We start from the raw sequence: 423359 nt of genomic DNA, 5'->3' as shown, positions 1-423359 counted from the left end.
GCACCGTCAGTTGAAACGGTGAGTTTTACGGTAACATCTACATCTGATGTATTTCCTAAACTTACGGTAAAATCAGCTAACGAACCTTCACTAACCTCCACATTACTAATAATACTAACTCCAGGTCGATCGTCATCCGGATCATCTATAGGGCCGGAACCATCATCAACAATCGTTATTACCTGCTCACTATCACCAATCGAAGCACTTACAGGATTACTAAGTTGTATGGAGAAGTTTTCAGAAATTTCATATATATCATCATCATTAAGATTAACAACAAAGGTTTTACTGCTCTCACCAACAGAAAAGCTTACCGTTGCAGATTCTGATTTATAATCATTAATCTGTTGCCCTGAATCAGCGATCGCTGATCCATTAACCGTTTTATAATCTACAGAAGAAGCAACAGTAATATCACCAGTTCGTGTCAATGTTATTGTTACTGTCCCTTGCGACTCATCAACAACCAAATCACTCCCTAAAGTAATAATAGGTAGTGGTTGCGGTGTTGGCGTAGGTGTTGGTTCTGGCTCAGGTGTTGGTTCTGGTTCAGGTGTTGGTTCTGGTTCAGGTGTTGGTTCTGGTTCAGGTGTTGGTTCTGGTTCAGGTGTTGGTTCTGGCTCAGGTGTTGGTTCTGGCTCAGGTGTTGGTTCTGGCTCAGGTGTTGGTTCTGGCTCAGGTGTTGGTTCTGGCTCAGGTGTTGGTTCTGGCTCAGGTGTTGGTTCTGGCTCAGGTGTTGGTTCTGGCTCAGGTGTTGGTTCTGGCTCAGGTGTTGGTTCTGGTTCAGGTGTTGGTTCTGGCTCAGCAATTGCAGGTTGATTAGCGCCATTTTCTATTGCTGTTCCATCTTCTACAGACCTTGCTTGTGTATCATAACCATATGCAGGTAAATAAAACTCTCCCGTCCTTTCGATGGATGCACCATCCGCGATACCACCATCATCAGCTACTTGATCACCAGCGGCTGGAGCTTCCTGAACTAACGTCGGGTCAATCCCTGCCAAAATAGCTTGTTGTAAGGCTTCAACATCTGAAGATGAGTCAGCGATAAGTTCTTCTGTTTCACCTACAGAATAAATCTCATCCGTTATCTCTATAAAAGAATCACTCTCAATCGCTATTTGAGAACCATCAACAAATTCAACTACAGCAGCACCCACTTGAGCGGACACTATCGTTTCACCGTAAAATATTGGATCACCAACATTAATAAGACGTTCTTGACCGTCTATTGACTGTACTCGAACCTGGCCGTTAACTTGAATTGCAAAGCCAATGGCGTTACCTAATGTCGAAAATGTAGTTTGGTTATCACTCATGATAGTACCGATTCCTTTATAGAATTTTAATTACCAAATAATTTAGTTCATTTAGTCATCAAAAACTACTGTACTAAGGTACTAGAGTTTATTTCTTAGCAAAAAAAGGAGGCCTCCACTGCCCCCTCTATTCTGCAATACATCAACCACTATCATTTAAGTGATGTCATAACATCCATACAACGATCTAAATTAATACCCATTGACTCAACATATGTTACCAATCGATCAAACATAACATCATCCTTACTCTCTTTCAAAACCCAAAGAACAGACGACCTCGTTCCTGTTCTGCAAAAGGCCAATGTTTTTTTAGATTTACTCGTGAGCTCTTTTTGTAAATCGATCTGACGACTTCCCATATTCGATAACACGATAGGATTTTCTTCGTACAACACTCCAGCAACTTTTAGAGCCGCTCCTAGATCCTCCCCTTTAGGTTGATCGTCAGACTCACCTTCAGGGCGGTTGTTAATCACTAGATCAAACCCCATTGATTCAATTTCATTTAAATCCTTCAACTCAATCTGAGATACAACATAATAATTATCTGATAACTTTATTGGATTAAACATATAAGCTCCTTTATAGATAAACTAAAACCAAAATCAATTACGGTATAAAACTTTAATCAAATGAAAACCAAATTGAGTTTTTATTGGGCCCTGAACGGTGAGTAACGGCCCTTTAAAAACGGCTTGATCAAATGCCTTCACCATATCTCCCTGCCTGAATTCGCCCAAATCCCCCCCTTTTTAGATGAAGGGCAAGTAGAATGCTTCTTTGCCAATTGATAAAAATCCCCACCTGAGTCTAATTTCTTTTTGATTTGATTAGCCTCATCTTTTGTTTTCACTAATATGTGACAGGCGCTAGCCATACCCATTCTGATACCCCTGATAAGTATTTTACAAATTAAAACAATAAACCATACTAACTCACTTTATGATAATCTCAATGAATACAATAGAACACCAATAAGAGAATAGTAATGTCTAATCAAATGTTTACCCAAGATTTATCAGTACTTCTTATTGAACCATCAGATGTTCAAAGAAAGTTAATTTCCAGATCATTATCAGAAGCAGGGATTAACAATATCGAAAATGCAGAAAATATCAGTAAAGCAATGCACTCCCTAACAAGCTTCACACCGGACTTAGTTATTTCTTCAATGTATCTCTCAGATGGCACTGCAGATGATTTACTACAATTAATTAGAAACAACCCAGATACAGAAAACCAAGCCTTCATGCTCATTTCTAGTGAACGCAATAAATCTTATCTTGAAAGCCTTCGTCAATCTGGAGTTTTAGCCATTTTACCAAAACCCTTTAATAGCCAAGACCTTACAAGAGCAATAAAAGCAACGACATCTTACATTAACAGCTCCGATATTGACCTTGAGTTTTTCGATCCAAAAGATTTGAAAGTGTTAGTGGTAGATGACAGCCGCCTATCGAGAAAGCACATATTAAGAACAATGCAAAGCATGGGTATTGAAAACTTTAATGAGGCCGAAAATGGCAAAGAAGCCATTCTACTACTTGAGGACAATAAATTTGACTTGGTTGTAACAGATTACAACATGCCTGAAATGGACGGTCGTGAATTAACAGAGCTTATTAGGATGTCTCCTGAGTTAGCTCATATACCAATATTGATGGTAAGCTCTGAATCAAATGAATCTCATCTATCAAACATTGCCCAGGCAGGTGTTGATGCCATTTGCGACAAACCTTTTGATCCGACAACCGTTAGGGAATTACTTAGCAGCATTTTAAATTAAAAAAAGCGCCGAAGCGCTTTTTTTAATTTAAAAGATCACTCCTTCAAATCATAGAGCCCTGATAAAAAAGCAACAAAACCTTCATTTGCTTTGGGGAAGCTATAGTTTATCAATTTTTTAATTGAAACCCACTGCACCTTTTGCCCTTCAGCACCATGAGGCTCTCCACTAAACTGATCGACAACAAAAAAATGCAGACACACCTTCTTATCACCATAATCATGATCCACTGAAAAAACAGATTGCAAAGATATAACATCAATTCCAACCTCTTCTTTAAGCTCTCTAATTAAAGCCGCATCAGGAAGTTCATACATTTCACACTTACCGCCAGGAAACTCCCAAAGCCCACCTTGGTGCTTTTCACTAGACCTCAATGCTATAAAAATCGAACCATCTCTAATAATCGCACCAGCGGCCACATGAATCATCATTAGGTCCGATACTCAGCATTGATTGTTACATAATCATGGGACAAGTCCGTAGTCCATACGGTATCAAAGGCATCACCAAGACCCAGGTCAATTCTAATATTAATATTTTCTGGAGACATAGCTAACTGCCCTAACTCTTCAGTATAGGAATCAGAACGAGAACCCTCTTTCACGATTTCAACATCATTAATATAAATAGCCACCCTAGACACATCTAATGTTTGCAAACCCACTCTACCAACCACCGCAAGGATTCGCCCCCAATTTGGATCAGAAGCAAAAAGTGCCGTTTTAACCAATGGTGAATGCGCTATTTCAAAAGCCACTTTCGTTGCATCTTCTTTAGCTTCCGCACCCGCCACTTCAATAGAAACAAACTTCGTCGCTCCTTCTCCATCTTTTACGATAGCATGGGCTAATTCTTGCATTATCGAAGTGAGCTGATCCACAAAGTATTTTGCAAACTCGGAATCAAGATCTGTTAGCTTTTTGTTTCCAGCCTTACCTGTAGCAATCAATATGCAGGAGTCATTTGTAGACGTGTCACTATCAATAGTAATACGGTTAAAACTTTTATCGGTAACCTGTTTAAGAAGAGCATGGAGCAGTGTTTCATCGATTGCAATGTCAGTCGCGACAAAACCTAGCATAGTTGCCATATTAGGGCGAATCATACCCGCCCCTTTCGAGATGCCTGCTAAATTAAAAGCTTGCCCCTCAAACTCACAAACGCGAAAAGCCCCTTTAGGCCGAGTATCCGTCGTCATAATCCCTTCACCTGCATCCAGCCAGGTTCCAGTATCAAGACTATCAAAAGCATCAGGTAAAGCAGACAATAACTTATCTACAGGCAGCGGCTCACCAATAACACCTGTAGAAAAAGGCAAAACCTGAGAAGCACTAACACCCGCAATATTTGCTACAGCATCACAGCATTTTTGTGCGTTTTGCATCCCCTTAGCACCTGTTCCCGCATTTGCATTCCCTGTATTTATCAACAAATAACGTGCCGAAGCTCGTGATAAATGCTCACGACACAAAGTGACAGGTGCCGCACAAAATGCATTCATAGTAAAAACACCCGCAACCGAGGCGCCTTCACAAACTTCAAAAAGAACAACATCTTTACGGTTAACTTTCTTTATACCCGCTTTGGTAAAACCAATACGAATACCATTAATCAAAGGGATTTCAGGGAATTTAGATTCACCAACAGCCATCAAACAAACTCCAACCTAAACTAGGCTACCATGACAATGTTTATATTTCTTACCAGAACCGCATGGACAAACTTCATTACGTCCAACCCGAGGAACAGATGACTCATTCGCACCTTCACCAGACAGACCTTCAGCAGTAGCAACTTGCTCACCCATCAGTACTTTTTCTTCAAGCTCCCTACGAGCACGTTCTGCTTGCTGGGACTCTTCAGCAGATTGAACTTTTACTTGAGTAACGATTTGAACCACATCAAATTTGATTTGTTCAAGTAAATTTTGAAACAACTCAAATGATTCACGCTTATACTCTTGTTTTGGGTTCTTCTGAGCATATCCTCTCAAATGAATCCCTTGCCTTAACATATCCATTGTCTGCAAATGCTCTTTCCATAGAGAATCTAAAACCTGTAAAAGCACCTGTTTTTCAAATGCTCGGATGGATTCAGAACCAGCGATGGACTCTTTTTCAGCGTAGCTATCAACAAAACCAGCTAAGATCTTTTCTCTTAACGGCTCTTCATAAAGCTTCTTATCCTCAGCAACCCATTGTTGAATAGGAAGGTCCAAAGAAAAATCTTCACGAAGTTTATCTTCTAAGCCAGCAAGATCCCACTGATCAAACACACTTTGAGGAGGAATAAATTCGTCCACAATACTAGAAACGACTTCTTCACGCATCCCTACAATGACCATAGATAGATCATCAGCTGTCATCATTTCAAAGCGTTGATTATAAATAACTTGACGCTGATCGTTGGCAACATCATCGTATTCAAGCAACTGTTTACGCATATCAAAGTTACGACCTTCAACTTTGCGTTGAGCCTTTTCTATCGCATTTGAAACCATCTTATGTTCGATAGCTTCACCCTTTTCCATACCTAAAGCCTGCATCATTTTTTTAATGCGATCAGACATGAATATACGCATCAGACTATCTTCTAAAGACAAATAGAAACGAGAGGAACCTACATCGCCTTGACGTCCAGCACGACCTCGCAATTGGTTGTCAATTCGGCGAGATTCATGACGCTCTGTACCTATGATATGCAAGCCACCAGATGCAAGCACCGCATCATGCCTAATTTTCCATTCAGCTTTAAGCGCTTCAATTTGTTCTTTCGTTGCCGACTCACCTAACTGAGCAATTTCAACCTGTAAATTACCACCAAGAACAATATCAGTACCACGGCCAGCCATGTTCGTTGCGATTGTCACAGCACCGGGACGACCCGCTTCAGCAATAATTTCAGCTTCGCGATCATGTTGCTTAGCATTCAAAACATTATGCTTAATATTCAGTTTTTCTAAATGTGCAGAAAGAAGTTCTGATGATTCAATCGATGCCGTACCCACCAATATAGGACGACCCAACTCAACATTCTCAAGTGTATCCTTTACAATTGCCCCATACTTCTCTTCAGTCGTCATAAAAATCAAATCATTATAATCTTTACGTTGAACGGCATTATTTGTTGGAATAACAACCACAGTCAAATCATATATTTGCTGAAACTCAAACGCTTCCGTATCTGCCGTCCCAGTCATACCTGATAATTTTTCATATAGACGGAAATAATTTTGAAATGTAGTTGATGCGAGCGTTTGGCTTTCAGCTTGAATTGTTACACCTTCCTTCGCTTCTACGGCTTGATGTATACCTTCAGACCAACGACGACCTGGCATTGTTCGCCCAGTATGCTCATCAACAATCACTATCTGGTCACCCTGAACCACATAGTCAACATTTTTTTGGAAAATAACGTAAGCCTTCAAACAAGCATGGACATGATGTAATAACGTGAGATTAGCGGCAGCATACAAGCTATCGCCTTCCGACAACATTTCTTGCTCAACCAACCACTCTTCCACAAAAGTGTGGCCACTTTCTGTTAACTCAATATTTCGCTGAGACTCATCATAGGTATAATGCCCCTCTTCAGCGTCCTCTCCCTCTTCTTGTTTAGTCAGCAAGGGAGCCAATAAATTAATTTTTCTATATTGCTCAGAGCTATCTTCTACAGCCCCAGAAATAATGAGAGGCGTTCTTGCTTCATCAATTAAAATCGAGTCAACCTCATCTACTACAGCAAAAAATGGGTCTCTCTGAGCACGATCTTCAAGCTTGAAAACCATGTTGTCACGCAAGTAATCAAAGCCGAACTCATTGTTTGTACCGTAAGTAATATCACTCAGGTAGGCCGATCTCTTTTCGTCCCTTGACTGTCCAGAATAAACAACACCAACAGACATATCTAAAAACTCATATAAAGGGCGCATCCAATTCGCATCCCTTTTTGCTAGGTAGTCATTCACAGTGACGACATGAACACCCTTTTGAGCAACGGCATTTAGATAGACAGCAAGAGTAGCTACTAACGTTTTACCCTCACCCGTTCTCATTTCTGCAATTTTGCCTTCGTGGAGAACCATACCACCGATTAACTGAACATCGAAATGGCGCATGCCCATGACACGCTTACTGGCTTCCCTAACGACTGCAAACGCTTCTGGCATCATAGAGTCTAATGTATCACCAGAAGAAAACCGCTCCCTGAACTCCAGTGTCTTTTTAGCAAGAGAATCATCAGACAAGTCCGCTAAAGTGGACTCCAACTGATTAATTTGATTAACAGTTTTTTTAAATCGTTTTACTTCTCGGTCATTCTTAGTACCGATGATTTTTTTTATGACATTTCCTAACATCTTAAATTCAACGCCGCCAATTAATAATTACTAGAGTCTATCAGATCAATATAGACAAAACATGAAATATTCAAGAAAACAGATACAAAAAAGGCCAAGCAAAATGCTTAGCCTTTAAAAAATACGTGAAACCACTAGATTTAGGCTGTTACAGGCTCAGAATAAGAAATAGGTAACAACTGACTTTCGTTTTCAAACACGACATATTCCCAAGCATCTTCCTGAGAAAGGAGCTCTCTAAGAAGAATATTATTTAATGCATGCCCCGACTTATTGGCTTTATATTCACCAATCAAACTATGTCCTAACAAGTACAAATCACCTATCGCATCTAATACTTTATGCCTTACCAACTCGTCATTATAACGTAGTCCTTCATCATTTAAGACTCGATATTCATCAAGAACAACGGCATTTTCCATATTAGCGCCACGCGCAAGGTTATTGTTTTTAAAATACTCAAGATCCTTCATAAAGCCAAATGTTCTAGCCCTACTAATCTCTTTAACAAAAGCTGTTGTAGAAAAATCAACAACAGTAGACTGAACATCCTTACCAATTGCAGGATGATCAAAATCTATAGAGAATGACAATCTAAACCCAGAATAAGGCTCTAAAGAGGCAAATTTATCACCATCCCTTACAACAACTTCTTTTTTAATTCTAATGAATTTTTTGTAAGCATCCTGCTCTTCAAGACCGGCAGACTGCAGCAAGAAAACAAATGGACTAGCACTACCATCCATAAGAGGTAACTCACTCGCACTCACTTCAACATAGGCATTATCAACACCTAAACCAGCCATTGCAGATAATAAATGCTCAACAGTACTAATTGTTACGCCATTACTACAAAGAGCAGTAGCTAAATTGGTCGAACCTACGGCTTCAGCATTAGCATGCACCTCCATAGCCGGCTCCAAATCTGTTCTGACAAAAATAATGCCAGCATTTACTGGAGCAGGTTTAAGAGTTAGGTACACTTTTTCACCAGAATGTAAACCAACTCCTGTAGCGCGAATAATATTTTTAAGGGTTCGCTGACGTATCATTGCTTTCCTACAATTAATAAGTTCTAAAATATAACCACCATAATAACAATTTAACTAATTTTACACAAACTGCATTATGTATTTTGCACATTACTTACTTTATCTAATCTGCTTGACGACGTAGAAAAGCAGGAATGTCAAGATAAGACAACTTTTCATCTGCTGTAGACTTAACCGCTCCATCTACATCCGCCTTATCAGCATCTAAGGTACTAGACTGAGAAACTGACTCAGTAACAATTTTAGGTGTAACAACAGCCTTCACATCACTAACAGGAGCAACAGAAACACTAGATACAGAAGGCGATACAACAGAATCACCAACTACTTTATTTGATGTAACCGCGCCATTCGAAGCAACCGCGTTCGACACCGAACTTTCAGCTCGCTCCAACCCAGTAGCCACAACAGTAACTCGCATTTCATCACCAACACTTGGATCAATAGCACAACCAATAACAACAGTCGCGTCTTCAGATGCATACTCTTCAATAATACCACCGACCTCGGTAAATTCAGAAAGGCCAACTTCTTCATTTGCAGTGATATTCACCAATACACCTCTAGCTCCCTTGAGATTAATATCTTCAAGCAATGGATTATGTATAGCAGACTCTGCAGCGACACGCGCCCTATCTTCACCAGTAGAAGTACCCGTCCCCATCATAGCCATACCCATTTCAGACATAACAGTACGAACATCAGCAAAATCCACGTTAATTAAACCGGGGCGCATAATCAAATCCGTAATGCCTTGAACCGCGTTAAACAAGACATTATTCGCCTCACCAAACGCTTTTAGCAACGTGATATTTTTACCTAAAACAGGCAACAGACGCTCATTAGGAACAATGATTAGAGAATCAACGTTTTCCCTTAATTCCCGCACACCTTCATCGGCTACCTTCGCTCTACGACGACCTTCAAATGGGAATGGACGAGTCACAACAGCAACAGTGAGAATACCCATTTCCCTTGCCACTCTTGCAATAACAGGGGCCGCACCAGTACCCGTTCCACCTCCCATGCCTGCCGTTATAAAAACCATATCGGCACCGGAAATCAGCTGGGCAATTTTTTCTTCATCTTCAAGAGCAGAATCACGACCAACACTTGGATTTGCACCCGCCCCCAATCCTTTAGTGATGGTAGAACCCAGCTGCAACGAAACACTCGCCTCAAGACCAGATAGGGCTTTTGAGTCAGTGTTTGCGCAAATAAACTCCACACCTTCTAAACGGTTTTCCAACATATGGCGCACAGCATTACCACCGCCACCACCAACACCAATAACCTTAATTACAGCATTATCAGAGACATTATCATCAGCTAAATCAAAAACACTCATGGACTTATCGCTCCTCAATTTATTCGTTTGCTACTCTTCCCGACTACAAATTACTTTGAAACCATTGCTTCATATTTCGCCAAATATCAAAAACATTTACAGATGGTTTTGCATTAACATTCACCAGATCGGGAGTTTCACTAATTGTTTTTTGGACCCCAGAAGGAACAATTCCTTTTGAGTCATAATATTTTCCACCAAGCGCTAACAAACCAACACCTGTTGAATAAATAGGACTATTGACTGTATCTGAAACACCACTATCTTCATCTAGATACGAAAGACGAACTGGCATATCAAACACTTTTTCAGCTAAGTCAATAGCCCCTTCAATTTGAGAGGTTCCTCCAGTTAATACAATCCCTGCAGGTATGCGCTCGGCATATCCGCTTCGTCTTAACTCATCAAGAACCAAACTATAAATTTCCTCGTACCTAGCCTCAACAACCTCAGCCAATGCATGTCGTGAGATTGTCCTAGATTGTCTATCACCTACACTTGGAACATCTATTAATTGATCAGCACTGGCCATTGAGGACATAGCGCAAGCATATTTGATTTTAATTTTTTCAGCATGTTGAGTTGGTGTTCTTAATGCCATAGAAATATCATTAGTCACTTGATCACCGGCGACAGGAACAACCGAAGTATGATGAATAGAACCATCAATCCAAATGGCTAAATCTGCCGTACCTGCCCCTATATCAACCAGGCACACTCCGAGATCTTTCTCATCATCACTCAATGACGAGTGACTTGAAGCTAACTGAGATAAAATCACCCCATCAACACCAAGTCCACATTTCTTAATACATTTCTCAACATTCATAACGGCATTAGCTGCGCCAGATATCATGTGTACATTTGCTTCGAGTCGAACACCTGACATGCCTAAAGGGTCTTTAATCCCCTCCTGTGCATCAATGCTAAATTCTTGAGGTAAAATATGAAGCACTCGCTGATCAGAAGGCATTGGTACGGCTTGCGCGGCATCAATAACACGCTCGATATCTGCATCTTGAACTTCACCATCTTTGATGGCCACAATCCCATGAGAATTTAGGGACCGAATATGACTGCCTGTCACACTGACAAAAACAGAATGTATATTACATCCCGCCATAAGTTCAGCCTCTTCTACCGCTCTCTGAATGGATTGAACTGTCGACTCAATATTGACAACCACCCCACGCTTCATGCCTTTGGCTGAATGCGAGCCGATACCAATAATTTCAACACGCCCATCGTCGTTGACTTCACCAACCAAACAAACTACTTTTGACGTGCCTACATCCAAACCGACTATCATTTAGAAATCCCAAACAAACTGTACAATAAACAACCAAATAAAAGCAAAATTCAGACCAACTACAAAACTTCTTTCTTCCACTCCACAGAAACACCGTGCGGATAACGGGCATCAACACCTACAATTTGATCTATTCTACCTGATAAATCACTTTTATACACGGCAATAAACCTCTGAAGTCGCTCTAAAACGTCTTCCCGCCCTAACCTCACTAGCAATCCATTTGACAAGGTTATAGACCAGGCCCCTCGCGCCTCAAGCTCTAACTTTGTTGCACGTAGATCAGTAGAGGACAAAACCTGACTCACCAATTCAAACTGCTCCAATACGGCTTTCTGAGCACCCGCAGGACCATATAAATGCGGCAAAGGAATATTAGGAACCACAGGAGGAGTAATAACGTTCCCATTAGAGGCAATTAAATGCCTTTCACCCCAAAACGCCAAAGGCGTATGCTCAATAACATTCATCTGAATAGCATTAGGCCATATTTTTCTAACTGAAGCCGACTTTATCCATTCAGGCGTAACGGCTAACAACAACAACTCCTGCAAATCAAAAGAGGTTAGACTATGCCCTAATAACTGATCATAATTTCCCAATAATTCGCTCTTGGTTGTATAATGAAGATCTCCCTCAATAGAAATGCGCTCGATAGCAAACCAGTCTTGCTTTTCTACATACCCTTGAAAGACAGAGAGGCAAATTAACAAGCAAGCTCCGAACAACGCCAACATTCTCATAGCGAGTTATCGCGTTCCCAAGCATCAAGAGCAATCTTTTCAACTAGATCGCCATATTCAATACCTAGATGAGCGGCTGCCATAGGAACAAGACTATGAGATGTCATTCCAGGAGACGTGTTTACCTCTAAAACCCAAAAATCTTGATTTTTGTCCTGCATCACATCAACACGCCCCCAACCAGTACAACCGAGAGAACGATAGGCAGTTAAAGCCAAGGATTTAACACGCTCCTCATGCTGCTCACTTAAACCGCATGGCAGCAAATATTGTGTATCATCCGCAATATATTTAGCATTATAATCATACAACCTATGATTCTCAGCTGGCTTCAAACCAATAACAGGGTAGGCTTCATCTGCTATAATCGTCACAGTAAACTCTGGCCCATCGACAAATTGTTCAACTAAAATTTCTGAATCATAATGTAAAGCCTCATTTAGAGCCGACTCTAATTCTGTTCGATCTAATGCCTTATTAATACCAATAGTAGAGCCTTCCCTAGAAGGCTTAACAATAACCGGATAAGAGAGTAGCTGCTCAATTTCTTCTGCGGCAGGAATAGCATCATAAGAAAGGTAATTTGGTGTCGGCACACCTATTCCCTTCCAATACTTTTTACTAAGAACTTTATCCATTGCGAAGCCACAAGCTAAAGGGCGACTTCCAGTATAAGGTTTCTCTAACATTTCCAGTAAGGCCTGAATTCGACCATCCTCACCTTCTCCACCATGTAAAGCAATATACGCTAGGTCAAATTCAACTTCTTGCAATTGAGTTATAGGGTTTAGTAGCCCATCAGAACCATATAAATCAATTTCAGCAATATCATAACCTTTCTTTAACAGAGCTCTAGCAACAAGTCGCCCACTCTGAAGAGACACATCTCTCTCAGAAGAACGACCTCCATAAATAACGGCAATTTTGGATTCTTTTAAGGAGGGCAAATACATATTAAATCCCTTCGACAGACAGTTTTTTAGAAATAGTACCTATATCACCTGCACCCTGAGTAATCATCAAATCATCATCTCTTAACACATTCGCTAAAATAGAACCAAGATCACTAGACTTACCCACGTAAATAGGATCTACACTCCCCCTTTGGCGAATGCTTCCACATAATGAGCGACTATCAGCACCATTAATGGCGACTTCACCAGCGGAATACACTTCCAACAAGAGCAGAACATCTACCTGAGAAAGAACTTGTACAAAATCTTCGTACAAATCTCGGGTCCTAGAATATCTGTGGGGTTGATATACCATAACCAAACGTTTTTCAGGCCACCCCTCACGAATCGCCTTTATTGTCGCTTCAACTTCACGAGGATGATGACCATAGTCATCAATAAACATCACTTTGCCACCCTCTTTAAGCGTTAAAGATGATTGCTCTTGAAAACGCCGACCAACACCTTCAAAGCCCATTAAACCAGCTTGTATAGCAGCACCATCAACCTCAAGATCCGTTGCCACGGCAATCGTTGACAAAGCGTTTAATACATTATGCTTACCAGGCATTGGTAAACGTATTTTTAAAGGCGCTGAGTCTGGACGATGGGCAATAAACTCACAAAAACGACCCGACTGAACAATATCCGTTGCATAAACATCAGCCTCTTGCTCTATTCCGTAAGTCATAATAGGACGACTAATTTGAGGTAGAATATCACGAATATTTTCGTCATCTACACAAAGAACCGCGAGACCATAAAAAGGTAGATTATGAATAAACTCTACGAAAGTTTTTTTCACATTCTCAAAATTACCCTGATAGGTATCCATGTGATCTTCATCAATATTGGTCACAATAACGGTTTGGGGCTGTAAATGTAAAAAAGAGGCATCACTCTCGTCTGCTTCAGCGACTAAATAGGAACTACTCCCTAATTGAGCATTCGTACCTGCACTCGTTAAACGTCCACCAATCACAAAGGTAGGCGCCTCCCCTGTAGCGGCCAAAACAGATGCCATTAAACTTGTCGTTGTGGTTTTTCCATGAGTACCCGCAACGGCTATACCATGACGATAACGCATTAACTCAGCTAACATTTCCGCACGACGCACAATTGGAATTCTATTTTTCTTGGCCCATTGAATCTCTGGGTTATCTTGATTAATAGCCGTTGAAACGACGATTACATGCACATCATGAACATTTTTTTCATAGTGCCCTATTACAACAGATACACCTAAACTCTCAAGTCTTTTGGTTACAGAAGATACATTAAGGTCAGAACCAGAAACTTGATAGCCTTGATTGTGTAACACTTCTGCAATACCACACATACCAACACCTCCAACCCCAATAAAATGGATTTTCTGAATTCGTCTCATTGCAGGTATATTGTATTGCGTTGTTAAATCAATCATTCTTAATTTGTCCTAAACACTGTAAAACAACGTCTGTTGTTGCATTCGGAAAGCTCATCTTCTTTGCATTCTCTCCCATTTGATGCAACCTTGCTCGGTCATTTACAAATTCTTTTAAAAGGGTGGTTATTTTTTCTACTGTTAGCTCTTTTTGCTGAATAACAATCGCCGCATCACATTGCTTTAAACTATTCGCATTCGCCGTTTGGTGATCATCAATTGCATATGGATAGGGCACCAATATAGAAGGCAACCCCATTAGAGCCAATTCACTTATTGTCATAGCACCCGCTCTACAAATCACTAAATCTGCCCAAGCATAGGCCAATTCCATATTTTCAATATAAGGTTCAACTCTAGACTCAAGATTCAAGGATTGATAGACCTTCTCAACTTCATCAAAATTACGCCCTCCTGTTTGATGCCAAACAGTCAATTGAGAAGCATCACACCAATTTGATAAAACCTGAGGAATAACATCATTAATAGCTCTCGCACCTAAACTTCCACCAACAACTAATACCTGTAAAGGTCGAGCATTATTAACACTCCGCTCTTTTTTACCACTTTCAATTAGAGCGGAGCGAATTGGATTGCCAAGGATAATGCCTCTATTTAAGGCACCATTAAAAGCACAAAGAGACACACTACTAATTTTTGACAATAAACGATTCGTTGTGCCTGCAATTGCATTCTGCTCATGAATAACGAGAGGCACACCCAAAATCCTTGCCGCTACACCTCCGGGACCAGAAACAAACCCTCCCATCCCCAGAACAACATCAGGTTTTTCGCGTAATATTATTGATATAGCTTGGCCAATCGAACGAAAAATTCTAAAAGGAGCCAGCAACAAGCCAATAACGCCTTTCCCTCTAACTCCCTTTATGGACAACAAGCACAATGGAATCTCAGTATTAAGACCAATAAGGCGCTCTTCCATCCCCCTTTCGAACCCAGCCATACGGTCTTTATTTTTTGTCGATTAAATTCGTCACTACAAGCCATTGCAGGGTATATATGCCCTCCAGTACCGCCCGCCATAATTAAAACTTTATGCGTCTTTGACAATATTTAACTCCTCACTCTCTGCCGCCACTACTTTAGCAGTACTGGAAACCAAACGTTTATTTTCGATATCCACACGAGCGATTACAAATAAACTCGCCAGAGTAATAATCAAACTACTCCCCCCAAAGCTAATTAAAGGTAACGTAAGGCCTTTAGTAGGGAGCAACCCCGTATTTACACCGATATTAATGACTACCTGAGCAACAATAAGTATCGCAAAACCATAACAAAGATACCCAGCAAAAGGACGATATAAAGTTAGCGCATTTTTGCCAATTTTAAACGCCCGACTCACCATGAGCCCAAACAGCACAATCAGCAACAAGCCACCTAGCATCCCCGTTTCTTCTACCCAAATAGAAAATACAAAGTCAGTGTGGGCTTCTGGCAAATACGAGAGTTTCTGGACACTATTACCAAGGCCCAAGCCAAACCATTCACCGCGACCGTAAGCAATGAGCGCTTGACTCAATTGATAACCATCGTTGAATGGATCTGCCCAGGGATCAATAAAATTCAATAACCGCTTCATTCTATAGCTCTCTGAGATAGCAACTAATCCCAGAGCAACCAGCGCGCCTAATAAGAGCAATAAAAATTGATACACTTTTGCTCCGCCAATAAATAGCATTGCCATTACAGTACCAAGCAATACTACAGAAGCGCCGAAATCCGGCTCAAGTAACAATAAAAAAAGAAAAATGACACTTAAAAATAATGGCAACAGAAAGCCGCTCAACTTTTCTCTTACTTGATCTGAGCGGCGCACTAAATAGCCCGACATGTAAATAACCATACATACTTTAGCGACTTCTGACGCCTGGAGATTAAACACCCCCAAATTGATCCAACGCTGGCTACCATTAACACTTTTACCAATAACTGGCATCAACACCAATATAAGCAATGCAATGGAACTAAACATTACAAAAATACCGCAGCGATGCAGTAATTCTGTTGGTATATTTATAACAACAGAACCAACCACCAACGCCAAAAGAAGATAAATAATTTGTCGAGTCACAAAAAAATATGGGTGCCCATGAATGCTATCCGAAATGGCCACCGAAGCACTCGCCACCATTACTAATCCTAATGCAACTATTGCAAGCGAGGACAACAGAAAGCTCGCATCAATATGTGTGATCTCTTTAAAAGAAACCCTATCAAAAAGATCACGCGTTTTCATAATGAACGTACCAGACGAATAAAGTGTTCCCCTCTTTCCTTGTAGTTACTATACATATCAAGACTGGCACAAGCAGGAGAGAACAGCACGATATCCCCTACTTGCGCATAAGACGAAACCGCCATTATGATAGAGTCAAGATTTTCATGTCTATGACATGTCACTTCTGCCCCTAATATAAACTCTAAGGTGCCTGCATCAGCACCAAATAAATATACATTTTTAACATACTGACTAACAGGCTTCACTAAAGGAGAGAAATCAGCCCCTTTACCATCTCCTCCGAGAATAAGGTGGATATTTGGCTTAGCACTACCAAAACCATCTAAAGCTGCTATAGTTGCTCCGACATTCGTTCCTTTGGAGTCGTTAATATAAACCGCACCCTTAACTTGTTTTACTGTCTGACAACGGTGCGGCAGCCCCTCAAATTCAGACAAATAAGAAGTAATAACATCTTTTTTGAAAGGCACATCCAACATTTTTAAAATAGCCAGTGCAGCCAAGATGTTGGCGTAATTATGCTTACCCTTCAGCTTAATTGAGGATGTATTAATCAATCTTTCAACACCATAACACAGCCACTGCTCCTTACCATCAGGCAACAATCCAAACTCTCTCAAGTCTGGAGCGCCAATTGTAAATGCATTAACAGGTGTATTATCTGGTAACAAAGGAACAGTCAGGATATCTTGTTTATTACACACTGCGGCTCTACAGCGTCTATATATCCGCTGCTTTACTTTCTGATAATCATAAAGGGAGTCATAACGATCCATATGATCTTCACTTACATTAAGAACCGTTGCTACAGCTGCACTTAAAGAGTGAGTCGTCTCTAGCTGGAAACTAGATAGCTCAAGGACATAGTAATCAACTGACGTCGATAATAGATCTAATGCTGTAGCTCCCAAATTACCACCAGCAACGGCATTATATCCCGACACATTTAGCATATCCGCAACTAACGTAGTGACTGTACTTTTTGCATTAGACCCCGTAATAGCAACAATAGGTGCATTCGCATAATCGCAAAAAAGATCAATATCCCCTCTCATTAAAACGCCTTTATCTGAGAGCTGCTTTAATACAGGATGACTAAGCGGTATACCTGGACTGACATATAACTCAGTGACGGGCAAAGTCAGTAAAATATCAAGATTGCCTAAAAAAATCCTATCATGAGGACAAAACGACTTAGCTTCTTCTAACCCAGGAGGCTCATTTCTCGAATCAACAATATAAAAATCTATATTTTCCTGAGAAAGAAAACGTGCACATGAAATACCTGAAACACCTAAACCAACAACAGCTCGGACTCGGTCAGAAGAAATAAGAGACATAAAAAATCCTAACGCACTTTTAGCGTGGCAATACCAACTAACACAAGACAAACCGTTATTATCCAAAATCGAACAATAACTTTAGGCTCAGCCCAACCTTTTAATTCAAAATGGTGGTGTATAGGAGCCATTCTAAAAATTCGACGTTTAGTTAACTTATATGACGCCACTTGCAGAATGACAGAAATCGTCTCCATAACAAAGACCCCTCCCATAACGAACAACACGATTTCTTGCCTAACAATAACGGCAATAACACCTAGTGCAGCACCAAGCGCCAGCGCACCCACATCTCCCATAAATATTTGCGCTGGGTAGGTATTAAACCAAAGAAAACCTAAGCCAGCACCAACTAGAGCAGAACAGAATATAATAATCTCACCCGTTCCATAGACATAAGGAATCAGTAAATAATCTGCAAATTTCACATTACCTGTTAAATATGCAAATAGGCCTAATGCTCCACCGACAAGCACTGTAGGTAAAATCGCTAACCCATCTAGGCCATCGGTCAGGTTTACCGCATTACTGGTTCCGACAATAACAAAATAAGTCAGCACCACATAAAATATTCCCATAGGAATAACAACATCTTTAAATAAGGGCACAATTAGTGACGTTTCAGCAGGCGTCGTTGCCGAATAATACAGATAGAAAGCAACGCATAACCCAACCACACTTTGCCAAAAATACTTCCAACGACTTGGAAGTCCTCTAGGGTTTTTTTCTACTACTTTTCGATAATCGTCTACCCAGCCAATAGCGCCAAAGGCAAGCGTAACCAATAAAACAACCCATACATAGCGATTACTCAAGTCCCCCCACAACAAGGTACTCACAGCAATAGAAAAAATAATCAAAGCCCCACCCATTGTAGGCGTACCCGCCTTGCTTAAATGACTTTGAGGACCATCATTTCGAATAGCCTGCTCCATTTGTAATGTTTGTAGCAAAGCAATTACTTTTCCACCAATTAACAACGAAATAGCCAGTGCAGTTAAGACACTTAAGATCGCTCTTAAAGATAAATAGTTAAAGACCGTAAAAAACGCATCGTATTGACTTAAATAGTCAGCCAGCAAAAGTAGCATAAGGTAAAAAATTCCTAATAGTCGAGATCTTCAATTACTTTTTCCATTTGGGCAGAACGAGAGCCCTTTATCAAAACAGCAGAAGAATCATTTAATTCTTTCAATTTTTGTGAGATTTCCGAGTGAGTGTCAAAAACATAGGCCTTCCCACCAAGGGAAGAAAATACGGAGGATGCGATTCCAGCGACAGGCCCCAAAGCTATCAAACAAGAAACGCCCGACTGAAAAGCATAGCGACCAATCTCTTGATGAACACTTGCCTCAAGAGCACCTAACTCCCCCAGAGCCCCTAGGACCAATACTGTATTCTCGACTTTTTGACACTGAAGCACATCAATCGCGGCGTTGACAGATTTTGGACTGGCATTATAACAATCGTTTAACAAAAGTGGTCGATTTTCAGAATAAATTTTCTGTAAACGTCCTGGAATAACAAGCGAATCTGCCAAAGCTAATACGGCAGATTTAAAAGTCCAACCAATACATAACAATACCTGTACAACAGCCATTCCATTTGCAATTTGATGGCGCCCTGGACTACCTACCCTTCCAAGAACAGATTCACCTTTATAATGAAAACGAGCAACGGAATGATCATCACATAACAAAATATCATCCACCCATAACTGAGCATCATTATCAAAGCCAAAAGACCTGATAACCCTACCCTTTGCAAGGCCTGCCCAATAAACATAGAAAGGATCATCTTTATTCAAAACTACACTGCCACTTCTAGAAGTCGAGGACAATAAGGCCCCTTTTTCTTTAGCAATCGCATCCAAAGTACCAAACCCAGAATAATGACAACCACTAGCATTGGTTAACACGGCAATATCAGGGGTAATTACTCGACCCATTTTTTCAATCTCACCGGGATAACTTGTCCCAGTTTCGATAATAGCTACCTGATGGTCCTCCGATAAATCAAGCAAGGTCTTTGGGACTCCAACTTGGTTATTTTCATTATTCTTCGTTTTGAGCACTCCATTATGCTCAGATACGATGTGTGATAACCATTCTTTAACCGTTGTTTTACCATTACTACCAGTAACTGCAACCACCTTCCCTTTAAAGGAGTGCCTTATGTAACGTGCAATCTCTCCATAGGCCGTCAAAGTATCATTAACAACAATGGCTGGGGACACACCCACATCCTGACTAACCAAAGCCGCTAAAAAGCCATTTTCAAATGCCTGACTGACATAGTCATGACCATCAAAACGATCTCCCTTTAAAGCAACAAAAAGAGAGGAGATTTTCGACTCTTTCGAGTTGGTTTCAACACTTGAAATCAATACATCATCACCTATCAGTTCACCTTGGCAGATCTCGGCTATCTTGCTCAAAAAAAGATCAATTAGCATATTGTACTAACGCTTTTTGCGCCTCCAAAACATCATCAAAGAAATGCTTAGTACCCATAACATCCTGATAGGTCTCGTGACCTTTACCTGCAATCAGAACCACATCCTCAGGACGAGCATAATTAATCGCCGCTTCAATGGCTTGATGCCGGTCTACAGATTGAAAAAGACGTCCTTCATATAACTCTGTAGAGACACCCTCCATAGCATCCGATAAAATATCTAAGGGATTTTCAGTCCTCGGGTTATCTGACGTCAACCAAACAAAATCCGCAGCACCGAGTGCGGCAATAGTCATTAAAGGGCGCTTGCCTTTATCTCTATCACCACCGCAACCAAATACACATATTACCCTCCCTCCTACATGCACCTTTAGTGCAGCCAAAGCATAAGACAAGGCATCCGGTGTATGAGCATAATCAACCACCACTAACGGTGTGTTTTTTACATTAAGTTTTTGCATTCTTCCTGGTGCACCACAAAGCAATTCGAGCGAGTCCAGCAATCGAGCTTTATCTGCGACAAAATCCCACAATGCCGATACAGCCGCTAATGCATTAGACACATTAAACTCTCCTAATAATGGCAACAACACTTCTCGAGAACCTTTTGGGAAATGTAAACGAAAAGCAACACCATCAGCACGATAAGATAGATCACTTGCAAAAAAGTCCGCCGCACTGTCTTTAATGCTATATGAGAAAATGGGTGCAGTTACACCTTCTGACATAAAACGAAAATAGTCATCATCATAATTAAGCACAACACGCTCAAGCTCTGGATAATAAAACAGCTTCCTTTTTGCTTTTGCGTAACATGCCATTGATCCATGATAGTCCAAATGGTCTCTTGATAAATTAGAAAAAACTGCACACTTAAAAGGAACGCCATCTATACGCCTTTGATCCAATGCATGCGAAGAAGCTTCAAAAGCAACACACTGAAGACCAATAGATGAAAAGTCGCCTAGCATGGTATGTAATGACAGTTGATCTGGAGTCGTTTGAGCTGCTTCAACTAATTTGTTCAGAGGCCCCGTCCCAAACGTTCCAATTAGACCGCTACTGAAATCTAACTTTTCCATTAATTGAGCGATATAGTAACTAATAGAAGACTTACCGTTAGTCCCAGTCACCGCAATTAAATACTCCGGATATTGACAAAACTTATACTTCAGACATTTTGATAAACTCCGAATGACATCCTTTGATGGAATCAAAACAATAGAGTCATTAGATAAAGAATCTTTGAGATACGACAAAAGATCTTGAGGGACAACAGCAACCCTACAACCTTTCGCGGCAACAGCTGGCAAATAATCCCAACCCTGACTAGCAATGCCCGGCAACGCGAAAAATAAACTCGAGCTGGTTACCTTACGACTGTCTGTTTGTACATCAGAAATCATTATGTCCTGAAGATTCTGCGGAACAGACAATAAGCTTGATTCAAAAAGCTCAGACAAAGTAAACATTTATCCTCCCAGCACAACTCTCTGAGACGTTTTTTTATCTAGCCTCACTTCTCTCAACCCGTCAGGTAAGTCAGGCGAAATATTCAATATTGTCATAGCACCTTCCATTACACGAGAAAACACAGGTGCTGAAACCTCACCACCGTAATACTCTCGCCCCTTGGCATCGTTAACCATCACTACCATCGCAAGACGAGGGTTTGTAGCAGGAGCAACACCAGCGAATAATGATATGTACTTGTCATACTCATAACCATTAGATCCAACTTTGTGAACGGTCCCTGTTTTTCCTGCAACACGATATCCAGGAATTTTTGCCGCTTTACCAGAGCCTCTTTCAACGACAGCTTCCATCATTTTGATAACATCTTTCGCCACTTGCCTTGGAATAACCTGCTCCCCCTGTGGTCGACCATCTTGTTTAAAGATACTTACCGGCACTTTATAGCCACCATTAGCTAAGACCATATAGGCTTGCGCTAACTGTAAGGTGGAAAGGGACAAACCATAACCATAGGCGAGAGTAGCGGTTTCTGCCGGTCTCCAACGAGTATGAACAGGCAAGACACCAGTTACTTCCCCTGGAAAACCAATGCCGACTAAAGAGCCTATACCTAGCTTATAATACATATTCCAAACGGCATCTTGCGGTAGTGATAAAGCAATTCTTGAGGTAGCCACATTACTCGATTTGACCAATAAGGTTTCTAAATCAATTTTTCCGTAATTCCCAAGATCTCGAATTGTTTGTCTACCAAATCGAATGTACCCTGGAGAAGTATCTATTTTTGATTCAGTTGTATACTGTCCTGAAGAAAGCGCCGCTGATAAGGTCAAAGGCTTAACCGTTGATCCGGGCTCAAATAGATCGATAACCGCTCTATTTCTAAGTTGATCATATTCCAAAGTGGATCGATCATTAGGATTAAATGAAGGCTGATTAACCATAGCCAAAATTTCCCCAGTCTGAACATCAAGGATAACAGCTGAAGCCGATGTTGCTCTATGCTCAGTAACCGCTGCCTTTAACTCCCTATACGCCAAATATTGCAATCTTAAGTCTATACTTAATTCAATATTTTCACCGGATTGCTCAGGCACATCTTCTCCAATTGTGCGGATAACATTACCGCGAAGATCCTTCACAAAACTTCTTTCTCCTGCAGTTCCTTGCAATGCTTGATCATAGGCTAACTCAATCCCTTCTTGGCCCGAATCATCCACATTAGTAAAACCAACTACGTGAGAAGCTACTTCTCCCGCTGGGTAAAAGCGTTTATATTCTTTTCTACGCGTTACACCCACAACCGCCGCATTCATAATAGCATCGGCCTCATGTGGAGGCAGCTGGCGCCTAAGATACATAAATGACTTGCTGCGATTAGTTTCGAAACGCTCTTGTAGCCATGAAGAACCAACCCCCATAACATCCGCCAAACGTTTAATTTCAGTCTCGGCCGTTTTTCCCTCTCCAAACTCTTGAGTCCAAAGCTTTTTAGGATTAGCGATCACAGTCCAAGTCGGAGTACTAACAGCAAGAGGCTCACCTCGGCGATCTAAAATCATCCCCCGAGTAGCAGGGATTGTTTCTGTCCTTTCAGCTCGAATGTCACCTTGGTTTTGCAAAAAGTCTTTATCAACTACCGTCAAGAAGAACAAACGACCACCCACTAAAAGAAACAGCGTGATGGCAATGCCATAAACGATATAAAAGCGCCAATTTTCTGGTATGTATGAACTGTTTTCTGTTTTCATGGTTTTACTATTACCATTTCATTTTGATTAGGGGCACGCATATTCAAATCTTTTACAGCCGCTTGTTCTAAGCGACTCGGTTGAGTTAAGGCGCTTTGCTCTAATAACAACTGCCCCCAAACCACTTCGTAATTGGTTTCCACTTTTTTCATTTTTTGCAAATAGGAAAAGTCTTTTCTGAAGTCATAAACCTGGGACACAAGCCCAATAGAGACCAAAGAAAGGCATATCGCTGCAACAAACACAGTAAATAGCATTGACCTAGTCACCCGTGCGCTCCAGCACTCTCATCACAGCACTTCTCGAACGAACATTTCCAGCCACTTCTTCTTTAGATGGTTTATTCGCTCGCCCAATAGATTTAAACTTCACATTTAAATGTGCATTTTGTATTGGTAAATACCTAGGAATTTCAGGACCTTTGGATTTCAGCTTCATAAACCGTTTAACGATACGGTCCTCTAAGGAATGAAAACTAATAACAACTAAGCGTCCCCCTACTTTTAACGAATTGGCAGCAACCTCAAGCCCGGTTTCTAAATCACCTAATTCATTGTTTATAAAAATCCGGATCCCTTGAAAGGCTCTTGTCGCAGGGTTCTTGCCTTTTTCCCAAGCAGGGTTAGCTTCTGCAATAATCTTAGCAAACTGAAGTGTTGTTGTTATGGGTGTATGAGATCGATACTCACAGATTGCTTTTGCAATTCTTCGAGAAAAACGCTCTTCTCCATATTGATACATAACATCAGCTAGGTCTTTTTCATCCACTCTAGCAACCCATTCTGCTGCACTGATACCTTCATCGGGATTCATTCGCATATCTAATGGGCCATCATTCATAAAGCTGAACCCACGCTGAGCATCATCAAGCTGAGGTGAAGAAACGCCCAAATCCATAAGCACACCATCAACTCTTCCAGCTGAATCTAGCAACCTCTCGATAGGATTGAACATGTTAGCAAAACTTTCTTGTACGATCTGAAAACGACTATCCTCTTTATGAAGGGCTTCCCCATACTCAATGGCCACAGGGTCCTTATCGAAGCCCAGCAGCTTACCGGACTCAAGCCGTGATAAGATCAGCCTAGAATGACCGCCACGACCAAAAGTGCCATCAACATATACACCATTTTTATCAGTAACCAAATAATCTACTGACTCATTTAACATCACACTAATATGCTGCGGTACGGAATCTGTCATAACGAAATATCCATTAAACTTTCAAGTTGTTGTTCATCAATTGAACTCAAATCTAAATATGCTTCTCTTTGAGCCTCCCAATTAGATTGGCTCCAAATTTCTATCTTTTTACCTTGCCCTAATAGAGCGACTTTTTTTTCAAGTTGAGAAAAGTCTCTCAATGGCGCAGGCAACAATATTCTACCTGCCGAATCTATTTCTAAATCTGTCGCGTGCCCAACCAAAAGACGCTGTAACTTCCTAGCTTGTGGTTGAAAAGATGGTAATTTATCTAACTTTTCCTGTATCACTTCCCATTCTGATAATGGGTACATCAATAAGCATCGAGACATGGGATCAATAGTAACAACGACTTTAGCATCATCGTATTGAACCAACTCTTCACGTAATCGTGCAGGCAAGGACATTCGCCCTTTTGCATCCACACTCACATGATGAAGACCTCTAAACATATCCATATTCCACTTATCGACACTTTCACCCACAATTTAACACTTTTCACAAAAAAGAATGAATAAATTACACAATTTTTATCATTTTTTTGTAAAAAAGAGTGAAAACACGAATTTCAGGCGCAGAAAAGCAAAAATCATATAACAGATATAATCAATAATGAGGGATTTATAAAAAGAGAAGTAGTAGAGAGGAAAAGCGCAAGTTGGCCGATAAGCCGGGTTCTGTCGTGGACAGTCATTCATCTCGAACATACATCACTGCATGCCTCTAGCGACCTACCCGAACTCAGCGCGGGTCACGCCAAAGAGTTCCTATTTGGTCTTGCTTCAAGTGGGGTTTACCTTGCCACGAACTGTTACCAGTCGCGCGGTGCGCTCTTACCGCACCATTTCAACCTTACCGGCAGTAAACTGCTTAGGCGGTATATTTTCTGCTGCACTTTCCGTAGGCTCTCGCCCCCCAGGAGTTACCTGGCACTTTACCCTGTGAAGCCCGGACTTTCCTCCATCTCTAACAATAAGAAACAGCGACTGCCTAGCCAACTTGCGGCGGGCATAGTACTTAAATCTCTACAAAATAACAAGACAATTCAATAACATCTAACTCATAGGCAAAGAAAAACGCACCTCCAAACCACCTTCAGGCCGATTACTCGCATCAATTGAGCCATTATGAGCACGAATAATTCGCTGGGCAATCGTTAAACCTACTCCGAACCCCCCACTATTAGACTCTCTCGCGGAAGAAGAACGGTAAAAGGCATGAAATATTTTTTCTAACTTATCATCATCAACACCAGGGCCTTCGTCGCGAATAATAATTTTTGCATAACCAGACACCTCTTTAGTTTCAATCTCCACTCTACCGCCATCTGAAGCATAGAAGCATGCATTTCTTAATACATTTTCGATTGCGTGACGCAACTGCAAAGGATCACCTAAAAGCACCTTAGGAAAAGAACCCACTTTAACAACGTGAATATTTTTTAATTGCGATTCAAAATTTACATCATCAACTATATCGCTCACCCACCTCTGCAGATCAATTTTTTCTTTTTTAAGCGAAGCCGCTTCGAGCCGACTCAAAGTCAACACTTGCCCAATCAGCTCATCAAGCTCATGTAACTCAGTGCGTATGCGATCTAAGTAATTTTGCTGTAGCGGCAAACCCTGCTTATCTTCAGCAATCGTTAACGCAACTTCAATTCTTGATAAAGGCGTTCTTAATTCATGAGAGACATCCCTCATCAACCTTTCCTTAGATGACAAAAGAACCTCGATACGCTCAGCCATCTCATTAAACTCTTGAGCAAGCTTGCCAATTGCATCTGATCTCTGGGCCAGCTTCACATCCACCCGAGCTTCCATATCACCTCGCCCGAATGAACGAGTGGCTTTCTGCAGCTTCAACAGAGGCCCTAACAACCAATAAGCCACCACTGCACTTGATACCAACAAACCTAGGAAGGAGAAAGGCAAAATTAATTCAGGGTTTGAAGACTTAAGGTGAGGACTTGGTCGATAGATAAGCAAATATTGAACATTACTTGTCCCTATCACTTGAATAAACTGACTGTCTAAAAAATCGGCTAAGGGTCGCCCCAAGCGACCTTCACTTTTACCCGGCAGATTACGTGGCAAAGGCCTCAACAAAGAAACGCCATTTTCTTGATACAAAAACAACTTCCCAGACAACTGTTTCTCAAACTTACTCGCTAACTCCTTAATTGACACACCGCCAAGCTTTTCATACACGGTGACAAGCTGAACACCAACATCACCAAGAACATCTGCAGAAACTTGCTGAGGTCTTTGTATTAGCTTTACCACACCAAAGCCAATACTTACAACCACTATATTGGATAGTAAAATAACTAAAAATACTCTAAAAAAAGTATTCTTCATAGCAAGGAAGTACCTTTTCCATGCTCAACAAAAATATACCCCACCCCTCTAACCGTTTTGATCCTAGGTTCACCATCTGGTAGCAAACCTATTTTTTTACGCAAGTTACTAATATGCATATCAAGGCTACGATCATATAAAGTCAACTTCCGACCTAACGCCTTTTCTGATAACTCTTGTTTCGTTAGCACCTGACCAGGCAGAGACAACATACACTCAAGCAAGGTATACTCAGAAGTAGTTAATTCAATCAACTCTCCCTCAAGAAAAACACTTCGGTCTTTTCGCCTCAACAAGAGGCCATCTAACTCCATATCCCCAGTAGAGTCTTCAGCCTTTTCATTAGATGAACGTCGTAAAATCGCCTTAATTCTAGCCAACAACTCTCTAGGGTTAAACGGTTTAGACAGATAATCATCAGCCCCCATTTCCAAACCTAAAATGCGATCTATATCATCCCCTTTAGCGGTCAACATTATGACAGGGATCTTACTCTTAACACGAATTTGCTTTAGTGTTTCAAACCCATCCAACTCAGGCATCATAACATCTAAAATCACTACATCTGGAGAGGACTGATTTAACAGCTCAATTGCTTCACGCCCATTCCACGCATGAATAACATCATAACCCTCTCCGTTAAAATATTCTTTTATCAATTCAGATAAACGAGCATCATCGTCTGCAAGTAGCAACTTAACCATAAAAACCTCTCAAAGGAAGACAGTGCAACTTTTTAATCATTACATTCTATATCACTGAATATAAGACATCCGTTTGATTTTCAAACTTTTTACACTAACAAGCGGACTTAAGCTAACTCAAATCCAGGACAAAAAAAAAGCCGAAAAATCGGCTTTTTTTCCAACATTTAAATTAATGTTTAAATGGGTCTTTTAAAACAATGGTTTCAACTCGATCAGGACCCGTTGAAATAATATCCACAGGAACACCAACTTGCTCCTCTAAAAAGCGAATATAATCTTGCGCATTTTTAGGTAAAGAGGCAAAATCAGGCGCACCAACCGTTGATTCAGACCAACCAGGTAATTCAACATAAACTGGGCGTGCCGCCTCATACCCTTCACTATCAACCAAAGAACCTGCCACTGCATTCCCTTGATCATCAGCATAAGAAACACAAACCTTAATAGTCTTAAAGCCATCCAGTACGTCTAACTTAGTTAAACACATACCCGATACTGAGTTAATTTGCACAGCATGACGTAAAGCCACCGCATCAAACCAACCACAACGACGAGCACGACCAGTAGTCGCTCCAAACTCATGCCCGCGAGCAGCCAACATCTCACCATCGCCATCAAACAATTCTGTAGGGAAAGGTCCGGACCCCACACGCGTCGTATAGGCTTTGGTAATACCCAAAACATAATCGAAATATAACGGACCAAAACCCGTACCTGTTGGAGCGCCACCAGCCGTTGTATTTGAAGACGTCACATAGGGATAAGTGCCATGATCAACATCCAACAAAGACCCCTGAGCACCCTCGAACATAATATTTGCACCAGAGCGACGCAAATCATGCAACAAAGAAATGGTATCTGTTACCATTGGTCGCAAAAATTCAGCCATTTTCAAACCTTCTTCATACACATCATCATAAGATATCTCATCCACATGATAATAATTTTTAAGCATGAAGTTATAGTAAGACAATACTTCTTTTAGCTTTTCTGCAAAACGTACAGGATCTAATAAATCAGCCACCCGTATTGCTCGACGAGCAACTTTATCTTCGTAAGCAGGACCTATGCCTCGTCCCGTTGTGCCAATTTTCTTCGCACCTTTTGCTATTTCGCGCGCCTGATCCATCGCGATATGATAAGGCAGTATCAAAGGACAAGCTGGGCTTATTTTTAAGCGCTCAACAGCAGGAATACCTTGCTCCAATAGTTCATTTACTTCCTTTAATAAGGCCGCAGGAGAAAGTACTACACCATTACCGATAATACATTGAACTTTATCACGTAAAATCCCTGAAGGAATCAAATGCAAGACGGTTTTTTTACCATCAATAACAAGGGTATGCCCTGCATTATGACCACCTTGGAAACGTACAACAGCGGCCACTTCCTCAGTAAGTAAATCAACAACCTTACCTTTACCTTCATCACCCCATTGGGTGCCTAGAATAACTACGTTTTTGCCCATAATTTCAGGTCTCATTTAATTTTTAACAAAATTTTACAGATTAGCAGCAACTGTCTGCCAATCTCCTTTAACACAAACCAATTCAAAATCGACTTCAACCGTAGGAACTTCTCCCTCCAACGCTTGCACAACCTTAAAACCTTCTGACCTCAATTTAGAAACCACATCCCACAAAGAGATATCATTTCCAGCAGGAGCCAATACCACTTTATTTTTTGAAATTGCAAAATCAGACAACATCACCAACGTTTTGAGGTCAGTACTAAAGCCTGTCGCTGGACGAGAACGCCCAAACACTTCACCAATATTATTGTAACGACCACCTCTAGCTATTGCATTACCTTGACCAGGCAGGTAGGCCGCAAAAACCAATCCCGTGTGGTAATTATAAGAAACTAAATCACTTAAATCGAAATGGAACCGGACACTAGGGAAACGCAATGAGATGGTTTTTTTAACTAGTTGCAATTCATTGATAGCCGCATCAATTTTTTTGCTGATACCGCTAAGTGCAAAACGCGCTTTCTCAAGAACAGATTCATCTCCACACAAACGGGGCAATAGATTCAACCAACCGGATTGCTCTTCAGATAAACCCAAAGACGCAACGAATCGATTCAATTCAGGAAGGTCTTTTGTTTTATAAAATTCAGATATTGTTTCTCGTTGTAAATCTGTTAGATCACAAACAGACATAAGATCCCTTACAATATCCACATGACCTAAATCCAAAACAGGCGAACCAATCCCTGCAACGGACAAAGTCTCTATCATTAAAGATAATATCTCAATATCACTTTCAACCCCGCCATGCCCATATAATTCTGCACCCAGCTGAATAGGGCTACGAGTACCATCCAATCCCGATGGCACAGTCCTTAAGACGCTACCGCAATAGCACAATCGTTGTATTGATTCTCCCTTCAAACAATGAGCATCAATCCTTGCTACTTGAGAAGTGAAATCAGCACGAATACCCATCATACGACCCGACAACTGATCTATAACTTTAAATGTCTCGTTTTCTAAATCTGAGCCAGCACCCGTTAAAAGGGAGTCTAAATACTCCAACAAAGGTGGAATGACTAACTGATAACCCCACGAATGATGAAGGTCAAGCAAGGTTCTTCGCAAATTCTCAATTCTCTCTGCCTGAACAGGCAAAGACTCATCAACACCGTCAGGTAATAGCCAGCGATCAGCTAATGTCATTAGTTTTTCCTCTTAGCTTCGTACTATATAAAGCAACAATAACCCTAAGAACATACTTACTGCACCTATGATGCGCACATTAGCATCCGAAGTAGACACTACCTTAAGCATTAACTTTCGCCATGCATCAGGCGCAAGAAAAGGCAAAAAACCTTCAACTATCAACAGAAGGCTTACTCCCACAAGCAATGACAAAAGCAGTTCGTGCATACATTCTCGTTTTTTAAACATGAAAAAACCGGGAAATTACCCGGTTTTTTCTATCATACCATGTTTCCTATTTGAACAAATAGACCTCAATGGCATTCCACCTAAATATACAGAACTACTGCTCTATTTTATTTAAGTATTTAAAGAATTCACTATCTGGTTTAATTACAAAGACATCACCCTGAGAACCAAAGCTTGCTCTATATGCTTGCAAACTACGATAAAACTCATAGAAGTCTGGGTCTTGCGTATATACCTTAGAGTAAATATCCGCTGCCGTTGCATCCCCGTCACCACGAATCATCTCTGAATCACGATAAGCTTCAGACTCAAGCACAACTTGCTGCCTATCCGCATCCGCTCGAATACCTTCCGCAAGCTCTAAACCTTTCGATCTATGCTCTCTTGCTTCACGCTCACGTTCAGTTCTCATACGCTGATAAACAGACTCACTCACATCTGGCGGCAAATCTATTCTCTTCACTCGGATATCAACAATTGTAATACCCAACTCAGATTTAGCTACATCATCTAGACCTACTCGCAATTCATCCATCAGCTGATCACGTTCACCAGAGACGACTTCATGCATAGTACGCTCACCGAATTGATTCCTTAGACCCGTATCAACACGAGAAGACAAAACTCTATTAGCAATAACCTCGTCTCCAGAAGTTGCTGTATAGAATTTTGACACAGACTCAATACGCCATTTTACGTAAGAGTCTACAATAACGGCCTTTTTCTCAAGAGTTAAGTAACGTTGAGGACGCGAATCCATTGTTAAAATACGTGAATCGAATTTTTTAACTTCATTCATAACTGGTATTTTAAAATGCAAACCAGGTTGAACATCATCTTCAACGATTTCACCAAATTTCAAAACAACCGCACGCTCAGTTTCTTTGACAACATATAGTGTTTGAGAAGCCACTAAAACCAAAACCAAAACAATAAACAGTAAAGACACTGATAAATTTTTCATTAGTTTCGGCCCTCTCTACGTGTCACACCTTGTCGCTTACGAATTTCCTCGATTACCTGATCTGTAATATTGCCAATATTAGACGACAAAACAGAACTCGAAGCAGACGAAGCTGGCGTCGCAGCTTTATTACTACCCATTATTTTATCTAACGGTAAATACATCATATTATTCCCGCCATCAACATCAACAACCACTTTACTCGATTTAGAGTAAACTTCCTCGATTGTCTCTATATATAGACGTCGTTTTGTAACCTCAGGCGCCTTTATATACTCTTGATACATGCGATCAAAACGATCAGCCTGACCAGATGCCCTTGCAACAATCTCAGAACGATAAGCTTCAGCTTCTTCTCGTATGCGCTGAGCACGACCACGAGCCTCAGGAATAATACCGTTAGCATATGACTCTGCCTCATTACGTACACGCTGCTCATCTTCCTTCGCTTTAATCACGTCATCAAACGCCTCTTGAACCTGAGTAGGCGCTTGAGTATTTTCAACGTTAACTTTAGAGATCAACAAACCAGTGCCATAAACATTAATATAGTTCTGCAACCTGATTTTAACGTCATCGGCCAGCAACTCTCGGCCTTCCGTTAAAATTTGGTCCATTTGAGAACTACCAACAACATGCCTAAGAGCACTTTCTACAGCCTGAGCCAAACTCTCTTCTGGATTACGCACATTCAGCAGGTAATTTTTGGGTTCTTGAACAGAGTACTGAACAGACACCCCTACTTCAACAATGGCCTCATCAACCGTCAACATTAACGCCTTATGATCATGGGAACGAACTTTAGTTACATTCACTTTACTCACAGTGTCAATCATTGGTGGATTCCAATGCAGACCAGGCATAACAGTTTCATAGTACTTACCAAGCCTTAGAACAACACCTCGCTCCTGCTGATCCACCTGATAAACACCAGACGCCCCCCAAAGACCTAAAATGCCAATTAGAGCGATCGCGACAACACTGCCCCCAAATTTATTGGAGAGATTATTGCCACCACCAGAGCCGCCATTTCCACGCCCCCCTTTTTGACACCCAGCATTTCCATCAACTTACCAAAAGCCTCATCTAAATCAGGAGGCCCTTGTTCATTACGCTTTTGTTTTCCCCACGGGTCATTCCCAGAAGGGTCATTACTCTTATCGGTATCAGACTTACCACTTGTATTTCGATCTTTATCAGAGTTCCAAGGGTCTTTGTCATTATTACCCGGTTCATTCCAGGCCATAAAGCCTCTCCATTATCATTCAAAAAAATTCCACACAAAACTAAGCGGCGTGCAACTGCTCTTCACTTAAACCTGTTTTCGCTAAAATTTGTAAAAAATCTTTTTTCGGCAATCTAACATTTAGAATAGAACGACCATCCTCATCGTATTCTTCAGAAACGACAGCCCCCTGTTCAAACATCATCGCTCTAAAACGGCCAGCATCATTAGGCAGCAACAAACTATCTTGGATGACATCTTCACCAAGAAGTTCAGAAATTGCCATCTTTAGTAAATCGACACCTTCTCCAGTTTTAGCAGACAACCAAACTCGGTAAGGTTTACCACCTTCATCTCGATCAATTCTTGCTTCCACATTAGACAACGCATCAATCTTATTAAACACCACTAATGTTGGAATTTCATAAGCATCAATTTCACGCAATACGTCATTAACATGCTGAATATTTTCATCTCGAGACAAATCACTTGCATCAACAATATGTAACAACAAGTTCGCTTCAGATGATTCTTTCAAAGTAGCCTGAAATGCCTTAACTAGACGATGAGGTAATTGTCGAATAAATCCAACTGTGTCAGCAAGCACAATAGAACCAATCTCTGGCATATCTAAACGCCTTAAAGTCGGATCCAAAGTAGCAAAAAGTTGATCAGCCGCAAAGACATCAGATCCCGTAGCACGATTAAATAACGTCGATTTACCCGCATTCGTATACCCAACCAAAGACACCGTTGGTGTTGATGAGCGAGTACGAGATCGACGACTTTGATCTCGCTGTACATTAACCTTATCCAAACGCTTTTGGATACCCTTAATTCTTTCACGAATCAATCGACGGTCAGTCTCAAGCTGTGTTTCACCGGGTCCGCGGTTGCCCACACTCCCCTGACGCTCCAAGTGTGTCCAACCTCGAATCAGACGAGTGGATAAATGCTGCAATTGAGCCAGCTCCACCTGAAGTTTACCTTCATGCGTACGGGCACGCTGGGCAAAAATATCAAGAATAAGCCCAGTTCTATCAAGAACTCGACATTTAAGAAAACTTTCAAGATTACGTTCTTGAGACGGAGTTAACGAGTGATCAAAAATCACAACTTGCGCATCTTCACGAACAACAATGTCCATGATTTCATCTAGCTTACCAGTACCAACAAAATACCTAGGATCTGGTTTTTGACGCGAACCCGTTACAACAGCAACAGGGTCAGCACCAGCTGAGATCGCAAGTTCAACACACTCTTCTGGGCCATATGAGTTTAACGGATCATTAAAATCCACATGAACCAAAACAGCTAGATCACCACTTTCTGGGCGTTCGAAAAACAAATTAATCTTCCTATACTAGCCCTATACTAAGCAGGCTATTCAATTGCATCTTCTGGAGAGTCAGGAGATGGGATACGAATTGTACGAGATGGAACAACTGTAGAAATAGCATGCTTATATACCATTTGACTGACAGTATTTTTCAACAAGATAACAAACTGATCAAACGATTCAATTTGCCCTTGCAATTTAATTCCATTCACTAAAAAAATAGAAACAGGTACTCTTTCTTTACGTAGAACGTTAAGATAAGGGTCTTGTAATGATTGCCCTTTTGACATTGTAATCTCCTTAAATAAACTAAAATATAGGCAAAAAAAATTATTTACCCATTAAAACAATATTATAGATAGTACACGATTTCTTTTTCTATTTCCCTATATAATCCTGCTTTCGATGTATTTCAAGGCCTTACCTGCAAGATCTTTTGATAAACTATCAAACACCTCTAAGTTTTCCCAGCCTCTTAACCAAGTAATTTGACGTTTTGCCAACTGCCTCGTTGCAATGACCCCTTTATCTATAGCATCAACTAGAGAATCTTGCCCATCTAAATGCTGCCATAATTGACGATAACCAACACAACGAATAGATGGCAGGTCTACATGAAGATCTCCTCTATCATGAAGTGTGGTCACTTCTTCTAAAAAACCTTGCCGCATCATGACATCAAACCGTTCTTTAATACGTTCATGCAAAACAGATCTCTCGGAAGGCATAACCGCGATATCCAACATATGAAAAGGTAACGATTGAGCCGACTGCTGAGACCAAAACTCAGTCATCGTCTTACCACTCACCAAGTACACCTCAAGCGCCCTTTGAAGCCTCTGTGGGTCATTAGGGTGAATTCTTGAAGCCGACACTGGGTCAACCTTAGCCAATTCAGCATGCACAGCTTTCCAACCATTCTCTTCTGCGTTTTTTTCTATTTTAAATCTAATTTCTTGACTTGCTTGAGGCATGACCGCTAAGCCTTTTTTTAAGGCATTAAAATACATCATAGTTCCACCCACAAGCAGCGGAGTTTTCCCCTGCGCAAAAATAGATTCGATTTCCTGCTGCACATCTATTAAAAAATCAGCCGCCGAATAAGATTCAAGCGGATCAATTATATCAATTAAACGATGCGGAGCCATTTTCAACATTTCCGCATCTGGCTTCGCAGTACCAATATCCATCCCCCGGTATACCAAGGCGGAATCGACACTAATAATGGAATAATTATGATTTTGCACCAACTCAACAGCCAGCCCCGTTTTTCCAGAAGCCGTTGGCCCCATCAAGCATACAACACTTGGTTTCTTCACTAACGACCTCGCAAAAACAATTTATCCAAATCAGACATACTTAATTGCGTCCAAGTCGGTCGACCATGATTGCATTGGCCACTTCGCTCCGTAATCTCCATGTCTCGTAACAAGCTGTTCATCTCTGTAATCGTCAACTTCCTATTTGCCCTAATAGAGCCATGACAAGCCATAGACGCCATTAATTCATTCGCTCTAGCCTCTAACAAATCTGAACCGCCATTTTCATTCAAGTCACTAATCACATCACGAACCAAACTCTCCACATTTGACTCAATCAATACCACTGGCACCTCTCGAACCATAACACTTTCTAACCCTGTCCTCTCAACCACAAAGCCAAAACGCCGAAACGTACCACCCTCTCCCTCAACAATGTCCGCCTCACTCTGAGAAACAGAAATATTAATAGGTACTAATAATGGCTGAGAAACGATTGTCTTTTGATAAAATGCATTTTTCATGCGTTCGTAAAGGATTCTTTCATGGGCGGCATGCATATCTACAACAATCAAACCTGATGCACTTTCTGATAAAATATAGACACCATGCAATTGAGCAACAGCAAAACCCAAAGGAGGAACAGTCGATGAGGTAGATTCCTGAACCTGCCATTTTGTCGCATCAGCCTGACTCACCTCACCCGTGTCAGGATTAACGTATTCACGCCCTCCCCCATCACCGACAATACTTGCAAAGCGACTAAAATCAGCCACTGCTGAAAGTTGCTCTTGAATGCCTTCTGGGCGAACAGCTCCCTTCGAATACCCTCCCACCCCATTTGCAAACGAGCCACTAGAGACAACAGGACGAAGAGATAAATTAGATTGCTCTTTAATTTCATCCTTTAAGGAAGACACACCGATATCGCCGCCCGTAAGGTCAGCAGTATCTTGTGATTGCGGGCGAACATCCGCCAGAACCCTGTGGATTTTACTAAACAAAAAGTCATGCACCAAACGACCATCTCTAAAACGCACCTCATGCTTGGTTGGGTGCACATTCACATCCACCGTTGCAGGATCGAGCTCTAAATAAAGCACAAAAGTAGGATGTCGACCATTATATAGCACATCACGATATGCCTGACGTACAGCATGAGCCACCAGTTTATCCTTTACCACTCGCCCATTCACAAAGAAATATTGAAGATCTGCCTGAGATCGAGAAAAGGTGGGTAAACCAATCCAACCCCACAATCTCAACCCAGCCGCCTCTACATCTAGCGTCAACGCATTTTCAATGAATTTCTTACCAAGCAAAGAAGCCAAACGATGCTCGGCACTCATTTGATTAGCAACGGCCCTTAGGTCGTATATTTGCTTACCATTGTGACTCAACCGAAACCCAACATCATAACGACTCAAAGCCAGCCGTTTAACCACTTCCTCTAAATGCGAAAACTCTGTTTTTTCCGTCCTTAAAAACTTACGTCTGGCAGGCGTATTGAAAAATAAATCCCTAACCTCAATCGTCGTACCTGGAAGGTGGGAGGCAGGCTTTACCGCCGTAGCCATATCCTTTCCTTCCGCCTCAACACGCCACGCCTCATCACTCTTATTAAATTTCGACGTCAGCAGTAATCTTGATACAGAGCTAATACTGGCTAATGCTTCCCCTCGAAAACCCAATGTTCTTACAGACTCTAAATCATCAAGGGTAAGTATTTTACTTGTAGCGTGTCGACATAATGCCAGCGCCAAATCTCCTTTTGCGATACCATAGCCGTTGTCACGTATTTTTATTTGTCGTACGCCGCCCTGCTCGACCTCAATATCAAGCTGAGTAGAACCTGCATCCAAACTATTCTCTAAAAGCTCTTTCACTACGGAAGCTGGACGCTCTACAACTTCACCTGCCGCTATTTGGTTGGCAAGCCTTGGACTAAGAAGATGTATTCTTTGCATATATAAACCTATGACAATATTGGTACGTAAAGTTTAACTAGATGGAATACGAAGCTTCTGACCAATCCAAATAACATCATCCTTAAGGCTATTTACGCTTCTTAATCGACTCACAGATACACTATTCTTTTTAGCGATTTCAGATAACGTGTCTCCTTTTGAAACAACATACACCTTAGATCTTGATCGGTTTTGCTTCCATGCCAGCAAAGTACCGTCAGGCGGGTTTTTTAAAAACGAGCTTTCAACACCTTTAGCAATAGCGGCTGCAAGTTTTTTCCGGTATGCATAACTGCCTAAATTTTTCGCTTCTGTTGCATTAGAAACAAATCCAGTCTCGATTAAAATAGAGGGAATATCCGGGGATTTGAGAACAACGAAACCAGCTTGCTGGACGGTATTTTTATGCAATTTAACAACATTATCCATTTTACTTAAAACACTGGTACCTATATCTAAGCTAAACTGGATAGTGGAATTCATAGACATATCAAGGAGAACCTCAGCCAGCAATTGATCTTTATCATCCAGTGAGATCCCCCCAACTAACTCTGCAGATTTTTCTTGCTCTGCTAACCAGCGTCCCATCTCACTCGTTTTACCACTTAAGGAAAGCGCCCAGACAGAGGCTCCTCTAGCACTAGATTTAGTAAAAGCGTCTGCATGTATGGAAATTAGTAAATCTGCATTTGAAGAGCGCGCCACTTGAGACCGCTGTCGCAATGGGAGATACACATCAGAAGAACGAGTCAACACCGGCTTAAAACCCTCAATACTTGCGAGATCTTTAGCCAATTCTTTAGCAATTGACAACACTATATCTTTTTCACGAACTTTATACTTCCCTATAGCACCAGGATCTTTACCTCCATGTCCTGCATCAATAACAACAACAACATCCCTTTTAGAATTTGAAATTGCCGCTAAATTTTTAGGAACTGATACTTCTTTAGCTTTATCGGCCCCATATTCTAGTTCAACTAAAATACGGGGACCAAATTTACCTGATGCAGATAGAGTGGAGCTTTTTGACTTCACCTTTTTCGCCAAATCCAAAACAAAACGAACACCACTATCACGCTGCGCAAAACGAACACGCTGAAGAACACCGGAAGGCAATTTCTTTAAAGCTTCTTGGGATGCAGAAGAGAAAGTAGATCCAGTAACATCTAAGACAACCCGATCAGGGTTAGATAAAGAGAATAAACGGTGTTCCGTTGATTTATCGAGCTCGAAGACTAGGCGAGTTTCCCCCTCCTGTTGAGCGATGCGAATGTCAACCACCTCAACTGCAAACGCTTTCTCTCCAAACAGAAAACCCACAATAAAAACAAAAAAGAAATAAGGCGTAACAAAACTAAAATTTACATTCATATCATACAGCTAGAGTTAATAATGCTTCCACTATAACGATGACTACTATATAGCTCAACCAAAACAGATACAGCCAACATCATTCAGACAACATAATATTCTGCAACTCATTTACTACGCCCTCCCCTGCAGGAGAAATCGACTCTAGAGAAACTCGCCGTCCATCTCCTTCTAACGCAAGACGCACAATCAAATCGGCCATTGGCAATACACCACCGCCTTTTTCCGGCCACTCAATTAGACTCAACGAACCATCTTCAAAGTAATCCCTTATTCCCATGTACTCTAATTCTTCAGGGTTATGCAATCTATATAAATCAAAATGATAAATCTGCAGTTCTTCCATGCTATATGGCTCAACCAAGGTATAAGTAGGGCTTTTTACAGGACCTGTATAGCCGCCCCCTCTTAAAATACCGCGAACAAGCGTTGTTTTCCCCATTCCCAAATCACCATCGAAATGCACAGACTTAAGCGATGAAAACGCTTTATACAAAAGCCCACCAAGACGCTCCATCGCCTCTTCGCCACAAACAACTTGCTCTATTACCATTTAAATAGCACCCACTCTCGACCCATTACACTTTAAAAGATCCTAAATAATACACACAGCACTTGATGTATGAATATCTTATTTACAAAGAATTTTCACGCCTCTCAATGTGCCTTGCAAGAACTAGAACTTAAAGAAAGTTTCTCGATAATACCTTAGCTCTTCTATCGATTCTTTAATGTCATCCATCGCCAAATGCGCCCCTTTCTTTTTGAATGCATCTAACAATTCAGGCTGCCACCGACGCGCTAATTCTTTAATCGTACTCACGTCAAGATAACGGTAATGGAAATACGCCTCTAGCTCGGGCATATATTTCCATAAAAAACGTCTATCTTGGCCAACACTGTTCCCACAAATCGGGGATACCCCTTCAGGAACATAATTAGACAAAAAATCAATCGTTTGCCGTTGCGCCTCCTCCATACTAATCACACTAGATAGCACTCGCTCAGTCAGGCCTGAGTCGCCATGATGTTGAGTACACCACTCGTCCATCGCATCCATCGTAGCTTTAGACTGATAAATAGCCAAACTAGGACCTTCTGCCAACACATTTAAATCTTTATCCGTTACAATCGTTGCTATCTCAATAATTGTATTCGCTTCTGGATCGAGACCTGTCATCTCTAAGTCAATCCAAATAAGGTTATCTTTGTTTAAACTCATTCTTGTCTAATCCTTTATTATAGTTGCTAAGCATTATACTCTATGCCACAAAATAATGGACCAGTGAAATCAATGTCAAAAAGAAAACTTACAAAACATCAAGCATGGCGTATTGAAAAAATACACAAAGAGCGCTCTGAACGCGTCACCAAAAGAGCAGACAAAGCCGAGGAAGTCTTGCAATCATCTGATCTTGGACCAGAAGTGGAAGGGCTAATTCTTTCTCATTTCGGCACCCAAGTAGAAGTAGAAGGCATCACACCACCTTATGAAGGCGCGCTAACAAAATGTAACCTTCGAGCAAACCTAGGGCAACTTGTCACTGGTGATAGAGTTGTGTGGCGCCCTCAAAAAACGGAAGGCGGCGTTGTTGTCGCAACCTTTGATAGAAGTAACTCCCTATCAAGGCCAGACATTCATGGAAGGCTCAAGCCAGTCGCAGCAAATATCGACCACATTATTATTGTTGTCGCAGCTGAACCTTTGGCTCATGCAAATTTAATCGATCGTTACTTAGTCGCGGCTGAGACGGTCGGTATTCCACCGGTTATCCTGCTAAACAAAACTGATTTAATTAATGAAAAAAACGAATCAAGCCTCAACGACCTTCTATCGACTTATGAAGAACTGGGGTACCAAATAATCAAAACATCAACACAAAATCAAAACGGGATGGACAATCTCTACTCATTCTTAAAACAAAAAACGAGTGTGTTTGTCGGCCAATCCGGTGTTGGCAAAAGCTCTTTGATAAATGAACTACTACCAGGCGTCAACATTACGGTAGGAGAACTCTCCACCAAAAGAAGAAAAGGCACTCACACAACCACGACAGCGAGATTATTTCACATACCGAAAGGTGGTGACTTAATTGACTCTCCTGGAATTCGAGAGTTCGGGCTTTGGCACATTACCGAAGAACAACTCCTAAATGGCTTTATTGAATTTAGAGAGCACCTAGGTTACTGCCGCTTCAGAGACTGTTCCCACGAAAAAGAGCCTGGTTGCGCTATTTTAGACGCTCTAGCGCACAAAAAAATAAGCAAAAAACGCTTCTCTAGCTATCTTAGAATTAAACAATCCATACTTGAAAATATTTAATCAACATCGGCTAAATATGAGCATCAGAAAACAGACTCAGGATCCAACTTAATCTGCTGCTCAAACGACTCAAAACCAAAACGCTTACGATTTCTTTCAATTAATTCCTGATAAGAATCATCATTCAAAATAGTAATGGTAATCCTCCTATTTTGAGGGCTTTCTAAATTGAATTGATCGTATGGAATACTGTCAGCTAACCCCACCACCTGAGCAATTCTCAGCCCCTCAACACCACTTTCTTCCATAATTCTTCTCGCAGAATTCGCCCTTCTAGAAGATAAATCCCAATTATTTAATTCACCACCACCAAACGGAGAAGAGTCAGTGTGCCCTGAAATAACAATAGGGTTGTCAATTTCCTTAATGACCGCTCCCATACTTAACATTAAGTTCTCAATATCTGGCAACATCCGATCACTGCCCTTTTCAAACATAGGGTTTTCAGGATCATCCAGAAACGTAACTCGAACTCCCTCAGGTGTAATTTCAAGCTTTACATTTTTTTCAGAGTCTTCTATTTGCTTTAATTTTGTTAACGAATCATCCGCAATGTCGTTTAACTTCTCAAGTTTCTCACCATTATCACCTGAGCCAATTTCAACATCTCGAGTTGGTTCCTTAGTGCTTCCGGGGTCAGTAAGATCCGCCTGCAATTTACGTTCTATACTTTTTGCAGGGCTGCCACCCAAATCAATTGGATTTGCGCTAAATCCCGCCGTAGCTGGCCCCAAAGGATCATTGAAATACCCTTCAATTACAGCCAACTCTTCTGGAGAAGATACATTAATGATCCACAAAACTAGGAAAAATGCCATCATGGCTAAAGCAAAGTCGGCTAACGCAATTTTCCACGCACCACCATGAGCACCATGCTTTTTGACTTTCTTAACACGCCTTATAACCAAGTTTTCTGAATCATTCATGATTAGTTACCAACATCCCCTATAAAGAAACCTAACGATATTGCTTAAGGTAATCTGACAGCTCATTAAAATTCGGCCTTAAATCTGGTGGCAACAGTTTACGTCCAGACTCCACCGAAACTGACGGAGCATAGCCTGCAACCGATGCAACGAGTGACGCTTTAAGACACAGATAAGCCTTTACTTCATGCTGCCCCAAACTCTCTAAATGAGAAGAAACTGGCCCGACAAAACCGTAGGCAAAAAACACTCCCAAGAATGTCCCTACCAATGCAGCCGCGACATGTGCGCCAATTTCTTCCATAGGCCCACCAATAGAACCCATGGTAATGACAATCCCTAGAACAGCCGCTACAATCCCAAAACCCGGCAACGCTTCCGCTACCTTATTAACCGCATGTGATGGAGCAACCAGTTCCTCTTCTATTTGCTCTATTTCCGCATCCATGATGGCATCTATTTCATGGCTTGGCAGACCTGTGAGCGTAAAAATTCGATAGTTATCCGTTAAAAAATGCACCACCTCATGATCTCTTAATACATCAGGAAAATCGACAAACAACTCACTGTTAAATGGATCCTCAATATCATCTTCAATAGAGAGGAAACCATTCTGTCTACTTTTTGAAACAAGCTGTAAGTTAACGACAAAAGCTGCAAATAAAAAATTTTATTATGACGACTACCTAATATAATTTGCGGCAACATTTTAAACACTCTTTTTTGTAAAGATATTGGATTTGCCGTCATAAAGGCACCCAGTGCAGCACCACATATAATCAGAACCTCGAAAGGTTGCCATAACGCAAGCAAGTTGCCATGCGATGCCAAATATCCAGCAATAACACTTCCAATAACAACCAGCATTCCCAAAACTGCAAACATATATTTTAATCCCTAAGCTTTCCAGTGTATGCTCTATCAAGATTATACAGTATGATAAATGACATCGTGATTATAGTTCATGATGTCCAATGTAAACTAACTTTGAGCCGTTAATGTAACTAGCTATGAACGACAAGTCACCCTTTGGCCTAGAAGAATGGCTAACTTTTTTACAACATAAAAAATTACCAGTGAGTTCTGGCAATTTTTCACGCCTTAAAAAACAACTAAAGTCGCCCGATGAAACGCTAGACAAGCTACAGAACAACATTTCTTCAGAACCATTTTTAGCATTCACCATCCTATCTGAAGCAAATAAAGTCGTCTCCAATAAACGCGCCGACATAAAAACACCCAACCACGCGGCCTCCATGGTTGGTATGAACGGCCTATCAAAGGTTCTTAACAAACTAGAGCCTTGCGAGTTTTCTAAAAAGAACGCTGCCCATCAGAACTTTCTAAGGCAAGTTCAAATTAGCTATGAAGCCGCCTCTATTGCCAAAAGATGGGCTATCGAAAAACGAAGCAACACATCTGAAGATATTTTTTGGATTACTTTTTTCAGAGATGCCGCTAGATGGATGATGTGGTTTTATGCAGAATCACAAATGAACCTAATGATATCTCTCATTAAAGAGGGGAAGTCACCAAAAATAGCGGAAGAGTCTGCCATCGGATGTCGCCTCGATGAATTGGCTGTAAAAATATTCCAAGCATGGCAAATTCCAAGTATCATTATCCATTCGTTTCTAACCGATCACATACCCAACCCTAAAGAACTCCAAAAACTGGCCGACTTAGCAAAGGATCCAGACTCAATACCTGGATTTACTGAGGACAAAAGACTTACCATTCTAGCAAATAGCCCTCTACTGCTGGCTTTTTGCGCAACAAAAATAGCACATGGAGCCAATAACACCAACTGGGCCTCTAAAAATTTATCTCTATACTATCAAGTCATTGCTTGTGTACTTCATTGCAAACAAGGGAAAGTAATTCAAGCAACACATTACGCCACAGTAGAAGCGGCTCAACTTTACTCCCATTCAGACAAAATACCCATTGCCTGCCAATTACTTTCTCCGAATTTGTACACAACAAAACAAATAAGAAAAAATTCACCCTCAATTGACAAGCTCCAGCAAGCATCTAATGTTATTAGTCAATTATACAAAAACTTTAAGGGCGATAAGAAACTACTCATTAAGGAGACGCTTAAAACAATTAAAATCGTTATCCCTAACGCTCAACATGCTTTAGTGCTTGTTGCAAAGCACCCTTCAAAAAAAATATCTCCCGTACTGCAATTTGGCTACGACCTTGAGACACTGAAGCAAATTAACTGGAATACGCCATCAGTTGTTTTTTCCCATTTAATACAAAAACAAAGTGTCTCAAATCTACCCAGCCATAAACTCAAAAACACAATAAACAAGTTTCCTTTACCAGCACAACAAATACTAGATGAAAGAGGACACCTTCTTATTGGCTCCTGCCCTCAGAAATTGGGCAGTGCCTTCATCATATGGCTCGACACAAGAGAAAAATTCGAGGACGCTGACTTTACAACATTTAAATCTATTATCCTCACTTTAAGCAAGGCCCTTGCCAAAACTTAATGCAAACACTAACAAACAGGACTCTACCGTGAACAAAGATCAATTTTTTGCATTTGCACAACACATTACACCACAAAAACTGCTCTCTCGATGTATTGGACGTATTGCTGAATGCGAAACTGATTTTATAAAAGATACATTTATTAAGAATTTCGTCAGTAAATACAAAGTTGATATGTCTGAAGCGGTTGAAAGCAACCCTTTCGCCTACAGAAGCTTCAATGATTTTTTTACTAGATCCATAAAACCTGAACTAAGGCCTATCACCGAAATAAACAATGGCATAGCTTGTCCTGCTGACGGGGCAATCAGTCAAATCGGCAATATTGAATACGGCACAATAATGCAAGCCAAAGGCCACTCCTACAGCCTTACGACTCTTTTAGGTGGTGACGCCGAATTATCAAATCAATTTTTGGGTGGCAAATTCGCAACTGTATATTTGTCACCAAAAGATTACCACAGAGTACATATGCCATTAGACGGCAAACTAATCAAAATGATCCACATCCCAGGTAAACTATTTTCAGTTAATAAAGTAACTGCAGAACAAATTCCTTCTGTATTTGCAAAAAACGAAAGAACCGTTTGTTTATTTGAAACCGAAGTGGGGCCAATGGCCGTCATTTTAGTAGGCGCAATGATAGTTGCGAGTATCGAAACAGTTTGGGCCGGTCAAGTCACCCCATTCAGCAAACAAATCGTCACCTGGGATTACAAACAATTGAGCGAGGTTAATCTGAAAAAAGGAGAAGAAATGGGGCGCTTCAAACTCGGGTCGACCGCCATCGTTTTATTTGGTAAAGACGCTATAAAATGGGAAGAAAACCTGAACGCAGAAACACCAACTACAATGGGAATGCTGCTAGGTAAAATAAACACCCAACCTCAATAAACTCCATTTTGGAATCAAAAAAGCCGTATTGGCGATGAACATCAATACGGCTTTTTATTACCTGAGGATCAACAACCTTTAAGGCATTTCATCTTCAAACTCTTCTTTTGGTGTAGGAATAAGATCTTCTTTAGTCAGGTTTTGAGCAATCAAAAGATTAGCAGCAACAAACACCGACGAATATGTCCCAATAACCACCCCAACCAATAAAGCAAAAGCAAAACTGTGAATCGCCTCTCCTCCAAAGAAGAACAACACCAACAAAGTAAACATCGTTGTTAAAGACGTAATCAAGGTGCGACCGAGCGTTTGATTAATCGATTCATTAATCAAGTCAACGGTTTCAATATCCCGCATAATGCGAAAGTTTTCTCGAATACGGTCACATACAACAATGGTATCATTTAGAGAGTAGCCCACTACCGCAAGCAATGCAGCCAATACAGTTAAGTCAAATTCCATACCTAATACGGAAAAAACACCTAACGTAATCACCACATCATGAGCCAACGCAGCAACAGAAGCGACAGAGAACTTATACTGAAAGCGGACAGCAACATAAAGCATTACAATGGCAAGCGCCAATAACATGCCAAGGCCACCCTGCTCCCTCAATTCTTCGCCCACTTGCGCACCAACGAATTCAGAACGCATTAACTCAACACCAGCACTCTCTTGCTGCAGAGCCAATAGCACTTCATCACCCAAAGTTGGCGTGAAAACGTCCGCTAATCTCACCACAACATCGGTCGATGAACCAAAGTTTTGCACAACTACATCGCCATAGCCATTGTCAGCTAATGATTGACGCACCTGATCTAGGTCTGGAGCCACTTCGTAAGCCACCTCAACCAAGGTGCCACCAGTAAAGTCCAAGCCAAACTCTAAGCCTTTCGTCGACAAAGAAACAATCGAAATAACGATAAGCAAAAGAGAAAGGGCTGCAACTACTTTTCTCATTGCCATAAATGGAATATTAGATACTTTCATCTCATCCCCTTAAATGTACAGACGCTTATCTTTGCGCCCACCGTACACTAAATTAATTTGCGCACGAGTAACCACAATAGCGGTAAACATTGACGTCAAAATACCCAACGACAGCGTTACCGCAAACCCTTTAACAGGACCCGTTCCCACAGCAAACAATATAACCGCCACTAATAGTGTTGTGATGTTGGCGTCAAAAATGGTTGTAAAGGCACGGTTAAAGCCCGAATGTATCGCCTGCTGATTCGGCGTTCCAGCGGCCATCTCCTCTTTAATACGAGAGAAAATCAATACATTCGCATCCACCGCCATCCCCATAGTCAACACAATACCTGCAATACCTGGCAAAGTAAGAGTTGCCGACAACAAAGACATACATGCCATCAAAAGGACAATGTTCATCGCCAGAGATATATTGGCAAAAATACCAAACACCTTGTAGTAGACCAACATAAACAACATTACGACCAACAGACCAATTTGAGCCGATACCATACCAAGACGAATATTTTCAGCCCCTAAGCTCGGACCAATCGTTCTTTCTTCGACAAAATATATCGGCGCTGCGAGCGCACCTGCACGCAAAAGCAGCGCTAAGTCAGAGGACTCTCTAGGACCATTTAAGCCAGTAATACGAAACGCATTTCCTAAAGTAGACTGGATAGTGGCCAAAGAAATAATACCCTTCTCACTAAAAGATTGACGCTCTTCAACTAACTTACCATCGACCTCAACAAAACGACTACGCGACTTATGCTCAATAAAGACAACCGCCATACTACGGCCAACCGCAGTACGAGTTACTTTACTCATTTGCTTGCCGCCTTTAGAGTCAAGATTGATATTTACTTGAGGCTGTCCATTTTCATCAAAAGAGGAACTGGCATCTGACACACTTTCCCCAGTAATAATAATATCTCTTTCTAAGCGAGCCGTTCTACCCGTTTCATTTCTAAAGGACATTTCTTCAATATTAGAAGTCGTCTCTTCAAGACCCGCCTCTAGACGAAACTCCAAGTTTGCTGTCGCACCAATGATACGCTTAGCTGCCGCCGTATCTTGCACACCAGGCAATTCAACAACAATACGATTACTGCCTTGACGCTGCACTAAAGGCTCAGCAACACCTAACTCATTAACACGATTACGCAGTGTTGTTAAGTTTTGCTGTAAGGCATAAGCTTCAATTTCTTGCTTAGATATTTCAGAGAATCGAGCCTCTAAATAAAACTCACCATCAAGCTCTTGAGTAGAATACAAATACTCTTCGAACTCATCTTCTAGCATGCTCAGAGCCAAATCCAAATCGTCTTGCTTCAAGAAGCGAATTGACAAAACTCCACCATCAACCTCAACACTGCGGTAACGAATTCGCTGTTGACGCAAGGAGGTTTTCATTTCGCTTGCCGCTACAATAAACCGCTGCTGCAATGCGGCTGGCGTATCAACCTCAAGCAAGAAATGCACACCACCACGCAAATCCAAACCCAACTTCGCTGGTCCAGCACCAAAAGCAGAAAGCCATTCAGGAGTAGTTGGTACCAAATTTAAAGCACTTACGTAAGCATCGCCCAAAACAGAAGAAACAATAGGGTTCGCTGCAAGCTGATCTTCACCATTATTAAAACGAAACGTTGCTCCAGCGGATGTCAATTCAGCCTCTTTTAATGGAACACCTGACGCTTCCAACGCTTTAGTAACTTTATTAATTACACGCTCATCGACGACAGACGTCGCCTTCTGACTTGAAATCTGTAACGCTGGATCATCTGGGTATAAGTTTGGCATGGCATAGAACACACCAAGCGCCAATACAAAAACAATCAGCAAATACTTCCACAAGGGGTATTTGTTAAGCATAAAAATTCCTTTACACCTAAAGAAAGAATAAGAAACATAAAAAAAGCGCCTTCAAATGAAGACGCTTAAAAGGTTAGATAGATTTCAGCGTCCCTTTAGGTAACACTGCAGCAACGGCGGCTTTTTGAAATTTAAGCTCCACACCTTCAGATACTTCAAGAGCAACGTAGTTATCATCAACGCGAGTTACTTTTCCAAGTACACCGCCATTTGTTACTACTTCCGTACCTTTTGCCAATGAAGCTAATAGGCCTTTATGCTCTTTCGCACGTTTTGCTTGCGGACGCCACATTAGGAAATAAAAAATAATAACAAAACCGACTAACAAAACGATATTAAAAATACCAGCATCTGCAGGTGCGCCACCTTCAGCATAAGCTGGTGAGATCAATGCGATCATCTCTATATTCTCCAATTATTTAAACATTATTTACGGTCGCGTAATTGCGACCCTTCACATTACGGAAGTCGTTATTCCGCTAAAGTAGGAGTTATCAATCCTCTTTTAGCATAAAACTCATTAACAAACGCATCAAATCTACCCTCATCAAGTGCCTTTCGCAATCCTGACATAAGGTTTTGATAATAACGTAGGTTATGGATGGTATTCAGTTGAGCACCAACCATCTCCTGACACTTATCTAAATGATGTAGATATGACCTAGAAAAATTTTTACAAGTATAACAGTCACATTCATTATCCAAAGGCGCAGTATCATGACGATGTTTAGCGTTTCGGATCTTCACAACCCCCTCAGAAGTAAATAAGTGGCCATTACGGGCATTACGAGTAGGCATGACACAATCAAACATATCAACCCCCTCCTAACCCCTTCAACTAAATCCTCAGGTTTACCTACCCCCATTAAATACCTTGGCTTATCCTCCGGCATCTTTGGGGTGATATAGTCAAGGACCTTCATCATTTCATCTTTTGGCTCACCCACAGACAAACCACCGATTGCATAACCGTCAAAACCAATACCAACCAAACCTTCGAGAGACTCTTCTCTTAATGTCTCAAACATACTCCCTTGAATAATCCCAAAAAGAGCCGAAGGACTGTCTCCATGCTCTTTTTTAGACCTTTCAGCCCAACGAAGACTCATTCGCATCGATTCAGCGGCTCTTTGCTCTGTCGCCGGGTAAGGCGTGCACTCATCAAAAATCATAACAATATCGGAGCCTAAATCTTTTTGAACCTGCATGGAAATTTCAGGACTTAAAAAAACTTTTGATCCATTAATCGGGGATTGAAAGCTCACACCCTCTTCCGTGATTTTTCGCATGTCCCCAAGAGAGAATACTTGAAACCCACCAGAATCTGTTAAAATAGGTTTTTTCCACTGAGTAAAGTCATGCAAATCGCCATGAGCTTTAATCACTTCAGTACCAGGCCTCAACCATAAATGAAATGTATTGCCAAGAATAATATCAGCCCCAATTTCTTCAATATCCTTAGTCAACATTCCCTTTACTGTGCCGTAGGTTCCTACTGGCATAAACGCAGGTGTTTCAACACTACCTCGCGGAAAACGCAAAGTTGCACGACGCGCTTTACCAGATGTTGCTGACACGTCAAAATCCATAAAACATTCAGGGCGCTTTTCGCTCATTAAACTCATTCCTCACTCTCCGGTCCAGTTGCATTTGGATTCCGGTCAATAAACATGGCGTCGCCATAACTAAAAAATCGATATTGCTCTTCAATTGCTACGCGATAAGCATTCATCACGTTATCATAACCTGCAAAAGCACTGATCAACATGATTAGAGTCGATTCTGGTAGATGAAAATTCGTCACCATGGCATCGACGGTCTTAAACTCATAACCAGGGTAAATAAAAATGCTAGTATCTCCTGTCATTGCCTGCAAACTACCAGATTGACTCGCCGACTCCAAACTACGAACACTGGTTGTTCCAACAGCAATCACGCGACTACCATTAGCCTTAGTTTTTTCTACCAGATCAACAACGTCTTGCTCCACTTCAATATACTCAGCGTGCATTTGGTGATCTTCCACCACCTCAACTTTAACAGGCTGGAACGTTCCTGCGCCCACATGCAGAGTGACAAAAGCAATATTCACACCTTTATCTTTTAACTTTTGCAGTATGCTGTCATCAAAATGAAGACCCGCTGTTGGCGCGGCTACGGCCCCTGGTTTCTTATTGTAAACCGTTTGATAACGTTCTTTATCGCATTCCTCATCTGGCCTTTCAATATAGGGAGGCAGTGGTATATGACCAACTCGTTCTAACACATCAAGAACAGGCTCATCAAATTTAAGATGAAATAAAGATCCCTTACGTGCCAACATTTTAACAGCAACAGATTCATTTCTATCTGTTCCAAGTAAAATATCACTACCTGCTTTAGGCGATTTACTAGAACGCACATGAGCTAATATTTCGTAGGGGGACAACAAACGCTCAACCAAAATCTCTAACTTGCCTCCAGACGCCTTCTGCCCAAAAACACGAGCCGCAATTACTCTCGTATTATTAAACACCATTAAATCGCCGGGATTAACAATATCCAGAATTTGCTCAAACGATCGATGACTCAACTCCCCTGTCATACCATCTAACTGAAGCAGACGACTGGAAGTACGAACTTCCGTTGGGTAGCGTGCAATTAAAGAATCAGGTAAATCGAACCGATAGTCGGAAACTCGCATGATCTAAAAGTACTCATTAAAAAAAGACCCAGCATTCTATCGAAAAATCAGACAAAAAGGTATGAATTGGAGCCTTTCTTAAAAAAATCATAAGACCTAGCAAAAACATTTGACAAAACGCTAGAATTAATCATAATACTGGCACGTTTTCAAGCCAGTGTGGTGGAATTGGTAGACACGACGGATTCAAAATCCGTTGCCTAATAAGCGTGGCGGTTCGAGTCCGCCCACTGGTACCAATTAAAAAACCTGATCGTGAGATCAGGTTTTTTTTTATCTTAATTATGATCAAGCACATTCGAGAACCATATGAATCGTCGCAAAAAAATCAAACAAATTTTGACTAAAAAATCCAAAAAAGCAAACGAAAAAAACCTCCCTAAAAATAAAGAAAAATACATCGCCAAGGCAGATCGTATTAACTTAGACCAAGATTTAACACAAGAAAATGCGGCCGAGGAAGTCGTCACCCAAAAGTAAGAGCGACAATTCTCTAGCCTAATTTTGAAATAACAACATCAAACTTAGGCATCTTCTGTTTTCTTTGAGTCCTTTACGGCACCATTAATTTGCGTCATCTCGTCTTCCGTCAAATCTCGCCACTGCCCAGGCCTCAAAGCCTCCAGACGCACATTCATAATACGCGTCCTCTTAAGCCGAACAACATCATAGCCTAAATATTCACACATACGACGAATCTGACGATTCAAGCCTTGAGTTAAAACAATCTTAAACATATTTCTACTCTGAGGCGTTACTACGCAAGGTTTAGTCACAGTATCTAGAATAGGCACACCCTGGGACATCCTTTTAATAAAACGATCTCCAAAAGGCTTATCAACCGTTACCAGATACTCCTTCTCGTGATTATTACCCGCTCTCAGAATCTTATTAACAATATCTCCATCACTGGTTAAAAAAATCAAACCTTCTGACGGTTTATCTAAACGTCCAATTGGAAATATCCTTTCTTTATGACCAATAGCATCAACAATATTGCCTTTAACATGCCTCTCTGTCGTACAAGTAATACCGACAGGCTTATTATAAGCTATGTAAGTTCGGTCCGATTTATTATTTGAGGTTGGATTAATCCTCTCACCATCAACACTTACAACATCTCCATGGAGAACCTTTGTGCCAAGCTCAGGTATACATCCATTAATTTCCACACGCTTTTGCTCAATCAACTTATCAGCCTCACGACGAGAGCAAAAACCAGACGCACTTATAAACTTATTTAAACGAGTTGCTGTGGTATCAGTCACATTTTCACCTTGCACATTTTTCTACTTTATTCATTTACGTCAGCAGGACGATGCTTCAACTGCAAACCTTGCAAAAACTGCCTTAGCACTTGGTTTTTACATTCCCTGTAATGCTTATGTGTCGACCTTCTGAAAAAAGCGCTCAACTCATGACGACTAATCTTAAAATTAGCCAATTCAATCAGTTCTAAAATATCTTCAGCTTTCAAATTTAAAGCGATTTTTAACTTGGCAAAAACCTGATTATTCGTCAAGCGAGTTTCAGCAACCACCTCAGCCCCATCCTTCGAACCTCTTTTATCCACAATCAAGCCATTTAGAAAGCTTGCCAATACCACATCTTCACAAGTCTTAAAGCTTTCGTGCTCATCCTGCTTCAACCAGTCACTAACCTCTGAACGAGATACCTTCAAACCACCCAGACCAAATAATTTAATCATTTTGTCATCACTGAAATCAAAAATAAAACGCACTTTGCGCAGCACATCATTGTTTGTCATTATATTTTCTCTATCGGAAAAACTACTATTTTATTCATCCACGACATTAAGAGGACGATCGAATTATCAATATTAAAACTATCTTTTACGTGCATGCTTAGACGACTGTATTGCCTTTTCCCTTGCTCGCTTTTTAGCATTACCACTGCGGTGTTTTTTAGATGTAACCTCTTCCGCATTCAGGTCAGGCTCAAACCCTGGGTACCACTGCTGGACCAGAGTCTCCCCCATCACCTCTTCCACATCCTTCAGTAAATACTGCTCTTTTACAGAAACCAAACTAATTGCCAACCCTTTATTACCCGCTCTTCCTGTACGACCAATACGATGAATATAATCTTCGGCATTATAAGGCAACTCAAAATTAATCACCTGCTCAAGGCTTGGTATGTCCAACCCCCGAGCCGCAACGTCTGTCGCGACAAGAGCCCTTAACCGCCCAGACTTAAAATCACTCAACACTCTATCACGAGCCCCTTGAGACTTATCTCCATGAATTGACTGAGCCTCCAGCCCATCTTTAACCATTTCCTTAGCCAAATCATCCGCACCTTGCTTTGTACGTGTAAAAATCAGGACTTGCTGCCAATTCTTTGAACCTATCATATAAGAAATAAGCTCCCTCTTACGCGCACTATCAATGGCATATACTACCTGCTCAACTTTGACCGCCGCTTGGTTTCTTTCTCCGACCTCAATATACACGGGCGATGACATAAGAGATTTGCTTAGCCCATAAACCTCATCATTAAACGTCGCAGAAAAAAGAAGCGTCTGTCTCTGCTGTGGCAACATTTTTAATATTCGATTTACCTCGGTCATAAACCCCATATCTAACATTCGATCCGCTTCATCAAAAACCAAAATTCCCAAAGAACTAAGATCTATTAATTTTTTAAAAGCCAACTCTAGCAAACGACCAGGAGTAGCGACCAATATACTCGCCCCCAACTTCAACTCATTGGTTTGAGTATTAATACTGGCGCCTCCATAAGCCACAACCGATCTCACGGAGGTCTTTGAGCTATAACTTACACAACTTTTATACACTTGCTGAGCCAGCTCACGCGTGGGTGCCAAAATTAACACCTTAATTTTAGGTACGCCAAAATTCCTTACCTCAGAACCCGAAGGATCAATAGTTTCCTGTAACAACCGATGTAAAATAGGTAATACAAATGCGGCCGTTTTGCCTGTTCCCGTTTGCGCACCCGCAACAACATCCTTTCCATTCATAATGGAAGGTATGGCCTGCATTTGTACAGGTGTCGCCAGCGTGTAACCTAAATCTGCCACCGTTTTTTGCAATAACTCATGCAGACCAAGAGATTTAAAACTCATAAATATAATTCACTAAATAATAATTCAAACAAAACAGATCACTTATGACTGCATTTCCAAGGCTATTTGATATAAGGCGTTCTTCTTTTCACCGGTAATTTTTGCCGCCAACTGAGCGGCCTGCTTAACAGGAAGATCCTCCAATAAAACAGCAAGAATTCGGCGGTTTTCAATGTCTTTAGATTCAACATCGGTTTCTTCTCGATAATCAAGCATTACCACAAACTCGCCTTTTAACTGATTTGCATCTACTGAGAATTGCTGCAAAATCTCTTCGGCAGTACCAGATAAAAAAGTTTCGAACGTTTTGGTTATCTCTCTTGCCAATACAAGCTTCGCTTTAGAGCCGAAAACAGTCTCAACATCCTTCATAGAGTCGATAATACGATGCGTAGACTCGTAAAACACGACCGTTCCAGACTGCTGCTTCCAAGAAGACATTACATCTTTTCTAGATTTTGTTTTAGCAGGCAAAAAACCAGCAAAAAAGAACTGATCTGTAGGTAATCCAGATGCGCACAAAGCCGCAATAAGAGCGGATGGACCTGGTACTGGAATAATCAAAAAGCCCTTATTACGCAAATAACTCACCACATGATAACCCGGATCCGAAATGAGTGGCGTACCAGCATCAGAAACCAAAGCAACCGACATACCTTGAGACAACAATTCTCCTATATACGCGGCTTTATCTCTTTCATTATGGTCATGCAAAGAAAATAAACGAGTCTCTATTCCAAAATGATTCAATAACCGTTTAGTATGACGCGTATCTTCGGCAGCAATATACTCAACCGCCTTTAATGTGCTAATTGCACGACTACTAAAATCTTCTAAATTACCAATTGGAGTCGCAACAATATATAGAGCGCCTCTCGCTTCATCTGTACTATGTGATACCATATTGTCTCTTTGTCATTTTACTACAGGATATGAGTTTTAAACCATGCGCATCATAACACTATCTTTATTCGCTGTATTGTTAAGCGCCTGTAACTCTGTTGAAGTACAGCAAAAAACAAACACGAACAACGAAGCGCTATCTAGCATAGAAAGCGCCTCTTTTGAAACATGGATGACGCTCGCTCGCTCTGCTGAGAATGAAGAAATTGCTGCGAGTTATTTTTTAAGCGCAGCAGAAGCAAAAAACCAAGAAAAGGATTATGCTAAAGCTCTTGAAATACTCACAGAAAATGTCATTAATCTAAACACTCAATCCACTTTTAAAGGACTATTATTAGCGGCAAACATTAGCAACCTACAAAACACACCACTTAAAGCGCTAAGCTATTTATCTAAAGCAAAAAGAAACCCTTTATCCAACCATCCAAATAATGCAAATAAAATAAGTATATTAAGAAGCGAATCATTAGAACAGCTAGAAAATTGGCCAGCGGCCGTCAAAGAAAGATTAAAACTTAGCTTGTCATTACCTCTAGAAGAAATTGACTACAACCAACAACAACTTTGGTCTGACATTCAAAATCTTACTGATTCAGAAACACTTTATTTGCAAAATGGTAACGACTCTATTTTAAATGGCTGGCTTTCTATTAGCTCAATATTAAGGCAGAACGCACTAACAACATCAGAACAACTTAATGCATTCACTCAATGGCAGCTACGCAATCAATTTCACCCTGCAGCGACAGCACCACCAAAAGACTTCCTGATTCTTTCTGATATTGACGAACTAACACCAAAAAACATCACCTTATTACTCCCTCTTACGGGTAAACTTCGTGATGCCTCACAAGCAATCTTGGATGGATTCTTATACTCTCATTTCGCACAACCACCGCCTAGAGCGGAAGTACACCTAATCGACACAGACACAACAAACTCAATGGAAGAGGCATTAGTTCAAGCGGCATTCTACACTCCTGACATTATCATAGGCCCACTACAAAAGAGCCACCTTGCAGAGCTCAACCATTTAGATTTAAACACTCCACTTATTGCTCTTAACAGATTAGATAATCAACCAGTATCTCCAAATCTGTTCCATTTTTCCCTTAATGCCAGAGATGAAATTATCGAACTAATACGCCATGCCCAGAGCGAAGGAGCAAAAACAACGGCCGTTATTAGCACGCAGGATACATGGGCCCTTAGACAAGCCGACGAATTTAGATACATAGCAGAAAACAATGATGTCGAGCTACTGACACAACTGGATTATGAGAACACCCCCAAAAGTAGACAGGACACTATTAAGAAATTACTTCTTGTCGACGAAAGTCAAAGGAGAAAAAAATGGCTAGAATCAAAGCTATCAACCGATATCACGTCGGCCGAGCGCTCTAGACAGGATTTGGATTATATATTCTTTGCCGGTCGCTTTGCGGATGCCAAGCAAATAAGGCCTCTTTTAGACTTCTATTTCGCATCAAACATACCTTTACTAGCAACCAGCACTATCAATAACAAACAATTAGATGGACTAACAAAAGAAGAAGACATAGAGAGGATTATTTTCAACGAGCTCCCTTCTATTGTTAGAGCTAAAAATGATGATCTTTTATTCAACCGGAACGATTCTAATTTTATAAAACGCCTAAAGTCTCTCGGCCAAGACGCTCATTTATTAGCCAATAGGTTCCCTATATTTCAACAAGTCAGTAATGCAAAAATGTCAGGTAGCACAGGCATTCTGTCACTTGATAAAAATCAAATTTTCAACAAGCGGACTGAATTAGTTACTTACAAACAAGGAAGACTTATCAATGCAAAGGAAACAAGCCCAAACGAATGATCTACCATTAAAAAAAACCATCGGAAATCAAGCCGAAAAATTAGCAAAACTATTTTTAGAAAACGAAAACTTAACTTTTATTGAAAATAATTTTTTATGTCAGTTTGGAGAGATAGATTTAATTTTTACAGACTCAAATAGCATTATCTTTGTAGAAGTAAGATACCGCTCCTCAAAATCTAGAGGCTCTGCTGCTGAAAGTATTACCCTTTCAAAACAGAGAAAAGTATCAAAATCAGCCCAATACTGGCTAAAAAAACAACAACTAGAGCTATCGCCAATCCGATTTGATGCAATTTTATTCGACGGAGAAGTTAGCATTAATAATTTAAACTGGATAAAGGCAATATTTTAACCACTATGGATTTTCAAGAAACGATCTATACTCAATTTGCCCAAAGCTTCGAAGCACAACAACAAGCTTTTGAAAACCTACCTCCTCACATTGAGCATGCAGCACATGTCATTTTTAGCACCATCGCTGCCGGCAACAAAATTATGTGCTGTGGCAATAGTACGGGTTCCTATTTATCTCAATACTTCAATACACTCTTAATAGATAGGATGGACAGAGAAAGACCTGGATTGCCCTCAATCAACTTAGCCTCCGAAGGCACTGCAATTCTTGCGATCAGCCATAACGATAGCTATCACGATGTTTTTTCAAAACAAATTACAGCTTTAGGCAATGCCGGGGACGTTTTATTCGTCGTGGCCAACAGGGGCAACACATCCCCAATAATACAAGCAATCCAAGCCGCCCATGAACGAAAGCTCCATGTTGTCGCCTTAACAAGTCCAGAAGCAAAAAACATATCATCTTTAACATCTCAGGATGACACCGAGATAAGAATAAACCTATTAGGTGCAGCAAGAGTACACGAATGCCAGACCTTAGTAATTCACACTCTCGTTGAGTTAATTGAACGACAGTTATTCGGCTATGAAGAGTAAAATCACAGCCGAATAATCAAGCACTCATTTAACAACTTGCAACTTAAACCCTTTTTCCCTTTTAGGCTCAGTTGGAGGCGTTGGGTCTGAATCATTCGGAAACTCTTCTTCCGGAAAAAACAGTCCATCGCCATTTTCCTTTGCATATACAGCCTGTGCTGCAGCAATAGGCACATACACATTCATTGATTTACCAGAGAATCGAGCCTCAAAAGAAACACCATGCTGATCCATCAATAGATTTCTCACAGCCCCCATACTTATATTAAGAACAATCTGCCCATCCTGAACGAATTCAACAGGAACAACAGCTGACTCGTTATTTGCATCAACAAGCAAGTAGGGAGTCAAATCATTATCTACAACCCACTCATAAGCCGCTTTCAATAAATAAGATCTTTTCGGTTTCATGTACACTTCCAATTAAAAATCGCATTAAAAAAGGAGCTCAAAAGCTCCTCTTAGATATCCATCTTAAACCTAATCACTTAGATCAATCAAGACGCATTTCCTGCTCAGCTTCAGACAGACTTTCTATGAAAGACTCTCTAGAAAACAAAAGATCCATATATTTATGTAGATGCCTTGCTTGATCTTTAGGAATCTCAACACCCAAAATTGGAAGGCGCCATAAAATAGGAGCCATACAACAATCCACGATAGTAAACTCATCACTCATGAAATACGGTTTTTCTTCAAAAATCGGAGCAACATTCATTAAACCTTCACGTAGCTCTTTCTGCGCTTTAGCAACGGCTTCTGCATCCTTACTTATCAGAATTAAGTCAACCAACTTTGCCCAATCACGCTGAATACGATACATAAACAAACGACTTTCAGCACGTGCCACAGGATATACAGGCAAAAGCGGAGGATGAGGAAAGCGCTCATCCAAATATTCCATCATTACATTTGGCTCATACAAAACCAAATCACGATCAATAAGAGCAGGAAGCTCATTATATGGATTTATATCTGCCAATTCATCTGGCTTATTAAATGGGTCAACATCAATAATATCAACCGTGACTGCTTTTTCAGCCAATACTATTCTAACTCGATGACTATAATGATCTTCCCCATCAGAGAAAAAAGTCATTGAGGAGCGTTTAGCGATAACACCCATGTAAAACCCCTATTATAGAAACAACGAAAACCCCATCCGGGGCCACAAAACAAAAAGCAGCAATTAATCACATCGTAATCAATTGCTGCTGCATTTTTAATGTATTTCTTTCCAATATTCTTTATTAAGAAGGAAAGCAAAAATACCAAACAAAATAATAAATAAGAGAACTTTTAGACCCAAAGATTCACTTTGTAGACGGCTTGGTTCACCCATGTAAACCAAAAAGTTAGTCAAGTCATATACCACTTGCTCAAACTCATCATCACTAAGCTGCCCTTTTGATTTTTGAGCAATTACATCACACTTCTCTTCGGTTAATACATCACCAGTCAAAGTATCAAATAAAGGCTTACCATGCTCATCATGTGCAGGAGCTTGAGCACATGTCATATGACGAACACCCTGTAAAGATTCAAGAACATTCGGCATACCCACATTAGGGAAAACCGTATTATTCACACCCCAAGGACGAGTTTCATCCTCATAAAAGGCTTGTAAATAGCTATAAACCCAATCTTTACCACGAACACGTGCAACCAAAGTCAAATCAGGCGGTGGAGCACCAAACCAACCTTTAGCGTCAGCAGAATCCATTGAGTTAGACATCAAGTCACCGATTTTCTTACCCGCAGGCAACAAGTGCTCCTCAAACAACTCCGCAGGAATACCCAAGTCAGTTGATGCACGCTCAAAACGAGCATACCCCGCATCATGACAGCCCATACAATAGTTAGTAAAGGTCTGAAGACCTCGCTGGAGCGAGGACTTATCATGTAGATCAGCGCTCATATGCTGAAGCTCAACACCAGCGCCACCAGAAGCAAAACCCAAAACAGGTAATACAGCCAGTGCAACTGTTACAAAAAACTTTTTCATTATTACACCCTCTCTGGCACTGGTTTTGTACTTTCCCAACGAGTATACCAAGGCATTAAAATAAAGTAAGCGAAGTATACTACGGAAGCAATTTGAGCAATTGTCGTACGCAATTCAGTCGAAGGTAAAACACCCAACACACCAAGCACTACAAAACTAATACAAAATATAAACAAGAAGATTTTACTAATCCACCCCTTATAAAGCATTGATTTTACAGGACTACGATCCAACCAAGGCAATACGAATAGAATCGCGATAGCACCACCCATTGCCACTACACCCCAGAACTTCGCATCTAGGCCGAACAATGGGAACGTTACTGCTCGCAAAATGGCATAGAAAGGAGTGAAGTACCACACTGGAGCAATATGCTCTGGTGTTTTCAACGGGTTTGCCGCTTCAAAGTTAGGCTTCTCAAGGAAATACCCACCCATTTCAGGGAAGAAGAAGATAACCGAGCAGAATACAAATAAGAATACAGCAATACCCACCAAATCATGAACAGAGTAGAAAGGATGGAATGGAATACCATCTAAAGGAATACCGTTCTCATCTTTATGCTTCTTAATATCCACACCTTTAGGATTATTTGAGCCAACATGATGCAAAGCAAGTAAATGCAGAACCACTAATGCGACCAAAACCAAAGGTAGAGCAATAACATGCAAGGAGAAGAAACGGTTCAAAGTAATACCAGAGATAAGGTAATCACCACGAACCCATTGAGCTAAATCAGGCCCAATAACAGGAATAGCACCAAATAACGAGATGATAACCTGCGCACCCCAGTAAGACATCTGCCCCCATGGAAGCAAATACCCCATAAACGCTTCTGCCATAAGCAACAAATAAATAGCCATACCAAATAACCACACTAATTCACGTGGTTTTTGATAGGAACCGTAAAGCAATCCTCGAAACATATGCAAATAGACCACAACAAAAAAAGCTGAAGCGCCTGTTGAATGCATATAACGAATAAGCCAACCGTACTCGACATCACGCATGATATATTCAACCGAAGCAAAAGCCGCTTCAGCAGAAGGCGTAAAACTCATTGTTAACCATACACCTGTAAGAATCTGGTTAACTAAAACAACCATGGATAACACGCCGAATATATAAAAAACATTAAAGTTTTTTGGCGCGTAATACTTACTCATATGCTTTTCATAAGCCTGAGTAACAGGAAGGCGATCATCAATCCATCCCATTAGATTTTTTAAAGCAGCCATTATGCATTACCTCCATCAACACCAATCTCAATCACAGTATCGGTTAGGTACTGATGAGGTGGAACAGACAAGTTAATTGGCGCAGGAACACCATTATATACACGACCAGCCAAGTCAAACTTAGACCCATGACATGGACAAAAATAACCACCAACCCATTCTGGGCCCAAATCCTCAGGAGCAATCTCTGGTCGGTATGTTGGAGAACAACCAAGATGCGTACAGATTCCTAGAAGAATGGAGATTTCTGGTTTGATAGAACGATAGCTATTTTGAGCATAAGAAGGTTGTTGCTCTTTTATCGACTCAGGATCACTTAATTTTGAAGATATTTTTTCTAAGTTAGACAAGGTTTCAGGTGTTCTATTTACCACCCATACTGGCTGACCTCGCCACTCAACGATCATCTGTTGACCAACTTCTAACTTACTTATGTCGACTTTGACCGGAGCACCAGCTGCCTTAGCTTTTGCACTCGGGTTCCAAGAAGCAACAAAGGGGGTCGCTACACCAACTGCACCAACTGCACCAATAGCACTAGTTGCTCCAATCAGAAATCGACGTCGACCTTTATTTACGCCGCTTTGACTCATTATGGTTCTCTCCCACCAAATTACAAATATCAGCCACTAAGCTGACAATCTTAAAATTATTGCCTTGCGAATAGTAAAAAAAACAAGCGTCTCTGGCAAGGAAACATTCCTTTAACAGATAAATATACTGATATAACGCATAAAAAAAACGCCTGGATAACCAGGCGTTTTAAACAAAATTCCAATATTAACGCTTGGAGAATTGTGGACGACGACGCGCTTTGCGTAGACCAACTTTCTTACGTTCCACTTCGCGAGAGTCACGAGTTACGAAACCAGCTGTACGTAGAGCACGACGAAGAGATTCATCGTATTGCATCAATGCACGAGTAATACCGTGACGAATTGCACCCGCCTGACCAGAGATACCACCACCTTTAACAGTGATATAAACATCAAACTTCTCTGTAGCATCAACCAACTCAAGAGGCTGACGAACTACCATGCGAGCTGTTTCACGACCAAAGTATTGTTCAATTGTGCGATTATTGATAACTAGATTACCAGCACCGGCTTTTAAAAACACACGTGCAGTAGAGGTTTTACGACGACCTGTACCGTAGTATTGATTAGCAGACATAATGATCTTCCGTATTAAAGTTTAAGTTCTAGAGGCTGTTGTGCTGCATGTGGATGCTGAGTTCCAGCATACACTTTCATTTTCTTGTGCATTGCACGACCTAAAGGACCTTTAGGCAACATACCTTTAACGGCAAGTTCAAGAACACGCTCAGGAGCATGATCAATCAACTTTTCAAAACTCATGGAACGAAGGCCGCCTGGATAACCAGTGTGGCGATAGTATTGTTTGTCTTGTGCTTTGTTACCAGAAACGTGTACTTTTTCAGCATTAATAACAACGATGTAATCACCAGTATCAACGTGAGGAGTATATTCTGCTTTATGCTTACCGCGTAAACGGCGAGCGATTTCTGTAGCTAAGCGACCAAGTGTTTTGCCTTCAGCGTCAACGATATACCAATCGCGTGTCACTTCAGCAGGTTTTGCAGTAAAAGTTTTCATCAAAAACCCTTTCAATTTGCACACATTATAGCGTGCTCAATACCTATTATTATTGGTTGCTAAACAAACAGCTCCTAAAAGCTCTTATTTAACAACTTGCATATACCTTAAAAAAGGCGAGCAAATTATACATTAATTAGCCAGCACAATAAAAGCAGTTTTTAAAACTAAATAGTCAGCACCCTGTTCATGGCCTATGTTCAAGGGACAAGTACTCTTCGGATTGCATTTCTAATAATCTACTGACTGTCCTATCATACTCAAAAGCCAATTGGGTTCCCGTATAAATTTCATGGATAGGCACCTCAGCCGAGATTATCAGCTTAACATGCCGATCGTAGAACTCATCAACCAAACTAATAAATCGTCTGGCTATATCGTCTTTAGAGGCATCCATTTGAGGCAAGTCGCTTAACACTATCGTCGTATACAACTTAGCTATTTCGATATAGTCCACCTGACTACGAGGCCCATCACACAATGAAGAAACACTAAACCATGCCACATCCTCACAACTTTCTATTAAAGATATTTTTCGCCCCTCTATCTCAATAGCCCCACCCTGCTTGACTTGATTCAAATCAGGCACTAAGCGAGCAAAACTCTCCGAAAGACTCTTATTTGCACCATCACCAAGAGGCGTATAGTAAAGCTTAGCTTGCTTTAATGCCCTCAAACGGTAGTCTACACCACCATCAATGTTCATTACCTTGGTATGTATTTTCACCAACTCAATGGCAGGCAGGAATCGAGCTCTTTGCAGACCGTTTTTATACAAACCGTCGGGCTCTATATTTGATGTAGCCACTAAGGAAGTACCATTTTCAAACAACACTTTTAGCAAACCAGCCAAAATCATGGCGTCAGTAATGTCTTTTACAAAAAACTCATCAAAACAGATGATTTTTGCTTTTGATGCAATTCGCTTTCCAACAATTTCTAATGGATTTTTGACATCATGCAGTTGTTGTAACTCTTTATGAACCATCTGCATAAATCGATGGAAATGCAACCTTGTCTTTCTTTCAAAAGGTAGACAGTCATAAAAGGTATCCATCAAGTAGGTTTTCCCTCTCCCTACTCCGCCCCAAAAATACAAACCTTTTTCCACGTCGACCGCTTCATGTTTTTTAAAAAGCCCAAAGATCCCTTTCTTTTTAGTCACTTTTACTTCAGTCAATCGCAAAAATAAATCTTGCAACGCCATCACGGCCTCTTCTTGTGCAGGATCGTAATTAAAATCTGGACGCTCTAGGTCCTTCTTATATCGCTCGAGTGGTGTCATTTTTACCTATCACACAGTTAATTAATTTAACAATTCTATCAAAATCATATCAAAACCACATCATTAGGAGTGTCCTAACTTAAGGTCTTTCCGTTATAATAGCGCCATTCATTTTCAGGAGTTAGTCATGAACCTAGAAGTATTTGACATTATCATTTTTATTACCGGCGCGGCATTAGGACTTATTATTGGTCTTATCCTTAAGAAAGGAAACCTTAACGCAACCAAAAAAACAACCAATGGCACTCACATTCCATCAGAAGCAGTCCAATTTGAAGTTGAACGAAAACAAACTGAAATTGATGATTTTTTCACAGAAGCCAACGAAAAACTTATCGTAGCTGAAAAGGCTGTTTTAGAGCTAAAACGCCAATTATCTACCGGTACAAACGCCCTTGCGACAAGCAAAGTTGCTTCAGAATCATTAAACTCACCAGAAACAGGCAGTACCGAAACTGAAGAAAAGACACCTGAAGAGCCACCAAAAGATTATTCAATTGACGCCTCAGGTACGCTCAGCGAAGATTTTGGCCTACAATCTAAGACAAAATGATCCCTGCTTATCGTGAATTGATATTGGTAACTGCTACGCTGGGTTATCAATATCAATAAACTCTACACTCAAACCAAATTCCGCCTTTAAATAATCAGCCAACTGAATAACCCCAAATCTTTCTGTTGCATGATGACCTGCCGCACAGAAATGAATACCCATTTCCCTCGCAACATGAATGGTTCTTTCTGATACTTCTCCTGTAATAAACACATCAGCCCCCATCAATGCAGCCTGCTCTATGTAGTCTTGCGCTCCGCCCGTACACAAAGCAACTTTACTTATTTTTCTATCATTCACTTTTTCAAATAACACATCCCGACCAACCGCCACAGACACTAGACACCTAAATGATTCCACGGACATCACACTCTTTAAATCGCCAATCAGCCCAATTGCATTCTTTAACTCAACACCCGACTGCAATCCTATACGGTTACACAATCCTAACGCGTTTGCTAATCCCGCATTATTACCTAACTCTGGATGTGCATCCAAAGGCAAGTGATAGCCAAACAAATTAATATCATGCTTAATAAGAGATGAAATTCTACGGTATTTCATCCCGGTGATAGGGTACGCCTCACCTTTCCAGAAATATCCATGATGCACAATGATTGCATCTGCATTTACCTTGATTGCTTCATCGATTAGTGCCTGAGATGCCGTCACACCAGTTACGACTTTTTTAATCTCATCAACTCCCTGTATCTGCAAACCATTAGGGGCATAGTCTTTAAACTGGCTCACATTTAATATAGCATCTAGCTCACTAGCTAGTTTATCTCTATTCATTTTTCCACCAAGATTCAATTTATGACAATAAAGTTATTTGGAACTGCATTTATTCTGCTTCTTATCGGCTCAAGCATCGGCTGGGGACTTAAAGCTCTACAAGTAAAGACTAATCCTTCAAACCATTCATTCACAGCCCCCATTAGCAAAACAACACCTTACGTTGTTAGTATCTATACCTATAAAAAAAATCAACATACCAAACCACTAAAAAATGAACACCAAGCAGAAAGCCTAGATAGCCTTGGCTCAGGAGTGATCATTAAGAACGGCTACATTCTTACCAATAAACACTTAATATCCAACACAGATAAAGTAATAGTGGTTCTGAATAACCAACAACGAATTACATCAAAGTTAGTCGGAAGTGACAGCGCAACCGATCTTGCCGTCTTACAAATCCCTCACGAGGATTCACCCAAGCACCCTATAGAAACCTCAAACAACATCCAGGTCGGTGACATTGTACTGGCTATAGGAAGCCCCTACGGACTCAAAAAATCAGTAACGATGGGAATCATAAGCGCCCTTTCAAGAAGCAACATTGGCCTCAATCACTACGAAAATTTTATTCAAACAGATGCAGCCATTAACCCAGGGAACTCTGGAGGCGCCTTAATCAATAATAACGGAGAGTTAATTGGTATTAATTCGGCCATTTTCTCAAATACCGGCGGCTCACAAGGAATAGGATTTGCTATCCCAATTGCAGATGCCCTCTATGTAATGCACGAAATAATTAAATACGGAAAGATAGAACGGGGTTATTTAGGCATTAAAACAGAAGCAATCACACCTGAAATAGCTCAATCATTAGCTCTTCCCATCAACAAAGGCCTATTAATTTCCAAAGTCGACAATATGAGCCCAGCTCAAGAGGCGGGCATACAAATTGGCGACATCATTGTAAAAATAAACGATATGGAAATCCTCACGCCTAAGGACGCACAATCCCTAATTACAAAACTTCCTATCATGTCAAAAATCAGCGTTATTGGAATAAGAGGAAATCAGTCCTATCAAGCCAATATCACCATTGAACGCTTCCAAGAAATGGGGCACTCAAGCCAATATTATTGAAGCGCTTCTTTTAATGTGTCTAAACTTGCCTCTAAATTACTGCCTGCGATATCATTAGCAAAAAGAGCAATGTATGGCCCAATCAAACCAGCGCTTAATTCACCATTAACACTCCAAACCACTCTCACACCTTGACCCTCGCGATACCACCCCAAGCGGTTAGTCACAGGCAAGATTCCTTTTTTGGGAATAACAGAAAAAATGATTTCCTCATCACCAAAAGACAACACATCCAATCGCCCATCTTCAGCATCAAGGTTTTTAATTCTGAGAGACTGTTTTTCGTCCAACAAGAATGCAGGTTCAGTCACAAACACCCCTTCATTGGGCAGGTGCATCCAGCGACTCCAAACCGACAAATCATTCAAATAAAGCGACATTCGTGAAGGAGACGTATTTATAAAAATAGACCTTTCTATATAATACTGACTTGGTAACAACATTCCAATTGCTACCAAAGCCAAAATCACAACAGCCAATACACGCGTAACCCAACGCAATTGATACAAAGCACTAGTCGGCTTTACTTCCATAACTATTTAGACTCTAAAATACGATATTCCGCAGACAAAGCATGCGCTTCTAACGACTCACCCCTTGCTAAAGGAGAAGCTATTTTCGCAAGCTCGCTCGCCCCTTCAGGAGAACAATAAATTAATGAGCTCCGTTTTTGGAAATCATATACACCAAGAGGCGAAGAGAATCTTGCAGTTCCGGACGTTGGTAACACATGATTTGGCCCAGCACAATAATCACCTAAAGCTTCTGGCGTATGACGCCCCATAAAGATAGCACCGGCATGTCGAACTTTACCAACCCACTCCTCAGGATTATCGATAGACAACTCTAAATGCTCTGCCGCTACATGATTAGCCACATCAATCGCTTGCTCCATACTTTCAACATGTATAAATGCACCTCGAGACTCCAACGACGTCAAAATAATGGCTTTCCTAGACTGAGTCTCGATCAGTCTTTCCATCGACTGCTGCACCTTTTCAAGAAACAATGCATCAGGAGATATTAATATAGATTGAGCATCCTCATCGTGTTCCGCTTGCGAAAACAAATCCATTGCAATCCAATCCGGATCAGTCTTGCCATCACAAACGACTAAAATTTCGGACGGACCAGCAATCATATCGATCCCAACCACGCCAAAAACCATTTTTTTCGCTGTAGCAACATAAATATTACCAGGGCCAACAATCTTATCGACTTTTGGAATCGTCTCTGTCCCATAGGCCAATGCAGCAATCGCTTGCGCACCACCGACGGTAAAAACTTTATCAACACCCGCAATATCTGCTGCAGCCAAAACTATATCATTTACAAAGCCATCGGGTGTCGGAACCACCATAATGATTTCTTTTACACCTGCTACCTTCGCAGGCATAACATTCATTAAAACAGACGAAGGATAGGCCGCCTTCCCACCAGGAACATAAACACCAACACGATCTAAAGGCGTAATTTTTTGCCCAAGAATAGTACCGTCCGCCTCTTGATATTGCCAAGATTCCTGCACTTGTTTTTCATGGTAATCATTAACTCTTTTAGCCGCGGCCTCTAAACTAAGAACAATACCAGAATCGACCCTGGCTCTTGCTGCCTGCAATTGTTCCTTGCTAATTTCGAGCTCACTAGGACTTGCTACCTGCCGACGATCAAAACGATTAGTAAATTCAACAAGCGCAGAATCGCCCTCTCGACGAACTGAGTCAACAATGTTCAATACGCTAGCCTGCACATCCAAATCTGATACAGAATCCCAAGCAAGTATTGAATCAAGCTTTGAATAGAAACCTTCATCCTTGGACGAAAAGTTAGTAATATTAATTTTCAAAACGCCTCCTAAGCCTTATTGGCAGCATCTCTAAGCATTTCCAAAATTGGCTCAATTTGCTGATATTTTGTCTTATAGGCCGCTTTATTAACAACCAAACGCGTACTTATATCAGCGATATGATCCCTCGCCTCCAAACCATTAGCCTTGAGTGTATTGCCAGTATCTACAATATCCACAATTAGATCAGCCAACCCCATAATTGGAGCCAACTCCATTGCACCGTAAAGCTTAATGACGTCGGCCTGGATACCTTGTTCAGCAAAGTATGCTTTGGCCGTTTTAACAAACTTAGAGGCAACTTTCAAACGCCGACTAGGTAACTCAACCCCAACAACACCAGCGGTCATCAGTCTGCATTTTGCTATTTTCAAATCAACCAATTCATATAAATTTTTAGTTGATGACTCCATTAGCACATCTTTACCCGCCACACCAAAGTCAGCTACACCGTGTTCAACATAGGTGGGGACATCCGTTGCTCTTAAAATCACCAACTTAATGTTGTCATGATTCGTATCAAAAATCAGTTTCCGGCTTTTCTTAATATCTTCTATAGGTATGATGTTCGCCTTCTCAAAAAGCGGCAAGGTTTCTTCAAGAATTCGCCCTTTAGAGAGCGCAATTGTCAATGTATTTTTCATTTTAATTTAACACCCGAGAAATTTTTGCACCCAGAGACCCTAACTTTTCTTCTATGCATTCGTAGCCACGATCAATGTGATAAATACGATCAATTTTTGTTTCACCTTGAGCAACCAAAGCCGCCAATACAAGGCTGGCTGAAGCCCTAAGATCAGTGGCCATAACAGGCGCACCCGTTAAACTCTCACACCCTCTTACAATGGCCGTATTACCAGTTACTTCAACTTCAGCACCCATACGCATCAATTCATTTACATGCATAAAACGGTTTTCAAATATATTCTCCGTAATACTACCCACGCCCTTAGCAACTGAATTCAATGCCATAAACTGTGCCTGCATGTCTGTCGGAAATGCAGGGTACGGAGCGGTACTTATATTTACTGCCGTTGCTCTTTCCCCTTTCATATCCAGCTCAATCCAATCATCACCCGTTGTAATAATCGCACCCGCCTCTTCCAGCTTTGCAATAACCGCTTCAAGCGAACTCACATCAGTATCAATCACCCTTACCTTGCCACCAGTAATAGCACCGGCAATTAAAAAGGTTCCCGTCTCAATGCGGTCTGGCATCACTGAATAAGTTGTTCCATGCAGCCTATCAACACCGTCAATAATGATTGTGTCTGTACCATGCCCTGAAATTATTGCCCCCATAGAGATCAAGCATTCAGCCAAATCCACTACTTCAGGCTCTCTCGCTGAGTTTTCGAGCACAGTCCTTCCTTCTGCTAGGCAAGCAGCCATCAAAAGGTTTTCTGTTCCTGTTACCGTTACTTTATCAAAGAATATGCGCGCACCTTGTAAACGCCCGTCAACACTTGCAATAATATTTCCATTTTCCACTTCGATTGTGGCACCCATTGCCTCTAAACCACGTAAATGAAGGTCTACCGGACGACTACCAATAGCACAACCACCTGGTAATGAAACAACAGCCTTCCCAAAATGGCTAATCAGCGGGCCAAGGACCAAAATAGAAGCCCTCATAGTTTTCACTAATTCATAAGGGGCTTCATAATTATCAAGAGTTGAAACGTTTAATTCGACCCCCATTTTTTCATCAACAACAACACCACACCCCATAGAGCCTAATAATTCAAGCATGGTGGTAATATCATGTAGATGAGGTAAATTTTTAATCGTTATTAAATCTTTTGTTAGCAAGGTTGCAGCCAAGATAGGTAAGGCGGCATTTTTCGCACCCGAAGCCCTGACAACACCATTTAAAACTCGACCACCACTAATAAGTAGCTTATCCATAATTTTTCTCTTTTTATTAGTATGATTAGTTCTTGGCGTTATTTTGTTCAGGCGTCAACGTTTTCATCGTCACTGCATGAATAGCCCCAGAGGAAATAGCTTCTTGTAAATGAGAGTAAACCAATTGCTGTCTTTTTACGGTCGACAAACCTTCAAAAGCCGTACTTACTACTGACACTTGAAAATTACAGCCTTCACCTTCTGCTGTAACCGTAGAATGAGGTATAGAGGATTCGAGTAACTTTTGTACTTCGTTTGAATTCACAGAGACTCCTAAATTCATGCTTATAAAATAATGCATGAATTCTACATCAGGACAGGAGACTTCTTAACACCATTATTGCATTCTTAAGTAAATTTACTGAAATTTTCTTAGAAAAAACACTTTATATCCAAAAAACAATGCCAGCAGAATTAAACTGACTCAACTGAAAAGAGAATCTCCCCTAAATTTGAAAGTTGTATCAATCCTCTTAGCTGATCACTAAATCCTGTAAAAGAAGTTTTTTTCCAGATTTTATAGATAGTCGAATGCATGCAATCAATACCGCAACCAAACCACTGCCACTACCACTTACCTTTTCTAAATTAATCACACTCTCTTCTGAACTGGCCACAATAAATTCAAAAAGCCTCTTTTGTAGAGACGCTAACTGGTTAGAGTCATATTTTCCCTCTAAATACACAGTACGCCCTTCAACCCTACAACTAATCAAAGCCCTATACCTTTTTACTAGCGAGGGATTGTTGCCAAGCATCTATCCCTTTATCAATGTCGTTTTTATTATTTTGAACCATAATGCCGAATTGCTTTCTGAAAGTCAGCCCAAAATTAATATCATTAATAACGACATTACTGAGAAACCATGACCTTGATTCAGCCCCTGACTCCATATAAAAGTCAATTGCGATAATGGCGCCCGCTTCAGTAGCAAATTCGACATTCACTTTAACTTCTCGACCAGATTGAGGACCTAGCGGCAACACTTTAATTTTGCTACTATCAAACTCTAATAGAGAACCTCCATAGGCTCCTAATAGCGTTTCTTTAGTCACTAAAGCAAAACGCTGACGCTGTTCAGGCGTTGCTCTACGATAATACTTGCCCATCACTTTTTTAGAGAAATCGTCAAAATCAATTACAGGTGTCAGGATATTATCAACTCGCTTTATCAATTCTTCACGATGCCCAGAAAGATACGCTTTATCCTTAACAATTTCGGTATTAAAACGATCTACCACATCAATCACTGCTTGCCTGGCCTGTTCATTAGCATAAGCTTGTGTACACAGTGAAAAAGCAGCCAAAAAGAATGCGCATTTCTGTATTAATTTAAACATCACTCACTTTTCCCCAGAAGTAGAATTAAATAAGAACTGGCTTATAAGGTTCTCTAATACAAGCGCAGATTGGGTATCAAAAATTTCGTCTCCTGACGTTAAAAATGTATCTTCAGCCCCTATTGAAATACCAATGTACTTCTCTCCAAGCAAACCACTGGTTAAAATAGCTGCAGCACTATCAACGGGTAAATTATCAACATCCTTATCAATATTCATCGTCACTAAAGCCATGTATAGCTCTTTATCTAAAGCAATACTCTCAACACTTCCTATAGTGACTCCCGCAACAGATACCTTTGCTCTTTGTGATAGCCCCCCAATATCATCAAATCTAGCTACAATTTGATAGGAATCTTTTTTATCTGAAAACGCCAATCCACTGACTTGAATCGCTAGATAAGCTAAAGCAATAAAACCCAAAACAACAAAAGCGCCAACCAGCAACTCTACTTGCTTATTTCTCATATTAAAAATCCCCAAACATTGCAGCCGTTAGTATAAAATCTAACGCCAAAATAGATAACGAACCCAAAACAACTGTGGTGGTTGTCGCCTTACCAATTCCTTCAGATGTCGGGACACACTCATAGCCTTGGTATACCGCAATCCAAGTGACAGCAATCGCAAAGCAGAATGACTTAATAACACCATTTAAGACATCTTTCCCAAACAAGACCGATTGCTGCATCAAACTCCAGAAACTTCCATCATGAATCCCTAGCCAATCTACAGCAACGAACTCTCCGCCCATAACGCCTACCATAGAAAAAATAAGACTTAATATCGGCAAACAAATAAGCCCTGCAATAAAGCGTGGAGCAATAACTCGCCTATATGGATCCACACCCATCATCTCCAAACTAGACAACTGCTCAGTCGCTTTCATCAAACCGATTTCAGCCGTCAAGGCCGAACAAGCTCGCCCAGCAAACAAAAGGGCTGTTACAACTGGACCAAGCTCTCTTAATAAGGTTAACGCAACTAATTGCCCGACAGACTGTTCAGAACCAAATTTAACTAAAATCGAATACCCTTGTAGAGACAGCACCATACCAATGAATAAACCTGAAACTATAACAATCACAAGCGATAGCACACCTACAGAATATATCTGCTTATTTAATAAGGACAAAGCCCCATAAAAAGATTTAGGTTTATGACAAACAGATTGCATGAGAAGCAACCCTGCTCTACCTATGGATTCGAGCCAGTCAAAAACACGCCCCCCTAGCTTTACAATCGTTTTCATTAGTACTCCAAATCCAGATCCGTTTTATAAGCATTTGCTGGATAATGAAATGGGACTGGACCATCAGGTAAACCGCCCAAAAACTGAACAACCCTTTCATCTTCAGAATTACGAATTTCTTCTGGGGTTCCCTGAGCAACAACACTGGCATTTGAAAGAATAAAAACATAGTCTGCTATTGAAAGAGATTCTTTAACGTCATGAGATACCAAAATGGAAGTAAGGCCGACCGAGTCATTCAAACGCTTAATTAATTCAACCACCACACCCATTGATATAGGGTCTTGACCAGCAAAAGGTTCATCATATAAAACCAACTCAGGATCCAGAGCAATCGCTCTCGCCAAAGCAACCCGCCTTGCCATACCACCAGAAAGCTCTGAAGGCATCAATTGAGCCGCACCGCGAAGCCCCACACTTTCTAATTTCATCAATACGATATCGCGAATAGTTTCTTCACTAAACTCCGTATGCTCCCTTATAGGAAAGGCCACATTTTCAAACACACTTATATCTGAAAATAGGGCGCCACTTTGAAATAACATACCTATTTTTTTACGCAATGAATAAAGCGAGGTTCGAGAAATCAAAGGAATGTCTTTTCCATCAACTAACACACTCCCCGTTGAAGGAAGTAGTTGGCCACCAATCAAACGCAATAGTGTCGTCTTACCGGTGCCACTAGGTCCCATAATGGCCGTGATTTTTCCTTTAGGTATTTGGATTGAAACATCATTATAAATGACCCTATTCCCTCTAGAAAAGCTCATCTCTTGGATATCTACATAGTATTCTGACAAAGACCTTTCCTTCTCTCAAACTCAGTATTGAGATACTACCATCCACATAAGTTAAAGAGAATGCAAATAGAAAGGATTTATCTCGATATAAACCAAGGTCAAGTCTTGAATTTAACTCATAAACTTCATTAAATAACACACCTTACGAAAAACTGAGAGTTAAACACTAAATGCTACTTTTTATTGCTGCACTAATATCTGGCTTAATCATACTTGTTATTAGCTCTGATAAGTTTATTGAACACTCTGCACTGGTTGCTGAGAAGCTCAATATCAGCCCAATCATCATCGGCCTCACCTTAGTTGCATTAGGAACATCTGCACCAGAAATGGTTGTTTCAGCCATTGCCTCATTAGATGATGCACCAGAAATTGCTATTGGAAACGTATTAGGATCAAACATTGCCAATGTGGCCCTTGTCTTTGGTTCAACTTTATTTTTCAGTGCGATTAGCATAAAAAAAGGGCTTGCCACTAAAGAAGTGCCTCTATTAATGTTTATCACCGTTTTTGTTGGTGCCTTGCTTTACGACCTCCATTTGAGCTTTTTTGACGGTGTACTATTGATAATTGCTTTCATCGTAGTATTGACCTTACTTCTGAGAGGCAGTAAAAACCTTGAAGGAGAACTGACTGAAGAGTTACCTGACGCAGAGTCGACTACCCTTGGTCGTTCATTAATCATTGCAATAATTGGGCTTCTCGCCTTAATAGGAAGTTCCAAGCTGCTTGTTTGGGGCGCGATTGGGATAGCACAAATATTTGGTGTCAGTGAGCTGATCATTGGTTTAACCATTGTTGCGATCGGAACGAGCTTACCGGAATTAGCCGCATCAATAACAAGCGTCAAAAAAGGTCTCCATGACATCGCCATTGGTAACATCCTAGGGTCAAACCTATTTAATTTAGCAACCGTCTTGCCATTACCTGCTTTATTGGCCCCAGGTGCAATATCTAGCAGTGTGTTACATCGAGATTATTTATGGGTATTAGGAACAACCACGATGTTTTGCCTACTAATCATAATATTTAATACTAAAAAACGTTCAGCCATTCCTAAATGGGTCGGCCTGCCTCTCATTTCAGGGTATTTCGTATATTTATTTACCCTTTACCAATCTAGCATAAGCTAATTGAACAATAAGGCGAACTAATGAAAAAATGGCAACTCCTCCCATTATTTTTTGGTGGACTATTGTTATTCTTCTTAGCATTTTATATGGGACTGACACCGAAACAATCTCTTATAGAAGCCGAAGCTCTTGACAGTGCTCCTGATTATTTTTTGACCGATGTGGATATCAAAATATTTAATCAAGATGGCACTGCCATAGAAACATTAAGTGCTAAAGAATTAAAACATTACAACGAATCAAATGAGTCTTACCTTACACAACCAAACATGTCAAAATCACAACAAGGAAACAACTGGATTGCAAAAAGTAATTTCGGTCTTATCAATGACTCAAGTAAAGACATCTATTTAAATGGAGATAGTGAGATTATTCACACCAATTATTCTGGCGGCACCATTCATTTAAATGCGGATATAATACTATACAAAGAAACCACACAAGAAATATTTGCCACAGGCAATTCCTATCTATTAACAGAAGCTGGGGAAACCCAAGCTAATGACATTGGCGTAAATATTAATGACGAAACAATTTCATTAAGCGGAGAAGTAAATGGTCAATATAAAACAGCTAAGTAAAAGACTGATAGCCCTCACCATATTAACTTCAAGCTCGCTAACTTTTGCATTGGATAACGATCTCCAAAGCCCCCTTAATATTGCTGCAGATTCAGCACATTTTGATCAAAAAACCGGAACAGCCATATATGAAGGCAATGTCACCGTTAAACAAGGATCCATTTTCATTGAGGCAGACTATCTAAAAGTAACCAGCTCAACCGAAACCAACCAATTTCGTCAGCTTAATGCTAAAGGATCTCCTGCAAAATTCAGCCAAAAAATTGATCTTGAAGGCAATGAAATCATTAGCCATGGAGATAAAATACTCTATCAAACTGTGGACGCAACACTTGAATTAAGTGGCCAAAGCTATGTAAAACTAAAAGGCGATGAGATAAGAGCCGATTTCATTCAATATATGATTGACAAAGGCACCTTTACCGCACGTAAAGACAATACAGGGCGGGTGAACATGACCTTATTACCACAAACACAAGAAGTTCCGTAATGGCCTTACTAGAAGCAAAGAACCTCGCCAAAAGTTATAAAAAAAGACCCGTTGTTATTGACGTATCCATCTCAGTTGAATCAGGTCAAGCGGTTGGCCTGCTGGGACCTAATGGCGCAGGGAAAACCACCTGCTTCTATATGATTGTTGGCATGGTCAAAAACGATCAAGGCGATATTTTTATTGATGGAGAGCCAGTAACTCACTTAGCTATGCACTCTCGTGCCCAAAAAGGCATTGGTTACTTACCTCAAGAGGCTTCAATTTTCCGAAAGATGTCTGTCGAAAACAACATACTTGCCATTTTAGAAACAAGAAAAGACCTAACAAGCAATCAACGCAACGAAGAGCTAGAAAAGTTACTTACTGAATTTCATATTACCCATATTAGAAAAAATTTAGGTATGGCTTTATCTGGGGGAGAGCGCCGCAGAGCAGAAATAGCAAGAGCTTTAGCAACCAATCCCAAATTTATATTACTGGACGAACCCTTCGCTGGGGTTGACCCTATTTCAGTTGGGGATATAAAACAAATCATCAGGCAGTTACAAGAAAGCGGCATTGGCGTTTTAATTACAGATCACAATGTAAGAGAAACACTTGATATATGTGACAAAGCCTACATAGTAGGCGACGGTCATATCATTGCCTCAGGAGATGCCGAGACCATAATTAACAACGAACAAGTCAAAAAGGTTTATTTAGGCGAGAACTTCCGCCTTTAATCTTTTAATTTCCCAATAAAAGGGAGTAATATGCATAACTCGTTCCAATATAATCAAACAAAAAGCGTTTCTCTATGAAGCAGTCTCTACAGTTGAAAATGGGTCAGCAACTGACCATGACGCCACAGTTGCAGCAAGCGATTCGCTTACTACAACTGTCCACGATAGATTTACAACAAGAAATCCATGAATTTCTTGAGTCAAACCCATTGTTAGAAATCGACGACGAACAGAGCACATCAGATCAAAGCTCTAATGAATCAGAAAACCACAATAGTGAATCGATTCAGAAAAAAGCTGAAGAACCCGAAAGTCAGCAAAATGAAGAAGCAACTATAGATTCAGAATGGACAGACAGCATTCCTGAAGAACTCTCTATTGATAGCTCCTGGGAAGACACTTTTCAAAGCTCTGCAGCCGTTTCTGAATCTCAAAGCTTTGAAGGCGATTTTGACTTTGAAAGCCGTAACACTGCTTCGGAAAGCATTCAAGATCATTTGATTTGGCAGCTTAATCTGACCACCATGTCAGACAGAGATATTGAAATTGCCTATTCATTTATAGAAAGTGTTCAGCCTGACGGGTATTTAGGCGTGTCTTTCAATGACATATGGTTATCTCTCCAAGAGACCATTGAAGATCTAGAAGAGGATGAAGTACTTGCAGTTCAACATAGATTGCAACGTTTTGATCCTGTTGGGGTGTGCTCCGTAGATTTAAGAGAATGCCTTTTAGTTCAACTCGAAGCTTACTCTAATCACCCCCTATATAAAAACACCCGTACAGTTGTAGATCAGTATTTAAACTTATTAGGGAACCGAGATTTTACTCAACTTTGCCGTCGAGCAAAACTAAAAGAAGAAACACTAAAAGAAGTCATTCAGTTAATCCAGCAACTAAACCCACGACCTGGAAGCCTGATTGATACTGATGACACAGATTATGTAATTCCAGATGTCTCTGTGAAAAAGAAAAATGGAGACTGGCAAGTAGAACTAAACAATGACGCGTTGCCACCAGTCAAAATAAATAAAACCTATTCCACAATGGCAAATACATTAAAAAATACGGAAGACGCTAACTACATCAAAAACTCACTTCAGGAAGCGAAATGGTTTATAAAGAGCCTACAAAGTCGTAACGAAACCCTTCTTAAAGTAGCAAGCTGTATCGTTGAAAAACAAATAGATTTTTTTGAACTTGGTGAAGAAGCCATGAAACCTATGGTACTTCATGATGTAGCTGAAGAAGTTGGCATGCATGAGTCCACAATTTCTCGTGTAACTACACAAAAATACATGCATACTCCGAAAGGAATATTTGAATTAAAATACTTCTTTTCTAGTCATGTTGCCACAGCCTCTGGAGGAGAATGCTCATCAACAGCCATTAGAGCAATGATTAAAAAACTGGTTGCCGAAGAGCCAGCTAAAAAACCACTTAGTGACAATAAATTAGCCACGATTTTAGAAGAGCAAGGAATTAATGTAGCTAGAAGAACTGTTGCAAAATACAGAGAAGCAATGAACATTCCTCCTTCAAATGAAAGAAAACGATTAGTTTAATATTGGATTAAAGACTCATGTCACTTATCACTATGTTAAAGCCAGAACTTGTCTTGGCAAAACAGAACATTGTAAGCAAAAAAAGAGTACTTGAAAATATCGCAAGCGCTGTCTCAAATAGGTTACACTGTGATGAAAGCGCAATTTATAGCGGCCTCCTTGCTAGAGAAAAGCTTGGTAGCACCGGTATAGGCGAAGGCATTGCAATACCTCATTGTCGATTAGAATCAGCTAACAACGCGGCTATTTTAGTTATGTCGCTAGAAAGTCCTATTGATTTTGATTCAATAGATCGCAAACCAATCGATTTGATTTTTGCGTTAATTGTGCCTCCAAGCGAGTGCGATGCTCATCTTGAAACCCTTGCACAAATAGCACAGCTAGCACAATCACCTAATGGATTAAATGCTTTAAGAGAAGCACAAACCAATGATTCACTATTTGCAGCGTTTGAAAAACTGCTACAAGGATAACTATGCAAGAACAATCTATCACCATAATTAATAAGCTAGGACTGCATGCCAGAGCAGCAGGTAAGCTAGTAGAAACCACATCAAAATTTAGTTGCGATATAACTATTGAGAAAGATGGCCGCAATGTAGATGGCAAAAGCATTATGGCCATGATGATGTTGGCCGCAGGAAAAGGCACTGAAATCACAGTCAAAGCAAACGGTGAAGACGAAGGTTCAGCCTTAAGCGCTATCATTGAGCTTATCAACAATCGTTTTGGTGAAGATGAATAGGTCTTCCTCTTAAGAAAATACATTATGTCAGAGCAAGCGACGTTACAGCATTTAAAAACCGTCACAGCCTCTCTTGAGGCTGGCACGACCTCTCAAATTCGCTACTTACTTAATGGCGCCTTACCTGCTCAAGATGTCGCTCGCTTACTTGAATCCTCCCCACCCCGAGAAAGACAACTTCTCTGGGATCTAATTGACAATACGAACGAAGGTGAGATCCTTCAATACCTAACTGAAGACATTAGTATTCCATTTTTGAAAAAAATGGATACTAAGCAACTCTTAGCCGTGTCAGAGCAATTCGAAACCGATGACCTCGCCGACATGTTACAGCATCTACCTGAAACCATTGTGAAGGAAGTGCTGGCCTCTATGTCAGCACAAAACAGATTAAGAGTAGAAGCCCTATTAAGCTACCCAGAAGACTCGGCTGGTGGCTTAATGAATACAGATACCATCACAATACGCCCCAACATCACTGTAGATATTGTGTTTCGTTTTTTAAGGCGACATAACAAACTTCCCGACATGACAGATAACCTATTAGTTGTCAGTCGCTCAGATCGTTTTTTAGGTACCCTGCCACTAACAAAGCTATTGGTCGCTGATACCAGTTCCACCATACGCGAAATCATGGATACAGAGACCACAGTAATTACAGCCAACACCTCTGCTAGTGAAGTCGCACAACTTTTCGAAAAACTCGATCTTGTATCCGCCCCAGTTATTGATGAAAAAAGCGGCAAACTACTCGGTCGAATTACAATCGATGATGTCGTCGACGTCATTCGAGATGAAGCTGAACACTCTATGCTTAGTATGGCCGGACTAGAGGATGACGAGGATACATTCTCCCCCGTCATGAAAACAACTCGCAGAAGAGCTGTATGGCTAGGCATCAATCTAATCACAGCCTTCATTGCCTCTTACGTCATTGGACTTTTCCAAGGAACGCTCGACCAAGTGGTTGCTTTAGCCATACTAATGCCGATTGTCGCCAGCATGGGAGGCATCGCAGGCTCTCAAGTTCTTACTTTAGTAATTCGAGGGATTGCATTAGGCCAAATAGGTTCAACAAATACGCGATGGCTACTCAACAGAGAGATCATAGTTGGCATTTTAAATGGTATACTGTGGGCAACTGTTGTCGCCATCCTCACTGCATTCTGGTTTGACAACCTTGAGATTGCCTATATCATAGCGGGTGCAATCATGATCAATCTATTGTTTGCTGCTATGACAGGTACACTTTTGCCTATAGCACTAAATCGCCTCGGCATTGACCCAGCCCTTGCGGGAAGCGTAATCCTTACCACGGTAACAGATGTGGTAGGCTTTCTTTCCTTTCTTGGATTAGCAACTATATTTCTTATTTAGGCCAACATGACAGAATTCGAACATTTAGAAGACGACGAGAACTACAAAAGTAAGACTCAAATAAAGCGGGAAATGGAAGATTTGCAAGTACTTGGCAAAAAACTACTCTCGCTAAGTAAACAACAGCAGCAGAAAGTTGAGATGTCGGAAACACTCCGTGCAGCCTTAACGGAAGCGACACGCCTCAATCAAAGAGAAGCGATGCGCCGTCATATGCAATATATTGGGCGCCTTATGAGAAATGAAGACGCTGAAGCCATCGAGGCAAGAGTTGCCTTATTTGATAGCAGTTCAGCCGCTCACAACAAGCTTTTTCATTCACTAGAAGCAGAAAGAGACGCCTTGATCGGTGAAAACAGCAGCATTGAGGTTCAAAACTATTTAGATGAGAATCCAAACATCGATATCCAACACTTCAGACAGCTTGTTAGACAATCAATAAAAGAACTTGCAGAAGGCAAAAAAACAACAGCTCGCAAGAAATTATTTAAATACATTCGCGAAGTAAAGGAAGAGAAGCTAGGCATTAACGTTTAACTTAGAAAGTTTTCTGTAACCTTAGCGTCAACGTCGATAGCTTCACATAAACCGTCTATGCTCTAGAACAGGCATAGACGATTTGCATTCCTGTATATGAGCAGGATTGATAGAAATGTATAGATTTTCAGGATCATCCCCTAACTGCCCCAAATCATCACCCCATGGCGAATAACACACACTGTGACCAAAGGTTCGTCTAGTTTTTGTGTGGTAGCCACATTGATTAACTCCCATCACAAATGCTTGATTTTCAATTGCCCTCGACCTTAGTAACGTATTCCAATGTGCTTGACCAGTGACATACGTAAAGGCGGCTGGCACGAGCAATAACTCAGCTCCTTTGTCAACTAGCGCCCGATAAAGCTCAGGAAAACGCAAATCATAACAAATAGACAAACCTACTTTTAAGCCATCCACATCTAAGACGACAGCATTTAACTCCCCCGGTTCAATAAAGTTCGATTCTTTGTAATGCCCAACAGCGTCAGTAACATTCACATCAAACAAATGTATTTTATCATAACGAACACAGTTATCCCTTGAAGGAGAGAAAACCAAACACGATTGGCGTACTTTACCATTTGGAACAGGATTACCATCAGGTCTATTTATTGATGGATGAGAGCCCACGACAATCCAAACACCCAAACCGCTAGCCAGACTCTTGAGAGTATCCATTATTATTGATTGAGAAACTTCGTCCTCCACTAGCGCTCTCAAGGCTTTCCCGTCAAAAAGAAATGCATTTTCAGGCAGAATAACCAGCCTTGCTCCCTGCTGAGCAGCCCTCTTAATTCGTAGCTCTACATACCTTAAGTTCTGCAACCACTCAGAGCCACTCGTCATTTGAATCGCACACAGTTTCATTTCAAATCATCTCTTGATAGGTTGATACTTTATAGACTTTATTTCTGGGTTATCAAATGACCCCTTCACCTCATACTGAACACTGGTAACCTTCGCTAGCTGATCACCTATTAACTTGTCTGTAATAAATAGTAGACCTGCCACTTGTGGCGCCCCTATTAGCAAACCAGCTATTGGCAAAGTATTCCCTAGAGGAAAGCTCGCTGTTAACTTTTCATCCAATATCTCAGTAACAAGATCCGCCTTACCAGAAAGAATAAACTCAGCTGTAGGGGAAATAATCTCAATAGGGGACGCCGTCTCTACAATACCATTCTGCAAAGAAAGTACCCCCTTAAAACTATCATAAGTCAAACCAGGCTCATAAACATCAGAAAAATCTAAAGATAAACGCCGAGCCAAGGCATTAATATTAAAGATACCTAGTGCTTTTAAAAATTGAGGCAATTGATCGATTTGAGTAAATTGACCATTTTTCGATTCAAACGTTATTCGACCTGACACAGACTCTTTATCAAAATACAAAGGGTGGCCTAGCCAACTAAGGTTAATATCAACATCATAATTTTTGGAGGTTAAAAATGGCGTTGGTGCAAATTTCTTAGTCAACTCATCGGCATTTTCACCAACAATGGAAATAACTAACTCAACATTAGACCTTTCATCTTGATCTTGCCAAAACAAGCTTCCAACAAACTGCCCTTTCGTTAACTTTGTTGTGATCGGCTCAATCCTTAACCGATCACCTTCATTAGCAACAGAAAACATCCAGTCACCATAACTCGATCCGTTATAAATCAATTCATCAATTTGTATATCAATATTAGGAACTTGAGACGCTTTAATGGGAGACTTTTTATCGGTATCAGTGACCTCGGATTTAGGTGAAGACCAATTAATATAGCCAGCATGAAGCAAATACTTACCGTTGTTTCTACTCAATCTAACATTTAATTCATCCGCACCAATTTGAAATGCTTCCGGTGAGACAAACCGATCGTAGGAAACCTTAACATTATGAAATTCATTTGACTCATTCACTGAAACAGAGTCGACAATCAACTGAGCCTTATTAAGCCAACTTGGAATAATTACCTTATCATCAGATACGTTTGAAGAAGCCGTATCTGCATATCGGCCATAGAACGCCAACCAATCAGCAAGATCAAGAAACTCAAGCTGCCCCATAACATTAAACCCAGCTTCAATTTTATTTGCTAGAGGCCTTTCAATACCCAGTAAAAGCTCGCCACCGACCAACTCATTTTCCGCCAACCTAAAGCGAGTTCTAATAAGGTCATCATACTGCATCGATACGGTAAAATTTTCCCCAGATCCATATAAATTAAGAAAAAAACTTTTTGTTTCGTCGCTTACTTTCTTAAACGGCTCAGGAAGATGAATATCACTGCCAACAAGAGAACTTTTAACGTTTAAAAAAATATCTCCCTCTCGAGGGTTATTGATAGAAACATCCGCCTCATATTGGATCGCCCCCTCTGTAGCCTCAAGTAGCAATTCTGGCATCGATCTCCACGCTAAAACCTTATTAAGGTCTGTATCACCGGCTAACGCCACCCCAATAGAAAGCTGCCCTTTTTTACCAAACTTTGATGTTAAAGTCGCTTCTGTATGACCACCGAGCGTGGCGAAATTTATGATCGACTTAGTTAAACCATTATCAGAATGAAAATTTACATTACCCGAAATTTCCTCTAGATCTAAATCTAAACTCGAAATATTAAGCTTAGTATCAGAAAACTGTAATTTAAGGTCTACCTTAGGATCAACGACACCTTCTACCAAAGGAGTAACCACCGAAAAACGCCCTAAAACATTGCCTGAAGCAGTCCAATCTTCAAACGGCGTCAACACCGTTTGAGACAAATTTGTCTCCCTTAACACAGAGAGTAAGTTAGCTACATCATAAGAGATAGGACCAGAAATTAACAAACTCTCAGCCTTTTTTTCAAAAGGCAACGACACTTTAACGTCTCTCACATTCAATCTAGATAACTGAGCACTATCAACATCAATAGCAATACCTTCTTTATCTAATTGAAATTTACCCTTTACATTTTTAGCTTGAGGCCAGTCAGGGGCAAAACGAACATTTACTTGATCCAACTCCATATCGAGTCGTACATGTGGCACAGAATCTTCTGCAAGCTCACTTTGCACAATGAGCTCCAAAGCATCGACCTGCCCTCCCTGAAGCGCCGAAGCAACCCACTCCTTAGTAGAATCGTTCAGAACGCTTTTTGGAATATAGTCCAAACGATCATCAACAGGAATATTCTTACCTTTAATATCCAATAGAATCCAATCAGGACTTTCTTTTCTAATTTCTAATCGAAACTTCCCATCGATATCAGCACCATTTCTCTCTATATGAAGATCCGTACCGTTTATTAAGAAAATATCACTTAACGCCCTCCATTCAACCAATCCAGAAAGAGAAGAAACAGCCCAGCTATTATCATATAAAGTTGGAAAACCTAAATCAGCCGACTTTGCGTCAAATTCTATATACCCATCCGTGTCTGTTAAGTTGAGTATCCCATTTAGTTTATTGATCGCCGGAATACCATTAAAGCCTGCAGCAGATACATTTTTGACATTACTCACGAATTCGAAACTCTGACTGTCATCTAGAGGTATGTGTAACGATCCATTTAATGCTTTACCAGTGAAAGCCATTTCATCCAACAACTGCCGAGCAAACCAATCAGGATTTATATAGGTCGAGGCCCACCGACTCACAAGAGATAAATCCAATTGATTAAAGAGAACATCAAGCGTTCTATTATTCTTTAAATTTAAATCTATCGCGATGTCGGTTGACTTATAATCTGAAAAACCTTCTTCGGTTATTCGCAGGTCAGATACCTCTATACGCGCACTGTCTTGCTTCACATTATAAAAAGCTTTAAATTTTGCTGAACCGGATATATTTTTTTGATCTGCAGACACCACATTCATATCACTCAATAACCCAGTTACCTGCAAGGATTGGTTACTTTGATATCGAGCCCATAACTCAAACTGACTGGCGACAGAGTCAATATTCAATCGATCTAGATCCGTAACTCTATCTCTATTCAATCGAATATTCGGTGAAGTTAAATGAGCATTAACTAAATAATCATCATTTGACTCCAACTGAATTTCTAGCTCCAACGCTAAAGGCTCAATTAAATCGGCATGATTCAAGTCCATCTGAATCCCTACACCGTTCTTTATTCTTTGCATATAGAACGTATTTGTAGAAAAAACGCTGTCTCCATAAGAATTACTGGTTAAATGTATTTCACCATCAAGTAACGTAATTTGTCTTTGGGTTAACAAATAGTCCATTAATCGAGTAGAACCGATATCACTTTTCACACTATTATTATGGGCGACACCGGCAAGAAACCATTTACCAGATGACTCAACCAAATCAATCTTTGGCTTAATAAAACGGATATAAGTAAAGTGAGGTGTAAAATTTAATACAGATTTGATTAAATCGATTCGAACTGAAAGTGCATCTAGCCGTATCGCAGAGGCGGCACTTTCAGTATCCAGTGAAATGCCGCGTACAGTAAAGGTCGGATCAATACCTTCAAGAGAGGCGGTAATTTGCTCTATGCTAACCGGGTAGCCAATTATTTGAGTCAGGTTACTTTCAATCTGATTCTTATATTCATTCGCAAAAGGAAGCGCATGCTTAAAAACAATCAAACAAACAATTAAAACAGTAAAAGCAATCGCCGTTAACCACCAAACAGCGCTAGTAACTAACCCAATTAGCTTCCCTTTTCCATTTGCCATTATCTTAGGACTACATCATATTGGTCTTGCGTATAAACAGGGTCAACCTGAAAATGTATCGCTTTACCTATAAATGCCTCTAACTCCGCCACCGCCGCACTTTCTTCGTCTAGAAAGCGCTCCACAACCAAAGAGGACGCTAGCACAGTGTAGGTTTGAGAATTATAAGCACGATCCGCTCGAAGAATTTCACGAAACACCTCATAACAAACAGTTTCAGGCGTCTTAACAAGGCCACTTCCATTACACGACTTACAAGGCTCACATAAGGTTTGTCCTAAGCTCTCTCTTGTGCGTTTGCGAGTCATCTCTACTAAGCCGAGCTCAGAAACGCCGGTGATTTTTGTTTTAGCATGGTCCGTATCCAATACTTTCTCAAGCATCCTTAATACTTGGCGTTTGTGTTCTTCATCTTCCATGTCGATAAAGTCAATAATAATAATGCCACCAAGGTTGCGTAATTTTAGTTGGCGCCCTATCGAAGTCGCCGCCTCTAAATTCGTTTTATAAATCGTTTCCTCTAGGTTCCTACTACCAACAAAAGCCCCTGTATTAACATCAATCGTCGTCATTGATTCAGTTTGTTCTACAAGTAAGTACCCGCCTGATTTCAACTGAACCTTTCTATCCAATGACTTTTGAATTTCATCTTCGACACTATACATATCAAAAATTGGTCTCTCACCAGGGTAATACTCAATTCTATTACCTAAATCTGGAATAAAGTCCTCAGCAAAGGTTTTCAGCTTGATGTAGTTTTCTTTTGAATCTATCCGAATTCTTTCTGTTTTTAAGCTAACAAGGTCTCTCATGGTTCTAAGGTGTAACGGTAGGTCTTCATAAATCACGGCAGGCGCTTTTACTTGCGTGATTCGCTTTTTAACCGACTGCCATAAACGAGTTAGAAACTTAATATCCGAAAGAATTTCCTCTTCACCGGCCCCCTCAGCAGCCGTTCTTAATATATAACCGCTGGTCTCATCAACATCCGTAAGCGCAGTAGACACTAACTGTTTTAGCCTTTCACGTTCGGCTTCATCCTCAATTCTTTGGCTGACACCGACATGATCTTGATCTGGCATATAAACCAAATAGCGAGAAGGGATAGAAAGATGAGTCGTTAATCGAGCCCCTTTTGAACTAATAGGATCTTTTGTTACTTGTACTACCAGAGACTGCCCCTCTCTCAAGTAATCACCAATTTGATCACTAGGGTTAACCGCATCACGATGAGCGACTTCTGAGACATGGATGAATGCTGCACGTTCAAGTCCGATATCGACAAAGGCCGCTTGCATTCCTGGCAGCACTCTTACCACTTTCCCTTGATAAATATTACCGACTATCCCTTTTCGACTTGAACGCTCAATATAAACTTCCTGCAGTCCACCATTTTCAATCAACGCGACACGAATTTCCATGGGAGTAACATTAATTAATACGTCTTCACTCATGCGACATCTCCTGTAAAGGGTGAATTCCTAATTGCTCAAACAGTTTCGCTGTTTCATATAAGGGTAGTCCCACTACCGCAGAATAAGAGCCTTTTATGGACGAGACAAATATGGAACCTAGACCTTGAATCGCATATGAGCCCGCTTTATCTTGCGGCTCGCCAGTCTTCCAATATTGCTCTATTTCTAAATCGGAAATCACTCTAAACTCAACTTCCGTTATAACATTAACAGAATTAGACTGTTCAAAACGACCATCATATAAACAAACCGCCGTCATCACTTGATGAGAACGTCCAGATAAAGATCTCAACATCAATTTTGCACTAGCTAACGAATCCGGTTTACCCAATACCTTACCATCCACTACAACACTGGTGTCCGAGCCAACAACGATTGGCAGGACATCCATGCTATGGGTGGCACTTTTCCACTTAGCAAAAGCCGCCATTGCCTTTTCATTTGCCATACGTTCAACATAATTTACCGCTGACTCAGAATCACCCACAGATTCATCAATATTGGCGGGCAAGACAGTAAACTTAGCAATAAGTTGCTTAAGCAACTCCTGCCTTCTCGGTGATGCTGAACCTAAAATAACCATAAACAAAACCTTAACGGATAGAGTACATACGACGAACACTTCGCAAAACGATAAAAGACCAAGGCCACAATAAGCCAGTAATAAGCGCAGGCATAAAAATCATTAATGTTGGTTCTGCGTTACCTGCATAGAAATCAATCCAAAAATCAATTAACTGATTTAGACTAATCAGCAGTGCCACAAAGATACCCTGCTGCCAACGGTGGTACATACGCAAGCGCTTATAAAAAACAGCGCAAGAATAAGCAATAATGACATAGGTAAGTGAATGCTGCCCTATTATTCCACCCTGTAATAGATCAACCATGAGACCTAACACCCAAGCAACACCAACGCCTACGCGGAAAGGCAAAGCAATAACCCAATATAAAATCACCAAGAGAGCCCACTCTGGCCGATACCACAGCAATGTTTCAGGAAAGGTTAAGGCTTCAAGCATTAAACCGACAATTAATGTCAATATAAAAACAAAGCTTGATTTCATTCTATGACTCGCTCTGACTTGTCAATCAACATAATATGACGGCTACGGGCTAATTGAGCCAAGGGAACCACATCCACATCAGCATAGGGTTTTCCTGGAACATGCCTAACTGCCCTAACAACACCAACAGGATAATCGCTTGGAAAACGCGTATCTAATCCAGATGTGGTTAAAATGTCACCTTTCTTTACATCAGCAGAATGAGGAACACTTAGTAACTCCATACGCCTTAAGTCACCGACTCCCCTTAAAATACTCCGAAACCCAGTTCTCGAAAGTTGAACTGGAACTTGGTGACTGGCATCGGCTATCAGAAGCACACGGCTATTATAAGCACTTGTTTCAACAACTTGACCTAACACGCCTGTCGCATCAAGCACAGCCTGCCCCACATAAGCACCAGTTGAAAAACCCTTATCGATAAGAATTTTGTGGCTGTAAGCATTTTGATCAAAGCCAATAACTTCTGCCATAATAATTTTTTCTTCTACTTTCTGCGACGCATCCAATAATTCTCTTAAGCGAACATTTTCCGCTCTTAAAGAATCCAGTTTTTGCAATCGACTTCTTAGAACAAGCAGCTCTTGATTAATAGATTGATTCTCTGAAACCAAGTCTTCTCGACTCGCTAAATGTTCAAAGGACCAAGAGATAACCTTTTGAGGCATTGTGACAACTATTTGGATAGGCGTGACTAACCAACTAAGATAAGGTCTGAAAGGAAAAAATACAGAGTGACGAGCGTCACCCCATATCATCATAATAGATAGAAACACTAAAAAGGCAAAACGTAACGCCGATACCTTACCTTCAAAAAACAATGAGCTATTAATAACAAAACTCCTAAGCTCTACTCGTTATCAGCCGTAAATAATTCTGAAGCATGTTTATCCATCATTTCTAACGCCATACCACCACCACGAGCAACACAAGTTAATGGGTCGTCTGCAATAATTACAGGTAAGCCAGTTTCTTCGCTAATCAAACGATCAATTTCTCGGAGTAAAGCACCACCACCCGTAATAACCAAACCAGATTCAGCGATATCACCAGCTAATTCAGGAGGAGATTGCTCCAGCACACCTTTTATAGCCTGAACGATTTGAGCTAATGGTTCCTGTAACGCTTCCAATATTTCCGTACTTCTTAGTGTAAAAGCACGAGGAATCCCTTCTGCTAAATTACGGCCACGAACATCAATTTGCAGTTCATCACCAGTATGATAGGCCATACCAATTTCTGTTTTAATTCTTTCTGCTGTGGCATCACCAATTAAGCTTCCATATTGACGACGTACATAGGTTGTAATCGCTTCATCAAAGCGATCACCGCCCACTCGAATGGATTCCGAGGCAACAATACCGTTTAATGAAATAATCGCGATTTCAGTCGTGCCACCACCAATATCAATAACCATAGAACCTGATGCCTCCGCGACAGGCAAACCAGCACCAATAGCGGCAGCCATAGGTTCTTCTATGATATAAACTTCCCTTGCTCCAGCACCTAGAGCAGATTCTTTAATAGCCCTTCTTTCTACTTGAGTTGACTTACAAGGCACACACACTAGAACTCTAGGACTTGGCTTTAAAATACTATTTTCATGAACTTTCGAGATAAAATATTGCAACATTTTCTCTGTTACATGAAAGTCGGCAATAACGCCATCCTTCAGTGGGCGAATAGCGGTGATGTTACCCGGTGTTCTACCCAACATCCGCTTCGCATCCGTACCAACAGAGGCCACCGTTTTTTGATTTCCGTTATGACGAATAGCAACAACAGATGGTTCATCAAGAACGATCCCGCGATCACGAACATAAATAAGGGTATTAGCCGTCCCTAAATCGATCGATAAATCACTTGAAAACATTCCCCTAATTTTCTTAAACATGAATTTCTACACCCTGATAGATACATTACGATACAGCATGAAAATGTAACAACCATCAGGCTTTTGAGCAAGCCGAAAGGCATTAAATTTGCAAATTGACCCCATCTATTTTCTTGTTTCTTAAAATTATTTTGTTTTTCTTCATTGTAAGGGAGTTTTTAGCCCTAGACGCTTTCTACTCATCTTCTATATAGATACAATAGAAGTTATTTAATTTTCATTCATATTAAATTTATTTAGGTGAAATATGTCACTCAACAAACAAGACGTGCAAAAAATCGCTCACTTAGCTCGACTATCGCTATCTGACAATGAATCAGAACAATACCAAGAATCCATTTCAAGCGTATTAACCTTGGTTGAGCAAATGCAGTCTGTAAACACGGATGGTGTTGAACCTTTATGCAACCCTTTAGAAATGACTCAGAGACTTAGAGAAGATGCGGTAACAGAGTCTAATCAACGGGATTCGTACTTAGCCATTGCCCCTCAATCAGAGAACGGCCTTTATTTAGTTCCGCAAGTTATTGATTAATAGGATTTACTGAAATGCACAGCCAAAACATTACGTTACTTGCACAGAAACTTCGTGCGAAAGAGTTTTCAAGCGTTGAGTTAACCCAACACTTTCTTGATCGCATCAAACAGTTCGACACATCAATTAACAGCTTTATTACCATTACGGAAGAAAAAGCGCTAACGGCCGCAAAAATTGCAGATACTCGCATTAGCAACGGTGAAAAAAATCCTTTAATTGGTATCCCCATTGCTCACAAAGACCTGTTTTGCACGCAGAATACATTAACAACATGCGCCTCAAAAATGCTGAACAATTTTGTACCGCCTTACGAATCAACCGTTACCCAAAGAATGCTAGATTCTGGCAGCATCATGTTAGGTAAAACGAACATGGACGAGTTTGCTATGGGGTCTTCTAACGAAAACAGTTTTTTCGGTAGTGTCAAGAACCCATGGAACCTAGAAGCTGTCCCTGGTGGTTCATCAGGTGGCTCGGCGGCGGCCGTTGCAGCAGGGTTAATTGTTGCCGCAACTGGGACTGATACAGGTGGCTCCATTCGTCAACCCGCTTCGTTTTGCGGTATCACGGGTCTAAAACCCACTTACGGACGAGTATCCCGCTTTGGTATGATCGCCTTTGCTTCCAGTCTAGATCAAGCTGGCCCTATGGCTCGCTCTGCCGAAGACTGTGCTCATATATTAAACAGCATTGCAGGCTTTGATGAAAAAGACTCAACATCCTCTGAGGCTGAAAAAGAAGACTATACGGCTCATCTTAACCAGCCATTAACAGGTTTGAAAATCGGTTTACCTAAAGAATACTTTGGCGATGCTCTAGACCAAGAAGTAGCTAAAGTCACCTTAGATGCTGTAAAAGAGTTTGAGAAATTGGGAGCAACCATCGTTGACATCTCTCTTCCTAACTTAAATCTAAGCATTCCTTCATACTATGTCATTGCGCCATCGGAAGCGTCTTCAAACCTTTCACGCTTCGATGGCGTACGCTTTGGTCACCGCTGTGATGACCCTAAAGACCTGTTAGACATGTACATGAGGTCACGCTCTGAAGGCTTTGGAGCGGAAGTACAAAAACGCATAATGGTCGGCACGTATGCGCTTTCAGAAGGCTATTACGACGCCTATTATTTGAAAGCTCAAAAAATTCGTCGATTAATAAAGCAAGACTTTGTTGACGCATTGTCTCAAGTTGATGTAATCATGGGACCAGTTGCCCCTACCACAGCATTTAAGTTGAATAGTAAAACTCAAGACCCTGTAGCTATGTATTTAGAAGACATTTACACTCTTTCCGTAAATCTTGCAGGCATTCCTGCTATGTCGATACCAGCTGGCTTTATCGATAAGATGCCGGTAGGACTTCAGATAATGGGAAATTATTTTGCAGAAGCAAAACTATTAAATGTCGCTCATCAATTCCAGCAAAACACTGACTGGCATACGCAAACACCTACATTAGCGGAAGGAGTATAAGAATGAATTGGGAAATTGTAATTGGCCTTGAGATTCACGCCCAACTTTCCACAAAATCTAAGCTTTTCTCTGGTGCGGCCGTTGGTTTTGGCGCTGAACCAAACACCCAAACAGCATTAGTTGACCTTGGTATGCCAGGCTCTTTACCTGTTTTAAACAAAGAAGCATTACGAATGGCCGTTATGTTTGGTCACGCAGTGAATGCTGAAATAGGTATGAAGTCGGTATTTGCTCGTAAAAACTACTTCTACCCAGATTTACCAAAAGGTTATCAAACTAGCCAAATGGATGATCCTATTGTTGGTGTTGGACATTTAGATATCACGCTTGAAGACGGCACAGTTAAACGTGTTGGTATTACAAGAGCACACCTTGAGGAAGATGCAGGTAAATCATTACATGAAGATTTCCATGGAATGACAGGAATCGATTTAAACCGTTCTAGCACACCCTTACTTGAAATTGTTTCCGAGCCGGATATTCGCTCCGCCAAAGAAGCCGTTGCTTATGTGAAAATGATTCATTCCATTGTCACATACCTTGGCATTTGCGATGGTAATATGGCCGAAGGCTCAATGCGCTGCGATGTCAACATTTCTTTACGACCTAAAGGCCAACAAGAATATGGTACTCGAACAGAAATTAAGAATGTCAACTCTTTCCGCTTTATCGAAAAAGCCATTCATACTGAAGTAGAAAGGCAGGCCGATATCCTTGAAGATGGTGGCAGAATCATTCAAGAAACACGCCTATATGACCCGGAAAAAGATGAAACCCGCAGCATGCGCTCTAAAGAAGACGCAAACGACTACCGCTACTTCCCTTGTCCCGACTTACTGCCAGTCATTCTTACCCAAGAATACGTAGATGCTATTCGAGCTACTTTGCCGGAATTGCCTGCACAAAAAGCACAGCGATTCATGAGTGAATACAAGTTAAGCGAATATGACGCTAACGTACTGTCTTCTTCTAGAGACATGGCCAATTATTTTGAAGTCGTTACTCAAGCTGCCAAAAATCCAAAACTGTCTGCAAACTGGGTAATGGGTGAACTAAGCAAACTGCTTAATCAAAACCAGATAGATATTATTGATGCACCGGTTTCCGCAGAAAATTTAGGGTTGCTGTTACAACGTATCGAAGACAATACAATAAATGGAAAAACAGCAAAAGATGTCTTCCAAGCCATATGGGATGGAGAAGGCACTGCTGACGAAATCATTGAAAACAAAGGCTTAAAACAGGTTACCGACACTAAAGCCATTGAAGAAATGATTCAAACTATTTTGGATGCCAATCAAGCTCAAGTCGATCAATATCGTGCTGCAGAACCGGACAAACAAAAGAAAATGACCGGGTTCTTCGTTGGGCAAGTAATGAAAGCCTCTCAAGGCAAAGCGAATCCAAGCCTTGTTAACCCTATTCTAATAAAGTTACTAAAAGGCTAAAAAAAAGGCCCTTCACAATAAGTGAGGGGCCTCTTATTTTCAATGTTCACTATTTATTCATACACAAATCTATCTCGACCTGTATTTTTAGCTATATACAGCCTTTCATCCGCTACTTCAATAGCCTGACTTAATGTTGACTGCATTTCACAACACAACCCGCCACTGCAAGTAATACAGATCTCACTCTCCGTAAATGTCATTTCTTTAATATCACTTAAAAAACGCTCTAATCGTTCAACAATTAAACTCATGGATTCAACAGAAATTAATATACAAAATTCCTCACCACCAAATCGACTAATCATTTCCTCAGGAAAACTTTTCTTTAAATGCATTGAAAAATCAGTCAGTAGCGCATCACCAATTAAGTGACCATGGGTATCATTCACACGCTTAAAAAAATCAATATCGAGCATTACAACCGCTAGAGTTCGATCTGATGAAATTGACTTTTGATAAAGAGATTCACCTTCAGTAAATAAGAAGCGTCTATTGTACAATTTCGTTAGAGGATCAATATTCGCAAGATCTCTAATGGTTTGAAGCATTTCCTGTGCTTCAATATTGTGATTGACTCGACAATGAAATTCTTCGTGATAAAAAGGCTTTTTCAAAAAGTCATTGGCACCAGACTTAATAAATTTTGCTGAAAGCGAAGAATCCCCCTCAGCAGATAAACCAATAATAACTAAGTCCTTGAATCGCTCATTATGTCTTAGCATTCGAACCAAATCATACCCATTTATCAAAGGCATATTGTAGTCAGTAATCAGCATACGGATAGCACTATCTTGCTCCAGAATCGCTAATGCCTCTTGACCATCTTCAGCTTCAACTACCTGAAACTGATACTGCTGTAGTAGAATCTTAATAAATAAACGACTTGTTGAGGAATCTTCCGCGACGAGCACTTTAATACGTTTATTTTTTTCTAATCGATCAAGAACCTTCATAACGTGATTAAAAGAATAGCGACTGTCTTTCGTAATGTAATCAACAACACCTTTATTCAGTAGTCTTAAACGTAAATCATCATCAAAATTACCCGTTAAAACAATACAGGGGATCTGCCGATCTAGCACTAAATCAACGATCTCACCATTTTCAGCATCAGGTAAATTTAAATCAACTACAGCCGCAAAGAAATCATCGGAATGCTCTTTTAGACATTCCAGAGCTTCGGCATAACATTTTGCCAACACAGGAATAAACAAATCATTTTGTGATACCAGATATCGAAGAACCTTCAATACTACAGGACTATCTTCAACCAATAATATTTTATTTTTCACGGATCACATCTCTTTGCTTACGTTCATCTAACTACATGATTCTGGTTTCAATACATTTACAGTAAAGAACAGAGTTTTACATAACTTTAATGTTACCATCCTTAGTATAACAATGATTTAAACATTCGCAGTATCTATTAACAAGGACTCATTGTATGGAATGCCGTTCAAATTGTGGCGCTTGCTGCATATCCCCTTCAATCACCAGCTTTATTCCCGGCATGCCCAATGGCAAACCTGCAGGTGTAAAATGCATTCATTTATTAGAAAACATGAACTGTGCACTTTTTAATTCAGAGTCTCGCCCAAAAGTATGCTTTGACTTTAATGCGCACCTAGAAACTTGCGGTAGCAATAAAGAAGAGGCTATTTTACTATTAACCACCATGGAAAAATTCACTCAGTGTTAAAGCCAATCATAAAGGAAGACTTAATGAGGTCGATTACCACAAAAACAGCATGCATTTGCCTTACATCTTTGATTCTTGCGGCATGTTCATCTCCAAAAACTAACAACACCTTTATTCTAACGCCACCAAGCCATAAACAAATTGAAACCAACGTTCAAGCACAAGTGTCCTTAATGTTAACCGCATTTACGCCTGTCGCTGGACAAGCGATCCCAAACAATGCCGTCCTATCCGCTTACGAGCAAAGGGAGTATTCCCCCTTCTGGATCCAGAAAGATAAAATTGATCCAGCCATACACAAATTATTAACCATCCTTGAAGAGTCTTATACACACGGTTTAAACCCCGTACATTATTATACCCAAGAGATTAAAGAATATTTGGCGTTAGCCACACCAAGTCAAAAGCAACTTGCAGAATTAGACGTTATTACTACAATTGCATTTTCCAGCTATGCACACGATTTAAGTATTGGGCGTTATGAACCACAGCTAATTGACCCAAACTGGCAATTAGATGCACCTACAAACGATTGGTCGGAGATCCTTTTCTTAGAAAACACTTCCGATATGATCAACTTTTTACCTCTGCTAGCCCCGAGACATCCAAACTATCAAGTATTGCAAAAGTGGTTAATTTATTACCAGAACCTTAATAATAAAGAACCAGACATTCGCATCAAGGCAGGAGTACCATTAACGTCAGGAGATCAAGGCGAGCGTGTTGCCCAACTAAGAGCAAGATTAATTCAGCTAGGTGACATTCGCTTTTCAACACGAAAAACCAATGAAGATGTCTTTGATGAAAAACTAAAACTTGCCTTGATTCAGTTTCAAAAGCGTCACGACTTAACTGCTGATGGACAAGCGGGTGCTCAAACGATTGAAATGCTCAATATCCCAGTAAAAGTTCGAGCGCAACAAATCGCTTACAATTTAGAGCGCTGGAGATGGCTACCTTCGATACTAGAGTCTGAGCGAATATGGGTGGATTTAACCGATTACAAAGTTCACACCTATCTTAATGATCGACACTCAACAATGAAAGCAGTCATAGGTAAAAATGAGCGTAAAACGCCTGTATTTAAAGGCAACATGACCTATATGGTGACGAATCCAACATGGAGAGTACCCCATAGAATCGCCCAAGAAACCTTGCTACCTAAAATACACCAAGACCCTAACTACTTAACCAAACATGGCTATCAAGTATTTTCGAGCTGGACTGTTGGGGCGAAACAATTGGACCCTTCATCCATTGACTGGTCTAAAGTCGACCACAGTAACTTAAGATATCGGTTTGAGCAGACTCCAGATGATGGTAATGCACTTGGTGCTTATAAGTTCATGTTTCCAAACAAAAACGACATTTATTTACACGATACTCCTGCCAAACATCTTTTTAAAGAAGACATTAGAGCATTTAGTTCTGGGTGCATTAGGCTAGAGCGACCTGAGGAATTTGCACAACTGTTAGTATCCTCAAATACAAAACGAGCGAATGAGCTATCAAAGGCAAAACAGTCCAAAGCAACAAATGTCATTTCCTTACCGAAAGAACTCCCTGTTTATTTGGTTTACTTTACCGTTGTTCCTAATGAAAACGGAATGCCAGAGTTCCGCCAAGATATCTACCAAAGAGATGCGTTAATGGAGGAAGCGATGGGGTATTACCCCTTCAACCCTAAAGACAGCCTCTAAACTATAAAAGCCCGCTTTACACAACATAAAGCGGGCTTTTTATGATCAGGATATTTGGATTAACGCGTAATAATACAGACCGTTATTTCTTCGCGATCATGATACAAATGCTTTGCTTGTAAGCTATACGATATGCCTGCCTGCTTCAATTCTGAATGCATGAACTCAAGACACTGATCCACTTCTTGATAGCGCTTTTTCATTGGTAATTTAAGGTTAAAAATCGTTTTTTTGGTCCACCCTTTAACCAACCACTTTGACATCAATGAAGCCACTTGCATCGGTGTTTCAATCATATCACATACTAACCAATCAACTGGACGTTTAGGTTGATACCTAAAGCCGTCTGACTTCTCATGCTCAACTAAATTCGTTGCCATCAACGCCTTTTGCATTGGTCCATTATCAATTGCAATAACATGAATCCCTCGTTGAGCAAATTGCCAAGTCCACCCTCCAGGAGCCGCACCCAAATCGACAGCCACTAAACCTTCAGACAAATGCTTATCCCACTGATGCGCTGGGATAAATTGATGAAAAGCCTCTTCCAACTTTAACGTTGAGCGACTAGGGGCCGCAGAAGGAAACCGTAATCGACGAATACCCATTAAATGGTCGCTTCTACAAGACGCATAGGACACACCTAAGTAAGCGGACTCGCCATCCAGTAAAAACAAATGATGGCGAACCCCGATAGCTTTAGTACGGATTAAACCAGATTTTTTCCAACCCGCTCTTAAGGGTTTTTCAAACTTCTTAATCAAACTAGATAAAGATTTCGCTTCATTCGTATCCGCTGTTTCTATCCATAAATCTTCAGCAAGGGGCAATGAACGAGCGGCTTCAAGCAAAGACTCCACTCGAGTCCCTTGAGACATTTCCAAAACATCATTAACCGCAATAATTTGGCGAGCAAAAATTAAATTATTAAAATCTAAACCTTCAATTAAACGCTCGCCAGCATCATCTTGATCCATTACATATAAAACAAACCCTGAGTTTTCAGTTACTTTTGCATAACCATAAAACCCTTCTTGATTGGCCAAATCTGAAATTTCTGCAGCGCAATCCTTTTCAAAACCCTGTCGACAATAAAGTAATACGTTCTTCATAAAAATACCTCTGGCGCCCATTTTACATGTTAACAGCCACTCAGAGAGAATAATCTTATTGTTTATTCGATCAAATTTAACTTTTTATCATAAAACTGCTGAATTAGAAGGGTTGACTCACTATTAAAGCTGTCACTTGCTTCTGGCAGAAGAAAATAGGCTTCCATTTCACCTTTCCATAAAAAAGATAAATAACAAGCGTGCAGATAACCTCTGTCTGACTCGGAACCTCCGTAACGAGTATCACCTAAAATTGGCGCACCGATACTTTTCATTGCCACTCTCAATTGATGCGTTTTTCCTGTTTTTGGCTCAAGAAAATACAAACGTTTTCCTGGAGATATTGAAATAGAATAAAACCGCGTTTCAGCCACATTCACATCCGTTTGCGTCAGTTTCCATTGCCCTCTTCTACTAGGAGACATACCACCTTTAATAAGACCTTGCTTTTTCTTGGGCTTTTTATCAGAAATAGCAACATACAGCTTACTCACCCTTCTTTCCTCGAATAAGCGTCCAAACGCTTGGGCGGCAGATTTATTTAAAGCCACCACACACAACCCAGAAGTCATCTTATCTAATCGATGCACAGGAAAGAGCTCTTTATACGATGTGATAGTATAAAGGGACTCAATAAAGCCAATAGATTCAGATTCTGCATGAAAGCTCATTCCATGGGGTTTATGCACAACTAAAAAATCCGCATGTTTATGCAAAATGCGAATCTTTATTATTTCTTTCATAAGGAACTCAAAATTTGATTAGAAGTAAAATGACTTTTGGTGTTAATAGATAGAGTAGGTTTTCACTCTATTACGACCTTCATCTTTTGCAAGATAAAGCGCCTGATCCGCTTCGGACAGAACCTCTTCATACCTCATGGTATTAAAGTTAATAGACGAAATACCAATACTAACCGTGACGGGCACCACAATGCCTTGTTTCGTTTCAATTTGCAGATCTTCAATATTTGCTCTCATTGCTTCCATACTTTGCTCGGCACTTAATACATCCGTGTCTGGCATGACAATCACAAATTCTTCTCCACCATAGCGCCCCAATTTAAAACTAGCATCCATTTTCGTTGCCATCTGTTGTGCTACTTCACGCAATACTAAGTCTCCCGCGTCATGACCATAGGTATCATTAATCTTCTTAAAATGGTCTAAGTCGATGATGGCAAAAGAACATTTTTTTCCATTAAAAGAAGAACCGGCAAAAACATCTACGGCGTCTGCAAGTACTTTTCTTCGATTTGAAATCCCTGTTAATTCATCCACTTCAGCTAAGTGCTTTAAATGCTGGTTAGCTTTAATAAGCCGACTAATCAATAGATTCATAATTAAAGAAGCAAAAATCATACTGATACAAAAAGTATAAGCACTGAGCCATACTTGCTGTTGAGGCGTAACCAATATGGATGTCTCTGGCGCAATAAATTCACACAGAAAAAAGCCAATAGAACCAAGCAAAACAAGGTAAATTCTTTTTAAATAATGTTTTCTTTGAAACACGGTAAAAGAATAAATTGGATATAGGGAAGTAGCCCAATGCAAATCGCTATTAGCACCAATAAAGAAAAATGAACTTATTAAGAGGTAACCAATTAAAAAAAACGGCAAAAAAACAGCCGATTTACTATGAAACCCTTTTAGGTTGAGTCTAAATCCCATAATACCAATAAAAACGGATATCATCTGAAACCAAACAATCGGCCATTGTGATACAAACACAAAAAAAACACACAAAAAAGCAATGCCAGATAAACTTAGGATATAAGATAGATTAATGATTTGTAGATAATACAAGCTATCATCGGATCTATCCGTAATCCCTGAATACAAAATATCGTCTATTTTCTTTGAAAAGTACTTCAAGTGAGCGGCCTATTCAACTTATATCATGAAAAATTAAATGTTTAATAATTGATACTTAGCTAACACTATTATAGACCAACTCTTCACAAGTAGCATTGCTCTAGAGAAACTAGATGCTCACTTAATCATTTTTCTTGCAGCCTAAAGAATGCAATTTTATGAACCTCCCCTACAGCATGCAAAAACTCTGTCTCGGTATCATTTTCAATACGTTTAGCAAAACCGTCTAAAATCGCATACTTGCTCGCACCTTTGACGGCCATAATAAATGGAAAGCCATTTTTTTCCTTGTAGGCTGAGTTCAATTTATGAAAAAGCGCTAATTCATTTTCAGTACAGGTATCCAATCCTGCGCCTGCTTGTTCATTCGTAGAATCCGCCGTTAATGCACCAGCTAATGCGGCTTTACCCGCTAAATCAGGATGAGCATTTAATAGGGCAAGTTTACTTTCTTTACTTGAGTCATCGACAATTTTTTGCATCGTACGAGACAAATATTCAACGTCATCAAAAACAGATCTATCTTCAACTGTACTAATAGCGCGCCAAGTGGCTTCCGCGACCCAGGTCGAGTGCTCATAAATACCTTGAAATACATCCATAAATATTTCGTAGGACAGTTCGCTAGGCTTATTAAGTAGTATCATAAATCATACCCCTTCTTTGTGTTCAGAATCCGATGAGCGACTTTCATATGGAAAATGTTCTCTCCAATGGTGAGCAATATCAATTCGTCTACAGCACCATACATCGTCATGGGACTGAATATATTCAAGGAAACGCTTTAAGCCAGCAACTCTAGCCGGGCGCCCAATCAAACGGCAATGAAGCCCAATTGACAGCATTTTGGGAGCATACGCGCCTTCTTGATACAAGGTATCAAAGGCATCTTTTAAATACTGAAAAAAGTGCTCCCCTGTATTAAACCCTTGCATAGCAGCAAACCGCATATCGTTCGTATCTAAAGTGTATGGGATGATCAATTGAGGTCCATTTGGATCGTCTCGCCAAAAGGGAAGGTCATCACTATAGTCATCAGCGTTATATAAAAACCCACCTTCTTCCGCGACTAGTCGATGAGAGTTGGGCCCCGTCCTACCTGTATACCAACCCAAAGGTCGCTGGCCAGTGACCTTTTTAATAATGTCAATTGCTTTATAGAGATGGTCTCTCTCTGTATCCTCATCAACATACTGATAGTCAATCCATCGGTACCCATGGCTGCATATCTCATGACCCGCCTCAACAAACGCGGCGGCTACCTCGGGGTGTTTCTCTAATGCCATAGCAACGGCAAAGACAGTCAAAGGAATATCATAGTCTTTAAACAGTTTAAGTACTCGCCAAACTCCCGCACGGCTTCCATATTCATATATGGATTCCATGCTCATATGGCGAACCCCCTTGCGAGCATCCGCGCCAACCATTTCTGATAAAAACGCCTCTGAGGCCGCATCACCTTCTAAAATATTATTTTCCCCACCCTCTTCATAATTCAACACAAATTGAACGGCTAAACGAGCATTATTAGGCCATTTTGGATTGGGTGTCTGTTTTCCATAACCAATAAGATTTCTTTCGTAAGTTTTCATAAATGTACTTCACCTTACCTATATGACATTTTTTAACTATTTTTTATGGCATTTAATATTGACCAAGAAGACAATTATTAGAAAGTTACGTATTATCTAACCTTATAAATGCACACAGTAAAAATAAAACTATTGGCACATATATTGAATAACTGAAACCAAAGTTTCAATTGTTTTTTGCATTACCTGTATTAATGATCAATTTGTATCTATATTGATCTGTCAGCGCACCAAAAAGGTCATGTTATTTTTTTACGCACTATAAATAATCATTTTCATTTATAGGTTGCGATACGCTTTTTTGAATTTAACAAAAACTTAGTCATTCTTTAATGACTTATTGTATAGAGAACACATTGTGACAATATCTTCAGATCACACTGACTATCGAATTGAATTACGTAATATAACCAAGCAGTATCCGGGTTGTCTTGCAAATGACGCCATTAATTTGTCTTTACAACCCGGTGAAATTCACGCCTTATTAGGAGAAAATGGAGCGGGTAAAAGCACATTAGTAAAAACGATTTATGGCGTTGTTTCACCAGATAAAGGCGAATTACTTTGGGATGGAGATATAGTACAAATAAAATCCCCCAGTGACGCCCGTGATTTAGGCATCGGAATGGTGTTCCAACACTTTTCTCTTTTTGAAACACTAACGGTTACAGAAAACATTGAGCTGTGCCTAAGTAAAAAGCAATTGTCCTCAATTGATAATTTGGCTGACAAAATTACTGAGCTTTCCAAAATTTATGGATTAGACGTTGACCCTAGCCGTTATATCCATTCCTTATCAATAGGAGAAAGGCAACGAGTTGAAATACTTCGTTGCTTAGTACAATCGGTAAAATTACTGATCTTAGACGAACCCACATCAGTACTCACTCCTCAAGAGGTGTCAAGCTTATTTGTTGTGCTAAAGAAACTTTCAAACGAAGGCTGTAGCATTCTATTTATTAGTCATAAGTTGCATGAAGTAACTGAAATATGCCAAAAAGCCACTATCCTTCGTGGCGGTAAAGTCATCAGTACCTGCTCTCCTCAAGATGAGTCCCCTTCAAGTATCGCTAAAATGATGGTTGGGGATTTGGCAGACCAAGATGCGGGCTACTCCAAAAAAGAAGGCCAACAGATTATTCTGGAAGCTAAAGATTTTACCTTACCCACTAAACAACCTTTTGGCACCTCGCTTAAACAGGTAAATTTTTCCCTTAAAGCCGGTGAAATTCTTGGTATTGCTGGCGTTGCGGGCAATGGACAAGATGAGCTAATGGCAGCAATAAGTGGTGAAGACGGTCGCTCTGTTGACAATATGCTTTTCCTAAATCAACAAGATATTGGGGCATTTGATGCAGGAGAAAGACGCAAATTGGGTATGGCCAATGTGCCAGAAGAACGCCTTGGTCGTGGCGCGGTTCCTGAAATGACCCTTAGTGAAAACACCCTCCTCACCCAAAGCAAAGACTTCGTTAGTAATGGCATGGTGAATTGGAAAAAAGTTCAGACTTATGCTCAAAGTCTCATTAAGGATTACAAAGTCAAATGTCACGGAGAATTCTCTGAAGCAAAAAGTTTAAGTGGGGGTAATTTACAAAAATTCATTATGGGTCGAGAAATCGGACAGAACCCCATCGTGCTCATTTGTGCACACCCTACCTGGGGCGTTGATGTCGGGGCCGCATTATCGATACATCAATCTCTACTTGAACTAAGAGACAAGGGCGCTGCCATATTACTGGTTTCAGAAGATATAGATGAACTGTTTCTACTGGCCGATCGAATCGGATCAATATGTGATGGCTATCTATCTCCTATCGTCAAAACCGATGAAACTGATATTGAACAAATAGGTTTATGGATGGCCGGTAGCTTTATTTCTGACTCACAGGAGACAGTACTATGATCCGCGTGCAAGCAAGAATCGAGCAAAGCACATTAATGAAGATCGCATCACCCCTTTTAGCCATTTTTTTAACGCTTATTTTTGGCTCAGTACTATTTTCAGCCATCGGTAAAGATCCGCTCCAAGCCATGCAGGTACTACTTATTGCCCCCTTATCTGATATGTACAATATCGGAGAAATGTTTGTGAAAATGGGACCTTTACTCTTATGTGCAGTAGGTTTGTCATTATGCTACCGAGCAAATCTATGGAACATTGGAGCAGAAGGTCAATTACTAATGGGAGCATTGGGAGGAAGTACTGCCGCCCTTGCTTTTATCGATTCTTCTTCTGTATTAGCCTTACCCATCACATTGATTTGCGGCGTTGTCTCAGGCATGTTGTGGGCGGCTATTCCAACCTACTTAAAACTGAAATTTAATTCAAACTTAATACTTACGACGATTATGTTTAATTATATTGCCCTTTATCTATTACTTTGGGCAGTACATGGGCCATTAAGAGACCCTGAAGGCTACGGTTTTCCTGAGTCCGCTCTATTTTCAGATATAACAACCTTGCCAATTCTATTCGATGAAGGAAGGATTCATCTTGGTGTCATCTTCGCTATCTTCGCGGCCATCGGTGCATGGGTTTTGTTGAATAAAAGTCATATTGGTTTTCAAATTCGAGTGTTTGGTGAGGATGAACCTGCTGCTCGGTACGCTGGTTTTAATGGTAAGAAAATCAGTTGGATTGTGATGCTCTTTGCTGGCGCATTAGCCGGCCTCGCTGGCGTTGCCGAAGTGACTGGACCAATAGGGCAGCTCATTCCCAGTGTTTCTCCTGGTTACGGGTACTCTGCCATCATAGTCGCCTACCTTGGTCGATTACATCCTTTAGGGGCATTGCTATCAGCCACATTTATGGCGGTTCTCTATATGGGTGGCGATTTAGCACAAATTGAAATTGGCGTACCTACGGCTGTAGTAGGTATGTTCCAAGGCGTCTTGCTATTTTTCCTACTTGCTTGCGACTTTTTTATTCGTTATCGAGTTTCATTCATTACTAACAACAACCCTATTCAGGAGTAACTCGTGGACGCTGAATTATTGTCTCAAGTTCTTTTTGCCGCCATCAAAACCGGTACACCATTACTGCTGATTGCTTTAGGAGAGGTAATTTGTGAAAAATCGGGCGTATTAAATCTAGGTCAAGAAGGAATGATGCTCATGGGGGCCGTCGTTGGTTTTCTGGCGGCGTACTCCTCTGGCTCTGTCGGTTTAGGGGTGATTGGCGCTATTATCATCGGTATGTTTATGAGTCTGATTTTTGCCTTTTTAGTACTGCATCTTGGTGCTAATCAGGTAGCGACAGGCTTAGCACTGACCATCTTTGGTACTGGCTTAAGTGCTTTCGTTGGCTCAGGTGTTGTCGGCCAGACAGTCCAAGGCTTCCAACCTCTTATTATTCCAGTATTATCCGATATCCCTTTTATCGGTCACATTCTTTTTACTCACGATTTATTGGTTTATCTCTCTTTTGTCTTAGCGGCCCTAGTCTCTTATGTGGCCACTAAAACTCGCATAGGTTTGATCATTAAAGCCGTTGGTGAGAATCCTCATGCCGCCAATGCTATCGGTATCAAGGTACTGCGTGTTCGCTATTGTGCCGTCATGTTTGGGGGCGCAATGGCAGGACTGTCAGGCGCTTACATGTCGTTAGTCTATACTCCAATGTGGATTGAAAACATGACCTCTGGGCGAGGCTGGATTGCCTTAGCATTGGTGGTATTTGCCTCATGGCGCGTAGGTCGTATTATGCTTGGCGCTTACCTCTTTGGGTTGGCAAGCATTATGCATTTAGTCCTTCAAGGCATGGGATGGAATATCTCTCCAAACTTACTCGCCATGTTGCCTTATGTTGCGACAGTCGTGGTCATGGTGATTATTAGTGCCGATCACTTTAAAGAAAAATTACTCGCACCGAGATCTCTTGGTAAACCATTCGATCCAAGACAAATGGCGTAAATAATAAAGTTATGTAAACGTAGCAAATCGGTATGGTTAAACATCCGCTGCACTACTTGTCATAAACATAAAATTAAGTGTAATCATGTAGAGCGCTATTAAGCGTATAGGAGTTAAATCAATGAAGTTAAAAAGCTTATTATTAGGCCTAGGTCTTGTCGCTGGTATATCAGCAGCCCAAGCAGAAGACCCATTTAAAGTTGGTTTCGTTTATGTTGGCCCTGTTGGCGATCATGGTTGGAGCTATGAGCATAATCGTGGACGTGAAGAACTCGAAAAACACTTTGAAGGCAAAGTAACAACCTCTTATGTTGAAAACGTTGCGGAAGGTGCTGATGCGGAACGTGTTATTACACAATTAGCAAAATCAGGTAACGATTTAATCTTCACAACCTCTTTTGGTTACATGAACCCTACATTGAAAGTAGCAAAACGTTTCCCTAAAACAACGTTTGAACACGCTACAGGCTATAAGCGCTCTAAAAACCTAGGCACTTATGCTTTACGAACCTATGAAGGTCGTTATGTTTCAGGCATCGCCGCAGGGATGATGACGAAAACAAACAAGGTTGGCTACATTGGATCATTCCCAATTCCTGAAGTATTCCGTGATATCAACTCGGCTTATATGGCTGCAAAAACCGTTAATCCAAACGTTGAATTTAAAATCGTTTGGGTAAACTCTTGGTATGATCCAGGTAAAGAGACCGATGCGGCCAATGCGTTAATGGACCAAGGTGTTGATGTTTTACTGCAACACACTGATAGCCCTGCACCTCTAATTGCCGCAGAAAAACGTGGCATGAGAGCCGTTGGCCAAGCATCCGATATGAGCCATTTTGCACCAGAAGCTCACATCTTCTCAGTCCGTGATGATTGGGCTCCTTACTACATCAAAACAACCGAAGCGGTGATCAATGGTACATACGAACCCGCTGATTTCTGGGGTGGATTTAAAGACGATATGTTAAGTATTGCGTCCATCAACGAAAACTTACCTGCAGACGTTAAAGCAAAAATCAAAGTGACTTACGATGATATTCGCTCAGGTAAAATCAGCCCTTTCACAGGACCGATTACAAATAATGAAGGCAAAGTCGTGGTTGAAGCAGGTCATACGCTCACAGACACAGAACTAGCACAAGTTAACTGGTATGTTGAAGGCATCACTGACGCGATTCCTCACTAAGCCAACCAACCACAGAGCAGTTGCTGGCCTCAGTAGCTGCTCTTTATTACCCACTTTTTTATTCAGATTCCCTCATTTCATAAAAAAACGATTGAATATTTATCAAGAAAAAACTAAAACTAATGTTTCTAGCAAGAAAAAAATGAAAGGAAAGTATCATGGGCTATTTAACGACTCACGTTTTAGACACAATGAGTGGAACACCTGCCTCAGGCATTGCCATCACTCTTTTTAAAATAGAAGATGAGCGCAAAATCAAGATTGCCGCTTCGATGACAAATAGCGATGGGCGTTGCGATAATCCCATTCTTCCTCAAGCCATATTTAGCATTGGTAAATACGAACTTGAATTCGAGATTAAGGATTACTTTAATGCCAAAGGCGTAAAGCAAGAAGAGCCCTATTTTCTTGAGAATATCATCATACGCTTTGGGATAAATGATCCAAATTCACATTACCATGTTCCATTACTGGTATCTCCCTATGGCTATAGCACCTATCGTGGTAGCTAAACAAGATCTTCTAGGTCACTTATCTACACAATATAAAAATAATCGCTTACTTTTAGGACACTTATGAAGCTACATTGGATTCAACACGCCGCACAACTCGAAAAAGCAGGCATAAACTTTGTGATGGTATCTGTTGTGTCTATTAAAGGATCAACTCCTAGAGAAGTCGGTGCTCGCATGTTGATTACCCAAGAAGCCATCTTTAACACTATTGGTGGCGGCCACCTTGAATGGAAAGCCATGGCCTACGCCCGCGAATGCTTAACAAACAAGCAGTCTGTTAATGAAATTAAAGAATATCCTTTAGGGGCGACTCTTGGGCAATGCTGTGGAGGCAAAGTGGCATTATTATTTGAAAGCGTTTTTCAGGCTGATTTTACCGTCGCCATCTTCGGAGCAGGACATGTAGGAAAAGCCATTGTCCATTGCTTAGAACAAATACCATGTAAAGTCTATTGGATCGATAGCCGAGCAGAAGAATTTCCAAATCAAAACCAGCTCGCTGACAATATAATCAAAATACCGTCAGATTACCCAATTGATGAGATTAAAGATCTCCCTAGCCAAAGTTATTACCTAGTATTAACCCATAATCATCAACTTGATCTAGACTTATCGGAAGCCATACTAAAACGCGGAGATTTTGCTTACTTGGGGGTAATAGGATCAAAAACCAAAAGCGCTCGTTTTAAACATAAGCTAAAAGATAAAGGATTTACTCATGATGTGATTGAGCGTATGGAATGCCCTATGGGTGAGCCAGACATTATTAGTAAGCAACCAGGAGAAATTGCTATCTCGACTCTGTCTCAGATATTAAAACGGAGACAGCAACCTATAAAGCAACATACAAAGTTTAAAGAGGTACAAGATGCGAACTCAAACTGAATTGCTTACATTAGCTGAGCGCATGCCAAAAGCAGAATTGCATTTGCATTTAGAAGGTACACTTGAGCCTGAACAAATGTTTCAAATAGCAAAGCGCAACAATATCCTCCTGAAATACCACTCCATAGAAGAGCTACAAGCGGCCTATCAATTTAGCAATCTGCAAGACTTTCTAGACCTTTATTACCAAGGTATGTCAGTACTGCTAAAAGAAGAGGATTTTTACGACCTCACCATGGCTTATCTAGAAAAGGTTCATGCTCAGAATGTCGTCCATGTTGAACTATTTTTTGACCCTCAAGGACACTTAGCGCGAGGTATTGCTTTTGATATTCAAATTAACGGTATCACTAAAGCACTGACTGAAGCAGAACAAAAATGGGGCATGACGTATCAGCTCATCATGTCTTTTCTACGTCACTTAAGTGAAGAAAGTGCATTTGAAACACTTGACTTAGCCAAGCCATTTTTAGATAAGATCACTGGGGTAGGTTTAGACAGCTCAGAGCTAAATCATCCACCTGAAAAATTCAGTCGCGTTTTTCAAAGCTGTAAAGATCTAGGATTAAAAATCACGGTTCATGCAGGTGAAGAAGGACCTCCAGATTACGTTTGGCAAGCGTTAGACATCCTTAATGTTGATCGTATCGACCATGGTAATAGAGCCTTAGAAGATACCCAGCTTACTTCTGAAATTTTAAGGCGTCGACTAACCTTAACCGTTTGCCCACTGTCTAATTTAAAGCTTTGTGTCGTCGACTCTATGGCAAGCCATCCAATTCAAAAAATGCTACAGCTAAATCTAAATGCCACCGTCAATTCTGATGATCCGGCCTATTTTGGTGGTTATATGAATGAAAACTACCGAGCATTGATACAAGAATCGAATTTAACTGAAGATGAGCTATATCGATTAGCAAAAAATTCTTTTGCGGGTGCTTGGCTATCAACAGCTCAAAAGAATCATTATTTAGCATTAGTTGATGACGCCTTCAAAGCAAAAGAGCCTACCTAAACAGAGCATTAATTTTCATATACATTAGGCTGCCAAATTTCCATAAAACTGTTTGGATTGGCTAACTGATTAAAACCAAATTGTTCATATAATCCATGGGCGTCACTGGTTGCCAGAACCATACGCCTTAATCCCTGTAACTCTTTATGTGCCAAAATCGCTTTCATTAACCGCTTGCTTAAACCCAATCCCTGGTAGTCAGGTAAGATGAAAACATCCGCTAAATAGGCAAATGTAGCCCGATCTGTAATCATTCGAGCAAAGCCAACTTGTTGATGCTCCGCATTCATAACGCCGAAACATAAAGAATTATTTAACCCTTTCTCCAAAACAGAGAAAGGGATATTTTTTGCCCAATAAGTGCGGCTTAAAGTCTCATGAATAAGTGCTAAATCCATTTGTTCTACAGTATCGATCATATAAAAATTCATTCATAACTCCTTAAGGCCCCAAATAAGCTAGAAGCTTACCCCGCTACCTCTGGTTTGACAAATGAGGGAAGCTATCAATGAAACGAGAAAACTTATGCTCTCCACAGGTATAAGGGGAATATTTCGACGGATGATCATCACTTTGACAGGTGGGTACAACATCCACCACCGCATCAAAGTCTAAATCCATAAAAAACGGCATGGAATAACGATCTTTGTCTCCAGCATTGATCACTCGATGCATCGTGGATATATATTTATCGTTAGTAAAGGTTTGAACTAGATCGCCAATATTCACAATAAAAGTACCATCAATTGGCGGTGCACTTATCCACTCACCGGCCCTATTGCGTACTTGCAATCCACCAATTGAGTCCTGAGATAATATAGTTAAAAACCCATAATCTGTATGTTCACCAACACCGATCTCTTTCTCTGAGATCATTCCTGTTTGCGGAGGGTAATGCAAGAATCGCTGAATAGTAATAGGATCTTTCTGTAATGCTTCAAAATAGTCTGCAGGCAAATCAAGGCTCAATGCAATCGCTTTCACTAGGTTACGACCAAGTACCATCATATGATCATAATACGCTTCATAGACTTCTTTAAACTCAGGCAACATTTTGGGGTAAGGGTTCGTTCCAAAAAAAGGTTGTTTCCCATTAGAGTCTTTTGCTAAATCTAAGCATTCTTTCAAATCATTGGTTACTGTAGGGTTAACATTCTCTGCGTATGTTTTGATATAACCTCTTAGTGTTTTACCTGAAAGAGCAATATCTAATTCTGATTTTTGCTCTAGTGATAAAGCAAAGAACATCTGACTGAGTTGATACATTCTGTCGATAAGGGATTGAGGCACACCATGATTTTTAATATACATAAAACCCACGTTTTCACACACGTCACCTATATTTTTCGCCACAGCATATTCATTACTGCCATCTAATAGAGAGCTTAAATCTATTACAGGAATTTCCTCAAATAATGGTGTAATGCTGTGCAGGTTATTCTCAATTACGGTAGTCATACTTTTTCCCCTAACCTCTTAATGAAGTTAATTATTAGAAAGCAATTAACCGACCGGATATATCAAAAACACGAACAACATAGGGGTAAAAAACGAACTATGCCGTATTAGAACGAATTTTTTGAGGTGACGAATTGTACCTCTCTTTAAAGCACTGACTAAAATAACTTTGAGAAGAGAACCCTGTTAATTGTGAGATGCCCGTAATACTAATATTCGTATTTTCTAACAAATGTAGAGATTCTTTTAGCCTGATGTCTAGATAATATTTTTTGGGCGTAGTCGATAAATTTCGCTGAAATATTTTTTCTAAATTTCTAGGAGTAGTACCAATCTGATGAGAAATTTCTTCAATTGATATGGTTAAACTCAAGTTCTCATCCATAATCTCAACCGCCGCGGCCAACAAGGGAGATTTTTCTTTTAGCAACAAATAGCGCTGTGATTTCTGAATTTCATCGAATGAGCGAACTCGGTCTTGTAAAAATATTTCTGAAACATCTTGGGCAAAGGCCTTACCGTAATCTTGTGTAATAATATACAGCATCATATCCAGTGCACTGGTGCCACCAGCACAAGATAGTATTTTCCCATCCACTGAGAAGATGGTATTTTGTATATCTATATCAGGATACATTTCTTTGAAAGAAATAGCTTGCTCATTATAAACGGTACATTTCTTACCCTTCAACAACCCACATTTTGCCAATATAAAGCTACCGCTGGACAAACATGCCATCCGCGATTGCTGCCTATACAGAGACTTTATTTGTTTACATGTTTCCACCTGAGAAAAGTTTTCCGCCCCTAAATAAGCACAAATAAATAACGTATCTGTTTGTTTACAGCTCGTTATATCTCCCTCAATTTGAATGGGAATACCATTTGAACTAGTCACAGCCGTTTGTTTAACTAACGATTTTTCTCCATATAAATGAACGTGATAAGCATCGTATGACAGTAAACTGTTTGCTACACTAAGTACTTCAATTGACAAAGAGAAAGAGGTCAGTGCGAATCCAGGTACTAATAAAAACGACATAATGCGAGTATCATCCACAAAATTACCTCTTAAAACATGACGTTAATAAATAACTTATTCATATTTAAAAGATTTAAACTTCTATTTCAAGAAATAGCGATGATGATGTCGCATTCAAGATGGTAAGCGCCTAATGAAGCCTTTTTTAAAGGAATTATGTCGTATTTTAATACCATCAAAAACAAGCCAATAACAATAGTAAAACGCTATCGCGTCAAAAAACGTTACTGGTAACCACTCTATACAATCCGTAATAAAGTAAGGACCATATGCTCCCACGTATAAGCGCCACTATTGTATTTATTCTGTTGATTGCGGTATCAATAACCTACGCTTATCGTCTATCGATAACTCAATGGTATTTAGCGCCAAAGCTTGCTGAACTCAATATCAAACTAGATTGTTTTGATTGGTCTATAACAGAGCGTTTTTCCCTACGAGCAAATAAGATTTGTCTTCAATATCAGGGTCAAACACTAGAACTAAGTGAAATTGACCTTAGTGCCACCGAATTAGTAATAGACAACGCCACTTTAAAGCACTCTTCCATATCAATGGGGCCATTAACTCAAACACCTAGCCCTTCATCTCAAACAAGCACTGACGCACAAAACCCAGTCGATCTTTTAACATTCACTCTCCCAGAATCCCGGCCTTTATTAACAATAAAATCACTACAGATTCAGAGTGATCTATTTCTAAGTACGGTGCATTTAAGCCTTAAAGAAAACGAACTCAATCAATTTTTGATCGCTGGAGATATCAACGCCAACATCCGGCTTTCAAACAATCAAGTATCTGGGAACGCACAGTTATCTAGTGACAGAGTAATAAAAGAATTGTTAAAAGCCCCCTTGGCAAAAGCCCCTGCGTTACTGAATGCGATTCAGCAGAAGAAGGCAAAGTTGAATAGTCGACATACTTTTCTTTTAAATAGCCAATGGCTACAACTGAGTAGTCAAATAGACAGTCAGTTGCCCTATTCGGTTAATCAATGCCAGGTGAATTTTTCGATTCATGGGGCACTAGAATCCAATTTCGATTTATCTAGCCAAGCAATAACAATAGATGCAAGTGATCTCATCACTCAAGCTAAGATACAGCCATCTTGCCTTGCTCAACAAGCTCAATCCGATGCTCAAAAATTTTTAATGAATCAAATGGCATTTGATTGGCAATTAACGGTTTCTGACCCCATCCAGTTATTAAATAATCAGCTGTCCATCCCGTATATGTCTCTGCACAGCATTGATAAGGTTGGAAATAATGCCTATCAGTTAAAAGCGCATACTATTTCAATGTTGTTAGACAACCCCAATACCGCCACAGGCAAATTCACACTCCAAGCAACAACCAAAAAGGTGGATAGCATTCGGATTAGCGCTGACCTTAGTGATGCCACTCTTACAGGAGAGTATCAAATAGCATTAGATGAGTTACCCAGTTTCATCGGCTTAAAAACAGCCGAAACGTTTATAAATGGTGCCTTTTCGTTTACGGATATACTAGACAGAGCGAGTGCGTTTAATGGCGAGTTCAATAGTCAAGTCAAGATTGCATCTGGAAAAATAGGTACCTACCAGTTTCAACATTACAATGGAAAACTGGTTACCAAAATAGATAGTAAGCTGAGAGCAAAGGCGACCTTAAACAGTCAAATAGTCGGTAGCCGCATTCAACTCAACCAGACAGACACCATTAAATTGAGTGGTTTTACTAATACAGTTCAGGCGCAGTTTGACCTAGATGCAGCAGAAGCTGATGTGCAGTTTACTGCCGTTAGCATGTTAAAATCCTTGCAACACCCCCAAATCACACTGTCGAATTTAAAGATGGACTCAGTTGGGCATTATCAAACAAACCTCGTTGCTTCCCACCGCATTGCTACGGAAGGAATCACAGCAATAGCAACACATACCTTATCAAACCAAGGACACCCTTTTACACTGAGTATTCCAAAGCAAACAGCCGATCGATTAAATCCTTTAATTGGAAAATTTGATCCTGAAGTACAGCTCACTAACGGATACTTCTCAGCTATAGTAAAAGGAGATATAGAAGCACAGAGTGCGCATTTCTCTCTCGCCTTAGAGCAAATCTCCGGTCTCTACAAGGATTACCTTATTAACAAATTAAATAGTCGACCGTCGGCCAGCTATCAAGATAAAGTAATCACATTGGACAACTCTCATTTCACCCTTGAAGAGCTACGTGCCGGCGTGATTCTACAACATATTGAAGGTGGGTTTACTTTACAAAACAATCAAATCGCAATACGCGATCTTAAAGGAACCCTATTTGGTGGTGCTTTTTTGATGGATGAATATCAAATTGGCGCCTTAACACAAACCGCGAACCTGAGTTTTAAAGACATTGATGCCAGCCAATTAATGGCTCTTTATAATGATCCTACTATCCAATTGACTGGGCGCTATGCTGGTAATCTGCCAATTTCCTTTGATGGGAATCAGATTGAAATAAAGCAAGGAGAACTAAACAATCAAGATCAAGGTGCTCTCATCATTGAAAACAACGCCGCCTTTAACGCCATAAAATCTCAACAAAAAGAGCTCAATAGCGTACTCAGTTTATTGGAAAATTTAGATATTCAAAAACTGGACAGTCAAGTCAAGCTTGGACCAAGCGGAGAATTAACGCTTAATGTAAACTTAAAAGGTTACAATAAAAAACAAGCTCAAGAAGTCAACTTTAACTACAATCATGAAGAAAATGTGTTTACATTACTTAGAGCATTGCGCTTAAGTGATGAGATCACACAAAAAGTTGAGCAAAAATATCGACATGAATAGCACTGCTTAAAACAGGCTACAAAAAGGACAACACAATGATAAAAGCATTCGGCCTAAAAGCATTGGCCTCAATGGTTGCGATTTTTATATTAAGCGCCTGTACTCACACGGTGGAAGTGGCCACAAAAGAACCGATTACGATAAATTTAAATGTAAAAGTCGACCATGAAATTCGGGTCAAAGTAGACAAAGAATTAGATTCATTATTCAGTGATGACAGTGACTTATTCTAAGGAGATCAAGATGAAAAAAATGAAACTTATTACCTTACTAACCGCTATGTGCGTCTCTTTTTCCGCTTGGGCTCTGTCACTAGACGAAGCAAAGAACCAAGGCTTAGTTGGTGAACGAAACTCAGGCTATCTTGGCCTTGTAGTAGACAATGCCGAAGCTAAAAAAGTAGTGAATGAGATCAATGCTAAGCGAAAAGCACAATACCTAAAATTAGCCGAGAAGAACGGTTTAACGCTACCTCAAGTAGAAGCACTCGCCGCAACGAAAGCGTTTCAAAAAACACAGAATGGCCATTACATTGAATCAAACGGACAATGGATCAAAAAATAGCAGTCAACAGCCATAAAATACAAGAGTCATAAAAAAGCTTATTATAGGAATGTCCTGTAATAAGCTTTTGTCTATTCTGTATCACATAAACTGATCGCTTATGCTTGTGGAACCGCCGCGTAAGCAACAACTTCACATAGCATTTCTTCTCTTGCAAGACCAGCCACAATCATAGCCGCACGATTAGGAAAGGGGGCGGAAAAATACTCAGCATACACTTTATTAAAAACAGGTAACTGAGATCGCTCCGTCACATAAATTAATACCTGCGTCACATGATCCATGGTGAGTTCAGCCGACTCAATCGTATGTTTAAGATTATCCATGGTCTGACGTGCCTGCGCCTCAATCCCTCCTTCAACCACATTACCTTGCGGGTCGATTGGAATCTGCGCCGTCGACAACTGGCCATTAGCGATAATCGCCCATTCTAATGGCGCTTTTGATGCGAATAAATTCGTTTTAACTGGGGCTTTAATGGATGTATTCATCGATTTTTTGTCTCTTAATTACAGAAAATGATCTTACTGGCTATCAGTATTAGAAAAGGCATCTCACCTTTTCTAATACTTCAAGAAATAATTAGATGATTTATAGACCTTGCTCATCGGCCATTTTTTTAGCGATCTGAGGAGCCGTCCAAAGTGACGGTAAAAGCACTAAGGAAACGGGCACGGCGGTGATCACAATGAAAGATTGCAACGCCGAAATACCACCTGCACCAATTGAAATAAGTAATGCGGCGACTAAGCCCATAATAACGCCCCAAAAAACACGAATAGCGCTCTGAGGTTGATCAGTACCCGTCATGACCATGGATATGGCATACGTCATAGAGTCACCCGTTGTTGCCACAAATATCGTCGTCAAAATAAGAAAGAGCACTGACACTAATGACCCCATTGGTAATTGCTCAGTAATCGCCAATAATGCCGCAGGCAGATTAAATCCAGTGAAGGGTTCTGAAATCACACCTGGATTATCCAGCTCAAACGACAGACCACTACCACCTACTATGGTGAACCAGAAAGTAGTGATGATTGGAGCCACTACTGAAATCAATACCACCATTTGACGAATGGTGCGTCCACGCGAAATACGAGCAACAAACATCGCCATCAATGGACCATAACCAAGGAACCAGCCCCAAAAGAACACAGTCCACCAATCTAACCAACCAGGGCTTGCTCGAAAGGTAGCCATCGGAATAAACTGATCAAGATAAATACCAAACGCTTGTAGATAACTATCAATAATGAATGCCGTTGGGCCAAACAATAAAATAAACGCCATGAGTACTACAGCAAGGATGACATTGGCGCGACTTAATATCTGAATACCTTTTGTTACCCCACTTACGGCAGACAAAGTATAGATACCAATCAAGGTTAATAAGATGACTAACTGAGTCGTGTATGTATCTGGAATGCCAAAGAGTTTCTCCAACCCAAAGCTCACTTGCAATCCTAGAAATCCAATCGGTCCAACCGTTCCTGCAACAACCGCCAAGACACAGCTGGCATCCACGATCGCGCCAAAAGGTCCTGTCATTACCTTATCCCCAAAAACAGGATAAAGCAGCGTTCTTGGCTTAAGTGGCAAACCTTTTTCATAATGCAAATACATGAATACCACACCGGTTAAGCTCCCTAAGATAGCCCAGGCTAAAAAGCCCCAATGCATAAAGCTTTGAGCTAAGGCATTATAAGCCGCTTGAGCACCTTCGGCTTTGCCAAACAAAGGGGGTGCAGAAGTAAAATGCGCCATAGGTTCTGCGGCGGCCCAAAAGACACCACCACCAGCCAATAAGGTACACATGATTATTGACATCCACTTAAACGTGGAAATTTCTGGGGCTTTAATACCGCCTAATACAACGTTACCGGTACGTCCCATCGCCATAAACAGACCGATTACAAAAGTGAGTAATAACAGTACTTGCCAATAGGCACCAAATAATTTTGTCGATACAGCAAAAGTGGAATTCACCCATGCGGATACCATATTAATGTCATACAGTGCCGCAATTACAAAAAGAGCTAAGCCACCGCCACTGATAATAAATACAGGCAAATCCACTCCTGCGAGCAACCCTGTATTACTGCTATCTGCTTGATTTGGCCGTAAGCCGTCTTGAGATACTCTACTCATGGTAAGTCTCCTGGGGATAGTTATTTTTTATAGTTATTGAATTTATCCGGTGTTAACGAACACATAAACGCGCTCGTTAACTTGGTTACCTATTAAGAAGCCTGTGGCGCTAATCCTTCATCAAAGAATCTTAACCAGTTTTGCCCCATAATTTTTGCGACCTCAGTGTGGTTAAACCCCCTATCAATAAGGCCTGTTGTCAGATTAGGGAAATCTCGGCTATCCTTAAACCAAGTAAGTGGCTCAGGCCAATCCGAATTGGATTTCGATCCCTCACCATAATCCTTTAACTTCGACCAACGACCATTTCGCATCCATTCCAGAATAGACAAGGGTTGTTGTTGGCATAAGTCAGTGCCTATACCAATATTATCAATTCCCATTAAATCGGCCGTATTAGCAATCATGTCGCAAAATTCACTAAGGCTACAATTTGAACCATTATTCAAGTGAAATGGGTATAAGCTGAAACCTAACAAACCGCCGGATTCTGCCAGTGTTTTCAATACTAAGTCCGATTTATTGCGCTTTGCTTCATGGAAACTAAGCGGGTTTGCATGGGAAATCACAATGGGACGTTCTGATATTTCAATGGCATCAAGCGTGCTACGTTCGCCGCTATGACTCATATCCACTATCATCCCCACTCGATTCATTTCTTTAATGGCCTGTCTGCCAAAGCGAGTAACACCACTATCAACCGCTTCATAACAACCACAGGCTAATAAACTTTGATTGTTATAGGTCAACTGCATGATCATTAAATTCAACTCACGCATTATCGCAATCATGCTGATGTCATCTTCGATTGGAGAACAGTTTTGAGCACCAAACATAATGCCGACTCGGCCAGTGGCTTTCGCAATGCGAATATCATCAGCACAACGAACCGGCATAATGAGATCCGCATTTTGTTCAAAATGCGTATTCCATTCACCAATACGCAACAAGGTTTCACGAATTTGTTCATGATAAACAATGGTCGCATGCACCATAGTGACACCACCTTCTTTTAGTTGTAAGAAGATGTTTCTGTCCCAATTCGAGTATTGCAAACCATCTATGACGATAAGATCCTGATGCATGATTCAGCCCTTTTTAAGCGCGCATATACGTGGTTTTAACCACTGTGTAAAACTCTTTCGCGTATGTACCCTGTTCACGAGGACCAAAACTGGAATCTTTACGCCCACCAAATGGCACATGATAATCCGTACCTGCTGTTGGTAAATTAATCATGGCGCAACCCGTCTTAGCGTTACGTTTAAAGTCATTCGCGTATTTAAGAGAGGTCGTGCAGATACCGCCTGTTAAGCCAAAGTTTGTATCATTTAGTGTCGTCAATGCTTCTGTGTAGTCTTTCACTTTGATAATACAAGCAATAGGGGCAAAGGCTTCTTCACGATTGATTGCCATTTGATTTGTTGTATTCACGAATAAGGCCGGTTGCATATAATAACCATCTGCTTCTTCCGTTAGCACATCACCACCGTAAGCCAATTCAGCCCCTTCTTCCTTAGCAAGCGCAAGGTAAGCCAGGTTTTGTTGCATTTGTCTCGCATCGGCAACCGCGCCAATATGGACTCCTGCTTTTAGAGGGTGGCCAACAACCAGCTTCTGCATGCGCTCGATCATTTTACTAACAAACAGGTCATGGATACCTTCGGTCACAATAAGACGAGAAGACGCTGTGCATTTTTGCCCCGTGCCACCGTAAGCACCACCGACAGCACATTCAACCGCATTGTCTAAATCCGCATCATCTAAAACGATAAGCGCGTTTTTACTGCCCATTTCTAACTGGCACTTTATTAAGTTCGCCGCCGTTGCAACGGCCACCTTACGACCCGTTTCGAGAGATCCAGTAAAAGTTAACGCATTGATATCAGGAGAGTGAATTAAGGTGTCACCTACTTCTGAACCCGGTCCCATAACTAAGTTAACGGTACCTGCAGGAAGGTTCTGACGAGAAATAATTTCCGTTAATGCCCAAGCACTGGCTGGCACTTGATTCGCTGGCTTCCATACAACCGCATTACCATAAGCCAATGCGGGTGCAATTTTCCAAGCACCGGTTGCGGTTGGGAAATTCCATGGCGTGATAATACCCACTACACCCACAGGTTCACGGCGCGTTTCAATCTCTACACCAGGTCTCACTGAATCCGCTGTCTCACCCATTTGACGCAGCACTTCGGCCGCATAGTAATGAAAGAACTGACCAGAACGATAAGTTTCACCCGCCCCTTCCGCTAACGTTTTACCTTCTTCACGAGCAAGTAATTCACCTAATTCATCTTTACGGGCAATCAACTCATCACCAATGGCCATTAAGACAGTGTATCTCTGTTCTAAACCACTTTTTTCCCATTCCAGCTGGCCTTGCTTCGCGGCGGCAATAGCCGCAAGAGTTTGAGATTTGTCGGCTTGAGCATAGGTGCCGATAATATCTTTAGTGTCGGCTGGACTAATGTTATCTATATTCTTACTGTTACCATCAACCCACTCACCGGCGATGTAATTACGAAAAACTGAATCGGACATGTTTTGTTACTCCTATATGGTATTGGCATCATACTAATACTCATGATTTAATAATAAAAATTAATAAATAATATTAACTGATAAGGTTTTTTTATTATGATGCCAGAATTGAAAATTACTCAACTGCGCCATTTTGTCTGGGTAGCCGAGCTGAAAGGCTTTCACGTGGCGGCTGAACGGGCTCACAGAACACAACCCGCCATTTCACTATCAATAAAAGACCTAGAGAATAAATTAGGCGAAGATGTTTTTGAAAAGCGCAATACAAAATCAGCAAAAGCAGAACTGACCCCCTTTGGAGAATTATTCTTACCTAAAGCCAAGGAATTAATCGCCCATCATGATCGTATTACTCAAGACATGATGCTGATGGCCGACCATAAAACAGGACACATACGCTTAGCTTCCGTCCCCTCTATTGCGAGCCAAGTATTACCCGAATTGTTACTGGAATTTGTCGCCGACGCCCCAGACTTAAACGTCAGTTTTTTTGATGATAACTCCGACGCGGTACTCAACATGATAGAAAATCAACAGGTAGACTTTGGCATCGCCAGCCTCTTTCATAAAGATGAGCATCCAGATAAATTGTTTCATCCCATATGGGAGGATCAAATTGGTGTCGTCTGTCCAAACGATCATCCACTGGCAAAACAAAAAGGCATTCACTGGAAAACATTATTGGAGCATCGCTTTATTAGTAATGGTACTTCCCGACTATTAGAAGACAGTGAAGCCAGTCCTTTGCTAGGTCGGTCCCAGTTTTACATTTCCAATATGATCTCTTTAATTGCCATGTTAGAAGCCGGTGTTGGAATCACCACCTTGCCTCGATATGCCTTTCCAAAGGAAAGCAAAAGCTTATGTTTTATCCCTCTCGACACTCCCCATGTGGTTCGACGAATTGGCCTAGTGCAACTCAATAATAAATCGCTGTCACCTGCCGCCAATGCCCTTGCCGACTTTATCCTAGCGAAAGCAAAGCGATAAACAATAAAGATAAATTGATATGAATCAAAGAGTAAAAGTCTCCAATAAGTATCTTAAAAAAGTAAAACTCTAGTAAAAATAATAGTTTTATCTGTTTTGATAAGAATTACTTATTTAATGATAGAGCTTTTTGATTTGATGGTAACGGAACGATAGTCAATCATGGGGCACAACAAAAAATATAAATGCCTATTAACTCAGGCCTGTACTGTCCATTAATTCATAAGAGAGTGTGCTTCATGACGACATCCGCCGCGATTAAATCTTCATTAAGAGGAAGTAATGCGTTACCACTTCGGCCTATTGATCAGGTTATGGATTTAGAGCGTTTAGGCGCCATGCATCAAAGCCGTCTAAGCTTTATGCGCATATTAGTACGCCATGTCATGCGTGAACGTTGGCAAATTGTCATGAGCACAATGTCACTGGATAATGAGGGTTACGGCACCGTTATCTATGAGATTCAAACACCTCATGATCTTTTTAGCTTTGTTATTTTTTCAGACTATTTGTCTCCAGATGAGAGAAACGATCGTGTTATTGCCTCTAAATGGGACCTCACCATGGCATTAGTCGGCGGTAAAGTAAGTCAGGCTTATTTAGAAATGTTACGTAAAAATGTGCCTAAACAAGAGGCCGGACGCGTTGATTCTCGAGTATTTGTTCTATCAAGGGCCAATAGAAGCGCTCGAAACTTTGACTACGTTGTTGATCAATTGGCGGCAGGCGGACAACCAGATATAGATAAAATTGCCAAAGTAGGTTACCTCTACCGTACTACTGCTGTTTATGGAAGTGGTAAGTTAGGCATGGCTGATTGGGAGAAAGTATCTACCCGCTGGCCCGACTTTGCTCGCCCTTTCTCGGCAGAAATGTTTGCTTGCTTTATGCTGAGGAACTTTAGCCTATTCCAAGCGGAACACATTGCGAAAATGCGTTCACCAGCCACATTTAATCCCATGCAAGCGGACATTAAGCGCTACTTTGGCATAGGTAATTCGACAGGGCTAGGTATGGCACCCTATCTAATGAACCATCCAATGTTAATCAATCAATGGGTTGAAATGCGTGAATTGGCCCTAGCAAGAGTAAGACAACTTGGCCTGTATAATGAGGATGCTAAAGAGAAATTAAATCGTTTAATTTATCGTGTACAGCACCACATGAGTGAAACTCACACGGAAGACGAATGGCAAAGCCAAAATAACGTCATCGTATTGAAAGACCTTGCCCTATTAAGTCAACGCCTAGAGTCGAAGTTGGACAACTGGAACAGCTTGATCTTATGGAGTGAAGAGACATGCTCCTTGCAAGGACAAGAACTGCTCGTGTCCTTGCTACTTGAATTGCATCCTGAATTAGTCGATAGCCTAGAAAGCCACCATGGATCAGATGAGTTTTTAGACCTAGATCCGGTTATGCCTGTACAAACTTTAAAGCAGGTCATCGAGAACCGTTATGCTTGGGCATTAAAAATCGACTTTTCAGAGAGTGGCTCCAGAGATATTTTTTGGTATCGGTCGGAGGAAAAAATGGAACCTCGCTTAGGTCAAGCGGCTACAGAAAAAGGTAAAGACAAGCAAATGGCTCTTGGCGTTGGCTATGCGGTTCGTAAATGTTACGACCAACTGTGTGACTACATAAAAATATTTCCTAATCATTCTACTGCACGTTTTATGGTCACCAAGCCGAAATTAAGAGGCATTGTAAGACGAATTCAAAGTATGAACCGTTGTGTTTATGGGGATATTCAAGCGAACCTACTCGATAAAAACGTCTTGCCTATGCATCTACTAAGAGCAAAACTGGCCTTTTTTGGTGTCAGTAAATTCGATCCTCGCTCAAAATTATGGGTTCGTAATACTATGTTCCAAGGTGCACCTTTATTAGAAGACATTGGAGGCAGTTTTAATGATGATTGGTTTATGCCATTGGCACCGAAAAAAGGAGGTAATGTCTAATGCATGTCTCTATGAATGAGTTAAAAGCCGCACTACGTCGTTGTTTTGAAGCCGCCAATTATTATGTTGGCAACTATGAAGATGCCGCTAACATGATCTTATGGCTAGAAAAGCATGGTCTAAATGGATTAAAAGAGTTGGAAAACACACTGCCTTATATCAAGGACGATAAAAATAAAGCCATGAGTACCGTTGTTTATGAAGACAGCACCTCAGCCATCATTGATAGTCATGGTCGAAGTGCTTTAAACTGCATCGCTTCCGCCGTCGACCTAGCTCACGCAAAAGCGCTTGAGTGCGGCATTGCCACCATCAGCGTACATAACTGCCATAATCGTAAATTTATCTTAAAAGCATTAACCGATTGCGGCCGTCGAGGCATCAGTGTAGTAGCCTACTGGAGAAATGGCAGTAACATTGTGACTGAGTATACGGCCGCAATCAAAGCTGGAGCCCGCTATCCGTCATTTAGCCAGGCCATAACTCACCTTGAGAGCAACGATCAAGACAAGCAAGCATTAACCATTATATGCAGTTCTCGAGTCGATCTAGATTCATCACTGCAAAACTCAGGTGATCACCAAACTCGGTTCCATATGAGCGCTGAAGAAATTGCTCGTATAAAAGAGAAAACGATAGATAATGGTATTGAAATCGACACCGGACTGTGGGAAGAAATCAACCAAATAGGCGCCGCTGTTTTGGTCGAAAACTCTGAAGAATCAAGACAAGGTGCAGGAGCGAACTAATATTTTAACCACCACAAGTAGTGCAAAAGGTCGCTGAATGCTGTCTTTTGCACAATTATCCTATTCGGCCATTGATGTGTTATCTTTGGCCATTGTGATTGCTGGTATATTGGTTCAAGCCAGAGTCGGTATTGGTTTTGCACTGTTAAGTGCCCCTGCCTTATTTATCATAAATGAAAATTACATGCCTGGTCCCATTTTGATACTGGGGTTTCTTTTATCTTTATTAATGTATCTCAATGAACAGCGACCTCTTGAAATCAAAACCGTATTACCCGCTATTCTCGCCCGTATACCAGGATCATGGTGTGGTGTTCTCACATTAGCCTATTTACCCCAATGGCTTTTAGGCGTCATTATTGGGATCAGTCTGTTGGCCGCTTCTCTCGTCTCATCGGTACATGCCTCAATTAAATTAACTCGATCAAACCTAGCCATAGCGGGATTCTTGTCTGGCTTTTCTGGCACCATCACCTCGATCGGCGGCCCTATTATGGCACTACTTTACCAAGCACAAACACCTGCCGTCACTCGAAATGCATTACTCTGCTTCTTTCTGGTTGGTACGCCCATTTCTATTTTGCTATTAATGCTAGCTGATGGAATGAACCAAGAAGCCTATGTACTTTGTATGAAAATGCTGCCAGGGGTCATTATCGGTTTTATTTTATCGAAATTTAAACCGCTTGCTTTTATTGCCCCCAGTAAAAAAATTATTATTGCTTTATCTCTCTTTTCCGCTTTTGTGATTCTGTCAAAGAGTTTATCCATGATTCTTTAGTTGCATGTTATAAACGGCTCCCAAGCGACTCGACCATCGATCCAGGTTTTTTGCACCCGGTAATCTTCACTTAAAGCGACCATACTGGCACGATAATCTGTTTTGATATGTCCGAACTGATCGTCTATAGATAAAAACTCAGCTGGCCTAAGCGAGGCCATCTGCAATGCTTCCGCTGGTGTACGACCTGTTAGAAAAATAGTATTACGAACCGCTGTTGCCATATCTAAATCTGATCCAGCTAATGTGCCATCTACTGTCGTGACCTTCCCTTCACTTCGCATCACTTTTTTGCCTAGAAAAGCCATTTCAGTCTCATTCGAACCGACACTTTGAATGGCATCTGTCACCAGCATCATATGCTCACAACCTTTTGCCGCGATCGCAATTCTCATTGATACAGGGTGCACATGATGCCCATCGGCAATCAGGCCACACCAAGTCGCTTTATTGGTTTCTAATGCCGCACCAACGACCCCGGGCTCACGACTAGTAAGCGGCGTCATGGCATTAAATAAATGCGTAAAACCCCGAGCACCGCTGTCGACAGCCGCGATAGCTTGCTCATAAGTCGCTGCAGAATGCCCTATACATACAATGGCTTTTTGGGAGACCAACCATTCAATAAAGCCTTCACGAACTTGTTCTGGGGCCAAGGTTACCATGAGTTTTCCAAATTTACTGACATCAAGCAATGTGGCTAAAATACCCTCATTAGGTTGTCTCAGCTGAAACTCGTTATGCACGCCTTTACGAACAGGGTTCAGGTAAGGTCCTTCATAATGCAAGCCTAATATCCCACCCATGTTTTGCGCAAGAGCCTCACAAACGGCATCGTGAGCTTGCGACATAATACTGTAATCATCAGAAATCAATGTTGGCATCATAGCCACAGTACCAAACTGAGCATGAATCTGAACGATCTTTTCTAACGCCAAGAGCGTCGGGGTATGATTAAAGAGAGTGCCACCCCCATTCACATGGACATCAATAAACCCTGGAGCAAGAATATCAACCACATCCTTTGTCATGGCATTGGATAGTTCAGCCTCCGCAACTGAAGTGATTCGATTATCACTAAAGGTAACCGCTTGATTCGCTAACCATTGCTCACCATCAAAAAGTCGCTTCGCAAAGACAGTCGTCATATTGCTTTTCTCCCTATCTGTTGTTGTGCCATTAAAATGGCTCCTGACATTGCATCCCCTTTCGGTTCACAGAGATAAGCAAGATAACGCTCTGATAAATAAGGCCGAATAACATCCGACACCCCTCCAACGAGTACTATTTGTGAAGCGCCTTTTGCGATTAAACAGTCTAGATATCGACTGACCCAAGCCACTTGTTCTTGTACAATTCTCAAAGCAATAGGATCTTTTTGCTGAGCAAACTCGAATACTTGAATGGCAAAAGCACCATATTCTTTCGGTAACGGGTGTCGATTTTGAAACAAGACATATTCTTCTGGGGACAAAGAAAATTCAGCATTAATACTATCTGTCATAGGAGAGGAAGCCGACGTCCCATCCAATGCGGCCAATGAATACTCTAAAGCCGATAAGCCAATACGAGCGCCACTGCCTTGATCCGATAAGGGAAAGCCCCAGCCTCCCACTATCTGAAAGACTTCATTCTGATAAAACACACCACAACTACCGGTTCCTAGAATCAGTAAGGCGCCTTCTTCACCATTAAAAGCCCCCAAACAAGCAGAATGGGCATCAGTGAGCAAATACCGCCGACCAAATGGAGAGGATTGAGAGATAACCAGTTCTTGTTCCAATGGTTGATTGGCACCGGCAAGACCTAAACCAAGAGTAATCTTCGAGTATTTTTCTGTAGGAATGTTACCTTGATGACAAGCTTCAAGACACGCATTGATTATATTTTGCCATGCGGCTTCAATACCAATTCGTGGATTACCTGAACCTGCAACAGCTTCACCTAAAACGGTCCCCTCCCCATCAACAAGACGAGCACGGCAAAAAGTTCCACCACCATCAACGCCAATATAAAGTGCTGTCATTCACAGTTTCCTTCATGTAATTGCTGACGCTTTAGCTCACACCACAAATAATACTCTTTGAGGGCTAATGAACTTGCCGCCTCTTCATCTAAGACAATGATCGCCTTTTCATGTTGTTGTAAAACGGAGGCCGGACACATAGAGGATAATGGCCCTTCTATCATCTCTTTTACGGCAGATGCTTTTGCTTTGCCTGTCGCCATAAGTAAGATGACTTTACTTTCTAATATCGTCCCAATACCCATGGTAATCGCTAGGTGAGGTTGAAATTCCCCCTCTTTAAAAAAGCGTTTATTGGCCGCAATAGTGGATTTTGACAAGGTTTTGATGCGCGTTCTAGATGAAAAACTAGACGTGGGTTCATTAAAACCAATATGACCATTTTCACCAATTCCAAGAATTTGCAGATCAATACCACCCGAACTGGAGATGCTGAGATCATAGGAAGACGCATCTTGATGCAAAATATCAGGCTCCAAACTCGCCGCTAAAGGAAGGTGAGTATTCGCCTCATCGATGTCAACTAAATGAAACAGATGCTTGTTCATAAAAAAACGGTAGCTTTGCTTATGACTCTCAGTAATGCCTATGTATTCATCTAGATTAAAGGTTGTCGTATGCTTAAAAGAAAGCCATCCAGCTTTATGACGGCTAACGAGTTCATTATAAAGCGCTATAGGAGTTGAACCTGTTGATAACCCAAGTACAGGGTGACTATTTCTTTTCATCACATCCTCCACCCTATTTGCAGCATACAAGGCCACATCTTTTGGTGTTGGAAGAATAATTACTTGCATAAAAATTTACCTTTAAAAACAATCACACTTAAAATAACGACCCCAAAACAACAATACCAATATAGTACCTTTAATCCACTTAGGTCAAAATATTTTCTATTTATTTGCACTTTTTATTTGCCAGAGATCCACATTGGTGCTAATTTCTACAAATCAACAATACCTAAAAGATACCAATTTTCGGTATTTAACAATAAAAATAGATGATAAATCACAAAATACACAAACGGAGAACCACCATGTCTAATGCACATTCCAACCTATCCGTATCCAGATATGCTATCGCTACAGCTGTTCTTTTAAGCAGTGCTAGTATGATCAATGCGGCAGGGACATTAAATATCGAAAGCTGGCGTAGCGATGATGCAAATATATGGTCGGACGTTATTATTCCAGCCTTCAATAAAAGTCACCCAGATACAACAGTATACTTTACACCGACACCCCCGACTCAATACAACTCAGCATTACAAGCCAAATTACAAGCTGGAACGGCGGGGGATCTGATTACTTGCCGCCCCTTTGACACCTCCTTAACCCTTTTCACCAGTGGTTATTTAGACTCGTTAAATGACTTAAAAGGTTTAACTGAGTTCTCTGATGTGGCTAAAAGTGCGTGGGTAACGGATGACGGTAAAGACCAATTTTGTCTGCCGATGGCCTCTGTAATTCATGGGTTTATTTATAACAAAGAAATTTTTAAAGAATTGAACCTTTCTGTTCCTGCAACACGTGATGAATTTTTTAGCGTATTAAAAACCATTAAATCCGAAAGTCGTTATTCGCCGCTCGCAATGGGGACAGCCGATCAATGGGAAAGTGCCACCATGGGCTTTCAAAACATTGGCCCAAATTATTGGAAAGGCGAAGCAGGTCGTAAAGCACTTTTAGAAGGCAAAGCCAAATTAACTGACGAAGCCTATGTCAATACTTGGAAAGAGTTAGCCGAATGGAAACCCTATCTTGGCCGTGGTTTTGAAGCACAGAAATATTCAGATTCACAAAACCTATTTACGCTGGGGCGTGCCGCCATCTACCCAGCAGGTTCATGGGACATCCAAACCTTTAACAATCAGGCGGATTTTGAATTTGGCGCCTTCCCACCACCAGTGACAAAAAGTGGTGACACTTGCTATATCAGCGACCATACGGATATTGGTATCGGCATCAATGCCAATTCTCCCAACAAAGCCGCGGCGGCAGAATTGCTAAATTGGATGGCCAGTCAAGAATTTGCGGAACTGTTTGCGAATGCGGTTCCTGGTTTCTTCCCATTATCGAATCATAAAATAGCCATCAAAGATCCGGTTGCTCAAGAATTCATTAGCTGGAGAGACAGCTGTGAATCGACCATCCGTAACTCTTATCAAATATTGTCTCGCGGCACACCAAACCTGGAAAACCAACTTTGGAATGTCAGCGCACAAGTGATCAACGGCACCATGACACCAGAAGCCGCTGCGCAAGAAACACAGAATGGTTTAGAGCAGTGGTACGCTCCTCAACAATAATTTCCGCAAACCATGGGAGGGCACGGCCTGCCCTCCCTATTTAAATGGTTCCAGATAGCATTATTAGAGACAGCGTTATGACTCAACCTAATCATCCAGATGAAAAAAAGCCCTTTCCCTGGCATCTTGTCATTTTTCTTGCACCAGCATTGCTGATATACGTCACCTTCAGTGTGTATCCCTTGCTCGATACCCTATTCTTAAGCCTATTCAATACGCAAGACGGTAACAGCACCTTTGTGGGATTGCAGAACTTTATCACCTTAATAACTGATGATAATTGGTCCCATGCTTTTTGGAATGCGTTACTGAACAACTTTATGTTTTTTGCTATTCATATGGTATTGCAAAACCCCATAGGGCTCTTACTTGCCGTTCTATTAAGCTCACCAAAACTGCGTTTGTCCGGCACCTATAGAACCCTTATTTTCATGCCAACCATGCTGTCCGTGGTGATCATCGGCTTTGTTTGGCAGTTATTGCTGAGCCCTATTTGGGGGATTTCAGAGGAGTTTCTTTATAATATTGGACTGGGTCACTATTTTGATGCTTGGCTAGGAAAGGAAGGCAGCGCACTCATTACTTTAAGCTTTATTTCTGTTTGGCAGTTTGTGGGCATTCCCATGATGCTGATTTACGCCACGTTACTCAACATCCCTGATGACATTGTTGATGCCGGTACGGTTGATGGGGCCAATCCATTACAGACGTTTTGGTACATTAAGCTTCCATTAATCTTACCCACTATCGCCATGGTTTCAATTTTAACCTTTGTCGCGAATTTCAATGCTTTTGAGCTAATTTATGCCGTTAAAGGCGCACTGGCTGGACCCAACTTCTCTACCGATCTCATGGGCACCTTCTTTTATCGCACCTTCTTTGGTTTTCAATTACAACAAGGCAGTGCCAGCATGGGAGCCGCCGTGGCCACTCTTATGTTCTTAATCATTTTAGTGGGCGTCATGCTGTTTCTGTTTTTCGTTCAACGTCGTATTCAACGATTCCAGTTTTAGGAGGCAAGTATGAAAATAGTAACCGGCTTTTTGCCTTCATCCCCACTCAATGTGTCAAAGAGCGTCACCGTACACGCCATTTTAATGGCCTATACCGTGATCGCTTTGTTCCCTATTATTGTGGTGATCATCAATGCCTTTAAGACCCGTAAGGCCATTTTTAACGACCCATTAGGCTTACCCGACAGCGACTCTTTCACCTTAGCTGGCTTTCAGGAAGTTTTATTACGATCTGATTTTGGCCTGTATTCCTGGAACAGTTTAGTCGTTACCTTACTGGCCGTTGGATTGGTGCTATTACTCGGCGCTATGGCGGCTTGGGCACTGACGGAATACAAGTTTCGCGGTAACTTCTTGATCGCCTTCTTGTTTGCCATGGGCATTATGATCCCCATTCGACTAGGTACGGTGAGTATACTCAGTTTGATGGTCGAACTGGATTTAGCCAATACGCTGACGGCCTTAGTTCTGGTGTACATTGCCCAAGGACTCCCCCTCGCAGTGTATATATTGTCGGAATTTGTTCGCACCATTCCAAAAGAATTAACGGAAGCCGCTCGCTGTGATGCAGTCAGTGAATATAAAATTTTCTTCTGCATTATTTTGCCACTGCTTAAACCTGCAATGGCAACAGTGGCTGTCTTTACCATGATTCCTATTTGGAACGACCTCTGGTTTCCGCTCATTCTAGCCCCAGGGGAAGAAACTCGTACTATCACTCTCGGCGTACAACAATTTGTTGGTCAGTACGTCACCAATTGGAACTCAGTCCTGTCAGCACTTACGTTAGCGATTGTGCCAGTACTGATTCTATACACTATTTTTTCAAGACAACTGATTCGCGGCTTAACAAGCGGAGCGGTCAAATAATCTCATAACCATGACCGCCGGAGACGCATTTTATGGCAAGTGTAAAACTCAATAATATTAAAAAACGTTTTGGTGACGTCGATGTACTGCACGGCATCGATCTCGACATTAAAGACGGCGAATTTGTCGTGCTCATTGGTGAATCAGGCTGTGGTAAGTCCACATTACTGCGTTTACTGTCTGGTTTGGAAGAGATCACAGCAGGCGATTTATACATAGACGATGAACGCGTTAACGGTCGCTCTCCGGCAAAGCGCGGCATTGCAATGGTATTCCAATCTTATGCTTTGTATCCTCACATGAATGTATTCAAAAACATGGCATTCGGGTTAAAAATTGCAGGTAAAGACAAAACCTTCGTTAATAATAAGGTCGTTGAAGCAGCTAAAAAACTAAAGATTGACCACCTGCTTGAACGTCTACCTAGAGAATTATCTGGTGGGCAACGTCAGCGGGTAGCGATTGGACGCGCTATTGTCAGAGACCCTAAAGTCTTCTTATTCGATGAACCCCTTTCAAACCTTGATGCGTCACTACGAGTACAAACTCGGGTTGAACTTGGTAAGCTACACCAAGAACTCAAAGCGACAGTCATTTACGTGACCCATGATCAAGTAGAAGCCATGACATTAGGAGACAAGATCGTGGTCATGAACCAAGGTCGTGTAGAACAAGTCGGCTCGCCATTGCACTTATACCACCACCCACAAACTCAGTTTGTCGCTGGCTTTATTGGGTCGCCTAAAATGAACTTCTTGAACGCAAAAATTTCATCAGTAGGCAAAGAAAATACACAAATCATGCTAGAATCTGGCCGCGTAATTTCAGCGTCTATCGACAGTTCTAATTCAAAAGCCGGTGATCGAGTTCAGATAGGGCTTCGCCCTGAACACATGTCCTTGCCGTGTAAAGAGAACAAGATCGAAGGAAAAGTCACACTCGTTGAACACCTTGGCGAACTGTCTTATTTGTACGTGGACATTCCCAAAGAAGGTGAACTGGTACTAAAAATCGATGGTGATAACCAATATAAAGCCGGTGATCAGGTAGTTTTTGGTATACAACCCAATAACCTGTATCTGTTTGATAGTAAAGGGAATGCCTTAACCAGACTGACGACTAGTCTAGAGGCAGAATAATCAGCATTTTATGAACGACAGCTTGAAATATGGGGCCTCCCCTTTGGAAAATAAGATGAGTCAAAATCGGGTCAACACACTTTTTGGCGAAGCCGATAATTTGCGAGAAAAAGGCATTCCGCTGTACGTACAGGTGAAAAAAGCCATTCAAAATGCGATCGCAGAAGGACGAGTTTTAGGTGGAGACACTCTCCCCCTGAACGAGATCTTGCTAAATATTTAGACGTTTCTCGTGTCACAATTCGACGTGCCATTGATGAACTAATTAAAGACGAGACCTTAACCCAAAGGCAAGGGGCAGGCACCTTTGTGAGCGAGCGAGTTGAGCAGCCTCTAAACCATTTGCGCAGCTTCACTGAGGTGATGGAAGCCCGCGGCAAAACCATTACCTCTAAATGGTTAGATCGCTCTTTAGGCATGCCCCATGAAGATGAATGTAAAGCGCTCAAACTGGCACCTGACCAAGAAGTCGTACGTTTCTATCGCCTACGGTATGCCGATGGAAAACCCATGGCCTTAGAGCTAGCCACCATCCCAAGTTGCTATATTCTCAATCCCTTTGCAATGGAAGGTTCTCTTTATGATCTGTTGGAGCAACAAGGCTGCCGTCCTGTTCGAGCATTGCAACGATTACGCGCCATCAGCATCGACGAACAAAGAGCGAACTTACTTGACATTCCGCAACTCAGCGCCGCCTTGTACATAGAGAGAACGGGGATTAATCATGACGGCACCCATGTGGAATTTACCCGCTCCTGGTTTCCCGGAGACTCCTATGATTTTGTCGCCGAGATTCGTGACACTATTTAAGGAAGCAAAGGGGTCTGACCCCTTTAATTATTACTTTGAGGATTCATAAGCATTATCATACCTAGCCAAGAGAACCATAATATTTGTCCTAAGCCAAATATTTCTGTCAGTATTTCGGCAGGATAAACAGTGAGAATACCAACAAAACCAATGAATAGTCCTAAACAGTTTAACAATTTAGGTAGCTCAATAATTTTTAAGCCTGCAACACTCAATAAAAGAACCCATAGACCTCCTACAATTTCGTTACCTCCCCCTAAACCTTCCACTATTGTGTTAATAACTACCCAAAGAATCATTGCTTGATCTGCATTTTTGGTAGATAAATCGATTACAACGCCTAATCCCATGGTTGCAATCATTCCACTTGCTATGACAAGGCCAACCCAAATAATACCGAAGACCGAAGCCGTTTGTGATAAAACTGGAGCCTTGGTTTTCATCCGTTGATGAGTAGCTAAAACTAATACGGCCAAGAAAAGGCCAAAGGCGACATACATAGTTAAATTAACTATCGATAGAATTGTTTGATTCTGAGTCAGAAAAATAATTTTTTGTGCATCATCAGCACTTACAGGGTAGTCCCAAAACGCCCCAAAAAACACAAAAGCAGATATGTAAATAGCGGCCTCAAAAAGCGCTGCAACGCCACCTATTTTTTGTAAGTTATTCATTACCCAACCTTTAATCAGAAAAAGTTTAAGTTAACACAAAAAAATACTTCAACATGTAACAAAAACTAACACCCAGCAATCCTAAGGTCGATTTAATGTGATTGTTTAGTGCATTCATAAACATCAGAGCGATGATCTGATTTTATGTTCGGTATAACCAGCTCATTTTCTCTAGTTTTATAAATTATTCAATATAAGACTTGTCTGATTCAATACAAAATACTAGACACCCACACAGTTAATCTTACATTTTCAATAAGTTAAGTTTTTCTTTCAGAAAATAATTCCATGATAAAAGTATGAAACCAGCGCATTTTCCGCGCTGCAACGACAGTGGAATACAAAATACCAGACACCCACACAGTTAATCTTACATTTTCAATAAGTTAAGTTTTTCTTTCAGAAAATAATTCCATGATAAAAGTATGAAACCAGCGCCTTTTCCGCGTTGCAACGACAGTGACTCAAACAGAAAAGACGAAGGTTTTTTTGTGTTCCAAGAACGTATTTCGGTGTTAGATGGTTTTGTCGGCCTGAAGGCAGGTATCTACAGAATCACCTCATAGCTCTGGTGATTTGTTCTCTATCTTGGTTGGGCGTATGATTCGTATCCGCTTTTAGATATGCTTAAAAATAAAGTAATGGATCTATGATTACCGACCTGATTTAGATAATTGGTCGTAAACAGCCTCAAAGTTCTCATCATCATATTTTAAGCCGTGCTTCTCAAAGAGATAACCAATCCCTAAAACTTCCACAAGATTGTACATCAATGGCAACTTACGACCATTTTTGTCGCCGTTTGGAAAAGCGGCAAAGCTTGCTCCTGTCCCCAAGATGACAACATGAGGCGAGTTTTTCTTATTTTCTGATACATCGAGTGCTGGTAATGCCATTTTTTACTCCAGACCTCACAATAAATATAACGCTCGGGGAACGCGCCAGCTTGGAACCAATTTTTATGGCCTATTCCTAGTCATTTCAAGAGCTTTTTCTCTGCTTATCAATCCCTTACCGGAACACAAACGACACCTTTCCCGTCCATCACATTCAGGACATTTCAAGTTTTGGTAATCAGAAATATCTATTTCAAGTGGATCTACAACGGTTCCTTTTCCATTACACAACGGACAAAAGTAGTTAACGAACAAACCTTCTCCCTCGCAAACAGGGCATGGGCATATTTTAGGCGTGCTAAGTTTTGCATTTTCCAATATCGTATAATGACTATACAGAGCTTGATACATGCCCTTTTGCCAATGATTCGAGAACTGAGCTGTTTCTATTGCTGGTTGCAGAAGCACACTTTTAATAACGCTGATGTCGAGATCAGCCTGCTCCATAGATCTAATCTGACCAAGCACAATACCCAGTTGCTCAGCGGCTTTCGTTGCATAACGCTTAGCCAAATCAAACCCTTCAAAATGAGCCCTAGCTCTCTGTTTATCGACCTCGGGCCATCCCTCAGGAGGTGAGACGTAATATTTAAATTCTCCCGGCTCACCATCATCAGCTACAACATAATTAGCAACGATCCATTGGTCGATAAAAAATCTTTGATTATCCGAATAAGGTTGAATTATTTGTTTTTCAGCACTAGTGGCAAAGTTTTTCCCTTTTCCATCCATATTGCAATCTCGGCAGGAAGGTACCAGATTGCTGGGCAAAACAGAGAATTGTGGGTAATGAACCTTGGGTAAAAAGTGATCTAAGTTGCGTGGAGTACCTATTCCCCCACAAAACGGACACTTATCTTGTGCAGAATTTAAAATTGAATCATATACTTTTCTAGCCGGCTTTTCAGAAGCCCTAAAATATTGCTCATAAAGTTTTAACAACTCACTTTTTTTAAGAGCATTAATTACTATAGGATCGCCACCGACACTAACCGATTGTATAGCATACAGTTCAGCTGTGTCTGCTGCGCATCTGTATTGCATGCCTACATTAGAAAAATCACCTTTACTCGCGATCAACTTTTTACGTAAAGAGTCATTCCCTGTGACACCAAGAATACACTCATCGATAGTTTGTTCAAAAGTATATAGAGGCTCATCAAGAAGCATCATTAATAAGACTCCCTGTCACGCTTAGCGATAAGAACCTTTAAAATCGCTCTTCCCTCAAAACCAATTTGCTCATCGTACTCTATTAAAATCTCTTCGTAGGCTTTTCCCAATAGAACTGAATTTGCAAGAATGTCGTGAAAACCTGAGCGCTCGACTTCTAAATTGAAAACCTCACTAGTTAATACTCCAACATTCTCAGCGAATGTCTCAATGTTTGGCCTTCTCGCAGTTACATTTGAGCCTTTTCGGTATATCTTCCAAACACATGATTTTGGTATTTCTTGTAAGACTACAGGTGAGTGGGTTGCAATAATGGAAAGTCCGTTTCTATCATGAAGTAAATCAGAAAGAGCGCGTATGAATGCAGATAATAAAGGCGGATGCAAATGGCTCTCAGGTTCGTCAAGTAGTACTAGAGTCTTTTCTTCAACAGTGGCGACTAAACGAGTAATTGTCAGGAGTACGATTGCATGACCAGAGCTCATTCTAGATAGTGTGGGAGCTACAGCATCTCGAAATCTTTCTACAAAAGAGGTTGAGTCAGATTGCTCATCTTCATTATATCTATGACGCATTTCCAGATAAATGGAATTTAGTTCTTCCAGCCTCATAAAAAAAAGTTTTCATCAGACCCTAACTTTTCTATTGCATCTAGCCAGCGCTTGGTTTTATTTGAATCTTGAAAGCAGTTAATCAATGCTTTTATGCAATCATACTGAAGGTCACTAATTGTTCGATGGAGGTCAGAGTTGTTTGAGTCTTTCAAGCCAATATAGAAATAGCACGTACCTTTCGAAGGATCAGGTTGCTCATTAGGTGGCGAGAATGGGTCAAAAGCACTGAATGAAACTGAAACAAGACTACTGAAATAGTCATTAGCAATCTCGGTTTTTTGCCAACTATCTGTATCTATAAATTTTGCAATCGACCCCTTTCTATCTGTGATGGAAGATATCATGCCATTTAGTATGGTGGTTTTTCCTACACCATTCCGACCAATAATTGTATGAATATTTGACCTTAGATTAGAGTTCGAACCAACTTTGACCTCAAAATCAAGGTCAATACTTCCGAATTTTGGCGCTTCAAGCCTTACGAATTTAAATTTAAAACCGGTTAACTCTGCCAAGCCTTCTACCAACCTTGCATATTGTCCTTTTACAACAGAGAGACTAACGTTTCTTAGTAAAGAAGTGCCAAAAACGTCCTCATCTTTGATAGACTCAATAATCGAAGGATTTACTACAATATCTCTCAGCGACGACAATAGTGGCTTCCGAATATTACCTGGCAACGCTGCAATTTTTTTATAGAAATCAGCGCCTTGACCTAGAGAAAAGAACTCTTCCCCTAAATTCGTAAAGCTAGCCTCCAGCTTTGTATAGGTACTTATTTCAGTCGTCTGACTTTTAAAACCAATTTTAATTTCACCAATATCATGTAGCATGCCTCCATCATCATGAAGCGACAGATAAAACATAGTTACAAATGAATAATCATTCCAGTGGTTAACCTTAAGATAAGCAGTATTCTTTCCGTTTTCAGGCACCCAAGTGCTTTTGGATAAAACACGAAACTCCATATTTATTACCCCTACCAAACTTGAACATGAATATCCATAGAGCGCCTAAACAGCGGAAAACCAGTCCGGCAACAGGCGCTTGTTATAAGCACACTACGCCAACACTCGGCGCAGACTTGCTGAAATATTATATATTTGAACTATGCCACCGCTAGTTTTGAATAGTTTTAAATGGCTACTTGACTCTAAAACGTTCAATATGTGGTTGATAATCAAGATAGGTTTAGCAACTTTTTCTTGAATGCTAGTATTTGAATTTATGTTTTCATTGACGATAAGGCTAACGATCTTTTCCAATATTTCTGAATAATCAGGGACATATGATCTAGCGTAGTTATCTAGACCATATGTAGTTACACTGAAATGGCATGAATAATTTTCTCCACCTCCTGCAAGATTTTGAGACACATCAAGGTATCCATTCTGCTCCAACACCTCAATGCAGTCTTTGATTTCAGCTCGGCTGAACCCCAGCTTTTCTCCATCGCCAAATAATGACTCTGGGTTGATCATAACGTCATCATTTTCAATAGCGTATTCACAAGATTCTTTTAAAACCAAATTATCTACCTTGGTTAAGCATCCAATCTCATGATATACAGATGTCGTATGTGCAGGAGCTTTGCCCAGTGCAGGTTTATCTGTAGCGCCAAAAATTGAAGACAAAACTCGCTTGAAGTTTTGATCGTAATCTTTTAAGTCAGGAATTGACTCCCAAAGAGTCGATACTAGCGATTGAGGAACCTCACAATTATCTAAGACTATGGGAATTATCTTTGTACCTTTAGATAGCTTGGCAACGATGCTTGCATTTAACTCTTCACGAACCCACGGCTTTTTTATGCTGTAATTTGAAAGCACTATAATCACGGCTTTAGCTTCTTTTAAGCCTTCTTCAAAGATCTTATCAACTAAGCTATCACCCGGTAGCATTTCCCATTTGTCTAACCAAGCATCTACACCATTTTCACGCAACTTTGTTGCGAAATTTGTTACGAATCTTTCCTTATCCTCACTCGCGTGACTTACAAAAACCTTGGGATGCATAAATACTCCATTTTGTACTGATAACTACTAAGCGGTTATACAGTGGCGAAGCCATGGCTATAACCGTCTGTTGAACGGCCGCTTTATTTATAGGGAATTTGCTTTTTCAAGATTGGCGACGTCCCTGTTTAAATCGCGGTGTTTTTTGTACTCTTCGAAGGTACTCCTAACGAAGGTTACCGTTAAAAATCCTTCGTGTTTTTAGATTTTTTCATATTACTTTCTAATACTTTTACTCGAATTCTAAGTATTAGGCAAGTAAGAGCCTTCAGATATCACTACCTGATATTTTTACCCTTGTCATGACTTGATCCCATTCTTTCCTAACGCCGATTCGCAATATACTACCCATGGACGGCTCATTAAATGACCCAGTGTGCCATCCAATGTTGTTTTTTCAATCGCCACTAACGCTCCTTGTTCGTAGGCTTCGTGCCTCTAAAACGGTTTGTTGGCCTAAAGACTAGTAAAGGGGTCTGACCCCTTTAATTAATAACGTTATGGGTGGCCTGTATTATCTTTTATTCAGGCCTTCTAGCTCTTCATTAAACAATCTAGCCCTATACTCAGATAAACGGCCCCCCCTCCAGCATCGTACATTCATTCAAAACAGAGTCGGGATAAAGTTATGAGTGGCCTTTATTATCTCCTTTATATAATGAAATCCAGTCTATATGTTTACCAAGCCCCAGAAGCGTAGAGTCATCAATATAGCGACCCTTTAATTCTTTTCTACAGCTCTCAACATAAGCCAAGACAACACCATAAATTTCTTCACGAGTCGACTTACGAGAAAAACTTTTTTCAGCGCATAATTTGTGTGTTTGGTAAACAAATTGCTTTTTACGGCTTTTAACAAAACGTTTCTTGTTATCCTGCCAATAAGAGCCAAGAACCTGATTGCCCATAAAGTGTAATTCAATATAACCTATCACTTCATTGTAATCCCAAGCACCACCATAAGAAGTGTCTAAATGCATTTTATATGTCGAATACCAAATAGGATCTTTTTTTGCATACTCTCTTTTAAATTCACCATCATGACCTCCAAAAATTGCTTTTTCCGAAAATTGGTCACGTTTAGCATAGTATTCTTCTCTAGTTAATCTATAAACGGGAAGAGTTGCTATAGGTATTATTTTCAATAGAAAGCCTCACATTGTAATTTAAGGGTTGGTGTATAACGCTCAGCTTAGCCTCAATATTACTAACATACTCGTCTATCTGCTCTTCTCTATCAATTTCTCCAAGGTCTACCATATGCACTGCAATTATAGAGGGAATACGACATAAAGTTGAACAATAGGTACCAATGCAATCCACGATACTCTTCAAAAGGCCTATTTCAATACCTGAAAGTTCTCAGGAAACCTTACTTTCTGGATCAATCCCTTGTCCCACAACATAAACTAACTGTTGAAATGCACTAACATACCGAGCCATTGCAAGAAATACACACTCGGGGCTACCGATATTTGGCTTGAAATCCAGTCATATTTCAAAATGATCGTTCACTTACTCTCTCCTAGATGGACAAATCTTGCAAAGTCTTATATCTACTAAGCTGTTATACAGTGGCGCAGACATAGTTATAACAGTCTGTTGAACAGCCGCTTTATTTATAGGGAATTTTCTTTTTCAAGATTGGCGACGTCCCTGTTTAAATCGCGGAAGCAAAGGGATCTGCCCCTTTATTTTTTTAGTCTAGACGGTGATCAAAGAAACATCAATAAAGTGATGTCTCGTATCGCTCTATAATCGACAAGAAAACAAGATCAGTTAATAAAAAAGTAAAAGATCCCCTTAAAGAGAGTGATACGATTGCGCTCGGCCTTGACTAGCCAGGAGTGTCTATATATATCTGCATTAGTTTTTATTAAAACAATTTTCTATTGAGTTCGTTGTGAATCAAAAGGTGCCTTCAAAGCTTCTTCAATGGCAATTTCCGGTTTGAGAAAGAAGAACTCTCTGCGTGAGTTAACCAGATTAACCTGTTTTTCAGAAAATGTTTTGTGAAGATATTTCTCAAGTGCAGGTGCATCCTCGCAAAAAAAGTAAGCGTGAACATCAAAAGTATCAGGAACAGATGCATCCCCTAACTCGTGGACGCGTTCGTTCGGATCAAGTCGTCTAGTCATACCGATCTTAATTACGCCTTCACCAAAAGACATTGGATTGCTAATAACATAAACGAAACCAGCACGAGTGATTTGCGCCATCGAGGTCGCACGCACCTCCTTTTGTTTAAGTATGTCGAGCTCTTCCTGATGTTCAGCTAATAAAGCCCGTTGCTCTTCGTTCAGATAATCTAGCTTGGTAAGTTCCTGCTCTACCAGCTTCTGCATGCGTTCACGATCAGCAATCGCCTTCTCTGATGAGGCCTTTAATCGAGATTCTTCTCGTTCAGTCTCTCGTTGAATGCGCTGCTCCTCCCTTTCTTCTTCTCGAATATCGTTTTTGAGCTGGGAAACTTCATAAGACAGATTCAGTTCATCTAGTCGTGCTTTTAAGTATTTCTCGCTGAGCTCAATCTTCATCATACGCCCTCGTTGATTGATCTCTTCAAATGCCAAGTTAACTCGTTCATTGAGTCGATTGATATTGTTCCAGTCAGCCAGAGTCATTGCTGAAGATACCTCATTATCAAAACAGCGAAGCCGAAGTTTAATTTCACGATTGACCATTGTTTTCGCGGCCGCTTTACGATCATTTACGGTAAAATCCCCTAATCCACAGATTGCTGCCGTTTTGTTTTTGATCATGCTTTTTGAAGTGCATATAGCCTGCTCTAGCTTTTCCTCCAGTATCGGTAAATCTTGAGGCTTGTGCCTACGCTCGTAAACAACATTATCGACAGTGCCTACGCTGATGTTACTCGCTTTAATTTTAGACTGATATTGCTCAATAGATAATTTTGTAGACTGATAGTTTTTTTGAAGCGCTAAATATTCATTTTCTAACGACACACACGCATTTACCTGATTGTTGATTTTGTCGATTGCAGCGTCAGCTAGTTCCTCTTCAGACTTGCACTTGTGAAGTTCATAGTCGACAAGAGCTTCTTCAGTCTCGATCTTCTCAATTTCGGAACCTAGAACAATCTCTTCCGTTTTGACCTTGTCGATTTCAGAGTCGACAACAACCTCCTCAGTATTAATTTCGTCACTTTCAGCGTCTAGAGCAGCGTAAGCTTGTTCTATGTCTATATACTTTTTTTTAATGCTGGCAAGATAACGATTGCCCGCGATAGCAATAACAGCACCGATCACAACCAATGCAATATCTAAATTTGTCATAAAACCGCTTCCTAGATGTACTCTGGTAGTGTGTCATAAACAGGCTCTTCAGCTTTTTCTGAAGCTCTCACTTGTTTTAACGCTTTACGCATAAGCTCTGATTCTCGATACTCTTTAGCCTCAATATCAAAGAACCAATCTGCAACAATACCCATTTCATCAAAAGCATCCTGAACCTCTTCGGGAGATACTTGAAAAAACTCTTTTCGATGATTTTCAGTATTTACTCGATGTTCATTAAAACGCAGGTGAAGTGCTTTTTCGATTGCTGGCGCATCCTTAACAAATGCCAATGTGTGAACATCGAACTTATAAGGTACTGAGGCGTCTCCAAGCTCTCTCACACGATCCATTGGTTCAAGACGCCGCGTCATTCCAATTTTGACAACCCCTTCACCAAATGAGCCAATATTAGATATGCAGTAGATGTAACCATTCCTGGTGAGTTGCGCTTGCGAAGTCGCTCGTCTGAACTTCTCTTCGAGCGCAGCTTTCTGTAACTCAATTTTTGCAATCTGACGCTCAAGCTTCTTACGCTCTGCTCCAATTAGCTCCTCTGCCTTTTTATGAGCCTTTAGTAGTTCAATCTCGGTAGCAGATATGTCACCTTCAAGGCTTTCAAGGTCGCTTTGACCAGATTGAAATTTATTGTTTCGAAGTAAAGCCCGCTCCTGTTTGCGCTGCTCTTTTTTCGTTTGTTGATCATTCAAATACTCAGCCCAAACCAAAAGTTCTTTTTCCTTCATCCAAAAATAATCCCTGGATACGGCAACATTAGCAGTCTCACCGAGCTTGGTCAGTTGGTTATGAAGCTTTTCAAGTTTATTTTTGGCAGTTTCTATAGTTGAATGGCGCATTTTTCTGACTATCGTTTCAAATTCAGCATTAAAAGCCTTGAGCTGAAGCGACTTATAGTCAGCTACCATGGCATTTCCATCACTTACACTACCAAAGAATGTCCACTGAGAAGACGCGTAGGTCGCGTCCCCATTTTTAATGGTTATGTATTGAGCATCTCGACATGCATCTATTTTAAGTTTGAAAGTTTCTGGGTGATTGTAGCTAAATACTGGAGGAGACAGTCCTAATTCTATTTGGTCAACCTGATCTTTCAGAGTTGACTCTAAGTCTTCTGCTTTTTTTATAACAAGCCTTCCCTCATCAATCTTTGCTTTCAGAGTAGTCTTCCTTGCTTGAACTTCATCTTGCGTCGAATTTAATTCATTAACCTTTTCTTTCTTCTCCTTAACTGTGGCCTTTATCAATTGAAGTTTTCCTTGACCTAATTCGAGCTTATCAGCTCTGTCTTTAATAGGCTTACTTCTGGCTTGAATTTCATCTTTTTTTGATTTGAGTTCATTGACCTTTTCTTTCAAAGCTGTCCTTTTAGCTTGAATTTCGCCTTGCTTTAATCTGAGCTCGTCAAGTAATACTTCAAATGGGCGTTCTGAATAATCCAGGTTATTGAATTTAATATGAGATTTTCTTTTTAAGGCAACAATCACCCAATACAAACTTAATAAAGTAAAAAAACAAAAAGCAACTATTGATACAGTATGAAATTCAATCATGGCAAATAATATTTCCCTATATTTATTAGGAATATTAGACTATTTGATCTGCATTCTGTATTCAATAGCAACATGGTTTCCATTACTAGACTGATTCGATTAGCATCAAAATACCAGCCACCCATAAAGTTCATCCAATATTTTCAATAAGTTAAGTTTTCTCTAACAAAACAATCACATAACAAAAGTAGGAAACCAGCGCCTTTTCCGCGTTGCAACGGCAGTGACGCATGCAGAAAAGACGAAGTGTTTTTGTGTTCCAAGAACGTATTTCGGTGTTAGATGGTTTTGTCGGCCTGAAGGCCGGACCTACAAAATCAATTCACAGCTCTGATGATTTGTTCTCTATCTTGGTTGGGCGTTTGATTCGTGTGGGTTGCTAGCGGTTTTTGTTCCACAATTTAAACAAGTCTGTAACGGTACGCCATTGATTTTCATGCCCTCTAAATTAGAAGCAAAGGAGTCTGACCCCTTTAATTACGCCATAGTTTCTTGTTATATTTTTAGTTTTTCTCTGAGACCTGCTGGTGCCAAATATATAATTGCTTTGTTCTTTTTACTCTTTGATGCTACTAATAGATCGGCTTCAACTAGACCATTTAAGTATGATCTTGCTGTATTTTCATTAATATCAAGTTCCATAGCAACCTGCTTGGAAATAAACATTTTTCCGGGTTGTTTTACGGCTTCTTTTAATAGTTCTAATTGCCCTCTTTTCAGATTTTTTGAAATTGGGCTTTTATCTATCCATTCCATAAATTGATAGAATTCACTTTTCTTTGATTCAATGTGATCATTGAGCGAGTTAACCGCTTTTGACACAATATCAACTTGATGATAGATGAAATAGGTCAAGTCAAACTCATCTGTTTCCGTGTATATAAAAGCGGTATCATAGTCACTTCTTTTTTCTTGAATCAATTTACTAATAGATACGTACTCAAATAACCAATACCCTGAACTTAGCATATACCAATAAAAAAGAGCTCTTGCTGTTCTCCCGTTTCCATCTCCGAAAGGATGTATAAAGCCGATCATAAAATGTAATATAATAGCCTTAACTAATGGATGAATGAATGTATCTGTATTTTGTCCATCATGATTTGAGTTTGCAAAATCACATAATGAATTCAACCTTTCTTTTAGAGACGTGAAGCAAGGGGGATTATGTGATAATTCATTATACAAGTTAGATACAGCAATGTTATTGTTTTCCCGTAAAGCTCCAGGAACGGCATCATTATCAATTGCCTCAAATGTTGCTATTTCATGAAGTTCCAAGATCAATTCAATGCTTAGCGACTCATCTTTTCTTTCTAATGCTTTTTTCATTAAAAGGTAATTATTGAAAATCATTTGTTCTGATTTATCTATAGGTTTCCTTTTTGTTTCTAGCATTTCTTTAGCTACTTTACGTGTTGTGGATGCACCTTCAAGTTGAGATGAAGTAATGGCTTCTTCCATCATCAAGTTTTTCACTAAGTATCTGTCTTTTTCTTTAGTTGAAATAAAAGAGCCATCGCCGATAGCATGGCCACCACCACATAATTTATCTATATGATGTAATTGAGCGTGTAAAGAGTCAGGAATACAATAACTAAAAAATGAATCTTTTTCTGCTTCCAAAGGTATAGTTTTAGAAATTGCTTTTCTTGAAAGTTTGGTGGCAATCCAAGCACCCTGTTCAGAAACCCCTTTTGGTAACCTCCAGATAAACTTATCCCAGTGAAGGTATTTACCCTCTGAGTCAGTAGGAGTGAATTTACCTAATAAGGAAACAAACTCTTCATGAGAAGTATTTTTCAATAATTCTTCAAGAGACTTAGGCGTTCTAATTCTTGCCATGCCAAAACCGTAAACTTAATTTTAATAAATTAAGTTTACACGTTATTTTAGATGCTTCAACGTAAAAATATAAATTTAAGTTTAGAGTGGGCTGTGGCTAAAATATAACGCCGCTGTATAGGGCATTTTTTGTGTGGTGGAGTTTTGGGGTAAAGTGGCGCAGCCATGGCTATAACCGTCTGCTGAACGGCCGCTTCATTTATAGGGGATTTGCTTTTGCAAGATTGGCAACGTCCCTGTTTAAATCGAGGTGTTTTTTATACTCCTCGAAGGTACTATTAACGAAGGTTACCGTTAAAAATCTTTCGTGTTTTTAGATTTTTCCATTTTGTTTTCTAATACTTTTACTCGAATTCTAAGTATTAGGCAAGTAAGAGCCTTCAGACTTTACTACCTGATAGTTTTTACCCTTGTAATGACTCAGTATGCCATCCAACGTTGCCTTTTCAATCGTCGATAACGATCCTTGCTCATACGATTGGCGTAATTCGCTTACCATCGTGCCTCTAAAACGGCTTGTTGGCCTAAAGACCAACCCACGTTTTGTGCGCTCTAAGAGAATTTGGATGACTCAAAAGCGCTTTATCGGCCTGAAGGCAGGACCTACAAAATCATCTCATAGCTCTGGTGATTTTTCTCTATCTTGGTTGGGCGTTTAATTCGTGTGGTTTGCTAGCGGTTTTTGTTCCACGACTTAAACAAGTCTGTAACGAGTACGCCATTGATTTTCATGCCCTCTAAATTGGCATCATCAATCTCAGCATTGGATAAGTTCAAATAACGAAAAGATGAATTTGATAAATTTATATTATGGTATTTTGCGCCACTCAAATTGACATTTTCATAAACGCTTTCTGCTAAATTGACATCGTCAAATACACATTTTTTTAAATTGGATTCATTGAATTTAGCATTTTCAAGTACCGCCCAGAACGTGGCATTACTCATGTCTACACCATTGAAATGTGCTCCGCTCATGTCCGCTTTCTCAAACTCCTGACCTTTGTGCTCTTTATTAGGGAATGGATCGTTTTTCTGCGACATATTATCTTACTCCTAAGCTTTAGTATTTTTTTAAACAGCTAATCTACTCTGAGTTAACCCAGCACGCTTAGTTATCCGCGTAACCACGGCCAATGGCGCTAAAAGGTAATTTTAAACCCAGCTCAGGGACTTGTAAACCAACCCATTCTGGAAAAGTATTGCTATTTGGGCCTGGAAAAACAGTGTATTCATTCACCCAAGGATATCGATTGACCGCTTCCGTGATTTGAGGGATTAAGCGCTCCGCTTTCTCCCCTGTCAGAGACAGTATTTTTTCTGGCTTAGATCCAAACCAATATCGATCAGGGGTGGTTGTTTTATATTGATGCAGTGCGGGTAACCCTCTTTTGACTCGCCACCCCACAACTTCATAAACGGTGTATTCAGCCGCATTGGCCTCTTTTGTTGCGACCCAGGTATGTACGGCAAACCAGCCTCTCCAACTAAACGCATCGGCCGCATAGACTTCAATGACGGCTGACTTTTCTTTTTCAGGCGCTGGAGCAATCCCTGCCGGTTCACGACTTGCAGTCTGCCAATTATTATTGGAGCAAGCACTGAGCACTACAGTAATAAGAAATAATCCTATAACTTTCATTAATTAGACACCCTTTTATCTATCGAAATGCCAATTTATCATAAACTTGGATGCGAAAATAAAGTGTGTATGGATCATCCGTAATTTTTACGTATTACTTAAATTAATCATAGATACCCAATATTGGAAATCAAAAATACACTCTTCGTATTTTGATACTATACATAATGCAAAACGAAGATAAACTCAGCGTTCACCAAGAAGCGGGCTCTTTTTGTTATCTTATTCAACAAAAAGAGCCTTTTTTAGGCGAACAAATTTACTTACGTTTTAGTAGGATAGATTTAGTTAGAGATAAAATACGGGGATTTTTCTAAGCCAGTAACTGGCAACATCGCTTATTTGGCCTTGATCACAACTGGGCGTCCATGATTACGATGATGAAGAAAAGATAAGCGGAGGAGGAATCAGATATCAGCGAACCTTTTCTGTAACCAATCAAGAAAAACACGGACCCTTGCAGAGATGTGTCGATTCTGAGGATAGAGGACAGAAACGGGCATTGTCGGTACAAGAAATTCTTCTAGAATGGATATTAAGTGACCGTCATTTAAGGCTTTTTCAACCCGATAACGTGGAACTTGAACTAATCCTAAACCCGATAAAGCCGCGTCCGTATATAGATCCGCTCCAGTAACAGAGACAGTGGAAGCTAACGTTATTGTCTTTAATTCTCCGGCAATTATGAAGTCAAGAGCCGTATCTAAACCAGTAGACGTCGATAAGTAGGCAACTACCTTATGGTGTTTTAAACATTCCAATGTTGTTGGAACACCATAGTTTTCTAGATAATCTGGACTAGCAACCGTGACCTGCTCCAGATGGGTCAATGGCTTTGCTATTAAATTAGAATCCTGTAAATGACCTGCCCTTAGTACACAGTCAACCCCCTCTTTCACCAAGTCAATCAAACGGTCGTCTTCGGCGATGTGTAAAGTAATATCAGGGTAATGAGAGACAAAGTTTTGAATAGCCGGCATAACAAAAAACTTCGCCAAAGTTCCTTGTAAGTTGACCCTCAACATCCCCTTGGGAGATGAATCTTGAAATGCACTGTCGGCTTCCTCTAAGTCTTCTAAGATCTGTAAACAACGAATATAGTAACGCTTACCTTCTGGGGTCATTTTTACTTGACGCGTTGTTCGTTCCAGTAAACGAACACCCAGTCTCTGCTCTAAGCGCTTTATCAAATTAGATACGGTTGCTCTAGGTATCTGTAAATCTTCCGCGGCTTGTGAAAAACGACCACATTGGGCTATACGGACAAAAACCTGCATTTCTTGAAAACGATCCATAACCGCAATCTCAGCACCTAATTGTTAATGTAATTGGAATTGTTATGTCAAATATACTGAGATTATCTTTTTAATGAAACAAAGTATTCTTTTCCATGCGTTTTATTCAGAAGCTTTTTATTAGAGGAATCAATTATGTCTACACAATCACCAACAAGAGTTGCCTTAATTACTGGTGGATCAAGTGGTATTGGTGCCAGTATTACACGATATTTAGCAGAAGACGGGGTTACCGTAGCCATTAATTACAGATCGAATTCTCATAAAGCCGATTTATTGGTGAGTCAGTTGATAAGCGAAGGGAAAAACGCTTTTGCCGTCAGAGCAGACGTCTCTCAGGTAAATGAGGTCAAAGCCATGTTTGATCAAATAGAAAGCCGATTTGGTCGCATTGATATTCTGGTAAACAGTGCTGGCATCTTAGAGACTCAGGCTTTAGTCGATACGTCTGACGAATTGTTTATAAAACACTTTGCTACCAATACACAAGGTGTCTTCAATACACTTAGAGAAGCAGGAACTCGACTTAATAAAAATGGTCGCATTATTAATTTATCAAGTACCAGCCTAGCACTCAATCTACCAGGCTATGCTATTTACAACGGTACAAAAGCCGCTGTAGAAGCTTTCACTAAAGGGTTTTCCAAAGAATTAAAAGGCACTGGCATCACGGTGAATGCGGTGGCTCCGGGGCCAGTTGCCACAGAACTATTCTTAGAGGGAAAAAGTGAAGCGCTCATTCAACAATTTGCCAATATGCCACCTTTAGAACGCCTGGGACAACCAAATGATATTGCTCAGATTGTTGCTTTCTTAGCTAGCCCAGCCGGCGAGTGGATCAATGGACAAATAATACGTACTAATGGCGGTATTGTGTAATAGCACTGCCATTTATACGCGTTGTTTGACAGTTAAGTTAGACAATTGCTTCTAATAAGCAGGACTCAAGCCAGAATTAAGTGTCATGTTTGTAGTAAAGAGCGTGTTTTTGTAAATGCGTTCTTCTTTAGAAGGCTCACAAGCAATGAGTCATCCTGGAGTTATGCAAAACCCCATGGCTGATTTTATACTATTGCATTTAAAACGAGCAAACACACACTAGAAGTCATATATTTTACGGGCATTAGTTCTTAATATGGCATCCTGTTCAAATTGAGAAAGCGATGACATACTGCCTAGCAAATGATTGAATACATGATCGTACCGACAGAACATTCGATCTGTTGGAAAATTAGATGAGAACATTAATCTCTGCGGGCCAAATGCATTTAGCAATACATCAAAAATATGATTCGATTCTTCCTTTCCCCAATGAGGGATCATGGTTCCTAAACCACCAATTTTACAGGTAACATTTTCCATTTTCGATAAGTTAGCCATACTCCTTTCCCATGCGTTCATAGCCGCATCTTCGTAAGTAGGCATACCTGAATGCTCGAGTACAATTTGAATGTTTGGATACTTCTTTGCTAACAGGATAACGTCTGCGATTTGGTGTGAAAAACACATTAAATCGAAGCGCAGCCCATATTTTTCTAGAAGAGCATAATTAGCCAGCCAGTTTGAGTTATGGAGATACTCTTGATTCGCCCAGCAATACTCAGGGTTGCCGTCGATATAATTCAACATGTGTCGAATACCGCGAACATGAGGGTAATCAGCATGCTGTTCAAGCTGTTTTTCAACCGTTTTCTCACTTAGATTAGCGAAGCCAACGATAGCCATATCAGGCATATCCGTTTTATGTTGAACAAGCTCTTCCAGCCATTGCGTTTCACGTATTGTAGAATTGAGATCAATACTGGCTTGAATATGCACGACGGCTTCAATATCAACCATGCAAGCATCGGCTTGTAAATGCTCAATAAGATATGTTTGCGCTATAGATTCAAGCGCCGGCGATTCCTTCGCGGTTAATTGCTCATTGGACAACCATGGGTAATGATTTTGTTCCAGATCCCACAGGTGGATATGGGCATCGGTGATTTTTATACTCATTCAAAATACCTTACTAGACATGCATTACATTAAACATGAAAGGCCATGCTTAAATAATCACCCTTCCAGGTTATCATTTTATGGTGAGATAGAATTCTCGTGATTTTTTAAAGAAGGATTTTAATGCTTTCTTTACTTCATTTTCGTCATTTAATTTAAAAGCCTGAAAAACCTTATTCCGTGTTTGTAAACTTAATACCATTGCATCAGGCACTCTTAATAGTTTTTCAGAGCTTTCTTTCCTTAAGTCTCCTAATGAAAGTGACAGCGCTTTATATAATGGGTTAAGTGTCATCGAAGCCAAGTACAAATCAAAGTCTTCAAGAGCTTTTATATAATCGGTGTAACTCTTACGGCTAGCATCATTCAGCAAATTGAATTTTTTTTCTAAAACATCAAGATGAGAAACATTACAATTTTTAAAGGCTTTCAAGGCAATTTCCGTTTCAATTAGCTCCCGAACCTCAAATACATCTTCAAAGCTAGCAACCGTATCCTTGAACATAGATATGGCTAGGTTACTTGAACTTTCTTGTTTTCGATCAGCTACATAACTTCCATCACCCGCTTTAATATCAATTAAACCAAGTAAAGCCAATGCTCGAAGCGCCTCCCGAACGCGCCCTCTTGTCACGCCCATTTGAGTCGTTAATGCACGTTCTGTTGGTAATTTATCACCTGGTTTTAGTTCACCAGAATAAATAAGATCAGAAATTTGCTGTATAATTTTTTCAGAGAGCGTTTCTTTTTCTACTTGCTTAATAACTGGCATTTTTCCACCAAATGTCACAACTGAATGTATAAAAACTAATTTGATGAAGGTTATCATTAAAGAATGACAACCTTCATCAATATAATTATTTTTTAATACTATTTAATATTACGGCTAACAAAATAACTAAACCTTTCACAACTTGTTGCATGTAAGGGGATACATCCAAAAGTACCATACCATTACTTAATACCCCAACGAAGATCACCCCTAAAAAAGTACGAGTCAATCTGCCCTGGCCACCAAACATGCTAGTTCCACCAATAATGACGGCTGCAATAACATCTAACTCCCACCCTAAGCCTAGCTCAGGTGAACCAGCCATTAAACGAGAAGAGACAACGATTCCAGCAAAGCCACTTAATGCCGCTATTATAGAGAAAGTAATCACTTTTACTCGCTCAACATTAATACCAGACAAACGCGCGGCCTCTGCGTTTCCCCCAATCGCATATATAGCTCGTCCAAAAGCAGTGCGATGCATAACCAGTATACCGATAGCAAAAATAACTAACATATAAAGGATAGGTAACGGAATTCCAAACAATGATCCACTGCCAATGACTTTAAATGCCTGAGGCATACCACTTACTGTAAACCCCCCTGTCATTGTGTAAGTAATACCTCGAATCAAAGTCATCGTTGCCAATGTAACAAGGAATGCATGTAAATTAAAAAAGGCGGTCACCCAACCATTTAATGTTCCCCAAAGACCACTTAAAAAAACGGCAATAATAACAGAAGGAAATATTGGAATTCCCATTTTCATTAGTAAGGCATTTACAACGGCACCAAAAGCAACAATAGAACCTATACTCAAATCTATCTGAGCAAGTACAATAATCATTGTCATGCCAACTGCGATCATTCCGTGAAAAGAAACCTGCCTTAATACATTTAAGATATTAGGAACGGTTAAAAACTTATCTGACATTATTGTTAAGATGACAACTAATACCACCATAATCATCATCAAAATGTTATCGGCTAGAAAACGAATGATTTTTTGATTATCAGCTACCGAATTAGATAATTTACTCATTTAAATACACCTATGGAACAGTTTGTTTATTGGGTTGCATATTCAAGGATATCTTCTTGAGAGACATCGACATTTTCAATATTCGCAGTTAACTTCCCCGCGGACATAACCAAAATTCGAGAGCATAAATCCAGTATCTCTGGAATTTCTGAGGATATAACAATAACGGCCAACCCCTTTTCAGCAGATTCTTTTATCAAGGTATAAATTTGTGATTTGGCACCAACATCAATACCTCGTGTAGGCTCATCTAAAATCAAGATATTTGGATTTGTCGCCATCCATTTCGCAACAACAATTTTTTGTTGATTACCACCACTGAGCCGACGAACAACTTGATTTGAACCAGAGCACTTAATATCGTAGTTTTGAATGCTACTCGTAGAGTGGTGATCAATTTTTGATTTCGATAGAAATAACTTTCGCTTTAAACGCTCTAGTACAGTCACGGCTAAGTTATCAGAAATACTTGCATCCATAATCAGACCTTCTTCTCGTCGATCTTCGGTTACGAATGCTATTCCGTATTTTTTAGCTATCATAGGACTTGAAATAGTGACCACGTTTTCTTGGATTTTCACCTCTCCAGTGGATTCCTTATCAAGCCCAAACAGTGCTCTTGCCACTTCTGTACGACCTGCCCCAGCCAACCCAGTCAAACCTAAGACCTCTCCGCTTTTCACTTCAAATGAAACGTCTTGAAACTTCCCCGGAGAGCTTAGTTTACTCACCTGAATCGCTATGCTGCCTTGCTTTACACGAATAGGGTCGCTTTTTGAAACACTTTTTCCTACCATATGCTTAATAATGGTTGATTTAGAGGCCTCTTCGATAGGAAGACTGATCACATTTTTACCATCCCTATAGATGGTCACCTCATCGACAATTTGCGGAAATTCTTCTAGTCGATGGGAGACATAAACAACAGCGACGCCGTCATTCTTCAACTTGCGAATTACTTTAAATAAAACCTGCACCTCTTTATCAGACAATGCCGCTGTTGGCTCATCCAAAATCAACACTTTTGCATTGTGTGATAAGGATTTAGCAATTTCCACGACTTGGCGTTGAGATACAGACAGGTCTTGAACCACAGCATCAGGACTTATATCTGATTCAAGAAAAAGAAGAATCTCTTCAACTTTCGCTTTACATTTTTTCCAATTAACGGTGCCTATAGAGGTTTTTTCCAAACGCCCCAAATACACATTTTCAGTTACCGTCAAGGTGTTAACAAGGCTAAACTCCTGATATACAGCACAAATCCCTTTGCTATTTGCAAACATTGGAGTCGACATATTCACTTCAATGTCTTCTAAGAAAATTTCTCCCGAATCCTTAGTATACGCGCCAGTAATAATTTTAATTAATGTGCTCTTCCCTGCTCCATTTGCGCCAATTAGAGCATGGACAGATCCCTTTGCAACATTTAATGAAACGTTTTTTAAGACAGCAACACCTGCAAAAGACTTGCAGATATTTCGTGCACTTAGAGCTAACTCAATGTCTTGCATCTCTATCACCCATAAAATTTAAAGAAAGTCACAGCTTCTAATTAAAGAAGCTGTGATCGAAGACTTTATTTCAAGTAATCTCGACTTTCGTTATATTCTTTTAAGGATTGTTTATCGTTTGAATGGTACGTTTTCAATGGCACGAGAACTTCGGAATCCGTCTGTCCAGCCTTAGCGACATCGACCGCTCGATAAATAGATTGGCGTCCGATTTCATAAGGCTGCTGAGTAGTAACGGCTAATAGAAAAGAGTTATCATTTTCCATGTAACGAGCAACATCTAAACTCATATCCGTTCCCATTAGCATAGGTTTATTATCTTGTTTTGAATCTATAGCGGCATAAGCCCCTAACATAGACGTTAAATTCCACGCCCAGACTAAATTCACATCAGGGTTCGCTTCTAAAATATTCTCAGTTACCGTAAGACCTAACTCAACATATTCAGCGTCTTGATTCGCTACAATTTTCACGCCAGGCAAGGCTTTGACTTGATCTAGAAAACCATTCACTCTTTCCAGACCAACAGAGTATTTATGCGTGCCAATAACGGCTAAGTTTGCTTTTCCGTCCATTTCATTTTTAATGTACTCAACGGCTACTTCACCGGTTTTCTTCCCTAGATCATAATTATTAACGCCCACAAAATACTTAGATTTTGGTGAGTTAACCTTTGAGTTCCATGTTATAACTGGAATACCTGCATCCACAGCCCTTTCAAAAGCCGCAATAGAAGATTCATCATTTAATGGAGATAATGTGATCGCATCAACTTGCCTAGCAATGAAATTATCAATCAAAGACGCTTCTTTACTTAAGTCGCCGTTTGAATCAACAATTCTCACTTTAACATCCAACTCTTCTCCCGCGGCTTCCATTCCATGTATAACTTCAGACATCCATTCACCACGAGTATCAAGAAGAATAGCGCCTACCTCAAGCTTAGCTGCATGAGACAACATCGTTGTCGATGCAAGCGCTGCGGCTAATATTAGTTTAGTAAATTTATATTTTTGCATTTGATTGATTCCTACTTTGTGCAGCACCCATCCGAACAAAACAAATAAAAAACGCTTACTTGTTAAGATATAAAATGGATTCCATTATTTTTATTTTGACCGACACCAGAAAACTGGTAGCACCACAATACCAAGAATCTTTTTTTGATTGCAACCAATTTTTAAAAAAATCATAACCGAAAATAATAAACTCTCAATAAAAAATAAAAAATGTCATTAAAAATCAAATACTTAATGATTAAAGTTAAATTTTAATTACAATAAATGAAAAAATTATAGATTTTTTTATAGAGAAAAATATAAGTTATTGGTATCTTGGTAGTACCAATTTTGATCGGAGTAAATAAACAATGTCTCTAACAAAGTTTTTTGAAGACTATCATTTGAACTATGAGCGCACATCGACAGGCAGAACCATTACCGATGCTGACATCGTTTTACATGCAGGACAAACAGGGGATTTTTACCCTCATCACATGGACGAGGACTGGTGTAAAACACAGCCTTTCGGGTCTCGCATTGCTCATGGAACCTTAACCTTCTCTGTAGGCATAGGGTTAGGAGCAGGTGAACTCAACCCTGAAGCCATGACATATGGATATGAGAGACTGCGCTTCCCAAACCCTGTCTTTATTAATGACACACTCAAAACAACGATCACCATCGTAAATAAATACGACCATGAAAAATCACCTAACACAAAAGGCATCGTGGTAGAACGCGTCATAACACGAAAAGGCAATGGTGATGTCGTCTTAGTGTGCGACCACTTATTACTTGTAAACAAAAACAATCCCCAGGACACATTATGAGCAAACCTCTTGAAGGCATTACTGTTTTAGACTTTAGCCAATTCATGGCTGGCCCTCTTGCCGCATTGCGATTGGCCGATTTAGGCGCTCACGTAATAAAAATTGAACGCCCTGATGGCGGAGATCCAGCACGCAAGCTGGCCATTTCAAACATGTTTCATAATGGCAGCTCGGTAACATTTAACTCTATAAACAGAGGAAAGGACAGCGTAGCTCTAAATTTAAAGAATCCTGATGATTTACAATCGGCGAAGGAACTGATTAAAAATGCGGATGTGTTGATTGAAAATTTTCGACCAGGAATCATGGATCGATTAGGTTTAGATTATCAATCAACACTATCAATTAACCCTGGTATTGTGTATGGGAGCGTTTCTGGATACGGAAACATTGCATCATTAAAAAACAAACCTGGGCAAGATTTACTAGTGCAAGCCATGTCAGGTGTCATGCACCTCTCAGGAAACCGTAACGATCCTCCTATGCCATTCGGGTTGGCTATTGCGGATATGTATACAGCCAATCATTTGGTTCAAGGCATATTAGCGGCATTAATTCAGCGAGGCAGAACAATGAAAGGAAGTAAAGTAGAGGTCAGCTTATTAGAGTCGACTCTAGATTTACAATTTGAAGTGCTAACCGCTTTCTTTAATGATGGACAACAACTTCCTATACGATCCATGGCATACAACGCCCATGCATACTTAGGAGCGCCTTATGGTATTTATGAAACAGAGAATGGTCACTTAGCACTTGCGATGGGGTCCATTATCAAGCTAGGAGAACTCATTGGGTTAAACGCCCTACAAGAGTTCATCTGTGAAGAATCTTGGTTTAATGAACGCGATAAGATCAAAGAATTGATAGGTGCTCATTTAAAGAAACAAAAGACACAATTTTGGTTAGAAAAATTAGAACCAGCTGATTTTTGGTGTGCAGAAGTATTGGATTGGGGAGAGCTAAATAAAAGAGGCGTGTTTGAAGAGCTTGGTATTACTCAGATTGTAGGTGATGACAAGCATGGTTTTTTAACCACGACACGCTGCCCAATTCGTTTTGACGGACAAATATTAACCAATAATAAACCGGCACCAAATCTAGGTGAAACTCAAAAGTAGAGGCAGAAGGTTATGGAAACAACACCATCAGAAAATAAACCTCTATCCGGCATATTAGTTGTAGACCTTAGCCAATTTTTAGCGGGTCCATTAGCAACAAAAATTTTAGCGGATCTCGGGGCCACCGTTATAAAAGTAGAGAGAGCTGGAGTTGGAGACTTAACCCGTCGCCTTTATAGAATAACCAATAACAATACGAATATTTTGTTTGAAGCGATTAATCGAAATAAATATGGAATTGAAATTGATTTAAAATCTGAGGAAGGCAAAACCACACTCAAAAAACTCATAAAAAAGTGTGATGTTCTTATTCAAAATTTCCGCCCAAAAGTACTGGAAAAATTAGGTTTCGGAATCTCTACATTAAAAAAGCTTAACCCCAGCTTAATTTATGGATCAATCAGTGGTTACGGGCCTTTAAAACGCTATGACACTAAGCCAGGACAGGATTTGTTAGTCCAAGCACTATCTGGGTCATGCTTTCATGGCTTACGCAATCAGCGAGGCAAACCCGTTCCAGTAGGGTTAGCTATTGCAGATATGTCCGCAGGAAACTGTCTTGCTCAAGGGGTTTTGGCCGCCTTAATACAAAGGCAAAAAGATTCATCGTTTAGATTGGTTGAAACTAGCTTAATGGAATCTCTTTTAGATGTTTACAACCTTGAAGTGACCGCGGTGCTAAACAATATGATTCCAGAAGAAAATAGAATCTTTAAAGAATATCAGCTTTTTCATAATAACCAGCATTGGGTGGCGGTGTTCAGTGACAATACCATCCATGATCAGTGGTTTGGTGGTCATCCTAAACAGGCTCCGGAAGATATGATGAATAAGGACTTTGAAAGATATTTAAAGGCGAGCCGTACGATTCATTCTGTAACTATCTCTCCAGTTCAAAGCTGGCTCGAGCTAATAGAGCGAGATATTTTTGATGACCTTGACATGCTACACGACGTTCCAAGCAGTTTAGGAGAACATATTACCACTACTCAGCTTCCTATCCGCTTTAATGGACAAAGATTAACATCAAACAAAGGCGCGCCTTCTTTAGGAGAGCATGACGCCAACTATTTTCTCTAAGGAAAAATATATGATTGATATAGATTATCACCCAAAAACACCTAGAGATAAATCTTTAGGAATAGGCATTATTGGCGCTGGCGAAATTGTTTCAGAAGCGCACCTACCTGCATACGAAATGGCTGGTTACAATGTGGTTGGTATCTACAACCGCTCAAAAGAACGCTCACAACAAGTGGCTCAAAGGTTCAATATTCCAACGGTTTACGATTCAATAGATGATTTATTAGCCGATCCCAAGGTAGATGTTGTCGATATAGCATTACCTGTTGAAATGCAATCCGATATAGTTCAAAAAATTGCTATTGCAGGAAAGCACTTTCTCTGCCAAAAACCATTAGGCACGGACCTTAATGACGCAAAAAAAATCGCTGATCTAGCAACATCATACAACATTAAGGGTGCCGTAAACCATCAGATGAGATGGGCTCCTAGTATTCAATATGTTAAACAATTGGTAAAAAGAAACCTTCTAGGCGACTTATTAGACACAAACATTTCCGTTAATGTTTTTACAAACTGGGAAAATTGGCCTTGGATCACTGAAATCCCTCGTCTAGAAGTAATGTATCACAGCATTCATTACCTTGACGCTCTTAGATACATTTGCGGAATGCCAAAGCATGTTTATGCAGAAAGCGCAAAATGGCCTGGTCAAGTTGCAGCAGGAGAAAGCCGGACCATGATTCATTTACGATGGAATGAAGACCATTGGGGTGGTGTTCGAGACAACCACAATAATATTTCACCAGACATGGAAGACTGGTGGGCTACATTTCGATTTGAGGGCTCGAAAGGAACAGCAAAAGGAACAAATGGCGCGCTCTACAATTATCCAAATGGAACCAACGATACCCTTTCTTTCTTTAGTGAAGATATTGATAAAAGCACATGGATTACTCCGTCTCTTCAAGGAACATGGTTTCCGGATGCATTTATAGGAAGTATGGGCGAACTCTTATCTGCGATTGAAGAAGACAGAGAACCGGAAAATAGCGTCCAAGATGGCGTTGAAACCATCCGCCTAGTTGAAGCCGTTTATACTTCTATGCATGAGCAAAGAAAAATACAATTAGTGGGGGATCAGTCATGTCCGAACGAATAAAACTAAAAGGCATCACATGGAACCATCCTCGCGGTCTTGACTGTCTTATAGCGGCATCAAATGAGTACGCTAAGCAAACCGACGTCGATATTGAATGGAAGGTTCGTACGTTACAAGAGTTTGCCGATGCATCTATTTCCGAATTAGCAAAAAAATACGATTTTATTATTTTAGACCACCCCCATGTCGGCCAAGTTGCGCTAAATGGGTGCCTACTCCCCTTACCAGACAATGCAGACTTAGCAAACAACTCGATCGGAGGATCTCACGAGAGTTATATATATAATGGGATATCGTGGGCATATGCGGTTGATGCCGCTTGCCAAGTTGCAGTGTATCGACCGGATCTTAAGCTTCCTATACCCAAACAATGGAAAGATTTTTTTGCATCTGATGCTCGTTCTTATAAGTCCATTACTCCACTAAAACCAGTGGATGCCTTTGATGCACTATTGACCTTATTGGCAAGTTTGAATGAAACCTTTCCTGCGGCTCAAGGTGTCTTCTTTGATCCGCAGAAAACAGCATCATGCTTAAGCCTACTTCGTCGATTATATCAGCTCTCCCCTCCGGAAGCGGTAGACTGGAACCCAATAGATGTATTGGATTTATTGTCAACAACCAATGATTTTGCCTACTCTCCCTGTCTATTTGGGTATGTAAACTACATCAGACCGGGGTTCCGCGATAACACTCTCTCCTATTTGGATCTGCCTACTTTTGATAACAGCAATATTCGCCGGTCCATCTTAGGTGGTGCAGGCGTTGCCGTCTCAGCCCAAACCTCGCATCCTGATGACGCGATAAAATTTGCCACATGGATTTCATCAGAGCCAATCCAATCATCCATTTATTTACAAAATGAAGGTCAGCCAGCGCACTTGGGGTCATGGAATAAATTAAAAACCGACAAGTTATATCATCATTTTTTCAACGGGGTATATAACACCATGAGTAACGCTTGGACTCGCCCTCGTGACGAATGGTTTCTCGGCTTTGTGGATGACGTTTGCCTTATTTTCCCGGATTTTTTTAGGAACAACATTGAATGTGACACCTTTGTTGCTCATTTAAACTCTTTATATTTAAAACATTACAAGTGAGAAGAAAATGCCCAATGTACTCATTACTGGCGGAAATAAAGGCCTAGGTTTTATACAAACAAAAAAATTTCTCGACATGGGGTTTACCGTCTTTGTGGTAGCAAGAACCTTAGGAGATCTAGCCCAGTTGAGTCAAAAAATGGACTCTGGTGATCTGGTTTTTATTGAACATGACTTATCTGGCTGGCAAGACACATCTTATCTCGATAAAGTTTTTGAAAAGACCCAAGATATATCTGCCTTAATCAACAATGCTGGTGTTCACTTAAAGAAACCAGCGTGGGAAATAGAGGACATTGAATTAGATAACATCCTAAATATTAATGTTAAATCCGTAATCAAAGCATGCGGTAGATATGTTGAACTTCAAAAAGACCGTGGCGGATCTATTATTAATATATCGTCAATGGCGGGACTGATCGCGTTACCAAACTCGGCCGCTTACGTCACATCAAAAACGGCTGTTATCGGACTGACAAGAAGTATTGCTGTTGATGCGGCATTATTCGGCATCCGCTGCAATGCCGTTTGCCCAGGATTTATAGCCACAGATATGACCGATGCGATCCTAAAAAAAGATCCAGAAAGACGTGAAAAAATTCTTGGACGCATTCCAACCAGAAAATTTGGAACCGCTCAAAATGTCGCAGATGCCTGTTATTTCTTAGCATCTCCAGAGTCCACTTACATTAACGGAGTAGCTCTTCCTGTTGATGCTGGCTATTCAATCGGTTTTTAAGGATTTATTCAATGACTGCTATCACCTCTAAACTCACTCAAGCTAAAACACTCTCCGTTTCTAAAGCCGAGATTCCTTCAGACATTCCGGAAGGGTATGTACTCATAAAAATTGATGTTGCCGGTATATGCGGAACCGATATGCATTATTTCAATCATTTTGAAAATGCCGGTTTTAAATTAAATCGAGCCTTAACTCTTGGTCACGAAGCTTGTGGACAAATTCAAGACCCTAACGGTTCTTCATTTAAAATGGGACAACTCGTTGCACTAAACCCCATAATCGCATGTGGAGGATGCAGCTATTGCCTAGCAGGAAAAGAGAATTTTTGCTTACAGAAAAAATTCCCAGGATCTGCACTCACACTTCCTCATATAGACGGCTTCTTTCAATCCCATATTGTGTTTCCAGCAAAATGCTGCATCCCGGTAAAAGAAACAACAAAAGCAAAGCATTTGGCTTTTGCCGAACCATTAGGCTGCTCTCTCCACTCGGTCAACCAAGCCAACATAAACGCATCAGACAACGTTCTAGTGACAGGTTGCGGCCCTATGGGGTTACTTGCCATTGTGGCTGCGCTTTCTAAAGGAGCCACTGTCACCTGCCTAGATTTAAAACCCGAGTCGGTCGCATTAGGGGTTAAGTTAGGCGCCAAAAATGGGCTCATCATTGATCAATTTGAATCGTCAGATTACCTAGATAAGTTTGATGCAATCATTGAAGCGAGCGGCTCGATACATGCCTTTAATTTTGCATTAGAGTCAGTAAAAAAAGGGGGGCAATTTCAATTCTATCTAATATGCAGACATCCAATACACCAGCTAACTTAAATAAAATCATGCTTAAAGAAATCCAGGTAATTGGTTCATTTCAATTTAATACTGAATTTACTCAAGCAATCTCAGTCATTGAAAGCAACCTATTTGATTTTGACCTGCTGATCGCTAAACAATATAGCTTAAATAATATTGATGATGCTTTTACACTAGCAACAAGTGGAAAAGCAATCGGAAAGGTTCAAGTAATAATACCTTAAGATTAAAAGGAGGGTTTATGAAAAGATATGGTCAAACCATTCGCATAAAGAAAGAGTATCTTGAACTGTATGTCAAAGAACACGCTGCCGTATGGCCTGGTGTATTAGCACAAATTAAAAAGTCTAATATCCAGAATTACTCAATTTTTTTACATGAAGACATTCTCTTCTCCTATTTTGAGTACACTGGAGACAATTTCACCACAGATATGAAAGCGATGGCACAAGACCCTGAAACCATCAAATGGTGGGAGTATATGAAACCTATGCAGGAGCAATGGCCAGAAACGCCTCAAGAAGAATGGTGGTTAAATATGAAAGAGGTTTTTCATATAGACTAACCAAGTGTCTGCAGATTATTTTAAATTATTTACCTTAATCAGCAAATCTAAAACCGCTACGATCATAAGTGGCGGTTTTGATTTAGCAAGTTATATTGTAGGTCTGAAGTCACTACTGACACATTTTAGTAATCTATTGTTTCAAACATAAGCCAATTTCTAGCATAGTTCATCAAAGGTATTCATAGCTTTCCTTAAACAGTTCAATTTTTCCAATCAAATATTAGGAAAGTCTTGTGACCATCTTATAGTAAGGAATATCGGATTTATAAAAGCGGTCACCTTCGGGGGTTAATCCAAACTTTTGATAAAAGGCTTTCGCACTTTCACGGGCGTCACACCAAAAATGAGTGGCTCCAGATTGCCGTAAAAGCGGCATTATCGATTCCAGCATAAAACGCCCTGCCCCTTGTCCTTGATAGGCTGGCAATGTGGCAAACTTACGCAGGCGGACAGTCGTACCCTCTTGATAAAATGAACCGACACAAATGAGCGACTCTTGCTTCATTACACCGTAATGGCGTGCGCTTGCATCCCCCTTAACTTCAGAGAAAGACATCGGCTTTTGAGGCCAGAGAACTCGCTGTCGAATGGGTAAAACATCCTCAACGGTTAGTTCAACAAGTGTAAACATAATATTCCTAACTAGAGAGATCAGAATTCGTCATCGTTATAATCAAAAAAACCGCCACTATCACTAGAGGCGGTTTTTATCAGTCAATTCATAGAAGCTGTTTTACTGACTTAGCTGAACAATCAACTTATTCATACGACTAACAAAGGTCGCTGGATCTTCAAGTTGACCACCTTCAGACAAGGTCGCTTGTTCAAACAGTAACCAAGCCATATCTGTGAAACGCTCTTCATCAGATTCAACATCCATTTTAACAACAATTGGATGCTCTGGGTTGATCTCTAAGCTAGGCTTAGACTCTGGCAATTGCTGACCCGCTTGCTCAAGCAAACGACGCATTTGCAGACCCATATCGTATTCACCTACAACCAGACACGCTGGAGAAGAGGTTAAGCGATCAGTGGTTTTCACTGCGGTTACTTTCTCTTTTAATACTTCTGTCATGCGATCTAACAGAGGTTTCATTTTCTCAGCTTGTTCTTCTTTTGCCTTTTTCGCTTCTTCAGAACTGTCTTCTTCTAAATCAAGTTTGCCTTTAGTGACATCTTGGAAAGATTTGCCATCAAACTCTTGCAGTGAAGACATCATCCATTCATCAATGCGATCACTTAGCAATAAAACTTCAAAACCTTTCTTACGCAAGATCTCTAAATGAGGGCTGTTTTTCGCTGTATTATGATTTTCAGCATAGATGTAGTAAATCTTATCTTGCCCTTCAGGCATACGTTCAATGTAGTTAGCCAAAGAATGTGTTTGCTCTGGTGCATCGTCTTTCGTTGTACTAAAGCGCAATAGACCAGCAATCTTATCTTTGTTACCCATATCATCTGCTGGGCCTTCTTTGATAACATTACCAAATTCATCCCAAAATGCTTGATACTGCTCAGGCTCATTTTTAGACATTTTAGTTAACATGTCTAAAACACGCTTAGTCAAGGCAGAGCGCATAGAATCAACCGCACTGTCGTTCTGCAGAATTTCACGTGATACGTTCAAAGATAAATCATTTGAATCCACAACACCTTTAACGAAACGCATGTAAGGCGGCAAGAACGCTTCCGCTTCATCCATGATAAAGACACGCTGTACGTACAATTTCAAACCACGCTGCATATCACGATTCCAAAGATCGTAAGGTGCTTTTGAAGGAATGTACAACAGGCTAGTGTATTCTAATTTACCTTCAACCTTGTTATGAGACCATTTCAACGGATCTTGGAAGTCATGGGAAACGTGCTTGTAGAACTCTTTGTATTCTTCTTCAGTCACGTCATTACGACCACGCGTCCAAAGTGCTTTCGCTGAGTTCACCGCTTCGAATTCTGGCGCTTTGTTTTCGTCAACAGGCTTTGGATTGCCTTCTTCATCCATTTCAGGATAAACCACTTTTTCCATTTCAACAGGAATGGAAATATGGTCAGAATACTTAGTGATTAACGTACGTAGACGGTGATTTTCTGCGAATTCAAGTTCTTCCGCTTTCAAATGCAACGTAATGCGAGTACCACGAGTTTCTTTTTCGATGTTTTCAATTGTGAATTCACCAGAACCATCAGAAACCCAGCGAACCGCTTCATTTGTCGCTGCACCAGCATAACGGGTTTCTACTGCGACAGAATCCGCAACGATGAAAGCAGAATAAAAACCTACACCAAATTGACCGATCAATTGGCTGTCTTTTTTCTCATCACCACTTAATTTTTCAAGGAAAGACGCGGTACCAGACTTAGCAATAGTACCTAGGTTGGCAATTGCATCTTCGCGTGTCATACCGATACCATTATCATCAATGACAATGGTCTTAGCTTCTTTATCAAATTCAACACGAATGCGTAAGTTTGGATCTTGAGCAAGCAAATCGGCATTAGATACGGCTTCAAAACGTAATTTATCAACCGCGTCTGATGAGTTGGAAATTAGCTCACGTAGGAAAATTTCTTTATTAGAATACAAAGAATGGATCATCAAATGAAGAAGTTGTTTCACTTCTGTTTGAAAGCCTAACGTTTCTTTTTGTGTATCAGTTGCCATGTTACAAAGTGCTCCTCTAAAATGGCAGATCACTCAAAAAAGTGACCCTTGTAAGTTCTAACGAGTACTCACTAGGTAATGCCATTAAAAGGAATTTCAAGAGAAAGAAACCTAAAAAACACAACAAATACTGAAATTAATACGAAAGAATCACTCTTGATTTTTCGTTTTCGGTATTTTTACCGGCTTCCTTATTTTTTTCTAATGAGAGTTAATCCATCACCAATAGACAATAACGAGACATCTACCTCTTGGTCTTGATGAATTAAGGTATTCAACTGTCGAACAATATGAGTGTCCTTATCATTAAAAGACTCATCCGCCACATTGCCCCACCAGAGGGTGTTGTCTATCGCAATACATCCTCCACTTTTTAGCAACCGTTTACACTGTTGGTAATATTCAATCAAGTTGGCTTTATCTGCATCGATAAAAATAAAATCAAATGTCCCTTTCTCAAATTCAATCAAAGGTACTAAAGACTCGAGTGCTTTCCCACAGATCGTCTGCACTTGATTGTTTAAGCCCGCTTCCTCTATGTATCGATTGGCGATGTCTAGCCACATCTGTTTTTTTCTAACGCAATCAGCTTAGCGTCTGTCGTCATCGCTTGTGCAATAGATAAGGTGCTATAGCCTGTAAAAACCCCAATTTCTAATAATTTCTTCGGAGCTAATAACTTGACCATCAAAGACAAGAATTGCCCCACTTCAGGGGATAGCTGCATTCTGGCCATATGATACTGGGCCGTCTCTTTACGTAATTGCGTCAGTAGATCCGATTCCCTAACAGAATGATCTACTAAATATTGATATAAAGCATCATTCATTTGGACTGTACGATTTTTAGGGGGCAAATCCTCTGGCACCTGAGCAGGAAAATTAGGAAGCATGTTCTTTGATAACCAATCCACGATTTAAAGTTTTAAAAGTCTTCGAGCGAAATTCTCGGCGGTATAATACTAAAACCACACACAAACTGCTCGCCATACAAAAATAAGGTCCAATAAACCAGCCACAAAATGCCATAGCAAAATAGTATGCACGTAACCCGTAATTAAATTGATTGGCCGCTAAAGAGCAGACTTTGGCCATGTGCAAAGCGTAGTACTCCCTTTCTTCATCTGTGGTGCCCACTTCCGATGCCAAAGGTGCGCTACCCACTAAAACGGAGCAAAAGTTGTACTGCCTAACAGACCAAGTAAAGGTAAAAAATGCGTAGGCAAAAATAACCACTAACATAATAATTTTTAATTCCCATTCATGGGAACTGTTCGGAGCCAGTATATAAAATTCAGAAATAACGTCTATGGCCTTTTCGGAATAATTAAACGCCGTAAACAAACCCGCAATTATGATCAACGAGCTTGATGCAAAAAATAAACTACTGCGCTCTAAATTCGCCATAACGGATGTATCTGCAATCCGATTATCTCGTTTTAACAATCGGCTCATCCATGCAATACGATATTGATGCAGCACACTAACCAAGCAAGCTTTTCGACGTGAGTTATATTGAGCGTACCAAGCATATCCCCACCAACATGTGAGAAAGAAAATCAATGTGTATACATTAACCGTATTTAGCATAAATAAATTCGACAACATGATCATATACTAAAGTCCAACATCCCGAGCAGATTAATGATGGATTATTTAAACATGTTCCCCTTTCTATGTCTTATTTTCATTGTTGATTTATATGAATGACATAGACAAATCTATCTAATCTATGAAAAAAACATTTGCTATTAGCTAAAAAACAAGTATTATTTCGCCACCTAATTTTGCGGATGTGGTGGAATTGGTAGACACGCTGGATTTAGGTTCCAGTGCTTCACGGCGTGAGAGTTCGAGTCTCTCCATCCGCACCATACACTAGGTTCTCGATAACCTAAAAAAACCCAGACATACTTTATTATGATAAGGTTGTTTGGTTTTTTATATCTAGAGCTCCCAATAGCCTAACTACAGGGCATACAAGCACAGAAAAAACGGCTATCCACATTACATTAACAGGTTAAAATACCCCTTTATTTTTGCCCCATACTAAGAAAACAACTTGTATTCGAGTGCTATTCATTCAAAATAGTCTTCCTTCTTATTATCTGAGACAATTTGTTAATGATTAAAGAACAAAAGCATTTTAGTATTCTTCTCGCCATTCTATTACTGTCCGGTTTTTTCGTAACAAGCTGGCTTAGCTATCAGGCGGCACACAGCTCTATTGAAGCTCAAATATCAAAAGATTCCCTTCCCTTAACAAGCAATAATATTTACTCCGAGATCCAACACGATTTATTTAAGCCTATTTTTATTTCATCCCTAATGGCTCAAGACACCTTTGTCCGTGACTGGAAACTGAATGGTGAAAATGACCCCCAGCAAGTCATCAAATATTTGAAAGAGATCCAAACTAAATACAACACAGTCACCAGTTATTTTGTCAGTAATGCCAGCCATAATTACTATCACCCCAACGGCAAGCTAAAAGTGGTTACCCGTGATGACCCTTTAGACCGCTGGTACTTTAGTTTCAGAAACACCCCATCCCAACAAACGTATGAAATAAACATAGATCACGATACCGCTAAGCCATCAAAAATGACGGTTTTTGTTAATTATAAAGTGATGGACTATGAAGGCAATTTCATTGGAGTGACCGGTGTCGGGCTAGCGTTGGATATGGTAAAAAACCTAATAACGAGTTATCAAAAACGCTATCAACGCACGGTTTATTTTACGGATATTTCAGGAAACATAACGCTTCACGGTGAAAGCTTTAATAATGATAAGAACCTTAATGAACACATTAATAACCCTGTAATTGTAGAGAAGATTTTATCCACTAAATCCAGTTCAGGTCACTATTTGGACCAGAATAAGAAAGTCTTTTTAAACAGCCGCTTTATTGATGAATTCAATTGGTACCTCATTGTAGAGCAAGATGCTTTGTCAACAGAGAACGATCTAACCAACACATTTAAAGTAAATCTCCTATTAAGCGTATTAGTAACAGTAGCCGTATTATTAATTGCTCATATCACCTTTAATCGCCATCAGAAAAACTTGCTGTATATGGCAAGTACAGACAAACTTTCCGGCCTACTTAATCGACAAGCCTTTGAACCTATTATCAAAAACTATATGGAACAAAGCGACAAACAAAACACCAAGCTATCCTTGATGCTACTAGATATCGATCACTTCAAAAAAGTCAATGACACCTATGGTCACTTAACAGGTGATAAAATCATTCAGCATGTTTCTGAAATATGCACCTCTCATTTAAAAAAGGGCGACACCATTTGTCGTTGGGGAGGTGAAGAGTTTATTATAGCCCTCTCAAACACGTCTATAAATGACGCGGTAGACACTGCATTAAATATACAAAGAAGCTTAAGCAGGAGCTCCATCGAACCAAAAATCACCATGAGTTTTGGTATCACAACGTATCGCCCTAAGGAGCAGCTAGATGACTTTTTACTTAGAACCGATGATGCGTTATATCAAGCAAAAGACAATGGTAGAAATGGCATTCAAACCACTCTCTAATTATTTTTAATTCAGATTCTCTCACTTTACCCATTTACTATGGGGGTAGATCAAATCCAACATATTTATTAGGTTTGCTTAATGCGATTATTAAGATCCTCAACACACAAAGGTATTACCGATTTATCTGGGTCTATGTTTACCCGCAAAGCCGCAAGAGGCATTATCCTTGATGGCGAGAACATTTTACTGTTATACACGCAAAGGTATCACGACTATACCTTACCTGGCGGAGGTATCGATGAGGGTGAAAACCATATCGATGGCTTAGTCAGAGAACTAGAAGAAGAAACAGGTGCGCACAATGTCAGTAACATTCGTGAGTTTGGCTTGTACGAGGAGTATCGACCTTGGCACAAAGAGGATTTCGATATTGTCCATATGATGTCCTACTGCTATGTTTGTGATATAGACAACGACCTAAAAGCCACTAAATTAGAACAATATGAAATACAAAACGGCATGACACCTGTATGGAAAAATATTCATCAAGCCATTGCCCATAACGAAGAAACGCTCTCAAAAAGCCCTAAAAAAGGCCTTTCAATAGAAAGAGAAACGTTTTTACTCAAACGGATTGTTGAAGAACTTTTATAGAGGCGCTTTTGTTGAAAATAATTAAATTAAATGACATTACTGACCCACAGAAGTAGGCCAGTAAGTCTTAGAATCAGGACTCTAATTTCCAGGAAACTGACTGTCCTGCAAAGAAAGGCACGATTAGATCTCCATCGGGCAAGATAATACTCTCTGGTACGACCCAAGATTCTTTTACTAAGGTCACAGTTTCGGTATTACGAGGCAGCCCATAGAAATCCGCACCATGAGTACTCGCAAAACCTTCTAGTTTGTCTAAGGCACCCAATTCATCAAACACTTGCGTGTAGAGCTCTAGAGCAGACCATGCACTGTAACAACCAGCACAACCACAGTCAGACTCTTTTCTATGCTTTGCATGCGGAGCAGAATCGGTACCTAAAAAGAATTTATTAGAACCCGATGCAACAACAGCACGAAGCGCTTCTTGATGAGACTGACGCTTTAAAATAGGCAAGCAATAATTATGAGGACGAATACCACCATCTAACATATCGTTTCGATTAAGCAATAAATGCTGAGGTGTAATTGTTGCCGCCACACCATCTCTTGAGGACAAAACAAACTCAGCGGCATCCGCTGTCGTAATATGTTCAAATACGACTTTCAGTTGAGGCACTCTTTCAACAATTTTAACCATATGTTGATCAATAAATTCTTTTTCACGATCAAATATATCAATGTGCTTTTGAGTAACCTCTCCATGAATTAGCAGCAACATACCCTGTTCAGCCAAGGCCTCAAAGACAGGATACAAGGCGTCTAATGAATTTACTCCAGAGTCAGAGTTTGTAGTGGCGCCAGCAGGGTACATTTTTGCCGCTACCGCTCCTGCGGCTTTCGCTTCTTGAATATCTTTAACTGTTGTTTTATCCGTAAGATAAATCGTCATTAATGGAGTGAATGTAGAACCTTGAGGTATAGCCGATAAGATTCTTTGACGATATTGAGCAACCAACTCACCGGTTGTCACTGGAGGCACCAAATTTGGCATAACGACAGCACGTGCAAAGCAACGAGCCGTAGCCGGTACCGTTTCTTGCAACATACCGCCATCTCTAAAATGTAAATGCCAATCATCTGGTTTTAATATCGTAATTTGTGTCATTCTCTGCCTATTGAGTTGTGTTTGTTAAATGCGGGTAATGGTCATTATCAATTAAACCATTGGTATAAAGTTGAACATATGCATTGATACGCTTCCTTAAAACCTCTTCACTTTGTTTCTTCTTAGAAGCGGATTTTTCCATAAAAGTACTTGGAAGTGTTCCTTCTTGATATATTGGCAATCCATCAAATGTAAGCTTAATATATTGACTATTTAACATTAACCAATAGGCACCTTCCTCCCGAATTATCGCCTCATCATAGGAAGTTGCTCTTAGCAAAGATCGGCCAAAAGGCATTAATTTGTCTCGCTCAGGCAAATCAAGATAATCAATAACCGTGGCAGGTATATCAATTTGTTGCGCGATTTCATTTACCACTTGAGGCTTAACATGACCCTGAGGATGATATAAAACGATAGGGATTTGATGCCTGCCAGTAGGTGTCGCAAAACGTGTGTCAAAATTATCTGAAGTGTGGTCTGCCGTAATAATAAACAAAGTATTATCAAACCAAGCTTTTGTTTTTGCTGTTTCAAAGAATTTTTTTAATGCAATGTCCGTATACTGAACCACCTTATGCATTGGTATTTCACCATCCTTAATAATAGATTCATATTGCTTAGGCAATGTATAAGGAGTATGAGAGCTAATAGTAAACACTCCAGCAAGGAAAGGTGTTTTTATTTCATCTAACTTGTCAGCAGTAAACTGTAAAAACGGCTCATCAAAAATCCCCCACTGACCATCAAAATCACTTGTATTAGGGTATTCATCAACACCGTAATACTGATCAAAACCTAAACGATACGTTGTGTCATCGAAATACATACTTCCGTTATTCGCCCCATGGAAAAATGCCGTTTTATAGCCATGATTTTTTAATATTTCACCCAGCCCGTAAATCTTATTTGATTGGTATGGAGATCGCATAAAGGCTTCAGGCATTAATGATGGTATTCCTGCAAATATTGAAGGGATCGCTTCAATAGAACGCCTCCCATTAGCAACACCGTATGGGAAAAAACGCCCTTGCTCAGACAACGATTCTAAAAATGGGGCATAGCTCTTTGAGCCATATGGAGGTCCAAAATACTCAAGTCCAAAACTCTCAAGTAAAATAACGACTACGTTCTGTGGTGTCTGGTTCGCCACTGTCTCTTTTTTGCCCTCTGATTTCTTTACCACATTATAGGCATCGAGGTTCGACCTATAGAAGGTCATCGGTTGCATATTACTGGTTGTTTCTCTCATCAGAGTAAAGGACGTATTCAACACAAGCGCACCCAACTCAGCTTTCGGCCAGCTATAAGCATTTAAACTTCGAATAGGCTTTGCCTGCAGCCCTCCTCGAGCCAAAAACACAGACCCCATCACCACGATAAGGCATACAAGGAGACAAGAACCTAAGTTTCCATCGATATCTAACATTCTATTTTTCATAGAAACTAGGATCGCTATGAAGGCCGATACAATAGTAACAATAACGAAAGCTAGCCACCAATATTCAATTAATAGCTGTGGTCCTTGCAGAGAAACATCCCTCATCATAGAGATTACTTCTAGACCACTTCGCCGACCTGTAAAGGGAAAGTAAACCGAGTCAATCAAATCGACAATCAATGCGAAAGAGTTCACTATCGCAAAATAGCAAAGCGTGAAATTTAGGGTAAATCGATTCCAATTCTTAAACCAAACAAAAACAAACAACAGTAATGCAAGGGGGGCATTCAGTAATGCGATTGAAGACGCATCGAATCGAACTCCATGAAGAAAGGCATAGATGATTGTTTCCCATTTTTGATTTAAAAAATGCCCATGATTAAGACCCCAAAACAATATTCGAGTTAAAAAATGAAATAACAGCAGCACAAAACTTCCCTTTAATAAAAAAAGAAAGGGAGATAAATTTATTTTATTTATAATTTGATTATCGGTCGTCATGTGTATATCACATCCTTGAAATCATTATTTTTTCTATTTTCCCACAGCTGACAATATTCTGACAGTTTTAAGATCAAAAAAAGACCGCTTAAAGCGGCCTTTTTTGTGTTTTACCTAGATCTAACTATCGCGACGCGGTGGACGAGGGCGTCTTTCACCACCCGCATCACCATTACTACTACGGCGACGACGTTCACCACCAGCCGTATTGCCTCGACCTGCATCACGACGGCCACCGCCATCACGACGACCACCACCCTCACGAGGGCGACGTGGAGCTGAAGGTGCTCGATTATTTAATGCATCAGCATCTTCAAGAACCGCAATATCTGTTTTCTGACCACAAATACGTGTAGAAGCCAGTTTTGGCATTGATTCTTTCGCTACATCAGTTGGTAAATCAACTGTCGCAAAGTCTTCATAAATTTCAATATGTCCAATGTAACGGCTTTCAATGTCCGCTTCATTCGCAATTGCGCCAACGATATTGCCTGGCTTAACACCATCACGATAACCGACTTGAACAACATAACGAGTCATTGCTATGCTTGGATCATCTTTTAATGGCATCGGCTCTTTCGTTACCGGGTTTTGCTTACGAGGTGGACGCTCAGAGCGGTCTCCACGTTCTGGACGGTCACGACGCTCATTACGATCGTTACTACGTTCGCGACGTTCTTGGCGAACTTCCATTTCATTAAGCAAAATCGGTGATTTAACTTGCGCTAAATACGCTAAAGCAGCTGCTGTTTTAATTGGATCTTGATCATTTTCTTTCTGATAACCTTCAACAAGCTCCAAAAAGAAATCCAAGTTAACATTATCAATCGTATCGGTAATGCCTTGCTTAAAACGCTCAACACGCTGCTGATTAATATCAGATGCTGTTGGTAACTGCATTTTCTCAATTGGTTGGCGAGTTGCACGCTCAATGGCTTGCAACATACGACGCTCACGTGGCGCAACAAACAAGATAGCCGTACCTGAACGACCAGCACGACCAGTACGGCCAATACGGTGAACATAAGATTCTGTATCATATGGAATATCGTAGTTTACAACGTGACTTACACGCTCTACATCCAATCCACGAGCTACAACATCTGTTGCAACAAGAATATCAATTTGACCATTCTTAATACGATCAACGGTACGCTCACGTAGGTTTTGACTGATATCACCGTTTAAGGCTTCACAAGCATGACCACGAGCCGTCAATTTTTCAGCGAGCTCAACCGTAGCCGCTTTAGTACGAACAAAAATGATCATACCATCGTGCTCACTCATCTCAAGAATACGAGTCAAGGCGTCAAGTTTATGTAACCCGCTAACCTGCCAGTATTTTTGAGAAATCGTCATCGCAGTCGATGTTTTAGTAACTATTTTCACTTCTTTTGGATTATTCAAGTGACGATTTGCTACTTGACGAATCACATTTGGCATTGTTGCCGAAAATAAAGCGATTTGGCGCTGTGCAGGAATTTGCTCAAGAATCCACTCGACATCGTCGATGAATCCCATACGTAGCATTTCATCCGCTTCATCCAAAACTAAGGCTTTAATGCCATCTAATTTTAGAGTCTTACGACGAATATGGTCCATTACTCGACCTGGAGTACCTACAACAACTTGAACACCACGGCGTAATTGACGTAGCTGAGTGTCATAAGACATGCCGCCATAAATTGGCAACACATGAAAATCAGGTAAATGACGAGCATAACTTTGAAATGCTTCAGAAACTTGAATTGCTAACTCACGAGTTGGTGCAAGTACCAACAGCTGAGTTGTTTTATCTGCTACGTCTATGCGCGATAACAGCGGTAGCGCAAACGCCGCTGTCTTACCAGTACCCGTCTGCGCTTGCCCTAGAAGGTCGTGACCTTCTAATAAAAATGGAATACTTTGCGCTTGGATAGCCGATGGCTGCTCGTAACCGAGATCAGCAACCGCTTTAAGAATAGGGGCAGCAAGGCCCAACGAAACAAATGTAGGCTGAATATCAGCGTCAGACATGTAAATGAATACCTTTTAATTGGTGGGGCAAGGCCCATTCAATTTGAATAGCCTTACAAATACTCGAGGAAAAAACTCGGTGACGAATACTACAATAATTACAATTAATACGCCAGCGAAATCCCCTCCAAATCCAAATTAATTAAAGCTCATCAGCGTAATTTGTCAAGCTACTATAAAAAGTAATCGTACATAACCATAGAAATGACTAACCTGATGCACCATAAAGAACTGAAAATCGCCCTACTCTATCCCTATATACGTATCAATGATCATCCCGTATGTATCTCTCTTAGTTTATCCTTTTTTTCACAACACTTTCTCAATCTTTTTAACCCAGCTCAACTCCCCCACTAACACAATGTTGTTAGTGGGGATTCCCTATACTTCCGCCAGGTCTCACTATACGTCCGTAAAATGGTGCAAATTTAGACAGTCCATGAGCTAGCCAAAGCCATCATAATTCACTCTTACGCTAATCTCTATGGCCATCCAAAATTACCGCCACCCAATGCGTTTTAGGGTTTGCTTCCATGGCAATTTTTACAATAATCGTTAACGGAATAGACAATAACATTCCAACGGGTCCGAATACCCATCCCCATAACAATAATGAAAGAAATACAACCAAAGTCGAAAGCCCTAATCCCTTCCCCATATATCTTGGCTCAATAATATTACCAACAACTAAATTAATGACGATGAAACCAAGCCCGGTCAACCCTGCAGCAAAACCGCCCAACTGAACAAAAGCCAACATTACCGCAGGAATAGCAGCAATAATTGAGCCTATATTGGGAACAAAGTTAAGCAAAAAGGCAGAGACCCCCCATAGAATAGGAAAATCAACCCCCAAAATAAATAACCACAGACTGACAACACAACCAGTTAAAATACTGACACTGGTTTTTATTGCCAAATAACGGTTAACCGCATTGGCAAAATCTTTAAAATTTTTCAATGAAGAGCGCGCATCACCTAAAGCATGAGAAAGTTTCGCAGGAAAGTCCGCCGCTTCAAATAACATAAAGACAACCGTCATAATAACCAAAAAGGTATTCGTTAATACATTTCCTAAACCACTGAGGGTATTTGCCACCATTTGCATCAAAACAGAAGGATCAAAGTAGCCCCTAACTTGCTGCTCTGATACATGTAACCCCAAACTATTACCCAATGTAATAATCCAATCTAACTCTTTTATCATTCTTAATTTGTAGTTAGGCAACTCCTTATTAAACCCATCCAAAGAGGCTCCGACAAATACCCCTAAAGAGCTGACACTCAGTATAATCAAGGTCACAATTAACAAAATAGCAAGCCAAGTAGGCACGCTTTTTTTACGCAAGCCAGACAGCATTGGAGCACAAATAATGGCAATAAAAGCTGACAACATTAAAGGCACCACCACTTCGGAAGCCGCCTTTAGGCCCGCAATAATAATAACCAACGCCGCTAGGCTAACTAGCCAAGAAACGCCTCGACTTAATTCGCTCATTCGTTCACCTTTGTACTATTCGTACTAATAGTCTTCATTTAGGGGATAAATACTTTGGCCATAGTCTGCCAAATCCTGTAACAATATCTGTTTCACATTCGGTAAATCTTCAGACAGAGCAATCCTATTAAGAGTATTAAAATACTCATCCATAGAAATACTTCCACCTCCATCCGCCTCCATTAGGCGTATTCGACGATACTCCTCCCACTCAATCCTTTGAACATCAGACAGCTGATCTGGGTAATTACGTCCAATATAACGCATTAGCATTTCAGGCAAACGGCGATCATCAAAAGATAAAGACAATTCCCCTAAATGCTCACTTGGTGTTTCTCGAATGGTCTTCATGCGCTTTTTATCATCGCTAGAAAAAAAGCCTCCCGAATACAACATATGATCTGGATCTTTATGTATAGGCAAGTTTTCTTGTAAAAACACTTGGGAAATTTTTTCTGACAGCCCAGGAGCGGATTTAATAATCGATAAATTACGACGGCACACATCCCCGTCTAATTTTAGTCGCTCAACAACAGTACTGTCTTTTAAAAATGCGCTGGGAGCCACCGCCGGACATCGATTGTAATGCAATACTTTTAAAGAAATGCGCTTTTCATCCCCTAATTCTTCAACTTTACTAAAAACGCGATGGCGAATTTCTTCAATAGATAGATCAATCAGTTGCTGAGCATCATCCATTAAATTAAATAAAATAACACCGTTTTTATTCTTTGGATGCGGAGCAATTGGCGCCACAAATGCGGCATACTTATTATCTCGACCAAACATTCCAGACACATGTAAAAAAGGGGTTATTTTTAGGGGATTAATGAAATTCTGTAACTCGGATTTTTGACGCATTTTAAAGTAATAGTCAAATAATTTAGGCTGAGTTTTCTGTATAAGCTTAGCCATCGCTATGGTGCCATAAACATCCGATAAGGCATCATGAGCTTGTTCATGACTTATGCCATTTGCTTTCGTCAACGCTTCCAACTTTAAAGACACATTTCCTTCATCATCTGTTGGCCATTTAATACCATCAGGCCGTATAGCATAAGCCATACGAACCAAATCAATAACATCCCAACGAGAGCAATTGTTTTGCCACTCTCGAGCATAAGGGTCTATGAAGTTTCGATAAAACCCAAAGCGCACAACCTCATCATCAAATCTTAAGGTGTTATAACCTAAAGAACAGGTTCCTGGCACTGACATTTCTCTTTCGACCGCTTGCATAAATTCAGCTTCGCAAACCCCATCCCTATTTGCATCTTGTGGAGTAATACCTGTTAGTAAGCACGCTTCAGGGTTCGGCAAAACATCTTCAGATAGACGACAATAAAACATTATAGGATCACCAATAGGGTTAAAATCCAAGTCTGTACGTATTCCTGCAAACTGCATCGGCCTATCTTTAGCAGGGTCAACGCCTGTAGTTTCAAAATCGAACCAAAAAAACGAGGTAGGAGCTGAAGAAGTCACGAATTATTCCTGTTAGACATTTAAATAAAAGGTATTATACGCACCTTGGGAATTTTTTGGCGACAAGAGGAATAGATAATATGCCAACTCCGAATAATTGTCCTTGCGGAACAACACTTCCTTATGAAATGTGTTGCGCAATGTACCATAACAACCCTGGCACAGCACCGACAGCGGAAGCATTAATGCGATCACGCTATTCGGCATTTGCCATGAAAAACTTTGAATACATTCAACAGACCCAAAAACTTGATACGTCACCTGATCAGTCTGTCGAAGATATTTCACAGAGCAATGACAATACTCAATGGATTAAGTTGGAAATCTTAGAAACACAAGATGGCGGAGAAAAAGATAAAACTGGCATAGTTTCATTTTGTGCCCATTTCAAAGAAGGAAAACACATTGGAAGATTATCCGAACGTTCGATCTTTAAAAAAAGTAAGCAAGTTTGGCATTACATTTCAGGGGAGCACGAAGTACAAGGCAATACCCCTTTAATTAAGTCGTCAGAAATGAATATTGGCCGTAATGATCCTTGCCATTGTGGCTCGAACAAAAAATTCAAGAAGTGCTGCGGCTAAGTCGCCCTCCCCTAAATAAACCATACTGGAACTAAGTTATGAACTGGGTTGAAATTCTTGGCTATGTGGCCTCTTTTTTAGTGGCCATCTCCCTTATGATGAGCTCAATTGTACGACTCCGCTGGCTTAATCTTGCGGGGGGCATCACTTTCTCCGTCTATGGTTTTATTATTGGCGCCTACCCAGTCGCCGCCGTGAATGCCTTTATTGCCTGTATCAATGTCTATTTTTTAATCAAAATATACCGTTCACAAGTCATTTTTAATGTTATTAAAAGTGGCTCAGAATCCGGTCAGTCTGGCTACATTGCCTATTTTCTTGACTTTTTCGCGGAGGATATCAAGCAATTTTATCCAGATTTTAGTCGTCGTCTAACACGAGAGAATCGCGAATACTTTCTATTAACCGAGCAAGAAAAAGTGGTGGGCATTGTCTCTGGCATTCGCCATTCAGACGAACACTTCGAGATTGACTTAGACATAGTTACACCAGCCTATCGCGATTATAAGCTTGGACATTACCTATTTGGGGCGAATAATATTTTTGCTAACAAATTTGGCTTTCGAAAAATAACAGCCAATGTCCAAACCAAAGAATACCAGGCTTATTTAGAAAAGGTCGGCTTTACACAACAAGCCACCCATATATGGGAGTATCAGACACCGTCAAATTTTTAATTTAACGCCCCAAAAAAACCTCTAAAGCCGCTTAATCATTACCATCACTTCAGAGGTTTTTATACTTTTCAGGCCTAAATCTATTATTGATGAGACTGAAACCATCTTGCTAGTACATCTCTCTCTTCGTCTAGCATCTTCGTTAAATTCCCAAGAGGCATGGTCTTTTGCAGAACCGCTTGTTGATAAATCTTTAACATTTGAGATTGGATCTGTTCTTTTGTATCAAACATCACTCCCGCTGGAGGTGCAGAGAACATAGTAGAACTCGGTTGAGCACTATGACAAGAAGCACATCTCTCAACCAATATCACATGAGCTCGGCGATCTAAATCACTTCTCAATACCGTAGAGCCTTGCACTACTTCTGAATTAACCTTACTACTCTCTCTTTGTAGACTGTCTTGCTGAATAACAGGCAAGACACTGGGTTGATAGGCTTTAGGCTGAGTCACCCAAGCCAAACTTAATAAACATAAGCATGCAAAAGGCAAAATCCACACGTTTTTTTCAGGTTTATGACGAATATTAAAGTAATGACGAATACCCGCACTCACAACAATAAGTGCAATCAAAATTAGCCAATTCAAATCACTACCATAAGTAGACGGATAGTGATTGCTAATCATAATAAACAATATAGGAAGAGTGAGATAATTGTTATGGCGTGACCTAAGCAACGCTTTAGCGCCATATTTAGGGTCGACAGTTTCCCCTTTCTCTACGGCCGCTAATAACGCCTTTTGTGATGGCATAATCACATGAGCGACATTGGCTACCATCATGGTTCCAATCATTGCTCCCATATTAATAAAAGCTCCACGACCACTGAACACATGCGTTAGACCATACGCCACTAGCATAAATGCACCCAGCCCAATTAAAGACAAAAGCATTGGCTTATTTTCAAGCATATTACTGAGGGTATGATAGGCTACCCATGAAGCCACAATACAAGCTACGCTTATCATCACAGCCACTGTCGGTGTGATATCCATAACGGACGGATCAATGAGATACAAACTGGCATTAAAGTAATACTGCACGATTAACAAGCCCATCCCAGAAAGCCAGGTTGTATAAGCTTCCCATTTAAACCAGTGCAGTGTTTTAGGCATCTTTTCAGGTGCGGTTTTGTATTTCTCTAATCGATAAATCCCCCCGCCATGTATCGCCCATAAATACCCAGAGATCCCGTTTTTCTGAGGTCCTGTGCGCACTAAATTATTCTCTAGCCAATTAAAATAAAAAGACGCACCAATCCATGCAATACCCGCGGTGATATGAAACCAACGCACAAATAAATTGAGCCATTCATGTAAATGACTTTCTAACATAACCCCTCACTTAGTCAGAGAAACAAGCAAAATCTGCTCGCTCTATCCAACGTATTAACGATTTATCAAACTCATATTCATCACAGTTATTACCGGTACCAATACGATCAATGACTAAAAAATCCGAGATGTCATCCAATGCAATTAAAGGATGGTGCCATGTACCTTGGGCATAGTTAACACCTTGAGTCGACGAAGCCCAAAATACTTTTATATTTTCTATGTCTGGCTGATGGCTATCTAAAGCTGGCGCTACTACAACTAAATAAGGTCTTTGATTTAATGGGAAGAAAGCTTGAGACCCCAAGGGATGTCGTTCTAGCATAGAAAGGCTCAGCGGAAAAACTCTAGCCTCTCCACGAAAGATACTAATCCCTGAGCGAACACTAGACGCATCCGTGGCACTCACTTGAACCTTAGCTAAATCATGAAATCGAGTGGTAGTACCGCCATTAATCAAGTATTGCGTTTGGGCGCTTTGGGTATCAATCACATCCCCAAACGCTTGGAAAGCCTCTGATGTAAGTCGATTCACTATCATTTATTCACTACCTTCTTATTAATACACACTTTTATAAAGATAAGCATTGCTTGCTTATAAAAACAATGTTGCTCAGCAAAATACTGTTTTCATCGAATAAAGCGTTACTTAATCAAAAGAAGGCTTGCCAAAAAGGCGTACTCGGCTAATCCCACCATCAGGGAAAATATTTAGTCGGATATGAGTCACTCTACCAACCTTCAATACAGCCTCTTGAAAGAGATGCTCGTTATCGGCTTTTAATGGCTGTTTAGGCAATAACTCTTGCCAATAAAGGCTTTGTGCCGCCAAACTGGAATCGGGTAAATCATCAATATTAGCAAATTGAATAGCACAGGAATCAGGGAAATTGCCTTTGAAAAAGCTGGTTTCAATTTGTATCGAACTAATTTCACCAGGATGACCTAAAGCCATAATAACCCAATCATTACCAGGCTCTCGACGACGCCGAGTTTCCCAACCATCTCCCATATTAAGACTTTTTCCGGGCAAATTTAAATTGTGCATGGAGCCGAAATGCTCATCATTGGTCGCAATGGCCCTCCCCCCGTGAACCAATGCCAAAAGATCGATTTCCTTCGATGTATCCACCGCTTGCCAATCAATATCTGGCTGACCATAGACACGTAAACGAGCTACACCACCATCGGGGAAAATATTTAATTTTACGTGTGTAAATACTTGATCACTTTCTACGTGAACAATGTGCTGCTGATTTCCTTGAAGCGCCACGGTATCTGTGATTTCGATCCAATTTGTGTCTGCATCTGGATCCGTCAGAGAATAGCAGGCTTGCACAAGCGCGGCCGGTGGGTAATTCCCCGTGAAATGACGCGTATCAATATCTAAAGCATTAATCTGCCCAGAAACGCCCAGCTTTACGATACAAAAGTCATAACCTTCTGATCGCTTTCTGCGAGACTCCCACCCATCCATCCATTTACCATTATCATCGTATTTGCCTTCGATAAAAACAGCATCCTGATCTTGTAACATACGTTCTTTTGGAGCAAAAAAATCGTCACTTGCATAGATTGCTTTTGCACCGAGCCGCTCAGACGCTAAATTAACACCGTACCAAGTTGAAGATTTATTAGACATGCACACTCCTTGAGTAATCAAAATACATAAGAATTAAAAACAATAATTTCACAACAAAATAAAAGAAACAATTGTTTCAACCCAAAAACCTGTTATTTTCGCAATCTTTTTCAGACATTTAGCAAACAACAAGGGTTACCTCTTCCATGAACTGCATTTTTCCGTCATTATTCTCTAAACTTTATCCATGAAATCAATGACAACACGATGCAAGATCAATCAATAGAATTACGAATTAAAGAGATTTACGAGCAACTGTCACCGACACAGCAAAAGCTAGCCTCTTGCATTCTCAACCATCAAGGAGATATTGCCACCTACTCTGCGACAGAATTGTCAAAGCTTGCCGGTGTTTCTAAATCCGCCGTTACGCGATTGCTGCAGCGACTTGGGTATCGAGATTTTGGGGAAGTAAAAAAGCAAGTTAGGGCCGCTCGACGATGGGGGGCACCAATCGCACAAAAAATCCCTGAAGGAGAGCCCCTTTCAAATATCTTTCAAGATTATGTAAAATGTGATCAAGCCAATATTCAAAAAACCTTAGAAGCGATTGATCCTAAAAACTATCAGACAGCAGTTCAATGGATAAGCCAAGCTCAAAAAGTGTACATTATTGGTTATCGTAATAACCATGCATTAGGCCTACACCTGCGTCAACAGCTCACCCAGTGCCGTGCTAACGTATCTTTACTGCCTGTACCAGGTCAAACTTTAGGTGAAGAAGTAGCATCTTTCACAAAAGAAGATGTTGTCATTATTATGGGGATTCGACGTCGCCCTGCTTGGTTAAAGAATTTAATGAGTACCCTTAAGCTGAATGGTATTCAATTGATTTACATTACTGATCATGCCGATGTTAATCCCCACGAGGTCAGTGACTTACATTTTTCATGTGTCGTTAGAGGTGTATCGGCCTTCGACTCTTATGCCAGCGTTATGAACCTTATCAGTATGATTGCCAATAGCGTCTATCAAGAATCTTATAACGAAGCTCATGTACGCATACAAAAAATTGAATCTACCTACCAAATCCTCAACGAACTCGACATGGCCGCTTTAAACAACGGCGCGTCTTTGGATGATATGGACGAATAACAGGACAGACTATCATCCCTTTATGCTGTTTATATTTTATAATTAACCAGAGCTCACGCTTACCAATATCAGGAAATACAATGCATTCAATTACTCTTGGTCCTCTCACTTCGGCAAACGGTGAAATTCAAATTCCTGGATCGAAAAGTTTATCCAATAGAATTTTATTACTTGCGGCTTTAGCAAAAGGCACGACTCGTATCACTAACTTATTAGAAAGTGATGATATTAGACATATGCTGAATGCACTGACATCACTTGGTATCAAGTACACCTTAGAAGACGCAAACACCTGTATTGTTGAAGGCAATGGCGGCCCCTTTAACGCATCCAGTGGAGATCTATTTTTAGGTAATGCAGGTACCGCTATGCGACCTTTAACCGCCGCTCTTTGCCTAGGTAAAGGCGAGTTTTTATTGCATGGTGAACCAAGGATGCATGAACGCCCTATTGGTGATTTAGTTGAATCACTAAAAGTGTTAGGGGTGGATATTAACTACCAAGAAAATGATGGCTACCCACCATTACTGATTAAAGCCAATGGTCTATCGGGTGGTGAAGTATCGATAAAAGGCAATATATCCAGCCAATTTTTAACAGCCATTTTAATGTCAGCACCTTTAGCACAATCCGATCTGACTATAAAAGTAGAAGGCGAATTGGTTTCAAAGCCCTACATTGATATTACACTACACGCCATGAAACAGTTTGGTATCACGGTTGAAAATAATCATTACCAATCTTTCTTTGTTAAAGGCCAGCAGACCTACCAAAGCCCTGGCGAAATTATGGTAGAGGGCGATGCGTCTTCTGCGTCTTATTTCCTTGCGGCGGCGGCCATTGCTGGGGGCAAAATAAAAGTTCATGGTGTTGGCTCAGACAGCGTTCAAGGGGATGTGAAATTTGCTGAAGTATTATCCGCAATGGGAGCAAAAATTACTTATGGACCCACTTGGATAGAAGCTGAAAAGGATCAATTAAACGGCGTTGATCTAGATATGAATCACATTCCAGATGCGGCCATGACCATTGCAACAACGGCTTTATTTGCTAACGGACCAACTCGTATTCGTAATATCTACAACTGGCGAGTGAAAGAAACAGATCGCTTAATGGCCATGGCCACGGAGCTAAAGAAGTTAGGTGCTACGGTTGAAGAAGGTGAAGATTATATTTATGTTGAACCGCTTGACAATGTAAAGCATGTAGCTATTGACACTTACGATGATCATAGAATCGCCATGTGCTTTTCTTTAGTCGCTTTTGCTCATTCACAAGTGACAATCAATGACCCTGGTTGCACTTCCAAAACGTTCCCAACTTATTTTGATTTGTTTGCAAAAATTACGGAATAACAAAAAAAGCCCTAACTTATTTAAGTTAGGGCTAACGGTTTGTAAAGGGGCTAGTTTAAACAAACTGATTTTTGCACTGCAACATATGAAGAATAAATGGGGTTAGCCATGATTCTCTTGATCGTGTTTCATGCCTTTACCATGGTGCTTACCTTTCATGCCACGGTGCTTTTCCATCTTTTCCAATTTCTCAGCTTGTTCTGGTGTCAACAAAGCAACGAGCTCTGCTTTATGAGATTCTCTCAAATCTTTCATTTCCGCTGACCGCTTTTCTAGCAATACTGTCACTTTTGCTTTTGTCGCATCATCTAATTCTAAATGCTCGGCTAAACGATCTGCCATTCTTGCAGGATCGCGCATTTCCATTTTATGGTGCTTACCTTTACCTTCCTTATGATCATCCGCTAACGCATTTGTAGCTAAAGATGCCCCCATTAACGCAGTAAAACCAACAGCACTAATTAAACCCATTTTTTTCATATTCATAATGTTTTCCTCTAACTCATTTGTTCGTTTGTTTTGATGAGTCCATTATGAACCACCTTATTGTCAATGTGTGTCAAACACGGGTAACCGGTGGGTAAAGGTTGTCAGCAATTTGTCAAAGCCTAATCTTAATTATCGTTAATTAATTGCGTTCGTTCTTAATTAAGCATTTACGTCAAGTTTCGTAACCAACAATTGCTCTACTCTCACACCTTCTAAATCAATCACTTCAAATTTATAGCCAGAAAAAATCACATGATCTGTCCGCTTTGGTAAACGCTTCAGCATATAAATCATAAAACCGGCAATGGTTTCATATTGAGAGCGGGCAGGAAAATCATCGACATCCAAACAACGGTCCACATCATTAATTGAAGTTAAACCATCAATTAACCAAGAATATTCATCACGACGCACAATTTGCTCTTCCGCTTCATGAGTAATCAATTCTCCCATAAAACTGCTCAATAAATCTTTTACCGTAACAATACCAACAATCAACGCATATTCATTTACCACAACCGCAAAAGGTTGAGACGCGACTTTAAAAGCATTTAAGGACTCCGATAAAGTCAGGGTTTCAGGAAGGTAAAAAATATCTTTATCAATCATATCTGGGGTAATGTTTGCCGGTTCGCCTTTTAAAACCAAGCGCAAAATTTCTTTCGACTCTATAATCCCCTGCAGTTTATCAAGACTGCCATCACAAACTAAAAAATCATTATGAGGGTGTTCAATAATTTTTTGACTGATTTCTTCACTGCTTTCATCCGCATCAAAATAGACAATCTGATCCCGCGGTGTCATCACACTGGATAAACTCCTAGAATCCAGCTCAAAGACATTACCAATAAGTTGATACTCTTGCTGAGGTAAACTGCCATATTCCGCCCCAGCATCCATCATAGCGACTATATCCTCTGTGGTTACGATATCTTCTCTTTCCGTTGGAAACTTAAATACTCGTAACACTATGTTTGTTAATCCGTTAAAAAACATCACAAAAGGAGTTAAAGCAAAGGTAACCCAACGCATTGGTGTCACCACTCTTATGGCAACCGCTTCCGGCATAATCATCGCTAAGCGTTTCGGCAATAAATCAGCAAACAAAATGAATAAGGAGGTTAATGTCAGGAAGGAGACAAAGAAGCTTATCTGATCCAGTAAGTGTCCAGTATAAAAGTACCCGACTAAATCTCGGATATAAGGCGTCAATGCCTGCTCACCAATAATACCACCCAAAATGGCGATGGCATTAAGAGCGATTTGAATCATGGCAAAGAATGCCCCTGGACGTTCTTGCAAATCTAATACCGCCTGAGCATTGTTCGCACCTTCATCCGCCATTACTCGCAATTTTATTTTACGAGAAGCGGCCATCGCTATCTCAGACATAGCAAAGATGGCACTGATCGCAATTAATGCACCAATCCCAAGTAAATCAAACATGTCACACTCCAATCACAGGTCCTAGTAAGACCAAACTAGCCCGTCATTCAAATGAATAACCGACTAACGATAACGAATACCGCGATTGGAAGAGTAGTGAGTCTTATACCACGCTCAAAAACAGGCCGTTTGCGGTATTTTCTAGGCTAGAAAACCCGCGGATTATAATGAGGGTTTCCTCTGAAAAACAATCATTATTTTCACTTTATTATTAAGTAACCACGGCCTTGAAATTATCTTAAAATTCCTGATTGTAGGCTTTGTCCCAATCTTTCCATATCACGTCTAAGCCATGAGACTTGATTAACCTTGTAATCTCGTCAATCGGCCGATCATCTGAAATTTCAAATTGTTCTAACGCCTCTTTTGAACTCTCAGAATAGCCACCTGGCTGAGTCTTAGATTCCGCACTCATACTGGTAAACCCGATAGGCAAAATATGATCACGAAAATCAGCCGATTCCCTGGTAGATAGAGTCAACTCGAGGTCTTCATCAAACAAACGCCAAGCACACACCAATTGAATTAATTGCTTATCCGTAATTTCAGATTTCACTTGGATCCCTCCTTCACAAGGCCGAATCCGAGGAAAAGAAATACTAAAACGAGAACGCCAATAACGTTTTTGCAAATGCCTTAGATGATAAGCCAGAAAAACACTGTCTGTTCGCCAATCATCTAACCCCAACAGCACCCCTAACCCAATTTTATGCATCTGCGATTGACCCAGTCGGTCTGCCGCATCCAAACGAAAATTGAAATCCGCTTTTTTACCTCTAGTATGATGTTTAGCGTAGGTTATTTTATTGTATGTTTCTTGGTATACCAGCACGGCATCTAAACCAAACGACCTTAATTCAACATAGTCATTAACCTCTAAAGGCTGAACCTCCATGGATAAATGGCTAAAATGAGGGGTAATTAAAGGCAGCATTCGTTTAAAATACGGTACTGAAACTTTAGAGGTTTCCCCAGTTACCAATAAAAGATTATCAAACCCTTTTTCCTTCAACGCCCTTACTTCGTCTGAAACGTTGTCCTCATTTAAAGTGAGCCTTTTTATTGGGTTACTCATAGAAAAGCCACAGTAACTACATTCGTTAGCACAAGTATTCGACAAATACAGGGGCGCAAACACCCCCATACCATGCCCAAAACGTTGTCTGGTTAACTGCTGACTTTTGGCTACGATTGCGGGTAAGAACGCCTCAGCGGCAGGCGAAACCAGAGCCATAAAATCTTCAAACTGCAGACGAGATTTTGCTAAAGCTCGACGCACATCCAACTCTGTCTTGGAGGAAACTTGTTGGCTTGTGTGTTGCCAATCTAATGCAGTTAAACCTTCGCTAAATTGATCCTTAATAACAGCCGATTGCTCAATAAAATATAATGGCTTGGAATCGGTCCTTTGCGCTTTTGTTTGCATTAAGATAATCCAACTAAAAAATCCGTCATAGGGCTTGAAGCCATGGCTTGACCTTCAACCTCACCAAGTCCTGAATGATAAGCCACTCGTCCTGCTTCCACCGCGAGTCGAAAAGCATATCCCATTGCCGCAGGTTTACGAGCCACCGCCATCGCCGTATTAACCAGCACACCATCCGCCCCTAACTGCATTGCCAGTGCAGCATCGGCAGGTGAACCAATACCCGCATCAACAATGACAGGCACCCGGCTTTGCTCGATTATAATGTCTAAAAAAGTACGACTTGCTAAGCCCTTATTGGAGCCAATAGGGGCACCTAAAGGCATCACACATTGACAACCCACCTCTTCCAAACGCTTACATAAAACCGGGTCTGCATGCACATAAGGCATTACTATAAACCCCTGTTTTACCAGTATTTCAGCCGCCTCCAAGGTTTCAATTGGATCTGGCATCAGATACCTAGGATCAGGATGAATTTCCAACTTCACCCAATTAGTCGCTAATGCTTCACGAGCGAGATTAGCCGCAAAGACGGCTTCTTTTGCCGACCTAGCACCAGACGTATTTGGCAATAATTTCATTCCATGTTGCTGCAACGGTGACAAAATATTATCACTATGATTCTCCAAATCCACCCTTCTCAGTGACAACGTGACCAATTCACTGCCACTGGCTTTTATAGAATCCATCATAGAATCTGAGGTTGCGTATTTCCCCGTTCCTGTAAAAAGACGAGAGCTAAATGTATGATCTCCAATAATAAGTGGATCATTTTCCAAAAAATTCATCTGAGCTAACCTCCAGCAATGGATTCAAAAATCAACACATTATCGCCCTGTCGTAGTAGGGTTTTGCTCCATTGGCTTTTTGGCACCACCTCTTGGTTAACGGCTAACGCCACACCGTCCTTATTGGTTTTTAGATGATCCAACAAATCCCCGATAGACTCACCAGAAAACTGAAAAGGCGAATCATTTAATTGAATGTCTTTCATGATTTTATCCTTTTGATCGAAACTGATTACTTGCATTAGAAGCGTTAATTTTTCTCATAAAATCGGTAACGATTTGTTCAGGGTTGGCTGATCGAGTAATGGCCGTTACCATGGCAATACCATCTACTCCCGTATCTAGAACGGCATCAAATACCTCTGAGTTTATGCCACCAATAGCAACCGTCGGATACACCCCAGACAACAAGTTCGCGTATTTTTGCAATCGAGTCGTCCCCTGTGGTTGAGATGGCATGTCCTTCGTTTGTGTAGGGAAAATATGGCCTAAAGCAATGTAACTAGGATGGACCTTACCCGCTCTCGCAATCTCAAAATAACCATGAGTACTGACCCCCAACCGCAAGCCCGCATTGGCAACTTTGTCTAGATCAGCCGTAAGCAAATCTTCTTGTCCTAAATGCACCCCATAAGCACCAAACTCAATGGCCTTTTGCCAGTAATCATTGATAAAAACCTGAGCTTGATAGTGTTCACCTAGCGCAATCGCCTTTCGAATATCTTGCTCTAAGGTTGCTGAATTAGGATCCTTCACTCTTAATTGAACAGTTGTAACACCCGCTTTCAATAACCGCTCTATCCATTCAGGAGTGTCCACCACAGGGTAAAGCCCTAGAGATCTAGGCTCCATTTCAGGGAAAAATACTTCGTTAGAGGCACCTTGATTATTGTTTATCTGAAGAATGTCAGGCAGGTATTGTATTTTGCTTGGCCAGCCGCAAGTCGCAAGAGGTCCAGTATTTTTTCCTACTTGATAACTTAATGATAATGCATGATTAATGTAGCTTTTGGTTAAGGTCAGACTGTCCATTTCATCGTAACCTAGCGCCAGAAAACTGCTTAATGCCGTGGCAAAACTACAGCCTGTTCCACGGCTATGGCCATTTTCCTGTCTTTTTGAAGAGAATCCAAAGGGAGACACCAACCCATCCACTTTCACCATCTCAGAAAACAACCAGTCGACACAATGACGGGATGAAGAACCAGTTTGGTTATTCGATTGTTCCTTCGCTTCATTATGAGCATGCCCGCCCTTAATGACCCATTGGCTTTGCCTTAACTCTGGGTATTGAGCCAGTAAATGATCAAACTTTGATACTAGGTCTAACCTGTTAATTGGTTGATCTATTGTAGAGACTGATTGCACGATTTGCTCAAACTCATGAGTATTTGGTGTCACCCAATCAACCAATGGTAGTAGCATTTTTAGCCACGACATCGGTTCCGTTGAATCCGCAGGATCCCCCGATGTGAAGGAGTGCAAACGGTGTCCTGTTGAGGAAACACCGACAGGATCAAACACAATTCGGCATGCTGGATAATCGGTTTTTATTGTGCGCAGCCAAAACGCCGTTGCTGACGCCAATTCAGCATTTGGCAGCAACCCAATTTTCACTACTCCAGGCGTCATATCCGCTAGAATACTCTCCCATTGACGATCAAATTGTTCTTTTTCAACTGGGTACACGGCCAATACTGATTGAGAGTTTTGCGCGGTTAACGCACTCACAACCGTCGTTACATGAACGCCTAAATCTTGGCCTACACGAATGTCAGCTTGTAAGCCAGCGTGTGCGCTGGGGTCTGAACCACCAACACACACGATAACAGGAGGAAATGATGTTGTTGACAACATTAGCCTTCCTCACTGCTTAATAACGCCTCTTTCCCCTGACGTTTTAACAAAGAGCCTTTTTCCTCCAATACATCCGTTGTTAAATAAACATCACTTCCTAACTCTTTAAATTGCTCCGACATGTGTTTCATACCCGTCTGCGCATCCACATGAGTGACATCCGTCGCTTCAATTAATTGCAACTTAGCCGCTTCCAAACCGTCAGCATAATCTCTTACTTCTTGAGTAATCTTCATAGAGCAGAATTTAGGGCCACACATAGAACAAAAATGTGCCACTTTACCAGACGCTTGAGGAATGGTTTCATCGTGGTACGCTCTGGCACGAACCGGATCAAGCGATAAGTTAAACTGGTCCTCCCAACGGAATTCAAAGCGGGCTTTAGAAAGTGCATTATCCCTTACTTGCGCACCTGGGTGACCTTTGGCCAAATCCGCCGCATGAGCGGCAATTTTATACGTAATTAAACCTTCTTTAACGTCTTCTTTATTCGGTAAACCTAGGTGCTCTTTTGGCGTGACATAGCACAACATGGCGCAACCATACCAACCGATTTGAGCCGCACCAATGCCAGAAGTAATATGATCATAAGCAGGTGCAATGTCTTGTGTTAATGGCCCTAAAGTGTAGAAAGGTGCTTCATGACAGGATTTCAATTGTTCCGTCATATTCTCTTCGATCAACTGCATTGGTACATGTCCAGGGCCTTCAATCATCACTTGAACGTCGTATTCCCAAGCCACTTTGGTTAGTTCACCTAGTGTTCTCAGCTCTGACATTTGCGCTTCATCATTTGCATCCATAATAGAACCTGGACGTAAACCATCACCAAGAGATAAGGCCACATCGTATTGAGCGCAAATTTCACAAATTTCACGAAAGCGAGTGTAAGTGAAATTTTCTTCGTGATGGGAAAGGCACCATTTCGCCATAATAGAACCACCCCGTGACACAATGCCTGTTAAACGCTTAGCTGTCATCGGAACGAATCGAAGTAGAACACCGGCATGAATGGTAAAGTAATCCACCCCCTGCTCTGCTTGCTCTAACAAGGTGTCGCGAAAAACTTCCCAATTCAGATCTTCGGCGACGCCATCGACTTTTTCCAAGGCTTGATATATTGGAACGGTTCCAATAGGTACTGGAGAGTTTCGCAATATCCATTCACGAGTTTCATGAATATTTTTGCCGGTTGATAAATCCATTACCGTATCTGCGCCCCAGCGGGTAGACCAAACCAGTTTTTCAACTTCTTCTTCAATGGATGAAGTTACCGCGGAGTTACCTATGTTGGCATTCACCTTCACTAGGAAGTTGCGCCCAATTATCATAGGTTCAGATTCAGGGTGATTGATGTTATTGGGGATAATTGCTCGACCTCGAGCCACTTCGTCTCTGACAAACTCAGGTGTGATGTATTTTTGAATATCCGCACCAAAACTTTTACCCGCATGCTGTCGACGCAGTAACTCGCTTTTTATTGCCGCTAGGTTTTGATTTTCTCTAATGGCAATGAACTCCATTTCTGGGGTGATAATACCCTTGCGTGCATAGTGCATTTGAGTGACATTTTTACCCACTTTTGCTCTAGATCGAGTGGGTAAATCTTTAAAACGCAATTCATCTAAAGCCGCATTCGCCAATCGTTCTTTGGAAAATTCAGAAGACAATTGCGCTAAATTTTCTGTGTCATCTCTTTCCTTGATCCAGTTTTCTCTCAGCCTTGGTAGACCTTTATGCACATCAATATTGGCATCTGGGTCCGCATAGGCGCCAGAACAGTCATAAATATAAATGGGTTCATTCGGTTCGAAAGTGAGCTGCTTTGGATCAGATCCAATCGGCGTATCGGATAAATTGATTTTTCTCATTGGTACGCGAATGGAAGGATTAGAGCCTTCAACATAGATGCGTTCAGATGATGGAAAAGGCGTCGCTTGCAAAGACTCTATAAACTGCTTCGCCGCTTGACGAGAGGCTTCGCGACTTTTTTTATTTGGTTTTTTAACTAATTCGTTTGCCGTGTTTATTAATTCGTTATTTGATGACATAAGCCGTTCTCAATAATGTTAATTGGAGAATTGCTTGTCTGGTGTGTGGCCTTAACGCTTCTCTAAAAAAGAGAATGACGCTTCAAACCTTCTATTGAACATCACAAGGTAACAAAGAATGCAACTTGGATTAACCCAATAGAAGTACATTCGATGCAGAAAAGAAAAGATAACGATTTTCTTGTTTCCTACGCAGGTTTTTAGCCCTGATCAGGTTCTGCGGATCCCGCTTAAAAGCGATCTCAGCCAAATGGCACTCCGACAAGTGCAAGAACAATACCCAGTAATAAAACACTTGTAAAGAGCTAAATAGGGCCTATTTATTCAAAATCATATGTCGGTGTAAAAGGTAAAATGGCCTTCTTGGATTCAAAAGAGAAACACTAATGTATTAAAAACTAACTATTTTTCCCCTTGAGATATGATCCAATCTTGCAATTGTACAACCGGGGAATTTTTAGAATGATTTTTATCAATCGCCACCGCATACCAAGTACAGAGAATCACACGATCATCTAATTTTACCAAGGTACCGGCCTGCAGCTCTCGATGACATATATGCTCATCCGCCAAAATAATCCCCTCTCCATCAACCGCGGCATCAATGGCTAAAGCTAAATCTGAATACACCTTTCCATGTTGCCAATGGGCATCTTTTGGTGCAAATTTCTCATACCATTTACGCCATATTTCTCTGCCATTATCATGAATTAAAGGAAAATCTTGAAAGTTAGCGACACTACTATTTGCCTGTTTTATTTTTTCAAACAACTCAGGAGAACAAGCCGGAAAACCGTTAATAGGTAAGAATTTTTTATAATAACTCTGTCCTAGGTGAGACATTCTCTCCTCAAAATGCACCACCATATTTATCTGTTGCTCTCCTAACGTAGGTGGAGTCCATGCAGGCTTTAAATTAACTTGTATATTGGGTTGATCAGCACAAAACGCCGTCACTCTTTTTCTTAACCAACGGGAAGAAATGGCAGGTTCAACGCTGATATTAACGGTTTTCTGTAAAGCACTTCCTAGAACCCCATCACAAGCATCCCTTAAGGTTTGGAACGCATTCGCAACTTGCGGCAGCAGCATTTGACCTTCTGCAGTAAGCTCAATCCGATTGCCGTAGCGCGTAAATAGTTGAGTTTGCAGGCTGCCCTCAAGCTTTTTTACATGTTGGCTCACAACACTATGACTTACATTCAGTTCAATAGCGGCCTTTGCGAAACTACCATGCCGAGCCGCGGACTCAAATGCTCTCAATGCATTCAAACTTCTTAAAATATCTGCCATTCACCCTTTCCTAATTATTTAGCCATGCTTTAGCGTATAAAAAAGCTTCGCTGAACGCAATTTAAATCTAATTTTCGAGTTTTCTTTTGGAGGCTAATATAGCGATTCAAATATTTTTGATTAAAAAAATGCTTACACAACATGATTGAGGCAGAAGCAATGGAAAACAATAAAAAAAATCTTATCGAAGGCAAAGCAGCATTATTGGTCATCGATATACAAGCCAGTACCTTTATCGATGATAGTGAAGTTCGTTCTATCGCTAACATGGTCGGTTTTAAAGAACGTATGCTGAATTCCAGAATCGCCATAGATAAGGCAAGAGAATCGAATATCCCGATTATTTATATTCAAGAAATCCACCGTTCAAATTTAATTGACTTTGGGCGAGAACTGGATGGAGACGAGGAAATTCATTGCTTAGACAATCACCCAGGAACGGATTTAGCAAAAGACGAGATGGGGTATCAAGACGGTGATTACATCATTCAAAAACGTCGCTATTCTTGTTTTTTTGGCACCGATTTAGAAATTTTATTAAAAGGTCTGAAAGTCGACACCTTGCTTTTAGTTGGCGCCTTAACGGATGTTTGTGTGCATTATACTTTTGTTGATGCACACCAGTCTGACTACTACTGTCGTGTTATTGAAGAGTGTGTCGCGGGTTCATCTGTTGCCGCTCATCAAGCCTCTCTTAATGCGATGGAATATCTTCAAACAGGCGCAATTCGTCCTCTTAACGATGTGTTAAATGCCATGGAAGACGCTCAATCCTAACCTCATATAAAAGCACCTTTATACACGAATAGACTCTGCTTCTTGAGTTATCAAGGTGCGTTTTAAACAAGATAACAACGAAACATCTCATGCTATAAAATAAAAATAGGTTAGAAAGATGAACACAAACTTACCAGTAAATGCTCGTAAGCCCCATTTTTGGGAAGCTTTAATCTCGCTATTTGCGCTTATTTCAGGCGTAACATTCTCCATTGTAAAATACGGCCTCGACCCTCAAGTCCCAATGATTTTAGGCGTAATCGTTGCTTGCTTAATAGCATTACGATGCGGATTCAAATGGAAAACCATTCAAAATGGTATGGTAAAAGGTATATCATCGGCTATTCCCGCTGTCATTATTTTGATCGTTGTTGGCATTATGGTAGGAGTATGGATTTTAGCCGGAGTAGTGCCAGCAATCATTTACTATGGCTTGGAAATTATTTCCCCTACTTTTTTCCTACCTGCTACTTTAATTATCTGCGCACTCACCTCTGTCGCTACGGGAACCAGCTGGGGTACTACTGCAACGGTTGGTGTGGCTTTAATTGGCATCGGCGGAGGGTTAGGGTTTCCTCTACCATTGGTGGCTGGCGCTGTGTTATCAGGGGCCTATTTTGGTGATAAATTATCCCCTCTCTCGGATACCACCAATATTGCGTCGGCAATGGTAGGTATTGATGTGTTTAAACATGTCAAACACATGTCCTACACCACCAGCGTTACTTTTGGGCTTACCCTCCTTATCGAAATAGTCATTGGCTTCACTTATGACACAGGCCCAGGAAACCTAGAGAGAATTGAGCATATCCAATCCGTTTTAGCCGCAAATTTTTCCCTTAATCCCATTATTTTTTCGCCTATCTTACTGATCGTCATCATTTCATATTTTAAAGTTCCAGCGATCCCTGGTATTACGATAGGAGCTCTAGCCGGTGTGGTATGCGCTGTTCTAGTACAGGGAGCAGACTATCAAACCTTAATTCAGGTTTCATCCAGTGGCTTTGAATCTATTACCGGTGACCCAGATGTGGATGCATTGTTAACTCGTGGAGGTTTGGATTCAATGATGTTTGCGATCTCTTTGATTTTTACAGGCATGATGTTTGGTGGTGTTATGGAGCGTACTAGCCAACTATTGGTGGTCGCAGAAAAAATACTCAATTATGCCCGTTCTACTGGCTCATTAGTGGCCACAACAGCCATCACTTGTGTCGCTGCAAACATAATATTATGTGATCAATATATGGCGATTATTATGGGGGCACGTTCATTTTCAACTGCTTATAAGGAGAAAGGGTTAGCGCCTGAAAACCTATCGAGAGCAGTTGAAGATTCAGCCACCGTCACCGCGAATCTAGTACCTTGGAATGCTGGTGGAGCTTATCAAGCAGCGACATTAGGTGTTCCAACCTTTCTCTATTTACCGTTTAATTTTTACTGCTGGTTATCGCCCTTAGTCACTATTTTATTCGCTTATATGGGGTGGACCATGACCAAATTACCCCATGATCATGACGCCGAATCACAGAGGAGCAAAGAGCACAACTAACCCTAGAGAATAACCCTTTGGCGGAGCTAGATGATCTTCTAACTCCGCATTTTTTCATCACTAAATTGCGATCCCCATAGGCTTAATAAATGAATCAAACTCGTATCTTGCAATCCGCTATTTTAGCTATTTTGGCTTCCGCACTTCTAAGCTTTACGGACAATTTTGTTGGCATGGTGTCGAAAGAAGCTGGGTTGTGGCAATTTCAATTATTTCGCACTCTATTTTCTTTGCCTATTATTGTTGCTGGTATTTATTTTTTAAAGATACCTTACCGTGTCAAAAACCTTCGCGTCATTATCATCAGAAGTGTCATTATTTCGATTGGTTTATTAATTTACTTTACATCACTAGGTTTTTTGTCCGTAGCACAAGCTGGAGCGGGATTATTTAGCTCGCCGATTTGGGTGCTATTATTTTCAATAATTTTTTTCAAAAATAAGATAAACTTGATGCAAATTACGGCAATTACCGCTGGCTTTATCGGTGTCCTTATGCTGCTTCAACTCGATACTCAATCCTTGTCTATAGTTTCGTTTTTCCCTCTTATTGCGGGTGCCTTTTATGGTTTTGGGATGCTTATTACTCGACATTGGAGCGCAGATGAATCTGCTGCCACCTTAACGCTTGGGGTGTTTATTTCTATGGGGATTATTGGCGCCATCATGTTGGTGATTTTAACGACATGGCCAGTAGAATCAGATGAATTTATTCTACAAGGCTGGAAAAGTCCCACGCCAGCATTTATCTCACTAACCTTTGGTCAAGCATTAGCCGGCGTTATTTCTGTGGCTCTAATCACTCAAGCATACAAGATTGGTGAACCCTCTTTTACAGCCGTTTTCGAGTATTCTTTTTTAGTCTTTGCTGCGTTTTGGAGCTTATTGCTGTGGGGACAAACGACAAACTCTTTCGCGATAATCGGTATTCTAGTCATTTTCGCATCGGCTATTTCATTATCTTTCTTAAATAATAAAAGCGCTGTCAAGTCAACGTCAGCCTAATAATCTACAAGGATGGAGGTTATTAGTATCAAGTGACACGCCCTAACTAGAAAAGCATAAATAGAGGAATTACTCAGAATAAAAAGGACTATTTCTTTCTCTCTCTTGAACTTTAATCAAAATTTGTCTTTGTTCCTCTGGGGTGCTTCTGCCCCAGATGGTAATTTCAGCTCCACTACGATAGCAGCCGATGCAGATATCCTTGTCATCTAAACTGCATAAATTGATACATGGAGATTTTATTGATTTATTGCCACTCATTTATTTTTCAATACCTTATGACCTATTATTTATTGCAAAAAAAGAGGGAACGCTCCCTCTTTTTTTGCACTAGAGCCTACTCTACCCTATTCTATTTCTTTTTTATTTTTTCGAGAAATAGAATGTAATGTCTTTGATAATTTATCCGACTTTTTATCCAAAGCCCGTTTCATTACATCTGAATCAAAATCACCGTCATCTGATTGAATTTCGCTAATCAGAGAACGGTCTAATTCCCCCAGCTTTATAGCATGTTGAATCGCACAACCAGGCTCAACCGTATGTTTACAGTCGGCAAATCGACATTCTTTTGAAAGACGTTTTAAGTCTAATAAAGCATCATGTAACTTATCTTCTCTTGTTTGAGAGTGACATAATTCTTCTATCGCCGCGGATTCAAAAATAAGCCCAGCATTACTTAATAAATAAAATTGATTTGAAGGAAGCGACTCTTTTTTACCAAAACGACTGCTATCAGGTGTTTGTGTCACTGATAGCAGCGTTTTCACTATTCGGCTTTTGCCTGAATTTTCTTTGCCAATCAAGGCCACCATCTGACCTTTACCACACCAATCAAGCAAACTGTGAATATACTCTTCATCTCGTGCATTGATCGCTTCAATGACAAGATCATGGCGAATCGCTTGCACCTGGTCTTGATAGAAATAATAATCTTCACATTGATCTTTATGCGTTAAAATCACGACCACTTCAATATGGGAGTTTTTTGCTAACGCCACACTGTCTTTAATATAAGATAAATCAAACCCTGAGTTCATTGACGAAACGACAAATAAGGTATCTAAATTAGCAACAAGGGTATGCTGAGAAGTGGTTGAATGGAGCTCTGTAGAACGATCTAGTACTCGATGGAAAAGATGGTCGTCCGTAAGCAGTAACCAATCTCCTGCTACTAATTGATTCATTTCATTTTCAAGCGATAATGAAATTTCACCCTTTTCACACAAACATTCAACTGTATTAGGGTAAACATTCGTCACTCTTGCCGGAAAACAAATTTCCATCTCTTCAAGGGACATTTGTTGGTTAAAGAAGGTACTCCAACCCAATTGGTTTGCTGTGAATTTATTCAAATCTAACATGCTCAATCCAGAAGACTATTCGTCATTCATATAAGGAAAAATTATTTATTCCGATATAAACTACACAGAAGTTTATCAAGAATAAAACCTGAAAATAATTAAACAATAAAAAATTAGTACTAACCATAGATACTAACTTAGGCTGATTTTCAACTGACCTGCGCAATAGAGCAAGCGGTTTTTTGAAATACTCTCATCTTCAGCGAATTGCTATGTTTAACTCAAGTCCATTTAACAGGTTACCCTCTCATAATCCTCTTTCATTCCTATGACAACACATGACAGTCGACACAATAAATCACATTTGCTTAAACAAATAAGTATTATTACGACTAACAGGTAACAATCTATTCATCTCTTTTAAACTTAATGAATAACGACCTTGTTCATCTTTCATCACTTGACTGATTTTTGCTACCTGAACAATAACAGCGCGATGGATGCGCCAAAATCGATCTGGATGCAGTTCTGTGACGAGCTGTTTTATGGATTTTTTTATTAAATACTCTCCTTCTTTAGTAACGACAGTCGTATATTTATCTTCAGAAATAAAACAAAACACATCATCCACATTAATAACTAAAATTCTGTCGCCTATAGAGACATTAATCCAAGATAAATATGAAACAGAGGTCGTATCAGCAGGTAACCAGCGATTAATTTGCTCGGCATCTAGTTCGTATTTGATCAGTGTTTTGTCCTGCTTAATTAGTCTTTCAATACAAGCACTTAAACGAGACTCTTCTACAGGTTTTAATAAGTAATCAACAGCTTCTTGCTCAAATGCCTCGATAGCATGCTCATCATACGCTGTCACAAACACCAGATTACCTTTATATCCCTGGCGACGCATCGCTTTTGCCGCCTCTAAACCACTCATACCAGGCATTTTTATATCCATAAATACCGTATGGATATCTATTTCCTCCATTAACTTTAGTGCATCTATTCCCGAGTTTGCCGTGACAATATGATCCACATCTTCCCATAATTCATTTAGCATTTTTTGCATGTGAAAACGCAATAAAGGCTCATCATCAACAACTAAAATATTCATATCAATTCACTTAACTTTGATTGTAATGGCCACTTTAAATACACATTACAAATAGATTCTTTTTTATCTTGGTCCAATTTTTTCTCTAATACTAAGCTTGCTGCATCACCATAAAGCAAAGCCATTCTTTGTTGTATATTATTCATGGCTATCCCATTGCCTTTAGTATGATTATCTTTAGGTTCTGCTGAGTAAGACGATAAATCATGGTGACTAATGACGCCACCTACATTCTGAATGTGTACGATAAGATGAGTATGATCACTTGAAACAGTAATATTAAGTGTTCCACCCTCTATACTGGGCTCTAATCCATGAACAATCGCATTTTCTACCAAAGGTTGAATAATAAATGGGGCACATTCAGCCTTATCTAGCCCGCTATCTAATGCCAATGTATAATGCAATCTATCTCCCATTCTAACTTTTTGTATAGCAAGATATGCTCTAACGGTATCCAACTCATCTTTTAAGAAAATAAGTTGTTTCTGAACTTTTGTCATGGAAGCTCTTAAAAGATCTGTTAAATTTTCCGTCATTTTCTTTGCAGAATCTGGGTCCAGATCGATCAACACGCGTATATTAGCCAACGTATTAAATAAAAAATGTGGCTCCATTTGCGACTGTAACATTTTATAATTTGACTCAGCGAGTTGCTTATCTTGCATCAATGTTTTCAGTTTTTGCGCCTGCAATTCTTTGTCTTTACTGTTCAAACGGTGAGTACTATAAAAAATATAAGTAATTAAAAAGCTAAAGAAAATTCTCAGTACGATATCGGAAAAAGGAACGTCTAGAACAGAAGACAGCCCACCATAAACTCGGAAAATAAGATGCGTTACGCCTATGGTAGCGCCAACAATATAGCCGATTAACAAAATAATTGTTGTGTGTAATAGACCACTCAGAAAAAAGAGTCCTAACCGGATACTAATTAAACAGGCCGCACCAAACACTAACGATATTTGCAGTGTTAGCCAAAATTCTCCTCCATCACTCCACCAAATAACAATGGCAATGACATAACAAATAACAATGGTTTGGAGGACGTCTTTCGCTAAACAAAATTTATCAAAAGCGTTGTTTTTTCCATTCATCATGTCAATTAACCTCTGGCTATAAAGACTCTAGGCACGGTAATAAGAGCACAAATTTGATTGACACTCGTCTTCCATTCTAAAAAACTGTTCAAGAATAAAACCTTGAACAGTTTAAAGGGAAATAACCGTGATGTTTAATACTCAAGTGCGGTTAACTAAAATTCATAAACCGCACCAACAACAGCCGTCCAAACATTGTCTTTTTTTACAATTGGACTATCAGCAATACCTGAGCCTAGATATTCAACACTGACACTGGAGAACGAACTCCAATTACCTGAAAAATTATATACATGAGCAATTGCTAGCTCCGCGCTTACCGTTTCTTTTCCTTTATAGGACGCTAGGTTCGCAGTAGATTCATTGGACCTAACGCCGTAGTAATAATCAACGAGATCTTCAGATTGCAAACTCACTCCTATACTAGGAATAAGCATACCACCTAGAGCCGAGATATTTCTTGAGTATCCAGCGGTTAATTGATAACCATCGTGGGTATTAGAGACATCCCCAGTAGCGGCCAACAAAAAGTTATCCGCTCCAGATGATTTCATCCAATTTATGGTAAGCTCTGTCGCTGAATCTCTTTTATCAAAATGATTAAGCGTTTTATTATCCTTACGGTCAAAAACTGACTCTCTCTGGCTCAGTGCGGCACTTACGGCATTGGCTTCATCAATCTCATATGTCACCGCTAACCCATTCTCATCTAAGCTAAACATGCCGTATTCAAGAGAAACATAAGGCGCCAATTGAATGTCATTATCTTCTCCAATAATATAATCTTGTGAACTTATCAGTACGCCACCAACCGTTGAAGAAAACTCAGCGGCAGTGGCAGAAGAGAACATACTGGAAACAAACATTAAGCCTGTAGATAGTCCCAAAGTAACAACTTTATTTTTAGTTAACTGCATAAATTAGCCCTCTCAATATTAAGTTTTTGTTAACTGCATAAGATAGAAAGAATTCTACAGACAAAAATAAGAAGGAAACGGTAAATGGATAAGATGCAATATGATGAGATGGTCGGTCAATAGACTATCTAATAGGATTTAATAGGTATTTTTACATAATTACATTATAACATTTCAAGATGAACGGTAATAAGACCATCTAAAAAAGAAATAGGCAGTAAAGCCTACCTATGTCTTCTCACATTATTACGACTCTAGCAAAAGAACAACTCTACCAAAAAGCCTTTGTTTTAGGATAGATAATACACTTAATTAATACATAACGTATTTATTACCGCTTACCACAAAAAATAACGGATTAATGTTCAAAATTCAACAAACGCGATTTATTGAGTTCTCTCATTCTCCCTAGAACATCAACGCCAATTTGGTGGTATACATCCAACAAATCTATTAACACCCAGTTTTCTCGAATATAGCCATTTTCAACCCTCCAAAAATCTAAACTCCGCATCGTAATTTCTTGATTCGCAGGCGCTATACCTAACCAGCCACCTTGGCTAATCGTCATGCTCATTCCCGGCCAAGCCGTAAAGCCTACATAATTAGCATCAGCAAAAAGATAACCTTTATTGGTGTCCCCTACACGATTAGGAAGCGCATTTAAAAAGGGAATCTGATGCCAATTTCGAAAGCCTTTAATACCTCTAGCGGTTCCAATGCCTGCTGGTCCATACCAGCTACAATGAGGATGCCAGTATGTTTCTAGTGCCATAGCATCCACTCCACCTTGAGCAAAATTTCCTAATGACGTACACATATCGGCTACCACGTTCAAACTTGCTTGTGAAGTAATGCCATTGTCATGTGATCTTACAATACCATCTTGAGTTGCCGGGCCTGGTACATGCCATTCTCTCCCCAAACTAACAGACAATGGCCATGCTCCAGCCTGCATCATCACTTCAGGAATATCCCAAACCACTTGCATTTCAACGACAACACCGCCCTTCATTCGGAAAAATTCATGAAACCTCATGCTAACTTGGTGACCAGTAGGCTGTATATCTAACCAAGGTTTTTCAAAAGACCCTGTATAATAACCACAACATCCTACCCACTCACTCTCATGATTTGAATCGCCAGCCATAACAATCGTATCTCGGCGTTCTAAACCAACAAAAGCATCCGATAAAGGTTTATAGACACGGGAAAATAACTCATTCTTCGATCGGATAGTTTCAAATGGAAAAGGAAATTGCAGTAATACGTCTTCAGCAAAAGTTTCATCAATAGCAAGTATCAATGATGCTTCAGTGAAGTCATATAAAGACATTCTAAAATTATGGATTAATGCTTTGTTTTGATCATGACGGGACATTTTTTAACAAACCTCTACAAATAAGACCGTTGCTCTTGTTCACAATAATGAAAAATTGGCCTCAATATTGCCTAAAATAAAAAGGGGTTCAATAACAGCAATAAATAAAAAAATATTGCAAGGAATAAATAATTATGTTTATTTATTGCATACGTATTCAAAAAAATCAATAAGACGGGAACATGTATGGCCAAGATACAGTTAAAAAACATTTGTAAACGTTGGGGCTCCACGACGGGGGTCAGAGATTTCAATTTAGACATTGAAGACAAAGAGTTTATCGTATTCTTAGGTCCATCTGGTTGCGGGAAAACAACAACAATGCGCATGATTGCTGGACTTGAAGACCCAACAGAAGGTGAGATTTACATTGGTGATAACTGTGTTAATGGCCTAGACCCTAAAGACAGGGACATCTCTATGGTATTCCAAAGCTATGGACTTTATCCCAACCTGACCGTTTATGAAAATATTCGATTTCCGTTAAAAATACGTAAAGTAGATCCAACAACCCACGACGCACGAGTTCATAAAGCGTCCGATATGGTTGAGTTAGGAAAGCTACTGGATCGTTATCCAAGAGAACTGTCTGGAGGTCAGCGTCAGCGAGTTGCACTGGCTAGAGCCATTGTCCGCGAGCCTAATGTCTTCTTAATGGACGAACCTCTGTCAAATCTAGATGCTAAACTACGTGTATCCACACGCGCTCAAATTAAGCATTTACAACACTCTCTGCAAACAACCACTATTTATGTAACACATGATCAAATAGAAGCAATGACATTGGCCGATAGAGTCGTTGTTATGAGTATGGGTGAGCTGCAGCAACTAGGAACACCGACAGAAATTTACGATAAACCGGCAAATACCTTTGTTGCCAGTTTCATCGGTTCCCCTGCCATGAATTTATTAGATGGAAAAATCCAAGATGGGAAGTTCACTGCAGATAATACCAGTATCAAAGACCTACCTAATGCGCTCCCAAATACTGTAACCATAGGCTTTAGAGCGGAAGATATTAGCGTCACAACTGAGACGAATGGCGATATTACCGCACCAGTTTACAGTGTCGAATTGCTAGGTGACTCAACTCTTATTTCCATCAAAATTGGGGATGCCCTCTTAATTGCTAAAGCAGATAAAACCTTTAGAGCCAATATAGGACAACAGGTCAGCTTCATTATTCCAGCCGCAGCGAGACACTGGTTTAATCAAGAAAGCGGCGCTCGTATCGACATTTAATATTTAGAAAACAGTAACATTCAAAAAAACCAATAAAAACGACATAAAAAATCACATAGGAAGCCTTATCATGAAAAAACTAACGTTATCTAGCCTAATTGCATTCAGTACCTTAAGCCCTCTAACTTACGCAGATTGTGCAATTGAAAACACTCAAGAAGTAAAAACTATTTCAGCCAGTTTTGCGGCATGGAAAGCGGTTACCCAAGCTATGGCCGAATGTGGTAACGTCAGCTCGACTCTCGATTCAGAATTTAAAACCAAAGTTGGAGCCGCTTTAGCCGCAAAACCATCGTTATATCATGTCAGTGGGGTCGCTAATGGTACCTTTGTACCTTTGCTGAACAGCGGTCTGCTTAGACCTTTAGATGATCTCGTTGTTAAGTATGGGGAAAACCTAAACGCAAATCAGTTCATTCAAATCGATGGTAAAACCATGGCTATCGCCATGATGATCAATACTCAACATTTTATGTATCGCAAAGACATTCTAGATGCGGTAGGTGTAGAGACACCAACAACTTGGGATGAAGTACTTGTTGCCGCAGAAAAAATCCAACAAGCTGATTTAATTCAATACCCCCTAGGCGGTACATATCAAACTGGCTGGAATCTCGCCATGGAATTCATCAATATGTATCTAGGCTATGGAACAGATTTATTTGATGGTGATCAACCCGCTGTCAACAATGAGTCTGGTGTAAAAACCTTAGAAATGATGAAGAAATTAACCGCTTATATGGATCCTGAATATCTTATTGCGGACTCCACCTTTGTTCAGAAACAGCTACAACAAGGCAACGTAGCCATGGCAAATCTTTGGGCTACTCGTGCAACAGCATTGGATAACAAAGAAGAATCGCAAGTTGTCGGTAAGGTTTACATGTCCGCAGCACCTAAATCGATCCCGAATGGACACCCTGCAAGTACAATGTGGTGGGATGGTATAACGATCGCCAAAAATATTACGGATGAAGAAGCGGAAAATGCATTTAAAGTCGCTATGGAGGGACTAGATGAAGAAATGGTGAAAGAAAATGCCGATGCCGCTATCTGGTTAATCAAAGGATATCAACCAACTCGCTTGAGTGATGGCGCTATTCAAAACGCAATCAATAAAACACCTAGTTACCCTCTTACCGCCAACATTGGCTTAATTCACTCCGCATTAGGTAAAAATATTTCCGATTATTTGACTGGACAAAAAACCGCCAAAGAAACGTTACAAGCAACAGAAGAGGATTATATCTCTGCCGCAAAAGAGTCTGGTTTATTGTAAATAACCTATCTTTCGAGTTGGGCTAATCTATGGATTAGCCCTCTTTTATGTTTACTTAATACGGTAACTAGAATGAAAAACAAAACTTTCTTTACCTTCGTAGCGCCCTCTCTAGTGATGATGCTTGTATTTATTGCGATTCCTTTGGTTTCGGTGTTCATACAAAGCTTCTATGTCACTCAGGGGATGTATGAGACAGTGACGGTAGAAACGTGCACGCCAAGCTTCCCGACGTCTATTTGTGAATCTATAGAAAAAACCATCCCTGTTTTAGATGAAAATAACACCCCTGTCACGCAAACTGTTTTTGTGGGACTAGACACCTATAAAGCATTACTTGAACCAGAAAAAGTCTCTCAATTAATTAGTAACGGCCAGTTCTTTGATGTTTTCAGCTCTATAGACTTCTATAAAGCGTTACGCTTCACCTTAATGTTTACCTTAATAACCCTCCCTTTAGTCATTGGGGTAGGTCTTCTTATTGCTCTTGCCGTCAATACTGCATCAAAAAAGGTTAAGGGTCCGATTATTTTCGTTTCATTATTGCCTTTTATCATTACCCCCGTGATTGGAGCCCTGTCCATAAAATGGCTATTCATTGGTGAAGGGTTACTCACCAGAGCATTAGAAAGCATAACAGGCCAAGAAATTTCCATGTTTGCTCAAGGTTGGACCATAGAGCTTTTGATGATGTTTTATCGTGTTTGGCACGTTGCCCCTTTTGCTTTTGTTATTTTTTATGCTGGCTTGCAATCTGTTAACCAAGATACGTTAGAGTCGGCCATTATCGATGGCGCATCCCGTTTTGAGCGTATTCGTTACGTTGTTATTCCTCATCTAATGCCATTAATTTATTTTATTGCACTCATACACCTAATGGACACTTATCGTGTGTTTGAAGAAATTATTGGTTTCTCCAGTGAAGCTCATGTTATTTCATTGCAGTGGTTAACATTTGATTTCTTAGAACCTGATGATACTGGCAATCGCTCGATTTCAAGAGCATCTGCGTCGTCTATGTTAACAATGGTTGGGATTATTATTTTACTCGTCCCAGTATTAAGCCGCACGCTTCGTGATCAGAAAAAGGATAATAAAATGCAAGACGATACTCCTAAAGCATTTAGACAAACGCCTTTACTAAAAATAAGCAGCTATGGATTTCTCACTTTTTGGGCACTCATTGCCGCATTTCCACTGGTGTGGATTTTTATAATGAGTTTTAAATTACCCATTGATGCGTTCGCACAAAGCCCTTTAGATGTCATCATTGGCTCAAATACGGCTCTCAAAGCAAATGCACTTAGTGGGATAGATATTATTTTAGGTGGTGTTTTTGCTTATTATGCTTATCAAATACCAGCAAAATTTTATCGGACAACATTAGAATATTTTATACCTAATCAAAATAAGAATATGGGAGCCTTTGCTCTTGGTCTATCTTATTTCTTTATTTTGATTGGCTGTGCATTTTATATTCTTCCCGCTTTTAGTAACCTTATCAATGCTGTTTTCAGTGCTGTCCCTTTGCTTTCGATATTAGCGGAACCCTTTATTGGTTACACCCTTGAACATTACTATTCAGTTTGGGTTGAAAATGAGTTTTATGTCCAATTTAAAAACTCCTTAATCGTTACTGTTGGCGTGGTTACCATTTCCTTAACCGTTGGAACATTAGCCGCTTATGCACTTTCAAGAACCGCTTCCAACATTGCAATTTGGTTACTGATAACGGCGCTGGTTTTTCGAGCCTTACCTCATTCGGTTCTGGTTACGGGTTATTTACCTTTTTTCATTGAATCTAAGGAGATTTTAGAACCTCTCTGGAATATGCCTATTATTGGCTGGTTTCTTGGACTTTTTGCTGAAGTACCACCAACCCTATATGGCCAACCACTGGCTGTTATTGCCGTACTTGTTGCCATCAACCAACCGTTTACAATCTGGATGTTACGTTCTTTCTTTATGAATGTTCCAAAAGAGCTGGATGAAGCCGCACGAGTCGACGGTTGCACTCACTTCCAAGCGTTTAGAAAAGTGATTCTTCCTGTTATGTGGCCTGGATTAATTACAACTGGGCTCTTCTCTTTCTTACTTGCCTATAATGATTATCTGGTCACCTCATTATTGCTAGATAACCAAAATCAAACCATGGTTCCGGCAATAACCGCTTATTTTAACAGGGAAACAACGGCCACAGATCAAGTAGAAGCCATTGCCGCTGCAACCTCGATCACAGCACCGTTATTTATTCTCGTTATGCTATTCCAAAAACAGATCGTCTCTGGTCTAACTGCAGGCGCTGTCAAAGGCTAATGTGTCTATTTTTTTATAATGAATAATTGGAGTTCTCAAATGAACAAACCTCAAGTACAACAAGCTCCCTTTACATTAAATAATGATGTAACAAAAACAGAGTCTACTAGAGCCGTCATTGATGCCATGGTAAATGGTTTAAATGATCATGATATTTCTGGCATGGGTCGCTTCTTTGATGAAAACTTTCGTTGGATAGGTAATACCGGATGCGGTTTTAAAAACGGTCTTCAAGAATTTCAAGAAAACTGGCAACGCCCTTTTCAAGCCGCTTTTAGCGAAAAAGTATGTACCGATGAAGTAAGAATTGCAGAAGGTGAGTGGATGGCCGCGTTTGGCCGTCAAAACGCTAAACATACTGGGGAGTTTATGGGAATTGCTGCAACCGGTCTGGAGGTTGAAATTCGGTATATGGATTTTTGGAAAGTGGTCGATGGTAAAATCGTAGATAACTGGGTGATGGTCGACTTTCCTTACGTTTTAAAACAATTAGGTAAGGATATCTTCAATGGTGAGGGATGGGAAAAACGAGATTCTCAAGCAGTGCAACACCCCGTTACTCCATTGAAGTAATCTTTTATTCAATACTAAATACAGATACAGATACCACTCTCTATCTGTATTTTTATAAACAGTTTTTGTTTTCGCTATTTTTACTGCCTACCATTGTGAGCGCTTTATAATGAAAAATTTTGACTCTAAGTTTCTTGACTTACCCGATTATATTATCAAAATTACTAAAGAAATTTGGGAAGATCGGGGCTTAAGTACACTGCACCAATATTATGGCAAAGACATTATCGTTCGTGTCCCTGCGACCCTAATTAAGGGAAATGCTGATGTCATTGCTTCAACCATGGCAACACTAAGTGAGTTCCCAGATAGAACCCTGCTGGGTGAGGATGTAATTTGGTCTGGTGACGATACTTCTGGTTACCTGTCTTCGCATCGAATTTTTTCTCAGGCAACCCATCTGAAAGATGGCGTTTTTGGCAAAGCAACAGGCAAAAAGCTCGGATTTAGGATTATTGCAGATTGCTATTGTATCAATAACCAAATTACAGATGAATGGATGATCCGAGATCAAGGCGCCGTCGTGTCGCAACTTGGACTAGACCCTAAAACTTATGCATACAATCAAATTCAAGCTGAAGGTGGTATCGACAAAGCAACTAAACCCTTTAATGCTTCTATGGATATAGTGGGCCCCTATACAGGTAAAGGTAATGAGCACCCTATCGGACAAGCTTATGCCGATACTTTACAACGCCTAATGAAAGCTGATTTTAATGCTATCTTTTCTCTTTTCGATAGAGCCGTGCAAACAGAGTATCCTAACGGAGTATCGGATCATGGCCATCAAAGTGTCGATTCATTTTGGTTAGGCTTACGATCTGCCTTTCCGAATGCTGAATTCACTATCCATCACGTTATTGGACGTGACGATAAAGGCATGGCAGATCGTGCGGCTATACGCTGGTCTCTTGAGGGTAAACATGAGGGCTGGGGGCGTTATGGTCAACCAACCAACGCAGAGGTTTATATCATGGGAATCAGTCACGTTGAGTTTGGTCCTCGTGGAATCATTCGAGAATACGTTACGATTGATGACACCGCCATTTGGAAGCAAATTTTATTACATACAGGGTAACCCTACTTCAATTTAGTTGGCCTAGAATGAGATCACCTACTATTTATAGAGATAAACTATGAGTACCTTTCAAAAAAGCAAGCAACTAGTAAGAGACTATTTTGATGCTCTTGAGAAATCAACATTAGAGACATTAGACTCAGTTATGTCTCAGTATATCGCATCTAATTACCTTTGGCGTGGAGTCTACCCCTGGAGAGAAATGTCTAATTTAAAGGACGTGGTAGAGACCTTTTGGAAACCATTGCGTACTTCTATTAAACACATACAACGACGTCAAGATATTTTCATTGCAGGCAAAAATGAATTCGGCGATGAGCAATGGGTTATGAGTATGGGTAACTTCATGGGCTTATTCGATGAAGACTTTTTAGGAATCAAAGCAACGCGGAAAATTGTAAATATACGCTATGCAGAATTCAACTGTATTGTTGATAACAAAATCACTAAAACAGGTCTATTCATTGATATCATTGGCTTGATGGATCAAGCTGGAGCATACCCATTACCTCCATCAACTGGAGTATATTATAATTATCCCGGCCCAAGAAATCACAACGGTTTATTATTTGAAGATGCTGACGAAAGCGAAGGTCAAAAAACCCTAGATCTAGTGAATGAAATGATCACAGACTTAGATGAGCTGAATAAAAGTGGCTCAATGACTTGCACACCTGAACTATTAGAAAAGACATGGGCAAAAGATATGCTGTGGTATGGTCCTGCAGGCATAGGGGCGACCTATACGATTCCTCGATATCAAGAACAGCATCAACTGCCTTTTCGCTCAAGTTTAGGGGATAAACGTTTTTGCGGTCATGTCTGTCGCTTTTCTGAAGGCAATTTTGCCTGCTTCTTTGGCTGGCCTAATTTATCTAATACACCATTAGGAGGGTGGTTAGGGCTACCCGGTGGGAATGTTAATGCAGAAATGCAAGTGGTTGATATTTATCATCGCGAAGGAGACAAACTGAGTGAAAACTGGATATTTATTGACCTTCCCTATTGGCTTAAACAACAGGGACTTGATGTTTTATCTCGTACCGAAAGTATTCTAAACGCCAAAAGACCTTAAACAGCATCTATTCGCGGTATTGACTAAAAAAGCTTACAATGCATTATGTTAAAGGTTGTAAGCTTTTACCTAATCACTCCATCAAACAACGGTACATTACTCGAATATGAACAAAAAACCCAGCTCAGTTGATGTTGCCAAAGCCGCTGGCGTTAGCCAATCCATGGTAAGCAGAGCCTTCACTCCAGGATCGTCAATCAATCCAGAAAAAAGAGAACTTATTTTTTCCAAGGCGAAAGAGCTTGGGTATAGACCCAATATTATGGCTCGTTCCATGATCACTAAAAAAAGCAAAATTATTGGTTTTGTCTTTGGCTATTTAGAAAATCAATATTATCCACTTGCCCTCGAAAAACTTTCCCGCGAATTTCAATCAAAGGGCTACCATAGCCTCATGTTTTTTTCTGACCATCAAAGTTCCGCAGATGAAATCGTACAAGAGTTTTTACAATATCAAATTGATGCAGTCATTTTGGCTTCCGTTTCTTTATCACCTGATTGGATAGAAGCATGCCACTCCCTTTCCGTACCAGTAGTATTGTTTAACCGTGCAATCGAAGCTGATGATGTTACTTCAGTGACTTCAGCAAACTATGAAGGCGGTAAAAAAGTAGCGAATTACCTCGTTAAAACCGGACATAAAAGAATTAGTTACATTTCCGGTTTTGTAGAATCCTCAACCAATAAAGACCGAGAACGAGGGCTGATTGATGGTTTAAAAGAGCATCAAATGACTCTATTTTCGATTGAAAGTGGTAATTACAACCAAAAACAAGCAAGAGAAGCGACTTTGTCGATGTTTACGGCGGATAAAGTAATCACTCCTGACGCTCTTTTTGTTGCCAGTGATCATATGGCTTTTGCCGTAATTGATACACTAAAATACGAGTTAGGATTAAAAGTCCCAGACGATGTTTCTGTCATTGGTTATGATGATGTGCCTTTAGGTTCGGCTCCGTCATATAACCTAACAACGATGAGTCAACCTATAGATGACATGGTTGCTTTAACCGTTAAAGCCGTCTTAAACCGTATAGAACAACCTAACCACCCTCCGGAAAGAATCGAAATTCCGAGTCATTTAGTCCAACGAAAAACGGTCAAAGATCGTAACCATCCCTAGATAATCACACAAGATTTTTCTCTTATTAGAAAATTGAAAAATCGCTTGCATACGTATTCAAAAACATTCAATATACAAACACAGCCTGATAATTAACAATAAAAAGGACGGTAATAAAAATGCAATTTAGAACCTTTTCACTCGTTGCGGCTCTCAGCCTTTCATCAGCCATGATCCATGCTGAGACAACCATTCGAATCGCTCATGCGACACCTGAAACCTCCCCTATTCATAAGTCTCTTGAATATTTCGAAGAAAACTTGGAGAAACGTTCCAATGGTGATTTCGATGTACAAATTTTTTCCGGTGGCCAAATTGGCAGTGTCAACGAAGTTACGGAATTAGTTCAAATAGGCTCTATTCAAATGACTATGGGGGCCTCTGTTTTACTCTCTTCCGTCGTCCCTGAATTTAATGTCTTAGACACCTTTTTCCTTTTCAATGATAAAGAGCAAGCTCGTCGTGTTCTGGATGGAAAAGGCGGAGATATGATTAAAGATGCTATGGAAGATAAAGGGTTTAAAGGAATTGGCTTTTTTGAAAGGGGATTTAGAAATTTTTCCAACAACCGTGCTCCCTTAGACTCTGTTGAGAGTTTCCAAGGTCTACGAATGAGAGCCGCATCTAATCCGACACAAATCGCCGCATGGAAATCAATTGGCGCCGCGCCTATGCCATTAAATTGGGGAGAAATTTATTCCTCATTACAACAGGGCCTAATTGATGGACAAGAAAGCGCATTATCCTCTATTTACATCGAACGCTTTTTTGAAGTTCAAAAATACGTTTCTTTAACTGGTCATACTTACACAACCGAAGTGTGGTTCGCTAATAAAGAGTTCTGGGATAATTTATCACCTAATCAGCAAGCATTATTAAGCGAAGTAGCAAAAGAAACCGTAGAGTTACAGCGTGAATTAACAGTAAAAGAAAACAACGACACATTAGATACCTTAAGAAAGCAAGGCTTGCTGATAAATGAGGTTCCTGTCGATGTCAAGAAAGCGTTAGGAAACACAATTAACACAACCATCAAAGATGACATTATCAAGCGTGTTGGTCAGTCCTTCTACGATGATTTCATGGATCAATTATAACCCACCCTCGCTATTTGTATTTATTCTACGTTTTTGGCAATGGACTCTTGTCCATTGCCATTATGAAGAGGTCTTTTATGAATTTACTACGTAAATTAGATGAGAACTTTGAACCCGCTTTAATCATTGCTTCCGTGTCTTTAATTGTAGTTTTAATTTTCACTAATGTCATTTTACGATTGTTTGATACTACTTTACCTTGGGCAGGAGAGCTTTCCCGCTATTTATTTGTTTGGATGGTTTATCTTGGTATTAGTTATGGAATCAAGAAAAAACGTCATTTAAAGGTATCTGTTTTATTTGATATCTTGCCTAGAAAGGCCAGCTTAGTTGCTCAAATTTTTTCTGACTTGCTCTTCTTAGCTTATTCATTTGTGGTCCTGTATTACGGCTATGTCATCACAGCTAAAGCGATCAGTAGAAATCAAATAGCACCTGCCATGGAAGTCTCAGTGGGGCTTCTGTATGCCGCATTAGTCATTGGCAGTCTACTCAGTATTATTCGTTTATTGATGAGTATCAATGAGCATTGTGGAAACTGGAACACCTCGGAAGAGGCTCAATAATATGACTATATTAATTTTATTTGGCAGCTTTATTCTGTTGATGTTATTGGGTTTACCGATAGGCATTGCACTTGGCTCAGCGAGTATTTTAACCATTTTATCACTGCCCTTCTTGTCCTTAGAGTTTTTTACTTTAGGACTGATTAGCGGTCTCAACTCCTTTACTCTATTAGCGGTTATTTTATTTACCCTCGCAGGAAATTTAATGAGCCAAGGCGGTATTTCAGATCGACTATTAAAAGTAGCTTACGCTTTTTTTGGCAACACAAAAGGCGGACTAGGAACCGTTACTATTATTGCATGCCTGTTCTTTGCGGCTATTTCCGGTACAGGCTCAGCAACTGTGGCCGCCATAGGTTTAGCTATGATTCCAGCAATGGTAAAAAACGGCTATGACAAACCGTATGCAGGGGCAATGGTTGCTACCGCTGGAGGCTTAGGTGTAATGATACCGCCAAGCGTCGTGATGATTGTTTATGCCGTAACAGCCGGAGTTTCCGTAACATCTATGTTTATAGCTGGAATCGTCCCAGGGTTAGTGGTTGCGGCTATTCTCATTATTTATAACTTATTTCAATCAAAGCAATTTGATTCAAAGAAACAACATTTTGACACCTCTTGGGGAGCAAAATTAACAGCTATCAATGATGCTAAATTATCCTTATTAATGCCTATTTTAGTGTTAGGTGGCATTTACAGTGGTGTGGTTACACCAACAGAATCTGCCGCTGTCGCTGCGGTATTTGGCTTTGTTCTGAGCGTCTTTGTTTATAAAGAATTATCTATCAAACGTGTACCGAAAATCATCCTTGAGTCCGCATTACTTGTCTCTTCAGTACTTATAATTGTTGGGGCTTCTGTTGCTTTTGGGCGCATTATGGCGCTCGAAAATGTGCCAACTATCATTGCAAACTTTGTTATAAATTTAACAGAAAATAAAATTCTTATTTTACTAAGCATTAACTTACTGTTACTGATCGTTGGTACTTTTTTAGAAACCTTAGCCGCTATTGTTATCTTAACACCTATCTTATTGCCTGTTGTTGTGCAGCTTAATGTCGATCCAGTTCACTTTGGCATCGTCATGATAGTTAACCTAGCAATTGGTTTTGTTACCCCACCTCTCGGTGCCAATTTATTTATGGCGGCTCAAGTCGGTAATATCAAATATGAACACCTATCAAGGGCGGTTATTCCTTGGATCATAGCCATGCTATTCGCTCTTATGCTGATAACGTTCATCCCAACTATTTCTTTGCTGTTTCTCAGTTAAACAGTGCCACTTAATTTACATTAACAACAAAAGAGGTCCATCATGGCTATCTATTTAAAAACTGGAAAAGAAGAAAGTGTCGTTGCTGAAATGAACGCCCAAGTAAGGGCTATTGTTGAAGCGGCAATCATTGATGTTGAAACTCGTGGCGATGCAGCGGTTCGTGAAATGTCAAATAAGTTCGATAAATGGGATCGTGACAGTTACCAGCTAACACCTGCAGAAATTCAAGCTTGCTTGGATAGCCTAAGCGACCAAGAACTAAAAGACATTGAATTTGCTCAAACACAAGTACGTCGTTTTGCAGAGCATCAAAAAGCGGCTTTACGCGACATTGAAGTAGAGACCTTACCTGGTGTCATCTTAGGACATAAAAACATTCCTGTTAATTCTGTTGGTTGCTATGTTCCTGGTGGCAAATACCCAATGGTAGCTTCTGCACATATGTCCGTCTTAACAGCCAATGTTGCTGGTGTTAAACGCATCGTATCTTGTGCACCACCTTACAAAGGAAAACCTTCAGCCGCTATTGTGGCCGCCCAACATCTAGCTGGAGCGAATGAAATTTATGCGTTAGGTGGTATTCAAGCTGTTGCCGCTATGGCAATTGGTACGCAAACCATCAAACCAGTCGACATGCTAGTAGGTCCAGGCAACGCCTTTGTTGCTGAAGCAAAACGTCAATTATTCGGTCGCGTTGGTATCGATTTATTTGCCGGCCCAACTGAAACGCTCATCATTGCTGACGAGACCGTAGATGGTGAGCTCTGCGCTGTCGACCTGCTTGGTCAAGCAGAACACGGCATCAATTCCCCTGCCATTCTATTAACAAATTCTGAGCAACTAGCAAAAGACACTATGGCAGAAGTTGAACGTCAATTAACCATTCTTCCTACTGCTGATGCAGCTCGTCAAAGCTGGGAAGAGTATGGACAAGTTATCGTTGCGGAAAGTTATGATGAAATGCTGGCTATTGCAGATGACCTTGCGTCTGAACATGTGCAAATCATGACCGACCGAGACGATTGGTTCAAAGATAACTTAACGAATTATGGCGCACTGTTTTTAGGCCCACGCACTAACGTTTCTTTTGGAGATAAATGCATAGGTACTAACCATACTCTTCCAACCAAAAAAGCAGCACGTTTCACAGGGGGATTATGGGTAGGTAAATTCATTAAAACATGTACTTATCAAAAAGTTCTTACTGACGAAGCATCGGCTCATGTAGGCGAACACTGCTCTCGACTATGTGCTTTAGAAGGTTTTTCGGGGCATGGTGAACAAGCTAATATTCGTGTTCGTCGTTACGGTAACCGAACTGTAGCACCCTATAGTGCAGTACAACCTGAGTAATCATTATGATTTTACCTAAAACACCGTCTTTTAACCTCCAGGGTAAGCGAGCCTTGGTTACCGGTGCAGGTAGAGGAATTGGCCTAGCATCCGCTGTCGCATTAGCGGAAGCTGGTGCCCATGTCACCTTGACTGCACGCAGTAAACACGAAATAGAAAATGCAGCCTTAGCCATGAGAGAACAAGGTTGGCTTGCAGACACACACTCTCTGGATGTGACCGATTTAGAGAAAGTGACTAAATTTATCGATGCGACAGACCCGTTCGACATTTTAATATCCAGTGCTGGAGGTGCTCGCCATAGTCCTGCTTTAGAGGTCACCGAAAGCGACTTTGATTTTACTTTCTCACTAAATACCAAATCCGCTTTTTTTGTTACGCAATGCGTCGCAAAAAAACTGATCCAGCATAAACTACCAGGCAGTTTGATCACTATTTCCAGTCAAATGGGGCATGTTGGTGGACCTAACAGGGCTACTTACTGTGCCAGTAAACATGCTGTAGAAGGATTTACAAAGGCCATGGCCAAGGAACTCGGAGCACATAACATCCGAATTAACACGCTTTGCCCAACCTTTATTAAAACGCCTTTAACCGAACCATTTCTTCAAGATTCAGATTTTAAAGCTTACGTAGAAGACATGATTGCATTAAAACGTGTTGGGGAAGTTGAGGACATTATGGGGCCTGCTGTATTTCTTGCATCCGATGCCAGCGCACTGATTACGGGTAGCGCGCTAATGGTTGATGGTGGTTGGACAGCCTATTAAATTACATTCAAGGGTGAATACATTGAATACTCAAACATTACAACAAAGAATAGTACGCTATGGAGAGCTGATTCCGTGTCGAACCGCATTTATCGACACTCACACCCCAGGCTCAGATCAAAAAGAAAACTTTACTATCATTGGTGCAGGGGTATCTGAAAGTCCAGATCAACATGTCCATATCCATGAGACACCTGGTTTTAACATTGGTGCTGCAGGACAGCCACCTAAATGCACCAACTCATTACACACTCACCGCACAGCTGAAGTGTTCTTTGTCCATAAAGGTACCTGGCGTTTTTTCTGGGGTATCGACGGGACCGATGGTGAATTTATTGCGAAAGAAGGCGATCTATTCAATATCCCTACAGGCATTTTTAGAGGGTTTGAAAATGTGGGAGAAGAGTACGGTATGATTATGGCCGTTCTTGGTGGTGATAATGCTGGTGGTGGCGTAATTTGGGCGCCCCACGTTATAAAAACAGCAGAGCAACACGGTTTAATTTTAGCTGAGACGGGCCGTCTTTATGACTCTAAAAAAGGGGAGAAGTTACCTAATGGTATCAAACCAATGCCATTATTAACGCTTGAAGAGTTAGCTCAGTTTCCTGTTTTAAGCGAAAAAGAAGTTATTCCTCACTATGTTGCTCGTTATCTTGATATCAAAGCAACCGGAAATAAAGAAATCGTTCAAGTGTTAGGCGCGCAAGGAATGTTAAAGGATAGGCCTGGGTTTGAAATTGATTTTTTACAAGCAGGCCAAGCAGGTTTAGGAGACTCCTATACAAGTCATCAACATGAAATTTTTATGGTCCATGAAGGCCATTGGAAAATCACAGTGGATAATGAAACAGCCATTCTTGCGCCAGGAGATACCTGTGCTGTACCGCCCAATACAACCAGAAGCATAAAACCTAATGTAAGTGGTGTTACAGGGTTATTTCTGGTTCGCAGTACCGATGATGATGCAGGTTATACCCAAAGTGTCTAATTCTAAATTACCTCTGGTACTGATACCTGGTATGATGTGTGATCAACGCTTGTTCACACATCAACTATCTGCCTTTCAGAATCATCGGGATATTATTATTGCTAGAACGGATGATGGCTCGAGCATGGAATCAATAGCGGAGGCCATTTTTGCTCAAATCCCATGGTCGCGTTTTGCTCTTGCGGGGCTATCCATGGGAGGCATCATTGCCATGGAAATGGCTCGTCAGCATCCTGAGCTTATCGCCGGTTTAGCTCTGATGGACACCAACCCTTGGGCTGAATCTGCAGAAATACAGGCAAATAGAACACCACAAATTGAAATGGCGTTTGAAGGACGGCACTTAGAGGTCATCCAACATCAAATGGCACCAAAATACGGTGGCTCAGACACAGAACAAGAAGCTCAAGTATCACTTGTTTTAGCCATGGCTCGAGATCTAGGACAAGACGTTTTTATTCAACAATCCTTGGCGCTACGTAATCGACAAGACCAATCTGAATCACTAAAAAACTTTACAGGCAAAAGCATCACTTTATGTGGTGAATTTGACCAGCTCTGTCCATTAGATCGGCATCAGGCTATTGCGGCTATGATGCCAAATTGTCAATTACACGTGATCCCTAATGCGGGTCATTTAATTACTTTGCAAGCACCACAAGCAACCAACACCCATCTTGAAAATTGGCTGGAGACTCTTATATGATTTTTGACAAGGCTTACTTCGATGCTCTACGAGCCGTTGATACTCCTTCTATTGCAAATGCCATCGAAGTGGTATTAGGCAAAAGACAAGGCGACGGTTTTACCCGTAAAACAGTTTTAGCCGCGAACCCCTCACTTGCGCCGATTTGCGGCTATGCACGCACTGCGAAAATTAAAGCCGCGGTACCTACTACTGAAAAAACAGAAGTAATTGCGACTCGCCGTATGGCCTATTATGAATATATGGCTAATTCATCAGAGCACAGCATCGCTGTGATAGAAGACTTAGACTACCCTGATTGCGTTGGAGCTTACTGGGGAGAAGTGAATACCGCTGTCCATAAAGGCTTTGGCCTACAAGGAACACTCACCAATGGCGTTATGCGAGATCTAGATGCTATGGCAGAGGGTTATCAAGTTATTGCGGGGGCTATCGGTCCTTCCCACGCGTTTGTGCGAATTAAAGAAATTGATACACCTGTCTCTCTATTTGGATTAACCATCCATCCAGGAGACATGATACATGCCGATAAACACGGTGCCGTTGTTATTCCAAAAGCGGCTCAAGCAGGTCTAGTTGAAGCCATCAAAAAAATGATTGATCGTGAAAAAATTGTACTCGATGCTGCGAAACAACCTGATTTTAGCTTTGAATCATTTAAACAAGCTTGGTCTGAGTTTGAAGCACAAAGAGAGAAATAGCCATTCAATGCTTTCTTATTGCTTTCTCTAATTACGCTACCTTCTTACCTCTGTTAGAGAAAGCATTACTTCTTAATAAACTCCTTAAATTGATGCCATCGGCTGACTAACATGGCTAAAAAGATAAGGCTACACCCTATTATTTGATTGGCCTTCATGACCTCACTAAACCAAAATGTCGCCAATATAGCGGTCCATACCGGTTCCAAATTTAGCAGAATTGCCGCATGACTCACAGGCGTTAAGCTAAGTCCATAAGTTTGGAGAAAAAACCGTAAGCTGGTGGCAATTACAATACTTAATAACAACCATTTAATCGCTTCATTTGATATAGACTCTGGCATAGTCTCAAATATGAAAGACACTAAAAGTAACACGACTCCAGTGACAATAAGCTGAATGGATGTCAGTACCAATACATGAATATTCAATGAAAATCGAGACAATAGATTCATTTGAAGCGCAACACAAAAAGCACTACCAAGAAAGAATAGATGCGATAACTCAAAGTCTAAGCCATTAGCTAATGATAAAAAACCAAGCCCAATAATAGCAACCAAAGACGCATACCAAACACTATTTGAAGGTGAAGCACCAAATAGAAACTTAGCCATAATCGGGGTTAATATTGCTCCGAGACTCATGATAAAAGCTCCTACCCCCAGATTATTACTGTGATCAAGCCCTGAGACCCAAAGCCCCATAGCCACACTCCCAACCCCCCTACCATCATAGCTTTTTTTATATTGGCGAAATTTAGCCCTCGAAAAAACCGTTTTCCCAACATAACTAAAATAATACCAGCAAGTAAAAAGCGTATTCCCATAAAAAGTAAAGGCGGCATTTCTACTATCGACTCTTTTGCAAATATCCAACCAAACGCAGCTAGAATCGTCACTAGAACCAGTACCAGCTCACCTCGTGATTGCGAATGAATACTCAAATAAGACCCCTAATAGCAATTAGTATATGCATATAAAATAGAATGGTTTATGTGAAAAGTAGAGTTAATCAGTCAGGCATTCAACCATTAAGTCGTGCTTATGTTTAAGCTTGGAGGTAGAAAAATAAGACGTTGAAGCTATCTTGGATGGATGCACCATACTGGAATTCAAAGCAAAAGCTAATGCTTTTGCTCTCCTTGCTATCGCTTCACCAGAATCAATGAGTTGTATTGTTTTACCTAGAGCTTGTTGGATTTCAGCCTTTAAAATAGGGAAATGAGTACAGCCTAATACTAAGCAATCAATATCTGGATGGATATTAAGCTTTTGTAGTGCCTGCTTAACCTTTACTGGAGAAACAGAGCCTTGCCAAAATTTTTCTTCAGCTAGATGAACAAGTTCTGTTGATCCATACAAATACACGGGCTTATTTAAGGCGTATTGAGCTATTAAGCCCTGAATATACGAACTACCAACAGTGGCAGGCGTGGCGAGTAAACCCACACTTTTTTGACTGAGTAAGCAGGCAGGCTTAACTGCAGGCACAACACCAATAATAGGAATATTGATGTGCTGTCGAAGTAAATCCAGACCTTGTGTACTGGCCGTATTACACGCTAATACGATTAAATCAATGGATTTTAACTTCTGAATAGCTGCGTTTACTAATACAATAAGCCGTTCATGCAATAAAGGCAGAGATAAATTCCCATACGGCATATAGAGATTATCCATGAAATACGAAAAATGGGCGTATGGTAAATACTGCTTTAAATGCTCTAACACACTCGTCCCACCAATGCCGGAATCAAATACCGCGATTTGCATAATAATTCATCGTCCTAGAATAGTATTCACTCTGTTTTATGATAGTTCGTAAAAGCGCATGCTATCCCCTAAGATATCATGCGCTCTACATTCACAGTGCGATCGTTTCACTATTCGCCAATGTGCCAGCCATTGGTCATTGGATAACGACGATCTCTCCCAAACCCTCGTGCTGTTATTCTAACGCCCGTTGGTGCCTGACGTCGTTTGTATTCATTAATATCCACCAGCCTTAGTACCCTATAAACTGTCTCACGGTCGAACTGCTGACTTTCAATGATGGCTTCTGCACTCAGATCCTGTTCAATATACATTTGTAATATCTGATCTAAAATATCATAGCTTGGTAAAGAATCCTCGTCCTTTTGATCTGGCGCTAATTCTGCAGAGGGTGGCCGCGTAATCACTCGCTCTGGAATGACATAACCTAAAGTATTACGGTAGCGACATAATTTAAAAACTAATGTTTTAAATACATCTTTTAAAACCGAATAGCCACCAACCATATCCCCATACAAGGTGGCATAACCCACTGCCATCTCACTTTTATTGCCCGTAGTGATAACCATGTAGCCCTTTTTATTAGAAATAGCCATTAAGGTTACGCCACGAGTCCGAGCTTGTAAGTTTTCTTCTGTTGTATCTTTTGGATAACCTTCAAATTCCGGTGCGAGAATATCAGTAAACGCTTTCACCATAGACTCAATAGGTAATACGCTGTATTCAACACCAAGTAAATTCGCTTCCTCTTCTGCATCTTCAAGACTCATAGAAGATGTATAGGTATAAGGCATCATTACCGCTTGTACTCGATCGGCACCAATGGCATCCACAGCAACCGCTAACGTAAGTGCAGAATCAATACCGCCACTTAACCCAAGAACAATGCCTTTAAAGCGGTTTTTCTCAATGTAGTCCCTAAGCCCTAAAACCATTGCCTGATACACACTGGCTTCAGTTGAAAGTACTGGTGCAACCTCTCCCTCACAAACCTGCAAGCGTCCAAGTGGTGAATCTAAATCATCATGAATAATAAAATCGGCCATAAATAAGCCGCTTTCATACCAAGGCGCTTGTATCATTTTCTGGCCGCGACCATTGACCACAAAAGATCCGCCTTCATAAACCAATTCGTCCTGAGCACCCATATAGTTCACATAGACAATAGGCAATTGAGTTTCAACCGCTCTTTTATGCAATAACTGTTCACGCTCACCCATTTTTTCAATGTGGAATGGAGAAGCATTCAAGTTTAATACCAGTTCAGCCCCCGCATCTTTTGCCAACTGAATAGGTTCGGGGTGCCAAATGTCTTCACAAATACTCAACCCTACTTTAACGCCATCCATATCAATAACTAATGGATCAGAGCCTTCTACAAAGTAACGTTTATCATCAAACACTTGATAATTCGGAAGCTTTTGCTTGGCGTACTCACCCAATAAGCAGCCGTTATAAATCACGCCTGCGGAATTGAATAATTCACCATTGACTCTACGCGGATAACCGATGACAACATAAATGTCATGAACTGTTGATAGAATTACCTCTAGCGCTTGTTCAATACGTGGCTCTAAACTCGGCCGTAATAACAGATCCTCTGGTGGATAACCGGTTAATGTTAATTCAGGAAATACAATAACTCGAGCTTGGTGCTCTTTCTTTGCAAGCTCCGCTGCGTCTATTATTTTTTGAGTATTACCTTTAATATCGCCAACCAGCATATCAAGCTGGGCCATTGCTACTCTGAATGTCATACGGTTACTATCTCGTTAACTCTGCTAAAATATAATGCTATTGTCGTGGAATTACCCAACTAAGGTAAAGTATATGATTGTCCGTTTTATTGTTTTTATTATTATTTTCTTATTTCTTTGGTGGTTATATCGCAATATCAAAGTTTTTATTGAGCAAAAGTCAAACTCAAAACCAGATACGTCACCGAAAATGCAACAAGAGGATGACATGGTTCAATGCGCCTACTGCAAAATTTATACACCTAAAAACCACGCAATAAAAGGCACCAAAAACCATTTCTTTTGTAGTATAGAACATAAAAACCAACACTTTAAATAAGATAAACAAGCCAATTCATCATCTCAAGATCATTTAAAACCATCCCTTTTACCTCTAGACCAAATGAAATCATTTTAATCTGCTCTAGAGGTAAAGAAAACTTACTCACTGTATATGAATATGGCTCATTAAGTTATATTGATTTGCTCTTTCTTTTAGCCACCAACAATGGATGTTTTTTAGGTTTTGCCCATCAATAAGGTTTTTCGGCAATAAGGAAGAATGCTTGTAAGCACAAGCACGATACCAGACTACTTCATCCGGCGTAGTTGATAAGAAATCAACAGTCTCAAGATTCCAAAATAACTTAACGTCACGATTTATCTGAAACTCATATGGCCAATTTGTATTTTCGTCAATAGGACAAAATCCATTGCAAGAGCTTAAAACAGCCTTGCTCGTATCTATCTGAGACAAAAGCGCTACGCTAAATTGAGTCCAAACGGCATTTTCACCAACCATTGGTGCTTGTAACGCCTGCCATTTTTTTGAATCGGATACTTTTTCATAAAAGATCATCGTCATGCCCGCTATTGAAAAAGACAGCAGCAAAATTGGCAAACTGACAAAACCTCTTTGGCGGACTTCCGACATACTAAACTGATTTAGAGTAATTATCATAACAAGTCTGCAACCTCCTTGTTAAAAAACACTCAAAGGCACAATAAAGTCTGCCACGAATTCACAGCGTCCATTATATATCCATGTATCTCCACGGAAATTTTTATACTTTATTAAGGGCTCATTAGTCTTAGTTTTACAGTTTTCATAAACTACAAGCGATTCAACCCAAATGGCCTTAAGGCTGCTTGCTGTGTATTTTCCATACTCAGTTGACAGCTCATCGAGTCGACCGTCAAAATCAAGGTCCAATAAAGGATAAATCGCTATCTGTTTAATACCACTCCAAAGCTCTAAAGCGTTTCCAGAAGATAACGGCGCTCTCCAAAAAGACATATGTTCTCCCTTTCCTTGTGCTAAATACCAAACAAACTCTTGCTTGCTTAATAAAAGACCACTCGATGACATTGATGTTTGAGCTGCATCAACGGTTTCATTTAATTGAATACTGACCATTGCACCAGATACAGAATCAACCCAACCTGTTCTTGGTGCAAGACAATGAGAAAATACAATCTCCTGTTTTGCCTTCCATTTACAATCAGATGAGAAAGTAAACGTATTCTTATCGATCGTATGAAAATCCAGACATTCACCTAGCAGGCTTGCTTTCATCCAATCACTTTTACCTTGTATGGCTTTATTCCGAACTCGAGAAGGCAAGTTCGCGGCATCCGAATGCCCAATTTCTATAGTAATATCAGAAAGAGAGTTACAACCGAACCAAGCTAGCTTCTCCCATTGAGCCTTTAGATTATCTTTAAATCCTTCAATCCAAGATTGAGCTTGAAACCTTTGTTGTACAATCTCATTATGCTGTTTGGCCTGATGTAAAATAGGCACCATAAAAGTGAGTAGAAGCATAATAATCAGGGTACTAATCATGACTTCCAATAACACCCAGCCAGTTTGAGATGAATTCCTTTTAGACAGTATTCTCATGCTACTCCTTTAGCGTGACTGCATTACACTTACTAAACTTAAATAGGGATAGAGATAACGCTATAAAAAACGACTTTTAAACCATGCTTCTAAATTCGAGCCATAACAATGCTTGCAGGTAGGCTTTTTAACCACCCCCTGTGAAGGGTGGCTTTTAAGAATGCGAGTATTGGACTCCGAATCAAGCTCTAATAGCCAATTAGGGTCATATAACATGAATCTCATCATGTCTAATTCAGCCGCCATTTGCCTCCTTTCATTAACTTGTTGCTCACTTTTAATCGCTTCCCATTGTGATTTAATTTGTGTTTGGGAAATCATTAAAACAACGCCTAAAAAGAGACAACTACCCATTACTTCAAGCAATACCCAGCCTCGGCTACCGACATAAAATATACAAGTTTTTTTCAACATAATACCGCTTCCCCTGCTTTTTGCTCATCCTCAAAAACCGGAGAGGAATAAAAGCGTCCACTTTGATTCAAACGGATATAGCAATAACGTCCTGACTGGCAAATATAAAAAGTTCCATTTTGATAACTTGACAAACCATTGGGTAAAAATGTGATGTCAGTTTTATGAACCGGAAAACCTTTCCAGACGATAGACACATCCATATCAAACAAATGAGAATCTAGTAAAGTATTACTGACATAAATAGCAACACCTTCTGACCAATCACCATCACACCCATGGCCGCCACATAACTGCACTTCTTTTTGAGTGTTTACCGCAAGCTGTCTTGCACGAATAAGCCACAAACTTAGGCTTTGCTGAGTTTGATACAAGACATTTTGATTATTTTGAGCAGGAAACATATTTCGGTAGGTCGAGACAAAACGACTTATCGTTAAAACCACCGCAATGACGATCAATATTTCAATTAAAGAAAAACCAAGTGTTTTATTCATAAAGAAACATCCTTGTCTCTCACATAAAAATCATTCAATTATCAACAAAAATAGCTCAAAGTCCTATTAACTATTTTTATTGCCTATCACTATGATATTAACTATTTATCTTGTTCTCAGGAGTACCATTATCTGTCACGTTTTCCGAAGCCGTGCTTGAATCGTTTATATCACTATTTTTAGATAACGCATTTGAGAACAGTCTATTTGTAAAGTCAAAAAATTCGGCCATATACTCCTTCTTATCTTCTAACTCAGAACGCATCTCAAAAATTCTAGCTAATGTTTTACTGGCTACTTCTCTCATATTTTCAAATTGAGCCGTTATTTTTTCAGAAATCTCACTCAACTGTTGATTATATTCTGCCAACGGTTTAACGACGGATTGACCCAAGCTATCCAATGCATTTCCTTGCGTTCGACCATATGCAGCGGCCGCCGAAGATTGACGCATTGATTCGGAGTAATTTAATTCCATAGCAAAACCTGAAAGTTCATTGGAGTTATAACCTAACTTCAACCCTTGTTCAAAGGCTGACGCCATATCGCCACTAAAAAAAGTATCAGCGACATCAGCAAGGTCGGTTACTAAAGATTGAATGGCTTCTCTTTCTGCGTCATCAAGCTCACCACTCAAAGAATATTCAAAGGCAAATTCACTTTGACTACTTGTGTAACGTGATACGTTACTTGCACTTCCGGACTCATTCTGGGCCGTCGCAGCTGACACCTGACTTTGATAGGCTTGTAAAGCGGATAACGACAAACTTACTTTGTCTCCATCACGTGTTTCAATCTGAATTTCTGTTGAACTTGTCTGCCGATACTGAGTTTCTGAAGCGATTACGGCTCCACTAGAGGTAGAGTCGATCTCTTGTAAAGGCTCAGGTTCAAAAAAACGATTTGAAAGAGTCTCAAATCCTTTAGTAATCTGAGCTTGAGTCGATTCAATATTGTTATGCACGTCATCGGTTAACCAGTTTAGACCAGACAACTTCTCTGTTGCATCTTCAATGCCTTGGGTAACCGCTGACTGAGCGGATTCAAATACTGTTTTTAATCTCTCTTCACTTGCGCCACCCTCACGTAATTTATCCATGTAGTTACCAACAAAACCAATAATACGTCGACTCACTGCTTCCGGTGAAAAATCATTTTTTGACGCTTGATTCTTACTGGCTTCACTGGTTTTTTCGGTTGTTGCAATACTCTCAGAAGTAGACGAGCGTGAAACATAAGAAAATAGACGTTCTTGAACAACGCCCATAACACGAGCCCCTTGATTTGCTGGATCGTATTTATCAGAAGAGCGAAACGCTTGATTAACAGGTGACTGAATTTCCCTTTCTTTTCTTTGAAAGTCACTTTGTAGATACGATTTCGTTAAATCACTAGCTGTTTTAAAAAAGTCAGACATACCTGCCGCCTTGCTGAGAGCCCTATAAAATTCAGTACTGCATGATCAGTTATCGACCAAAAAAGAACAAACTTTAATCAAGTTTAAACTTTTTTTACACTTTTATACTAAGGAAAAATAAAAGCGATAAAAAACAATCCTCTTGCACTGAGTTTTATTATCCCTCAATCCCCTTCGTTTCGGTCCAGAGCAAACCATTCATTTATGATGTAACCTATTTGCCTAGGTTTTTGAAAGGGCAGTGAGTGATCTGCACCCGCAATCGTAAAGTGCTGCCAACCATCCAATTGCTCTTGCAACACATCATAATGTGCACGTAAAGAGTCATGACTTATGCCACCGGAGAAAATCAAGACCTTTTGGGTGTGTTTTAATAATTCTCCTCTTAAATGAGGCTGAGTTACAAAATCATCCACTAAATCTGTCACACAATCTAATGCATATGCAAAACCAAAGGGCCTATGGGCAAGTCGCGTTTGAGTTGTTTTTTCCGCAATAGGATGCTTTCTTCTGTTAGGTGAGACACCATCCATAAAATTTGCAATACCTAATTCAACATCACCTGTTTCACGAATCGTGCTGGAGGCGGCACGGTATTTATTGCGTACTTGTTGCAGCTCTAACAAATCTTCACGCTCTAATGTTGCGGGCTCTAAAAGTGCTATTTTCTCGATTTTTGGCTGACCTTTTTGTACTCTAATCTGATTTAACAGCAGAATCACCAAACCACCTAAAGAGTAGCCAACCATATCAAAATCAAGCCAATTCAAGTCATCAAGTAAATGATCCACATCTTCGGCTAAAGACCTAGCCGTAAACGCTTCTTCTTCACCCGAATGCGATCGACTTTCTCCCATTCCCTTTAAATCAGGAACAAGAATGGTTTGCCAATTTGTTAAATATGGAATCATGCCTTCCCAAGTTAACTCTCCTCCTACACCAGCACCATGTAATAACAGCAAACAAGATCCTTGTTTTGCCTGAGGGTTATGATATAGACGATACGCTAAATGCGTCACTGTTGATTTGATAAAAAAAACTTCTGACACTTGTAATATACCTGTGAGAATTCCAATTATCTCGATACAATACCGAGCTTTACATTTCTTAGGTTTATTATGACAGACATTAGACTGATAAATCTTCCTTACCAAGAAGAATTACTTGAGCTTTTCGAGTGTTTTAACGATCTTCCATTACCTATATTACTAGACAGTAATCATAAGGATTTCGCTGATACTCGTTTTGATATTTTGGTTGCGGACCCGCTCGCCACTTTAAATGCAGATGCATCCTCCCATTCAATAACATGGAAACATGCACCTTTTTATCAAGTTGAAAAAAGCGATTCTCCGTTTGACACGTTAGACACCTTACTCAATTTAGTTTGCGAGGAGTCTTGGGCAAAAAAAGCCGCGACGAAATTGCCTTTTACCGGTGGTGTGATGGGGTATTTTTCTTATGAGAGCGGACGTTATTTAGAAACGCTGCCGAGCAGCGCAATTCAAGATGTTTCCATACCTCAAATATTAGCAGGGTTATATGGGTGGGCCATTATCAGCTTGCATGAAACCAAGGAAACTGTGCTAATGCTAACACCTTGGTGTAATGCTGAAACAGAGTCATTCATACTCGATCGAATAGCAAATAGAAAACACGTTTCTAAAATGCCATTTTCATTAAACTCACGCTTTTCTTCAAACATGTCTGCTGATACTTACACCGAAAAATTCAATCATGTACAGCACTATATTCGGGCAGGCGACTGTTATCAAGTTAACCTCGCGCAACGCTTTAGTGCAAAATGTCATGGAGACAATTTTGAGGCCTATAGAGCTCTTAGAAAAAGTTGCCCTACCCCCTTTTCGGCTTACATAAATATTAGCCTCAATCAGGCCATCTTAAGTCACTCTCCTGAGCGTTTCTTTTTATGTAATAATGGAAAAGTGGAGTCTAAGCCAATAAAAGGAACTAGACCAAGAGGAAGCTCTCAGGACGAAGACCATAAACTGGCACAAGAACTGCTTGACTCAGAGAAAGATCGCGCTGAAAATTTAATGATAGTGGATCTGCTAAGGAATGATATGGGTCGTAGTTGTGTTACAGGCAGCATTAAAGTACCAACGCTTTTTGCCCTTGAAAGCTATGCCAACGTTCATCATCTAGTCTCTACTATTACAGGGCGCATTTCCTCAGCCCAGGAGCATTTTACCGTTTTCAAAAATGGCTTTCCTGGAGGCTCTATTACAGGAGCACCGAAAATTCGCTCTATGGAAATTATAGATGAGCTTGAACCTCATTCAAGATCGGCCTATTGTGGTTCTATTGCGTATTTCAGTAGTAATGGTCAAATGGATTCAAGCATCACCATTCGCACTCTAGTCGTTGATCAAAATAATATTCACTGCTGGGCTGGCGGTGGTTTAGTATTAGATTCGATAAGCCATGAAGAATATCAAGAAACCTTCACAAAAGTAGGCAAATTAACCCATACTTTGGAAGAAAACTTTCATAGAAGTAAATGAAATATGAGTGATGTTAAGCAGTTTTTAAATTCTCCACCATTATCTCCAGATATTGGGCAGATTCGATCTGCTTTAGATCTATATGAATCTAGCCAAATCATGCTTAATCCAGGCGTTAAACTCAATGCAGAAACCAATTTACTCGACTTTAAAACCGCTGCGGTCCTTATTCCTATTTGGAAAGATCACGAGGGCAATCTGCATATATTGCTTACTCAACGAGCCAAGCACTTACGAAATCATCCAGGACAAATTGCTTTTCCTGGTGGCCAATATGATGACGTTGATACGGACCTTATTCAAACAGCACTAAGAGAAACCCACGAGGAAGTTGGATTACCTCCAAATTGTTTCCAATTAATTGGTGAGCTGGGTGATTATCTCACCATTTCTGGCTTTTGTGTAAAACCAATCATAGCGGAAGTGACCACCTTACAAGATATGACGTTGGCTCTTGATGAAGTAGAGTCAGCTCACTGGGTTCCCTTAGATTACCTATTAACTCCTACCAATTACAAATTTACTCGTAGAAACCTGTCCGATATTCATACTGGTTACTTCGAAATTCAATACCAAGATATTACTATTTGGGGTGTTACTGCAGGCATTCTCTATGAGCTATATCAAGCTTTAGACTCCCATATAGCCGCTTCAATCAAAAAGAAATAATGAAATGCATGAGTGTAACTTTATACTTCCATTATAAGGTTAGTGCGCTTTCTTATTTCCTCTCTTTTCAACATCTTGATAGAGTCACATGATTAACGATTAAACTGGAATTTCTTATTTATGGCTCAATTTGATGTAAACGACTTCATTCAGTCCCATGACGTAACAGCGGCAAAGAAAATCATTCGCAGTGCTTTAGATTCTTTTGATAATATCGCTATTTCTTTTAGTGGTGCAGAAGATGTTGTGCTAATTGATTTAGCGGTGAAAGCAAAAAAAATATACACGTGTTTTCTCTTGATACTGGTCGCTTACACCCAGAAACTTACCAATTTATTGACACGGTACGAAAGCATTACAATATACCGATTTCTATATTATCTCCTGAGAAGAATACTCTTGAAGCTTTTACACAAGAAAAAGGCTTGTTTAGTTTTTATGAAGACGGCCATAAAGAATGCTGTGCCATTCGTAAAGTCGCGCCACTTAGACACAAGCTGCATACTCTAGACGCTTGGATTACAGGACAGAGAAAAGATCAAAGCCACGGTACTCGTAACCAGCTGGAAATTGCTGAGTTAGATACTAGCTTTAGCTTAGATGAAAAACCACTTTATAAATTTAATCCTCTTGCTAATTGGAGCTCTGAAGATGTCTGGAACTATATCAAAATGTTTGATGTACCATATAACCCTCTTCATCAAAAAGGCTTTATAAGCATCGGCTGCGAACCTTGTACCCGTGCCGTTTTGCCTAATCAACATGAACGCGAAGGTAGATGGTGGTGGGAAGAAACAGAAAATAAAGAATGTGGTTTACATATAGGTAATCTAATACCGACCAAAAGCCAATAAGTCAGATCATCTGTGAGCAAGAGAAGATATGGGAGAATAGATACTAGGCAGCATCTACTCTCCCATCATTTGATGGCAACTCATCCCAGCTTTTTCTAAACAACCGATACTCTTTCATAACTTTCTGAATGTATCCATAAAGTTGTTCACCCTCTGGTGTCATCTCAATAGATTTACCTTGCCTTACCACAAGCAACCTCTCTAACTCCCTCTCTAATTTTTGAATGTGTTGTGTCACAGCAGGTTGAGTAAGATTTAGTTCCTTAGCGGCAAGTGTAAAACTCTTACATTCGACCAATGTGTTAAATGTATTCAAATGTTGATTATTAAGCATAAGATTTCCTTATAAGAGAGCGCTATTATCCCTAATCTAAAACGATCAAACATTGACCTATATCCATTTTTCATGAAAGATGATAATTATATTGATATATATTCAGCATCGATCGGAGTATTACGATGACAAGCTCATTTCACTTACCATGGCAGGAGCGTCAATCTGGCGTATCTCAATCAAGAGATAACGATCATAGAACACCTTATCAAAGAGATAGAGCTAGAATCATTCATAGCGCAGCCTTTCGTCGCCTACAATCAAAAACCCAGATTCTTGCCATCAGACAAAATGACTATAGCCGAACAAGACTAACGCACTCTTTAGAGGTGTCTCAAATTGGTAGCGGCATTATCCATCAACTCAAATTCGCTTTTTCAGATAATAGCGAACTACAACAATGGCTAGCCGATGAAGCCCTGATGGAGACCATCTGCTTGAGCCATGATATTGGACACCCCCTTTTGGTCATGGAGGAGAAATTGCACTTAACTTTATGATGACTGACCACGGGGGATTTGAAGGTAATGGCCAGTCTCTTAGAATCCTAGGTAAGAGAGGCTCCTATTCACCTACCTATGGTATGGACATTACCAGGCGATCTTTATTAGGTATTCTAAAATACCCTGTCCTACACGATAACCTTGTGGGAAATTACCCTGAGAAGCCTACTAATTACCGACAAATTAAAGCATCCCAGTGGTATCCTCCTAAGTGTGTCTATCAAGAAGAAAGTCAATTACTCGAGTGGGTGCTGGCACCCTTTTCTGATGCAGATAAAAATAAATTGCAACACATTGTTCAAATAGAAGGCAAACGACACGCTAATGCTACTCACTCTAGTTTTGATACCAGCATAATGGATTTAGCTGATGATATTGCCTATGGAGTTCATGATTTAGAGGATGCCATTGTCTTAGGTATGGTTACTAAAGCAATGTGGGAAGAACACCTTCATCCGATACTTAGCCAACTAGAATGTGACTTTTTAGATTCTCAATTAATCACATTAAAAAATAACTTGTTTAGTAAACAGAGCCATTTGCGTAAAGATGCAATAGGACAGCTTGTCAGCTGGTTTATCACTTCTTGCAGAGTGGAAGAAGATCACCACTTTCAACACCCTCTCTTACGCTTTCAGGTTTCGCTACCAAAAGCACAACAAATTGCCTTAAATGCCTTTAAAGATTTCGAGATGAAGCACATCATTTTAAAACCTGAAGTACAAATGCTCGTGTATAAGGGGCAACAAATGATCATGGAAATTTTTGAGGCATTAAGCTCTGATCCAATGCGGTTATTGCCTAGAGAAATCGCAACAGAATGGCATACGATGGAATCTCAGGGGCAAATCAGCCACAGAATTATTTGTGATTACATGGCATCAATGACGGATGATTATGCTAGCAGGCTATACAATAAATTATTTGTGCCGAGCTTAGGATCCGTTTTCGAACCTATGTAAATGAATAAACTCTAGTGGAAATCACCTAACATTCACCCTATAAAATAACCCTTTATTTAAGCCTAAAGCGCTTTACTCAGATACGTTTACCTAAAATAAGCAGATCGTATTGTTTCGAGTCAATCGAGGCGATTTTAGGTAAACGCCCCCATTGTTGATAACCATTTTTGGAAAATAGATTAATGCTTTCAGTGTTATGCCCATAAATACAAGCCACTATGTGGGACACTGAAATACAATCTAAAAAAGCACTTACAAAAGTCAGTGCTTTTGTCGCAAGGCCCTTTCGCTGGTGAGGTTTAGACACGTAAACACTTACCTCTACCGCCCGATCAAAAGCAGGAAGACCATAAAAGTCTTCTACAGCAAACCACGCAACAACTTCCTTTGATAACTCTGCCACCCACATCGGTCGCTTATCGCGAGAAGATTCGAGCCAGTCAATAACAGTAATAAGTGTCACTTCAGAAGTATGTCCGCAGGATTTTCTAGTATGAACAGCATCATTATAAATTTCTAAAATTTCAGGCGCATCGTCTAATTCTGCCACACGGAAAAAAGGCGCGTTAGCAGCACCCTTTTTAGAAAATGTAGTCACCTTTCTGTCACTTGAAGTAACCATTCTAGCCTTGTTCTAATAATCGCCTTAAATCACTCATTGCCGAGTGGGCTCTTGATATATAAGATGCCATCACTAAAGAGTGATTCGCTAATACACCAAAACCACTACCATTTAAGATAATGGGTGACCAAACTGTGCTTTGAGTCGATTCCAACTCACGAATGATCTGTCGTAAACTAACTAAGGCATTCTTATCTTGTAGCGTAAAAACAAAATCTATTTCAATGGCTTTAAGGATATGAATTAAGGCCCAGCTGGCACCACGAGCTTCATAAAAGACATCATCTATTTTAGACCAAGATGTTTTTACTTTTTGCTGATCACCTGAAAGAGTGGACTGTTGAGCATTTGCTTCCCCAGCCAAATCAGTATTTTCTCTCACATTAACAACGCTTGCCGATAAACGTTGAGACAAGCTACCTAGCCGAGTTTCGACATCGGCAAGCCAATTGCGTAAGTTATCCGCACGAGCATAGAACTGTACGTTTTGATCTTCCTTCTTAGCTAAACGATCAAGATACTCAAGTAATTCTTTATTACCACGGCGATATTCGCCTTCACTTGAAGGTAAAGCCCAACTATTTGCATCAAAATTAAACTGCGGTTCAGCGACTTTTAAGTTCTCATCTTCCGTTGACTGAGATTGAGAACGACTAAAATCTTTACGCAACGCTCTTGCCAAATCACGCACTTGAACTAAAACACCAAATTCCCAATTCGGCATATTATCCATAAAAACACCTGGAGGCATGATATCATTACTGATAAAGCCACCAGGCTTATCGAGTAAGGTTTCAACCATGGTGTTAAGAGTACTCGTGGTTGTGTACCCCACAACCAATTTTTTACTATTATTCAGATAACCTCTCGTCTCTGCTCGTTCTTTTGCCACAGACACGACATCAAATGCTTCTGGCTCAGAGCTCCAGTAGATCCCCAAAACAGACAAAAAACAAATAAGAACCACAAGAAGTGCAGCCACCCCTTTTCCTATCCCTGACAAATTGTCTCGATCACTCCAAAATGCTAACTTGCTCAATATACTCGACATATTGTCTATCCTATTGTTGCTTAACTTCAATCATATAACTTGAACGATGAAAAATCATTCCTCTCACTCGAAAGTCAGGAATGCGACTATTGATTATTTGATACAACAACCTTGCTTCTTTATCATTTATCCAATTAATTTCTATCACGGCTTGCTGCACCGCAACTCTATCAATTATTGGCTGTAGCTGCTCAATAATTTCTTCTTCAGATAAAGAAAAAAGTGTTTTTGGCAAAAAGAACGCATTTGGGCTATGTGTTTTTTTCGATATCGTAGCTTTAGAGCCAGAATTAAAGTGACTCGCTCTCATTAGCTTCTTTCTGAAATCTGAAATACGTTTCTGTGTCTCTTCAATCAAAGGGTCATTTGGATTTACTAGATTCGCCAACTCGATGTTTTTTTGAGCCGAATAAAATTGCTGCTTTTGCGCATCTCTCCAAGCAAAATCCGTATAATAAGTCACTATCTGAGCAAGACCATAAATGGCTTGCGCATTACTAGGCTCACGTCCTAAAGCCGCCTGATAATACATATTGGCATTATCCTCTACTGGTGTAAGTAACTTTAGCTGAGAAAGTGCCTTTTCACCTCTTTTGAGTAAATCGGTTAAAATTGGGTCCGCTTTACGCTTTCTTGACTCCTCAATAGACTTATTAGTCGATATAATGTGCTGATCAACCTGAATTGAGTCACTTGATTGGTTCGAAGTATTATAAATAACATCAGCCTTTGTTGTGCCCATCACACTACAACCACTTATAAAAAGTGCGCAAGTTAGCACGGTAAGATATAAACTCTTCAAAATTATCTCTTTTTATTTGAAACTTTAATGTACTGTCCTAGTCTATGACAAGCGTGATTAAAGTTAAGTTAAACATATTTATAATAAGTTGGAATTCATGCGTTTTATTATTGCCGCGTTTTTATTATGTATTACAACCCTTGTACATGCTATCGACCTAAAGCTACCCTTTAGTTCAAATCAAAATACTTTTCTTAATGTTAATCAAGCTTTTCAATTAAGTGTATCAGCACCTGAAAATGGTAAGATTAAAGCAACATGGATTGTCGCAGATGGTTACTATTTATACCAACACCAATTTAAGCTAAAAGGAAAAGATTCAGACAAACTAACCTTTTCCCCTTTTCCGATAGGGGAAGACAAATACGATGTGTATTTTGGTGACGTCGTAGTATATCGTGACCGGCTCATTGCCGAAATAAATTACGACAAGAATTTGCCTGAAGGCACTCTAATACATGCAACGCTTGGTTATCAAGGTTGTGCAGATAAAGGGCTTTGTTACCCGCCACAACTTGAACCGTTTGAATTCGTTGTACCTTTATCTACAAAGAGTGAACACAGCCTTTCGGCTTTAGATGCCTCCCAGATAAAAGCACAAAAACAAAACTCGTTTCCACAAGATACTACAATTAAATTTGCGCCTTCTGAAACATCAATCGTCATAAATGTATTGGAAAACCATTCTTGGATTACCGCTGCAGTGACTTTATTTGGTTTAGGGTTACTGTTGTCTTTAACGCCTTGTGTACTCCCAATGATACCGATTGTATCCGCTATTGTTGTTGGTCATAAGAAAACACCCTTGATCGCATTCTACTATAGTACTCTTTACGTTATCTCAATGGCCTTAACCTATGCCTTAATTGGAGGCCTCGTAGGCTTCTTTGGCCTACAGCTCAATATTCAAGCCTATTTGCAAAACCCTGTTATTTTATTATCAAGCGCAGCTCTCTTTATTCTTCTTGCTTTTGCTATGTTCGGTGTTTACGAACTTAGATTACCCACTTTTATACAAGCTAAACTACAGCCCTCAAACCCTGACACTCAATCCAATAAAAGCCTTGGCGTTGCATTAAGTGCGGTCTTCGCGACATTAGTCGTTTCCCCATGTGTATCCGCACCTCTTGCTGGTGTTTTGCTATTTATTAGTACCCAAGGAGAAACCGCTTACGGTGCATTAATGTTATTTATTATGGCTCTAGGAATGGGAGTTCCTTTATTACTGGTTGGAATGTTTGGTCCATCCATACTACCTCGATCAGGCGAATGGCTGGATGATATAAAGGTGCTGATGGGATTTGGTCTGATTGCTGTATCAATTTGGTTAGTAACACGTTGGATTTCTTTAGATTATCACCTTTATTTATGGGGGCTGCTATCCCTCTCCATCGCCTCCTATTTCTTAAACGCCATTGCTCAAGGAAAAAAACATCCGCTGCGATTTTTACTAACTACCCTTTCCTTATTAATTGGTATTCTATATTTCCTTGGTGGAGCCAATAATAAAAGCGACCTAGTACACCCCCTAAAAGGCATAACCTCAGCGACAAAAGCCAACGTATCCACAATTCAAAAAGAGCTCCCGTTTGCGACTATCACCTCTCTTGATGAACTAACCCTTTTTATTCAATCAAACAAGAGTAACAACATTATTATGCTGGATTTTTATGCCGACTGGTGCATTAGCTGCAAAGTAATCGAGCATGAAATTTTTTACAATGAAGCAGTCCACCCGATGCTGCGACAGTTAAATTTAGTAAGGGTTGATGTTACAAAAAATGATGCTGGTAATCAAAATATCATGCAACGTTTTAACGTTTTTGGGCCTCCGGCTTTAATTTTCTTAACTTCTGAAGGTAAAGAATTAACACAATTTTCATTAATAGGTGAACCTTCTTTAAAAGAAGTAATTGAGAGACTTTCATTCATCACAAAAGAATTCAGTCAATAACAACCAAATACAACGGTTTACTAATGTTTATTTTTAATCAGCAGCAAACAATAAACAGTCTTTTTTCCAACAAAACTAGACAAGTTCTCGCTTTTTATCGATAATTTCAGGTCAAATCACTAAATCTTGGAAATGGAATGGCAAACTTTTTAGTTCTCAATGGGCCAAACTTAAACCTTCTTGGAACTCGCGAGCCGGAAATCTACGGTTACACTACTTTAGATGATATAGAAAAGACGCTTAGAGCAACAACATCAAAAAGAGGGCATTCTCTTGAATTCCTGCAATCTAATGCAGAACACATACTCATAGATACCATACATGGAGCTCGTAATTCTGTAGATTTCATTATCATTAATCCAGCCGCTTTTACCCATACAAGTGTGGCCATACGAGATGCCTTGCTTGGTGTTGATATTCCATTTGCTGAAGTTCACCTTTCAAATGTACACTCACGAGAAACATTTAGGCACCACTCTTATTTTTCCGATGTCGCAAAAGCAGTCATTTGTGGTATGGGCGTCCTTGGCTATGAATATGCCTTGGATTTCGCTATTCAAGAATATGAAAAATCAAACACAAATTAATTAGAATAAAACCCTGTATCGGCAGATAACAGGATACATTGACAATGACAAAAGAGAGTTATTATGGATATTCGTAAGATTAAAAAGTTAATTGAACTAATTGAAGAATCTGATATTTATGAGATTGAGATTAAAGAAGGTGAAGAGTGCGTTCGCATTAACCGCGGTGGCGCACCGGTTCAATATGCACCAGCACCCGTTGCGGCGCCTGCTCCGGCGGCCGCTCCTGTCACAATAGCAACCTCCTCCGTAGAAGCAAGTGCGCCAGCCGAGATTGCGGGTCATGTCGTACCATCACCTATGGTTGGTACCTATTATCGCTCTTCAGCACCAGGCGCAAAACCTTTTATTGAAGTTGGTCAGAAAGTTAAAGTTGGCGATACTATTTGTATCGTTGAAGCGATGAAAATGATGAATCAAATTGAAGCGGATAAAGCCGGTACAATTGGTGCTATCTTAGTTGAAGATGGTCAGCCAGTTGAGTTTGATCAACCACTTATTACTATTGTTTAATCCATCAAATAGGTTCTATCATGCTTGATAAAGTTTTGATTGCAAACCGAGGCGAGATTGCATTACGTATTTTACGTGCATGCAAAGAACTCGGTATAAAAACAGTAGCGGTTCACTCTAAGATTGACCGTGATTTACTGCATGTACGCTTAGCAGATGAGTCCATTTGTATTGGACCAAACCCTTCAGCTCAGAGTTACTTAAACATTCCAGCAATCATTAGTGCGGCCGAAGTGACTGACAGCTCTGCTATTCACCCTGGTTACGGGTTTCTTGCTGAAAATGCAGACTTTGCAGAACAAGTAGAAAATTCTGGTTTCGCATTTATCGGACCAAAAGCGGAAACAATTCGCCTTATGGGAGATAAAGTCTCTGCGATTAAAGCCATGAAAAAAGCTGGAGTGCCAACGGTCCCCGGCTCAAATGGCCCAGTTCCAGCAGACTCGAATGAATGCATAAAAATTGCTAAAGAGATTGGCTACCCAATCATCATTAAAGCGGCTGCAGGTGGTGGTGGTCGAGGTATGCGAGTCGTCCACAGTGAAGCTAGCTTATTAAAATCCATTAGCATCACACAGTCTGAAGCAGGCTCATATTTTGGCGACAGTACGGTTTATATGGAAAAATTCCTTACAAACCCTAGACACGTAGAAGTACAAGTTCTCGCTGATGGACAAGGGAATGCCATTCATCTGTACGATCGAGACTGCTCACTACAACGTCGTCATCAAAAGGTTCTTGAAGAAGCACCCGCTCCACACTTAGACCCGGAAGCTCGCGCAGCCTGCCTTAAAGCCTGTGTAGATGCCTGTATTCAGATAAACTATCGCGGCGCTGGTACATTTGAGTTTTTATATGAAGACGGTGCGTTCTATTTCATTGAAATGAATACCCGTGTACAAGTAGAACACCCTGTAACGGAAATGGTAACAGGCGTAGATATCGTTAAAGAACAACTTCGAATTGCTAGTGGCCTACCACTCTCCATTAAGCAAGAAGACGTTGTTTTAAATGGACATGCTGTAGAATCGCGAATTAATGCAGAAGATCCCAAAACATTTATGCCATGCCCAGGATTGGTAAATTATTTCCATGCACCTGGCGGTATGGGTGTACGAGTTGATTCTCACTTATATAGTGGCTATAACGTTCCTCCCACATATGATTCAATGATTGCAAAAATTATTTGTCATGCACCAACAAGAACAATGGCACTAAAACGATTATCTGTTGCTTTAGACGAAACTTTTATTGATGGAATAAAAACCAATATACCTCTACAGCAAGATTTAGTAGAAGACGCTAATTTCATTGCTGGTGGTGTTAATATTCACTATCTAGAAAAGAAACTTGGATTGTAAGTAAACTCACAGGCTACTCTATTACTTATGGAGTAGCCTTTTATAATTAATTGGATTTTTTATGCCTTGGCTTCAAATACGCACTCACGCTACTCCTGAATATGTCCCTCAATTGGAGGATACGCTACTAGAATGCGGTGCAATGGTCGTTACCTTTGAAGATGTTAATGATGATCCTGTTTATGAACCAGAGTTGAACACAACACCACTATGGAATCATACAAAAATAACAGGGCTATTCGAAGCCGATGCGGATGTGGATTCAATAAAGCCCATCCTAGAAGAAACAGCGAAACGACTTGGCCTTCATTTAGATTTTAAAATTGAGATTTTAGAAGACAAAGATTGGGAACGAGAATGGATGGATAGCTACCACCCTATTCAGTTTGGTGAACGTCTATGGGTATGCCCTAGCTGGAGAGAAGTCCCCGACCCGAAAGCGGTTACCCTAATGCTAGACCCGGGACTTGCGTTTGGCACTGGGACACACCCGACAACAGCACTATGCTTGCAGTGGTTAGATTCTATTGACTGTAATAATAAAACCATTATCGATTACGGCTGCGGCTCCGGTATATTAGGAATCGCCGGCTTGCTACTTGGAGCAAGCAATATGATAGGTATTGATATTGACCCTCAGGCGGTAGAAGCAACTCAAGCTAACGCGGACAGAAACAACATTGATAGTTCTAGACTTGAAGTAAAGCTACCTCCATATGAAAGTGACCTTCAAGCTGAAATCGTGGTTGCCAATATATTAGCAGGACCTCTTGCACAACTAGCTCCAACCATTTCTGAACTTGTTGCACCCGACGGACAACTTGCTTTGTCGGGGATTTTATCCTCTCAATCTAACGAAGTAATCGATGCATATACTCCATGGTTTACAATTGACTCCATTACAGAGCATGAAGAATGGGTTAGGATAGTAGCAACAAAAAATTAATCCGCTCACGACTTTTTTATTTTTCAGACTGGAATCAAGCGCTCAAGTATGTCAGATAGCCTAATTACTCGTTGCCCAAAATGCTCCACCGCGTTTCGCGTGGGAGCTGATATTCTTAGTATGGCAAAAGGAAAGGTGCGTTGCGGCCAATGCTTTCATATCTTCGAAGCTAAGCCCTTAGAAGACAATAAAACGCATCTAAAAGAAGAAAAAACAGCAGAATTCAATCAAGTATCGCAAGCAGAAGTAGAACAAAAAAACCACCCTACGAAGCCTATTTTTTCGGCGGCTGATGACGACTTACCGGTGAGCCCTGAATGGCTTCACACCCTTTTTGATGATGACGACCTATCCCCAATCGATAAAAACAATCATGAAGCGAACTTAAACGTTAAATCTAAAATCGCTATACGAAAAAGTAATCTCGATGAAGGCATAGAGTCCCAGGAAATCGAACTTAGCGCTAAAAATGAGCTCGCACCTTGGGAAAGAGAGTTTGCAGAACTGGAGTCAGAGCACACTACAGATGAATGGCAAGCCCATTCTTTAAAACACGAAAAAAACGATTTGAGTTCAAAGCATCAAAATATATCTCATTCAGCGCCTGCTCAAGTGTATAATGAAAGCATTACTCGACAATCAAATGTCAGTTCACAATCCACTAAAGATGTCTCTGATTTTAAATCCTATACAGAAGAAGCTCCCGAACCGGATTACATGAAAGCGCTACACAGTTTAGCGCAATCAAGTAACAATAAAACGTCCCTCCATGAAAAACAAAATAAGCATTCAACCAATCAGGCAAAAGAAAGTTTAGCGCCTCTTATAAACCAAGAAGAGGTCATAGCAAACCGCCCTCATACTTTTGCTTGGTTTGTAGGAGTCCTGCTTCTATTAGGAGTTCTGCTCTTCCAAGTAGCTTCTCATTTTTTTGAACATGGCAGTAGATCATCTCAGTTTCGACCATTTTACAAAATATTTTGCACCTATACTGGGTGTACACTACCAAACTTTGAAGATATTTCTGCCATTAGTATTCAACACGTTCGCATTCAAAGCCACCCAACTCAAGAAAACGCCTTGTTAGTAAATGCCATTATGACTAACACCAGTAACTATTCACAGACAATGCCAAAAATCTCATTGGAGTTTTTTGATTTAAATGGAGCCCCCGTAGCCGCCAGACTTTTTTCTCCTAATGATTTTTTACATAAAGACTTTTTAGACATTACTTATATGCCTCCAAATACGCCAATCCATATTGTCATTCCAGTATATGACCCAGGGGCACAGGCCGTTACTCACAAGCTAGAAGTCTACTCATCAGACACACAATCATACTAAATTCGACAATTTAACTAAGAAATATGAAAAAGAACAAAAAATAGTCAATTTTTATGCTTGTCAAGACTTCAAAAACGCTCACGGCATAGGTATTATTCACGCCCGCTCGACACGGTTACAGATCTTTAACATACCGAACCCAATAAACAGGAACAACATGGCATACGCTATCGGTCCCTACTCTCTGGACAACCCATTAATTCTTGCCCCTATGGCTGGTGTGACGGATCTCCCCTTTCGTCAATTATGCCACTCTTTAGGAGCGGGTCTTGCTGTGTCAGAAATGGTGACCTCAGATGTGCGCTTATGGAATTCTAATAAAAGTAAACACCGCCTTGTACATGATCTAGAGATATCTCCAAGATCAATACAAATTGCCGGTGGCGATCCAGAAATGATGAGCGAAGCGGCAAAACTTAATGTCTCATTAGGCGCCCAAATTATTGATATTAATATGGGCTGTCCTGCTAAAAAAGTATGCAATAAAGCCGCTGGATCGGCGCTTTTAAAAGATGAAAAGCTTGTTCGCCGTATATTGGAGTCGGTAGTAAACAGTGTTTCAGTTCCCGTGACCTTGAAAATTCGTACTGGATGGAGCCCTGAATCTAAAAATGGTCTAACTATTGCTAAAATGGCGGAAGATATAGGCATCCAAGCCCTAGCTGTACACGGTAGAACGAAAGAATGTCGATTTAAAGGAGAGGTTGAATACGACACAATTGCACGCATAAAGCAAAGCCTTAATATTCCTGTTTTTGCAAACGGAGATATTACCAATGCACATAAAGCGAAGTTTGTGAAAGATTATACTCAAGTAGACGGCATCATGATTGGTCGCGCTGCTCAAGGTAAACCTTGGATTTTTAGAGAGATAAACCATTTTTTACAAACGAATAAAGAACTGTCACCACCGTCGATTCAGGAAATAGCTCAATTGGTTATAGCACATGTTCGAAAACTGCATGATTTCTACGGAGATTATTCTGGTATTCGTATTGCGCGTAAACATGTGGGCTGGTATTTGCAAACACTTGCTGATGATTCCAGTTTTCGCAGTACGTTTAATCGTATTGAGAATACAGAAGAACAGTTAGAAAAATTACATCAATTTTTTACTCAACAGTATCAATAAGTTGGATAAAACTTGCTCTAAAGCGCCTTTCATAGATAAAAAAGTTTTGCTTTTTAAATCATTAAAAGACGCTAAATTTTGGTTAGCTTTAAACTAGAAGGTTATTCTGTGTTAGAACAAACTCACAATCACACGTTTCAAGCCGCTTCATCTGAAGAGTCACAAACCCTACGTGACAATGTAGATAAAGCGTTAAAAAATTATTTTTCCCACCTTGATGGGCAGCCTATTACAGACCTTTACCAATTGGTTTTAGCAGAGGTTGAGGCACCTCTTTTAGAATCGGTAATGAGTTACACAAAAGACAACCAAACCAAAGCGTCAACTATTCTCGGTCTTAACCGTGGAACGTTGCGCAAAAAACTGAAACAATACGGCATGCTATAGAGTTTAAAAAAGGGCGATTTACGCCCTTTTTTTGTTTTACCCCTCACCGTTTAATCAAATAATTGACAACTACGAGACTACGATGGCTACTCAAGATCAAATTACACCAATCAAAAGAGCATTAATTAGCGTATCTGACAAAACAGGTATTGTTGACTTTGCAAAAGAGCTGACCGCACTTAATGTAGAAATTCTTTCTACTGGTGGCACTTATCGTTTATTGCAAGAATCTGGCGTCGCAGCAACAGAAGTTTCTGACTACACAGGATTTCCTGAAATGATGGATGGGCGAGTAAAAACATTACACCCGAAAATCCATGGCGGTATTCTTGGACGTCGCGACATCGATCAAAACATCATGAAAGAACATCAGATCGATGAAATCGACATGGTTGTTGTCAATCTCTACCCATTTGAAGCGACGATTGAGCGCCCTGATTGTGACCTACCAATGGCGATTGAAAACATCGATATCGGTGGCCCTACCATGGTACGTTCTGCCGCTAAGAATCACAAAGATGTGGCGATTGTCGTTAATCCGAACAATTACCAAGACATCATTAACGCACTTCAGAAAGATAATGGGCTCACCTATGAAACACGCTTTGATTTAGCGGTTCAAGCATTTGAGCACACTTCCTATTATGATGGCGCAATTGCAAACTTCTTAGGTAAAAAAGTCGCTGGCGGTTCAGAAAGCTTCGCCCGCACCTTTAATCTTCAATTCAATAAATCGGAAGAAATGCGTTACGGAGAAAACCCTCATCAGAAAGCGGCTTTCTATGTTGAGACTAATCCAAAAGAAGCGTCTATCAGTACTGCAACCCAACTTCAGGGTAAAGCACTGTCTTATAACAACATAGCCGATACTGATGCGGCTTTAGAATGTGTCAAAAGTTTTGATAAGCCAGCCTGTGTTATCGTGAAACACGCTAACCCATGTGGCGTAGCAACAGCGGCTACACAACTTGAAGCGTATAACCTAGCCTTCCAAACAGACCCAACTTCCGCATTCGGTGGCATCATTGCCTTCAATCAGGAGTTAGATGCAGAAACCGCAGCGGCTATTGTAGAACGTCAATTCGTTGAAGTAATTATTGCGCCAAGCGTTTCACAGGCCGCAATAGATGTTGTAGCTAAAAAACAGAATGTCCGCCTTTTAAGCTGCGGTCAATGGTCACAAACAAGACCTGCCGCTTTAGATTATAAACGAGTGAATGGCGGTTTATTAGTACAAGACCGTGATGATCATGTCATGACTCTTGAGGACCTAACCGTAGTTTCAAAACGCCAGCCAACAGCGGATGAACTAAAAGATTTACTTTTTGCCTGGAAAGTCGCTAAATTTGTAAAATCAAACGCCATAGTATACGCAAAAGCAGAGCAAACAATTGGGGTTGGAGCTGGTCAAATGAGCCGCGTATACAGTGCTAAAATTGCAGGAATAAAAGCCGCTGATGAAAACTTAGAAGTGATTGGCTCCGTAATGGCTTCAGATGCTTTTTTCCCATTTAGGGATGGTATTGATGCGGCTGCCAAAGCCGGTATTAGTGCAGTTATACAACCTGGTGGCTCAATGAGAGACGAAGAAGTGATTGCCGCTGCTGACGAAGCAGGTATGGCAATGGTATTCACTGGTATTCGCCACTTCCGCCACTAATTAGCACCAATAGGAGATCAGAATGAAAATTTTAATTATTGGCAATGGCGGTCGTGAACACGCATTAGCATGGAAAGTTGCGGAAAACACAGCAGTTACTCATGTTTTTGTTGCACCTGGTAACGCAGGTACGGCATTAGAAAATAAAGTAGAAAACATTAATATTGACGTTACAGACATTGATGGTTTAGTCAATTTTGCTAAAAAATCCTCCATTGACCTGACTATTGTTGGGCCAGAAGCACCATTAGTTATTGGTGTTGTAGATGCGTTTGAAGCGGCTGATCTAGCCATTTTTGGGCCATCAAAAAATGCCGCACAACTAGAGGGTTCCAAAGCCTTTACTAAAGACTTCTTAGCACGCCATAAGATCCCTACAGCCGCTTATGGAAACTTTACTGAGATAGCTCCAGCAGTGGCTTACATAAAAGAGCAAGGCGCACCTATTGTTGTCAAAGCAGATGGCCTTGCAGCGGGTAAAGGAGTGATTCTTGCTCAAACTGAAGCCGAAGCAATTGCAGCCGTTGAAGATATGCTTGCAGGCAATGCTTTCGGTGAGGCCGGTAGCCGCGTTGTGATCGAGGAATTCTTAGTTGGTGAAGAAGCTAGTTTCATCTGTATGGTTGACGGTGAAACGGTTCTTCCATTAGCAACAAGCCAAGACCATAAAGCACGAGATAATGGCGATTTAGGACCAAATACTGGAGGCATGGGGGCTTATTCACCTGCACCAGTAGTAACTCCCGAAATTCATGACAGAATCATGCGCGAAGTAATTATGCCAACAGTGACTGGTATGAATGCTGAAGGTAACCGCTATCGTGGCTTTTTATATGCAGGTGTGATGGTAGCAAGTGATGGCACACCAAAAGTTCTGGAATATAACTGCCGCTTTGGTGATCCTGAAACACAACCTATATTAATGCGCTTACGCTCTGATCTCGTTTCTCTTTGCCAAGCCGCCATTATTGGAACATTAGATCAGCAAACTTGCGACTGGGACCCAAGAGCAAGTTTAGGGGTTGTCCTTGCGGCCGGAGGCTACCCAAATAGCTATCCAAAAGGCGATGTTATCTCTGGCTTTGACTCAACGCTTGAGTCTCATCAAAAAGTCTTCCATGCAGGAACCGCATTAAAGAATGGTAATGTCGTTACTAATGGAGGTCGTGTACTTTGTGCTGTATCTCTTGGCAATACAGTTTCTGAAGCTCAATCAGGTGCCTATGAAGTTGTTAAGAAAATACATTGGGACAAAGTTTACTATCGCACTGATATAGGCCATAGAGCCGTGACACGCGAAAAATAGACATACTTTACAAACAAAAAAGCCACTTCACTGAAGTGGCTTTTTTTATACTAATATTAACTCATTAGTTTACGACTATATCTACGCGACGATTTTGAGCTCTGCCTTTTGGCGTTTTGTTGTCCGCTATCGGGGCACTTTCACCATTAGATAGCACATCCGTTCTGGACGGTGATATTCCATTATCAACGACGTAGCTGTCTACACCTGAAGCTCTTTTCAAACCTAAAGCTAAATTATATTCAATACTCCCAGTAGAGTCAGTATTGCCTTCTAATTTCAAACTGGACTCACTAGATTTTAATGTTTTAATCACTTCATCCAAAACATGCTTTGACTCTTTACTTAAGCTCGCTTGGTCAAAACCAAAAAACACTCTTCCTACAATAGCATCAGCTGATGTTTTCTCAGTTGTAATATTACCATGCTTAATCAAGTATTCCGCGCACTCACTTGTAAGACCAGTGTACTCAAGTGTTTTAATAAATACGTTATCAATAGGTTGCTCTATAGAATCACCTACAACATACGACAAAGGATGCTGCCTATTATAAATGGGTATCGCATTGCCGACTGAGACAGTGAAGCTTGAGCTGCCATGATCTTTTGAGCAATATATTTGTAACGCTTCTGTATATCCCCCTGCAAAAGCAGATGAACTTAGAAGAGAAAGTAGAGTCAAAGACATGAATTTATTTTTCATTATTAATTAAACCTTATAATCTTTACTGTAGTTATGACCTACTTCTTCCATAATTAACTCTAAAATGGTATTGAAGATATCATCGTAATCAACCGCTGAATAGACATTATCTGAGCCTGCACATGTCTGTATACCAGGATTGCTACTTATGTTGTACCCAAACCCTATTACCACTATAGCAGATTCCACGTTCTTCCCAGAAATTACCTTACTATTCAAATCCTTCCGAATATTATCGCACAAGCCACCGTTGTATAAATTATTGGCAACATTTTGATAGTTATCCGCACCGTCAGAAAGAATAAAAATTAGTTTCTTTCTATTCACTCCTTCTGAAATGATTCTAGCTGCAGAGATCAACCCCTCATAAGACGACGTACCATAGTTAGGTTGAAAGTTTTTAATATCTGACTTAAATGAAGTAATATCAGACGTTAAAGGTACATTTTTAAATCTTGCCCCTGGGGCACGATAGTTATACATTATTTTTGGTGTTACCGCTGTCGAGACATAATTTATTGTACTTGTTAAGTCTATCAGGTTGTTAAGTCGGGTTGCGCCTAATATATAATTTAGAAGCGAATTCCCTGTATAAGTTAGATTACTATAGTAATTTACGCCATCACTGGTATAACTATTATAACCAATAAACGCAACCTGACTTCTTGATTCACTACCAGACACAGCATCTAATTTGTTAAACTGGTCAAGCTCATCCGAGATATTATTAATAACATTTAAAACTCCTTTGTATTTCCTCTGTCCATTCCAATAAGAGTACATTGACCCAGAAAAGTCACCAACGAATGCAACGTCAACAGTGTCTCCTCGAAACTTTCGTGCAACAGAATTGGCCGACATAGCCTGATTTTCATCAAACCCTTGATGATAATCACTGCCGGGGAAAAAGCTTTGGTATTTGGTATTAATTGCTACCTTATATTCTACAAATTGATTCCCATCTTTGTCGTAAACACCTGGCTTACCACAATTATTGCCATAAATTTGCTTGCAAGTCTTCTCAACAATACTAATGTCGCTAAGAGTAAGCGTCGCATCATCGCTATAAGCATTAACAAAGTCCAAGGCAAATTTTTTATTACTTGCTGCATTACCGTTATTGGCAGCTATCGCTAATGAGGCTGCTTCAGCGGCATCACCTAAACGAGCATGCTCCTGCATGTAGCGACTGCCCTCGACACCGAGTATAAATATCCCAAACATAAAAGGAAACATTATCACAAAAATTATAGCTGCAAGCCCCTTTTGAGAGCTTTTTTGTTTGATATACATAGTATTCCTCACTGTTAACTTATCGTTCTACAGTAATAGATGTTGATCGAACTAATTCATGAGTCTCGCCTATTAGATCCCCATACAAATTATCCGATTGATAGCACAAAGTAACTTGATACAAAGTAACCTTTCTTCCTAACAAACTAACTGGAGCCAAACCTATTCTTTGATCTATCGATTCAGCAGGATCACAATTATAACCACCCAACTTGAAGCTTTCTATATTTGCTCTAACAGGTTCAGGGGATAAATTCGCTTTGAATTTTTGTTGTTCAATAACCAAACCCAACCTGCCCTCTTCAAAATTTCCCATTGTTTCTTTAAGAGATCGAGTAGCCACTTTCAATAAATCATTTGCTTCAGCAAGACTCATTTGATCACTTTTATTGTACAGCTGAGTCCTTTCTCTAACAATGTTTACTAAGGAATAAGACAAGCGATCTAGCTTTCCCTTAATCGATTGTTTAATAACCACATCTTCAGTAAACACCAGTAGAGCCGCAAAAAAGACTCCTACGAGTGCAAATTCAATAGCAAACAACCCTCTCTGAGAAGACTTGCTGCTTTCATTATTGAGTAAACTCATTACGCTCATACTCCTGTAGGTTAATCACTTGCCTAGACAGCTTTACAGTGCCGTCATCATAAAATAAGCTAAAAACAGGAGTATAATCATAGTCAATTTTGTATACTGCGAGAGTTGAAAGTGTGGCATTATCATGCCCAAAATTCTTATCATCTGCGATTGATCCAATATCATCATAATACTTAACGCTTATCGTAAACTTATTCGTGTCTATAAAGTTAGACCATAAATCGTTATTTGTTTTTATTCGCTTAACAAACTCTGCCTTATAATCTTCAGCAGATGTTGTTCTTACCTCTCTAGACGCTTCCGAAACAGAATAGTCCAGTACGGATGAGAAAAAACCCATTACAGCCATTTCTCCCCAGAGAAGAAATAGAGATACAAAAGCAAAAAAACCTAAAGCAAACTCAATTGCTACAACACCTTTTTTATCTTTACGACTTACAAGTAATTTCTTCATACAGAATTCCATTTAACTAATAATGTATTCTTATTCACTGTCAATATCGGAGGTTGTGATGTACTGCTTTTCATTTGAAAGGTAACTCGTGCAAAATCAGGGTATAGACTAAGCTTGGATTGCTCAACCAACTTACTATCAAACACAAAAATACTCTTTTCCGGAGCATTGAAGCGCCCCTTTAGATCTACAATCCATTGGTTGCCAGCCAATAAATCAAAACTATTATAGTCCATAATTGGTTGATCGAATGAAATGGTGAAATTATGGGAATTATCTTTGAGCTGATAATTGATACCTAAGATTTTAATACTGCCATTTACAGATGAAATACGATCAACGTTGTGAACCAGAAACGACTCTAATGGATCGGACTGTTTCATATATACACTCCAGCCCGGCTCTTCCGTATTTTTATTTATTATTCGAGTATTCATTTTACTTGGAAGTATGAGTGTTTCCTCTAATGATGGAAAGGAAACACTTGGAGCATTGTCGTATACAAAGCTATCACTATCGCTTTCTACACCCTTTGTACTCGTATTCCCTATAATTAATTTTTCTTTCAAAAAATTAGCGTCTATGTTAAGTCGCTTTGATTCATTTATTTCTGCACGCTTGTTACTTTCAATTTCCAAATCATGCATCAATTTAAAACGCTCAATAACCTCCTCATCTGAAAAGTTTTTCCCAAGCATAGCGCGAAACTCTTTAAATTTACTTAATTTAGCATAGATAAGAATTAGATTGGCTTTTACCATGTTATCCGATTGACCAGAGTGCAAAATAGGCAACAAAATATTTAACGCAGATTCAAAGTCCCCCTCTAATATATCAAGCATAGCTAAGTTATTTCTTACCGCAATATCATTAAAGGAGTTTTCTCGGGCGATTGTAAAAGATTTTCTGGCATCATAAATCTCGCCCTTCTCTGTAAATAATATACCCTGAAAATTATAGGCGGCGGCGTATTGCTCATCAAAAGAGAACGCTTTATCCAGTGCTTGTTGCGATAGTTCAAATTCTAACTCTTTATATTGAGCTTTTGCTTGCAGTAAATATCGCTCTTTGGTTTGGATGCTATTTTCTGGAAGTAATCTTAATTGAAATAAAGAGGCCTCTGAGTCGCCCGCTTCGTAATAAACCGACGCTAGTTTAAATCGTAAAGCATCACGATCCTCTGGAATTAATGTTGTTAATGACAATTGAGATGTATAGAGGTCAATTAACCCACTGTAATTTTTAGCCTGAATCATTAAAGATTCGCTTTTCTCTTTTTGAAGCATTTCCTGGTCTGAGTTAATAATTTGAGGGGCACAACCTGAAATAATCAAAAATATAATAAAGGTCAATATAGTTTTATTATACATTCCCCATCATCCTCATAACACCAGGAGCGGTAATAAGTATCACTATAGGGAACATAATAAACAATATAAGAGGAATGGACATTTTTGCAGATAACTTCCCGACTTTCTCTTCTAACTCTAATATTTGAACCTCTCGAATATCTTTTGCTAACGTATCCAAAGCATGTTGAATAGACGTGCCGTACTTTATACTTTGAGTCAAACTGAAAACAAAATTACGCATTTCATTTGTAGGCACTCTCACCATTAAATCGCTTAATGCTTTATTTATACCGCTAATTTGAGATCTATCACTCACTTTTTTCAACATAAAGGCCATATCTTTATCAAAATCAATCATCTCTTTTGTTAAATAGAATATTGACGCTTCAATAGTTAGCCCTGTTTGCACACACACACTTAACAGGTCAATTAAATACGGTAGTTGTCGACTTATTTTTGCGGATAAAGCTTTTTTTCTGAACTCTAGATAAGCATCTGGTACGATTATAAAAAATATGAGAATAAACATAGAATACATAATTTTATTTAAAAAGAGCAATTCACTGCCAAAATACCAAAGCAACAGAAGCAACAACAATGCAGATATATATTTAAACGGAAAGTAATAAGGTGCAAATTTCGCTTCGTAAAAGCCGGCAGCAATGAACTTATCTCTTACATCCTCATTACTCATACTAATAAGTGAAAGTAAGAAAAGTCGAATTTTAGTTAAAATATTTTGACTCTTATTATCTCCATCTAAAGCACGAGATAGTGACTTTGTTCGCTGACGCGTTATCGTCAAACTCTGCAAAATAAACATGAAACCTAAGGAGAGAAGAGCAATTAATAAAATAGGATAAAAGTCGCTCATGCTTTTACCCCTTTCATAATCAGGTAAATAATCAGCATACCTATCGCTTCACTTATCAACATGTAATATAGAATTTGTTTACCCGTCTCGTCTTCCATCACAAAAAAATAATTCTCAGGCATTAAAAAGCGCATCACCCCAAATAAAAAAATAAAAGGTATTGCAAAAACAATCTTCGCGGAAGCTCTAGCTTCTGACGTTAAAGCGTATTTCTTCTTATCTATAGCTCTTGCTTCGAACATAATTCGATTCAAATTAGTAATAATTCCTCTTAGTTGACCACCTCGAGCAATATTCGCCCTCATCGTGATGACAAAAAAACGAAATGCAGGATAAGGGAAGCGCGTACATGCCTTCCTAAACACCTCATCTGGAGAATCTCCTATTTTCAAATGCTCTCCCATTCTTTTAAATTCTTTCCCCACTGAACTTTCTATATTTTCTCCCACATAGATAATAGAATGCATTAGACTTTCACCAGCAGAGATGGCACTTGCCAACATATTCAGAGCCTCTGGAAAAGATTCATCAAATCGTTTTTTTGCTTGCCAATTTAAATACTGAGCACCAAAAATAAAGCCGAAAAATAAGGATACAGGCAAGGCTAGCTTTAAACTAAAACCAAAAAAGGTTGAGTTCAAATAATATCCAGCCAGCATACAGCACATAAAATACACTATTAATTTGAATGTAGGAAAAGCGCCCAATTCCTTTGATAAATTCGAGTAAGCCCTTGACGCTCTTCGATACCAGGGAATATAGCTTAATCGCTCTAGATCAATCGCGCTATTTTCCTCAAGGGAAGTTTCATAAAAAAAATCTTTTTGTTCATCTAAAAAGTTTAATCTAGCACGCATCTCTTTTACTCCGAGATACATAAAATATAGACCAAAACTACATACTATTATAAAAATATAAATCATCTTATTTCCTTAAACTAAATAGTTTGTTTAACTCTTCAGCCAACCCATAAGACCGCGCTTTTTCCATTAGTATGGAGCGTTGCATGAGACCAGACGTAACAAATTTCCCTTGAATTTTACCTGAATCTCTTGACTGTTCACCACTTTCAAATTTAAAGATATCTTCCATCACAACATTACTGCCTTCAAGCCCTATAACCTCACTAATATGGGTTACTTTACGACTACCATCATGTAAACGACTTATTTGTACAATAATATCTACGGCACTTACTACCGTTCTACGTATTGCTTCTAGTGGTAGCGAGGCTGTGGCCATCATCACCATACTCTCTACACGTGACATCGCATCTCTTGGGGTATTTGCGTGTAAAGTGGTCATAGAGCCATCATGTCCAGTGTTCATAGCTTGTAACATTTCAAATGCTTCAGGGCCTCGACACTCACCAATTATAATGCGATCAGGCCTCATACGAAGAGAGTTAATGACCAACTCTCTCTGCCCTATAGCACCTGTTCCTTCAATACCAGCAGTCCGAGTCTCCAAACGTACCACATGAGGTTGCAACAACCTAAGTTCGGCGGCATCCTCAATAGTCACTATCCTCTGATTTTCTGCAATATATTGAGACAAGGCATTCATCATGGTTGTTTTACCTGACCCAGTCCCTCCAGATATAACAATATTAACTCGACATCTCGCTGCAATCATTAACACCCGTGCCATTTCAGGAGACATAGCGCCGAATTCGACCAGTTTTTCTAAGTCGATACTGTGTTTTTTAAATTTACGAATTGAAATTGAAGCGCCGTCTATGGCAATTGGAGGTAAAACGATATTGACCCGACTACCATCAGCAAGACGAGCATCACACAAGGGTACAGACTCATCAACTCGCCTCCCTACTCTAGATGCTATTCTTTTACATACTTCTATAAGTTGTTGATTATCAACAAACTCAACATCACTTTTTTCAACTAAACCATTCCGTTCGATATAAACATTATCTGGACCATTAACCATAATATCAGCAATAGTGTCATCCTCCATTAGCACTTGTAATGGACCCAGACCAATAAGTTCGTTACGAAGAGATTTTACATAATCTTGCCTAACTGTAGTGGGAATCAACAACTTATCTTTTTGAATAAGTAAGTCAACAGCACTAAGTAACTGACGTGACAAATCTTCTTTTGTCAGTTTAGAGATTGCTTCCGCATCTAAAGCCTCAAAAATTTCATTACGTAACTTTCTATAAACAGCCTTAGTACCAAGCATTTATAATCCTATTATAATCACTTAAATTTTATTTATTACTTTTTGAAAATAGTCGAGGCAAAAATGATTTCTTCCGCTGAAATGACTTATTCTCACCTACTATTTGAGATGACAGTTTGATAATGTTTTGACTAAACCTTGTTCCACCATCGATTATCCTTTTTCCTTTAGAAATATCTTGTGCAATATTCTCTTCATATGGCAACTCATAATCAACTTTATGGGACAAATATTTCGATATTTCATCAATAGACACTGTCTCCATTTTTTTATGCCTATGATGGTTCACTACAACGATAATTCGTAAAGACTTATTACTCTCGCTGTTATTTTGTATATTTCTAATGCGCTTAATTAGTTTAACCGACTCCCTTAACGAAGAAACACTTGCTTCTAAAACCAAAATAACAATATTAAAATTATCTAAAAGCCACTCTGGTGAGCGATCAAAAGACACAGAAGCAGACAGATCCTCAACAATAAGATTAGCTTCAGAGCTTGTTAAAGAAATCACCATATCAGTAACCTCTCGTACTTCATCTGAATGTAACTCATCTTTGGCAAGCGCTAAATATCTTAATTTTGGGTTTAAAGGTACCATTAAGGACCTAACAGAGGTTTCATCAAGATCCGTTGTTAACCTTCCTTTTGCGACTGATTTCTTATCTAGCTTTACACTGCCTATTTGAATGTCAAGATCACCGCAATCATAGTTATGATTTACTAATAAACTATCCGCACTCTTTTTGGTGGATAACGCTGACGCTAGCTCTGCAGAAATCAAGCTAGTACCTATACCACCTTTTGTGCCAAACACAGCAATTCGTTTTGCGCGGCGATAAATATTACCTAAATTAGCTTCTTGATGTTTTTTATTTATAACGGCAATAAACTCTGACAGCTCTTGCTTATTTATAGGCCAAAACACATAGTAGAAGCCAAGGCCTTTTAACATCCTTACAGTAGAAATAGAATCAGCTAATCCAATAATAATAACTGACACAGAAGATGGAATAAGATGACTTAAGCGCTCAGCATCTTCTGCTAAGGTACTGCTATCCGTTAACTCAAATATTGCGATTTCACATTCATCATCAGTTACTTTACCTGCGACTTCATCAAAATCAAATTTAACCGCTTTTGGTACCATTTTATCATCAAAACGATATGTCTCTTCGACAAGAGAACGACATTCTATTGTCTGATAAAAAAAGGCCGTACTTACCCCATTAACAGACGAATCTTCCTTATCATGAGTTTCACGGGTATTTTTAAGAATATCAACTAAATCAAACATAAGTCACTCCTGTAGAGGTATAGATCGACTATTCTGAGGTAGCATCTTTTCTGGACTAACAATACTAGCCCAACGCAAAGAGTCTACAGTACAACCAAAATCATCCTCACCATAAGCAGACGTTTTTCTGTCCCTACAAACAGGCACTTGAGCCTCATACTTGTTCATTATTAATGAAAAGTCCACCGTCTCAGATATGCTAGATTTGATAACTGTGATTTTTTTAGGAGAAACCCCTAAAGACAACAAAAGTTCACGAGCATTATCCAGAAGAAGCTCGCCTTCCTTAGAGTATGATTTTAACTCAATATCCCTTTTTACTAATTCTGTAATGTTTTTATAGATATACTCTTTAGAATCACGTTGTAACGTTTCAAAATTAGAAGCATCTTTTAAAGTTAAATCATACTGATATTTTACTGGAATCAGATTAATCACACTCCCTTGAGAGTTTATATGCGCATTAGAACAACCAACTACCATTGAAATCAATAAAATATATAATAGATTCTTCATTCTTTAAAACCACCTGTTGATAATACTTCATCTCGCCATTTAATTGCAGCAGGAGACAATTTAGTGTTTTTTTCAGGCTTCAAGCCAACGAAGAAACGGGATAAACTAGATGTTCTTTCGATGCTAGGGTACTGAATACTTGAAGACTCTATAGGCTCAACTAAATTAACGGTCGCAACAATTATCAACTCAGTTTTTACCCTTTTAGTTGTTGCATATCGAAATAAAGATCCTAATATTGGAATATCACCTAAACCTGGTATTTTAGAAAGGGACTCTTGATCATCACTGCTTAGCAAACCACCAAGAACAAAACTTTGACCATCACCTAACTCAACTGTCGTACGCGCTTTCCTCACTTTAAACCCAGGGATACCCAACAACTCATTTGCATACTGCTCATCTATGGAACTTACTTGGGGCTGAATTGAAAGCTTTATCTTATCATCCGTTAGCACTTTTGCAGCGAGATCCAAACCAACCCCAATTTCTTTATATTCAATTTTATAGCCATCATCAACACGGAATACGATTGGAATTTCACCACCAACTAAAAAGCTTGCACTCTCGCCTGAAATAACGGACAAGTTAGGCTCTGCTAATACTTGCCCAACTGTATCATCACTTACCGCTGATATAAAAGCGGCAATATTATCTGCATCAAAACCAATCACAAAATCAGAAAATTGGCCGTTACCGGCAAAACCATCACCTAGAACACTCCCCCAGTTAATACCAATTTCATCAACAAAAGAACTAGACACTTCTGCTACCGTTAGTTTTACATTCACTTGTTTGGTATTTGCCACCTGTATTTGATTTACTAACCCTGTATAGGTACGCCGTGTTAAAAAATCAATTTCTAGCTCTTGATCATCAGACAAATGCCAATTCACCTTGTAATCTGAGAACTCTTTCCCTAGTAGCTCTCCGACCAATCTATACGCATCTTCTTTTTCTTTTTCTGAAGGAACGACCCCAGAAATAACAAACTGTTCGCCAAAGTTTGTTAATGTTAAATCAGAATTTGGAAATCGAAACTTAAGTTGATCGTCTATAAATGTATAGCTTTTATTTACAATCAGCTTTCTCTCTTGGAGAGTTTTTCCTTTTTCTCCAAATACAACTAAGTGAGCCTGTCCAATCACTTTACCATAAACTACCAACTTTCTTTTGTTGATTACTTGATAGTCAGCTACTTCTGAATCGGAAATAAATACTGTAGAAATATCTTCATTAAAAGAAAGTGTTTTTGCCTCACCCTCTCCAATATTTACACTACTTGAGGCAGCAAACATATATGAACACAACAAAAAAAGCCCAAAAAGACTTTCGCTACAGCTTTAAACACTCTAAATTGCATATTAAATCCCTTATTGAGGCGTTTTATTACCACGATATTCAAGCACTGATTGATAGTCAGATAATACATCTTGAGTCTTAGCTCTAGTCGTGTTTGAAAGCTCAACACTAGGAGACGAACGAAACACTTCAACCAAACCTATCTTTGTTGCGATTATCATTTTAGCAATCTCTTCTCGACTTAACTCTATGGTTAATGATAGCTCTTGCCTTGTTTCTGGTAAGGTATCAATATTCAACACTTTAGCCTGGGTAATTAGTGGAGAAACAGCCAAGGTGCGAAATGAATCAATTCGCCCATCTCTCCCCGAGTTACCAATATTTTCTTCATCAGATGTAAGTACAACTATGTCGATTAAATCGCCTACATTAATGCCTGAACCATAAAAATTATCTTTAGCAATCTCAAGTGCATACGGAGACATCCCTTCAGCCAGCTGAGAATCAATATAATTAATATCTCCTGGAGAAAGTAAAAAATGATAAGCAAGATATTCATCTTTATGCATGTCTTTTGCTAATAACATTCCAGGACCAAATTCTATTGTCAAATCCTCAGCGATGCCATTTTCAAGAGCATCACTTTCACTAACGTAGCTGTATCTAAAATACTCTGGCTTCACTGGAGTGCCTTTTATCAGATCTTGATTTGATAAAATCACCCTTATTTTCTTTTCTTCCTCTAGCGCTACAGTATTACTTACAGCAACTGGCGCTTTTTGCATTTGCAAATACAACCCAAATGCGCCTAAAAAAACGCAGATAAAACCAATTAGAAAAATACCACGCTGACCCATTTACAACCCCTAAACTCATCACTACAAACCACTTAACCACATACCGAACAAGCATGCCAACGTTATTGGCACACCATATGGCAAACCGCGTTTTTTCACATCAGTTATTTTATTCATTAGCCACCCGTACATAAGATAGCTCAAGGCAAGAATTCCTCCTAAAATAAACATGAGGTAGAGAGTAAGCCACCAATACTCAGGAGAAATGCCAAGCGAATAAGCCGCTAGCAATTTCACATCACCTGCACCCACAATGGAGAATGAGAACAATACGATACCTACTAAAAGAATGCAGATCATCCTTAATATAGGAACAGAAAAATCCCCATACAAACTTCCAAAAAGCAATGAAAACAATAAAATACAGGCGCAATATAGATTAGAAATTTTTCTATGTCTGACATCGGTATACATACCGATAACAGACACAGAAAAAATCACATACAACAAAGTAAAGTGTTTAACCTGCAGATGAGATGCTGCTTGTAATTTTAGTGAAAGCACCTTCTAAAGCACCCTGAAAATCACCACCAGAACCACTAAATACAGCAGCAACAACAGCCGCTACAGCAACACCTACAATTGCATACTCAATCGCTGTCACACCAGCTGTATCTGCCGCAAACTTTTGCATCAATTTAGTTAGAATCATATATCAAGTCCTTATTTAGTTAATAAAATCCATTCAACTTTCTGCACTTCATATTGATGAATGAAAATTGAATATAATGAATCCTACTCTGCAATTGTATGCTTTTCAATCTTAATCATATTTCAAAAAGTAAAAACTTGTGAAAAAACAGACAAAAAACTTACTTTGTCAGCTTTTGTTTCTAGCTTTGTTTTTAATGTTTGTATCAACATAGTTGCGGTATAAACTTCCTAATTCTATCAACATAAAACCAAGAATAACGCCAGCAATGGACTCGATATCAAGTAAAAAACCAACCGAGGCAACTAAACCATAGAAATACAGCAATTTTGACCTAGTTAGCGGTTTGTGTCGGCGAAGAAAAAAGGTCATTATAAGAAGAGCGATACTCAACTCGACATAGTGTTCAACAAAAAATGTATATAACATTCATCTTCCTAGTTAATGGTTTTGTAACTTTTGGTAAACAGGCTACTTACAAATGAAACCTATCATTGTAATTATTATATTGTTGTTTTCAATAAATTTGCATTCACATCAAGAGCCTGCGATCCTAGATGATCAATTAACTTCAACTAACCTTGGTATATTTTCCAGTGTTTTTATCGACACTAACAACTCGTACACTTTAGAAGGGCTTCTCAATAAAGAGTATTTCACCCCTTTTAAAACCGACTTTTTACAACTCAATAAGGTCATAGGCACTGTTTGGATAAAAACAGAAATTTCCATTCAAAAATCCACAAACAACACATCCTATATCTACATCAAAGCACCACTCATTGATGATATTGAAGTCTACTTCCCCCAATTTAACCAACATACACCCAAGTATTCCGCTAACAAAAATAATGGGGCTTCTTTGTATAGCCCCCAACATACAGACCATATAACCCCTATACCTGACTCCTCTCACAATAGTATCACTGTATATATAAAAATACGCTCCTCATCCCCTATCAACATCCAGCTAATGGCACTTGATAACACTCAATTATTAAAGCTCACTTTTAATAATCTCCTTTTTTCCGGCTTTTTCATCAGCGTAATGTTGATTTTTATAATAGGCAGTATCTTTTTCTTTCTTCACACCAAACACTCTATGTATCTAGCCTATAGTAGCGTACTACTTAGCATGCTTTCTCTACACTTATGCTTCCATGGGTTTATGCACTATATACTGACGAATGGAATGGAGTTTGAGATAATAACATTTAATTTTTCTATTTTATCCTATTTGACTGCTTCTATCCTCTTTTCAAGGTATTACTTGGACACTCAGATTAATTTCCCAAAGATTGACCGAATACTACTTTCTTTGGGAGGAGTGAATATCTTTTTAGTTAGTTTATTTTTAATCAATACAGAGCTTTTTAATAAACAATTCTTATTATTAAATCTTTTAATAACCAGCTCAGTTTTAGTTGCCATTGCCTTTTTCATATACAGTAAAAAGGCGACTTACTCCGGCTATTACATACTCGCTAAAAGCATTGTTTTTCTTGGCATTTATGCATGGGTAATGAGCGTTTATGGTATCTATCCTAGCGCTGCCTTCTACAAATGGGGCTTAACTACCGTATTACTGATAGAAGCCAGTATTTATTTCAGCGGGATAATCACACATCTCTCCCCCTTCAGAGCCACATCATTGAATCAAAAAGCGGTCTCAGTTCAAGATTCCGCCCCCACCAATATTATTTCTGATACTGGAAAAAGACTAAAACGACAAATCAACATACTTGATAATTATATCGCTTATTGGAGAGCAACGCCTTTAAAAGATAATGAGAAACTACTCTCATCTGACGCCGCCATTGCATCGAATAACCTAAAGCTTTTATCAAATAATTTAACCCTATTAAACTCTTTTAATAACAAAAGCTCTGCTCCTATATTACTAGATAAAGTAATTCAAGATACAATTGATGATTTCAACAACATTGATCAAGACAATGCCGACATTACTTTTGAGAATATCAATACCACCAATATTGAGCTATTAAGTGACTCCCATTTATACAAACAACTACTAATAAACTTAGCTCAAGAATACAAACACCTTAATGAAAACTCCCTTACAATTAGGGTACAGCATAAAATTCACTCAAAGCTCGGAATTAACACCATCGAAATTGTCTGCTCCCCTATTTATAATCGAATAAACAATAGTTTCAACTCTAGCAGCTTAGGCTTACACGCAATAAAACACATCGCGCAACGGCTTGAAGGCAACCTAGATCTAAGCAACACAAACAACTTGACTATAAAACTTCCTGCTAATACCAGAACCCGAGATCCTTTACACGGCTCCCCTCAAGCTGAACCTGCGCAGATATTCGTGATTGGTGAAGAGTCTATCTTAGTTGAAAGAGTTCTACGATCATTACAATCATGGCCAAATGACGTAATACAAATAATCAATATTAACGACCTAATAACCAACACAATTATTGATACAAATAACAATACTGTTAACCTTGTCTTGATGTTTGAACATGAGGGTTACATACCCAACCTTGCACTAAAACAGGTTAGAGGCAAACTTCATGCTGGAGATCAATGTATTTTAGTGACTGATAACGCTAAAATGTCTAGAAATTACGCATTAACACTTGGCTTTGACGATTTATTCTCTGACTTAAGCATAGAACTAAACCTAAAAGAAAACCTAGATCGCTTCACATCAAAAGGCTTAAGAATTAAGAAAGCGTCATTACAAACTCAAACAGAACCTAAAAATTAAAATACAAAGGACCTTTTATGGATTGCCTTTTCTGCAAAATCATTAGCAAAGAAATCCCTGCCACTATTTTATTTGAAGATCATGATGTCATTGCATTTGAAGATATAATGCCGCAAGCTCCGACTCATTTTCTAGTCATCCCTAAAAAGCACATAGCAACACTTAATGATATAGAAGATAACGACTCAAACATAATTGGTAAATTACCACTTGTTGCGAGTAAAATTGCCGCGTCTAAAGGCGTCGATCAATCCGGATACAGAGTAACCATGAATTGCAACCAAGACGGAGGTCAAACCGTTTATCATATACATATGCATGTTCTTGCTGGTAGAAAAATGGCTTGGCCACCAGGCTAAAAGGAGTATTTTGCTCATGATTTCATTTATCGACAATTCAATAATGCAAATTGATCGCGCCCTGAGGACCGTTTCACCGAAAGCATCTACGGCTTCACGTCCATCTCCAGCCGATAAACACAAAGAAGCAGCACTAACACCAGAAGACCATAAGCATGTGACAGGGTTAATGAGAATCAATCATACAGGTGAAGTTTGCGCTCAAGCACTTTATGCCGGTCAAGCGTTAACAGCGAAACTTGATCGTATTCGGCTGGAAATGGAACAAGCCGCAGAAGAAGAAGTTGATCATTTAGTGTGGTGTGAACAGCGATTACTAGAACTCAATTGCCAACCCAGCCTGCTCAACCCTCTATTTTATAGTGCATCTTTTCTTATCGGTGCCGGCGCTGGGCTCATCAGCGATAGACTCAGTTTAGGATTTGTGGCCGCCACAGAAGACCAAGTTTGCATACATTTAGACAAACATTTAGACGCTCTACCTGAAGCAGACCTTCGCAGTCAAGCCATCCTCAAACAAATGAGAATAGATGAAGCTCAACATAAGGAAATGGCATTAAAATCAGGCGGGTATACATTTCCACCAGCAGTCATGAACCTTATGACACAAATATCTAAAATCATGACCATGACGACATATAGGGTATAATTATGAATCGAGATATTAGCTCAATTAGAAGAGACTATCAGTTTGAAGATTTATTAGAGGAAAGCACCCCAAGAGATCCAATGGAGGTATTTGATGCTTGGTTGAATAAAGCCATAGAGGATTGCCCTGAAGATCCTACTGCGATGATATTGAGCACGGTAGATCAAGAACATCAACCGCACGCACGAGTGGTGCTATTGAAACAGAGAAACGAGCAAGGTTTTTCATTCTTTACAAACTACTCTAGCGACAAGGGCGAACAACTCACCCATAACAACAGTGCCTGTTTAACTTTTTTCTGGCCCTCTCTAAGCAGGCAAATACGCATTGAAGGAAAAGTCACAAAAGTAACCCGCGACATATCAAAAAACTACTTTGCTAGCCGCCCTAAAGGCAGTCAATTAGCTGCAGCCGCCTCACATCAAAGCCAACCTCTAAATAGTAGAGAAGAGCTTCATGAGGCCTTCGAAGCACTGGAAAAGCAGTATTTTGATTCTGACATTCCTTGTCCTGAAAATTGGGGCGGATACATTCTTGAAGCGAAATACATAGAGTTTTGGCAAGGTCGACCAAGCCGCCTTCATGATAGATTGTCCTACAAACATGAGAACAACATCTGGAAACGAACACGCTTAGCCCCGTAAAACAAAACCACTTTTGCAAAGGTAGATACACTACCTTTGCAAATAATTCTCTTTTGAAAGCATCCGCTTCATGCAAAAGGCCCCATTAAATCTCACCATGTTAAAAAAACGTAATCCCACTTTAGACCTCTACCGAGGGCTCGCGGTTCTCCTTATGATGATTTTCCATTTTTGCTGGGATCTTAGGGAGTTCAACCATATTAGCTATCATTTAACCGATCCGTTTTGGGTTTATTTCAGATCAATTATTCTATTTCTTTTTTTAACTGCGATAGGTTGGTCAGCCTATATAAGCAAAAGCCAGAACTGCAATCAAAGTCAAAGCAATATCCTTAAACGCTTTCTGATGCGCCAAGGAAAGCTTTTATTAGCCGCTGTCAGTATATCGCTAATAACGTACATTACATTCCCTTCCCAATGGATTTACTTTGGTATATTACATTTCATTTTCATCCTCAGTTTTATTCACTACCCTTTTGCCTCACTCCCAATAATAAGTGCCAGCATCGGCTTATTTCTCTTTCTAATTTACCAACTAACCGATTGGCTACTGTTTCCAAACATACACTACCTAATTACCAATGATTTCGGAGCGCCTAAGTACACACTTGATATTATCTATCCATTTCCATGGGTAACCTGTATTTTTATTGGCCCTCTTATTGGAAAAGCACTAAGCAACGTTCACCTACAAACCTCTTTATTGACCAACCTCCTATCGTGGCTTGGACAGCACGCTCTCAACATTTACCTGATACACCAGCTCATACTTTATACTGCGGTAAAACTCACAACAGATCTTCTAAGCCATCTAAATTGAACACTTATTACACACAAAATTAAAAAGCCTTCCGTAAAAAAAATCTTTAAAAATATAGTTTAATTCTATTGCCAATTCCTTAGTTTCGACAAGATGAGCCTGCTGACGTAAGTGATCACTTATTAAGTTAAACATCTTACTAATATCTCTTTTTCAAGTCTTGATTTTACAGCTAATGACCTCTATCTTCTACCGCCATAATCTGTAGAAATTACTATATGTAGTACCTAGTTTAAGAAATAGACACTATATGGGGTATTTTTCAACTCTCTTCTTCAGTACAGCACAGTTGGATAAAACGGCATGACCACTCTCACAGTCTCGAAAAGAAATGGCAAGACAGAAACGATCAACTTAGAAAAAATCCATAAAGTTATTACCTGGGCAGCAGAAGGGTTAGATAACGTTTCAGTCTCTCAAGTTGAATTAAAAGCACAAATACAATTCTTTGACGGCATAAAAACCACAAACATCCATGAAACATTAATCAAATCTGCCGCAGACTTAATTTCAGAAGACACGCCTGATTATCAGTATCTATCTGCCCGCCTCGCCATTTTCCATCTACGGAAAAAAGCGTTTGGTCAGTTTGAACCTCCACACCTACTGGCTCACGTACAAAATTTAGTTGAACAAAACCGATACGATAAACACTTACTAGAAGACTATTCTGCAGAAGACTTTGAAATAATGAATGGCTTTATAGACCATTCACGAGACATGAATTTTTCCTATGCCGCCGTAAAACAACTTGAAGGAAAATATCTAGTTCAAAACCGAGTTACCGGTGAGATATATGAAAGCCCTCAGTTTATTTATATCCTTGTTGCCGCCTGTCTATTTGCGGGTTATGACAAAACAACTCGACTAGATTATATCCATCGTTTTTATGATGCTGTGTCTCAATTTAAATTATCCCTCCCTACCCCTATTATGTCTGGAATTAGAACGCCAACCAGACAATTTAGTAGCTGCGTGCTTATTGAGTGCGGGGATTCCTTAGATTCTATTAACGCAACCTCAAGCGCCATTGTGAAGTACGTAAGTCAAAGGGCAGGCATTGGTGTCAATGCTGGTGCTATTCGCGCATTAGGCAGCCCTATTCGAGGCGGCGAAGCTTTCCATACTGGCTGTATCCCATTTTACAAGCATTTTCAAACAGCTGTTAAAAGCTGTTCTCAAGGGGGGTTCGAGGGGGAGCCGCTACTGTTTATTACCCTATCTGGCATTTAGAAGTTGAAAGTTTGCTCGTACTAAAGAATAACCGTGGAGTTGAAGAGAATCGTGTGCGCCACCTTGATTACGGTGTACAGTTCAACCGACTTATGTACCAACGCCTGATTTCTGGTGGGGACATTTCATTATTTAGCCCATCTGATGTACCAGGGCTATACGACGCATTTTTTGCAGACCAAGAGAAGTTTGAAAAGCTCTATGTTCAGTATGAAAATGACGACAACATTCGCAAGACTCGCATAAAAGCATCGGATCTATTTACTCTATTCGCTTCAGAAAGAGCAAGTACAGGCCGAATTTATTTACAAAATGTTGATCATTGCAACACTCATAGTCCATTTGACCCAATGGTTGCCCCGATAAAACAAAGTAACCTCTGCTTAGAAATTGCATTACCTACAAAGCCGCTCAATAAAATCGATGATCCAGAAGGTGAAATTGCACTTTGCACCTTATCAGCATTCAATTTAGGTGCACTTGAAAGCCTCGACGAGCTAGAAGAGCTGTCTGAACTCATCGTCAGAGCGCTAGATAGCTTACTTGATTATCAAAACTATCCTATTTTAGCGGCACAAAATGCAACAGAATTACGCCGTACCCTAGGCGTAGGTGTTATTAACTATGCTTATTATCTGGCTAAAAATGGCGTTCGATATTCAGATGGCAGCGCTAACGAATTAACCCATAATACATTTGAAGCGATTCAATATTACTTATTGAAAGCATCAAATAAACTGTCTAAAGAATTCGGCCCATGCTTAGCCTTTAATGAAACCACCTACTCAAAAGGTATCCTACCTATTGATACCTATAAAAAGGAACTAGATGCGGTTTGCAACACCAATCTTGTTTACGATTGGGAAACGCTAAGATCTGATATTGTTACTCATGGTTTAAGAAACTCAACATTAACCGCATTAATGCCTTCAGAAACCTCATCACAAATCAGTAATGCAACCAATGGTATTGAACCACCTAGAGGCTTTGTATCTGTCAAAGCAAGTAAAGACGGTATACTAAAACAAGTAGTGCCTGAATTTGAGAAACTCAAAAATAATTATGAATTATTATGGAGCATCCCATCAAACGAAGGCTACTTACAACTCGTTGGTATCATGCAGAAATTTGTCGATCAGGCCATTTCAGCAAACACAAATTATGATCCTCAGCGCTTCGAATCGAATAAGGTCCCGATGAAAGTTCTATTAAAAGATCTTTTAATGGCTTATAAATTAGGTGTGAAAACCTTGTACTATCATAATACACGCGATGGTGCAGAAGATAAGCAAGAAGATATGGACGACTGCGCTGGCGGTGCATGTAAGATATAATTAGCCTTTAGCAATACTGTGCGGAAATAGACCTCATCTAGTTCCGCATTTTACGTTGTAATCGACCTAATACCTTATATTTAATACAAGCTTAAAGGATACAAATCTACTCATGAGCTACTCTACTTTCAACAGAAAGCGTTTTGATAGCATGAAAGAACCCATGTTTTTCGGGGAAAATGTTAATGTTGCTCGTTATGATCAACAAAAACACCCAATATTCGAAAAGCTCATTGAAAAGCAATTGTCTTTCTTTTGGAGACCTGAAGAAGTTGATCTCTCATCAGACCGCAAAGACTTTCAAAGATTAGAAGAACACGAGCAGCACATTTTTTTAAGTAATTTAAAATATCAAACCCTATTAGACAGTGTTCAAGGCCGCTCCCCAAATGTGGCTTTATTGCCAATAGTGTCTCTACCTGAATTAGAAACCTGGATAGAAACTTGGGCTTTCAGTGAAACCATTCATAGTCGCTCCTATACTCATATTATTCGTAATATAGTAAACGATCCAACCGTTGTTTTTGATGATATTACGGTTAATGAAGAAATTACTCGACGTGCAGACAGTGTATCAAAATACTATGACCGCTTAATTGAGATGGTGAACCTATATAACACTCTAGGAGTAGGTACCCACACTATTTCGGGACGTGGCGATATCGTTATCAGCATGAAAGAGCTAAAAAAAGCACTGTATTTAACCATAGCGTCAGTTAATGTACTTGAAGCCATTCGCTTTTATGTCAGTTTTGCTTGCAGCTTTGCTTTTGCAGAGCGGACACTAATGGAAGGCAATGCGAAAATCATTAAATTAATTGCCCGTGATGAAGCTCTGCATTTAACTGGCACTCAACATATGTTGAACATAATGGCGAATGGACGCGATGATCCAGAGATGGCAATTATTGCGAATGAGTGCAAAGACGATGTGATCCATATCTTTAAAGAAGCAGCTGAGCAAGAAAAGGACTGGTCTCGCTATTTATTTAAAGATGGCTCAATGATCGGGCTCAATGCACAAATTTTAAGTCAGTATGTGGATTACATTACCAATATGCGCATGCAAGCGATTGGCTTAGAACCTTGCTTTGAAACAAAAAGTAATCCGATTCCCTGGATTAACTCTTGGTTAGTCAGCGACAATGTTCAGGTAGCTCCCCAAGAAGCAGAAATAAGTTCTTATTTAGTCGGGCAGATTAACAATGATCTAGGCGAGTCAGATTTCGATGACTTTGACCTCTAACTCACAGAGCAATGACGACCAAGAAACCATTCTTCATAGAGTATTATGGGGGGAAAAACAACTTTTGGTCAGTGAACATGAACCGCTACTGCCTCAGCTTGAAAGAGCTGGGGTCTTTGTGGAATATCAATGTAGAGAAGGCTATTGCAGTTCCTGCTCTTTAAAGCTCATAAGAGGTCATGTCATCTATCCAACTGAGCCCTTAGCATGGGTTCAAAGTGGTTATTTACTTGCTTGTTGCGCCATTGTCAAAAGTGATATTGAAATTGCTTTTTTCAACAATTGATAGCTCAAGGACTTATTTCAAGGTTCTATAACCTGCATATAATCGAGTGCAAGTAGTAATCCAACATATTGTTCCAAAGAGCCAAGCGGCAATGGCAAAATGGTTAGGAAACAAGCAGATAAAAATATAGAACCCTATTGTTTCCGCGCCCTCAGCAAGCCCTCCGATATAAAACAGTGATTTGCTACCGTAATCTAATGATCTAATTTCCCTCTTCTCAGCCATAATAGCAAAAGCCAAAAAGCTACTACCAGTTCCCATAAAAGAAAACACTAGAAATGCGGCCGCTACCGCATTATTTACAGGATCAGCCAATGCAAAACCAAAAATGACAGCCGAATAAAAAATAAAATCCAATGTAATGTCAAGATACCCCCCAAATCTGTGGGCTGCTTTAATCTCGCTATTGCACCATCTAAACCATCCATAAAACGATTCAGCAAAATAAATAATAAAGCCAAGGCATAAAATCCATAACTCAATGCAGGTAGCGCTAGCATACCAATTACAAATCCAAACATGGTCGTTTGATTCGCTGTAATACCCACTTGTACAGCAAGTGTGGCAACCTTTGTTAATGGATTTCGTAAATGCCTAATAAAATATTTGTCTAACATGTAAAACAGTCTTTATAGAAAAGGATGAAACTTGATACACTGTGAATTTATTATCCACAGATACACAATTATGATTCATGCAAAACAATACGGTCAAACGGGCAACCATCTAATTATTCTTCATGGGCTCTTTGGTAATAGCGATAACTGGCATTCAATCGCGCAAAAGCTAGGAGAGCACTTTCAAGTACACTGTTTAGACCTTCCCAATCATGGAGAGTCCTCTGCACTTAAAGAAGCCAGCTATTTTAATATGGCAAAAGCCATCATTAGCTGGATGGATCAAAATGCTATTACCCAATCCTATCTGCTTGGACACTCAATGGGCGGAAAAGTTGCAATGCAAATTGCATCTAATTCACCTGAACGCATTATCGGCTTAATCGTGGCGGATATTTCACCAGTTAATTATAAGCCAAGCCACTTAGAGATATTTACCGGGCTTAAATCTATAAATCTAAAGACAATCACCAGTCGCTCAGATGCGGATACACAGCTAGCTAAATACGTTACAGATATAAATATTAGACGCTTCTTAATGAAAAATCTTACCAAAAAAGCAGGACAATTTATTTGGAGAGTAGAACTAGACCCTCTTTATGACAACTATCAAACCATTCTAGAAAAACCAGCTTTAGTCCATCCCTATACAAAGCCAACCTTATTTATTAAGGGCGAGCTATCTGATTATATAGAAGCTGAACATAGAGACGCCATTCTACAGTACTTTCCAGATGCAAACGTAAAAGTTATTCAAGGTACAGGTCATTGGTTACATGCTGAAAAACCAATCCCATTTACCTCATTAATCAAGCGCTTTTGCGCAACCGTATTCGGGGCATAAACCAAAATTGTTCTCTAAATACTTTTCTGATGGCAAAACCAAACCAAAGGAACGTACGAGATAAGGATTAAAGACAATTTTTAAGTTAGGCGGGTATAAAGGAGAAATAATCTTATATGGATTACCCTGAAGTTGTATCAAGATACCTGCAAGCGACTTTATTTGCTCTTCTGCATCTGAGTAGATGGCAAACAAGGCCCCTGCTTTCACAAAGTTATTTGATGGCCCTACCATTATTTTTCGCTGACGAAAAAACAATCGCAGCACATCTTGGATAATTTGAGGCTGATACAATTCTGAATCAATAATAGAAAAAATCACATCTGCATTCATAACCGTATGATTCATTATCTTAATAATAGAATTGCGATCGCTTGGGGTTGGGCTAAACACAAAATTTAAATCATGAAATCTTGCCTGTTCTTGATAATACGCCTCATCTAAATTAAGGCGATTACTATAAACAAGCCCCAAACGACTTATATTTGGCAGAATGTATTTCAACACCTCCAACCTCAAAGACAAATCAGCACCTGAAAACACGGCGGTTGATTTAGAGTTGCAAGCCTTAGAGGTTGATAAGTATTCTTCTTTCCCAATAAGAATCGCAATCAGTATCTTGTCCGGATGTGCATCACACACAACTCTAAATGCACTCAAACCAACCGCGACAACAATCATAGGTAAACTGTTTCTATCACGTTGACGATATTCAATCGTACTGATGGATTCCATACCCGTTAAATCAGAATACACACCAATTTTATTAATAATGACATTCCCTGCATTAAAATTTTCTTCATGGACAAGCACAACACTTGCATTAGCAACTGCAGCAAAAAAGCTAAACACCAATGCCAGAAGAAATTGTTTCACCATTCATCCATAAAGTGACGATTAAAACTTAAAGCTTGCAAACCCATAATAAAATTGATCATTTAGGTATAGGTTGTTTTTGACTAAAAAAGGATTGTCATCCAAACGTTTTTCAACCCCAACACCAAAACTGATCGACTTATAATAGCTTAGAGGAAAATCTCCAGATATCCATAGATTTATATTCTTATAATCATAGCTCCCTAATTCTTTAGCATACAAATACCGGCCATTTAGCCTCATACGAGATGATATCGGAGCACTAACAAGCAAAGATAAGCTTAACGGAGACGTTGTATCAATCAGCTTTTGTTCATCAGTTTGTGTATCTTGATAAGCATAAGTTAAACGCGCTAAGATATCATCTTGAGATCGCCAATCCGCTTCAAACTCCACCCCCTCAATAACAAGATCAACAATATCACCCTCTTCAATCACCGAGTCTCCTATGCCTCCAAACCCTTTATTACTGATCACCAGATCTTTCATTCGGTCTTGGAAGACTCGCAAATCATAGGTTATTCCATATTGTGGTATTGAATGAAAATAGCCTACTTCATAACTGGTTATTGTTTCTTCACTCTCTCCATCTTGAGCATACGTAACACCAGATTGCTCACCTGAGATTAAATGAATATTCCAACGGGCATATTGATCAAAAATATCTGGCGTTCTAATCGCTCGTGATGCATTCACACGAACAGATTGATTTGCATTAAGAAGTTTCGTTATGCCAAACTTAGGAGAAAAATACATATCATCAATTTTACTGGATTCAAGCATCCCTCCCGTATTTATTATCCAGCTGTCACTTAATGTATATTCTAAATTTGAAGAAATTCGACCCAGTTCATCACTTTGCTTGCCCTGAAAATACGATTGAGAATCCACCTTGTCATAACGATAATTAAAGGCCGTAACTATCTTTATATTATCATAAAGCTCTAAACGACTTTGCAACTCAATATCCTGACGAGTTTCAACGAGATCATTATAGTAAGCCGAGCTCACTACTGCTTCAGAGGATCTTGTATTAAAAATAATTTCATAAGGGTTTACTTGATACGTATCTCCCCTGATATCAATTTTCGTTATCGTATTTGGAATAGAAACAAAGCGCTTCTCCATAGAATCCGATTTTTCATAGTAATAATGCATGCTAATTTCATGCTTAAGCGATAATTGCTTTGTCCAATCGACTTTAAAGTACCCCCTCTCCACATCTTCTGAAGGTGGCTTACTTTCAAAAGCTGACTCCTCAAGTTCTTTTTTTGTGGTGCTGTGAGCCTCTCCAAAATCTATCTCAAATTGTTGGTTATGTTGCTCATGCAAAATATAAACATTCGCAATTTGCGTATCATACCCATCATGCCTGTCTGTATTTGAAGCATCTACATCAAAACCGTCAACGTTTTTCGAGGCTATCGATGCCCTGTAGCTCCACGGACCACTTAGATCACTATATTGAGCATAAAGGCTATTATCGCCTCTCTTATCTATATAGGCGCTGACTGTTCCACCTAACGTATCTTGAGGCGCTCTGGTAATAATATTAATAACAGCAAAAAAAGAGTTCGCGCCATAACTTGCCGCATTTGGCCCTCTATTCACCTCAACCCGTTCAACATCTTCAATACTAAGTGGCAAGCTGGCCCACTCTACCCGCGCCAGTCCAGAACTATACACAGAGCGCCCATTGACCAACACTTGAATGCGACGGTATTTGTCCAATTGAGTACCATGATAAGCCACAACCACTTCACCAGAGTCACGATATGGAGCGACAAAGAAACCAGGAACAAACTGCATCAGCTCCTCCACACTTCTGGCTCCAGAACGTTGAATAAAACTACGATCTAAAACCGAGACAGAAGAGGAAATTTCTTTTCTCGATTGATAAATTTTTGAAGGAGTGACAACTTGATTTAGTTCTTCACCAAAAACGCCAATCGCTACTTGATTATCTTGTGCATGCAAATCTGAATAGCCAAGACCTAAAACACAGACTAAAACAAGAGTATTATTTTTTTTCATAGTTTTTTTATACTTCTATAATCGTCAGCTAAATACGTACCTAACATGCGAATGTCTTCCGAAAAAAAACGCAACTCTTCCAATGCAAGCTGCATTTCGGGTGTTTGAAAGTGAGATTCCACATCGATATAAAATTGTGTGGCGGTAAAATGACCATTTACCATATAACTTTCTAACTTCAGCAGGTTGATTCCATTCGTTGCAAAACCTCCCATTGCTTTATATAAAGCAGCTGGCACATTACGAACTCGAAACATAAATGAGGTTATATAGGTTTTTGTTGGGTCAAAAATAGGTAATTTATGCTGCTTTGCGAAAACCAGGAAACGCGTAGTATTGCCCTTTGTATCATTAAATTCTGACTGCAATATCTTTAAATTATATAATTCAGCGGCCAACTCAGAAGAAATAACCCCCAAATTTGCATCTTGAGACTCAGATAAAAACTTAGCCGCTCCGGCCGTATCGTACATAGCCACATTTTTAGCACCTAGCGACTTAATATTATTATCACATTGCGCTAATGCTTGAGGATGACTACCTATCTTTTTAATATCACTCAACTCGCTTCCATGACACCCTATAAGACAATGATTTACGGGTTCAAAGTGCTCTTTTATCACATATAATTGAGTTTTTTTTAACTCTCGGTAAATTTCTTCTACTCGGCCTGCAGTGGAGTTTTCCACTGGAATCATAGCTAGCGTGGCCTCACCTTTTTCAACCATTTGCATGGCATCAACAAAGGTAGCACAATGCACTGAGGTTAAATTTGGGAATGTATGTTTGCAAGCAAGATGGGAATACGCACCAGGCTCTCCCTGGTATGCAACAATACTCGCAGAATTAAGAGAAGAATAAATCGTCGGCATAGTTCATCCTTAAATACAAATCTGCACACCATAACAAAATACCAAAATCAGCACCAGCATAGGGTGAATAAATACGCATAAAGGTTGGCTAAAATAGACTACAATATAGAAAAATAAGGTAACTCGTTTATGTTTAAAAAAGCCACACTCATCTTAGTAAAAGGATATCAATATACAATAAGCCCCTTACTTGGAAATAACTGCCGTTTTTACCCAAGTTGCTCCGAGTATATGATTGATGCAATTGAGATTCATGGATCTGTAAAGGGAATAGGACTGGGATTAAAGCGCTTATCTAAATGCCATCCATTTCATGAGGGAGGATTAGACCCTGTCCCTAAAAAAAACACGTCAAGTGAGCTGTAATTTCAGTTCACTGGCAATGAGAACAGCTTGCGTACGATTATTTATTTCTAACTTCCTAAAGATAGCAGTGATATGCGCTTTGATTGTCGCTTCAGAGATATCTAATTCATAAGCAATTTGCTTATTTAATAATCCTTCATGTAAATAGCACAAAACTCGATACTGCTGAGGCGTCAATTCAGAGACTTTCTGCATAAGAGTCAGGTCAGATTGCGGTAATTCATTAATCTGCTCCATCAGCGGCTCTGGCAACCACACGTCTCCCTGAAGAATACTATTCACAGCATCTGCAATCACATTAGGTTGGCTGGTTTTAGGGATAAACCCTAGAGCACCGGCATCCAAAGCTTTGGCAATAATCCCTATGTCGTCCGTACCAGATATAATAACCACAGGAATATCAGGAAAAGCCTTGCGAATACGAATCAACCCATAAAGGTCATTACTCCCTGGCATATGCAAATCCAGTAGCAATAAATCCAAATCCGAATAAGAGCCTAATAATTGAATTGTTTCTTCTATATCCTGGCTCTCAAAAAGCGTTATTCCTGGAAACTCAATTTGCAGGGCGCTTTTTAAAGCGCCCCTAAACAAAGGGTGATCATCAGCAATCAATAATGAGATCACACAAATACCTCGACATGAATAGACATCATACGTTTAAACGGTTTTCAATAAGTTCATCCACTACAGCTGGATCGGCCAGTGTGCTGGTATCACCTAACTGGTCATGCTCGTTAGCCGCTATTTTTCGCAGGATACGTCGCATAATTTTACCTGAACGGGTCTTCGGCAGCCCTTTAATCGTCCATTGAATTAAATCAGGAGAAGCGATTGCACCAACTTCATCACGAACAAATTGCCTTACTTCTTTAGTCAGCTCATCCGTTACAGTAACACCATCAATTGGAGTAACATAAACGTAAATGCCTTGACCTTTTATATCATGAGGATAGCCAACAATAGCCGCTTCAGCGACAGAAGGATGAGCAACAAGCGCACTTTCGATTTCAGCTGTTCCTAGTCGATGCCCTGAAACATTAAGCACATCATCAACTCGACCAGTAATCCAATAATAGCCATCTGCATCGCGGCGAGCACCGTCTCCGGTAAAATACATACCATCAAAAGTACTAAAGTATGTTTGTTCAAAACGCGCATGATCACCATACACTGAACGAGCTTGTCCTGGCCAAGAGTCTAACAATACTAAACTGCCTTCAGCCTCACCAACACCGTCAATAATATTACCCTCAGTATCGACCAACGCAGGCTGAACACCAAATAATGGACCTGTACATGATCCAGGTTTCATATCTAAGCCGCCGACTCTAGGACTCATCATAATACCGCCAGTTTCAGTCTGCCACCACGTATCAACGATTGGACAGCGCTCTTCACCAACCGTTGAATAATACCACCACCAAGCTTCAGGATTGATCGGCTCACCAACACTTCCAAGCACTCTTAGAGATTGGCGATTAGAACTGGAAACAGGCTCATCGCCTTTTGCCATCAATGCTCTGATTGCAGTAGGAGCTGTATATAATATAGACACTTTATATTTGTCGACGATGCGACCAACACGCCCACAATCAGGATACGTAGGCACACCTTCAAACAGAATACTCGTTACACCATTAGCTAATGGTCCATACACCATATAAGAATGGCCGGTAATCCAGCCAACATCTGCCGCACACCAGTACACATCGTCATTTTTTAAATCAAATACCACTTCATGCGTCAATGAGGCGTATACCATATAACCACCAACAGTGTGCACGACTCCTTTTGGAGTCCCCGTTGAACCTGAAGTATACAGAATAAAAAGAGGGTCCTCAGCGTTCATCGGCTCAGGTGTACATTCTTTACTCTGGGAGGAAACTAAATCAACCCAATTTACATCAACGGATTCATTCCAACCAACATCACGGCCTGTACAAGGAAACACGATCACTTTTTCAACAGAAGGACAAGCGCCCTCTTCAAGCGCATGATCAACGGTCTTTTTCAAAGGAATAACACGACCAGCTCGTTTCCCTTCATCGGCCGTTAAAACAACTTTAACAGTACAATCATTTAGACGACCTGCAATGGCATGAGCAGAAAAGCCACCAAAAATCACGGAGTGAATAGCACCAATACGGGCACAAGCGAGCATCGCATGAACAGCTTGAGGTATCATAGGCATGTAAATAGCAACTCGATCGCCCTTACCTACACCAAGAGACTTTAGACCGTTTGCTAACCTTGCCACATCATCATGTAGCTCCTGATACGTAACAGCATAGCCTTCACCCTCTTCGTCACCTTCCCAATAATAGGCCACTTTCTCAGCCTTCTCTGAAAGGTGTCGGTCGGTGCAATTATAAGACGCATTTAATACTCCATCTTCAAACCAACGTATGTCGACATTGTTTTTATCAAAACGCGTATTTTTGACCGATGTATAAGGTGAAATCCAATCAAGTCTTTTTCCTACCTGTCCCCAAAAAGCGTTTGGGTTTTCCAGAGATTCCTTATAAAGAGCTTGAAATTTTGATTGTTCAATATTGGCCTGACTTTGCACATCGTGCGGTAAAGAAATCGAGGATAGCTCCATTCATAAGCTCCTATTTATTAAATTTATTATTAAGGCGTTTCTCTACTATATATACCTCAGAAAAAGGAGATATTACACTTTAGTCTTAACCCTTATGATGAAAACTCAGCTTCAAAACGGCCAGCTTTAACAAAAAACGGTAATTTTATGGTTTTTTTCTGTAAAGGGTCGCCCCACAACTTAAGCATTTCATTCCATGCATCTTCTATAAATTGATCACCATCCGATTCTATCAAGAGGGTAGTTGCTGACCAAGAACGGATATATTCAAAAACCCGGTACATGCTCCAATTTTGAGTCAACTCAAATTTAGGTACGTCCATCATAGTTAATGGGAAGCGAATGTCCTTATATTCTCGCCATAAACTTTTACTCTCACTTTTCCAATAAGGTTGAAGCTTTTTTAATATATACCGATCCATCACATCATCTTCATGTTCACCAAGGCGAATCCAATTGTAGCCCCAACACGCAAACAACCCTCCTGGCTTCATCACTCTTTCCAGTTCTACCCAAAAGGAATCTAAATCAAACCAATGCAATGCGTGTGCGACACACACGACATCGAAACTGTTGTCTTTAAAGGGCGTAATTTCAGAAGGGCAGACATGGTAATTAATCTTTCTATTTGGCGTCGCTTCAGCCACCTGAGATTCACTAATATCCGATGCTTCTACGCATTCAAAGTAAGCAGCAAGATCCACTGATGCTTGTCCCGTGCCGCAGGCAGAATCCCAGACTAAAGAATGCCCAGGGGCCTGCTTCGACAGCCAAAAATACAACTCGGCAGGATAAGTTGGTCGAGCTTTAGAATACATATCTGAAGCCGTATTAAAATATGATCTCATTCACCTACCCCTCCTCTCAAAAAATGTTTAACCGCAGCACATTACCAGTTGTTCGATAACTATGACAACGCATAGACGATTCTATAAGCTAAAAATACTTCGCAAACTCTTTAACATCGTAAAAATCATACAACATTATATTGCTGTAGTATTCTCTGTGCTTCTTTTATGCCTTTTACTTGATGGGCGACAATGCCTATTTTCTTTGCAGCCTCAACATTGACTAAATTATCATCAACAAAGAGTATATCCCTAGGCTCTACACCTAATGCTGATACGACTTTTAAATAAATTTCTTCATCGGGTTTTACACACCCCATCTGATGAGAGGCAAAATAACTTTGAAAAGCACCGCCTAACTTCATATCAGACATCAATATTGGCCAATGGGCCTCATTCGTATTCGATAAAATGGCTTTATGGTATTTAGGTTTCACACGACTAACCAATGACAAAGCACCGTCAAAGAGCCCTTTTGGCCAGCGAGAAAAGCGTCTCTTGAAATCCTCTCTGCTTCCTAATGAGGGCACTTCAGCTATCATTCCTGTAGCAAATATATCAAAAGAAATCTCCCCAGAATCAAAACGCTTTACTAAAGGAGATTGTAACCACTTAAGCCATATTTCAGCCTCGTCACCAGATGCATTCAGCATAGAATTCAGTTCACTTCTATCACCAAGGTCGACCAATACATTACCTAAATCAAACAAGATGACTTTTATTGCTTCTGAATGGTTCATGTCTATTTCCTAACTGGCAATATTTTGCTTATGAAAAAGTATTTTTTTGATAAAAGACATGTATAAGCAATGAATTCCGTCCTATCTGATAAGCCATTTTTTGCCTACTGATCAATTCGATCTATAAGCAAATTATGACCTAGAATAAGATAACAGTCTCTCACAAAAAAACAAGTCATTGTAAATCAACAACTTAAAAAAATAGGCACAATAATTGTACTGTATTTAAGTGACATTACCTAACTAGGAGAAAAATAAAATGAAATTGGGCTTAGTCGCAAAAACACTTATCACGACAACAACTGCTGCAGCAATCACGCTATCAACAGCACAGTTACAAGCAGCTGACCAACGTAATTACATTATGGCAACGGCTTCAACAGGCGGAACTTACTATCCCGTTGGCGTTGCCATTGCCACTTTAAGTAAGGTTAAACTTGAGCCTAAGCATGGCATATCTATTTCAGCCATCAGCTCAGCAGGTTCTGGCGAAAACATTAAATTGTTACGTGAAAATCAAGCACAATTCGCTATATTACAAGGTTTATATGGTGCTTGGGCTTGGAATGGTGAAGGTCCTCTTGAGTCTTCAGGTAAACAAGAAAACCTTCGCTCTGTAAGCATGCTATGGCAGAACGTTGAACACTTTGTACTTAAAAGTGACTTAGTTAAAACAGGTACCGTTGATGATTTAAAAGCATTACAAAACGGTAACAACAAGTTCTCAATTGGTAAAAAGAATTCTGGCACTGAAGGCTCTGGCCGTCAATTATTGACAGGCCTTGGCATTAATGCCGATGACTTTAGCCTAGCGTACATGGGGTATGGTGCCAGTGCTGATGCCATGCAGAATGGTAATATTGACGGCATGAATACACCCGCTGGCGTTCCTGTAAGTGCAATCACTCGTGCTTACGCATCAATGGGTGATGAAGTAAGGGTATTAGACTTTACTGACGAGCAAATGAAAGCGGCAAACGGTGATTACACCTTGTGGACTCGTTATGTTATTCCTGCGAACACCTATCCAGGACAAACTAAACCTATCAATACGGTTGCTCAGCCTAACTTCTTAGCGGCAAGAGCGGATCTGTCTGATGAAGATATATACCTACTTACTAAATCAATTTATGAAAACTTAGGCTATTTGAGTGCTATTCATAAAGCGACAAGTGTAATGGCAATTGAAAAAGCCATTGATGGACTTCCAATGCCTTTGCACCCTGGTGCAGCACGCTATTACCGCGAGCAAGGTATTCAAATCCCTGATCACCTAATCGCTAAGTAAATCACTCTCGCGTTACTTGCGCCTAGTAATATTAACCACGAGGTATTCAATTTAATTGAATACACCGATTTATTCTTGCTAGGCGCTCTATTTGATTCTCTTTTGTTTATATAGGTAGTTGCTCTATGAACTCGTCAACTAGCCAAACAGATACGTCCCAACCAGATTTAAAAGATTTCGAGACGGCACACCGTTCTCAAGTTGGTGTCACTCGTTTTGTTTTTGCGTTTTCCATTTTTCTTGCTATCGCGCATATTTATATTAATACCATTGGCACTTTGCCAGAATTGTGGGTGTCTGCATTCCACTTTTCAGGCTTTGGTATTTTATGCGCGTTATTGATTCCTGCTCACCCTTCATTATTAAAAAGCAAAACCGCTTTAATCATTGATACTCTAATGATTATTGCTTTAGCGGGCGTGACCCTCTACATCGTTTTCTTTGAAGATGCTCTATATGCACGAGGTGTCACTTTTGATACAGGAGATTGGATTGCCTCAACTGTCGCCATTCTGCTGGCATTAGAGTTAATCCGCCGAACCAGTGGCTGGTTTATACCCACTTTAATCATCGTTGCGTTGACCTATGTCGTTTTATGGGGGCAATGGATTGGTGGAACCTTCTCCTTTCCCGGACTTAGCGTTGAAACGCTACTTTACCGAAGCTATTTCAGCACAGATGGTATGTTTGGCTCCATTTCAAGAATATCTTGGAGCTTTGTTTTCATGTTTATCCTGTTTGGCGCTTTTCTTGTTAAGTCCGGTGCCGGCGACTTTATTATTGATTTATCTCGATCGTTAGCAAGCAAAATGATTGGTGGACCGGGATTTGTTGCAGTACTTGGTTCAGGTTTAATGGGATCAGTCTCTGGCTCTTCTGTTGCTAATACGGTTTCTACTGGAGTTATCACTATTCCGCTTATGAGAAAAGCGGGCTTCCCCGCCCGATTTTCAGCGGGCATTGAAGCCGCCGCATCCACTGGTGGGCAACTCATGCCTCCAGTAATGGGGGCTGGCGCATTCATTATGGCATCCTATACCCAAGTATCTTATGTCACTATTATCAGTGTGGCCGCAATTCCTGCTCTTTTGTATTTCTTAAGCGTGGGCTTCTTTGTACGAGTAGAAGCGAAACGAAGCAAGGTTATTGCTGTTGAAGACGATGGTCCAACAGTGAAGGAGGTCTTTAAGTCAGGTTGGCACCATATTGTTCCTCTTGCTGTTCTGGTGACATTACTCGTTCAAGGATTTACTCCAACGTATGCAGCCGGTATCAGTATTCTAGCCGTGATTTTTTCTTCTTGGCTTTCCAGACATCATCGTATGAATGCCATGGATATTCTTGATGCTATGGTTCAGGGCGCTAAAAACATGTCAACTACGGCGGTTTTGTTGGTTGGTATTGGTCTAGTTGTCAATGTCATTAGTACGACAGGAGTGGGTAATACCTTCTCTCTCATGATTACGGGCTGGGCTGATGGCAGCTTGATCTTTACCTTAATACTGATTGCTCTCGCTTCATTGATTTTAGGAATGGGCTTACCTGTTACCGCGTCTTATATTGTACTCGGCACCTTGTCAGCACCCGCTTTATACAACTTAATCGCGGAAAGCCAGTTGATTGAAATTATGGCAAGCGGAGCATTACCAGAAGCGGCCAAAGCCGTCTTTATGCTTGTTGACCCCGAGTCCCTCTCCAAATTAGCGGTAGGAATGTCAGCGGATGAAGCGGCCCTACTGCTTTCACAGGTCCCATCTGATTTTAAGGGCATGTTATTGGATCAATCTCTTGGCGCTGAAACCATTGCCATGATTCTAGTAACAGCTCATATGATTATCTTCTGGTTATCTCAGGACAGTAATGTCACTCCGCCCGTTTGCTTAACGGCTTTTGCTGCCGCTGCTATTGCAAAAACACCACCAATGAGAACAGGCTTAACCGCATGGAAACTTGCTAAAGGTCTATATATCATTCCTTTATTGATGGCTTATACTCCTCTAGTCGGTGGCAGTTTTGAAGAGATGGTAAGACTGACTATTTTTGGAATCATCGGGCTTTATGCTTTTGTTGCCGTGATGGAAGGGTACCTTGAAGATGAGTTAAATCTTCTATCCAGAGGGTTATTGCTAATTGCCACAATCGCCTTATTATGGCCTGGAATTCACTTTGTTTGGCAACTTATTGGAGCCGCTTTATTCTTTGCTATTTTCCTAAAAGGCTTTAAGAGCTATCCTCAAACGTCCGCATGAACATCCGTATAGTACAAGGTAACTAAACAAAAAAGCGCTAAAGAGTGAAATACGTTTTCCTCTTTAGCGCTTTTTTATAGATCCACCCTCAGTAGTAATAAGGTACTGCACCCAGCAATATTGGCACCTCTTAACGATACCTTCTAATACATAACGACTAGGTTATGTCTTCTGCTAAAAAGCCGCCGGTTTGGTGGTTCCACAATTTTGAATACACTCCACCCAGTTTAACCAGTTCATCATGGGTACCTTGCTCCAGCATTTCTCCTTGATCTAACACAATTAACCTATCCATAGCAGCAATCGTTGATAAGCGATGGGCAATTGCTATTACCGTTTTATTCTCCATCAGTTGATATAGGCTTGCTTGAATCGCGGCTTCCACTTCAGAGTCTAATGCGGAAGTGGCTTCATCCAGAATTAACAGAGGCGCATTTTTAAGCAGCACCCGTGCAATCGCTACTCTCTGGCGTTGCCCCCCAGACAGTTTAACTCCGCGCTCTCCTACCATGGCATCATAACCTTTATTACCAAACGGGTCGGTTAATTCTAAAATAAACTCATGGGCTTCCGCTTGCTTTGCCGCATGAATCATCTCTTCTTCTGTTGCATCAGGCTTACCATATAGAAGGTTCTCCCTGACCGTTCTGTGTAATAATGATGTATCTTGAGTCACCATGCCGATTTGAGCTCTTAAACTGTCTTGAGTAACATCATTAACATTCTGCCCATCAATTAAAATTTGACCCGATTCAACTTCATGAAAGCGCATAAGAAGATTGACTAAAGTAGATTTTCCGGCACCAGAACGACCGACCAGACCGACTTTCTCTCCAGGTTTTATGTTTAAATTAAAACGCTCAATGACCCCAGAGCCTTTACCGTAATGAAAGCCAATATCTCGATATTCAATTCGACCATCATCAACAACCAAATCCGGTGCTTCTACTTTATCTTGAATAGTAAGTGGCTTGGAAAGTGTTTTCATACCATCCGCCACCATTCCAATATTTTCGAACAGGGCACTAATTTCCCACATAATCCATTGGGACATACCGTTTAACCTTAATGCCAAGCTGACTGCGATAGCAATAGAGCCCACACTAATAGCACTACCTAGCCACAACGAAATAGCTAATGCCGCCATTACAAATGCCAAGAGATAATTGCAAATTTGTACACTTACATTTATTCCTGTTACTAAACGCATTTGAGCATAGACCGTTTGCAGGAAGCCATCCATGCTATCTTTAGCGTAATCCGCTTCTCGCGAGGTATGCGCAAACAATTTCACTGTGGCAATATTAGTGTAACTATCAACAATTCGTCCCGCCATGGTTGATCGTGCATCAGCTTGCGCAGTTGATATTTTTTTGAGTTTCGGCACAAAATACATTTGAATTCCAATGTATGCCATCAACCACACCAGCATAGGTAACATCATTCTAAAGTCTGATTGAGCAATCAGAACTAACATAGAAATGAAATACACTAAAATATATACCAATACATCTAATAGTTTCATCACAGTTTCACGGACAGCCAATGATGTTTGCATCACTTTAGTCGACACACGACCTGCAAAATCGTCTTGGAAAAAGGTAATGCTTTGCTTCAGCAAATAACGATGTGCTAGCCAGCGAATACCCATTGGATAATTTCCAAGCAAAGTCTGGTGTACTAACGCAGAATGAAAAAACGTCAACACAGGCATAGCAACCAAGACCATGGCTCCCATTAGAAAAAGACGAGTCCCCTCCTCTTCCAAAAAAGTCTCTGGGTCCTTTGAAATTAACCAATCCACCAGCTGCCCCATGAATCCAAATAAGGTCACTTCCAATATAGCGATCAATGCCGTCAATATTGACATGATTACCAAAGGTAAACCGACTCCTTTAGAGAAGTGCAAACAAAACGCGAATAAACTACTCGGTGCCGCAATGGGGTCTTTATCTGGATAAGCGGGAATGAGTCGCTCAAAAAAGTTAAACATGAATCTACCTTGTTTCAAATGGACCTAAATAGAAGAGTCTGCGTTATCGGCAAGTCTCTTAATAGATAAACTATAAAATGGATATTAATGGATGAAATTCTAACATGAAAAATTAAGCTAAAAGATGTAAATAATTCTTAGTTACTAACTTTTAAGCTCACATCCCCATACTGAATCAGAAAACACTTCTCTCCTTAAAGGGTCATCTGCTGTCTAGGCGCTAGTTTAGTCCATTTCGGTAAATAAAATCACATACTTCATATTTTCTCTTTGATTTCAGCAACATTTGCACATTTCCCTTACACTCAGTAAAGAGAGTTTCTATATAATACACACCACTTAAAAAATCGAGCCGATTATGAAACTGACTCTTCCTACAATTTTGATTTTAGGCATGCTCAGTGGTTTAACACCATTAGCAATAGATACCTACCTTCCATCTATTCCTACTATAGCTAAAAGCTTAGATTCCGATATCAACCTAATTCAGTTAACACTGAGTATTTACTTGATTATTTTTGCGGCATTCCAAATCATATTCGGACCAATCTCTGATGCCTACGGGCGAAAAAAAGTCATCACCTTTGGCTTAATACTCTTTTTTCTTGGTAGCATTCTCTGTGCTGTTTCTAGAGATTATGAATGGTTGTTAGCAGGTAGAGCCCTGCAGGCTTTCGGAGGAGCCGCCGTCGCTGTGTGTGTTTCAGCCTTGGTAAGGGATGCTTTTTCAGCTGAAGATTTCGTAAAAGCCATGTCCTATATCATGCTAGTAATGGCAATTGCACCACTCATCGCCCCAATATTAGGGGGTATCATTTTAATTGCCTTTGATTGGCATTACATCTTTATTTTTTTAGCTCTTATGGCCTGTATCACCTTCATTTTGTTTCATAAAAATATACCGGAAACACTCTCTCAGGAAAAAAGAAAACCTCTTTCTTTTAGAAAAGCATTAACAACATATTGGGAGCTATTAAATAACCCCGGTGTTTTTAGCCACATAGTCTCTGGCTCACTCCATTTTAGTGGCATGATGTGTTTTATCACCGCATCTTCATTTGTTTATATCGAGTTGTACGGCGTTGACGAAGCTAACTATGGTTTCTTATTTGCACTCAATATCATTGGGATGATGTTTTTTACAACCATAAATAGTCAATTAGTTGGGCGAATTGGCATTCGAAAAATGGCATCTTCAGGCATGATCGTACTGCTAATAGCCTCTATCATATTAGCAGTACTCGCTTTCTCAGCGACTCCATCTCTTGTGGTTATCATTGTTGCCTGCATCTTTTATATTGGAACCATAGGGGTTTTGGGAAGCACTTTAGTCGCTGGGGCCCTTAGTCATGCAGAAAATAACAACGGCAGTGTCACAGCGCTAGCAGGGACAACTCGCTTTGCCGCGGGAGCATTGAGTGGCACTTTAGTTAGCGTTTTACATAACGGTACTGTAACGCCAATGCTCGTTATCATGGCGACCGTAGGCATACTGTCCTTTATTTCTTTTTGGTTTATCGCTAGAAATATACCCATGCCGATCACTTCTGGCGACGGCTAGCCCAACACACGCTCAATTTTATTCATCATTTTCATTTATTAAGGTCGAACTATGTTAACAACTGATTCTTTAATTGAATTACTAAAATCCAATCCAGAGCAAGTATCGTTCAATCAATCAATATCAACAATCGATAAAGAGTACGATTTTGTAGAAACTAAATTTGTAAACGGCTCCCAGATAAATGAAGCCGGTAAAAATAACGGATCATGTAAAATACTTGCCTTCGCAATGTTAAATCAATTAAGTCAGCAAGAAACGCTACACTTGTTCGGAGACTACTATCGTAAGGATGTATTAGAGCATCCACTTGAGCAAGATCATCAAAACATACGTCAATTTATTGAAGGTGGTTGGGATGCAGTTCAATTTGAAGCGATTGCATTAACACCAAAACCCTAATATGAATTAGATGTTAGCTTGGCACTCGGGAAAAGGCGAAAGTATTCTTGACGCCTTTCCTCTGTGCGACCTAATGCAGCTTCAATTTCTTCTTTAGAAAACTCATGCCAGTGTAATATTTCATTTAGATTACGAAAGCACCCCATACAAACGTCTTTTTCATCTAAACAGCAACGCCTAACACAAGACGTCTTTTGTATTGCCAAAACAACTCTCCCCATCGTTTTCGAATAATTAACATTAAACGTTCCACCTAGCGATAAGAATAGATCAAAATTGGCCATTAGCTACAAATAAACTCACTATATTAGACTTCTATTTAGCTATATTTGTACGTATTAAAACGGAAAGAACTCTTGTAGACTGAATATCTAGATCTAGACATTTTCAAATAAAAACATATGGGGGTTTTATGGAGTTAGTTGTATTTGATTTGGATGGGACACTTCTCAATCGACAACAATCTTTATCTCCTTTTACTTGCGAAACGCTTAATAAGCTACAAGCAGCGGGTATCGCTTACACTATTGCAACGGGTCGGACTCGCTTAGCCGCGATGCCTTGCATTCAAAATCATGATTTCTCATCCGTTCAAATTTTTAAAAACGGCATAGAAGAATGGAACCCTAAAACACTTTCCTATCGCCATAGAAATCTATTGTCACGTTTAGATATTGAAGAAACATTAGCCTTTTTCGAAGCAGAAGGAGTCACACCGTTTATTTTTTGCGTAGAAGAAGATGGCAATCAAACAGTTTATCACCCTCCTCTTCAAAGTGATCTTTGTAATAATATTTTCGGGGAGCTTGGCCGATATGAAGACTTAATTCTGCACCCTTTGTATAAACTTCATATAGGTACCTCTATCACAAATATCAGCGCTATGGCATCACCTCAGGCCGCGGACAGAATTGTCAAATCAACACATAAGTCAGTACACCTATCAGCCTATTCTGGAGGTGGAATCTATCAAGAAGATGCATTTTGGATTGATATTCATCATAAGGATGCTTGTAAGGGAACCGCAATTCATTCTCTCAAAGAAGAGCTTGGAGCCTCAAAAATCATTTGCTTTGGCGATGGGGATAACGATTTAAGTATGTTTAAAATGGCTGATGAAGCCTATGCCATGAGTAATGCTAGTGATCTGGTAAAAGCCGCCGCAAATAAAGTTATTGGTCATCATGATGAAGATGGAGTGGCAATTTTCCTTAGAGAACGATTTAACTTGTCCTAAGTCGTAAATATTAAGGATAATTTGCAAACATATGAGGTTTCCATTGAAATTCACAGAAGGCCCCTTATATTAAAGTTAGAAGCTTTGTGTCATCTTTACAAAAATGCAACATTGTTTGCTTTACTAAATACTTTAAGTAGGGCATTTTTACATGAACACTCACTCTTTGGAGTAATATTATGATTGAATTTATTTTGTTTGCATTTGTTTGCGTATCTATCACCTGGATAGTTAAAGAACTCAGTGTGTCTTTACACCAGGAAAAGACGGAACTAAAGCCCATTAAAATTAAGGAAGAAGAAAAAACAAAAAGTATAAAAAGAAAAACAAATAAACTTTAAGCATAATTCATTTTTTATATAAGAGGCATTAATTGATCGTCATATCAATCAATGCCCAAAAGATTTATGCCTTTGGTAGCTACCCTTCTTTTCTGCGAGCAGTCGCAGTTTGACCTATTCCATAATCTCTTAATTTATTCGCGACGGCACTGTGACTTAAGCCAATTTTCTTAGCAAGCTGCCTACTACTTGGAAAGCTAGGATACAAATCTTTGAGTAACTTCGCCTCCCAATGTTTCATCGTTTTATCTAAAGAATCATCTATTAATTCGATCGTCTGATGTCTCTCTTCTTGAGCACCATAATTAAGATCGTCTACCTGAATAACATCAGAATGATTAAGCGCCACCGCTTGCAAACAAACATTTCTAAATTCATTCAAGTTACCAGGCCAAGAATACAACTTCATTTTAATGCCAGCACCTTTACTTAACTTTGGCTTTTTCAACTTTAGTCTAGTAGCGACGTCCTGCAAATACAGCTCAGCTAATCCAAGAATATCTTCTCGCCTCTCGGATAAAGCTGGGACTTTTAAAGTAAGTGCAGAAATTAGGTAGAACAGCTCTTCGTTCAAACCACAATCGTTACGTAACTCACTTAAGGGATAGTGAGAAACCGTAATAATCCTCATACCTATATGAGAATTAGATTGTTGTTTCAAATATCTGACTAACTCTTTTTGAGCCACTTCCGGGATGGATTCAGGAGATTGGATAACACACCATCCTGAACCTGTAGAAAACATCTCTATTTTTTCTTTACTGATATCCTCTCCAGACACATACATAATTTTACTATTTTCAGTATGTTGAGCAGCCAACCATTGCTGATACATGGCTTTAATCAAATCTTCTTTGCCAACACCTGTCGCCCCATGAATCAACACAGGCATCTCCAATTTAAGTATGGTTGCGGCCTGTTTCAAACAACATTTCATTGAGTCACTTTCAGCAATGTTATTTGTTAGATAATCTGACAGATTCAATTCAATGTTCGGAGATCGACGTAAGCTTGCAGTTTGTTCATCCAGGCGAGCGGCGGACTTCACATTGATGACTACGCCCGCTGGAATAGCTTGACCCTCTTCATCAGGAACAAAGATAGGTAATATTTCCATTAATATCTTTTGACCGTTTACCCGCACTTGTTTGCTTTGAAGTTGCGTTTTCTGGCTCATCTCCAAAAAATTAAAGCGAACGCCTTTTATAAACTTATTTAAAGGTTGATTAATAATCTGATCGTAACTAATAGATAAACTGCTGACCGCAGACTCTGTCGCCATGGTTACCACCCCATGAAGGTCTACCGCAATCACTCCATCAGGTAAGGCTTCTAATAAAGTCAGTAAGGCGTTTTTTTCCTGTTCAAAGGGGGTAAACATGACTGTTTTAACCCCCTCAACTCCATCAATGCGCCTAATGGCAGCAAGTAAGGTTTGCAACTGATCGAAAGGTATATCAGGAAAAGCGTAATGCATACGCCTTTGATCTGTATCGACTTCAATCCTTTTTATATTGATTTTGTAGGGGATAAATAGATCCAATACTTCTCGGGCCATCCCTATTCGACTTTCACATTCTATTTCTAAACGCATTACACCGCTCTTTCTTATTATTAATGTATAAACCCAGGTGTTTTATTTCGCTATATGATAATTCTCAATAGACATCAAACGCAAAGATTCTTGTCTATGTTTTTTTTAAACATCACATTATCGTATGACAATATCACTTAAAAATGCATTTAAAAGCAAATTAAGTAGCTACATTGTCAACAAAAAACTTACTGGAGTATCATAAAATATGAGCGTTTATTTTTCCTCTCTAACCAGTAACAAGGAACGATAAGGTGCAAAGGTATCATATAACGGCAAAATAGCCGCTCCCAACATACCGGCCGTAACACCCGTTTCAGCAACGGCTAGAGGAGGAATAATCATACCTAAAGGACATAACCGAGTTAACTGCGCAGATAAAACCGAGACCAGTTTATCTTGTAAAAACTGTGGGAGACGTCCACCAAATACTATGCTTTCAGGATCGAACAGAGCGATTACAGAAACAATCCCCGGTACAATTTCCACGCACACTATATCAATCCACTCAGCAGCTAATAACTGAATATCAGTGGCCTCCCATTCTTCTTCGCTTTGAGGGAGCAACTTTCCTTTGGAGGTTAAGAATTGAATAAGAGATGACAGAGAAAGGACTTCCAAAATTTGTGCTCCTAGAACACCGGTCGCTGTAGGAATTAAACCAAAGCTCCCAGCTTTTCCATTCGCGCCAGAATAACATTCTCCATCGGCAACTGCGCCACCACCACAAGCTGCACCCATAAAAATATAAAAGAAATTGCTTCTTTTCTCCTTGGTCGAGAATAAAAGTTCGTTCAACGCGGCTACATTCGCATCATTCTCCGTCACACAAGACAATCCCGTTTGATTTTCTAACCAAACCGAAAATTCATCCGTTTCCCAATATTTCAATGATTGTTGCAATGCTATCGTGTCATCTTTCTGATCTATTTCTAAAACCAAAGAATCAAGCCATAGTGACATTGAGTCAGGTTTAGCCAGACCCACCCCCTGAACTCTAGGCCACTTAGCTCCTAGAATCTGCTTCACTTCATTGATTAGGTTTAATGCTATATTTTGTGCCGTCTCTTGGGTTGGAAATTGAACGGAGTGCTCTTTTAAAAGAATGCATTTACCACTAAAGTCCAACAGAGCGGCACTGATATGATCGCGATCAACATTAATACCTAACCCATAAGCCCCTTCAGCACAAATGGTGAGCATAATAGAAGGTTGACCCCGATTACCTTTGACTTTCCCTGTGACTTGCAACATACCCTTATCCAACAAAGAGGATGTAATTACAGAAATTGTTTGTGCACTTAGGCCCGTTTCAGCGGCAATTTGCACGCGAGAAATACCAGGATATTTTCTTACGATATTTAAAATAACACGTTCATTATAAAGACGACCTTGTTCTGAGGTGCTGCCCAAGCCAACGGTTTTTCTACACTTTGGCGCACCGTTCAATTTTGCCATAACCATTTTTAATACCATCAGAAATTTACTAATAAGAATAGCAAGCTAAGCTACCGATTTGTAATTAATAAATCTAGTTGATTTAATTAAACAAACTTTCTATTATTCATTAAATTTTTCAAAAACTGTTCAATTTGGAGCCTTAACATGGAAAAGCCGACTGATTTTTCTTCTATCGATTTTCTCAATCAACATATTCAGAAGACGATGGCGTTTTATCATCCAAAATGCATCGATAAGCAAGGCGGCTTTTATCAATTTTTCAAAGATGATGGTCAAATTTATGAAACAGAAACCCGTCATCTAGTCAGTAGTACTCGCTTCATTTTTAATTATGCAATGGCTTATCAGGCCTATAAAAAACCTGAATACCTAGACGCTGTAAAGCATGGGCTACGCTATTTACGAGAAAGACATTTAACAGAAAATGGTGGTTATGTTTGGTTACTTAAAGGCAATCAAGACCTAGATGTCACCAACCATTGCTATGGCCTAGCCTTTGTTTTACTTGCTTATTCCGTGGCTTATCAAGCGGGGGCTCTAGAAGCAAAGCCCTGGATTGAAGAGACGTTCGAATTAATGGAAAAGCGCTTTTGGTCAGCAAAAGATGGTCTCTACAAAGATGAAATTTCTGGCGATTGGAGTACTGTAGCAACATACCGAGGACAAAATGCCAATATGCATTCTTGTGAAGCCATGATAATGGCATTTGATGCCACTGGAGATCAAAAATTCCTCACTAGAGCACAACTACTTGCAACCAACATTTGCCAACGTCAAGCTGACCTCTCTAATGGTCAAGTCTGGGAACATTATAATGAAGAGTGGCAAATTGACTGGAATTACAACAAAGACGATCCAAAGAATCTGTTTCGACCTTGGGGTTTCCAACCGGGCCACCAAACTGAATGGTGCAAATTACTGATAATGCTCAATAACAGGCAAACCACAGATTGGATGGTCGAGAAAGCTAAGCAACTATTTGATTTAGCCTGGAAGTATGCATGGGACCATACTCACGGCGGATTATGCTACGGTTATGATACTGAAGGGAAGGTTTGTGACGGAGAAAAGTATTATTGGGTACAAGCTGAGTCCTTTGCTGCCGCGGCGTGGTTAGCTCAAGCAACCAATGACTCGTCCTATTGGGATAAATACAATGCCCTATGGGACTATAGCTGGAATAATATGATTGATCATGAATACGGGGCTTGGTTCCGCATTCTCACCCAAGACAATCAATCCATTGACGACTGTAAAAGCCCAGCGGGGAAAACAGACTACCATACAATGGGCGCTTGCCACGAAGTCATTAAATTACTGAGTACCAAAAACTAGAATAAAATAAGCGCCTAAATCCCCTTTGAAGCGTTATTGCAGATTGATACATCGCAATAATTCTTCAAAGATTCTCTCTGCTCATTTCTCATATACGCTGAAATACAGTATTATGCCACCCATAACAAATGGGGAAAAAAACAATGCAACTTGATAAGGTTGATCTTAATTTATTACGTTACTTAGATTCTTTGTTACGTGAACAAAATGTCACTCACGCCGCAAACCAACTTGGTATCACCCAACCCGCGATGAGTAATGGTTTAAGACGATTAAGAGATTTGTTCCATGATCCATTATTAGTGAGAACAAGTGATGGCATGATGCCAACCGCTTTAGCCACTCAATTACAACCACGAGTTCAAAGCATCCTACAATCTGTTGATGAAGTATTGCATCTCGGTCAAAATTTCGATGCAGCATCCAGCACTAGAGTCTTCCGTATTATGGCCAGTGATTATGCTGAGGCCACACTGATTCCTCCTCTAATGGAACGCATTCAGGCTGGGGCACCAAATGCAATTTTAGATGTAATGAATCCTAGTGACGTGAATTTTCACGATGTCGAAAAAGGTAAAGTTGATTTAGTAATTAACCGCTTTGATGCATTGCCTCAATCCTTTCACCAAAAATCAGTCTGGATAGATCGATTTTCCTGCTTGGTTCCGAAAGACAGTGCTTACGCAGAAAACTTTACTCTTGAAGCCTACCTTGAGGCTCAGCATGTCTGGGTAAGCAAAACAGGATTTGGGGTTGGAGTAGGCATTCAACCTGAAGAAGTTCAAAAACTTGGCTGGGTAGACAGTACTCTTGCAAATTTAGGGTATAAGCGCAACATTCGGCTCTTTACTAGAAACTACAATGTGGCTATGCGAACCTCTCAGCAGCTTGGACTTATTGTAACCCTGCCTTCACTCGCAACACGCTTAATGGAAAACACAGATGATGTGGTTCTATTAGAGCCACCGTTTGAAATCCCTCCAGTAGAGCTAAAAATGCTTTGGAGCCCATTATTACAACATGATCCTGGTCATATGTGGTTAAGATCAACCATCTCTCAATGTGCTAATGTTATCGCAGAAACAAATAAGTTCTAGAAGAAAGCATTCGATTTAAGATCGTCTTCACTCTAACAAACTATGAGTATGTCGCTTATTGTTTGTTAGAGTAAGCTCGTTATTCTCTATTGTCGATATAGGCCAAATTTAATTATTCATGTAAGAGGCTATAAAATAGAGGACATTTCTTCAGCACCCGCAACACTCACATTCAAATCGTCGATAATGCCATTTTCAATGCTGTAGATCCAACCATGGACTTGAACATTTTGTCCTTTACTCCAAGCATTTTGTAAAATACTGGTTTGGCAAACATTAGCCACTTGTTCAATTACATTCAGCTCACACAGGGTATCACAACGTTCCTTATGATCCGTAATTGAATCCATTTTATCCTTATGAAAGCGATAAACATCCTTTACATGTCCGAGCCAGTTATCAATTAAACCATGTTTATCCGATTCTAAAGCCGCTTTAATCCCCCCACAACCATAATGACCTACCACCATAATATGTTTTACTTTTAGTACATCTACGGCAAACTGAATGACAGATAGGCAATTCAAATCAGAATGAACTACTAGGTTCGCGATATTACGATGCACAAAAATTTCACCAGGAAGAAGATTCACTATTTCATTTGCAGGAACTCGGCTATCAGCGCAGCCTATCCATAAGTATTCCGGTTGTTGTTGCTTCGATAAGGTAGAAAAAAACTCAGGATTGGCTTCATTTACTTTCGCCGCCCATTTTCTATTGTTGTTAAACAACTCAACTAACTTAGTCATTAATCATTCTCTGTAATAACGGTATTTTTAACATACCAACGCAATTTCACATCGGCGGTTAACTCTAGACTTTCAACACGTTTCAAGGCTTCTTTACCTTCAAAAGGTGCTTTATGTATGTGAGGTGTCATAGACAATAGAGATTGAATCTCTTGCTGTGACTTTAATGTAAAAGCAAACTGTAAATTTTGCTCATCAAGCAAAGAAAAACCGTCAACTCCTACGGCTAAGCCATCCTCATATAAACGGATTTCAGGATATAAAATTTTTCGTAGCTCAATCAGATGATCCGCTGCCGCATCAACCATGAGTAAGATCCCCTGACTTTTCAACACCCGACTGAATTCTGAAAACATAGGAAAACCGAACAAACAGGTCACTACATCAAAACTCTTACTTAGACTCGGAATGGCCGCATTACTACCTACAACCCAGCGAATAGATGAAGACCCTTTACTCGCAGCCATGATTGCCCATTTGGAAATATCCAGACCAATAAAGTCAACAACATGATCATTCGCAGTACATGCATCATCAAGCCGTTTTAAATAGTATCCATCACCACAACCAGCATCCAACACACTAATTGATTGCTTGGATGAAAATAGGTTTAACACATATGAAGCGATACTGTCGGCGATCGGTTGGTAATGACCCAACGCTAAAAAAGCTATTCGAGACGACACCATTTCTTTACTGTCGCCAGGGTCTTTTGAACGCTTATTTTGAACAGGTAATAAATTGACATAGCCAGACTTTGCTAAATCAAAACTGTGTCCTACAGGGCACACTAAACTTCTCTTTTCTTGAGCCAAAGGCTGCTTATCTAAAGGGCATAACAGAGTATTTAAAACAGACACATTTCTTCCAAAATATTTTTTATATAGTCTAGGGACAAGTCAGATAATTAACAAGGAAATTTGATATTGGTTTACTCCTCACTAAAGACAATTCTCTATGTGTCGCTTACCACCCATTAGGAACAACGAAGACACGTAGGGGGGATTCAGGCATTATCATGCGATTCTCACTAACATCGCGTGATTCTAACGTTTTTTGCTCTACTCTTTCCCAGGCAAAAAACATTTTAGGACGAACATCCATCTTAAAAGATTCTTCTAAACTTAAACGCACTTCGTCAAATGCTAAGATGTCACTAGGTTGGATTAATTTATAAGAAACCCATTTCGCTTTATCTAGTTCACAAAAAACATAACTGTCAAAATAGGTAGCCTTAAATTGCGCCATATTGAGCCAGTAGACCTTACTTCTAGCGTCCATGTCTTCATAATACTGACTGTTTTCGGTACCTTGATCCATAGAAAAAGAGCGCCATTGATCAAAAAGGTAGCCGAAAATGAGCAGCACAGGTTTAACTTTCTGCTTAATATCTAATTGATGAAGTAATGCTTGGCCTGATGGCGTGTCCAATATCGCTAATTGCTTTGTACGAGCCTTATGCGTTTTTTTGCTCAAACTGTCTGTTTTATTTGGTCCTATCCATTCTTTTTTTTGACCCTGCTCAACTTCCAGGAAATATTTCAAAGCAATTTCAAATTGCAAAACATAGCCTTCTGGCGTTCTCACCAACATATCAATTTCTCCGAGTGTCGTACCGTTTGGATTCATGATTTGCTGATGTTCAAAAATAACTTCTAAACTAGAAAATTGGCGAATGGCAAAAGAAAATAACACCTCAAAGTATGCCCCTAGAAAATGTGATTTACACTCCCCCAACGACGCTAACAATGGTGCTGGAAAGCGATCTAATTGATTTAATTGAGATGCAACATCAGTTACCCAATAACGCTGTAGATCGAGGTCAGCCACAATCATAGGGGCCGAAAAAATCCAAGCTAAATCATTAACCTCTTGATGTTTATAGGACACGATTGCAATACTCATACGTTATCAGTAGATGAAAGCAGTTCATCAATGTCTTTAATAGATTGAATGATCGAATTAACTTGCCGATGCTTCCATGTCTCACCCGTGAAATACTCTTCCGCCATTGGTGATATATTACACTGTGTTGGTAATGGTACGGACTGTTCAATCATCATTTTAAAGTTGGGTAATAAAATAAATTTTAACCATTGTAAAAAACTGAGCGTATCAATACAAAATGGTTCTTGGCTTAATAAATCCTCTTTTGTTGGCACTTCCATTTCCCACAAATCCATTTTTCTCAGAACCGTTTCAAGTTCAAGTAATAAGTCGGCAAGTTTATGGTACGTTTCCAACCTGATTTCTCCTTTAAAAAACGGTAAGATTAGCCCAATTTCTTGCACTGGAACAGAGAACACAATGAGATCCATAGAATCTTTATCTGATTTATTTGAATTAGCACAATGTAAAGCAACCTATTTTGATTTAGGTAGGCATATCCGAAAATTAACACCTCAAGAGGTGATGCAGTTTGACAGGAAGCAGTCTGCCTACCCTTTTCCCTTTAGACAGCAAGCAACCTTTGCCATTGTTTTAGAGCCCATCAATAGTAAAGCCCAAGCAGATATGAGCATTTGGTTTATTCGCTTGCCAATAGACGAAAAAGGCAGCATTAACCTAGGAACTCGCGATCATCTAATCAAATCGATTGTCGATAAGATTCTAAATAAAGGCAATAGTACGGATTTATCGGAAGCATTAACGGACAATCCATATGCCTTCCAACCGGATACGGAACGTATGGCAAGCTTCCACGCAATGTTAGCAAAACAGATGAAACAAAGCCCTTCCCACTACTTCAATCAATTAATAGACTATCTCTCTGGAAGCATAACTAGAGAAGATAATCACTGGGAAGAGATTGGACTACAAGGCATCGCTGACCTTGCGGTTAGATCAGCAGAAAACAGCTATCGCCCTTTAATAAAAAAAGCCTTACAACACGCACCAATTACATTAGCAACAGCACTTGCTAAAGCATTAGAGCATCAAGAGCTGGATGAAGATTACCTACAGTTCATTATTGCCGAGTTCCGTCAATCCATTGATATTGATTTCAAAGCCTCATTAATTAGGGCCGCCTCTCGCTCAAATGGCCACCAGCGATTAAGTCAGATTTTACAACTGTCACTTGTCAGTGCGGAAAAAAACGCGACCGACGACCAATTGCACCTTATTGTCGCTTTAGTTGCAAAATGCCCCCATTGGCTAGCAAATGATACTGAACTACTTCACCTTGTCATGGAGAACCTAGCACAACGAGATGATGCTTTTCATGCCTTTAGTAAAATTTCGACGGAATTAACCCATACCCAAAATGTGAAAAAACCTTTATGGGTTTTATTCAAAAGCAATGACATTAGCCCACGCTTAGCTCAAGCTGTCGCCCATTTGTTTAGCAAGACGCCTAGTCAAACACTGCAATAATAAATTTTAAATATCGATAAGTTTACCGTAAATAAACGCCCTACCAAAAAAAGACCTTCGTAAGAGAAGGTCTTTTTTTTAATGGTGCACTTGAGGACTTTTTAATGGTGAACGCATTTGCTTACGATATTCTAGAAAGGCTTCGCTAAGCTCATAATCTCCATCTACCTTATGCTCTAACGCTCCACGATTTACCAAAGCATCTAATGTTTTCGATAGGACTTTTTGCTTACGATCCCCTTTCATAAAATAAAAGTGATCATCAATTTGAACCACTTTAAAGCCAGATTCTAGAAAACCTATACAAAGGTTTTGAGTGGGTGTTAACTTAAGTTTCATAATTCAACCTCCCGGCCAACATTTATAAAATAACTTTCATTAACTATAGACAATATTTTCAATAAACAAAGTCGTCTTACTCTTCTCTGGCTTTAAAGTCTCAATTATTTATGGTGGTATTGCCCCAAAAATGATTAGGCATCAAAAATAACGGTTTTGTTCCCATGAACTAATACTCGGCCTTCAAGATGCAAGCGCAACCCTCGTGAAAGGACGAGTTTCTCAATATCTTTACCTAAACGCACCATATCTTCAGCGGCATGGCTGTGGCGTACCCTAATCACATCCTGCTCAATAATTGGACCCGCATCCAACTCAGCCGTCACATAATGACAAGTCGCGCCTATAAGCTTCACACCTCTAACCGCTGCTTGGTGATAAGGCTTAGCACCTACGAAAGAAGGTAGGAAGCTATGATGTATATTGATGACTTTATGTTTATATTTTTCACATAAATATTCAGGGAATATCTGCATGTATCTAGCCAAGACAATGGTGTCGGCTCCAGACTCATCAATGTATCGCTCCATTTCTTTAAATGCCGGCATTTTATCTTCCCTTGGCACCACAACACAGTGATAAGGGATTTTATACCATTCTACCATTGAACGAAGATCTTCATGATTAGCAATAACGCCTACAATTTCGCAATCCAATTCACCAGTATGCCAACGATGCATTATGTCATTAAGACAATGAGATTCCTTCGTTGCTAACAGTATAACTTTTGGCTTTTCTGTACTATCAGAAACGCACCAATCCATTTGATACTCTTCGGCTATCGAGCCAAATTGAGCTCTAAATTCATCCACATCGATATTTAATGTCGACGCATCTATTTCATGACGCATAAAAAAACGTTTTTGGTCAAGATCTGTGTGATGACTCGCTTCTAGTATAGAACCATTTCTTTCATTTAAAAATTGGCTTACTGCAGCGACAATCCCAACTTGATCAGGACAACTAATAATAAGACGAATCGTTTTTTTCATACTTTTACTTATAAACCTTTAAAACAAATTAACTAAACTGCTGTTTTCAACTCAAAATAGTGTTTATCTGGAATCGTTTAAAAATCTGATGAGAAGAGATCCATATTAGAGATTCGAGATTGCTTTTCCTCACCATGTCGAATAATCCAACATTGATGAATCTTAGTATTACGCTCAAAATCTAAATCAATAGACTCTTTCGTTATATTTTCAACTTCATAACGATTTTCTATTTCTTCTGACAATTGGAAGCGACGATAATTATTCGAAAATATCAACTCGCCTCCTTCAGCCAAACGATCCATTGCAAGATTTACCAAGTCAACATGATCTCTTTGAATGTCTAATACTTCAGCCATTTTTTTAGAGTTTGAAAATGTTGGTGGGTCCATAAAAATAAGATCAAATTTTTCTTCATTGGTTCGTAGCCATTCAAAGCAATCCGCTCTCACCACTTTATGATCTCTTTCTGAGAATTCATTCAATTCAATATTTCTACGGGACCATTCAGTATACGTATTTGACATGTCGACACTTAACGTAGATCGCGCACCACCTTGACCAGCATGAACAGAAGCCGTCGCGGTATAACAGAATAAATTAAGGAAACGTTTTCCATTGGCTTTTTGCTGAATGAGTTTTCGTACTGGGCGATGATCTAAAAACAAACCTGTATCTAAATAATCCTTTAAATTAACAATAAAGTCACAGTCATATTCGGATACCGTCATTTCATGCTTAGACGTATCCAGTTTTTCATACTGCCCTTTACCTGACTGACGTTGGCGATATTTCAACACCACCTGAGACTCAGGAATACCCAATGCTGAAGGTACAGCGGCAATCACATCATACAAGCGTTGCTGAGCTTTGGCTGGGTCAATGCTTTTTGGTGCTTGATATTCTTGTACATGAGCCCAATCGCCATAGATATCAATAGCTACTGCGTATTCAGGCATATCAGCATCATAAACTCGATAACAAGAAATTTTTGCTTTTTTTGCCCATTTTTGCATTTTTTTAGCATTTTTCGCCAAACGATTAGCAAACATTTGGGAGCCTGAACTTAATATCGCTGACGAGACCACATCGTGCTTAATAAACTTATCTTCTACTGGAAAACGATAAGCGCGACACTCAATACCACCGTTGATAACACGGGTATTTTTATCAGGGCGAATCGGGATCTGTTTTGCTAAATTTTCCATGCTCGTTAACATGAAAAATCGCCATCCATTACAATTGTTCACTACCCACTCACCTAATTGGCGATAAAGAGACATCAACGCCATCTCTTCACCAAGACGTTCACCATAAGGGGGATTCGTAATAACTAGCCCAGGAATATCACTTAAATTAAAATTATGATCCTGAAACGGAGACATATTTACATCAATATACCCTGTCAAACCCGCTCGTTTGATATTTTCTCTCGAGGCGGCTATAGCTCGTTGTTCAATGTCTGTACCGGTAAAGGTGATACCGACTTCATCAAATGATTTCTTGCTATTTTTTGCTTCATCATTTAGACGCTGCCACATTCTATGGTCATGCTGCTGCCATCCTTTAAATCCCCAATAACTCCGACGTAAACCGGGAGCCATATTAAGTGAGATCATCGCGGCTTCCACTAAAAAAGTACCTGAACCACACATGGGATCAACAAGCTGTTTAAATGTGTCTTCTGTTCCCCACCCTGCACGTAACAACAAACCTGCGGCAAGATTCTCTTTTAAAGGAGCAAAAGAACCGCTCTGACGATACCCTCGGCGATGTAAGCTATCACCAGATAAATCTAAACTTACGGTCATAACGTCTCGCTTAAGACGTACTGCAATTCTCACATCAGGTTGGGTTTTCTCTACACTAGGTCTATCACCTGTACGTTCAACGAAATAGTCAACTATGGCATCCTTTGCCCTAACAGCACCAAACTGAGTATTCCGGATACTCTCATTCGTACCATGAAAATCAATTGCAATAGTGGCGGATTCATTTAAATGCAAACGCCAATCTATTGATTTAACACCATCATAAAGCTCATCAGCTGATGTCATTGTAAATTGAGCCAATGGCAACATAACTCGGTTACCAACACGAGACCAAAGACACACTTTATAAGCGCCCTCAAGGTCCGTATTTAACTTTACTTGAGCTTCACCCAGTCGCGTATCTACTAGTCCAAGGGCATGTAGTTCTTGTTCTAGAACATTTTCCATACCTAATGGGCAAGTAATCTCCAATTGATAAGGCTGAGAGTTTGTTTCTGTGCTGGTAACTGTATTCATTTTTAATTACTTTTTTGTACAAATTAAAGTTTTTTTAGATCAAAGTATTTTTAGACAAAGACTGAAACCTAAACTATTTGTTAATCGTTCATATAACGATAATACATTGAAAGAGGATTTCTTTTATGAAGAAACAAAAACGTGACATCCACCAAAGAGCTTACACTAGAGGATACCGAGCAGGAATGGCTGGGCGCTCTAAAGGTCTATCTGATCAATTCTCAGAACAGGCTCGTCTTGACTGGCTAGCAGGCTGGAGAGAAGGTCGAGAAGATATGTGGAACGGTTTTTCCTCAGTAGAAGGCACTCACAAAGCAGCAAGCTTTGCCAGTTAACCCTTTTAAAATATTTGTATTATACTCATCTTAACCATGTAAAGTACGATCTTAATACGACACCGACAGCAGTTTACTTGGTTAAGATGACCATAAATTATTACTTATTCGAATTCTCTCTAATATAGCCAGATGTGTTTTCAATAGCTTCACGAATTAGGTCTGGGCCACGATATACAAATCCGGAATAAATTTGGACTAACTTCGCCCCTGCTTCCAACTTTTCAACGGCATCTTTGCCATTCATAATGCCACCAACTCCAATGATAGGAAGACTGTCTAGCAAGTGGTCATGTAATACCCTCACAACTTCTGTCGACGCATCACGTACAGGCGCACCGCTTAACCCACCCGCTTCATCTGCTCGCTTATGCCCTTTTACAGATTCTCTTGATAGAGTTGTATTAGTGGCAATAATGCCATCTACACCTTGAGCATGTAGAGTATCGGCAACAAGGCGGATTTCGTCAGCAGACATATCCGGTGCAATTTTCACAGCTAAAGGCACCTTTTTACCATGTTCATCAAAGTATCTGTTTCTAGCTTCAACTAGTGGAGAGATGAGTTCAGCTAAACTTTCACCGAATTGTAAACTACGTAACCCAGGGGTATTAGGAGAACTGATATTAGCGGTAATGTAATCCGCATAAGGTATCACAGCATGTAAACAAGACAAATAATCGTTTACGGCATCCTCTACTGACGTAGTCAAATTTTTACCAATATTGACACCCAAAATACCATTATAATTATGTTGTTTTATTTGCCCAACCATGTGCTCAACACCTTTATTGTTGAAGCCCATTCGGTTAATGATCGCTTGGTGTTCAGGTAGTCGAAATAATCTTGGTTTAGGGTTTCCTGACTGGCCTTTGGGAGTCACTGTTCCGACTTCCACAAAGCCAAACCCTAACGCCCCCATTGCTTCAAATGCATCGGCATTTTTATCCAGGCCCGCGGCTAAACCAACCGCATTCGGAAAAGTTAATCCCATCGCATCAACCGAAACAGACGGTATAGTATCAACAAAAAGTTTGTTTATGCCTAACCGTTGCCCTGCAGCAAGTAATTCCAAAGAGAGTTCATGAGACACCTCAGCATCTAATTTAAACAGTAGTGAGCGAGCTAGGTTGTACATTTATCTATCCTCTTTTTGGTAATTACAATCAAAAAAACAGTAACTTATTAACAATTTTATATGGTATTGGATTAGCAAATACCCTGTAATATTAACGAACTTTATTAACGCCCACTAGCTTACGATTCTCATCAAACTCAACTTCAAAGGTGCCGTAAATGCCTTGATGAGTTAGAAATGATTTGAATACAGCTAATGGTAACTGAACATTGCGTCCATCCCTGCTCTTAGCAATCAAGTTTTTTGCCGTACCCTTGTACATGTCTTTAAATTTAAATGCTGAAACGCTTATATCAAGTACTATTTTTGCCATCTAAAAACCCTTTCTTACGCTTCTCTTACACTTACTGTATTGTTTTATCTATTTTTAATCTATTAAGATGACTTATTATATTGTGTCTCCCGTTTTAATAACAGAAATATGAGGAATATTGCGTTAATGGATGCTTTAATTCGCACTTTACAGGACGAACTCAACAAAACCATTGTTGGCCAAAGTAACTTAATCAAAAACCTATTAATTTCGTTAATTGCAGATGGACACGTTTTACTTGAAGGCCCTCCGGGAATTGCTAAAACGACTGCAGCAAAAGCGCTGGCTAATAGTATCGATAGCCAATTCCAACGCATTCAATTTACGCCTGACTTACTACCAGGAGACGTAACTGGCTCAGATATATACCAACAAGAAAAAGGTCAATTTGAATTCATCCCTGGCCCGATCATGAATAATATCGTACTAGCAGATGAAATAAATAGGGCTCCAGCCAAAGTTCAATCTGCGCTATTAGAAGCCATGGGAGAAAGGCAAGTCACTGTTGGTAACAAAAGCTACAAACTACCTGAGCTTTTTTTGTTATCGCCACTCAAAACCCAATTGAGCAAGAAGGCACCTATCCTCTTCCTGAAGCACAATTAGATCGCTTCATTATGAAGATCAAAGTTGACTATCCTAACGCTGAAGAAGAGCTAGAAATTCTACGTCGAGTTAGGTCTGTAGAAAGTGCCGAGAAAGCCATAACTCAGCCCGTTTGCAGTACGGACAATATTTTATTACTTCGTAAACAGGCACTTAGTTTATATATGGCTGAATCAGTAGAGCAATATATAGTTCAGTTGATTATGTCAACTCGTCATTCTGAACATTACTTGCATTCAACTAAGCAAAATGAACACCTCAATTTAATCGAGTTTGGCGCTAGTCCTCGAGGAACGCTTGCGCTAGACCGATGTGCCAGAGCTCACGCCTTGCTTCACGGAAAAGACTACGTCACTCCTGATGATGTTAAGGCCGTTGCTCATAGTGTGCTTAGACATCGGGTTTTGCCTTCATTTGAAGCAGAAGCTCAGGGACTAACAACGGATGATATCCTTAACCAACTCCTTGACAGAGTTCCTGTAATATAGGCGGATAGTCATGGATAAGCTTATATCACCGCCCTCTCCGATTCTTAGCAATAAGGATTTAATTGCCTTAGCCCCTTATGCAAAACATTTAGGGAAAGCGGCAAAAAAAGTAAAACGTACGCGAGCAAATGGTCAATACCAAAGACCTATAAAAGGTCATGGAATGGAGATGTTAGAACTTAGACAATACCAAATACATGATGAGTTTCGACACATTGATTGGCGAGTAACCGCTAGAACCGGCACACCTCACACTCGAATTTATGCTCAGGAAAATGAACATAAACGAATGCTAATGCTTGATATTAGTGGCTCAGGATATTTTGGGACGAGACATACATTTATATCTACCCGTATGGTACAGGTCGCGTGTTTAATTGCTTGGAGAACACAAATACAGAATGATAGTTTGGGGTATTGCCTAGGCTTTGGTGATCTCATCCACCAACGAGCTCACATTCATAATAAAAAATCATTCTCTTCTCTAGTCTCTCAATTAGCTGAAGCAACGCAAGTCAAACACAGAGAAAAAAACTCAATAGTAAAGCCTTGGGAAGCCCTTCATCATGATAAATCGATAAAACAACAAACTATTATTATTTTAAGTGACCGCTTAAATGTGTCCGATAAAGATCTAAAACACCTCGCTCAATTAGCAAAACATAATTATGTTTACTGGATAAAAATTGCCGACACCAATGCCAAAAAACTCCCAATCGGTCAGTACTTAATGGAGGATTTTAATGGTTTACAATGGCTATCCATTACAAAGCCAACACAACACCGTATTACTGAAGAACTCGAAAAGCAAGTTAACTTACTCAAACAACAATTACACAATATTGGAATACAACTCCACCAATATGATTTGCCTGAATCCCCTATTACCATTGCACGCCATTTGTTAGCCATAGGAGCTATTCACTAATGGATGAAGCTCTCCAAAACAGCCTCGATTTACCTAACAAAGCTTTTATCTTACCAGAAGCTATCCCCATGTGGCCTCCAGTATGGTGGAGTTGGCTGGTGTTGCTAGCTCTGATTATCCTAGTTACCATAGTCACCTTGAAAACCGTTAAAAAATATCAACATAATGCGTATCGAAGAGAAGCACTGACTTTATTAGGTGACCGTCACAATCTAAATGCACTCAGTGATAAAGAACTACTTACACACTGCCATACAATTATTAAAAGATGTCTAGTCAGCCATGGAAAAGGCTCCCAAGCAGCCATGCTGAATCATGATTTGATACCATTGCTAGATAAAGACATGAGAAAATCGCATTCCTTCAAAAGTCTTGGGGCATGGTTTATTGACGGTCAATATCAAGAACATTTAACACTCAGTGATGCTGAACGACACAACTTATTAAACACTACGAAAAAATGGGTAAAAAAACATAATGCTTGAATTTGTTTGGCCTTGGTTTTTCCTTTTATTACCGCTACCTCTCTTAATGCGTTTTATCACCCCCACCACGCCAAAGAGTGAAATTATCTGGTGGCCTACAGCGAGTCTAATAAGCAAACAATCAACCAGCCAGTCATCTGGAAGAGTGATAAAAAACCCAACTCTAATATTGTTTTTATGTGCCTGGTTAGTGCTTGTGACCGCCATCGCTAGACCCGTTTGGGTCGGCGATCCTATTGAAATAACACCTTCCGGTAGAGATTTATTCATCGCTGTAGATTTATCAGGCAGCATGCAAGTCACCGACATGCAAGTAAATAAAGAAACGGTTGATAGATTAAGTGCAGCAAAACACGTATTAAACGATTTTATTAGCACTCGAAAAGGCGATCGCATTGGTATTATCGTATTTGGAACAAAGGCCTACCTACAAGCGCCCTTAAGTTATGACCTAGAAGCCTTAAATAAATTAATCAATGAGAATCAAATTGGTTTTGCTGGTGAACAAACCGCTATTGGAGACGCTATAGGCTTAGGTATCAAACAGCTGGAAAATAAAGACAGTGATAAAAAAGTCTTGATCCTTATGACAGATGGGGCTAACACAGCAGGTCGAGTTCAACCCGCTCAAGCCGCAAGTTTCGCCGCTTCCCAGAACGTAAAAATACACACTATAGGCATAGGCGCAGATGAAATGGTTGTCCAAGGGTTCTTTGGACCTAAAGTAATTAACCCTTCATCTGATTTAGACGAACCTTTATTACAAGACATTGCCAGCTCTACGGGAGGACACTATTTTAGAGCAAGAAGCACAAGTGAATTAAGCCATATTTATCACCTGATTGACCAACTTGAACCAACACCTAGCGAAGACCTCTGGCAAAGACCTAAAACCACGTTATTGCACTGGCTTGGACTACTAGGACTGATATTAATTGGATTTGGCTTCATTCTGCAAAAAACATTTTTATCAAAGGGGAGTAAATAATGGAACTGCTTCCAGGGCTATATTTTACTAGACCAACTTGGTTATTATTAATCCCCTTTACACTACTGTGCGTGATACTTTTCACTAAGCATGGCTCTCGGGGAACACAACTGAAAAAGTTTATAGACCCAAAATTATTACCATTTTTAACCAAGCCAAGCATAGGAAAAAACACATCTAAATGGTTAGGCCTATTAAGCCTTTGTCTCGCTATTATTGGGCTGTCTGGTATTAGCTGGGAAAAGCAACCTCAACCCACTTATACCTCTAACGCAAAAACCATTTTGTTAATAGATCAATCGATTTCTCTCTATGCTACAGATATAAAACCAAATCGATTAACCCGACTAAAACAAAAATTACAGGACATCATAAATACCATTACTGAAGGTGAAATTGCCATGGTGGCTTTTGCGGGCGATGCTTACACAATTAGTCCATTTAGTGCTGATAAATCAACGCTTACACACTTTCTCTTAGCACTTGATCCTTTAATTATGCCTCTTTATGGCAGCAACCTGCTCGCTGGAGTTCAGACGTCACTCTCCTTGTTAGAAAATAACCCGTCTCCTGCACATCTAATTATTGTTACAGATAGCATCAATAGCAATGAAATAATAGAAATACCAAAATTAACAAAACTCAACTCTTTGCAAGTGAGTATCATTGGGGTTGGAAGCCAACAAGGAGGAGAAATTGTACTTCCTGATGGATCCCATCTAAGAAAAAACAACAAAACCGTTAAACCACCTCTACCTGTATCTTCATTAATTGATCTTGCCAGTACATTAAATGGTCAATACTTCGATAGTCAACTGACGGATAAAGACATACAAAGTATCGTCAACAACCAACAGTCCACCCAAAAAACACTCCGAGAATCAAATGCTCTTAGTAATATTTGGGTTGAAAAAGGACATTGGCTATTGATGCCTTTTTTAATATGGCTTTTAATCCAATTTCGTCCTGGAGCCTATTTACTTCTCATTATCAACTTAAGCAGTTACCCCCTAACAGTATTGCATCACCGCTAGAATGGTTCATGACACAAGATCAACTAGCGCAAAGCAAAGTAGATAATGGTCAGTGGGATGAAGCATCTTCACTTTTCGAGAATAAAAAATGGCAAGCCGCCTCAAATTACGCTGTAGAAAGATATTCAGAAGCGGCAGACGTGCTAAAATCTCAAGCATCGTCTGCTTCAGACTTTTATAATTTAGGTAATAGTCTCGCATTATCAGGTAACCTCGAAGATGCAATTCAAGCATTCAAAAAATCGCTTGAATTAGACCCAAATTCAAAGGCAGCGCAAGAAAACTTAGCGTATTTACAGCAAAAGCAAAAAGAACAGAAGCAAGATCAAGATCAAGATCAAGATCAACAACAAAATCAAAAACCGAATAATGATCCGCAACAATCTAAAGAGAAAAACAATACCGAAAACCAACAAAAGAAATCTCAGAATAAAGATGGCACCAGTGATGAAGAAAAAGAAGACAACAAAACCAGCGATGAACAGAACAACACACCTGATGACGAGAAAAATGCTATAAACAATACCGAATCTGAAAAAAACGATATTACAGATGAAGAAAAAATCGCTTTAGATCAATGGTTAAGACAAATACAAGACGACCCTGGTGGTTTATTAAAACGGAAACTCTGGTATTTACATCAAGAAAAACGAGCAGAAAATCGATTCAAACAAGAGGATGGACTGCCAATATGGTAGTAATTGAAAGAACACATATTTTAACTTCATTACAATTTTTACTTTCTTTGGTAAAGATATATGTCATTGGCCTTTTTTTCTTGATCAGCACCGGCGCATTGTCGGCTACGGTTATCGCATCTCTAAATAAAAATATCGTCGTTGAAAATGAAGTAGTTCAGCTCAGTATACGCACTGATTTTCCTGACACAGGATCAGGTCCTGACCTTTCCTCATTAAAAAGAGACTTCGATATATTAGGGCAGAGCCAAAACAGTCAATTTAGATTCAACCTAGGAACCACTCAAGCATTGAATTTTTGGGTAATAAACTTAATGCCTAAATCTGTTGGCAAAATTGAAATCCCTAAAATTAAAGTAGGTGAATATCAGTCGGAATCATTGATTTTAGAGGTAAAAAACGCCCCCCAACTATTGGATGAAAATGGCAACCCTCCTGTTATGCTAAAGATGCATTCTTCTGAGCCACAGCCCTACCTGCAACAACAAGTTATTTTAACCATGGCGCTGTACACGTCTGTCGCATTACAAAACGCTAATATATCTACACCAAACCATGCAAATTTGGTGATAGAGCGCCTAGTGGATGATCAATCACACAGCGAAATGATCAATGGCACCACATATCAAGTCAGAACCAGGCAATATCTCGCTTTCCCCCAGGTCAGTGGTCAACTTGACCTGCCGCCACAAACCATATCCGCTATGATAAATACAAATGCCGGTCGAAGAATTATTAAAGTACAGAGCCTACCGATATCTTTAAACATTCTACCAATCCCTGCAAGCTACTCAAACGATTACTGGTTACCAGCTGACAATGTTCAGATTTCAAGTAGCCTTACTCCCACTACCAATGCCCATATTGGTGATACGTTAACTTGGAAAATTGAAATTAGAGCGAAAGGGGCACTACCCGAACAAATACCACCGATTGCTTTTTCTAGCACAGCAGATTACAAACTCTATCCGCAACCCGCTAAATTTAGCAGTCAAAAAACCAGTAATGGAATTATAGGCAATCAGTCCCTTGTTATTGAAGTCGTTCCTACTCGAGAAGGTGTAATTACATTACCTTCAATAGAAATTCCTTTCTGGAACGTAGAAGACAGAATATTAGAAGTAGCATCGACAGAAAGCATTGATTTATCAATCTTACCATTGGTCAATCAATCAAATAATCAAACAGCCATACAAAAATCTCACAATGAAAACAACGCAATACAACAAGAAAATAGCCAACCAATCTCACTAGCAAAACCAAAGGTTCAACCAAAAGCAAACACGCAAAATATTGGAGTTGAATTGGAAGTAACAGAACCTAGCAATTCCTCGATCCTAAAAATATTAGCGATCGCTTCTTTATTTGCAGTTACATTAGTAAGCGTCATAACTATCTGGATAAAAAAACGTAAGAAAACGCTTTTAGATGATGAGAAAATTCCAACTATCAAAGATTTTGCACCTGTAACAGCCCTTGATGAAGCATCAGCTTATGCGCAACTAATACACTGCTGTCGTGCAAATCGATTATCTCAACTAAGAGGAAACCTTTTAGAGTGGGCCAGACTTCGTTGGGGAGACGAAAATATTTTGGGGTTGGAAGACATCAAGCGTCTAAGTAATTCACAAGAAATAACACAACTTATTATGGAATCAGAACTCAGTATGTATTCAGATAAAGCAACTAGCCAATGGAACGGACAAGCTTTAGCAGATGCACTAGAAGAGCATATCAGTGGTGTACCTAAAAGCAGCTCTTCTGATAAGCTAAAAACGCTATATCCAAATTTTTAAAAATAGTTGCTCTAGTATTAATAATTTCAATCTGATTATAGGACCCTCACTATGTCACTGTCACCACTCCATCAAACAGGCATTACTGCGGAACAATCAAGTGAAGCCTTATTCATTACATTCAATGTAAAACCGGGTCAACACAAACAAATTCGCCTAGCATTGAAAAGATCACCTGAGGTCATATCCAACACACAAAGTGTATTTAAAAGCGCCAACCTTCATGCCGTTATTGGCATCGGCAATGAATATTGGAGCCAGCTTTCACTGGAAACACCAAAACAACTCACAGGCTTTCAACATACAGATTTAAAACAGGCTCCAGATACCCCTGTAGATTTAATATTACATATTCGATCTGATCGCAGAGATATTACTTCTATACTAGCTCAAAAGCTCTATCAACTATTTTCAGATTCGGTTTCTTTAGTAGAAGAAGTTTCCTGCTTTAAATATTTAGACAGTCGCGATTTAACGGGATTTGTTGATGGTACTGAAAACCCTGAAGGGGAACATAGAAAAGAAGTGGCATTGGTTGGAAATGAAGATCCTTCTTTTTGTGGAGGCTCTTACCTACACCTTCAAAAATTCATACACAGCCTACATAGTTGGGAACAACTTCCTGTAGACCAACAAGAAAGTATTTTTGGAAGAAGTAAGACGGATAACATTGAATTCTCATCAGATAAAAAATCACCTCATGCTCACACAAAACGAACATCTCTTAAGAACGCTCAAGGTGAGTCATTAGAAATTCTGCGCCAAAGCATGCCTTTTGCAACATTAACCGAATCAGGCCTCATGTTTGCGAGTTATTGCCGTACTCCCGACAACTTCAATAAAATGCTAAACAGCATGCTGAAAGGGGACACAGAAGGTCATACAGATCATCTGATGAAGTATACTCAAGCCGTTACAGGACAGGCCTTCTTTGTCCCTAGCCTTCTTTGGTTCACACAGCTATAGAGGCCATATTTGGAAATAAAAAAACCACTAAATACCTTTTATTTAGTGGTTTTTTTTGGCACTGCTATAAAATATCTAGCGTTCTATTGTTGCAGCGTTAGATAATAAACTCTGCTGAGCTTGGGTTGAAAGCGTTGAATTCGTTTGATTTAAATAGCGCTCATAAAGCGAAACTTGCTCATCATCCCCTTCAACATCTTGCGACTCAACCGCCGTTAAACGCATCAATACCAAATTACCATTTGACAGTGGCTTAACCTCTGTTACAGGAGCATCCACAGGATGAGGCAGGGTAAACGCCAGTTCTGAAATAGCACTTTCACCACGAGCGGCTGCCGTTACCGTTTTCCAATCTTGATTATCTAGATCGGAAAACGCTAAATCTGCTTTCGCTTTCAATGAAGCCACCGCTTTTTCTTCAATTAATACCGATGCCACTTGTTCACGTGCATCGTCTAAAGACTGAAGAGACTCAGGGTTATGATCTTTTACCCTAACAACGATAACTTCATTATCATTAATCTCTATTAGATTACTGTTTTGACCATCTTCAAGTACTTGAGCACTGTAGGCCGCTGCCACAATTTGAGGGTTGACGGTTAACTCATCATTTCCCCCACTTCGCCCAAACAATGCCGTCGTTTCTATTTCAACACCATACTCTTTAGCCAATGGCTCTAAACGATCGCTTGCATAAGCTAGATCGGCAATATTTTCATGCTCATCCAACAAGGCATCTTCAATCTTTCTAGACACTATTTGCTCTTCAAGCTGTAATTTCATTTCATCAAAGCTAGCTACATCGACTGTTGCAATATCATTTAGTTGCACTAAATGCAGGCCAAAATCTGTTTGAACCGACTTAACCTCTCCTAACGCCATATTAAATACAGCATCGTCAAAATCGTCACCCATGATACCTTTTTCAATATAACCCAAATTACCACCGGAACTCTTTGAACCAAGGTCATCGGAATACGTTTCAGCAAGTGACGCAAAAGACTTCCCAGAAGCAATTTGCTGCTGAATTTCTGTAACTAAAGCATTAGCCTGATCTTCTGTACGGTCATCACCCAGTTCCAATAAAATATGAGATACCTGACGCTCTTCAGATCGTTCTAGAGCCACTTCAGAATCATAGGCCGCTTTCAGCTCGGCATCGGTAACATCAATTCTGTCACGTAAGTCAGTTGATTTAATAAGAACATAATCTAAAGAAACTTGCTCTTCTTGTTTAAACTCTTCTGGATGTGCCGAAAAATACGTTTCGATTTCAGCATCGGTAACATCCATTTGCTCGGTTTCAGAAGCAAGATCAAATTCAACATAATCAAAAGTACGCGTTTGATTTTGCAATGTCTTAATCATGTCAACCTGATGAGGAACAACAAACTCAGATGCGACGATAGCTGAGCGAGCCTGCTGCAATAATACATCTGTTTTAATACGCTCTTTAAAGGACAGTGGTGTATAACCAAGTGAACGAACAAAATTTACATATTTATTCTGATCAAATCGCCCGTCTGTTTGAAACTCCCCAGCCTGTAATAAATACTGATCTACTTGAGCATCAGAAACACCCAAATTAAGTGATTCAGCATTATTAGTTAAAACAGCTCTTTGGATCAACTCATCCAACGCTCGTCTTTGTAGTAATGTATCTTCAAGCAAAGCAGGGTTAATATTATTTCCCATCATGGAAATCAATTGACGTCTTTGCGTTTCCGCGGCTTGAAGTAAATCAGTGCGAGTGATTTCTGTACCATTAACTTCAGCGACTGTATCTGAGGAATTAAAACCTGTTACTAAAGCATCCACACCAAACAGCGCGAAAGTCACAACAATAAAACCAACGATAATTTTAACAACAATACCGTGCGACTTATCTCTTATATTTTGGAGCATATAGCCTCCATGATGTTTTCCTTCAAGTATGTCTATACAAAAAAAGGTGCACTCCATCTGGAACACACCTCTTTGTCTAATGGCGGAACAGACGGGACTCGAACCCGCGACCCCCTGCGTGACAGGCAGGTATTCTAACCAACTGAACTACTGCTCCGAACTCATCTAAATAACAACAAATTAATTATGCTATTTAGCTATTAATTAACAGCGTCTTTAAGACCTTTACCGGCTTTAAAACCAGGAACTTTAGCTGCTTTAATTTGAATTTCCTCACCAGTCTGAGGGTTACGACCAGTTCTCGCCGCACGCTCTTTAACGGCAAATGTACCAAAACCTACCAATGTAACCTGATCACCTTTTGCTAACGATTCAGTAATTGCTTGTAGAGTTGCATCTAGTGCATTACCAGCAGCCGCTTTAGAAAGATCAGCAGATGCAGCAATTGCATCAATCAATTCAGATTTATTCACGTTGTACCCCTTCAGTATTTTCGTGGTTCCTTAAAAATATTTTTTAGGACTTCTTTTCATTAGAAATAATAAGGATGAGCAGTTATACAAGCCTATCCTACCCTCTGTCAACTCCGAGGTTTCACCTAATGATGACTCACAGCTTCTTGTTCATCAACAATTTTTTCTTTAGAAGCGGTAGTTTTTACCTTTTTTGGTGAAGGAATGTACTCTAAAGCGATATCCAGCACTTCATCAATCCATTTAACTGGATGAATAGAAAGATCAGCTTTAATATTATCTGGAATTTCTTTTAAATCACGCTCATTTTCATGAGGAATAATAACCGTTTTAATACCGCCTCTGTGAGCAGCCAATAGCTTCTCTTTAAGTCCACCTATAGCCAAGACTTCCCCACGCAACGTAATCTCCCCTGTCATTGCAACAGACGCTTTTACAGGCACCTTAGCAAGTACAGACACCATTGCGGTACACATCGCGATACCTGCACTTGGACCATCTTTAGGAGTAGCCCCTTCAGGAACATGGACATGAAGATCAATTTTCTCATGAAAATCTTCATCAATTCCAAGAGCAACGGCACGACTTCGCACAACTGTCAATGCGGCTTGAATCGATTCTTGCATTACATCGCCTAACGAGCCTGTTTTTACATGACGCCCTTTACCAGTAAGAGCCGCCGCTTCAATCGTTAATAATTCACCACCAACGGATGTCCACGCTAATCCTGTCACTTGGCCAATTTGATTTTTTTCTTCTGCTTTACCGTACGAGAAACGCTTTACACCAGAAAACTCTTCTAAATTGTTCTCAGAGACAATAACAGCCGTCTTATTTTTAGATAAAGACTGCTGCTTAACAACTCTACGACATACTTTACTTAATTCACGTTCAAGCCCTCGGACGCCTGCCTCACGAGTGTAATACCGTATTAACCCCATTAAAGCATCATCAGTAACATCAACTTCTGTCTCTTTCAAACCAGAAAGTTTAACTTGCTTCGGTAGTAAATAACGACGTGCAATATTCAACTTCTCATCTTCAGTATAACCAGGTATGCGAATCACCTCCATACGATCAAGCAAAGGTCCTGGGATATTCATACTATTGGAAGTACAAATAAACATAACATCAGACAAATCGTAATCTACTTCAAGATAGTGATCATTAAACGTGTGGTTTTGCTCTGGATCCAACACTTCTAATAATGCGGATGCTGGGTCTCCACGCTGATCCATCCCCATTTTATCAATCTCATCAAGTAAGAAAAGAGGGTTTTTAACTTTCACTTTTGATAGTTTTTGAAGCAGTTTTCCTGGCATAGAACCTATATAAGTACGACGATGACCACGAATTTCAGCCTCATCACGAACACCACCAAGTGACATACGTACGTATTTCCGGTTAACCGCTTTGGCAATCGACTGCCCTAAAGAGGTTTTACCCACACCTGGAGGCCCAACAAGACATAGAACGGGGCCCTTTACTTTCTTAACGCGCTGTTGAACGGCCAAGAATTCAAGAATACGTTCTTTTACATCGTTCAACCCATAATGGTCTTGATTAAGCACTTTTTCAGCATAAGCTAGGTCATTACGAACTTTACTACGCTGCTTCCATGGTAATGACAACAACCAATCAATGTAACCTCTAACAACGGTCGCTTCAGCCGACATTGGAGACATCATTCGTAATTTTTTAAGCTCGCCTTCCGCTTTTTCTATTGCCTCAGAAGACATGCCACTTTCAGTGATTTTTTCTTGCAGGATATCAAGCTCATTACCGCTTTCATCCATATCACCTAGCTCTTTTTGAATCGCTTTCATTTGCTCATTCAAATAATATTCGCGCTGGCTTTTTTCCATTTGTTTTTTAACACGACTACGAATGCTTTTTTCTAGGTGGGCAATATCTAACTCCCCTTCCATCAACGCAATCAAATATTCGCCACGCTCTACTAACGAATGCATTTCAAGAATACTTTGCTTATCTTCCAATTTCAGCGTCATATGACCCGCGATGGTATCAATCAAAACACCTAATTCTTCAATAACTTTAACCGATGTCACTACTTCAGCAGGAATTTTTTTGCTTCCTGCCACATATTCATCCAGTTGTTTTAATAAAGCAGAGCGAATTGCTAAGTATGAACTTTCATCTGAATCCGTTGACACAATTTCTGTTACTTTTGCCTCAACATAGTTTTCAAGGTCAGCCAATTCATCAACACGAGCACGAGCAGCACCCTCTACAAGCACTTTTACTGTACCATCAGGAAGACGTAGCAGTTGCATAACTTTCGCAGTAGTACCAATTGGATATAAGTCCTCAACCATTGGGTTGTCTTTCGAAGCATCTTGTTGAGCAACTAGGAATACATATTTATTATCATCCATCGCTGCCTCGAGTGCGGCAATGGATTTTGCCCGCCCAACAAAAAGAGGCAAAACCATATTTGGGTATACCACCACATCTCTTAATGGCAGCATAGGAAGCGTTATCTGTTCAGACATAAATTTTTCCAATAAGGCGCATTACACGCGCAAAAAATAAAAGAGGTTTGATATAAGAAAACATAAGGGCTATCTATGGAAAAACAAGCGTAACTTATGGAGTATTATCATTATGTTTCATTGATCCTATTATAGATAAAATGAAAAACATACAATTTCCCCAATAAAAAAGGCCAACCCGATATGATTTTTATCAAGCTGACCTTATTTAGGAACCAAAAAAATTATTGATTCGCTACATCATCTTCTTTTTCAAGCACCATCAAAGGTAAACCCTCACCTCGAATAGCCTGACCATCCATAACAATTTTTGTTACATCTGTTCTGGAAGGAAGATCATACATTGAATCCAATAATGCAGATTCTAATATACTTCTCAAACCTCGAGCACCCGTTTTACGCTCCAACGCAAGCCTAGCTGCTTCTTTAAGAGACTCTTCAGTAAATTCTAACTCTACACCCTCAAGCCCAAATAAATGCTGGTACTGCTTAGTCAGCGCATTTTTAGGTTCACTCAAAATAGTAATCAATGCTTCTTCGTCAAGTTCAGATAGCGTTGCAACCACTGGTAAACGACCAACGAACTCAGGAATCAAACCAAATTTAACCAAATCCTCAGTTTCAACTTGATGAACAGATTGAGAGAAAGTCTTGTCTTCTTCTTTACTTTTGACAACTGCAGAGAACCCTATACTGCCTTTCTCTGTACGATCACTAATAACTCGATCCAAGCCAGCAAAAGCACCACCACAGATAAACAAGATATTTGATGTATCAACCTGTAGAAACTCTTGCTGAGGATGCTTACGCCCCCCTTGAGGAGGAACGGAAGCAACAGTACCTTCAATCAATTTTAGCAACGCTTGCTGAACACCTTCACCAGATACATCACGTGTTATCGAAGGATTATCAGACTTGCGAGAAATTTTATCTATTTCATCAATGTAGACAATTCCGCGTTGAGCCTTCTCTACATCGTAATCGCATTTCTGAAGGAGCTTTTGAATAATATTTTCAACATCCTCACCAACATAACCTGCCTCGGTTAATGTTGTTGCATCAGCAATGGTGAATGGTACATCCAATACACGCGCTAACGTTTGAGCTAATAATGTTTTACCACTACCAGTAGGGCCAATAAGTAAAATGTTACTTTTCCCTAACTCAACACTGCTATCTTTAACTTGATGACGAAGACGCTTGTAGTGATTATAAACAGCAACCGCCAATACTCTCTTCGCTTTTTCTTGACCTATCACATATTCATCAAGCGCAGATTTGAGCTTCATAGGTGTAGGTAATTCATCTTGAGACTCTTGATCTTCATTATTAATTTGAGAGAGCTCTTGTGTGATGATATTGCTACACAGGTCCACACATTCATTACAAATATATACAGAAGGACCTGCAATCAATTTCTTCACTTCATCTTGGCTTTTTCCACAAAAAGAACAATACAAAAGTCTATCTGAATGTTCTCCCTTACCAAATTTATCATCCGACATTAAATACTCACCTGTCTTATACTGATCGTTTCATTAATATATCGTCAATTAAGCCATACTCTTTAGCCGTTTCCGGATCCATAAAGTTATCACGATCCGTATCTTTTGCTACATCTTCTATTGGCTTACCGGTATGAAACGAAATAATTTCATTTAATTTTGTTTTAATTTTAATAATTTCACGTGTATGTATTTCAATATCAGAAGCTTGTCCTTGATATCCGCCCAACGGCTGGTGAATCATCACACGAGAATTAGGCAAACAATAACGTTTTCCAGCCGCGCCCGCTGTAAGGAGCAATGCCCCCATACTTGCGGCTTGACCAATACACATAGTACTTACATCCGGTTTAATAAATTGCATGGTGTCATAAATAGACATGCCCGCTGTTACCGAACCACCCGGAGAGTTTATATATAAGTGAATATCTTTATCTGGATTCTCAGACTCTAAAAATAATAATTGAGCCACGACTAAATTAGCCATATGATCTTCTACTTGGCCTACTAAAAAAATCACTCTTTCTTTAAGCAAACGCGAATAAATATCAAAAGAACGTTCGCCACGAGCCGTTTGCTCTATAACCATTGGTACAAGACCAGCACTTGTAATAGCAACTGGTCCAGATGTTGGATTTGTTAAATTCATACTAATTCCTTAAAACAAAAAAGCCGACACAGTATTCACTATGTCGGCCTTAGATAGAAATATAAGAGTAAACTTATGCTTCTGCGCTTTCTTCTACTTCTTCAGCAGCTTCGGCTTTCGGCTTAATAGCATCTTCATATCCCAAAGTTACCTCAGTAACTTGAGCAGATTCAAGCAGTTTATCAACAACTTGCTCTTCAAGTACAGCCGATTGAATCTGAGTCAAACGTTCTTTATCTTTCAGATAGAAGTCAATCACCTGCTGTGGTTCTTGATACGCTTGAGCCATCTCTTCCAAGAAAGACTGCACACGGTCATTTTCAACCGTTAATTCATTTTGCTTGATAACTTCTGAAATTAATAGACCCAACTTAGCACGCTTTGTGGCTTCATCTTGAAACAATTCAGCAGGAAGTTGAGACGCATCAAAACCTTGACCACCAAACTGTTGTGCCGCTTGCTGACGTAAACCATCAACTTCTTGCGAAACTAGCACAGAAGGAACGTCAACTGGGTTATTTTCTAGAAGACCATCAAACAAAGCATTTTTCAACTTAGCTTTAACCGCTTGATTTAGCTCACGTTCCATATTTTTGCGAACTTCAGCTCGAAGCGCTTCAACCGTTGCTTCTTCTAGACCAAATTTTTCAACAAAAGCATCATTCAATTCAGGGATAGATTGCTCAGCAACCTCTGAAGCAGTGATTACAAATTTTGCTTCTTTACCTTTCAATGCTTCTGCTTGATAATCTTCAGGGAAAGTAACCATCACATCACGTGACTCACCTACCTTCATACCAATGATGCCAGCTTCAAAACCAGGAATCATTGTGTTAGAGCCTAAAACCAATTTATGATCTTTAGCTTCACCACCTTCAAATGCTTCACCATCGATATAACCAACAAAATCAATTGTCGCCTGATCACCGTCAGCCGCTTCACGTTCGACAGCAACCCAATCAGCATTTTGTTTACGTAGCGTTTCAAGCATTGTATCAACATCAGCATCCGTCACTTCTGAGATAACACGCTCAACAGAAATGTTTGTTGCATCAACCAATTCAACAACTGGATATACTTCTACTTTCGCTACGAATTCTAAATCCGCACCTTCAGCCATTGATTTAGGCTCGATCGTAGGCATACCCGCTGGTTGCAATTCTTCTTTTTGAACCGCTTCAACATAAGCATCACGCATAATTTGTTCAATCGCGTCTAAACGAATACCCTGGCCATAACGTTTCTTAACAACATTAACTGGCACTTTACCTTTACGAAAACCATCGATACGAACAGTTTTTGCTGTTTTAGCGACTTCAGAACTTACTTTCTCATCAATACGAGCTGCTGGAACTGTGATGGTAAGTACGCGCTCGATAGCAGATGTTGTCTCTACAGAAACTTGCATAAAACTTCCTCTCGGGAATTTGCCTTAATAATGTTGATTTAAAAACATGAAGTAGTAGTGTGCATTCACTCTTATGTAATCAACAAGACTTTGAATTAATTTAAGTAATGTGAGAATGGTGCGCCTGAAGGGATTCGAACCCCTGACCGTCCGCTTAGAAGGCGGATGCTCTATCCGACTGAGCTACAGGCGCTTAACTCATTACTGTTATGTGGTGCGCTATTATATGGAAGGAATTCCATTCGTCAACTAAATGATGTAAAAAAGCCCAGAAAATCTGGGCTAAAATGACTTTTCATCACAAAGGAACCAAAAAAGGGATCGATAAATAACCAATCACCATAAAATGGCTAAAAAATCACAAAAGGAACAAATGAATAATAACAAAATGTAACCATCCCTTCAAGCATTAAGCACTAGAATCATGCATAACAAATAAAAACGCACTGAAGTAAAGCGCACAAACTAAGTTAGAAACTTACAACTTACAACTTAGAAAAGATCAGGTATTATTAACGATAGAAAAAACACACTATCACTGGGGCTATTTTGACGTTTAAATCAGCACTACATTTTACTAAAAACTATATATTTATTGTCTACAAATGTTATAGGGAAAGTAACTCAGGACTTAGGGCGGCACAACTCACTTTGGCAAGCCTTCTTGCCGCCGTTCCAATCATAACGATTATTCTTGGAATTCTTGGGTTCACACCAGCCTTACAAGAAATGCAGTCCACATTATTACAACTCTTAGAGACACATCTCGCTCCAGGGACCAGTGATGTCATACTTCCATACCTAATTACCTTTTCTGATCAAGCAAGGAGTCTCCCTCTAGCCGGTTTAGTCATGTTGATTTTAACGGCCTTACTTTTGCTAAATAGCTTTGAGGTCGCCGTTCAAGAGATATGGAAAATTTCATCACTTAGAAATATAAGAGAACGACTGTTAACGTATTGGGCTATTTTAACGCTTGGCCCCATCCTACTAGCAGCCTCTTTAAGCGTTTACGGCACATTACTTTCTTTTAAATGGCAAGGGGTAGCTATTGGGGAGTTTACTACGTATCTGGTCGAATTTAGCAGCGTAATTCTCTATTTTATAATGATTTTTGCACTTAACTACCTCTCACCCAATGCGACGGTAAAAGCCAAAAAAGCCGCCATTGCCGCCATATTTGCAACAGTAGCTTTATCACTTCTAAACACCCTATTCACTTCATTTGCCCAACTATTCGCTAATTATCAAGTAGTTTATGGTGCATTTGCGGCATTACCAACATTAATTGTATGGCTGCAACTGAGCTGGCATATCATTCTTATCTCTACCTGCTTATGTGCAAGTCTTCACCAACACGACTTCAACTCAAATAAAGAAACAACCTGTTAACTCTTGCTTAAAAATTGGACCTACAAATATGAACGACAAAATAAATGAACTGAATACACTATTGAAAGAAGCTGACTGCCTAATCAACACAGAGCAACTTCATTCAGTGTTAGACATTATGGCTAAGCAAATAACCAATGATTTAAGCGACAAAATACCTCTTGTTATTTGCGTTATGAATGGAGGACTCATTCCTTCTGCCGCCTTACTAGAACGTCTACATTTCCCCTTAGAACTTGATTACATTCATGCAACACGCTACGGCATGAAAACAGAAGGCAACACTCTAAAATGGCTGCACTACCCTCAGTCAGAACTAAATGGTCGTGAAATACTCGTTATTGATGATATTTTTGATCAGGGCCACACTTTAGAAGCGATTAAAGAATGGTTCCATGACCAAGGTGCTAAAGAGGTATATACAGCCACGATTGTGAATAAAGTACATAATAGAAAGGTAGAGAATATGCGACCTGACTACATAGGAATAGACGTTGAAGACCGGTTTTTATTCGGCTATGGCATGGATTACCAAGGTTTTTTCCGAAATCTACCGGGAATTTACGCAGTCAAAGGCAGCTAATAGATAAAAGCATAAATAAAAAAGGCCTATTTAGGATGAGCTAACAAAGCTAAAAATCCAAATAGGCCTTTTCTTATAGAAGAGTTTTAAAAAACTCGATTACAACCATTTAATGCCGCTACTCGATAAGCTTCCGCCATAGTCGGGTAGTTAAACGTTGTATTTAGGAAGTATTTCACCGTATTCAACTCACCAGGCTGCTTCATAATCGCTTGGCCGATGTGAACAATCTCTGACGCTTGGTCACCAAAACAATGGATGCCCAGCAACTCTAATGTCTCACGATGAAACAAAAGCTTCAGCATACCAACTGGCTCACCCGTTATTTGAGCTCGAGCCGTATGCTTAAAGAAAGCCCTACCCACCTCATAAGGTACTTTTTCAGCCGTCAATTCAGCTTCAGTTTTACCAACAGAACTGATTTCTGGAATTGTATAAATACCAGTCGGCACCTCATGAATAAAATGCCCTCCATCCAGTCCATACATATTTGCTGCAACGGCACGACCCTGATCATAGGCCGCACTCGCAAGGCTTGGCCATCCAATGACATCACCGGCCGCATAAACATTTTCAACCGCAGTCTGATACGTCTCTTGTACGGCTAATTGTCCACGACTGTTTGCCTCTAAACCAATTGACTCCAGATTCAAGCTGTCTGTATTACCAGATCGTCCATTACAGAACAAAAACGCATCTGCCCTGATTTTTTTACCCGAGTTCATATGAACAACAACACCACGCTCCGTTGTTTCAACCTTTTCATAAGATTCATTATGACGAATCAATACACCACTATCACGCAGGTGATAACTCAATGCATCCGTAATTTCATCATCCAAAAAGCTTAATAGTTTCTTTCCAGGATTTATAAGCTCAACTCTTACCCCTAATCCACAGAAAATAGAAGCATACTCACAACCAATTACACCAGCGCCATAAATAATCAGAGAACGTGGAGTATGACTTAAACTCAAAATCGTATCTGAGCAATATACTCTTGGATGAGTGAAATCAATATCAGCAGGACGATAAGGTCTTGAGCCAGTAGCAATCACAAATTTATCTGCAACTAATAATTCAGGCCCTTTTTCATAGGTATTTACCTCAACGGTATTGCTGTCTTTAAACTTCCCTTTACCGAAGTAAATATCAATTCGGTTGCGAGCATAGTATTCCGTTCTACCCATAACCTGCTTATCAATTACTTTATTTGCATGCGTAAGCACTTTCGGAAAAGAAAACCAACGAGGCTCGCCGATGTCGCGAAACATAGGGTTAGTATTAAAAGCAATAATTTCTTTAACGGCATGCCTTAACGCTTTTGAAGGGATTGTACCCAAATGTGTACAACTACCACCAACACGCTCACTGGCCTCAATAACGGCTACTTTTTTACCCGCCTTTGCCGCATTCATTGCAGCACCTTCACCTGCAGGTCCTGTACCTAATACTACGACATCATAATGTCTCGTCGTCATAATCGCCCCTCGATGTATATTGTCATTATTTGTTATTTCGATGCGTCGTAAAACTGATCTTCCGCTTTAACACTTGCTGCTGTGGTTGCATTTTCTTCGTCACATTTACCTTTATCACCACCACAAATATCACAAGCAACTTCCATTCCTAAAGCACTCATACCACCGCATGACCCAGATATGGGCTTCCTTCCCATCAATACCCCTACAGCCATTGCTGCCACTAGAAGTAACATTAGCCCGAACGCCAAAACAATTGTTAACATCACAAACTCCTATTAATTAAAATACGTATTCTATTTGATTGATGTTTTTAGATATGGTTCAAAAGCGGTAGAGACTCGCTCTTCATAGCCAAAATCTTTCTTAATCATCAAGTAAGCCGCTATACCATGCTTCTCGGCAAATTCTAACCCTTTATCCGGCCCAAGAACGGTTATCGCAGTAGCCAATCCATCCGCCATAACGGCCGTCTTATCTATAATAGTAACAGATACTAGCTTATGAGTGATTGGTCGCCCGGTCTTTGGATTAATAATATGAGAATATCGAACGCCATTTTTTTCGAAATAATTTCTATAGTCACCAGAAGTTGCAATAGCAAGGTCATCAACATCAATAATCAATTGAGCAACATTATGACCACCTGCAGGACTCTCAATGGCTATTTTCCAAGACCCTCCATCTTCTTTTTTTCCTTTAGAGCGAATTTCACCACCTACCTCGATCAAATAGCTTTCAATGCCATTTTCATCCAATTTATTGGCAATGGCATCAACACCATAACCCTTTGCAATAGAAGATAAATCCACATAGATGTCTTTTTCTTTTGAAAGGACATTGCCAGATAACAACAAATTTTGATAACCCACTTTTTGCTTGGCGTCATTAATTTTCTCATCCGTTGGCGGCTCATCTCTACTCTTATCAGGCCCAAATCCCCATAAGTTTGCCAATGGTCCAACTGTCACATCATAGTAACCATCAGACATAGTACTAATAAGCAATGCTTTATCTACCACATATGCAAATTCACTAGAGACCTCTTGCTTTGAGCCACTCGGCATTTTATTAAATAAGGATAAATCAGATGATGGATCATAAGTCGACATCAACTGATTAATACGAAGCAACACACTGTCCACATCATCTTTTAACGACTGAACATTGCCTCCACTCTCAACAGTATAAAACTTAACTGTGTATGTTGTACCCATAGTTGGTCCAGAAAAACTAACCAACTCAGGTGAAAATGTCATCCCTTTGATAAGCAATAAAAGGACAATAACTGGAGCTAAAATCAATACTATTTTTTTACGCATACACTTTCTTACTATAAAAATAAAACCCCACATAAGTGGGGTTTTATTTAGACAAATAATCTAGCCACCAAAATCATCAAGTAGAATATTTTCATCTTCTACACCAAGATCTTGAAGCATTTTTACAACCGCCTGGTTCATCATTGGAGGTCCACACATGTAGAACTCACAATCCTCTGGAGCAGGATGGTCTTTCAGATAATTCTCATACAACACATTATGAATGAAGCCTGTATAACCCTCCCAGTTATCTTCAGGTTGCGGATCAGAAAGTGCAAGATGCCACTTAAAGTTTTCATTCTCTGCTTGAAGAGTGTCGTACTCATCATCATAGAAAGATTCACGCAAACTACGAGCTCCATACCAAAAACTCATCTTACGCGTTGATTTCAAACGCTTAAGCTGATCAAAGATATGCGATCTCATAGGTGCCATACCAGCACCACCACCAATAAATACCATTTCAGCATCCGTATCTTTAGCGAAAAATTCGCCAAATGGTCCGTATACCTTAATTTTATCACCAGGTTTCAAGCTAAAAACATAAGAAGACATTTGACCTGGAGGAACATCATCTTTGCCAGGAGGTGGTGAAGCAATACGAATATTAAACTTCACAAGACCACGTTCTTCTGGATAGTTAGCCATTGAGTAAGCACGAATAATCGGCTCAGAAACAACAGACGTAAATTTCCAAAGATTGAATTTATCCCAATCCCCACGATATTCTTCTTCAATATCAAAATCTTTGTAATGGACAGTATGAGCTGGTGCCTCGAGCTGAACATAACCACCAGCACGGAAATTGACATTTTCACCTTCTGGTAACTTAAGCGTCAATTCCTTAATAAAGGTAGCTAGGTTTGGATTAGACTCAACAGTACAATCCCACGCTTTTACCCCAAATACTTCTTCAGGCACTTCGACATGCATATCTTGCTTAACAGCAACCTGACAAGATAAACGATAGCCTTCTTTTTCCTCACGACGATTAAAGTGAGATTGCTCCGTTGACAGCATAGAGCCGCCCCCACTACTAACAACACACTTACACTGTGCGCACGTACCGCCACCACCACAAGCAGAAGACAAGAAAACGCCATTTTCTGCTAGTGTTTGTAAAAGCTTGCCGCCAGCCGCCACTTTTATTTCTTTTTCGCCATTGAGATGTATCGTGACATCACCTGTACTTACTAGCTTTGCCCTAGCAGCCAATATAATGGCAACCAAAGCAAGCACTATAACGGTGAACATCACCACACCTAGAATAATTTCTAAGTTAAGCATGTTTAATAAATCCTATTCATGGTTCTTCTTGAGATGTAACTTACAGCTGAACACCAGAGAAAGACATAAATCCTAAGCTCATTAGACCTACCGTGATAAAGGTAATACCTAAACCGCGAAGACCAGCTGGCACATCAGAATATTTAAGTTTTTCACGGATACCCGCAAGCGCAGCAATTGCAAGCGCCCAACCGATACCAGCACCAACCCCATAAACAACACTCTCACTGAAGTTATAATCACGCTCTACCATGAAAAGAGACGCACCCATAATGGCACAGTTCACGGTAATCAGAGGGAGGAAAACCCCCAGTGCGTTATACAAAGCCGGCATGTATTTATCCAGCGTCATCTCAAGAATCTGAACAATTGCGGCAATAACCCCTATATAACTCAGCAAGCCAAGGAAGCTTAGATCAATACCAGGCATCCCCGCCCATTCAAGAGCACCATCTGCTAATAAGTTCTTATAAATCAAGTTATTTAAAGGTACCGTAATTGCCAGTACGACAACAACAGCAATACCAAGGCCAATAGCTGTTTCTACTTTCTTAGACAAAGCTAAGAAAGTACACATACCTAAGAAGAACGCCAACGCCATGTTTTCAACAAACACAGCCTTGATGAACAAACTAATTAAATGTTCCATTAATGAGCCTCCTGTACACGAGAATTGGCAGCGATTTTAAAATCAGGCGCTTCCACTTGATCTGTTTTCCAAGATCTTAGAGCCCAAATCACAAGACCAATTACAAAGAAAGCACTTGGAGGAAGCAGCATTAAACCATTAGGCTGATACCAACCACCGTTTTGAACGGTTTGGAAAATTTCAACACCAAACAATTTACCTGCACCCAAAAGTTCACGGAAGAAACCAACAACTAATAACATGGCACTGTAGCCTAAACCATTACCAATACCGTCAATGAAGCTCATCCCAGGAGGATTTTTCATTGCATAGGCTTCAGCACGCCCCATTACAATACAGTTGGTTATAATCAGACCAACGAACACGGACAATTGCTTACTAATTTCAAATGCATAAGCCTTTAAAATTTGATCGACCACAATTACCAACGATGCAATAACGATCATTTGTACAATGATACGAATACTGCTTGGGATATGATTACGAATAATCGCAATAAAAAAGTTTGAAAAAGCAGTAACTAAAGTTAAAGCAATCGCCATAACCAAACTTACACTTAAACTACTTGTTACGGCCAACGCAGAACAAATACCCAAAATTTGCAGAGCAATTGGGTTGTTATTCATTATAGGTGCAAAAAGCACCTTTCTTACTTCAGACATAATTACTCCCCCTCGCCTTTAAGATTAGACAAGAAAGGACCAAAACCTTGCTCACCTAACCAATAATGAACAAGATTGGTTACACCTCGACTGGTTAATGTTGCACCAGATAAACCATCCACTTTATAAGCGGCTTGTGGATCGGTCGAGTCAACAGAGCCTTTCACCAAACCTAGTACAGCTTCGCCAGATTCGTTGTAAACCATTTTACCTTTCCACAACGCTTTCCAGTTTGGGTTATCCACTTCACCACCTAACCCTGGAGTTTCGGCTTGATCATAAAAGCCAAAACCAATCACAGTGTTAAAGTCACTTTCTAATGCCATAAACCCATACATTGTTGACCACAATCCATAACCTTTAACAGGCAAGATAATACGCTCAATATCATCACCAGACTTAACCAAATACACAGAACTGTATTCAGCACGGCGTTTAATACTTGCAATATCATCTTCCGCTTCTAATGCAATAGATAAAGCAGGATCTTTTGACGCAATATTTTGATCGTATGTAGCCGGGTTAATACCAGCAGAAGTAAGCTCGGCCTCAGTAGCGAACTTACCTGTAGATATGTTTACCAAGCGTGTCTCAATAGACTCAAATATTTCGTCCACTGACTTGTCAGGATCTAGCATATCCGCCGCAGCTAAGATATTTTGCTTCCGATCTAGGTCTTTGTTGGCTTTTTGAATAGGCTTCAAACCAACAGCGGCTGCCGCAACAAATACGGAACAAACCAGACACAAAGATAGAGCAACGACAACCGTCTTTTTAATACTATCGTTACTAGACATTGCGAGCTTTCCTCCGTTTGATATTTGCTTGCACAACAAAGTGGTCAATGAAAGGCGAGAACAAGTTAGCAAACAATATCGCCAACATCATACCTTCAGGATAAGCTGGGTTTACTACTCGAATTAAAACAACCATAATCCCAATTAGCGCACCGTAGAACCACTTACCAGTATTTGTCATAGACGCTGACACTGGATCAGTCGCCATATACATCATACCAAAAGCAAAGCCACCCAAAACAAGGTGCCAGTACCAAGGTGTTGCGAACATTGGGTTTGTATCTGAACCAATTAGGTTAAATAAAACCGAAACGCCCAACATACCTAGGAACACGCCAGCAACAATTCGCCAAGCCGCTATCCTCATCACTAGAAGAGCACCACCACCAATCAAAATAGCAAAGGTAGATGTCTCACCCATTGAACCTTGAACAAAACCAAAGAAAGCATCAGACCAAGCTACAGACAAACCAGCAACACCATCTGCGGCTAACTGACTCAATGCTGTCGCACCGGAAAATCCATCTACGGCTGTCCAAACGGCATCACCTGACATAGAAGCAGGATAAGCGAAGAACAAGAAAGCACGACCAGCAAGCGCTGGATTCAAGAAGTTTTTACCTGTACCACCAAACACCTCTTTCGCAAGCACAACACCAAAGGTAATACCCAGAGCAACTTGCCATAAAGGAATGGTAGCAGGCAGTGACAAAGCAAATAAAATGGAGGTAACAAAGAAACCTTCATTTACTTCATGCTTACGAACCGCCGCAAAAAGCACTTCCCAGAAGCCACCAACAATAAAGGTCACAAGATAAACAGGTAAAAAGTGCAACGCACCATATATCATGTTATCCCACAAACTGGCTGCGCTATATCCGCTCAACGCACCAATTATTGAATGCCTCCAAGTATCTGGGCTTGCTACTCCCATTGCTTCCATTGCGGTATTCGCTTGAAAGCCAATGTTATACATGCCGAAAAACATAGCAGGAAAAGTACACATCCACACCAAAATCATGATGCGCTTCATATCTACCGCGTCACGAACGTGAGAACTTGCTTTTGTAACAGAACTTGGACGATAAAAGATGGTATCTACTGCTTCATATAAAGCATACCAATTTTCGTATTTACCGCCTGTATGGAAATGAGGTTCCATATCGTCGAGAACTTTTCTAAGCCCCATATCTTACCCCTCTCTTTCAATCAGAGTTAAACAATCCCGAAGGATCGGGCCATATTCAAATTTACCAGAACAACTGTATGTACAAAGTGCCAAATCTTCTTCATCTAGCTCTAAGACTCCTAACAATTGAGCTTGTTCAGTATCATTTACTACAAGTGAACGTAACAATTGAGTAGGTAAAATATCCATTGGGACTAAGCGCTCAAAGTGACCTAATGGCAACATTGTACGATCAGAACCATTTGTCGTTGTGCTCATAGCAAAATCCGTCTTTCCAAGCAGTTTTGACATAAAAACATTTAATACTGAATGTTTTTCATGACCTGCTCGTAAATAATGCATCATCTGACGTTCACGACCTTCAAGTAATACTGTCACTTGTTGATGGTAACGACCAAGAAATGCATATGGACCCGCCGCATTGCGACCAGACAAAACAGAACCCGAAATAATACGATTCTCACCTGACTTCAATTGACCCGCCGTCAATTCATCAAGGTGAGCACCGACCTGAGTTCGCAATAAACGAGGCGTTGTAACTTGCGGACCCGCTAATGAAATAACACGCTCTGAGTTCAACTCACCCGTAGTGAACAGTTGACCTATAGCGACTACATCTTGATAGTTAATAGACCAGACCGTTTTTTTATCACTAACAGAGTCTAGGAAGTGTATATGAGTCCCCGCTAATCCAGCAGGATGAGGGCCATCAAATTCTTGAACACTGACTTCAGACGTAGTAGGAATTTTAGTTCCTGGCGCTTTACATACAAAAACAGAACCTTTTGTAAGCTTGGCAATAACCGCCAAACCATCAGCAAAATGCTCTGTATTATCGGACAAGACAATTTCTGCTGAAGCCGCTAATGGATTAGTATCCATAGCTGTTACAAAAATTGAACTTGGCTCACTGTCAAGTGCAGGGACCTTGGAAAACGGACGCGTTCGAAATGACACCCATAACCCAGAGTCATTCAAATTATCAACAACCTGTTGACGCTCTAATGTTTTTAACTCAGAACCAGAGCAAGAGAAAAACGTCTCCGCATCTTGTCCTTGAACATCTATTACAACAGATTGAAGTACTCGTTTTTCACCACGATTAATAGCAGCCACAACACCAGCAGAAGGCGCAGTATACTTTACGCCTTCCGTTTTTTTATCTGTAAAGAGTAATTGACCTTTTTTAACCTTATCTCCAACCTGAACCATCATAGTAGGTTTCATACCATGATAATCGGGTCCGATCACAGCCACTGAGCGTGCGACTGGAGCATCTTCAATCACTTGATTAGGTGCTCCACTGATCGGTAGGTCAAGGCCTTTAGTAATTTTAAACATATGTTCTGCCCAACGAATATTGAACACAAAAGTACTTTATGTTGTATTTGTAGTATTTTAAAAAAAGACCTAACAATAAAAATCACATTTCTTGTAATTTTCAAACATAAAGCGACTTCACCAAAAAACCTTAGCATTATAAAGATCATTGACTGGATTGACTACCGCTTAAGGTGGATTTTACGAGACAGGATTGACTATTTCATAACAAATGATCTTTCCTTGTGAGCGGATAAGTAAGAAAACTACATTTTGGAAGCAAAACAAAAAGTTATAATACACTTTTGATATAAGACAGATTCAACACTGGATATTTACTTCTATCTAATGCAATTTACCAAAAACCTTTCAATTATCGCATTCTAGCGATTGATAAGCGTTTTAATAATCGACACAATAACCACATACAAAAATTTGTCACTTTGATTAAACGGTCATTAACAGATCGTCATGATCTTAAAGCGAACCAATCTGGCACTTTTTATAGGTACAATGCTCATCGCCTATATGGAATGATATCTAATTAAGTTAGGAAAACCTTACTACCAATGCCTTTACTTTCAACAGTTACGATCAATAAAAAGCCCGGCTTTCGCAATATCATATCGGGTATTTCCGGAAGCACACTAACATTGCAACTGCTCGAAATCGCTAAAGAGCAGAACAGCCCTATTGTTTTGCTTGCCAACTCGGTTGCGGAACTGAACGAAGTAGAGGACGAGCTTTCCTTTCTTAATAGCAGCAACTTACCTGTGTTACGTTTTTCAGATTGGGAGACGCTTGCTTATGATGCATTCTCTCCTCACCAAGACATCATTTCACAGCGACTTGAAACCCTTGCACAACTAAAAGACCAAAAAAGTGCCATCATTTTAACCACCATTTCTGCCTCAGCCGTTCGCCTGTGCCCGCGCTCCCACATCGACTCTCAAAGATTTAAATTAAGTGAAGGACAAACCGTTTCACTTGAATCACTTTGCAGTCAACTTATTAGTGGCGGATATAACAACGTACAAAGCGTCCGTGAACACGGTGAATTTTCTATTCGTGGTGCACTTATGGATGTATTCCCTATGGGTGCAGATCAACCCATACGAATAGATTGGTTTGATAATGAGATTGACACTTTACGCTGGTTTGATCCAGAGACTCAATTAAGCTCAGGCAAATTAAGCTCGATACAACTACTACCTGCACGAGAATTCCCTATAACAAAGGAAGGAATCCAGTTATTTCGTCAAAAATGGCGAGAACGCTTTGAAAACGCTCCACTCAGCTCTCCTTTTTATCAAGATATAAGCAATGGCATTATTCCAACAGGCATAGAATACTACCTACCTCTTTTTTTAACGAAACACAAAGCTTCTTTGACTACTTACCTGAAAATACATTACTCGCCCAAACAGGAACCTTGACTGATGGCTACCATGCGGTAAAAGCAGAATATATAAGCCGTCACGAGTCTCTTGGGTACGATATTGAACGCCCTATTCTTGACCCAAATGAAATCAACTTAAGAGAAGAGGAGTACTTTTCAGCCCTAAATCAATTTGCTCATATTGTTTTATCGTCAGAGGGTGAAAATGCGCTTTTTAGTGCTCAACCCTCACTACTTATTGATTCTAAAAACGACAGACCACTGCAAAAACTACAAGATTTCATCAAATCCTGTAAACACAGGGTTTTAATTGTTGCTGAATCTGCCGGCCGAAGAGAAGCGCTGATTGACCTTTTTAAAAAATATAAGATTCATCCCGTCAGCACGGACTCATGGAACGATTTTCTCAATAGTGACACTTTATTAGGCATCACAGCTGGTCGTATTAATCGTGGTTTTCAAATAAGTAATTCTCTTACGCTCATTGCCGAAAATGAAATCATGGGGGAACGGGTTTCCCAATACAGGCGACGTAAGCAAAGCGATATTAATGAAGATGCTATTATTCGTAACCTTACCGAACTCAGAATAGACGCGCCTGTTGTTCATATCGATCACGGCGTCGGTCGATATTTAGGTCTTACCAATTTAGAAATCGACGGTCAAGAGACAGAATTACTCACTCTCGGCTACGCAAACAGCGCGAAGCTGTATGTCCCGGTCTCATCTCTGCAACTTATATCCCGCTATACCGGTGGAGATGAAGACACAGCACCGCTGCATAAATTAGGCACGGAAAAATGGAGCATTGCGAAACAAAAAGCAGCAGAAAAAGCTCGAGATACGGCGGCAGAGCTATTAGAAATCTATGCTAAGAGAGAAGCTCGTGTGGGGCACGCTTTTTCAAAGCCAGACGATCAATACGAGTTATTTTCAGCCGGTTTTCCATTCGAAGAAACACCCGACCAACAGCTTGCCATTGACGCCGTTATAAATGACATGAAAAACCAAAAGCCGATGGATAGACTTGTTTGTGGTGATGTTGGTTTTGGCAAAACAGAAGTGGCAATGAGAGCGGCATTTCTCGCGGTACAAGGTGGAAAGCAAGTGGCGGTATTAGTGCCCACTACATTACTAGCACAACAACATTATGAAAACTTTCGGGATCGCTTTGCCGACTGGCCAATAGAAATTGCTCTCCTCTCCCGTTTTCGTAGTGGCAAACAAACCACAGAGGCATTGGCACAGCTTGCTGAAGGTAAAGCGGACATCGTTGTTGGCACACATAAACTGTTACAGAGCGATATAAAATACGCAGACCTTGGGTTGGTTATTATTGATGAGGAACACCGTTTTGGTGTCAAACAAAAAGATCAATTTAAAGCACTAAGAGCCGAAGTCGATATACTCACGTTGACCGCTACCCCAATACCTAGAACATTAAATATGTCTCTTTCCGGCATACGAGATCTCTCCATAATCGCTACACCGCCAGCGAAACGTTTGTCCGTAAAGACTTTTGTAAAAGATAGGGACAGCAACAATATTAAAGAAGCTATCTTGCGTGAATTGCATCGCGGCGGTCAAGTTTACTTCTTACACAACGACGTACAAACCATACAAAAGGCAGCAGAAGAGCTGATAGAACTTATTCCAGAAGCAAGAGTAATTGTCGGTCACGGGCAAATGCGTGAACGTGAGCTAGAACAAGTCATGTCTGACTTTTATCATAAAAGAGCTAATATTCTGGTCTGCACCACAATCATTGAGACAGGCATTGATATTCCAAACGCAAACACCATTATCATCGAAAGAGCGGATAAGTTTGGTTTAGCTCAACTGCATCAACTTAGAGGTCGAGTGGGCCGCTCCCATCATCAAGCTTATGCCTACCTACTCACGCCCACAGATAGAAAAATCACACCAGATGCCGAAAAACGCTTAGAAGCCATCCAATTAGCAGATACCCTAGGTGCTGGCTTCACTTTAGCCACTCACGATTTAGAAATACGCGGAACCGGTGAGTTGTTAGGCGATGGGCAAAGCGGGCACATTGAACATGTTGGCTTTTCTTTATTTATGGAAATGTTAGACCGGGCCGTTAACTCACTAAAAAAAGGCGAAGCGCCTGATGTTGATATCAGCTCTCCGCAACAAATAGATATCAACTTACGAATACCTGCGCTAATCCCAAGTGATTACCTTGACGATGTTCACAGCCGTTTAATCTTGTATAAACGCATAGCTAATGCAAAAACAGAAGGCGAACTAAAAAACCTTCAAGTAGAAATGATTGATCGTTTCGGCCTACTACCCGAAGCCACCAAAAACCTATTTAGACAAACCAGTCTGAAACTAAAAGCGGAGCAACTTGGCATCACTAAAATTGAAGCGAATAGCAATGAGGGTAAAATTCATTTTGGTCCTTCTACACCAGTGAATCCCATGACTCTGATAAAGCTTATTCAAGCAAAACCGGATTCCTATAAACTCGCTGGATCAGATACACTAAAATACATTGCCGATATGCCATCCGCTGATAGCCGCTTTCAGCATACTTTAAAAACCTTGGAGTTATTACATTGAACACTCAATTAATGTTTTTCTGTGGTATCAGCTTAATCAGCTCGCTACTCTTTGCTGAAGACAGCAACGCGAATACAGATCAACCTAATGCCAAAGCCTACAAAGCCTATTTAATGACCTTTGCTTGGCCAGAAAAAAACACGGTTGAGCACATAGAATACGAAGAATTACTAAGCTTAAAAGCAACTCCAAAGTTCGAAAATCAAGAAGAAGGCAATAAAGCGAATAATCGATCGAATAGCGCCGATATAGCGCCGATTAACAATCCTTTTGGCTCTTATCAGAATAAAATCAAAAGCGGTGTAAAGGTGTTAACTAACAATACCTGGACATTAATCTTTAATGGACGAGGTCATTCCCTAACCCATCAATTTAATAGTAACCCATTGGCCTCTGGATATGCTGAACTACAAGGATCAATAAAGATAAAACTTGGTCGCTATTTAGAATCAGATATCCAGTTAAACCATTATAAATTTAATTTTATAACCGCAGAAAAAGATACGATCAAATCAACAGAAAACGATACTAGCTCGATACCAACTAGCCTACTTACCATTCACCAACGCAACAAAACGGCCAGTAAAAAGCTAAATTATATCGACCATCCCACTATTGGGGCTTTACTGTACTTTGAACCTATGGACATAGAAGAGGCCATTCAACAGCAAGCACTCGAAAACTTAATGTCGAATATTCAAAAAATCAGCAATACGAATACGTTAAATTAAACCAAGATAAACAATAATTAGAAACAACAAACGAAAAACCACTATTTGTTGTTTCTAATGCGATCCTATCTTGACTTATTTAACGAATATCAGCGTGCTCAAATAACATTTAGAAACCTCGATACTGTGACACAGTCGACAACCATTTAGTTAATTTAGTTTCTACCGCAGATAAAACCGATAAACCTAAACGTTCTGCTATTTTTTTGGGTTCTTTATAAACGATAGAAAACACATCTGCATCTTGATACTGACTGACTAGATAACCATCACTTGTTGATATTTCATCTATAAGTCTGTTATCCAAAGCCTTAATTCCATACCAAACATCTCCGGTAGCAATTTTTTCAATATCCACGACATTTCTCTGAGAAGATACAAACTCTTTAAATAAAACATGCGTTTCTTCAAGATCCTGTCGAAATTTCTCACGCCCTTCATCTGTATTTTGGCCTAACATAGTAAGCGTTCTTTTATATTTACCGGCGGTATGTAATTCTACATCAACCAAATTCTTATCTAAAAGTCGGTGTATATTAGGCACCTGAGCCACCACACCAATTGACCCTAAAACAGCAAACGGCGCTGCGACTATTTTATCCGCAACACAAGCCATCATATAACCACCACTTGCGGCCACTTTATCGACACAAACAGTTAAAGGAATGTTAGCCTCTTTAATTCTCATCAATTGGGACGACGCTAAACCGTAGGCATGCACCATACCACCGCCACTTTCTAAACGAATCACCACTTCGTCTTTTGCCGTCGCCACACTTAAAACCGCCGTAATTTCTTCTCGCATACTATCTACCGCAGACGCTTTTATATCCCCATCAAAATCCAGAACAAACACTCTTGATCTCTCTATAGCGTCACCCGATTTATTCGTTTTATCTCGCTCTTTAATAGCTTTCTTTTTCATTTTTTCATTTTTTTCAGCGCCTTTTTATCTAATAGCTCCGCATTAAGTGTGTCTTTCATTTTTTCATATTGATCATTGATCTTACGAATTGAAATCCCACCCTCTTTTGGTTTGCTTTTACCGCTCGCAATACCAGCTATAAATAACCCTAAAATAATGGCGACTGTTACTAATTTTAATAAAAAACCTGCATATTCTGTAAAAAATTCCAATTTCTTTCCCTTCTAATAGATTGAGACAATGAATTAATGAGGCAAATATATAGAAAAACAATGCCACATACTAATATAAACCTATGGTGTAACACGCTTTATTACCTTATGATTCTCAGCATTTTAATTTTCAGTAGAGATTTTCAATTTGAATACGGGAGTATAAAATGCAAGACACGCTCGCAAAAGCGTTTAGCAAGAACTTTTTAGGGTCGTCTCCATTATGGTATAAACAAGTAATCATTGCCTTTCTGGTACTAAACCCTTTACTGCTCGTGGTACTAGGGCCCTTCCTAACAGGCTGGTTACTAATCATTGAGTTTATTTTCACTTTAGCCATGGCACTTAAATGCTACCCACTTCAACCAGGAGGGTTGCTTGCCATTGAAGCGGTTATTCTAGGCCTAACCAATACTAACGGCGTCTATAACGAGGTTGTCCATAATATTGAAGTCATTTTACTGCTCATGTTTATGGTCGCAGGCATTTACTTCATGAAAGACATGCTGCTTTTCATCTTTAATAAGCTACTGGTTAAAGTCAGATCAAAAACAGCCATTTCTTTGATATTCAGCCTTTCCGCTGCTTTCTTGTCCGCCTTTTTAGACGCGCTAACCGTAACGGCAGTACTCATTAGTGTCGGTGTTGGTTTTTACTCCGTTTATCACAAAGTTGCCTCCGATCAATCTTCAAATAAAAGTCATGACCCAGGCAGTGATGCAAAAATTCTCCCCGTCAATGCTGGAGATTTAAACGAGTTCAGATCGTTCTTACGCAGTCTATTGATGCATGGTGCTGTCGGTACTGCTTTAGGTGGTGTAGCAACACTAGTAGGCGAACCCCAAAATCTGCTTATAGCAAAAGTGGCTGGATGGGATTTTATTGAGTTTTTCTTAAAAGTCGCTCCCGTTTCAATGCCTGTTTTAGCTTGTGGCCTACTCACTGTTGTTGCGCTAGAAAAAACCAAATGGTTTGACTATGGCGCCCACCTGCCAGAGAACGTTCGGCAAATATTAAAAAACTTTGAGAGAGAAGAAAGTAAACGCAGTACGAGTACCCACAAAGCCCAACTCATTATTCAAGGTATTGTGGCCGTTATTCTGGTTTTCTCTCTCGCTTTCCATATTGCTGAAGTCGGTCTAGTCGGCTTGATGATTATCGTTCTATTAACTGCATTTAATGGTATTACTGAAGAGCACCGCATTGGCCATGCATTCGAAGAAGCACTTCCTTTTACGGCCTTACTGGTTGTCTTTTTTACCGTCGTCTCTGTAATACATGAGCAACACCTATTTCAACCATTTATCGACGTTGTTCTACATATGCCTGCTGACATTCAGCCGATTATGTTTTTTGTCGCGAATGGTGTTCTGTCTGCTATCAGTGACAACGTCTTTGTTGCGACTGTTTATATAGGTGAAGTAAAGGCCGCTTTAGATGCTGGCACTATCAGTCGTGAACAATTTAACTTATTAGCCGTAGCGATTAATACCGGAACCAACCTGCCTAGTGTAGCAACTCCAAATGGCCAAGCCGCATTTCTATTCCTATTAACATCCGCTATTGCACCATTATTGCGTTTGTCTTATGGAAAAATGGTATGGATGGCATTGCCTTATACAATTGTGCTCAGCACAGTCGGTGGGTTGTGTGTAGTATTTTTACTATAGAGCCCTAAAGAAACAAAAAAGCCTCTAAATAGAACTTGAATGGAAACCAATTCAACATCTTACTTAGAGGCTTTATTTATTCGCTAATCACTTTTTTGTCTAAAAAATTTTACTTTTTATAACAAATTCATTCTCGCCAAAGCACTCGACCTGCGTTTTTTTCAATTAAATTTAAACGCTCATCATGTAACTCAAGTTCATCGTCATTCGCTCTAATCACTTTCAACATCGATCTATCAGGTGCTAAGCGACGAATAGTCCAAGACGATGAATCACCACTCTCTTTTTCGCTAATATCATCATTTGATAACCCTAAAGAGGTTTGGCCGCCGGTCATTAATAAATAGACGTCTGCCAGTATCTCTGAGTCTAACAAGGCCCCATGAAGTTCTCGATGGGAGTTGTCGATACCATAACGACGACAAAGAGCATCCAAGTTATTCTTTTGTCCAGGGTGCTTTTTTCGAGCGAATTTAAGCGTATCAAAAACAGTACAGACATCATTGGTTTTTGGCATATTACCAAGCATGGAAAACTCATGATCCATAAAACCAACATCAAAGGGCGCATTATGAATAATTAACTCTGCGCCTTTAATAAAATCCAAAAAGTCCTGGGCAACATCCCTAAATAAAGGTTTGTCCGCTAAAAACTCATTACTGATACCATGAACGTTAAAAGCCTCAACCTCAACTTCACGCTCAGGATTAATGTAAACATGGAAATGCCTATTAGTAAGTTTGCGGCCGATCATTTCGACACAACCAATCTCAATAATACGGTGACCTTGCTTAGGATCAATACCGGTTGTTTCAGTATCCAAAACAACAAATCTATCCGCCATGCTCTACAAACCTCTTTGAAACAAAAATAATGCTGATTAGGAGAAAATAAACAATGCCATTACTGGCAAATTATTCGTCGTAATTAGCATCCACTAATTTACCCATTACTACATTTGATACAACAGCTTCGGCATTTAACCATGCTTCCATAGCAATCAAGTCTTCCTCTGTTGCCGAACCATAGCGAAGCTCAGAACAAATAAAGCCAGTTAATGAGGTTAAATCACCGCCACTACCCATACACAGTTTTCTTTCTTCAAGCACATCTAAAAAACGCTCAAAAAAAGCATCAAAGTCCGTTTCAGAATTGATATCTAAATCGCACGAATATTCAAATCCTTTTATCGCAAATTCACCTAAATATAGTTTTTTGCGTAATCTTCTATTTCTTTTCTCTTGCATGTTATTTCCTTTGGCGCCACACGCCTAAATTTTAAAGGGTATTAGGCCAGTAATTGAAACACAGTCTAAGTCAATACAATACCTTTAAGTAAAAAAGAACCCATCAATTCCCCACTAAAATTATGGAGTAGACATGATTTTATCAACCCCCTCGTTCGCTAATTGATCAGCAATTTCATTCCCTTCAATACCAGCATGGCCTTTAACCCATTTCCAAGACACATTATGACGTTGACATTGTTCATCCAATTTTTGCCACAAGTCTTGATTTTTAACAGGTTGTTTTGATGCCGTTTTCCAGCCTCTTTTTTCCAACCAGCCAACCACTCAGTGATGCCTTTTTGGACATAAGAAGAATCCGTATAAAGCGTTACATCACACCTTTCTTTTAATGCCGCCAGACCTTCAATTGCACCACTTAACTCCATGCGATTATTAGTCGTTTCCAACTCTCCTCCACAAAGCTTTTTTTCGTGTTCTCCAAAGGTTAACCAAGCCCCCCAACCACCAGGTCCTGGGTTCCCCTTACACGCACCATCCGTATATATCACAACTGTTTTCAATCTTGCATCTCTTTAACAATAGGTTTAGTTATAGAAGGAACTCTTACTTTTGCTCTCTTCCAACGGGGCTTAATAGCGATATGACGACGAACCTGTTTCGTCGCTGAAATAATATAGACACCACCTAAAGGAAGATGAGTCAATTCTAATGCTCGACCAATATGTCTAACGCTTTGATACCAAGACGCTTTCCTAACTGGAGGCCTAAAGCAAATGTATTCCACTGAATCCAATGTTAATCCCGCCACTTTAAGCCAATCCTCCAGTCTCTTAGGAGATATAAATCGACTACACCAAGGTGCATGCAATCGATTAGACGCCATTTTTCTACCTCCCCACAAACTCCATGGATTAAAGCCAATAATAACCACCCTACCACTGGGTAATAAGGTTCGAGCCGCTTCTCGAACATCGTCATGAGGCGCCTCTGACAAATCCAATGAATGATGCATTATGTGTACATCCACACCATCAGAGTCGAGCGGCAATTCATTTGACAAACCAATAATCGTATTTTTTGATGCACCCAGTTCCATAATAGGAGCCAACATTATTTGGTTTCTAATATGGGACTTTGAAAGAGGCAAATCGATTAATGGGCTTTGTATAACTGCAAAATAACCAACACTTCCCTCCGTTTGCTGTTCAATGATGGACAACTCTCGTTCTAGTACACTTCGCCCTAAATCTGACTTGTACCACTCTTGGAATAATTGTCTTACTTGCTTATTCGCCATACAATTAACTCAACTCTGTTTACACTAACGAACAAAATGCCGGTATCAACTCCGACAACGTCATTTACCGGCACCACTTTTATTACTACAGTGAGTTTTTATGACTATTCTACCTTTACCAGCGTTCAATGATAATTATATCTGGGCTATTTTACAGAAAAGCAAGGATTTAGTTTGGGTTGTCGACCCAGGTGACGCTGAGGTAGTGGTGCATTTTTTACAGCAACAACAGAAAAGTTTGGCTGGCATTTTAATTACGCATCACCATTTCGATCATACTGGTGGAGTCAAACAGCTAAAAGCTCAATTTAATTGCCCTGTTTATGGCCCTCACCATTTATCCCCCCTTGTCACTCATCCTGTAGCAGAAGGTGATTCAGTCACCATCTTTGAACGATCATTTACTGTCTTCGAAACCCCAGCCCACACACTCGATCATTTATGTTATTTTTCAATGTCAGATGAGGAACCCATTTTATTTTCTGGTGATACATTATTTAGAGGCGGATGCGGACGATTAATGGAAGGGAATGCACAACAAATGCTGGCCGCTATGAATCGCTTTAAACTTTTGCCAGACCAGACGCTTGTATATTGCACCCATGAATACACATTAAGTAATTATCAATTTGCTCTGAGCGTTGATCCTGACAATCTACAATTAATAAAAGCGAGCGAGCAATGCCAGGTTACTCGTCAACAGGGCAATCCGACTCTCCCAAGCTCAATTGCTTTAGAAAAAGCCTGTAATCCTTTTATGCGAAGCAATCAAAAAAAACTAGTCACATTAGCCGCAAGGCAAATTCAAGAACCAATGGCAATCGAAGAAGATAAACAATTTTCTCAAGTAAGAAGAGCAAAAGATGCTTATTAGTTGACCTATCTTTTAACCTCTATAGAATGTCTGTAATTTTTTTATCATGATAAAGGTTCCAATGCTTAATAATGCTCTTGTGTTACTTATTACAAGCTTTCTTTTAACGGGCTGTCAGACACTTGCTCAAAGTCAAAAAAACGTTGACAATACCGGTCTTGAAATCCAGCAAGAAGCTAATGAATTAGATGATATTGACATCAGTCAAGCGGAATCTGAAGACGATAAGCTTATTGATTTAGTTGTCGCTCAAAAGATAGAAAGTGCCCCTGATACTCACCCTGAATCAGTGATAGACAACGATCTCTGGAATCGAATTAGATCAGGCTATGCTCTTAATCTAGATTACGATAAACCTCGATTATTAAGTCAAATCAAATGGTATAGCTCCCATAAATCCTATCTTGATCGAGTATCTAAAAGAGGTCAAAGATACTTATTTCACATTGTTGACCGCTTAGAACAAGCAGAGTTACCTTTAGAGATCGCCTTCCTACCGATAGTAGAAAGTGGCTTTGACCCTTTCGGTTATAGTCATGGACGAGCATCGGGGCCTTGGCAATTTATTCCATCAACTGGACTTGCTTACGGTTTAACACAAGATTGGTGGTATGATGGACGTCGTGACATTATAGGTTCAACTGATGCGGCTATTGCCTATTTGACTCGATTAAACCGAATGTTCGATGGCAACTGGTTACATGCTTTAGCGGCCTATAATTCCGGTGAAGGTACAGTGTTAAGAGCCATTAAAAAGAACAAAAAAGCAGGTAAACCAACGGATTTTTGGTCTTTAGATCTTCCTAAAGAAACCCGAGCCTATGTACCAAAACTGTTAGCCTTAGCGAAAATATTTAAAAACCCTAAGCAATATCAATACCAACCATATTTTATTGAGAACAAGCCTTATTTTGAAGTGGTTAATATTGGCAGCCAAATTGACCTTGCAGAAGCCGCTAACATGGCAGATACAAGCATAGATGAAATTTATTTGCTAAATCCGGGATTCAATCAATGGGCCACGTCTCCTGATGGCCCTCATAGGCTTTTAATACCGGTTGAAAAAGCACAGAAATTCAGAGCTAAGTTAGTATCCATACCAGAAAACCAAAGAGTCACCTGGGTAAGGTATACTGTAGATGCGGGTGATAACCTGTTGCTAATAGCAAAAAAACACAATACTACTGTCGAAGTATTACAAGACGTTAATAAAATGTCTTCTACCCTGATTCGTGTCGGTCAACAATTAATGATTCCTGTTGCAGGAAGTAAAATTGAACGCTACACACTTAGCTCACATCAAAGATTAATTCGCAAACAATCCTCTTCTTCCAGTCAAAAGAGACTAAAAACAAACTATACAGTGAAATCTGGTGATACTTTATGGGGGATCGCTAAAAAATATAAGACAGATTCTAAATCTTTAGCGAGTTGGAATAACATGGGATTAAATGATTCTTTACGTCCAGGTAAGAAACTTACTATTTGGCATAAAGCAACGAATAAAAGTAACAGCGCTCGCGCAAGCATTGTTAAAAGGATAGTTTACTCACTTCGTGCTGGCGATTCATTAGGGAAAGTAGCACAAAAATTCAATGTAAGTGTTGCCAATATTAAAAAGTGGAACCCTAAGGTTGGTAGTAAGAAATATGTACAGCCTGGGGATCAAGTGACATTATTGGTGAATGTAGTAAGCGGTTAAAGCTCACTTTTCCTCAACCTATAAAAAAGGGGCAAAACTATATTTGGCCCCTTTTTTTATTACTTCAATACTGAGTTACTCATAACGACATAAATAAGCCGTTGTTTCTGAAACAAGAACATCAAAGCTTAAATTTGCCTCAACAATAAATGTGTCACCTTTAGCAAAAGTCTGCCACTCACTTTTATTTGGTAAACGAACGTTAAGTGAACCCGATATCACCGTCATATACTCCCTCATTGAAGTACCAAAGGTGTACTCGCCAACCGCCATTACACCAACGGTCGATGAACCGTCAACATTTTCCAACGCAATCGACTTTACTTGATCATTAAAATAACTGTTTACCGTAAGTGCAGACATATCAACCTCTTTACTCAATTTGAAATTGAGTAATATACGATTTTTAAAAGCAAGCAGCTAATACTTTATTCAACAATCAGTCTAAATGAGGCTGTATCTCTAACATCATCCAGTTTTTAAACGCCTTCATCGCTGGCGTCATAGATCGTCGTTTCTGATAGACCAAATAGAAGGATCGATTGGTTATAAGATGTTGTTCAAATAAAACCACCAACTTCCCCGCTTCTACATCCGGTTTAACCAAATCCGGATCCGCTAAAGCAATACCCAGCCCTTGCACAGCGGCACCTGCTGTCAAAGAACCTGTAGAGAACATTAGCCCACGTCTAAATAGCGTTGGATCTAAACCATTCTGCTCTAACCAGCCATGCCATTCATATTTACGTTTAGTCACATGCAACAATGGGTAAAAGCGCATGTCTTCTGGATTATTAATGGGTAAATCATCTTTAATAATCTTCGGGTTACACACAGGGGCGAGCACAACCGCTTTGAGAAAGTGCTGTTCAACATCTCCCCACTCACCCCACTCACCATTACCAAAATAAACGGCCATATCAATATCAGCGACATCAAAATCAACTAATCCAACTGAAGCACTGATTTCCAACTCTATTTCTGGATATTTGGCATAAAAATCTCCCAGCCGAGGCATCAACCAGCGATTTAAAAAGATTGGTGAAACCGCTAGATGCAAAGAGCCTTGTTTTTGTTTACTCAGTACATCGTTAGTGGCCGACTCTATTAACTCAAACACTCTTTGGATAGGTTGAATGTACTCTTCCCCAGCTTCCGTCAAAACCACTTTGCGCTTTGTGCGACGAAAGAGTTCTATCCCTAAAAATGATTCGAGCGTTTTTATTTGATGGCTGATCGCCGAAGGCGTAACAAACAGCTCCTGTGCTGCTTTATTAAAACTTCCATGCCTTGCGGCAGACTCAAATGATTTAAGTGCATTTAGTGGCGGTAGTCGATTAATGACCTTATCTCCATATAGATAAGAAAAACCTATAATTAGCTTAGAATCAAAGCTTCTGTCAAGACAGCATTACAATTACCCTAAAAGAGGTAGCTTAATACCATCTTGGGTAAAGCTCTTGACTCACTGTAACCAGTTAGTCTTCACTATCATCAATAGGTAAAGTACGTTTGTTTTTTGGTAGGCGAAATGGCTCAAAACCTTCTTGCTGAGACACATCAAAGCGCTTCTTAACTCCCGTGTTTCTTTTCGCCTTAGGTTGCTGTAAATGGTTTTTTTCTTCCTTTTTAACCTTAGTTACTCGTGCGACTTTTTTCGGAGCTAAACCTTTAAATGAAGCCTCTAAGCCTTCAATTATGGCAAAAGAAAACTGACGCTTTAAAAAGACTTCTAATTCTTTAAAGTTATACCAATCTTTTGGGCCAATTAAAGAAATAGCATCGCCTTTAAAACCTGCACGACCCGTACGGCCCGTCCGATGCACATATTCCTCAACTTGTTTCGGAATATCAAAGTTAATTACATGGGATACATTCGCAATGTCTAATCCACGAGAACCAACATCAGTACTCACTAACACTTTAAAATGCCCACGGGAGAAACTGTCCATCGTTTTATTACGTGCGGCTTGAGACAAATCACCGTTTAATGCTTGTGTTGTATGGCCAAGAGCTTGTATTTTTTCTGATAACCGAACTGTATCTGCTTTTGTTGCGGTAAACACAATAGCCTGCTTAATGGTCTCATGGGTCAACAAATGCGTTAATAACGCTTCTTTATGGTCTAAATGATCCGCCAAATAAAACGTTTGCGTGATGTCTTTATGCTCATCAATACCACTACCAATGGCAACTCGAGAGGCTTCACGTAATAGTAGTTGAGCAATCTCATTGACCTCCGTATTATCTAACGTCGCCGAAAAGAATAAGGTCTGACGCAATCGGTGATTCGCAGCATCATCAATATATTTGAGTTGTTCTGCAAAACCCAAATCAAGCATGCGATCCGCTTCATCCAGAATCAGCAGCTCTAGCCCATCTAAAAAGAGATTACGTTGCTTTAAATGGTCAACCAAACGACCGGGTGTAGCAACAATAAAGTGGGGGTCTTTTTGCAACGCCTTAATTTGATCGTTAAAGTTTTCTCCCCCAAAATTAAATTTGATGTAAAGCGTGTCGCGGCAAGCAACAGACGTAATTGAGCAAATACCTGTTTTGCTAATTCACGTGTGGGTACTAGAATCACAACTCTTGGGTCACGCTTTGATAATGGCTTAACTTTAAAGACTCGATGTAACGCAGGTAACAAATACGCCAAAGTTTTGCCTGATCCTGTTTTGGATGACGCTAATAAATCGCGCCCAGCCATTGCTTCAGGAATAGCACGAGCCTGTATCTCGGTTGCTTCATCAAAGCCTAAATGACGTAATGATTGGAGAATACGATTGTCGAAACCAAAATCAGTAAATTGCAAAAAAATAACCTCATAAATAAAAAATACAGCAACTTGCTGTCAATAGATGGAGAATTATACCTTATGAGCTAACAATGGTAATACTCTATTACACATTAAGACCGCCCCAGTAACGATTTTTATCTCCAAGCTAGATATCAAAAATGCCTAATGAAAATTCTTTCCCTGCACTTTCAATACAGACATGCTGTTTTCCCTCGATTTCTTTTTCATACCCATTATTAACCAGATCATAATACACACTTCGATGCAGCATGGCCTTCATTCCGTACCTCATACTAATGTAAGGTCGATCGCCTTCTGGTCCTGTTTCAACCCACAAATCGCAATCCTTTCCGAGTACTAAAACATCATCTACATTAGTTGTAAAAGTCACTAAGCCAGCATTAGAATCACGCTCTATTTTCGATTGTGTTACCAAAAAAGGGGCATCTTCTACCTGAATATGCACTTTCTCATGGGGGGTAACAAGATAATGCTCTCCATCCTCTAACCATAAAATACGACTAAACATTTTTCTCATCGAAGCCCGCTTCATAGGAGCCCCTTCATGAATCCATTCGCCGTTCGACCGAATAACTAAATCCATATCCCCGCATAATTCGGGTTTCCACAAATGCACAGGCGGCATTTTCTCACTCGCTTTGATAGCAGAAAGATCTACATTTTTCATAAGATGTCCTCCATGGATTAACAAACCTCACTTTAGCATTAATAATTTTCAACACCAATATGAAGATCTTGAATTCAATTCACTGTTAAAATGGACTTATCCAATGGGCAACCAATTACCCAGCGATGGATCAGTAGCTGTTTTAAATATGAGTGTGACATTATGAAATCTGAGTTAGCAAATAAATTCCAAGACCCGTCTAGAGGGGTCTATTTTATCGGAACAACACCACCTAAGTCTTCTCTTGAAGAACCAATGCTAATGGAAGTTTCTACAAAATTAATGAATCGCTTAAATCATATTGAATTTGATGGCTTAATTGTTTACGACATTCAGGATGAGAGTAGCCGTACTAATAAGCCTAGACCCTTCCCATTTATGGAAACGCATGACCCAAGAGCTTGGTCAAATAGATTAAGCCAACTTGCGAGGAAACCAGTCATTACCTACAAAAGTGTTTCTGCACGATCTGAACACGAGTTTATAAAATGGCTTGACGAATCATGGAATACCTTTGGAATACGTGACCTTGTTTTGGTCGGCTCCCCTTCTTCAGAAGGCAATATTCAATTGCCATTATCCAAAGCTTATAATTGCTTAAAGAGCCAGACTCAAGAATTTAATTTAGGCGGTGTAACCATTGCTGAACGCCACGCAAAAAAAGGCGATGAACATGAACGACTATTAAAAAAATCGGCTGATGGTTGCGAATTTTTTATCTCCCAAGCTGTTTACAACCCTCAAGCCACTATCGATTTAATAAGTCGTTATGCTCGAGAGTGCCGTGAACAAAATAGTAAGCCTAAGCGTATCATATTGACCTTTACACCTTGTGGCAGTGAGAAAACGCTAGACTTTATGGAGTGGCTGGGCATTTCCGTTCCAGACGCGACAAGACATCGTATTTTGGATGCAAAAGATCCATTAGCTGAGTCAATTAAAATTTGCCGTAACGCATTAGAGCAAATTATTGAGGCAACACTTGATCTGGATGTACCTCTTGGACTTAATATTGAAAGTTTAACCAATAGAAAGGGCGAAATTGACGCTTCAATTCGTTTATTTAAATTATTGAAAGCCACTTTAGATTTAAAACTAGCAGAGCACTCGTTGGAAGTTTAGAGCACAAATGACAATCATCTTCGAGTTGAATAAGTCGATAATCTGCCTATTCAACTCGAAGATAAATATGACGATCATTGGCATAAAAATAACGGCTACCCGCATCACAACTTAACGCTTTCTTGAACTTCCTCAAGAACAATGAAAATCGATTATAAATACATAGTAATCGACGTTTTTTTATTATCTAATCCGCATCCTGTATTTTCTGCAACAATGACTGGATAGTATCAATGACGATTAGAACAATTGCCGCCTTTTTAATATTAGGCATAATATGGGGAAGTAACTTTATCTTCATGAAATGGGCTGCAGATTGGATCACTCCTTTGCAGGTCGTTTTACTACGGGTTATTTTCGGTTTCTTACCCATCGCCCTATATGCGGTATTTACTCAATCCCTTTCTTTTTCTCACGCCAAACATGTCGGCCATTTTTTTGTTATGTCGATCCTAGCAACTAGCCTGTATTATTTTGGTTTCGCAAAAGGTTCCGCCTTACTGCTATCGAGTGTGGCGGGTGTACTAAGTGGCGCAATACCTATCATTTCCTTCCTAACCGCTATGATATTTTTAAGGGAAGAAAAGGCGACGGGGACTCAATGGCTAGGCATTCTAATCGGTTTAGCTGGTGTTGTATTGATAGCATCACCAAGTTCAGATGCCGTTGACCAGAACACCCTGTTAGGCACTGGTTATATGCTACTAGGCGTTGTCAGCGTTGGAGCATCATTTGTTTACGCTAAACGCTTTTTAGGGCCATTAAACATTCCAGGCTCTGCCGCGGTGACTTATCAATTGGCTTTATCAACAATAGGCCTACTGTTAATTACTGATTTAACGGGAATAGAAGATATCGCAAAAGATACTCGTGCATTAACAGGCATGATAATTGGGCTGGGGCTATTAGGAACGGGGGTGGCATTCTTACTTTATTATTACTTAATAAAACAAGTTGGGGCCCTTAAAGCATCCTCTGCTACTTATATTCCACCTGTAGTCGCTTTATTTATCGGCGTTTTCTGGGTCAATGAATCTCTTGAGCTTATGGATTATTTTGCCGCAATTCTGGTATTTATTGGTATGGTATTAGTTAATAAACGTAAAAATATTAAAGCCGTCTTAAAGTAACACCATGATTATGGTACCCATAAGAAGATCGGTTACATATAGCCTTCTTATGGGTTACTTCAAGACGCTTCCCACAACCTTTAGCACATCCTCTAATAGTATATTGTTCATTGCCGCATCATCATGCACTCTCACAGCCCAAGGTAATTCCGATACGGGTTTTGCGTATTCTTTTTCAGCTAATACCTCATATACAGAAACAACCTTATCTAAATCTTGATAAGGCCCTGTTCTTTGTGGGTTTGAATGGGCATATAAGCCTATTACTGGGGTGCCGACGAGAGTACCCATGTGCGCAGGTCCCGTATCAGGTGATACAATTACCTCCGCGGCCCCAATCACACTTAGCATTTGCGATAGACTGGTTTGACCCACTAGATTAATCAATTCTGATGATGGCGTCACACCCTTAAGTATCTCATTAGCGAAAAACACTTCCGATGGCGCGGGACTCCCTGTCAACACAACCGCAATATTTTGATCTAAACAGTATTGGATAAGTCCTTGATATCCTTGAGTAGTCCAATTACGTTCTGCTTTTGATGCACTCGGGTTAATCGCCACAAAACGTTCAGGCAATGGTTCTGCCAGCCTTTCCAATTGAATATCGCAGCGTGAAGGCAGCTTAGTCACACCAATAGCTTGTGCTAATGAAAATAAGGCGTCTAATACATGTGGCCCTTGTGGTTCTGGGGCCAGCTTATTAACAAACCAATGTTGCTTTTCTCTTGAGTGGCTTAAAGCAAATCCAATGCGTTGTTTCGCACTAATCATCCGGCTTAAACAGCTGGCTCTTAAAGACCACTGCATATGTAATAAAACATCAAAATGAAGATGGGAAAGCGCTTTTCTTAGTTCATACATTCCCTTTATTCCCGTTTTTTTATCATACACGTGCACATCTACATCAGATAAATGCCGCACTAAATGTGATTCTAAAGGGCCAGTTATCCAAGTGATTTTTGCATTTGGATAACACTGCTTGATTGCGCATACAACAAACATGGCATGACACACATCACCCAAAGCGGATAATCGAAGAATAGCAATGTGATTAATCTTATCTAAATTCATTTTGCCTCAAGTACTGCGTTCAAACGATGTCTATTATAGAATACCTTGCGACATAAAAGTGAGCTTATGCAGAACAAAACCCATCAAGCCTTATTTACACACAACGAAAAACTGATCTAAAGATGCTTCAAAGACAATTAGTTACTAATAATATTGAGTTACTACTGAGTGATACAATACTTCCTATCACTGAAGATTGGTTTTCTGCTGACTATTGGCAATCGCGTAATGAACTTGTCGGTACCGCTACTGGTCGCGGTACCGTTTGGTTTATAGAAAATAACTATGGTGCTTTTGTATTAAGAAAATACCGCCGAGGAGGTCTCATTGCAAAACTCTTAAAGTTTCGGTTTTTCTTCAAAAACATGGAAAAAACACGAGTCTTTCAAGAGCTAACGTTACTTGAATATATGGTTGAGAAAGGACTGCCCGTTCCAAGAGCCATTGCCGGCAAAGTTAACCAATATAATGGTTTTTATGAAGCCTTTATATTAATAGAAACGCTAAAAGAGGCAAAAGAACTGTTCCATCTATTGAGAGCAAATAAAGCAGTCCATTGGTACAGCATTGGACAAACTATTAAGCGCTTCCATGAAGAAGGCATCTACCATTCCGATTTAAACTGTCACAATATCATGATTGATCAAACTCAAAAAATTTGGCTAATCGATTTTGATAAGTGTGACCAGCGCCCACAAAATGATGAATGGCAAAACAGTAATTTACAACGCCTACTTCGCTCCTTAGAAAAAGAAAACGATTTACATAATGATATTCATTTTAACGAACATCATTGGGCTCAACTATTAGAAGGCTACCATGGCAAAACCGAAAAAAATTAGCACCTTAAATCAAAGTATTTGGCCTTATTTATCTCCTCGCCATTGGCCAACTTGGTTTGGGGTTGGAATAGCATGGCTACTGGCTCACTTACCATGGAAATTACAACGTTTTTTAGGCAAACAAGTTGGCCGCCTCATACATAAGGTAAGTGCCCGTAGACGCAATATTTGTTTAACCAATCTTCAACTGTGTTACCCAACTATGACTCAGAATGAAAGGGAACAACTCACCAAAAAACATTTTGAAAGCATGGGAATGGGTTTTTTTGAAATGCTGATAAGCTGGTTCTTTCCAGTCGAACATACCGCCCCAAGAGTCACTTTTTCTGGTGAAGCACTTTTAAAAGAAACCTTCGAGCAAGGTAAAGGCTGCGTCATTATTGGCGGTCATTTTTCATCTATTGACCTGTGTGGAGGTCAAATGACTCGCTTTGTAAAGGTCCATCCTATTTATAAACTGCAGAGTAATCCTGTACTTAATTGGATTATGGAGCGCCAAAGAGAAAGGACATTTGAAAAGACCATAGAAAGAAGCAATATGCGGGAAGTGGTCAAAACGCTAAAAGACAATTGCGCTGTCTGGTATGCTGTTGATCAAGACTACGGAAGAAAAGCCTCCGTATTTGCGCCTTTTTTTGGCGTAAACTGCGCCACCATTGCGCACATAGGCAAGGTTTCTCGCATTACTGATGCACCAGTTTTACTGTATGACTACTATCGAACCGAAACCGGCTACCACATTTCTTTGCAGGCTACGCCTGATGGGTTTCCTTATCTTGATGATGTGGAGAATGCGGTTGCAATGAACAAAATGATGGAAAAGTTAATTAACTCTAAAAAAGAGCAATACTTTTGGACTCATAGACGCTTCAAAACACAAATTAACGAAGGCGATAAAGACCCGTATTAACGATATTCACCTATGACTCATCAAAAGATTGTACTCGACCCACTTCACCCGAATCCAATCTTACTTTTATTCCATGGGGATGGTTCGGTGACTTGGTTAGCAATCTTTCTACTTTACCTTGAGTTAATTCACCAGAGCCCTGATCTTGCTTTTGAATGATATTTACTTTGGCGCCAATCTTAATTTGCGATCTTGTTGGTACAGACATAATATTTCCTAAACATACGATGAAATTATAAAAAAAACGCCTCAATTTAGAGGCGCATTCTCTTTTTATATAATGAAGAATTAACGTGTTTCTACTTCTTCAAAATCATCGTCTTCATAATCTTCGGATAATTCATAAGCATCATCACCCAAATCTTCATTTACCAATAACAATGCGTCTTCGTATGCGCCACCAAATTCAATACGAGTAATATCATACAAATCGTATTCATAGGTGTCATCGAACCAACGAGCATCCGAACCAATTTCTTCTAGCTCAAAGGTAACCGCATCTACTTTTAAAACTCGACCAATTTCACAGCTATCGCTTTCGGACTCTTCTCGGTGTAAAGTCACTAGGCCATATTCTTCACTGATATCCAGTAACAACTGCCCAAGATCACCCAGTTCAATATTAAGAAACTCTACTTCTTCTCCACGAAGCTCCAACACACGCTTTTGAAAGTCATTAAAAGGTGCTGGATGAACGAAATCACTAATGTCTTCCAAGAACAAAACTTGATAGCCATTTAAGCGAATACTTTCATCTAATAATTGTAGAATCACCATTTCTTCATTAGCGGCTACTACAAAACCATCGCTCCAACCATCTGGACCATCTAAGTCTTCACGAAATATACGTACTAAATTATTTCGAGTACGGGCTTTTTCCAATTCGATGAGCATGTTGGCTCCCTAAAGCAAAAGTAAGTAATTACAAGGTGCTAGTGTAAACCCAGCCAGCTTGACTAACAATCTTATTGAACAACATCGTACCAATTTTCTATGATTCCATTCAAATCTTCTAAACCACACTCCGCTTGAATGCCTTCTTCAGAGGTTTGATAAAAGTCACTTTGGTTATCAAACATGGAAACAATTTCATCACGCGCATCTGACATATCAACTTTACGGCTAACACTTACGCCGCTTTGCTGTATAACAATATCAAAGTTACCTTGAGTAAACTGACTGACTTCTTCTTTATCATCCGCAAAACGAATGCATTGTAACACTTTTTGAATTTCTTCTCGGCTCGTCAAATGTTCACTGATCCAGTCAGCAATAACGGAAAACTCATAACCCATTTGAACGCGATAACCATGATCTTCTTCACTGTATGCTATTTCATAGTCCATGGTACTTACTCACTTATCATCTTGTACATTGTACGTGGAATCATCCTGATGTTTATTTGATCCCTCTGTTAATTCCATTTTAGCTCTATATTCTCTATTTTTCTGCTGCTGTCTTTGAGGTATCGCCGCTTCCAATCGAGCTAATCGAGCGGCTTCTTTAGCCGCTTTCTTTTCTTCGACTATTTGCTCTTCAGCAATAATCATTGCAGGGGTTTCCATAACAAAGGGACAAACGATTCCCGCACGAGCATCGGTTAAGAATACTTCCGCTGCTTTATGCATATCCACCTTACCACCGGCCCTAAGACCTCCGCGTTTTTGCCCAATAATTTTCAGCACGTCATCGGGCGTGGCTGGCATTTCTTTTAACTTATATCGAGTCATCAAGGCGTCAGGATAATGCGCCATAAAAAAAGCCAAACCATCCAACGCCACTAATTCGTAATCCATGGCCGTATTTCTTACCGCTCCAGTCACTGCTAAACGATAGCTAGCTCGGGGATTTTCAATTTTCGGCCACAAAATACCAGGCGTATCCAGAATTTGAAACTCAGGTGTAACTTTCAACTTTTGTTGACCTTTTGTGACAGCAGGTTCATCCCCTACTTTGGCCACACGTTTACCAATCAGAGCATTCATTAAACTGGATTTACCCACATTAGGAATACCCGCAATCATAGCTCGAATAGGTTTTTCAGCCGTACCTCGATGTGGAACTAAGCGCTTTACCCATTGGTTTAAATTATGTAAATCGGTTTTATCCATAGTAGAAAAAGGCTGCGCGGTAATGTCGTCATTATCGCGCCAATGACTCAACCACAAAGCCACCCGTTCAGCATCCGCTAAGTCTTTTTTGTTTAATAAACGTAAAACTGGAACATCGCCACGCAGAGTTGATAACATAGGGTTTTGACTCGAATCAGGAATGCGTGCATCCAGCACCTCAATAACAAGATCCACTTGTGGCATAACATCTTCGATCTCACGCCTAGCCTTGTTCATGTGCCCGGGAAACCACTGAACGCTCACTCTCTCACCTCTTTATATTTCATACTGATAATGCCGCGCATAATAACATAAACACACCACTTTCTTTCTATGAAATAGACGATTCATAAAATATGATACTGAAACAAAGGCGCTAAGACTTGCAATGCCAGTCTGCCGTCGATTCTAAAACGATCATAATGAATAGACGTAAGCACCTATCGCGATCCGTGCTTAAAACAAGATGAGAAAAAAGCAACATGTGTCGAGTAAAGGGCTCGGAAAAGTTAAAAAGCCTTATAAATCCTCCGCTTGCAAACGACGCCATAGAATAGGGGTAGCGGCCAAAATAGGATTGCCATTTAGCAACCCATCATTTTCCAGAAAATCGGAAACCGTTCCGCCCGCTTCTTCTATCAATAGAATGCCGGCTAATGCATCCCAACTATTTAAATGCGCTTCGTAATACCCATGTACTAATCCCGACGCAACATGCGCTAACATAAGCGCCCCAGCACCAAAGCGTCTGTATTCAATATTATTTCTATCTAACATCACCATTAAATCAAGATAGTTTTGTAAAAGGGTTCTATTAGAACGACCCAATCCAAGTATCGCATGACCATCTAATGGCTCTTTCATATTTAATCGCTTTCCATTTAAATAAGCACCTTGCCCACTTCTAGCAATAAAAAACTCATTTCTATCTGGGGCATAGATACAGCCCCACTCAACCTTATTATCCTTAACAAAGGCAACTGAAACACACCAATAATCCATATTTTGTAGATAATTTGTAGTGCCATCAATAGGGTCAATCACCCACACTCCACGGCTTGAGGCCCCATCATGAGACAAGTATTGTGTCGTTAAACCGCTTTCCTCCCCTAGAAAGGCATCATCAGGGTATAGTGACTTAATCACCTCTTTCAGTTCATTTTCAACAAGCACATCGGCTTGAGATACAAAATCCTGACGACCTTTAACAGTAATAGATAAACCGTCTTTACGAAACGCTTGAGCTTTTTCTCCTGCACGTTTTATTGCATTCTCTAAAACGTCATAATTTGCATTAATAGTCATGGTTATTTGTCCTTTAACTGTGTAACGGAATAAGAAGATTCAGGAGAGGTGTTTCTAAGCACTAATGACACGGGAACCACCTCTAATCTTTGTAATAAAGAGGCATCCTGTGCGCGACTTTCTAAGCACCACAAAGCCCGTTTGGCTGTTTCTATTACATCTTGCCGTATGGTAGATAATCGATAACTGTATTGAGCTGTCTGAGGCGTATCATCGAATCCAATGATATGGAAATCGTTAGGTGCATCCATTCCATGCTCTCTCATACCATCTAAGAAACCGCAGGCTAGTAACGCATTAGCGCAATAAATACCATCAACTTTCAGCCCATTTTTATGCATTTCATGAGCCGCTTTTCGCCCGCCTTCATAACCATCCTCTTGAGCACAAATGGTGACTAATTGTTGATAACACCAAGGCTCAGTAGCTTGTAATACCTGTGAAAAAGCCTCTCCTCGAGTAATACCACCCCAAGTTGAATACTGATAATTTAACCAGCCAATAGATTTACAACCACTTTTAATCAGTTGCTGAGCCGCCAGTTGCGCTCCAGTAACATTATCAGAACAAACAAAATCCACATTAGGGATTGCGGCATAGCGATTTATGCCCACGACGGGAATATTAAAATGAATGCACTCTTTTATTAGATCGATGGGGGGTTGCCCCGATGTAACAATGACACCTGACACACGAAACTGGGTAAAACGTCTAATGGTTGCTTCCAACTCCTCGGCGTTTCCCACTTCTGTCACTAGTGCTTGATAGCCCCTCGCTTGAATTTCATTCAATAAGCCTTCCAATAGCTGACTTCGAAAAGGGTCACTCAAACGGGCCACGACAACACCGATCAACATACTCCGCTTACGGTTCAAACCTTGAGCTAAAAAATTAATTTGATAACCTAACTGTGCGGCGGCTTTTTCTACTTTCTCTCGGGTTTCTGTGGACACACTGCCATTCTTTGTAAAGGTTCGAGAAACGGCCGCTCGCGACACTCCAGCTAAATCCGCTACATCTTGCGCGGTAACCGCAGATTGTTTTGTAGACTTCACCAATGTTTTCCTTCTTTCTTTTCATTGATTTATTGGTTTGTTTGATTCTGAGAACACTTTATGTTGTAGCGCCTTTAATTCAGTTAAATCGAGACACAGTCCATCTCTACTTAAAAACAACCCATCCGTATCTGCAATTACACTTTCTATTTTAGGGATGGCACTATCAAAACAATGGTAAATCCCAAGGGCTTGAACACCGGTTTCCACTAATAGCTTGACGCAATCAGGATAATCTCCATGAGAAGAGCTCGATTCGAGGGCCTCAAACGACGCACATTCTTGAAACGCCATATCAGCACCTTGCATAAGCGCTTTTGTCGCCGCGGTTGGTCGACCATCTCCACTATAGAAAAATACTTGATCCTCAAGGGTAATTCGCAGTGAGCAGTTATCCATTTCATGCTGTGTTTTCGCGGTAGCAAGTTGCCAATGTTTCCAGCTGAATGCCATTTGAATATCGTTCCAATGAATCTCGAAGCTTATTTCATTCTCAGGCCAAATAGCTAAAGCCAGCAATTGTTCCAAAGGTTTTCGCTGTTCTAATTGACAAAAAATGTCTAAAGGCTCCGTTCTCTCAAAACTCTTCCACTGATTCAGCAATGCGGCTAATCCAGAGCAATGATCAGGATGAATATGGGTAAAATAAATTACATTAATCTCATTTGGGCCTATTCCTCTTTCCCATATCCCTCTAGGGACCGTTGGACCACAATCTATAAGCCACTGATTTTCATCATTATCTTTGACAATTATTGATGACGTATTATTTATCGTTGAGAACGCACTACCACAACCAATTACATCTATTTTCATCTCAATACACCAAAGTGTCATGTTTATTTAATTAAATTGTCATAAAGATACGACAAAGTAGACATCCATAATGTCAGTAACACGTTGCATTTTTTTTACAAAACAGTGAACACGTGTTCATTTTTAAAAAAAGTAAAAAATATGCTGATTTAATATTTCTACGCAATGGATAAACAATGACACACCTACTTATTGAGAATTTACATGCAAGTTATGGCGACAAAGTCATTTTAAATAATATCAATCTTGCCGTTGCTCAAGGTGAAATGATTGCACTGCTAGGCCCTTCTGGTTGTGGAAAAACCACCCTTCTTAATGCTCTGTGTGGCTTTATGCCGATTCAGAGTGGCTGCATTTCTATTGGTGACCGCAAGATATCTACACTAGCAGCCGAAAAACGTAATATCACTATGGTTTTTCAAAGCTATGCGCTATGGCCGCATATGACAGTATCGCAAAACATTGGCTACGGATTAAAAGTTCAAAAAGTCGAACGAGCTGAAATAGAAACACGAGTCAATGAGTTATTAAGCATCGTAAATTTGGAAGGATTGCAGGATGAGAAGGTCACTGCATTGTCTGGAGGTCAACGTCAACGAGTGGCATTAGCAAGAGCCTTAGCCATTCGCCCCGATGTTTTAGTATTAGACGAACCCTTATCCAACCTAGATGCCAAGGTGAGGCTGAACGTTCGCCATGAGATAAAGGCGCTACAGAAAAAATTGGGATTTACCTCATTGATTGTGACCCACGATCAAGAAGAAGCGCTGGTTATGGCGGATAGAATAGCCGTATTAAATCAAGGTCAAATAGAGCAGCTGGGCACTCCGGAAGAAATTTATCACCAGCCTAAAACCGCTTTTGTTGCGGACTTTATGGGGGCAAACAACAAATTAACCTTTTCTTCTCTTGCATCACTGCAGCAACAGATTTCACTGTCAAGCCTCACACAATCAAAAATGCAACCCTCATTCAGTAATAAGAGTACTCCCTACCAAGTATTCTTCCGCAGTGAAGACGTTGGCTTAACAACACTTTCACAAGACCACCCAAAACTCCATAACGAAACTGACGCCATACGTATTTTAGGAGATGTCCAGCAAAGCGCCTTTTTAGGTGGAAGTTATCAAATTAGTGTGCGCTGCGGGAAGCACACAATTCAAGCAGATCATCATGAAAATCTGCTTGAAGGCACTCCCGTAACCCTATGTGTTCCAGCCGGTGCATTACATATTTTTTAATATGCCCTGTATCGAAATCAACTATCAATTAAATTGCCATTTTGTACATTACACAAATGAGGAAAAACCATGTTAACGAAAACTAAGATCATTGCACTTGCTTCAATCGGCCTTACTCAGTTTTCTGGGTACGTTCATGCAGACACTAGGTTAAATGTTGTCTCTGCAGGTGGCCAGAATATGGTTGATTATGTCAAAACCTATTTAGCACCTAAGTTTGAAGCATCCCATCCAGGGGTTAAAGTCAATATAGTTGGTACTGGTCCTGGTGATGCAGGATCTCATAAGATTCTCGAAAAACTGTCCGCACAAAAAAACAGTGGCTTAGAAAACTGGGATGTCGATGTTGCGGTTGTCCACCAAAAAATCGGTGGTGAAATGGTAACCGATGGTTTACTCGCTAAGTACCGCTCTGATATCAAAACCGGCACTCTGGTTACTCGTGACAGTGCCGAGAATGCTCTTGGCGTCAATGTAAATGGGTATGTAATGCCTATGTTTCATAGCCAAACAGCGATTGCCTACAATAGCGACTTTATTAAAACACCACCAAAGTCTTACGATGAATTAGTAAAATGGACTCAAGACAATCCAAAAGCATTTGGCTATAACGGCATCAAGAACGGCATGTCAGGGGTAAGTTTTGTTACCGGTTGGATTTATGCCTATGGAACTGAAGCGGCAACCCTGTCAAGCACACCTTATAATAAAGATATAGCAACAAGCTGGGATAAGGCTTTTTCAGAACTGAAAGCCTTTAATAAAAACATCACGTTTACTCCAGGAAATGCGGGCACTTTGGATATGCTAAACCGCGGTGAAATTTTTATGGGCCCAGTCTGGGTCGACATGTTCTATAGCTGGAAGGATCAAGGAAAAATCCCACCATCTATGAAACTGTCTCTTATTGCTCCAGGGATGCCTGGTCAACCCATGTATTATGTCACACCAGCAAAAGCAGAAAATGCACAGTTGGCACGAGAGTTTATCGAGATGGCAACCAGCCCAGACGTACAAGCTGAAGGCATTGTAAAGCGCTTTAATTGGTACCCAGGTATCGATGCCCAACATGTTCAAGGTAACTTAGATAAAGCGACGTGGGCAAAACTGTTTGCAGAAATCACCCCTAGTGATTTATCCCAGTATGGTAAAAGCTTTCCTATAGCGCCTTATTTTGATGACATTAAAGAAGGCTACGAGCGTAAAGTGTCTAATTAAAATTAGCTCTTTTAATACTGATTTTACCCCTTCATAGGGTAAAAGTAGGCTCTGAATGCCTTTACTTAATTGAAGGTTTAGGCATTCAGAGAATCTTCTCTGTTAGGATATTCCCATGCGTTCTTCAACATCTTACAACCTATGGTTAATTGCACCCGCCGCACTTATGGTCGGTCTTTTTTTCCTTTATCCATTGTTTTTTTCTCTTTACTCGGCCATTACTACAGACGAGGGTGGTCTCACTCTAGCGCACTTAGAAAAAGCCTTTGAACTCTATTCAAATGACATTCTTTTTACCATCATCATAGTATTGGCTTCCGTTGTACTATTAGCTATTTTGTCTATTAGCATTGCCGCTTTAATTACTTTATCTCCGTTTCGCTCTATCGTTAGCCTTCTTGGCTTTATTTATCGCATCCCCCTTTTTATCCCGTTTATTGTAACGGCACAGATGATGCGAACTTTCCTTGCAAAAAATGGCTTAATGAATAATGCCTTTATTGCTTCTGGAATGCTAACCCCGCTTGAAACCGTATCCTTTCTTGGATGGAGTGGCATTATCATTGTTTTTGTCTGGAAGCAGCTGGCTTTCTGCACATTGCTTATTACTGGTGCGATGGCCGCATTAGATGAGTCTCAGATTCGTGCCGCGAGAAACTTAGGCGCCTCTCGTCTTCGTATTCTTTTTCAAATCATGTTACCGCAAATTACCCCAACGATTGGCGTCGCTATGATTTTGTCGACGGTCACCATTATGTCCGTTCTTTCTGTGCCGTTAATGATAGGCACTGGTACTCCCACTATGATAGCAACGGATATGGCATTTAGGATTAATTCTTATGGGGATTACCATGTCGCCAATGCCCTTGGGCTCGTATCTTATCTAATTTGTGCAGGATTAGCCTGGTTCTACCTGCGCCAAAGCTTAAAAGATAAAGGAGCTATCTAATGAGAAACACAATGAAGCACCAACTATCTCTATTAACATTATGTCAATCAAACAAAATACGCCCAAGTTTTTGGATACAATGCGTCTTTATTTTACTGTTTGCTTTTGCGTTATTTGGCCCTATTACCAACTTATTAATCTGGACTGTGGCGGAAACCTGGTATTTCCCACATGCTTTACCCTCTGAATGGGGGTTAAATATTGGCACCAAGTCTTTAATCCTTACAGTGATGTCTCAAGCGCCTTAATTAGTAGCGTTTTTATTGCTGTACTGACCGTGATTGTCTGTTTATTGGTGTCAGTGCCCGCAGGATATGCCTTGTCAAAGCGAAGCATGCCATTCAGGGCGTTTTGGATGCTGCTTTTTTTAATCCCTCAAGCGTTTCCAAACTTAACGGTTTACATCAATATTGCTCGCATATTCTATGATTTCGGTCTGAATGGAACCTTGTTAGGCGTTGTCTTAGTTCATAGTGTCCATGGATTAATGTTTTCCGTTTGGATCAGTGTGGCGGCATTTTCATCAACAGATCCCATGCTTGAACGGGCTTCCCGTAATTTAGGTGCAGGACCTATTTATACCTTTTTCCATATCGTATTACCGCAAGCCATGCCTGGAATTATAGCCAGTTGTATTTTTGTATTCTTAGAATCATTAGATGAGTTTACCGGGACCTTCTTTGTTGGTGCACCAGACATTACTACCTTACCATTACTGCTTTATACCGCCAGTATGGAAGGCAACTATCAAATCGCCTCTATAACGGCATTAATTCTGCTGGTTCCTTCCATTGGCTTCATGATCATTATTAATAAATTCATGAAACCAGAGATGTTATCTAAACTTGGAAAATAGAATTATCTGTGCTCGAAAAGCCCACATAGATTAAAGTGGGCTTTTCGAGCTTGATTTAAGATCGACTAAAGTTAAAAGAGCTCGCTAAATTACGTAAACTCGTCGCTAGTAACGCTTGTTGTTCCGCGGCTTCAAGTATTTGCGAGCCGGCGTCTGAATTCACCATAGAAAGAGACTCTATACTGCCCACTTTTTCCGCAATCTCACTTGTTGCTGTTACTTGATCTTGAGTAATAGAGGTAACTTGAGAACAGAGATCATTGATTTGAATAACCGAATGTTGGATGTCATTAAGCTGGCGTGATAACAGCTCTGTTTGTTGAACTGAATCATCTACTTCAGACACCGACTTCTCAATCGTACTGGCGACATTATCTGAATCCGCTTGAAAACGAGCCACCATAGATTCAATTTGATTGGTTGATTCTTGTGTTCTTTGAGCCAACGTTCTTACTTCATCTGCGACTACAGCAAAACCCCGCCCCTGTTCTCCCGCTCTAGCTGCTTCGATAGCTGCATTCAACGCCAATAAATTCGTTTGTTCCGCCACAGCTTTAATGACATCTACGATAGAATGAATTTCACTACTGCTGGTTCTTAACTCTGTTACTCTTTCGTTTGCATTAGACATTTCACTTTTTAACTGCTTCATGCTGCTCAAGGTACGAGCAACGCCTTCCACGCCATTCTTAGTGTTTGTACCAACTAAATCCGCTGAGTCTGAAATAGTCAACACACTCGCGGACACCTCTCTAATGGAGGAGGACATTTCTTCTGTTGCCGCGGCCACTTGCGCTGTTTCATTCTTTTGCTGCTCTAAATTATGGGAAGTGGAAGCCGTCACACTAGAGGTTTCTTCCGATGCAGTCGCTAACTGTACGCTATTTAAATCAATCTGACTGAGCGCTTTTTCAAACGTCACCATCATATTATTGAAGTGCGTTCCACAGAGACCTAATTCATCGGTTGATAACACCTGACATCTGACAGAAACGTCTCTTGATGCCGATGCTTGAGAAATAGATTCACTGAGGGTTTTGATTTGACGTCCTAGTTGGCGGGTAAACATGGTGACAATAATGCCAACGAGTATGATCAAGACTAAAGAAACAATACTAGATACCCAAATAGATACGGTTGCACTATTAATTTCTGCTGACGCTTCAATTAGAATGTCTTCGGCTAATTTATCCTCCATTTCTTTCAAAGCATTAATACGGTTAGTGGCCACTGTAAACCATTCTTGCGCGTCAATTCCAAAACCACCCTCTATATATTTACTTGCCGCGGTCGACCTCATCGCTTCAACAACTGCAAAGGCTTCTTTTTTGATTAAAGAGGAAAAGAAACTCAACTGATCTGCAGAGGCTAAAGTTTTAAAATTATCAATATAAGCATTTTGCTCCGCTATAAGTTGATTCGCTTTTTGGAAAGACGACCCCTGAAACGATTGAAGATTAAAAACCGAACTCATAACCGCACGCTCTATACCTGCACGCTCTTTCGCCTGTAAAAAATTAAAATAGGTTCTTAATTGAATAACCAAAATACCATTGCCGCTCAGTAATGCCGATTTAGCACTCACAGATAGTAGGTGAGAATTAAACCCTGTATAATAAGGAATGGCTTGGTCTGTTTGAATGGATCGCTGATCGACTTTTTTACGTATGTCGATCAATTTGTTTACATTATCATTAATCGCATTATTAACACTGATAATAGAAGGTATCAAAGCAGAAGAAGAAAGCGTTATGATGGCCACCTGTTGGTTTAGCAGTGCTTTATCTGTTAATTTTCTTTGATCGTTTAAGCGCGTTTTAAATTTTTCATCACTTTTTTCTGAACTTAAAAAGCCAGCTGTTAAACCTCTCTCCTTTTGAAGTTCATGCACAAGCCGACTACTTACAACCGAATAATTCAATAGCTCTGCTATTTGTGAAATGGAACGACGTTCCTGAATATTTTCGTAAACTCTCTGTCCAGAAAAAAATAAAAGGCCCGCTAATAAGGGAAAAATTAATACAATCAGCTTTTTCCTAAAAGATAAATTCTTATACATAACAGCAACGCTCCATTTTACTTATACCCAATAAATTAGATCAAATTCTTCATTAGAGTCCCACAAAAAACCAATAAAAGTAAGCCTAAAGCCCTTAACAAATCCCAATAATTTCAACCCATTTCTTATTAACGCACCAAAAAAAGCCCCTTAATATAGGTCGCTAAAAAAGCGCACAATTAAGAGGCAAATTATCTATTGATTCAACATTTCTTTCTAAAAATCATTTACACTAATCAAACGTCAATAATTGAACCTGTCCAGTTGCTATAGACTTAACCGCGGCATCCGCCATAATTAATGCTTTTCTGCCATCTTCTCCTATTGGGTAATTTTCTACCCCAACGCTTAATCCTGCAATAAAAGCATCCAGCTCAAGGCGGTAAGCCGCCGCATAACGCTCTAAGAAGAAGGCCATAGGCTTTTGCGAGGTAATCCCCTTCTCCGTAGCCATCGACAAAGTGCTTTCTGGCATATTATTCACGGTCAACATGCCTCCACTAGCATGCACTTCTACTCGCTGATCATAACCATAAGACGCCCTTCGACTGTTGGTAATCACCGCCATTTTTCCACTTTTGCAAGTTAGTGTAATAATGGCCGTATCAACGTCTCCAGCTTCTTTCACATGCTCCGATGTCATCGACGAAGCCGTCGCATACAAAGAAACAGGCTCTTCATTCAACAACCAACGAGCTACATCAAAATCATGGATAGTCATGTCCCGAAATAGCCCTCCTGAGCTTTTAATATAATGGCTTGGGGGCGCTTCTGGATCTCGGGATGATATCGTTACCATCTCTACCGTACCAATGTCACCAGAATCGAGCGTATTTTTCAGGTGAGAAAAGTTTGGGTCATAACGTCGATTAAAGCCCATCATTAAAGGCACTTTTTGTGTTTTTACGACCTCTAAACAGGCATCCACCCTATCAATAGAGAGATCTACTGGTTTTTCGCAAAATATGGCTTTTCCGGCTTTCGCAGAACGCTCAATTAAGTCCGCATGGGTTTCCGTAATAGTACAAATTAATACGGCATGTACATCGGAGTCGGCTAACGCTTCTTCAATAGATACCGCTTGTGCACCGTATTTTTTAGCCGTATTGACGGCGACCTCATGATTCATGTCTACTATGTATTTCAACTGGCAATCGGGGTTCAATGAGACATTACCCGCATGGATTTGACCAATACGGCCAGCACCAAACAAAGCGATATTAAGCATACCGAGCTCCTCTTATCATTATTTTATTATTCATAAGGAAATAGACTCAATAGAGAAAAAATCATCCACTTTCTATTATCTAAGCAGTTGAATAATTCTTTCCGCTTCGGCTCTCACAAATGGCATGGCTTTTTGCATAAAGTACATCTTGTCAAACTTGTCAGGTTCTTCATTCATTAACCGCCTTAAATTTGACCCCATAGCCATTCTTAAAGAAGTGCCAATATTAAATTTTGACACACGTGTTGTTTTTAACCTTAAGATATCTTCGTCTTTAATTCCGGTTGTACCATGAATAACCAATGGCACGTCGGTTACTTTATCGGTTATCGATGCAAGCAAATTATAATCAATCACCGAGTCTGGTGTCGTCAACCGATGCACATTACCAATAGCAATGGCCATCGCATCCAAGCCACTTTCTGTCGCGTAACGATAGGCATCTTCAGGTGAGGTGTTAATTGACTTAATATGATCACGGCCTTCTTTATAAGCCACCGAGCCGATCTCACCCTCAACACTGACACCAAGTGAATGAGCCACTTGAGCCACTTGTTTCGTACGTTGAATGTTCTCTTCTAGAGAAAGTTGGGAACCATCAAACATGACAGAAGAAAAACCATGATGCATTGCTCTGAATACAATGTCTTCTTCATAAGTATGATCTAAATGCACACAGACTTTGGTTGAACTAGACGTGGCTAAAGACACCAGCATTTTTGCCAGCATTTCGACCCCCATAAAGTCAACCATGTCTTTATTAGCCGCAAGAATAATAGGACTCTTTAGTGCTTCTGCCGCTTCAACAATAGCGCGCCCCTCTTCGTACCCAAACACATTACAACAAGGGATGGCGTAATTTGAATTAGCCGCATCCGGTAAAATTTCATTCAGAGTTACTAGCATCACAATCCCTCATTATTTAAATTTATTAATCATGTCCTTGATACCGGGGATGGTATGAACTTGATATTCATGATTCGGATCGAAGAATTGAATTAAGGACTTAGAATGCTCCCCAACAATCACTGTGAAGTAATACATCTCGTAGCCTGGAGCGGCTACACATGGGTGGTACCCTTTATCAATGGCAATAACGCTGCGATTTTTAATATGGTACACAGGACCAATATCATCTTCGTGCTCATACAAAAATTGAGCCCCAAACCCTTGATCCGGATTAAAACGAAACTGATACACTTCTTCATATCGAGTTTCATTTGGAGCGCGTTCAGTATCATGCTTATGAGCCGGAAAGCCCGACCAACCACCAGCACCAACAGTAAAGAGTTCACTGACTAATAAACGTCCTCTTTGGTTGGCATTTTTTTGCCCCAGAATGTGCTTAATTTTACGATGGGTTTTTGTATCATCACTGCCATATTGCACTTGATCACTTTCTTCTGGCTTAATTTCAAATGGCGCTAATGTTTCTTCAAAACGACCACCTGCAATCATGATGTCTGCATTGTCTGAAACACAGGTGATTTTCACTACGGCATTAACTGGAGCATATACAGCCGCAGGGTTGCCATCCCAAACCGTTTTTCTCGTACCAACCTGGTCAAATACTTTTCCATCTACCGTAATAGTGCAAGTACCGCCAGCCATAACAACTGTCGTTTCGTAATCCGCTAATTGGTATTCATGAGTCCCATCCTTTTCAAGAAAAACTTGGTTAAAATAAATCAATGGTGTGGTGTCATCATTTACATCAATAATTGGTTCGTTTTTATTATCATAAGCTGGTATATGCTTACCCATAATATTCATCCTCGAAGTGTGAAAATAGTATAAATCATGTTACAGATGACTGACTTAACGTCAGCGTCAGCCATCTAGTTAGTCGCTAAACTTTGCTATGGAGAGATAGAAAATCAACCAACTCAACAAGAGTCGGCATTGCTTCGGTACAGCTTTTTCTCGACACATTTATGGCCGCCGCCGCCGAGCCCATCTTGACACTTTCCTCTAAGGTATAATCCTGTAATAGCGAGTACATCAAAGCGCCAGCAAAAGAGTCGCCCGCGCCAAATGGCTTTTGAACATCAACGACAAAAATACCTTGTTGGAACTGATGACCATCTCGGGTATACACCTTAGAACCCAACTCCCCCGCTTTAATGATCACTACTTGTGTCGAGTTGTTAAGAAAACGTTCAGCGGTTTTATCATCTCGATCTAATGCATCTACTGAGTCATTCGTTAATTGCTCTTTTCCGACCAATTCCATTACATCAAACTCTTCTCGATTACCGATAACAACATCAGATAAGCCCGCTGCTAATTGATAATATAAAGAAGAATCTTCTGCTGAACGCCAAGAGTAAGCCCGATAATCTACATCGAGTACCACTAGAGTCCCTACGGCTCTGGCATAATGGATGGCCGATAGCGCAGCCTCTCTAGAAGGGCTACTGGATAATGCCGTTCCAGATATCAATAATATTTTTGCGGCTTCGATGTAGTCTTTATCAATCTGATCAATCGATAACGTAAGATCGGCAGCATTATTACGATAAATAACAACCTCACAGTCTGTGGCTTTCATCTCAGTAATGGCTAAACTGGTTCTTGAGCCTGTTATATCAACCTTCATGCCTTTTAAGTCCACGCCTTCTTTTTCAAGATAAGAGCAAACAAAACGACCGAGAGAGTCATCAGAAACACAGCTTATTAAACCCGCTTTGGCACCCAATCGAGCTAGAGCCACAGCAATATTCGCAGGCGAGCCGCCAACATACTTGTCAAAACCAGAAACGTTTCCCATATCCACATTTTCTTCACGTGCATATAGATCTACGCCAGCTCGTCCTAAACAAATCACGTCTAAAGGTCGATCTTGAGGGAAATGTAAGCTATTCATGGTACTTAACCCATTTAGAATCATTATCCGCTGAGTCCACGCAACGCTCTAATAAACGGACACCTTCAATACCGGCATCAATTCCTGGATACCAAGTCGAGTTCACGGTTTCTTGATCTTCTCTGTCGGCCGCTTTCATAACAATGCCAAAACGACTGTATAGATTTGACCAAGATTCAAAGAAACCTTCCGCATGCCCGCCACCAATACGATCACTGCTTACCGCCGAGTCATCATTATTCAGGTATCCCATACCACGTTCTAAAATACGAGCAGGCTCACCTTGCACTTCATAACTCAATTGATTCGGCCTCTCATCCCACCACTCAAGACTGGCTTTTTCTCCAACAATTCGAATCTTTTGTTGATGCATAGATCCGGCATTAACGCCACTGGCCCATAGGGTACCCACAGCCCCATTAGTGAATTGCATAAGTACATGTGCATTATCTTCCAAGGGTGCCCGAGATTTTATGAAGCTTTGTCGAGTACAGCACAAAGTGTCTACGTCTAAATCCGTCATTAATTGCGCTAGATAGAAAGCATGAGTACCAATATCACCAAGAACATAAGTTGGTCCAGAGACCTCAGGATTCATACGCCATTGAGCGCCTGGATTATCTTTTTCCACCTCTTCAGAGTGAAAGCCATGGGCAAATTGCATATTAATTACGCGCACTTCACCTAGGTCTCCACGCTTAATCATCTCTCGTGCTTGATGCACCATTTGAAAGCCGGTATACCCATACATCACACCAAAAATACGATTATGTGCTTTGGCTATTCGCTTAAGATCTTCGGCTTCAACTACAGTGAAAGTAACGGGCTTCTCACATACAACATGCAAGCCAGACTCTAACGCCGCTTTAGAAATCGCGTAATGAGTACCATTTGGCGTCGCAATGGAAACCGCTTGTATACCATCCTCACGTTTCGCCTCTTCCGCAAACATAGTAAGGTAATCAGCATAACAACGGCTGGCATCCAACCCTAAGTTCACGCCAAAATCACGGCCGCGATTAGCATCAATATCAAAGGCCCCTGCGACTAATTGAAAGTGACCATCTCGGGTCGCACTCGAACGGTGTGCATAACCAATTTGGCTACCACGACCACCACCCACCATTGCCCAGCGTATAGGCTTTTCAGAACGCATTTCTTCATTAAACATAATTATTATTCCTTATACACCAGGGCGTTGATGTGTACGCCCTTCACTAAAGTTTTCTATTGCTTGCTCTACTTTTTTCGTACGCGCAATTTCAGGTAAGCCCACTTCCCACCAACAATCACAGCTAGACCACTTGGTAGGATCAATATCAATCACAATAACGGATGTTTTATCAGCCGCTTTCGCTCGTGCAAACGCCGCATCAAACTCAGACATATCACTTACTTTTTCACTAATAGCACCTTGAGCTTCCGCATGCTTAGCAAAATCAACTCGAGCTAACTCGCCATCTGGACGTCGGCAGTCAGCTAATAAGTTATTAAAAGAGTCATTGCCAGTGTTATTTTGCAATTTATTAATCACAGCAAAACCAGCATTGTCACAAACAACAATAATCATCTTATGACCTGTCAACACAGAGCTATAGATATCTGAATTTAAAATCATATATGAGCCATCACCGACTAGAACAATGACATCATTATCCGGGTTAGCTATCTTCGCCCCCCAGCCGCCAGCGATTTCATAGCCCATACAGGAGAAGCCAAATTCGATGTCGAATTTACCGATTTGTTTACTTTGCCAATTCATATTCAATTCGGCAGGAAGACCTCCAGCCGCCGTCAAAACCGTATCCCCCGTTTCGGCAAGTCTATTTACGGCTCCGATAACCTGAGCGTAGGAGGCCATTTCTCTACCTTCAACATGAGCACGCTGTTGACAAAGAGTTTTCCATGCCGCCGCCTTAGAGCTTGCAATATCAGACCACTCTTGAGCACTACGCCAATCACCAAGTCGCTTAGTTAACTGAGATAAAGTCGTTTTTGCATCCGCAATAATCGGCATGGCAAGATGCTTAATGGCATCCGTTCGACCCACATTAATACTGATGATTTTAAGATTTGGGTCACGAAAAACAGACCAAGAGCCTGTTGTAAAATCCTGTAATCGTGTACCAATCGCGACAACAACATCCGCTTGAGCGGCCAGGTAGTTAGCCGAATCTGAACCAGTCGCGCCAACTGGACCACCGTTTAATGGATTTGACTGCAATAGGGTTGCTCGTCCCGCAATTGTCTCAATAACAGGCACGTTATGGGTTTGAACAAAGTCGGCCAGTTCACTGGTCGCATGCGAATAATGCACACCACCACCACTGATAATAAGCGGCCTTTTTGCAGATCTTAGGATAGACACAGCTAAATCTAAATCACAGGATTCAGGTTGAGGACGACGTATGCGATGAATTTTCTCTTCAAAGAAGCGTTCAGGATAATCGTACGCCATCCCTTGCACGTCTTGTGGTAACCCTAAAAAGACAGGACCGCAATCGGCAGGGTCCAATAAGGTATCCATAGCGAGAGGTAAGGTCTGCATTAACTGGGCAGGATGAACTACTCGATCCCAATAACGAGTCACGGCTTTAAAAGCATCATTTGCCGTAATGGATGGTGCGTGAAAGTGCTCTGTTTGTTGCAACACAGGATCAGGTAAGCGACTAATATAAGCATCACCGGACATCATCAAAAGGGGTAATCGATTCGTGTGGGCAATCCCAGCGGCCGTGATCATATTTGTCGCACCAGGACCAATAGAGGTTGCTGCGATGCCAATCCGCTGACGATTATTCGCTTTTGCATAAGCGACAGCCGCCATAGCCATGGACTGCTCATTCTGTCCACGCCATGTAGGCAGTTGCTCTTCAACGTTCTTTAATTGCTGCCCTAAGCAAGTCACATTACCATGGCCAAATATGGCAAACGAACAACCAAATAAAGATTCAACATTGCCGTTTATTTCAATTTTCTGTGCAACCAAATATTTTACCAGCGCTTCCGCTACAGTAAGGCGAACTGTATTCATAACATGTCTCTTCTTATTTAAATGTTAATGATGGAACGGTGAAACTAATCACCTAATAATGAGATTCCCATTAGGCTTTCTTGCGCTTTTGAGCATCCAACAGCACAGCACCAATGATGATCATTCCTTTGATAATTTGCTGCCAATATGGATCGACACCTAACATATTTAGACCTTTGTTCATCACACCTATGATCAAAGCACCCACAATACACATGGGAACAGAACCCACACCACCCGCTAGAGAGGTCCCACCAATAACCGCCGCGGCGATGGCATCTAATTCCCACATATTGCCGAACGTTGGGTTACCCGCATACGCTCTTGAAGTCAGCATTGCTCCTGCGAGTCCTGCTAATGCGCCGGCTAATATGTATACTTTAAGAAGGGTTATTTCGACATTAACACCACAGATTTTTGCCGTATTCACATTACCGCCAATGGCAAAAACATGGCGACCAAAGCTCATGCGACTCATCATGATATGGCAAGTAACCGCGACAAGAACATAGATAATAACTAAACTAGGCACTCCGAAGATGGCGCTGTCACCAATAGAGGTAAACGCATCTGAACTCGCATCCACAGGACGACCGTTACTGACTAACTGAGCAACCCCTCGAGCCATTGTCATCATGCCAAGAGTGGCAATAAAAGGCGGTATCCGCCCGTAGGCAGTAATGGTTCCGTTAATTAAGCCACAAATACTGCCTACAAACATCGCCGCACCGAAAGCAAATATAGTCATTCCATACCCTTCGGTACCCGTGACAATCGACGCTCCCACAACTGAGGCGAGAGCAACAACCGCGCCAGAAGACAAATCAATACCACCGGTTACAATGGCAAAGGTCACTCCTATCGCAATGATTCCAAACATGGAAACTTGCTCTAAAATACTAAAAATATTCCTAAAGGAAGCAAAACCATCAATTTTAAGTGACAATGCAGAAAACAATAGAATCAGAATAAGTAACATACCGTACTTATTTAAAATTTCTGTATAGCTGGTTTTTCTCATTGAGTTATTTGCAGACTTAATCATGATGTCATTCCTTCTGTCTTACATTGAGACGTTGTTTCTTCTTGTATTGTTGAATCATGGGAGGGTACATCGCCACCTGCGGCCATATCCAAGATAATTTCCTGAGTCGCTTCTTCACGATCAATAATGCCGACTTCACGGCCTTCAGACATAACCATAATGCGATCACTTAAAGACAGCAGTTCTAGCATCTCCGAGGACACGATAATGATGGCTTTACCTAAGCGTGCGAGCTCTACAATAAGTTTGTAAATTTCCGCTTTCGCACCTATATCAATGCCTTTTGTTGGCTCATCTAGAATCAAAATTTCTGGTTCCAGTAATAACCATCGTGCAATCAAAACCTTCTGCTGGTTACCACCGGATAAATTGCCAATAATGGTGTCTACTGTGGGCGTTTTTATACGTAATTGATCTTTCATTGAGTTCGCCACATCACTGGCTAGCTCTTCGGATATAAGATGATGTTTTTCATAAGGCAGAAGCTCTGGCATGATCATGTTGTCAGTAACACTCATGTTCAGCATTAATCCAGTCAACTTTCTGTCTTCAGTAACAAAACCAATACGATGCTGAATAGCATCCGCAGGTTTTCGAATATCAATTTTTTCTCCGTGTAAGTAAATATCACCACTTTCAGCGGCTTTATAGCCAAAAATTGCTTCGACCACTTCACTTCGGCCCGCACCGACTAACCCAGCAATACCAAAAATCTCACCTTTTCTGACCGTGAAATTAATATCTTCGAATTTACCTGGCAAACTCAAATGCTTCACTTCAAGCAGGGTTTCACCTATGACAACATCTTCCCTCTGAAACATTTCGTCCATTTCTCGACCAACCATCATATTGATCAACTCTTCCTTGGTAATGTCCGTCGTTTTTTTGGTTCCTATATATTGGCCATCACGAATAACCGAGACTTCATCTGATAATTCAAATACTTCTCCCAATTTGTGAGAGATATAAATAATAGCTATGCCCCGTTCTTGAACTTTTTTTACAATTCGATAGAGTTGATGTACTTCAGATTCAGTCAAGGCCGTTGTAGGTTCATCCATGATAATCAGCTTGGCCTCATAAGAAACGGCCGTAGCAATGGCTAACAACTGAGCTTTGGCGACAGAAACATCTTGCATTAATGTTTCTACCTTCATCGGGATACCTAACTCTTCCAACACCTTGTTGGTTTGTTCATTCATGGCCGCTTGATCAATCAATATGCCTTTTTTAATTTCTCTTCCTAAAAAGAAGTTAGCCGCAACAGATAGGTTAGCGGAAGGACTGATCTCTTGAGGAACCATTGCTAATCCAGTGCGAATGGCGTCTATAGGGGCTTTGGGGGTAAAAGGTTGGCCATTAAAAAAAACGTCTCCACCTTCATCTGGAGTATAAAGCCCATACAATATTTTCATTAATGTAGACTTACCTGCGCCATTTTCTCCCATGAGCGCGTGTATGCTGCCTTTTCGGATAGATAAGTTCACCTGATCCAATGCTTTCACACCAGGAAAGGTTTTACTTACATTTACCATTTCTAAAATGAAATCTGAGTTAGTCATAAGCGTTATTATTTTAATAAATTACGTTGTGATAAATGAAAGATGCGCTGCTGCAACCTTTAAAGTGTCGTTACTTCTCTTACAATATAGAGACCAGTAGCTTTGTTTACAGCAGCACCCTTTACGCTCAATCTAAGAGTGAAAAAACGTTGACCTAATCCTTAATATTTAGATAGGTATTCTGCTTTTTGCTCTTCCGCAACCAATTCAAAATCAATCCAGTTCATCTTCTGAACTTTTTCACCTTTTGCGAGTTTGTACGCAATTTCAGCACCACCATATCCTTGGCCTTTTGCACTTTGGAAAACCGTTGAGTCCAAGCCAGCGCCTAAATATTCCAATGCATCAGGCGTCGCATCTACACCGGAAATAATCAAATCAGCATCTGTTAGGCCTGCTTTTTTGGCCGCCAGTAACGCCCCAATAGCCATTTCATCGTTATTAGCAACAATCACATTAATTTCAGGATGAGCCTGCAACCAATCCTCTGTGATTTGCAATGCTTTCGCCCTATCCCAACGGCCTTCTTGTTCAGCAATAACCTTGATATTGGAATGTTTAGCAAAAACCTGCTTATTGCCTTCTGTACGGTTAATTTGGGCTTCGTGACCAAGCACCCCCATCAAGATAGCCACATTTCCTTGTTTACCATCCAGCATACCAACGATGCTTTCTGCTTGAATAATACCTGCTTGGATAGATTCAGAGCCCACATAGGCGTCTACGTTTTTCATTGTGCTTTCATTTGGTAAACGGTTAACAATAACCAAAGGAATACCTGCGCGACCGGCTTTTTTTGCAATCGGTTTAACAATGGCCACATCAGTTGGAACCACCAAAAGCGCATTAACATTAGCATCAATAAAATTATCGACGTCATTTAACATTTTGCTTGGGTCTTCATTTGCATCCGTAAGCTTGATATCAACATCACTATGTGCGGTATCGAATTCGCTGATACCTTCAAATAAATAGCTTAGCCATTTGTCGGCAAACGATGGCATAGGGGCACCAATCACGAGCGTATCAGCAAATGCAAAATTTGAAGCTGAGCAGAGAATAGATGCGGCCAACAAGGTTTTTTTTATCATTTTTATCCCATCCTTTATTATTTTTGTTTGGTCATCAAAATTTACAAGCAACGCAGCTTTCTTTATGACAACTGGTTACTTGTTATTCAGACTATCAACAAGAAATAATTATTGCAAGCGCTTGCAATAATTATTTCTTAACTTATTATTTATTAGATTGAAATCTAAAAACAAAAAATGAAAAGGACAGACAATGCAATTAAACATAGGCAACGCACCTTGTTCTTGGGGCATAGAAACACCTAATTCAGATACCAATCCTCATTGGAAAACGGTACTAAATGAATGCCAAGAAGCCGGCTTTAAAGGTATAGAACTAGGGCCGGTTGGTTTTTTTCCTGAGAATGCCAAAGTATTAGGAGAAGCGCTTTCTTCTCGTGATCTAACACTAACGGCAGGCGTTGTATTTCGGCCTTTTCATGACCCTGACGCTTGGAAAAATGTTCTTGATGGAGCGCACCGGACCTTTCAATCACTGGTCTCTCATGGAGCAAAGACAGGAGTATTAATTGATTCTATTGCAGCCGAAAGAGCTCTTACAGCAGGCCGCCCAAATGAAGCCAGAAGACTCGGTTCAAGTGATTGGAAAAGTATGATGCAGCGTGTGGAAACCATCGCGAAAATAGGAACAGAAGAGTATGGATTAAACATCGCCTTACATGGTCATGCGGCGGGCTTTATAGAATACCAAGACGAGATTGAAAGCGCTCTCGATTATATTGACGAGAAATACCTAACGTTATGCATTGATACAGGGCATTGCTTATACGCCGGCTTTGACCCAATTCAGTTTTATAATACCCATAAAGAGCGTACAAGCTACTTTCATTTTAAAGATATCGATCCGCTTGTTAAGCGTGTAGTCATTGATCAACGCATCAATTTTTATGAAGCCATTACACAAGGACTCTTTTGCAACCTAGGTAAAGGAATATGCAATTTTCCAGAGTTATTTAAAGCCATGCAAGCGGCAAATTTCCAAGGTTGGTCCACAATAGAACAAGAGTGTGATCCCTTATCAAAAAACACCTTAAAGGATGCGCTTACTAATCATCATTATCTCAAGACCGTACTCTCTACACTTTAAAAAAAGTGCCCTTATGACACAAGATAACGTATTATATAGCCTATAAATTGCACAAATTAAATGAGTTTCTTGCAGTTTATGAACATAGAACTCTATAAGGTTATTCATGCAAAAAGGTCGTTATAAACACATTACACAAAAAGAAGTTGCCGACAAAGCAGGCGTTTCTTTATCTGCCGTTTCAAGAGCATTTACTGTAGGGGCAAGTGTTTCCCCTAAAACCCGAGAAAAAATTGAAGCGGCGGCTTCTGAGCTGGGATACAAACCCAATATTCTAGCGCAATCGTTAATGACAAACCGCACTCGACTCATTGGCATTATTTCAAGTAACTTTGAAAACCCAGCATTTGTTGAAGTACTTGACCTTGTCACTAAGGAACTGCAATCGAGGAATTATCGATCTTTGGTAGAAAATCTTACCACCGAATCACAACCAGAAGATGTCTTAGAAAGGTTACTGCAGTATCGCGTCGATGGCGTACTTTTTCTTTCCTCTGTATTGCCGGTTATTTTTGCTGAAGTCTGCGCAAAAGCTAAACTACCTGCCGCCATTCTGTTTGGCCGTGCAGATTTGAGCGGTCCGATTAATGTTGTAACAGCGGATAACTATCATGGTGGCAAAATGGGCATTGAGTTACTACTAACAAGAGGCTACAAAAAGATTGCCTTTCTGGGAGGACCAATCAATGCCACCACCACCATTGACCGAAAGCAAAGCGCTATCGAAACATTAACCGCAAATGGCTTAGAGTTTATTGCCATTGAACACTGCGATATCTACTCCTATGATGCCGGCCGCGAAAAATCCCTTAAACTACTAACCAACCATCCAGAAATTGATGCCATCTTTTGTGGTGATGACATACTGGCCATAGCCACGTTAGACTCTGCTAGAGAAATAGGTAAACGATGCCCTGAGGATTTTGGAGTGCTTGGATTTAACGACATATCGATGGCCTCTTGGGGGGCTTACAATTTAACAACCATCCAGCAACCAATAAAAGAAATGGTTTTTGCCGCTGTCGACATTATTATTGATCGAATAGAATACCCTCACCTCCCAACGGAAAAACGTTTACTTCCCTGTAAACCCATAGAGAGGGGGACATTAAAAGCCGTAATAAAAGAATAACACTATGTCTGTCGCAGGCTAGCGGCCATTAAATTAAGACAGGCTTACCCAACGGCCATTGTGTTCATTAGATGTCACCGCTGCTTGTACAAACTTGATACCTTCCGCACCTTCTTCAATACTTGGGAAGTATCGAGCCAAAGGATCCTCTTTGGTATTGGTTTTTTGCGCAATAATCACTTCCGCTAAATCCGTATAAAGGTTAGCAAAAGCTTCTCTGTATCCCTCTGGATGCCCTATGGCAATGCGAGAAACACGATTCGCAGCTTTATGTAAACCAACACCGCCTTTTTGTAACACCTTATTTGGTTGATCCAAGCTTCTCACTAGTAGTTGATTCGGCTGCTCTTGGTGCCACTCCAATCCACCTTTACTACCATAAACCCTTAAATAAAGGCCATGGTCAGCTCCTGCCGCAGCTTGAGTAATAAAGAAAGAACCTCGCGCATTATTTTTATAACGAGTCAAAATACCTGTATAGTCATCTGACTCACGCCCAGGCACAACCGTCGTAATATCCGCACTTAACTCATTTGGAACCATACCTGTTACAAACGAGGCCAAATGGTAGCAGTGGGTACCTATATCACCTAGAATCAAAGATGGACCCGCGATATCTGGATCCATATGCCAATTAGAGCCCTGTCTTTCTGATTCAGTTAATTCAGCAAGATGCCCTTGAACGTAATCACACTGAACCATTCGAATATCACCGAGCTCACCGGCCGCAACAATCGCCTTTGCTTCACGAACCATAGGATAGCCAGAATAAGCATAAGCAACGCAGCATTCTACATCACTTTTGTTCACCTTCTGAACCAAGTCCATCGCTTCATCTACGCTATTTGTAAGCGGTTTCTCACACATAATATGAAACCCATGTTTAATGGCTAAACACGCAATGGCATAGTGGCTATTGTTTGGCGTCATGATAGCAATCACATCAACTCTATCTTCTCTATTTGCTTCCGCCAGTATCATCTCTTCAGCAGAACCATAACCTCGCTCAATCCCTAGCTTTGTAGCACTGTTTAATGAACGAACAGGATTTGAAGAAAAAACACCCGCCACTACGTCATAATACTCTTCTAAAACAGCGGCACCACGATGGACGATACCAATAAATGAACCTGGACCACCACCAATAACACCTAACCTTAATTTTCTACCTAATGCGTCTATTACAGGATTTGCTGTCATCTGTTTATCCTCACCAATAACGTTATCGATTTATCTTGATCTGAATGGTTTTCTAATACGAGTTAAGGCATCTATCGATAATATTTATTGATGAATGCCTTACTCGCCCTCCTAAAGCTTCAATGCTTCCATAGTCAAAAAGTCGATCAGACCAGATTGTGTGCTTTAGGTTTTAATCCATTCATTTATTGCATAAAATTTTGATTAATAAACATAAGACTTTCTTGCGCATTCTCTAAAGAACTATTGTCTTTGGACGGGTCAACATCCTGCTCTACTGTAACCCAGCCATTGTAGTTGATTTTTTCTAATGTACTTCTAAGACCGATAAAATCGACACAACCTTGACCTAAAGGACAAAAAACACCATTACCAATGGCCTTATAAAAATCAACATTATTTTCAACAGTATCTTCTAATACGGCCTCATTAATGTCTTTAAAGTGGATGTATTCCACACGATCTTGATACGCCTCAATGAGCTCTGAGGGATTAATTCCAGCATATTTACAATGCCCAGTATCAACACATAACTTGACTAAATCACTGTCTAAATCGGCCATCGCTCGGTCAATTTCATCACGGTATTCTATAAAAGTACCCGCATGAGGATGAATAACAGGGGTGATATTGTATTGACGGCAAATTAAAGACAATTCGGTAATGGTACCCATCATTGCATCCCACAGGTCTGCAGGTAAACGATAGGCCGTCTCAATCTGACCCGCTTGATCGGTTCTTGGAGAAGATACGTGGTCAATAACCACCATATACTTAGCGTTTTGCGCCTGTAGTAGTTTACAGGTAGCTTCGGTGTACTCTAAAATTTCAGCTCGTTTTTCAGGCTTATGTAAGTGCTTAAAAATAGTACCAGCAATTAAGCCCAAACCATTTTCGTCTAATTTAGCCGACAATACCTGAGAGTCCGTCGGCAGATAACCTAAAGGCCCAAGTTCTGTAGCTTTATACCCGGCTAACGAAATTTCTTTTAACACCGTTTCCCAAGATGGATTGCTTGGGTTATCTGCAAACTCAATTCCCCAAGAACAAGGCGCATTAGATAGATGAAGTTTCATTGTTTTTATACTTCCTATTAAGTGTGTTGATGAAAACTCAAAACACATTAATGCAAGCGCTTGCAAAATGTCAATATTTAACCAGCAATTTAGTTTGTTGCGAGGTTATTTTTTAATGTTTAACCTCTACTTTAAGACATGGGTTGGATTAATTTATACCGAAAGAGAGTTAAAAACTCGCCTAGTAGCCAATAATATACTGCAGAGAATTCCTATTATTGGCTTACTTTTTCTTAAATATCTTCTGTATGACAAAGAATGCTTAAAACTGTCCCTGTTTTCTCTCAAAGCCTTTACTTTAGTATTAAACCGAATAACGTTACTCCTCCCTGAAAGCCCACTATAGTTAAACCAACGCTTTCAGTGTTTATTTTTATACGAGAAAATTATGCAAACAGAAACAAAAGGTATGTTGTATGGGTTATTAGGGGTCTGTGTTTTTGGGCTCACTCTTCCCGTCACTCGTATTGTCGTTCCTTATATGGATCCTATTTTTATTGGTATGGGGCGTGCCGTAGTCGCCGCCATATTAGCCATTGCCATGTTGGTCGTCTTTCGACAGCCGCTACCTAATCGAAAGCAGTTCATCCAATTAATTTGGGTGGCGCTCGGTGTTGTGATTGGCTTCCCTGTATTCTCATCTTGGGCAATGCAATATGTACCTGCGGCTCATGGGGGGGTAGTACTGGGTATCTTACCGCTCGCCACTGCCATCGCGGGGGCTATCATTAATCATGAGCGACCAAGTCTTGCGTTCTGGGTCGTCGGTATTGTTGGTAGCATGATAGTCGTTGGCTATTCTTTAATACAAGGCGCAGGTCACATTCATGTGGCTGACTTCGCCCTATTAGCCGCCATCATTTGTGCCGCTCTTGGTTATGCGGTTGGAGGAAAATTATCGAAAGAATTGGGTGGCTGGCAGGTCATTTGTTGGGCGCTTATTGTTGCCCTTCCCGTGGCTATTTATCCCACTTTATCCTACGCCCCGACATCCTTTTCTAATATTCCATTAAGTGGTTATGTGAGCTTTTTCTACTTATCGATTATGAGTCAATTTCTTGGTTTCTTTGTCTGGTACAAAGGACTCGCTCTAGGTGGTATCGCCAGAGTTAGCCAGGTTCAGTTACTGCAACCCTTTATCACCTTAATTGCATCGATTGCATTTCTTCGAGAAGCCATAGACATGCAAACATTTATTTTCGTGTGCTTGGTTGTTGTATCGGTTTGGATAGGCAAAAAAATGCCCATTGAACACAAACTTAAATGACGTAAATCAAAGTAATTATTTCTAGCCTACTTATACTCTAAACATAGCCTGATTTGACGCTTATGGGGTTACCTGAACTAACCCCAGTCAAGTTGGGCTTTTTTAGGTTTAACATAAATAACCGTTTAAAACCCTTATTACCCTCCATGGCTACGATTCTAAATGACTTATCCTCCTATAAGCGTCTAAAAACGCCTTAAAAAGAGCGCTTTAAAAAAGAGAGTTACTGATTTTTTGAATGTCTTTCTGTACCATACTTGCGGTAATTGATTGTCTTGAGTTATGGGAATAGAACCCGATTCAGATGGCTTTTTTTGTATCCGACGTAATGCTCTATTGATCTATTATTATTTCGGTACTGTTTTAATGCAAAAGCCTTCTTTTGATCTAGAAGGAATAATAATGAAAAACATAGCCTTTTTGTTGATCACCTTTAATCTGTGGATCACCTCTTTAGGTGTTCAGGCGGCCTCGTTATCTATGGCGTTTGATGCCGACCCAGTGTCACTTGATCCTCATGAGCAGTTATCTGAAGCGACGTTACAGTTGTCTCATTTGGTGTTTGACCCTTTACTACGTCGTAACCAAAGCGGCATTTTTGAGCCTCGCTTAGCCTCTCATTGGGAGCAGATCAATCCACTTACTTTAAGAGTGTACCTGCGTGAAGGAGTACGCTTTCATTCTGGTAACATGCTTTCTGCTGATGATATTATTTTTACCATTTTACGCCTAAAGCGATCACCAGATTTTAGGGCTATGTTTAATGCCATTGCTGGCGTAAAAAAAATTGATGCCCTTACTGTAGACATTAGCATGCACCAACAAACACCTTTAATTTTGAACATCCTAACTTACGTTTTTCCGATGGACAGTGCCTTTTATAAAGGTCGTGATGCTATCGTAAAGTTTGGAGAAACTTTTGCCTCAAAAAATATGTCAGGCACTGGGCCTTATATTCTGACTCAAAGAGAACCCGGAGTAGAATTGATTTTCAAACGTTTCCATAAATATTGGGACCATGAATCAAAAGGGAATGTCGATACCATCAAATTCACCCCTATTCGCTCTGACTCAACTCGATTGGCCGCGCTTTTATCCGGTGATGTGGATTTCATCCACCCCATTTCCCCAATTGACATCCCTAGAATTAAACGTTCACCAGACATTAAATTTGTGAGTATGCCCAGCACGCGTATTTTACTATTACATATGAACCAAGCAAGAAGAATAGAGTTTCGAGATCAAAGAGTCCGAGAGGCAATCAACCTGGCCATCAATCAATCCCTTATAGTAGAAAAAATATTAAAAGGGTTTGGTAAAGCGGCCGGTCAATTAAGCGTTGAACAGTTTTCAGGACACGTAAAAGAAATAAAACCTAAATATAATTTAGAAAAAGCAAAGCAATTAATGAAGAACGCTGGCTATGGTGAGGGCTTTCGAATATCGATGATGGCGCCAAATAATCGCTATGTAAATGATGAAAAAATTTCTCAAGCTGTTGTGGCTATGCTGGCCAAAATAAATATTTCAGTAGAATTAAAAACGCTACCTAAAGCGCAATATTTTCAAGAGTTTGATAATCGTAGCGCCGACCTCATGATGATTGGTTGGCAGTCCGATACCAATGATTCCAACAATTTGTTTGAATTTTTAATTGCGTGTACAGATCAGAATACTGGCCTAGGTGCCTATAACGCCAGCAGCTATTGTAACGCAAAAATAGACGATAGAATTCGAGCCGCTAATATTGAAATGAATGCAGAACGCCGGACCCAATTATTACAAGAAATAGAAATCATTCTTGAAGAAGAATCAGCCATTGTGCCTTTACTATGGCAAAGTCTCTCTTGGGGTGCTAAGCAAAACTTTAAAATAGAAAATATAGTGAATGAAAGAAACTTCCCTTACCTAGGTGATCTCGTTGTTGAATAGTCCTTTTCAGATAATCAGCTTTATTACGCCATATAAATACATAGGATTTATCTAACCCATGTTTCGGTTTTTAATTAGGCGTTTTATACAAGCGTTAATCGTTATGATAGTAATCAGTATTATCAGCTTTCTAGTTCAAGGTCGATTAGGTGACCCCGTCCATCAAATGGTAGGCCAATCAGTTACCTTAGAAGAAAGAAAGCAAATTAGAGATGAACTGGGGCTCAATGACAGCCTTTTCGATCAATATATTCGGTTTGCCAAAAAGGCCGTTCGGGGGGATTTAGGCGTTTCTTATTACTATAAAGAACCAGCCTTAGATGTTATTTTGAGAAAGTTACCAGCCACATTAGAGCTCTCTTTTTCAGCCATTGTATTAATTATTATAATTGCCATTCCCTGTGGCGTCATTGCCGCTATCAAACCCAAAAGCATTCTTGCTAGAACACTTATGTTTTTTAGTACTATCGGTTTGTCTGTCCCTATATTTATCATTGCTATTTTCTTGGTGTATTTTTTCTCCGTTGAATGGCAGATTGCCCCCAGCTTTGGCAGAGGAGAAACCGAGGTGATTTTTTCCTTCTGGGAAACCGGCTTTACGACATGGGATGGCATAAAACACTTATTTTTGCCTAGTCTCTCTTTAGCGCTTGCATTGATGCCATTATTTGTACGTTTAATACGCTCAGAGATGATGGAGGTTTTACAGTCGGAGTACATTAAATTTGCGTGGGCAAAAGGCTTGTCTCCTATGAGAATATACTTTATTCATGCCCTTAAAAATACACTGTTACCCATTATTACGGTCGCCGGAATTCAAACAGGAACATTAGTCGCCTATACCATACTCACTGAGACGATTTTTCAATGGCCGGGGATGGGGTTTCTATTTTGGGATGCCATTAGCCGAGTAGATACGCCTCTTATTTCGGCTTACCTCATGGTCGTTGGCGCTATGTTTGTCATTACCAACACCCTAGTTGATCTCATTTACGGTTTGGTCAATCCAACTGTACGCTTATCGAGTCATGGATTATGAAACAAACCTCTAAAGAATTTTCTATTACCTCAAGATCAAAGCATTGGGTTCACCTTTGGCACGGTTTTTTAAGCGATAAAATCGCCGTCATGTCGTTATTGATTTTTGCTTTTTATTGCTTAATTTCCCTAGCGGCTCCCCTGATTGCTCCCTTTGATGTTCGTGATCCTAATTTTATGGATTTAGAGAATTCAGAAATTGCGCCTTATTGGATTGACGGTGACAGCCGATTTTTATTAGGCACTGATGGGCAAGGCAGAGATTTACTATCAGTGATCCTATATGGAACCCGTCTATCTCTTACTATTGGCATTTTTGCGGTCTTGATTCAAGGTGTTTTAGGCATTTGTATTGGTTTAATGTCCGGGTATTTTGGCGGCCGTTTGGATAACTTTTTAATGCGTTGTGCTGATGTCCAATTGTCTTTTTCTAATATGATGGTGGCTATCATTGTCATGGCCTTGTTTCAAACCATTTTCGGTATCGCCTCCTACCAGCATCTCGCCATGTACATGCTTATTTTGGTGATAGGCTTGGCTGAATGGCCCTTATTTGCAAGAACCGTACGAGCCTCAGTACTATCCGAGAAACAAAAGGAATACATTGATGCCGCACGGATTATGGGGATTGGATCGGGAAGAATTATGTTTAAACACATTTTACCCAATACGGTATCTCCTTTATTGGTGATCTTTACCATACAAATAGCTAACGCCATTATTGCTGAAGCGGCACTTTCCTTCTTAGGACTAGGGATGCCCGTCACTCAACCCTCTTTAGGGTCCCTAATATCCTCAGGTTTTAATTACATGTTTGCAGGCGCTTGGTGGATTTGTGTCATTCCGAGCATCACTTTAATTGTGCTTATTCTAGTGATGAATCTTTTAGGAGATTGGCTCAGAGACCATCTTAACCCTAAAGTGTATAAGGATTAATATGGACCTGTTAGACGTACGTAATCTCAATGTCAATTTTCAATTAAAGCGAGAAGATCTAGCCGCTTTAATTGATATTAACTTCTCCTTAAAGCATGGAGAACGCATTGCTTTTGTTGGTGAGTCGGGAGCAGGGAAATCCATTCTAGGTTTTTCTATTGTGAACTTAATCAGTCGACCCGGTTATATTAAGTCCGGCTCGATCAAGCTAAATGGTAATGAACTAAGTCATTTATCTAATCGTCAAATGCGTCATATAAGAGGTAAGCGTATTGCTATGATCTTCCAAGATCCTATGATGACGCTGAACCCCGTACTCACTGTTGGTGAACAGATGGTAGAGGCTATTCGCAGCCATACGGATTTAAGAAAAAAAGAAGCAAAAAACTTAGCCATTGCAAAGCTGGCACAAGTCCAAATCGCGTCTCCCGAAAACCGCTTTAACCAATATCCCCATGAACTTTCTGGTGGTATGCGTCAACGGGTAATCATTGCAATCGCTCTTTTACTTAAACCCGATATTATTATTGCTGACGAACCAACAACCGCCCTTGATGTCACCATTCAAGCCGAAATTCTAGAGTTACTAAAACACATTTGTGATGACAATAATGTCGCTCTTATTTTGATTAGCCATGATCTAGGTGTTGTGTCTCGAGTAGCCGAACGTACCATTGTCATGTACGCTGGGCGCATTGTTGAGCAAGGTCCAACACTAGAGATCATCAATGATCCACAACACCCCTACACTCAAGGGTTACTTAATGCGCTACCTCAGATGTCGCTTCCAGGGCATAGGCTTAATCAAATAGAAGGCGCCATGCCGTCTTTAAATGATCGTCCAAAAGGCTGTGCGTTCCATACCCGTTGCCCCTATGTAATGGACAAATGTAAACAGAAGCAACCAGATTCTTTATACAACGGTGTCTCCCATGTAGCCTGCTTCATGGTTGAGGATATGATGAAAGAAATAAGCGATGAAAGCTACGATTTTGATGAAGGCGATGGTCCGGATAACGGTGCCTACTTACTCTCAATCAGTCAGCAAAAGGGGGACGTATGAAACGAATCCCTCTTCTACAAATTAGCGATTTAGAAAAACGTTTTACAGTAAATGAAAAATGGATGTCTCAATGGTCTCTGAATAAAGGGCGCTCTTATAAAAGACAAAATACAGTATATGCATTAAATGGCATCACTCTTACCTTACATCGAGGGGAAACGCTTTGTATTGTGGGGGAAACCGGATGCGGTAAATCCACATTGGCTAGAGCGATTATGGGATTAACTAAACCTGATGCAGGTGAAATTCATTATGGCGATCAACGCATTGATAACTTAAACGATCGTCAAAGACTCATTTTCCGCCGTCGTATGCAGATGGTGTTTCAAAACCCTTATGCATCGCTTAATCCCAGAATGACCATCTATCAAACACTGAGTGAGCCGATTCGATTTCATAACCCCCATTTAACGAGAACAGAAGTTGATGATAAAGTCTCTCAATTAATAAACTCTGTTGGCATTGCTCCATCCTGGGTTGATCGCTACCCTCATGAATTTTCTGGGGGTCAACGCCAAAGAATTAGTATCGCACGAGCATTATCTGTAGAACCTGAATTAATTGTTGCCGATGAGCCATTAGCGGCACTTGATGTTTCTGTTCAAGCGCAAGTACTCAACCTAATGATGGATAAACAAGAGGAATATGATCTCACTTACTTATTCATTACTCATGACTTAGCGGTTGTTGAACATTTTTCTAACCGTGTAGCCGTCATGTATTTAGGGGCTATGTGTGAGTTGTCGCCAACAAAAACCTTATTTGATAGCCCAAAGCATCCGTATACCCAAGCCTTGTTGTCCGCGATCCCAAGATTAGACAATAATACCCAAAAACCCATTAAACTTATTGGCGAAGTACCGACACCCTATGATGCGATTACAGGATGCCCCTTCCACGCTCGTTGCCCTTTTGCTCAAGAGAGATGCATTGCCGAAACACCTGCTATGAAACGACAAGCTGATGGTAGCAGCGTCGCCTGTCACGCGGTTGAGGAGGATCGATTATGAGACTCCAGATTCAATTAGCAAATAGTATACGACTCATGACAGACAGAGCATTCGTCAAGGAACAAGCAGGAGGCATCTTAATATGGAAATAAGATGGCTTGAAGACTTTATTGCACTCGCAAAAACACGGCATTTCTCGCGAGCAGCTGACGAACAAAATGTTACTCAGCCAACATTCAGTCGTCGTATTAAGTTACTTGAAGAAGAAATGAAGGTCACCCTGATCGACCGTAACACCTTGCCTCTGTCGTTAACCCCCGAAGGCGAAGTTTTTCTTCACAGTGCAGAATTAATTACACGTCAATTAAGAGACGCAAAAGAACGCTGCCAAGAAGTAAGAAAACAAGGTGAGTCTCAAATTAGTTTTGCGACAACCCAAACGTTATTCTTAAGCTTTTATAAAGACGTTATTGAACCCTTTTGCCAAGAAATAGACATGGAACTCGACAGCAATTTAAAATCAAGCTCTTGGTCTGGAATGGATTTCGTCAATGCACTGATGGAAAAACAGTGTGACCTTATGCTCTGTTTTTGGCATCCAGCTATTCAGTTTATCCATGCCTTAGATGACGATAATTATGAATACTGTGTTATTGCAGACGAAACCCTCATTCCGTACAGTATTGCAGATGAGTCAGGGTCGGCAAAATATCAGCTACCAGGGGGACGTCGCAAGCCATTACCACATATAGGCTATTATGATAACTCCTTTTTACAACCTGTTATTCTGCACCACTTACAACGGCAAAAGGACGTCGCTCAGTTAAAAACTATTAATGAGAATTACCATTCTGTAAACGTAAAAGCGATGATAAAAGAAGGCTTTGGGATTGGCTGGGTTCCCTCTCGGCTCATGTCTGACACTCTAGAGTATGGGAAAGTTGCACTAGCAGGAAATAAAGAATGGAATATCCCTTTGGAGATTCGTTTATATCGTTCAAAGTTAAACAAGAGTCCTAACCTAAATGCCTTCTGGGATAGCTTACAAGAACGTTTAAAGCATAAAAAACGTTTTTAAAACAGCCCCTTAGTTTATTTTTTCAAATATAAGGTAAGGGGCTGCACTTATTACAACACGCTAAAAGCCGGCAAGAACCACCTTGCCCTTTGCTTTATTTGACGCCACCAAAGCATGGGCTTTCGTCATGTTCTCTGCATTGATTCTCCCATAGTTTTCATTAAGCGTACTCATAACTTTACCGGTTTCAATAAGCTTTGAAACAGAGTTTAGAATGCCTTGTTGTGTTTCAATATCCGCTGTTAAAAACATCGATTTAGTAAACATAAACTCCCAATGAATAGAGACACTCTTACGCTTGAATACGGCAATATCCAACTGTTCAGGGTCATCAATCAAACCAAACTTACCTTGGGGTTCAATTAAATTAGCAATGGCCGCTAAATGTCGATCTGTTTGATTCAAACTGACCACATAATTAATGTTTTTAATGCCTAACGCCGCCACTTCCTCATCCAGAGGATGTTGATGATTTACCACGTAATCCGCACCTAATTCCTTCACCCATGCTTGCGTTTCAGGACGAGAGGCGGATGCAATGACGTTAATATTGGTTCGGGCTTTTAGCAGCTGAATCATAATAGAACCAACGCCACCTGAGGCACCAATAATAAGAATATAGTCCTGACTATGATCCGTCTTTTCATTAATATTTAGACGTTCAAATACCATTTCCCAAGCGGTTAGGCTAGTTAAAGGTAAAGCGGCCGCTTCGGCATAGGATAGATTTTCAGGCATTTTTCCAACAATGCGGGAATCTACAGCATGAAACTCTGCATTGGATCCTGATCGAGTTACATCACCCGCATACCAAACTTTATCACCCACCTTATAAGCCGTAACTTGATCACCTATAGCCGCAACCGTACCTGCGGCATCCCAACCTAGCACCCCCCATTGCCCTGCTGCGGGTATCGCTCGTGCACGTACTTTAGTGTCAACGGGATTGATTGAGACGGCTTCTACAGCAACCAAAATGTCATAACCGCTCACTTGAGGTTTGTCCATTTCAGTATCTAATAAATAATTTGGCTCTGTTAATGTACTCGCTGATTGATAAGCCACTACTTTCATTCTGTATTCTCCAATTTGCTATTCACTCGAGTGAAAATTAACCCTATTCAAGTGTCGATCATACGTCTTAGTAATGATCAGTTTAAACAAGTTAATATTTGAATCTCTATCAAAAAATATTTGATAATGATGCTAATGTATATTTCTAATGAGTATGGCTAACACTTTATTTAGCTTGGTAGCGAAAACGATACAAGGTATAAGGAGGTTGAGCATTTCCCAGACCTTGGCTAAACGCTGGGTGCTGGTGTAATTGATCTTGGGTAACATAAATATACCCATCACTCACTGCAAAGCTATCCGGCCAAGATAAGCGTTTATCTTGCAGTAGTACCTCGTACTTACCTTTGGTCGTTAAACCAACTGCATTATTTTCAAGATCCGATACAATGACCCCCACTCCAGGGGCGTAAGCAATACCGTCACTTGACTTTTTAGGACCAAACACTTCTAGTGAAGTTAAAAGTTGCTTATCAGACATAGTCATATCCGTAAGTGAAGAGGCCTGAATTCTATATATTGTAGATCCGCTAAAAGCACCAAAGTAAATCCACTCTGAGCGATCATCGATGGCAATTGGGTTAAGTCCAAAACGTAACTTAGTTACCTCCCCCTTTTCTGATTTTGACGCTAATAATGACGCCTCTATAACAATATCTCTGTCTTCGGGCATCAAGACTGCAGCACTTTCTAGTACCCGCTTCACCTTGCCTGTTTTAATGTCTACCACAATAAAAGCCGGTTTTGTCGCTCCTAGAAAATTACCAAAGGACATGTCCGCAATAACAATCTTTCCTCGTTTTTCATCAATAATAAAATCTTGTAAGAAAGAGTTAGGTAGAAGAACAGATTTATGCAGCTCAATAGTATTATGTAACTGATTACTGCGCGTGTCCCAAGCAACCAATTTAGCAGGAGAGACATCACTTCCCATATCTAACATCCAAACAATACCGCGACTATCTGAATGAACGCCTATGACCGCCGTTAATCCAACATAACCTATTTCAGGACCATCAGCCCAATCCAGTGTGGGGAAAGGTTGTTTTTGACCATTAGCCATAACTTCAACTACTTTAATTTTTGGCCCATCAAGAGGATGCATACTCACAATCATTCTTCCCGATGGTGTAATAGTAATACCTCCCCCACGGGCATCAGTAAATTCCGTAACCGCTTCTAAAGCACCTATTTGGGTCGCATTTGCCGCTGGTGAACCACTCATAATAATCAAAGCGGTTAATGCTAAGGTTGTTTTTAACTTTTTCATAAAATACTTTTCTCGCTTGTCTAATCTATGTATATGCATTGATATCATCAATTTGATTTAACTCATGTTATTCCTTGACACCCAACCAATAAACAGCGTAATAATTGAATCTTTATCAAATATAATTAGTTAATATGCTTTTAGAAGACTTACAAGTAGTACTTAAAGTGGCGGAATTTCGTAGTATTACGGCCGCTGCCGAACATTTAGATATGCGAACAGCGACAGCCAGTGCCGCACTCAAGCGTGTTGAACACACATTAGGTGTTGAGTTATTTATTCGCACTACCAGACAGCTCAGAATATCCAGCGCTGGCGAAAAATACATACCAAAATGCCAAGAAGCATTATCGGTACTGGATCAAGCCAAACAAAATATTAAAACTGATTTAGGCGTGATTGATGGCGAAATACGTATCGCGTTATCTTCTGATCTTGGTAGAAACTTAGTCATCCCCTGGTTAGATGAGCTAATGAATGAGCACCCTCATGTTCGTTTAAGGTCTCATATCAGTGATAGTAATATTGATTTTTATCGAGATGCCGTTGATATTGCTCTTCGCTATGGCTCCCCTAATGATGCCAACATATACGGCTTCAAGATTTGTAATGTGCCAAGACTGCTGTGTGCTTCTCAGAAGTATGTTGATCAATTTGGTGCACCTCAGCAACCCAAAGAACTTTCATCTCACAACGCGCTTTTATATCAACTCTACGATATTCTCCATGATGTATGGATTTTCACTCATAAAGATACGGAATATAAAATCAGAGTAACAGGGAATAGAGCTTCTAATGACGGGGACCTAGTACGAAGATGGTGTAAGGCAGGACAAGGTATTGCGCTCAAATCTTGTTTAGATATTTCCTCTGAGTTGCTATCAGGAGAAGTGATTAATGTCATGCCTGACTTCAAAACCGCCTCTACTGAACTTTGGCTAATTTTTCCGAGCAGGCAATCCATTACGCCTGCAGCAAGATTACTAAGAGACACATTAAAAATAAAATGCCAGCATATTCTCAATCAACTTGTTGAAAAAGGCATTCTAGATAAAAGTATTCTATGATAAGTCAGCCATCTTCCTATCAAACAAAACCAGTTAAAGAGTCCCTCACTTAGCCTCAAAAATAGTACGCTCGTTAGTGTCGATGAATAAAAAGTGCCCTTTAACACTCAAGCTAAAGGGCTCTTTTATAAATCAATTTTATTGATTTCTTTACTTTTTATCTTTCCCCCAAATGTCTAAATCGATTTTATCTGATATTTCAGGAAATTTATTAGGATCAAATACGGGAGAATCCGTCAATTTACGTTGAGCAAAATAGTCTTTAGTTAACTTCACAACAACACCAGATAAGAAACAAATTGCCACAAGGTTAATGGTTGCCATTAACCCCATCGCTGCATCAGCTAAATTAAACACAGTGGCCACACTTTCATATGCGCCCCAAATCACCATAAGTAAAGCAACCACACGTAATAGAAGAATGCCTACTTTTCCCCCCTTCAAGAAGATAACCGCATTTTCAGCATACGAGTAATTACCAATGATGGAAGTAAATGCAAAAAAGAAAATAGCAATGGCAATAAAGTAAGTTCCTGCGGCACCAATATGAACGCCCATTGCCTCTTGAGTCAGAGGCACACCAGTTAAGCCTGAGCCACTCTCAATAACACCAGATAGTAGAATCATAATCGCGGTGGCTGTACAAACTAGAATGGTATCAATGAAGACGCCTAACCCCTGTACCATGCCTTGAGAAGACGGGTGATGAGGGTTTGGTGTTGCCGCCGCCGCAATATTCGGGGCAGACCCCATGCCAGCCTCATTAGAGAAAAGGCCACGTTTAATCCCATTGAGCATCGCTCCAGCGATACCACCTAACGCTTCCTCATAACCAAAAGCGCTTTTCACAATAAGACTTAAAATATGTGGCACTTCTGTAATATTCACAAGGATGACATAGAGAGCGACTAACAAATACAGTCCGGCCATAATAGGGACCACTAATTCAGACACTTTCGCTATCGTACGAATACCACCAAAAATCACAATTCCAGCCAGTATTGCTATAAATACACCAACACCCATAGGAGGTAAACCAAATGCTCCCTCCATTGCGCCTGCTATCGAGTTCGCTTGTACGGCATTAAATACCAATCCAAATGCAAGAATAAGGGAAACAGAAAAAATAGCCCCTGCCCATGGCGCATTAAGCCCTTTAGAAATGTAAAATGCAGGCCCCCCACGTAACTGACCACTAGCATCTCTTGTTTTAAATAACTGTGCTAATGTGCTTTCAGCATACGCAGTGGCCATCCCCACTAATGCAACCATCCACATCCAAAAAATGGCCCCAGGACCGCCTAACGTAATAGCAACTGCAACACCGGCTAAATTACCGGTGCCAATACGTGACGCTAGACTGGTACATAATGCTTGAAATGGTGAAATACCACCTTTGTCCTTACCTGGAGATTTGATAACCGTGCGGATAAACTCTGGGAAATGCCTGATCTGTAAAAAACCGAGCCTGACTGTAAAATAAATACCTACTGACAGTAATCCATAAATCAGGATATAGCCCCAAAAAATATTATTAAGAAAGTTAATAGTGAAATCCATACAATCAATGCCTTATACACAGAATAATTCGCGCGTATACTAAAGAATTTTGCACCATAACTAAACACTTTACCTACCTAGACTATTGAATCTAAGGGATTTTTCTACTTAGTTATAGAAAATGAAGAAGAATGACTATTTTTCGTACGTGATATCCATTTTGTTTTTATAGATATCTACAGGCACTTTTCTTTTACTTCTCACGTTTTCCTTTTCAATACAGACATCGTGTCATTCGCTTTTTGAGTATGGCGTTTAAACAATAAAATTGGACTGATTTTCATTAAGAGCAAAAATCAGACAGAGAGGAATAGATAATTACTTATGATAGAAGCCTAAACATTGGAGGCTTTATAATGACTTTTTCTATAGTTAGTTAAATATTGGACACCACATGATCCGAATGATAAGCCTTACCAAATAAATACCCTTGCCCAAAGTTACAACCATATTTTCTTAATAAATCTAATTGTGCTTGATTCGTAATTCCTTCAGCGACCACTTTGAGGCCAAAACTATGACTCATCTGTATGATACCCAAAGTCAGAGCAGCATGTTTTTCATTCTCCAAAATATCCCGAATAAACACCTGATCTATTTTTAAGCAATCGAAAGGTAGATCTTTCAAATAGCTTAAGCTCGAATACCCTGTGCCAAAATCATCCAGAGAAATCTTCATTCCTAGCTTACTAACTTCATGTAATAGTTCAGCACACCTCTCTGCATCTTCAATTAGAATAGATTCTGTTACTTCCAATTCAATCGATTGAGTATCGACACCGTACTTATCAATATAACTTGTTAAACGCTCTAAAAAGTCATCTCTTCTAAGTTGTGCTGCAGAGCAATTAATGGCTATAGGAGGAATCAACTCGCCTTTTTCTCGCCACTCAACCATATGAATACACGCTTGTTCAATAACCCATTCACCTAAAGGTAAAATCAATCCTGTATTTTCTGCTATAGGGATAAATTCAGCTGGGGACACTTGACCTAGCTCCTCATCCTCCCATCTAAGTAACGCCTCCAAACCAATACAGTCTAGAGTTAAAAGATCTACTTTCGGTTGGAAATAAAGCTCTAGTTGATTACTTTGCATAGCTAATCGTAAACGGCTTTCAATCAACACATTTCGAGTGAGACGATTTCCCATTTCACTATCATAAAAATGGTAAGTAGACCGCCCTAGCGTTTTTGATTTATGCATTGCCATATCCGCATTTTTCATCAATGTTGGAGCATCAATACCAAACTCAGGATAAATAGATATACCAATACTACACCCAACCGTTAAGTTTCGTTCATCTACACAATAACTTTTGCTAATTTGCTCAATGATATCTAGAACAAGACTAATAATGGAGACTCGATCTAGTACATACACAAGAGGAAGCACAATAAAAAATTCATCCGCTCCGAGACGTCCTATTTCAGCACCTTTAGGAAGAATTTCTTGTAAGCGTTGCGCAATTTTAACTAGTAATTTATCTCCGACAGCATAACCAAATGCATCATTTACAGTTTTAAAATGATCTAGGTCTAACAGAAGTACAGCAAACATGGATCCATTTTTCGCAATAGCAATTTGAGAAGCTACATGTTCATTAATTTCATATCGGCTTTTTAAGCCTGTCAATTCATCGATAGATAAAGAATACTCTACTTTGTCGATTGAGGCTTTATAAGCTCGGCTTAATTTATAAACAAAGAAACTCACTAAAATAGCTAAAAATAAATAAGTAAATAATGGTATAACAAAAATCCCACCGTCAAAGAATGAAGAAAAATCTTCTTCTAAACAAGTTTCAATCAACCAAATACGACCAGCAAACTCAAACTGATTTTTTTCCATTTCCTTCGAAATCAGTAGATGTGAAAAATGATTGCTACTATCAAAAAACCAATCAGGAGACTCGTTTTCCGCTAACTCTGTAATATCTGCAATACGGTAGGCAAAATCATATTCTGAATTAAACTTCACTTGAGCAAGTAAGCCCTCAATTGTAAACGCAATACCGACAATTCCTTTGAACTCATCATTTTCATTAAAAAGAGCATGTCTCAATACAAACGCATTTTTATGATTTTTTCCTTCTATCTTATCTCTTGGTAAGACGATAGGAGGAGTCATAATTGTATTATCGGTTTTCATAGACTCTTCAGCTAACGACTTATAAGGAAATTCATTAGAAAGTAGATCTGCACCATGAACAATAACATCAGGATAACCATACGCTAAAGGTAAGTAAGAGCCTTGTTGATTATCAGTAAGTAACTGAATGCTCTTATTGCCTGTAATTTTTGCCTGATCTAATAAGAATGCATCCACATCATTCTTGTGAATATATTTTGCAAAGTACACGTTAGTAATAGGGTGAGGGTTTTTGGAGAATAAGGCTTCACCAAAACGCATAAATTGATCGTAGGGAACATCAAGATTTTTAGACGAATAAAAAAAAGCGGATACGGATAATGTTTCCAGCGCATAATCGTTTAATGCAATTAATAGTGAGTCTGCAAATTGATTTGCAATCACCTTTTGTTCGTAAACAATGCGTTGTTTTTCTCCTTGAAATAAACCAAACGCAGCAAAAAGTCCACAAAAGGAAATCAAAAAGAAAACCAATAAATAAGACTTATTTAGATAGTCCTTAGAATGCACTCTATTTCCCCTGTTTATATACTTTAACTATAGTGTTTAATTCATCATATGAAAAATAGAAAAATGTAACTTAATGTCTTCTAACGCAAGAAACAGTATACAAAGAGACCTATTAACCAAGGTTATTATCATAAATAACGTCCTTAAATTCATCCTTTTAACTGAATTTTTCAAGAATAATCAGTATATAAAGGAAGACCTACAGAAAATTACAAGTCTGCCCTTCCAACTATCGGACTTTACTCAGCATTAGCAAGATAATCGTGCTAAAATTAAGTCCATTATTAGCTTTCATATATTAGGCCCATCTTGACCACCTTTACTCATAATCTATCTGTAACATTACCTACTGAACTTACATCGCTTTTATCTGATCTAGGTTTTAAAACATTCACTCCCATTCAAGAGCAAAGCTTGCCTTCCATCATCAATGGAATAGATGTACTGGCTCAAGCTCAAACAGGTAGTGGTAAGACATTAGCCTTTGCGATTGGGATGTTAACCAAAATAAATCCGAAGTTTTTTGGGGTTCAAGGTCTCGTCATGTGCCCTACTCGTGAGCTAGCGGATCAAGTCTGTAAAGAGATTCGTAAAGTGGCTCGCTACATGGACAATATAAAAATATTAAGCTTATGTGGTGGTATGCCCTTTGGCCCTCAAATTGGCTCTTTAGAACACGGTGCTCATATTGTTGTTGGAACACCAGGGCGTTTGTTAGAACATTTACGCAAGGGCAGTTTGAAAATAAACCATCTAAACACTCTCGTATTAGATGAAGCGGATAGAATGCTCGACATGGGCTTTGTCGACAGTATTCGCACTGTCATTGAGCACACACCAGACAGAAGGCAAACCTTGCTTTTCTCTGCGACTTATTCAGATACCATAATTGAACTTAGTAAAGCGTTTCAAGATGAGCCTATTTATATCAAAGTGGAGCAAAACACAGAACTGACGCCAGATATAGAGCAATGTTTTGTGCGCGTAAACAAAGACACCAAACTAGAGAGTTTATTAGCTAGCTTTAGACATTATCAACCTCGTCAAGTCATCGTCTTCTGCAATACAAAAATTGAAGCTCAAGCCGTTGCTGATTGGCTAGATGCACACAAAGTCAGCGCAAAAGCCATTCACGGCGATTTAGATCAAAGACAACGAGACCAAGTCCTGGTTCAATTTAGCAATGGTAGTACGTCTATTTTAGTTGCTACTGATGTGGCCGCCCGGGGCATCGACGTTAAAGAAATCGATATGGTTGTCAACTTCGATATGACCCGAGATATTGATGTGCATACTCACCGAATTGGACGTACTGGCCGTGCTGGGGCAAAAGGCATGGCAGTCAATCTCGTGACAAATAAAGATGACTATAAAGTTAAAGGGGTTGAAGAGCGCTTTGGTATTACCGCATCTTTTACAGAAATAGATCCTGAAATGGATTTTAGCTACCGTTTGTTTCCTTCAATGACAACTCTCGCTTTTGATGCTGGCCGCAAGAACAAGTTAAGACCAGGTGATATTGTCGGAGCATTAACGGCAGGCGTTGGTCTTAATAAAGATCAAGTGGGTAAAATTGACGTTTTTGACTTCCAAGCTTATGTTGCCATTCAAAGTGATCTCGTTAAATCTACTGTTAAAGCATTAGAAGACAGTAAGATTAAGGGCAGGAAAATAAAAGTACGCCCTCTTCGCTAAAAGTTTATTGAATTGGTTTTCTACTTAATCTTTAATACTAAATGCCATCAAAATTATAACTATTTTGATGGCATTTTCTTTTCCCAAGAAGTATGGAATGGCACAGTCAATGCTATCACATCCTCATCCTATCCAATTAATATCGTCCATATTCATAATTCACCAACATATCCTCTATAAAACCCCCTATTACTTAATTATTTTTCTAATTCATCCTCTAAATTGCCATAATAGCTCAGTTAAAATTTGACCGATCGGACAAAAATTATCTAAACTCACTTAACAGCCATGTAAATTATTACTAATTGTGCTAAAAATATTTAATGCTCATTAGTAAAACAGTCTAATAAAGGGGATTCGCTTTGATTCAATTTTTACTTAATCAAGAGTTACGCACGGAGCACGACCTTGACCCAAATCTCACGGTTTTGAATTATTTGCGTAATATCCGTAAAAAAACAGGTACTAAGGAAGGTTGTGCTTCTGGAGACTGCGGTGCTTGTACGGTTGTTTTAGCCGAGCCCGATGAGATGGGGAAGAAATTACGCTATCTTAGTATTAACGCCTGTTTAACTTTTGTTAGTGCATTACATGGCAAACAACTCATCACTATAGAAGACCTACAAGACCAACATAATCTTCATTCAACACAACAAGCTATGGTTGAATGCCATGGGTCACAATGCGGCTTTTGTACACCAGGGTTTGTCATGTCTTTATTTGCTTTACAGAAAAGAAGTGAGCCTTACAGTAAAGCCGACACGACAGAAGCACTTTCTGGTAACTTGTGCCGCTGTACCGGATATCGTCCTATCTATGATGCAGCTGAACAAGCGTGCAATAACCGTCAAACAGATACTTTTGATGCATTAGAACAGCCAACACTTACGTTGTTAAAAGCCATTCCAGTCATCAATAAAGCCGGTTTTGGTGGAGTAGGAAATCGATGCTTTTCTCCCTCTAACGTTGACGAACTTGCAGAGTGCTATTTAACACACCCAGAAGCGCACCTACTTGCTGGAGGTACGGATTTAGCATTAGAGGTTACTCAGTTCCATAAACAATTAAATACACTAATCTATTTAGGCAATGTTACGGATATGAAAGTAGTGTCTGTCTTCGAGGATAGAATAGAGATTGGGTCGGCTCTCCCTTTATCAGATTGTTATTCAGTATTGGCAAAAGAATATCCAGATTTTGGGGAATTGCTGCATAGATTTGCCTCCTTACAAATTCGTAATCAAGGGACACTAGGCGGTAACATTGCAAACGCCTCTCCAATTGGTGACTCGCCTCCTTTATTAATTGCTCTTAATGCCAAAATACAACTGCGTTGCGGACAAGAAAGTAGAGAGATAAACATTGAAGATTACTTTTTAGATTATAAAAAAACCGTGAGAAAATCGTCTGAGTTCATTGAAAAAATCATTGTCCCTCGACAAGCTAAATCTCTTTTCAAAGCCTATAAAATATCTAAAAGGCTCGATGATGATATCTCGGCCGTTTGCCTCGGTATTAATGTTACGGTTAAAGAAAATACCATCATTAATGCAAGAGCCGCATTCGGAGGGATGGCTGCGATCCCTAAGCGAGCTACTCACTGTGAAACGGCCTTAATTGGTCACATATTTAATAAAGACACCTTTGAATCGGCATGTCATGCATTAACTCATGACTTTACTCCACTTAGTGATTTTAGAGCGTCTAAAGAATATCGTGTATTAATTGGGCAGAACTTATTACGCAAGTATTTTTTAGAAACCCAAGCTCAACTGACAGAAGGGAATAACCATACTTATTCACAAACGCGAGTAACAGCCCATGTCTAAGCCAGTAGCCCAAACTCTTACTCAAGCCGAATTAGAAACATTGTTTTCTCAATCTATTACAACGGGTGTAGGTCGACCAGTAAAGCATGAAAGTGCATCAAAGCAAGTGTCTGGTGTCGCTCAATATATCGATGATAAATTAGAGTTCCCTAACCAATTACATCTATATGCTCGTACAAGTGATAAGGCGCATGCTCGAATCCTCTCTATAGATACCACTCCCTGCTACCAGATAGAGGGAGTAAGATTAGTTCTCTTAGCCAAGGATATTCCTGGAAACCTAGATATTGGCGCTGTGGCAGCTGGAGACCCACTACTAGCCAAAGATATTGTCGAGTATTTTGGTCAACCCATATTGGCTGTCGCAGCGAACAATCATGAGACCGCTCGTAAAGCCGCACAAGCCGCTATTATAGAATACGAAGAACTAGAAGCTATTTTGGATGTTGAAGAGGCCCTAGCAAAAAAACATTTTGTTTTAGATAGCCACCAACATAAGTATGGTGATTCAACAACCGCACTCAAGAGCGCCCCTTACCGCCTCCAAGGAAAATTACATATTGGCGGTCAAGAGCACTTTTACCTAGAAACACAAATTGCCTCAGTCATGCCTACCGAAGATGGCGGCATGATTGTTTATAGCTCGACTCAAAACCCAACAGAAATTCAAAAATTAGTGGCCGGTGTATTAGACCTACCAATGCATAAAATCGTGGTGGATATGCGCCGTATGGGTGGCGGATTTGGAGGAAAAGAAACTCAAGCAGCAATGCCTGCATGTTTATGCGCTGTTGTTGCTTATCTAACAAAACAACCAACAAAAATGCGTCTACCTAGAATGGAAGACATGATGATTACCGGCAAACGTCATCCATTTTTTGTTACTTATGATATTGGTTATGACGATGATGGTCGCTTACATGGTGTCGAGATTAAACTGGCCGGAAACTGTGGTTTTTCTCCCGATTTATCCGGTTCTATTGTCGATAGAGCCATGTTCCATGCAGATAATGCCTATTATTTAGGTGACGCAACGATTACAGGGTATCGCTGTAAGACAAATACCGCCTCAAATACCGCTTATAGAGGTTTCGGGGGGCCGCAAGGAATGGTCCCCATTGAAAATATTATGGATTCCATTGCCCGTCGTTTAAGAAAAGATCCATTAGATGTTCGCCGTATTAACTACTATGGTACAAACGCACGTAATGTGACACCCTACCACCAAACTGTTGAGCACAACATCATTGCTGAAATGACTCAAGAACTTGTTGAGAGCAGCGACTATTATACTCGAAGAAAAGCGATAATTGAGTTCAATAAACACAGTCCTATTCTCAAAAAAGGCCTGTCAATGACACCCGTTAAATTCGGTATTTCTTTTACGGCTACCTTTTTAAATCAAGCAGGCGCCCTCATCCACATTTACACGGACGGAAGTATCCACTTAAATCATGGTGGCACAGAAATGGGACAAGGCTTAAATACTAAAGTCGCGCAGATTGTTGCAGAAGTCTTGCAGGTCGATTGTGAACGCATCCACATTACAGCAACTAACACGGAGAAAGTCCCCAACACCTCTCCAACAGCCGCATCATCGGGCACCGACTTAAATGGTAAAGCCGCACAAAATGCCGCACTTACTTTAAAGCAACGCCTACTTGAATTTGCGGCGCAACATTATCAAGTCTCAGAACAAGATATCGAATTCAAAAACAGTCATGTGCGCATAGGATCACAATTTTTCTCCTTTGAAGAACTTATTCAATTAGCCTATTTCAACCAAATTTCCCTTTCCAGCACGGGTTATTATAAAACACCCAAAATACATTATGATCGTGAATTAGCTCGTGGTCGCCCCTTCTATTACTACTCTTATGGGGCGGCGTGTTGTGAAGTGCTTATAGACAGTCTTACCGGGGAATATAAAGTATTGAGAACAGATATTCTTCATGATGTTGGAGCCAGCCTAAACCCAGCAATCGATATAGGGCAAATTGAAGGTGGTTTTATTCAAGGAATGGGGTGGTTAACAACGGAAGAGCTTATTTGGAATGATAAGGGTAGACTCATGACCAATTCGCCTGCTAGTTATAAGATTCCAGCCATTGCCGATACGCCTTTAGATCTACGAGTAAAACTCGTCGAAAGTAGAAAAAACCCTGAAGCAACCGTTTATCATTCTAAAGCGGTAGGCGAGCCTCCTTTTATGCTAGGAATCGCCGCGTGGTGTGCCTTAAAAGATGCCGTGTCGTCAGTCAGTGACTATCGTTATCAACCAGAAATTGATGCCCCTGCAACACCCGAGAAAATATTATTCGGTATTCAGGAAATGCAGCAAAAAATCAACCAACAATCACAGTAAGAGTATTCAATGACAGTATCCGTAAAAGCATGGCGTTCAGCCATTCTACACAACTTAGCAGACCCAGCAGAAGTCGGTGTTGAGGCATCCTATCAATATTTTGAAGATGGTTTGCTAGTCGTTGAGAATGATAAAATCATCGCATTAGGAGACAGCTCTGAGCTATTACCAATCTATCAAGATATCGATGATATCACGACGGTCGAAAATGGCCTTATTACCCCTGGCTTTGTTGATACGCATATCCATTACCCTCAAACAGGGATCATAGCCTCATATGGTGAACAACTGTTAGATTGGTTAAATAATTATACCTTCCCTGCGGAAGGAGCCTTTCATGATAAAGAATATGCTCGCTCGGTAGCCGACGTTTTTTTAAATGAGTTGTTACGTAATGGCACTACGACGGCATTAGTTTTTGGCACCGTCCACAAAGAGTCTGTCGACGCTTTCTTTGAAGCATCTGAAAAGCGCAATCTCAGAATGATTGCAGGTAAAGTCATGATGGATAGACACGCCCCCGATTTTTTGGTCGATACCCCTGAAACAAGCTATCAAGATAGCAAAGAGTTGATTCAAAAATGGCACGAAAAAGGCCGCTTACATTACGCCGTTACGCCAAGATTTGCACCGACCAGCACATCAGAACAGCTCACAAAAGCCGGAGAGCTGTTAGCCGAATTTGATAACCTTTATATGCATACTCATTTATCCGAAAATCAACAAGAATGCGAATGGGTAAGCTCACTCTTTCCCGACAGCAAAAATTACTTGGATGTTTATGACCAACATAAACTCTTAAGTGAACGTTCTGTATTTGCTCATGGTATTCATCTATGTGATGACGAGTACCATAGGTTAAATGAAACAGGATCCGCAATCGCGTTCTGTCCAACATCCAATTTATTTTTAGGTAGCGGTTTATTTCGTTTAAATAAAGCAGAAGAACATAATGTAAATGTAGGGTTAGGGACCGATGTTGGTGGTGGTACTAGCTTCTCAATGCTACAAACGCTTAGTGAAGCTTATAAAGTCATTCAATTGCAAGGAGAAAAATTAAGTCCCTTCAAATCATTATATTTAGCAACATTAGGCGGAGCTAAAGCATTGCGACTGGAGGACAAAATAGGGAATCTAGCCGTTGGTACTGAAGCCGATTTTGTGATTCTTGATTATCAAGCAACACCTCTACTGCAATATCGCTTAGAACATTCTAAAAGCCTAGACGAAACGCTCTTCGTACTCATGACCTTGGGTGACGATCGTTCTATTTTAAAAACCTATTCAGCAGGTAAATGTGTTCATTCACGAGACTAAATAAACGTATTTTAAAATTCAGAGACCGTTTCATCAGCCGGTGAAACGGTTTTTTATTATTTGGATTCCGCCGGTGTTGGCACCTGTAAACCACAACCCGTAAGTATGATTTGGCTAATCGTATCGCCAATACTCTCCAAACCCTGCTCATTTAAACTAACTTGGTCAGTTAGCTTAACTATTTGAGATTCAAAATCGGCATAATGCTGCGTTGATGACCAAATCATAAAAATTAAATTCTCTGGATTAACTTGCTTCATTTTACCTTGAGCGATCCAACCTTCAATCACAGCAACCCGCCCCTGAAACCAAGGTTTCAATTCGTCCGTCAAAAAATCATCAATATGATGTGCTCCTTGCATCACTTCCATCGCAAAAATACGTGAGCTTCTTGGTTTCTCTATACTTTGTGCCAGCTTCGTTCGAATAAACTCATCCAATACCACCGCAGGGTCATCCTCAACCGTTGCCTTATCAAACACATCATTCCAAATAGTCGCAATTCTATTTAAAACCGTTTTATATAACTTTAATTTAGATTCAAAATAGTAAACAATATTAGCCTTGGGTAAATTAGCCGTTTCAGCAATGTGCTGTAAACTTGCCCCATTGTATCCTTTCAAACCAAACTCAACTTCCGCGGCTTCAAGAATTCGTAAACATATTTCCTCACGATTAACCTGTCGTTTGCTCACACGAACATTCCTTATAACTAATAATTTTTATAATTCAAACCCGTTGCTACAATTGAGTTCCGTTAGACAAGCGGCTGGGAGAAACATGAACTACCTCTTCACCAGCAAGTGTTCCGCCTAAAATATCATACGCTCTGCCAAAACCTTTTACAAAACGCCCTTTTATTGGGGTCAGTTTAAACAAAACAAAATCACCTAATTGACTAATTTGTTCTACTCTTGATCCTAACCGAGCTTGTAATTGCTGAATTCCGGCATACCATTCATCACTTTGAGCCGCCACAATAGACACTTCAAAATCGTAAGAGACTCTTAAACGAGCAAAAATATCATCACATTGAGTCTCATCTTCTGTAACTAACCCTGATAGCTTAGGGGTACGTAGCAGGTTTTGAGTATGGGCGGCCAATCCACTAATCAGAATCAGCAATACATCATCTTTGATAGCAAAAGGAGCGTAAGAGGCATGGGGTGAACCATCCTGATTTAAGGAGGATAAAAACAGGCTTTTGGTCCTATTTAATAAATCGATGACTTCCGTATTTAATTGTCGTTGCAATACTTTGTTTTTCATTTTTGCTACTTATACTAACACTGAAAAACCGCATTTTATCATAACTTCACTGGCTAAAATGGCTAAATCACTCAATGAAAATCATAAAAAAACACAGATAAACCCATGCTTTTTAACATATTGAAACGACAATAAGTTACTTAGTTCTTATGTCTCTCTAACCCAATAAAGCGATCAATCGATAACTTTCCGGGACCGAAAACAAGTAGCACCATTAGAACCCCAAACCACCAAGACGCAGGATTAACCCAATGACCCCACTCAGGGAAAACTGCCAACTGAATAAATAACGTCATTCCAATCAAGCCAATAGAGGCAAAACGCGACAAGAAACCAACAATTAATAAAATAGGTAATACCACTTCAACAACACCAGCCAATACAGCAAGCAGCTCTATAAAACTGACTATACCAGAACCTGCATCGTAATCTAATGTCTCTGGGTTACACAGTAATAAAGCACCTGGTCTTATCGGATCAGGGCAGAAAAATTCATACAAGAACAAATCGTACTTATCCGCATTAAACTGCAAAAAACCATTCCATTTAGAAAGACCAGACGCAAGAAAGACATTCGCAATTTGTATGCGAAGACCAAGCAATACGATGGGAGTCAACCATTGATTGATAACGGAAAAAAGGGACACATATAAATCAGAGAGCTTTGAAAAAATACCCATAAACACCTCAAGACACCAAAGTTAATAATCGATTTTGTAGCAGTTCTGAAAAATAATCAGAAATATCAAAGTTTTTTTCTATTTGTAGTGCCTGTAAGGTTACCTCTTCCAAGTTCGCTCCTTCCTCTAAATGCTCTAATAAAACTAGATCAAGTTTCTTTAACACCCTCGCTCTGATTTCACCTGAACATCGCCATAACATAATATGCTGCTTTTCTTGAGAAAGGCGGATGGCTTCATTTAACCTTTTTTCTTTTTTTAAAAGCAGCCACATATCCAATAAATCATAGTCGACTTCAATTAAATACGCTGAAGAAACCAGAGAAACGGGAACCAAGCTTAAATCAACCTCCTGAGAAATCATGTCGTTAACTTTCAATAGATCCCAAACCTTACTTTCTTCACTATTCAAAGAGGCTAACCAGGTTAAATCCAGTAAGGCAAAATCTTTCAAATAAGGTAAGTCAGGTTCCATCTTTGCTAAAAAAGTCACAAAAGTATCCCCATACCCAACAAGTGTGGCTTGTCTAGGAGGAAAATCAACAATGTATTTTTTCGCAATTTGAGTAAAGTAATTCTCTCCTAGAAGGTTAACGACACTTGGAAAGTTTGCTTTTAACGCAGAAAGACATGACTTAAGAAAACCATTTCGGTAAATAGACATAAACTGCGTATTTCTATTTCCTTCAAGAAATTTTCTAATATGAGTATCGGAGCCCGTTTTTAAATATAAAGAAAAAGAATCAAAATAGTCAGCTAGTGTATCCATATTGCCTCAAGTACGAAATGAATTCAGCAATGCCTGAGCGATATCTCGTTCGGATCGCAACTCATTAAAAGAAGGAATATTATCATCTCTTTCTAACAAGACAGGAACTGGACCAAAGTGTTTTAATGATAAAGATAAATAATGCCAGACCTGATCATCTACGGCGGCACCATGACTATCAATTAATAATGCATCAGCGAATTGTTCATCTTGCGAAAAGCCAGCAATATGAATTTCGCCTACAACACTGGGATCAATACGTGAAAAGTAATCCTGAATATTCAAACCGCAATTTCTATGACTGATATAAAGGTTATTTACGTCTACCAACAACCCACATCCCGTCCTTTTCACCGCTTCCATTAAAAAATCAGGCTCATCTAACTCAGAGACAAAATCCAAATAATTACTTGGATTTTCTATTAAAATAGGACGTTCAATGGCATTCTGGTAACGATCTATACCATCACATAATTGCTGTAATGCTTGATCGGTTTTAGGGAGGGGTAATAAATCAGCAAAATAACTTTCTTGATGGGCCGACCAAGTCGCATGTTCAGATACTAAAGCAGGATTAAATTGTTTCACCAACTTTCTGACTTCTCGTAAGTGCTCTGAAAAATTATCAAAAACATTTCCCAAAGACGCACCTACGCCATGCAAGCTAATAGGAAATCGTTGAGCAACCTGCTGTAAGTAATCTAAACGAGGACCACCTCCAACAAAAAAGTTTTCGGTATGAAATTCAAACCAATAACTTGAGTCGATTAAATTTAAAGCCTCATCATAATGCTGAGGCTTTAAATTAATACCAGCTAACCCTTTTAAAGGTAATAAGCTCATCGTTACGACAATGAATTAAAATGCACTTTTAGAAGCATTACCATTAGGCGTCATTATAAACTCACAGCTACCTTTAGGTGCGTATGTCCAAGCGTTAGATTGGAAATCTACTGTTGATGTACCTTCACAGCTTGTACCTGCACCCGCTTTACAATCATTGTCACCAGCAAGAGCGATACCGTAGCAACGGTCTTTGCGACCACGAATACTTTCTCCACCAACCCATTCAGAGAACTGAGCTTTAATTGCTTCTGGAGCATTTGACGCAATAGATAATTGATCATTTGGTTTTGCATCCGCAACAGTTGAGAAAGTAGCCGCAGCGGCTGCGCCAGCGATAAGAGCTTTATTTAAATTAAGTTTCATAGTTAGTGCCTCATAATTTCATTTGAAAAATTGTTAATTAATGCGCATGTGAAATAATAGACCCCTATGAAAAAAGTTAGTTCATTTTTTTTGTAATTTTATTTTCCTAATTGTTCAGATAGTTCGGTAGCCGTTAATAGCTTCCCTTCATCTTCAATATTAGGGAAGACTGCAATAGAAACTTCATCCGTGATTAAGCTAGGTAACCAAGTTGATTTAAACGTAGCTAGATCGATTAAGACTGGCTCGCAATCATCCCAATCATCTACAGCCCATTGCGCAGCAAACTCTGCATCAGGCCATACCATAACGCAATCACCTTCGTCCGTCTCAACCATAACGAAGCCTTGTTCGTTACTTAAGCTCCATAGCTGACTTGAGCTCTTAACTTGCTCTAAAAAATACGACAAACGCTCGTCATCAGGAGACGCTAGCAACATAACCCTTTGATCAACAGATAATTCTTGCGACATAAAATGCTCTCTTGTGTATTCACTGTTTGTTTATTCACTGTTTGTTTATTCACTTAAAGATATGATACAGCATATTGCAGAAATTTAACTTAAAGCGTTAATTTCACCTTCTGTGAGTGTTCTAAATTCACCTAATGCGAGCTCCTCACCTAAAGAAAGGCTGCCAATAGATTCTCTATGCAATGTATCAACATGGTTACCAACTGCCGCTAGCATACGCTTAACCTGATGGTATTTTCCTTCTTTTATAGACAAACGAATACACCTTTCTGAAATCAGCTCAACGTCTGCAGGCAAAGTTGGGGCTGATTCTCCATGTAACATGATGCCATTAGAAAGTTCAGTAATTGCATTGGTTGTAATAGGGGTAGATAGATGAACAATATACGTTTTAGAACACTCATGTTTGGGTGAAGTGATTTTATGTAACCACTGACCATCCGTTGTAAGTAATAACAAGCCTGTTGTATCGATATCCAAACGCCCCACTACTTTTAAATCTTTATGTAAATTAGCGGGAATCAGATCCAATACCGTTGCGTGTTCGTCATCTTGCGTTGCACAAACATAATCCACGGGCTTATGTAACATGTAATAACGTTCTGACGGCCACCCTACTGTAACGCCATCGAGAGTGACCTCATCACTTTCTTTAACCTGAGTGTTCGCCTTTTTGACGACAGTACTATTGATTTTAATACGGCCTCTAGTAATGTTTAATTTTGCGTCTTTACGGCTCATGCCTTCAGCATGGGATAGGTAGAAATCTAGTCTCAATTGAGTTCTCTCGTGATCATGAATGGTTAAAAAGTTTCGAATGTAGGCTCGACTTCTTTATAAAAAAAAGTAGTTGCTTCTAAATTTCCATGTGCGCCACGGGCATAATTTGGAATATCCCCAATAGCAATATAACCCATTTTAGTAAACAGGTGAGAAGCGCTGTCTTCTGTTCTTGTTTCCAAGAAAATTAATTGCTTTTGCATCGATGCGGCCACACGTTCAGCCCCCTCAATTAAAGCCTTAGCAAACCCGTTACCTTGAAAGTCATGCAATACGATTAACTTCTCAACCTTACAACGATGTAGTGCATCTGCCTTCGGAGAAGTTTCTATTTGTATTGTCCCGACTAAGCGATCCTCATCTCTTACAGCTAAAACCTGGCGATCATAACTAAGTAACTCTTCTTGAACCTTTAACCAATAATTTCTCGCTTCTTCTTCACTTAATGGTGGCAAAAAACCTATTGATGCCCCATTTTCAACCGCATCCGTCAATAAAAGCACTAAATCATCTAGGTAAGGTTCCAGTTTTTCTAACTTTAATAACACCATCTATCTTTCTCGTAAAATAATAAAATGTCTGTATAGGCTAAGTGAATAAAAGCAATAAGCCATGATAATTAGGTAATATTATATCTACCCGGTTTATGATTCACGGCAATAATAGAATTTAGAGCAATCGCACCTAGAATAGATACAACAATAAGAATCCAGTCTACAGTAAAGACAGACAAGAAAATAACCGCACTATCGACACACATTTGGAATTTCCCCATAGAAACACCACGGGTTTGAGCCAAATATCGAGCCAGAATATTTAACCCACCTAAACTCGCATTATGGCGGAAAAGCATTAAGAAACCCGCTCCAATCAAAAAACCACCAACAATACTGGCATATAAAGAATTCATTGCTTCAAATTGAATAAAATTAGGTGTCATTTCAGAAAAGAACGATACTAGAAAAACAGAGAAGAAGGTTTTTGAGGTGAACTCCCAACCCATTTGTTTGATAGATAACCAATAAAAAGGCAAATTAATAACAAAAAATACCGTTCCAAAACTAAGTGATGTGGAGTATTGCACCAGAAAAGCCAACCCAGCGGTTCCGCCAGTTAACAAACCCACCTCTCCATACATGGTAACACCTAAAGAAATCAGTAAAGTACCAATCACCATAGCCTGAATATCTTCTAAAAAACTGTGTTTTACTACGTCTTTTTTTAAACTCATTTCTCTCTCTACTTAACACATTTTGGCATAAAATCCGGAATCATTATTCTAAAGTAAGGAACATTAGATAAGAAGTATAGATAGAAACCTGTTAGATAAAAAAGACAGTATCTGTACAATTTTATATACAGTTTTATGACGTTATCAGCTCTATATCAATGAACACCAGACGATGATCAGATGCCGTCTCAACAATAGACGACATGCTATCTAACAAGTTAGGCCAGTAAACACCGGAATTTAATACAAGTAAGTCTATAGAAGGCAAAACATAGTCAGCCCTCACTCTCCAATTTGCCGTATGGTATTCAGAATAATCAATATTAGGAGAGTGTTGTCTTGCTCCTTCACTTAAAGGAGTCACATCATTATTAACTCGTGTATGCGCCAATAGACCGCCGATACCACCACTAAAAGAGTCTCCCTCATTAATTGAAGCATTTAAGTCCCCTAAAATAACAAAAGATGCCCTCCTATCTAACCCTCCGTATTGGCCAAGATCATCATAAATATGGTTATTTTGAGACAAATATTCTGTCCAAAATCGTATTTCATCATGATTACGGCACGCGTTTCTTTTTTCTTTACCATCAAACACTGGCGGCGTAGGGTGAGAACATAAACAATGGATTGTCTGTCCTTCTATATCGATAGACAAATCCCAATGAGATTTTGAGCTTAAAGGTAAAATAGCCAGATCTTCTAAATCAAACCAATCACTACCATCTGCATGTTTTGGTAATTTTGCATTAGGCAAATCTTTCCACAAAAACTGTTGAAAAGTCCGAGATAACTTTAAGTCAATAGGAAATCGAGATAATACGGCCATTCCATATTGTCCTGGAAAAAAACCATAACCTAAAGCATCACTTCCTTCGTCGGAAACAAGGCCATCTTTATTCAAGTCTCGGCCAGAAGGTATACCAGTATTTACAGGGGCAATAAATGAGTATGAATAAGGCTCAATAAGAAGAGAAAGATAATTTTTTTGGAATAATTCAAGAGTACGATCGTCCGCATCGTAATCAAATTCATTTAATAAAATAATATCTGGAGATACGGCTGCTATCACTTGGGCAACTTGGCGAGCTTGACTATCCTGTTTCTTAGATAAAGCTCGCTTTAAGTCGCCTCCATTAGTTCGACTTAAAGCCGTATTAAAGGTTGCAATACGAATTACCACTCAATACCCGCTTGAGCCTTTACGCCATTTGCAAAAGCATGTCGCTCATTTTCAATTTTACTGTGTGTATCAACGGTATCTAACAAGCGTCTTGGAGCCGTTCGTCCTGTCATCATCACATTTTGATGAGACGGACGTGATGCCAATGCATCCAGTAACTCTTCAATTTGCAAATACCCATATTTATACATGTAGGTAATTTCATCCAATAGAATAAAATCAATTTCAGGGTCCGCTAGCATTGCCTTGGCAAGTTCCCAAGCCTGATCTGCGGCCTGCTTTTCAAGCTCTGGATTACGGGTTTCCCATGAAAAACCATGCCCCATAACATGAAATGATACTAAAGGATGCGCCCCGAAAAACAGCTGTTCTCCTGTCTCCTTACGCCCTTTAATAAATTGAATAACCGCGCATTTTTGTCCATGCCCAATGGCTCGAGTCATAGTGCCAAAACCACTAGAACTTTTACCTTTACCACTTCCGGTTAAAAGAATGGTTACGCCTCGCTCTTCTGTTGCTGACGCAATGCGCTCATCTACGATGGCTTTCTTTTTTAGTAACCTTGCTTCATTTGCTGAAACCGCGTCCACTTTCTCATTCATTAGTCATGTCTCTTCTTTTGATATAACAACCAATTTGGGTAATACAGGCCTTTTTTCATTGCCAAAACACGTAATACAAAAATAAAAGATACGGCGTAAATAGCATTAAATTCATGATCTGGAATGCTGTATTCTAAGATAACCATTAAAAACGCCCCAAGAAAAGCAGGGGTCGCATAAAATTCCCGTCCAAGTACCAAAGGAGACCTATGACTCAATACGTCTCGAATTATGCCGCCGACTATGCCGGTAATAACCCCCATGGTAATAGCAATCGTTGGAGAAAATCCGTAGAGAAGTACCCTCTCTGTCGCCACCACTGTAAATAAAGCTAATCCAAAAGCATCCGCATAGTTAAATAACCCTTCTCGATTCTCAATAACACGCACTGCGAAAAAAGCAAACATAGATGACATGGCCGCCACCCAGAGATATGAGGTATCTTTTACCCAATAAACGGTTTCCATGGATAAAATCACATCTCGAATCGTCCCCCCTCCAAGAGAAGTCACCATCCCCAAAAAAACAAGACTAAATAAGTCCATGCCCTTCTTGCCTGATGAAATTACCCCTGTAATCGCAAATGCAGCAATCCCAAACATACCCAAAATATATGACGTCATTCTTCTCTCATTATCATATGGATTTTAAATAATCCAAAACTATACAACCCAGTCCCCAGCACCCAATCGCTTTAACGTTATATAATCTCCATTAACTGACAGTTCAGTTACGCTGCAAAAGCCGACATCAATTGTGTATGCTTGATTTAAAGGCCAGTTACATAACATGGATACTAAAACCTTAATGACACCAGAGTGTGTAACCACAACAAGATTTTCTAACCCACAATTTTTCTGTCTCTGCCACCATGTATCCAATCGAGATCGAACATCCATTAATGATTCTCCATTAAAAGGCGTGTTAAATTCGAGATTTTCTCCCCACTTTTGAATCTCTTGCTGAGGAATCATCTTCCAAAGCTTTCCTTCCCAGTCGGCAAAATCTAGTTCAACTAACTCGTCTTCGGCTGTTGACGCTGTATTCAGATGTTGACCAAGTAAAGCCGCTCTCTTTAAAGGGCTATGCTGAAAGTAAACATCGCCTTTTAAGTTCTTATTCAGCCATGACTTTACGTGCCCTGCTTGAGTGCTCCAGCCGTCAGGCAAATCTAGATCAGTACGACCATAACAGGTTCCTACGGCTACATCAGGCTTAGGGTGGCGGATTAAAACCAATTTCAATACATCACCCCCTGTACCAAAGACAGTAATAACAATGACACTAATAGCAACACAATTTCTGCAAGCTGCTCACTAGCCCCTAAGGTATCACCGTTAAAACCTTGTAACTTCTGAGACAAATAAAGACGCATGAGTTTATCTAGCCCAAGAATAGAAACACTAAACACCAGCCCGCCTATTAAGCCAAACGTGACGACAGCCAATAAAAAACCAGGGGAAATAGCAAAACACAATTGCCGCAAAGATAAAGCGTCAATCATTTTAGCGGCTTTACTCTCACCAGAACTCACATAAGGCAGGTTTCTCATAATGAATAACGGCAGCACTCTGGCCGCTGAATGTATCAGCAACCAAATAGTAATAACCCAATAAGTAGAAGCCGATTCACTCAATATTCGAACCAGTAAAAAAAACTTAATCGTTAAGGCAAACCAAATAGCAATGGCCGCATAGCTACCAATGCTAGAGTCCTTCATGATCTGTAAGCGCGTCTCAATAGTCCAACCACCGACAAGACCATCCGCTGCATCCATTAAACCATCTTCGTGAAAAGACCCGGTAATAAGAACCGCAGTGAGTAACATAAATAACACTTGTAACTCATGACCGAGAAAACCAACAGCAAGAGGCCAGGCACTTAAAAGGCCGACAAGTAAACCAATCCATGGCAAAAAAGCCACAGGAGGTAAACTTGGTTTCGGCTTACTCCAATCCACCCATATAGGGAAACGAGTGTAAGTAACCAAAGAGCGTTTGGCACTCTCCCTAAAATCTGCCCATGGGTTCATTTACTAGAGACCTTCGCTAACACCAGCGCTTTCAAAACTGGCCATGTTATTAAGGAATACTGTCGCGCTTTGAATAATAGGTAAAGCAACAATCGCTCCCGACCCTTCACCTAATCGCATAGATAAGGATAAGATAGGCTTAGCCTTAAAATGAGCCAGTAAAGCCAAGTGAGCTTTCTCATGGGATTGATGGGCAAAAATGCCATAATCAACCACATGCGGGTTTAACTTTGACGCCAATAACAATGCCGCAGTACAGATGAAACCATCGATAACATAGGCGATGCCTAATTCTGCTGAGCGCAACATCGCTCCAGCCATAGCAACAACTTCAAATCCGGCCAATTCTTGAGCGATAACCTCAGGCGATAAATCGGTTATCGGTTGTTGATAAAACGCTTCTATTCGAGTAAATGCCGTTTCTATTACGGCTATTTTTTTCTCAATTCCAGCTGTCGTAGAGCCCGCACCAGCCCCTACACACTCTTTAACAGGTTTTGACAACAGCGCACTCATTAACGCGGCACCTATCGTTGTGTTGCCTATCCCCATTTCCCCAAAGAGTAAAATATTTTTACCTTCAGAATGAGCCAAATCGACTTCTTTAACACCCGCACCTAAAGCAAGCAGGAACTCAGCTTCGGTCATCGCAGGTGAGACAGAGAAATCTTTCGTTCCCATCCCCACCTTATGATTAGTTAGTAAAGGCACGGTCGCCAATTCAGCATTAACTCCAACATCGACTACTTGTAAAGGCACATTATGCTGTTGGCAAAACACACTTACCGCCGCGCCCCCTGCCAAAAAATTCAACACCATTTGCTGGGTTACTTCTTGAGGGAAAGGACTCACGCCTTGAACAGCTACGCCATTATCCCCTGCAAATACAAGCATTTTTGGCTTATCTACAGTGGGTGACGGTGAATTTTGAATTAGCCCCAGCTGCAAAGCTAATGTTTCTAGTATCCCAAGAGACCCCAGCGGCTTGGTTTTATTATTAATTTTTTCCATTAATGCAGACTCAAGCGATGTAGCAACCGGCTTAATGTCTGGAAAATTAAATGCTTTCACAAAGGTATTTCCTAGATTAATTCTTTAATGTACGCTGACGAACGATTTCATACAAACAAACACCTGTAGCAACAGAGACATTTAAGCTCGACACCACACCAGCCATAGGTAATTTCACCAAATAATCACATTGCTCACGGGTAAGTCGGCGCATTCCGTCACCTTCGGCTCCCATAACGATGGCACTTGAAATGGTTAAGTCATGTTCGTAAATGGTCTGAGTAGCCTCTCCGGCCGTGCCAAATATCCAAACGCCTTGGTCTTGTAGTTTTTTCATCGTTCTCGCAAGGTTAGTTACAGAGAAGACAGGAAGACTTTCTGCGGCCCCGCAAGCGACTTTGCTTACCGTTGCATTCAAAGGTGCTGATTTATCCTTTGGCATCACCAAGGCATGTGCACCTGCAGCATCAGCACTACGCAAACAAGCCCCTAAATTATGAGGATCCGTTATACCATCTAAAATCACAATTAATGCTGGTTCTTCTAAAGCGCCAACTAGCTTATGAAGCTCAGCTTCGTCTCCCGCTTTAGTGATTTCAGCAAGTGCGGCAGCACCTTGATGAACGACTCGCTCTTTATTGCCAGAAAAAAGTTTATCTATATCCTTTCTAGGAACAATGTTATTAGTCACTTTTTGTTCACGGCATAACTTCGTTAAACGCTGAATTTTTTTATCATCACGGCCTTCTTGAAAACGCACTTCTTTAATTTTCTCTGGCTGTTGCACTAACAAATTCTCAACAGCATGAATGCCGTAAACCCATTCTAAATCTGACATAATTACCTAATATTAAACCTGTAAATGTATTACGCTGTACCGGCTCTCGGCTTAGCATTGCTTTTTTTGCTTTTTTCTTAGCTTTTTTGACGACCGTACCTGTCTCTTTTTTTGTACTTGGTTTTGGTGCATCGCCTTTACTGTCTTTGCTTTTTATAAACGGCTTTTTTTCTTTTTTGGTTTACTTTTCTCTTCACCACTTTTCTTCGAGTCTATTTTCTTCGTTGATTTTTTTCACTTTAGTTCGACTTGGACGTGTATTCTCTCCATTGCCCTTACGATGCTTAGGTTTATTCGTCACTTCATTGGCATTTCCAGTAGCCCTTACCTCACTTTCTCTTGAAGTATCTTCATGACTAGTGTCACCTGTTACGTCAATAAGATCCTTTTTCTTAGCTCGGCCACCCAGTTCTAATGAAGGCAGTTGAGCCAATTGCATTTCTAGTTCTGACACATCATTACGCTTTATGGGTTTTGGTCGACGATTTTTATCATTCAACGAGCCATTATTTTGCAATTCTAAATCAATTTTTCTTTGTTCTAAGTTCACCTTAGCAACCAAAACGTTAAGAACGTCACCTAAACGATAAACACGTCCCGTACGCTCACCAATAATGGCTTGCAAGTCAGGATCATGAATAAAATAGTCTTTTCCTAAAGAAGATATATGAACTAGACCGTCGACAAAGAGATCTTTAAGTTCAACAAAAAGACCAAATGGAGTCACCGCAGTAACAACACCATCGAATGCTTCACCAATGTGCTGCTCTACATACTGGCATTTAAGCCATGATTCAACGTCTCGAGTGGCTTCATCCGCGCGTCGCTCAGTCATGGAGCAATTCGTTCCCAAATCATCCATTTGAGCATCATCATAACTGTAAATTTTGTTCTTTTTGATCTCTGGGCTGTTCGGTACACGATAAGCTTGAGTCACTTTTGGGCGACCTTCACCACGAATTAAGTAGCGAATGGCTCTATGAACAAGTAAATCAGGATAACGACGAATTGGTGAAGTAAAATGCGTATACGCTGTATAATTTAGGCCAAAATGTCCTTGATTATCCGCTTGGTAGGACGCCTGACTCATTGAACGCAACATCATAGTTTGAATACTACGAGCATCAACACGACCTTGAATTTGTTGGGACAACAAAGCATAGTCGTCTGGTGTCGGTTTTAAACCACCGCCTAATTCAAGACCCAAGACAGATAAATACGTTCTTAGTGTTTGTAAACGCTCTTCTTTTGGTCCTTCATGGACTCGAAATAATGCAGGGATATTCGCTTTCAATAAAAATTCTGCTGTGGCAACGTTTGCACACAACATACACTCTTCTATCAACTTGTGCGCATCATTGCGTTCAATAGGGACGATTTGCTCAATTTTGGAATCTTGGTCAAAAACCATGCGTGTCTCAACGGTGTCAAACTCCATTGCGCCACGTTCCGCCCTCGCCGATTTAAGGACATTGTAAAGCCCAAATAAAGCATCAATGTGAGAGACGATAGAAGAATAACGGAGTCTTAACTCTTCACCTTGATCATCTATCTCAGTTGCAATCATTTTAGCGACTTTTGAATAAGTTAGACGAGCATGGGAACAAATAATACCCTCATAAAATTTGTACCCACGCATCTTACCACGGGAAGTCAAAGAAATTTCAGCGACCATAACAAGACGATCAACATCTGGATTTAGGGAACATAAACCGTTCGATAAGACTTCTGGTAACATGGGAACAACGCGACCAGGAAAATAAACCGAGTTACCCCGAATGATCGCCTCTTCATCTAATGCAGTGCCTTTTTTCACATAATGTGAGACATCCGCTATCGCAACAAAAAGCTTCCAACCACCGGGGGTTTTTTCACAATATACAGCATCATCAAAATCGCGCGCGTCTTCACCATCAATCGTAACAAACGGCGTACTACGTAAATCCACTCGATTAACTTTATCTCCTTCTTCTACTTCGAAGCCAAAATGCTTAACTTGTTGTAAAACAGCAGCAGGCCAATCATTAGGGATATCGAACTTATGGATAGCGATATCTATTTCTAAACCAGGAGCCATAAAATCACCCAATACTTGGGTTACTATTCCTGTTGCCGCTTGACCTTTCTCAGGAAACGTTAGCAATTCGATCACTACATACTGTCCGTGCTTCGGCGTTAAACCAGACTCTTTTGATACTAAAATATCTTGTGCTATACGAGGGTTCTCAGGCGTCACAAAAGAAACTTGACTCTCCTCATAGTAACGACCAACCACTCGATGATTCTTTCTTTCTAACACCTCAACAACAATACCATCCAAACGTCCTTTGACGTTGCGTCCAGACAGTCTTACTGTGACTAGATCACCATCCATTGCACTTTGCATTTGACGAGAAGATAAGAAAATATCATCATCATTCTGACGTAATAAAAAGCCATGACCTTCTTTATTTCCTTGAACTCGACCTTCAATAAGGTCCGCCTCTTCAAGTATCGTATACTCATTATTAAGAGAATTAAGCTGATGGTCTCGTGCCATTGCAATTAAACGGCGACGCAATGCTTCTATTTCATCATCATTGCCAAGTTGGAAAATCCCACACATTTCTTCATGCCCAACAGGACGATTTTCACTGGCTAAAAATTCCAGTATAAACTCGCGGCTTGGGACTGGGTTTTCATATTTTGACGCTTCACGTTGTTGAAAGGGGTCATTTATATTTTTCTTACTCAAAGTCATTCTATCCTTCAATTAAGCAAGCTAAGTTTTCAGCTGGCTTTTAATGGTTTGCCTAACCTCTATATCGAACTCAAACAAAAGAGAATTGATAATAACCGTGAGGTGTGACAATTTTTATCCATTATAGAGCATAATCAAAGAATACTCTTTAATAGATGGAATAACGCAGAATTTCATTAATGATTAAACGAGAAGAATTCATCTTAAACACGGGAAAGTGATGGATCTTGATGGTAATACAAACACTATCTTGAGGATGAGACATGTTGAATGTATGAAATTCCACAACAAAGTCGCTAGTTTGATGTTTTTCCAATCATTTTTTTACGCCTGCGGCACAAAATTCAACCCTGTAAATACATGAGAAATTTTTTTCTTATAAAAATACGGTTAATTCAGTAGATAGATCAGTTTTTTCGATATATCTACTGACTAAAGACTAAACCCTATGTCGGTCCAAATTCATATCAGCCATCACTTTGGTGGAAATTTCTTCCACAGATAAACGTGTTGAATTCAAAAATGGAATTCTCTCTTGCCTATATAATGTCTCTACTTCAGATAATTCATAGCGACATTGACGCAAGGAAGCATATTTACTTGAAGCCATTCTACCGGTACGAATTTCATGTAATCTATTCGCATCAATGGTTAACCCATACAGCTTTTTCTTTTGTGCTTTTAATGCGGAAGGAAGCTTCAGGGGATCAAAATCATCCTCCGTTATTGGGTAGTTAGCCGCTTTGATTCCATATTGCATCGCTAGATACAAGCTGGTTGGTGTTTTTCCAGAGCGAGAGACACCTAAAAGAATCACATGAGCTTCATCTAAATTTTTAACGGAGCACCCGTCATCATTAGCTAAGGCGTAGTTTATCGCGTCAATTCGACCATCATAAACCCCCTCTTTAATCCCATGCGCTTTTTGTGCTGTTGGCCTCGCCTTTACCCCTAAGGCATTTTCTATTGGGGACAATAAATCACCAAATAAATTATAGCAATGACTGTCACTTGTTTGAATAATATCGCTAATAACAGGATCAGATATAGTATAAAAAACTAAGGTTTGGTGGCCTAACGCAATTTCATTATTAATTTGTTTACAGAAACCTCTAGCTTTATCTTCTGTTGTCAAAAACGGCACACTGATGGTATCAATTTTCACATCAAAAAAAGACAACATAGCCGACCCAAAGACTTCTGCGGTAATCGCAGTACCATCTGACACAAAGTACACTTTCATTTGTTTTTCCACCATTTTGTTGTTATTTGACAAGATCAATTTTCTTGATTGAAATAAAACTACATCAAATATTCAGGTTTATTCCTTCCTGCGAATCTCCCTACAATAAGTCAGCTTTGTGGGAAGCGTGTGATTGTTATTTTCATTACACCGAAAATAACCTAATCCGTAAATACAAGTTATAAAAATAATATCGCGTAAACATTAGGAGTCATCGTGAGCAAATTTATCAAGTGGTTTAAAGATCTTAAAATGACAGACGTAGATCAAGTAGGCGGTAAAAACGCCTCTCTTGGTGAAATGATCTCCAATTTAACCCGTTTAGGAATTCAAGTCCCAAATGGGTTTGCTACCACAGCTTACGCATATCAAACCTTTATTGTAGAAAGCGGTTTAGACGACAGAATTCATGCTTTATTAGATTCTTTGGACGTCGATGATGTTCATGCCTTAGCTGATGCAGGGTTAAAAATTCGCACCTGGATTGAAGAAGCGTCCTTTTCAGATGAGTTTAATAAAGAAATAGAGTCTGCATTTGCTGTACTCAGCGCAGACAACACAGACGCTTCTTTCGCTGTTCGATCTTCAGCAACCGCAGAAGATTTACCAGATGCCTCCTTTGCAGGACAACAAGAAACCTTCTTAAACGTATGCGGACTAGACAGCATAAAACTGTCCATTAAACGTGTCTTTGCCTCTTTATTCAACGACAGAGCCATCTCTTACCGAGTTCATCAAGGTTTTGAGCACAAAGGGGTTGCCCTTTCTGCCGGCATTCAAAAAATGGTCCGTAGCGATATCGGCGCCGCAGGGGTTCTATTCACGTTAGACACTGAATCAGGATTTGATGAAGTTATCTTCATTACTGCAGCATACGGTCTAGGTGAAATGGTCGTTCAAGGATCAGTGAATCCCGACGAGTTTTATGTCCACAAAAAGACGTTAATGAACAACAAACCTGCAGTCGTCCGAAAAACGTTAGGTAGCAAAGCTCAAAAAATGGAATACGCACCAGAGGGGTCTGACGAGTTTGTACAGATCGTCCCTGTAACACTAGAACAACAGAATGATTTTGCTCTTACTAATGATGAGATCGAAGATCTAGCCCGTCAGGCCTGCATCATTGAAACTCATTATCAAAGACCCATGGACATTGAGTGGGCTAAAGACGGTATTGATGGCAAAATCTACATTGTTCAAGCGCGTCCAGAGACCGTACGTAGTCAATCCAACCTCCAGAGTATGGAACGTTTTGTTCTTAAAGCAGAAAGCGATGTTTTAATCACAGGTCGTGCGATTGGACATAAAATAGGTTCTGGTTCAGTCAAAGTACTTTCATCCATTAACGAAATGGACAAAATCCAAGAAGGCGATGTTTTAGTAACCGACATCACAGACCCTGATTGGGAACCCATTATGAAAAAGGCTTCCGCTATCGTCACCAACCGAGGAGGAAGAACGTGTCATGCGGCGATTATTGCCCGTGAACTTGGTATACCTGCCGTTGTTGGTTGTGGCGATGCCACTAAGGTACTAAAAACAGATCAAGAAGTGACAGTGTCTTGCGCTCAAGGCGACATGGGTATGATTTACCAAGGTACTCTACCTTTTGAAGTTATTACTTCTGAAGTTGGAAACATGCCTGACATACCGGTTAAAGTCATGATGAATGTCGGTAATCCTAATCGAGCCTTCGACTTTGCTATGCTTCCTAATGCTGGAATTGGTTTAGCTCGCTTAGAATTCATCATTAACAGAATGATTGGAATTCACCCTAAAGCATTACTTGAATTCGATTCTCTTGATGCCAGTCTACAAGAAGAGATATCTCAGTGTATTGCTGGCTACAATAGTCCTGTTGAATTCTATGTCGACAAATTAGTAGAAGGTGTTTCTACCCTTGCCTGCTCTTTCTCCGACAAACCGGTCATTGTTAGATTGTCTGATTTTAAGTCCAATGAATACCACAACTTAATTGGCGGACCATTATTTGAGCCTGATGAAGAAAACCCAATGCTTGGTTTTCGTGGCGCCGCTCGCTATATAGACCCTTCATTTAAAGATTGCTTTGCCCTTGAGTGTGAGGCCATTAGAAGAGTTCGAAATGACATGGGATTCACCAACATTCAAATAATGATCCCATTTGTAAGAACCGTAGAAGAAGCACGCCAAGTAACTGAACTACTTAAAGAGCAGGGCTTAGCTCGCGGTGAAAATGACTTAAAAGTGGTCATGATGTGCGAACTTCCTTCTAATGCACTCTTAGCAGATCAGTTCTTAGAATATTTTGACGGCTTCTCTATTGGTTCTAACGATTTAACACAACTAACTCTTGGTTTAGACCGTGATTCAGGCCTTATCGCAGATAAGTTTGATGAGCGTAACGATGCTGTGAAAATTCTATTAAAAATGGCCATTTCAGCTTGTCGAGCAAAAGGAAAATATGTCGGTATTTGTGGTCAAGGCCCTTCCGATCATGCCGATTTCGCTGATTGGTTAGTAGAACAAGGAATTGAAAGCATCTCGTTAAATCCAGATACAGTTGTGGAAACCTGGCTGCATCTTGATGAGGTACTGAAAGGTAACACATCAAATCAGAAGGCTGTTTAATACCAGCCAAGCAGTCTAATTAATTCGGACTTGTACCCCTTTCAAAGCCGGAATAACTTAGACAAAATCTCTCTAGTTTGCCCCACTACAGCTTGTAATGGGGCTTTTTTACCTTTTTATGACAAGTATAAATAGACTTAAGTAATATTATTATCAATAATTCTCTCTAGTTAAACTGGATGATAAAAAAGATTTAAGAGAGCAAAAAAAACAGATGAAAATCGGTATCTTAAAATGCGACTCAGTCGATACAAGGTTAACAAAAGATCATGGTGAATATTCTGATATGTTTATTGATCTTTTAAGCGCTATAAACCCTTCTCTCACTTTTTCTATATATGATATTGAACGCCACCAATTCCCACAAATGCTATCAGAATGCGACGCCTACTTAATTACCGGAAGCCGTCACGGCGCGTACGAAAAACATAGCTGGATCCCCCCTTAGAGCAGTTGATTCGCTCCATAAAAAGTAACCCTACGATAAAATTACTTGGCATTTGCTTCGGTCATCAAATTATTGCACAAGCACTCGGTGGTGAAGTGAAAAAATCATCTAAAGGGTGGGGGTTAGGCGTCTCCACCACCAATGTTAGTACGGACTCTATTCCAGTTTGGGCAAACCTCAATAAAAAGGAACAGTTGAATTTAATTGTTATACACCAAGATCAGGTCATCGAAGCTCCAAAGCATAGCCACGTTATTTTAAAAAACGACTTCTGCCCGAATTACATGCTAAATATTACCCCTAATATTTTAACCATTCAAGGACACCCTGAATTCAATAAAGCGTATCTCCAAAGTCTCATGAACATAAAGCAAGACATTATTCCCAAAACTACATTATTAGAAGCCACAAAATCTTTAGAAAAGCATACCGATGAAAAAATTATCGCCCATTGGTTTAGCGAATTCCTCTCTCAAAAATAACCTACTCTGCCTATAATCTCTCAGATACCATTCAGATAGTACGTCTAATTCTAGTCATAAAACGTATTATCTTGATCTGAAATGAAGTAGCGCCATTACATACAAAAAACCTATTAATTAGATTGAGTTTGAAATTTTTAATTATATGCCTTGTGTCATTTAAAAATTGCTTTATCCTGTTACACCTTCTGTTTCGTCATTTATATTTATACTAGATAACTGGCTTAGCTTACTGCTTACTGCTTACTAGGATTAAATATGTCTTCCCCTCTACGTGTCCGCTATCAAACTATTGAGTTAGGTAGTAGTGATATACATATATGTACTTTACGCGATAATCAAGAATTCAGTGATCCTAAAGGTATTGCCGAAGCCTTAGGGATCTCCTCAGCTTCCTGGCCTCTTTTTGGTATTGTATGGCCATCAGGGTTAGTACTGGCAAACTATTTATTAGATTATAAAACCGAAGGCAAGCGGATTTTAGAAATTGGTTGCGGCATAGCCCTATCTAGCTTACTTCTTAATCATCGAAATGAAGATATTACGGCTACCGACTATCACCCAGAAGTGGAAAGCTTTCTTAATAGAAATACGCTTTTAAATGATGACAAAGACATTACTTTTGAAAGGGTAGATTGGGCTAACGATGAGAGCACACTTGGAAAATTCGACTTGATCGTTGGTAGTGACCTTTTATACGAAGATCAGCACATTCTATTATTAGCGAACTTCATACAAAACCACGCCAATGATAAATGCGAAGTGATATTAGTAGACCCAGGCAGAGGCAGAAAAAGTAAACTGACAACTAAAATGACTGAATTTGGCTTTGAAAACAGACATTTTAAACCTTTGCATACAGACTATTTAACAAACCAATTTAAAGGACACATCCTTAAATTTGACCGATAATGGTCCAGTTATTCATAGGATAACATGATGCCTATTTACGACGAAGTTGACGATACAAGGCCATTACTTCGCTTTAGGAAACCGACGATTCATAATAGAATATTAGACAACATTAAATAACTACATCATCTTCTTCTCTAAACTCAATCAAAGCCTGCTCAAATTTATCTAGGCCATATTCAAAGTCATTTCTTGAATTAAACCCACCTAAAGAGACTCTTATGCCATTCACTTGGGGTAGAGTCGATCGCGGAGAGCAAAACAAATCAGCGGTTCTGACCTTAATTTTCTTTGACGCCAAAAAATTATTAAACTGATTTACATTAATGCCATTTGGTAACTCTAGCCATACATTTAAGCCACCCGAACGCGTATTAAAACCATATTTACCTACAAGCCCCTGAAAAGCGTCCTGCCTATAACGCATTTCATCTTCTAACAATGATTGGTTATGTTGGAAACTATCTCTAATGATAAAACGCGCGGCTAACTCTATATTTAACGTTGAAACCATCCAACATTGACTATGAATACTTAAATTAAATGCCTGCTGCCAAGATTTAGGAACCAAACTATAAGCCACTCTTAACCCGCCAGCGACATACTTAGATAGACTAGATAGGTAAAATACTCTTTCGGGTGCCTGTTGCTGTAACGGTACTCTCCAGTCCTCAGGCAAACAATAATTTACATCATCTTCAATAATATAAAACTGATATTTTCCACTTAACCTAACAATTGCATCTAACTGTTTTTTAGAATATTTGATATTTGTTGGGTTTTGTATATTTGGTGTAACGTACAAAATCTTAGGTTTAAACTGCAAACAGTATTCCTCTAATATGGCGAGATCTAAACCGTCATTCGTCAAAGGAACCCCTAATGGCTTAAGCTTGTTCGCGTCTACCGCTCGAAAGAAACCTGGATATGCCAACGCTTCGTGGAGTACGTAATCTCCTTCACTAGCCAGAACCTGTAAGCAAGTATAAATTCCTTGCTGTGCTCCTTGTGTAAACGCAATATCGCTTAAATCTGCCCTAATGCCCTTTTTGCCTAACCAAGACAAAAATGCTTGTTTATGCTTCAAAATACCCTGTGGCGCATAATTCAAAATACTTTTAATAGAATTTTGATCTTGGGCCAATTCATTTAAAGCACATTTAACTAAAGCCTGCTGACCCAACATCGGTTGCATACTCGATGCAAAATCATATTCACTTTCAGATAGTGTAGATATATGCGGTCTAGAACTACTAACATAAGTCCCTGAGCCGAGTTTTGCTTTTACCAGGCCCATTTCCTCTAGTAGATCATAAGCCCTTGTTACCGTTCCATGAGTGATACTTAATTGATCAGCTAAGTTTCGTTGGGGAGGCAGTTTTTGCTGGTCTGACAACCCTCCAGAAAGAATTTCTTGCTCAATAATAAATGCCAACGCTTTGTATTTTGGGAACTTAGTACAAGCATTGTTAAAGTCGTTTTCATTAATTTCCAAAATTGTACCCATAACAATAAAATAATTGCCTTGAATTTTATAATGTGAGAACTTTAAAATCAAAATGTAATAACAATTGTATTGATACAATATAAAAAGAGATTTATTTTGAGAATGAATTATGAATAATGCTTTAATTGAACTGGTTCCTGCAATAATTTTATTTTGCTTAATTAGCACAATCACCCCAGGACCAAACAATATTTTACTGGCTCATTCAGGAGCTCACTTTGGTTTAAGAAAAACGTTACCCCATGTCATGGGTATACGGTGTGGCATGACAATCCTGCATCTAACAATCCTTCTCGGTTTAAGTGAACTATTTAAACATTGGCCATATATGCATAAAGCATTTACCGTCATTGCTGCAAGCTACATTGTTTATATGTCCATTAAAATAGCGCTATCAAAAATGCAGAGCTCGAATAAAGATCTGCAACCTATAAGCACAATCCAAGCCGCTTGCTTCCAACTAATCAACCCTAAATCATGGGCAACATTAATTACCATCAGCACCGTATTTACTCTAAGTGGGGACTTGTTTTGGCCTTCAGCAATACTCGGAATACTCATTGTTAATGTTGCAACTTTGCCAGGTTCATTTATGTGGATTACGATAGGAAAATTAGTTTCACATAAGCTTCAACAACCAAAGTTCCACCGCTATTTCAATGTCACCATGGGGCTTTTACTTTTATCCACTTTACCCATGATGTTTATATAAGTTAGTGACAATATTTATTTTAACGCTATGTGAAGAGTATCTGCAGGAAACAAAGGCCGGAACTCATCTCGATAGTAGCACGACTCTCTATACGTTTGTCGCTCAATCTTCACAAGCTATTCGGTGCCATCTCCATTAATTTATTCAACCCTTCTGGTTGAGTTATTCATTAATCAATAGCAACTTATATTTGTTGAGGGTGTAGCTTTAAATGATCCATAGTCTCTCTCGTTTTTGTTTGTTTTTGATCGGAAAAAATTAAATTAAACGAAAGAGAGACGCTTTTTTAAAGCCTCTGGCAGACACACTTACTGGACGGCATGGCTGAATGTGCACAGCAAATAGTTGGAGTAACGACTTGAAAGGTAGGTCGGCATTGATGCCGACAAAAAGAGGCTCATCAGGATAAGTTGATTGGTTGCTCTTGAAGAGCAATACAGGTCGGAACTTATTACGCACAAACATTGTCGGTCTGAAGTCGCCATTAATCTCAACAGGAGATGTAAGTCGGGATTCATCCCGACAAAAAGTATCATGTTAGTCAATATAGGTATGCTGTGTGGCATTATTGTTGGCCTAAAGGCCAACCTACGGGAGATGTAAGTCGGGATTCATCCCGACAAAAAGTATCATGTTAGTCGATATAGGTATGCTGTGTGGCATTATTGTTGGCCTAAAGGCCAACCTACAGACGAAAAAAAGCCCTGACAGGATAACCTATCAGGGCTTTCTAAATAAAACTTGACGACGACCTACTCTCACATGGCGAATGCCACACTACCATCGGCGATGACGCTTTTCACTTCTGAGTTCGGGATGGGATCAGGTGGTTCAACGTCTCTATGATCGTCAAGCAAACGGGTTGCGTTCGTTCTGAGTGTCGGTGTTAAGCCGTTAGGCTTAATCCAGCAGGTTCACTCACAACACGCCAATACGTGCTTGAATCTTTAACAATGCTTTTTTTGAAATAGCGATAACCAAGTATCAAACCAGCACACCATTGCTGATGCTGTCGTAATCTGTGTCTCTATGATCTTTTCATGATGCCGTTTGACCCTTCTCTTTACGAGTTTTCTCAGTCTCTCTTTATCACTCAAAACCACTTTGGTGTTATATGGTCAAGCCTCACGAGCAATTAGTATTGGTTAGCTCAATGCCTCACAGCACTTACACACCCAACCTATCAACGTCGTAGTCTTCAACGGCTCTTTAGGGGACTTATGTCCCAGTGAGATCTCATCTTGAGGGAGGCTTCCCGCTTAGATGCTTTCAGCGGTTATCCCGTCCGAACATAGCTACCCGGCAATGCCACTGGCGTGACAACCGGAACACCAGAGGTTCGTCCACTCCGGTCCTCTCGTACTAGGAGCAGCTCCTCTCAAATCTCAAACGTCCACGGCAGATAGGGACCGAACTGTCTCACGACGTTCTAAACCCAGCTCGCGTACCACTTTAAATGGCGAACAGCCATACCCTTGGGACCGGCTTCAGCCCCAGGATGTGATGAGCCGACATCGAGGTGCCAAACACCGCCGTCGATGTGAACTCTTGGGCGGTATCAGCCTGTTATCCCCGGAGTACCTTTTATCCGTTGAGCGATGGCCCTTCCATACAGAACCACCGGATCACTAAGACCTACTTTCGTACCTGCTCGACGTGTCTGTCTCGCAGTTAAGCGCGCTTTTGCCTTTACACTCTACGCATGATTTCCGACCATGCTGAGCACACCTTCGTGCTCCTCCGTTACTCTTTGGGAGGAGACCGCCCCAGTCAAACTACCCACCACACAGTGTCCTCGATCCCGATAAGGGACCTGAGTTAGAACCTCAAACATACCAGGGTGGTATTTCAAGTTTGGCTCCACTAGAACTGGCGTCCTAGTTTCAAAGCCTCCCACCTATCCTACACAAGTAGGTTCAAAGTTCACTGTGAAGCTATAGTAAAGGTTCACGGGGTCTTTCCGTCTAGCCGCGGATACACAGCATCTTCACTGCGATTTCAATTTCACTGAGTCTCGGGTGGAGACAGTGTGGCCATCGTTACGCCATTCGTGCAGGTCGGAACTTACCCGACAAGGAATTTCGCTACCTTAGGACCGTTATAGTTACGGCCGCCGTTTACTGGGGCTTCGATCAAGAGCTTCGCTTACGCTAACCCCATCAATTAACCTTCCAGCACCGGGCAGGCGTCACACCCTATACGTCCACTTTCGTGTTTGCAGAGTGCTGTGTTTTTAATAAACAGTCGCAGCCACCTGGTATCTTCGACCGATCAATGCTTACGGAGTAAATCCTTCACACTAACCGGCGCACCTTCTCCCGAAGTTACGGTGCCATTTTGCCTAGTTCCTTCACCCGAGTTCTCTCAAGCGCCTTGGTATTCTCTACCTGACCACCTGTGTCGGTTTGGGGTACGGTTCATGCATATCTGAAGCTTAGAAGTTTTTCCTGGAAGCATGGCATCAACTACTTCGTCCAAAAGAGGACTCGTCATCAGTTCTCGGTCTTAAGAGGGCCCGGATTTACCTAAGCTCTCAACCTACCACCTTAAACACGGACAACCATCGCCGTGCTAGCCTAGCCTTCTCCGTCTCTCCATCGCAATATACATAAGTACAGGAATATTAACCTGTTTCCCATCGACTACGCATTTCTGCCTCGCCTTAGGGGCCGACTCACCCTGCCCTGATTAGCATGGGACAGGAAACCTTGGTCTTCCGGCGGGGAAG

General features: G+C 40.1%; 405 protein-coding genes, 4 tRNA genes, 2 rRNA genes, 1 other RNA gene, 10 pseudogenes and 1 riboswitch. Of the genes and pseudogenes, 159 read left to right on the top strand and 263 right to left on the bottom strand.

Annotated features, from left to right (window positions below; translation table 11 throughout):
• The 3 genes and pseudogenes from O1D97_RS16180 to O1D97_RS16170 all read right to left on the bottom strand — a co-directional run.
• Positions 1–1322 (bottom strand): retention module-containing protein (locus tag O1D97_RS16180; protein ID WP_269127198.1); only part of this gene is annotated, 1322 nt, incomplete at its 3' end.
• A gap of 152 nt (positions 1323–1474) precedes the next feature.
• Positions 1475–1897 (bottom strand): protein tyrosine phosphatase family protein, encoded by a 423-nt coding sequence (locus O1D97_RS16175; protein WP_269127197.1) that lies wholly within the window; start codon positions 1895–1897, stop codon positions 1475–1477.
• Positions 1898–1930: 33 nt separating this feature from the next.
• Positions 1931–2208 (bottom strand): annotated as a pseudogene (locus tag O1D97_RS16170) (peptidylprolyl isomerase).
• Positions 2209–2313: 105 nt separating this feature from the next.
• On the opposite strand from O1D97_RS16170, the gene O1D97_RS16165 reads away from it, so the two are divergent.
• Positions 2314–3111 carry a response regulator transcription factor gene (locus tag O1D97_RS16165; protein WP_269127196.1) on the top strand — a complete coding sequence of 266 codons (798 nt, stop codon included), beginning with the start codon at positions 2314–2316 and terminating at the stop codon, positions 3109–3111.
• A gap of 35 nt (positions 3112–3146) precedes the next feature.
• Here the strand turns inward: O1D97_RS16165 and mutT are convergent, their stop codons facing one another.
• The 34 genes and pseudogenes from mutT to orn all read right to left on the bottom strand — a co-directional run bounded on the left by mutT (position 3147) and on the right by orn (position 40117).
• Positions 3147–3545: an 8-oxo-dGTP diphosphatase MutT gene (gene mutT, locus O1D97_RS16160; protein WP_269127195.1), complete on the bottom strand. Its 399-nt coding sequence runs from the start codon at positions 3543–3545 to the stop codon at positions 3147–3149.
• Positions 3545–4765: a bifunctional glutamate N-acetyltransferase/amino-acid acetyltransferase ArgJ gene (gene argJ / locus O1D97_RS16155; RefSeq protein WP_269127194.1), complete on the bottom strand. Its 1221-nt coding sequence runs from the start codon at positions 4763–4765 to the stop codon at positions 3545–3547. The genes mutT and argJ overlap by 1 nt, the downstream gene beginning before the upstream one ends.
• 15 nt (positions 4766–4780) lie before the next feature.
• Positions 4781–7471: a preprotein translocase subunit SecA gene (gene secA, locus O1D97_RS16150; protein ID WP_269127193.1), complete on the bottom strand. Its 2691-nt coding sequence runs from the start codon at positions 7469–7471 to the stop codon at positions 4781–4783.
• A 140-nt stretch (positions 7472–7611) separates the two neighbouring features.
• Positions 7612–8523 (bottom strand): UDP-3-O-acyl-N-acetylglucosamine deacetylase, encoded by a 912-nt coding sequence (lpxC, locus tag O1D97_RS16145; RefSeq protein ID WP_269127192.1) that lies wholly within the window; start codon positions 8521–8523, stop codon positions 7612–7614.
• 103 nt (positions 8524–8626) lie between these two features.
• On the bottom strand, positions 8627–9871 hold the full coding sequence (gene ftsZ / locus O1D97_RS16140; RefSeq protein WP_269127191.1) for a cell division protein FtsZ: 1245 nt from the start codon (positions 9869–9871) through the stop codon (positions 8627–8629).
• A 43-nt stretch (positions 9872–9914) separates the two neighbouring features.
• Positions 9915–11180: a cell division protein FtsA gene (gene ftsA / locus O1D97_RS16135; RefSeq protein ID WP_269127190.1), complete on the bottom strand. Its 1266-nt coding sequence runs from the start codon at positions 11178–11180 to the stop codon at positions 9915–9917.
• A gap of 59 nt (positions 11181–11239) precedes the next feature.
• Positions 11240–11923, bottom strand: coding sequence for a cell division protein FtsQ/DivIB (locus O1D97_RS16130; protein ID WP_269127189.1), 684 nt, complete (start codon positions 11921–11923; stop codon positions 11240–11242).
• Complete coding sequence (locus O1D97_RS16125; protein ID WP_269127188.1) at positions 11920–12876, bottom strand: D-alanine--D-alanine ligase; 957 nt, start codon at positions 12874–12876, stop codon at positions 11920–11922. The genes O1D97_RS16130 and O1D97_RS16125 overlap by 4 nt, the downstream gene beginning before the upstream one ends.
• 1 nt (position 12877) lies before the next feature.
• Positions 12878–14299 carry a UDP-N-acetylmuramate--L-alanine ligase gene (murC, locus tag O1D97_RS16120; protein ID WP_269127187.1) on the bottom strand — a complete coding sequence of 474 codons (1422 nt, stop codon included), beginning with the start codon at positions 14297–14299 and terminating at the stop codon, positions 12878–12880.
• A pseudogene (murG, locus tag O1D97_RS16115) lies at positions 14292–15307 on the bottom strand (undecaprenyldiphospho-muramoylpentapeptide beta-N-acetylglucosaminyltransferase). The gene murC and the pseudogene murG overlap by 8 nt, the downstream one beginning before the upstream one ends.
• A gap of 46 nt (positions 15308–15353) precedes the next feature.
• On the bottom strand, positions 15354–16559 hold the full coding sequence (gene ftsW / locus O1D97_RS16110) for a putative lipid II flippase FtsW (protein ID WP_269127186.1): 1206 nt from the start codon (positions 16557–16559) through the stop codon (positions 15354–15356).
• Positions 16556–17902: a UDP-N-acetylmuramoyl-L-alanine--D-glutamate ligase gene (murD, locus tag O1D97_RS16105; RefSeq protein ID WP_269127185.1), complete on the bottom strand. Its 1347-nt coding sequence runs from the start codon at positions 17900–17902 to the stop codon at positions 16556–16558. Before murD ends, ftsW begins: the two co-directional genes overlap by 4 nt.
• 8 nt (positions 17903–17910) lie before the next feature.
• Positions 17911–18993: a phospho-N-acetylmuramoyl-pentapeptide-transferase gene (mraY, locus tag O1D97_RS16100; RefSeq protein WP_269127184.1), complete on the bottom strand. Its 1083-nt coding sequence runs from the start codon at positions 18991–18993 to the stop codon at positions 17911–17913.
• Between the two features lie 14 nt (positions 18994–19007).
• Positions 19008–20357 (bottom strand): UDP-N-acetylmuramoyl-tripeptide--D-alanyl-D-alanine ligase, encoded by a 1350-nt coding sequence (locus O1D97_RS16095; protein WP_269127183.1) that lies wholly within the window; start codon positions 20355–20357, stop codon positions 19008–19010.
• Complete coding sequence (locus O1D97_RS16090; RefSeq protein ID WP_269127182.1) at positions 20347–21831, bottom strand: UDP-N-acetylmuramoyl-L-alanyl-D-glutamate--2,6-diaminopimelate ligase; 1485 nt, start codon at positions 21829–21831, stop codon at positions 20347–20349. The genes O1D97_RS16095 and O1D97_RS16090 overlap by 11 nt, the downstream gene beginning before the upstream one ends.
• The gene (locus O1D97_RS16085) at positions 21832–23586 is read right to left on the bottom strand and encodes a peptidoglycan D,D-transpeptidase FtsI family protein (RefSeq protein WP_269127181.1); all 1755 of its coding nucleotides are present in this window, start codon (positions 23584–23586) and stop codon (positions 21832–21834) included.
• Positions 23583–23855 (bottom strand): cell division protein FtsL, encoded by a 273-nt coding sequence (gene ftsL, locus O1D97_RS16080; RefSeq protein WP_269127180.1) that lies wholly within the window; start codon positions 23853–23855, stop codon positions 23583–23585. Before ftsL ends, O1D97_RS16085 begins: the two co-directional genes overlap by 4 nt.
• Entirely contained in the window at positions 23848–24789 is a 942-nt protein-coding gene (gene rsmH, locus O1D97_RS16075) for a 16S rRNA (cytosine(1402)-N(4))-methyltransferase RsmH (protein ID WP_269127179.1), read from the bottom strand. Before rsmH ends, ftsL begins: the two co-directional genes overlap by 8 nt.
• The gene (gene mraZ, locus O1D97_RS16070; RefSeq protein ID WP_269127205.1) at positions 24786–25241 is read right to left on the bottom strand and encodes a division/cell wall cluster transcriptional repressor MraZ; all 456 of its coding nucleotides are present in this window, start codon (positions 25239–25241) and stop codon (positions 24786–24788) included. The genes rsmH and mraZ overlap by 4 nt, the downstream gene beginning before the upstream one ends.
• A gap of 198 nt (positions 25242–25439) precedes the next feature.
• Positions 25440–25791: RNase P RNA component class A (gene rnpB, locus O1D97_RS16065), an RNA gene on the bottom strand.
• Positions 25792–25844: 53 nt separating this feature from the next.
• Positions 25845–27149: a HAMP domain-containing sensor histidine kinase gene (locus O1D97_RS16060; protein WP_269127178.1), complete on the bottom strand. Its 1305-nt coding sequence runs from the start codon at positions 27147–27149 to the stop codon at positions 25845–25847.
• Complete coding sequence (locus O1D97_RS16055; protein ID WP_269127177.1) at positions 27146–27853, bottom strand: response regulator transcription factor; 708 nt, start codon at positions 27851–27853, stop codon at positions 27146–27148. The genes O1D97_RS16060 and O1D97_RS16055 overlap by 4 nt, the downstream gene beginning before the upstream one ends.
• 172 nt (positions 27854–28025) lie before the next feature.
• Entirely contained in the window at positions 28026–29324 is a 1299-nt protein-coding gene (locus O1D97_RS16050; RefSeq protein ID WP_269127176.1) for an adenylosuccinate synthase, read from the bottom strand.
• A gap of 33 nt (positions 29325–29357) precedes the next feature.
• Positions 29358–30536: an ATP phosphoribosyltransferase regulatory subunit gene (locus O1D97_RS16045; RefSeq protein ID WP_269127175.1), complete on the bottom strand. Its 1179-nt coding sequence runs from the start codon at positions 30534–30536 to the stop codon at positions 29358–29360.
• Positions 30537–30548: 12 nt separating this feature from the next.
• A complete protein-coding gene (locus O1D97_RS16040; RefSeq protein ID WP_269127174.1) occupies positions 30549–30746 on the bottom strand; it encodes a DUF2065 domain-containing protein in 198 nt (65 codons plus the stop codon).
• A 115-nt stretch (positions 30747–30861) separates the two neighbouring features.
• Positions 30862–31731, bottom strand: coding sequence for a protease modulator HflC (gene hflC, locus O1D97_RS16035; RefSeq protein WP_269127173.1), 870 nt, complete (start codon positions 31729–31731; stop codon positions 30862–30864).
• Positions 31731–32977: pseudogene (gene hflK, locus O1D97_RS16030) on the bottom strand (FtsH protease activity modulator HflK). The gene hflC and the pseudogene hflK overlap by 1 nt, the downstream one beginning before the upstream one ends.
• A gap of 40 nt (positions 32978–33017) precedes the next feature.
• A complete protein-coding gene (hflX, locus tag O1D97_RS16025) occupies positions 33018–34304 on the bottom strand; it encodes a ribosome rescue GTPase HflX (protein ID WP_269127172.1) in 1287 nt (428 codons plus the stop codon).
• A 35-nt stretch (positions 34305–34339) separates the two neighbouring features.
• Complete coding sequence (gene hfq / locus O1D97_RS16020) at positions 34340–34585, bottom strand: RNA chaperone Hfq (protein ID WP_191603110.1); 246 nt, start codon at positions 34583–34585, stop codon at positions 34340–34342.
• A 96-nt stretch (positions 34586–34681) separates the two neighbouring features.
• Positions 34682–35614, bottom strand: coding sequence for a tRNA (adenosine(37)-N6)-dimethylallyltransferase MiaA (gene miaA / locus O1D97_RS16015; RefSeq protein ID WP_269127171.1), 933 nt, complete (start codon positions 35612–35614; stop codon positions 34682–34684).
• Positions 35614–37521, bottom strand: a complete 1908-nt coding sequence (gene mutL, locus O1D97_RS16010) for a DNA mismatch repair endonuclease MutL (protein ID WP_269127170.1) — start codon at positions 37519–37521, stop codon at positions 35614–35616. Before mutL ends, miaA begins: the two co-directional genes overlap by 1 nt.
• A gap of 33 nt (positions 37522–37554) precedes the next feature.
• A complete protein-coding gene (locus O1D97_RS16005) occupies positions 37555–38895 on the bottom strand; it encodes an N-acetylmuramoyl-L-alanine amidase (RefSeq protein WP_269127169.1) in 1341 nt (446 codons plus the stop codon).
• A 79-nt stretch (positions 38896–38974) separates the two neighbouring features.
• Positions 38975–39448 carry a tRNA (adenosine(37)-N6)-threonylcarbamoyltransferase complex ATPase subunit type 1 TsaE gene (tsaE, locus tag O1D97_RS16000; protein WP_269127168.1) on the bottom strand — a complete coding sequence of 158 codons (474 nt, stop codon included), beginning with the start codon at positions 39446–39448 and terminating at the stop codon, positions 38975–38977.
• 123 nt (positions 39449–39571) lie between these two features.
• A complete protein-coding gene (gene orn, locus O1D97_RS15995) occupies positions 39572–40117 on the bottom strand; it encodes an oligoribonuclease (protein WP_269127167.1) in 546 nt (181 codons plus the stop codon).
• Positions 40118–40189: 72 nt separating this feature from the next.
• Between orn and rsgA (O1D97_RS15990) the strand changes: the two genes are divergently transcribed.
• Positions 40190–41218: a small ribosomal subunit biogenesis GTPase RsgA gene (gene rsgA / locus O1D97_RS15990; RefSeq protein ID WP_269127166.1), complete on the top strand. Its 1029-nt coding sequence runs from the start codon at positions 40190–40192 to the stop codon at positions 41216–41218.
• 23 nt (positions 41219–41241) lie between these two features.
• On the opposite strand, the gene O1D97_RS15985 is transcribed toward rsgA (O1D97_RS15990), so the two are convergent.
• The 3 genes from O1D97_RS15985 to O1D97_RS19670 are packed head-to-tail and all read right to left on the bottom strand — an operon-like array spanning position 41242 to position 43029.
• Positions 41242–42144 (bottom strand): flagellar motor protein MotB, encoded by a 903-nt coding sequence (locus O1D97_RS15985; protein ID WP_269127165.1) that lies wholly within the window; start codon positions 42142–42144, stop codon positions 41242–41244.
• A gap of 31 nt (positions 42145–42175) precedes the next feature.
• The gene (locus O1D97_RS19675) at positions 42176–42667 is read right to left on the bottom strand and encodes a MotA/TolQ/ExbB proton channel family protein (protein ID WP_330221500.1); all 492 of its coding nucleotides are present in this window, start codon (positions 42665–42667) and stop codon (positions 42176–42178) included.
• Positions 42668–42678: 11 nt separating this feature from the next.
• A complete protein-coding gene (locus tag O1D97_RS19670) occupies positions 42679–43029 on the bottom strand; it encodes a motility-associated protein (RefSeq protein ID WP_330221499.1) in 351 nt (116 codons plus the stop codon).
• A gap of 125 nt (positions 43030–43154) precedes the next feature.
• Here O1D97_RS19670 and O1D97_RS15975 point away from each other — a divergent pair, with 125 nt between their 5' ends.
• Both O1D97_RS15975 and asd read left to right on the top strand, forming a co-directional pair.
• Positions 43155–44648 carry an HDOD domain-containing protein gene (locus O1D97_RS15975; protein WP_269127164.1) on the top strand — a complete coding sequence of 498 codons (1494 nt, stop codon included), beginning with the start codon at positions 43155–43157 and terminating at the stop codon, positions 44646–44648.
• Between the two features lie 28 nt (positions 44649–44676).
• Positions 44677–45543: an archaetidylserine decarboxylase gene (asd, locus tag O1D97_RS15970; protein ID WP_269127163.1), complete on the top strand. Its 867-nt coding sequence runs from the start codon at positions 44677–44679 to the stop codon at positions 45541–45543.
• Positions 45544–45621: 78 nt separating this feature from the next.
• Here asd and secF read toward each other — a convergent pair whose 3' ends face one another.
• From secF to queA, 5 genes and pseudogenes are all read right to left on the bottom strand, one after another.
• Positions 45622–46533: a protein translocase subunit SecF gene (secF, locus tag O1D97_RS15965; RefSeq protein ID WP_269127162.1), complete on the bottom strand. Its 912-nt coding sequence runs from the start codon at positions 46531–46533 to the stop codon at positions 45622–45624.
• A gap of 9 nt (positions 46534–46542) precedes the next feature.
• On the bottom strand, positions 46543–48393 hold the full coding sequence (secD, locus tag O1D97_RS15960) for a protein translocase subunit SecD (RefSeq protein WP_269127161.1): 1851 nt from the start codon (positions 48391–48393) through the stop codon (positions 46543–46545).
• Positions 48394–48466: 73 nt separating this feature from the next.
• The gene (gene yajC, locus O1D97_RS15955; protein WP_269127160.1) at positions 48467–48793 is read right to left on the bottom strand and encodes a preprotein translocase subunit YajC; all 327 of its coding nucleotides are present in this window, start codon (positions 48791–48793) and stop codon (positions 48467–48469) included.
• 71 nt (positions 48794–48864) lie between these two features.
• Positions 48865–49982 (bottom strand): annotated as a pseudogene (gene tgt, locus O1D97_RS15950) (tRNA guanosine(34) transglycosylase Tgt).
• Between the two features lie 32 nt (positions 49983–50014).
• Positions 50015–51076 (bottom strand): tRNA preQ1(34) S-adenosylmethionine ribosyltransferase-isomerase QueA, encoded by a 1062-nt coding sequence (gene queA / locus O1D97_RS15945; RefSeq protein ID WP_269127159.1) that lies wholly within the window; start codon positions 51074–51076, stop codon positions 50015–50017.
• A 153-nt stretch (positions 51077–51229) separates the two neighbouring features.
• Here queA and O1D97_RS15940 point away from each other — a divergent pair.
• Positions 51230–51315 (top strand) — tRNA-Leu (locus O1D97_RS15940).
• A gap of 70 nt (positions 51316–51385) precedes the next feature.
• Entirely contained in the window at positions 51386–51556 is a 171-nt protein-coding gene (locus O1D97_RS15935) for a DUF2986 domain-containing protein (protein WP_269127158.1), read from the top strand.
• 44 nt (positions 51557–51600) lie between these two features.
• Here the strand turns inward: O1D97_RS15935 and rluF are convergent, their stop codons facing one another.
• The 4 genes from rluF to rsmI all read right to left on the bottom strand — a co-directional run bounded on the left by rluF (position 51601) and on the right by rsmI (position 55088).
• On the bottom strand, positions 51601–52344 hold the full coding sequence (gene rluF / locus O1D97_RS15930; protein WP_269127157.1) for a 23S rRNA pseudouridine(2604) synthase RluF: 744 nt from the start codon (positions 52342–52344) through the stop codon (positions 51601–51603).
• A gap of 26 nt (positions 52345–52370) precedes the next feature.
• Entirely contained in the window at positions 52371–52844 is a 474-nt protein-coding gene (locus O1D97_RS15925; protein WP_269127156.1) for a YehS family protein, read from the bottom strand.
• Between the two features lie 78 nt (positions 52845–52922).
• Positions 52923–54185 carry a DEAD/DEAH box helicase gene (locus tag O1D97_RS15920; protein WP_269127155.1) on the bottom strand — a complete coding sequence of 421 codons (1263 nt, stop codon included), beginning with the start codon at positions 54183–54185 and terminating at the stop codon, positions 52923–52925.
• Positions 54186–54227: 42 nt separating this feature from the next.
• Positions 54228–55088: a 16S rRNA (cytidine(1402)-2'-O)-methyltransferase gene (gene rsmI / locus O1D97_RS15915; RefSeq protein ID WP_269127154.1), complete on the bottom strand. Its 861-nt coding sequence runs from the start codon at positions 55086–55088 to the stop codon at positions 54228–54230.
• Between the two features lie 43 nt (positions 55089–55131).
• Here rsmI and O1D97_RS15910 point away from each other — a divergent pair, with 43 nt between their 5' ends.
• From O1D97_RS15910 to O1D97_RS15900, 3 genes are read left to right on the top strand one after another with little or no spacing between them, the layout of a single operon-like run.
• The gene (locus O1D97_RS15910) at positions 55132–56940 is read left to right on the top strand and encodes a penicillin-binding protein activator (protein WP_269127153.1); all 1809 of its coding nucleotides are present in this window, start codon (positions 55132–55134) and stop codon (positions 56938–56940) included.
• The gene (locus O1D97_RS15905; protein ID WP_269127152.1) at positions 56912–57295 is read left to right on the top strand and encodes a YraN family protein; all 384 of its coding nucleotides are present in this window, start codon (positions 56912–56914) and stop codon (positions 57293–57295) included. Before O1D97_RS15910 ends, O1D97_RS15905 begins: the two co-directional genes overlap by 29 nt.
• A 5-nt stretch (positions 57296–57300) precedes the next feature.
• A complete protein-coding gene (locus O1D97_RS15900) occupies positions 57301–57894 on the top strand; it encodes an SIS domain-containing protein (RefSeq protein ID WP_269127151.1) in 594 nt (197 codons plus the stop codon).
• Positions 57895–57918: 24 nt separating this feature from the next.
• On the opposite strand, the gene O1D97_RS15895 is transcribed toward O1D97_RS15900, so the two are convergent.
• From O1D97_RS15895 to zapE, 8 genes are all read right to left on the bottom strand, one after another.
• Complete coding sequence (locus O1D97_RS15895) at positions 57919–58305, bottom strand: ClpXP protease specificity-enhancing factor (RefSeq protein ID WP_269127150.1); 387 nt, start codon at positions 58303–58305, stop codon at positions 57919–57921.
• 82 nt (positions 58306–58387) lie between these two features.
• Positions 58388–59020, bottom strand: a complete 633-nt coding sequence (locus tag O1D97_RS15890) for a glutathione S-transferase N-terminal domain-containing protein (protein ID WP_269127149.1) — start codon at positions 59018–59020, stop codon at positions 58388–58390.
• 96 nt (positions 59021–59116) lie between these two features.
• Complete coding sequence (locus O1D97_RS15885) at positions 59117–59899, bottom strand: cytochrome c1 (RefSeq protein WP_269127148.1); 783 nt, start codon at positions 59897–59899, stop codon at positions 59117–59119.
• A 2-nt stretch (positions 59900–59901) separates the two neighbouring features.
• A complete protein-coding gene (locus O1D97_RS15880) occupies positions 59902–61137 on the bottom strand; it encodes a cytochrome b (protein ID WP_269127147.1) in 1236 nt (411 codons plus the stop codon).
• Entirely contained in the window at positions 61137–61730 is a 594-nt protein-coding gene (gene petA, locus O1D97_RS15875) for a ubiquinol-cytochrome c reductase iron-sulfur subunit (RefSeq protein ID WP_269127146.1), read from the bottom strand. Before petA ends, O1D97_RS15880 begins: the two co-directional genes overlap by 1 nt.
• Before the next feature lie 187 nt (positions 61731–61917).
• Complete coding sequence (rpsI, locus tag O1D97_RS15870) at positions 61918–62310, bottom strand: 30S ribosomal protein S9 (protein ID WP_191603083.1); 393 nt, start codon at positions 62308–62310, stop codon at positions 61918–61920.
• A gap of 14 nt (positions 62311–62324) precedes the next feature.
• The gene (gene rplM / locus O1D97_RS15865; protein WP_269127145.1) at positions 62325–62753 is read right to left on the bottom strand and encodes a 50S ribosomal protein L13; all 429 of its coding nucleotides are present in this window, start codon (positions 62751–62753) and stop codon (positions 62325–62327) included.
• Between the two features lie 187 nt (positions 62754–62940).
• Positions 62941–64038 carry a cell division protein ZapE gene (gene zapE / locus O1D97_RS15860; RefSeq protein ID WP_269127144.1) on the bottom strand — a complete coding sequence of 366 codons (1098 nt, stop codon included), beginning with the start codon at positions 64036–64038 and terminating at the stop codon, positions 62941–62943.
• A gap of 127 nt (positions 64039–64165) precedes the next feature.
• Here zapE and O1D97_RS15855 point away from each other — a divergent pair, with 127 nt between their 5' ends.
• Entirely contained in the window at positions 64166–64591 is a 426-nt protein-coding gene (locus O1D97_RS15855; protein WP_269127143.1) for a ZapG family protein, read from the top strand.
• 33 nt (positions 64592–64624) lie between these two features.
• Here the strand turns inward: O1D97_RS15855 and O1D97_RS15850 are convergent, their stop codons facing one another.
• Positions 64625–65386: a Nif3-like dinuclear metal center hexameric protein gene (locus O1D97_RS15850; RefSeq protein WP_269127142.1), complete on the bottom strand. Its 762-nt coding sequence runs from the start codon at positions 65384–65386 to the stop codon at positions 64625–64627.
• Positions 65387–65407: 21 nt separating this feature from the next.
• Between O1D97_RS15850 and O1D97_RS15845 the strand changes: the two genes are divergently transcribed.
• Positions 65408–66466, top strand: a complete 1059-nt coding sequence (locus O1D97_RS15845; RefSeq protein WP_269127141.1) for a S1C family serine protease — start codon at positions 65408–65410, stop codon at positions 66464–66466.
• Here O1D97_RS15845 and O1D97_RS15840 read toward each other — a convergent pair.
• The 10 genes from O1D97_RS15840 to O1D97_RS15795 form a co-directional block, all read right to left on the bottom strand.
• Positions 66460–66999, bottom strand: a complete 540-nt coding sequence (locus O1D97_RS15840; RefSeq protein ID WP_269127140.1) for an SRPBCC family protein — start codon at positions 66997–66999, stop codon at positions 66460–66462. The genes O1D97_RS15845 and O1D97_RS15840 overlap by 7 nt on opposite strands.
• A gap of 2 nt (positions 67000–67001) precedes the next feature.
• On the bottom strand, positions 67002–68312 hold the full coding sequence (hisD, locus tag O1D97_RS15835) for a histidinol dehydrogenase (RefSeq protein ID WP_269127139.1): 1311 nt from the start codon (positions 68310–68312) through the stop codon (positions 67002–67004).
• A gap of 8 nt (positions 68313–68320) precedes the next feature.
• Entirely contained in the window at positions 68321–68956 is a 636-nt protein-coding gene (gene hisG / locus O1D97_RS15830; protein WP_269127138.1) for an ATP phosphoribosyltransferase, read from the bottom strand.
• A 1-nt stretch (position 68957) separates the two neighbouring features.
• Positions 68958–70220 carry a UDP-N-acetylglucosamine 1-carboxyvinyltransferase gene (murA, locus tag O1D97_RS15825; RefSeq protein ID WP_269127137.1) on the bottom strand — a complete coding sequence of 421 codons (1263 nt, stop codon included), beginning with the start codon at positions 70218–70220 and terminating at the stop codon, positions 68958–68960.
• A gap of 25 nt (positions 70221–70245) precedes the next feature.
• Positions 70246–70485, bottom strand: a complete 240-nt coding sequence (locus O1D97_RS15820; protein WP_269127136.1) for a BolA family protein — start codon at positions 70483–70485, stop codon at positions 70246–70248.
• A 208-nt stretch (positions 70486–70693) separates the two neighbouring features.
• Complete coding sequence (locus O1D97_RS15815) at positions 70694–70936, bottom strand: hypothetical protein (RefSeq protein WP_269127135.1); 243 nt, start codon at positions 70934–70936, stop codon at positions 70694–70696.
• A 4-nt stretch (positions 70937–70940) separates the two neighbouring features.
• On the bottom strand, positions 70941–71561 hold the full coding sequence (locus tag O1D97_RS15810) for an MlaC/ttg2D family ABC transporter substrate-binding protein (protein ID WP_269127204.1): 621 nt from the start codon (positions 71559–71561) through the stop codon (positions 70941–70943).
• Positions 71562–71564: 3 nt separating this feature from the next.
• Complete coding sequence (mlaD, locus tag O1D97_RS15805) at positions 71565–72029, bottom strand: outer membrane lipid asymmetry maintenance protein MlaD (RefSeq protein WP_269127134.1); 465 nt, start codon at positions 72027–72029, stop codon at positions 71565–71567.
• 1 nt (position 72030) lies between these two features.
• On the bottom strand, positions 72031–72813 hold the full coding sequence (gene mlaE / locus O1D97_RS15800; protein ID WP_269127133.1) for a lipid asymmetry maintenance ABC transporter permease subunit MlaE: 783 nt from the start codon (positions 72811–72813) through the stop codon (positions 72031–72033).
• Complete coding sequence (locus O1D97_RS15795; protein WP_428981133.1) at positions 72813–73583, bottom strand: ATP-binding cassette domain-containing protein; 771 nt, start codon at positions 73581–73583, stop codon at positions 72813–72815. The genes mlaE and O1D97_RS15795 overlap by 1 nt, the downstream gene beginning before the upstream one ends.
• A gap of 200 nt (positions 73584–73783) precedes the next feature.
• Here O1D97_RS15795 and O1D97_RS15790 point away from each other — a divergent pair, with 200 nt between their 5' ends.
• The 9 genes from O1D97_RS15790 (at position 73784) to yjgA (ending at position 80766) form a co-directional block, all read left to right on the top strand.
• Positions 73784–74746: a calcium/sodium antiporter gene (locus tag O1D97_RS15790; RefSeq protein ID WP_269127131.1), complete on the top strand. Its 963-nt coding sequence runs from the start codon at positions 73784–73786 to the stop codon at positions 74744–74746.
• A gap of 20 nt (positions 74747–74766) precedes the next feature.
• On the top strand, positions 74767–75327 hold the full coding sequence (lptC, locus tag O1D97_RS15785) for an LPS export ABC transporter periplasmic protein LptC (RefSeq protein ID WP_269127130.1): 561 nt from the start codon (positions 74767–74769) through the stop codon (positions 75325–75327).
• A complete protein-coding gene (gene lptA, locus O1D97_RS15780; protein WP_269127129.1) occupies positions 75302–75817 on the top strand; it encodes a lipopolysaccharide transport periplasmic protein LptA in 516 nt (171 codons plus the stop codon). Before lptC ends, lptA begins: the two co-directional genes overlap by 26 nt.
• Complete coding sequence (lptB, locus tag O1D97_RS15775) at positions 75817–76542, top strand: LPS export ABC transporter ATP-binding protein (RefSeq protein ID WP_269127128.1); 726 nt, start codon at positions 75817–75819, stop codon at positions 76540–76542. The genes lptA and lptB overlap by 1 nt, the downstream gene beginning before the upstream one ends.
• 74 nt (positions 76543–76616) lie before the next feature.
• The gene (locus tag O1D97_RS15770) at positions 76617–78107 is read left to right on the top strand and encodes an RNA polymerase factor sigma-54 (RefSeq protein ID WP_269127127.1); all 1491 of its coding nucleotides are present in this window, start codon (positions 76617–76619) and stop codon (positions 78105–78107) included.
• A 17-nt stretch (positions 78108–78124) separates the two neighbouring features.
• Positions 78125–78580 (top strand): PTS sugar transporter subunit IIA, encoded by a 456-nt coding sequence (locus O1D97_RS15765; RefSeq protein ID WP_269127126.1) that lies wholly within the window; start codon positions 78125–78127, stop codon positions 78578–78580.
• 2 nt (positions 78581–78582) lie between these two features.
• A complete protein-coding gene (locus O1D97_RS15760) occupies positions 78583–78852 on the top strand; it encodes an HPr family phosphocarrier protein (protein WP_269127125.1) in 270 nt (89 codons plus the stop codon).
• Positions 78853–78876: 24 nt separating this feature from the next.
• On the top strand, positions 78877–80229 hold the full coding sequence (mgtE, locus tag O1D97_RS15755) for a magnesium transporter (protein ID WP_269127124.1): 1353 nt from the start codon (positions 78877–78879) through the stop codon (positions 80227–80229).
• A 6-nt stretch (positions 80230–80235) separates the two neighbouring features.
• Positions 80236–80766 (top strand): ribosome biogenesis factor YjgA, encoded by a 531-nt coding sequence (yjgA, locus tag O1D97_RS15750; protein WP_269127123.1) that lies wholly within the window; start codon positions 80236–80238, stop codon positions 80764–80766.
• Between the two features lie 42 nt (positions 80767–80808).
• Here the strand turns inward: yjgA and O1D97_RS15745 are convergent, their stop codons facing one another.
• From O1D97_RS15745 to O1D97_RS15715, 7 genes are read right to left on the bottom strand one after another with little or no spacing between them, the layout of a single operon-like run.
• Entirely contained in the window at positions 80809–81636 is an 828-nt protein-coding gene (locus tag O1D97_RS15745; RefSeq protein WP_269127122.1) for a carbon-nitrogen hydrolase family protein, read from the bottom strand.
• Between the two features lie 6 nt (positions 81637–81642).
• Positions 81643–85452 carry a YhdP family protein gene (locus O1D97_RS15740; RefSeq protein ID WP_269127121.1) on the bottom strand — a complete coding sequence of 1270 codons (3810 nt, stop codon included), beginning with the start codon at positions 85450–85452 and terminating at the stop codon, positions 81643–81645.
• The gene (gene rng / locus O1D97_RS15735; protein ID WP_269127120.1) at positions 85452–86906 is read right to left on the bottom strand and encodes a ribonuclease G; all 1455 of its coding nucleotides are present in this window, start codon (positions 86904–86906) and stop codon (positions 85452–85454) included. The genes O1D97_RS15740 and rng overlap by 1 nt, the downstream gene beginning before the upstream one ends.
• A complete protein-coding gene (locus tag O1D97_RS15730; RefSeq protein ID WP_330221498.1) occupies positions 86899–87510 on the bottom strand; it encodes a Maf family protein in 612 nt (203 codons plus the stop codon). Before O1D97_RS15730 ends, rng begins: the two co-directional genes overlap by 8 nt.
• 10 nt (positions 87511–87520) lie before the next feature.
• The gene (gene mreD, locus O1D97_RS15725; RefSeq protein ID WP_269127118.1) at positions 87521–87994 is read right to left on the bottom strand and encodes a rod shape-determining protein MreD; all 474 of its coding nucleotides are present in this window, start codon (positions 87992–87994) and stop codon (positions 87521–87523) included.
• A complete protein-coding gene (mreC, locus tag O1D97_RS15720; protein ID WP_269127117.1) occupies positions 87991–88815 on the bottom strand; it encodes a rod shape-determining protein MreC in 825 nt (274 codons plus the stop codon). Before mreC ends, mreD begins: the two co-directional genes overlap by 4 nt.
• A 29-nt stretch (positions 88816–88844) precedes the next feature.
• Positions 88845–89888, bottom strand: coding sequence for a rod shape-determining protein (locus O1D97_RS15715; protein WP_269127116.1), 1044 nt, complete (start codon positions 89886–89888; stop codon positions 88845–88847).
• A 247-nt stretch (positions 89889–90135) separates the two neighbouring features.
• Between O1D97_RS15715 and gatC the strand changes: the two genes are divergently transcribed.
• Genes gatC through gatB form a run of 3 tightly spaced genes read left to right on the top strand, consistent with a single transcriptional unit; the run spans position 90136 to position 93346 of the window.
• Positions 90136–90423 carry an Asp-tRNA(Asn)/Glu-tRNA(Gln) amidotransferase subunit GatC gene (gene gatC / locus O1D97_RS15710; protein WP_269127115.1) on the top strand — a complete coding sequence of 96 codons (288 nt, stop codon included), beginning with the start codon at positions 90136–90138 and terminating at the stop codon, positions 90421–90423.
• A gap of 14 nt (positions 90424–90437) precedes the next feature.
• The gene (gene gatA, locus O1D97_RS15705; protein WP_269127114.1) at positions 90438–91898 is read left to right on the top strand and encodes an Asp-tRNA(Asn)/Glu-tRNA(Gln) amidotransferase subunit GatA; all 1461 of its coding nucleotides are present in this window, start codon (positions 90438–90440) and stop codon (positions 91896–91898) included.
• 2 nt (positions 91899–91900) lie between these two features.
• Positions 91901–93346: an Asp-tRNA(Asn)/Glu-tRNA(Gln) amidotransferase subunit GatB gene (gatB, locus tag O1D97_RS15700; RefSeq protein ID WP_269127113.1), complete on the top strand. Its 1446-nt coding sequence runs from the start codon at positions 91901–91903 to the stop codon at positions 93344–93346.
• Positions 93347–93399: 53 nt separating this feature from the next.
• On the opposite strand, the gene O1D97_RS15695 is transcribed toward gatB, so the two are convergent.
• The gene (locus tag O1D97_RS15695; protein ID WP_269127112.1) at positions 93400–94641 is read right to left on the bottom strand and encodes a response regulator; all 1242 of its coding nucleotides are present in this window, start codon (positions 94639–94641) and stop codon (positions 93400–93402) included.
• A 155-nt stretch (positions 94642–94796) separates the two neighbouring features.
• On the opposite strand from O1D97_RS15695, the gene O1D97_RS15690 reads away from it, so the two are divergent.
• Together O1D97_RS15690 and O1D97_RS15685 are read left to right on the top strand one after the other, a co-directional pair.
• Positions 94797–95051, top strand: coding sequence for a YkgJ family cysteine cluster protein (locus tag O1D97_RS15690; RefSeq protein WP_269127111.1), 255 nt, complete (start codon positions 94797–94799; stop codon positions 95049–95051).
• A gap of 23 nt (positions 95052–95074) precedes the next feature.
• A complete protein-coding gene (locus O1D97_RS15685; RefSeq protein ID WP_269127110.1) occupies positions 95075–96751 on the top strand; it encodes a L,D-transpeptidase family protein in 1677 nt (558 codons plus the stop codon).
• A 59-nt stretch (positions 96752–96810) separates the two neighbouring features.
• Here the strand turns inward: O1D97_RS15685 and rlmM are convergent, their stop codons facing one another.
• The 5 genes from rlmM to puuE all read right to left on the bottom strand — a co-directional run bounded on the left by rlmM (position 96811) and on the right by puuE (position 101332).
• Positions 96811–97863, bottom strand: coding sequence for a 23S rRNA (cytidine(2498)-2'-O)-methyltransferase RlmM (gene rlmM, locus O1D97_RS15680; protein ID WP_269127109.1), 1053 nt, complete (start codon positions 97861–97863; stop codon positions 96811–96813).
• Positions 97864–97925: 62 nt separating this feature from the next.
• On the bottom strand, positions 97926–98606 hold the full coding sequence (locus O1D97_RS15675) for a TIGR01621 family pseudouridine synthase (RefSeq protein WP_269127108.1): 681 nt from the start codon (positions 98604–98606) through the stop codon (positions 97926–97928).
• Between the two features lie 42 nt (positions 98607–98648).
• Positions 98649–99740 carry a GGDEF domain-containing protein gene (locus tag O1D97_RS15670; RefSeq protein ID WP_269127107.1) on the bottom strand — a complete coding sequence of 364 codons (1092 nt, stop codon included), beginning with the start codon at positions 99738–99740 and terminating at the stop codon, positions 98649–98651.
• Between the two features lie 125 nt (positions 99741–99865).
• Complete coding sequence (uraD, locus tag O1D97_RS15665) at positions 99866–100387, bottom strand: 2-oxo-4-hydroxy-4-carboxy-5-ureidoimidazoline decarboxylase (protein WP_269127106.1); 522 nt, start codon at positions 100385–100387, stop codon at positions 99866–99868.
• 3 nt (positions 100388–100390) lie between these two features.
• Complete coding sequence (puuE, locus tag O1D97_RS15660) at positions 100391–101332, bottom strand: allantoinase PuuE (RefSeq protein WP_269127105.1); 942 nt, start codon at positions 101330–101332, stop codon at positions 100391–100393.
• Between the two features lie 358 nt (positions 101333–101690).
• Here puuE and O1D97_RS15655 point away from each other — a divergent pair, with 358 nt between their 5' ends.
• From O1D97_RS15655 to O1D97_RS15625, 7 genes are all read left to right on the top strand, one after another.
• Positions 101691–103238 (top strand): ABC transporter ATP-binding protein, encoded by a 1548-nt coding sequence (locus O1D97_RS15655; protein ID WP_269127104.1) that lies wholly within the window; start codon positions 101691–101693, stop codon positions 103236–103238.
• Positions 103235–104311 carry an ABC transporter permease gene (locus O1D97_RS15650; protein ID WP_269127103.1) on the top strand — a complete coding sequence of 359 codons (1077 nt, stop codon included), beginning with the start codon at positions 103235–103237 and terminating at the stop codon, positions 104309–104311. The genes O1D97_RS15655 and O1D97_RS15650 overlap by 4 nt, the downstream gene beginning before the upstream one ends.
• A 3-nt stretch (positions 104312–104314) precedes the next feature.
• A complete protein-coding gene (locus O1D97_RS15645) occupies positions 104315–105247 on the top strand; it encodes an ABC transporter permease (RefSeq protein ID WP_269127102.1) in 933 nt (310 codons plus the stop codon).
• Positions 105248–105368: 121 nt separating this feature from the next.
• Positions 105369–106436, top strand: coding sequence for a BMP family ABC transporter substrate-binding protein (locus O1D97_RS15640; RefSeq protein WP_269127101.1), 1068 nt, complete (start codon positions 105369–105371; stop codon positions 106434–106436).
• 158 nt (positions 106437–106594) lie between these two features.
• On the top strand, positions 106595–106948 hold the full coding sequence (gene uraH / locus O1D97_RS15635; RefSeq protein WP_269127100.1) for a hydroxyisourate hydrolase: 354 nt from the start codon (positions 106595–106597) through the stop codon (positions 106946–106948).
• A gap of 63 nt (positions 106949–107011) precedes the next feature.
• On the top strand, positions 107012–107836 hold the full coding sequence (xdhC, locus tag O1D97_RS15630; RefSeq protein ID WP_269127099.1) for a xanthine dehydrogenase accessory protein XdhC: 825 nt from the start codon (positions 107012–107014) through the stop codon (positions 107834–107836).
• Positions 107820–108851, top strand: coding sequence for an adenosine deaminase (locus O1D97_RS15625; protein ID WP_269127098.1), 1032 nt, complete (start codon positions 107820–107822; stop codon positions 108849–108851). The genes xdhC and O1D97_RS15625 overlap by 17 nt, the downstream gene beginning before the upstream one ends.
• A gap of 8 nt (positions 108852–108859) precedes the next feature.
• On the opposite strand, the gene O1D97_RS15620 is transcribed toward O1D97_RS15625, so the two are convergent.
• From O1D97_RS15620 to O1D97_RS15610, 3 genes are all read right to left on the bottom strand, one after another.
• On the bottom strand, positions 108860–109282 hold the full coding sequence (locus O1D97_RS15620) for a GNAT family N-acetyltransferase (RefSeq protein ID WP_269127096.1): 423 nt from the start codon (positions 109280–109282) through the stop codon (positions 108860–108862).
• Positions 109283–109325: 43 nt separating this feature from the next.
• On the bottom strand, positions 109326–110309 hold the full coding sequence (locus O1D97_RS15615) for an isopenicillin N synthase family dioxygenase (protein WP_269127094.1): 984 nt from the start codon (positions 110307–110309) through the stop codon (positions 109326–109328).
• Positions 110310–110406: 97 nt separating this feature from the next.
• Positions 110407–111369 carry a GlxA family transcriptional regulator gene (locus O1D97_RS15610; RefSeq protein WP_269127092.1) on the bottom strand — a complete coding sequence of 321 codons (963 nt, stop codon included), beginning with the start codon at positions 111367–111369 and terminating at the stop codon, positions 110407–110409.
• Between the two features lie 251 nt (positions 111370–111620).
• On the opposite strand from O1D97_RS15610, the gene O1D97_RS15605 reads away from it, so the two are divergent.
• The 3 genes from O1D97_RS15605 to O1D97_RS15595 are packed head-to-tail and all read left to right on the top strand — an operon-like array spanning position 111621 to position 114725.
• Positions 111621–114161, top strand: a complete 2541-nt coding sequence (locus tag O1D97_RS15605; protein ID WP_269127090.1) for an intermembrane phospholipid transport protein YdbH family protein — start codon at positions 111621–111623, stop codon at positions 114159–114161.
• A 35-nt stretch (positions 114162–114196) separates the two neighbouring features.
• Positions 114197–114394, top strand: coding sequence for a YnbE family lipoprotein (locus O1D97_RS15600; protein ID WP_269127088.1), 198 nt, complete (start codon positions 114197–114199; stop codon positions 114392–114394).
• Between the two features lie 10 nt (positions 114395–114404).
• Positions 114405–114725, top strand: a complete 321-nt coding sequence (locus O1D97_RS15595) for a YdbL family probable chaperone protein (RefSeq protein ID WP_269127086.1) — start codon at positions 114405–114407, stop codon at positions 114723–114725.
• Positions 114726–114823: 98 nt separating this feature from the next.
• Here the strand turns inward: O1D97_RS15595 and O1D97_RS15590 are convergent, their stop codons facing one another.
• The 4 genes from O1D97_RS15590 to O1D97_RS15575 all read right to left on the bottom strand — a co-directional run bounded on the left by O1D97_RS15590 (position 114824) and on the right by O1D97_RS15575 (position 119420).
• Positions 114824–115204, bottom strand: coding sequence for a RidA family protein (locus O1D97_RS15590; protein ID WP_269127203.1), 381 nt, complete (start codon positions 115202–115204; stop codon positions 114824–114826).
• A 112-nt stretch (positions 115205–115316) separates the two neighbouring features.
• Entirely contained in the window at positions 115317–116876 is a 1560-nt protein-coding gene (locus O1D97_RS15585) for a BCCT family transporter (RefSeq protein ID WP_269127084.1), read from the bottom strand.
• A gap of 92 nt (positions 116877–116968) precedes the next feature.
• Complete coding sequence (locus tag O1D97_RS15580; protein ID WP_269127082.1) at positions 116969–117961, bottom strand: membrane dipeptidase; 993 nt, start codon at positions 117959–117961, stop codon at positions 116969–116971.
• A gap of 13 nt (positions 117962–117974) precedes the next feature.
• The gene (locus O1D97_RS15575; RefSeq protein ID WP_269127080.1) at positions 117975–119420 is read right to left on the bottom strand and encodes an aldehyde dehydrogenase family protein; all 1446 of its coding nucleotides are present in this window, start codon (positions 119418–119420) and stop codon (positions 117975–117977) included.
• Positions 119421–119516: 96 nt separating this feature from the next.
• Between O1D97_RS15575 and O1D97_RS15570 the strand changes: the two genes are divergently transcribed.
• From O1D97_RS15570 to O1D97_RS15555, 4 genes are all read left to right on the top strand, one after another.
• Positions 119517–120410, top strand: coding sequence for a LysR family transcriptional regulator (locus O1D97_RS15570; RefSeq protein WP_269127078.1), 894 nt, complete (start codon positions 119517–119519; stop codon positions 120408–120410).
• A 239-nt stretch (positions 120411–120649) separates the two neighbouring features.
• The gene (locus tag O1D97_RS15565) at positions 120650–122371 is read left to right on the top strand and encodes a hypothetical protein (RefSeq protein ID WP_269127076.1); all 1722 of its coding nucleotides are present in this window, start codon (positions 120650–120652) and stop codon (positions 122369–122371) included.
• Positions 122371–123120, top strand: coding sequence for a DUF3726 domain-containing protein (locus O1D97_RS15560; protein WP_269127075.1), 750 nt, complete (start codon positions 122371–122373; stop codon positions 123118–123120). Before O1D97_RS15565 ends, O1D97_RS15560 begins: the two co-directional genes overlap by 1 nt.
• Positions 123121–123157: 37 nt before the next feature.
• Positions 123158–123901, top strand: coding sequence for a TSUP family transporter (locus O1D97_RS15555; protein WP_269127072.1), 744 nt, complete (start codon positions 123158–123160; stop codon positions 123899–123901).
• Here O1D97_RS15555 and nagA read toward each other — a convergent pair.
• The 3 genes from nagA to nagB are packed head-to-tail and all read right to left on the bottom strand — an operon-like array spanning position 123898 to position 126724.
• Positions 123898–125049, bottom strand: a complete 1152-nt coding sequence (gene nagA, locus O1D97_RS15550; protein WP_269127070.1) for an N-acetylglucosamine-6-phosphate deacetylase — start codon at positions 125047–125049, stop codon at positions 123898–123900. The two genes, O1D97_RS15555 and nagA, sit on opposite strands and share 4 nt — an antisense overlap.
• Positions 125046–125927: a glucosamine kinase nucleotide-binding domain-containing protein gene (locus tag O1D97_RS15545; protein ID WP_269127068.1), complete on the bottom strand. Its 882-nt coding sequence runs from the start codon at positions 125925–125927 to the stop codon at positions 125046–125048. The genes nagA and O1D97_RS15545 overlap by 4 nt, the downstream gene beginning before the upstream one ends.
• On the bottom strand, positions 125924–126724 hold the full coding sequence (gene nagB / locus O1D97_RS15540; RefSeq protein ID WP_269127067.1) for a glucosamine-6-phosphate deaminase: 801 nt from the start codon (positions 126722–126724) through the stop codon (positions 125924–125926). Before nagB ends, O1D97_RS15545 begins: the two co-directional genes overlap by 4 nt.
• Before the next feature lie 239 nt (positions 126725–126963).
• Between nagB and O1D97_RS15535 the strand changes: the two genes are divergently transcribed.
• From O1D97_RS15535 to O1D97_RS15510, 6 genes are all read left to right on the top strand, one after another.
• The gene (locus O1D97_RS15535) at positions 126964–128235 is read left to right on the top strand and encodes an ABC transporter substrate-binding protein (RefSeq protein WP_269127065.1); all 1272 of its coding nucleotides are present in this window, start codon (positions 126964–126966) and stop codon (positions 128233–128235) included.
• 77 nt (positions 128236–128312) lie between these two features.
• The gene (locus tag O1D97_RS15530; protein WP_269127063.1) at positions 128313–129248 is read left to right on the top strand and encodes a carbohydrate ABC transporter permease; all 936 of its coding nucleotides are present in this window, start codon (positions 128313–128315) and stop codon (positions 129246–129248) included.
• 9 nt (positions 129249–129257) lie between these two features.
• Positions 129258–130118, top strand: coding sequence for a carbohydrate ABC transporter permease (locus tag O1D97_RS15525; protein WP_269127061.1), 861 nt, complete (start codon positions 129258–129260; stop codon positions 130116–130118).
• 32 nt (positions 130119–130150) lie between these two features.
• Positions 130151–131257: an ABC transporter ATP-binding protein gene (locus O1D97_RS15520; RefSeq protein ID WP_269127059.1), complete on the top strand. Its 1107-nt coding sequence runs from the start codon at positions 130151–130153 to the stop codon at positions 131255–131257.
• Between the two features lie 55 nt (positions 131258–131312).
• Positions 131313–131480 (top strand): hypothetical protein, encoded by a 168-nt coding sequence (locus tag O1D97_RS15515; RefSeq protein WP_269127057.1) that lies wholly within the window; start codon positions 131313–131315, stop codon positions 131478–131480.
• Positions 131481–131620: 140 nt separating this feature from the next.
• Entirely contained in the window at positions 131621–132067 is a 447-nt protein-coding gene (locus O1D97_RS15510) for a GntR family transcriptional regulator (RefSeq protein ID WP_269127055.1), read from the top strand.
• A gap of 23 nt (positions 132068–132090) precedes the next feature.
• Here the strand turns inward: O1D97_RS15510 and O1D97_RS15505 are convergent, their stop codons facing one another.
• The 10 genes and pseudogenes from O1D97_RS15505 to O1D97_RS15465 form a co-directional block, all read right to left on the bottom strand.
• Positions 132091–132741 carry a hypothetical protein gene (locus O1D97_RS15505; protein WP_269127053.1) on the bottom strand — a complete coding sequence of 217 codons (651 nt, stop codon included), beginning with the start codon at positions 132739–132741 and terminating at the stop codon, positions 132091–132093.
• 653 nt (positions 132742–133394) lie between these two features.
• Positions 133395–133637, bottom strand: a complete 243-nt coding sequence (locus O1D97_RS15500) for a hypothetical protein (protein WP_269127051.1) — start codon at positions 133635–133637, stop codon at positions 133395–133397.
• 63 nt (positions 133638–133700) lie between these two features.
• Complete coding sequence (locus tag O1D97_RS15495; RefSeq protein ID WP_269127049.1) at positions 133701–134810, bottom strand: hypothetical protein; 1110 nt, start codon at positions 134808–134810, stop codon at positions 133701–133703.
• The gene (locus O1D97_RS15490; protein WP_269127048.1) at positions 134810–135385 is read right to left on the bottom strand and encodes an AAA family ATPase; all 576 of its coding nucleotides are present in this window, start codon (positions 135383–135385) and stop codon (positions 134810–134812) included. The genes O1D97_RS15495 and O1D97_RS15490 overlap by 1 nt, the downstream gene beginning before the upstream one ends.
• Positions 135386–135417: 32 nt before the next feature.
• On the bottom strand, positions 135418–136392 hold the full coding sequence (locus O1D97_RS15485) for a hypothetical protein (RefSeq protein ID WP_269127046.1): 975 nt from the start codon (positions 136390–136392) through the stop codon (positions 135418–135420).
• 93 nt (positions 136393–136485) lie between these two features.
• Positions 136486–137439, bottom strand: a complete 954-nt coding sequence (locus tag O1D97_RS15480; RefSeq protein WP_269127044.1) for a toll/interleukin-1 receptor domain-containing protein — start codon at positions 137437–137439, stop codon at positions 136486–136488.
• A 324-nt stretch (positions 137440–137763) separates the two neighbouring features.
• Positions 137764–137871: pseudogene (locus O1D97_RS19965) on the bottom strand (IS91 family transposase); the annotation flags it as partial.
• A 194-nt stretch (positions 137872–138065) separates the two neighbouring features.
• The gene (locus O1D97_RS15475) at positions 138066–138584 is read right to left on the bottom strand and encodes a hypothetical protein (protein WP_269127042.1); all 519 of its coding nucleotides are present in this window, start codon (positions 138582–138584) and stop codon (positions 138066–138068) included.
• 744 nt (positions 138585–139328) lie between these two features.
• Positions 139329–140735, bottom strand: a complete 1407-nt coding sequence (locus tag O1D97_RS15470) for an SNIPE associated domain-containing protein (protein ID WP_269127040.1) — start codon at positions 140733–140735, stop codon at positions 139329–139331.
• A gap of 11 nt (positions 140736–140746) precedes the next feature.
• Positions 140747–142306: an SNIPE associated domain-containing protein gene (locus O1D97_RS15465; RefSeq protein WP_269127038.1), complete on the bottom strand. Its 1560-nt coding sequence runs from the start codon at positions 142304–142306 to the stop codon at positions 140747–140749.
• 230 nt (positions 142307–142536) lie between these two features.
• Here O1D97_RS15465 and O1D97_RS15460 point away from each other — a divergent pair, with 230 nt between their 5' ends.
• Positions 142537–142689 (top strand): hypothetical protein, encoded by a 153-nt coding sequence (locus tag O1D97_RS15460; RefSeq protein ID WP_269127036.1) that lies wholly within the window; start codon positions 142537–142539, stop codon positions 142687–142689.
• A 112-nt stretch (positions 142690–142801) separates the two neighbouring features.
• Here O1D97_RS15460 and O1D97_RS15455 read toward each other — a convergent pair whose 3' ends face one another.
• The 5 genes from O1D97_RS15455 to O1D97_RS15435 form a co-directional block, all read right to left on the bottom strand.
• Complete coding sequence (locus tag O1D97_RS15455; protein WP_269127034.1) at positions 142802–144151, bottom strand: Fic family protein; 1350 nt, start codon at positions 144149–144151, stop codon at positions 142802–142804.
• Between the two features lie 355 nt (positions 144152–144506).
• Complete coding sequence (locus O1D97_RS15450; protein ID WP_269127032.1) at positions 144507–144650, bottom strand: hypothetical protein; 144 nt, start codon at positions 144648–144650, stop codon at positions 144507–144509.
• Between the two features lie 173 nt (positions 144651–144823).
• Entirely contained in the window at positions 144824–145195 is a 372-nt protein-coding gene (locus O1D97_RS15445) for a pentapeptide repeat-containing protein (RefSeq protein WP_269127031.1), read from the bottom strand.
• Between the two features lie 67 nt (positions 145196–145262).
• Positions 145263–145793: a DUF3750 domain-containing protein gene (locus O1D97_RS15440; protein WP_269127029.1), complete on the bottom strand. Its 531-nt coding sequence runs from the start codon at positions 145791–145793 to the stop codon at positions 145263–145265.
• 407 nt (positions 145794–146200) lie between these two features.
• On the bottom strand, positions 146201–147088 hold the full coding sequence (locus tag O1D97_RS15435; protein WP_269127027.1) for a LysR family transcriptional regulator: 888 nt from the start codon (positions 147086–147088) through the stop codon (positions 146201–146203).
• 135 nt (positions 147089–147223) lie between these two features.
• On the opposite strand from O1D97_RS15435, the gene O1D97_RS15430 reads away from it, so the two are divergent.
• Entirely contained in the window at positions 147224–147967 is a 744-nt protein-coding gene (locus tag O1D97_RS15430) for an SDR family oxidoreductase (RefSeq protein ID WP_269127025.1), read from the top strand.
• Between the two features lie 219 nt (positions 147968–148186).
• Here the strand turns inward: O1D97_RS15430 and O1D97_RS15425 are convergent, their stop codons facing one another.
• The 5 genes from O1D97_RS15425 to O1D97_RS15405 all read right to left on the bottom strand — a co-directional run bounded on the left by O1D97_RS15425 (position 148187) and on the right by O1D97_RS15405 (position 153433).
• Entirely contained in the window at positions 148187–149086 is a 900-nt protein-coding gene (locus tag O1D97_RS15425) for an amidohydrolase family protein (protein WP_269127023.1), read from the bottom strand.
• 73 nt (positions 149087–149159) lie between these two features.
• Positions 149160–149858, bottom strand: coding sequence for a FadR/GntR family transcriptional regulator (locus O1D97_RS15420; RefSeq protein ID WP_269127021.1), 699 nt, complete (start codon positions 149856–149858; stop codon positions 149160–149162).
• 85 nt (positions 149859–149943) lie between these two features.
• On the bottom strand, positions 149944–150900 hold the full coding sequence (locus O1D97_RS15415) for an ABC transporter permease (RefSeq protein ID WP_269127019.1): 957 nt from the start codon (positions 150898–150900) through the stop codon (positions 149944–149946).
• Positions 150901–150926: 26 nt separating this feature from the next.
• Positions 150927–152414: a sugar ABC transporter ATP-binding protein gene (locus tag O1D97_RS15410; protein WP_269127017.1), complete on the bottom strand. Its 1488-nt coding sequence runs from the start codon at positions 152412–152414 to the stop codon at positions 150927–150929.
• A gap of 65 nt (positions 152415–152479) precedes the next feature.
• Entirely contained in the window at positions 152480–153433 is a 954-nt protein-coding gene (locus tag O1D97_RS15405) for a substrate-binding domain-containing protein (RefSeq protein WP_269127015.1), read from the bottom strand.
• Between the two features lie 350 nt (positions 153434–153783).
• Between O1D97_RS15405 and O1D97_RS15400 the strand changes: the two genes are divergently transcribed.
• The 9 genes from O1D97_RS15400 to O1D97_RS15360 are packed head-to-tail and all read left to right on the top strand — an operon-like array spanning position 153784 to position 160767.
• Positions 153784–154245, top strand: a complete 462-nt coding sequence (locus O1D97_RS15400; RefSeq protein WP_269127013.1) for a MaoC family dehydratase — start codon at positions 153784–153786, stop codon at positions 154243–154245.
• Positions 154242–155363, top strand: a complete 1122-nt coding sequence (locus O1D97_RS15395) for a CaiB/BaiF CoA transferase family protein (RefSeq protein ID WP_269127011.1) — start codon at positions 154242–154244, stop codon at positions 155361–155363. The genes O1D97_RS15400 and O1D97_RS15395 overlap by 4 nt, the downstream gene beginning before the upstream one ends.
• A 12-nt stretch (positions 155364–155375) precedes the next feature.
• A complete protein-coding gene (locus O1D97_RS15390) occupies positions 155376–156443 on the top strand; it encodes a CaiB/BaiF CoA transferase family protein (RefSeq protein ID WP_269127009.1) in 1068 nt (355 codons plus the stop codon).
• A gap of 10 nt (positions 156444–156453) precedes the next feature.
• The gene (locus O1D97_RS15385; protein WP_269127007.1) at positions 156454–157548 is read left to right on the top strand and encodes a Gfo/Idh/MocA family protein; all 1095 of its coding nucleotides are present in this window, start codon (positions 156454–156456) and stop codon (positions 157546–157548) included.
• A complete protein-coding gene (locus tag O1D97_RS15380) occupies positions 157533–158651 on the top strand; it encodes an ABC transporter substrate-binding protein (RefSeq protein ID WP_269127005.1) in 1119 nt (372 codons plus the stop codon). Before O1D97_RS15385 ends, O1D97_RS15380 begins: the two co-directional genes overlap by 16 nt.
• A gap of 7 nt (positions 158652–158658) precedes the next feature.
• Entirely contained in the window at positions 158659–159390 is a 732-nt protein-coding gene (locus O1D97_RS15375; protein WP_269127003.1) for an SDR family NAD(P)-dependent oxidoreductase, read from the top strand.
• A gap of 11 nt (positions 159391–159401) precedes the next feature.
• Complete coding sequence (locus O1D97_RS15370; RefSeq protein WP_269127001.1) at positions 159402–160220, top strand: zinc-dependent alcohol dehydrogenase; 819 nt, start codon at positions 159402–159404, stop codon at positions 160218–160220.
• Between the two features lie 8 nt (positions 160221–160228).
• Complete coding sequence (locus O1D97_RS15365; protein WP_269126999.1) at positions 160229–160426, top strand: hypothetical protein; 198 nt, start codon at positions 160229–160231, stop codon at positions 160424–160426.
• A 17-nt stretch (positions 160427–160443) separates the two neighbouring features.
• On the top strand, positions 160444–160767 hold the full coding sequence (locus O1D97_RS15360; protein WP_269126997.1) for an L-rhamnose mutarotase: 324 nt from the start codon (positions 160444–160446) through the stop codon (positions 160765–160767).
• 223 nt (positions 160768–160990) lie between these two features.
• On the opposite strand, the gene O1D97_RS15355 is transcribed toward O1D97_RS15360, so the two are convergent.
• The 5 genes from O1D97_RS15355 to O1D97_RS15335 all read right to left on the bottom strand — a co-directional run bounded on the left by O1D97_RS15355 (position 160991) and on the right by O1D97_RS15335 (position 165045).
• Entirely contained in the window at positions 160991–161401 is a 411-nt protein-coding gene (locus tag O1D97_RS15355) for a GNAT family N-acetyltransferase (RefSeq protein ID WP_269126996.1), read from the bottom strand.
• A 102-nt stretch (positions 161402–161503) separates the two neighbouring features.
• A complete protein-coding gene (gene htpG / locus O1D97_RS15350; RefSeq protein ID WP_269126995.1) occupies positions 161504–163432 on the bottom strand; it encodes a molecular chaperone HtpG in 1929 nt (642 codons plus the stop codon).
• Between the two features lie 191 nt (positions 163433–163623).
• The gene (locus O1D97_RS15345; RefSeq protein WP_269126994.1) at positions 163624–163998 is read right to left on the bottom strand and encodes an O-methyltransferase; all 375 of its coding nucleotides are present in this window, start codon (positions 163996–163998) and stop codon (positions 163624–163626) included.
• Positions 163989–164324: a class I SAM-dependent methyltransferase gene (locus tag O1D97_RS15340; protein WP_269126993.1), complete on the bottom strand. Its 336-nt coding sequence runs from the start codon at positions 164322–164324 to the stop codon at positions 163989–163991. Before O1D97_RS15340 ends, O1D97_RS15345 begins: the two co-directional genes overlap by 10 nt.
• The gene (locus tag O1D97_RS15335) at positions 164314–165045 is read right to left on the bottom strand and encodes a DUF599 domain-containing protein (RefSeq protein ID WP_269126991.1); all 732 of its coding nucleotides are present in this window, start codon (positions 165043–165045) and stop codon (positions 164314–164316) included. Before O1D97_RS15335 ends, O1D97_RS15340 begins: the two co-directional genes overlap by 11 nt.
• A 175-nt stretch (positions 165046–165220) precedes the next feature.
• Between O1D97_RS15335 and O1D97_RS15330 the strand changes: the two genes are divergently transcribed.
• From O1D97_RS15330 to O1D97_RS15320, 3 genes are all read left to right on the top strand, one after another.
• Positions 165221–165305 (top strand) — tRNA-Leu (locus O1D97_RS15330).
• Between the two features lie 250 nt (positions 165306–165555).
• Positions 165556–166986 (top strand): sensor domain-containing diguanylate cyclase, encoded by a 1431-nt coding sequence (locus tag O1D97_RS15325; protein ID WP_269126989.1) that lies wholly within the window; start codon positions 165556–165558, stop codon positions 166984–166986.
• Between the two features lie 81 nt (positions 166987–167067).
• Entirely contained in the window at positions 167068–167583 is a 516-nt protein-coding gene (locus O1D97_RS15320; RefSeq protein WP_269126987.1) for an NUDIX hydrolase, read from the top strand.
• A gap of 73 nt (positions 167584–167656) precedes the next feature.
• Here the strand turns inward: O1D97_RS15320 and pyrC are convergent, their stop codons facing one another.
• The 5 genes from pyrC to sbcB all read right to left on the bottom strand — a co-directional run bounded on the left by pyrC (position 167657) and on the right by sbcB (position 175632).
• A complete protein-coding gene (gene pyrC, locus O1D97_RS15315) occupies positions 167657–168691 on the bottom strand; it encodes a dihydroorotase (RefSeq protein WP_269126985.1) in 1035 nt (344 codons plus the stop codon).
• 7 nt (positions 168692–168698) lie between these two features.
• On the bottom strand, positions 168699–170561 hold the full coding sequence (locus O1D97_RS15310; RefSeq protein ID WP_269126983.1) for an LTA synthase family protein: 1863 nt from the start codon (positions 170559–170561) through the stop codon (positions 168699–168701).
• A 192-nt stretch (positions 170562–170753) separates the two neighbouring features.
• On the bottom strand, positions 170754–172649 hold the full coding sequence (locus tag O1D97_RS15305) for a DEAD/DEAH box helicase (RefSeq protein WP_269126981.1): 1896 nt from the start codon (positions 172647–172649) through the stop codon (positions 170754–170756).
• A gap of 475 nt (positions 172650–173124) precedes the next feature.
• Positions 173125–174147 (bottom strand): AI-2E family transporter, encoded by a 1023-nt coding sequence (locus tag O1D97_RS15300; protein WP_269126980.1) that lies wholly within the window; start codon positions 174145–174147, stop codon positions 173125–173127.
• Positions 174148–174171: 24 nt separating this feature from the next.
• Positions 174172–175632 carry an exodeoxyribonuclease I gene (gene sbcB / locus O1D97_RS15295; protein ID WP_269126979.1) on the bottom strand — a complete coding sequence of 487 codons (1461 nt, stop codon included), beginning with the start codon at positions 175630–175632 and terminating at the stop codon, positions 174172–174174.
• An 80-nt stretch (positions 175633–175712) separates the two neighbouring features.
• Here sbcB and O1D97_RS15290 point away from each other — a divergent pair, with 80 nt between their 5' ends.
• Together O1D97_RS15290 and O1D97_RS15285 are read left to right on the top strand one after the other, a co-directional pair.
• Positions 175713–176216: a YchJ family protein gene (locus tag O1D97_RS15290; RefSeq protein ID WP_269126977.1), complete on the top strand. Its 504-nt coding sequence runs from the start codon at positions 175713–175715 to the stop codon at positions 176214–176216.
• A gap of 38 nt (positions 176217–176254) precedes the next feature.
• Positions 176255–176893, top strand: a complete 639-nt coding sequence (locus O1D97_RS15285) for a GNAT family N-acetyltransferase (RefSeq protein WP_269126975.1) — start codon at positions 176255–176257, stop codon at positions 176891–176893.
• An 83-nt stretch (positions 176894–176976) separates the two neighbouring features.
• On the opposite strand, the gene O1D97_RS15280 is transcribed toward O1D97_RS15285, so the two are convergent.
• The 3 genes from O1D97_RS15280 to alc all read right to left on the bottom strand — a co-directional run bounded on the left by O1D97_RS15280 (position 176977) and on the right by alc (position 179872).
• A complete protein-coding gene (locus tag O1D97_RS15280) occupies positions 176977–178230 on the bottom strand; it encodes a urate hydroxylase PuuD (protein WP_269126974.1) in 1254 nt (417 codons plus the stop codon).
• Between the two features lie 10 nt (positions 178231–178240).
• The gene (locus O1D97_RS15275; RefSeq protein WP_269126972.1) at positions 178241–178771 is read right to left on the bottom strand and encodes an ureidoglycolate lyase; all 531 of its coding nucleotides are present in this window, start codon (positions 178769–178771) and stop codon (positions 178241–178243) included.
• A 108-nt stretch (positions 178772–178879) separates the two neighbouring features.
• Entirely contained in the window at positions 178880–179872 is a 993-nt protein-coding gene (gene alc, locus O1D97_RS15270) for an allantoicase (protein WP_269126970.1), read from the bottom strand.
• Positions 179873–180079: 207 nt separating this feature from the next.
• Between alc and O1D97_RS15265 the strand changes: the two genes are divergently transcribed.
• Both O1D97_RS15265 and aroA read left to right on the top strand, forming a co-directional pair.
• Positions 180080–180967 carry a MurR/RpiR family transcriptional regulator gene (locus O1D97_RS15265; protein WP_269126968.1) on the top strand — a complete coding sequence of 296 codons (888 nt, stop codon included), beginning with the start codon at positions 180080–180082 and terminating at the stop codon, positions 180965–180967.
• 80 nt (positions 180968–181047) lie between these two features.
• A complete protein-coding gene (aroA, locus tag O1D97_RS15260; protein ID WP_269126967.1) occupies positions 181048–182322 on the top strand; it encodes a 3-phosphoshikimate 1-carboxyvinyltransferase in 1275 nt (424 codons plus the stop codon).
• Positions 182323–182424: 102 nt separating this feature from the next.
• On the opposite strand, the gene O1D97_RS15255 is transcribed toward aroA, so the two are convergent.
• The 8 genes from O1D97_RS15255 to O1D97_RS15220 form a co-directional block, all read right to left on the bottom strand.
• Positions 182425–182808 (bottom strand): hypothetical protein, encoded by a 384-nt coding sequence (locus tag O1D97_RS15255; RefSeq protein ID WP_269126965.1) that lies wholly within the window; start codon positions 182806–182808, stop codon positions 182425–182427.
• 162 nt (positions 182809–182970) lie between these two features.
• The gene (paeA, locus tag O1D97_RS15250) at positions 182971–184257 is read right to left on the bottom strand and encodes a polyamine export protein PaeA (RefSeq protein ID WP_269126963.1); all 1287 of its coding nucleotides are present in this window, start codon (positions 184255–184257) and stop codon (positions 182971–182973) included.
• 238 nt (positions 184258–184495) lie between these two features.
• Positions 184496–185683, bottom strand: a complete 1188-nt coding sequence (gene thiH / locus O1D97_RS15245; RefSeq protein ID WP_269126960.1) for a 2-iminoacetate synthase ThiH — start codon at positions 185681–185683, stop codon at positions 184496–184498.
• On the bottom strand, positions 185683–186474 hold the full coding sequence (locus O1D97_RS15240) for a thiazole synthase (protein ID WP_269126959.1): 792 nt from the start codon (positions 186472–186474) through the stop codon (positions 185683–185685). The genes thiH and O1D97_RS15240 overlap by 1 nt, the downstream gene beginning before the upstream one ends.
• A gap of 5 nt (positions 186475–186479) precedes the next feature.
• On the bottom strand, positions 186480–186680 hold the full coding sequence (thiS, locus tag O1D97_RS15235; protein WP_269126958.1) for a sulfur carrier protein ThiS: 201 nt from the start codon (positions 186678–186680) through the stop codon (positions 186480–186482).
• Positions 186681–186684: 4 nt separating this feature from the next.
• Positions 186685–188331, bottom strand: coding sequence for a thiamine phosphate synthase (gene thiE, locus O1D97_RS15230; RefSeq protein ID WP_269126956.1), 1647 nt, complete (start codon positions 188329–188331; stop codon positions 186685–186687).
• Positions 188331–190382, bottom strand: a complete 2052-nt coding sequence (gene thiC / locus O1D97_RS15225; protein ID WP_269126954.1) for a phosphomethylpyrimidine synthase ThiC — start codon at positions 190380–190382, stop codon at positions 188331–188333. Before thiC ends, thiE begins: the two co-directional genes overlap by 1 nt.
• Positions 190383–190550: 168 nt before the next feature.
• Positions 190551–190653: riboswitch (TPP riboswitch) on the bottom strand.
• A gap of 131 nt (positions 190654–190784) precedes the next feature.
• On the bottom strand, positions 190785–191675 hold the full coding sequence (locus O1D97_RS15220; protein ID WP_269126952.1) for a LysR family transcriptional regulator: 891 nt from the start codon (positions 191673–191675) through the stop codon (positions 190785–190787).
• Positions 191676–191834: 159 nt separating this feature from the next.
• Here O1D97_RS15220 and O1D97_RS15215 point away from each other — a divergent pair, with 159 nt between their 5' ends.
• From O1D97_RS15215 to O1D97_RS15205, 3 genes are all read left to right on the top strand, one after another.
• Positions 191835–192452 (top strand): cysteine hydrolase family protein, encoded by a 618-nt coding sequence (locus tag O1D97_RS15215; RefSeq protein WP_269126951.1) that lies wholly within the window; start codon positions 191835–191837, stop codon positions 192450–192452.
• Positions 192453–192570: 118 nt separating this feature from the next.
• Positions 192571–194004: a Na+/H+ antiporter NhaC gene (gene nhaC, locus O1D97_RS15210; protein WP_269126949.1), complete on the top strand. Its 1434-nt coding sequence runs from the start codon at positions 192571–192573 to the stop codon at positions 194002–194004.
• An 89-nt stretch (positions 194005–194093) separates the two neighbouring features.
• Complete coding sequence (locus O1D97_RS15205; RefSeq protein ID WP_269126947.1) at positions 194094–195008, top strand: DMT family transporter; 915 nt, start codon at positions 194094–194096, stop codon at positions 195006–195008.
• A gap of 69 nt (positions 195009–195077) precedes the next feature.
• Here the strand turns inward: O1D97_RS15205 and O1D97_RS15200 are convergent, their stop codons facing one another.
• The 6 genes from O1D97_RS15200 to O1D97_RS15175 form a co-directional block, all read right to left on the bottom strand.
• On the bottom strand, positions 195078–195269 hold the full coding sequence (locus O1D97_RS15200) for a DUF1289 domain-containing protein (RefSeq protein WP_269126945.1): 192 nt from the start codon (positions 195267–195269) through the stop codon (positions 195078–195080).
• Between the two features lie 86 nt (positions 195270–195355).
• Complete coding sequence (gene rsgA, locus O1D97_RS15195; protein WP_269126943.1) at positions 195356–196372, bottom strand: GTPase RsgA; 1017 nt, start codon at positions 196370–196372, stop codon at positions 195356–195358.
• A gap of 298 nt (positions 196373–196670) precedes the next feature.
• Positions 196671–197429 carry a LytR/AlgR family response regulator transcription factor gene (locus O1D97_RS15190; RefSeq protein ID WP_269126941.1) on the bottom strand — a complete coding sequence of 253 codons (759 nt, stop codon included), beginning with the start codon at positions 197427–197429 and terminating at the stop codon, positions 196671–196673.
• Entirely contained in the window at positions 197426–198529 is a 1104-nt protein-coding gene (locus O1D97_RS15185; RefSeq protein ID WP_269126939.1) for a sensor histidine kinase, read from the bottom strand. Before O1D97_RS15185 ends, O1D97_RS15190 begins: the two co-directional genes overlap by 4 nt.
• A gap of 155 nt (positions 198530–198684) precedes the next feature.
• Positions 198685–199446 carry a MipA/OmpV family protein gene (locus O1D97_RS15180; protein WP_269126937.1) on the bottom strand — a complete coding sequence of 254 codons (762 nt, stop codon included), beginning with the start codon at positions 199444–199446 and terminating at the stop codon, positions 198685–198687.
• 358 nt (positions 199447–199804) lie between these two features.
• Positions 199805–200827: an ester cyclase gene (locus O1D97_RS15175; protein WP_269126935.1), complete on the bottom strand. Its 1023-nt coding sequence runs from the start codon at positions 200825–200827 to the stop codon at positions 199805–199807.
• 186 nt (positions 200828–201013) lie between these two features.
• Between O1D97_RS15175 and O1D97_RS15170 the strand changes: the two genes are divergently transcribed.
• The 15 genes from O1D97_RS15170 (at position 201014) to O1D97_RS15100 (ending at position 216973) form a co-directional block, all read left to right on the top strand.
• Complete coding sequence (locus O1D97_RS15170; RefSeq protein ID WP_269126933.1) at positions 201014–202069, top strand: ABC transporter ATP-binding protein; 1056 nt, start codon at positions 201014–201016, stop codon at positions 202067–202069.
• A gap of 70 nt (positions 202070–202139) precedes the next feature.
• A complete protein-coding gene (locus O1D97_RS15165) occupies positions 202140–203348 on the top strand; it encodes an ABC transporter substrate-binding protein (RefSeq protein WP_269126931.1) in 1209 nt (402 codons plus the stop codon).
• A 72-nt stretch (positions 203349–203420) separates the two neighbouring features.
• A complete protein-coding gene (locus O1D97_RS15160) occupies positions 203421–205664 on the top strand; it encodes an ABC transporter permease (RefSeq protein WP_269126929.1) in 2244 nt (747 codons plus the stop codon).
• Positions 205665–205703: 39 nt separating this feature from the next.
• Complete coding sequence (locus O1D97_RS15155) at positions 205704–206237, top strand: ester cyclase (RefSeq protein ID WP_269126928.1); 534 nt, start codon at positions 205704–205706, stop codon at positions 206235–206237.
• Between the two features lie 109 nt (positions 206238–206346).
• Positions 206347–207315: a nuclear transport factor 2 family protein gene (locus tag O1D97_RS15150; protein WP_269126927.1), complete on the top strand. Its 969-nt coding sequence runs from the start codon at positions 206347–206349 to the stop codon at positions 207313–207315.
• Between the two features lie 58 nt (positions 207316–207373).
• Positions 207374–208390 carry a nuclear transport factor 2 family protein gene (locus O1D97_RS15145; protein ID WP_269126925.1) on the top strand — a complete coding sequence of 339 codons (1017 nt, stop codon included), beginning with the start codon at positions 207374–207376 and terminating at the stop codon, positions 208388–208390.
• A 106-nt stretch (positions 208391–208496) separates the two neighbouring features.
• Entirely contained in the window at positions 208497–209513 is a 1017-nt protein-coding gene (locus O1D97_RS15140) for a LacI family DNA-binding transcriptional regulator (protein ID WP_269126924.1), read from the top strand.
• Positions 209514–209632: 119 nt separating this feature from the next.
• Positions 209633–210610, top strand: a complete 978-nt coding sequence (locus tag O1D97_RS15135) for a TRAP transporter substrate-binding protein (protein WP_269126922.1) — start codon at positions 209633–209635, stop codon at positions 210608–210610.
• 77 nt (positions 210611–210687) lie between these two features.
• Entirely contained in the window at positions 210688–211176 is a 489-nt protein-coding gene (locus O1D97_RS15130; RefSeq protein WP_269126920.1) for a TRAP transporter small permease, read from the top strand.
• A 1-nt stretch (position 211177) separates the two neighbouring features.
• Positions 211178–212449: a TRAP transporter large permease gene (locus O1D97_RS15125; protein ID WP_269126918.1), complete on the top strand. Its 1272-nt coding sequence runs from the start codon at positions 211178–211180 to the stop codon at positions 212447–212449.
• 42 nt (positions 212450–212491) lie between these two features.
• Positions 212492–213805, top strand: coding sequence for a histidinol dehydrogenase (gene hisD, locus O1D97_RS15120; protein WP_269126916.1), 1314 nt, complete (start codon positions 212492–212494; stop codon positions 213803–213805).
• Between the two features lie 5 nt (positions 213806–213810).
• A complete protein-coding gene (locus tag O1D97_RS15115; protein WP_269126914.1) occupies positions 213811–214575 on the top strand; it encodes an SDR family NAD(P)-dependent oxidoreductase in 765 nt (254 codons plus the stop codon).
• A gap of 22 nt (positions 214576–214597) precedes the next feature.
• Complete coding sequence (locus O1D97_RS15110) at positions 214598–215566, top strand: cupin domain-containing protein (RefSeq protein WP_269126912.1); 969 nt, start codon at positions 214598–214600, stop codon at positions 215564–215566.
• The gene (locus O1D97_RS15105) at positions 215559–216272 is read left to right on the top strand and encodes an alpha/beta fold hydrolase (protein WP_269126910.1); all 714 of its coding nucleotides are present in this window, start codon (positions 215559–215561) and stop codon (positions 216270–216272) included. Before O1D97_RS15110 ends, O1D97_RS15105 begins: the two co-directional genes overlap by 8 nt.
• Positions 216269–216973 (top strand): RraA family protein, encoded by a 705-nt coding sequence (locus O1D97_RS15100; protein ID WP_269126908.1) that lies wholly within the window; start codon positions 216269–216271, stop codon positions 216971–216973. The genes O1D97_RS15105 and O1D97_RS15100 overlap by 4 nt, the downstream gene beginning before the upstream one ends.
• Positions 216974–217038: 65 nt before the next feature.
• Here the strand turns inward: O1D97_RS15100 and O1D97_RS15095 are convergent, their stop codons facing one another.
• The 4 genes from O1D97_RS15095 to O1D97_RS15080 all read right to left on the bottom strand — a co-directional run bounded on the left by O1D97_RS15095 (position 217039) and on the right by O1D97_RS15080 (position 220502).
• Complete coding sequence (locus tag O1D97_RS15095; protein WP_269126906.1) at positions 217039–217617, bottom strand: DMT family transporter; 579 nt, start codon at positions 217615–217617, stop codon at positions 217039–217041.
• An 11-nt stretch (positions 217618–217628) separates the two neighbouring features.
• Positions 217629–217916 carry an EamA family transporter gene (locus tag O1D97_RS15090; protein WP_269126904.1) on the bottom strand — a complete coding sequence of 96 codons (288 nt, stop codon included), beginning with the start codon at positions 217914–217916 and terminating at the stop codon, positions 217629–217631.
• Between the two features lie 64 nt (positions 217917–217980).
• Positions 217981–218745, bottom strand: coding sequence for a glutamate racemase (murI, locus tag O1D97_RS15085; RefSeq protein ID WP_269126902.1), 765 nt, complete (start codon positions 218743–218745; stop codon positions 217981–217983).
• 110 nt (positions 218746–218855) lie between these two features.
• Positions 218856–220502, bottom strand: coding sequence for an NAD+ synthase (locus tag O1D97_RS15080; protein ID WP_269126900.1), 1647 nt, complete (start codon positions 220500–220502; stop codon positions 218856–218858).
• Between the two features lie 34 nt (positions 220503–220536).
• On the opposite strand from O1D97_RS15080, the gene O1D97_RS19960 reads away from it, so the two are divergent.
• Positions 220537–220821 (top strand): PP0621 family protein, encoded by a 285-nt coding sequence (locus O1D97_RS19960; protein ID WP_428981132.1) that lies wholly within the window; start codon positions 220537–220539, stop codon positions 220819–220821.
• Positions 220822–220926: 105 nt separating this feature from the next.
• Here O1D97_RS19960 and O1D97_RS15075 read toward each other — a convergent pair whose 3' ends face one another.
• The 6 genes from O1D97_RS15075 to O1D97_RS15050 form a co-directional block, all read right to left on the bottom strand.
• A complete protein-coding gene (locus O1D97_RS15075) occupies positions 220927–221442 on the bottom strand; it encodes a hypothetical protein (RefSeq protein WP_269126899.1) in 516 nt (171 codons plus the stop codon).
• Between the two features lie 21 nt (positions 221443–221463).
• Positions 221464–222384 (bottom strand): hypothetical protein, encoded by a 921-nt coding sequence (locus tag O1D97_RS15070; RefSeq protein ID WP_269126897.1) that lies wholly within the window; start codon positions 222382–222384, stop codon positions 221464–221466.
• A 60-nt stretch (positions 222385–222444) separates the two neighbouring features.
• The gene (locus O1D97_RS15065; RefSeq protein ID WP_269126896.1) at positions 222445–222798 is read right to left on the bottom strand and encodes a hypothetical protein; all 354 of its coding nucleotides are present in this window, start codon (positions 222796–222798) and stop codon (positions 222445–222447) included.
• Positions 222792–223295, bottom strand: a complete 504-nt coding sequence (locus O1D97_RS15060) for a GspH/FimT family pseudopilin (protein WP_269126895.1) — start codon at positions 223293–223295, stop codon at positions 222792–222794. Before O1D97_RS15060 ends, O1D97_RS15065 begins: the two co-directional genes overlap by 7 nt.
• Before the next feature lie 97 nt (positions 223296–223392).
• Positions 223393–224712: a DUF5610 domain-containing protein gene (locus O1D97_RS15055; RefSeq protein WP_269126893.1), complete on the bottom strand. Its 1320-nt coding sequence runs from the start codon at positions 224710–224712 to the stop codon at positions 223393–223395.
• A 164-nt stretch (positions 224713–224876) separates the two neighbouring features.
• A complete protein-coding gene (locus tag O1D97_RS15050) occupies positions 224877–225761 on the bottom strand; it encodes an alpha/beta fold hydrolase (protein ID WP_269126891.1) in 885 nt (294 codons plus the stop codon).
• A 69-nt stretch (positions 225762–225830) separates the two neighbouring features.
• On the opposite strand from O1D97_RS15050, the gene pabB reads away from it, so the two are divergent.
• The 3 genes from pabB (at position 225831) to O1D97_RS15035 (ending at position 228760) form a co-directional block, all read left to right on the top strand.
• The gene (pabB, locus tag O1D97_RS15045) at positions 225831–227237 is read left to right on the top strand and encodes an aminodeoxychorismate synthase component I (RefSeq protein ID WP_269126889.1); all 1407 of its coding nucleotides are present in this window, start codon (positions 225831–225833) and stop codon (positions 227235–227237) included.
• A gap of 3 nt (positions 227238–227240) precedes the next feature.
• Complete coding sequence (locus O1D97_RS15040; protein WP_269126887.1) at positions 227241–227906, top strand: NUDIX hydrolase; 666 nt, start codon at positions 227241–227243, stop codon at positions 227904–227906.
• Between the two features lie 287 nt (positions 227907–228193).
• Positions 228194–228760, top strand: a complete 567-nt coding sequence (locus O1D97_RS15035; protein ID WP_428981131.1) for a phosphoadenylyl-sulfate reductase — start codon at positions 228194–228196, stop codon at positions 228758–228760.
• A 43-nt stretch (positions 228761–228803) separates the two neighbouring features.
• On the opposite strand, the gene O1D97_RS15030 is transcribed toward O1D97_RS15035, so the two are convergent.
• Positions 228804–229094, bottom strand: coding sequence for a LysR family transcriptional regulator (locus O1D97_RS15030; RefSeq protein WP_269126885.1), 291 nt, complete (start codon positions 229092–229094; stop codon positions 228804–228806).
• Between the two features lie 125 nt (positions 229095–229219).
• Between O1D97_RS15030 and O1D97_RS15025 the strand changes: the two genes are divergently transcribed.
• Complete coding sequence (locus O1D97_RS15025) at positions 229220–229594, top strand: HD domain-containing protein (protein WP_269126883.1); 375 nt, start codon at positions 229220–229222, stop codon at positions 229592–229594.
• Positions 229591–230559, top strand: coding sequence for an anti-phage deoxyguanosine triphosphatase (locus tag O1D97_RS15020; RefSeq protein WP_269126882.1), 969 nt, complete (start codon positions 229591–229593; stop codon positions 230557–230559). Before O1D97_RS15025 ends, O1D97_RS15020 begins: the two co-directional genes overlap by 4 nt.
• A 76-nt stretch (positions 230560–230635) precedes the next feature.
• On the opposite strand, the gene O1D97_RS15015 is transcribed toward O1D97_RS15020, so the two are convergent.
• The 3 genes from O1D97_RS15015 to O1D97_RS15005 are packed head-to-tail and all read right to left on the bottom strand — an operon-like array spanning position 230636 to position 232974.
• Positions 230636–231157 carry a GNAT family N-acetyltransferase gene (locus tag O1D97_RS15015; RefSeq protein ID WP_269126880.1) on the bottom strand — a complete coding sequence of 174 codons (522 nt, stop codon included), beginning with the start codon at positions 231155–231157 and terminating at the stop codon, positions 230636–230638.
• A 25-nt stretch (positions 231158–231182) separates the two neighbouring features.
• Positions 231183–232232 carry a DUF2333 family protein gene (locus O1D97_RS15010; RefSeq protein WP_269126878.1) on the bottom strand — a complete coding sequence of 350 codons (1050 nt, stop codon included), beginning with the start codon at positions 232230–232232 and terminating at the stop codon, positions 231183–231185.
• Positions 232233–232242: 10 nt separating this feature from the next.
• Entirely contained in the window at positions 232243–232974 is a 732-nt protein-coding gene (locus O1D97_RS15005) for a hypothetical protein (protein WP_269126877.1), read from the bottom strand.
• 157 nt (positions 232975–233131) lie between these two features.
• On the opposite strand from O1D97_RS15005, the gene dsbD reads away from it, so the two are divergent.
• The 10 genes from dsbD (at position 233132) to purD (ending at position 244224) form a co-directional block, all read left to right on the top strand.
• Positions 233132–234988, top strand: coding sequence for a protein-disulfide reductase DsbD (gene dsbD / locus O1D97_RS15000; RefSeq protein ID WP_269126875.1), 1857 nt, complete (start codon positions 233132–233134; stop codon positions 234986–234988).
• 137 nt (positions 234989–235125) lie between these two features.
• Positions 235126–235575 carry a type II 3-dehydroquinate dehydratase gene (aroQ, locus tag O1D97_RS14995; RefSeq protein ID WP_269126874.1) on the top strand — a complete coding sequence of 150 codons (450 nt, stop codon included), beginning with the start codon at positions 235126–235128 and terminating at the stop codon, positions 235573–235575.
• Positions 235576–235638: 63 nt separating this feature from the next.
• Positions 235639–236088 (top strand): acetyl-CoA carboxylase biotin carboxyl carrier protein, encoded by a 450-nt coding sequence (gene accB / locus O1D97_RS14990; protein ID WP_269126873.1) that lies wholly within the window; start codon positions 235639–235641, stop codon positions 236086–236088.
• A 20-nt stretch (positions 236089–236108) separates the two neighbouring features.
• Positions 236109–237449: an acetyl-CoA carboxylase biotin carboxylase subunit gene (gene accC, locus O1D97_RS14985; protein WP_269126871.1), complete on the top strand. Its 1341-nt coding sequence runs from the start codon at positions 236109–236111 to the stop codon at positions 237447–237449.
• A gap of 61 nt (positions 237450–237510) precedes the next feature.
• Positions 237511–238395 carry a 50S ribosomal protein L11 methyltransferase gene (prmA, locus tag O1D97_RS14980; RefSeq protein ID WP_269126869.1) on the top strand — a complete coding sequence of 295 codons (885 nt, stop codon included), beginning with the start codon at positions 237511–237513 and terminating at the stop codon, positions 238393–238395.
• 48 nt (positions 238396–238443) lie between these two features.
• On the top strand, positions 238444–239739 hold the full coding sequence (locus O1D97_RS14975; protein WP_269126867.1) for a zinc-ribbon and DUF3426 domain-containing protein: 1296 nt from the start codon (positions 238444–238446) through the stop codon (positions 239737–239739).
• Positions 239740–239896: 157 nt separating this feature from the next.
• Entirely contained in the window at positions 239897–240871 is a 975-nt protein-coding gene (dusB, locus tag O1D97_RS14970; RefSeq protein ID WP_269126866.1) for a tRNA dihydrouridine synthase DusB, read from the top strand.
• Between the two features lie 108 nt (positions 240872–240979).
• Positions 240980–241258, top strand: a complete 279-nt coding sequence (gene fis, locus O1D97_RS14965; protein WP_191602910.1) for a DNA-binding transcriptional regulator Fis — start codon at positions 240980–240982, stop codon at positions 241256–241258.
• An 82-nt stretch (positions 241259–241340) separates the two neighbouring features.
• Positions 241341–242918 (top strand): bifunctional phosphoribosylaminoimidazolecarboxamide formyltransferase/IMP cyclohydrolase, encoded by a 1578-nt coding sequence (gene purH / locus O1D97_RS14960; protein ID WP_269126863.1) that lies wholly within the window; start codon positions 241341–241343, stop codon positions 242916–242918.
• A gap of 22 nt (positions 242919–242940) precedes the next feature.
• A complete protein-coding gene (gene purD / locus O1D97_RS14955) occupies positions 242941–244224 on the top strand; it encodes a phosphoribosylamine--glycine ligase (protein ID WP_269126861.1) in 1284 nt (427 codons plus the stop codon).
• 64 nt (positions 244225–244288) lie between these two features.
• On the opposite strand, the gene O1D97_RS14950 is transcribed toward purD, so the two are convergent.
• The 15 genes from O1D97_RS14950 to O1D97_RS14880 form a co-directional block, all read right to left on the bottom strand.
• Positions 244289–244927, bottom strand: coding sequence for an OmpA family protein (locus tag O1D97_RS14950; protein ID WP_269126859.1), 639 nt, complete (start codon positions 244925–244927; stop codon positions 244289–244291).
• 6 nt (positions 244928–244933) lie between these two features.
• Positions 244934–246220, bottom strand: a complete 1287-nt coding sequence (locus tag O1D97_RS14945) for a TadE/TadG family type IV pilus assembly protein (RefSeq protein WP_269126857.1) — start codon at positions 246218–246220, stop codon at positions 244934–244936.
• 19 nt (positions 246221–246239) lie between these two features.
• A complete protein-coding gene (gene tadF / locus O1D97_RS14940; RefSeq protein WP_269126855.1) occupies positions 246240–246809 on the bottom strand; it encodes a tight adherence pilus pseudopilin TadF in 570 nt (189 codons plus the stop codon).
• Positions 246793–247272 carry a TadE/TadG family type IV pilus assembly protein gene (locus tag O1D97_RS14935; protein ID WP_269126853.1) on the bottom strand — a complete coding sequence of 160 codons (480 nt, stop codon included), beginning with the start codon at positions 247270–247272 and terminating at the stop codon, positions 246793–246795. The genes tadF and O1D97_RS14935 overlap by 17 nt, the downstream gene beginning before the upstream one ends.
• Complete coding sequence (locus O1D97_RS14930) at positions 247269–248642, bottom strand: AMIN domain-containing protein (protein WP_269126851.1); 1374 nt, start codon at positions 248640–248642, stop codon at positions 247269–247271. The genes O1D97_RS14935 and O1D97_RS14930 overlap by 4 nt, the downstream gene beginning before the upstream one ends.
• A complete protein-coding gene (locus O1D97_RS14925) occupies positions 248635–249498 on the bottom strand; it encodes a type II secretion system F family protein (protein WP_269126849.1) in 864 nt (287 codons plus the stop codon). Before O1D97_RS14925 ends, O1D97_RS14930 begins: the two co-directional genes overlap by 8 nt.
• On the bottom strand, positions 249495–250355 hold the full coding sequence (locus O1D97_RS14920) for a type II secretion system F family protein (RefSeq protein ID WP_269126847.1): 861 nt from the start codon (positions 250353–250355) through the stop codon (positions 249495–249497). The genes O1D97_RS14925 and O1D97_RS14920 overlap by 4 nt, the downstream gene beginning before the upstream one ends.
• Positions 250356–250422: 67 nt before the next feature.
• Positions 250423–251700, bottom strand: a complete 1278-nt coding sequence (locus tag O1D97_RS14915; protein WP_269126846.1) for a TadA family conjugal transfer-associated ATPase — start codon at positions 251698–251700, stop codon at positions 250423–250425.
• 28 nt (positions 251701–251728) lie between these two features.
• Complete coding sequence (locus O1D97_RS14910; RefSeq protein ID WP_269126844.1) at positions 251729–252997, bottom strand: CpaE/TadZ family protein; 1269 nt, start codon at positions 252995–252997, stop codon at positions 251729–251731.
• A gap of 3 nt (positions 252998–253000) precedes the next feature.
• Positions 253001–253513 carry a hypothetical protein gene (locus tag O1D97_RS14905; protein ID WP_269126843.1) on the bottom strand — a complete coding sequence of 171 codons (513 nt, stop codon included), beginning with the start codon at positions 253511–253513 and terminating at the stop codon, positions 253001–253003.
• Complete coding sequence (locus O1D97_RS14900; protein ID WP_269126841.1) at positions 253510–254811, bottom strand: type II and III secretion system protein family protein; 1302 nt, start codon at positions 254809–254811, stop codon at positions 253510–253512. Before O1D97_RS14900 ends, O1D97_RS14905 begins: the two co-directional genes overlap by 4 nt.
• Before the next feature lie 75 nt (positions 254812–254886).
• Positions 254887–255672: a CpaB family protein gene (locus O1D97_RS14895; protein ID WP_269126839.1), complete on the bottom strand. Its 786-nt coding sequence runs from the start codon at positions 255670–255672 to the stop codon at positions 254887–254889.
• A gap of 21 nt (positions 255673–255693) precedes the next feature.
• Positions 255694–256176, bottom strand: a complete 483-nt coding sequence (locus O1D97_RS14890; protein WP_269126838.1) for an A24 family peptidase — start codon at positions 256174–256176, stop codon at positions 255694–255696.
• Positions 256133–256324, bottom strand: coding sequence for a Flp family type IVb pilin (locus O1D97_RS14885; protein WP_269126836.1), 192 nt, complete (start codon positions 256322–256324; stop codon positions 256133–256135). The genes O1D97_RS14890 and O1D97_RS14885 overlap by 44 nt, the downstream gene beginning before the upstream one ends.
• Positions 256325–256492: 168 nt before the next feature.
• Complete coding sequence (locus tag O1D97_RS14880; protein WP_269126834.1) at positions 256493–256753, bottom strand: hypothetical protein; 261 nt, start codon at positions 256751–256753, stop codon at positions 256493–256495.
• 52 nt (positions 256754–256805) lie between these two features.
• Between O1D97_RS14880 and O1D97_RS14875 the strand changes: the two genes are divergently transcribed.
• The 8 genes and pseudogenes from O1D97_RS14875 to yfaE all read left to right on the top strand — a co-directional run bounded on the left by O1D97_RS14875 (position 256806) and on the right by yfaE (position 265641).
• The gene (locus O1D97_RS14875; RefSeq protein WP_269126832.1) at positions 256806–259070 is read left to right on the top strand and encodes a 7TMR-DISM family protein; all 2265 of its coding nucleotides are present in this window, start codon (positions 256806–256808) and stop codon (positions 259068–259070) included.
• Between the two features lie 17 nt (positions 259071–259087).
• Complete coding sequence (locus O1D97_RS14870; RefSeq protein WP_269126830.1) at positions 259088–259429, top strand: histidine triad nucleotide-binding protein; 342 nt, start codon at positions 259088–259090, stop codon at positions 259427–259429.
• Between the two features lie 16 nt (positions 259430–259445).
• Positions 259446–260078, top strand: a complete 633-nt coding sequence (gene coq7 / locus O1D97_RS14865) for a 2-polyprenyl-3-methyl-6-methoxy-1,4-benzoquinone monooxygenase (RefSeq protein WP_269126828.1) — start codon at positions 259446–259448, stop codon at positions 260076–260078.
• Positions 260079–260080: 2 nt separating this feature from the next.
• On the top strand, positions 260081–260722 hold the full coding sequence (gene pdxH, locus O1D97_RS14860; protein ID WP_269126826.1) for a pyridoxamine 5'-phosphate oxidase: 642 nt from the start codon (positions 260081–260083) through the stop codon (positions 260720–260722).
• Positions 260723–260792: 70 nt separating this feature from the next.
• Positions 260793–261542 carry a heparan-alpha-glucosaminide N-acetyltransferase gene (locus O1D97_RS14855; protein ID WP_330221497.1) on the top strand — a complete coding sequence of 250 codons (750 nt, stop codon included), beginning with the start codon at positions 260793–260795 and terminating at the stop codon, positions 261540–261542.
• 303 nt (positions 261543–261845) lie between these two features.
• Positions 261846–264109 (top strand): annotated as a pseudogene (gene nrdA, locus O1D97_RS14850) (class 1a ribonucleoside-diphosphate reductase subunit alpha).
• 112 nt (positions 264110–264221) lie between these two features.
• Positions 264222–265355, top strand: coding sequence for a class Ia ribonucleoside-diphosphate reductase subunit beta (gene nrdB / locus O1D97_RS14845; protein ID WP_269126824.1), 1134 nt, complete (start codon positions 264222–264224; stop codon positions 265353–265355).
• Positions 265339–265641 (top strand): class I ribonucleotide reductase maintenance protein YfaE, encoded by a 303-nt coding sequence (gene yfaE, locus O1D97_RS14840; RefSeq protein WP_269126822.1) that lies wholly within the window; start codon positions 265339–265341, stop codon positions 265639–265641. Before nrdB ends, yfaE begins: the two co-directional genes overlap by 17 nt.
• Before the next feature lie 12 nt (positions 265642–265653).
• On the opposite strand, the gene O1D97_RS19665 is transcribed toward yfaE, so the two are convergent.
• Together O1D97_RS19665 and O1D97_RS19660 are read right to left on the bottom strand one after the other, a co-directional pair.
• Complete coding sequence (locus O1D97_RS19665; RefSeq protein ID WP_330221496.1) at positions 265654–265956, bottom strand: hypothetical protein; 303 nt, start codon at positions 265954–265956, stop codon at positions 265654–265656.
• Positions 265941–266258, bottom strand: a complete 318-nt coding sequence (locus O1D97_RS19660; protein WP_330221495.1) for a CDP-alcohol phosphatidyltransferase family protein — start codon at positions 266256–266258, stop codon at positions 265941–265943. Before O1D97_RS19660 ends, O1D97_RS19665 begins: the two co-directional genes overlap by 16 nt.
• A 70-nt stretch (positions 266259–266328) precedes the next feature.
• Here O1D97_RS19660 and O1D97_RS14830 point away from each other — a divergent pair, with 70 nt between their 5' ends.
• Complete coding sequence (locus O1D97_RS14830; protein WP_269126820.1) at positions 266329–267102, top strand: alpha/beta fold hydrolase; 774 nt, start codon at positions 266329–266331, stop codon at positions 267100–267102.
• On the opposite strand, the gene O1D97_RS14825 is transcribed toward O1D97_RS14830, so the two are convergent.
• The 3 genes from O1D97_RS14825 to O1D97_RS14815 are packed head-to-tail and all read right to left on the bottom strand — an operon-like array spanning position 267064 to position 270884.
• Positions 267064–267978 carry a hypothetical protein gene (locus tag O1D97_RS14825; protein ID WP_269126819.1) on the bottom strand — a complete coding sequence of 305 codons (915 nt, stop codon included), beginning with the start codon at positions 267976–267978 and terminating at the stop codon, positions 267064–267066. The genes O1D97_RS14830 and O1D97_RS14825 overlap by 39 nt on opposite strands.
• A gap of 21 nt (positions 267979–267999) precedes the next feature.
• Positions 268000–270012, bottom strand: coding sequence for a TonB-dependent receptor plug domain-containing protein (locus O1D97_RS14820; protein ID WP_269126817.1), 2013 nt, complete (start codon positions 270010–270012; stop codon positions 268000–268002).
• Positions 270009–270884, bottom strand: coding sequence for a prephenate dehydratase (locus tag O1D97_RS14815; RefSeq protein WP_269126815.1), 876 nt, complete (start codon positions 270882–270884; stop codon positions 270009–270011). The genes O1D97_RS14820 and O1D97_RS14815 overlap by 4 nt, the downstream gene beginning before the upstream one ends.
• 129 nt (positions 270885–271013) lie before the next feature.
• Between O1D97_RS14815 and yidD the strand changes: the two genes are divergently transcribed.
• Positions 271014–271250, top strand: coding sequence for a membrane protein insertion efficiency factor YidD (gene yidD, locus O1D97_RS14810; RefSeq protein ID WP_269126813.1), 237 nt, complete (start codon positions 271014–271016; stop codon positions 271248–271250).
• Here the strand turns inward: yidD and O1D97_RS14805 are convergent.
• The 4 genes from O1D97_RS14805 to O1D97_RS14790 form a co-directional block, all read right to left on the bottom strand.
• Positions 271236–271877, bottom strand: coding sequence for a response regulator transcription factor (locus O1D97_RS14805; protein WP_269126811.1), 642 nt, complete (start codon positions 271875–271877; stop codon positions 271236–271238). The two genes, yidD and O1D97_RS14805, sit on opposite strands and share 15 nt — an antisense overlap.
• A gap of 25 nt (positions 271878–271902) precedes the next feature.
• On the bottom strand, positions 271903–273855 hold the full coding sequence (acs, locus tag O1D97_RS14800) for an acetate--CoA ligase (protein ID WP_269126809.1): 1953 nt from the start codon (positions 273853–273855) through the stop codon (positions 271903–271905).
• A gap of 92 nt (positions 273856–273947) precedes the next feature.
• Complete coding sequence (locus O1D97_RS14795) at positions 273948–274703, bottom strand: class I SAM-dependent methyltransferase (RefSeq protein WP_269126807.1); 756 nt, start codon at positions 274701–274703, stop codon at positions 273948–273950.
• Positions 274704–274828: 125 nt separating this feature from the next.
• Positions 274829–275443 (bottom strand): HAD family hydrolase, encoded by a 615-nt coding sequence (locus O1D97_RS14790; RefSeq protein ID WP_269126805.1) that lies wholly within the window; start codon positions 275441–275443, stop codon positions 274829–274831.
• A gap of 259 nt (positions 275444–275702) precedes the next feature.
• On the opposite strand from O1D97_RS14790, the gene O1D97_RS14785 reads away from it, so the two are divergent.
• Together O1D97_RS14785 and O1D97_RS14780 are read left to right on the top strand one after the other, a co-directional pair.
• Positions 275703–276731 (top strand): TAXI family TRAP transporter solute-binding subunit, encoded by a 1029-nt coding sequence (locus O1D97_RS14785; protein WP_269126804.1) that lies wholly within the window; start codon positions 275703–275705, stop codon positions 276729–276731.
• A 125-nt stretch (positions 276732–276856) separates the two neighbouring features.
• The gene (locus O1D97_RS14780; protein ID WP_269126803.1) at positions 276857–278980 is read left to right on the top strand and encodes a TRAP transporter permease; all 2124 of its coding nucleotides are present in this window, start codon (positions 276857–276859) and stop codon (positions 278978–278980) included.
• A 157-nt stretch (positions 278981–279137) separates the two neighbouring features.
• Here the strand turns inward: O1D97_RS14780 and O1D97_RS14775 are convergent, their stop codons facing one another.
• On the bottom strand, positions 279138–280973 hold the full coding sequence (locus O1D97_RS14775) for an ABC transporter ATP-binding protein (RefSeq protein ID WP_269126801.1): 1836 nt from the start codon (positions 280971–280973) through the stop codon (positions 279138–279140).
• Positions 280974–281331: 358 nt separating this feature from the next.
• On the opposite strand from O1D97_RS14775, the gene O1D97_RS14770 reads away from it, so the two are divergent.
• Positions 281332–282534 carry a Bcr/CflA family multidrug efflux MFS transporter gene (locus tag O1D97_RS14770; RefSeq protein WP_269126799.1) on the top strand — a complete coding sequence of 401 codons (1203 nt, stop codon included), beginning with the start codon at positions 281332–281334 and terminating at the stop codon, positions 282532–282534.
• A 51-nt stretch (positions 282535–282585) separates the two neighbouring features.
• Positions 282586–282936 carry a HopJ type III effector protein gene (locus O1D97_RS14765; RefSeq protein ID WP_269126797.1) on the top strand — a complete coding sequence of 117 codons (351 nt, stop codon included), beginning with the start codon at positions 282586–282588 and terminating at the stop codon, positions 282934–282936.
• Here the strand turns inward: O1D97_RS14765 and O1D97_RS14760 are convergent.
• Positions 282933–283142 (bottom strand): DUF1289 domain-containing protein, encoded by a 210-nt coding sequence (locus O1D97_RS14760; protein WP_269126795.1) that lies wholly within the window; start codon positions 283140–283142, stop codon positions 282933–282935. The two genes, O1D97_RS14765 and O1D97_RS14760, sit on opposite strands and share 4 nt — an antisense overlap.
• Positions 283143–283348: 206 nt before the next feature.
• Between O1D97_RS14760 and O1D97_RS14755 the strand changes: the two genes are divergently transcribed.
• Both O1D97_RS14755 and O1D97_RS14750 read left to right on the top strand, forming a co-directional pair.
• Positions 283349–284173 (top strand): HAD family hydrolase, encoded by an 825-nt coding sequence (locus O1D97_RS14755; RefSeq protein WP_269126794.1) that lies wholly within the window; start codon positions 283349–283351, stop codon positions 284171–284173.
• A 179-nt stretch (positions 284174–284352) separates the two neighbouring features.
• On the top strand, positions 284353–284514 hold the full coding sequence (locus O1D97_RS14750) for a hypothetical protein (RefSeq protein ID WP_269126792.1): 162 nt from the start codon (positions 284353–284355) through the stop codon (positions 284512–284514).
• A gap of 79 nt (positions 284515–284593) precedes the next feature.
• Here the strand turns inward: O1D97_RS14750 and O1D97_RS14745 are convergent, their stop codons facing one another.
• Both O1D97_RS14745 and O1D97_RS14740 read right to left on the bottom strand, forming a co-directional pair.
• Complete coding sequence (locus tag O1D97_RS14745; RefSeq protein WP_269126790.1) at positions 284594–286108, bottom strand: TyrR/PhhR family helix-turn-helix DNA-binding protein; 1515 nt, start codon at positions 286106–286108, stop codon at positions 284594–284596.
• Between the two features lie 216 nt (positions 286109–286324).
• A complete protein-coding gene (locus tag O1D97_RS14740) occupies positions 286325–287572 on the bottom strand; it encodes an ROK family transcriptional regulator (RefSeq protein WP_269126788.1) in 1248 nt (415 codons plus the stop codon).
• Between the two features lie 141 nt (positions 287573–287713).
• On the opposite strand from O1D97_RS14740, the gene O1D97_RS14735 reads away from it, so the two are divergent.
• Together O1D97_RS14735 and O1D97_RS14730 are read left to right on the top strand one after the other, a co-directional pair.
• Entirely contained in the window at positions 287714–288904 is a 1191-nt protein-coding gene (locus O1D97_RS14735) for an AGE family epimerase/isomerase (protein ID WP_269126786.1), read from the top strand.
• A 143-nt stretch (positions 288905–289047) separates the two neighbouring features.
• Positions 289048–290001, top strand: a complete 954-nt coding sequence (locus tag O1D97_RS14730; RefSeq protein WP_269126785.1) for a LysR family transcriptional regulator — start codon at positions 289048–289050, stop codon at positions 289999–290001.
• Positions 290002–290129: 128 nt separating this feature from the next.
• On the opposite strand, the gene can is transcribed toward O1D97_RS14730, so the two are convergent.
• The 4 genes from can to O1D97_RS14710 form a co-directional block, all read right to left on the bottom strand.
• Positions 290130–290750 (bottom strand): carbonate dehydratase, encoded by a 621-nt coding sequence (gene can / locus O1D97_RS14725; RefSeq protein WP_269126784.1) that lies wholly within the window; start codon positions 290748–290750, stop codon positions 290130–290132.
• Complete coding sequence (locus O1D97_RS14720; RefSeq protein WP_269126782.1) at positions 290750–291610, bottom strand: putative RNA methyltransferase; 861 nt, start codon at positions 291608–291610, stop codon at positions 290750–290752. Before O1D97_RS14720 ends, can begins: the two co-directional genes overlap by 1 nt.
• Positions 291611–291716: 106 nt before the next feature.
• The gene (locus O1D97_RS14715; protein ID WP_269126780.1) at positions 291717–292655 is read right to left on the bottom strand and encodes a DUF1853 family protein; all 939 of its coding nucleotides are present in this window, start codon (positions 292653–292655) and stop codon (positions 291717–291719) included.
• Entirely contained in the window at positions 292652–292993 is a 342-nt protein-coding gene (locus O1D97_RS14710; RefSeq protein WP_269126778.1) for a YqcC family protein, read from the bottom strand. Before O1D97_RS14710 ends, O1D97_RS14715 begins: the two co-directional genes overlap by 4 nt.
• A gap of 64 nt (positions 292994–293057) precedes the next feature.
• Here O1D97_RS14710 and O1D97_RS14705 point away from each other — a divergent pair, with 64 nt between their 5' ends.
• A complete protein-coding gene (locus tag O1D97_RS14705) occupies positions 293058–294125 on the top strand; it encodes a DUF3549 family protein (RefSeq protein ID WP_269126776.1) in 1068 nt (355 codons plus the stop codon).
• A 78-nt stretch (positions 294126–294203) separates the two neighbouring features.
• Here the strand turns inward: O1D97_RS14705 and O1D97_RS14700 are convergent, their stop codons facing one another.
• The 3 genes from O1D97_RS14700 to rlmKL form a co-directional block, all read right to left on the bottom strand.
• The gene (locus O1D97_RS14700; protein WP_269126774.1) at positions 294204–294464 is read right to left on the bottom strand and encodes a formyltetrahydrofolate deformylase; all 261 of its coding nucleotides are present in this window, start codon (positions 294462–294464) and stop codon (positions 294204–294206) included.
• Between the two features lie 134 nt (positions 294465–294598).
• Positions 294599–295456 carry a formyltetrahydrofolate deformylase gene (gene purU, locus O1D97_RS14695; protein WP_269126772.1) on the bottom strand — a complete coding sequence of 286 codons (858 nt, stop codon included), beginning with the start codon at positions 295454–295456 and terminating at the stop codon, positions 294599–294601.
• 77 nt (positions 295457–295533) lie between these two features.
• On the bottom strand, positions 295534–297744 hold the full coding sequence (gene rlmKL / locus O1D97_RS14690; protein ID WP_269126770.1) for a bifunctional 23S rRNA (guanine(2069)-N(7))-methyltransferase RlmK/23S rRNA (guanine(2445)-N(2))-methyltransferase RlmL: 2211 nt from the start codon (positions 297742–297744) through the stop codon (positions 295534–295536).
• 125 nt (positions 297745–297869) lie between these two features.
• Between rlmKL and rmf the strand changes: the two genes are divergently transcribed.
• Positions 297870–298079 carry a ribosome modulation factor gene (gene rmf, locus O1D97_RS14685; RefSeq protein WP_269126768.1) on the top strand — a complete coding sequence of 70 codons (210 nt, stop codon included), beginning with the start codon at positions 297870–297872 and terminating at the stop codon, positions 298077–298079.
• A gap of 100 nt (positions 298080–298179) precedes the next feature.
• Here the strand turns inward: rmf and O1D97_RS14680 are convergent, their stop codons facing one another.
• Positions 298180–299217, bottom strand: coding sequence for a quinone-dependent dihydroorotate dehydrogenase (locus O1D97_RS14680; RefSeq protein ID WP_269126767.1), 1038 nt, complete (start codon positions 299215–299217; stop codon positions 298180–298182).
• Between the two features lie 91 nt (positions 299218–299308).
• Positions 299309–299530, bottom strand: a complete 222-nt coding sequence (locus O1D97_RS14675; protein ID WP_269126765.1) for a DUF2835 domain-containing protein — start codon at positions 299528–299530, stop codon at positions 299309–299311.
• Positions 299531–299656: 126 nt separating this feature from the next.
• On the opposite strand from O1D97_RS14675, the pseudogene O1D97_RS14670 reads away from it, so the two are divergent.
• The 8 genes and pseudogenes from O1D97_RS14670 (at position 299657) to O1D97_RS14635 (ending at position 307519) form a co-directional block, all read left to right on the top strand.
• Positions 299657–300624, top strand: a pseudogene (locus O1D97_RS14670) (AAA family ATPase).
• A gap of 10 nt (positions 300625–300634) precedes the next feature.
• Positions 300635–301552, top strand: coding sequence for a DUF58 domain-containing protein (locus O1D97_RS14665; protein WP_269126764.1), 918 nt, complete (start codon positions 300635–300637; stop codon positions 301550–301552).
• Positions 301552–302037 (top strand): DUF4381 domain-containing protein, encoded by a 486-nt coding sequence (locus tag O1D97_RS14660; RefSeq protein WP_269126762.1) that lies wholly within the window; start codon positions 301552–301554, stop codon positions 302035–302037. The genes O1D97_RS14665 and O1D97_RS14660 overlap by 1 nt, the downstream gene beginning before the upstream one ends.
• On the top strand, positions 302030–303025 hold the full coding sequence (locus tag O1D97_RS14655) for a VWA domain-containing protein (protein ID WP_269126760.1): 996 nt from the start codon (positions 302030–302032) through the stop codon (positions 303023–303025). Before O1D97_RS14660 ends, O1D97_RS14655 begins: the two co-directional genes overlap by 8 nt.
• Complete coding sequence (locus tag O1D97_RS14650) at positions 303025–304059, top strand: VWA domain-containing protein (protein ID WP_269126758.1); 1035 nt, start codon at positions 303025–303027, stop codon at positions 304057–304059. The genes O1D97_RS14655 and O1D97_RS14650 overlap by 1 nt, the downstream gene beginning before the upstream one ends.
• An 8-nt stretch (positions 304060–304067) precedes the next feature.
• A complete protein-coding gene (locus O1D97_RS14645; RefSeq protein ID WP_269126756.1) occupies positions 304068–304757 on the top strand; it encodes a tetratricopeptide repeat protein in 690 nt (229 codons plus the stop codon).
• Positions 304751–306553 (top strand): BatD family protein, encoded by a 1803-nt coding sequence (locus O1D97_RS14640; protein ID WP_269126754.1) that lies wholly within the window; start codon positions 304751–304753, stop codon positions 306551–306553. The genes O1D97_RS14645 and O1D97_RS14640 overlap by 7 nt, the downstream gene beginning before the upstream one ends.
• 51 nt (positions 306554–306604) lie before the next feature.
• A complete protein-coding gene (locus O1D97_RS14635; RefSeq protein ID WP_269126752.1) occupies positions 306605–307519 on the top strand; it encodes a Dyp-type peroxidase in 915 nt (304 codons plus the stop codon).
• A 75-nt stretch (positions 307520–307594) separates the two neighbouring features.
• Here O1D97_RS14635 and O1D97_RS14630 read toward each other — a convergent pair whose 3' ends face one another.
• From O1D97_RS14630 to O1D97_RS14595, 8 genes are all read right to left on the bottom strand, one after another.
• Positions 307595–309424: a SurA N-terminal domain-containing protein gene (locus tag O1D97_RS14630; RefSeq protein WP_269126750.1), complete on the bottom strand. Its 1830-nt coding sequence runs from the start codon at positions 309422–309424 to the stop codon at positions 307595–307597.
• A gap of 80 nt (positions 309425–309504) precedes the next feature.
• Positions 309505–309581: transfer RNA gene (locus O1D97_RS14625), tRNA-Asp, on the bottom strand.
• 43 nt (positions 309582–309624) lie between these two features.
• Positions 309625–309897 (bottom strand): HU family DNA-binding protein, encoded by a 273-nt coding sequence (locus O1D97_RS14620; RefSeq protein WP_191602835.1) that lies wholly within the window; start codon positions 309895–309897, stop codon positions 309625–309627.
• A gap of 125 nt (positions 309898–310022) precedes the next feature.
• Positions 310023–312410, bottom strand: coding sequence for an endopeptidase La (lon, locus tag O1D97_RS14615; RefSeq protein ID WP_269126748.1), 2388 nt, complete (start codon positions 312408–312410; stop codon positions 310023–310025).
• Between the two features lie 224 nt (positions 312411–312634).
• The gene (clpX, locus tag O1D97_RS14610; RefSeq protein WP_269126746.1) at positions 312635–313915 is read right to left on the bottom strand and encodes an ATP-dependent protease ATP-binding subunit ClpX; all 1281 of its coding nucleotides are present in this window, start codon (positions 313913–313915) and stop codon (positions 312635–312637) included.
• Positions 313916–313931: 16 nt separating this feature from the next.
• Positions 313932–314564, bottom strand: coding sequence for an ATP-dependent Clp endopeptidase proteolytic subunit ClpP (gene clpP / locus O1D97_RS14605; RefSeq protein ID WP_269126744.1), 633 nt, complete (start codon positions 314562–314564; stop codon positions 313932–313934).
• A 73-nt stretch (positions 314565–314637) separates the two neighbouring features.
• Positions 314638–315972 carry a trigger factor gene (gene tig / locus O1D97_RS14600; RefSeq protein WP_269126743.1) on the bottom strand — a complete coding sequence of 445 codons (1335 nt, stop codon included), beginning with the start codon at positions 315970–315972 and terminating at the stop codon, positions 314638–314640.
• A gap of 116 nt (positions 315973–316088) precedes the next feature.
• A tRNA-Arg gene (locus O1D97_RS14595) sits at positions 316089–316165 on the bottom strand.
• 356 nt (positions 316166–316521) lie between these two features.
• Here O1D97_RS14595 and O1D97_RS14590 point away from each other — a divergent pair.
• Entirely contained in the window at positions 316522–317364 is an 843-nt protein-coding gene (locus tag O1D97_RS14590) for a YihY family inner membrane protein (protein ID WP_269126741.1), read from the top strand.
• Positions 317365–317392: 28 nt separating this feature from the next.
• On the top strand, positions 317393–317947 hold the full coding sequence (locus O1D97_RS14585) for a hypoxanthine-guanine phosphoribosyltransferase (protein WP_269126739.1): 555 nt from the start codon (positions 317393–317395) through the stop codon (positions 317945–317947).
• Positions 317948–318033: 86 nt separating this feature from the next.
• Here the strand turns inward: O1D97_RS14585 and sthA are convergent, their stop codons facing one another.
• The 9 genes from sthA to O1D97_RS14540 are packed head-to-tail and all read right to left on the bottom strand — an operon-like array spanning position 318034 to position 326675.
• Entirely contained in the window at positions 318034–319428 is a 1395-nt protein-coding gene (sthA, locus tag O1D97_RS14580; protein WP_269126737.1) for a Si-specific NAD(P)(+) transhydrogenase, read from the bottom strand.
• Between the two features lie 32 nt (positions 319429–319460).
• Positions 319461–319694 (bottom strand): (Na+)-NQR maturation NqrM, encoded by a 234-nt coding sequence (gene nqrM / locus O1D97_RS14575; protein ID WP_269126735.1) that lies wholly within the window; start codon positions 319692–319694, stop codon positions 319461–319463.
• A gap of 30 nt (positions 319695–319724) precedes the next feature.
• Entirely contained in the window at positions 319725–320750 is a 1026-nt protein-coding gene (locus tag O1D97_RS14570) for an FAD:protein FMN transferase (protein WP_269126734.1), read from the bottom strand.
• 60 nt (positions 320751–320810) lie between these two features.
• Positions 320811–322037, bottom strand: coding sequence for an NADH:ubiquinone reductase (Na(+)-transporting) subunit F (gene nqrF / locus O1D97_RS14565; protein ID WP_269126732.1), 1227 nt, complete (start codon positions 322035–322037; stop codon positions 320811–320813).
• Between the two features lie 40 nt (positions 322038–322077).
• Positions 322078–322686 carry an NADH:ubiquinone reductase (Na(+)-transporting) subunit E gene (nqrE, locus tag O1D97_RS14560; RefSeq protein WP_269126730.1) on the bottom strand — a complete coding sequence of 203 codons (609 nt, stop codon included), beginning with the start codon at positions 322684–322686 and terminating at the stop codon, positions 322078–322080.
• Complete coding sequence (locus O1D97_RS14555; RefSeq protein ID WP_269126728.1) at positions 322686–323348, bottom strand: NADH:ubiquinone reductase (Na(+)-transporting) subunit D; 663 nt, start codon at positions 323346–323348, stop codon at positions 322686–322688. The genes nqrE and O1D97_RS14555 overlap by 1 nt, the downstream gene beginning before the upstream one ends.
• Positions 323349–323350: 2 nt before the next feature.
• A complete protein-coding gene (locus tag O1D97_RS14550; RefSeq protein WP_269126726.1) occupies positions 323351–324145 on the bottom strand; it encodes a Na(+)-translocating NADH-quinone reductase subunit C in 795 nt (264 codons plus the stop codon).
• Positions 324138–325334, bottom strand: coding sequence for an NADH:ubiquinone reductase (Na(+)-transporting) subunit B (locus O1D97_RS14545; protein ID WP_269126724.1), 1197 nt, complete (start codon positions 325332–325334; stop codon positions 324138–324140). The genes O1D97_RS14550 and O1D97_RS14545 overlap by 8 nt, the downstream gene beginning before the upstream one ends.
• 3 nt (positions 325335–325337) lie before the next feature.
• The gene (locus tag O1D97_RS14540; protein ID WP_269126721.1) at positions 325338–326675 is read right to left on the bottom strand and encodes a Na(+)-translocating NADH-quinone reductase subunit A; all 1338 of its coding nucleotides are present in this window, start codon (positions 326673–326675) and stop codon (positions 325338–325340) included.
• Between the two features lie 548 nt (positions 326676–327223).
• Between O1D97_RS14540 and mfd the strand changes: the two are divergent.
• Positions 327224–330639: pseudogene (gene mfd, locus O1D97_RS14530) on the top strand (transcription-repair coupling factor).
• The gene (locus tag O1D97_RS14525; RefSeq protein ID WP_269126718.1) at positions 330636–331370 is read left to right on the top strand and encodes a CsiV family protein; all 735 of its coding nucleotides are present in this window, start codon (positions 330636–330638) and stop codon (positions 331368–331370) included. Before mfd ends, O1D97_RS14525 begins: the two are co-directional and overlap by 4 nt.
• A gap of 109 nt (positions 331371–331479) precedes the next feature.
• Here the strand turns inward: O1D97_RS14525 and sohB are convergent, their stop codons facing one another.
• A complete protein-coding gene (sohB, locus tag O1D97_RS14520) occupies positions 331480–332295 on the bottom strand; it encodes a protease SohB (protein ID WP_330221494.1) in 816 nt (271 codons plus the stop codon).
• The gene (locus O1D97_RS19655; protein ID WP_330221493.1) at positions 332292–332507 is read right to left on the bottom strand and encodes a hypothetical protein; all 216 of its coding nucleotides are present in this window, start codon (positions 332505–332507) and stop codon (positions 332292–332294) included. Before O1D97_RS19655 ends, sohB begins: the two co-directional genes overlap by 4 nt.
• Before the next feature lie 167 nt (positions 332508–332674).
• Between O1D97_RS19655 and nhaB the strand changes: the two genes are divergently transcribed.
• Positions 332675–334177, top strand: a complete 1503-nt coding sequence (gene nhaB, locus O1D97_RS14515) for a sodium/proton antiporter NhaB (RefSeq protein WP_269126715.1) — start codon at positions 332675–332677, stop codon at positions 334175–334177.
• Between the two features lie 127 nt (positions 334178–334304).
• Here nhaB and dnaQ read toward each other — a convergent pair whose 3' ends face one another.
• The 4 genes and pseudogenes from dnaQ to O1D97_RS14495 form a co-directional block, all read right to left on the bottom strand.
• Positions 334305–335021, bottom strand: coding sequence for a DNA polymerase III subunit epsilon (gene dnaQ / locus O1D97_RS14510; RefSeq protein ID WP_269126713.1), 717 nt, complete (start codon positions 335019–335021; stop codon positions 334305–334307).
• Positions 335022–335091: 70 nt separating this feature from the next.
• The gene (locus O1D97_RS14505; protein ID WP_269126711.1) at positions 335092–335424 is read right to left on the bottom strand and encodes a YggL 50S ribosome-binding family protein; all 333 of its coding nucleotides are present in this window, start codon (positions 335422–335424) and stop codon (positions 335092–335094) included.
• A 120-nt stretch (positions 335425–335544) separates the two neighbouring features.
• Positions 335545–335987 (bottom strand): annotated as a pseudogene (gene rnhA / locus O1D97_RS14500) (ribonuclease HI).
• Complete coding sequence (locus O1D97_RS14495) at positions 335984–336724, bottom strand: class I SAM-dependent methyltransferase (protein ID WP_269126709.1); 741 nt, start codon at positions 336722–336724, stop codon at positions 335984–335986. Before O1D97_RS14495 ends, rnhA begins: the two are co-directional and overlap by 4 nt.
• A gap of 100 nt (positions 336725–336824) precedes the next feature.
• Here O1D97_RS14495 and gloB point away from each other — a divergent pair, with 100 nt between their 5' ends.
• Both gloB and O1D97_RS14485 read left to right on the top strand, forming a co-directional pair.
• Entirely contained in the window at positions 336825–337598 is a 774-nt protein-coding gene (gloB, locus tag O1D97_RS14490) for a hydroxyacylglutathione hydrolase (RefSeq protein WP_269126707.1), read from the top strand.
• A gap of 61 nt (positions 337599–337659) precedes the next feature.
• Positions 337660–339300, top strand: coding sequence for a LysM peptidoglycan-binding domain-containing protein (locus O1D97_RS14485; RefSeq protein WP_269126705.1), 1641 nt, complete (start codon positions 337660–337662; stop codon positions 339298–339300).
• Positions 339301–339375: 75 nt separating this feature from the next.
• Here the strand turns inward: O1D97_RS14485 and ppnP are convergent, their stop codons facing one another.
• From ppnP to O1D97_RS14460, 5 genes and pseudogenes are all read right to left on the bottom strand, one after another.
• Complete coding sequence (gene ppnP, locus O1D97_RS14480) at positions 339376–339663, bottom strand: pyrimidine/purine nucleoside phosphorylase (RefSeq protein WP_269126703.1); 288 nt, start codon at positions 339661–339663, stop codon at positions 339376–339378.
• 76 nt (positions 339664–339739) lie between these two features.
• Positions 339740–340642: a transcriptional regulator GcvA gene (gcvA, locus tag O1D97_RS14475; protein WP_269127200.1), complete on the bottom strand. Its 903-nt coding sequence runs from the start codon at positions 340640–340642 to the stop codon at positions 339740–339742.
• A 136-nt stretch (positions 340643–340778) separates the two neighbouring features.
• Entirely contained in the window at positions 340779–341366 is a 588-nt protein-coding gene (locus O1D97_RS14470) for a helicase-related protein (RefSeq protein ID WP_269127199.1), read from the bottom strand.
• Between the two features lie 222 nt (positions 341367–341588).
• Positions 341589–342010: pseudogene (locus O1D97_RS14465) on the bottom strand (DEAD/DEAH box helicase family protein); the annotation flags it as partial.
• A gap of 235 nt (positions 342011–342245) precedes the next feature.
• Positions 342246–342788: a DUF1285 domain-containing protein gene (locus O1D97_RS14460; RefSeq protein ID WP_269126701.1), complete on the bottom strand. Its 543-nt coding sequence runs from the start codon at positions 342786–342788 to the stop codon at positions 342246–342248.
• A gap of 162 nt (positions 342789–342950) precedes the next feature.
• Between O1D97_RS14460 and O1D97_RS14455 the strand changes: the two genes are divergently transcribed.
• Positions 342951–343910 (top strand): hypothetical protein, encoded by a 960-nt coding sequence (locus O1D97_RS14455; RefSeq protein WP_269126699.1) that lies wholly within the window; start codon positions 342951–342953, stop codon positions 343908–343910.
• A 233-nt stretch (positions 343911–344143) separates the two neighbouring features.
• Positions 344144–345040: a DMT family transporter gene (locus O1D97_RS14450; protein WP_269126697.1), complete on the top strand. Its 897-nt coding sequence runs from the start codon at positions 344144–344146 to the stop codon at positions 345038–345040.
• A 54-nt stretch (positions 345041–345094) separates the two neighbouring features.
• Here O1D97_RS14450 and O1D97_RS14445 read toward each other — a convergent pair whose 3' ends face one another.
• Entirely contained in the window at positions 345095–346114 is a 1020-nt protein-coding gene (locus O1D97_RS14445; RefSeq protein WP_269126695.1) for a glycosyltransferase family 9 protein, read from the bottom strand.
• 122 nt (positions 346115–346236) lie between these two features.
• Between O1D97_RS14445 and O1D97_RS14440 the strand changes: the two genes are divergently transcribed.
• Together O1D97_RS14440 and O1D97_RS14435 are read left to right on the top strand one after the other, a co-directional pair.
• Positions 346237–346956: a 3-deoxy-D-manno-octulosonic acid kinase gene (locus tag O1D97_RS14440; protein WP_269126693.1), complete on the top strand. Its 720-nt coding sequence runs from the start codon at positions 346237–346239 to the stop codon at positions 346954–346956.
• A complete protein-coding gene (locus tag O1D97_RS14435) occupies positions 346934–347866 on the top strand; it encodes an LpxL/LpxP family acyltransferase (RefSeq protein WP_269126692.1) in 933 nt (310 codons plus the stop codon). The genes O1D97_RS14440 and O1D97_RS14435 overlap by 23 nt, the downstream gene beginning before the upstream one ends.
• A gap of 10 nt (positions 347867–347876) precedes the next feature.
• On the opposite strand, the gene O1D97_RS14430 is transcribed toward O1D97_RS14435, so the two are convergent.
• From O1D97_RS14430 to O1D97_RS14400, 7 genes are all read right to left on the bottom strand, one after another.
• Complete coding sequence (locus O1D97_RS14430; RefSeq protein ID WP_269126690.1) at positions 347877–348074, bottom strand: YwbE family protein; 198 nt, start codon at positions 348072–348074, stop codon at positions 347877–347879.
• A gap of 80 nt (positions 348075–348154) precedes the next feature.
• A complete protein-coding gene (locus tag O1D97_RS14425; protein WP_269126688.1) occupies positions 348155–348760 on the bottom strand; it encodes a hypothetical protein in 606 nt (201 codons plus the stop codon).
• Between the two features lie 71 nt (positions 348761–348831).
• Positions 348832–349212, bottom strand: a complete 381-nt coding sequence (locus tag O1D97_RS14420) for a YacL family protein (protein WP_269126686.1) — start codon at positions 349210–349212, stop codon at positions 348832–348834.
• Positions 349213–349221: 9 nt separating this feature from the next.
• The gene (gene ylqF, locus O1D97_RS14415; RefSeq protein WP_269126684.1) at positions 349222–350241 is read right to left on the bottom strand and encodes a ribosome biogenesis GTPase YlqF; all 1020 of its coding nucleotides are present in this window, start codon (positions 350239–350241) and stop codon (positions 349222–349224) included.
• Positions 350242–350496: 255 nt separating this feature from the next.
• Complete coding sequence (locus O1D97_RS14410; RefSeq protein ID WP_269126682.1) at positions 350497–351282, bottom strand: inositol monophosphatase family protein; 786 nt, start codon at positions 351280–351282, stop codon at positions 350497–350499.
• Between the two features lie 2 nt (positions 351283–351284).
• Entirely contained in the window at positions 351285–352337 is a 1053-nt protein-coding gene (locus tag O1D97_RS14405; protein ID WP_269126680.1) for a LacI family DNA-binding transcriptional regulator, read from the bottom strand.
• 21 nt (positions 352338–352358) lie between these two features.
• Positions 352359–353153, bottom strand: coding sequence for an MBL fold metallo-hydrolase (locus tag O1D97_RS14400; protein WP_269126678.1), 795 nt, complete (start codon positions 353151–353153; stop codon positions 352359–352361).
• A 176-nt stretch (positions 353154–353329) separates the two neighbouring features.
• Here O1D97_RS14400 and O1D97_RS14395 point away from each other — a divergent pair, with 176 nt between their 5' ends.
• From O1D97_RS14395 to O1D97_RS14375, 5 genes are all read left to right on the top strand, one after another.
• Positions 353330–354394, top strand: a complete 1065-nt coding sequence (locus O1D97_RS14395) for an ABC transporter ATP-binding protein (RefSeq protein ID WP_269126676.1) — start codon at positions 353330–353332, stop codon at positions 354392–354394.
• Positions 354395–354463: 69 nt separating this feature from the next.
• The gene (locus O1D97_RS14390) at positions 354464–355612 is read left to right on the top strand and encodes an ABC transporter substrate-binding protein (protein WP_269126674.1); all 1149 of its coding nucleotides are present in this window, start codon (positions 354464–354466) and stop codon (positions 355610–355612) included.
• Between the two features lie 115 nt (positions 355613–355727).
• On the top strand, positions 355728–356561 hold the full coding sequence (locus O1D97_RS14385; protein WP_269126672.1) for an ABC transporter permease: 834 nt from the start codon (positions 355728–355730) through the stop codon (positions 356559–356561).
• Entirely contained in the window at positions 356561–356809 is a 249-nt protein-coding gene (locus O1D97_RS14380; RefSeq protein WP_269126670.1) for a hypothetical protein, read from the top strand. The genes O1D97_RS14385 and O1D97_RS14380 overlap by 1 nt, the downstream gene beginning before the upstream one ends.
• A 107-nt stretch (positions 356810–356916) precedes the next feature.
• Complete coding sequence (locus tag O1D97_RS14375) at positions 356917–357417, top strand: ABC transporter permease (RefSeq protein ID WP_269126668.1); 501 nt, start codon at positions 356917–356919, stop codon at positions 357415–357417.
• A gap of 55 nt (positions 357418–357472) precedes the next feature.
• Here the strand turns inward: O1D97_RS14375 and O1D97_RS14370 are convergent, their stop codons facing one another.
• The 10 genes from O1D97_RS14370 to O1D97_RS14325 all read right to left on the bottom strand — a co-directional run bounded on the left by O1D97_RS14370 (position 357473) and on the right by O1D97_RS14325 (position 370302).
• Complete coding sequence (locus tag O1D97_RS14370; protein ID WP_269126666.1) at positions 357473–359476, bottom strand: methyl-accepting chemotaxis protein; 2004 nt, start codon at positions 359474–359476, stop codon at positions 357473–357475.
• A 232-nt stretch (positions 359477–359708) separates the two neighbouring features.
• Positions 359709–360704, bottom strand: coding sequence for an inositol 2-dehydrogenase (gene iolG / locus O1D97_RS14365; RefSeq protein ID WP_269126664.1), 996 nt, complete (start codon positions 360702–360704; stop codon positions 359709–359711).
• Positions 360705–360779: 75 nt separating this feature from the next.
• Complete coding sequence (locus O1D97_RS14360) at positions 360780–361610, bottom strand: class II fructose-bisphosphate aldolase (RefSeq protein ID WP_269126662.1); 831 nt, start codon at positions 361608–361610, stop codon at positions 360780–360782.
• A 12-nt stretch (positions 361611–361622) separates the two neighbouring features.
• On the bottom strand, positions 361623–362468 hold the full coding sequence (locus O1D97_RS14355; RefSeq protein WP_269126660.1) for a 5-deoxy-glucuronate isomerase: 846 nt from the start codon (positions 362466–362468) through the stop codon (positions 361623–361625).
• Between the two features lie 85 nt (positions 362469–362553).
• On the bottom strand, positions 362554–363570 hold the full coding sequence (iolC, locus tag O1D97_RS14350) for a 5-dehydro-2-deoxygluconokinase (RefSeq protein WP_269126658.1): 1017 nt from the start codon (positions 363568–363570) through the stop codon (positions 362554–362556).
• Positions 363563–364741 (bottom strand): Gfo/Idh/MocA family protein, encoded by a 1179-nt coding sequence (locus tag O1D97_RS14345; RefSeq protein ID WP_269126656.1) that lies wholly within the window; start codon positions 364739–364741, stop codon positions 363563–363565. The genes iolC and O1D97_RS14345 overlap by 8 nt, the downstream gene beginning before the upstream one ends.
• 12 nt (positions 364742–364753) lie before the next feature.
• Positions 364754–366604 carry a 3D-(3,5/4)-trihydroxycyclohexane-1,2-dione acylhydrolase (decyclizing) gene (gene iolD, locus O1D97_RS14340; RefSeq protein WP_269126654.1) on the bottom strand — a complete coding sequence of 617 codons (1851 nt, stop codon included), beginning with the start codon at positions 366602–366604 and terminating at the stop codon, positions 364754–364756.
• Between the two features lie 70 nt (positions 366605–366674).
• Positions 366675–367649 carry an ABC transporter permease gene (locus O1D97_RS14335; RefSeq protein ID WP_269126651.1) on the bottom strand — a complete coding sequence of 325 codons (975 nt, stop codon included), beginning with the start codon at positions 367647–367649 and terminating at the stop codon, positions 366675–366677.
• Positions 367646–369211 (bottom strand): sugar ABC transporter ATP-binding protein, encoded by a 1566-nt coding sequence (locus O1D97_RS14330; protein ID WP_269126649.1) that lies wholly within the window; start codon positions 369209–369211, stop codon positions 367646–367648. The genes O1D97_RS14335 and O1D97_RS14330 overlap by 4 nt, the downstream gene beginning before the upstream one ends.
• Before the next feature lie 161 nt (positions 369212–369372).
• Positions 369373–370302: a sugar ABC transporter substrate-binding protein gene (locus O1D97_RS14325; RefSeq protein WP_269126647.1), complete on the bottom strand. Its 930-nt coding sequence runs from the start codon at positions 370300–370302 to the stop codon at positions 369373–369375.
• 193 nt (positions 370303–370495) lie between these two features.
• On the opposite strand from O1D97_RS14325, the gene O1D97_RS14320 reads away from it, so the two are divergent.
• Positions 370496–371389 carry a TIM barrel protein gene (locus O1D97_RS14320; RefSeq protein WP_269126646.1) on the top strand — a complete coding sequence of 298 codons (894 nt, stop codon included), beginning with the start codon at positions 370496–370498 and terminating at the stop codon, positions 371387–371389.
• A 106-nt stretch (positions 371390–371495) separates the two neighbouring features.
• Positions 371496–372521, top strand: coding sequence for a LacI family DNA-binding transcriptional regulator (locus tag O1D97_RS14315; protein ID WP_269126644.1), 1026 nt, complete (start codon positions 371496–371498; stop codon positions 372519–372521).
• Positions 372522–372554: 33 nt separating this feature from the next.
• Here O1D97_RS14315 and O1D97_RS14310 read toward each other — a convergent pair whose 3' ends face one another.
• Both O1D97_RS14310 and O1D97_RS14305 read right to left on the bottom strand, forming a co-directional pair.
• Positions 372555–373721, bottom strand: coding sequence for a Gfo/Idh/MocA family protein (locus O1D97_RS14310; RefSeq protein ID WP_269126642.1), 1167 nt, complete (start codon positions 373719–373721; stop codon positions 372555–372557).
• A gap of 185 nt (positions 373722–373906) precedes the next feature.
• A complete protein-coding gene (locus O1D97_RS14305) occupies positions 373907–374797 on the bottom strand; it encodes a TIM barrel protein (RefSeq protein WP_269126640.1) in 891 nt (296 codons plus the stop codon).
• A gap of 388 nt (positions 374798–375185) precedes the next feature.
• Between O1D97_RS14305 and O1D97_RS14300 the strand changes: the two genes are divergently transcribed.
• The 7 genes from O1D97_RS14300 (at position 375186) to O1D97_RS14270 (ending at position 383061) form a co-directional block, all read left to right on the top strand.
• Complete coding sequence (locus O1D97_RS14300) at positions 375186–376064, top strand: DMT family transporter (protein ID WP_269126638.1); 879 nt, start codon at positions 375186–375188, stop codon at positions 376062–376064.
• A 402-nt stretch (positions 376065–376466) separates the two neighbouring features.
• A complete protein-coding gene (locus O1D97_RS14295; protein ID WP_269126636.1) occupies positions 376467–377996 on the top strand; it encodes an ABC transporter substrate-binding protein in 1530 nt (509 codons plus the stop codon).
• Positions 377997–378054: 58 nt separating this feature from the next.
• Positions 378055–379035: an ABC transporter permease gene (locus O1D97_RS14290; RefSeq protein ID WP_269126634.1), complete on the top strand. Its 981-nt coding sequence runs from the start codon at positions 378055–378057 to the stop codon at positions 379033–379035.
• On the top strand, positions 379032–379970 hold the full coding sequence (locus O1D97_RS14285) for an ABC transporter permease (protein WP_269126632.1): 939 nt from the start codon (positions 379032–379034) through the stop codon (positions 379968–379970). The genes O1D97_RS14290 and O1D97_RS14285 overlap by 4 nt, the downstream gene beginning before the upstream one ends.
• 1 nt (position 379971) lies before the next feature.
• Positions 379972–381033 carry an ABC transporter ATP-binding protein gene (locus O1D97_RS14280; protein ID WP_269126630.1) on the top strand — a complete coding sequence of 354 codons (1062 nt, stop codon included), beginning with the start codon at positions 379972–379974 and terminating at the stop codon, positions 381031–381033.
• Positions 381030–382043, top strand: coding sequence for an ABC transporter ATP-binding protein (locus O1D97_RS14275; protein ID WP_269126627.1), 1014 nt, complete (start codon positions 381030–381032; stop codon positions 382041–382043). Before O1D97_RS14280 ends, O1D97_RS14275 begins: the two co-directional genes overlap by 4 nt.
• Positions 382044–382125: 82 nt before the next feature.
• Positions 382126–383061 (top strand): LysR family transcriptional regulator, encoded by a 936-nt coding sequence (locus O1D97_RS14270; RefSeq protein WP_269126626.1) that lies wholly within the window; start codon positions 382126–382128, stop codon positions 383059–383061.
• 60 nt (positions 383062–383121) lie between these two features.
• Here O1D97_RS14270 and O1D97_RS14265 read toward each other — a convergent pair whose 3' ends face one another.
• Together O1D97_RS14265 and O1D97_RS14260 are read right to left on the bottom strand one after the other, a co-directional pair.
• Positions 383122–384135, bottom strand: a complete 1014-nt coding sequence (locus O1D97_RS14265) for a zinc-binding alcohol dehydrogenase family protein (RefSeq protein ID WP_269126624.1) — start codon at positions 384133–384135, stop codon at positions 383122–383124.
• Positions 384136–384301: 166 nt separating this feature from the next.
• Positions 384302–385405 carry an L-dopachrome tautomerase-related protein gene (locus O1D97_RS14260; protein WP_269126623.1) on the bottom strand — a complete coding sequence of 368 codons (1104 nt, stop codon included), beginning with the start codon at positions 385403–385405 and terminating at the stop codon, positions 384302–384304.
• A 134-nt stretch (positions 385406–385539) separates the two neighbouring features.
• Here O1D97_RS14260 and O1D97_RS14255 point away from each other — a divergent pair, with 134 nt between their 5' ends.
• The gene (locus tag O1D97_RS14255; RefSeq protein WP_269126621.1) at positions 385540–386472 is read left to right on the top strand and encodes a LysR family transcriptional regulator; all 933 of its coding nucleotides are present in this window, start codon (positions 385540–385542) and stop codon (positions 386470–386472) included.
• A 150-nt stretch (positions 386473–386622) separates the two neighbouring features.
• On the opposite strand, the gene O1D97_RS14250 is transcribed toward O1D97_RS14255, so the two are convergent.
• Together O1D97_RS14250 and O1D97_RS14245 are read right to left on the bottom strand one after the other, a co-directional pair.
• Positions 386623–388032 carry an alanine/glycine:cation symporter family protein gene (locus tag O1D97_RS14250; RefSeq protein WP_269126619.1) on the bottom strand — a complete coding sequence of 470 codons (1410 nt, stop codon included), beginning with the start codon at positions 388030–388032 and terminating at the stop codon, positions 386623–386625.
• A 376-nt stretch (positions 388033–388408) separates the two neighbouring features.
• Positions 388409–390694, bottom strand: a complete 2286-nt coding sequence (locus O1D97_RS14245) for a bifunctional diguanylate cyclase/phosphodiesterase (protein ID WP_269126617.1) — start codon at positions 390692–390694, stop codon at positions 388409–388411.
• 309 nt (positions 390695–391003) lie between these two features.
• On the opposite strand from O1D97_RS14245, the gene dbpA reads away from it, so the two are divergent.
• The 4 genes from dbpA to guaD all read left to right on the top strand — a co-directional run bounded on the left by dbpA (position 391004) and on the right by guaD (position 397900).
• On the top strand, positions 391004–392389 hold the full coding sequence (dbpA, locus tag O1D97_RS14240) for an ATP-dependent RNA helicase DbpA (RefSeq protein WP_269126615.1): 1386 nt from the start codon (positions 391004–391006) through the stop codon (positions 392387–392389).
• Positions 392390–392751: 362 nt separating this feature from the next.
• Positions 392752–394218, top strand: a complete 1467-nt coding sequence (gene xdhA / locus O1D97_RS14235; RefSeq protein ID WP_269126613.1) for a xanthine dehydrogenase small subunit — start codon at positions 392752–392754, stop codon at positions 394216–394218.
• Positions 394211–396583: a xanthine dehydrogenase molybdopterin binding subunit gene (gene xdhB / locus O1D97_RS14230; protein ID WP_269126611.1), complete on the top strand. Its 2373-nt coding sequence runs from the start codon at positions 394211–394213 to the stop codon at positions 396581–396583. Before xdhA ends, xdhB begins: the two co-directional genes overlap by 8 nt.
• Before the next feature lie 9 nt (positions 396584–396592).
• Positions 396593–397900, top strand: a complete 1308-nt coding sequence (guaD, locus tag O1D97_RS14225; RefSeq protein WP_269126609.1) for a guanine deaminase — start codon at positions 396593–396595, stop codon at positions 397898–397900.
• A gap of 56 nt (positions 397901–397956) precedes the next feature.
• Here the strand turns inward: guaD and O1D97_RS14220 are convergent, their stop codons facing one another.
• The 19 genes from O1D97_RS14220 to O1D97_RS14130 all read right to left on the bottom strand — a co-directional run bounded on the left by O1D97_RS14220 (position 397957) and on the right by O1D97_RS14130 (position 413960).
• Positions 397957–398595 (bottom strand): TetR family transcriptional regulator C-terminal domain-containing protein, encoded by a 639-nt coding sequence (locus O1D97_RS14220; protein ID WP_269126607.1) that lies wholly within the window; start codon positions 398593–398595, stop codon positions 397957–397959.
• A gap of 46 nt (positions 398596–398641) precedes the next feature.
• On the bottom strand, positions 398642–399169 hold the full coding sequence (locus tag O1D97_RS14215; RefSeq protein ID WP_269126605.1) for a HugZ family pyridoxamine 5'-phosphate oxidase: 528 nt from the start codon (positions 399167–399169) through the stop codon (positions 398642–398644).
• 140 nt (positions 399170–399309) lie between these two features.
• The gene (locus O1D97_RS14210; RefSeq protein WP_269126604.1) at positions 399310–399849 is read right to left on the bottom strand and encodes a DoxX family protein; all 540 of its coding nucleotides are present in this window, start codon (positions 399847–399849) and stop codon (positions 399310–399312) included.
• A gap of 7 nt (positions 399850–399856) precedes the next feature.
• Positions 399857–400618: an HvfC/BufC N-terminal domain-containing protein gene (locus tag O1D97_RS14205; protein WP_269126602.1), complete on the bottom strand. Its 762-nt coding sequence runs from the start codon at positions 400616–400618 to the stop codon at positions 399857–399859.
• A 6-nt stretch (positions 400619–400624) separates the two neighbouring features.
• A complete protein-coding gene (gene bufB / locus O1D97_RS14200; protein ID WP_269126600.1) occupies positions 400625–401461 on the bottom strand; it encodes an MNIO family bufferin maturase in 837 nt (278 codons plus the stop codon).
• Positions 401462–401476: 15 nt separating this feature from the next.
• Positions 401477–401827, bottom strand: a complete 351-nt coding sequence (locus O1D97_RS14195; protein ID WP_269126598.1) for a BufA1 family periplasmic bufferin-type metallophore — start codon at positions 401825–401827, stop codon at positions 401477–401479.
• A gap of 98 nt (positions 401828–401925) precedes the next feature.
• Positions 401926–402300 (bottom strand): DUF2750 domain-containing protein, encoded by a 375-nt coding sequence (locus tag O1D97_RS14190; protein ID WP_269126596.1) that lies wholly within the window; start codon positions 402298–402300, stop codon positions 401926–401928.
• Positions 402301–402384: 84 nt separating this feature from the next.
• Entirely contained in the window at positions 402385–403077 is a 693-nt protein-coding gene (locus tag O1D97_RS14185; protein WP_269126594.1) for a pseudouridine synthase, read from the bottom strand.
• Between the two features lie 26 nt (positions 403078–403103).
• Positions 403104–403631 (bottom strand): GNAT family N-acetyltransferase, encoded by a 528-nt coding sequence (locus O1D97_RS14180; protein WP_269126592.1) that lies wholly within the window; start codon positions 403629–403631, stop codon positions 403104–403106.
• 68 nt (positions 403632–403699) lie between these two features.
• Positions 403700–404311: a YitT family protein gene (locus O1D97_RS14175; RefSeq protein WP_269126590.1), complete on the bottom strand. Its 612-nt coding sequence runs from the start codon at positions 404309–404311 to the stop codon at positions 403700–403702.
• Positions 404312–404444: 133 nt separating this feature from the next.
• On the bottom strand, positions 404445–405494 hold the full coding sequence (locus tag O1D97_RS14170; RefSeq protein WP_269126588.1) for an endonuclease/exonuclease/phosphatase family protein: 1050 nt from the start codon (positions 405492–405494) through the stop codon (positions 404445–404447).
• Positions 405488–406096 carry a cob(I)yrinic acid a,c-diamide adenosyltransferase gene (cobO, locus tag O1D97_RS14165; protein WP_269126586.1) on the bottom strand — a complete coding sequence of 203 codons (609 nt, stop codon included), beginning with the start codon at positions 406094–406096 and terminating at the stop codon, positions 405488–405490. Before cobO ends, O1D97_RS14170 begins: the two co-directional genes overlap by 7 nt.
• A complete protein-coding gene (locus tag O1D97_RS14160; protein WP_269126584.1) occupies positions 406096–406719 on the bottom strand; it encodes a trimeric intracellular cation channel family protein in 624 nt (207 codons plus the stop codon). The genes cobO and O1D97_RS14160 overlap by 1 nt, the downstream gene beginning before the upstream one ends.
• 39 nt (positions 406720–406758) lie before the next feature.
• Positions 406759–407340, bottom strand: coding sequence for a histidine phosphatase family protein (locus O1D97_RS14155; RefSeq protein ID WP_269126582.1), 582 nt, complete (start codon positions 407338–407340; stop codon positions 406759–406761).
• Positions 407337–408128: an adenosylcobinamide-GDP ribazoletransferase gene (locus O1D97_RS14150; RefSeq protein ID WP_269126580.1), complete on the bottom strand. Its 792-nt coding sequence runs from the start codon at positions 408126–408128 to the stop codon at positions 407337–407339. Before O1D97_RS14150 ends, O1D97_RS14155 begins: the two co-directional genes overlap by 4 nt.
• Before the next feature lie 3 nt (positions 408129–408131).
• Positions 408132–409199 (bottom strand): nicotinate-nucleotide--dimethylbenzimidazole phosphoribosyltransferase, encoded by a 1068-nt coding sequence (gene cobT, locus O1D97_RS14145; RefSeq protein ID WP_269126578.1) that lies wholly within the window; start codon positions 409197–409199, stop codon positions 408132–408134.
• A 16-nt stretch (positions 409200–409215) separates the two neighbouring features.
• On the bottom strand, positions 409216–409977 hold the full coding sequence (rlmB, locus tag O1D97_RS14140) for a 23S rRNA (guanosine(2251)-2'-O)-methyltransferase RlmB (RefSeq protein WP_269126576.1): 762 nt from the start codon (positions 409975–409977) through the stop codon (positions 409216–409218).
• 193 nt (positions 409978–410170) lie between these two features.
• Entirely contained in the window at positions 410171–412717 is a 2547-nt protein-coding gene (rnr, locus tag O1D97_RS14135; protein ID WP_269126575.1) for a ribonuclease R, read from the bottom strand.
• Between the two features lie 439 nt (positions 412718–413156).
• Positions 413157–413960 (bottom strand): pyruvate, water dikinase regulatory protein, encoded by an 804-nt coding sequence (locus tag O1D97_RS14130; protein WP_269126573.1) that lies wholly within the window; start codon positions 413958–413960, stop codon positions 413157–413159.
• A 216-nt stretch (positions 413961–414176) separates the two neighbouring features.
• Between O1D97_RS14130 and ppsA the strand changes: the two genes are divergently transcribed.
• The 3 genes from ppsA (at position 414177) to O1D97_RS14115 (ending at position 418412) form a co-directional block, all read left to right on the top strand.
• On the top strand, positions 414177–416570 hold the full coding sequence (gene ppsA / locus O1D97_RS14125; protein ID WP_269126571.1) for a phosphoenolpyruvate synthase: 2394 nt from the start codon (positions 414177–414179) through the stop codon (positions 416568–416570).
• 453 nt (positions 416571–417023) lie between these two features.
• A complete protein-coding gene (locus O1D97_RS14120) occupies positions 417024–417500 on the top strand; it encodes a glutamine amidotransferase-related protein (RefSeq protein WP_269126569.1) in 477 nt (158 codons plus the stop codon).
• Between the two features lie 258 nt (positions 417501–417758).
• Positions 417759–418412 carry a class I SAM-dependent methyltransferase gene (locus tag O1D97_RS14115; RefSeq protein ID WP_269126567.1) on the top strand — a complete coding sequence of 218 codons (654 nt, stop codon included), beginning with the start codon at positions 417759–417761 and terminating at the stop codon, positions 418410–418412.
• 112 nt (positions 418413–418524) lie between these two features.
• Here O1D97_RS14115 and O1D97_RS14110 read toward each other — a convergent pair whose 3' ends face one another.
• Entirely contained in the window at positions 418525–419919 is a 1395-nt protein-coding gene (locus tag O1D97_RS14110; protein ID WP_269126566.1) for an aminotransferase-like domain-containing protein, read from the bottom strand.
• A gap of 109 nt (positions 419920–420028) precedes the next feature.
• Here O1D97_RS14110 and O1D97_RS14105 point away from each other — a divergent pair, with 109 nt between their 5' ends.
• Positions 420029–420631 carry a LysE family translocator gene (locus tag O1D97_RS14105; RefSeq protein WP_269126564.1) on the top strand — a complete coding sequence of 201 codons (603 nt, stop codon included), beginning with the start codon at positions 420029–420031 and terminating at the stop codon, positions 420629–420631.
• Between the two features lie 739 nt (positions 420632–421370).
• Here the strand turns inward: O1D97_RS14105 and rrf are convergent.
• Positions 421371–421485 (bottom strand): 5S ribosomal RNA (gene rrf, locus O1D97_RS14100).
• Between the two features lie 260 nt (positions 421486–421745).
• Positions 421746–423359: ribosomal RNA gene (locus tag O1D97_RS14095) — 23S ribosomal RNA — on the bottom strand; the annotation flags it as partial.

It is taken from the genome of Marinomonas phaeophyticola (assembly GCF_026966905.1).
GTDB lineage: Bacteria > Pseudomonadota > Gammaproteobacteria > Pseudomonadales > Marinomonadaceae > Marinomonas > Marinomonas phaeophyticola.
The sequence above is the reverse complement of the archived record's forward strand: the minus strand, read 5'-3'. Positions and strand labels throughout refer to the sequence as shown.

Coding starts and splice junctions, on each gene's coding strand:
- O1D97_RS16175 (WP_269127197.1), bottom strand. CDS start 1,897: ATGTTTAATCCAATAAAGTTATCAGATAATTATTATGTTGTATCTCAG.
- O1D97_RS16165 (WP_269127196.1), top strand. CDS start 2,314: ATGTCTAATCAAATGTTTACCCAAGATTTATCAGTACTTCTTATTGAA.
- mutT (WP_269127195.1), bottom strand. CDS start 3,545: ATGATGATTCATGTGGCCGCTGGTGCGATTATTAGAGATGGTTCGATT.
- argJ (WP_269127194.1), bottom strand. CDS start 4,765: ATGGCTGTTGGTGAATCTAAATTCCCTGAAATCCCTTTGATTAATGGT.
- secA (WP_269127193.1), bottom strand. CDS start 7,471: ATGTTAGGAAATGTCATAAAAAAAATCATCGGTACTAAGAATGACCGA.
- lpxC (WP_269127192.1), bottom strand. CDS start 8,523: ATGATACGTCAGCGAACCCTTAAAAATATTATTCGCGCTACAGGAGTT.
- ftsZ (WP_269127191.1), bottom strand. CDS start 9,871: ATGAGTGTTTTTGATTTAGCTGATGATAATGTCTCTGATAATGCTGTA.
- ftsA (WP_269127190.1), bottom strand. CDS start 11,180: ATGATAGTCGGTTTGGATGTAGGCACGTCAAAAGTAGTTTGTTTGGTT.
- O1D97_RS16130 (WP_269127189.1), bottom strand. CDS start 11,923: ATGAGAATGTTGGCGTTGTTCGGAGCTTGCTTGTTAATTTGCCTCTCT.
- O1D97_RS16125 (WP_269127188.1), bottom strand. CDS start 12,876: ATGTATTTGCCCTCCTTAAAAGAATCCAAAATTGCCGTTATTTATGGA.
- murC (WP_269127187.1), bottom strand. CDS start 14,299: ATGATTGATTTAACAACGCAATACAATATACCTGCAATGAGACGAATT.
- ftsW (WP_269127186.1), bottom strand. CDS start 16,559: ATGAAAACGCGTGATCTTTTTGATAGGGTTTCTTTTAAAGAGATCACA.
- murD (WP_269127185.1), bottom strand. CDS start 17,902: ATGTCTCTTATTTCTTCTGACCGAGTCCGAGCTGTTGTTGGTTTAGGT.
- mraY (WP_269127184.1), bottom strand. CDS start 18,993: ATGCTACTTTTGCTGGCTGACTATTTAAGTCAATACGATGCGTTTTTT.
- O1D97_RS16095 (WP_269127183.1), bottom strand. CDS start 20,357: ATGCTAATTGATCTTTTTTTGAGCAAGATAGCCGAGATCTGCCAAGGT.
- O1D97_RS16090 (WP_269127182.1), bottom strand. CDS start 21,831: ATGTTTACTTTGTCTGAGCTTTTTGAATCAAGCTTATTGTCTGTTCCG.
- O1D97_RS16085 (WP_269127181.1), bottom strand. CDS start 23,586: ATGAAAACAGAAAACAGTTCATACATACCAGAAAATTGGCGCTTTTAT.
- rsmH (WP_269127179.1), bottom strand. CDS start 24,789: ATGACAGATTCCGTACCGCAGCATATTAGTGTGATGTTAAATGAGTCA.
- mraZ (WP_269127205.1), bottom strand. CDS start 25,241: ATGTTTAGAGGTCTTCATCATGTGAGTGTGGATGCAAAAGGGCGAATG.
- O1D97_RS16060 (WP_269127178.1), bottom strand. CDS start 27,149: ATGAAGAATACTTTTTTTAGAGTATTTTTAGTTATTTTACTATCCAAT.
- O1D97_RS16055 (WP_269127177.1), bottom strand. CDS start 27,853: ATGGTTAAGTTGCTACTTGCAGACGATGATGCTCGTTTATCTGAATTG.
- O1D97_RS16050 (WP_269127176.1), bottom strand. CDS start 29,324: ATGGGCAAAAACGTAGTTATTCTAGGCACCCAATGGGGTGATGAAGGT.
- O1D97_RS16045 (WP_269127175.1), bottom strand. CDS start 30,536: ATGACATTAGCTGATCGCTGGCTATTACCTGACGGTGTTGATGAGTCT.
- O1D97_RS16040 (WP_269127174.1), bottom strand. CDS start 30,746: ATGCACGAACTGCTTTTGTCATTGCTTGTGGGAGTAAGCCTTCTGTTG.
- hflC (WP_269127173.1), bottom strand. CDS start 31,731: ATGAAAAATTTATCAGTGTCTTTACTGTTTATTGTTTTGGTTTTGGTT.
- hfq (WP_191603110.1), bottom strand. CDS start 34,585: ATGTCAAAAGGGCAATCATTACAAGACCCTTATCTTAACGTTCTACGT.
- mutL (WP_269127170.1), bottom strand. CDS start 37,521: ATGCAAAGAATACATCTTCTTAGTCCAAGGCTTGCCAACCAAATAGCG.
- O1D97_RS16005 (WP_269127169.1), bottom strand. CDS start 38,895: ATGAATGTAAATTTTAGTTTTGTTACGCCTTATTTCTTTTTTGTTTTT.
- tsaE (WP_269127168.1), bottom strand. CDS start 39,448: ATGGTAATAGAGCAAGTTGTTTGTGGCGAAGAGGCGATGGAGCGTCTT.
- orn (WP_269127167.1), bottom strand. CDS start 40,117: ATGAGTTTAAACAAAGATAACCTTATTTGGATTGACTTAGAGATGACA.
- rsgA (WP_269127166.1), top strand. CDS start 40,190: ATGTCAAAAAGAAAACTTACAAAACATCAAGCATGGCGTATTGAAAAA.
- O1D97_RS15985 (WP_269127165.1), bottom strand. CDS start 42,144: ATGAATGATTCAGAAAACTTGGTTATAAGGCGTGTTAAGAAAGTCAAA.
- O1D97_RS19670 (WP_330221499.1), bottom strand. CDS start 43,029: ATGTTTGCAGTTTTGGGAATGCTGGTTGTTATTGGAAGTGTTATTGCT.
- O1D97_RS15975 (WP_269127164.1), top strand. CDS start 43,155: ATGAACGACAAGTCACCCTTTGGCCTAGAAGAATGGCTAACTTTTTTA.
- secF (WP_269127162.1), bottom strand. CDS start 46,533: ATGAAAGTATCTAATATTCCATTTATGGCAATGAGAAAAGTAGTTGCA.
- secD (WP_269127161.1), bottom strand. CDS start 48,393: ATGCTTAACAAATACCCCTTGTGGAAGTATTTGCTGATTGTTTTTGTA.
- yajC (WP_269127160.1), bottom strand. CDS start 48,793: ATGATCGCATTGATCTCACCAGCTTATGCTGAAGGTGGCGCACCTGCA.
- queA (WP_269127159.1), bottom strand. CDS start 51,076: ATGCGAGTTTCCGACTATCGGTTCGATTTACCTGATTCTTTAATTGCA.
- O1D97_RS15935 (WP_269127158.1), top strand. CDS start 51,386: ATGAATCGTCGCAAAAAAATCAAACAAATTTTGACTAAAAAATCCAAA.
- O1D97_RS15925 (WP_269127156.1), bottom strand. CDS start 52,844: ATGACAAACAATGATGTGCTGCGCAAAGTGCGTTTTATTTTTGATTTC.
- O1D97_RS15920 (WP_269127155.1), bottom strand. CDS start 54,185: ATGAGTTTTAAATCTCTTGGTCTGCATGAGTTATTGCAAAAAACGGTG.
- rsmI (WP_269127154.1), bottom strand. CDS start 55,088: ATGGTATCACATAGTACAGATGAAGCGAGAGGCGCTCTATATATTGTT.
- O1D97_RS15910 (WP_269127153.1), top strand. CDS start 55,132: ATGCGCATCATAACACTATCTTTATTCGCTGTATTGTTAAGCGCCTGT.
- O1D97_RS15905 (WP_269127152.1), top strand. CDS start 56,912: ATGCAAAGGAAACAAGCCCAAACGAATGATCTACCATTAAAAAAAACC.
- O1D97_RS15900 (WP_269127151.1), top strand. CDS start 57,301: ATGGATTTTCAAGAAACGATCTATACTCAATTTGCCCAAAGCTTCGAA.
- O1D97_RS15895 (WP_269127150.1), bottom strand. CDS start 58,305: ATGAAACCGAAAAGATCTTATTTATTGAAAGCGGCTTATGAGTGGGTT.
- O1D97_RS15890 (WP_269127149.1), bottom strand. CDS start 59,020: ATGGGTGTTATCGCTAAACGCTCCTCAATGACTTTTTTCTCTGATGGG.
- O1D97_RS15885 (WP_269127148.1), bottom strand. CDS start 59,899: ATGAAAAAGTTTTTTGTAACAGTTGCACTGGCTGTATTACCTGTTTTG.
- O1D97_RS15880 (WP_269127147.1), bottom strand. CDS start 61,137: ATGGCTGCTTTAAAAAATCTAATGGGATGGATTGATGATCGCCTTCCT.
- petA (WP_269127146.1), bottom strand. CDS start 61,730: ATGAGTCAAAGCGGCGTAAATAAAGGTCGACGTCGATTTCTGATTGGA.
- rpsI (WP_191603083.1), bottom strand. CDS start 62,310: ATGTCTGCTAATCAATACTACGGTACAGGTCGTCGTAAAACCTCTACT.
- rplM (WP_269127145.1), bottom strand. CDS start 62,753: ATGAAAACTTTTACTGCAAAACCTGCTGAAGTGACACGCGATTGGTAT.
- zapE (WP_269127144.1), bottom strand. CDS start 64,038: ATGACACCACTCGAGCGATATAAGAAGGACCTAGAGCGTCCAGATTTT.
- O1D97_RS15855 (WP_269127143.1), top strand. CDS start 64,166: ATGAACCTAGAAGTATTTGACATTATCATTTTTATTACCGGCGCGGCA.
- O1D97_RS15850 (WP_269127142.1), bottom strand. CDS start 65,386: ATGAATAGAGATAAACTAGCTAGTGAGCTAGATGCTATATTAAATGTG.
- O1D97_RS15845 (WP_269127141.1), top strand. CDS start 65,408: ATGACAATAAAGTTATTTGGAACTGCATTTATTCTGCTTCTTATCGGC.
- O1D97_RS15840 (WP_269127140.1), bottom strand. CDS start 66,999: ATGGAAGTAAAGCCGACTAGTGCTTTGTATCAATTGCGTTGGGTTACG.
- hisG (WP_269127138.1), bottom strand. CDS start 68,956: ATGAAAAATACATTGACAATTGCGCTCTCTAAAGGGCGAATTCTTGAA.
- murA (WP_269127137.1), bottom strand. CDS start 70,220: ATGGATAAGCTACTTATTAGTGGTGGTCGAGTTTTAAATGGTGTTGTC.
- O1D97_RS15810 (WP_269127204.1), bottom strand. CDS start 71,561: ATGTTTAAATTAATACAGAAATGCGCATTCTTTTTGGCTGCTTTTTCA.
- mlaD (WP_269127134.1), bottom strand. CDS start 72,029: ATGAGAAATAAGCAAGTAGAGTTGCTGGTTGGCGCTTTTGTTGTTTTG.
- mlaE (WP_269127133.1), bottom strand. CDS start 72,813: ATGAAAACGATTGTAAAGCTAGGGGGGCGTGTTTTTGACTGGCTCGAA.
- O1D97_RS15795 (WP_428981133.1), bottom strand. CDS start 73,583: ATGAGCTTTTCTAGAGGGAATAGGGTCATTTATAATGATGTTTCAATC.
- O1D97_RS15790 (WP_269127131.1), top strand. CDS start 73,784: ATGCTACTTTTTATTGCTGCACTAATATCTGGCTTAATCATACTTGTT.
- lptC (WP_269127130.1), top strand. CDS start 74,767: ATGAAAAAATGGCAACTCCTCCCATTATTTTTTGGTGGACTATTGTTA.
- lptA (WP_269127129.1), top strand. CDS start 75,302: ATGGTCAATATAAAACAGCTAAGTAAAAGACTGATAGCCCTCACCATA.
- lptB (WP_269127128.1), top strand. CDS start 75,817: ATGGCCTTACTAGAAGCAAAGAACCTCGCCAAAAGTTATAAAAAAAGA.
- O1D97_RS15770 (WP_269127127.1), top strand. CDS start 76,617: ATGAAGCAGTCTCTACAGTTGAAAATGGGTCAGCAACTGACCATGACG.
- O1D97_RS15765 (WP_269127126.1), top strand. CDS start 78,125: ATGTCACTTATCACTATGTTAAAGCCAGAACTTGTCTTGGCAAAACAG.
- O1D97_RS15760 (WP_269127125.1), top strand. CDS start 78,583: ATGCAAGAACAATCTATCACCATAATTAATAAGCTAGGACTGCATGCC.
- mgtE (WP_269127124.1), top strand. CDS start 78,877: ATGTCAGAGCAAGCGACGTTACAGCATTTAAAAACCGTCACAGCCTCT.
- yjgA (WP_269127123.1), top strand. CDS start 80,236: ATGACAGAATTCGAACATTTAGAAGACGACGAGAACTACAAAAGTAAG.
- O1D97_RS15745 (WP_269127122.1), bottom strand. CDS start 81,636: ATGAAACTGTGTGCGATTCAAATGACGAGTGGCTCTGAGTGGTTGCAG.
- O1D97_RS15740 (WP_269127121.1), bottom strand. CDS start 85,452: ATGGCAAATGGAAAAGGGAAGCTAATTGGGTTAGTTACTAGCGCTGTT.
- rng (WP_269127120.1), bottom strand. CDS start 86,906: ATGAGTGAAGACGTATTAATTAATGTTACTCCCATGGAAATTCGTGTC.
- O1D97_RS15730 (WP_330221498.1), bottom strand. CDS start 87,510: ATGGTTATTTTAGGTTCAGCATCACCGAGAAGGCAGGAGTTGCTTAAG.
- mreD (WP_269127118.1), bottom strand. CDS start 87,994: ATGAAATCAAGCTTTGTTTTTATATTGACATTAATTGTCGGTTTAATG.
- O1D97_RS15715 (WP_269127116.1), bottom strand. CDS start 89,888: ATGTTTAAGAAAATTAGGGGAATGTTTTCAAGTGATTTATCGATCGAT.
- gatC (WP_269127115.1), top strand. CDS start 90,136: ATGTCACTCAACAAACAAGACGTGCAAAAAATCGCTCACTTAGCTCGA.
- gatA (WP_269127114.1), top strand. CDS start 90,438: ATGCACAGCCAAAACATTACGTTACTTGCACAGAAACTTCGTGCGAAA.
- gatB (WP_269127113.1), top strand. CDS start 91,901: ATGAATTGGGAAATTGTAATTGGCCTTGAGATTCACGCCCAACTTTCC.
- O1D97_RS15690 (WP_269127111.1), top strand. CDS start 94,797: ATGGAATGCCGTTCAAATTGTGGCGCTTGCTGCATATCCCCTTCAATC.
- O1D97_RS15685 (WP_269127110.1), top strand. CDS start 95,075: ATGAGGTCGATTACCACAAAAACAGCATGCATTTGCCTTACATCTTTG.
- rlmM (WP_269127109.1), bottom strand. CDS start 97,863: ATGAAGAACGTATTACTTTATTGTCGACAGGGTTTTGAAAAGGATTGC.
- O1D97_RS15675 (WP_269127108.1), bottom strand. CDS start 98,606: ATGAAAGAAATAATAAAGATTCGCATTTTGCATAAACATGCGGATTTT.
- uraD (WP_269127106.1), bottom strand. CDS start 100,387: ATGATACTACTTAATAAGCCTAGCGAACTGTCCTACGAAATATTTATG.
- puuE (WP_269127105.1), bottom strand. CDS start 101,332: ATGAAAACTTACGAAAGAAATCTTATTGGTTATGGAAAACAGACACCC.
- O1D97_RS15650 (WP_269127103.1), top strand. CDS start 103,235: ATGATCCGCGTGCAAGCAAGAATCGAGCAAAGCACATTAATGAAGATC.
- O1D97_RS15640 (WP_269127101.1), top strand. CDS start 105,369: ATGAAGTTAAAAAGCTTATTATTAGGCCTAGGTCTTGTCGCTGGTATA.
- uraH (WP_269127100.1), top strand. CDS start 106,595: ATGGGCTATTTAACGACTCACGTTTTAGACACAATGAGTGGAACACCT.
- xdhC (WP_269127099.1), top strand. CDS start 107,012: ATGAAGCTACATTGGATTCAACACGCCGCACAACTCGAAAAAGCAGGC.
- O1D97_RS15625 (WP_269127098.1), top strand. CDS start 107,820: ATGCGAACTCAAACTGAATTGCTTACATTAGCTGAGCGCATGCCAAAA.
- O1D97_RS15620 (WP_269127096.1), bottom strand. CDS start 109,282: ATGAATTTTTATATGATCGATACTGTAGAACAAATGGATTTAGCACTT.
- O1D97_RS15615 (WP_269127094.1), bottom strand. CDS start 110,309: ATGACTACCGTAATTGAGAATAACCTGCACAGCATTACACCATTATTT.
- O1D97_RS15605 (WP_269127090.1), top strand. CDS start 111,621: ATGCTCCCACGTATAAGCGCCACTATTGTATTTATTCTGTTGATTGCG.
- O1D97_RS15600 (WP_269127088.1), top strand. CDS start 114,197: ATGATAAAAGCATTCGGCCTAAAAGCATTGGCCTCAATGGTTGCGATT.
- O1D97_RS15595 (WP_269127086.1), top strand. CDS start 114,405: ATGAAAAAAATGAAACTTATTACCTTACTAACCGCTATGTGCGTCTCT.
- O1D97_RS15585 (WP_269127084.1), bottom strand. CDS start 116,876: ATGAGTAGAGTATCTCAAGACGGCTTACGGCCAAATCAAGCAGATAGC.
- O1D97_RS15580 (WP_269127082.1), bottom strand. CDS start 117,961: ATGCATCAGGATCTTATCGTCATAGATGGTTTGCAATACTCGAATTGG.
- O1D97_RS15575 (WP_269127080.1), bottom strand. CDS start 119,420: ATGTCCGATTCAGTTTTTCGTAATTACATCGCCGGTGAGTGGGTTGAT.
- O1D97_RS15570 (WP_269127078.1), top strand. CDS start 119,517: ATGATGCCAGAATTGAAAATTACTCAACTGCGCCATTTTGTCTGGGTA.
- O1D97_RS15565 (WP_269127076.1), top strand. CDS start 120,650: ATGACGACATCCGCCGCGATTAAATCTTCATTAAGAGGAAGTAATGCG.
- O1D97_RS15560 (WP_269127075.1), top strand. CDS start 122,371: ATGCATGTCTCTATGAATGAGTTAAAAGCCGCACTACGTCGTTGTTTT.
- O1D97_RS15555 (WP_269127072.1), top strand. CDS start 123,158: ATGCTGTCTTTTGCACAATTATCCTATTCGGCCATTGATGTGTTATCT.
- nagA (WP_269127070.1), bottom strand. CDS start 125,049: ATGACGACTGTCTTTGCGAAGCGACTTTTTGATGGTGAGCAATGGTTA.
- O1D97_RS15545 (WP_269127068.1), bottom strand. CDS start 125,927: ATGACAGCACTTTATATTGGCGTTGATGGTGGTGGAACTTTTTGCCGT.
- nagB (WP_269127067.1), bottom strand. CDS start 126,724: ATGCAAGTAATTATTCTTCCAACACCAAAAGATGTGGCCTTGTATGCT.
- O1D97_RS15535 (WP_269127065.1), top strand. CDS start 126,964: ATGTCTAATGCACATTCCAACCTATCCGTATCCAGATATGCTATCGCT.
- O1D97_RS15530 (WP_269127063.1), top strand. CDS start 128,313: ATGACTCAACCTAATCATCCAGATGAAAAAAAGCCCTTTCCCTGGCAT.
- O1D97_RS15525 (WP_269127061.1), top strand. CDS start 129,258: ATGAAAATAGTAACCGGCTTTTTGCCTTCATCCCCACTCAATGTGTCA.
- O1D97_RS15520 (WP_269127059.1), top strand. CDS start 130,151: ATGGCAAGTGTAAAACTCAATAATATTAAAAAACGTTTTGGTGACGTC.
- O1D97_RS15515 (WP_269127057.1), top strand. CDS start 131,313: ATGAGTCAAAATCGGGTCAACACACTTTTTGGCGAAGCCGATAATTTG.
- O1D97_RS15510 (WP_269127055.1), top strand. CDS start 131,621: ATGGAAGCCCGCGGCAAAACCATTACCTCTAAATGGTTAGATCGCTCT.
- O1D97_RS15505 (WP_269127053.1), bottom strand. CDS start 132,741: ATGAATAACTTACAAAAAATAGGTGGCGTTGCAGCGCTTTTTGAGGCC.
- O1D97_RS15500 (WP_269127051.1), bottom strand. CDS start 133,637: ATGGCATTACCAGCACTCGATGTATCAGAAAATAAGAAAAACTCGCCT.
- O1D97_RS15495 (WP_269127049.1), bottom strand. CDS start 134,810: ATGATGCTTCTTGATGAGCCTCTATATACTTTTGAACAAACTATCGAT.
- O1D97_RS15490 (WP_269127048.1), bottom strand. CDS start 135,385: ATGCGTCATAGATATAATGAAGATGAGCAATCTGACTCAACCTCTTTT.
- O1D97_RS15485 (WP_269127046.1), bottom strand. CDS start 136,392: ATGGAGTTTCGTGTTTTATCCAAAAGCACTTGGGTGCCTGAAAACGGA.
- O1D97_RS15480 (WP_269127044.1), bottom strand. CDS start 137,439: ATGCATCCCAAGGTTTTTGTAAGTCACGCGAGTGAGGATAAGGAAAGA.
- O1D97_RS15470 (WP_269127040.1), bottom strand. CDS start 140,735: ATGACAAATTTAGATATTGCATTGGTTGTGATCGGTGCTGTTATTGCT.
- O1D97_RS15465 (WP_269127038.1), bottom strand. CDS start 142,306: ATGATTGAATTTCATACTGTATCAATAGTTGCTTTTTGTTTTTTTACT.
- O1D97_RS15460 (WP_269127036.1), top strand. CDS start 142,537: ATGCAGAAAAGACGAAGTGTTTTTGTGTTCCAAGAACGTATTTCGGTG.
- O1D97_RS15455 (WP_269127034.1), bottom strand. CDS start 144,151: ATGGCAAGAATTAGAACGCCTAAGTCTCTTGAAGAATTATTGAAAAAT.
- O1D97_RS15450 (WP_269127032.1), bottom strand. CDS start 144,650: ATGGTAAGCGAATTACGCCAATCGTATGAGCAAGGATCGTTATCGACG.
- O1D97_RS15445 (WP_269127031.1), bottom strand. CDS start 145,195: ATGTCGCAGAAAAACGATCCATTCCCTAATAAAGAGCACAAAGGTCAG.
- O1D97_RS15440 (WP_269127029.1), bottom strand. CDS start 145,793: ATGAAAGTTATAGGATTATTTCTTATTACTGTAGTGCTCAGTGCTTGC.
- O1D97_RS15435 (WP_269127027.1), bottom strand. CDS start 147,088: ATGGATCGTTTTCAAGAAATGCAGGTTTTTGTCCGTATAGCCCAATGT.
- O1D97_RS15430 (WP_269127025.1), top strand. CDS start 147,224: ATGTCTACACAATCACCAACAAGAGTTGCCTTAATTACTGGTGGATCA.
- O1D97_RS15425 (WP_269127023.1), bottom strand. CDS start 149,086: ATGAGTATAAAAATCACCGATGCCCATATCCACCTGTGGGATCTGGAA.
- O1D97_RS15420 (WP_269127021.1), bottom strand. CDS start 149,858: ATGCCAGTTATTAAGCAAGTAGAAAAAGAAACGCTCTCTGAAAAAATT.
- O1D97_RS15415 (WP_269127019.1), bottom strand. CDS start 150,900: ATGAGTAAATTATCTAATTCGGTAGCTGATAATCAAAAAATCATTCGT.
- O1D97_RS15410 (WP_269127017.1), bottom strand. CDS start 152,414: ATGCAAGACATTGAGTTAGCTCTAAGTGCACGAAATATCTGCAAGTCT.
- O1D97_RS15405 (WP_269127015.1), bottom strand. CDS start 153,433: ATGCAAAAATATAAATTTACTAAACTAATATTAGCCGCAGCGCTTGCA.
- O1D97_RS15400 (WP_269127013.1), top strand. CDS start 153,784: ATGTCTCTAACAAAGTTTTTTGAAGACTATCATTTGAACTATGAGCGC.
- O1D97_RS15395 (WP_269127011.1), top strand. CDS start 154,242: ATGAGCAAACCTCTTGAAGGCATTACTGTTTTAGACTTTAGCCAATTC.
- O1D97_RS15390 (WP_269127009.1), top strand. CDS start 155,376: ATGGAAACAACACCATCAGAAAATAAACCTCTATCCGGCATATTAGTT.
- O1D97_RS15385 (WP_269127007.1), top strand. CDS start 156,454: ATGATTGATATAGATTATCACCCAAAAACACCTAGAGATAAATCTTTA.
- O1D97_RS15380 (WP_269127005.1), top strand. CDS start 157,533: ATGTCCGAACGAATAAAACTAAAAGGCATCACATGGAACCATCCTCGC.
- O1D97_RS15375 (WP_269127003.1), top strand. CDS start 158,659: ATGCCCAATGTACTCATTACTGGCGGAAATAAAGGCCTAGGTTTTATA.
- O1D97_RS15370 (WP_269127001.1), top strand. CDS start 159,402: ATGACTGCTATCACCTCTAAACTCACTCAAGCTAAAACACTCTCCGTT.
- O1D97_RS15365 (WP_269126999.1), top strand. CDS start 160,229: ATGCTTAAAGAAATCCAGGTAATTGGTTCATTTCAATTTAATACTGAA.
- O1D97_RS15360 (WP_269126997.1), top strand. CDS start 160,444: ATGAAAAGATATGGTCAAACCATTCGCATAAAGAAAGAGTATCTTGAA.
- O1D97_RS15355 (WP_269126996.1), bottom strand. CDS start 161,401: ATGTTTACACTTGTTGAACTAACCGTTGAGGATGTTTTACCCATTCGA.
- htpG (WP_269126995.1), bottom strand. CDS start 163,432: ATGGCAACTGATACACAAAAAGAAACGTTAGGCTTTCAAACAGAAGTG.
- O1D97_RS15345 (WP_269126994.1), bottom strand. CDS start 163,998: ATGTGGCTAGACATCGCCAATCGATACATAGAGGAAGCGGGCTTAAAC.
- O1D97_RS15340 (WP_269126993.1), bottom strand. CDS start 164,324: ATGCTTCCTAATTTTCCTGCTCAGGTGCCAGAGGATTTGCCCCCTAAA.
- O1D97_RS15335 (WP_269126991.1), bottom strand. CDS start 165,045: ATGATCATGTTGTCGAATTTATTTATGCTAAATACGGTTAATGTATAC.
- O1D97_RS15325 (WP_269126989.1), top strand. CDS start 165,556: ATGATTAAAGAACAAAAGCATTTTAGTATTCTTCTCGCCATTCTATTA.
- O1D97_RS15320 (WP_269126987.1), top strand. CDS start 167,068: ATGCGATTATTAAGATCCTCAACACACAAAGGTATTACCGATTTATCT.
- pyrC (WP_269126985.1), bottom strand. CDS start 168,691: ATGACACAAATTACGATATTAAAACCAGATGATTGGCATTTACATTTT.
- O1D97_RS15305 (WP_269126981.1), bottom strand. CDS start 172,649: ATGTCTGACGCTGATATTCAGCCTACATTTGTTTCGTTGGGCCTTGCT.
- O1D97_RS15300 (WP_269126980.1), bottom strand. CDS start 174,147: ATGAGCGAATTAAGTCGAGGCGTTTCTTGGCTAGTTAGCCTAGCGGCG.
- O1D97_RS15290 (WP_269126977.1), top strand. CDS start 175,713: ATGCCAACTCCGAATAATTGTCCTTGCGGAACAACACTTCCTTATGAA.
- O1D97_RS15285 (WP_269126975.1), top strand. CDS start 176,255: ATGAACTGGGTTGAAATTCTTGGCTATGTGGCCTCTTTTTTAGTGGCC.
- O1D97_RS15280 (WP_269126974.1), bottom strand. CDS start 178,230: ATGTTAGAAAGTCATTTACATGAATGGCTCAATTTATTTGTGCGTTGG.
- O1D97_RS15275 (WP_269126972.1), bottom strand. CDS start 178,771: ATGATAGTGAATCGACTTACATCAGAGGCTTTCCAAGCGTTTGGGGAT.
- alc (WP_269126970.1), bottom strand. CDS start 179,872: ATGTCTAATAAATCTTCAACTTGGTACGGTGTTAATTTAGCGTCTGAG.
- O1D97_RS15265 (WP_269126968.1), top strand. CDS start 180,080: ATGCAAGATCAATCAATAGAATTACGAATTAAAGAGATTTACGAGCAA.
- aroA (WP_269126967.1), top strand. CDS start 181,048: ATGCATTCAATTACTCTTGGTCCTCTCACTTCGGCAAACGGTGAAATT.
- O1D97_RS15255 (WP_269126965.1), bottom strand. CDS start 182,808: ATGAATATGAAAAAAATGGGTTTAATTAGTGCTGTTGGTTTTACTGCG.
- paeA (WP_269126963.1), bottom strand. CDS start 184,257: ATGTTTGATTTACTTGGGATTGGTGCATTAATTGCGATCAGTGCCATC.
- thiH (WP_269126960.1), bottom strand. CDS start 185,683: ATGCAAACAAAAGCGCAAAGGACCGATTCCAAGCCATTATATTTTATT.
- O1D97_RS15240 (WP_269126959.1), bottom strand. CDS start 186,474: ATGAATTTTTTGGAAAATGATCCACTTATTATTGGAGATCATACATTT.
- thiS (WP_269126958.1), bottom strand. CDS start 186,680: ATGAAAGACATTCAATTAAATGATTCGCCTTTTCAGTTTTCTGGTGAG.
- thiE (WP_269126956.1), bottom strand. CDS start 188,331: ATGTTGTCAACAACATCATTTCCTCCTGTTATCGTGTGTGTTGGTGGT.
- thiC (WP_269126954.1), bottom strand. CDS start 190,382: ATGTCATCAAATAACGAATTAATAAACACGGCAAACGAATTAGTTAAA.
- O1D97_RS15220 (WP_269126952.1), bottom strand. CDS start 191,675: ATGGCAGATATTTTAAGAAGTTTGAATGCATTGAGAGCATTTGAGTCC.
- O1D97_RS15215 (WP_269126951.1), top strand. CDS start 191,835: ATGGAAAACAATAAAAAAAATCTTATCGAAGGCAAAGCAGCATTATTG.
- nhaC (WP_269126949.1), top strand. CDS start 192,571: ATGAACACAAACTTACCAGTAAATGCTCGTAAGCCCCATTTTTGGGAA.
- O1D97_RS15205 (WP_269126947.1), top strand. CDS start 194,094: ATGAATCAAACTCGTATCTTGCAATCCGCTATTTTAGCTATTTTGGCT.
- O1D97_RS15200 (WP_269126945.1), bottom strand. CDS start 195,269: ATGAGTGGCAATAAATCAATAAAATCTCCATGTATCAATTTATGCAGT.
- rsgA (WP_269126943.1), bottom strand. CDS start 196,372: ATGTTAGATTTGAATAAATTCACAGCAAACCAATTGGGTTGGAGTACC.
- O1D97_RS15190 (WP_269126941.1), bottom strand. CDS start 197,429: ATGAATATTTTAGTTGTTGATGATGAGCCTTTATTGCGTTTTCACATG.
- O1D97_RS15185 (WP_269126939.1), bottom strand. CDS start 198,529: ATGATGAATGGAAAAAACAACGCTTTTGATAAATTTTGTTTAGCGAAA.
- O1D97_RS15180 (WP_269126937.1), bottom strand. CDS start 199,446: ATGCAGTTAACTAAAAATAAAGTTGTTACTTTGGGACTATCTACAGGC.
- O1D97_RS15175 (WP_269126935.1), bottom strand. CDS start 200,827: ATGTCCCGTCATGATCAAAACAAAGCATTAATCCATAATTTTAGAATG.
- O1D97_RS15170 (WP_269126933.1), top strand. CDS start 201,014: ATGGCCAAGATACAGTTAAAAAACATTTGTAAACGTTGGGGCTCCACG.
- O1D97_RS15165 (WP_269126931.1), top strand. CDS start 202,140: ATGAAAAAACTAACGTTATCTAGCCTAATTGCATTCAGTACCTTAAGC.
- O1D97_RS15160 (WP_269126929.1), top strand. CDS start 203,421: ATGAAAAACAAAACTTTCTTTACCTTCGTAGCGCCCTCTCTAGTGATG.
- O1D97_RS15155 (WP_269126928.1), top strand. CDS start 205,704: ATGAACAAACCTCAAGTACAACAAGCTCCCTTTACATTAAATAATGAT.
- O1D97_RS15150 (WP_269126927.1), top strand. CDS start 206,347: ATGAAAAATTTTGACTCTAAGTTTCTTGACTTACCCGATTATATTATC.
- O1D97_RS15145 (WP_269126925.1), top strand. CDS start 207,374: ATGAGTACCTTTCAAAAAAGCAAGCAACTAGTAAGAGACTATTTTGAT.
- O1D97_RS15140 (WP_269126924.1), top strand. CDS start 208,497: ATGAACAAAAAACCCAGCTCAGTTGATGTTGCCAAAGCCGCTGGCGTT.
- O1D97_RS15135 (WP_269126922.1), top strand. CDS start 209,633: ATGCAATTTAGAACCTTTTCACTCGTTGCGGCTCTCAGCCTTTCATCA.
- O1D97_RS15130 (WP_269126920.1), top strand. CDS start 210,688: ATGAATTTACTACGTAAATTAGATGAGAACTTTGAACCCGCTTTAATC.
- O1D97_RS15125 (WP_269126918.1), top strand. CDS start 211,178: ATGACTATATTAATTTTATTTGGCAGCTTTATTCTGTTGATGTTATTG.
- hisD (WP_269126916.1), top strand. CDS start 212,492: ATGGCTATCTATTTAAAAACTGGAAAAGAAGAAAGTGTCGTTGCTGAA.
- O1D97_RS15115 (WP_269126914.1), top strand. CDS start 213,811: ATGATTTTACCTAAAACACCGTCTTTTAACCTCCAGGGTAAGCGAGCC.
- O1D97_RS15100 (WP_269126908.1), top strand. CDS start 216,269: ATGATTTTTGACAAGGCTTACTTCGATGCTCTACGAGCCGTTGATACT.
- O1D97_RS15095 (WP_269126906.1), bottom strand. CDS start 217,617: ATGAGTCTCGGAGCAATATTAACCCCGATTATGGCTAAGTTTCTATTT.
- murI (WP_269126902.1), bottom strand. CDS start 218,745: ATGCAAATCGCGGTATTTGATTCCGGCATTGGTGGGACGAGTGTGTTA.
- O1D97_RS15080 (WP_269126900.1), bottom strand. CDS start 220,502: ATGACATTCAGAGTAGCAATGGCCCAGCTTGATATGCTGGTTGGCGAT.
- O1D97_RS19960 (WP_428981132.1), top strand. CDS start 220,537: ATGCTATTGTCGTGGAATTACCCAACTAAGGTAAAGTATATGATTGTC.
- O1D97_RS15075 (WP_269126899.1), bottom strand. CDS start 221,442: ATGATAATTACTCTAAATCAGTTTAGTATGTCGGAAGTCCGCCAAAGA.
- O1D97_RS15070 (WP_269126897.1), bottom strand. CDS start 222,384: ATGAGAATACTGTCTAAAAGGAATTCATCTCAAACTGGCTGGGTGTTA.
- O1D97_RS15065 (WP_269126896.1), bottom strand. CDS start 222,798: ATGTTGAAAAAAACTTGTATATTTTATGTCGGTAGCCGAGGCTGGGTA.
- O1D97_RS15060 (WP_269126895.1), bottom strand. CDS start 223,295: ATGAATAAAACACTTGGTTTTTCTTTAATTGAAATATTGATCGTCATT.
- O1D97_RS15055 (WP_269126893.1), bottom strand. CDS start 224,712: ATGTCTGACTTTTTTAAAACAGCTAGTGATTTAACGAAATCGTATCTA.
- pabB (WP_269126889.1), top strand. CDS start 225,831: ATGACAGACATTAGACTGATAAATCTTCCTTACCAAGAAGAATTACTT.
- O1D97_RS15040 (WP_269126887.1), top strand. CDS start 227,241: ATGAGTGATGTTAAGCAGTTTTTAAATTCTCCACCATTATCTCCAGAT.
- O1D97_RS15030 (WP_269126885.1), bottom strand. CDS start 229,094: ATGCTTAATAATCAACATTTGAATACATTTAACACATTGGTCGAATGT.
- O1D97_RS15025 (WP_269126883.1), top strand. CDS start 229,220: ATGACAAGCTCATTTCACTTACCATGGCAGGAGCGTCAATCTGGCGTA.
- O1D97_RS15020 (WP_269126882.1), top strand. CDS start 229,591: ATGATGACTGACCACGGGGGATTTGAAGGTAATGGCCAGTCTCTTAGA.
- O1D97_RS15010 (WP_269126878.1), bottom strand. CDS start 232,232: ATGTCGAGTATATTGAGCAAGTTAGCATTTTGGAGTGATCGAGACAAT.
- O1D97_RS15005 (WP_269126877.1), bottom strand. CDS start 232,974: ATGGGCACAACAAAGGCTGATGTTATTTATAATACTTCGAACCAATCA.
- dsbD (WP_269126875.1), top strand. CDS start 233,132: ATGCGTTTTATTATTGCCGCGTTTTTATTATGTATTACAACCCTTGTA.
- aroQ (WP_269126874.1), top strand. CDS start 235,126: ATGGCAAACTTTTTAGTTCTCAATGGGCCAAACTTAAACCTTCTTGGA.
- accB (WP_269126873.1), top strand. CDS start 235,639: ATGGATATTCGTAAGATTAAAAAGTTAATTGAACTAATTGAAGAATCT.
- accC (WP_269126871.1), top strand. CDS start 236,109: ATGCTTGATAAAGTTTTGATTGCAAACCGAGGCGAGATTGCATTACGT.
- prmA (WP_269126869.1), top strand. CDS start 237,511: ATGCCTTGGCTTCAAATACGCACTCACGCTACTCCTGAATATGTCCCT.
- O1D97_RS14975 (WP_269126867.1), top strand. CDS start 238,444: ATGTCAGATAGCCTAATTACTCGTTGCCCAAAATGCTCCACCGCGTTT.
- dusB (WP_269126866.1), top strand. CDS start 239,897: ATGGCATACGCTATCGGTCCCTACTCTCTGGACAACCCATTAATTCTT.
- purH (WP_269126863.1), top strand. CDS start 241,341: ATGGCTACTCAAGATCAAATTACACCAATCAAAAGAGCATTAATTAGC.
- purD (WP_269126861.1), top strand. CDS start 242,941: ATGAAAATTTTAATTATTGGCAATGGCGGTCGTGAACACGCATTAGCA.
- O1D97_RS14950 (WP_269126859.1), bottom strand. CDS start 244,927: ATGAAAAATAAATTCATGTCTTTGACTCTACTTTCTCTTCTAAGTTCA.
- O1D97_RS14945 (WP_269126857.1), bottom strand. CDS start 246,220: ATGTATATCAAACAAAAAAGCTCTCAAAAGGGGCTTGCAGCTATAATT.
- tadF (WP_269126855.1), bottom strand. CDS start 246,809: ATGAGTTTACTCAATAATGAAAGCAGCAAGTCTTCTCAGAGAGGGTTG.
- O1D97_RS14935 (WP_269126853.1), bottom strand. CDS start 247,272: ATGAAGAAATTACTTGTAAGTCGTAAAGATAAAAAAGGTGTTGTAGCA.
- O1D97_RS14930 (WP_269126851.1), bottom strand. CDS start 248,642: ATGTATAATAAAACTATATTGACCTTTATTATATTTTTGATTATTTCA.
- O1D97_RS14925 (WP_269126849.1), bottom strand. CDS start 249,498: ATGAGCGACTTTTATCCTATTTTATTAATTGCTCTTCTCTCCTTAGGT.
- O1D97_RS14920 (WP_269126847.1), bottom strand. CDS start 250,355: ATGCGTGCTAGATTAAACTTTTTAGATGAACAAAAAGATTTTTTTTAT.
- O1D97_RS14915 (WP_269126846.1), bottom strand. CDS start 251,700: ATGCTTGGTACTAAGGCTGTTTATAGAAAGTTACGTAATGAAATTTTT.
- O1D97_RS14910 (WP_269126844.1), bottom strand. CDS start 252,997: ATGTTTGATTTAGTTGATATTCTTAAAAATACCCGTGAAACTCATGAT.
- O1D97_RS14905 (WP_269126843.1), bottom strand. CDS start 253,513: ATGAAGAATCTATTATATATTTTATTGATTTCAATGGTAGTTGGTTGT.
- O1D97_RS14900 (WP_269126841.1), bottom strand. CDS start 254,811: ATGTTTGCTGCCTCAAGTAGTGTAAATATTGGAGAGGGTGAGGCAAAA.
- O1D97_RS14895 (WP_269126839.1), bottom strand. CDS start 255,672: ATGGGTCAGCGTGGTATTTTTCTAATTGGTTTTATCTGCGTTTTTTTA.
- O1D97_RS14885 (WP_269126836.1), bottom strand. CDS start 256,324: ATGATTCTAACTAAATTGATGCAAAAGTTTGCGGCAGATACAGCTGGT.
- O1D97_RS14880 (WP_269126834.1), bottom strand. CDS start 256,753: ATGTTATATACATTTTTTGTTGAACACTATGTCGAGTTGAGTATCGCT.
- O1D97_RS14875 (WP_269126832.1), top strand. CDS start 256,806: ATGAAACCTATCATTGTAATTATTATATTGTTGTTTTCAATAAATTTG.
- O1D97_RS14870 (WP_269126830.1), top strand. CDS start 259,088: ATGGATTGCCTTTTCTGCAAAATCATTAGCAAAGAAATCCCTGCCACT.
- coq7 (WP_269126828.1), top strand. CDS start 259,446: ATGATTTCATTTATCGACAATTCAATAATGCAAATTGATCGCGCCCTG.
- pdxH (WP_269126826.1), top strand. CDS start 260,081: ATGAATCGAGATATTAGCTCAATTAGAAGAGACTATCAGTTTGAAGAT.
- O1D97_RS14855 (WP_330221497.1), top strand. CDS start 260,793: ATGCAAAAGGCCCCATTAAATCTCACCATGTTAAAAAAACGTAATCCC.
- nrdB (WP_269126824.1), top strand. CDS start 264,222: ATGAGCTACTCTACTTTCAACAGAAAGCGTTTTGATAGCATGAAAGAA.
- yfaE (WP_269126822.1), top strand. CDS start 265,339: ATGACTTTGACCTCTAACTCACAGAGCAATGACGACCAAGAAACCATT.
- O1D97_RS19660 (WP_330221495.1), bottom strand. CDS start 266,258: ATGTTAGACAAATATTTTATTAGGCATTTACGAAATCCATTAACAAAG.
- O1D97_RS14830 (WP_269126820.1), top strand. CDS start 266,329: ATGATTCATGCAAAACAATACGGTCAAACGGGCAACCATCTAATTATT.
- O1D97_RS14820 (WP_269126817.1), bottom strand. CDS start 270,012: ATGAAAAAAAATAATACTCTTGTTTTAGTCTGTGTTTTAGGTCTTGGC.
- O1D97_RS14815 (WP_269126815.1), bottom strand. CDS start 270,884: ATGCCGACGATTTATTCTTCTCTTAATTCTGCGAGTATTGTTGCATAC.
- yidD (WP_269126813.1), top strand. CDS start 271,014: ATGTTTAAAAAAGCCACACTCATCTTAGTAAAAGGATATCAATATACA.
- acs (WP_269126809.1), bottom strand. CDS start 273,855: ATGGAGCTATCCTCGATTTCTTTACCGCACGATGTGCAAAGTCAGGCC.
- O1D97_RS14795 (WP_269126807.1), bottom strand. CDS start 274,703: ATGAGATCATATTTTAATACGGCTTCAGATATGTATTCTAAAGCTCGA.
- O1D97_RS14790 (WP_269126805.1), bottom strand. CDS start 275,443: ATGAACCATTCAGAAGCAATAAAAGTCATCTTGTTTGATTTAGGTAAT.
- O1D97_RS14785 (WP_269126804.1), top strand. CDS start 275,703: ATGAAATTGGGCTTAGTCGCAAAAACACTTATCACGACAACAACTGCT.
- O1D97_RS14780 (WP_269126803.1), top strand. CDS start 276,857: ATGAACTCGTCAACTAGCCAAACAGATACGTCCCAACCAGATTTAAAA.
- O1D97_RS14775 (WP_269126801.1), bottom strand. CDS start 280,973: ATGTTTAACTTTTTTGAGCGACTCATTCCCGCTTATCCAGATAAAGAC.
- O1D97_RS14770 (WP_269126799.1), top strand. CDS start 281,332: ATGAAACTGACTCTTCCTACAATTTTGATTTTAGGCATGCTCAGTGGT.
- O1D97_RS14765 (WP_269126797.1), top strand. CDS start 282,586: ATGTTAACAACTGATTCTTTAATTGAATTACTAAAATCCAATCCAGAG.
- O1D97_RS14755 (WP_269126794.1), top strand. CDS start 283,349: ATGGAGTTAGTTGTATTTGATTTGGATGGGACACTTCTCAATCGACAA.
- O1D97_RS14750 (WP_269126792.1), top strand. CDS start 284,353: ATGATTGAATTTATTTTGTTTGCATTTGTTTGCGTATCTATCACCTGG.
- O1D97_RS14745 (WP_269126790.1), bottom strand. CDS start 286,108: ATGCGTTTAGAAATAGAATGTGAAAGTCGAATAGGGATGGCCCGAGAA.
- O1D97_RS14740 (WP_269126788.1), bottom strand. CDS start 287,572: ATGGTTATGGCAAAATTGAACGGTGCGCCAAAGTGTAGAAAAACCGTT.
- O1D97_RS14735 (WP_269126786.1), top strand. CDS start 287,714: ATGGAAAAGCCGACTGATTTTTCTTCTATCGATTTTCTCAATCAACAT.
- O1D97_RS14730 (WP_269126785.1), top strand. CDS start 289,048: ATGCAACTTGATAAGGTTGATCTTAATTTATTACGTTACTTAGATTCT.
- can (WP_269126784.1), bottom strand. CDS start 290,750: ATGACTAAGTTAGTTGAGTTGTTTAACAACAATAGAAAATGGGCGGCG.
- O1D97_RS14715 (WP_269126780.1), bottom strand. CDS start 292,655: ATGAGTATTGCAATCGTGTCCTATAAACATCAAGAGGTTAATGATTTA.
- O1D97_RS14705 (WP_269126776.1), top strand. CDS start 293,058: ATGAGATCCATAGAATCTTTATCTGATTTATTTGAATTAGCACAATGT.
- O1D97_RS14700 (WP_269126774.1), bottom strand. CDS start 294,464: ATGAAACTTAAGTTAACACCCACTCAAAACCTTTGTATAGGTTTTCTA.
- purU (WP_269126772.1), bottom strand. CDS start 295,456: ATGAAAAAAACGATTCGTCTTATTATTAGTTGTCCTGATCAAGTTGGG.
- rlmKL (WP_269126770.1), bottom strand. CDS start 297,744: ATGAATACAGTTACCAGCACAGAAACAAACTCTCAGCCTTATCAATTG.
- rmf (WP_269126768.1), top strand. CDS start 297,870: ATGAAGAAACAAAAACGTGACATCCACCAAAGAGCTTACACTAGAGGA.
- O1D97_RS14680 (WP_269126767.1), bottom strand. CDS start 299,217: ATGTACAACCTAGCTCGCTCACTACTGTTTAAATTAGATGCTGAGGTG.
- O1D97_RS14675 (WP_269126765.1), bottom strand. CDS start 299,530: ATGGCAAAAATAGTACTTGATATAAGCGTTTCAGCATTTAAATTTAAA.
- O1D97_RS14665 (WP_269126764.1), top strand. CDS start 300,635: ATGGATAAGCTTATATCACCGCCCTCTCCGATTCTTAGCAATAAGGAT.
- O1D97_RS14660 (WP_269126762.1), top strand. CDS start 301,552: ATGGATGAAGCTCTCCAAAACAGCCTCGATTTACCTAACAAAGCTTTT.
- O1D97_RS14655 (WP_269126760.1), top strand. CDS start 302,030: ATGCTTGAATTTGTTTGGCCTTGGTTTTTCCTTTTATTACCGCTACCT.
- O1D97_RS14650 (WP_269126758.1), top strand. CDS start 303,025: ATGGAACTGCTTCCAGGGCTATATTTTACTAGACCAACTTGGTTATTA.
- O1D97_RS14645 (WP_269126756.1), top strand. CDS start 304,068: ATGACACAAGATCAACTAGCGCAAAGCAAAGTAGATAATGGTCAGTGG.
- O1D97_RS14640 (WP_269126754.1), top strand. CDS start 304,751: ATGGTAGTAATTGAAAGAACACATATTTTAACTTCATTACAATTTTTA.
- O1D97_RS14635 (WP_269126752.1), top strand. CDS start 306,605: ATGTCACTGTCACCACTCCATCAAACAGGCATTACTGCGGAACAATCA.
- O1D97_RS14630 (WP_269126750.1), bottom strand. CDS start 309,424: ATGCTCCAAAATATAAGAGATAAGTCGCACGGTATTGTTGTTAAAATT.
- lon (WP_269126748.1), bottom strand. CDS start 312,410: ATGTCTGAACAGATAACGCTTCCTATGCTGCCATTAAGAGATGTGGTG.
- clpX (WP_269126746.1), bottom strand. CDS start 313,915: ATGTCGGATGATAAATTTGGTAAGGGAGAACATTCAGATAGACTTTTG.
- clpP (WP_269126744.1), bottom strand. CDS start 314,564: ATGAATTTAACAAATCCAACATCTGGACCAGTTGCTATTACAAGTGCT.
- tig (WP_269126743.1), bottom strand. CDS start 315,972: ATGCAAGTTTCTGTAGAGACAACATCTGCTATCGAGCGCGTACTTACC.
- O1D97_RS14585 (WP_269126739.1), top strand. CDS start 317,393: ATGAACGACAAAATAAATGAACTGAATACACTATTGAAAGAAGCTGAC.
- sthA (WP_269126737.1), bottom strand. CDS start 319,428: ATGACGACGAGACATTATGATGTCGTAGTATTAGGTACAGGACCTGCA.
- nqrM (WP_269126735.1), bottom strand. CDS start 319,694: ATGTTAACAATTGTTTTGGCGTTCGGGCTAATGTTACTTCTAGTGGCA.
- O1D97_RS14570 (WP_269126734.1), bottom strand. CDS start 320,750: ATGCGTAAAAAAATAGTATTGATTTTAGCTCCAGTTATTGTCCTTTTA.
- nqrF (WP_269126732.1), bottom strand. CDS start 322,037: ATGCTTAACTTAGAAATTATTCTAGGTGTGGTGATGTTCACCGTTATA.
- nqrE (WP_269126730.1), bottom strand. CDS start 322,686: ATGGAACATTTAATTAGTTTGTTCATCAAGGCTGTGTTTGTTGAAAAC.
- O1D97_RS14555 (WP_269126728.1), bottom strand. CDS start 323,348: ATGTCTGAAGTAAGAAAGGTGCTTTTTGCACCTATAATGAATAACAAC.
- O1D97_RS14550 (WP_269126726.1), bottom strand. CDS start 324,145: ATGTCTAGTAACGATAGTATTAAAAAGACGGTTGTCGTTGCTCTATCT.
- O1D97_RS14545 (WP_269126724.1), bottom strand. CDS start 325,334: ATGGGGCTTAGAAAAGTTCTCGACGATATGGAACCTCATTTCCATACA.
- O1D97_RS14540 (WP_269126721.1), bottom strand. CDS start 326,675: ATGTTTAAAATTACTAAAGGCCTTGACCTACCGATCAGTGGAGCACCT.
- sohB (WP_330221494.1), bottom strand. CDS start 332,295: ATGAAAAAGAAAGCTATTAAAGAGCGAGATAAAACGAATAAATCGGGT.
- nhaB (WP_269126715.1), top strand. CDS start 332,675: ATGCAAGACACGCTCGCAAAAGCGTTTAGCAAGAACTTTTTAGGGTCG.
- dnaQ (WP_269126713.1), bottom strand. CDS start 335,021: ATGGCGGATAGATTTGTTGTTTTGGATACTGAAACAACCGGTATTGAT.
- O1D97_RS14505 (WP_269126711.1), bottom strand. CDS start 335,424: ATGCAAGAGAAAAGAAATAGAAGATTACGCAAAAAACTATATTTAGGT.
- O1D97_RS14495 (WP_269126709.1), bottom strand. CDS start 336,724: ATGGCGAATAAGCAAGTAAGACAATTATTCCAAGAGTGGTACAAGTCA.
- gloB (WP_269126707.1), top strand. CDS start 336,825: ATGACTATTCTACCTTTACCAGCGTTCAATGATAATTATATCTGGGCT.
- O1D97_RS14485 (WP_269126705.1), top strand. CDS start 337,660: ATGCTTAATAATGCTCTTGTGTTACTTATTACAAGCTTTCTTTTAACG.
- ppnP (WP_269126703.1), bottom strand. CDS start 339,663: ATGTCTGCACTTACGGTAAACAGTTATTTTAATGATCAAGTAAAGTCG.
- O1D97_RS14460 (WP_269126701.1), bottom strand. CDS start 342,788: ATGAAAAATGTAGATCTTTCTGCTATCAAAGCGAGTGAGAAAATGCCG.
- O1D97_RS14455 (WP_269126699.1), top strand. CDS start 342,951: ATGAAATCTGAGTTAGCAAATAAATTCCAAGACCCGTCTAGAGGGGTC.
- O1D97_RS14450 (WP_269126697.1), top strand. CDS start 344,144: ATGACGATTAGAACAATTGCCGCCTTTTTAATATTAGGCATAATATGG.
- O1D97_RS14445 (WP_269126695.1), bottom strand. CDS start 346,114: ATGAATTTAGATAAGATTAATCACATTGCTATTCTTCGATTATCCGCT.
- O1D97_RS14440 (WP_269126693.1), top strand. CDS start 346,237: ATGCTTCAAAGACAATTAGTTACTAATAATATTGAGTTACTACTGAGT.
- O1D97_RS14435 (WP_269126692.1), top strand. CDS start 346,934: ATGGCAAAACCGAAAAAAATTAGCACCTTAAATCAAAGTATTTGGCCT.
- O1D97_RS14430 (WP_269126690.1), bottom strand. CDS start 348,074: ATGTCTGTACCAACAAGATCGCAAATTAAGATTGGCGCCAAAGTAAAT.
- O1D97_RS14425 (WP_269126688.1), bottom strand. CDS start 348,760: ATGCTCATCGAATTGGAAAAAGCCCGTACTCGAAATAATTTAGTACGT.
- O1D97_RS14420 (WP_269126686.1), bottom strand. CDS start 349,212: ATGGACTATGAAATAGCATACAGTGAAGAAGATCATGGTTATCGCGTT.
- O1D97_RS14410 (WP_269126682.1), bottom strand. CDS start 351,282: ATGACTATTAATGCAAATTATGACGTTTTAGAGAATGCAATAAAACGT.
- O1D97_RS14400 (WP_269126678.1), bottom strand. CDS start 353,153: ATGAAAATAGATGTAATTGGTTGTGGTAGTGCGTTCTCAACGATAAAT.
- O1D97_RS14395 (WP_269126676.1), top strand. CDS start 353,330: ATGACACACCTACTTATTGAGAATTTACATGCAAGTTATGGCGACAAA.
- O1D97_RS14390 (WP_269126674.1), top strand. CDS start 354,464: ATGTTAACGAAAACTAAGATCATTGCACTTGCTTCAATCGGCCTTACT.
- O1D97_RS14385 (WP_269126672.1), top strand. CDS start 355,728: ATGCGTTCTTCAACATCTTACAACCTATGGTTAATTGCACCCGCCGCA.
- O1D97_RS14380 (WP_269126670.1), top strand. CDS start 356,561: ATGAGAAACACAATGAAGCACCAACTATCTCTATTAACATTATGTCAA.
- O1D97_RS14375 (WP_269126668.1), top strand. CDS start 356,917: ATGCTGCTTTTTTTAATCCCTCAAGCGTTTCCAAACTTAACGGTTTAC.
- O1D97_RS14370 (WP_269126666.1), bottom strand. CDS start 359,476: ATGTATAAGAATTTATCTTTTAGGAAAAAGCTGATTGTATTAATTTTT.
- iolG (WP_269126664.1), bottom strand. CDS start 360,704: ATGCTTAATATCGCTTTGTTTGGTGCTGGCCGTATTGGTCAAATCCAT.
- O1D97_RS14360 (WP_269126662.1), bottom strand. CDS start 361,610: ATGCTAGTAACTCTGAATGAAATTTTACCGGATGCGGCTAATTCAAAT.
- O1D97_RS14355 (WP_269126660.1), bottom strand. CDS start 362,468: ATGGGTAAGCATATACCAGCTTATGATAATAAAAACGAACCAATTATT.
- iolC (WP_269126658.1), bottom strand. CDS start 363,570: ATGAATAGCTTACATTTCCCTCAAGATCGACCTTTAGACGTGATTTGT.
- O1D97_RS14345 (WP_269126656.1), bottom strand. CDS start 364,741: ATGTTTAATGAAGAAATGCGTTCTGAAAAGCCTATACGCTGGGCAATG.
- iolD (WP_269126654.1), bottom strand. CDS start 366,604: ATGAATACAGTTCGCCTTACTGTAGCGGAAGCGCTGGTAAAATATTTG.
- O1D97_RS14335 (WP_269126651.1), bottom strand. CDS start 367,649: ATGATTAAGTCTGCAAATAACTCAATGAGAAAAACCAGCTATACAGAA.
- O1D97_RS14330 (WP_269126649.1), bottom strand. CDS start 369,211: ATGACTAACTCAGATTTCATTTTAGAAATGGTAAATGTAAGTAAAACC.
- O1D97_RS14325 (WP_269126647.1), bottom strand. CDS start 370,302: ATGATAAAAAAAACCTTGTTGGCCGCATCTATTCTCTGCTCAGCTTCA.
- O1D97_RS14320 (WP_269126646.1), top strand. CDS start 370,496: ATGCAATTAAACATAGGCAACGCACCTTGTTCTTGGGGCATAGAAACA.
- O1D97_RS14315 (WP_269126644.1), top strand. CDS start 371,496: ATGCAAAAAGGTCGTTATAAACACATTACACAAAAAGAAGTTGCCGAC.
- O1D97_RS14310 (WP_269126642.1), bottom strand. CDS start 373,721: ATGACAGCAAATCCTGTAATAGACGCATTAGGTAGAAAATTAAGGTTA.
- O1D97_RS14305 (WP_269126640.1), bottom strand. CDS start 374,797: ATGAAACTTCATCTATCTAATGCGCCTTGTTCTTGGGGAATTGAGTTT.
- O1D97_RS14300 (WP_269126638.1), top strand. CDS start 375,186: ATGCAAACAGAAACAAAAGGTATGTTGTATGGGTTATTAGGGGTCTGT.
- O1D97_RS14295 (WP_269126636.1), top strand. CDS start 376,467: ATGAAAAACATAGCCTTTTTGTTGATCACCTTTAATCTGTGGATCACC.
- O1D97_RS14290 (WP_269126634.1), top strand. CDS start 378,055: ATGTTTCGGTTTTTAATTAGGCGTTTTATACAAGCGTTAATCGTTATG.
- O1D97_RS14285 (WP_269126632.1), top strand. CDS start 379,032: ATGAAACAAACCTCTAAAGAATTTTCTATTACCTCAAGATCAAAGCAT.
- O1D97_RS14280 (WP_269126630.1), top strand. CDS start 379,972: ATGGACCTGTTAGACGTACGTAATCTCAATGTCAATTTTCAATTAAAG.
- O1D97_RS14275 (WP_269126627.1), top strand. CDS start 381,030: ATGAAACGAATCCCTCTTCTACAAATTAGCGATTTAGAAAAACGTTTT.
- O1D97_RS14270 (WP_269126626.1), top strand. CDS start 382,126: ATGGAAATAAGATGGCTTGAAGACTTTATTGCACTCGCAAAAACACGG.
- O1D97_RS14265 (WP_269126624.1), bottom strand. CDS start 384,135: ATGAAAGTAGTGGCTTATCAATCAGCGAGTACATTAACAGAGCCAAAT.
- O1D97_RS14260 (WP_269126623.1), bottom strand. CDS start 385,405: ATGAAAAAGTTAAAAACAACCTTAGCATTAACCGCTTTGATTATTATG.
- O1D97_RS14255 (WP_269126621.1), top strand. CDS start 385,540: ATGCTTTTAGAAGACTTACAAGTAGTACTTAAAGTGGCGGAATTTCGT.
- O1D97_RS14250 (WP_269126619.1), bottom strand. CDS start 388,032: ATGGATTTCACTATTAACTTTCTTAATAATATTTTTTGGGGCTATATC.
- xdhB (WP_269126611.1), top strand. CDS start 394,211: ATGTCTAAGCCAGTAGCCCAAACTCTTACTCAAGCCGAATTAGAAACA.
- guaD (WP_269126609.1), top strand. CDS start 396,593: ATGACAGTATCCGTAAAAGCATGGCGTTCAGCCATTCTACACAACTTA.
- O1D97_RS14215 (WP_269126605.1), bottom strand. CDS start 399,169: ATGAAAAACAAAGTATTGCAACGACAATTAAATACGGAAGTCATCGAT.
- O1D97_RS14210 (WP_269126604.1), bottom strand. CDS start 399,849: ATGGGTATTTTTTCAAAGCTCTCTGATTTATATGTGTCCCTTTTTTCC.
- O1D97_RS14205 (WP_269126602.1), bottom strand. CDS start 400,618: ATGGATACACTAGCTGACTATTTTGATTCTTTTTCTTTATATTTAAAA.
- bufB (WP_269126600.1), bottom strand. CDS start 401,461: ATGAGCTTATTACCTTTAAAAGGGTTAGCTGGTATTAATTTAAAGCCT.
- O1D97_RS14195 (WP_269126598.1), bottom strand. CDS start 401,827: ATGAAACTTAATTTAAATAAAGCTCTTATCGCTGGCGCAGCCGCTGCG.
- O1D97_RS14190 (WP_269126596.1), bottom strand. CDS start 402,300: ATGTCGCAAGAATTATCTGTTGATCAAAGGGTTATGTTGCTAGCGTCT.
- O1D97_RS14180 (WP_269126592.1), bottom strand. CDS start 403,631: ATGGTGTTATTAAAGTTAGAAAAACTGGAACCTTACCTAGATGATTTA.
- O1D97_RS14175 (WP_269126590.1), bottom strand. CDS start 404,311: ATGAGTTTAAAAAAAGACGTAGTAAAACACAGTTTTTTAGAAGATATT.
- cobO (WP_269126586.1), bottom strand. CDS start 406,096: ATGAATGAGAAAGTGGACGCGGTTTCAGCAAATGAAGCAAGGTTACTA.
- O1D97_RS14160 (WP_269126584.1), bottom strand. CDS start 406,719: ATGACGTCATATATTTTGGGTATGTTTGGGATTGCTGCATTTGCGATT.
- O1D97_RS14150 (WP_269126580.1), bottom strand. CDS start 408,128: ATGAACCCATGGGCAGATTTTAGGGAGAGTGCCAAACGCTCTTTGGTT.
- rlmB (WP_269126576.1), bottom strand. CDS start 409,977: ATGTCAGATTTAGAATGGGTTTACGGCATTCATGCTGTTGAGAATTTG.
- rnr (WP_269126575.1), bottom strand. CDS start 412,717: ATGACTTTGAGTAAGAAAAATATAAATGACCCCTTTCAACAACGTGAA.
- O1D97_RS14130 (WP_269126573.1), bottom strand. CDS start 413,960: ATGAAAGTGTACTTTGTGTCAGATGGTACTGCGATTACCGCAGAAGTC.
- O1D97_RS14115 (WP_269126567.1), top strand. CDS start 417,759: ATGTCTTCCCCTCTACGTGTCCGCTATCAAACTATTGAGTTAGGTAGT.
- O1D97_RS14110 (WP_269126566.1), bottom strand. CDS start 419,919: ATGGGTACAATTTTGGAAATTAATGAAAACGACTTTAACAATGCTTGT.
- O1D97_RS14105 (WP_269126564.1), top strand. CDS start 420,029: ATGAATAATGCTTTAATTGAACTGGTTCCTGCAATAATTTTATTTTGC.